General features: G+C 57.4%; 343 protein-coding genes, 7 tRNA genes and 5 pseudogenes (2 of these 355 only partly in view). 176 read left to right on the top strand and 179 right to left on the bottom strand.

Annotated elements, in window-relative coordinates:
* From NQ492_RS12495 to buk, 3 genes are all read left to right on the top strand, one after another.
* Positions 1–330: the end of an acetate/propionate family kinase gene (locus tag NQ492_RS12495; RefSeq protein ID WP_015546757.1), read on the top strand. It extends 873 nt beyond the left edge of the window; only the last 330 of its 1203 coding nucleotides appear in the window; the start codon falls outside the window, past its left edge; its stop codon occupies positions 328–330.
* Between the two features lie 152 nt (positions 331–482).
* Positions 483–1391, top strand: coding sequence for a phosphate acyltransferase (locus NQ492_RS12490; protein ID WP_015546756.1), 909 nt, complete (start codon positions 483–485; stop codon positions 1389–1391).
* A gap of 136 nt (positions 1392–1527) precedes the next feature.
* On the top strand, positions 1528–2595 hold the full coding sequence (buk, locus tag NQ492_RS12485) for a butyrate kinase (RefSeq protein WP_015546755.1): 1068 nt from the start codon (positions 1528–1530) through the stop codon (positions 2593–2595).
* 106 nt (positions 2596–2701) lie between these two features.
* Here buk and NQ492_RS12480 read toward each other — a convergent pair whose 3' ends face one another.
* The 5 genes from NQ492_RS12480 to aroQ form a co-directional block, all read right to left on the bottom strand.
* A complete protein-coding gene (locus tag NQ492_RS12480; RefSeq protein WP_171024662.1) occupies positions 2702–3640 on the bottom strand; it encodes a leucine-rich repeat protein in 939 nt (312 codons plus the stop codon).
* Between the two features lie 108 nt (positions 3641–3748).
* Positions 3749–4858 (bottom strand): AraC family transcriptional regulator, encoded by a 1110-nt coding sequence (locus tag NQ492_RS12475; RefSeq protein WP_015546753.1) that lies wholly within the window; start codon positions 4856–4858, stop codon positions 3749–3751.
* Between the two features lie 25 nt (positions 4859–4883).
* Positions 4884–6329 carry a lipopolysaccharide biosynthesis protein gene (locus tag NQ492_RS12470; protein WP_022061839.1) on the bottom strand — a complete coding sequence of 482 codons (1446 nt, stop codon included), beginning with the start codon at positions 6327–6329 and terminating at the stop codon, positions 4884–4886.
* Between the two features lie 4 nt (positions 6330–6333).
* The gene (pyk, locus tag NQ492_RS12465) at positions 6334–7809 is read right to left on the bottom strand and encodes a pyruvate kinase (RefSeq protein ID WP_015546752.1); all 1476 of its coding nucleotides are present in this window, start codon (positions 7807–7809) and stop codon (positions 6334–6336) included.
* A 150-nt stretch (positions 7810–7959) separates the two neighbouring features.
* Positions 7960–8388, bottom strand: a complete 429-nt coding sequence (gene aroQ / locus NQ492_RS12460; RefSeq protein WP_015546751.1) for a type II 3-dehydroquinate dehydratase — start codon at positions 8386–8388, stop codon at positions 7960–7962.
* Between the two features lie 103 nt (positions 8389–8491).
* Here aroQ and thiL point away from each other — a divergent pair, with 103 nt between their 5' ends.
* On the top strand, positions 8492–9430 hold the full coding sequence (gene thiL / locus NQ492_RS12455; RefSeq protein WP_015546750.1) for a thiamine-phosphate kinase: 939 nt from the start codon (positions 8492–8494) through the stop codon (positions 9428–9430).
* A 112-nt stretch (positions 9431–9542) separates the two neighbouring features.
* Here thiL and NQ492_RS12450 read toward each other — a convergent pair whose 3' ends face one another.
* The 4 genes from NQ492_RS12450 to NQ492_RS12435 form a co-directional block, all read right to left on the bottom strand.
* On the bottom strand, positions 9543–9818 hold the full coding sequence (locus NQ492_RS12450; RefSeq protein ID WP_015546749.1) for a septum formation initiator family protein: 276 nt from the start codon (positions 9816–9818) through the stop codon (positions 9543–9545).
* 154 nt (positions 9819–9972) lie between these two features.
* Positions 9973–10608: a 7-carboxy-7-deazaguanine synthase QueE gene (locus NQ492_RS12445; RefSeq protein ID WP_015546748.1), complete on the bottom strand. Its 636-nt coding sequence runs from the start codon at positions 10606–10608 to the stop codon at positions 9973–9975.
* Positions 10608–11150 carry a hypoxanthine phosphoribosyltransferase gene (gene hpt, locus NQ492_RS12440; protein ID WP_015546747.1) on the bottom strand — a complete coding sequence of 181 codons (543 nt, stop codon included), beginning with the start codon at positions 11148–11150 and terminating at the stop codon, positions 10608–10610. Before hpt ends, NQ492_RS12445 begins: the two co-directional genes overlap by 1 nt.
* 166 nt (positions 11151–11316) lie before the next feature.
* The gene (locus tag NQ492_RS12435) at positions 11317–12090 is read right to left on the bottom strand and encodes a hypothetical protein (RefSeq protein ID WP_015546746.1); all 774 of its coding nucleotides are present in this window, start codon (positions 12088–12090) and stop codon (positions 11317–11319) included.
* Between NQ492_RS12435 and NQ492_RS12430 the strand changes: the two genes are divergently transcribed.
* From NQ492_RS12430 to NQ492_RS12420, 3 genes are read left to right on the top strand one after another with little or no spacing between them, the layout of a single operon-like run.
* The gene (locus NQ492_RS12430; RefSeq protein WP_015546745.1) at positions 12089–13006 is read left to right on the top strand and encodes a S1 RNA-binding domain protein; all 918 of its coding nucleotides are present in this window, start codon (positions 12089–12091) and stop codon (positions 13004–13006) included. The two genes, NQ492_RS12435 and NQ492_RS12430, sit on opposite strands and share 2 nt — an antisense overlap.
* A gap of 13 nt (positions 13007–13019) precedes the next feature.
* Entirely contained in the window at positions 13020–14333 is a 1314-nt protein-coding gene (locus NQ492_RS12425; protein ID WP_015546744.1) for a hypothetical protein, read from the top strand.
* A 6-nt stretch (positions 14334–14339) separates the two neighbouring features.
* The gene (locus tag NQ492_RS12420) at positions 14340–14891 is read left to right on the top strand and encodes a hypothetical protein (protein ID WP_015546743.1); all 552 of its coding nucleotides are present in this window, start codon (positions 14340–14342) and stop codon (positions 14889–14891) included.
* 980 nt (positions 14892–15871) lie between these two features.
* On the opposite strand, the gene NQ492_RS12415 is transcribed toward NQ492_RS12420, so the two are convergent.
* The 8 genes from NQ492_RS12415 to NQ492_RS12380 all read right to left on the bottom strand — a co-directional run bounded on the left by NQ492_RS12415 (position 15872) and on the right by NQ492_RS12380 (position 30058).
* The gene (locus NQ492_RS12415) at positions 15872–17743 is read right to left on the bottom strand and encodes a beta-N-acetylhexosaminidase (protein WP_172633811.1); all 1872 of its coding nucleotides are present in this window, start codon (positions 17741–17743) and stop codon (positions 15872–15874) included.
* Positions 17744–17800: 57 nt separating this feature from the next.
* Entirely contained in the window at positions 17801–19306 is a 1506-nt protein-coding gene (locus NQ492_RS12410; RefSeq protein WP_254886325.1) for a hypothetical protein, read from the bottom strand.
* A 150-nt stretch (positions 19307–19456) separates the two neighbouring features.
* On the bottom strand, positions 19457–20908 hold the full coding sequence (locus tag NQ492_RS12405) for a hypothetical protein (protein WP_229104379.1): 1452 nt from the start codon (positions 20906–20908) through the stop codon (positions 19457–19459).
* A gap of 50 nt (positions 20909–20958) precedes the next feature.
* Complete coding sequence (locus NQ492_RS12400; protein WP_172633810.1) at positions 20959–22449, bottom strand: glycosyl hydrolase family 28 protein; 1491 nt, start codon at positions 22447–22449, stop codon at positions 20959–20961.
* 2 nt (positions 22450–22451) lie between these two features.
* Positions 22452–24185, bottom strand: a complete 1734-nt coding sequence (locus NQ492_RS12395) for a glycoside hydrolase family 5 protein (RefSeq protein WP_231839890.1) — start codon at positions 24183–24185, stop codon at positions 22452–22454.
* Positions 24186–24214: 29 nt separating this feature from the next.
* A complete protein-coding gene (locus NQ492_RS12390; RefSeq protein WP_015546737.1) occupies positions 24215–25087 on the bottom strand; it encodes a discoidin domain-containing protein in 873 nt (290 codons plus the stop codon).
* Between the two features lie 29 nt (positions 25088–25116).
* A complete protein-coding gene (locus tag NQ492_RS12385; protein ID WP_009599100.1) occupies positions 25117–26967 on the bottom strand; it encodes a RagB/SusD family nutrient uptake outer membrane protein in 1851 nt (616 codons plus the stop codon).
* Between the two features lie 22 nt (positions 26968–26989).
* A complete protein-coding gene (locus tag NQ492_RS12380; protein ID WP_009599108.1) occupies positions 26990–30058 on the bottom strand; it encodes a SusC/RagA family TonB-linked outer membrane protein in 3069 nt (1022 codons plus the stop codon).
* A 340-nt stretch (positions 30059–30398) separates the two neighbouring features.
* Here NQ492_RS12380 and NQ492_RS12375 point away from each other — a divergent pair, with 340 nt between their 5' ends.
* Positions 30399–31256: a metallophosphoesterase gene (locus tag NQ492_RS12375; RefSeq protein WP_231839889.1), complete on the top strand. Its 858-nt coding sequence runs from the start codon at positions 30399–30401 to the stop codon at positions 31254–31256.
* A 59-nt stretch (positions 31257–31315) separates the two neighbouring features.
* Here the strand turns inward: NQ492_RS12375 and NQ492_RS12370 are convergent, their stop codons facing one another.
* The 9 genes from NQ492_RS12370 to NQ492_RS12330 all read right to left on the bottom strand — a co-directional run bounded on the left by NQ492_RS12370 (position 31316) and on the right by NQ492_RS12330 (position 49758).
* On the bottom strand, positions 31316–32152 hold the full coding sequence (locus tag NQ492_RS12370; protein ID WP_009599127.1) for an endonuclease/exonuclease/phosphatase family protein: 837 nt from the start codon (positions 32150–32152) through the stop codon (positions 31316–31318).
* Positions 32153–32160: 8 nt separating this feature from the next.
* A complete protein-coding gene (locus NQ492_RS12365; protein WP_015546734.1) occupies positions 32161–34155 on the bottom strand; it encodes a glycoside hydrolase family 65 protein in 1995 nt (664 codons plus the stop codon).
* 4 nt (positions 34156–34159) lie between these two features.
* Complete coding sequence (locus NQ492_RS12360; protein WP_015546733.1) at positions 34160–36175, bottom strand: glycoside hydrolase family 97 protein; 2016 nt, start codon at positions 36173–36175, stop codon at positions 34160–34162.
* Positions 36176–36224: 49 nt separating this feature from the next.
* The gene (locus NQ492_RS12355; protein ID WP_014775057.1) at positions 36225–37334 is read right to left on the bottom strand and encodes an acyltransferase family protein; all 1110 of its coding nucleotides are present in this window, start codon (positions 37332–37334) and stop codon (positions 36225–36227) included.
* A 32-nt stretch (positions 37335–37366) separates the two neighbouring features.
* The gene (locus NQ492_RS12350) at positions 37367–38953 is read right to left on the bottom strand and encodes a beta-N-acetylhexosaminidase (RefSeq protein ID WP_014775056.1); all 1587 of its coding nucleotides are present in this window, start codon (positions 38951–38953) and stop codon (positions 37367–37369) included.
* Positions 38954–38975: 22 nt separating this feature from the next.
* Positions 38976–41264, bottom strand: a complete 2289-nt coding sequence (locus tag NQ492_RS12345) for a glycoside hydrolase family 3 protein (protein WP_015546731.1) — start codon at positions 41262–41264, stop codon at positions 38976–38978.
* 34 nt (positions 41265–41298) lie between these two features.
* Complete coding sequence (locus NQ492_RS12340; RefSeq protein WP_015546730.1) at positions 41299–43629, bottom strand: beta-glucosidase family protein; 2331 nt, start codon at positions 43627–43629, stop codon at positions 41299–41301.
* A gap of 10 nt (positions 43630–43639) precedes the next feature.
* Positions 43640–45493 (bottom strand): beta-N-acetylhexosaminidase, encoded by a 1854-nt coding sequence (locus NQ492_RS12335; protein WP_009599147.1) that lies wholly within the window; start codon positions 45491–45493, stop codon positions 43640–43642.
* A gap of 131 nt (positions 45494–45624) precedes the next feature.
* Positions 45625–49758 (bottom strand): hybrid sensor histidine kinase/response regulator transcription factor, encoded by a 4134-nt coding sequence (locus NQ492_RS12330; protein ID WP_015546729.1) that lies wholly within the window; start codon positions 49756–49758, stop codon positions 45625–45627.
* A gap of 317 nt (positions 49759–50075) precedes the next feature.
* Here NQ492_RS12330 and NQ492_RS12325 point away from each other — a divergent pair, with 317 nt between their 5' ends.
* The 4 genes and pseudogenes from NQ492_RS12325 (at position 50076) to NQ492_RS12310 (ending at position 57055) form a co-directional block, all read left to right on the top strand.
* Positions 50076–52310: a glycoside hydrolase family 3 protein gene (locus tag NQ492_RS12325; protein ID WP_014775051.1), complete on the top strand. Its 2235-nt coding sequence runs from the start codon at positions 50076–50078 to the stop codon at positions 52308–52310.
* Positions 52311–52322: 12 nt separating this feature from the next.
* A complete protein-coding gene (locus tag NQ492_RS12320) occupies positions 52323–54260 on the top strand; it encodes a beta-L-arabinofuranosidase domain-containing protein (RefSeq protein WP_015546728.1) in 1938 nt (645 codons plus the stop codon).
* Between the two features lie 20 nt (positions 54261–54280).
* A complete protein-coding gene (locus NQ492_RS12315; protein ID WP_015546727.1) occupies positions 54281–56002 on the top strand; it encodes a DUF4091 domain-containing protein in 1722 nt (573 codons plus the stop codon).
* 535 nt (positions 56003–56537) lie between these two features.
* Positions 56538–57055, top strand: a pseudogene (locus tag NQ492_RS12310) (DUF3408 domain-containing protein).
* A gap of 105 nt (positions 57056–57160) precedes the next feature.
* Here NQ492_RS12310 and NQ492_RS12305 read toward each other — a convergent pair.
* From NQ492_RS12305 to trkA, 16 genes are all read right to left on the bottom strand, one after another.
* Positions 57161–58432 (bottom strand): site-specific integrase, encoded by a 1272-nt coding sequence (locus NQ492_RS12305; protein ID WP_015546725.1) that lies wholly within the window; start codon positions 58430–58432, stop codon positions 57161–57163.
* Positions 58433–58758: 326 nt separating this feature from the next.
* On the bottom strand, positions 58759–59337 hold the full coding sequence (gene rsxA / locus NQ492_RS12300) for an electron transport complex subunit RsxA (protein WP_015546724.1): 579 nt from the start codon (positions 59335–59337) through the stop codon (positions 58759–58761).
* 2 nt (positions 59338–59339) lie between these two features.
* Positions 59340–59924, bottom strand: coding sequence for an RnfABCDGE type electron transport complex subunit E (locus NQ492_RS12295; RefSeq protein ID WP_015546723.1), 585 nt, complete (start codon positions 59922–59924; stop codon positions 59340–59342).
* Positions 59917–60579, bottom strand: a complete 663-nt coding sequence (locus tag NQ492_RS12290) for an RnfABCDGE type electron transport complex subunit G (RefSeq protein WP_015546722.1) — start codon at positions 60577–60579, stop codon at positions 59917–59919. The genes NQ492_RS12295 and NQ492_RS12290 overlap by 8 nt, the downstream gene beginning before the upstream one ends.
* Positions 60580–60593: 14 nt before the next feature.
* A complete protein-coding gene (locus NQ492_RS12285; RefSeq protein ID WP_015546721.1) occupies positions 60594–61622 on the bottom strand; it encodes an RnfABCDGE type electron transport complex subunit D in 1029 nt (342 codons plus the stop codon).
* A gap of 19 nt (positions 61623–61641) precedes the next feature.
* Complete coding sequence (gene rsxC / locus NQ492_RS12280) at positions 61642–62988, bottom strand: electron transport complex subunit RsxC (protein WP_044054182.1); 1347 nt, start codon at positions 62986–62988, stop codon at positions 61642–61644.
* Positions 62989–63186: 198 nt separating this feature from the next.
* The gene (locus tag NQ492_RS12275; protein WP_015546719.1) at positions 63187–64086 is read right to left on the bottom strand and encodes a Fe-S cluster domain-containing protein; all 900 of its coding nucleotides are present in this window, start codon (positions 64084–64086) and stop codon (positions 63187–63189) included.
* Positions 64086–64505: a SoxR reducing system RseC family protein gene (locus NQ492_RS12270; RefSeq protein WP_022061817.1), complete on the bottom strand. Its 420-nt coding sequence runs from the start codon at positions 64503–64505 to the stop codon at positions 64086–64088. Before NQ492_RS12270 ends, NQ492_RS12275 begins: the two co-directional genes overlap by 1 nt.
* 3 nt (positions 64506–64508) lie before the next feature.
* Positions 64509–66089 (bottom strand): NAD+ synthase, encoded by a 1581-nt coding sequence (locus tag NQ492_RS12265; RefSeq protein WP_015546718.1) that lies wholly within the window; start codon positions 66087–66089, stop codon positions 64509–64511.
* A gap of 168 nt (positions 66090–66257) precedes the next feature.
* The gene (locus tag NQ492_RS12260) at positions 66258–67019 is read right to left on the bottom strand and encodes a zinc ribbon domain-containing protein (RefSeq protein WP_015546717.1); all 762 of its coding nucleotides are present in this window, start codon (positions 67017–67019) and stop codon (positions 66258–66260) included.
* 22 nt (positions 67020–67041) lie between these two features.
* Positions 67042–67827: a Nif3-like dinuclear metal center hexameric protein gene (locus NQ492_RS12255; RefSeq protein WP_015546716.1), complete on the bottom strand. Its 786-nt coding sequence runs from the start codon at positions 67825–67827 to the stop codon at positions 67042–67044.
* Positions 67828–68028: 201 nt separating this feature from the next.
* Positions 68029–68640 carry a MerR family transcriptional regulator gene (locus tag NQ492_RS12250; protein WP_015546715.1) on the bottom strand — a complete coding sequence of 204 codons (612 nt, stop codon included), beginning with the start codon at positions 68638–68640 and terminating at the stop codon, positions 68029–68031.
* 2 nt (positions 68641–68642) lie between these two features.
* Entirely contained in the window at positions 68643–70067 is a 1425-nt protein-coding gene (locus NQ492_RS12245; RefSeq protein ID WP_256168708.1) for a methyltransferase RsmF C-terminal domain-like protein, read from the bottom strand.
* A gap of 3 nt (positions 70068–70070) precedes the next feature.
* A complete protein-coding gene (locus NQ492_RS12240; RefSeq protein ID WP_015546714.1) occupies positions 70071–70685 on the bottom strand; it encodes a deoxynucleoside kinase in 615 nt (204 codons plus the stop codon).
* Positions 70686–70923: 238 nt separating this feature from the next.
* The gene (locus NQ492_RS12235; protein ID WP_015546713.1) at positions 70924–72399 is read right to left on the bottom strand and encodes a GH3 auxin-responsive promoter family protein; all 1476 of its coding nucleotides are present in this window, start codon (positions 72397–72399) and stop codon (positions 70924–70926) included.
* A 43-nt stretch (positions 72400–72442) separates the two neighbouring features.
* The gene (gene trkA / locus NQ492_RS12230; RefSeq protein ID WP_015546712.1) at positions 72443–73783 is read right to left on the bottom strand and encodes a Trk system potassium transporter TrkA; all 1341 of its coding nucleotides are present in this window, start codon (positions 73781–73783) and stop codon (positions 72443–72445) included.
* Between the two features lie 129 nt (positions 73784–73912).
* On the opposite strand from trkA, the gene NQ492_RS12225 reads away from it, so the two are divergent.
* Positions 73913–74182 (top strand): hypothetical protein, encoded by a 270-nt coding sequence (locus NQ492_RS12225; RefSeq protein ID WP_022062413.1) that lies wholly within the window; start codon positions 73913–73915, stop codon positions 74180–74182.
* 132 nt (positions 74183–74314) lie between these two features.
* On the opposite strand, the gene NQ492_RS12220 is transcribed toward NQ492_RS12225, so the two are convergent.
* The 4 genes from NQ492_RS12220 to NQ492_RS12205 all read right to left on the bottom strand — a co-directional run bounded on the left by NQ492_RS12220 (position 74315) and on the right by NQ492_RS12205 (position 77471).
* Positions 74315–75160, bottom strand: coding sequence for a 3'(2'),5'-bisphosphate nucleotidase CysQ family protein (locus NQ492_RS12220; protein WP_015546710.1), 846 nt, complete (start codon positions 75158–75160; stop codon positions 74315–74317).
* 84 nt (positions 75161–75244) lie between these two features.
* A complete protein-coding gene (locus NQ492_RS12215; protein ID WP_259872920.1) occupies positions 75245–76165 on the bottom strand; it encodes a hypothetical protein in 921 nt (306 codons plus the stop codon).
* Entirely contained in the window at positions 76162–77106 is a 945-nt protein-coding gene (locus NQ492_RS12210; protein WP_259872919.1) for a hypothetical protein, read from the bottom strand. The genes NQ492_RS12215 and NQ492_RS12210 overlap by 4 nt, the downstream gene beginning before the upstream one ends.
* On the bottom strand, positions 77103–77471 hold the full coding sequence (locus NQ492_RS12205; RefSeq protein ID WP_022062195.1) for a response regulator: 369 nt from the start codon (positions 77469–77471) through the stop codon (positions 77103–77105). The genes NQ492_RS12210 and NQ492_RS12205 overlap by 4 nt, the downstream gene beginning before the upstream one ends.
* Positions 77472–77624: 153 nt before the next feature.
* On the opposite strand from NQ492_RS12205, the gene rplU reads away from it, so the two are divergent.
* The 3 genes from rplU (at position 77625) to NQ492_RS12190 (ending at position 79478) form a co-directional block, all read left to right on the top strand.
* The gene (rplU, locus tag NQ492_RS12200; RefSeq protein WP_015546709.1) at positions 77625–77936 is read left to right on the top strand and encodes a 50S ribosomal protein L21; all 312 of its coding nucleotides are present in this window, start codon (positions 77625–77627) and stop codon (positions 77934–77936) included.
* Positions 77937–77956: 20 nt separating this feature from the next.
* On the top strand, positions 77957–78217 hold the full coding sequence (gene rpmA, locus NQ492_RS12195) for a 50S ribosomal protein L27 (RefSeq protein ID WP_015546708.1): 261 nt from the start codon (positions 77957–77959) through the stop codon (positions 78215–78217).
* A 1009-nt stretch (positions 78218–79226) separates the two neighbouring features.
* Positions 79227–79478: a helix-turn-helix domain-containing protein gene (locus tag NQ492_RS12190; RefSeq protein WP_015546707.1), complete on the top strand. Its 252-nt coding sequence runs from the start codon at positions 79227–79229 to the stop codon at positions 79476–79478.
* A gap of 99 nt (positions 79479–79577) precedes the next feature.
* On the opposite strand, the gene NQ492_RS12185 is transcribed toward NQ492_RS12190, so the two are convergent.
* On the bottom strand, positions 79578–80012 hold the full coding sequence (locus NQ492_RS12185) for an META domain-containing protein (protein WP_015546706.1): 435 nt from the start codon (positions 80010–80012) through the stop codon (positions 79578–79580).
* 475 nt (positions 80013–80487) lie between these two features.
* Positions 80488–84021 carry a pyruvate:ferredoxin (flavodoxin) oxidoreductase gene (gene nifJ, locus NQ492_RS12180; protein ID WP_044054167.1) on the bottom strand — a complete coding sequence of 1178 codons (3534 nt, stop codon included), beginning with the start codon at positions 84019–84021 and terminating at the stop codon, positions 80488–80490.
* 819 nt (positions 84022–84840) lie between these two features.
* Between nifJ and NQ492_RS12175 the strand changes: the two genes are divergently transcribed.
* Complete coding sequence (locus NQ492_RS12175) at positions 84841–86079, top strand: M16 family metallopeptidase (RefSeq protein ID WP_015546704.1); 1239 nt, start codon at positions 84841–84843, stop codon at positions 86077–86079.
* Positions 86076–87347 (top strand): M16 family metallopeptidase, encoded by a 1272-nt coding sequence (locus tag NQ492_RS12170; protein ID WP_015546703.1) that lies wholly within the window; start codon positions 86076–86078, stop codon positions 87345–87347. Before NQ492_RS12175 ends, NQ492_RS12170 begins: the two co-directional genes overlap by 4 nt.
* A gap of 129 nt (positions 87348–87476) precedes the next feature.
* Here NQ492_RS12170 and rsmA read toward each other — a convergent pair whose 3' ends face one another.
* Positions 87477–88271 carry a 16S rRNA (adenine(1518)-N(6)/adenine(1519)-N(6))-dimethyltransferase RsmA gene (gene rsmA / locus NQ492_RS12165; protein ID WP_022062201.1) on the bottom strand — a complete coding sequence of 265 codons (795 nt, stop codon included), beginning with the start codon at positions 88269–88271 and terminating at the stop codon, positions 87477–87479.
* Positions 88272–88419: 148 nt separating this feature from the next.
* Between rsmA and NQ492_RS12160 the strand changes: the two genes are divergently transcribed.
* Entirely contained in the window at positions 88420–89727 is a 1308-nt protein-coding gene (locus NQ492_RS12160; protein WP_253091869.1) for a hypothetical protein, read from the top strand.
* 238 nt (positions 89728–89965) lie between these two features.
* Here NQ492_RS12160 and NQ492_RS12155 read toward each other — a convergent pair whose 3' ends face one another.
* From NQ492_RS12155 to recQ, 4 genes are all read right to left on the bottom strand, one after another.
* Positions 89966–90205 carry a hypothetical protein gene (locus NQ492_RS12155; RefSeq protein ID WP_015546702.1) on the bottom strand — a complete coding sequence of 80 codons (240 nt, stop codon included), beginning with the start codon at positions 90203–90205 and terminating at the stop codon, positions 89966–89968.
* A 1-nt stretch (position 90206) separates the two neighbouring features.
* Positions 90207–90404, bottom strand: a complete 198-nt coding sequence (locus NQ492_RS12150) for a hypothetical protein (RefSeq protein WP_015546701.1) — start codon at positions 90402–90404, stop codon at positions 90207–90209.
* A 3-nt stretch (positions 90405–90407) separates the two neighbouring features.
* Positions 90408–90632, bottom strand: coding sequence for a hypothetical protein (locus tag NQ492_RS12145; protein WP_015546700.1), 225 nt, complete (start codon positions 90630–90632; stop codon positions 90408–90410).
* A gap of 188 nt (positions 90633–90820) precedes the next feature.
* Complete coding sequence (gene recQ, locus NQ492_RS12140) at positions 90821–93013, bottom strand: DNA helicase RecQ (protein ID WP_015546699.1); 2193 nt, start codon at positions 93011–93013, stop codon at positions 90821–90823.
* A 98-nt stretch (positions 93014–93111) separates the two neighbouring features.
* Between recQ and lptB the strand changes: the two genes are divergently transcribed.
* The 16 genes from lptB (at position 93112) to NQ492_RS12060 (ending at position 108788) form a co-directional block, all read left to right on the top strand.
* A complete protein-coding gene (gene lptB / locus NQ492_RS12135) occupies positions 93112–93906 on the top strand; it encodes an LPS export ABC transporter ATP-binding protein (RefSeq protein WP_015546698.1) in 795 nt (264 codons plus the stop codon).
* 2 nt (positions 93907–93908) lie between these two features.
* Positions 93909–95153 carry a 3-phosphoshikimate 1-carboxyvinyltransferase gene (gene aroA, locus NQ492_RS12130; RefSeq protein ID WP_015546697.1) on the top strand — a complete coding sequence of 415 codons (1245 nt, stop codon included), beginning with the start codon at positions 93909–93911 and terminating at the stop codon, positions 95151–95153.
* 15 nt (positions 95154–95168) lie between these two features.
* The gene (locus NQ492_RS12125; RefSeq protein WP_015546696.1) at positions 95169–96146 is read left to right on the top strand and encodes a chorismate synthase; all 978 of its coding nucleotides are present in this window, start codon (positions 95169–95171) and stop codon (positions 96144–96146) included.
* On the top strand, positions 96143–96982 hold the full coding sequence (prmC, locus tag NQ492_RS12120) for a peptide chain release factor N(5)-glutamine methyltransferase (protein WP_015546695.1): 840 nt from the start codon (positions 96143–96145) through the stop codon (positions 96980–96982). Before NQ492_RS12125 ends, prmC begins: the two co-directional genes overlap by 4 nt.
* Positions 96964–97476 (top strand): regulatory protein RecX, encoded by a 513-nt coding sequence (locus tag NQ492_RS12115; protein ID WP_015546694.1) that lies wholly within the window; start codon positions 96964–96966, stop codon positions 97474–97476. The genes prmC and NQ492_RS12115 overlap by 19 nt, the downstream gene beginning before the upstream one ends.
* Positions 97461–99191 (top strand): M23 family metallopeptidase, encoded by a 1731-nt coding sequence (locus NQ492_RS12110; protein ID WP_015546693.1) that lies wholly within the window; start codon positions 97461–97463, stop codon positions 99189–99191. The genes NQ492_RS12115 and NQ492_RS12110 overlap by 16 nt, the downstream gene beginning before the upstream one ends.
* Before the next feature lie 58 nt (positions 99192–99249).
* On the top strand, positions 99250–99633 hold the full coding sequence (locus NQ492_RS12105; protein ID WP_015546692.1) for a response regulator: 384 nt from the start codon (positions 99250–99252) through the stop codon (positions 99631–99633).
* A 115-nt stretch (positions 99634–99748) separates the two neighbouring features.
* Positions 99749–99822: transfer RNA gene (locus tag NQ492_RS12100), tRNA-Arg, on the top strand.
* A 234-nt stretch (positions 99823–100056) separates the two neighbouring features.
* On the top strand, positions 100057–100605 hold the full coding sequence (locus tag NQ492_RS12095; protein ID WP_022061748.1) for a 30S ribosomal protein S16: 549 nt from the start codon (positions 100057–100059) through the stop codon (positions 100603–100605).
* Positions 100606–100721: 116 nt separating this feature from the next.
* Complete coding sequence (locus NQ492_RS12090) at positions 100722–101285, top strand: ribosome maturation factor RimM (RefSeq protein WP_015546690.1); 564 nt, start codon at positions 100722–100724, stop codon at positions 101283–101285.
* 2 nt (positions 101286–101287) lie between these two features.
* Positions 101288–102487 carry a tRNA 2-thiouridine(34) synthase MnmA gene (gene mnmA, locus NQ492_RS12085; protein ID WP_015546689.1) on the top strand — a complete coding sequence of 400 codons (1200 nt, stop codon included), beginning with the start codon at positions 101288–101290 and terminating at the stop codon, positions 102485–102487.
* Positions 102488–102503: 16 nt separating this feature from the next.
* Positions 102504–103577: an SGNH/GDSL hydrolase family protein gene (locus NQ492_RS12080; protein WP_149887457.1), complete on the top strand. Its 1074-nt coding sequence runs from the start codon at positions 102504–102506 to the stop codon at positions 103575–103577.
* 602 nt (positions 103578–104179) lie between these two features.
* Positions 104180–104419, top strand: coding sequence for a helix-turn-helix domain-containing protein (locus NQ492_RS12075; protein WP_015546687.1), 240 nt, complete (start codon positions 104180–104182; stop codon positions 104417–104419).
* Between the two features lie 12 nt (positions 104420–104431).
* Positions 104432–105250, top strand: coding sequence for an endonuclease/exonuclease/phosphatase family protein (locus NQ492_RS12070; protein ID WP_015546686.1), 819 nt, complete (start codon positions 104432–104434; stop codon positions 105248–105250).
* 166 nt (positions 105251–105416) lie between these two features.
* The gene (gene ppdK / locus NQ492_RS12065; protein ID WP_015546685.1) at positions 105417–108146 is read left to right on the top strand and encodes a pyruvate, phosphate dikinase; all 2730 of its coding nucleotides are present in this window, start codon (positions 105417–105419) and stop codon (positions 108144–108146) included.
* A gap of 180 nt (positions 108147–108326) precedes the next feature.
* Complete coding sequence (locus NQ492_RS12060) at positions 108327–108788, top strand: outer membrane beta-barrel protein (protein WP_022061743.1); 462 nt, start codon at positions 108327–108329, stop codon at positions 108786–108788.
* Between the two features lie 259 nt (positions 108789–109047).
* On the opposite strand, the gene NQ492_RS12055 is transcribed toward NQ492_RS12060, so the two are convergent.
* From NQ492_RS12055 to NQ492_RS12035, 5 genes are all read right to left on the bottom strand, one after another.
* Positions 109048–109569, bottom strand: a complete 522-nt coding sequence (locus tag NQ492_RS12055) for a hypothetical protein (RefSeq protein WP_231839887.1) — start codon at positions 109567–109569, stop codon at positions 109048–109050.
* The gene (locus NQ492_RS12050; RefSeq protein WP_015546684.1) at positions 109562–109864 is read right to left on the bottom strand and encodes a TRL-like family protein; all 303 of its coding nucleotides are present in this window, start codon (positions 109862–109864) and stop codon (positions 109562–109564) included. The genes NQ492_RS12055 and NQ492_RS12050 overlap by 8 nt, the downstream gene beginning before the upstream one ends.
* A 1-nt stretch (position 109865) precedes the next feature.
* A complete protein-coding gene (gene def / locus NQ492_RS12045; protein WP_015546683.1) occupies positions 109866–110411 on the bottom strand; it encodes a peptide deformylase in 546 nt (181 codons plus the stop codon).
* 134 nt (positions 110412–110545) lie between these two features.
* Entirely contained in the window at positions 110546–110965 is a 420-nt protein-coding gene (ruvX, locus tag NQ492_RS12040) for a Holliday junction resolvase RuvX (protein WP_022061741.1), read from the bottom strand.
* 1 nt (position 110966) lies between these two features.
* Complete coding sequence (locus NQ492_RS12035; protein ID WP_015546682.1) at positions 110967–112511, bottom strand: glycine--tRNA ligase; 1545 nt, start codon at positions 112509–112511, stop codon at positions 110967–110969.
* Between the two features lie 340 nt (positions 112512–112851).
* On the opposite strand from NQ492_RS12035, the gene NQ492_RS12030 reads away from it, so the two are divergent.
* Positions 112852–114120: a BACON domain-containing protein gene (locus tag NQ492_RS12030; RefSeq protein WP_015546681.1), complete on the top strand. Its 1269-nt coding sequence runs from the start codon at positions 112852–112854 to the stop codon at positions 114118–114120.
* A gap of 69 nt (positions 114121–114189) precedes the next feature.
* On the opposite strand, the gene NQ492_RS12025 is transcribed toward NQ492_RS12030, so the two are convergent.
* The 4 genes from NQ492_RS12025 to NQ492_RS12010 all read right to left on the bottom strand — a co-directional run bounded on the left by NQ492_RS12025 (position 114190) and on the right by NQ492_RS12010 (position 117324).
* Complete coding sequence (locus NQ492_RS12025; protein WP_015546680.1) at positions 114190–114828, bottom strand: JAB domain-containing protein; 639 nt, start codon at positions 114826–114828, stop codon at positions 114190–114192.
* 154 nt (positions 114829–114982) lie between these two features.
* Positions 114983–115762: a ribonuclease III gene (gene rnc, locus NQ492_RS12020; RefSeq protein WP_083810279.1), complete on the bottom strand. Its 780-nt coding sequence runs from the start codon at positions 115760–115762 to the stop codon at positions 114983–114985.
* A 34-nt stretch (positions 115763–115796) separates the two neighbouring features.
* Entirely contained in the window at positions 115797–117044 is a 1248-nt protein-coding gene (fabF, locus tag NQ492_RS12015) for a beta-ketoacyl-ACP synthase II (RefSeq protein ID WP_015546679.1), read from the bottom strand.
* Between the two features lie 43 nt (positions 117045–117087).
* Entirely contained in the window at positions 117088–117324 is a 237-nt protein-coding gene (locus tag NQ492_RS12010) for an acyl carrier protein (protein WP_015546678.1), read from the bottom strand.
* Positions 117325–117502: 178 nt separating this feature from the next.
* Between NQ492_RS12010 and pepE the strand changes: the two genes are divergently transcribed.
* The 4 genes from pepE to NQ492_RS11990 all read left to right on the top strand — a co-directional run bounded on the left by pepE (position 117503) and on the right by NQ492_RS11990 (position 120767).
* Positions 117503–118204 (top strand): dipeptidase PepE, encoded by a 702-nt coding sequence (gene pepE / locus NQ492_RS12005; protein WP_015546677.1) that lies wholly within the window; start codon positions 117503–117505, stop codon positions 118202–118204.
* Between the two features lie 16 nt (positions 118205–118220).
* Complete coding sequence (locus NQ492_RS12000) at positions 118221–119063, top strand: prephenate dehydrogenase (protein WP_015546676.1); 843 nt, start codon at positions 118221–118223, stop codon at positions 119061–119063.
* Positions 119063–119428 carry a YraN family protein gene (locus NQ492_RS11995; protein ID WP_015546675.1) on the top strand — a complete coding sequence of 122 codons (366 nt, stop codon included), beginning with the start codon at positions 119063–119065 and terminating at the stop codon, positions 119426–119428. Before NQ492_RS12000 ends, NQ492_RS11995 begins: the two co-directional genes overlap by 1 nt.
* Positions 119429–119540: 112 nt before the next feature.
* On the top strand, positions 119541–120767 hold the full coding sequence (locus NQ492_RS11990) for a 3-deoxy-D-manno-octulosonic acid transferase (protein ID WP_259872918.1): 1227 nt from the start codon (positions 119541–119543) through the stop codon (positions 120765–120767).
* A gap of 351 nt (positions 120768–121118) precedes the next feature.
* On the opposite strand, the gene NQ492_RS11985 is transcribed toward NQ492_RS11990, so the two are convergent.
* From NQ492_RS11985 to NQ492_RS11975, 3 genes are all read right to left on the bottom strand, one after another.
* Entirely contained in the window at positions 121119–122813 is a 1695-nt protein-coding gene (locus tag NQ492_RS11985; RefSeq protein WP_015546673.1) for an LruC domain-containing protein, read from the bottom strand.
* Between the two features lie 68 nt (positions 122814–122881).
* Positions 122882–124168 (bottom strand): histidine-type phosphatase, encoded by a 1287-nt coding sequence (locus NQ492_RS11980; RefSeq protein WP_015546672.1) that lies wholly within the window; start codon positions 124166–124168, stop codon positions 122882–122884.
* Positions 124162–125448 carry an L-cysteine desulfidase family protein gene (locus NQ492_RS11975; protein WP_015546671.1) on the bottom strand — a complete coding sequence of 429 codons (1287 nt, stop codon included), beginning with the start codon at positions 125446–125448 and terminating at the stop codon, positions 124162–124164. The genes NQ492_RS11980 and NQ492_RS11975 overlap by 7 nt, the downstream gene beginning before the upstream one ends.
* Positions 125449–125521: 73 nt before the next feature.
* Between NQ492_RS11975 and NQ492_RS11970 the strand changes: the two genes are divergently transcribed.
* Positions 125522–126079 (top strand): NUDIX hydrolase, encoded by a 558-nt coding sequence (locus NQ492_RS11970; RefSeq protein WP_022061731.1) that lies wholly within the window; start codon positions 125522–125524, stop codon positions 126077–126079.
* Between the two features lie 163 nt (positions 126080–126242).
* Here NQ492_RS11970 and NQ492_RS11965 read toward each other — a convergent pair whose 3' ends face one another.
* Together NQ492_RS11965 and NQ492_RS11960 are read right to left on the bottom strand one after the other, a co-directional pair.
* Positions 126243–126920: a nitroreductase family protein gene (locus NQ492_RS11965; RefSeq protein ID WP_015546669.1), complete on the bottom strand. Its 678-nt coding sequence runs from the start codon at positions 126918–126920 to the stop codon at positions 126243–126245.
* 89 nt (positions 126921–127009) lie between these two features.
* Positions 127010–127480, bottom strand: coding sequence for an HRDC domain-containing protein (locus NQ492_RS11960; protein ID WP_015546668.1), 471 nt, complete (start codon positions 127478–127480; stop codon positions 127010–127012).
* Between the two features lie 115 nt (positions 127481–127595).
* On the opposite strand from NQ492_RS11960, the gene NQ492_RS11955 reads away from it, so the two are divergent.
* Together NQ492_RS11955 and NQ492_RS16210 are read left to right on the top strand one after the other, a co-directional pair.
* Positions 127596–128441, top strand: a complete 846-nt coding sequence (locus NQ492_RS11955; RefSeq protein WP_015546667.1) for a 4Fe-4S dicluster domain-containing protein — start codon at positions 127596–127598, stop codon at positions 128439–128441.
* Positions 128348–128881, top strand: coding sequence for a GNAT family N-acetyltransferase (locus NQ492_RS16210; RefSeq protein ID WP_138265206.1), 534 nt, complete (start codon positions 128348–128350; stop codon positions 128879–128881). Before NQ492_RS11955 ends, NQ492_RS16210 begins: the two co-directional genes overlap by 94 nt.
* Before the next feature lie 146 nt (positions 128882–129027).
* On the opposite strand, the gene NQ492_RS11945 is transcribed toward NQ492_RS16210, so the two are convergent.
* Complete coding sequence (locus tag NQ492_RS11945) at positions 129028–129462, bottom strand: Hsp20/alpha crystallin family protein (protein WP_015546665.1); 435 nt, start codon at positions 129460–129462, stop codon at positions 129028–129030.
* Between the two features lie 216 nt (positions 129463–129678).
* On the opposite strand from NQ492_RS11945, the gene NQ492_RS11940 reads away from it, so the two are divergent.
* Positions 129679–130203, top strand: coding sequence for a GNAT family N-acetyltransferase (locus tag NQ492_RS11940; RefSeq protein ID WP_015546664.1), 525 nt, complete (start codon positions 129679–129681; stop codon positions 130201–130203).
* 63 nt (positions 130204–130266) lie between these two features.
* Here NQ492_RS11940 and NQ492_RS11935 read toward each other — a convergent pair whose 3' ends face one another.
* From NQ492_RS11935 to NQ492_RS11885, 11 genes are all read right to left on the bottom strand, one after another.
* Positions 130267–130497 carry a helix-turn-helix domain-containing protein gene (locus tag NQ492_RS11935; RefSeq protein WP_015546663.1) on the bottom strand — a complete coding sequence of 77 codons (231 nt, stop codon included), beginning with the start codon at positions 130495–130497 and terminating at the stop codon, positions 130267–130269.
* A 609-nt stretch (positions 130498–131106) separates the two neighbouring features.
* Positions 131107–131505 (bottom strand): aspartyl protease family protein, encoded by a 399-nt coding sequence (locus tag NQ492_RS11930; protein ID WP_015546662.1) that lies wholly within the window; start codon positions 131503–131505, stop codon positions 131107–131109.
* The gene (locus NQ492_RS11925; RefSeq protein WP_015546661.1) at positions 131502–132950 is read right to left on the bottom strand and encodes a PL29 family lyase N-terminal domain-containing protein; all 1449 of its coding nucleotides are present in this window, start codon (positions 132948–132950) and stop codon (positions 131502–131504) included. Before NQ492_RS11925 ends, NQ492_RS11930 begins: the two co-directional genes overlap by 4 nt.
* 3 nt (positions 132951–132953) lie before the next feature.
* Positions 132954–133211, bottom strand: coding sequence for a hypothetical protein (locus NQ492_RS11920; protein WP_015546660.1), 258 nt, complete (start codon positions 133209–133211; stop codon positions 132954–132956).
* Positions 133212–133795: 584 nt separating this feature from the next.
* A complete protein-coding gene (locus NQ492_RS11915; protein WP_015546659.1) occupies positions 133796–134533 on the bottom strand; it encodes a Fic family protein in 738 nt (245 codons plus the stop codon).
* 376 nt (positions 134534–134909) lie between these two features.
* Positions 134910–135926 (bottom strand): DUF3871 family protein, encoded by a 1017-nt coding sequence (locus NQ492_RS11910; protein WP_015546658.1) that lies wholly within the window; start codon positions 135924–135926, stop codon positions 134910–134912.
* Positions 135895–136635, bottom strand: coding sequence for an AAA family ATPase (locus NQ492_RS11905; RefSeq protein WP_015546657.1), 741 nt, complete (start codon positions 136633–136635; stop codon positions 135895–135897). The genes NQ492_RS11910 and NQ492_RS11905 overlap by 32 nt, the downstream gene beginning before the upstream one ends.
* Positions 136636–136728: 93 nt before the next feature.
* On the bottom strand, positions 136729–137001 hold the full coding sequence (locus tag NQ492_RS11900) for a hypothetical protein (RefSeq protein ID WP_015546656.1): 273 nt from the start codon (positions 136999–137001) through the stop codon (positions 136729–136731).
* Positions 137002–137245: 244 nt separating this feature from the next.
* A complete protein-coding gene (locus NQ492_RS11895) occupies positions 137246–138028 on the bottom strand; it encodes a beta propeller repeat protein (RefSeq protein ID WP_157359461.1) in 783 nt (260 codons plus the stop codon).
* 422 nt (positions 138029–138450) lie between these two features.
* Complete coding sequence (locus NQ492_RS11890) at positions 138451–139371, bottom strand: IS1595 family transposase (protein ID WP_044054160.1); 921 nt, start codon at positions 139369–139371, stop codon at positions 138451–138453.
* Between the two features lie 421 nt (positions 139372–139792).
* A complete protein-coding gene (locus tag NQ492_RS11885; protein WP_204822912.1) occupies positions 139793–140707 on the bottom strand; it encodes a transposase in 915 nt (304 codons plus the stop codon).
* A 401-nt stretch (positions 140708–141108) separates the two neighbouring features.
* Here NQ492_RS11885 and NQ492_RS11880 point away from each other — a divergent pair, with 401 nt between their 5' ends.
* The gene (locus NQ492_RS11880; protein WP_141405246.1) at positions 141109–142272 is read left to right on the top strand and encodes an IS4 family transposase; all 1164 of its coding nucleotides are present in this window, start codon (positions 141109–141111) and stop codon (positions 142270–142272) included.
* A 2-nt stretch (positions 142273–142274) separates the two neighbouring features.
* Here the strand turns inward: NQ492_RS11880 and NQ492_RS11875 are convergent, their stop codons facing one another.
* Together NQ492_RS11875 and NQ492_RS11870 are read right to left on the bottom strand one after the other, a co-directional pair.
* A complete protein-coding gene (locus tag NQ492_RS11875) occupies positions 142275–144440 on the bottom strand; it encodes a DEAD/DEAH box helicase family protein (protein ID WP_259872917.1) in 2166 nt (721 codons plus the stop codon).
* 81 nt (positions 144441–144521) lie between these two features.
* Positions 144522–145724: a site-specific integrase gene (locus NQ492_RS11870; protein ID WP_015546275.1), complete on the bottom strand. Its 1203-nt coding sequence runs from the start codon at positions 145722–145724 to the stop codon at positions 144522–144524.
* Between the two features lie 907 nt (positions 145725–146631).
* Here NQ492_RS11870 and NQ492_RS11865 point away from each other — a divergent pair.
* The 8 genes from NQ492_RS11865 (at position 146632) to NQ492_RS11830 (ending at position 165811) form a co-directional block, all read left to right on the top strand.
* On the top strand, positions 146632–150018 hold the full coding sequence (locus NQ492_RS11865) for a hypothetical protein (RefSeq protein WP_157359448.1): 3387 nt from the start codon (positions 146632–146634) through the stop codon (positions 150016–150018).
* Positions 150019–150025: 7 nt separating this feature from the next.
* Positions 150026–155785 (top strand): DEAD/DEAH box helicase, encoded by a 5760-nt coding sequence (locus tag NQ492_RS11860; RefSeq protein ID WP_015546273.1) that lies wholly within the window; start codon positions 150026–150028, stop codon positions 155783–155785.
* 125 nt (positions 155786–155910) lie between these two features.
* Positions 155911–156399: a hypothetical protein gene (locus NQ492_RS11855; protein WP_050794753.1), complete on the top strand. Its 489-nt coding sequence runs from the start codon at positions 155911–155913 to the stop codon at positions 156397–156399.
* A gap of 24 nt (positions 156400–156423) precedes the next feature.
* On the top strand, positions 156424–156906 hold the full coding sequence (locus NQ492_RS11850) for a WYL domain-containing protein (RefSeq protein WP_050794752.1): 483 nt from the start codon (positions 156424–156426) through the stop codon (positions 156904–156906).
* Positions 156907–157003: 97 nt separating this feature from the next.
* Positions 157004–158689, top strand: coding sequence for an ATP-binding protein (locus NQ492_RS11845; RefSeq protein WP_015546272.1), 1686 nt, complete (start codon positions 157004–157006; stop codon positions 158687–158689).
* Positions 158690–158769: 80 nt separating this feature from the next.
* On the top strand, positions 158770–159957 hold the full coding sequence (locus NQ492_RS11840; RefSeq protein WP_015546271.1) for a PD-(D/E)XK nuclease family protein: 1188 nt from the start codon (positions 158770–158772) through the stop codon (positions 159955–159957).
* Positions 159958–160073: 116 nt separating this feature from the next.
* On the top strand, positions 160074–162686 hold the full coding sequence (locus NQ492_RS11835; RefSeq protein WP_015546270.1) for a PD-(D/E)XK nuclease family protein: 2613 nt from the start codon (positions 160074–160076) through the stop codon (positions 162684–162686).
* Positions 162683–165811 carry a UvrD-helicase domain-containing protein gene (locus tag NQ492_RS11830; RefSeq protein ID WP_015546269.1) on the top strand — a complete coding sequence of 1043 codons (3129 nt, stop codon included), beginning with the start codon at positions 162683–162685 and terminating at the stop codon, positions 165809–165811. The genes NQ492_RS11835 and NQ492_RS11830 overlap by 4 nt, the downstream gene beginning before the upstream one ends.
* A 32-nt stretch (positions 165812–165843) precedes the next feature.
* Here the strand turns inward: NQ492_RS11830 and NQ492_RS11825 are convergent, their stop codons facing one another.
* From NQ492_RS11825 to NQ492_RS11805, 5 genes are all read right to left on the bottom strand, one after another.
* A complete protein-coding gene (locus tag NQ492_RS11825; protein WP_015546268.1) occupies positions 165844–166311 on the bottom strand; it encodes a WG repeat-containing protein in 468 nt (155 codons plus the stop codon).
* A gap of 80 nt (positions 166312–166391) precedes the next feature.
* On the bottom strand, positions 166392–167666 hold the full coding sequence (locus NQ492_RS11820) for an MBL fold metallo-hydrolase (RefSeq protein WP_015546267.1): 1275 nt from the start codon (positions 167664–167666) through the stop codon (positions 166392–166394).
* Positions 167663–168592 carry a hypothetical protein gene (locus NQ492_RS11815; RefSeq protein WP_015546266.1) on the bottom strand — a complete coding sequence of 310 codons (930 nt, stop codon included), beginning with the start codon at positions 168590–168592 and terminating at the stop codon, positions 167663–167665. Before NQ492_RS11815 ends, NQ492_RS11820 begins: the two co-directional genes overlap by 4 nt.
* 67 nt (positions 168593–168659) lie before the next feature.
* Positions 168660–169397: a hypothetical protein gene (locus tag NQ492_RS11810; protein ID WP_015546265.1), complete on the bottom strand. Its 738-nt coding sequence runs from the start codon at positions 169395–169397 to the stop codon at positions 168660–168662.
* On the bottom strand, positions 169390–170802 hold the full coding sequence (locus NQ492_RS11805; protein WP_015546264.1) for an HAD domain-containing protein: 1413 nt from the start codon (positions 170800–170802) through the stop codon (positions 169390–169392). The genes NQ492_RS11810 and NQ492_RS11805 overlap by 8 nt, the downstream gene beginning before the upstream one ends.
* Before the next feature lie 801 nt (positions 170803–171603).
* On the opposite strand from NQ492_RS11805, the gene NQ492_RS11800 reads away from it, so the two are divergent.
* The 8 genes from NQ492_RS11800 (at position 171604) to NQ492_RS11765 (ending at position 177118) form a co-directional block, all read left to right on the top strand.
* Positions 171604–172080, top strand: a complete 477-nt coding sequence (locus NQ492_RS11800; protein WP_050794751.1) for a hypothetical protein — start codon at positions 171604–171606, stop codon at positions 172078–172080.
* 1107 nt (positions 172081–173187) lie between these two features.
* Entirely contained in the window at positions 173188–173526 is a 339-nt protein-coding gene (locus NQ492_RS11795; RefSeq protein ID WP_015546261.1) for a DUF3408 domain-containing protein, read from the top strand.
* Complete coding sequence (locus NQ492_RS11790) at positions 173517–173828, top strand: helix-turn-helix domain-containing protein (protein ID WP_015546260.1); 312 nt, start codon at positions 173517–173519, stop codon at positions 173826–173828. Before NQ492_RS11795 ends, NQ492_RS11790 begins: the two co-directional genes overlap by 10 nt.
* A gap of 67 nt (positions 173829–173895) precedes the next feature.
* A complete protein-coding gene (locus tag NQ492_RS11785; RefSeq protein WP_015546259.1) occupies positions 173896–174192 on the top strand; it encodes a helix-turn-helix domain-containing protein in 297 nt (98 codons plus the stop codon).
* 317 nt (positions 174193–174509) lie between these two features.
* Positions 174510–174725, top strand: coding sequence for a helix-turn-helix transcriptional regulator (locus NQ492_RS11780; RefSeq protein ID WP_044054011.1), 216 nt, complete (start codon positions 174510–174512; stop codon positions 174723–174725).
* Positions 174725–175054, top strand: a complete 330-nt coding sequence (locus tag NQ492_RS11775; protein ID WP_044054010.1) for a HipA N-terminal domain-containing protein — start codon at positions 174725–174727, stop codon at positions 175052–175054. The genes NQ492_RS11780 and NQ492_RS11775 overlap by 1 nt, the downstream gene beginning before the upstream one ends.
* A 3-nt stretch (positions 175055–175057) precedes the next feature.
* Positions 175058–175999 (top strand): HipA domain-containing protein, encoded by a 942-nt coding sequence (locus NQ492_RS11770; protein WP_015546255.1) that lies wholly within the window; start codon positions 175058–175060, stop codon positions 175997–175999.
* Between the two features lie 27 nt (positions 176000–176026).
* Positions 176027–177118 (top strand): MBL fold metallo-hydrolase, encoded by a 1092-nt coding sequence (locus NQ492_RS11765; protein WP_015546254.1) that lies wholly within the window; start codon positions 176027–176029, stop codon positions 177116–177118.
* 83 nt (positions 177119–177201) lie between these two features.
* Here NQ492_RS11765 and NQ492_RS11760 read toward each other — a convergent pair whose 3' ends face one another.
* Together NQ492_RS11760 and NQ492_RS11755 are read right to left on the bottom strand one after the other, a co-directional pair.
* On the bottom strand, positions 177202–178431 hold the full coding sequence (locus NQ492_RS11760; protein WP_015546253.1) for a site-specific integrase: 1230 nt from the start codon (positions 178429–178431) through the stop codon (positions 177202–177204).
* Positions 178432–178680: 249 nt separating this feature from the next.
* A tRNA-Phe gene (locus tag NQ492_RS11755) sits at positions 178681–178753 on the bottom strand.
* 829 nt (positions 178754–179582) lie between these two features.
* Here NQ492_RS11755 and NQ492_RS11750 point away from each other — a divergent pair.
* The gene (locus NQ492_RS11750) at positions 179583–180485 is read left to right on the top strand and encodes an SIR2 family protein (RefSeq protein WP_015546251.1); all 903 of its coding nucleotides are present in this window, start codon (positions 179583–179585) and stop codon (positions 180483–180485) included.
* 83 nt (positions 180486–180568) lie between these two features.
* On the opposite strand, the gene NQ492_RS11745 is transcribed toward NQ492_RS11750, so the two are convergent.
* From NQ492_RS11745 to NQ492_RS16280, 6 genes are all read right to left on the bottom strand, one after another.
* Positions 180569–180814 (bottom strand): hypothetical protein, encoded by a 246-nt coding sequence (locus NQ492_RS11745; RefSeq protein ID WP_015546250.1) that lies wholly within the window; start codon positions 180812–180814, stop codon positions 180569–180571.
* A gap of 60 nt (positions 180815–180874) precedes the next feature.
* On the bottom strand, positions 180875–182815 hold the full coding sequence (locus NQ492_RS11740) for a leucine-rich repeat protein (protein WP_259872916.1): 1941 nt from the start codon (positions 182813–182815) through the stop codon (positions 180875–180877).
* Positions 182816–182839: 24 nt separating this feature from the next.
* Positions 182840–183169 (bottom strand): hypothetical protein, encoded by a 330-nt coding sequence (locus NQ492_RS11735; protein WP_044054009.1) that lies wholly within the window; start codon positions 183167–183169, stop codon positions 182840–182842.
* A gap of 601 nt (positions 183170–183770) precedes the next feature.
* Positions 183771–184067, bottom strand: coding sequence for a hypothetical protein (locus tag NQ492_RS11730; RefSeq protein ID WP_015546248.1), 297 nt, complete (start codon positions 184065–184067; stop codon positions 183771–183773).
* Between the two features lie 369 nt (positions 184068–184436).
* The gene (locus NQ492_RS11725) at positions 184437–185039 is read right to left on the bottom strand and encodes a hypothetical protein (protein ID WP_015546247.1); all 603 of its coding nucleotides are present in this window, start codon (positions 185037–185039) and stop codon (positions 184437–184439) included.
* Between the two features lie 696 nt (positions 185040–185735).
* Complete coding sequence (locus NQ492_RS16280; protein WP_394798018.1) at positions 185736–186059, bottom strand: hypothetical protein; 324 nt, start codon at positions 186057–186059, stop codon at positions 185736–185738.
* Positions 186060–187151: 1092 nt separating this feature from the next.
* Between NQ492_RS16280 and NQ492_RS11720 the strand changes: the two genes are divergently transcribed.
* On the top strand, positions 187152–187991 hold the full coding sequence (locus NQ492_RS11720) for a ParB/Srx family N-terminal domain-containing protein (protein WP_015546245.1): 840 nt from the start codon (positions 187152–187154) through the stop codon (positions 187989–187991).
* Between the two features lie 67 nt (positions 187992–188058).
* Here the strand turns inward: NQ492_RS11720 and NQ492_RS11715 are convergent, their stop codons facing one another.
* From NQ492_RS11715 to NQ492_RS11695, 5 genes are all read right to left on the bottom strand, one after another.
* Positions 188059–189258 (bottom strand): site-specific integrase, encoded by a 1200-nt coding sequence (locus NQ492_RS11715; RefSeq protein WP_015546244.1) that lies wholly within the window; start codon positions 189256–189258, stop codon positions 188059–188061.
* A 105-nt stretch (positions 189259–189363) separates the two neighbouring features.
* A tRNA-Phe gene (locus tag NQ492_RS11710) sits at positions 189364–189436 on the bottom strand.
* 191 nt (positions 189437–189627) lie between these two features.
* The gene (locus tag NQ492_RS11705) at positions 189628–191184 is read right to left on the bottom strand and encodes a RagB/SusD family nutrient uptake outer membrane protein (protein ID WP_015546243.1); all 1557 of its coding nucleotides are present in this window, start codon (positions 191182–191184) and stop codon (positions 189628–189630) included.
* 38 nt (positions 191185–191222) lie between these two features.
* Complete coding sequence (locus NQ492_RS11700) at positions 191223–194399, bottom strand: SusC/RagA family TonB-linked outer membrane protein (protein WP_083810171.1); 3177 nt, start codon at positions 194397–194399, stop codon at positions 191223–191225.
* A 255-nt stretch (positions 194400–194654) separates the two neighbouring features.
* A complete protein-coding gene (locus NQ492_RS11695) occupies positions 194655–195899 on the bottom strand; it encodes a site-specific integrase (RefSeq protein WP_015546242.1) in 1245 nt (414 codons plus the stop codon).
* Positions 195900–196260: 361 nt separating this feature from the next.
* On the opposite strand from NQ492_RS11695, the gene NQ492_RS11690 reads away from it, so the two are divergent.
* The 12 genes from NQ492_RS11690 (at position 196261) to NQ492_RS11635 (ending at position 218615) form a co-directional block, all read left to right on the top strand.
* Positions 196261–196839 (top strand): RNA polymerase sigma-70 factor, encoded by a 579-nt coding sequence (locus NQ492_RS11690; RefSeq protein WP_015546241.1) that lies wholly within the window; start codon positions 196261–196263, stop codon positions 196837–196839.
* A gap of 96 nt (positions 196840–196935) precedes the next feature.
* Positions 196936–197871, top strand: a complete 936-nt coding sequence (locus NQ492_RS11685; protein ID WP_044054007.1) for a FecR family protein — start codon at positions 196936–196938, stop codon at positions 197869–197871.
* Positions 197872–198056: 185 nt separating this feature from the next.
* The gene (locus tag NQ492_RS11680; RefSeq protein ID WP_015546239.1) at positions 198057–201377 is read left to right on the top strand and encodes a SusC/RagA family TonB-linked outer membrane protein; all 3321 of its coding nucleotides are present in this window, start codon (positions 198057–198059) and stop codon (positions 201375–201377) included.
* A gap of 15 nt (positions 201378–201392) precedes the next feature.
* Positions 201393–202967 (top strand): SusD/RagB family nutrient-binding outer membrane lipoprotein, encoded by a 1575-nt coding sequence (locus tag NQ492_RS11675; RefSeq protein ID WP_015546238.1) that lies wholly within the window; start codon positions 201393–201395, stop codon positions 202965–202967.
* Positions 202968–202999: 32 nt separating this feature from the next.
* Positions 203000–205318 carry a glycoside hydrolase family 18 gene (locus NQ492_RS11670; RefSeq protein ID WP_168950004.1) on the top strand — a complete coding sequence of 773 codons (2319 nt, stop codon included), beginning with the start codon at positions 203000–203002 and terminating at the stop codon, positions 205316–205318.
* A gap of 20 nt (positions 205319–205338) precedes the next feature.
* Positions 205339–206547: a DUF1735 and LamG domain-containing protein gene (locus tag NQ492_RS11665; protein ID WP_015546236.1), complete on the top strand. Its 1209-nt coding sequence runs from the start codon at positions 205339–205341 to the stop codon at positions 206545–206547.
* Between the two features lie 140 nt (positions 206548–206687).
* Positions 206688–208748 carry a glycoside hydrolase family 20 protein gene (locus tag NQ492_RS11660; protein WP_015546235.1) on the top strand — a complete coding sequence of 687 codons (2061 nt, stop codon included), beginning with the start codon at positions 206688–206690 and terminating at the stop codon, positions 208746–208748.
* An 18-nt stretch (positions 208749–208766) separates the two neighbouring features.
* Positions 208767–210062, top strand: coding sequence for an MFS transporter (locus tag NQ492_RS11655; RefSeq protein ID WP_259872915.1), 1296 nt, complete (start codon positions 208767–208769; stop codon positions 210060–210062).
* 5 nt (positions 210063–210067) lie between these two features.
* A complete protein-coding gene (locus NQ492_RS11650; RefSeq protein ID WP_259872914.1) occupies positions 210068–211075 on the top strand; it encodes a glycoside hydrolase family 130 protein in 1008 nt (335 codons plus the stop codon).
* On the top strand, positions 211075–213327 hold the full coding sequence (locus NQ492_RS11645) for a GH92 family glycosyl hydrolase (RefSeq protein WP_259872913.1): 2253 nt from the start codon (positions 211075–211077) through the stop codon (positions 213325–213327). The genes NQ492_RS11650 and NQ492_RS11645 overlap by 1 nt, the downstream gene beginning before the upstream one ends.
* Positions 213328–216864 carry a GH92 family glycosyl hydrolase gene (locus NQ492_RS11640; protein WP_259872912.1) on the top strand — a complete coding sequence of 1179 codons (3537 nt, stop codon included), beginning with the start codon at positions 213328–213330 and terminating at the stop codon, positions 216862–216864.
* Between the two features lie 218 nt (positions 216865–217082).
* Complete coding sequence (locus NQ492_RS11635; protein WP_022061461.1) at positions 217083–218615, top strand: bifunctional GNAT family N-acetyltransferase/carbon-nitrogen hydrolase family protein; 1533 nt, start codon at positions 217083–217085, stop codon at positions 218613–218615.
* A gap of 26 nt (positions 218616–218641) precedes the next feature.
* Here the strand turns inward: NQ492_RS11635 and NQ492_RS11630 are convergent, their stop codons facing one another.
* The 7 genes from NQ492_RS11630 to NQ492_RS11600 all read right to left on the bottom strand — a co-directional run bounded on the left by NQ492_RS11630 (position 218642) and on the right by NQ492_RS11600 (position 225427).
* Entirely contained in the window at positions 218642–219292 is a 651-nt protein-coding gene (locus NQ492_RS11630) for an MgtC/SapB family protein (RefSeq protein WP_015547671.1), read from the bottom strand.
* A gap of 141 nt (positions 219293–219433) precedes the next feature.
* Positions 219434–220555, bottom strand: a complete 1122-nt coding sequence (locus tag NQ492_RS11625; RefSeq protein ID WP_044054544.1) for a lipid II:glycine glycyltransferase FemX — start codon at positions 220553–220555, stop codon at positions 219434–219436.
* Positions 220556–220879: 324 nt separating this feature from the next.
* Entirely contained in the window at positions 220880–221230 is a 351-nt protein-coding gene (locus tag NQ492_RS11620; RefSeq protein ID WP_015547670.1) for a DUF4405 domain-containing protein, read from the bottom strand.
* Positions 221231–221241: 11 nt separating this feature from the next.
* Positions 221242–221637: a NifB/NifX family molybdenum-iron cluster-binding protein gene (locus NQ492_RS11615; protein WP_015547669.1), complete on the bottom strand. Its 396-nt coding sequence runs from the start codon at positions 221635–221637 to the stop codon at positions 221242–221244.
* Positions 221638–222007: 370 nt separating this feature from the next.
* The gene (locus NQ492_RS11610) at positions 222008–222268 is read right to left on the bottom strand and encodes a hypothetical protein (protein WP_147620965.1); all 261 of its coding nucleotides are present in this window, start codon (positions 222266–222268) and stop codon (positions 222008–222010) included.
* 1550 nt (positions 222269–223818) lie between these two features.
* On the bottom strand, positions 223819–224091 hold the full coding sequence (locus NQ492_RS11605) for a hypothetical protein (protein WP_015547667.1): 273 nt from the start codon (positions 224089–224091) through the stop codon (positions 223819–223821).
* Between the two features lie 136 nt (positions 224092–224227).
* The gene (locus tag NQ492_RS11600; RefSeq protein ID WP_022061460.1) at positions 224228–225427 is read right to left on the bottom strand and encodes an L-serine ammonia-lyase, iron-sulfur-dependent, subunit alpha; all 1200 of its coding nucleotides are present in this window, start codon (positions 225425–225427) and stop codon (positions 224228–224230) included.
* A gap of 206 nt (positions 225428–225633) precedes the next feature.
* On the opposite strand from NQ492_RS11600, the pseudogene NQ492_RS16275 reads away from it, so the two are divergent.
* A pseudogene (locus NQ492_RS16275) lies at positions 225634–225915 on the top strand (helix-turn-helix domain-containing protein); the annotation flags it as partial.
* A gap of 102 nt (positions 225916–226017) precedes the next feature.
* Positions 226018–226932: pseudogene (locus NQ492_RS11590) on the top strand (IS3 family transposase); the annotation flags it as partial.
* A 54-nt stretch (positions 226933–226986) separates the two neighbouring features.
* Here NQ492_RS11590 and NQ492_RS11585 read toward each other — a convergent pair.
* The 4 genes and pseudogenes from NQ492_RS11585 to NQ492_RS11570 all read right to left on the bottom strand — a co-directional run.
* Positions 226987–227058: transfer RNA gene (locus NQ492_RS11585), tRNA-Arg, on the bottom strand.
* 63 nt (positions 227059–227121) lie between these two features.
* A complete protein-coding gene (locus NQ492_RS11580) occupies positions 227122–228585 on the bottom strand; it encodes an OmpP1/FadL family transporter (RefSeq protein WP_015547665.1) in 1464 nt (487 codons plus the stop codon).
* A gap of 534 nt (positions 228586–229119) precedes the next feature.
* Positions 229120–230316 carry a pyridoxal phosphate-dependent aminotransferase gene (locus NQ492_RS11575; protein ID WP_015547664.1) on the bottom strand — a complete coding sequence of 399 codons (1197 nt, stop codon included), beginning with the start codon at positions 230314–230316 and terminating at the stop codon, positions 229120–229122.
* A 26-nt stretch (positions 230317–230342) separates the two neighbouring features.
* Positions 230343–230609, bottom strand: a pseudogene (locus tag NQ492_RS11570) (HU family DNA-binding protein); the annotation flags it as partial.
* Positions 230610–230775: 166 nt separating this feature from the next.
* On the opposite strand from NQ492_RS11570, the gene NQ492_RS11565 reads away from it, so the two are divergent.
* Both NQ492_RS11565 and NQ492_RS11560 read left to right on the top strand, forming a co-directional pair.
* Positions 230776–230863, top strand: a tRNA-Ser gene (locus tag NQ492_RS11565).
* A 376-nt stretch (positions 230864–231239) separates the two neighbouring features.
* Positions 231240–232100, top strand: coding sequence for an enoyl-ACP reductase FabI (locus NQ492_RS11560; RefSeq protein ID WP_022062555.1), 861 nt, complete (start codon positions 231240–231242; stop codon positions 232098–232100).
* Between the two features lie 376 nt (positions 232101–232476).
* On the opposite strand, the gene NQ492_RS11555 is transcribed toward NQ492_RS11560, so the two are convergent.
* The 3 genes from NQ492_RS11555 to NQ492_RS11545 form a co-directional block, all read right to left on the bottom strand.
* Positions 232477–233619, bottom strand: a complete 1143-nt coding sequence (locus NQ492_RS11555; protein WP_044054542.1) for a cytochrome d ubiquinol oxidase subunit II — start codon at positions 233617–233619, stop codon at positions 232477–232479.
* Positions 233620–233800: 181 nt separating this feature from the next.
* On the bottom strand, positions 233801–235363 hold the full coding sequence (locus tag NQ492_RS11550; RefSeq protein ID WP_138266256.1) for a cytochrome ubiquinol oxidase subunit I: 1563 nt from the start codon (positions 235361–235363) through the stop codon (positions 233801–233803).
* 166 nt (positions 235364–235529) lie between these two features.
* Positions 235530–235745: a DUF4492 domain-containing protein gene (locus NQ492_RS11545; RefSeq protein WP_015547662.1), complete on the bottom strand. Its 216-nt coding sequence runs from the start codon at positions 235743–235745 to the stop codon at positions 235530–235532.
* 1034 nt (positions 235746–236779) lie between these two features.
* Between NQ492_RS11545 and NQ492_RS11540 the strand changes: the two genes are divergently transcribed.
* Complete coding sequence (locus NQ492_RS11540) at positions 236780–238219, top strand: Na+/H+ antiporter NhaC family protein (protein WP_015547661.1); 1440 nt, start codon at positions 236780–236782, stop codon at positions 238217–238219.
* Entirely contained in the window at positions 238216–238866 is a 651-nt protein-coding gene (locus NQ492_RS11535) for an HAD family hydrolase (RefSeq protein WP_015547660.1), read from the top strand. Before NQ492_RS11540 ends, NQ492_RS11535 begins: the two co-directional genes overlap by 4 nt.
* 919 nt (positions 238867–239785) lie before the next feature.
* On the opposite strand, the gene NQ492_RS11530 is transcribed toward NQ492_RS11535, so the two are convergent.
* A complete protein-coding gene (locus tag NQ492_RS11530) occupies positions 239786–240919 on the bottom strand; it encodes a sigma-54-dependent transcriptional regulator (protein ID WP_118406898.1) in 1134 nt (377 codons plus the stop codon).
* 192 nt (positions 240920–241111) lie between these two features.
* Here NQ492_RS11530 and NQ492_RS11525 point away from each other — a divergent pair, with 192 nt between their 5' ends.
* From NQ492_RS11525 to NQ492_RS11450, 16 genes are all read left to right on the top strand, one after another.
* On the top strand, positions 241112–241810 hold the full coding sequence (locus NQ492_RS11525) for a DUF4290 domain-containing protein (protein WP_022061407.1): 699 nt from the start codon (positions 241112–241114) through the stop codon (positions 241808–241810).
* A gap of 62 nt (positions 241811–241872) precedes the next feature.
* Entirely contained in the window at positions 241873–243012 is a 1140-nt protein-coding gene (locus NQ492_RS11520) for a TlpA disulfide reductase family protein (RefSeq protein WP_015547659.1), read from the top strand.
* A gap of 4 nt (positions 243013–243016) precedes the next feature.
* Positions 243017–243799, top strand: a complete 783-nt coding sequence (locus NQ492_RS11515; protein ID WP_015547658.1) for a UDP-2,3-diacylglucosamine diphosphatase — start codon at positions 243017–243019, stop codon at positions 243797–243799.
* Between the two features lie 26 nt (positions 243800–243825).
* Entirely contained in the window at positions 243826–244719 is an 894-nt protein-coding gene (gene thyA / locus NQ492_RS11510; RefSeq protein WP_044054539.1) for a thymidylate synthase, read from the top strand.
* Positions 244720–244730: 11 nt separating this feature from the next.
* Positions 244731–245378 carry an HAD family hydrolase gene (locus tag NQ492_RS11505; RefSeq protein ID WP_015547657.1) on the top strand — a complete coding sequence of 216 codons (648 nt, stop codon included), beginning with the start codon at positions 244731–244733 and terminating at the stop codon, positions 245376–245378.
* Positions 245375–245854, top strand: a complete 480-nt coding sequence (locus NQ492_RS11500) for a dihydrofolate reductase (RefSeq protein ID WP_022061404.1) — start codon at positions 245375–245377, stop codon at positions 245852–245854. The genes NQ492_RS11505 and NQ492_RS11500 overlap by 4 nt, the downstream gene beginning before the upstream one ends.
* A 78-nt stretch (positions 245855–245932) precedes the next feature.
* Entirely contained in the window at positions 245933–246631 is a 699-nt protein-coding gene (locus NQ492_RS11495) for a 4Fe-4S dicluster domain-containing protein (protein WP_015547656.1), read from the top strand.
* 2 nt (positions 246632–246633) lie between these two features.
* Complete coding sequence (locus NQ492_RS11490; RefSeq protein WP_044054538.1) at positions 246634–247725, top strand: CoB--CoM heterodisulfide reductase iron-sulfur subunit B family protein; 1092 nt, start codon at positions 246634–246636, stop codon at positions 247723–247725.
* Entirely contained in the window at positions 247725–248732 is a 1008-nt protein-coding gene (locus NQ492_RS11485) for an FAD-dependent oxidoreductase (RefSeq protein WP_015547655.1), read from the top strand. The genes NQ492_RS11490 and NQ492_RS11485 overlap by 1 nt, the downstream gene beginning before the upstream one ends.
* A gap of 2 nt (positions 248733–248734) precedes the next feature.
* Positions 248735–249070: a 4Fe-4S dicluster domain-containing protein gene (locus tag NQ492_RS11480; RefSeq protein WP_015547654.1), complete on the top strand. Its 336-nt coding sequence runs from the start codon at positions 248735–248737 to the stop codon at positions 249068–249070.
* A gap of 2 nt (positions 249071–249072) precedes the next feature.
* A complete protein-coding gene (locus tag NQ492_RS11475; protein ID WP_015547653.1) occupies positions 249073–250854 on the top strand; it encodes a (Fe-S)-binding protein in 1782 nt (593 codons plus the stop codon).
* A gap of 138 nt (positions 250855–250992) precedes the next feature.
* Positions 250993–251065, top strand: a tRNA-Met gene (locus NQ492_RS11470).
* Between the two features lie 191 nt (positions 251066–251256).
* The gene (locus NQ492_RS11465; RefSeq protein ID WP_015547652.1) at positions 251257–252510 is read left to right on the top strand and encodes a site-specific integrase; all 1254 of its coding nucleotides are present in this window, start codon (positions 251257–251259) and stop codon (positions 252508–252510) included.
* Between the two features lie 220 nt (positions 252511–252730).
* A complete protein-coding gene (locus tag NQ492_RS11460) occupies positions 252731–254920 on the top strand; it encodes a DEAD/DEAH box helicase family protein (RefSeq protein WP_015547651.1) in 2190 nt (729 codons plus the stop codon).
* A gap of 529 nt (positions 254921–255449) precedes the next feature.
* Positions 255450–255941, top strand: a complete 492-nt coding sequence (locus NQ492_RS11455; protein WP_015547650.1) for a hypothetical protein — start codon at positions 255450–255452, stop codon at positions 255939–255941.
* 21 nt (positions 255942–255962) lie between these two features.
* Positions 255963–257453, top strand: coding sequence for a S1C family serine protease (locus tag NQ492_RS11450; RefSeq protein WP_083810247.1), 1491 nt, complete (start codon positions 255963–255965; stop codon positions 257451–257453).
* Between the two features lie 204 nt (positions 257454–257657).
* Here NQ492_RS11450 and NQ492_RS11445 read toward each other — a convergent pair whose 3' ends face one another.
* The 9 genes from NQ492_RS11445 to NQ492_RS11405 all read right to left on the bottom strand — a co-directional run bounded on the left by NQ492_RS11445 (position 257658) and on the right by NQ492_RS11405 (position 267053).
* A complete protein-coding gene (locus tag NQ492_RS11445; RefSeq protein ID WP_083810246.1) occupies positions 257658–258080 on the bottom strand; it encodes a very short patch repair endonuclease in 423 nt (140 codons plus the stop codon).
* A 124-nt stretch (positions 258081–258204) separates the two neighbouring features.
* A complete protein-coding gene (locus NQ492_RS11440) occupies positions 258205–259959 on the bottom strand; it encodes an ATP-binding protein (RefSeq protein WP_231839924.1) in 1755 nt (584 codons plus the stop codon).
* Between the two features lie 16 nt (positions 259960–259975).
* Positions 259976–261058 carry a DNA cytosine methyltransferase gene (locus NQ492_RS11435; protein ID WP_015547646.1) on the bottom strand — a complete coding sequence of 361 codons (1083 nt, stop codon included), beginning with the start codon at positions 261056–261058 and terminating at the stop codon, positions 259976–259978.
* A 26-nt stretch (positions 261059–261084) separates the two neighbouring features.
* Positions 261085–261768: an MjaI family restriction endonuclease gene (locus NQ492_RS11430; RefSeq protein ID WP_231839923.1), complete on the bottom strand. Its 684-nt coding sequence runs from the start codon at positions 261766–261768 to the stop codon at positions 261085–261087.
* A gap of 4 nt (positions 261769–261772) precedes the next feature.
* Positions 261773–263056 (bottom strand): DNA methyltransferase, encoded by a 1284-nt coding sequence (locus NQ492_RS11425; RefSeq protein WP_044054537.1) that lies wholly within the window; start codon positions 263054–263056, stop codon positions 261773–261775.
* Positions 263025–263333: a helix-turn-helix domain-containing protein gene (locus NQ492_RS11420; protein ID WP_015547643.1), complete on the bottom strand. Its 309-nt coding sequence runs from the start codon at positions 263331–263333 to the stop codon at positions 263025–263027. The genes NQ492_RS11425 and NQ492_RS11420 overlap by 32 nt, the downstream gene beginning before the upstream one ends.
* Before the next feature lie 133 nt (positions 263334–263466).
* Entirely contained in the window at positions 263467–264828 is a 1362-nt protein-coding gene (gene mobV, locus NQ492_RS11415; protein ID WP_044054536.1) for a MobV family relaxase, read from the bottom strand.
* Positions 264829–265410: 582 nt separating this feature from the next.
* Positions 265411–265803 (bottom strand): hypothetical protein, encoded by a 393-nt coding sequence (locus NQ492_RS11410; protein WP_015547642.1) that lies wholly within the window; start codon positions 265801–265803, stop codon positions 265411–265413.
* Positions 265804–265820: 17 nt separating this feature from the next.
* Entirely contained in the window at positions 265821–267053 is a 1233-nt protein-coding gene (locus NQ492_RS11405; RefSeq protein ID WP_015547641.1) for a site-specific integrase, read from the bottom strand.
* Positions 267054–267348: 295 nt separating this feature from the next.
* Here NQ492_RS11405 and NQ492_RS11400 point away from each other — a divergent pair, with 295 nt between their 5' ends.
* The 8 genes from NQ492_RS11400 (at position 267349) to NQ492_RS11365 (ending at position 281440) form a co-directional block, all read left to right on the top strand.
* Positions 267349–270615, top strand: a complete 3267-nt coding sequence (locus NQ492_RS11400) for a SusC/RagA family TonB-linked outer membrane protein (RefSeq protein ID WP_044054535.1) — start codon at positions 267349–267351, stop codon at positions 270613–270615.
* Between the two features lie 20 nt (positions 270616–270635).
* Positions 270636–272297: a RagB/SusD family nutrient uptake outer membrane protein gene (locus tag NQ492_RS11395; RefSeq protein ID WP_015547639.1), complete on the top strand. Its 1662-nt coding sequence runs from the start codon at positions 270636–270638 to the stop codon at positions 272295–272297.
* 15 nt (positions 272298–272312) lie between these two features.
* Positions 272313–274694: a hypothetical protein gene (locus NQ492_RS11390; RefSeq protein ID WP_015547638.1), complete on the top strand. Its 2382-nt coding sequence runs from the start codon at positions 272313–272315 to the stop codon at positions 274692–274694.
* A gap of 115 nt (positions 274695–274809) precedes the next feature.
* Positions 274810–276837: a S8 family serine peptidase gene (locus NQ492_RS11385; RefSeq protein WP_015547637.1), complete on the top strand. Its 2028-nt coding sequence runs from the start codon at positions 274810–274812 to the stop codon at positions 276835–276837.
* Between the two features lie 14 nt (positions 276838–276851).
* The gene (locus NQ492_RS11380) at positions 276852–277325 is read left to right on the top strand and encodes a hypothetical protein (protein ID WP_015547636.1); all 474 of its coding nucleotides are present in this window, start codon (positions 276852–276854) and stop codon (positions 277323–277325) included.
* 191 nt (positions 277326–277516) lie between these two features.
* Positions 277517–278707: an FprA family A-type flavoprotein gene (locus NQ492_RS11375; RefSeq protein WP_015547635.1), complete on the top strand. Its 1191-nt coding sequence runs from the start codon at positions 277517–277519 to the stop codon at positions 278705–278707.
* A gap of 107 nt (positions 278708–278814) precedes the next feature.
* Positions 278815–280128, top strand: coding sequence for a UDP-glucose dehydrogenase family protein (locus NQ492_RS11370; RefSeq protein WP_172633833.1), 1314 nt, complete (start codon positions 278815–278817; stop codon positions 280126–280128).
* A 133-nt stretch (positions 280129–280261) separates the two neighbouring features.
* Positions 280262–281440, top strand: a complete 1179-nt coding sequence (locus NQ492_RS11365) for a multidrug effflux MFS transporter (protein ID WP_015547633.1) — start codon at positions 280262–280264, stop codon at positions 281438–281440.
* A 50-nt stretch (positions 281441–281490) separates the two neighbouring features.
* Here NQ492_RS11365 and NQ492_RS11360 read toward each other — a convergent pair whose 3' ends face one another.
* Positions 281491–281940: a YhcH/YjgK/YiaL family protein gene (locus tag NQ492_RS11360; protein ID WP_044054534.1), complete on the bottom strand. Its 450-nt coding sequence runs from the start codon at positions 281938–281940 to the stop codon at positions 281491–281493.
* Positions 281941–282147: 207 nt separating this feature from the next.
* Here NQ492_RS11360 and aspA point away from each other — a divergent pair, with 207 nt between their 5' ends.
* Positions 282148–283581, top strand: coding sequence for an aspartate ammonia-lyase (gene aspA / locus NQ492_RS11355; RefSeq protein ID WP_015547631.1), 1434 nt, complete (start codon positions 282148–282150; stop codon positions 283579–283581).
* Between the two features lie 55 nt (positions 283582–283636).
* Here aspA and NQ492_RS11350 read toward each other — a convergent pair whose 3' ends face one another.
* The 12 genes from NQ492_RS11350 to NQ492_RS11295 all read right to left on the bottom strand — a co-directional run bounded on the left by NQ492_RS11350 (position 283637) and on the right by NQ492_RS11295 (position 300423).
* Complete coding sequence (locus NQ492_RS11350; RefSeq protein WP_050794783.1) at positions 283637–285667, bottom strand: M3 family metallopeptidase; 2031 nt, start codon at positions 285665–285667, stop codon at positions 283637–283639.
* A 224-nt stretch (positions 285668–285891) separates the two neighbouring features.
* A complete protein-coding gene (locus tag NQ492_RS11345) occupies positions 285892–287034 on the bottom strand; it encodes an endonuclease/exonuclease/phosphatase family protein (protein WP_015547630.1) in 1143 nt (380 codons plus the stop codon).
* Between the two features lie 3 nt (positions 287035–287037).
* Positions 287038–287640 (bottom strand): rhomboid family intramembrane serine protease, encoded by a 603-nt coding sequence (locus NQ492_RS11340; RefSeq protein ID WP_015547629.1) that lies wholly within the window; start codon positions 287638–287640, stop codon positions 287038–287040.
* Between the two features lie 39 nt (positions 287641–287679).
* Positions 287680–289674 (bottom strand): DNA mismatch repair endonuclease MutL, encoded by a 1995-nt coding sequence (gene mutL, locus NQ492_RS11335; protein WP_015547628.1) that lies wholly within the window; start codon positions 289672–289674, stop codon positions 287680–287682.
* Positions 289675–290079, bottom strand: a complete 405-nt coding sequence (locus NQ492_RS11330; RefSeq protein ID WP_015547627.1) for a hypothetical protein — start codon at positions 290077–290079, stop codon at positions 289675–289677. It lies immediately after the preceding gene.
* Between the two features lie 195 nt (positions 290080–290274).
* Positions 290275–291444: a molecular chaperone DnaJ gene (dnaJ, locus tag NQ492_RS11325; RefSeq protein WP_015547626.1), complete on the bottom strand. Its 1170-nt coding sequence runs from the start codon at positions 291442–291444 to the stop codon at positions 290275–290277.
* A gap of 4 nt (positions 291445–291448) precedes the next feature.
* Positions 291449–292057, bottom strand: a complete 609-nt coding sequence (locus tag NQ492_RS11320) for a nucleotide exchange factor GrpE (RefSeq protein ID WP_022062234.1) — start codon at positions 292055–292057, stop codon at positions 291449–291451.
* A gap of 151 nt (positions 292058–292208) precedes the next feature.
* Entirely contained in the window at positions 292209–292928 is a 720-nt protein-coding gene (locus NQ492_RS11315; RefSeq protein WP_147620364.1) for an SAM-dependent methyltransferase, read from the bottom strand.
* Positions 292929–293001: 73 nt separating this feature from the next.
* Entirely contained in the window at positions 293002–295371 is a 2370-nt protein-coding gene (gene alr / locus NQ492_RS11310; RefSeq protein WP_015547625.1) for an alanine racemase, read from the bottom strand.
* 175 nt (positions 295372–295546) lie between these two features.
* Complete coding sequence (locus NQ492_RS11305; protein ID WP_147620366.1) at positions 295547–298042, bottom strand: endonuclease MutS2; 2496 nt, start codon at positions 298040–298042, stop codon at positions 295547–295549.
* Positions 298043–298184: 142 nt separating this feature from the next.
* On the bottom strand, positions 298185–299189 hold the full coding sequence (locus tag NQ492_RS11300; protein ID WP_015547624.1) for an MlaD family protein: 1005 nt from the start codon (positions 299187–299189) through the stop codon (positions 298185–298187).
* A gap of 10 nt (positions 299190–299199) precedes the next feature.
* Positions 299200–300423: an N-acetylmuramoyl-L-alanine amidase gene (locus NQ492_RS11295; protein ID WP_044054530.1), complete on the bottom strand. Its 1224-nt coding sequence runs from the start codon at positions 300421–300423 to the stop codon at positions 299200–299202.
* 140 nt (positions 300424–300563) lie between these two features.
* Here NQ492_RS11295 and NQ492_RS11290 point away from each other — a divergent pair, with 140 nt between their 5' ends.
* Positions 300564–303428 carry a putative LPS assembly protein LptD gene (locus NQ492_RS11290; protein WP_044054529.1) on the top strand — a complete coding sequence of 955 codons (2865 nt, stop codon included), beginning with the start codon at positions 300564–300566 and terminating at the stop codon, positions 303426–303428.
* A gap of 70 nt (positions 303429–303498) precedes the next feature.
* Here NQ492_RS11290 and NQ492_RS11285 read toward each other — a convergent pair whose 3' ends face one another.
* Positions 303499–304362 carry a nitroreductase family protein gene (locus NQ492_RS11285; RefSeq protein ID WP_015547622.1) on the bottom strand — a complete coding sequence of 288 codons (864 nt, stop codon included), beginning with the start codon at positions 304360–304362 and terminating at the stop codon, positions 303499–303501.
* Positions 304363–304557: 195 nt separating this feature from the next.
* Positions 304558–305802 (bottom strand): nucleoside permease, encoded by a 1245-nt coding sequence (locus tag NQ492_RS11280; protein WP_044054528.1) that lies wholly within the window; start codon positions 305800–305802, stop codon positions 304558–304560.
* 136 nt (positions 305803–305938) lie between these two features.
* On the opposite strand from NQ492_RS11280, the gene NQ492_RS11275 reads away from it, so the two are divergent.
* The 8 genes from NQ492_RS11275 (at position 305939) to NQ492_RS11240 (ending at position 321858) form a co-directional block, all read left to right on the top strand.
* Positions 305939–306009 (top strand) — tRNA-Gln (locus tag NQ492_RS11275).
* Between the two features lie 536 nt (positions 306010–306545).
* Positions 306546–309068 carry an exonuclease/endonuclease/phosphatase family protein gene (locus tag NQ492_RS11270; protein WP_231839922.1) on the top strand — a complete coding sequence of 841 codons (2523 nt, stop codon included), beginning with the start codon at positions 306546–306548 and terminating at the stop codon, positions 309066–309068.
* 61 nt (positions 309069–309129) lie between these two features.
* The gene (locus NQ492_RS11265) at positions 309130–310263 is read left to right on the top strand and encodes a hypothetical protein (protein WP_015547619.1); all 1134 of its coding nucleotides are present in this window, start codon (positions 309130–309132) and stop codon (positions 310261–310263) included.
* 81 nt (positions 310264–310344) lie between these two features.
* Positions 310345–313413 carry a SusC/RagA family TonB-linked outer membrane protein gene (locus tag NQ492_RS11260; RefSeq protein ID WP_015547618.1) on the top strand — a complete coding sequence of 1023 codons (3069 nt, stop codon included), beginning with the start codon at positions 310345–310347 and terminating at the stop codon, positions 313411–313413.
* 18 nt (positions 313414–313431) lie between these two features.
* Positions 313432–314955 (top strand): RagB/SusD family nutrient uptake outer membrane protein, encoded by a 1524-nt coding sequence (locus NQ492_RS11255; protein ID WP_015547617.1) that lies wholly within the window; start codon positions 313432–313434, stop codon positions 314953–314955.
* Between the two features lie 21 nt (positions 314956–314976).
* A complete protein-coding gene (locus tag NQ492_RS11250; RefSeq protein ID WP_015547616.1) occupies positions 314977–317532 on the top strand; it encodes a BACON domain-containing protein in 2556 nt (851 codons plus the stop codon).
* Positions 317533–317611: 79 nt separating this feature from the next.
* Positions 317612–320089, top strand: coding sequence for a DUF5689 domain-containing protein (locus NQ492_RS11245; protein ID WP_015547615.1), 2478 nt, complete (start codon positions 317612–317614; stop codon positions 320087–320089).
* A gap of 98 nt (positions 320090–320187) precedes the next feature.
* Positions 320188–321858 carry a metallophosphoesterase N-terminal domain-containing protein gene (locus tag NQ492_RS11240; protein WP_015547614.1) on the top strand — a complete coding sequence of 557 codons (1671 nt, stop codon included), beginning with the start codon at positions 320188–320190 and terminating at the stop codon, positions 321856–321858.
* A 75-nt stretch (positions 321859–321933) separates the two neighbouring features.
* Here NQ492_RS11240 and NQ492_RS11235 read toward each other — a convergent pair whose 3' ends face one another.
* The 9 genes from NQ492_RS11235 to NQ492_RS11195 form a co-directional block, all read right to left on the bottom strand.
* Positions 321934–324177 carry a DUF5689 domain-containing protein gene (locus NQ492_RS11235; RefSeq protein WP_022062050.1) on the bottom strand — a complete coding sequence of 748 codons (2244 nt, stop codon included), beginning with the start codon at positions 324175–324177 and terminating at the stop codon, positions 321934–321936.
* Between the two features lie 6 nt (positions 324178–324183).
* Entirely contained in the window at positions 324184–325059 is an 876-nt protein-coding gene (locus NQ492_RS11230) for an endonuclease/exonuclease/phosphatase family protein (protein ID WP_015547613.1), read from the bottom strand.
* A 19-nt stretch (positions 325060–325078) separates the two neighbouring features.
* The gene (locus NQ492_RS11225; protein ID WP_015547612.1) at positions 325079–326833 is read right to left on the bottom strand and encodes a RagB/SusD family nutrient uptake outer membrane protein; all 1755 of its coding nucleotides are present in this window, start codon (positions 326831–326833) and stop codon (positions 325079–325081) included.
* A 13-nt stretch (positions 326834–326846) separates the two neighbouring features.
* Positions 326847–330374 carry a SusC/RagA family TonB-linked outer membrane protein gene (locus tag NQ492_RS11220; protein WP_050794782.1) on the bottom strand — a complete coding sequence of 1176 codons (3528 nt, stop codon included), beginning with the start codon at positions 330372–330374 and terminating at the stop codon, positions 326847–326849.
* A 101-nt stretch (positions 330375–330475) separates the two neighbouring features.
* On the bottom strand, positions 330476–331465 hold the full coding sequence (locus tag NQ492_RS11215; RefSeq protein ID WP_022062047.1) for a FecR family protein: 990 nt from the start codon (positions 331463–331465) through the stop codon (positions 330476–330478).
* Positions 331466–331538: 73 nt separating this feature from the next.
* Positions 331539–332075, bottom strand: coding sequence for an RNA polymerase sigma-70 factor (locus tag NQ492_RS11210; RefSeq protein ID WP_015547610.1), 537 nt, complete (start codon positions 332073–332075; stop codon positions 331539–331541).
* 476 nt (positions 332076–332551) lie between these two features.
* Positions 332552–333517: a hypothetical protein gene (locus NQ492_RS11205; RefSeq protein WP_015547609.1), complete on the bottom strand. Its 966-nt coding sequence runs from the start codon at positions 333515–333517 to the stop codon at positions 332552–332554.
* A gap of 229 nt (positions 333518–333746) precedes the next feature.
* A complete protein-coding gene (locus NQ492_RS11200; protein WP_015547608.1) occupies positions 333747–335828 on the bottom strand; it encodes a M3 family metallopeptidase in 2082 nt (693 codons plus the stop codon).
* A 79-nt stretch (positions 335829–335907) separates the two neighbouring features.
* On the bottom strand, positions 335908–338040 hold the full coding sequence (locus tag NQ492_RS11195; protein ID WP_015547607.1) for a M3 family metallopeptidase: 2133 nt from the start codon (positions 338038–338040) through the stop codon (positions 335908–335910).
* Positions 338041–338168: 128 nt separating this feature from the next.
* Here NQ492_RS11195 and NQ492_RS11190 point away from each other — a divergent pair, with 128 nt between their 5' ends.
* The 10 genes from NQ492_RS11190 (at position 338169) to NQ492_RS11145 (ending at position 348204) form a co-directional block, all read left to right on the top strand.
* Positions 338169–338882 carry an RsmE family RNA methyltransferase gene (locus tag NQ492_RS11190; RefSeq protein WP_015547606.1) on the top strand — a complete coding sequence of 238 codons (714 nt, stop codon included), beginning with the start codon at positions 338169–338171 and terminating at the stop codon, positions 338880–338882.
* A gap of 22 nt (positions 338883–338904) precedes the next feature.
* Complete coding sequence (locus NQ492_RS11185) at positions 338905–340893, top strand: proton-conducting transporter transmembrane domain-containing protein (RefSeq protein WP_118406070.1); 1989 nt, start codon at positions 338905–338907, stop codon at positions 340891–340893.
* A gap of 1 nt (position 340894) precedes the next feature.
* Positions 340895–341812: a respiratory chain complex I subunit 1 family protein gene (locus tag NQ492_RS11180; RefSeq protein WP_259872910.1), complete on the top strand. Its 918-nt coding sequence runs from the start codon at positions 340895–340897 to the stop codon at positions 341810–341812.
* A complete protein-coding gene (locus NQ492_RS11175; protein WP_015547605.1) occupies positions 341809–342438 on the top strand; it encodes a hydrogenase 4 membrane component (E) in 630 nt (209 codons plus the stop codon). Before NQ492_RS11180 ends, NQ492_RS11175 begins: the two co-directional genes overlap by 4 nt.
* A gap of 4 nt (positions 342439–342442) precedes the next feature.
* Positions 342443–343843 carry a hydrogenase 4 subunit F gene (locus NQ492_RS11170; protein WP_015547604.1) on the top strand — a complete coding sequence of 467 codons (1401 nt, stop codon included), beginning with the start codon at positions 342443–342445 and terminating at the stop codon, positions 343841–343843.
* Entirely contained in the window at positions 343840–345363 is a 1524-nt protein-coding gene (locus tag NQ492_RS11165) for a hydrogenase large subunit (RefSeq protein WP_015547603.1), read from the top strand. Before NQ492_RS11170 ends, NQ492_RS11165 begins: the two co-directional genes overlap by 4 nt.
* Positions 345364–345522: 159 nt before the next feature.
* On the top strand, positions 345523–346287 hold the full coding sequence (locus tag NQ492_RS11160) for an NADH-quinone oxidoreductase subunit B family protein (RefSeq protein ID WP_015547602.1): 765 nt from the start codon (positions 345523–345525) through the stop codon (positions 346285–346287).
* Positions 346288–346289: 2 nt separating this feature from the next.
* Positions 346290–346838 carry a chromate transporter gene (locus tag NQ492_RS11155; RefSeq protein ID WP_044054527.1) on the top strand — a complete coding sequence of 183 codons (549 nt, stop codon included), beginning with the start codon at positions 346290–346292 and terminating at the stop codon, positions 346836–346838.
* 92 nt (positions 346839–346930) lie between these two features.
* Complete coding sequence (locus tag NQ492_RS11150; RefSeq protein ID WP_015547601.1) at positions 346931–347503, top strand: chromate transporter; 573 nt, start codon at positions 346931–346933, stop codon at positions 347501–347503.
* Between the two features lie 11 nt (positions 347504–347514).
* Positions 347515–348204 carry a hypothetical protein gene (locus tag NQ492_RS11145; protein ID WP_015547600.1) on the top strand — a complete coding sequence of 230 codons (690 nt, stop codon included), beginning with the start codon at positions 347515–347517 and terminating at the stop codon, positions 348202–348204.
* A 215-nt stretch (positions 348205–348419) separates the two neighbouring features.
* Here NQ492_RS11145 and NQ492_RS11140 read toward each other — a convergent pair whose 3' ends face one another.
* The 3 genes from NQ492_RS11140 to NQ492_RS11130 form a co-directional block, all read right to left on the bottom strand.
* Positions 348420–348707, bottom strand: a complete 288-nt coding sequence (locus NQ492_RS11140) for a hypothetical protein (RefSeq protein WP_044054526.1) — start codon at positions 348705–348707, stop codon at positions 348420–348422.
* Positions 348708–349072: 365 nt separating this feature from the next.
* Positions 349073–350008 carry a class I SAM-dependent methyltransferase gene (locus tag NQ492_RS11135; RefSeq protein ID WP_015547599.1) on the bottom strand — a complete coding sequence of 312 codons (936 nt, stop codon included), beginning with the start codon at positions 350006–350008 and terminating at the stop codon, positions 349073–349075.
* An 18-nt stretch (positions 350009–350026) separates the two neighbouring features.
* Positions 350027–351856: a peptidase U32 family protein gene (locus NQ492_RS11130; RefSeq protein ID WP_015547598.1), complete on the bottom strand. Its 1830-nt coding sequence runs from the start codon at positions 351854–351856 to the stop codon at positions 350027–350029.
* A 464-nt stretch (positions 351857–352320) separates the two neighbouring features.
* Here NQ492_RS11130 and NQ492_RS11125 point away from each other — a divergent pair, with 464 nt between their 5' ends.
* From NQ492_RS11125 to NQ492_RS11075, 11 genes are all read left to right on the top strand, one after another.
* Complete coding sequence (locus tag NQ492_RS11125) at positions 352321–353520, top strand: BACON domain-containing protein (RefSeq protein ID WP_083810243.1); 1200 nt, start codon at positions 352321–352323, stop codon at positions 353518–353520.
* A 12-nt stretch (positions 353521–353532) separates the two neighbouring features.
* Positions 353533–357075, top strand: a complete 3543-nt coding sequence (locus NQ492_RS11120; RefSeq protein ID WP_044054524.1) for a BACON domain-containing protein — start codon at positions 353533–353535, stop codon at positions 357073–357075.
* A gap of 23 nt (positions 357076–357098) precedes the next feature.
* Positions 357099–358625 (top strand): BACON domain-containing protein, encoded by a 1527-nt coding sequence (locus NQ492_RS11115; RefSeq protein WP_157359494.1) that lies wholly within the window; start codon positions 357099–357101, stop codon positions 358623–358625.
* A 19-nt stretch (positions 358626–358644) separates the two neighbouring features.
* Complete coding sequence (locus NQ492_RS11110) at positions 358645–360564, top strand: S8 family peptidase (protein WP_015547596.1); 1920 nt, start codon at positions 358645–358647, stop codon at positions 360562–360564.
* A gap of 32 nt (positions 360565–360596) precedes the next feature.
* The gene (locus NQ492_RS11105) at positions 360597–362540 is read left to right on the top strand and encodes a hypothetical protein (protein ID WP_015547595.1); all 1944 of its coding nucleotides are present in this window, start codon (positions 360597–360599) and stop codon (positions 362538–362540) included.
* 10 nt (positions 362541–362550) lie between these two features.
* Complete coding sequence (locus tag NQ492_RS11100; protein WP_015547594.1) at positions 362551–365745, top strand: SusC/RagA family TonB-linked outer membrane protein; 3195 nt, start codon at positions 362551–362553, stop codon at positions 365743–365745.
* 18 nt (positions 365746–365763) lie between these two features.
* Complete coding sequence (locus NQ492_RS11095) at positions 365764–367323, top strand: RagB/SusD family nutrient uptake outer membrane protein (RefSeq protein ID WP_022062104.1); 1560 nt, start codon at positions 365764–365766, stop codon at positions 367321–367323.
* Positions 367324–367356: 33 nt separating this feature from the next.
* Positions 367357–369621 carry a hypothetical protein gene (locus NQ492_RS11090; RefSeq protein ID WP_015547592.1) on the top strand — a complete coding sequence of 755 codons (2265 nt, stop codon included), beginning with the start codon at positions 367357–367359 and terminating at the stop codon, positions 369619–369621.
* Positions 369622–369777: 156 nt separating this feature from the next.
* Positions 369778–371049, top strand: a complete 1272-nt coding sequence (gene serS, locus NQ492_RS11085; RefSeq protein WP_015547591.1) for a serine--tRNA ligase — start codon at positions 369778–369780, stop codon at positions 371047–371049.
* A gap of 46 nt (positions 371050–371095) precedes the next feature.
* Entirely contained in the window at positions 371096–371263 is a 168-nt protein-coding gene (locus tag NQ492_RS11080) for a DUF362 domain-containing protein (protein ID WP_015547590.1), read from the top strand.
* Between the two features lie 93 nt (positions 371264–371356).
* The gene (locus tag NQ492_RS11075; protein WP_015547589.1) at positions 371357–371935 is read left to right on the top strand and encodes a sugar O-acetyltransferase; all 579 of its coding nucleotides are present in this window, start codon (positions 371357–371359) and stop codon (positions 371933–371935) included.
* Between the two features lie 105 nt (positions 371936–372040).
* On the opposite strand, the gene NQ492_RS11070 is transcribed toward NQ492_RS11075, so the two are convergent.
* Together NQ492_RS11070 and NQ492_RS11065 are read right to left on the bottom strand one after the other, a co-directional pair.
* Positions 372041–372325, bottom strand: a complete 285-nt coding sequence (locus NQ492_RS11070; RefSeq protein WP_015547588.1) for a GIY-YIG nuclease family protein — start codon at positions 372323–372325, stop codon at positions 372041–372043.
* Between the two features lie 72 nt (positions 372326–372397).
* Positions 372398–373579: an exo-beta-N-acetylmuramidase NamZ family protein gene (locus tag NQ492_RS11065; RefSeq protein WP_044054522.1), complete on the bottom strand. Its 1182-nt coding sequence runs from the start codon at positions 373577–373579 to the stop codon at positions 372398–372400.
* 59 nt (positions 373580–373638) lie between these two features.
* Here NQ492_RS11065 and NQ492_RS11060 point away from each other — a divergent pair, with 59 nt between their 5' ends.
* Positions 373639–374520, top strand: coding sequence for a hypothetical protein (locus tag NQ492_RS11060; protein ID WP_044054521.1), 882 nt, complete (start codon positions 373639–373641; stop codon positions 374518–374520).
* A gap of 3 nt (positions 374521–374523) precedes the next feature.
* Here the strand turns inward: NQ492_RS11060 and prfB are convergent, their stop codons facing one another.
* From prfB to cysS, 6 genes are all read right to left on the bottom strand, one after another.
* The gene (gene prfB / locus NQ492_RS11055) at positions 374524–375636 is read right to left on the bottom strand and encodes a peptide chain release factor 2 (protein ID WP_015547586.1); all 1113 of its coding nucleotides are present in this window, start codon (positions 375634–375636) and stop codon (positions 374524–374526) included.
* A gap of 7 nt (positions 375637–375643) precedes the next feature.
* Complete coding sequence (locus NQ492_RS11050; RefSeq protein WP_015547585.1) at positions 375644–376276, bottom strand: cytidylate kinase-like family protein; 633 nt, start codon at positions 376274–376276, stop codon at positions 375644–375646.
* A gap of 4 nt (positions 376277–376280) precedes the next feature.
* Positions 376281–377678, bottom strand: coding sequence for an MATE family efflux transporter (locus NQ492_RS11045; RefSeq protein WP_015547584.1), 1398 nt, complete (start codon positions 377676–377678; stop codon positions 376281–376283).
* A gap of 65 nt (positions 377679–377743) precedes the next feature.
* Positions 377744–378106 carry a hypothetical protein gene (locus NQ492_RS11040; protein WP_015547583.1) on the bottom strand — a complete coding sequence of 121 codons (363 nt, stop codon included), beginning with the start codon at positions 378104–378106 and terminating at the stop codon, positions 377744–377746.
* A 25-nt stretch (positions 378107–378131) separates the two neighbouring features.
* A complete protein-coding gene (locus tag NQ492_RS11035; RefSeq protein WP_015547582.1) occupies positions 378132–379088 on the bottom strand; it encodes a carbohydrate kinase family protein in 957 nt (318 codons plus the stop codon).
* Between the two features lie 13 nt (positions 379089–379101).
* A complete protein-coding gene (gene cysS / locus NQ492_RS11030; protein ID WP_015547581.1) occupies positions 379102–380577 on the bottom strand; it encodes a cysteine--tRNA ligase in 1476 nt (491 codons plus the stop codon).
* 86 nt (positions 380578–380663) lie between these two features.
* On the opposite strand from cysS, the pseudogene NQ492_RS11025 reads away from it, so the two are divergent.
* The 3 genes and pseudogenes from NQ492_RS11025 to asnA form a co-directional block, all read left to right on the top strand.
* A pseudogene (locus NQ492_RS11025) lies at positions 380664–381755 on the top strand (DEAD/DEAH box helicase); the annotation flags it as partial.
* A gap of 719 nt (positions 381756–382474) precedes the next feature.
* Positions 382475–385702 (top strand): glycosyltransferase family 117 protein, encoded by a 3228-nt coding sequence (locus NQ492_RS11020; protein WP_015547580.1) that lies wholly within the window; start codon positions 382475–382477, stop codon positions 385700–385702.
* Between the two features lie 209 nt (positions 385703–385911).
* A complete protein-coding gene (gene asnA, locus NQ492_RS11015) occupies positions 385912–386946 on the top strand; it encodes an aspartate--ammonia ligase (RefSeq protein WP_083810241.1) in 1035 nt (344 codons plus the stop codon).
* Between the two features lie 112 nt (positions 386947–387058).
* On the opposite strand, the gene NQ492_RS11010 is transcribed toward asnA, so the two are convergent.
* Positions 387059–388723, bottom strand: coding sequence for an AMP-binding protein (locus NQ492_RS11010; protein WP_044054835.1), 1665 nt, complete (start codon positions 388721–388723; stop codon positions 387059–387061).
* Between the two features lie 99 nt (positions 388724–388822).
* Between NQ492_RS11010 and queG the strand changes: the two genes are divergently transcribed.
* A complete protein-coding gene (gene queG, locus NQ492_RS11005; RefSeq protein ID WP_015547578.1) occupies positions 388823–389758 on the top strand; it encodes a tRNA epoxyqueuosine(34) reductase QueG in 936 nt (311 codons plus the stop codon).
* A 144-nt stretch (positions 389759–389902) separates the two neighbouring features.
* Here queG and NQ492_RS11000 read toward each other — a convergent pair whose 3' ends face one another.
* Complete coding sequence (locus NQ492_RS11000) at positions 389903–390841, bottom strand: tetratricopeptide repeat protein (RefSeq protein ID WP_022062114.1); 939 nt, start codon at positions 390839–390841, stop codon at positions 389903–389905.
* A 98-nt stretch (positions 390842–390939) separates the two neighbouring features.
* Positions 390940–391386: a nucleoside deaminase gene (locus NQ492_RS10995; protein ID WP_015547577.1), complete on the bottom strand. Its 447-nt coding sequence runs from the start codon at positions 391384–391386 to the stop codon at positions 390940–390942.
* A 406-nt stretch (positions 391387–391792) separates the two neighbouring features.
* Here NQ492_RS10995 and NQ492_RS10990 point away from each other — a divergent pair, with 406 nt between their 5' ends.
* The 8 genes from NQ492_RS10990 (at position 391793) to NQ492_RS10955 (ending at position 405592) form a co-directional block, all read left to right on the top strand.
* Positions 391793–395116, top strand: a complete 3324-nt coding sequence (locus NQ492_RS10990; protein WP_083810240.1) for a TonB-dependent receptor — start codon at positions 391793–391795, stop codon at positions 395114–395116.
* Between the two features lie 19 nt (positions 395117–395135).
* The gene (locus NQ492_RS10985; protein WP_044054520.1) at positions 395136–397079 is read left to right on the top strand and encodes a RagB/SusD family nutrient uptake outer membrane protein; all 1944 of its coding nucleotides are present in this window, start codon (positions 395136–395138) and stop codon (positions 397077–397079) included.
* Between the two features lie 22 nt (positions 397080–397101).
* A complete protein-coding gene (locus NQ492_RS10980; protein WP_015547575.1) occupies positions 397102–397605 on the top strand; it encodes a DUF1735 domain-containing protein in 504 nt (167 codons plus the stop codon).
* A 48-nt stretch (positions 397606–397653) separates the two neighbouring features.
* A complete protein-coding gene (locus NQ492_RS10975) occupies positions 397654–399831 on the top strand; it encodes a glycerophosphodiester phosphodiesterase family protein (RefSeq protein ID WP_015547574.1) in 2178 nt (725 codons plus the stop codon).
* A gap of 127 nt (positions 399832–399958) precedes the next feature.
* Entirely contained in the window at positions 399959–402136 is a 2178-nt protein-coding gene (locus NQ492_RS10970; protein ID WP_015547573.1) for an alpha-galactosidase, read from the top strand.
* A gap of 279 nt (positions 402137–402415) precedes the next feature.
* Positions 402416–404170 (top strand): aspartate--tRNA ligase, encoded by a 1755-nt coding sequence (gene aspS, locus NQ492_RS10965; protein WP_015547572.1) that lies wholly within the window; start codon positions 402416–402418, stop codon positions 404168–404170.
* A 79-nt stretch (positions 404171–404249) separates the two neighbouring features.
* Positions 404250–404774, top strand: a complete 525-nt coding sequence (locus tag NQ492_RS10960) for a helix-turn-helix domain-containing protein (RefSeq protein WP_032558195.1) — start codon at positions 404250–404252, stop codon at positions 404772–404774.
* Positions 404705–405592, top strand: coding sequence for an IS3 family transposase (locus NQ492_RS10955; RefSeq protein ID WP_117615371.1), 888 nt, complete (start codon positions 404705–404707; stop codon positions 405590–405592). The genes NQ492_RS10960 and NQ492_RS10955 overlap by 70 nt, the downstream gene beginning before the upstream one ends.
* 60 nt (positions 405593–405652) lie before the next feature.
* Here NQ492_RS10955 and NQ492_RS10950 read toward each other — a convergent pair whose 3' ends face one another.
* Positions 405653–406219 (bottom strand): hypothetical protein, encoded by a 567-nt coding sequence (locus NQ492_RS10950; RefSeq protein WP_015547571.1) that lies wholly within the window; start codon positions 406217–406219, stop codon positions 405653–405655.
* Between the two features lie 307 nt (positions 406220–406526).
* Between NQ492_RS10950 and NQ492_RS10945 the strand changes: the two genes are divergently transcribed.
* The 3 genes from NQ492_RS10945 (at position 406527) to NQ492_RS10935 (ending at position 411139) form a co-directional block, all read left to right on the top strand.
* Positions 406527–407804, top strand: coding sequence for a replication-associated recombination protein A (locus NQ492_RS10945; protein WP_015547570.1), 1278 nt, complete (start codon positions 406527–406529; stop codon positions 407802–407804).
* On the top strand, positions 407801–408295 hold the full coding sequence (locus tag NQ492_RS10940) for a metallophosphoesterase family protein (protein WP_015547569.1): 495 nt from the start codon (positions 407801–407803) through the stop codon (positions 408293–408295). Before NQ492_RS10945 ends, NQ492_RS10940 begins: the two co-directional genes overlap by 4 nt.
* A 390-nt stretch (positions 408296–408685) precedes the next feature.
* A complete protein-coding gene (locus NQ492_RS10935) occupies positions 408686–411139 on the top strand; it encodes an ATP-dependent Clp protease ATP-binding subunit (RefSeq protein ID WP_044054519.1) in 2454 nt (817 codons plus the stop codon).
* 70 nt (positions 411140–411209) lie between these two features.
* On the opposite strand, the gene NQ492_RS10930 is transcribed toward NQ492_RS10935, so the two are convergent.
* Both NQ492_RS10930 and NQ492_RS10925 read right to left on the bottom strand, forming a co-directional pair.
* Positions 411210–411413 (bottom strand): hypothetical protein, encoded by a 204-nt coding sequence (locus NQ492_RS10930; protein WP_044054518.1) that lies wholly within the window; start codon positions 411411–411413, stop codon positions 411210–411212.
* Between the two features lie 27 nt (positions 411414–411440).
* Positions 411441–412187: a hypothetical protein gene (locus tag NQ492_RS10925; protein ID WP_227901123.1), complete on the bottom strand. Its 747-nt coding sequence runs from the start codon at positions 412185–412187 to the stop codon at positions 411441–411443.
* A 627-nt stretch (positions 412188–412814) separates the two neighbouring features.
* Between NQ492_RS10925 and NQ492_RS10920 the strand changes: the two genes are divergently transcribed.
* From NQ492_RS10920 to NQ492_RS10870, 11 genes are all read left to right on the top strand, one after another.
* A complete protein-coding gene (locus NQ492_RS10920; protein WP_015547567.1) occupies positions 412815–414200 on the top strand; it encodes an MATE family efflux transporter in 1386 nt (461 codons plus the stop codon).
* A gap of 99 nt (positions 414201–414299) precedes the next feature.
* Positions 414300–415877, top strand: a complete 1578-nt coding sequence (locus tag NQ492_RS10915) for a regulatory iron-sulfur-containing complex subunit RicT (protein WP_015547566.1) — start codon at positions 414300–414302, stop codon at positions 415875–415877.
* 4 nt (positions 415878–415881) lie between these two features.
* Positions 415882–416319 carry a hypothetical protein gene (locus tag NQ492_RS10910; RefSeq protein ID WP_044054517.1) on the top strand — a complete coding sequence of 146 codons (438 nt, stop codon included), beginning with the start codon at positions 415882–415884 and terminating at the stop codon, positions 416317–416319.
* A 56-nt stretch (positions 416320–416375) separates the two neighbouring features.
* A complete protein-coding gene (gene trmB, locus NQ492_RS10905) occupies positions 416376–417125 on the top strand; it encodes a tRNA (guanosine(46)-N7)-methyltransferase TrmB (RefSeq protein ID WP_015547565.1) in 750 nt (249 codons plus the stop codon).
* A 162-nt stretch (positions 417126–417287) separates the two neighbouring features.
* Positions 417288–417662: a BlaI/MecI/CopY family transcriptional regulator gene (locus tag NQ492_RS10900; RefSeq protein ID WP_015547564.1), complete on the top strand. Its 375-nt coding sequence runs from the start codon at positions 417288–417290 to the stop codon at positions 417660–417662.
* A gap of 5 nt (positions 417663–417667) precedes the next feature.
* Positions 417668–419932: a M56 family metallopeptidase gene (locus NQ492_RS10895; RefSeq protein ID WP_050794780.1), complete on the top strand. Its 2265-nt coding sequence runs from the start codon at positions 417668–417670 to the stop codon at positions 419930–419932.
* Between the two features lie 148 nt (positions 419933–420080).
* On the top strand, positions 420081–420743 hold the full coding sequence (gene ung, locus NQ492_RS10890) for a uracil-DNA glycosylase (protein WP_015547563.1): 663 nt from the start codon (positions 420081–420083) through the stop codon (positions 420741–420743).
* 228 nt (positions 420744–420971) lie between these two features.
* Positions 420972–421817, top strand: a complete 846-nt coding sequence (locus NQ492_RS10885; RefSeq protein WP_015547562.1) for an ABC transporter ATP-binding protein — start codon at positions 420972–420974, stop codon at positions 421815–421817.
* Entirely contained in the window at positions 421810–422550 is a 741-nt protein-coding gene (locus tag NQ492_RS10880) for a hypothetical protein (protein ID WP_022061796.1), read from the top strand. The genes NQ492_RS10885 and NQ492_RS10880 overlap by 8 nt, the downstream gene beginning before the upstream one ends.
* A 7-nt stretch (positions 422551–422557) precedes the next feature.
* Positions 422558–422941, top strand: a complete 384-nt coding sequence (locus NQ492_RS10875) for a GntR family transcriptional regulator (RefSeq protein WP_015547560.1) — start codon at positions 422558–422560, stop codon at positions 422939–422941.
* Positions 422925–423293: a hypothetical protein gene (locus NQ492_RS10870; protein WP_015547559.1), complete on the top strand. Its 369-nt coding sequence runs from the start codon at positions 422925–422927 to the stop codon at positions 423291–423293. Before NQ492_RS10875 ends, NQ492_RS10870 begins: the two co-directional genes overlap by 17 nt.
* 55 nt (positions 423294–423348) lie before the next feature.
* Here the strand turns inward: NQ492_RS10870 and NQ492_RS10865 are convergent, their stop codons facing one another.
* The 7 genes from NQ492_RS10865 to NQ492_RS10835 all read right to left on the bottom strand — a co-directional run bounded on the left by NQ492_RS10865 (position 423349) and on the right by NQ492_RS10835 (position 433384).
* Entirely contained in the window at positions 423349–424209 is an 861-nt protein-coding gene (locus NQ492_RS10865) for a sigma-70 family RNA polymerase sigma factor (RefSeq protein WP_010266169.1), read from the bottom strand.
* Between the two features lie 57 nt (positions 424210–424266).
* Positions 424267–425748, bottom strand: coding sequence for a Do family serine endopeptidase (locus NQ492_RS10860; protein WP_015547558.1), 1482 nt, complete (start codon positions 425746–425748; stop codon positions 424267–424269).
* A 174-nt stretch (positions 425749–425922) separates the two neighbouring features.
* Complete coding sequence (gene metK / locus NQ492_RS10855) at positions 425923–427227, bottom strand: methionine adenosyltransferase (RefSeq protein WP_044054831.1); 1305 nt, start codon at positions 427225–427227, stop codon at positions 425923–425925.
* 491 nt (positions 427228–427718) lie between these two features.
* Positions 427719–429752 carry a transketolase family protein gene (locus tag NQ492_RS10850; protein ID WP_044054516.1) on the bottom strand — a complete coding sequence of 678 codons (2034 nt, stop codon included), beginning with the start codon at positions 429750–429752 and terminating at the stop codon, positions 427719–427721.
* Between the two features lie 59 nt (positions 429753–429811).
* Complete coding sequence (gene clpX / locus NQ492_RS10845; RefSeq protein ID WP_015547555.1) at positions 429812–431080, bottom strand: ATP-dependent Clp protease ATP-binding subunit ClpX; 1269 nt, start codon at positions 431078–431080, stop codon at positions 429812–429814.
* 5 nt (positions 431081–431085) lie between these two features.
* Positions 431086–431754, bottom strand: a complete 669-nt coding sequence (gene clpP, locus NQ492_RS10840) for an ATP-dependent Clp endopeptidase proteolytic subunit ClpP (protein ID WP_015547554.1) — start codon at positions 431752–431754, stop codon at positions 431086–431088.
* A gap of 304 nt (positions 431755–432058) precedes the next feature.
* Complete coding sequence (locus NQ492_RS10835) at positions 432059–433384, bottom strand: trigger factor (protein ID WP_015547553.1); 1326 nt, start codon at positions 433382–433384, stop codon at positions 432059–432061.
* A gap of 342 nt (positions 433385–433726) precedes the next feature.
* On the opposite strand from NQ492_RS10835, the gene NQ492_RS10830 reads away from it, so the two are divergent.
* The 5 genes from NQ492_RS10830 (at position 433727) to rnr (ending at position 442589) form a co-directional block, all read left to right on the top strand.
* A complete protein-coding gene (locus NQ492_RS10830; protein ID WP_259872909.1) occupies positions 433727–434548 on the top strand; it encodes a glutaminyl-peptide cyclotransferase in 822 nt (273 codons plus the stop codon).
* Positions 434549–438163 (top strand): methionine synthase, encoded by a 3615-nt coding sequence (gene metH / locus NQ492_RS10825; protein ID WP_015547552.1) that lies wholly within the window; start codon positions 434549–434551, stop codon positions 438161–438163.
* Positions 438160–439116, top strand: a complete 957-nt coding sequence (locus NQ492_RS10820; protein WP_015547551.1) for a methylenetetrahydrofolate reductase — start codon at positions 438160–438162, stop codon at positions 439114–439116. The genes metH and NQ492_RS10820 overlap by 4 nt, the downstream gene beginning before the upstream one ends.
* A 25-nt stretch (positions 439117–439141) precedes the next feature.
* Positions 439142–440254, top strand: a complete 1113-nt coding sequence (locus NQ492_RS10815; protein ID WP_015547550.1) for a M20 family metallopeptidase — start codon at positions 439142–439144, stop codon at positions 440252–440254.
* A 103-nt stretch (positions 440255–440357) separates the two neighbouring features.
* Entirely contained in the window at positions 440358–442589 is a 2232-nt protein-coding gene (gene rnr, locus NQ492_RS10810; protein ID WP_022062480.1) for a ribonuclease R, read from the top strand.
* A gap of 174 nt (positions 442590–442763) precedes the next feature.
* On the opposite strand, the gene NQ492_RS10805 is transcribed toward rnr, so the two are convergent.
* The 7 genes from NQ492_RS10805 to NQ492_RS10775 are packed head-to-tail and all read right to left on the bottom strand — an operon-like array spanning position 442764 to position 450260.
* On the bottom strand, positions 442764–443228 hold the full coding sequence (locus NQ492_RS10805) for an ATP synthase subunit C (protein WP_022062481.1): 465 nt from the start codon (positions 443226–443228) through the stop codon (positions 442764–442766).
* 27 nt (positions 443229–443255) lie between these two features.
* Positions 443256–445079 (bottom strand): V-type ATP synthase subunit I, encoded by a 1824-nt coding sequence (locus NQ492_RS10800; protein ID WP_015547548.1) that lies wholly within the window; start codon positions 445077–445079, stop codon positions 443256–443258.
* Between the two features lie 8 nt (positions 445080–445087).
* On the bottom strand, positions 445088–445696 hold the full coding sequence (locus tag NQ492_RS10795; protein ID WP_015547547.1) for a V-type ATP synthase subunit D: 609 nt from the start codon (positions 445694–445696) through the stop codon (positions 445088–445090).
* Positions 445697–445702: 6 nt separating this feature from the next.
* Positions 445703–447025, bottom strand: a complete 1323-nt coding sequence (locus tag NQ492_RS10790) for a V-type ATP synthase subunit B (protein ID WP_022062483.1) — start codon at positions 447023–447025, stop codon at positions 445703–445705.
* Between the two features lie 12 nt (positions 447026–447037).
* Positions 447038–448792 carry a V-type ATP synthase subunit A gene (locus tag NQ492_RS10785; RefSeq protein WP_015547546.1) on the bottom strand — a complete coding sequence of 585 codons (1755 nt, stop codon included), beginning with the start codon at positions 448790–448792 and terminating at the stop codon, positions 447038–447040.
* Positions 448793–448808: 16 nt separating this feature from the next.
* The gene (locus NQ492_RS10780; RefSeq protein ID WP_015547545.1) at positions 448809–449642 is read right to left on the bottom strand and encodes a DUF2764 family protein; all 834 of its coding nucleotides are present in this window, start codon (positions 449640–449642) and stop codon (positions 448809–448811) included.
* A 3-nt stretch (positions 449643–449645) separates the two neighbouring features.
* Positions 449646–450260 (bottom strand): hypothetical protein, encoded by a 615-nt coding sequence (locus tag NQ492_RS10775; RefSeq protein WP_015547544.1) that lies wholly within the window; start codon positions 450258–450260, stop codon positions 449646–449648.
* Positions 450261–450416: 156 nt separating this feature from the next.
* Here NQ492_RS10775 and NQ492_RS10770 point away from each other — a divergent pair, with 156 nt between their 5' ends.
* Positions 450417–450593: a hypothetical protein gene (locus tag NQ492_RS10770; RefSeq protein ID WP_015547543.1), complete on the top strand. Its 177-nt coding sequence runs from the start codon at positions 450417–450419 to the stop codon at positions 450591–450593.
* A gap of 108 nt (positions 450594–450701) precedes the next feature.
* Here NQ492_RS10770 and NQ492_RS10765 read toward each other — a convergent pair whose 3' ends face one another.
* Positions 450702–452135, bottom strand: a complete 1434-nt coding sequence (locus NQ492_RS10765) for a DUF4301 family protein (protein WP_015547542.1) — start codon at positions 452133–452135, stop codon at positions 450702–450704.
* A gap of 184 nt (positions 452136–452319) precedes the next feature.
* Here NQ492_RS10765 and murB point away from each other — a divergent pair, with 184 nt between their 5' ends.
* The 7 genes from murB to NQ492_RS10730 form a co-directional block, all read left to right on the top strand.
* Positions 452320–453327: a UDP-N-acetylmuramate dehydrogenase gene (gene murB, locus NQ492_RS10760; RefSeq protein WP_015547541.1), complete on the top strand. Its 1008-nt coding sequence runs from the start codon at positions 452320–452322 to the stop codon at positions 453325–453327.
* The gene (gene tilS / locus NQ492_RS10755; RefSeq protein ID WP_015547540.1) at positions 453324–454667 is read left to right on the top strand and encodes a tRNA lysidine(34) synthetase TilS; all 1344 of its coding nucleotides are present in this window, start codon (positions 453324–453326) and stop codon (positions 454665–454667) included. Before murB ends, tilS begins: the two co-directional genes overlap by 4 nt.
* A 1-nt stretch (position 454668) precedes the next feature.
* The gene (holA, locus tag NQ492_RS10750) at positions 454669–455739 is read left to right on the top strand and encodes a DNA polymerase III subunit delta (RefSeq protein WP_015547539.1); all 1071 of its coding nucleotides are present in this window, start codon (positions 454669–454671) and stop codon (positions 455737–455739) included.
* On the top strand, positions 455736–456455 hold the full coding sequence (locus NQ492_RS10745) for an aminotransferase class IV (protein ID WP_259872908.1): 720 nt from the start codon (positions 455736–455738) through the stop codon (positions 456453–456455). The genes holA and NQ492_RS10745 overlap by 4 nt, the downstream gene beginning before the upstream one ends.
* 54 nt (positions 456456–456509) lie before the next feature.
* Positions 456510–457103, top strand: coding sequence for a DUF6549 family protein (locus NQ492_RS10740; protein ID WP_044054512.1), 594 nt, complete (start codon positions 456510–456512; stop codon positions 457101–457103).
* Positions 457104–457181: 78 nt separating this feature from the next.
* On the top strand, positions 457182–458183 hold the full coding sequence (locus NQ492_RS10735) for a FecR family protein (RefSeq protein WP_015547538.1): 1002 nt from the start codon (positions 457182–457184) through the stop codon (positions 458181–458183).
* A gap of 130 nt (positions 458184–458313) precedes the next feature.
* On the top strand, positions 458314–461373 hold the 5' portion of the coding sequence (locus NQ492_RS10730; protein ID WP_259872907.1) for a TonB-dependent receptor. The gene runs 450 nt beyond the window's last position; only the first 3060 of its 3510 coding nucleotides appear in the window; it begins with the start codon at positions 458314–458316; its stop codon lies beyond the right edge, outside the window.

Genomic DNA, 461373 nt, shown 5'->3' with positions numbered 1-461373 from the left:
GCCTACGACGAGGGCAATCCCCGCGCAATCCTGGCGCGCGATATGTACTACGGACGCATCAAGAAGTTCATCGGCGAATACGCCGCCGAAATGGGCGGTGTCGACATGATCATCTTCACGGGCGGCGTGGGCGAGAATTCGTGCGAAATGCGCGAGGCGGTCTGCACCGGACTGGAGTTCATGGGCGTGAAATTCGACCCTGCGGCCAACAAGGGCGCGCGCGGCGTGAACAAGATCCTCTCGGCGGCGGATTCGAAAGTCAAGGTAGCCACCATCGCCACCAACGAGGAGCTGGTGATCGCCACGGACACCTACAATCTGGTAAAATAACGTCCGCATCCCGGCCGCATGCGATAAGCCCCTCCCGAGGGAGGGTTTTGGGGTGGGGTCGGGCTTGCAAACGACGCCGGCGGCGGCAACGACCGCCAACAGCATAGAGGCAAAACAACAAAGCATATATCAATTTTAAACGTAACAACACCATGATTCAGCATCTTACCGAAATCGTCGAGGAGGCGAGGAAACGGGGTAAAAAACGTCTTGCCGTAGCTTACGGACAGGATTCGCATACGCTGGAAGCGGTCTACGAAGCCTATAAGGAGGGTCTCGTGGAGCCTACGCTCTTCGGCGACAAGGAGGTTATCAAACAGGTCTGCCAGGAGAACGGCATCGACATCAACGCCTTCAACATCGTCAACGAACCCAACGATGTGAAATGCGTCCAGCAGGCCGTCGCATCGGTCGTTTCGGGCAACGCCGACGTTCTGATGAAAGGTCTGGTCTCGACCGACAAATACATGCGCGGCATCCTCAACAAGGAGGCCGGGCTGTTCCCCCCGAAAGGCGTCCTGAGCCACGTTTCGATCGTCGAAATGCCCTGCTACCACAAACTGCTGATCATCTCGGACGTGGCGGTCATTCCGCTCCCCGACTTCAAGCAGAAGATGGTGCAGATCGGCTACCTGGCCCGCACGGCCAACCTGCTGGGCATAGCAACGCCGAAAATCGCCTGCATCGCCCCCTCGGAGCAGCTGCTCCCCAACGTGATCTCCTCGACCGAAGGCGCGCTGCTGGCCAAGATGGCCGACCGCGGCCAGCTGGGCAACGTCGTCGTCGACGGTCCGCTGTCGCTGGACGTGGCGCTCTACAAGGAGGTCGCCGAGCACAAAAAGGTCAAGGGTTCGTCGGTGGCCGGCGATCCGGACTGCCTGCTGTTCCCCAACCTCGAATCGGCCAACGTCTTCTTCAAGTCGGTCTCGCACCTCTGCGGCGGCGAACTGGCGGCGATGGTCATGGGTACGAAGGTTCCGTGCGTGCTCACCTCGCGCGGCGACACGAGCAAGACCAAGCTCTTCTCAATAGCGCTGGCCTGCCTGGCGGTAAAAAAATAAAATTCCGGTCATCCGGACCTAACCCAATCTTAAATCAGCCCGACGAAAGAAACAACGCCTCCCGGTTGAAAGTCACCCTTCGACAATCAGTCGTTGCGAATCCGTCGGACTCACGTTAAAAACGAACCGAGAACTTATGGGCTACAAAATTTTAGCAATAAATCCCGGCTCAACGTCTACAAAGGTCGCCCTCTACGACGAGGAGCGGCCTTTGTTGGAATTGAACCTCCGTCACTCCACCGAGGAAATCTCCCGCTTCGCCGGCGTGAACGACCAGCTGGACTGGCGCCGCGGACTGATCCTTTCGGCGCTCCGCGAAGAGGCGTTCGACATCAGAAACCTCTCGGCGGTGATCGGCCGCGGCGGACTGATACGCCCCATTCCCGCAGGAGTCTACGAAGTCAATTCGCGCATGCGCTACGATCTGCGGAACGCGCAGATGAAACACGCCTGCAACCTCGGAGGACTGCTGGCCGCACAGATCGCCCACATGGCGGGTGTCAAGGCCTACATCGCCGACCCGCCGGTGGTCGACGAGATGGACGACGCGGCACGCATCTCGGGCATGCCGATGTGCCCGCGCAAACCGGTCTTCCACGCCCTGAACCAGAAGGCCACGGCGCGTCTCCACTGCGAACGGATGGGCTGGGTGTACGAAGAGTCGAATCTGATCGTGGCCCACATGGGCGGCGGCATTTCGGTCGCCGCACACAAGCAGGGACGTATCGTCGACGTCAACAACGCGCTCGACGGCGACGGTCCTTTCGCCCCGGACCGCGCGGGGAGCATCCCCTCGAGCGAACTGATCAAGGTCTGCTTCTCGGGACAATATACGAAAGAGGAGCTGCTGAAATTCATTTCGAGCAAAGGCGGGCTGGTAGCCTACCTGGGAACCAACTCCGTGATTCAGGTCATGGAACGCATCGCACAGGGCGACCAGCGGGCCAAAAAGGTTCTCGACGCCATGTGCTACAACATCGTGAAACAGATCGGAGCCATGGCCGCGGCCCTCTCGGGCAGCGTTCAAGCCATCGTCCTCACGGGCGGCATCGCCTACAACGAGCCTGTCGTGGAGTACATCCGCGAACGCTGCTCGTTCATCGCTCCGATCGCGGTCTATCCGGGCGAGAACGAACTCGAAGCGCTGGTCACCAATGCGCTGGTGGTGCTCCGGGGCGTCATCACCCCCAAAGTCTACAAATAACCCGCATTCTTCCGGGAAACGAACGGGCCGCATCCTTCCGGGGTGCGGCCCGTTCGTTCAGATGCGGGAGCAACGGGAGCGGCAAAAATAACGAAACACCCCTGCGTCACTCGAAAGCGATGCTCTTCCAGGTAAGCGGATCTCCGTAGTAGTTCGTGGCCCATTGGTCGGCGGACGCAGCTTTCGGGGCCGCCGTGCCGGTGCTGTAATGCTTGTCGGCATTCAGCGTAAGATCGCATACTTTGGCGAAGTTCGGGCTGAAAGGAGTTGCTCCACTGTCCATTTCCAGGGTAATATTCCCTGCTGCTGTCAGCCGCAGCTCGGTCAGAGCATCGCAGTGCTGAAATGCGCTGTATCCGAGTCGGGTCGTTTCGGGCAGCGAAAGGGAGGTCAGGCCGGAAGCCATGAAAGCTGCGTTATAAATCCGAACCGCCTCGGGCAGTTGCACGCTCTCCAGCGAAGGGCAGCCCGACAAGGCCTGCACTCCGACCTCCTCCACGCCGTCGCAGGAGACGAAGCTCAACGCCTGGCAGGCGAAAAATGCCAAACAGCCGAGCGCTTTCACTCCGGCGGGCAGTCTCACTTCGCGCAGGGCGGGATAGGCATAATGGAACGCTCCGTTATCATATTTTTGTCCGTCGAACGCCCTTGCCGGCAGACCGCGGACATCGTCCGGGGGAAAGTTGAAATCGTCGTCCACCCGTCCGTTCACATTCACTTCCGGCCAGTCGGTCACGCCGGTCAGGTCGATCTTTTCCACGCCGGAGTCGTAGAAAGGGTTGCCGACCGGAGGGGTGCTGGAAAAGGAGACCCGAGCGGGAATCCCGATCTTGGCAAACTCGCCCGTCAGTTTGAATTCGGTGATGCCCGCGTCGAGTGCGGCTCCGATCGCGGTCTTTACCTCATCGGCGGTCATCCGGGTCATATCGACCGTGCCGGATACCGGTGACGCCTTGTTCCCGCCGCCGTCCGAGCTCCCCGCCAGCGCCAGCACTGCGGCCGACACGGCCAATGCGGCCAATGCGGCCGTAAAAAATCCTTTCATCATCATATTGCATTCGTTTTAATCCGATGATAAAAGTAGCGCAAAACGGCTGCGGAGGAGTCCGGGAACTTAAAAAACAACGCCGGGTTTCTGGACTCGGCGTTGTTTTCATTCTTGCGAAGGGGCGATCGGGTCTCCGCCGGCATAGCGGCGGCGGTATTCGCCGGGCGACATGCCCGTCACTTCGGAGAACTGCGCGAAAAAAGTACTGCGCCCGTGGATGCCGACCATCTCGCCCACCTCGAGGGCCGAAGCCCCGGGATGCTCCAGCAACAGCCGCTGCGATTCGGCAATGCGCAGGGCGCGTATCCACGATTTGAAGTTAAGCCCCAACTCGGAGTTGACATACCGCGACAGGTAACTGCGGTTGCACCCGACCTCGCGGGCCAGCGACTCCAGCGAAAGCCCCGGGCGGACATACCCTTTCGCGGCGATCCATTCGTCGAGCGCCGTACGGATATTCTCCCCGGCGGCCAAAGGCTCCGGCACATCGTCGGCGATCACGGGAGCGATCCGCCCGAACTCCGCGGGATAGTTGATATACTTCATTCCGAAGAAGGTGTAGAACACCATGTAGACCCCCGTAAAAGCAAACAGGTAAGGCATCCCTAACCCCGACACCAGCCATGCCGCGGCCGTCAGTCCGATCAAGGCCGTCATCAGAAACGACATGGCCACCCATCGCAGACGGCGCATCTCTCCGTCCGAAAAAAAGTTGTCCAGCTTGCGGCGACAGACCCGGTATTCGCGTACGAAAGTCCGCGCAAAGAGGGCTATCTGCACACAATAAGCGGCTGCCGTCAGCCGGAAAAGCACCGGAAAGGCCTGCGGAAAGAACAACATGCAGCCGAACAGCGACGCCGTTCCGGCAGCCACGGCAAGCAGATGACGGCGAACTCCCCGCGCAAGCGGAAAACGGGAGTTGACCAACGTCACCAGCGCCCCGGAGAACATCGTGGCCTGCACCGCAGCGACGGCCAGCACCAGAATCCGCGTGAAATCCAGCTCATACTCCTCCCGCAAGAAGAGCAGCCACAGCACATCGGTGAAAGCGAGCGAAAAGTAGGCCCAGCCGACAAAACGGCGCGAAAGGCGGTAATTGCGCAGGCGTTCATCGCCCGGCATACGCAGCCAAAAAAGAGATCCGCCGACCACCGCGAGAATGATCGCCGAACAAAGCAACACTCCGGCATAGAGTGAATCGGGTTGTCGGAACATATCAGAGGCCCTTGGGTTTCAAACCTTATTTTTTCAGCTGCCTGCGCACGATGGTCGTCACCTCCCGGAAGGCTTCCAGCCGGAACAGCGCCGACAGCGCGAGGTAGCTGACCACGCCCGTCGCCAGTTCGGCCAGCAGCCGCACGAGATCGTTGCCGGGAATCGCCGCGGCCGTGAGCCGCACGAGGAGGTACATCGTCCCCGACACCAGCGCCACGGGCAGCAGCGTACGGACGAAACGCCGGAACGTCAGGGAGGTGAAGCGCGTCGTCGCCAGGAAATTGACCGCCATTTCGCAGAATGCGATGGCCACCAGCCCCCAGACCACGGCCATCACGCTGTGCGGAATCGTCACGGCGAAAATCGCCGTCATAATGATCTTCTTCACCACTTCGAGACGCACGATCAACGGACCCTTACACCTTGCTTTCAACACATTGTAAGCCGTCAAAGCGATCGGCGAGAACAGTCCTGCCAGACATACCGCCTCGAAATAGGGAACCGTCGGCATCCACTCCTCGCCCAGCAGCACGGCGAACATGTCGCGGGCCACGGCCGACATGCCCAGCATGATCGGAAACATCACGTAAGAGACGACCATCACCACCTGCCGGTAACCCTCGGCGAACTTCGGGGCATCGTCGCGGATCTTCGCCAAGGCCGGGAACGTGACGTTCTGCACGGCCTGAATGCCCGTCGCGGCGGGCATGTCCTTGAGTTTTACCGCCTGGTCGAACGATCCGAGCACCGCGGGCGAATAGAGTTTTCCGAGAAAAAACTGGGGTATCTTGTTATAGAAATTCGAAATCAGGTCCGTCACCATCAGACTGCACCCGAACGGCGCCATCTCGCGCAGGGGCTTCAGCCCGCACTTGCCGCAGGGGCGCCAGTCGCTCAACCACCACAGCAGCGCGGTCCGCATCCCGACCGCGATCACACGCTCCGCCACGAGGCTCCAGATGCCCCACCCGGCCATCGCCAGCGCAATGGCCGTAAGCCCGCCCGCCAGCGACGAAAGGAAGGTCACCTTCGAGAGCAGCGCGAAACGGAACTGCCGGATGAAAATCGTATTCTGAACGGCGCACAGGGCGTTGAGCGGCAGCAGCAGGAAGAAAACCGGGGCGATCCGCGCGATTTCGGGCATGCCGTACCAGCGCGCCGCAAGGGGCGCCAGGGCCACCAGCACCCCGTAGAGCACCGCCGAAACAGCGATGTTGAAGAGGAAAACCGACTTGTAATCGCTCTGCGAAGGCCCTTTGTGGCGGACCAGACTCTGCGAGAACCCGCTGTCGACGATCACCAGCAGCACCGTCACGACGGCCGACGGAATGGACATGAAGCCCAGTATGTCGCGCGTCAGCAGGCGCAGGATGACCAGCCGCACGGCCATTGCGAGGAGCATCGAGCCGATCTTCTCGGCCATGCTCCACGCCACGCCCTGCGCGACTTTCTCTTTGAGTTCGCCGCCCAACAGCCTAACAGTTGTGCTGCGCGACGATCTCCTCGTTACGCTTGCGGATATTCTGCACGTTGGCGATCTCGACGTACGACGCACCGCCGTCGGGACCGAAACTGCCGCCCACGATGGCCATCAGGTCCCCGTCGTCGAGTTTGCGGTACTGGTCGAGGAACTCCAGCGCATCGACCAGGAAATGGTATCTGTCGGAGAGTTCCTGATTCCGGAGAATCGGCACGACACCGTACGACAGGGCCAGAATCCGCTGCGCATGCAGCTGGTAGCAGACGGCCATCACGGTCTTGCGGCCGCGGAACGCCGCCAGATAACGGCCCGTGCGGCCCGTCTTGGTGTCGAGCACCACGTATTTGATCGGCAGGTTGGTCGAGGCGCGCACGGCCGAACGGGCCAGCTGCGCGGTGATCTCGTGGTTCACCGAAACCATGTCCATGTCGATCATCGGCTTGAAATGCGTCTCGTCGCGCTCGATCTCGCGGGCGATGCGGGCCATCGTCTCCACCGACTGCACGGGAAAATCGCCCATGGCGGTCTCGTCGCTCAACATCACGGCATCCACACGCTCGTAAATGGCGCTGGCCACGTCGCTCACCTCGGCGCGCGTCGGACGCGGGGACTTGACCATCGAATAGAGCATCTGCGTGGCGATAATCACGGGACGCTTGGCGCAGATACACTTCTCGACGATACGCCGCTGCGTGTTGGGAATCACCTCGGCGGGAAGCTCCACGCCCAGGTCGCCGCGGGCGACCATGATGCCGTACGAAGCCTCGATGATCTCGTCGATGTTGTCCAGTCCCTCCTGGTTCTCGATCTTCGAGATGATCTTGATGTTGCTGCCGTGGGCGTCGAGAATATCCTGCACGGCCCGGATGTCGCGCGCCGAGCGCACGAACGAATGCGCGATGAAATCGACGTCGTTCTTCACGGCCCATTCGATGAAGCGGCGGTCCTTTTCGGTCACCGACGGCAGGTCGATCGACACGCCCGGCACGTTGACGCTCTTGCGCGAACGCATGGCGCCTCCCACGACGAACTCGCAGTCCAGCTCCGTATCGTTCTTGCCCACGACGCGGATTTCCAGCTCGCCGTCGGCGATCAGCATCCGCGCCCCGACGGGAATGTCGCTCACGATCGACGGCACGTTCATGTAGACCACCTTGCGGGTCGTGAAGTCCGAGCCGTCCGAACCGCGCACGGCCACCCGGTCCCCCGGGCGGAAATTGATGCTGTTGCCGTATTCGTCGGCGATCGTCGTGACGCGGATTTCGGGTCCTTTGGTATCTATCATAATCGGAATGGCCGGGTTCACCCGGTGCACCGTCTCGACGATATGCGTGGCCCCGTCCTCGGAGACGTGCGCCGAATTGACGCGCACCACGTCCATACCCGCGTCGAAAAGCTGTTTTACGAACTCTTCGGTGCAGCGGAAATCCGACATCGTAGCGACAATCTTGGTTTTTTTCATGCGATACATAGAGCTATGTTTTTACGTTTATATTATCCTTCGATACGCTCTCGGGCGGTGTTGCCGCCGCCGTTGGCGTCGTTCACAAGTCTGTCCACCCCGAATCCCTCCCCGGAGAGGACTTGAAGGCAGCGTTGCCGGGCTTCCGCCCCGACGCAACTATTTTTCCGCGCCTGTCAGCAGCGCGTACACGCCCAGCCGATAGGAGTTCAGGCCGAACCCCATGATCGACCCCGCGGCCACGGGAGCCAGCAGCGAGGTGTGGCGGAACTCCTCGCGGGTGAGGATCGAGGAGATGTGCACCTCGACGACGGGAACCGACACGGCCGACACGGCGTCGCGCAGCGCCACCGAAGTATGCGTATACCCGCCGGCATTGAGCACCACGCCGTCGTAAACGCCGTCGGCCTGCTGCACGGCGTCGATCAGTTCGCCTTCGATGTTCGACTGGAAGTAGCCGAACTCCACCGAGGGATAGTTCGCTTTCAGCGCTTCGAAATACGACTCGAAAGTCTGCGATCCGTAAACCCCGGTGTCGCGCCGCCCCTGAAGATTGAGGTTCGGTCCGTTGAGAATCAATATCTTCATAGTTTCATTCATTAACCTAACGCCCCAAGCGGGCGATTCCCGGACAAAGATAGCAAAATTCACCGAAAAAATCGGTAACTTTGCGCAATAACACAACTCTTCCATGACCGAATTCGGATTCATCGACAGCATAAAAACCCTTTTCGCCCCGCTTCCCGACAACGGATTCGAGGGCATCGGCGACGACTGCTCCGTGTTGTCTGTCGGCGGCGGCGAATCGCTGGTCTTCACCGCGGACCTGCTGACCGAAGGGGTCCATTTTCTCCGCACGGCGACCTCGCCCCGCGAGTTGGGACGCAAATCCCTCGCCGTAAACTTGAGCGACGTGGCCGCAATGGGCGCCCGCCCCGTGGCGACGCTGCTCTCGATCGCCCTTCCGGCCGATGCCGCCGATGCGTGGGCCGCAGAGTTCATGCTCGGCTACCGGGAACTGTCCGAGGAGTTCGGCGTGACGCTCGCCGGGGGCGACACGACCCGCTCGCTGTCGGGCCTGACGATCAACGTCACGGCCATCGGCCGCGCAGCCGACGCGCACCTCAAGCGACGCAGCGACGCACGCCCCGGGGACGTGATCTTCACCGCCGGGGAACTCGGAACCTCGGGAGCAGGCTTGCAGGACATCCTCGCGGGACGCTGCGACACCCCCGCGGCCGCCGTGCACCGCAACCCGCAGCCGCAGGTCGCCGAAGGCATCTGGCTCGGCAGCCGTCCCGAGGTGCGCGCCATGATGGACCTTTCGGACGGTCTGGCCTCCGACCTGAAGCATATCCTCGACCGCTCGGGCGTCGGCGCCGAAGTCGCCGTCGAGCAGATTCCCGCAGCCCCGGGCGCCGACATCCGCATGGCCGCCTGTTCAGGTGAGGACTACAAACTCCTGCTCACCGCCGCGCCGGAGGCCGCCGAACGCCTCGCCGCTGATTTCCGCATCCGCTTCGGCACGCCGCTCCACCCCATCGGCCGCATCACTTCCGGACCGGGCCTCGTGTGGCTCCGCAACGGAAAACCCGAACCGCTGGACTGGCACGGCTTCGAGCACTATTAATGCAAACGGGGATGGCTTGCAGCCACCCCCGTTTGCCGGGCGGTTATTGAAGTACGTCCCGTTCGCGCTGCACGAAAGCAAGCGCAAAGAGGCCCTATGAAATCGGAAAGCCCTATTCCCTGATAATGTACACGTGTTCGTTGTGCCCCTGCATGTGGTAATTCTCCCGGGCGTACTCTTCGAGGTAATCGTCGTATTTCAGCCGTTCGAGCAGGGTGCTGTCCTGTGCGATCTTCTCCGAATAATAGCTCTGCTCGCGTGTCAGGGCGTTGATCTGCCGCTTGATCTTCACGGCATGCAGGGCGTTGCGCCCCACGACGAACACCGTGAAGACAACGATGACCGCCGTTGCGACGATCCAGAACCTGCGGCCGAACTGAATTTTCATTTAAGGAATTATCGTATTGCCAACCGCCCGAAGCCTACGCCATCTCCCTCTCCGAGGGAAGGCCGGAATGGGGTCAGACTTGCATCTGACGCCGCAGGCGGCAACGACAGCGATCGACAGCGGACCAAGCGTGAAATCATCCGATTACTTCTCTTTACGGTATATGCATGTATTTGTGCGTCTGAATGGAGATATTCCATTGCGGATGCGCCTTGGCGTACTCGACTATTGCGGGCATGACCTTTTCGGCGACGCTCCACTCGGGCTGGAGGAACAGCAGGCACTTTCCGCCTACGCGGGCGGCATTCCGCTCGGCCCATTCGAAATCCTCCTCCGACTCGACGATCACTTTCAGTTCGTCGGCCCGTTCGAACGCCTCGTCCAGGGGCGGCTGCCGGCGCTTCGGCGAGAGACACACCCAGTCGAAAACACCGCTGAAAGGGTGCGAGCCCGATGTTTCCAGAAAAATCTGCAACCCCCTCTCGCGCAGCGTCTCCGTGAGCACGCCCAGCGGATAGAGCAGCGGCTCGCCTCCCGTGATGACGATGGCCTGCGCCGGACACGACATCGCACGGTCGATCACGGTCTGCACATCGGTCGGCGGATAGAGTTTCGGGTTCCACGTATACTTGGCGTCGCACCAGCGGCAACCCACGTCGCACCCGCCGAGACGGATGAAATAGGCGGGTTTCCCGGCGTGGAATCCCTCGCCCTGAATGGTGTAGAAATCCTCGACCAGCGGCAGCATTCGCCCGCCGTCGAGCCATGCGGGATCGGTCGCGGCAGCCATCACTCCGTCACTACGTAAATATCCTTGAGACTGCGGCCCAGCTGGTCGTAGTCCAGCCCGTAACCCACGATGAACTCGTTGCCGATCTCCATGGCGCGGTACTTGATCGGCAGCGTCTTGCGGTACGACCCGGGTTTGAAAAAGAGCGTACAGACCTCGACCGACGCCGGGTTGCGGGCCTCCAGCTCCTTGATCATGTGTTCGATCGACTCGCCCGTGTCCACGATGTCCTCGACGATGATCACGTGACGGCCCTCGATCGGATTGTTCAGGCCGATCAGACTTTTCACGCAGCCCGTGGAGCAGGTCCCGTCGTACGACGCCAGCTTGACGAACGAAAGTTCGTTCTGGAATTCGATTTTCTTGATCAGGTCCGACATGAACATGAACGAACCGTTGAGAATGCCCAGGAACAGCGGGGTCTCCTTGCCGGCATAGTCGGCATTGATTCGCTGCGCCACGGCATCCACGGCCTTGTCGATCTGCTCGGCGGGGATCATGATTCTGAACTTCTTGTCGTGAAGTTGTATGGTATTCTCCATTTCGTTACGGGATTTTTGGGATTATACCTGCAAAAGTAACTATTTGCGCGCAACAAACGAAGTCTTCGGGCAAAATAAATTGCAGAACGCGCAAACTCCGCACGGCGACGAAAAGAGCCGCCCGGATCGCCCGGGCGGCTCGTAAAACGAAATCGGCGCTTTTCGCCTATTCCGCGTAGGTAAATTCGAATATCGTTTCAGAGGTGACCTTGACTCCGATACCCATCATATCCATACCTACTCCGCCCCACTTGGCAACGGTCACGTAACCCTCGCCGTCCTGGGTGCAGGTTACCGCCTTGGCGGGATCATCTTCCGACATGGCGTCGAACATCGTCGCAGTGGGCAGGTTGAGCGAAGCCTTTCCGTCATAGCCCAGGAAACAAGCCAGGGCATGATCGTCGTCCAGCGAGGTGGTAACACCAGCAATGGCTTTCGCCACATCGACGCCGAAGATGTTGTTCTTCTTGCCGGCATCGCCGTATTCGAACATTCCGTCCGCCGTATAGTTCCCGTTCTCAAAATCGAACGAGACGTAATTGGAGCCGGTGCTCTGATAAACGACGCCGGTGCACTGTCCGTTAACGGCATCATAGGTCCAGGTGAAATCAGCGGGTCTCGAAACGACTTCGCCGCTGACGGTTCGCATGAAGTCGACGTTGCTGCTCTCTACTTTTCCGTCGTTGAGCACCCAGGAGAATGCCCGGATACCGGGTTCGCCGTCTTCGTACATCTTGTTCAGGGCCGAAACCTTGTCTCCGTCGAAGGAGAACGTGTACCAGTCGGCAGCGTCTGCGCCCTCGCCCTGCTGAACGGCGGTCACCCGGTTGTCGCTGTCATATTTGAGCGACAACTGCGACACGACGTTCGTTCCCTCGCTGAACAGCATCTCGAAATACATATCGGCCATCTCCTGATCGTTTCCTACCATCTCCAGCATGTGCCTCGTCCGGGTCAACGGACTCGTCGGAACGCTTCCGGTCAGCGAAGCGCAGATCAAGGCCATGAACATCCGGAGCGATGCGAACATAACGGTTTACGTTTCCGCCATCCGTTTCACGAAGCGGCAGATCACATTCTCACTCACGCCCACGACCAACAACGATCTGGCCGTCGGCTCCCGCGTGCAGTGCACCGTAGTCAAGGCCACGGCGCACCATGTGTTCTGCACGTTCCCCAAACGGGGCAGGCTCTACGACGCGGCGATCCGGTCCTCGGAGTTCTACTGGAACCGCCCGACCGACGTGCCGTGCCAGCCGGGCGACCGGATCAACGCCGTCATCACAGGTGAAGAGATCATCGGCAAGACAAAGTACACGACGCTCAACGCCTGCGCGCTGACCCCCAACCCGCTGCTGACCTGCGAGACCGGCGACACGCTCCCCTGCACGGTGCTGGGGACGACCGCAGGCGGCTACCTGATGCGCTGCGGCGGAGCCGTCGGCTTCCTCCACTGCTCCGAGATCATGTGGCAGTACTGCGACCAGTGGCACGGCGTCTGGAAGCGCGGCGAGAAGGTTTCATGCCGGATACTGCACCTCTCGCCCGCGGAAGGCGGCCTGCTGCTGGGCCACAGACAGACCGTCGGCGATCCCTTCCTCAAACACACGCCCGGCGTCGGGAGCGGTTATCCGGCCACAGTGCGGCGCTCCTCGGACGAGAGCGTCGTCGTCCTGCTCGGGGACACCGGGATCGAAGCCACGATCTCCAAGGCCGACATGAAACTTTTCTTCACGGGCGTCGGCCAGTTTATCCCGCAGCCCGGCACAACCATATCCGAGGTGACGGTCGTCCGCATCGAAAACCCCGGGGACCCGAAGCGGCGCCATCCCTTCGTCCGAGTAACCCTGCTTTAACCCACAACGATCCATGGATAACAAACTGCATTACGCGCATACCTTTTTCTGCAGCCACCTCGCCGCCGTCGGACGGGCCTCCGAAGTGCAGGCCGCCGACAAGCGGTGGCAGGCGGAAAAACCCCTGACCCGCGAGGCCTACGAACGGCTCAGCAGCATCTATTACGAGAGTTTCATTGATTCGCTCATGCAGGTCGACGGACAGACCTCGGGGGCGGTCTATGCCGACACGGCGCACCTGACCCTGGAAACCGACCGGCTCTGCACGCTGCGCCACCCAAAGCTCCCCGCCGCGGAATACGCCTTCAGACTGTGCCGGTTCCACCTCTTCTTCTTCCCCTACGACATCTGCCTTTTCGCCATGGAGATCGCCGAAGAGCCTGAAACGACGCTCGACACGCTGATCGCCGCACACGGCATTCTGCGCGAGACCTCCTGCTATGAGATCGCAGAGCAGGGGATTCTGAAATCGCAGATCGACGCCCCGGAGTACCTCGCCCTGCTGGAAGAGATCCTGCGGCTGTGCCCTCCCCGGCCGTCGGCCGAATCCCCGCGTCAGGGACGTTTCTCCGGCCTGACCCTCACCGGCAACAAGCTGAAATGTTTCCAGATCTTCATTTTGGACGACTTCTCGGACGAACTGCTCTTCGAACTGGGAACCTTGAGCCCCGTCGGCTGCGTCGCCGACCACAAACACGAATATTCCCCCTCCCAGGAATATTACGACCGGATCATCCGCACCCACACGATTTCGGCATTCCGCAACTGGAAAGCGCTGGCGCTGGTCGACAGTTTCACTGTGGTTGCAAAAGGCCGCACGGCCGCACAGATGTGGGTATGGCCCAACAGCTATTTCCGGCTGATCTACATCCATGCGCTTTACCAGAAGACGCTGCTCTTCGTCGTCAACCGGCAATTCCGCTCGGCCGCCAACGACCGGAAGTCCATCCGGCTGCTCCACAAAATGAAGGAGCAGGAGCATTGGTACGCCTTCTCGAATATCTCCTACAACTTCCTGCCGCAGCTCATCTACCGGGCCATCGACACCGGGCTGGACATCGCCACCGAGCGCGAACAACTGCACCGCCACCTCGAACAGGAGGCCGAACGCCTCGAAAAGAACTCGGAGCGGCGGCTGGCGGGCCTTATCCTCTTCCTGACGATGCTGACCGTCTGCTCGGCGACCTACGACGGCGCGTCGCTGGTCAAGGATTATTTCGGCTGGGAAAGCGGCACGACCCCGTTCCGGATTTTCGCCGCGCTCCTGCTCTCCGCAATCGTGATCACAAGCATCTCCGTCTGGCATTACCGGCGCAACAAATCCTGATCGGAGATGGAACGAATATCCTATTCGCCCGAAACGCTTTTTCACGTCCTGACCCATTTCGAAACGGCGGACGAAGCCCTGCGCGACAGCCTGCGCCGGGCGGGATTTACCGACGAGGCGATCGACGGCCAGCTACGCATGCCCGGGTCCAAATTCCTCCGCACTTTCGCCCTTTCTCCGCAGGAAGCCGTCGCGCGGCTGCAACGGGATTTCCCCGAATCTTTCACCGCCCTGCACCCCGGAGCCGACGGCCGGGTGCGCCTGTCGTTCCGCTACGACGAACCCGTCGGGACGAGCGGACTGGCGGCAGACGCGGAGCTGACGCCCGCCGAGCGGGCTACGGTTCGCAACATCCTGCGCAACGGATGCCCTGTCCGCACGGTCCGCACCTCCCGCACGATCTCCACCGGAGCCTGCCAACTGATCCTCGAACGCACCGGAGAGGCCGGGTATGCCCTGCGCACGCTCTTTCCCGGGGAACTCGCCCCTCCCCTTCCCCTGCCGGGCGAAGCCCCCGATCCTTTCTGGGCGACGCATCTCCTCATCGAATTCAACTGAATCCGGCTGCAACCGGGGGCGGCATGCGCACCGGTTCCGAACCCGTTTTCCAAACAATGCGGGACAGATGCCGTGCATCGTGAAACAGATTTTTGATTTTAAGCCGGAGAGTTCCGTATATCGTGAAGAACGGGGCGCATGGATAGTACTTCGGTATTATCCATTCATTTTTAGATAGAGTTGTAACTTAAAAAGTTATGACTCTATTTGCATATAGCAGGTAATGGTTAGGAAACAGTCGTATGCATTTGTTCGCATCTGCGTTCCATCTTGTCAAACAACTCCTGTTATTGAATACAAATTTAATAAAATGTCCCGATTTTTCAAATTGGATAATTTATTTAGAATGACTTCACCATGATAAATAGACAGTCCTCCAATGGTTATATTCCATCAAATGATCGTGAACAACAAAACTATCTCGGAGGATATGGGTTATCGTTCCGGAATATTGAGGAACATAAACACATTGACAAACGCTTGTACACTAATATAGAGCGTATGACTTTAAATATTTGGTTCTCCCGTCTCTAAATAGATTGAACCTGATAGATAAGCCGATTATATGCGATGTTGAACCGTTCACATAAATATCGATCGCTTCTGAATCGTACGATAAGCCCCGGGGATCTTTGATTTTGAAAACTAGCAAATCTCCGGGGCGATCTATGACGAATCGGTTATCGACCGGTGTGTTTATCGGGCATTGCCCCCTCCGGAACGTCAATTACGATGTCGTTTCTGTTTGCGAAATGAAGACGATCTTTCGGAACAGGAGCGACCCAACGGCATATTCGTCCGCGCCAGGGCATACGGGAAAAATCCGAAGGCCGAAAATAAAAGGGCTGTCTGTTATTCCCTCCACCCGGACCTTTTCCCGAATCAACCCAAAGTCAGCCACGTCCGACTCCGTTTCAAGGCTGCGCACAGTCTGCCGCCCAGAAAGAAAAGGCGATAACGCACAATAGTCGATGGAACGATTAATCGAAATATTCTTTCCAGATTTCCGGCACATCGAACGGATAATAGTTGTCGATCTCCGCGGCGAGAGTAACCAATTGTTTCCGTTCAGGACTTCGAATCACTCCATCCCGACATACGGCGGCCCGGACCACCGTCGAATCGGTCACGGTAAAAGGAGCTTCGTAAAGCGAAGCGTCGGGCGTCGGCGGGGTTCCGTCTAACGTGTAGCGAATCTCTGCGGGATATTTCTCACAGTCGAGAGTCACCTCAACCGCTTTATTTCCGGAACGAATGCGAGTCGTGATCTCAACTTCGTCGCTCAGCGTAAAAGTATTTAGCCCCCGTTGCTGCAACAGTGGGATATGGGAGTTCATCCGGACTTTGAAATCGCTCCATTCGCGCTTCTCCTGCGGTGTCCATGCCAATTCTGCCACAGCCAGCAGACGCGGAAAGATCATGTATTCCTGTTGCTCTTCATCTTCGATATATTCAGCCCACGTACATCCCTGCACACCGACGATGCGGTCGGCGCGATCCGCCCGGATCGGCTCCACGGCCGCAGGGTCCACGAATTCGGCCCGGATGATCGACTCGTTGCGGGCCGCCGATTCCGGATCAGCCGGCACCGGCTCGAAAGCGTACATCTTTTTAATGGGAGAATATCCGTACATGGCACGCGGCTGAGTGGAAGGATCGGCCTGATACCAGTCGAAATAGAGCACTTCACCGGGTGTCATTACGGCATAATTGCCCCGATTAGCGGCTTCGATAGCCCCTTTCTGTCCACGATACGACATAACCAAGGTTTCGGAATGCAGTTCGTTGTGCAGTATTTCATCCCAGCCGACCATAACCCGCCCTTTCGAAGCGAGAAAATCCTGGATACGGGCGATCATATAGGGTTGGAGTCCCTGTATCCCGTCAAGTCTCTCCCGCTCGATCAGGGCCTGGCATTTCGGACAGGTCGCCCAGGCGACTTTCCGGGCCTCGTCGCCTCCGATATGGATGTATTTCGAAGGGAAAAGCTCCATAACTTCGGTAAGCACATCCTCCATAAAAGTATATACCTGTTCGTTGCCGACACAAAATTCTCCCGTCGTATAAGGTTTGCCCGTACAGCACAACTCCGGATAGCCGATGAACACGGCGTCGGAATGCGCCGGGAATTCGATCTCGGGAATGACCGTAATGTGCCGCTCGGCGGCGTAGGTCACGATCTCACGGATGTCCTCTTTGGTGAAATATCCGCCGTAAGCGCCCGGAGTTCCCTCGGGAAGATAGCGACGGTCGTTCCGGTCCCACCACGCGTACCAATCCCGCTGCGTGCGGAATGCCCCTTCGGCGGTGAGCCGCGGATATTTGTCGATCCGGATGCGCCAACCACCGTTATCGGTCAGATGGAAATGGAATACGTTGAGTTTGTAGCGGGCCATTTCGTCCAGCATCTTCAGCACCTGACTTTTCGGAAAGAAATGCCGCGATACATCCATGTGCATGCCCCGGTAGGCAAACCGGGGCCGGTCGCTGACCCTTACGCAAGGAATACCCTTGTCGGTCATCAACTGTTCCAGCGTCCGTTTCCCATAGAAAATGCCGGTCTGGGTGGCGGCCGTGAGTCTCACCGACGAGCGATCGACCGTAAGTTCGTATCCCTCCCGTCCCAGCGCATCCATCCGGGAATTGTCCACAACTACGGTCGTGAAGTCGTCCACCGTCGTGTTTCCCGGCTGAAAATACCCGGACAGCACCTCCATTTCCGCCGGGCGCGGAATGAGATTCACCCGAATCGCTTCGTGTGAACAGCACCCGGAAAGGGCCATTAAACAAAGAAAAAGAATAGAGACTCCCCAGCCCGAACGGATACGTCCCGGCAACAATCGTTCATTCATGTCCAATTGATTTTTACATAAAATACGGCCCGGCCGTCAAGCCGGGCCGAAACATTCCTATTTACAGGACCACACGGTTATCTGCACTTCGGCAACATTCACATCGGAATCCTCGACCACATTGCCGTCGGCGTCGACCCGGGAGGTGATCTCGCATTTCACATACCGGTAGGTCGCATTTCCCTTGTCGAATTCGATCCGCCCGGTCGTGACCTCGGCTCCGGCGTCTTCCGTAGGTTTCGTCCGGTCGGAAGTGAAAGTCGTGATCAGCGTCCAACTTTCGTTGCCGCCCCGATAGTCCTCCGGAGCATTGCTTCCATAGATATTCATCGTGCGGAGCTTCTGGCCGCCTTTGCCTCCGAATTTGTTCCAGTAGGTGAGCGTAATGCCCTGACATCCGGTTCCCAAATCCACATACCACGACGGAACGGTGCCTTTTTCTGCCTCCCCAACTGCGTCGGGGCCCCAATAGAGGTCCTTGTGCTCGTCGCTCCCGTCCATGATACCGTCATAAAGATACGAATCGTATTTTACGGAACCGTCCCAGTCGGTGAATACGGACGAAGCCCAGAAATTGTCATATCCGGGATCGGCTGCGCCGCTGATGGGAAGCGGCGCCGAGGACCAAACCTTATTCAGGTCGTCGTCGGTCTGGAAGTGATCCTCGATCGTTATGCTCGCATCCCACGGAGCATAGGTCAAACCCAACGTCAGTTCAGCATTCTTCAAGATCTCTTCCGCACGGCCTTCAAGCCGCGTGAGTTTGTCTGCCGGAATACTTCCGGAAAGACGTACGACGAAATCCTCATACGCGTCGCCCCGGAAAACCCGAAAATCCATCTTCACATTGGCCCTCGTCTCGTCCGAAGGCATCAGCACACTCCGGGCTGAAAAAACTGTACCCTCTTTCGTCAGCTCGATTCGCTTCGAAGCGGGCTCCCCCGTCGCAAAGTCGTATTGCCCCGTAAGGTCAACCCGGTCGTAGAGATCGCCCACGGTAAGTTCCACGGCCGTGACATCATTCGGGACATCGGTCAGGCGGACATCCAAGGCCCCGACCAGGCGTTGCAGGTCGGAAACGGGAACCGTCGCGCCGACATTCCGGGAAACGGACGTCGTACCGAGCACCATATCCGGAATAGCTTCGTTCATGTCCGTTACGGTCACGGTTGTGTTCTTTTTGGCCTCGTCCGAAGCCTCGTAGGAAACATGAGGGACTTCACGATCCATCATCAGCGCGACGAGCGAATAAGCCGCCTTTTCCACCACGAACGGTTCGAGATCGCCGAACGAGTCGGCATGCTGGTATTTATAGCAGTCGGATGACATGTCGTTGAAAAGGTAGAGCGACACCCCATACTCACCGAGCCCCTCGAAGCCATCGCTTTCGGATGCAAGAACGGGCACGATCTTCCAAAGCTGATCCCCCTCTTCCGGTCTTTCGGATTTCGCCTTGTCCTCGTCGCACGAGCAAAGCAGAACGAGCGTGAGCGCAGGCAGCAACAGGAGACGTGCAAGGCGATCCGCCCATCCGCAGGCATTCCCGACATTCTGTTTTTTCATCATCATGGCTTTCATATTATATACTTGATTCTTCAGGCCCCGCAGGCCCACACGACTGCCGTTCGGGGCGATACCGGGAACGGACTGCTAAAGTCCGCTCCCGCAAATCCCCATTCAGCGTATCGCAGGAGGGAAACTCCTTTCCGACAACTATTTGTACTCCCAAGTCGAAACCTCCAGTTCGCCGACATTCACGTCGAGCACATCCGTAATGGTCGCACCGTCGGTATTAACCTTAGATGTCATCACGCATTTTACATACTGATAGGAGACGCTTCCATCCTCCGAGAATGCGATCTTGCCCGTCGTCACTTGCGCCCCGGCGTCCGTGGTCGGAGTGGTCTTGTCGGAGGTGAAAGTCATGATCTTCACCCAATCCGCATTGCCACCGCCGTAATCGGCTCGCGTATTGCTTGCGTAAATGTCCATCGTCTTGATTTTCTGACCGCCCTTACCGCCAGCCTTGTTCCAGTAGTCGATGGTCACGCCCTGCTTGGCAGCGCCGAGGTTGATATACCAGATGGGAGCTGTACGGTCCCATTCGGCAGGACACCAATAGTTGCTTCCGTCCGTTTTGTTCCCGTCATAAAGGTTGTACTGCCAGAATGTCTCGCCCCAGCCGGAATCGCCTCCATCGGACGACGCCCAGAAATTGTCGTATCCAGGAGCGGCTGTACCGCTGATCGGAAGGGCTGTCGGACCCATCCACTGCTTGTCAGGGGTAGTCTCGTCGATGGTAAAGCTGTCGGAAAGATTCACCACCGTGCTGTCCCAGGCCGCGTAGGTAATCGCCGAGTTGAGGTTGACCTTCGAGGAGGAACTGCCGGCTTCGACCGTCGTCGCCAGTTCATACTGCCCGTTGGCCGCGATCCGGCCCGCAGGGGTGCTGGTGTAATCCGTGCCGTTGACGCTGTAAGTCAGCGAGAGGTTGGAAGCCTCCGTATCGGTAGGCATCACGATAGCGTTGCCGACGAACTTGCCTTCGGCATTCTTGGTGAGTACAAGACTTTTCGATGCGAACGCAGCTCCGCTCTTGGAAAACGCGCCGTCGAGACTCACCTGATCGTACATGTTGCCGATCGTCAGGGTGATGCTCTCGGCATCGACGTTCTCCAGTCCGCTGACCGTCACCGTGACCGATGCCACGACGCGCTTGAGCTGGAGTGCGGCCGCCGCGCCTTCGGCACCGACCGTAACGACGTCGGAATTACCGACCAACAGTTCGGGAATCTGAGCCGAAATGTCGGTTATTTTGACACGTGCATCGGCAACGGCATTCGAAGCGGCGACACCCGTAAAAGTGAGATTCGCCTCGTCGCTGGAAGCGACAGCGTAAACGGTGTAGCTACCCGGCTCGACGGAGAAGGCTCCTAAAGACGCAGCGTCGGCGGCGCTCTTTGCATCCGCAATGTTACCCTCCGACACCAGAATCGCCCGGTGTGCATAAGCAGCCTCGGCGGCATCCGCCGAGCGGGTCTCGATCTTCAGTTTCGGTCCGTTGTCGGGAGTACCTCCCGGAATCTCCTCCGAAGAGGAGCAGCCCGTCAGAATCATACCGGCCAGCATGGCGACGGCAAATGTGTACATGGAACACTTTTTCATAATTATGCGTTTAAGGTGGTTAATAAAATTTTTTTATTGATTTCAGGCGGTTATTCGAACGTCACGTTCCGGACGTATCCGTTTATCTCCAGATGAGGCCCCGATCCGTCGGTTACCGGCGCGCCGTTGACCGTGAAGTTCCCGATCGTCACTCCGTCGATCGACTGCGCGTCGTTGCGTCCTCTGATCCAGCTCGGAGTCGCCCGCGTACCGGTATAGGCGATGTTGCGCAGGGTGATGTTCCGGGCCCATTGTCCATAAAGTCCGTCGAACGCCCAGGCGTTGGTGAAGTGCGCGCAGAAAACCTTTCCGCCGTCGATGTCCTCGACAATGATGTTTTCGAACGCAATGTCCTCGAACGTGCCGTCGTCGGCGATCATCACCGCCATTGCCCCGGGATAAATCCCGTCGTCCTGACGGTTTTCCAGCACAATGTTGTCGTGGAACCGGATATTCCGGAATGCAATGCCCCGCGCCTCGGGGCCTACGAGCATATTGTGCGCCTTGTCGGCCCAGAAAACGCAGTTGCGGATCTCGTAGTTGCAGACCTCGAAATCGCGAAGCCCGGCAACCATCCAGATCGCCCCGTCGGAATAGGAGCCGTCGGTATTCGTATGGGAAGCGATGTATTCGGGCGTGGCATTGAAAGCCTTGATGGTCACGTTATCGTCGTAGTTACGCTGGAAGGTGTTTTCGACCAGCACATCGCGGCAGCAGATGAAATCCATGCCGTCGGAGTTCATGATCCAGCCGATCTCCTTGATATTGTCGATATGCACGCCCGTGCTCCCGACGATCTTGAGCGTCCAGTTCGGCGTGTCGCGCAGCAGGATGCCCTCGATCTTCAGATTGTCGCAATTGCGGAACTCCATCTGCGGCCGCCGGCCGGCGCCGTGATCCTCCTGCGACGAACAGAAAACACCTCGTCCTCGAATTGTAAGGTTGGCGGCATTTTCAGCCTCGATCCGTCCCAGCACGACCGCCCCTTCATCGAGATAGAGAATACGGCCGCTTTCATTCGCAATACGGATCACACCCGCATTGTGCACCCCGGGACCGAAATAAGTTACATTGGCACCCATCGGGATCGCCGTGTCGGGCAGGTCGGGCAGGATGAAGAGGTTCTCCATCCGATTGCCGTCGAACTCCACCGAAACCTTTTGCGCGGGATCGCCCAGTTCGAACTCGACGCTGTTCGGGGTCTGCACGTCGGGCACGATGCCGTAAGAGAGCGGACGAATCTCCACTTTCGAAAACGTCCCCGCACGGCGGGTCACGCGGACCTTCAACGGCTGCCGAAACGAGTCCGTAAACAAGGCGAACCCCATTGTATACTGGGTATATCCCGCCTCGGGATTGCCGGCATAATCGGAAACCCGAGCATTATAAACGAAGATCTCCTCCCAGGTTCCGCCCCGAAAAACCTCGACCTTATAGGCGGCGTTTCCGGGCAAGACGTCCCGGCCCTCCCCATAGGCTGTTCCGGGCATCAGGCAAACAGCAAGTATCCAGAATACGCCCTGTGTAATCTTCAACAACATTCCTATTCAGTTTTAAATCCATACTTTTGCAGCAGAACTTTCGCCTCTGCATCTGTCAATTCCTTGCCGGTCAACACTTTCAGCAGAGGACAGTTGATCCGGTAAATGCCATATTCCATATCGACAAATCCGAATCCGCCGTCGAGGCACTCCCAAAGCGTCCATGGAATATTATTTGCCTCCATGGCAGCCACCATATCCGTGAACCACGCCAAACGCATCGCTTCCGCGACGTTTTTACTGCATCCGAATTCGCCGCAATGTACCGCAAGTCCGGCATTCCGACCGTCGGACGCCGCATTGGACATTTCACCCATAATCCGGTCGGCATTGTAGGTCGTTTTGTGAAAAGAGGCATACTGCGGGTATTTGTCAGCATCCGACTGAGTGGGAATGACCACCCCCGGATATTGCACGGCTCCCTGATAGCCGACCCACGCCAGCATCTTATAATGCGACAGCAGCATCGGGAGATAATAATGGAACGACACAACCGCATTGGGATCTTCCTCGGCCACCCGTGCATACTTGATGTAGTTGTAGTCCTGCCAGCCCATTGCCGGGACGAATACGATCCGTTCGGGGTCCTGCTCTCGGACTGCCGTCAGAACCTCATTCTGGAGCTTATTCCAACCAGTTGCGTCGGGTGTCCCGTCATGCGGTTCGTTCAGCAGTTCAAAGGCCACGCACTTCGGATTGTGAGCCTTGAATTCTGCAGCAAGTTTTCGCCAAACATTTACGAAATGGGTGCGAAATTCGGGATAGGCAGGGTCGTACAACTCCTCCTCCCGGTAACTGTCCGAGCCTTCACGGGGAGCCAGTGTGTGCATGTCGAGAATCGCATACATGCCGTTTTGCTCGCACCATGTAAAAAGTTCGTGTAATTTCCCGACGGCCTTTTCGTTAAACTGCCCCTCCCGGTCAAAGATGCACAGCTCGTCGACGGGAACCCGGAAATGGTCGAATCCCAACTCTTTCCACAACGGGAATTGAGCGGGCATGACATAGCCCAACCAGTCACGATCGGCTTCCGTCATCCAATAAGCGAGGTTCACGCCGCGCCGAAACCGGAAGTCAGAGAGATGATCTGCCACCGGTATCGGAGCAATGTCGGCAACCAGTCTATAAGTGTACGTATTGCGGCCTTTGTAAACGGAAAAACTCTCCCCGGTCGAAAGGTCGTACGAAACCTTTTCGCTTGTCGGCCGATAGCCGTCGGAAAGCGTGATATCCAGCGGTACGGCACCCAACAGCTCCTCCGGATATTCCGAAGCATAGATCGTCGTGATCGGGAACGAAACCGTCCTCGTCTCATGGTCAATCACTCCCTCGATCGGTTTCCCGCGAAACAGGAAAGAGGCCGACAAGACCGGAGTTTCGTTCCGGGCTGAGATTTCGTAGGAGACCTCCCCGGCTCCCGAGCTGACCGTCACGGTTCGGGGTTGCGTCAGGTCCATCGTCGTCTCCGGTTCCTTCGGAGAAACCATCGCATACCCGGGATTCAACTGGAACGTCAACTCCACGGCATCCACATCCCGCTTTTTGTCGAAAGTCAGACGGATCGTCCGCTTGCCGTCGTCGATGACCGCCGAAATGGAAGTCCGCCCGCCGTCGGCAGCGGTCACCAGGGCAAAAGGCTTATTCGCAAATACGCCGTCCAGACCGGAATCTTCCCCACAAGCAGGCATCAATGCGACATAAATTAGCAGCAATATGTATTTCAAGAGTTTTTTCATCTTTATCGTTGCTTTTTCAATTATGATTGTCATTCGGCTTCGGGATCGACCAATTCCCGCACGACCTCGTAAAATTCGATCTCTGCGAGTGAAAAATAGGGCTGGTAGACATCGGTTCCTTTCACCACCTCGTATTTTACATGGGAAATAGGTTCTTCCGGCAGAAACAACTCCGAAGTGTAGGAGGAACCCAGATCACCGGGCAGGTTATCCAATTGGGCCAGCAACACCCACGTTTCGCCATCCGGGCTGCCGTAAATATTCACGGCCTTGGGCAGCGAACCGTTCGCTTTCTTACGGTTCCAATATTGGAATTTAAACGCTGAAACTTCCTTGCGAAGATCGAAAGTCAGGTGATGATAACCCGTAGGCTTCAATTCGGGATAGGTCCACTCATCCCAGAAACTCTGGAAAAAAGTATCCGGATTTCCATCCACAAGCAATTCCAAGGGGCCTTCGCTCGGCTCCTGGGCATTGGTAGCCAACTGGTCTGCTGCGAGCGGGATCGGATTCTCCGCAACAACCACATAATAGGACTCGGCCTTTTCACACTGCCGTTCGATATAGACGGGTTGCCCGGGCGTTCCGTTTACATCGTAAGCCGTAAATGTGAAACGGTACTTCCCATATCGGTTTAGCAGTCCGTCAATGTAGAGGGTGCCGGTATAGCGGCTGCACTGCTTCGAAATTGTCGTCTGCGTGCCGAAATCGTAATACGAAACCTCGGCATAGAGGAAGTCGCGGCTTTCGATCGGGTTCCATGTCAGTCGGATCGCTCCCGGAAATGCCTCGGCACGGATTCCCTGTACGGCGAGCGCCGTCATGACAGGCTCATCGTCCCCGCCGCACGAAACGCCGCACGAACAGGTAAAGAGCAACAGTATTTTATATATGCTTTTCATAGATGCAGTTTTTCAAATTCGTGATTCTGTCAATAACCCGGATTCTGGACGAACTTTCGTTCGTTCTTGTTGATGTCATCCTTGGGTATCGGCATCAGGTAATGCATCGGAGTCATGAACTTGCGCTGGACGATCACCTCGGTCACCCGGAAGAAATCGGCATCGGACTCCCCGTTGTAATTCATGCCTTTGGGGCGGACGTTGAAATACTTGTCGCCCTCTTTCCAACGGCGCACATCCCAGAAGCGGTGCCCCTCCAGATAAAGTTCGATAGTCCGCTCCTGACGTGCCATGCGGATCATTTCGTCGCGTCCAAGCGTCAGCCCCGCCTTTTCGAAAGCCTCGTCCACCGGGTCCAGTCCCGCCCGTTCGCGGACCGGTTTCAGCGCTGCTGCCGCTTCGTCAATCCGTCCCAAGTTGGCATAAGCCTCCGCAAGATTCAGGTACAGCTCTGCCATGCGAATCACCGGCCACGGATAATGCGGAGCGGCAACGTCCTCCTGAATGTTGTTGTAGAGCGGCGAACAACCCTTCTTATTGAGGTATCCCGTAGGGGTGTAGTTCGTCGTGCGCTCCTTGATGCCGAAAACATCGTTTTTGCGGAACTTCGTCTGCACGATGTTCGCGTTGTCGTCAGCTCCGTCGCGACGGAGCACTTCGTAATACCCGTTCTGGAAAGCCACCCACGCATAGAAGCGGGGTTCACGATCGATATTCAGGTTCATGGTCACACCGTCGCAGACATCGTTATGATACTCCCCGTAACGGTACCTCCCGGTATAGTCGTATTCCGGGTCGAGATCGATCGGAAGTCCGTTTTTGGAATAGAACATCTCGACCATCGTCAATGTCACGCCGACACCGTTGCCCGATGACGGACCCACGCGATAGGGAGTGGACTTGTATTGCAACCCATAGTGACCCTCTTTCCGGGTATCGGCCCACAGCACCTCTTTCGAAGTGTTGTAATCCATGAAATTCAGACGGAGCACCCGATGCACGGGATCGGTCGGTTGGGCGAACCTCGACGTAACCACCGGACTTTCGGTATAGAGTTTATAACCTGCGGCCTTAGCGACCTCAATGGCCTCCTCGGCTGCGGAAGCCGCCTTTTCCCATTTTGCCTCCGAATAAGTCTGGCTGATCAGATGGCGCCCGTCCACTTTGCTGACGAAATTTGCATAGTATTCGCTGTTTCCGTTGAAGAGCGGGGAAGCGGCATAGAGCCACAACCGTGATTTCAGCGCTTTGGCAGCAACGCTCGTGGCCCGGCCGTAGGCCGTGGAGGTCTGCTCTGCCGGCAGCATCCCGGCCGCTTCGTCGAACAGGTCAGAGATCCACTGCACACATACGTCGTAACTGTCCCGCTCGGGGAAGTCCGCCTTGTCCATATCGATGGACATGACGCCCTTGATAAGCGGAATCGGACCGTAGTTCTTCAAAAGCAGGAAATGGTAATAAGCGATCAGGAATTTCGCCTCTCCTTTGTAAATCCGGAGATTCGCCTCCGTCATGTTGGGCACTGCGTCGATATTTTCCAGCAAGATGTAGCACCGCCTGATACCTCCGAAAAGCGTATTCCAGTAGGAGATCACCGGTTCGCTGGCGTTGTAGTTTCCCTTCGGGAAGTTGGCGAAGGTCTCGTGTTCCCACGGGGTCACCACTTCATCGGCCGTCATCAGATCCAGCGAAGCTGTTTCGTGACGCGGATTGGGCAGGAACGAATAACAGGAATAGAGATAGCGTTCGGCCATCGTCGGGTTCTGGAAGGCGTCTTTCTCGTCCGGCGTCTCATCGGGGACTACGTCCAGATAACTGCACGCCTGAAACAGGAATGCGGCAGATAAAATCAGGGATAGAATATGTGTGTAATATTTCATAGGATTTCGTTTGGAATTTATTTTATAACGTCATCTGGATTCCAATGTTGAAAACCCGCTGGGTCGGATATTTCAGTCCCGATCCGCCGCCCTGTTCGGGGTCCCACAACTTGAATTTCGAGAAGGTCAGCAGGTTCGATCCGCTGATGTAGAAACGCATTTTCTTGTAGGTATAGCCGATCTCCGCGTTTTTCAGTTTCAGGAACGACGCGTCGCGGAGCCAGTAGGTCGAGGCAACCGTGTTGTTGCCGTATTCCACGACGCTCAACCGCGGATAGGCCGCATAGATATTCGGATTGCTTTCGCTCCAGTAATCGTCGGCGACGAACTGCATGACGTTGCGCTTGACATTGTTATTGATACCGAACGGATGGAATCCGCTCATCACGAGCGACGTATTGGCCGTACCCTGGAAGAAGACCGAGAAATCGAGTCCTTTCCACTGCGCTGAAAACCCGAACCCGTAGACGATCTCCGGCACTTCGGGATACCCTGCATAAATACGGTCGTTCGAATTGATCGTGTTGTCGTAGTTGCCGTTCGCATCGGGCTGGTTGACGTATTTGATGTCGCCGGCCATGATTTCACCGCCCAGCAGTTGTTCAGGACTGTATTTCACCTCGTTATTGTCGATAAACAGGCGTTGCGCCTCATAAAGCAGGAACGAATTGACCGAACGGCCGACCCGCGAAAGATTGGGATACTGCAGGTAATCCGGCTCATCCTGTTCGAGCACCCGGTTGCGGGCGAAGGTGAAGGTTCCTTTGGCAGAAATGAAGAAATCCTTGCCGATCTGATGGGTATAATCCATCGAGAGATCCAAACCGCGATTTCTCACCTTACCCAGATTGCCGTACACTTTTGTCGTAGCCGTTCCGAGAAAAGCCGGAACTGTGCCGCGTTCCAGGAAAATACCGCTCCGGACCTCCTGAAACAGATCGACCATTACATTCAGTCGGTTATAAAATTGCAGATCGACACCGACATTGAGTTTTTCTCCGGTTTCCCAAGTGATCTTCTTATTCTCGAAACGGTTGTAAACGGGACCGCTCAGCGTATACTCCCCGTCGGCGCCCGTCGTATATCCGGCTCCGGAAAGGGAGAGGTCCGACATGTACATGAAACGCGTCTCCTCGCTGTCGTTGCCCACAAGACCGTACGAACCGCGGAGTTTGAAATAAGAGACGGCCTTCTTGATAGGCGCCCAAAATTTCTCCTGACTGACCACGTATCCCACGGCCACCGAAGGGAAAAAGCCGAAGCGCCGTCCCTCGGCGAAATTCTCACTGCCGTTGTATCCGAAATTGGCCTCGATGAGGTAACGGTTGTCGTACCCGTAGGTCAGACGGCCCGCAAGGCCCTGTTTACGCTTGGGCAAAGAACTGAACAGACTACCGGGATTTCCGAGCGCAGTCTCCTCCTGATTATACACGACCATAGCACTCACGTCATGACGGCCGAAACTGCGGTTATAGTTGATCATTCCCTGGATATATATCTTGCGGTCTCCGTCAGTACTGCTGGAGGTGGCGAGTGTCGTACTTTGCTCGTTGCCGCGGATCTCCAGATCATAGTCTTCCAATCCGTCATCGCCCGTATGCGTACCCGAAATTTCGTAGGAATTATAACCTGCCGAACGCGATGTCTGGGTATAGGAATAGTTCTTGAAAGAGATCAGCGCCGAAGCGGAAAGCCCTTCGGTGATGAAATCGAAATTCTGATCCAGACTCAGATTGGCGTTCAATACGCTCTGGAACTCGTCTTTGTAGCCGGTAACCATTTCAGCCACGGGATTCTTCACCATGGCTTTGCCGCCCCAACGGATATGGTTTACCGTCGGATCGTCGGGAAAGGTTATCGGCATATCGGCGGGATTGCCGTTCATGATCATTCCGAAAATGTTTTCGCTGCTTTTCACCGGCCCGTGCGTATCCCGGAGCTGGGTGTTGATTTTCAGCGACACTTTGGTAGACTTCGTAAGATTGACGTTGACATTGTTCTGGAAAGCGTAACGCCAAACCGAGTAATTGTTGTTATAGGAGAAGTAATCCCGGCTCAGGTTCTTCAACATACCTTCCTCGTGACGGACGGTGGCGCTCATGAAGTAATCGACCCTCGAACTGCCGCCGCGGATATTGAAGTTAAAGTTTTCGTTGACTGCCAAATTTTTAAACATCTCATCGTACCAATCCACATCCGGATAGATATATTTGTTGCTGCCGGCCCGCGTACCGTCGATCTTCGCCTGCGTATAAGGAATCTGCCCCGTACCGCGCGTCAGAACCGACTCGTTGTACATCTGCATGTAGGTCACCGCATCGACCGTTTCCGGGCGGCTCGTCGGAGTCGAAAGAGCCGTCTCGAAGCGAAAATTAATGACCGGCTTATCCAGATTCTTACCGTTCTTCGTCGTAACGATCATCACGCCGTTGGCTCCCCGCGAACCATAGAGAGCGGTCGCCGTAGCATCCTTGAGCACCGAAAAACTCTCGATAATCTCCGGGTCCAGCCCGTTCAGTTCATTCGCGTCGATAGCCACACCGTCAAGGATGATCAACGGCTTGGTCGCGGAACCGAACGTGGAGATACCACGTATCCAGAAATCCGCCTGGTCGGCACCGGGCTGTCCATTGCGCTGCACGGCGATCACACCGGCCAGGCGTCCGGCAAACCCGGTCGACAAACTCGACGAAGGCATCCGCAGTTCCGCGGGAGCGATGGACTGTACCGAACTCACCAGCATGCCTTTCTTTTGCTGGCCGTAACCCACCACCACAACTTCGTCCAACGCATTGGCGTCCTGTTTCAACGCCACGTTGAGATAATTCTCACGGCCAACCGCAATCTCCTGGGCTTCATACCCGACATAGGAGAAAAGCAGTGTTTTCCGGTTTGCCGGCAGGTTGATCGAAAACATTCCGTTCAGGTCCGTCGTAGTACCGATGGTCACACCTTTTACCTGTACGGTGGCTCCGATCAGCGGCTCTCCGGTGGCCGCATCGGTGACAGTACCGGAAACCGTTCGGGGAGCAGACTGTGCATATATTCCGCAAGGAACCGCGAAAATACCTCCGGACAACACGGCGAGCATAATCAACCGCGCAGTCCGCAACATATTATCAATCTTAATACATTTCATGATTTTCTGGGATCAAACATTAGCGATTCGTAGAGATGGGACCCGACTACAAATAGAGAACGGGATAAGAAGTAATGTCGTAAACGTGTGTCATGAGCATGTTTCATTTTACAATTTTCAGATAAAGTAGTTTCGGTTGAAATGCCGATACAAAATTCTTCTCTTATTTAGAAAAAAGGTCGAAATTTTACCGGAAAAACACCGTAAGGAAAATAAAGTGGGATTCCTTCGTTTTTTTTTGGATTTCGGCAACCCATTCGTTATTTTTGGCTATGCATTCATCTATAATCCAATGAAAAAGATCATTTTAACAACTCTTTGCTGTCTGACGGCCGCACTCACATCCGCAAGGGAAAAATCTCCGGTCACGATCATCATGCAGGTTTCGGACCCCCAGATGGGGTTCTATGCCGACAACCGCGACATGGCCTATGAAACCCGCACCCTCACAAAAACCGTCGAAGCAATAAACAGGCTCCGCCCCGATGTCGTCGTCTTCGCCGGCGATTACGTGCACAATGCAGCGGACGAGAGCCAATGGACGGAATTCCTGCGGATCGTCGCAGAAATAAATCCCCGCATCAAGACCCTTTATCTCCCGGGCAACCACGACGTCCGGCTGGAAGAGGGTTCCGTCGATGTGGAACCCTACACGAAACACCTCGGAACCGACCGCTTCTGTGTGCGTGTGAACGGGATCCTACTGACCGGCATCAACTCGGATTACCTGAAAGACGAAACCCGGGACCCCTCGAAAGAAGAGAATCAGTTCCGGTGGCTGGCCCGTTCGCTCAAAAAGAAAAGGGCCAGCCGGACATCTCTTGTCTTCGCACACCACCCGTTCTTTCTCCGGCAAATCGACGAACCGGACGGCTATTCGACCATTTCGCCGGAAAAACGCCGGAGATATTTCGAACTGTTCCGGGAAACCGGTGTGCAAACCGTCTTTACGGGACATTTGCACGACAACGCGGAGACATCGTACGACAACATCGGAATGATAACCACGAGTGCCGTGGGCCGACCGTTGGGAGACGCTCCTTCGGGAGTGCGGATTATTGTCATCAAGGATCGAACGATCATCCACCGGTACTATCCGCTCGATGAAATACCGGACGCTCGAACCGGACTGATCCAGGCTCTCCGATAACGGAGTTCAAATTCCGGACGGTACGACGAGGCCGGTTCGACGAATCGGCCTCGTCGCTTTCAGAGCGTAAAAACCATTGCTATCGGATAGTGATCCGAAATGTAAGGCGCCCCGTAATCGCCGTCGAGGGTGACGAACTTTCGACATTTCATCCTGCCGCGGTAGAAAAGATGATCGAGAATAATCGTGTCCGGAGCCGATCCGAAACCATTGAATGTTCCCTTTTGATCGGTTTCCGCCGCTGTATCGCGTGCCGAAGCCATCAGTCTGGTCAACGGCTTGAGATGCGGATTGTCAATGGATGTATTAAGGTCTCCGCCCAAGATAACCGCCGCTTTCTTACCGGCAATCTGTCGAATCTTCGTCACGATCAGTTTCACGCCCTCCTCACGGGCAATTTTCCCTTGGTGGTCGAGGTGAGTGTTGAAATAGAAAAACTCTTTGCCCGAACTCTTGTCGCGCAATTCGACCCATGTTACCGTGCGGTTGCAGGCGGCATCCCATCCGCGCGACACGTTGTCGGGAGTCTCGCTGATCCAGAAGGTGCCGCTGTCCAGCAGTTCGAACCGGTCGCGGAGGTAGAACACCGCCATCGTTTCGCCGCCTTCGGCCCCGCCGTCACGATCTTCGCCGACACGGGCATACCGGGGACATTCGGTGTCGATGTAATACAACTGGTCTTGCATGGCTTCCTGCACGCCCATCACATCGGGAGCCTCCTGCCGGAGCATTTGCGCCGTGGCGTGACGACGGTTCGGCCAACTGTTGTCGCCGTCGCGCCCCCAACTGGTACGCATATTGAAAGAAATCAGTTTGATAGATACTGCATCCTGACCGGCCTGGACCGAGTTCGAGAAACAGAACGCAAGCAGCAAAAAAAGCATTGTCTTTTTCATCGGAATATTTATTGGTTCGTTGCCTGATAGATTTTACCATTTATTTTGATTCTCAGATTCTTCCATTGCGGCGGCAGGACAGACGGGCGCTGCACGAGACCGTCCGCCGTAATCTCCAGCCCGCCGAATCCGAACAGCACGGCCTGCAACATGCCGCCCGCACCCGTCATGAAATAGGGATTGCCGCTGGTGGCCGTTTCGGCAAACACCCCGAACGGCGGCCGCAGGTTGGGCAAGTAGGAGCGACGGAACATTTCGCAGGCTTTTTCGGCCATTCCGAGCCGGGCATACTGAATCGCAAAAACCGAGTAACTCATCGCCGGACCGTTACGCGGATCGATTCGGCGCTCGTAGTATTCCAGATCGCGCAACTGAGCTTCGCGTCCGGTCACGATGCCCAGCGGATAGCCCAGCAGGTTGGCATCGGCCTGTTTGATCATCTCGCCGTCGTAGCCGGCATGCTCGCGCGTCGTTCCGTCGGCGAAGTGCGGGATGCGAAGGCCCGCGGCTACCGCACTCCACTGCGGATCGGGACGCTCGCCGCAAAGCTCCGCCGCAGCCGAAGCGTACTCCAGTGCCCGGCGGGCCGCGCCGTTGGTAAAGGCATTGTCCGTGACGCCGACGGCGTATTCGTTGGCTCCGATCACATTGCGGATCGAGTAGCTGCCGTCGGCATTCGCCGTAACGCGATCGCACCAGAAACGTGCAGCCTCGCGCATCAGCGGGAAACCCTCGCGGCGCAGCCACTCCCGGTCCTGCGTCACACAGTAATAGTTCCAGCTGGCGATGGCGATATCGGCTGTAATATGATGTTCGAGCGGACCGGTGAGGGCAAAGGTCGGCGTAGCCTCCTCGCCCCGGTCATCCCCTTCCCAGGGGAACATCGCGCCCCGATAGCCGTGGGCGTAGGCCCGACGACGGGCCGCATCGAGTCCGTCGGTTCGGTAATCGAGCATCTGGCGCGCCAGGCAGGGCCGGAGCACCAGCAGCGCCGGATACATCCAGATCTCAGAATCCCAGAAGATATGACCGTTGTAAAAGCCCCGGGCCGAAAGGCCCATCGGCGGAATACTCCGGCGACTGCCTTCACGGATAGAGCCGTAAAGGTTGAACAAGGCGAAACGCACATCCAACTGTGCCGTGGGATCGCCTTCGATCTCGATATCGCCCTGCCACAACTCCGCCCATTTCCGTTCGTGTGCCGCAACGAGTTGCGCCGCTCCCTCCCGGGCTGCATAAATAGCCTGCCTTTCCGACTCATTCCACGGGTCGGCGAAAGCGGCTGTAGTACAGATTGTTCCCACAAGGGAGAACGACGCCCGGCCGCCCTTGCGCAGAACAATCCTCACGCTTTCCGGTGAGACCGCTTCGCACCCTTCACCGCAAAGGAAAGTCGACGAAGCCACAATATGGTCGCGGCCGCGGTTGTAACTGCCGGAAGTGCGCTGCACGGCAATACGGCTGCCGTCCTCACATCCGACCGTGCGCGACTCCCGCAGGGTGTCGGCGAACTCTCCGGGAACGGTATGACCGTTTGAAAAAAGAACCTCTGCATCGCGTTCCGCCGTCACTTCCACCTCTGTCATAAGAGCGTAAGGCATGTTCCGCAAGGCCCGTATACGATAGACGACCGTCACACCGTCCGTTGAAAAACGGGTCGTGTGCACTGCACGCCGCATATCGACCGACTGATGCTGTGGACGGATCTCCGACGGATCGAATCGATGACCATCGACAGCCATTGTCAACCCCAGCGGATTGATCCCTTCCAGAATACGACTCACATCATCTCCGAACCCCGGCTCATAACTCCCTCCCAGAATCACAGAACCGAGGGCAAAAGGCTCCCGATCCACGGCTACGCCAATTTCTCCGTTGGCCATGGCGACGGCAAAATAATCAGCCGTGGTATCTCGTGCGGTAATTACCCACCCTTCGCTGCGGGCATCGACCGACAGCGGAACGACCGCCAGCAGCACGACCCAAAAAACAAGTCTCATCATGGTTCTATTCATTTACGGGAACAAACGTCACGGCTTGCCCGCCACGGGCAGTCATTGCAATTTCGAGCATATCGGCAGAAGTCACGGTCCGTTTTTCGATGCGATAGTTTTCGGGATTCTCCGCAGAATCCGGAGCGTCGGCATAGATCGTTGCAGTATAAGTCATACCGGACTTCAGGAAGCCGAGTTTCTGGGTCAATGTCCGGGGCTCATCGTTCGTGCCGGCGCCCAGGAAGAAACTGTCACCCGCACGGCGTACGACGACAATATATTCGCCGGGTTCACCCTGCAATGCTTCGGACCAGTCACAGTCGGCATCGAAATCCCGGAAGAATTGGAAAGCCGGATGTCCCTCGTAGTTTTCGATCAGATCGGACGCCATCTGAAGCGGAGAATAAATAATCACCCAGTTGGCAATCTGACGTGCCAGCGTAGTCTTGATACAACACGAATTGTTGTCGCCGTTCCACTCCTGCATTCCGGTTTCCCGGCCCCGGACGCGCGAGTAATCAAGATCGAATACCCCCGGCGTATAATCCATCGGACCGCTCAGGAGCCGTACGAAAGGCAGTGTACAGAGATACTCCGCGGAGTTCCCTTCCGACCATGCGTTCCACTCCATGCCGCGTGCCCCCTCCCGGGTCATCATATTGGGCCACGTGCGGCGAATGCCCGTATCCTTGATCGGCTCGTGGGCATCGATGACGATCCCATAACGGGCCGCCGTCTCGACGACACGCTGGTAGTGCCGCACGCCATACTGCGAGTGGTGGAGCTGGCCGTCCCTGAAGCCTCCGGCATATCCCGTTTTGACGGCATGCACACCCAATCCGGCATAGCGCTGCATAGCCGTTTCCAGAGCCGCTTCATATTCAGGAATATTACCACCCGTTTCATTGTGCATCCACAACTCGATGTTCTTCTCCCGGGCATACGCGGCAATGCGGTCGAGATCGAAATCTGCATAGGGCTTCACATAATCGAAGTGCTGCGTTTTACCCCAGTTCTCCCAGCCTTCGTTCCACCCTTCGAACAACACTCCCTGAATATTGTTCGCCGCTGCGAAGTCAATATGACGCAGAGCATTCTCCGTCGTCGCTCCATGCCGGGGTCCCATTGTCCATGTATGGGTGCCGAGATGCAGTCCCCACCATACGCCGATATATTTCTGCGGTTTGATCCACGAAGTGTCAGCAATCTTCGAAGGCTCGTTCAGGTTAAGGATCAGCGACGAGTTGATCAGGTCCACCGCTTTGTCTCCCACTTGGATCGTCCGCCACGCCGTCATGAATTTCGAGGGAATACGAGCCTTTATACCGTCAGGCAGCGGAGCCAACTCGGCTTTGAAGGCCAGCGAATCGGTCCGGTAGAGATTCATTTCGGGGAAATCGTACAGCGCCGCTTCGTGAATCGAACCGTATGTGCCGTCCACACGGAATGTGAAAGGCGTATTGGCGTTTTCGACGGCCGAAACCGGCAGTTCGCGATACAACAATTCATAGGTGTTGAAATTTCCAGGAATCGACCACGACACGCCGTCTTCGGCGAAGCGGAATTCGGTCAGTTCATCGGTGACGGTCAGCGAATCGAGGTCCGGCACCTCCCATTCATAGCGGAATGCCACACCGTCGTCAAAAGCCCGGAAACGAAGCGTCAGCAACACGCCGTCGTCGTTTTTCAATACCGCCGTCATTTCGTTGTGGCAATCGCGCAGGATTTTATTTTCGCCCCACGGCTGCGTCCATGTTTCGTCCACGGACCTTTTCACAATCTCCCGTACCGAAAAGCCGCCGGCGAGGTTCCGTTCTTGCACCACGAGGCCCAAGGCAGAAGGAAGGATCAAAGGTTTGCCGTCGCGTTCGACGGTATAGGCCATGCAGCCGTCGGCGCCCGTCACGAACGAAAGGCGTGTGCGCCCGTCGGGAGAAATTATCTCCGGATTCCCGCCGCATGCAAACAGAAGCAAGCACACACAGGACAAAAACAAGTTCCGGAACGAGAACTTCAAAGTTTGGTTCATGCTAAATTTATTTAAATGAGGTTATTGTAATTTTCGGGCTATTTGCCGGTCATACCTTAAGGAAAGTGTTTTTTCGATACAAGAAATAGAGAAACAGCCAGCAGAGCACGATATAACCTATATCGTAGATCACCGCCCCTACTGTTTCACTGCATTTGGAAGCAAGTCCGCCGACGAAAAAATCGGACGCATAACGCAGTGGAATAATCCGCTGCGCCATATAAATCGTAATGGAATTCAATCCGATAACCCGGAAAACGAACGTCCATCGTTTGTACCCGCACACGTCAATCAGGTAATAAAACAAGGCGGTCATCCCCAGCGAATAACCGGAGACCACGCAAGTGAACGAACTGCTCCATAAATTCTTGTTGACCGGCATGATAAGATTCCAGCACAAGCCCGCCGTCGTGATCGCCAGTGCGGCGACGGCCATATAGAACGCTTTCCAAGAGCCAGAGAGCCCTCTCCGGCCATCGAGCAAAAATTCGCCGGTGAACATTCCGAATAGAGCCGATACGACTGCCGGCAGGGTGCTCAATATCCCTTCCGGATCGAATGCCCCGTAAAGGATGTGTCCGGGAAGGTACTGTCGGTCAATCCATCCGGCCAGACACCCCTCCACCGAAAGCGGATCGGCACCGACCGGAGCATCGGGGGCTACGACCAGGCCGAGCAGCAGTGAATAGCCTATTAGGATAATCCCGGCAACAGCTATCCGAGTTCTCACGCTGCAATACACGCAGAGCAGTGCGGCGAACATCCAGGCCAAGCCGATCCGTCCCAGCACGCTTGCTATGCGCAACGAGGAGAAATTGAGCTCGAACAACCCGTTATAAACCATTCCCAACAGGGCAAGAATCAGTCCGCGGCGGAAAATCCGGTCCAGAATCCGTTTTCTGCCGAATCCGCGTGCACGCTGTTTGGCCAGCGAGAAGGGGAACGCCACGCCTGCGATAAAAAGAAACAGAGGAAAGATCGTGTCTTGAATCGTTAGTCCATTCCACGCCGCATGCTGCATCTGCGACGCAAGCATATCGGTAAAAGATCCGGGCCACAGTGCGCACAACGAGGTCACGAGCCCTGAAAAGCCCATAATAAAGAACATATCAACCCCCCGCAGGGTGTCCAAAGATAAAAGTCGTCTGTTCGGGTTCATCATCGCAGTATATTTAGCACCGGTAGACCGATTTATTCGCCCGTTCCATCGAAGAAATAGGAGGCGTAGCGATAGCCGCATTTGTCGTAAAGTTTCCGGAATACCGTCATGCGCCGGGTGAAATCCCCGAAATCGCGGCGGTCGCAGGCCCATCCCACCTCCGCTAATGCGGCCAGCCGCGGCAAGGCCATATGCTGTGCATGGGCAAAAGAAGCGATATATTCCGTCCATATATTCCCTTGTACTCCCTGAATACAGGATTGTTCCGCTGAAGAAAGACGGTCATAGGGATCGAACGAATAAACCTTACGAACCGGCACGTAACCGCCGATACCGAGTGGTTCGAGGCGCTCCGGCTCCTGCGTCTGAAAATAATCGAGATAACAATGCGTGTTGGGGGTCATGATCACCTGATTCCCGGCCTTGGCAGCGGCAACGCCGCCATCGGCACCGCGCCACGACATAATCGTAGCCGTCTTTGAAATCCCTCCTTCGAGTATTTCGTCCCACCCGATCAGATTGCGCCCCCGGGCGTTGAGCCATTTTTCAATCCGATGGACAAAATAACTCTGCAATTCGTTTTCATGCTCTAACCGCTCATTACGGATACGCTGCTGACAGGCGGGACAGCTCGTCCAACTCTGTTTGGGACACTCATCCCCGCCGATATGGATATATTCCGAGGGAAACAGTTCACACACCTCTGCAAGCACGTTCTCCATGAATTCGAACGTCGAATCCTTGCCCGCGCAATAAACTTCCGGGAATACGCCCCATCGCGTCCGTACCATATACCCCTCACCGGCACACCCCAGCCAGGGATAGGCCGCCAGTGCCGCCGAGGCATGTCCCGGCATTTCGATTTCAGGGATGACCGTAATGAACCGTTCGGCCGCATAGGCTACGACGTCACGAATTTGTCGCTGCGTATAGTATCCTCCCGAAGGTATGCCGTCGTAGATATTCGTATTGCGTCCAAGGACTGTTTCGGCACGCCGTGACCCCTCTTTCGTCAATCCGGGATAATGCCTGATCTCGATACGCCATCCCTGGTCGTCGGTCAGATGCCAGTGAAAACGGTTGAGTTTGTGGAGCGCCAATATGTCGATGAACGTTTTGATCTCGTCAACCGTGAAGAAATGACGGCAGCAGTCGAGCATGGCGCCGCGATAAGCGAAACAAGGTTCATCCTCCACATGCACTGCCGGAAGTCGCATGCCATACTGCGAGATAAGTTGACGCAAGCTCTGCAATCCGTAGAAGAGTCCCGAAGGGGAACCGCCCGTCACGGCGACACGCCCTTGGCCGATGTCGAGCGAATAGGCCTCCGCCCTGAGCGCCGGATCGATCCCGAGTACGATGCCGCTTTCGGAAATTCCGGAAACTTTCAGCCGAAGTCCATGTTCCCGGCAAATATCCCGCACAAAGAGTTCCGCGACACTCCGCAACGCTTTAGCCCCGCCGGGTACAGCGATCCGCGATCCGGCGGAGAGCACCGCTCCTTCGCCAGTTGCGTAAGCGATGTGCTGAGGCATGGGAACGATCGCGGGAGAATCCGCCGCTCGGGTTTCCGTAAATGAAACAGCAAGCGCCATGACGGCAAAAAAAACATTTTTCATATCGGTATGTTTTAGAACGGTTTCAGGGAATGTTAGGGGTGTCCCACACCCGGGTTTCCACGCATCGGACGAACAGGGTCTCCGTACCCATACGGATCCGGAAATCGCCCTTTTCGAGCCGCCAGCGACCGTCATAACCGACAAACGCCAGATCGGATGCCGGTATCGAAAGCGTCACCGTACGGGTTTCGCCCGGTTCAAGGGAGATCTTCTCGAAATTGCGCAGCCGGATCACGTCAGGCGTCAGGCTTGCCACCAAATCGCTCGACCAGAGCAATACGGCCTCCTTGCCCGCGCAGTCGCCTGTATTGGAGATATCGACCGTGAACGAAAGCGTATCTCCGGCCCGAAATTCCGTAAGGTTAGCCCGCAGATTTCCGTATTCGAATGTAGTGTAACTCAATCCGTGGCAGAAAGGCCATTGCACGTCCATCACGGCATCGTAGTTGTATTCGCCCTCCATCGTACCCCTTTTCTGACAGGGTTTGTAGTCATAGGTGGCCAACGCATCGGGCCAGCGCGGATAGGTAAAGGGAAGCCGGGCGCTGAAGTTCGCATCCCCGGCAAGCAGATTGGCCAGTGCGTCACCCCCGTAATTGCCGGGCAGCAGGATATCGACGACAGCCTGCGCCAACGGCTCTATATCGCCGATCAGACGCGGCCGTCCCTCGTTCAACACCAATACGAGGGGTTTCCCCGTAGACGCCAGTTCGCGGACCAGTTTTTTCTGGTTTTGCGACAAGTTCAGATCATTCATGTTGCCCGGAGTTTCACAATAGGAGTTCTCGCCGATGCAGACGACAATCACGTCTGCATCGGCCGCTGCCGAGACTGCTTCGCCGATTCCCCGCACACGCTCCACCTGCCAATTCTCCGAGGGGGTGCCGTATTCTACGCCTGGAATCCAGGTAACATGATCGAATTTACGCGCCAAGGCCTCGTAAATCGTATTGTAACGATCTGCAAACTCATCGCAACGCTCACCCTGCCAGGTGTAAGACCAGCCGCCGTTGAGACAGCGCATGGAATTGGCATTGGGGCCGGTGAGCAGGATACGCGCCGACTTCGGGAGCGGTAGCAGACCTCCGTCGTTTTTGAGCAGCACCTCCGACTCTTCAGCAGCTTGCAAAGCCACGGCGGCGAATTCATCTCTCGCGAAACGATCGAACTTCGAAGTGTCCGGGAACGGCTCTTCGAACAGCCCGATGCGCATTTTCAACCGCAAAATCCGACGAACGGCATCATCGATGCGTCTTTCGGAAACCAGCCCTTCCTCGACCAGTTCACGGAGATAGACGCAGAAATCCCGGTCCAAAGGGACCATGGCCATATCGATCCCGGCATTTATAGCGATCCGAACCGCATCCTTGCGGCTCTCGGCGATATGATCCCGCTCATATAGATTGTAAATATCATTCCAATCCGTAACGATCACCCCGTCCCAGTTCAGTTCTTCCTTCAACCACCCCGTGAGCAACTCGCGGTTGGCATGAAAGGGCATACCGTCGTTGTTGGACGAGTTGACCATCAACGACAGCGCCCCGGCCCGGATACATTCGAGAAAGGGGGCAAAATATTTTTCGCGCAGGGCGTTGCGCGTAACGGACGAAGGCGTTCGGTCCTTGCCCGACACGGGGACGCCGTAGGCCATGAAATGCTTCAAACAAGCAGCCACCCGATACATCCCGATCCGATTGGGATCATCGCCCTGCAAACCGCGCACGGAAGCCGCCGCCAACCGGGAATTGACACAAACATCCTCTCCGTAACTCTCCCACATCCTCGACCATCGGGGATCGCGTCCCAAATCCATCACCGGCGCAAAATTCCACGGAATGGCACAGGCACGGGTTTCATAAGCCGAAATCTCCGACGAACGGCGCATCAGTTCACAGTTCAGCGCGGCACCCATGTTGATCCCCTGCGGAAAAAAGGTTGCACCGCGGGTGTAGGAAGCACCGTGCATTTGATCGACACCGTAAATGCAGGGAATCCCCAGGCAGTCGAGCGAACGACGCTGAATCCTACCGATAATCTGCGTCCATGCCTCCCGGGACTGCGCCTCATCGAACGGTACGTTGAGAATCGACCCGACTTTGTAATGTCCGATGACCGTATCGAGCAGCTCATCGCTGATGAACGGATGCCCGGAATCATTCATATCGGTCACCATGCTGACGGTCAACTGACACATTTGGCCGATTTTCTCTTCAAGCGTCAGGCGGCCGAGTATCTTTTCAATCCGGGTTTCGATCTTCGCATCGGGCCGGATAGCGGGCGGCACTGCTGCAAACAGCGCATTGCAGCCCATACAAATCAACAAACAAGCTATTATTTTCATTGCATCAGAATTTGAGTCGTCGCAGGGGCTCCTGCGGTTTCAGTACGTCATGCACCTTGCGCTCGGAAGCTTTGGCGACAAAAGGCAGCCGCTGGACAATGTCGTCGGCAGAACGCCCCAGTTCGGCCATATAGCGCCCCGAATCGACGACAAACGCCGAAATACGCTCGTCGAACGAGGCCAGATCGGCAGCCGCGAAACGAAGGGTCAGCGCCTGCGACTCCCCGGGCTGCAATTCCCGGCTTTTGGCAAAAGCCCTCAATTCGCGCACGGGCTTCGGCAGCGCCCCTTGCGGGGCTGCAACATAAAGTTCAACGACCTCCCGTCCGGCGCGCGAACCTGTATTGGTTACACGGAGCGTTACCGCATAATCCGTCCCGGAACGCCTGACGGCCGCATCCGTCCACTCGAAGGTCGTATACCCCAAACCATAGCCGAAAGGATAGGACACCGCCTCCGGAGCATGGGTCGAGAAATAGCGGTAACCCACCCAGATATCCTCCTCGTAACAAGTGAATCCCAGGTTTCGCAGGTGCCGTTCCGGGGCGTCGTCGGCCCAATCGCCGCAGCGCCCCCGATAGTCGAGCGGAAAATTCTTCGATGACGGATGATCCGAATAATCCGCCGGAAAAGTCATCGGCAGCCTTCCCGAAGGCGATACGCGGCCGCTCAAAACATCAGCCATGGCATTCCCGGCTTCCAAACCTCCCTGCCAGGCCAACAAGATAGCGTCGGGAAGTTCCTTCCACGACATGGTTTCGATCACGCCGCCGATATTGAGCACCACGACCACCTTCTTACCCGCGGCATGAAACGCCGAGCAGACCGATTCGAGCAGTTCCCGTTCGGCTTCCGTCAGGTAGAAATCCGATGTAGGACGATCGTTGTATTCACCCGAATTGCGGCCTAAGGCAACGATGGCCGCATCGCTGTCCGCCGCACGCGAAGCGATGAATTCCGGCGTCAGCGTCGTTTCGGGGACAAACCACTTTTCGCCCAAATAACGCAGGGCGTTCTGCTCCGCGAGCAGTGCCTCACCGAAAGACATGTATTTTGCATAGAGATCTGCCGTACGGGTGTTAAGCCGGAATCCGGCGTTGCACAAACCTTCGTCCAAATCGACCGTATAGGCTTTGTTGACGTGTCCGGCGCCCGTACCTCCGGCAATGCAGTCATAGGCATTGACTCCGAACACCGAGAGATTACATCCTGCGGCAAGTGGTAAAGCAGCGCCTTCGTTGCGGAGCAAAACCATGCCTTCCGCTGCCACCTGACGCGATACGGCAGCATGTGCTTCCAAGTCGGGAGTCTCCGACACGGCTTGTTTCCGGAAACGGGGCGTCCGCAGAATATATTCGAGTACACGGGTCACACACCGGTCAACATCCGCCTCGGCGAGTCTCCCGCTGCGCACCGCTTCTACAATCTCTCTCGCCTGAGCCGGTTCTCCCGGCATCATCAGGTCGTTGCCGGCATGTACTTGTGCCACGGTGTTACGTTTTCCGATCCAGTCCGACACGACAAGACCTTCGTAGCCCCATTCGTCGTGCAGAACAGTGGTCAGCAACTCGCGGCTCTCCTGCGTATAAGGTCCGTTGATACGATTGTAGGACGACATGACCGTCCACGGACGCCCCTCCTTGACGGCGATCTCGAATCCTCGCAGATAAATCTCACGCAACGCACGTTGCGACACCCGGGCGTCATTCTGTAAGCGCATCGACTCTTGGTTGTTGGCCGCAAAGTGCTTGACCGAAGTCCCTACGCCTTGCGACTGAATGCCCCGCACCATCGCCGCGCCGCATTTGCCGCTCAGCAACGGGTCCTCGGAATAATATTCGAAATTGCGGCCGCAGAGCGGATGGCGGTGGATGTTCATACCCGGACCGAGAATCACGTCGCAGCCATATTCGAGCACCTCGTTACCCATCGCTGCGCCACAGCGTTCAATAGCCGCCTCGTCCCAGGTCGAGGCGAGCATCGTGCCGATCGGAAAAGCCGTACAGAAATAAGTCCGTGCATCTCCTGCACGTTCCGGATCGATACGAAGGCCCGCAGGACCGTCGGCCATCACCGTTGTCGGAATGCCGTAGGATTCCAAAGAGCGGGTAGTTCCGGCCGAACCGGGAACTGTTTTCAACGTGCGGCCCGTTACAGCGCCCTCGCCAGCGTAACCCTCCATTGAGGTTCCCACCAGCAGGCCGGCCTTCTCCTCAAGGCTCATAGCCGCAACGATCTTCCGGACCGGAGCCTCGCCCAACCGGGGCTTTGCAGACGGAACCGCCACGACCAGCGTCACGGGAAACAAAAACAGTGCGATCAGTAGTTTTTTCATAAAGTATCGATTAACGGTCTGTCGAGGCGTATACCTCGGGAGTATTCAGATAAGTATAGTAATTATCGACATTGCGGCGGGCATCGACATAGAGTTCCGTCATGGTCCCCTCCATCCTGCCTGCGACAAAGAGCGCCGCCCGGACGGTTGTCCCCGCTTTCACGACAAAAGGCCCGTCGTAAAGGTCTGATCCGGGAACCGGGGCCGTACCGTCCAAAGTATAGCGTACTTCGGCGGGATATTTCTCCGTGTCGAGCGTCACCCGGGCCTTTTTGCCTTCGGAAAGCATCTGAGCCGTAATCACAACGTCGTCGCTCAATGGAAAAGCATTGATTCCCCGCGCATGCAGCAACGATACATGAACATTGATACGACGACGGAAATCATTCCACTCACATCGCTCCCGGGGAGTCCAGGCAAGTTCGGAAACAGCCAGCAAACGCGGGAAAATCATGTATTCCAAATGTTTTTCCGTTTCTATAAACTCGGTCCATGTGCAACCCTGTACCCCGATGACGTGCTCTTTGCCGCCGTCATAGATATATTCGACCGAATCCGGCGAAACGAATTCACCGCGAATTATCGATTCATTGTCGGCCGCCTTTGCAGGGGTATCGGGGACGGGATGAAAACCGTACATCTTCCGAATCGGCGAGAAACCGCCCATCGCGCGCGGCTGTGTATGAGGATCGGCCTGATACCAGTCGAAATAGAGGATCTCGCCCGGCGACATGACCACATCGTAACCGCGGTTGGCCGCCTCGATGCCTCCTCGCTGCCCCCTGTAGGAAATTACCGTAGAGGTGGATCGCAGGTTGTTCTTCAGGATTTCATCCCATCCGATCATCGTGCGTCCGTGTTCCGCCAGAAACTTTTCGGCGTGTTCGACCAGATAGCATTGCACCTGGTCCACTCCGCCCAACTCCCTGGCCAGATGCCGGCATCTGGGACAGCTCTTCCAAGCTGTCCGGTCGGCCTCGTCGCCGCCGATATGGATGTATTTCGAGGGGAACAACTCCAGAACCTCGGTCAGGACCTCGTCCATAAATTTCAACGACAGCGGATTGCCGACGCAAAACTCGCCGGAAGTATAGGCCCGGCCCGAGCAGCAGAGCTCCGGATAAGCTGCGAAAACCTCGTCGGAGTGCCCCGGGAACTCAATTTCCGGAATCACCTCGATGAAGCGTTCGGCAGCATAGGCAACGATTCTGCGAATTTCCTCTTTCGTATAGTAACCGCCATAGGCCCCCGGTGTGTCCTCGGGTACATAATGCCTGTCGCCGTAACTCCACCATTCGAGCCAGTCGGACTCCGTACGGAATGCTCCCAGCCGGGTCAGCAGCGGATAAGCGTCGATCCTGATGCGCCAGCCGCCGTTATCCGCCAGATGGAAATGAAATTTGTTAAGCTTGTACCGTGCCATTTCATCGAGGAGCCGGAATATCGTTTCAACGGGGAAAAAGTGCCGCGAAACATCGAGATGAATACCCCGATAACCGAAACAGGGATTATCGATGATTTCCACGCAGGGAATCCCCTGTGCGGTCGCCAACAGGCACAGCGTCTGCCGGCCGTAGAACAGTCCCGCGGAATCCAGGGCCGTAAGGTCAATGCCCCGGCGAGTCACTTTCAGCCGGTAACCCTCCGGACGAATCTCCGGAGCCGAAGGATCGATTCGGCAGGCAACGTACCCATCGCCTGCACGCTCCACGAATCGGGCGCTGTCCGTTTCAAAGTAACCTCCCGTAAAGGTTGCCTCCTGCGGCATCGGCACCAGAATCATTTCGCCGACAGATCTCCGGCAGGCAGTGCCGAAGAACGAAAGAGCGACAATGGAGATTGCAAAAATGAGTTTCATAATCATATCCTATGGATTGAGCCGATTCCATCCACTCTGCCGGGACAAAATCTACCGGGTACGAAAATACTCCTGACATGGATCATGCAGGTCGAATTTTTACCGAAAAACGGTTGTAGGCCCGCTTCTGCGGACAATCAAGCGATTTTATCGCCTTTTTCGTTCAGTCTGTCGATAAATTCCTTGGGAGAGAATCCGAATTTCTTTCTGAAGCACGTACTGAAATATTTCGGGTCGTTGAATCCGGAAGCATAGGCCAGATCGGCAATACGCATCTTCTTCTGCTCTTCGAGCAAATGATAGGCAGCACGCAGTCGCACGTCAATGATGAATGCAGCCGGAGTCAACCCGGTGAGCGATTTGAGTTTTTCGGTAAGAATCGTACGCGACATATTCATTTCACGGGTAAAATCGGCCTGTGCAAATTCGCAATCGTCGATATGCGCATTGACGCACGCCATAGCCTGACGCATGAACTTTTCGTCCATCGAAGTATACTCCAGTTTCTCCACCTCAAAAATCGGCTGGTTGCGGAAATGCAGGCCCCGAATCTCCAATTTTCGGAGTTGATTGACAATCTGAGCGTAGAGCAACTGCAGGTTGAAGGGCTTGGTGACATAGCCGTCCGCCCCCGAATTGTACCCTTCAATCCGGCTTTCGTCGGCATTTTTGGCCGTAAGCAGGATAACCGGAATATGACAGTATTCGAAGGTCTGCTTGATCCGTCGGCACAATTCGATACCGTCCATGCCGGGCATCATGATATCCGAAACGACCAGATCGACCGGCTGTCGGGACAATATACGAAGCGCTTCTTCTCCGTCGGATGCCGTTTCAATTCGGAAATAGGGCGCCAAAAGATTGGAGATCAACAAGAGCAGTTCTTCGTTGTCATCGACGACCAACAGCGTATGGTCAGTGCGTGTGCGGGAGGGGGTATCGGTCATCGCCGCATCGGGCTGCACCGGAACGAATTCTCCGGCCCCTTCGTAAATTTTTTCCGCGGCATCGTCTCCGGTATCATCGTCGATCTCCTCTTCGGTATAAGCATCTCGACCTATGGGTAGCGTGATTCGGAAACAGTTGCCGTCCTGCTCGTCGCTCGACACCCGGATTGAACCTCGGTGGAGGTCGGTGAGATCCTTGACCAACGATAGACCGATACCGGTTCCAATCGTATGGTGTTTCCGGTAATTGCCGTCGTAAAACCGGCGAAAAAGTCCGTCGATAGTCTGCTGGGTCATCAGTTCGCCGCTGTTGGCGACCGAAATGCAGACCGAACAGTCGTCTCCGGTTTCGATCCGGATGATAATTTCACCCTTGTCGGGCGTGTATTTTGCCGCATTGGACAGCAGGTTGTAGACGATCTTATCGAGTTTGTCGGGATCGAACCAGCCGTCGACCTGTTCCGACGAAGCACGGAAATAGACCTTGAGCTGCTTTCGGGCCACAAGCGGGGCAAAAGCTTCCACACACCGGCGAACGAATCCGACGACATCGCCATGCGAAACACGGATTTTCAGATTCCCGCTCTCGACTTTCCGGAATTCGAGTATCTGCTGAATCAGTCGCATCAGCCGCGTCGCATTGGCCGACATGACACCGTAAAGAGTCTGATTGTCCCCTGTGCCGTTGTTCAGGTTCTGGAGCGAAGTAAGAATAATCGTCAGCGGAGTCATCAGTTCGTGAGTGACGTTGGTGAAAAACTGCAATTTGGCATGATTCAGTTCTTCGGTTTTTTGTCGCTCCAACTTCGAAATCTGCACCTCCTGACGCAGCCGGAGCCGGTAGCGCAGGAACCGCACGACCCCATAGGCGAGCACCAGCAGCAGCACGGAATAGATCGTCCAGGCCCACCACGAAAGCCACGGGGCGGGGAGTATCCGCACTGTGAGCGTCCGCTCGTTGCTGCTCCACACGCCGTTTTCCCCGGCAGCCTGCAGACGGAATGTGTAGGTTCCCGGTGAAAGATTGCTGTATGAGGCGAAACGGTGGTGCGAATCGGCCGTAACATACTCCTTATCAAATCCGTCGAGCCGGTATCTAAAAATATGATCGCGCGGATTGGCATAGGAGAGCATCGAGAATTCGATGAAGAAGTTGTTCCGGTCGTGCGTAAGCGTCACGGCATCCGTGTAATCGATATCCCGGAGAGAGATGCGCGATCGTTCCCGTGCGGGAATGGTCCGTAACGAACGATTGTGCACCTTGAAGTCTGTGAGCACGATCGGCAGTCTCGTCTGGTGGGGCTGCGTGCGATTGCCGGTGAATATCATCAGCCCATTCGATCCTCCGAAAGCAATGCGTCCGTAATCGACCTGCGCCGAAGCGTTTCGGTTGAAGAAGAACGACTGCATGTCGGCCGATATAATATAGGTATTGATATGCTCGGGATTGCCCAGGCTGTCCGGCGAAAAGGAAAAGACCGAATTATTCGTGGTAATCCACATCCGGCCGTTTTCATCCCGGGCAATATTGCCGATACCTTTGTTTTCCAGATTCGGGAAAGCCGACACGGCCTTAAAGCTCCCTTCCGAAGGAATACGGACCGCAAGTCCGTCCGCAAAAGTTCCGGCCCAGATACACCCCGTATCGTCGGCCTGCAGGCAATAGACATGATCGGAAATCATGCCGTTGTCGCGTGTATACTGCCTCCAGGTTCCGTCTGCCGTACGGATATGCAGAATGCCCTGACCGTTGGAAGCGATCCAGACATCGCCTGCTTTGTCGCAACAGATGTCGAACACATAAGTCTGATCGAATGGCGTAGCGTATCCGAGCCATTCAGCAGCGGTGTGGAAACGCCCGTCTGTCGATTCGACGTAAATACCTAACCGGGAGCCTATCCACAGATTGCCGTGCGTATCCTCACACAGAGCAATCACGCAGTCGTCCAGAAAGTTCGGCTGGTTGAAATGATTGATCTGCCGAACCTTGTGCTGCGTTTCGTTATACACCCAAATACCGGCGTTTTGCGTTCCGAAATACAGTTCCCCGGTAGTCGAGCGGCGGATGATCGTATTGACGGTCGAAGTGTAAGGAAGCGACTTCAAATCGGGATGCTCGTGGTAATCGACGATTTTACCGCTTCGAATGTTGTATTTTATAAGGCCGAAATCAAGCAGCCCGAACCAGAAGTCGCCGTTTCCGGCGTAATACATACTTCGAACAGAACTCGTGTTGTAACGGGTTCTGATCGGTTCCAGCCGATCGGACTCGAATTTGGTTCCGCTGGTCTGGACCTTGCAGACGCCGCCACCCAACAAACCGATCCACATCAGTCCGTCACGGGTTCGAAGGATCGAATTCACCTCGTTATAGGGCAGGTCTCCCACGTTGTCGCCGGGAAAGAAATTCTGGAACGAATCGGGATTGTCGATGTCGTGGAGGATGCTCAACCCGCTGCGACCACCGATCCAGATGGTATTCTGCTCGGGATTTTCCTCAATATCGTAAATAATATCGTCGAGCAGCGAGTGCGTTCTGCCCGGCACGTGTTTATAATGCACGTAACGGGTCGGTCCCGGGGCCAGAGGATTAACCAGCCGCACCACTCCGGCGCCCCACGTACCCACCCAGATATTACCCGCGACATCACGTGCCAAAACATGTGCTTTACGCAGCACGGCATCGTCGCAAGCATAGGCGCGATCCTCACGGATATCATAACGCAACAAACCCTGATCGAAAGCGGCGATCCACAGGTTCAGTTTGTCATCCTTGATGATGGAGGTGACCGCCTTGACGGGACGACCCGCCGAATTGGAGATCGGGACGGGATGAAAATTACGGTCGAGCGCATTTTTGCGGAAAAGGCCCTTGTCGCCGCCGATCCAGATGCCGTTGCCCGTATCGCACAGAATGACTGCGATGTTGCAATCCGCCAACTCTGGATATTCGTCGGCCACGATGTTTCCCGAAACCTTGTCGAGCCGAAAAAGGCCGTGCTCGGTTCCGATCCACAGGTTCTTGTCGTGGTCCTCGGCAACGACATTGACGAACGTGTTGAACAACCCGTTCGAAACATCACGCATACCGTAGGTGATGGCTCCGTATCCATCGTAGCGGGCCAATCCGTTATAAGTTGGAATCCAGATATATCCATCGGAATCCTGATAAAGTTTGCGCACTTCGTTCGACGGCAGAATGTCGGAAGGTAACGGGGTGAAACGCACCTGAGGAAAAGACTCGGCAGCAACGATCTGTATCTCGGAAAGGACAAATCCGATGCAGACTATGAAAAAACGGGATATAAGAAAGCGACGATGCATAACGGGTATTTTCGGAAACTAAAGTATACATTTTTTTCGGGAAACACAACTGCATCCCGCCGAATTGTACGATCATTTGGCCGAAAGAGAACGGCGCAATACGGCTCAAAACGTCCGGACAACTGCAATTTCGCCTTTATTTCAATAAGGTATCCGTATACGGGAAAGAATCTTTCCGGAAAATATTCAACCCCGCGGCCGATAAAAATTCATTCTTTTGTAACTGCTTTCCCAAGTCCCCTAAAGAACGAACCGACCCTGATAACGATATGACAACAAAAACAGATCTTGTACGTCGAATAGTATCTTTGGCGTTTATGTTGCCGATACTCTGTGCCTGCGGCCGAAAATGGACGGTCGAGCCGCATGACACCTACTGTCTGATTCGGCAAGACGGAGGACAGACTCTGGGCTATTTCCCCGGATCCGGCGTCCGTATCTTATATTCCGACGGATACGCTTTCAAAGACCTGAACCGAAACGGGATTCTCGACTGCTACGAAGATTGGCGGTACACCCCGGAAGAACGGGCGGAAGACCTTGCAAAGCGACTCTCCGTCGAAGAGATTGCCGGATTGATGTTATACAGTTCCCATCAGGCCGTCCCGACGGATTCGGTAGGTTACTGGTCCTCGACCTACAACGGGACCTCACTCCGGGAAAGCGGACTTCCCCACTCGGCTGTTTCGGACAAACAGCGGAAGTTCCTCCGGGACGACAATCTCCGGGCCGTGCTCGTCGTCCGGGTTGAAAGTCCCCGCATTGCAGCCGAATGGAACAACAACATGCAGGCCTTCGTCGAAGGCCTCGGACAAGGCATTCCGGTCAATATCAGTTCCGATCCCCGGAATGAAACCCGAGCCTGGGCCGAATACAACGCAGGGTCAGGAGGAAAGATTTCGTTGTGGCCCAGTCCGCTCGGGCTGGCCGCTACGTTCGACCCCGAACTGGTCGAAAAGTTCGGACGGATCGCATCCGCCGAATACCGCGCCTTGGGTATCGCCACAGCGCTGTCGCCGCAGATCGATCTGGCGACCGAACCCCGGTGGAACCGGTTCTACGGTACCTTCGGCGAAGACCCCGATCTGGACACCGATATGGCGCGGGCCTATATCGACGGATTCCAGACCTCCGTCGGAGCTGCCGAGATTGCGGACGGCTGGGGGTATGAAAGCGTCAATGCCATGGTCAAACATTGGCCGGGCGGCGGCCCGGAAGAAGGCGGACGGGATGCCCATTTCAGCTTCGGGAAATACACTGTTTACCCCGGCGGAAATTTCGAGCAACACATCCGGCCCTTTGTGGAAGGAGCTTTCCGCCTCAACGGCAAGACACGAAAGGCCGCAGCCGTCATGCCCTATTATACGGTTTCCCACGGGGTGGACCCCTCGGGAAAAAAGGTCGGCAACGGTTTTAGCAAATATATCGTCACCGATCTGCTGCGGAACAGATACGGATACAACGGCGTCGTCTGCACGGATTGGGGCATCACGCACGACTATTCCAGCATCGAGGAGGCTGACGGCAAATGCTGGGGAGTGGAGGCATTGAGCATCCCGCAGCGGCATTACGAAGCGCTCAAAGCCGGAGTAGACCAGTTCGGCGGCAACAACGACAAAGGTCCCGTGCTGGAAGCCTACCGAATGTGGACCGCCGAATTCGGCGAAAAATCTGCCCGGGAGCGGTTCGAACGTTCCGCCATAAGGTTGCTGCTCAATATTTTTCGGACCGGTCTGTTCGAAAATCCCTATGTAGACCCGGACCGGACGGAAGCGACGGTCGGGAATCCGGAATTTATGCAAGCCGGTTACGAAGCGCAGCTCCGGTCGGTCGTCCTGCTGAAAAACCGGGCGGGAACCCTGCCCGCATCGACCCGCCGGAGCGTATATCTGCCCGAATGCGGACAATCCCGCCTACCTGTAGACACCTCTTTGGTCAAACAATATTACGAATTGGCAGAAAGCCCCGAAAATGCCGACTTCGCGATCGTTTTTATCGACGAACCCGACGGAGGCTGCGGATACGATGCGGCCGATCGGGAAAAGGGCGGCAACGGTTATGTCCCGATCAGCCTGCAATACGGCGACTACACGGCCCGCCACGCACGCCCCGAGAGTATTGCCGGCGGGGACCCGAAAGAACCGTCCATCGACCGGAGTTACCGCGGGAAAACCGTCCGGAGTTCCAACCGGGAAGAGTTGAAACGGGTACTCGGAACGAAACGGCAGATGGGAGACAAGCCCGTCGTGGCTGTCGTTTCCACGACCAGACCGTTCGTTCCGGCCGAATTCGAACCTTCGGCCGATGCCATACTGCTTGCTTTCGGGGTACAGCGTCAGGCCGTGCTGGATATTATCTCCGGCCGGCGGGAACCGTCGGCACTTCTGCCGATGCAATTGCCCGCAGACATGAAAACCGTGGAACAGCAGCATGAAGACGTTCCGAGAGATATGGTTTGTTATACGGACTCGGAAGGAAATACATATGATTTCGCTTTCGGGCTCGACTGGAAAGGTGTCATCCGGGATGCAAGAGTCGAAAAATACAAATAGTCAAGAAATCGCATGAAGAAGCTGTTTTCAATTATTGCACTTTGCCTCGTCGGTACCGCGACGAACGCCCAGGCCCCTTATGCCCAGTTTCAGGGCGGCATGATCGGCTGCATAGAGCCGCAGGGCTGGATCGAGGAATTCCTCCACCGCCAACAAACGGGACTTACGGGACATCCCGAGGCGATGTCCTATCCGTACGACTCCTGCCTTTGGGCGGGTGAGATCGGACGTAACACCGAAACCTACGGAAGCGACTGGTGGCGCTACGAGCAGACAGCCTATTACACCGACGGTCTGCTCCGCCTGGGTTACCTGCTCGGTGATCGGGAGATGATCGCCAAAGCCGAGGAGGGGATTCGCTACACGCTGGCCAACGCATCGTCCACAGGTGTTTTGGGCAACAAAGCGATTGAGTCGATGTGGCCCATGTGTGTCTACTTCCGGGTGCTGCAAGCCTATTACGAGCGCACGGGCGATCCGGCGATCCCCGCAGCCTTGGAAAGGCACTACATGAACTTTACGCAGGAGCAGGTCGAGAAATGGCGCAACATCGTCAGCATCGAGGGAATGTTGTGGACTTACGGCAAAACCGGCAATGCGAAGTTGCTGGATATTTGCGAGAGAGCCTACAATGGCGGAAAATTCGGGGACCTGACGCCCGCAGTCGCGGCCGGCGACGAACGGTTCGTCATGCATGGCGTCACCTGCATGGAAGAACTGAAACTCCCGATGCTGCTCTATGCCTATACGGGCAAACGATATTACCTGGACCTTGCACTCAACGCCGAACGCAAGCTCACCCGCGACCACATGCTCCCCGACGGCGTTCCTGCCAGTGCGGAAGCGCTCGTCGGAAACGGGAACGTCATCAACAGTCACGAAACCTGCGACATTTCCGACTACACCTGGACACTGGAGCAATTTCTCCTGACCACGGGCGAAGTCCGGTGGGCTGACAAAATAGAAAAAGCGGTCTTCAATGCCGGACCGGGAGCCGTTACCAAGGATTTCCGATCGTTGCAGTATTTCTCGTCCGTCAATCAGGTAATCGCAACGGGGCGTTCAAATCACAACGAATTCTTCCACGGTTCGACCTGGATGGCTTTCCGGCCGACGCATGAAACGGAGTGCTGCGCCGGAAACGTTCACCGTTTCATGCCCAATTACGTCGCACATATGTGGCTACGCGGGAAAGACGGCTCTATTGCCGCCGCGCTCTACGGCCCTTCGGCTGCAACGTTCGACCTGCCGAACGGCCGACAGTGCCACATCGCACAGCGGACCTCCTATCCGTTCGACGGGGAGATCGAGTTCTCCTTCGGCCTGAAAGAGAGGACGGATATCCCGTTTCTGCTGCGCATTCCCGCATGGTGCAGGGATGCCAAAATATATGTCAACGGCAAACTGTGGCGAGACGCATGTCCCGCCGGCACGTTCGTGACTCTCCGGCGCAAATTCAAGAACGGCGACCGGATTCGGTTGTGTCTCGGCATGCAACCCGTCATGAACACCGTTCCCGGACAGGGAATCTACGTGCAGCGCGGACCTCTGCTCTTCTCCTATCCTGTTCCCCAGCGGAAAACAGCCGACCGGACGGTCTATGCGAATATGAACGGCAAAGTTCCCGGCAACCCCGAATTCGAATGCTGGAGCATCGAGCCTGCCGGACCCTGGAACTATGCCCTTTGCTCCGATCCGGTCATACCCCTGAAGGTCATTCGGACAAAACCCGCAGCCGCAGGAAGCTATCCGTTCGATCCGGAACATACGCCCGTGAAAATCTCGGTTCCCGTCAAACCGATCGACTGGGAATTGGAAAAAGGACGCTACACGCCGCGCCTTCCGGCCGAAGGGATAGCCCGCGCCGTATCCGACCGTATCGAATACCTCGAACTGATTCCCTACGGATGCACGGAACTCCGGCTTACTGTTTTCCCGCAATGCAATTAAGAATTCAAACCGAACCCGAAATGAACATTTCCCCGCTCCGACTTCTCGTCAACCGGACGATCCGGACTCTTTGCCCTGCACTCCTGCTGCTACCGGTAGCCTGTAGTGAAAGCGGACTCACGATCCGCGTCATCGATCCTTTGACCAATGTTCTTCCCGGAATCGTTTGCCCTCCTGCCGGGGACGATACCGTCCGCGTGGCCCGCGGCGAGAACGCCGTTCTGCAATTCGTTATCTCCGCAGACGACTCCGTCGCGGCAATGAATCCTGTCCTCCGGAGTCTCAAAACAAAGCAGGGAGCTTCGCTCGACAAAGCCGTTCTGGGCTGGGTCCGGAACGTACAGGCTTCCCACGCCTACGTGCCGGCGGCCCCCGACGCCCTGCAATCACCGTCCGGAGAATATCCCGATCCCATTCTGACCGACACCACCGTATCTATCGCCGCAGGCGGGACCGCTTCTCTCTGGTTGGACATTCCGATTCCGGCCGATGCCGAAGCGGGGCTTTACGAAGGATCGGTACGCATTTCCGGGCTAAAGAACGGAAAACGGATCGTTGCCGACCGACAATTCACCATACAAGTTTATCCGGTCACGCTTCCCAAGCAGTCGTTATTGGTTACCAACTGGTATTTCCCCGATAAATTCTCTTTTATGAACGACAACGAATACGTGGAGGACGATTCACCGGCCTATTGGGAATGTATGCGGCAGCTCGTCGAAACCGCCTCGGCCTATGGTCAGAACGTCTGGTTGCTCTACGAAACGGGAACGCCGGTTCCGACAGCCGATGGCAAAGGACTGACGTTCGATTTCTCACGGATGGACAAAACGATCGAATTCCTGCTCCGACATGCCGACGTACGGCTGATCGAGGCCAACCATTTCGCCAAGCGATCCCACAACGGATGGACCGATCCTTTCTGGGCCAACGTACCGGTCCCCGACGGCGAGGGCTCCTATGTTTACCAGCGTCTGCCTTATGACGACCCGCGCGTGCAACAATACATCGCAGCGTATTTCCCGGCTCTGCAGGAACACTTGCGTTCCAAAACGATCAATGACGGAAGCGGCCGCAGCTGGCTTGACATCTACACACAACACATTGCCGACGAACCGCTCGACGAAAATAAGACCTCCTGGGAAGGATTGGCCCACCAGGTAAAACAGGCTGCCCCCGATATCCGAATCATCGAAGCTTACCGCTCTTCGTCCTACGACCCGGCGCTGATCGACATTCTGGTGCCGCAACTCGACGAATTCGCTTGGGAAATCTATCGGACAATGCCTGCCGGACATAGTTGCTGGTTTTACACTTGCATGTATCCCCGGGGGAATTTCGCAAACCGTTACGTAACACTGCCGCTCATTAAGACACGCCTGCTGCATTGGATAAACTACAAATACGGCTCTCCGGGATACCTTCACTGGGGCTTCAATGCATGGGGAGCGAACGGCGATCCTTTCGGGGATGTTTCCGCCCCCGCCAATGACTGGCCCGGCGGTGACTCGCATATCGTCTACCCCGGTTACCGGAAACTCTATCCTTCGATCCGGCTGACTGCCATGCGTGACGGCATTCGCGACTACGACCTACTGAAAATGGTTGAGGCCCGGGATTCAATCCGTGCGCAGGCTTTCGTCAATGCAATCATATTCGATTTCGACCGGTACGACACGTCAGTGTCCAGATTCCGGCAGATTCGCCGGGAAATATTGGATTTTTTGGAAGACATGCATTAATCGGAATATTCAAGCAGTCAATCTCTGATTCAGTTCAGCAGATAAAATAATCCCGTTTGTCAGTTTTCGGTCGGTATTCATGACATCGGTTAAAAAGGCGTTCGACTCGGGAGCGATCCCGGCCTCGCAGAGCGAGCACCTTTCGTATGCCGAAAAGTTTTTCGGCATACAAAGGTACAGCTCGCTGTTATCTGGCGATAACAAAAATCCGCGGCGGAAATTTTTTGTGAAAACTTTGAAAAACCTCCGCTACGGCTTTCGAGGACGGGTCTTTCCCGGTTGCAATATTACAACCGTCCGGGCGCCAAAACAAGCTCTAGGTGCGGACTGGAGCGGTCGTGGCCGGACATCAAAACCGAGGTATTTCAGTCGGTGGTATCCTGCATCATGAAAGGTAGGTTTTCTTGTTCCGTTCATTATTCCGATATAAACTGCGTGAAGCAGAAAATGGTATTTTGAATGGTTTAAACCATAAAACCAGACACACACGCTTTACAAGCATAAAGCGAACGTTCAATCTTAAAAACATTGTACCATGGATTCATTAAAAGAAACCGACAACCTCGCAACAAAACCATCGAAGCGTCCCCGTATCGAAGTCGACGAAGAATTGATGCGTCAGATGATCGCCGGACAGGCCCCTTTGGATTCGAAAGTCATCCGCCGGATTCCCGAACCGGAAGCGGAAAATACGGACGCTCCCGAGGGAAAGACATCGGAAACGGTATCCGGAGCATCGGCTCCGACTGCTGAAAGGACAGACGCCAATACCCAAACGAGTGACGTAAAGGAGCTGGCCGGATTCCGTCGCAAAAAGATTCCGCTGCCGGATTTCGAACGCACGTTCTTTGCCCCGGCGGACTGCCGTAACCGTTCGGCGATCTATATCAGTGCGGCAACCAAGTACAAAGTATCGGCAATCCTCCACTTATTGGGAATGAGAATACAAGGCTTACAGCTTTGGTCGACAATATGCTGCGCTTTGTAATCGGAATTTACAGCGACGAGTTGAATTATCTCCACGAGAAGAAGAACAACAGACGACTATTTTAAACAGACAATGCGATAAGCGATTACTTTGGGTTTCTGATATGGACGTAGCGAAGCGACTGGCATCCGAACCGCAGAATGTCGCCTTTTCCGCCGATGTCTTTCGGATTAGCCGTCGCTCTCTTCTTTCAGAGTTGGACATTGGAACCGTTCGCCAATTTGGTCCTCTATTCGGCTTATCGCATTATCTATCATTTGGTTTGTCACCTTGGCATAAATCTGAGTCGTGGTCGTATATTTGTGTCCCAACATTTTTGACACTGTTTCCAGCGGAATGCCGTTCATCAAGGAGACCGTCGTTGCAAAGGTATGTCTCGCCATGTGGAATTTCAGATTCTTGGTAATTTCGCATTGTCTGGCGATATGTTTCAGGCAGACATCCGAGGATTTCAATGAAGCTACCGGAAAAACCTTTCCCGGATTCTCGGGAAAGAGCCGGTTGAATCGGTTGGCAGGAATACGATACTTTTCAAGAATAGCTTTCGCAACCGGAAGTAGTTTTACCGTAAACGGTACTTTCGTTTTCTGACGGATACTGCTAATCCACCATGCTCCGTTCGGAGTTTGTTTCAACTCCTCATAACTCAGTTTGGCCAGATCGGCATAGGACAGGCCCGTAAAACAACAGAACAGAAACATATCCCGTGTCCGATCCTGACGCTGCTGCTTGACTTTGCCGATAATTAGTTTATTGATTTCTTCTTCGGTGAGATATTCAATTTCCGGCTGGTCGGCAAAGTAGTAGTAATAGGCAAACGGATTCTTCTCCATTTGCCCGTCGTTAAACGCTTTCTTGACGATATGCTTCAGTGATTTGATCTCAACGCTGATCGTCGTGTCGGCAAGGCCCCTGACATGTTTCAGATAGGCGGCAAACTTCTCTGCAAAAGACTGATCCAGTTCCACAAGGGGTATATCCTTGACTTTATAGTCCTGACAGATGAAAAGACTCAAATCGCGTCGTAGCGTTTGATAACGGAATAAGGAATGGATAGTACGGTCCACATCTATACGGTTCTTGTACTCTTTGCAGAATTCATCGCATAACTCCAGTAACAGTTTATACCTTTTACTGAAACCCAGATAGGCGTTCTTCACCTTATCGGCGGAAACATATCCGTCACGGTCGCAGATAGACTGGTAATGCTTTCCGATCTGGATACGAATATTATCCAGATAGCGGTTGATACGGTCGGCTTCGAGGCTTTTGCCTTTGGCGCGACCGCCCTTCACCTCCCACAGATGGGGAGGAACGCTAAGTTTGGCGCTGAACTGGGAGATCGTACCGTTGACGGTAATACGGCCCATGACGGGAACAACCGGCTGAACTTTGTGTTTGTCCTTTTTGAGGTAGAACAGAACCTTGAATGTACTGCGCATACTCCGATGAAATTTGGGGGTTAAAACTAATTTCCTCAGAGTTGTCTGTCAAGATGAAGCGCGATGCAAGAAATTGCAAACGAATATTTTATGCAAAATACAGCAAAACAGACGAGGTAACGATCTGGAAACCGTAACCTCGTCTGGAATTACCTTATTATGCTTGGAATCCCTCGAAGAAGAAACCCTGTGCAAAGATTAAATCGCTGAATATTTAATATTTACACCCATTTTCTCCTCTCGGGAAACGAATGGGTAGTACCTCAAGTACATTCCATTCGCCCCGTTCGAGGGATGTGCGGAAATAGCCGCTTACAAATCGGAAATCAAACCAGACCGGAGAATCCCATAAACGCCATGGCCAGAATCCCGGCCGTGATCAGCGCGATGGGAATGCCCTTGAACGCCTTGGGCACGTCCTCGAAATCGAGACGCTCGCGGATACCTGCGAAGAGCACCAGCGCGAGGGCGAAACCGAGGGCCGTGGCCACCGAATAAGTGACGCTCTGCAACAGGTTGAACTCCTTCTGGATCATCAGGATCGCGACGCCCAGCACGGCGCAGTTAGTGGTGATCAGGGGCAGGAAGATGCCCAACGCCTGATAGAGCGACGGCGAGAGCTTCTTGAGCATGATCTCGACCATCTGCACGAGGGCCGCAATCACGAGGATGAAGACGATCGTCTGCATATAGACGATGTCCAGCGGCACGAGCACATAGGTCTGAATCAGCCACGCCACGACGGCCGCAATGGCCATCACGAAGGTTACGGCAGCTCCCATACCCAGCGAAGTCTCGACTTTCGACGACACGCCCAGAAAGGGGCAGATGCCGAGGAACTGCGCCAGCACGACGTTGTTGACGAAGATGGCGCCGATGATGATTGCAAAATAGGAAAGCTCCATAACTATTTCTTGGCTAATTTGTTAAACAATACCATCAGATAGCCCAGCACCAGGAATGCCCCCGGGGCCAGCACGAAGATCAGCGGCGCAACGTCCGCAAAGCCGAGGTTGACGCCGAAGATGGCGCCGCTGCCCAGGATCTCGCGCACGGCGCCGATCACAGTCAGCGCCAGCGTGAAGCCCAGGCCGATGCCCACGCCGTCGAGGATCGAATCCAGCGGGGAGTTCTTCGAAGCGAAGGCCTCGGCGCGGCCGAGGATGATGCAGTTCACCACGATCAGCGGGATGAAGACACCCAGCGCTCCGTACAGCGCCGGCACATAGGCCTGCATCAGCATCTGGATGATCGTCACGAACGAGGCGATCACGACGATGAACGCCGGGATGCGGACCTTGTCGGGAATGATGTTCTTGATCAGCGAAATCACAAGGTTCGACATGATCAGCACGGCCATCGTCGCCAGCCCCATGCCCATGCCGTTTTCGGCCGAAGTCGTCGTACCCAGCGTGGGGCACATGCCCAGCACCAGCACGAACGTCGGGTTGTTCTTGACGATGCCGCTCGATATAATTTGCAGTTTATTCATTTTGACCTCCTTCCTGAGCCGCAGGCTCGTTGGTTTGTCCGGCGGCGGCCGTCGCTCCGGACGCCGTGTCGGTCGGGGCTTCGCCCGTCGCCACGCTCTTGTAAGCCATCCACGCGCGGTTGATCGCGTCTACATAGGCGCGCGACGAGATCGTTGCGGCGGTCAGCGCATCGACGTCGCCGCCATCCTTCGTCACAGCCAGCTTGCCGTCGACGAGCTTCTTCGATTCGAGTTTCCGTCCCTTGACGCTCGCAAGCAGGACGTTGCCCTCGTCGGCCATCTTGGTACCGAGACCCGGAGTCTCGGTCTGCTCCAACACGTTGACGTTCACGACTTCGCCCTCGGGCGTGAAGCCCACCATCAGGCGCACCACGCCGCCGAAGCCCTGCTTGGTCATCGACTGCACGGCATAACCGCTCACGCTGCCCCCGGCCGTCGCCGTGTAAACCGTGATCGGCATGTCGTCGATGGTCAGCTCCTCGGTCGTCGTGACGTCGAACGCCGGAAGCACCTCGTTCAGGGCCGCCAGCGTCGCGGCCTCCTTGGCCGCCGCGATCGGCTCCACGGTAATCATATTGACGAAGCCCACTCCGGCCGAAGCCACGAGGGTGATGCCGAAGAGGACGGCCGTCATGTTCAAAAGTGTACTTTTCATGCTGTCACCTCCTCTTATTTCACGCCGAAGCGCTTGGGTTTGACATATTTGTTGATCAGGGGCACGCAGGCGTTCATAATCAGGATCGCAAACGACATGCCCTCGGGATAAGCGCCCCACAGACGGATGCACATGGTGATCAGTCCGATTCCCACGGCGAAGATCACGCCGCCCCGAACGGTCATCGGCGAGGTCGAATAGTCCGTGGCCATGAAGATCGCACCTAACATCGCGCCGCCCGCAAGGACATGGAATATACCGGCCCTCCACGCAGTCCCGAAGAGGTATCCCAGTTTATAACCGGCCGAACAGGTTCCGTCGGCAGCCTGCGGAAGCGCGTCGAACGACACGGAGCACATCGCAACCACCCCGGCGAACACAGCCATCGTCGCGAGCACCGTCACGGGAATGTGCCACGTGATCACGCGCCGCCACAGCAGGTAGACGAATCCGCACAGCAAGGCCGCAGCGGCCACCTCGCCCAGCGAACCGGGGATGTTGCCCAGCAGCATCTCCTGCACGCCGATGGCGCCGGGACCCGCCAGCCCCTGCTTCACGGCCGCCAGCGGCGTGGCGCCCGACAGAACGTCGAACGAGCCGTTCACGGGCAGCGGCCAGGTGGTCATCTGCACCGGATAGGCGATCAGCAGGAACACGCGTCCCACCAGCGCGGGGTTGAAGGGGTTCTTGCCCAGGCCGCCGAAGGTCATTTTGGCGACGGCGATGGCCACGAAGGCGCCCATCACGACGATCCACCAGGGAATCGACGCCGGAAGGTTGAAGGCAAGCAGCACGCCCGTCACCACGGCCGACCAGTTGCCGACGGTAGTCGCACCGCGGACCATGAATTTCTGAATCAGGTACTCGATCACCACGCACGACACCACGGAAAGGGCCGTAACGCGCAGCACGTCCAGTCCGAAGACCACCGTCGACACGACCAGCGCGGGCATCAGCGCGATCACGACGTCGCGCATGATCCGGGTCGTCGACTGGGCCGTCTGCACGTGGGGTGCGGGAGCCACAATGAGTTTATTAGCCATATCTATACTGTTTTTTCATTTACTTTTTAGGTGCAGCCGCTGCTCGTGCGCGGATCAGGCCCATCACGGTCTGCTTGCCGAGGCGCACCCAGTCCAGCAGCGGCAGATAGGCCGGACACGTCGACTGGCAGCAGCCGCACTCGATGCACGAGGTGATCATCAGCGCTTCCAGTTCGTCCCAGCCCTTCTTCTGGGTCATCTTCGAGAGGTAATAGGGTTCCAGTCCCATCGGACAGGCGGAGACGCACTTGGCGCACTTGATGCACTGCGTCGCCTCGCGGCGCTGTGCGTCGCGGCCCGACATGACGGTGATGCCCGAGCAGCCCTTCGTCACGGGCGAGTCGAGGTTCACCATCGCCCGGCCCATCATCGGACCGCCGTTGATCACCTTGCCCGCATCCCCGGGAAGGCCGCCCGCGGCCTCGATCAGCGCCGAGATCGGCGTACCCATGCGGGTCAGCAGGTTCTTCGGCTCCTTCACGCTCTTGCCCGTGACGGTCACCACCCGCTCGATCAGCGGTTTGTTCTTCAGCACGGCCTGATAGACGGCAACGGTCGTCGAGGCGTTGCACACCACGGCCCCCACGTCGATCGGCAGCGCGGGCGGAGGCGGAACCTGACGGCCCGTGACGGCTGCGATCAGCTGTTTCTCACCCCCCTGCGGGTACATCACCTTTAGGGGTACGACCTCGATGCCCTTGTATCCGGCGGCGATCTTCGTCAGATGCGCGATCGCGTCGGGTTTGTTGTTCTCGATACCGATATACGCTTTCCCGACGCCCACGGCCTTCATCAGAATCGTGACGCCGACGACCAGTTCCTCGCCGTGCTCCAGCATCGTGCGGTGGTCCGACGTAAGATAGGGTTCGCACTCCACGCCGTTAATGATGACGCACTCGGCCTTCTTTCCGGGAGGAACCGAGAGTTTCACGTGCGTGGGGAACGTCGCGCCGCCCATGCCGACGATGCCGGCGTCCTTGATCTTGGCGATGATCTCCTGCGCCGAGAAGGGGCAGACCTTCACCAGCGCGTCCGAACGGTCGATGCCCTCGGCCCAGTCGTCGCCCTCGCGCTTGATGGTGATCATCATCTGGCGCAGGCCCTGGCCGTTGACGACCATATCGACAGCCGTCACCGTACCCGAAATCGGGGAGTGGATGTTCGCCGACATGAAACTGCCGGCTTCGGCGATGAGCTGGCCCGTGAGCACCCGATCGCCTTTGGCGACCTTGGCCACCGCCGGGGCGCCGATGTGCTGTGCGAGGGGAATCGTCACCACATCGGGCAGCGGCAGCACCTCGATCGGTTTGGCGCAGCTCAACTTATTTTCCGACGGATGGACTCCGCCCATTGGAAATGTTCTCATAGATATAGTAAGGTTCTATTTTTATGCTTCTGCTTCGAAAAACCTGTGTCGTTTTTCCTTATCCGCAGGTCGTGATCGCGGCGCAACGCCGCGTTTATACATTTGACCCACCTCTAAATCCCCGCCTTGACGGGAACTTATCGCCCGCGACCGGATTGTCAACCGGAATGCGGATGGAAAAGTCTCAACTCGTCTCTTTCAGTTTTCAACTTTCGGCGCAGCCCCGGCCTTCGGAGCGGCGGGTGTTGCCGGTGTTGCCGGAGCCTTCGGGGCTTTGGGCAGCGGGTCCATGCCGACGAGCCGGATGGCTCCCGTAGGACATTCGTTCACACACTTGCGGCACAGCTTGCACTTCTGCGGGTCGATGTAGGCGAGGTTGTTCTCCACGGTGATGGCATCGAAGGCGCATACTTTCACACACTTGCCACAGCCGATACATCCGGCCTTGCAGGCCTTCATCACCACGGCGCCCTTGTCCTTCGACACGCACGACACGTACACCGCACGGTTCTTGGGCCATTTCTTCCGCAGTTCGATGATCATTTTCGGACATGCCTTCACGCAGGCGCCGCAGGCCGTGCACTTGTCGGCGTCGACCTCCGGAAGTCCCGTTTCCGGGTTGATGTGAATGGCGTCGAAGGCGCAGACCGCGACGCAGTCACCGAAGCCCAGACAGCCGAACGCGCAGCCCGTCTCGCCCACATAGAGCGACGAAGCCACGGCACACGACTTGGCCCCGTTGTACTCGTTGGTGCGGGGACGCTTCTCGCACGTGCCGCCGCAGCGGACGGTCGCCACCTCGGGCTGCTTTTCGGCAGCGGCCTTTCCGAGGTATGCAGCCACGGCTTTCATACAGTCGCCGCCGCCCACGGGGCAGAAGAGCGCCGAGATGTCGTCGCGCTTCACGAGCGCGTCGGCCATACCCCGGCATCCTGCGAATCCGCAGCCGCCGCAGTTGGCCCCGGGGAGCATCTTCTCCACCTCGTCGATCCGCGGGTCCTCCTCGACCCGGAATTTCCGGGCCACGAAATAGAGGATTACCGCCGAGAACACTCCCAGCGCACACAGCGTCAGGATCGTGTAAAGTAATACTTCCATCAGATTTTTGTTATTGTAAATTGAATTGTGTGTTCGATTTTCCGCCGAAAGAGCCACAGCGCGAAATAATAAACGCCCACGCCCGCAATAGCGGCGAGGGCGCCCGCACCTTCGCTCCATCCGGCGACGGCGATCGTCCCGACCAGAACGGCCAGCAGGACGGCCAGCGCACCGACATAGGCCAGCACGACGGCGCGTACGCCGGCACTCCGCCGCACGCCGACCATCACCTCCCTGCCGGCGGCATACTGCCCGGCCTCGGGGGTCGCCACGGCGACGATCTTGTCCTGCGCCTCGGCCAGGCCGCACGCCTGGCGGGCCTTGCAGGTTCCGCAGGCGCTCCGGGAGGTGATCCTCACATAGACCGTGTCGCGCTCCGTACGTTCCACCACGCCGCAGTGTTCGATCAAATCCGCCACGCCCTAATCTCCGTATTTGTTGGTGAGGGGCATCAGCCGCTCATGTCCGAACGTGCACGACGAGAGCCGCAGCACGGGCGGAAACTGGTAGCGTTTCTTCTCGTTGCGCATGATCATGCCGTGGATTTTCTCCACCACCTCCGAGTCGAAACCCGCGTTGACGATCTCCTCGCGGTGCTGCCCCTCCTCGATCATGCGGAACAGGATGGCGTCCACCACCTCGTAGGGCGGCAGAATGTCGCTGTCCTTCTGTCCGGGATGCAGTTCCGACGAAGGTTCCTTGGTCAGGATGCTTTCGGGAATCGGGTTGCCCTGCGTCCGGTTGATATAGCGTGCCACGTCGTACATTTCGCTCTTGTAAAGGTCGCCCGTGGGGCTGAAAGCGCCTGCCGTGTCGCCGTACAGGGTGCAGAGCCCCAGTGCGTTCTCGCTCTTGTTCGAGGAGTTCAGCAGGATGTAGTCCGTTTTGTTCTGGAGGGCCATCAGCAGCACCGTGCGGATACGCGTCTGGATATTCTCCTCCGTGGCGTCGAACTCCGTGCCGCCGATGACCGGCTTGAGGGTGTTCACCACGCTGGTATAGATTTCCGAGATCGGAATGACGTTGTATTCGATGCCGAGGTTGCGCGCCAGCTCCTTGGCGTCCTCCACCGACTCGAGGGACGAGAAGGGCGAGGGCATCAGCAGCGCGCGGACATTCTCCGCCCCCAGCGCATCGGCGGCGATCGAGGCCACCACGGCCGAGTCGATGCCGCCCGAAAGGCCGATCGAAGCCTTCCGGTAGCCGTTCTTGCGGAAGAAGTCCCGCAGTCCGCAGCGTGCCGCCTCGTAGACCAGACGCGTGCGGTCGTTGTAGGTCGAGGGGATCGTGATCGGCCGGGCGGACGCCTTCGTATCGAAAATCTGGAAATCCTCCTCGAAATTCTTCATCATCAGCACCAGTTCGCCGCGGCTGTTCAGCGCGCCCGACGTGCCGTCGTAGACGATGTCGGTCGAACCGCCCACCTGATTGACCAGCACGAGATTCTTGCTCTCGACGAAAGCCAGGTTGCGCATCATCTCGTAACGGTAGGTCATGGTTCCCTTGCCGTATTTGCGGGCGTTGATCGAGATGACCGTTTCGACCGACTGGTCGAAGTCGCGCTCGCGGCTCAAATCGTCGCCCACGATGATCGCGCACTTATGGCCCTTGATCGTGGCGTATTCATAGCCTTTCGAAGGGACCAGGAAACCCATTTCACGGCGCGCCGTGATGTATTTCTTGCCGATGTAGCGCAGCACCTTGCGGTCCTGGATCAGCGCCGCGGCGCTGATCGTGCCGTCCGCCGTGAGGATCGGGAGACCGACGATGGCGGCGATGCCGTCGCAGCACGAGGCTATTTCGACCAGAGCGTCCTCGCAGAGTTCGAGGAAGGTCGTCTTGCGCAGCAGGTCGAAGGCTGGGGTTCCGCTCACGGCCTGTTCGGCGAAAATCACCAGGTCGGCATGCTGCGCTTTCGCCTTGTGAATGGAGTCGATGATCTTCGAGGCATTGCCGTCCACGTCTCCGATCGTGTAATTCAGCTGAGCTATGGCTATTTTCATGCGAATAATTTAAGTCCGGAAATTACAACTTTGCAAAGTTAAGGATTATTTGCAAAAGTCGGAAAGATTTTCGATGTTAATAAATTAACATTCCCGTATTTACAAAAATATTTAAAAATAAAAAAGGCTCCCGGTTTTCCGGAAGCCTTTTCGCTGTTCGTATCGTCTCTATTCCTGCGTTTCGTCGGGATCGGCAACGAGGATGCGGCCGCAGTATTCGCAGATAATGATCTTCTTGCCCTGGCGGATGTCCACCTGACGCTGGGGCGGGATGCGGTTGAAGCAGCCTCCGCAGGCGTCGCGCTTGACGGTCACCACCGCCAGTCCGTTGCGGACGTTGCGGCGGATGCGGTCGTAAGCCGCCAGCAGACGCTCGTCGATCTTCTCCTTGACACGCTCGCCCTGTGCGGCGTATTCCGCCACCAGCGGAGCCGTCTCGGCCTCGATGCCCTCCAGTTCGGCCTTCTTGGCCGCGAGGTCGGCAGCGCGCTCTACGGAGAGGTTCTCGGCCTCCTCCAGCTGGAGTTTCTTGGCCTTCACGCCGGCGGAATACTCCTTCAGGCGCTTCTCGGCCAGCTCGATTTCAAGCTCCTGATACTCGATCTCCTTGGTGATGGCGTCGAACTCGCGGTTGTTGCGCACGTTGTTCTGCTGCTCCTTGTAGTTGCCGATCATAATTTTAGCCTGGTCCACCTCGCGCTTGCGTTGCTTGGTCAGCGTGTTCAGCTCCTCGATCTCGGCGTTGATGTGTTCGATGCGGGTCTTCATCCCGGCCATCTCATCCTCGAGGTCCTGAACCTCGAGAGGCAGTTCGCCTTTCACCTTGTTGATTTCGTCGATCTTGCTGTCGATCTTCTGCAGCTCATAGAGCGCCATGATCTTCTCCTGCATCGAATAATCGACGTCGGCCGTCTTCTTTTGCGTTGCCATATGTTGTCTTTATAGTTTAGACTTAAACCAGATAGTTTACCGGATTGCGCGAGCGTTCACTCTTGCGAACCGCAAAGGTACATAAATTTTTCGATAAAATATCAAATATTAATTGAATTGCGCAATATTCGCTTTCGAAATGACCTATATCCGCCACCGTGAGGGCCTTGTCGGGCGCCATGAAGTCGTTGTACTTCATGTCGGCGGTGATGTAGATGTCGGCCCCGGCACGGCGCGCTTCGCCGATCAGCGAGGCCCCGGCCCCGGTGCAGACCGCCACGCGGCGCACCCCGGATGTCGCTATGTCACTGTACCGTATGACGCTCACCTCAAGCCGCCGTTGGATGATCCGCATAAATTCCACGGTGTCAATGGCTTCCGGCAGTTCGCCCACGACGCCGAACCCCGCGCCGTCCCCGGTCTCCGAAGGCTGGAGGACCCGAAGGTTCCCCACGCCCAGCATTTCGGCCAGCCGCCAGCTCATGCCCCCGGGGGCGCTGTCGAGGTTGGTGTGGCAGGCGTAGAGCGCGATCCGGCTGCGGATGGCCCGCTCGACGCACCGCTCGACGGGATCGGCCGAGTTGAACCGCTTGAGCGCGCGGAAGACGATCGGATGATGTGTGATCACCAGATCGCACCCTTCGGCTTCGGCCTCGTCCAGCACCTCTTCGGTAACATCCACGGCCAGCAGGGCCTTGTGCACCTCGTCGTCGGGGCGGCCGACGATAAGTCCCGCATTGTCATACGATTCCTGCCACTCAAGTGGGGCAAAGCGTTCGATAATGTCGGTTATTTGTTTGATAATCATATGAGTTAATTATATTATACAGCATTCAGGAGTTCTTCGCCGCCTGCACCTGCGCTTTTAGCCGGTCTGTCGCTTCGCGGCATTACGCCCCGCCGAGGCGGGGGCTTGCGAAGACGGCGGCACACCGTGAATACGCCCGGTAAAGCCGCGAATCCTTGAACAATACCCCGCGCGGATCGAGAACGTCTTTACGGACAATGCTCAAAATAAGGATTGTTCGTAAAACGCGAACAGCTCTTTGGTTTCGGCCTCCTCCTTCTTGCGGCGGGGCCTGCGGACGTTGCGTTTGACGGCAGGCTGCGCCGAGGAATCCCCGGCGGCTTTCCCGGCGGCATCGTCCGACGGTTCGTCGATCTTCACCACGGCCTTGGCCCGGCGACGGCGCACGGGCGTTTCGGCGGCGGCAGCGGTATCAGCGGCGGCAGCAGCGGAGGCATCGGCATCGGTCATGTCGGCATCCGAAGCAGTCACGATCTCACCCTCCCCGGCTTTCAGGTCCTCGCGAACCTCGACCAGCAGGGCGCGGATACGCTGCAACCGCTCCATCAGTTCGGCATCACGATCCACGCCGCTCTCGGAGGGCGCCTTCCGGAGTGCCTTCTTGGCCCCTTCGAGCGTCATGCCGCGCTCCTTGACCAGGTGGTAGATCATCTTGAGGTTCTCGACGTCCTCCGGCGAGAAGAGGCGGTTGCCTTTCTTGTTGCGCTTGGGGCGGAGAATGCTGAACTGCGACTCCCAGTGGCGGATCAACGACGTGTTGACGTCGAACATCTCGGCCACCTCGCCCATCGAATAAAAAAGTTTATCGGCCATATCTATTGTTTTATAATTCGCAATGAGTTGGGATACAGGTTATTCACCCGTGCACCGATCCGTTTGGCGAATCCCAGCGCACGCCCCCGCGAGCAGACGAGGTTCATCCCCTCGGCCAGCCCTCCGGCGGCGATGTCCTGCCGGCGCAGGAAGCGCAGCGTCTCTTCGTCGTCCAGTTCCGCCGCAGGCAGCGCCCCGCGGTTCAGCCCGTCGAAAAAAGCCAGCGCGGGATCGGGTTTCAGCACTCCCTTGAACACCTGCCCCAGCGCCACGCCCGAATAGATCACGGGCAACGCCTCGGAGAGCGTCCGCACGGCGTCGGCCTGCGCGGCGTACCATGCATAGCAGGTGTCGGCCACCGCTGCGAAGCGCATACCGCCGGGATTCCGCACCCAGCGGGCCAGTTCGCCGGCGGTCTTCCGGTCCACGGCCGCAAATACCGTGCGACGCGCCTTCGGCGCGCGCACGCGCCCCCCGGCGTCGAACGATTTGCGGGCCACGGCGGCGAAGAACCCTTCGCCGCAGGTCCGGTGGGGATAGAACCGGAACGTGCGGAACGCTCCGACACGCCCGCAAACGATGCCCCACGCATCTTCCACAGCCGTTTCTTCCGACTCGGCGATCTCGTCGCCGGCCCACGCCGCCATCCGCTCCAGCGCGCCTTCGTCCTCGTCGCGGTTGAACGTGCAGGTGCTGTAAACGAGCGTGCCGCCCGGCCGCAGCGCCCGCCACGCCTCGCGCAGGATTTCATCCTGCCGCGCGGCGCACTGTTTCACGTTGCCTTCGCTCCATTCGCCGCGGGCGTCGGGGTCCTTGCGGAACATCCCCTCGCCCGAGCAGGGGGCATCGACGGCCACCACGTCGAACCACGCCTCGAAATCGCCCAGCGCACGCGGCTCGCAGGTCGTGACGGCCACGTTGCCCGTACCCCACTTGCGCACGTTGTCCGCCAGCACCGAGGCGCGGCGGCGGTCGATCTCGTTGGCGACGACCAGCCCGTCGGGTCCGGCCAGCGAGGCGTAGAGCGTCGTCTTGCCGCCCGGAGCCGCACACAGGTCGAGGATGCGCGCCCCTTCGGTGCGGACCGCAGCGAGCAGGTGTCCCACGAACTGCGACGAAGCCTCCTGGACATAGTAGGCCCCGGCATGGAAGTCGGGATCGAGCGTGAAGGAGGGACGCACGGCGAGGTAACGCCCGTCACGGCTCCACGGCACGCGCCCGGCGATCGCCAGGGCGGGAAGCCCCGCAGCCTCCGGAACGGGAAGCCCGGCGTCAGGTCCGGCGGGAAGCGTGTCCGCCCCGGTCTTGGCAGGGTTCAGCCGCACCGATACCGGCGGCTCCGCGTCGAGCGCCGCGCAGAGGGCCGCGCCCTCCGTCCCGCCGAGGTCGCGCAGGACCCGCTCCACGAATTTCGCAGGCAGCGTCATGCGCTATTTCTTCGCTTTGAGCGCGTCGAGGCGCGCGCAGATCCGTTCCAGCACCGCAGGGTTCGAGACGAAATCCTCGTGGTCCTTGTCCACGACGAGCACCTCGCCCTCGTAAATGGTGTCGATCCAGTGGTTGTATTTGTTGTTCAGCCGCTTGAGGTACAGTTCGTCGATGTTCATCTCGTACTCGCGGCCGCGCTTGCGGATCTGCGAAATGAGCGTCGGGACGCTCGCCTTGAGGTAGATCAGCAGGTCGGGTTTGGGAATGAGCGTCGTCACCAGCCGGAAAATCTTCATGTAGGTCTCGATGTCGCGCGTGGCCATCAGCCCCATTTCATGCAGGTTGTCGGCGAAGATGTGCGCATCCTCGTAGATCGTGCGGTCCTGGAAGATCACCCCCGACTTGCAGTCGGAGATCATGCCCATCGTCTGCTGGATGCGGCTCCCGAGGAACGAAATCTGAAGATTGAACGCCCAGCGGTTCATATCCTCGTAGAAGTCGCCGATATAGGGATTGTCGCACTCCTCGAGGTAGCACTTGGCGTCGTAGCGCTTCGTAAGGATCTGGGTAAGCGTCGTCTTGCCGCTCCCGATGTTTCCGGCTATGGCTATGTACATGGCAGTATAGGTGTTATTTTACGTTTCTCATTCGTTTTCCGGTCTCCGAAGCGCATATCCCGCCGCCTTCGGCCTCGTTTTACAAGCCTGACTCCACCCGGCTAAAAGCCGGGATTCAGGGGCGATGCAAAGTCACTGCATCCGGACTCAATTCCACGCTTCCATTCCCAAAAGCCGTTTCTTAAACGGCCCTCGGGTGGGGCTTCTCGCAGCGCGGCCAAAATGCGGACAGACAGCCTCAAGGGGTCTGTTCGGTCTGAAAAGCCAGTATCTCGTCGGCCACGCGGCGGTCGTTCACCAGCCGCGGAACCTTGTTTTTACCCCGCGCGCGCATCCACGCGAGGAACCGCCCCCGCTCCACGACCGTCAGGCGCTGGCGTTCGAGCGTGGTCCGCCGCTTGGCGTCGTAGTCCGAATTGACGGCCCGCAACTCCCCGTCGAGCGCCTCGGCGAAACGTTCGAGGCTGTCCGGCTCGCGTTCGAACTCCACGATCCACTCGTGCGCGCCCCGTTCGCGGAGCGACATGTAGCACGGCGCGACGCTGTATTCGCTCACGACGGCCCCCGTCTTCCGGCAGGCGGCCAGCAGCGCATGCTCGGCGTTGTCGACGATCAGCTCCTCGCCGAAAACGTTGATATACTGCCGCGTGCGGCCCGCGAAGCGGATGCGGTAGGGATTCGTCGAGGTGAATTCCACCGTGTCGCCGATCTCGTAACGCCACAGGCCGTTGTTCGAGGTGATCAGCACGGCGTAGACCTTGCCGCACTCCACGCCTTCGAGCGGCACGATCTGCGTCCCGCTGCGGAACTCGAAGAAGGTTCCGTAATCCAGCATCAGCAGCATGTCGCTGCGCGAGGGGTCGTCGGCCATGGCGAAGAATCCCTCCGAAGCGTTGTAGGTCTCCATGTATTTCATCTTCTCCGAAGGGATCAGCTCCTCGAACGACGTCCGGTAGGGCGCGAACTCCACGCCTCCGTGGGCGAACATCTCCAGCCCGGGCCACACCTCCAGCAGATTTTTCCGGCCCGTATACTCCAGCACGCGGCGCATCAGCGCGAGGTTCCATGACGGGACGCCCGCAAAGGCCGTGATCGGTTCGCCGACGCACTGGCGGCAGATGGCGGCGCACTTCTCGTCGAAATCGGGAATGATCGCCGTCTCGGTCCGCGGCGCCCGGAACCAGCCGCTCCAGAAGGTCGTCTCGTGGATCAGCAGCGCCGAGAGGTCGCCGACCAGGTTGCGGCCCTCGCGGCTGCACGACCCGCCGAGCGTCAGGGTCTTGCCCTCGAAAACGCGGGTCTTCGGATTGTTGGCCGAAAAGACCGTCGCCACGTCGCGCATGCCCAGCGTATGGTTCCACCACAGCGACTCCATCGTCACGGGAATGTATTTGCTCCTGTCGGAGGTCGTGCCCGACGAACGGGCGAACAGCGACACCCGACCCGGAGCCGTGACGCTCCGCACGCCCTCCATCATCCGTTCGATATAGGGCTTGAAGGTCTCGTAGTCGAAAGTCTCCACCTGCGACTGGAACCGCTCCACCGAACGGATATGCCGCAGGTCGTAGCGGTCGCCGAACTCCGTGAAGCGTCCCCGGCGCAGCAGCTGCCGGAACATCCGCGCCTGCGTCTCGACAGGACGGCGGCGAAAACGGTCGATGGCCCGCTCGCGCTGCGAGAACCAGGCTTTGAGAATTATGTTTCGAAAAGACATGATGCGCTGCAATTCAGAATTGTGAATTCTGAATTGTGAATTCTTAATTAAAATAATACCCTACCTTCCCCACCGAACCGGGCATGGCGAAGACCACCACGCGGTCGTAGGGGATTATTTCCATGTTGTCGACGGCGATGAAAACCTTGTCGCCGCGGACGATGCCGCCGATGATCGTATCCTCCGGCAGCCCGAGGTCCTTGATCCGCACCTTCGTGGCCGGGGAGTTGGGTTTCACGATGAACTCCAGCACCTCGGCGTCGCTCCCCGTTAGGCATTTGATGGCCTGCACGTCGGTCGACATCGTGAAGCGGAAAATGTTCGACGCGGTAACCAGCTTCTTGTTGATGATCGTGTCGATGCCGATCGACTCGGCGAGATTTATGTAATTGAGATTCTCGACCTCGGCGATCACCTTCTTGACCCCCATGCGCTTGGCGAGCATCGCCGCCAGGATGTTGGTCTCGCTGCGCCCCGTCACGGCAACGAAGGCGTCCATGTTCGAAAGCCCCTCCTCCATCATCGCCTCGGTGTTGCGGCCGTCCTCGTTGATGATCAGCGTCTTGTCGAGCGTCTCGGCCAGCCGGTAGGCCTTCTCGGCGTTGTAGTCGATCAGTTTGATGTTCACCTCGTCCTGCAACTCGGTGGCGATGCGGATGCCGATGCGCGAACCGCCGAGGATCATCATGTTCTTGATCTCGATGTTCGACTGGCCCGAAAACTCCATCACCTCCCGCACGGCGTCCTGACGCGCGATGACATAGATCACGTCGCCCTCCATGAACTGTTCGCCCTCGCGCGGAATGATCGTCTGCCCGCCGCGCGTGATGGCCACCGTGCGGTAGCTCAACGGGGCCTGGTCGTCGTCGAAGCCCGTGAGCACCTCCCCCACCAGCGGCGAGGCCGGTTCGAGACGGAAAACCACGAGCGAGAGTTTGCCGCTCGAAAAATCGACGTACTCCGTGGTCGAAGTGTGTCCCAGCAGGTTGATCACCTCGCGGGCCGCGACCTTCTCGGGGTAGAACAGGTAGTCGATGCCCATGTCGATGAACATCTCCTTGTTGTTGGGTTCGAGGTATTCGTTGTTGTCGATGCGGGCGATGGATTTCCGCGCACCGAGCTTCTTGGCCAGCATCGCCGCCACGACGTTGTCGTTCTCCTCGTGGTTGACGGCGATGAACAGGTCGCATTTGCGCACCGAAGCCTCGCGCAGCACGGCGAAGGTCGTCGAGTCGCCCTCGACGGTGATCACGTCGGCCAGACTGCCCACCTCGGAGAGCAGCTTCTGGTCGCTGTCGATGATGGTGATGTCGTGGCCGTTGCCGCTGAGCATACGGGCCAGGTGACTGCCCATCTCGCCGGCACCCGCTATCACGATTTTCATAGTTGCGTCTGTTTAGTCAGCACAATACGTCGCCCGGAAGGTCCGGGCAACATTTTTGCAATTTATCTTACAAATGTATACATTTGTCCCCGAAACCCCAAATTTCGGGTAGTAAAAAAACGGAATCCTATGCCAACGTGGTTAATCCTCCTGCTTTGCGCCATACTCGCCGTCGGGCTGTTCGTACTGGGCATGTCCCTCACGCTGATGATCAAGGGGCACAACATCGACTCGGAAATATCGACCAATAAAAACATGCAGAAACTCGGCATCAAATGCGCCGTGCACGAGACGCGCGAAGCGGACGGCGGGGCCGACTGCTCCGACGGACAGGGCGTCGCGGGCTGCTCGGGCAACTGCGGCGCCTGCGACATCGAGCATATCAGCAAGAATTCATAGGAGAGACCCGAAAAGCAGACAGGCATTCGCCGGTCCGATCCCGGCCAACCGCTGCTGCAAATACCGCCGCAGGCGGCAGAGGCGACGATCGAACGCAACCGGCGCAGAACGAAAACCGGCTCGCAAAACCACCTATATCTTCGAGAACTTCGACCGGCAGACGAACCACGGATTGCGGAGGTCCTCCTCGTTGTAGAGCAGCTCCCGGCCGTCGGGAAGCGTACGGGTGCTGCCGCCGGCCTCGGCGAGAATCAGCTCCCCCGCCGCCGTGTCCCACTCGTAGGTGTGCGTCGTGCGGACGTAGTAGTCGACGCGGCCTTCGGCCAGCAGGCAGAATTTGTAGGAACTGCCCTGCTCGACGATCTCCAGATCGGGGTGCCGCTCGCGAAGGCGGGCGACATGCTCACGGGTCTCGGGCGTCTGGTGCGAACGCGAAAGGGCCACGCGCGGATGGTCGTGAGGCCCCTCCCCGGCCAGCGGCAGCGGCGTCCAATTGCGGACGATCTCGTCGTAGGTATACTCCGCGGCGGCGTCCGGCGCGATATGCTCCTTGAGGTACGAACCCGAATCGCGGCCCGCAATGTACATCTTTTCGAAATAGGGAACATAAATAACCGCCCCCATGCAGACGTTATTCTCCATCAGGGCGATGTTGACCGTAAATTCGTTGTTGCCTTTGATAAATTCGACCGTGCCGTCCAGCGGATCGACCAGCCAGTAAAGCTCCCAGTTGCGGCGCTCTTCGTAGCGCATCTTCCGACCCTCTTCCGAAAGGATCGGGATACGTGTGGGACCGAGGTACTCGCGGATGGTCTTGTGCGCGACGCGGTCGGCCAGCGTGATCGGGGTTTTGTCGTCTTTGAGACTTATATCGTAATCGTCGAGATTCTTGTAAACGCGCATGATCGAGGCTCCGGCTCTGACTGCCGCATTGAAAAGCGGCGGCAGCAGATACATTCTCACCTTGTCGTTAATCATCGTAACTCGTATTTTGGGATCGGTAATTTTTATTGCCATGGTAAAGGTAACAAGAATTTATGATAACGAAAAATTTTCAGTGCCTTAATAGTGTCCGAAAAGGCGTCTCCATGCCGTGAGGCCTCCCGGGGCCGAAAAGGCCGTTCCGCCCGCAAGCCGCGCGGCGCACTCCCCGCCGGCCCATACCAGCGCGAGGGTCGCGAGCGCGGCGGCGGAGGTCCACCACCCCGCAGCGGTCGCTGCGGCGAAAGCCGCGGCAAGCGACGCCGCCGCCAGTCCGCGCAGCCGTCCCGGCATTCGGACCCCGGAGCGCGGCGCGGCAAGCAGGGGTTCCCACAACATCCTCCGCCGGCAGCGGGGAATCCCCCGCAGCGGGCGCATCCCGAAACCGCCCGCCGCGACCACCGCCTCGCGGCTCAACAAGGCGGCGGGTTCGCCCAGGGGCGAGCGTATGAGGTCGAGGCTTCCCGGCCGGCCTTCGCCCAGTTCGGCGACGAGCCGCTCGACGCTTCCGGGCAGCAGGAAACATCCTGCGCGGACGGGCAGCAGGTAATCGTAGGTGGCCACCGACGCCGCGGCGTCGAAATCGCCCGCCTCCGAATCCTGCGCCCGATCGACGAGCACCAGCCGCCGGAAACACCGCCTGCGCGAACGCCCCAGCGCACGGACGCCCGAGACTTCGAGTTCGCCCGAACAGACCCACTCGACGCGGATCATGTGGTAGCGCGCCGTCAGCGCGGCGAATTCCGCGGCGTGGCGGCGGGCGTCGAGCACCACGATCACCTCGTAACGCGAGTATTCGGGGGAGAGGAGATTTTCAATCTGCGCCGCATCCGTCACGCCGCTGCACAGGACCGAGATGCCGATGCCGTCGGGGGCGTCGCTGGAAGCCCTGCGCACGGCGTTCAGCAGCAGTCGTTTGCTGCGGGCGCGGGAGATCAGCGGCAGCAGCGCGCCCACGCATGCCGCCGTCGCAGCGAACAGCAGGAGAAGGATCGGCTTCATGCCAGGCTGCGTTTATAGGTTTGCACGAGCGATTCGTAATAGGGACGCTCGCGCTCGTCGAGCAGCCGCCGGAGCGGTCCCGGGGAATAGCCCTCGGCGACGACATAGCGCAGCAGGGCCTTGCGCTCGGCGGGAGGCATGGCCGACAGCCGCCCGGAAACGGCCCGCCGCGTCAGCGGACGGCGCAGCGCGCAGAGCGTATAGAGCGCTTCGCGCACCAGTTCCGGGTCTTCGTCCCCGGACACGATGCGCAGCAGGAGCCGCTCGGCCTCCTCGATGCCGAACTGCCGCACGATGTTCAGCCCCACGATCCGCAGGTTGCGGCTTGGAGACCCGATGAGGGGTTCGTAGGCGATCGGCAGCATCCCGCGCCGCAGGACGGCCATGATCTCCCCCACTTCGCAGGCCGAAAAGGGTTCGGGGTATTCGGCCATCAGCCGCAGGGCCGTCGAGGGATCGGCCGCAAGCCGCACCATCAGCGACTGGAAACGCACATAGCGGTTGCGGCTCGCGGCATAACGCGCGGCGCAGTCCGCCGCGGCTGCGCCGACGGGCAGGCGAGAGAGCAGCAGCAGGCAGCGCGCCCGGCGGTAGCCCCGGGAGCGGGCCGTGCGGCGGAGCAGCCAGGCGTCGAGTCCGTACTCCGCAACGATGCGCCGCAGGGGCGCGGCGTCCAGTCCGTAGGTGACGCCGGCAAGTCCGGCGACGGTCTCGACGAGCAGCAGCCGGGCACCGGCACGACGGATCATCGGAAACCGCGGCGCAGGGCCTTCGCCCGCAAGCAGGTAAAGCATCACGATACGCAGGTATTTCGCGCGCAGAGCGGCGTCGCGGCTGCGCCGCCTCCGGGCGCGGAGTTCGGCCGCGCCGAGCAGCGACAGCAGGGCGAACGTCCCGGCCGCCGCAAACATCGCATAGAGCATCAGAAGCGTTTCGGTCATAACTGTCGGTTCAAGGCGTTGGCGATCTTCGTCCGCAATCGCTGAAGGCTCACGGGAAAGGTCATGTACTGGTCGACGCCGCACTCCAAGAGGCTCAACACCGTCTGTTCGGCCTGCTGCCACGCCACGACGTAGACCAGCGGCCGTCCGAGACCGGCGGGGCGCAGCGTGCGCACCACGTCGCAGCCCGTGAAGAAAGCCGAAGTCCCCACGACGACGACCAGGTCGAACAGCATGCGCCGGACCATGCGCTGCATGTCGGGAACATCCGATGCACAGCGCACGTCGGCCTGCATGTCGGCGAGCGAAAGCCGGATCACGTCGCGCAGGAACTCCTCGTCGGAAACAATCAATATTCGGTGCATGTCCTTCCGCCGGCTTTGCCGGCAGCGTCTGCCGCGCCCAAAACCGTGCCAGAGGCGCACCGGGGCAAAAAAAATTGCAGGATGTGTTGTTTATAAGATAAATATGCGTATATTTGCACTCCGAATTTATGTTCAAATACATAATCGACTTAAATGTACGTTATAGTAGAGATTGCAGGTCAGCAATTTAAAGCTGAAAAAGGTCGGAAACTTTATGTCCACCGTCTTCAGGGCGAAGAAAATTCGTCCGTAAGTTTCGACAAAGTCCTGCTCACAGACAACGACGGTCAGGTTAAAGTCGGCGCACCTGTAGTGAAAGGCGCCGCAGTGAAGTGCAAGATCCTGAAGCATCTGAAGGATGACAAGGTTCTGGTGTTCAAAAAGAAACGTCGCACGGGCTACCAGAAGTGCAACGGACACCGCCAGTACCTGACGCAGATTCTCGTCGAGGAAATCGTTGCATAACCTTTAAAAACTGAATCAACATGGCACACAAGAAAGGTGTAGGTAGTTCGAAGAACGGCCGTGAGTCGGAAAGCAAGCGACTCGGCATCAAACTGTTCGGCGGTCAGTTCGCAAAGGCGGGCAACATCATCGTTCGCCAGCGCGGCACGGTGCACAACGCCGGTGAAAACGTAGGCATGGGCAAGGACCACACGCTCTTCGCTCTCGTCGACGGAACGGTAGAATTCTGCAAGAAGGGCGAAGGAAAATCGTACGTAAGCGTTTCCCCGCTCAGCGAGTAAACAAAACAACTAAAACGATAAAAAGCGGTCTCCGTGAGGGGCCGCTTTTTTCGTGTGCCTGTTATCAATGAAAAATCGGGAACGGAAACCTTCCGCCGGGTGAAACTTTAGTATGTAGTGACGTATTGGCCGTCGGCCCGTCCCCGAAAAAAAGGGGCGGCGGATGGGACTCCTGTCGGAGATCTCTCCAGTGTGACGCCTCTATACACCCGTCGTTCGGAAACGAACGGCAAAAACAGGAATCCCCCGGGAAGAATGTTATCTGTGACGCCTAAATCACAGCCGCCGCCCCTAAAATCCAACCGAGACGGCAGCACGGGGATTTCGTCAGAAATCCCGACCGTGATGCAACGGCGGATGCCGCCCCGGAATAATGACCGCGCGGCTTTGTTTCCAGCAAAAAAGCGCAAGTCGGTCCCTCTCAATGCAGGCTTCAAGGAGCCGGAACAGGAAAATCGTCCCGTGCCCGTGCCGGCCCCAATCCTCAAATCAAGGCATAACACGGTACTGACAACACCCATACCCGGTTCAAACAGTCTCCTGATGAAGTTCCCCGATCAGCCAGAGGGATAAAGAGTTGTTTACCTTTGTTTATTTGTACAAATATAAACAAAAATTCCGTTTCGACAACGTCTGAAGCCAAACAGAATAACATTGATCTCCTTTTGGCACACATATGCGACCGATTCAGCGCATATCCGGACAAAAGCGGGTTTGCCGGAGAGGAATCGACCCGCGCAGCGGCTGTTTGCGGTCGGCGAGTTGTGATGGCGGGCTGTGGCGGCAGACGGAGAGTGGCGAATAACAAGCGGCGGGCGAACAGTAGGCACAGGCAACAAGCGGCGAACGGCGAGCGGCAAACAGCGAACAGCGAACAGCGGACAGCGAACAGCAAAAGGTGGATGAGAGAAAACCGGTGACCGGCGGTGCGCTGCGGACTTTTTGCAGGGCCGCGAAGGATGCGGCGACCGGGCTTCGGAAATTGCCGAATTTAACGTATCTTTGTACCATGCGGCGGAAAAACGAACGATACAACGAGCCTGTGGTCCGGGGCGTGGTCGCGCAGCTGCGCGAACTGCGCCATGCGCGCAACCTCTCCCAAAAGCAGGTCTTCACCGACACCGACATCAATATCGGCCGGATCGAATCCGGACGCGGGAACATCTCGGTCTCGACGCTTGCCGACCTGTGCGCCTACTACGGAATCCCGCTCCGGGAATTTTTCGAACGACTCGAAGCAGGAATCGCTTCCGGAGAATGACACCCCGCATAGGAGGGCGGCCGCGGGTCGCGGCAAAAAGACGAAAATCCCGCTTCCGACACTCGGAAGCGGGATTTTTCATTCAGGCCGGGATACGACTTATTTCTTTTGAGCCGCAGCGTCCTGCACGGCGCGGAACTCGGCAAGCAGCTTCTTGTCGTCGTAGAATTTCAACTCCTCGCCCTTGATCTCGTAGCCGTCCACCTCGTCGAGCATCTTCACGAAAGCGTCCTCGTACTGCATCTCGGGGCAGGCCATCCGGGTCATGCCGAGATTCTCGAACTCCAACTTCTGCCCTTTCAGCTCGTACTTGCCGAAGAAGCGGTTGCAGTTGGTACGGCCCGACACGAGCGTATCGGCGGCGCTGAATTGCAGGGTGAAGAAATCGGCCTCGGCGTCGACGGCCTTGGCGGGAATCGCCTCCATTTTGGCAAGTTTCCACGTCGTGCCCTCCAGCGGAAGGGCCTTTTTCTGCGATCCGCCGCAGGCGGTCATGGCTAAAAGCAGCGCTGCGGCTGCAAAAATCTTTTTCATAATTTCAAAATACGTTTGTTAACCGAACAATTCATTCAAAACACGCGCCAGACGATAACCGGCTGCCGGCAACTGCCCCTCGGCAGGAGGCTGTACGGCTATCAGACAGGCGTCCGCCCGGGCTTTGTCGAACGCATCGCCGGGTTTGATCCAGTCATGGACAGCGCGGCAGCCGCGGGTGTTCCCGTCGGCCCGTCGGCGGGGCGTGCCGGCGGCAAGGGCGCACGGCGTGCATCCAATCCGCAAGGCACAGCAGACGATCAAACGGCGGCGAGCAGAGAAAAGCGTTTCTTCGCCTCGGGCCTGTTTCCGTCAGACAAATATAGGCAATATATTCGGGTTGCGCAACAACCGGCTGCCGAAAAGGATGAAAGCACGGCTTCCAACGCCGGCGACGCTTCGGGCGTTCGCGGAATACCGCCCAAAAAAGGCCGCACCCCGTGTGGGATGCGGCCTTTGCAGCGGGAACAGACGGTTAGTACTCCATCTGCGCGAGACGCTTGTAGCCGTTGTAACGCCACTTGGCGTTCTCCTCCGCAGCGGCGAACAGTTCGTCGGCCTCGGCAGGGAACGACTTCTGGAGCGAGGTGTAGCGCACCTCCTTCAGCAGGAATTCGCGAAACTTCGACCAATCCGGCTCTTTCGAATCGAGCACGAACGGGTTCTTGCCCTGCTCCTCAAGCAGCGGATTGTAGTGCCACAGGTGCCAGTAGCCGCAGGCTACGGCCTCCTTGCCGACGGTCTGCGTGCGGGTCATGCCGCCCTTGATGCCGTGGTTGATACACGGAGCGTAGGCGATCACGAGCGAAGGTCCGGGATAAGCCTCGGCCTCTTTGAGCACGTTGAAGAGCTGCTGCTGCGAAGCGCCGATCGAAACCTGCGCCACATAGACATAACCGTAGGTCATGGCCATCGCGCCGAGGTCTTTCTTGCGGATGCGCTTGCCGCTCGATGCGAACTTGGCGACGGCGCCCACGGGAGTCGATTTCGACGACTGACCGCCGGTGTTCGAGTAGACCTCGGTGTCCACGACGAGTATGTTCACATCCTGACCCGTGGCCAGCACGTGGTCCACGCCGCCGTAACCGATGTCGTAACCCCAGCCGTCGCCGCCGATGATCCACTGCGACTTCTTCACGAGCCAGTCCTTGTGCTCGAGAATCTCCTTGCAGTAGTCGCAGCCGCAGGCCTCCAGCAGCGGGATCAGGCGCGCCGTAACCTCGGCCGATTTGGCCGACGAGCCGCGGTTTTCGATCCACTCCTTCATCACGGCTTTCAACTCCTCGGAGCACTTGGTGCAGTTGGCGATGGCCTTCTCCATCGTCTCCTGGACGCGGTCGCGGAGTTTCTCCACGCCGACGTGCATACCCAGACCGAACTCGGCGTTGTCCTCGAAGAGCGAGTTGGCCCATGCGGGACCCTGGCCGGCGGCGTTGGTGCAGTAGGGCGTCGAGGGAGCCGAACCCGAGTAGATCGAGGTGCAGCCCGTGGCGTTGGCAACCATCATCTTGTCGCCGAACAGCTGCGAAATGGCCTTGATATAGGGGGTCTCGCCGCAGCCTGCGCAAGCGCCCGAGAACTCGAACAACGGCTGTGCGAACTGAAGGTTCTTGACCGACTTGGTCTTGTCGACGACCTGCTTGTAACCGATATTTTTGGTGATGTAATCCCAATTCTTCTGCTGGGGCATCTGCTCCTCCAGCGGGCGCATCACGAGCGCCTTATCCTTGGCGGGGCAGACGTCGACGCAGTTCGAGCAACCCGTACAGTCCATCGGCGAAATCTGGATGCGGAACTTGTACTCCTTGGTCTCGCCGAGGCCCTGCTTCCACTCCACGCCCGAAGCGGCGGCCTCCTCCTCGGTGGCGAGGAACGGACGGATCACGGCGTGGGGGCAGACATAGGCGCACTGGTTGCACTGGATACAGTTCCCGATCTTCCACTCGGGAACGTTGACGGCGATGCCGCGCTTCTCATAAGCGGCCGTGCCGTTGTCCCACGTGCCGTCTTCGCGGCCGTTGAAGGCCGAAACGGGCAGCAGGTCGCCTTTCAGGGCGTTGATCGGGTCGACGATCTTCTTCACGAAGTCGGGACGCGCGGCATCGGCCGTGTGCTCCTCCTCCTTCACGACGATATTCGCCCACTCGGCCGGAACCTCGACCTTCACCACAGCGTTGCCGCCGGCGTCGACGGCCGCGTAGTTCATGTTGACGATGTCCTCGCCCTTCTTGCCGTAGGATTTCAGAATGGCTTTCTTCATCTCCTCGACAGCCTTGTCGAACGGAATGACATTGGCGATCTTGAAGAAGGCCGACTGCATGATGGTGTTCGTACGCGAACCCAGACCCAGCTCGGCGGCGATCTTCGTGGCGTTGATGATATAGAAGTTGATCTTGTTCTTGGCCAGGTAGACCTTCATGTGGTCGGGCAGCGTCGCGCAGGTCGTCTCGGCGTCGTGCACCGAGTTCAGCAGGAACGAACCGCCGGTCTTCAGCCCCTTCAACACGTCGTACTTGTCGACGTACGAAGGCACGTGGCAGGCCACGAAGTCGGGGGTGGTCACCAGATAGGGCGACGTGATCGGCAGGTCGCCGAAACGCAGGTGCGACGAGGTGTAGCCGCCCGATTTCTTCGAGTCATAGGAGAAATAGGCCTGGCAGTACTTGTCGGTCGTGCCTCCGATGATCTTGATCGAGTTCTTGTTGGCGCCCACCGTGCCGTCGGCGCCCAGACCGAAGAAGAGGCCCTCGAACGTGCCGGGCTTCGCGAGCGAAATCTCCTCGCCGACGGGCAGCGAACGGAACGTCACGTCGTCGACGATACCCACCGTGAACTGGTTCTTCGGCTCGTTCATCTTCAGGTTCTCGAACACGGCCAGCATCTGCGCCGGAGTGGTGTCCTTCGACGAAAGGCCGTAACGCCCGCCGATGACGAGCGGCTTGCGGTCGCACGGGCAGGCGGCGAACGCCTCCACGACATCCATATACAGCGGGTCGCCGTTGGCTCCCGGCTCCTTCGTGCGGTCGAGCACGCAGACGCGCTTCACGCTCTCGGGAAGCACGGCCATCAGGTATTTCACCGAGAACGGGCGGTAGAGGTGCACGGTCACTACACCCACCTTTTCGCCCTTGGCCATCAGGTAGTCGACCGTCTCCTTGATGGTCTCGGTCACCGAACCCATGGCGACGATCACGTTCTCGGCGTCCTTCGCGCCGTAGTAGACGAACGGCTTGTAGTCGCGTCCCGTGATCTTCGAAATCTCCTTCATGGTGTCGGCCACCATGTCGGGAATGGCGTCGTAGAACTTGTTCGAAGCCTCGCGCGTCTGGAAATAGATGTCGGGATTCTGGGCCGTACCGCGCGTAACAGGGTGTTCGGGGTTCAAAGCGCGGGCGCGGAACTCCTTCAGGGCGTCGCGGTCGAGCAGCGCCGTCAGCGCGGCTTCGTCGATCAGTTCGATCTTCTGGATCTCGTGCGAGGTGCGGAAACCGTCGAAGAAGTGCAGGAACGGAACGCGGGCCTTCAGCGACACGAGGTGCGCGATGCCGGCGAGGTCCATGACCTCCTGCACCGACGAGGTGGCCAGCATGGCAAAACCCGTCTGGCGGGCCGCCATCACATCCTGATGATCGCCGAAAATCGACAGCGACTGTGCGGCCAGCGCACGCGCCGAAACGTGGAACACGCCCGGAAGCAGCTCGCCGGAGATCTTGTACATGTTGGGGATCATCAGCAGCAGACCCTGCGAAGCGGTGAACGTCGAGGTCAGGGCGCCGCTCTGCAACGATCCGTGCACGGCGCCTGCGGCTCCGGCCTCGGACTGCATTTCAACGACTTTAACGGTCTCTCCGAAGATATTTTTACGGCCCTGAGCGGCCCACTCGTCCACGAGCTCGGCCATCGTCGACGACGGCGTGATGGGATAGATGGCCGCGACTTCCGAGAACATGTAAGCCACATGGGCCGCAGCGTAGTTACCATCACAAGTGATAAATTTCTTTTCTGCCATTTTAGTTGAAATTTAGATGATATTTGTGTGTTTTTCCTAACAATCCAGACACAGCCCGGAAACACGGGCGATGCAAAGATAGCAATTTCAGCCGAGAATCCGCACTTACTTTTGTTCAAAAAAGCGTTATTTTTCGACATTTCAAATGTGAATCGAATAACAGCCGGGTTGTTATTCAATTAACAACAAACTGCCGGGAAATCACCAAGTTGCAGAACTGGCTAACCAATAGTGAATTACCCCCAGGCGCACGCATCCCGAGGGCGGAAACGCCGCGTCCGGACACGGCGCGCGGCGCGCGGACCGCAGGCCGGACGGACGGAGCCGCAAAAATAAGGTTTATGAATAGGACTTTCGGACACATTGGCCGCAAACCGGGATTTTTTATTAACTTTGCCCTCGGAAACACGTTTGCATTCGTTCTTTAAATATCGTTATTGAAACGGTTATATTGGGGCTCCTGAAATCTGGTAAATTTTTTGTAAACCCACAATGGATCGTACCCGAAGGGTGCGCGCTGATGTGAGGGGTTTACAGGCTTTACCAGAGCCGCAGGAGCCAGGATCTCGGCAGCACTCTTCTCGTTTCTGCCGATGTACCGGTCATGCAGCGGCGGGAGCGATGGATTCCTATCCCAAACTTCTTCATAGTCACCGAATCCATTTTCCGAACAATGAGGCGTCACTTGTATTTCCCGCCGCTGCTTTTTTACGGTCCCCGGGGACGCGACCGCCCTTTTATCTGCCGGAAGGTTCTACGGGACCATCCCACGCAATCCCGGTTTGCAGCCACCGGACTTTTTCGTACCTTTGCGCAACTATGATTCCATACACCAGAAAAACACTCCCCAACGGGCTGACCGTCGTGGTCAACCGCGACCGGGCGTCGAAACTCGCCGCCGTGAATATCCTCTACCGGGTCGGCGCGCGCAACGAAAACCCCGCACGCACGGGATTCGCCCACCTGTTCGAACACCTGATGTTCCGCGGAACGCGCGCCGTGGAGAATTTCGACCTTCCGGTGCAGATGGCTTCGGGCGACAACAACGCCTTCACTAACAACGACTACACGGATTTCTACATCACGCTCCCGAAGGACAACCTCGAAACGGCCCTCTGGCTCGAAAGCGACCGCATGGAGGGACTCGACATCACCCCCGCTAAGCTCGAAGCCGAGAAGAAGGTGGTGATCGAGGAGTTCCGCCAGCGATACCTCAACCAGCCCTACGGCGACCAGACGATGCTACTGCGGGCGCTCGCCTACAAGGTCCACCCCTACCGCTGGGCGGCCATCGGCCTGGCGACCGACCATATCGCCGGAGCCACGCTCGCGGACGTCGAGTCCTTCTACCGCGCCCACTACCGCCCGTCGAACGCCATTCTGTCGATCTCGGCCGACATGGAGGAGGAGTGGATGCTGGAGCTGGCCGAAAAGTGGTTCGCGCCGCTCGCCGACCACCCGTCCGAGACGGCCGCCATCCCGCAGGAACCCGTGCAGACACAGGCCCGCCGCCAGGAGGTCGAACGCGACGTGCCGGCCTCGACCGTCACCGTAGCCTATCACATGTGCGCACGCACCAAGCTCGATTTCTACACCGCCGACCTGGTTTCGGACCTGCTCTCGGGCGGCGACTCGGGACGCCTCTACACGCACCTCGTCAAAGAACGCAACCTGCTGTCGAGCGTCAACGCCTACATCACGGGCGACGTCGACCCGGGACTGTTCGTCTTCACGGGCCAGCTGCTCCCGGGCGTGACGCCTGAAGCGGCCGAAGCGGCTTTCCGCGAAGAGATCGAAGCCCTGCAAACGACCGTCGCGACCGCATACGAAATCGAAAAGGTCAAGAACAAATTCGAAGCCAACACGCTCTTCGGCGAACTGAACGTGATGAACAAGGCGATGAACCTCGGGTTCTACGAGATGCTGGGCGACCTCTCCCTGATCAACCGCGAGGTGGACCGCTACCGCGCCGTCACCGACGAGGACATCCGCTCGTTCAGCCGCCGCACGCTTCGGCCCGAAAACAGTTCCACACTCATTTACAACGCCAGGAAATGACACAACCCCGCATAACTCCCTCGCAGGTCGAGGTCGCCGAAGCCCGCCGCACGACGCTGCCCAACGGCATCGGACTCTACACGCTCGCCTCCGACGATTTCGAGGTGCTGCGCATTTCGTTCGTCTTCCGCGCCGGATCGGCCCTCCAGCAGGCGCCCTTCTCGGCGTCGGCCGCCGCCAACCTCCTCTCCGAAGGCTCACGCGACATGACGGCGCACCAGATCGCCGAACAACTCGACTACTACGGCTCGTGGTACGACGTGAACGTCGACCGCGACTACGCCTACATCAATTTCGCCACCCTCTCGAAATTCTTCGACCCGACGCTCGCCGTAGCGGAGCAGATCCTGCTCTGCCCCGCATTCCCCGAGGAGGAGCTGCGCACCTACGCCGCCAAACGCAGACAGCGGCTGGCGGTCGAGCGGGCGAAGATCGACGTGAAGGCCCGCGAGGCCTTCGCACGGGCGCTGTTCGGGGAGCGGCATCCTTACGGCGTCTCGTCGCACGAAGAGGCCTACGACAGCCTCACGCGCGACGACGTGGCGGGATTCTACCGCCGGTTCTACACCGCCGAAAACTGCTTCGTCGTGTGCAGCGGGCGCATCGGCGACCACGAGCTGAAGGCCGTGGCGGAGCTTGCCGGACGGATTCCCCGCGGCGCGGCCGAAGCGCCGCCCGCCTTCCCCGCGCCCGAGACCACGCATACGGCGTTCGTCGAGTACCCGGGGGCCGTGCAGTCGTCGCTGCGCATCGGCCGCCTGCTGTTCCCGCGCACGCATCCCGATTTTTTGGGCATGCAGGTCGTGGCGACGGCCCTGGGCGGCTATTTCGGCTCGCGCCTGATGCAGAACCTCCGCGAAGAGCACGGCTACACCTACGGCGTGGTCTCGGCGATGGTCAACTTCGAACGCGAAGGCTATTTCGCCATAGCGGCCCAGGTCGGCGCGGACGTGACGCAGGAGGCTCTGCGGGAGATTTACGCCGAGATCGAACGCCTCGGCGCGGAGCCGATGCCGGAAGCGGAACTGGAGCTGGTGAAAAACATGATGACGGGCGAGATGATGCGCATTCTCGACGGGCCGTTCGGCATCGCCGACGTGACGATCGAAAACATCCTCTGCGGCTGCGACAACACGGTGATCGGCAGCAACATACGCCGTATCCGGGAGATGACGCCCGCCGGGGTGCAGCAGCTGGCCCGGAAATACCTCTGCCGCGAAGACCTGGTGACGGTGGTCGCCGGGGCGGAAAAACCGGCCGGCATGTAACGGCAGGCCGGAGCAAAATGCGTTTTCGATTTTAGAGGAACAGATTTGTGCTTAAACGAAGAGCGGCACGGATGGGTAGTATCGAAATACGTCCCATTCGTGCCGCACGAATGCAAGTGCAAAGATGCCCTATAAAATCGAAAATCGCGAAACCCAATTCGTTAGCTCCACGAACTCGGCGACGCCCAGCTGCTCGGCGCGCCGGGTGAAGAAGGGGTGCTCGGCCCCGCCGAAATCGCCGAACACGGACTTCAGCGAGTTGCGGATCATCTTGCGCCGCTGGCCGAAGGAGGCTTTCACCACCTTCACGAACAGGGTTTCGTCGCAGCCGAGACGCTCCGTGGCGTTGCGGCGCAGGCGGATCACGGCGCTCTTGACCTTCGGAGGCGGGTTGAAAACCGTCTCGTTCACCGTAAAAAGGTATTCGATGTCGTACCACGCCTGCAGGAGCACCGACAGGATGCCGTACTCCTTCGAACCGGGAGGCTCGGCCAGCCGCACGGCGACCTCCTTCTGGATCATGCCCACGCACTCGGGAACGAGATCGCGGTTCTCCAGCACCTTGAAAAAAATCTGGGACGAGATGTTATAGGGGAAGTTGCCGATGATTTTCAGTCCTTCGGGAAAGCGTTCGCGCAGGTTCATCCCGAGGAAATCGCCCGCGACGAGCCGCGGCGCGAACTCCGGGTAGTGCGCGTGGAGGTATGCGACGCTCTCCGGGTCGATCTCGGCGCCCCAGGTCACGATGTCGCTGCGCCGCAGCAGGAACTGCGTCAGCACGCCCATGCCGCACCCCACTTCGAGCACCGTACACGGTCCGCCGGCCGCACTGCCGCCCGAAAGCGAATCGCAGATTTTGCGCGCGATATTCAGGTCGACCAGAAAATGCTGTCCCAGCGCCTTTTTTGCCCTTACTTCTCCCATAAACTTTACATTGTAGGCAGCAAAGATAAGAAAAAGCCGGCTCAAAACCGAATCGCCGGCGAATTGCAAAGCGCTCCGGCAAATAAAAGCGCCGCTGCGGCGCCAAAGACAGGAATTATCGCTACCTTTGGGTCCATACGACAAAAAGATGAAACGCCTCCTCCCCACCCTGCTCGGTCTCTGCTGCATCGCAGACGCTTCGGCACAACTCAAAGTCCAATCCGTCCTGCCGCACGGCGCCGCGCCGGAGAAAACCGCGCCGGCGGTATACGATTCGACGGCAAACATCCGCACGGGCGGCGACGCCGCCTATTACGAAAGCCTCGTCGGGCAACGCATCCTGTTCTATCCCCGGGACATTCACGCCGATCTCCGCCCGGCCGCCTACTTCAACTTCCTCGCGGAAACGCCCGCCGTCGTGCGCGTCGACACGGTGTGGCTGCGCAAACCCCGCAGAAAGGTCCGGCCCGAGGATTTCCGGATCGACACCCTTTACAGCGATACCTACCGTCCCCGGTTCTACAAAGACGAAACGACAGCCGCCTGCGGATGCACGACAATGGAGTCGCACGTTCTCGGACGGAACCTCTTTCCGACGGCTCCCGAAACGGGCTGGTTCACCCCGGCGGAAACCATCGAAGGAAAAACCTTCGAAATAATCGGTCTCAAGACACACAGAATCCAGGGAGAGGCGTTCCGGGTTTTCCGGCTCCGATCCGAAGAGGGAGAAACACTCTATTGGTATGCACATACGGGAAAAGACAAAACGAACCTGCGGGATGAATATTATCCGGTCGTCGTCGAAGGGCTGATCGAGAAGTACCGTGCGGCGTACGTCGGCAGGGAGTTCTTCCTCACGAAGCGCAAACCCGAAGCTCCGGGATATGTTTCCGGATACTTCGGATTGCAGGCCAAGACCATGCAGGGCGAAGAGAACCGGCTGAATTTCGGCACGGAGCTGAAGTGCCTCGACCTCCGGCTGATCGGCGACGGAACGGGTTACGCCGTGCCGTCGTTCGTATTCGAACGGAAAGAGGACAGCGTGCGGATTTACATCCCGCTTTGCCGCTACCCGACACCTTTCGGCGTCGAAGGATACACCCTCGGCAGCGACCGCGCCTTCATGGAAGAGCTGATCTTCACCCCGTCCGAAGAGGTATACGCCCAGCGCGCCGAGGAGGCCCGGAAGCGCGAAGAGGCCCGCCTGCAACAGGAAAAAGAGCAGAAGGAACGTAAGGCTGCGCTCTACCGGAAATACGGCAAGGCTACTGCCGAGCTGATCCTGGAGGGCAAAGTCCGGATCGGTATGACCCGGGAAATGTGCCGCGAGGCATGGGGGTCGCCCGAAGACATCAACACCATGTCGGGCAGTTGGGGCGTACACGAACAATGGGTCTACGGAACAAACAGCTACCTTTATTTCGAAAACGGAACGCTCGCCTCGATTCAGAACTGAACATGCGCCGGCCGCCGGACAATCTTGTCCGGCGGCCGGCGCATGCAGGGGGGGGGCTGATCGGACAGGACCGAAGATTCGGAGCGACGCTCCGAGCCGGGGTCAACGTCCAAACGACCGGACGAGCGATCCCGGACGAAAGAGCCGCACGGAACCTGCGGACCCCGGAAAACGATTCCGGCCGGGTCACGCACCCGGAACCGGCAAAACGACCGACATCCTCCGGTTACAGCCCCGGTCAGCGTTTCGAACGGCGGCTGCGCTTCTTTTCGAGCCGCTGCCGCTCGCGATTTTCCCGGGCCACGCGGCGCTGCGTCAGGCGGAACGTATAGAGCAGGCCCACGAACCCGATACCGAGCAGCGCAACCCAGAACCACACGGCGATGCCGCGCTCCATGAATTCGATGGCATAGATGACGCCCGCGACAGCCAGCACCATCAGTACGAGGCGCAGGAGCTGCATAAGATTGGTTTTCATGTCAATCCTTATTTTGGGTAACTTTCCTTTTCCGGTGCTGCAACGCGCCGACGGTCATCGCGGCGGATGCCAGGGCCATGATCACGGGAACGTACCAGATGTCCCCTCCGTCGGCGACGGCGACCCGCCAGGCCGAAACCAGGGTCCCTATGAAAAATACGACGGCCATGACGGCCTGAAAACGGTCTATCGCACGCATCGGTCAAGGAATTTTGTGCTTGTTCACCTCATCGAGGTGTCTGCATTTCTTTTTGTTGAACTCGTTATACACCATTCCGACTCCGGCCGCGACGAACAGCACGCCCACGACCAGATCGAACACATTCACGCAGTTGGAGCGCGTCACCCGCCAATAGACATTGGCCCCGAGCCACCCCAGCGCGCAGATCAGAAAAATCACGGCTAAAGTAAAAGTCTTCTTGTTCATAGGCGTCAAAATTAGGTTATATCGGTTAGTTACATCCTTGCCAGCGGCACCCGAAGGCCAACCCCGTTTCATCTGCTTTTTGATTCCGGAGGAACGGTTTCCGGGCTTCGGACCCGAGCAGGAGCTGCAAAAGCAGGACGGTCCCGGGCCGCAGACGAAGTGCGGAAAACACCCTGTAAAACCGAAAATCAGTTGCCCTGCTCGCACATAAACTTAATGCGCACCAGGCGTATCTCCTCCTCGGTATAATCGGCCCCCAGCTCCTCGATGGCCGCGTCGAGCGAGTCGCTCTCGGCGTCCTCCTTGAAGTAGAGGTAAATGTCCTCGATCTTGTCCTCGTCCATGAACTCCTTCAGATAGTAGGAAATATCGAGTTTCGTTCCGGCGTTGACGATGCCTTCGATCTCGGTCAGCAGTTCGTCGAAGTCGAGGTCCTTGGCGCGGGCGATGTCCTCGAAATCCATCTTGCGGTCGATCGACTGGATGATGAAGATCTTGTTGCCCGACTTGCTGGCCACGCCCTTGACGATCATGTCCTGCGGACGGATGATCTCCTTCTCCTCGACATAGGCCTTGATCAGGCGGATGAACTCCTCGCCGAACTTGCGCGCCTTGCCCACGCCGACGCCCGTGATGTTCTGCATCTCTTCGAACGTGATCGGGTACTGCACGGCCATGTCCTCCAGCGACGGGTCCTGGAAAATGACGAACGGCGGCAGCCCGTGCTGCTTGGCGACCTTCTTGCGCAGGTCCTTCAGCATCGAGAACAGCTCCTCGTCGGCCGCGCCGCCCTTGCCCATCGGAGCCACGGACTCGGACTCCTTCTCCTCCTCGTCGTAGTCGTGGTCGAGGGTCACGGTCACCGGGAACGGCAGGGCGATATAGCCCTCGCCCTTCTTGTTGACCGAAATCAGCCCGTAGTTTTCGATATTCTTGTCGATGAGGCCCAGTATCAAAGCCTGACGCAGCACCGCGCCCCAGAAACGGGCGTCGTGCTCGGCGCCCGCACCGAACCATTTCGACTTGTTGTGCCCGTAGCTCTTGATCAGGGCCGTGGTCTTGCCCACCAGAACGTTGACCAGATAGTCGGCCTTGAACTTGTCTCCGATGTCGCGCAGGGCTTCGAGCGCCATCTTGAGCGCAGCCCGGGCATCGACCTTCGGTTTGGGATTGCGGCAGTTGTCGCAGTTGCCGCAGTTGTCCTCGGTATAGTCCTCGCCGAAATAGTGCAGCAGCGTCTTGCGGCGGCACATCGAACTCTCGGCGTAGGAAACCGTCTCCAGCAGCAGCAGCTTGCCGATCTCCTGTTCGGCGATGGGCTTGCCCTGCATGAACTTCTCGAGTTTCTGAATGTCCTTGTAACTGTAAAAGGTCAGGCAGTAGCCCTCGCCGCCGTCGCGGCCGGCACGGCCCGTCTCCTGATAATAGCCTTCGAGCGACTTGGGAATGTCGTAGTGGATGACATAGCGCACGTCGGGTTTGTCGATGCCCATGCCGAAAGCGATCGTCGCCACGATCACCTCGACGCGCTCCATCAGGAAGTCGTCCTGATTGGCGGCGCGCGTCGACGCATCCATCCCGGCGTGGTAGGCCAGCGCCCGGATGCCGTTGGCCACGAGCAACTCGGTCAGCTCCTCGACCTTCTTGCGGCTCAGGCAGTAGATGATGCCGCTCTTGCCCTCGTTCTGCTTGATGAAACGGATGATGTCGTGGTCGACGTTGTGCTTGGGCCGGATTTCGTAGTAGAGGTTCGGGCGGTTGAACGACGATTTGAAGACCGAGGCGTCGGACATGCCCAGATTCTTCTGGATGTCGAGCTGCACCTTGGGCGTGGCCGTAGCCGTCAAGGCGATCAGCGGCGCCGAGCCGATCTCGTTGATGATCGGCCGGATGCGGCGGTACTCCGGGCGGAAGTCGTGTCCCCACTCCGAAATGCAGTGCGCCTCGTCGATGGCGTAGAACGAAACCTTTATCTTGCGCAGGAACGCCACGTTGTCCTCCTTGGTGAGCGACTCGGGTGCGAAATAGAGCAATTTGGTCTTGCCGTCGAGCACGTCCTGCCGAACCTGCGCCACGGCTGTCTTGTTGAGCGACGAATTCAGGAAATGCGCGATCCCCGACTCGGCCGAGAAGGTGCGCATGGCGTCGACCTGATTCTTCATCAGGGCGATCAGCGGCGATATGACGATCGCAACGCCGTCCATCAGCATGGCCGGCAACTGGTAGCACAAAGACTTGCCGCCGCCCGTGGGCATCAGCACGAAAGTATCCTTGCCTTCCAGCACATTGCGGATCACCGCTTCCTGGTTTCCCTTGAACGACGAAAAGCCGAAGTACTCCTTCAGCTTGTCATGCAGCAGGGAAGAATCAAATTGTTTCATTTCGCCGATAGTATGCTTTAAAAATCATAAAATTCAATGTAAAGATAAAAAACTTTTCGGAAAAAAGCATAACTTTGTAAAAAAATTATCGAAACGCAATGCGTCTTTACACCAGCGAGCTCGTCAAGAAATACAAGGCCCGGACCGTCGTCGACCACGTGTCGATCGACGTCAACCAGGGAGAGATCGTAGGCCTTCTGGGTCCCAACGGAGCCGGCAAGACCACGACCTTCTACATGATCGTGGGACTGATCAAGCCCAACGAAGGGCGCATTTTCCTCGAAAGCGACGAAGGCCAGGCCTCCGAACTGACGGACCTGCCCGTATACCGCCGCGCCCAGCTCGGCGTAGGCTATCTGGCGCAGGAGGCGTCGGTATTCCGCCGCCTGTCGGTGGAGGACAACATACGGGCCGTGCTGGAGATGACCTCCTTCTCGAAGGAGTACCAGAACGAACGTGTCGAAGCGCTGATCGAGGAGTTCCGACTGCAAAAGGTGCGCAAAAGCCTCGGCATACAGCTCTCGGGCGGCGAACGCCGCCGTACGGAGATCGCGCGCGCCGTGGCCATCAACCCGGCGTTCATCCTGCTGGACGAACCGTTCGCCGGCGTGGACCCGATCGCCGTGGAGGACATCCAGTCGATCGTGGCGACGCTCAAGCACAAGAACATCGGCGTGATCATCACCGACCACAACGTCGACGAGACGCTGGCCATCACCGACCGCACCTACCTGCTCTACGAGGGCAAGATCCTGAAAACGGGTACGGCCGAAGAGCTGGCCGCCGACCCGATGGTCCGCAAGGTCTACCTCGGGCAGCATTTCGAGCTGAAGAAGAGCCATCAGCTGACGCAGGAGATGAAAAACCGCAAGGGACAGGAGGTTAATGAGTAAATATGGATAAAACGGTTCCGCCGGGCCGCGTCAAAGGCACGCTGACGCCGCCCTGTTCGAAAAGCTATGCACAGCGTGCCCTCGCAGCGGCACTGCTCTCGGAGGAGGTTTCGGTGCTGCGCAACATCGAATTCTGCGACGACACGCGTTCCGCCCTGCAATGTATCGAGACGCTCGGCGCGCGGGTGCGCCGGGTCGATCCCACATCGCTCTCGATCGAAGGCGGACTGTCCCCGAAGGGCTGCGTGCTCAACGTCGGCGAATCGGGCCTCTCGACACGTCTTTTCACGCCCGTGGCATCGCTCTGCCCCACACCCGTCACCATCGAGGGGCGCGGCTCGCTGCTGCGCCGCCCGATGCAGATGATGTTCGAACCGCTCCGCCGGCTGGGCGTGCGGGTCCGCGACAACGGGGGATTCCTCCCCATCGAGGTCTGCGGCCCGATCCAGGGCGGAGAGGCCGAAGTCGACGGGTCGGTCTCGTCGCAGTTCATCACGGGGCTGCTGCTCGCGCTGCCGCTGGCCAGGCGCGACACCTCGCTGCACGTACGCGGAGCGGTCTCGACACCTTATTTAGATATGACTCTCGACACGGCCGCGCGCTTCGGCATCGAAATCAGCCAGCGCGACTACGAGGAGTTCTACATCCCCGGACGGCAGCGCTACCGTTCGACCTATTTCAGCATCGAGGGCGACTGGAGCGCCGCGGCGATGCTGCTGGTGGCGGGCGCCACGGCCGGAGAGGTCACCGTGCGCAACGTCTCGATGCTCTCGAAGCAGGCCGACACGGCCATCTGCACCGCGCTGGTGCGCGCAGGAGCCGCCGTGATCAACGAGGAGGATTCGGTGACGGCCCTGCACAGGCCGCTCCGGGCCTTCGAATTCGACGCCACGAACTGTCCCGACCTGTTCCCGGCGCTGGCCGCGCTGGCCGCCGCAGCCGACGGAGTGAGCGTCATCCGGGGAACCTCGCGCCTCGAATACAAGGAATGCAACCGCTCGGAGGCCATCCGCGAGGAGTATGCCAAACTGGGCATCGAGGTCGACACCTCGGAGGAGGATCTGATGAAAATACGCGGCGGAAAGGTCCGCGCGGCACGCACGCAGAGCCACGGCGACCACCGCATGGCCATGTCGCTGGCCGTCGCCGCCCTGCGCTCGGACGAAGCCGTGGAGATCGAGGGGGCCGAGAGCGTCGCCAAAAGCTATCCCGGGTTCTTCGGGGACCTGGAACATATTCGGGTCTAAAACACCAAACCGCCCATGAACCAATTCGGACACAATTTCCGGCTCGCCATCTGGGGCGAGTCGCACGGACACCAGATAGGCATTTCGCTGGACGGCGTCCCGGCGGGCATCCCGCTCTCGGAGGAGGACTTCGCCGAAGACCTCGCGCGACGCCGCAGCGGAGCGCCCGGCACGACGCCGAGGCGCGAACCCGACGTACCGCAGATCGTGTCGGGAGTCTACGACGGCTACACGACGGGCGCGCCGCTGACCATCGAATTCGCCAACACCAACACCCACTCGCAGGACTACTCGACCGTCATGCGCCACTACCGCCCCTCGCACGCCGACCTGGTGGCCTACCACAAATTCGCCGGATTCAACGATCCGCGCGGCGGCGGACACTTCTCGGCGCGCCTCACGGTGGCGCTGGTCGCCGCGGGCGTCGTGGCCAAAAAGATGCTGCCCGCAAGCATCCGCTTCGCGACCCGGCTGACCGAGATCGGCGGCTGCACCGACCCCGAACGTTTCAACGAGGTGCTGCATGCCGCGGCGGCCGACCGCGACTCGGTGGGCGGCATCGTCGAATGCCGCGTGCAGGGCGTGCCCCTCGGCCTGGGACAGCCCTTCTTCGACTCGGCCGAAAGCATGATCGCCCACCTGCTGTTCGCCGTCCCGGCGGTCAAGGGGGTCGAATTCGGCAGCGGATTCGCCGGAGCGCGTCTGCGCGGCTCGGAGAACAACGACTGCTTCACCGACTGCGACGGCACGACGGCGACCAACAACGCCGGGGGCATCAACGGAGGCATCACCAACGGCAACGAGATCGTGGTGCGCGCGGCGCTGAAACCCACGCCGAGCATCGGCCGCGAACAGATCACCTACAACCTGGCAACCAACAGGGTCGAACCGCTGGAAATCCACGGCCGCCACGACGTCTGCGTCGCCCTGCGCGGCGCGGTGGTCGTCGAAGCCGCCGTGGCCATCGCCCTGGCCAACTTCATCCGCCAATGACGCGCCGCGGGAGCATCGACGCGCTGGCCGCACGGCTCACGGGACTTTACGACGCACGCGAAGCCCGCAGCATCGCGCTGGCCGCCGTGGCGGAGCTTTCGGGGCTTTCGCCGTCGGCCCTGCTGACCGACCCGGAAGCGGAACTCGCCGTCGAAGGGCTGGAAGAGGCCGCAGCCCGTCTGGCTGCGGGCGAACCGTTGCAATACGTCGTCGGACACACGGAATTTTACGGCCGCCGCTTCGCCGTGCGCGAAGGGGTTCTGATCCCGCGGCCCGAAACCGAAGAGCTGGTCGACGCGATCCTGCACGGGGAGCGCGAAGCCCGGAGGCTGCTGGACGTAGGGACGGGCAGCGGCTGCATCGCGGCTTCGCTGGCTCTGGGGATGCCCGGGACGGAGGTCTTCGCCGCCGACATCTCGGACGACGCGCTGACCGTGGCGGCGGAGAATTTCCAACAACTCGGCGCGGCGGTCACGCTCCGCAAAGCCGATGCCCTGAACGGGCTGGAGGAGGCTTTTCCGGAGCGGTTCGACGCGATCGTATCGAATCCGCCCTACGTTCCCGAGAGCGACCGCGCGGCGATGCACCCCAACGTCCGCGACCACGAACCCGGCCTGGCGCTGTTCGTCCCCGACGACGACGCCATCCGTTTCTACCGCGCCATCGCCCGGGCGGGACGGCAGATGCTGACGCCCGGCGGACGTCTTTGGTTCGAGATTTACGAACGCGCCGCGGCGGAGATCGTCCGCATGCTCGGCGCCGAAGGATACACCGACACCGAGGTCCGCGAGGACCTCTTCGGAAAACCGCGCATGGTATGCACCCGGCTGAAATAAGGAAAAAACGCGACAAAACGCCCGACGAGGCGCTCGCGGCGCTGATGCGCCTCTGCGCCCGCGCCGAAAAGTCGGAGGGCGACGCCCGGCGGCTGATGCGCGGCTGGGGAGTGGCGGAAAAGGATGCCGAGCAGGTGCTCGGCCGGCTGGTGCGCGACCGCTTTATCGACGACAGCCGCTACGCCGAGGCCTTCGTGCGCGAAAAACTGCGGCTCAGCGGCTGGGGCGAGTACAAAATCCGCACGGCGCTCCAACGCAAGGGGGTTTCGAAGGAACGGATCGACGCGGCGCTGTCGCAGGCCGACCGTCCGGCAATGGGCGAGCGGCTCGCGCAGCAGCTCGAACGCAAGGCCCGGACGGTGAAATACACCTCGCAATACGAACTGAAAACCAAACTGATACGCTACGGGCTTTCGCTCGGGTACGACTACGAGGCCGTCATGGACGCAGCCTCGGCAATGGTCAGGGAGACGGACACATGCAACGATTTCTAATACTTTTTCTGCTTACGACGGCCTGCCTCGGGGCACAAGGCCAGCAACTCGACCCCAACGACTACATCTACCCCCTGCGGGAACTCAAACAACGGCTCTACTCGGCCAATTTCGGTGAAATCCGTCCCGGGCATTTCCATGCGGGCGTGGACATCAAGACCGACGCCGAGGAGGGTAAACCGGTCGTGGCCGCGGCCGACGGCTACGTTTCGCGCGTGGTATTGCAGGCGGGCGGCTACGGGCGCGCCGTCTACCTCACGCTCCGCAACGGCACGACGGTCGTCTACGGCCACCTCCGGCGTTTCCGCGACGACATCGAGCGGCACGTGCGCAGGGAGCGTTACGAACGCCGTTCGAACGGCGTGAACCTCTGGTTCGGTCCCGGAACCTGGCCCGTGAAGCAGGGCGACGTGGTGGCTTACTCGGGCGACAGCGGTTCGTCGGGCGGCCCGCACCTCCATTACGAAATCCGCGACACGGAGACCCAGCGGCTCTACAACCCCGTCCGCGAAGGAATCATCCGCCCCAGGGACGAATATCCGCCGCGCATCGTGCGCCTGCACTACGTCGAGGTCGACACCGTGCAGGGCGTGCCCGTGCGCAGCGTCCCGGAGAGTTACGCCGTGGTCCGCACGGCCGCAGGCCGTTACGCCCTGACGCACGACGGACCCGTCGGCGTAGGCCGCAGGGGCTATTTCGTGGCCGAAGTCACCGACCGCCGCAACGATGTCTGGAACACCTTCGGGGTATGGCGCGTCACAGCCTTCGCGGACGGCATCCCCTGCTTCGAATTCCGCATGGACAGCTTCACCTACGACATATCGCGTTGCAGCGATGCCGTGAGCTGTTACCCGATACAAATCAATTCGCGCAACGAGGCGATCCGCCTGGCCCAGCTGGAGGGCGCGCCCGACAGTTTCTACCCGACGATGGCGGAACGCGGGCTGATACGCACGGCGGAAGGGCAGGTGCGCCGCATCCGCATCGAGGCCGAGGACGACTGCGGCAATGTCTCGACGCTGGAATTCGCCGTCCGCGGACGCGCCGGGGAGTTCCGCGCCGAGGCCGACACCACGGCCGTGACGCTGCGGCCCGACCGGACTTCGGTCCTGCGCGTCGGACGCGAGGCGGAGGTCCGCATTCCCGAAGGGACGATTTACGAGCCGATCTTCGTCCGTCCCGGACTCGGAGAGGCCCCGCAGGCGGATTCGGGCGTCGTCGTGCTCTCGCCCGCCTACCGTTTCTTCGACCCCGCGACGCCCCTTTTCCGCGCCGTGGAGGTCACGCTCCGCGGCAGCGTGCCGCGCCCGCTGCAACTACGCGCCCAACTGGCCGTACGCACGCGCAGAGGCTCGCTGGCCTGCGTCGGAGGCGCATATGCCGACGGCGCGGTGACGGCTTCGGTGCGGACGGCCGGAGACCTGGCGATCGTAGCCGACACGCTGCCGCCCGCGATCCGTCCGCTCTTCGCCGAAGGCGCCGACCTCACCCGGGCCGAAGGGGTGCGGTTCCGCGCCGCGGACAACTTCTCGGGCATCGCCTCGTGGAGGCTGCACATCGACGGCAAATGGGTTCCCTGCGACCGTTTTCCGATGAAAGGAACGCTGGTTCATTTCTTCGACGCGCCGGCGCAGCGGCGCACCCACGCCGTGCGTCTTTCGGTCACCGACGGATGCGGAAACGCAACGCATTTCGAAGGAACATTTTACCGTTGACGAACGACGGTTTTGGAAAAAATTTCCTATATTTGCGGGAACTGCAACGTAATACACAATGACAGACAACAATACATCCGAACGTAAGCCGTTGATCCTGATTGCAGAAGACGTGGAAAGCAATTACAAGCTGCTGGAAATAATCCTCAAGAAAGAGTATGACCTGCTCTGGGCGAAGAACGGCAAGGAGGCAGTGGCGTATGCGCTATCGCACAATCCCGACGCCGTATTGATGGATATTAAAATGCCTGTGATGGACGGTATCGAGGCGCTGAAGGAGATTCGGCTCCATACGGACAGTCTGCCCGTCATCATGCAGACGGCCTATGCTTTCGACACCGACCGGCGCGTCGCCGAGGAGGCGGGATGCAACGGATTCATCACCAAGCCCGTCATGCCGCGCGAACTGAAAATGTATCTCGACAAATACCTCACGAAATAGAGCCGGGACCGTTTTTCCGGAGTATGGCGGACCGTCCGGGTCCGGAGCAAGAAATCGGACGATAAGTTTGCAGTTGGCCCGAAATTTCTTACTTTTGCAGCGTTGTTTCAACGATGGTCTCGTAGCTCAGTTGGATAGAGCAACAGCCTTCTAAGCTGTCGGTCGTGGGTTCGAATCCCGCCGGGATCACAACGGACGGATTGGTTTTCAGGCAATTGAATTCAATCCGTCTTTCATTTCCGACCCGCCCCGCAACAACCCGAAGCGGCCCGTCCCATTCTTCCGGACAACCCCGTCACAGCCGTGAAATGCAGTTTTTTAGGGCATTTATTTTGCCGGGCGGAATATTTTCCCTACATTTGCAGGCTTAAAAGCCCGAAGGGGTGAGCGTTTTTTATTAATTACAACAAAATTTTATAGCAAATGGCTGTTAAAATTCGTCTGGCACGTCACGGTAAGAAGGGTTATGCCTTCTATCACATCGTTGCCGCAGATAGCAGAGCGCCACGTGATGGTAAATTCATCGAGAAGCTGGGAACCTACAACCCCAACACGAATCCTGCTACGATCGACCTGGACTTCGGGAAAGCCCTGGATTGGTTACAGAAAGGCGCACAACCTACGGACACCTGTCGGGCTATCCTCTCGTACAAGGGCGTAATGTACAAGAAACACCTGCTGGGCGGCGTCGCCAAGGGTGCGTTCACCGAAACCGAGGCAGAAGCCCGCTTCAACAAGTGGATGGAAGCCAAAGCCGGCAAGATCGAAGCCAAGACCAACAAGCTGGCCACCGACGCCAAGTCGGCCGAGAAGGCCCGTCTGGCTGCCGAGGCCAAGATCAAGGAGGAGCGCGCTGCCGCAATCGCCGAGAAGAAGGCCGCTGCCGAGGCTGCCGCCCGTGAGGCCGCCGAGGCTGCCGCTGCGGAGACTGCTGCCGAAGAGGCCGCTCCGGAAGCTCCCGCCGCCGAATAATAAGGCGACACAGGGAAGGGACGCGGCAAGACGTTTCCCGATCCGAATAAAAACGGTAAACTTCCCACGGGAAGATTACCGTTTTTTTTGTATTTTTACGCCATAATTCAACCGACATGATCGTTCCCGCAGGCAGAATCAACAAACTTTTCGGCACGGAGGGCGGAGTGATGCTCTCGCTCTACCCCGCTTTCCCCGAGGATTTCACGACCGACACCCCGCTGCGCGTCACCATCGACGCGCTGGAGGTTCCGCTCTGGTGCGAGCGTTTCGAACGCCGCGGCCAGTCGGGAGCCACGGCGACATTCGCCGATTTCGACACCGAGCGCAGGGCGCAGGAGCTTGTCGGGCTGGAATTCCGGATCGAGATGAACGGCGAAGAGGACGACGACGAATTTTACCTCGAAGACCTGATCGGCTTCGCGGTCGTGGCCGAAGAGGCCGGAGCCTCGTCCGGAAGGGCGGCGACCGCCGCCGGCGAAACCGGGGCATGCGCCTCCGGGAAACTCTGCGGGACGGTCACCGACTACTACGACAGCGACGCCAATCCGCTGTTCGAACTGGAGATCGGCGGACGGCAGGTGCTGGTCCCCGCCGTCGAGGAGTTCATCGCCCGCATCGACTTCGAGGGGCGCACGATGCACCTGGTGCTGCCCGAAGGACTCTTGACATTGGAATAAGGATGGCACGGGTGGTAATCGGACTTTCGGGCGGCGTCGATTCGTCGGTGGCGGCCTGGCTCCTCAAGGAGCAGGGGCATGAGGTCGTAGGGCTTTTTATGATCAACTGGCACGACACGACGGGAACGCTCGAAGGCGACTGTCCGTGGCACGACGACCGGGTTTTCGCCGAACTCGTGGCCAGGAAACTCGACATCGAGCTGCACGTGGTCGACCTCTCGGCAGACTACCGCACGCGTGTCGTGGATTACATGTTCGCCGAATACGAACGGGGCCGCACGCCCAATCCCGACGTGCTGTGCAACCGCGAAATCAAATTCGACGTATTCCTGCGCGAGGCGCTGAAGCTGGGCGCCGACTACGTGGCCACGGGCCACTACTGCCGTAAGGCGGAAGAGACGCTGCCCGACGGGAGGACGATCCATAAGCTGCTCGCAGGCAGCGATCCCAACAAGGACCAGAGCTATTTCCTCTGCCAGCTCTCGCAGGAGCAGCTCAGCCGGGCGTTGTTTCCCGTCGGCGGACTGCTCAAACCCGAGGTGCGGCGCATCGCCGAGGAGCAGGGTCTCGCCACGGCCAAACGCAAGGATTCGCAGGGCATCTGCTTCGTGGGCAAGGTCGACCTGCCGACCTTCCTCCAGCAAAAGCTCGCCCCGAAAAAGGGCAACATCCACGAAATACTCCCCACATGGCCGAAATACGTGCGCGAGGAGGTCCCGGCGGAGGGAGAGCCGACGACCGGACAACTCGCGGCGCTGGCCGAACCGTGGCGTTACACCGTGCGCGACGGCAAGAAGATCGGCGAGCACAACGGCGCCCATTACTACACCATCGGACAGCGCAAGGGACTCGGCATCGGAGGCCGCAGGGAGTCGCTGTTCATCCTCGCCACGGACACGGTGCAGAACGTGATCTGGGTCGGCGAGGGCGACGCCCACCCCGGGCTGTGGCGCCCCGCGCTGCACATCGCGCCCGGCGAAATCCACTGGGTGAACCCCGCCCGGGAGCTGACCGCCGGGCAGAGCGCCCGGTTCTCCGTCCGCATCCGCTACCGCCAGCTCTTGCAGGGCGCGCGGCTGTTCGTCCGCGACGAAGGGGCTTACCTCGTTTTCGACCGGCCCCAGCGGGGCATCACCCCCGGACAGTTCGCGGCGTGGTACGACGGCGACCAGCTGGTCGGATCGGGCGTGATCGAAGGCTGACCAACTCAAACCAACCATGATAAAACACCTATTATTCATTGCAGCCGGGCTGTCGATGTTTCACGCCGCATCGGCGCAAAAGTACGTCGACGCCTCGACGCTGACCATCATCGGCCGCACCTGCCCGATGGAGGGGCATCCCTATTACCGGGTCGACACGACGCGCTACCGTTTCGACAACGCCACCATCCGCCACTACTGCGGCTACCCGGCCGGCGTGGCCGTGCTTTTCACCACCGACAGCCGCCGGATCGAGGCCCGCTGGACCACCGCACCGCGCAGCTACGGCTGGAACATGACCCCGGTCCTGCAACGCGGCATGGATCTCTACGTCCGCGAAAACGGCGTATGGACGATGGCCGGTGCGGCACGTCCCGGATTACAGGACAGGCACGCCAGCACCATCGTCGAGCACATGGACGGACAGCCCAAGGAGTGCATGCTCTACCTGCCGGCGTGGAGCGAACTGCTGACGCTGGAGATCGGCGTGGACGAAGGTGCATCCGTCACGCCGCTCGAATCGCCTTACAAGCACCGCGTGATCGTCTTCGGATCGAGCGTCACCCACGGAGCTTCGGCCAGCCGCCCGGGCATGACCTATCCTGCGCGCATGAGCCGCATGACGGGCATCGAGTTCGTCAATCTGGGGTACAGCGGCAACTGCATGCTCCAGCCCGAATTCGCGCGGCTGCTCGCCGAGACCGACGCCGACGCCTTCCTGTTCGACGCCTTTTCGAACCCCTCCCCGAAGATGATCCGCGAGCGCCTCGACGCGTTCGTGGCGACGCTCGTCAAGGCCCATCCCGACAAACCGCTGATCTTCATGCAGACCCACTGGCACACCGCTGGCAACCTCGATCAGGAGGCCGCGAAATTCCACCGCGAGCGGATCGACACCGCGGACGGGATGATGCGGCGGCTGGCGAAGCAATACGACAACGTCTACTTCCTCGACGGCGAATGGTTCTTCGGCCGGGACGCCGAGGGAACCATCGACTGCGACCACGGTTCCGACCTGGGCTACGACCGCATGATCTCGGAGCGGCTGCCCCGTATCCGGAAGATCCTGCGCAAATACGGAATCCGGTAGTCCGGGCGCATTGCGCCGGGTTTCGCAGTCCGGCGACTGAATCCCTGCGTTTTCAACGCGGGGATTTTTTGCGTATCTCCCGGCTGCAAAAGATATTTGCACTCTTCGACTGGTGTTGTTTGCCGCTTTTTGGTCGGCAAAGCAGCCTTAACCGCGGCGTATGCCGCGGAGGCTTTGTACCTTTTGGTGGCAAAAGGTACCCAAAACCATCCGCATGTCGCTTTCGCGGGAACGTTGTTTGGCATCGCTAAAACGGGCGCCTTCGCGGGTTTGCAAGCAAACCGGCCCCGTTTTTTAACGCTCCGCCTGCACAACGTTCTTTTTCCGCTCCAAGCGAGAATGCGGCGGTTTAAACCGCTCGCAAGAGCGGTCGTAGGCTTCTGTGCTTCCCACTTGTCCCGGACGCATCCCTCCCGGTGCGGATAATCTTCCGGGCGCACCGGCCCGTCGTTCGCCCCCAGGGGGGGGGCTGAAGCGAACGAAACACAAAATGTCCATAAATCCGATAAAAGAGACAAAACATCTACCTATACGTAAGAGAATTTAAGTTATAACTAAACTTTCACTCTGGCATCTTTTTTAGTTTTACAATATTTAAACAGATGTTTGTGAAACCGAAAAGCGCGTTCGATAAATACGTCAGTGCAGCTGTCCGCAAAGAGCGGATGGCTCAACGTGTTTCACAAGCGACTTTAGCCTACGGAATCGGGGTGAGCGACGGATTTATCAGCCAAGTGGAAAGCCCCAAAAGTCCTTCGAAATACAACCTCAACCACATCAACGAAATCGCCAAATTCCTCGGCTGCTCGCCCCGCGATTTCCTGCCCGAACAACCTCTCTAAACCAGCGGAACCATGTGGCTGCGTCTGCTGATAATTCTCAATTTTTCATTCTTAATTTTTAATTGCCACTCTTACGGGCAACGCCCCATAGGAATCGCTTTCTACGACGTGGACCGGATTTACGACACCGTCCCGGCGCTTTTCTACGACGACGCAGACTACACGCCCGAAGGCCGTCTGCATTGGACCGCAGAGCGTTACGCGCGTAAAATCCGCAACACGGCTGCCGTGATCGACTCGATGGCCCTGCCCCTGGTCGCCCTGTGGGGCGTCGAAAACGAACAGGTCGTGCGCGACATCGCCGCCGCCTGCCGGGGCGACTACTCCTACCTCCACCGCACGCTCAATTCGCTCGACGGAATGGATTTTGCGCTGCTCTACTACGGGGACCTCTTCTACCCGACCCGCGACGAGCCGGGACGCCGCTACCTCTACGTCGAGGGCGAACTCGGACGCGACACCGTGGGGCTGGCGCTGTGCGGCGACGCACGCATGGCCCAATGGGTCGTGCGCGACCTGCGTGCGGAGCGTCCGCACGTGAAACTGATCGTGCTGGGACGCTCGGATCTCCCCGACCCCGGACGCTGGGGACTGCGCGACGCGACCCGGCGCGCCGAACAGGCCGGACGGGGCACGGTACGGCGCGGCGGACGGTGGCAGATGCGCGACCGTATCCTCGCGGACACGGCGCTGACCACCTCGGAGGGCGACGTTTTCGCACGCCGCTATCTGGTTGACCAAAAGAGCGGTAACCCCCTCACGACCTACTCCCGCGGGGTTTATCGCGGCGGCTACGGTTATTCGCTTCCGGTATTCATTTACATCCGGTAGAATTTTTTGGATATTTCGAAAAGTTTTCGTATTTTCGCAATCCCTTCGACGGAAATGCATTTTACGGATGCGGTAACGGAAACGTCACCGCAATTTTTCGGCTTTAAGGGTGAGGTAAAAGAAAAAATTTTTTATATTTATACTATAATTCAAAACCAAAAAAGTTATGGCAGACGTAAAACGGGTCTATACCTTCGGCAACAAAGAGGCCGAAGGAAACGGCAAAATGCGTGAACTGCTCGGCGGCAAGGGTGCGAACCTTGCGGAGATGAACCTTATCGGCATCCCCGTGCCCCCGGGATTCACCATCACCACGGAAGTGTGTGCGGAATTCTACAAGCACGGCAAAGAGGCCGTCATCGAGATGCTCCGCCCCGAGGTCGAAAAGGCGATGAAGAACATCGAGAAACTGACCGGCATGAAATTCGGCGACAAGGAGATGCCGCTGCTCGTATCCGTACGTTCGGGCGCACGCGCCTCGATGCCCGGCATGATGGACACCATCCTCAACCTGGGCATGAACGACCAGGCCGTGGAGGCCGTGGCCAAGCGCACGGGCAACCCGCGGTTCGCCTGGGATTCGTACCGCCGCTTCGTACAGATGTACGGCGACGTGGTGCTGGGCATGAAACCCGTTTCGAAGGAAGACCACGACCCGTTCGAGGTGATCATCGAGGAGCAGAAGGCCAAGAAGGGCGTGAAGAACGACACCGACCTGACGACCGACGACCTCAAGGAGCTGGTGAAGAACTTCAAGGCCGCCGTGAAGAAGCAGACCGGCGAGGATTTCCCGACCTGTCCGTGGGACCAGCTGTGGGGAGCCATCTGCGCCGTGTTCGGCTCGTGGATGAACGAACGCGCCATCCTCTACCGCAAACTCAACAACATCCCCGCCGAGTGGGGCACGGCCGTATCGGTACAGGCCATGGTATTCGGCAACATGGGAGAGAATTCCGCGACGGGCGTAGCCTTCTCGCGCGACGCCGCAACGGGTGAGAACCTCTTCAACGGCGAATACCTGATCAACGCCCAGGGCGAGGACGTCGTAGCCGGCATCCGCACCCCGCAGCAGATCACCATCGAGGGTTCGAAGCGCTGGGCCGTGGCCCAGAAGGTTTCGGAGGAGGAGCGCAAGGCGAAGTTCCCCTCGCTCGAAGAGGTGATGCCCGAGGTTTACAAGGAGCTGGACGAAATCCAGCACCACCTGGAGCAATACTTCAAGGACATGCAGGACATCGAATTCACGATTCAGGACGGCAAACTCTGGATGCTCCAGTGCCGCAACGGCAAGCGCACGGGCGCGGCGATGGTCAAGATCGCCATGGACATGCTGCGCGAGGGTCTGATCGACGAGAAGACCGCCGTACTGCGCTGCGAGCCTGCGAAGCTCGACGAACTGCTCCACCCCGTCTTCGACAAGAAGGCCATCGCCAATGCGCAGGTCATCACCAAGGGCCTGCCCGCATCGCCGGGAGCCGCCACGGGTCCCGTGGTGTTCTTCGCCGAGGACGCCGAGAAGGTGCTGGAGAAAACCGGCCAGCGCGCCATTCTGGTGCGCATCGAGACTTCGCCCGAGGACCTCAAGGGCATGCTCGACGCGGCAGGTATCCTGACCGCACGCGGCGGCATGACCTCGCACGCGGCCGTCGTGGCCCGCGGCATGGGCAAATGCTGCGTATCGGGCGCCGGCGAATTGCAGATCGACTATAAAGCCCGCACGATCCAGGTGAACGGATTCACCGTGAAGGAGGGCGACTGGATCTCGCTCAACGGCTCGACGGGCGAAGTATACCTCGGTCAGGTAGCCACCAAGGCCGCCGACCTGAGCGGCGACTTCGGACAGCTGATGGACCTCGCCGGAAAATATTCGGTGCTGAAGGTCCGCGCCAACGCCGACACCCCGAAAGACGCCGCACAGGCATTCGCCTTCGGCGCCGAAGGCATCGGACTCTGCCGCACGGAGCACATGTTCTTCGAGGGCGACCGCATCAAGGCCATCCGCGAGATGATCCTCGCCGACGACGAAGCCGGACGCCGCGTGGCGCTGGCCAAGCTGCTGCCGATCCAGCGCGGCGACTTCGAGGGGCTGTTCAAGGCCATGAACGGCTACCCCGTGACGGTGCGCCTTCTGGATCCCCCGCTGCACGAGTTCGTTCCCCACGATGAGAAGGGCCAGAAAGAGATGGCCGCCGAAATGGGCGTGCCCCTCCAGAAGATCGTCGCCAAGGTCGAGTCGCTGGCCGAGTTCAACCCCATGCTGGGACACCGCGGCTGCCGTCTGGGCAACACCTACCCCGAGATCACCGAGATGCAGGCCCGCGCCATCATCGAGGCGGCCATGAACGTCAAGGCCACAGGCATCCCCGTTCACGTGGAGATCATGGTGCCGCTGGTGGGCAACCACAAGGAGCTGCGCTACCAGAAGAACATCATCGACACGACGGCCGAGCAGGTGTTCTCGGAGCGCAACGACAAGATCGACTACATGGTCGGCACGATGATCGAGGTTCCGCGCGCCGCCGTGACGGCCAACCAGATCGCCGAAGTCGCCGAGTTCTTCTCGTTCGGAACCAACGACCTGACGCAGATGACCCTCGGATTCTCGCGCGACGACATCGGCAAGTTCCTGCCGGTATATCTGGAGAAGGGCATCCTGAAAAACGACCCGTTCCAGATCCTCGACCGCAACGGCGTGGGCCAGTTGATCCGCGAAGCCGTATTCAAGGGCCGTGGAACCCGCGAAAACCTCAAATGCGGTATCTGCGGCGAGCACGGCGGCGAACCTTCGTCGGTGGAGTTCTGCCACTACGCAGGTCTGAACTACGTGAGCTGCTCGCCCTTCCGCGTGCCCATCGCACGCCTGGCGGCCGCACACGCCGCACTCAATCAGAAGTAGCATTTCACGCCCCCTCGGGGTGACACACTCCGGAGGTCCGCGCACGATTGTCGCGGACCTCCTTTTTATTTATAAAAAAGTCGGGTTCATTGAATATATTTGGCCGCAATCGGGAAATTTCCTATATTTGTTTTGGCAAACAGTTTGAAATAACGTTTATTCAATATAAAAAAACGAAACATGAAAAAAATTCTTTTAACGGCGATCGTCGCGCTGTTCGCAGTAACGGCAGCATCGGCGCAGGACAAAGGCAACTGGGCGCTCGGCCCGCGTATGAACATCTACACCAACACGGGTGACGCCGTGGTGGGTCTGGGTGCATTCGGACGTTACAGCTTCACGGACAACTGGCGTATCGAACCGTCGCTGATGGCGCTGCTGCACAGCGGCTGTTCGATCGACATCAGCGTCGACGCGCAGTACGTCTTCCACTTGGGCGAAGGCTGGAGCGTTTATCCGGCAGTGGGTTTCACGGCCAATGACATCGGCAAGTGGGCCGCAGGCCTGAACATCGGCGGAGGTTTCGACTTCGAGGTAGCCCGCAACTGGGACCTTTCGGCCGGCCTGAAATGGCAGCCCATGTTCGACGACTGGCGCAAGAACCCCGTAGTCATCAGCATCGGCGCGGCATACAAGTTCTAACCATAGACGCCTGAAAACAGCGACCGGACCCGATTCATTTCGGGTCCGGTTGTTTTTTTGACACCGGCGCACGAGGCTGGATGCATCGCTTCCGGCCCGCGCGACGCAGCGCCGTGCACCGAGAAACGACAACCCTCCGTTTTTGAGTGTCCCGAAGCGGATTTCGCCATAACGCAGTCCGGTCCGGACAGGAGATACAACCGCATTTCCCGTCCGGACCGGACAAAGCAGGGCGAAAGATGCCCGCGAGAACCGAAAACTACTGTTCGTTTACACGAATCATATCGAATATCCGATACCCTATCGGCGCGTAACTGCGCCATGCGGAGCGTTTGGCGCGATAAACGTACGGCTTTCCCCCGACGTAAACCGTCACCTCGGGCAAAGCCCGCTCGTCGAAGAAGCCGCAGAGTTCCGACCCGTCGGCATCGAAGGTGTACCGGTGCTTCCACTGCTTCTTTTCCGGTTCGAGGTAGAGTTTGTCCACCGGGCCGGACATCACCGCCGCATCCGCCGCGAAACGCACCGAATCGGCCGGCACGGCCTGCGCCATACGGCATGTGAAATTGATCGTGGCGCGCCCGCCGCGATGCTCCTTGTAGGTGATGTCGAAAGTCAGGTCGCCCGCTTCCCGGTTCTCGAAAAGCGTCACGGGAAAGGTGTGGTAGATCACCCCGTCGGTCTCGGCTTTCGAGACGTAATGGTTGCGGATATTCTGCGCCGGGAGCGTCGAGGCTCCGGCGATGCAGAGGGCAGCCGTCAGCAGGAGACGTTTAGTCACCGTAGACGATGATCGTGTAGATCGTGTAGACGCCGACATAGGACTTGGCCTGGTAGTCTACGTGGTGGATGCGCGTGATCCCGGCTTCGCGGGCCGCAGCCTGGATGCTCGCATCGCCCAGGGCGACGACGCCTACATATCCCTTGGCCTCGGCCGTGCCGACCTTGCTCGACCCGGCGTTGCCCGTCACGGCCAGCCCGTCCTTCACATCGGTATAGATTCCGCCTACGAGGGGCGATTTGACGCATCCCGCCAGCATCATCGCGGCGAATGCAAAAGCGAAAAGTTTTTTCATGCTATCTGGTTTTATAGGCACAGCGGTATTTCCCCTTCGCAAGGTTCAGCAGCTTGCTCTTGAGCAACTGGCGGCGAAGCGGTGCGATCCGGTCGGTGAAGACCACGCCTTCGATGTGGTCGTATTCGTGCTGGATGACCCACGCCTTGAGTCCCGTGAACTCCTCGTCGTGCTCGACGAAGTCGGTGTCCATGTAGCGCATGCGGATCGACAGCGAGCGGGCCACGTCGGCATGAATCCCGGGGAACGAGAGGCAGCCCTCGTTGTAGGTCTTCTTCTCCTCGGAAAATTCGTAAATCTCGGGATTGACGAAGGCGCGCTTGTAATCGGCGCACGACGGGTCCTCCTCGGCCCACGGAGTGCAGTCGACGATGAACAGACGAATGTCCTTGCCGATCTGGGGCGCAGCCAGTCCGACGCCTTCGGCCTCTTCGAGCGTGAGGAACATGTCCTCGGCGAGTTTTTTCACATCGGGGTAATCGGGCGCAATCGGCTCGCATTTGCGGCGCAGCACCTCATCTCCGTAAATTACAATCGGGTATATCATAACAAAATCTATAAACAATTTTTCGCAGGCAATCTTGCTTTCGCCCGCCGTTATCGCGGTCTACGACCGCGTTTACAAGTCTGACCCCACCCCAAAACCCTCCCTCGGGAGGGGCTTATCGCGTCGCGTCCGGATTATCGACAGGAAATGCTTTCCATATAGGACTGGAGGATAATCGTCGCCGAAATCTTATCCACCAACGCCTTGTCGCGGCGGGCCATCCTGCCGATGCCGCTTTCGAGCATCGTGCGGTGGGCCATCACCGAAGTAAAGCGTTCGTCGTAGAAAACCACCTCCTTGTCGGGCCACGCCCGCCGCAGGCGGCCGGCCAGCGGCTCGATGAATCGCCACGTCTCGGAGGGCGTGCCGTCCATCCGCGAAGGCTTCCCCACGACTATCGTACTAACGTCCTCCCGGGCGAAATATTTTGCCAGCCAGGCCTCCAGCCCCTTCGTCTCGACCGTCTCCAGCCCTCCGGCGATCAGGCGCAGGGGATCGCTCACGGCGATTCCCGTGCGCCGGGTCCCGTAGTCTATGGCAAGAATGCGTCCCAAATCAGAGGTTCAGCGTCCTGAACAACTTGCGGTAGGAGCACTCCTCGTCGACCATCGCGTGCAGCGACTCGATCTTGACGCGCTCCTGGGCCATCGTATCGCGGTGGCGGATCGTCACGGTCCCGTCCTCCAGCGTCTGGCCGTCGACCGTCACGCAGAACGGCGTACCGACGGCATCCTGACGGCGGTAACGCTTGCCGACGGAGTCTTTCTCGTCGTAAACGACATTGTAATCGTATTTCAGCAGGTCGACGATCTTCTGCGCCACTTCGGGCATGCCGTCCTTCTTCACCAGCGGCAGCACGGCCACCTTGACCGGAGCCAATGCGGGCGGGAATTTCAGCACGACGCGCGAATCGCCGCCTTCGAGCGTCTGCTCGGTATAGGCCGCCGACATCACCTGCAGGAACATGCGGTCCACGCCGATCGACGTCTCGACCACATAGGGTACATAGCTTTCACCCGTCTCCGGATCGAAGTACTGCAACTTCTTGCCCGAAAACTTCTGGTGGCTGCCCAGGTCGAAGTCCGTGCGCGAGTGGATGCCCTCGACCTCCTTGAACCCGAACGGGAAGTTGTATTCGATGTCCGTCGCGGCGTTGGCGTAGTGGGCCAGTTTGTCGTGGTCGTGGAAGCGGTAGTCATCGTCGCCGAAGCCCAGCGCACGGTGCCAGGCCATGCGGGTGTTCTTCCACTCGTTCCACCACTTCATTTCGGTCCCGGGGCGCACGAAGAACTGCATCTCCATCTGCTCGAACTCGCGCATGCGGAAGATGAACTGACGGGCCACGATCTCGTTGCGGAAGGCCTTGCCGATCTGCGCAATGCCGAACGGGATTTTCATGCGCCCGGTTTTCTGGACGTTCAGGAAGTTGACGAAGATACCCTGCGCCGTCTCGGGACGCAGGTAGATGGTATTGGCGCCTTCGGCCGTAGAACCCATCTGGGTCGAAAACATCAGGTTGAACTGCCGCACCTCGGTCCAGTTGCGCGTGCCGGAGATCGGGCAGGCGATCTCGCAGTCGACGATGATCTGGCGCAGCTCCGCAAGGTCGTTGGCGTTCAGCGCATCGGCGAAACGCTTGTGCACCTCGTCGCGTTTGGCCGCGGTCTCCGCCACGCGCGGCGACGTTTCGCGGTATTTGGCCTCGTCGAACGACTCGCCGAAGCGCTTGCGGGCCTTCTCGACCTCTTTTTCGATCTTTTCATCCTGTTTGGCCAGCCAGTCCTCGATCAGCACGTCGGCGCGGTAACGCTTCTTCGAATCCTTGTTGTCGATCAGCGGGTCGTTGAAGGCCGACACATGGCCCGAGGCCTCCCACGTCTTGGGATGCATGAAGATCGCGGCGTCGATGCCGACGATGTTCTCGTGCAGTTTGACCATCGAATCCCACCAATATCGCTTGATGTTGTTCTTCAACTCCACGCCGTTCTGACCGTAGTCGTACACGGCTCCCAGACCGTCGTAGATTTCGCTCGAAGGAAACACGAATCCGTACTCCTTGCAGTGCGCTACCAGCTTTTTGAAAAGTTCTTCCTGAGTCATCGTATTCTCTGTTGTTTACTGTTTTTCCAAATGACAAAAATACAAAATAAATGACAACAAGGGTCTTCGATCGGGATTTTATTTCTATATTTGTATCGGTAGCCTGCGAGGGCCGCCGACATACGACAATAAAAAGCGCATCGGCTTTTTCTTACGGGTGAAAATTGGACACTTTCACAGAACGATAAGGAACAAAGGTGATGCCTTCGCTGTTTTCAGCGCGGGCATATTTCCCTATTCTACCGTTCGGGTCGTCCAATACCTCACCTGTGGATACGAAATCTTGCCTGCGCCTTTTGTTTACCGGGACGGGAACAACCCTTTAAACAAAATAAACGAAATGAAAACAGCAAAATTCTTCATGGCGTTCATCGCCGCCGCGCTGCTCGCGTCATGCAGCGACGACAAGGATTACTCGGGCGATTTCGGGCAGATCAAGGTTCCGGACACGCGCCAGTTGGAACAGACGGTCTCCGCCGACGACACGCAGAGCGCACGGGGCGTGACCTTCACCACCGAAGGGGCATGGACCTCGACGATCGCCGAGACCCGCGCCGAAGCGCCCGCCTGGATTTCGATTTCGCCCGACCGCGGCGATGCGGCAGGCAGCTACACGCTGAAAATCACCCTCGAACCCAACACGTCGGGAGCGTCGCGCACGGCGACAATCGTCATCACGTGCGGCACGTCGAAGATCGAGATCACCGTCACGCAGGAGGGCGCGGACGACCCCATCGAATCGACACCGGCCAACCGGATAATGCGCATCGACAGCCGCCAGCAGACAATCCGAAACAGCGGCGATTCGGACCCGGAACGATGGACTTCGACCAGCCGCTTCACATACGACGATGCCGGACGCCTCACGTGTTACGAATGGGACGACACCCCGGAGAACTCGGCCGACGCCATGGATGAGGTCCTCCGGATCAGTTATCCCGACGCCAAGACCCTGAAACTGTCCGCCGAAACGACGGAATCGCCCGAAAAGGGATCGTACACCGTCACGCTCGACGATGCAGGGCGCGCCGTCGCCGCACGCAGCGACAACGGTCCCGAACGCTGGACCTTCGCCTACGACGGCAACGGATGCTGCAAGGAGTGCACATACAGCGGCGACGAGTATCACAACTACCCGCGCACGGTCTGCCGCTGGACCGGCAACGACCTCACCGGTCTCGACATCTACCAGGGCAAGGAAGTCGATTTCAGCTACGAATTCGAATACCACGCCGACCGGCCCAACACGCCCGCATTGTGCAACCTCGACCTCAACGCGCTCCTGTTCGACGTATGTCCCGACATCGAGGACGCCGATTTCTTCATGGGGTCGGTACTCTCCGGAATCGGGCGGCTGGGCAACCGCAGCGCCCATCTGACGAACACGAACCCGGACGAGAGCGAGTTCTCGGTCGAGCCATTACCCGACGGATCGTTTATCAGTTTCAGAGTCCTGAACGAGCGGATCGAATGGAAGCAAGTCGGCGGACGGGTTACCGAGGCTATCTGGATTCAGGAGGTGGAGTGTTTCCAGAAAAAAGACGGCAAGGAGACAGTCATCCCCGAACGGGGCTACACAGAAATCGAAACGCACCAGATCTTCTATTGACGGGCTTTTCTCCCAAAAACCGAACGGCGGTCCGACAAGGACCGCCGTTCATTTTACCTGCCGGAACCCTTACCGCCCCATCAGCCCCTCGCGCAGGAACGAGAAATCGCCGTCGCGGGCAATGATGATGTGGTCCAGCAGCCGGATGTCGAACAACGCCGCGGCGCGCGCCACACGTTCGGTCAGCGTCTTGTCCTGCCCGCTCGCCTCGGGCGTTCCCGAAGGGTGGTTGTGCACCAGAATCAGCTGCGTGGCGAGCAGTTCCAACGCCCGTTTGACGATCAGCCGGTGGTCGACGACCGTGCCGGTCACCCCGCCCTGACTGATGCGGTAACGCTCGATAACCCGGTTCGACGAGGTGAGGTAGACGACCCAGCACTCCTCGTGGGAGAGGCGTTCCAGCTGCGGCCGGAACAGCCGCACCACATCGTCGCCCGTATTGATGAAATCGCTCCCGGAACCCCCGGAAGCGACAGCCCGCCGTCCGAATTCCGCCGCGGCCAACAGCATCCGCGCCCGTTTCAGGCCCAGTCCCCCGACCATGCGCAGGCGGGCTTCGGGCTGGTCGCCGATACGCGCCAGCGAACCGTCGTAGGCCGACAGCACCACTTCGGCCAACTGTTCGTCCTCGGTGAGCAGGGCAAGCAGCTCGCGGTCGCTCAAGGCCTCCACGCCCCGCGACGCCATTTTATCGAGGATATTCTTCATAAAAGCAGAAAGTGACTATATACGAATTCATACCGTTTTCATCCCGGCAAGCCGGTACAGCCGCCTGCGGAGGGTGTTTGAAACCGGGTCCGAATCCCCATCTGCCGGGCGGGCGCAGAACAGGACCGGAAATGCAACGGATTGCCACCGCCCTCTAAAACCCGCTTCCTGAACGGGTGCCTTCCAGACGGTCGACCTTGTCCAGCAGCGAAGCGCACTGCTCGTCGCTCATGTACTGCGACACGGAGAACGCCGCACGCTGTTCGGCCTCCTTCTTCGAATCCCCGGCTCCGTGGCCGACCTCCATGCCGTCGACCAGCACCGTGCAATAGAAAACCGGATGGTTCGAAGCGTATTCCTTGTCGTGCTCCGTGCGGAACTCGACCTGGTGGCGGTTCTTCTGGCTCCACTCGATCAGGCGGCTCTTGAAATCGCTCTCCGACTCGGTCAGTTCTTCCAGATTCAGGAAACGGAAATAAATGTTATTGATCAACAGCCGGTTGACGAACTCGTACCCCTGATCGAGGTAAACCGCCCCCATCATCGCCTCGAAGGCGTCGCCGTAGATATGCTTCTGGGTAATGCCCGTGCCGCCGTTCGAAATCACGTGGACATCCAGACCGAGGTTCACGGCCAGCGCGTTGAGCGACTGCCGCGAGACGATCTTCGACCGCAGCTGGGTCATGAAACCCTCGTCGCGGTCGGGGTATTCGATGAACAGATAGTCCGAAGTCACGGCCTCGATCACAGCGTCGCCCAGATATTCCAGACGTTCGTTGTTGATCGCGCGGCCGTCCTCCAAAACCAAAGAAGCTGACTTGTGAATCAAAGCCAGCTTGTAGAGTTCGACGTTGTGCGGAATGAATCCGAACAGATCGTCGACAATTCTGTAATATGCCCGGTCACGCCCGAAATTCCGTCGGATAGGACGCAGTAAAAAGTCAATCACGGCGCGGACGTTACAGGGATCAGAGTTTGCGGAAAATAACCGTCGAGTTGTGACCGCCGAATCCGAACGTATTGCTCAACGCACACTTCACGTCGCGCTTCTGCGCCACGTTAAGCGTCAGATTCAGTTTTTCGTCGATCTCGGGATCGCGGTTTTCGCAGTTGATCGTGGGGGGAACCACGCCGTGCGTCAGCGCGAAAATGCACGCCAAAGCCTCCACAGCGCCGGCAGCGCCCAGCAGGTGTCCCGTCATTGATTTGGTCGAGGAGATGTTGACGTTGTAAACATGGTCGCCCAGAACGCCTGCCACGGCCTTCAGCTCGGGAATGTCGCCCGCGGGGGTCGAAGTTCCGTGCACGTTCACATAGTCGATATCCTCGGGAGCGATGCCCGCGTCCTTGATGGCGTCGCGCATCGCCTTCATGGCGCCCTTGCCCTCGGGATGGGGAGCCGTGAAGTGGTAAGCGTCGGCCGAAGCGCCTCCGCCTACGACCTCGCAATAGATCTTCGCGCCGCGCGCCTTGGCATGCTCGTACTCCTCCAGGATCAGCGCACCGGCGCCCTCGCCGATCACGAAGCCGTCGCGGTCCTTATCGAAGGGGCGCGAAGCGTGCTGCGGATCGTCGTTGCGCGTCGAAAGCGCCTGCATGGAGTTGAATCCGCCGACCGAAGGCTCGTTGACCGCAGCCTCCGAACCGCCGGCCACCATGACGTCGGCCTTGCCGTAACGGATGGCGTCGAAGGCGGCCGTGATGCCGTGGTTCGACGAAGCGCACGCCGACACCGTACAGTAGTTCGGACCCATGAAGCCGTACTTCATGGAGATGAAACCGGCTGCGATATCGGAAATCATGCGGGGAATAAAAAACGGGCTAAACCGCGGGGTTCCATCCCCGGCGGCCCAGCCCAGACACTCATCGAAGAAAGATTTGATTCCTCCGATGCCCGAACTCCAGATAACGCCCACCTGCTCCTTGTCGACCTTCTCGAGATCGAGGGCAGAATCCTCCACGGCCTGCGTGGCCGCGATCAGAGCATACTGTGTAAAGAGGTCGTACTTACGCACCTCCTTACGGTCGAAATACTGGGTCGGATCGTAATTCTTTACTTCACAAGCGAACTTGGTCTTAAATTTTTCGGCATCGAAATGAGTAATGGGTGCGGCACCGCTGACTCCCTTCTCCAGATTCGAAAAATACTCCTCTATACTATTACCGAGCGGGTTTATCGTACCGATGCCCGTAACAACTACTCTTCTTCCTGTCATAAATTTAAGGCTTTATCAGCCGTGAAACGTTGTTTAAGGGAAATTATTTCTTGTGTTCCTCGATATACGAGATCGCGTCGCCGACGGTAGCGATCTTTTCAGCGTCCTCATCCGGGATCTGGATATCGAAAGCCTTCTCGAACTCCATGATCAGCTCTACAGTGTCGAGCGAGTCTGCGCCCAGGTGGTTGGTGAAGCTTGCTTCGGGGACTACCTCCGACTCCTTGACACCCAGTTTGTCGACGATGATCTCGACAACTTTTGATTGAACTTCTGACATAATTTTAATTTTTTAGTTAAACAATTATTTGGAAATAGTTCTTTTACATTTCCAGAGCAATTTTGCGCAAAAGTAACACTTTTTTTATTACTTTTGACAAAACGGCCTGTTTTTTTATTCACAACTTTTTCGACATTTAGCACAAAAATTTAATTAATACATTCAAAACCACAACCTTATGAAATTGCTTCTGATCTCGAATTCGACCAATGCCGGCGAGGAATACCTGCGCTATCCGCTGCCAGAGATAGGGCGTTTTCTCGACGGGGTGCGCGAAATCGTCTTCGTTCCCTACGCGGCCGTCACGTTCTCCTACGCCGATTACGAAAAAAAGGTGCAGGCGCGTTTCGCCGAACTGGGCATCCGCGTGCGTTCGGTCCACCGGGCCAAGGATCCCGCCGCCCTCGTCCGCGGGGCCGAAGCGATCTGCGTCGGGGGCGGCAACACGTTCGCCCTGGCCAAAAAGATGCAGCAGCAGGGGCTTATGACGGCCATCCTCTGCAAAATCAAGGCCGGAACGCCCTACGTGGGCTGGTCGGCAGGCAGCAACGTCTGCTGCCCGACGATCTCGACAACAAACGACATGCCCATCGTGGAACCGGAGTCGTTCAAAGCCATCGGAGCGGTCAAATTCCAGATCAACCCCCACTACCTCGACGCCAACCCCGCGGGGCACGCCGGGGAGACCCGCGAACAGCGCATCCTGGAGTATATCGAGGCCAATCCGCGCCGTTGGGTGGCCGGACTGCGCGAAGGCTGCATGCTGCGCTGCGAGGACGGGAAACTGGAGCTGATCGGCCGACGCCCGATGCGGATGTTCCGCAAAGGAGTCGAAACCTTCGAGGTCGAACCGGGCGGCGACCTGTCTTTTTTATTATAAATAGGTATATCGTTTTATGAAAGTACTGATTGCGGGTCTGGGCCTTATCGGAGGCTCGTTCGCCCTGGCCCTTCGCGACCACGGCATCGCAGAGGAGATACTCGGGGTCGAAAGCTCCGAAGAACACGCCGCCGAGGCGTTGCAGCTGGGCCTTGCGGACCGGATCGTGAGTTTCGAGGAGGGTGTTCCGGAAGCCGATCTCGTGGTGCTGGCCACCCCGGTCGACACCATCCCGCTGATGGCTGTCAAGGCGCTCAACCGCGCGGGCGGCAGGCAGGTGGTAATGGACATGGGTTCGATCAAGGGCGAGTTGTGCGAGGTGATCTCGATGCACGCCCGCCGCGGACGTTTCGTCGCCGCGCACCCGATGTGGGGTACGGAGTACAGCGGTCCGAAAGCCGCCCAGCGGGGCGCGTTCACGGGCCGCAGCGTCGTGCTGTGCGACACGGTGCGGAGCGACAAGGACGCCCTGGCCACGGTCGAAGGCATCTTCCGCACGCTGGGCAGTCCGGCCGTCTACATGGACCCCGAAGAGCACGACCTGCACGCGGCCTATGTCTCGCACATCTCGCACGTCACCTCGTTCGCGCTGGCGCTCACGGTGCTCGAAAAGGAGCGCGAGGAGCGTCACATCTTCGACCTGGCGGGCGGCGGTTTCGAGAGCACGGTGCGCCTGGCCAAGAGTTCGGCGGCAACGTGGGTCCCGATCCTGCTGCGCAACAAATACAACGTGCTGGACGTGCTGCGCGAACACATACACCAGTTGCAAATCATGCGCCGGATGCTCGAACGCGACGACGCCGAGGGGCTGAAAAACGCCATGGAGCGCGCCAACACCATCCAACGCATCATCCACTGATGACCGCGGCAGCCGAAACGGGCCGGGCCGGCGAACGCGCCGCGACGGAATACCTCCGACGTGCGGGGTACGAAATCTGCGCGCTCAACTGGCGGCAGGGCCGTTACGAGCTGGACATCGTGGCCTGCCGGGAAGGCGTGCTGCATTTCGTGGAGGTCAAGACCCGGCGCTCCGGGTCGCTCACGCCTCCCGAGGCAGCCGCCACGCAGCGCAAGTTCCGGGCCTTGTCGCGCGCCGCCGCCTGCTACCTGCGCACCGTGGGCTGGGAGGGCGAAGTGCAGTTCGATCTGGCGGCCGCCGAAGCCGCCGCCGACGGCAGCGTCCGCGTCGAACTGATCGAAAACGCGCTGGAATACAATTGGTAATTTTGCAGTTCCGACAAATTGTACTATCTTTGCCGGACTGAAAAAGAACAGCCTGACGTCGGGTCACCGGGCGCGGGCGTTAGAAACTGAAAACTCAACACCGTAAATACCGATGTGGTTCTATAATTTCGGTCTGATTCTCTACGTTTGGGCCATCCGTCTCGTGGCGCCGCGCCATCCGAAGGCCCGCCTTTGGATCGAAGGCCGCAAAGACCTCTTCCGCCGCATGCGGGAGGCAATCGCCCCCACGGACAGGATCATCTGGATACACGTCGCGTCGCTCGGAGAGTTCGAACAGGGCCGCCCCATCATCGAACAGCTTCGCAAGACGCACCCCGAATACAAGATTCTCCTGACCTTCTTCTCGCCTTCGGGCTACGAAATCCGCAAGAACTACAAGGGCGTCAACTACATCTTCTACCTCCCGATCGACACGCCGGGCAACGCCCGCCGCTTCCTCGACGCCGCGCACCCCGAAATCGCCATCTTCGTCAAATACGAGTACTGGCTCAACCTGCTCCGCGAACTGCGCCGCCGGAAAATCCGCACCTACGTCGTGTCGGCCATCTTCCGCCGCAATTCGGTCTTTTTCCGCCCCTACGGCGGCATGTGGCGACAGGCGCTGGAGTCGTTCGACGTGATGTTCGTGCAGAACGAGGAGTCGAAAAAACTGCTGGCGACGCTGGGCTTCGACAACGTGCTGGTGGCCGGGGACACGCGCTTCGACCGCGTGGCGGAGATCGCCCGCGCGGCCAGACGCATCGACGTCATCGACCGCTTCAAGGGCGACAACCGCCTGTTCGTGGCAGGATCGACATGGGAGCCGGATGAAGAGCTGCTGATCCGGCTGATAAACGACAATCCCGACGTGAAATTCGTCGTCGCACCCCACGAAATGGACGAGTCGCGCATCGCACGGCTGATGGCCGAAACCAAAGGCGGCGCGCTGCGCTACACGCAATGCACGCCCCGCACGACCTACGGTTCGCGGCAGCTGCTGATCCTCGACACGGTGGGGATTCTCGCCTCGGTCTACGGCTACGCCACCTGGAGCTATATCGGCGGCGGGTTCGGCGTCGGCATTCACAACACGCTCGAAGCCGCGACGTTCGGACTTCCGGTGGCCTTCGGTCCCAACTACGAAAAATTCAAGGAGGCCCGCGATCTGGTGACGCTCGGCGCCGCCCGGTCGGTGACCGACTACGAGCAGTTGCGCACGTGGTTCGTGCCCCTGCGCGACAACGAGGAGTTCCTGCAGAAAACCAGCCGCATCGCCAAGGATTACACCACCCGCCACCAGGGAGCCACAGGCATCATCGTCAAAACGATTTTCCACTAAATAGCCGGCAGGCCCTCGCGTTCCGAACCGGACCGGAGGCATTTCCGCCCCCTTCCCGCCGTCGTTACAACAGCGGTCGGAGGCTGCGCGCGAACAACGGGCCGCCACAGCAGTCGCATCACACGGTCGCCGCCAAAGCGGCGGACAGCCCCGTAAACCGGGCATCCCGGCTTTCCGGAAAGCCCTTCATGCCGCAAGCGGCAAATATGCGGGAGAGCCTCCGCCTGGTCCCAAATTCAAATGAGGAGATTCGCGCACCGAAAAAAACGGGGCGGATGGAACGTACGTCACGCACAGTCCATCCGCCCCGTTTAACAGTTTGTGCGGAAAGCCGCTCACAAACCGGGGACGTCAACGCCCGAACAACAGGGCCGCATCCTTCGGACGCTTGTACCAGTCCTTTTCACGGGAACCGCCCGAAGCGCTTTTGAGGAACCAGTAGCAGTCGTCGATGCTCTGCATCTCCTGCGGCCATTCGAACTTCCACGAGGCGTCGTCGGGGTCCGAAAGCGGAATGTCCAGCACGCTGGGATACTCCGCCGTATTGAAGCTCGACGGATAGATATAATACTCCGATTCGTTTTTCAGACAGGGGACCACGTCGCCGTAAAGCGTTTGCACGACAGGCTCGCCGACGGGCTCGAAAGCCTGCGCCGCATAGACGTTCCGATAGCCCTTCAGGCCGGAAAGGAACGGCTGGAAACCCTTCGAATCCCGGAATCCGAAACTGTTGGACATATGCGATCCGGTCGCCATCAGCTGCACGGTGATCTGCTTGGCCCGGTTTTTCGACTGGTAGTAATCCCTGATCTCATATTGAACCACCGCATCGTTGAAGTCGAAATCGCCGCGGTACGGATAATTGTCCTCGAACAGGTAAAGCCCGACGGAGGTCTTGCAGGCGATCTCCTCGGGGTCCTTGTTGCCGCTGTTGCCGATCTCGACCTCCTCGCCGGGGGCGATGGTCCTCGGGTTGCTCTCGATCATGCAGAGAATGTCGTTGTAGTCGCCGTCGTATTTCGCGCTCTCGGTCACCACGCGGTTCTCCATGCCGAGGATGTTGCCCTGAAAATCACCCTCCGTGACGTGGCAGATATAACCGTTGGCCAGATGCCGGTCGACGATCCGGAACGTCTTCTTGTCGTCCTGGTACGTCAGCGTATAATCCTGCACGCGCTCGTTGAGCCAGGGCGTGGTGAAACGGAATCCGCCGTTGCTCACCGTGCTGTTGCCGATGTAAACGAATCCGAGGTTCAACCCCTTGGGGAATACGCCCAGTTTGTAACGCTTGTAGGAGGCGATATTCGACGAGAACTCCTCCCGGGTGTAGAAAACCCAGCTGCGCTGCGCCCGGACCTCGGAATAGGGAATCGCGACCACTTCGCCGTCCTTCACCCCGTAAAAGGTGCAGTCGCCGAGCGTCAGCCCATCCTGTTTCGAAGAGGGATAGGTGTAGAACCAGAGTTTGCCGAAAAGCTGGCTATGGCGGCAGCCGCCGTCGCCGAGAAACGTGAGCCAGATCTCCGCCTCGTCGAAATCGCCCGAACTCGGCGTCCGGTCGATCACCAGGTCGGTGCACTTGAAAAGGTCGTCGCCCCGGACGTTATTGGTCTTTTCGGGAAAATAGATGCTGTTGACGGCCGTCATAACCCGGGCGCTGACCGGATTCACATCGGCGGCGCGGCTCTGCGGGCCGGGCCGGGCAGCGGCCGAGATCGACAGGTTCCCCACCTCGTAACTTTTCATCTCGCCCTGCGCCACGACATACAGCCTTTCAACGTCCTTCGGCACGTCGAGCGTGGTCGAAACAGGCGTAAAACCCGTCAATGCAGGCTGTTTCACAAGCGACTCCCCGTCGTAGGGATTCCCGAAATAGACCGCATAATACTCGCCGGCAACCTCGGAAGCGATATTCACCGCCACGGTCGTCCGGTTGTCGAATCCCCTGGCATACTTTTCATAAAATTCGGTATTATCAACATCCTTGTCGATACACGACGCGGCCGACAATGCCGCGAGCACGAATGCCAGTCTGGAAATGTACATGGTTCAAACCTTTGATCGCCCAAAGATATACATTTCCGCCCAAAAACCAAATCAATTCGTCATCTTTTTCAGTTTTCCGCTCCGTACAACGCTTCACAGTATCTCTTCAGCTCTTTCCACGGATAGTAAGGGCCTCCGGCGAGGGGCAGATTGGCGTCGCGCTCATTATGCAGCACGCGGACGCGCACGTCCCCCGTTTCGGGATTGCGGAAGAAGATGAACTGGACGTTGGTTCCCATCGGCGTCACCGTATGGGCGTTCCACGCCGCAGCTACGTCGTCGAGCGACTCCACGCGGGCATAGGCTCCCTCGGCGCGCAGCAGGGCCAGCAGCGGAACCACATAGGTGTCGTGACCGAACCGCAGCGAGGCCGAAAGGTCCGATTCCCCCGCAACGACGCGGTCGGCCGTCTCGACGATATTGCGCAGCAGCGGCCTGGCATCGGCGACGAGCGGATCGCCGAAGCGGGCCGAAGGTCCCATGATCAGGTAACGGCGGACGTTCTCGCACTCCCAGAGCGCATAGAGTTCCTCTCTGGTGAAGATTTCATAGAACGACTCGATGCCCAGATGGCTGACGTCCTGCGTGATGGCGGCCAGCATGAAAAGATCCTCCATCAGATCCAGCGGCTCGTCGATGCACCCGGGGTCGGTGACGAGCGACTTCACGAACCGGTCGGGGTTCACACGCACGCGGGTCAGGCTGTCCGCGACCGCCGAAGCGACCCCGCGGCTCGCCTTGAGCGAGGGTCCGTTGGCCAGATAACAAAGATCGCGGGCGCTCGCATCGCGCGTGGCGCGGATCGCGGGATTCAGCTCCTTGAGACGTTCGTTGAAAGCCGCCATGCTCAAGATACAGCGCGGAACCTGCGTCGAGCGGCTCTCGATACGGCACACGCGGCCCCCGTCGGTCGAGAAAACCCCGGGATAGGCGGCGAACATCCGCTCGGCGATGCCGCGGTGTTCCTGTACGCCGCGGGGCGAAAGGTCGCCGTAGCGTTTGCAGGCATCGGCGGCCAGCGTCTCGACCTTGGCCAGCACCTCGCGGCCCTTGGGGGTCAACGCCCCGGCCTTGTCGGCTTTGCGCAGCGCGGCGAGCGGCTCGGCATAAGCCTCCTCTTTCGAGTGGTAGCGGCTTCCGTGACGGCCGTAGTGGCTGATGTAGAACGGCTCGTAGCCGTCGGGAACCGGTGCGGCAGGACCGGGCAGGTACTCGTAGGAGTGGTAGATGCTCGCGGTGAGTTCGGGACGGGCGGCCAGTTGGGCAGGGGTGGGCTGCGCAGCGGCGCAGGTCGCGGCCAGCAGCAGCAGGGCCAGCAGACGGGTTTTCAGTGTAAGATATTTCATAGTCAGCATTTATTGGTCATAATCCGGAGTACGAGGCTGTCGGTCTCGTTCATGCCGTCGCGGCCGATGGCGGTGAGGTTGCGGATACATTTGTCCACATCTTCCTCGATGATGCCCTCGACCGGGGTGACGCAATGGCCGTCCATGGCCATCATGGCCGACAGCACGGCCGTCGAGACGCCGCTCGTGAGCTTCATCGCACAACTGGGCTTGGCTCCGTCGCAGATCATGCCCGTCAGGTTGGCGATCATGTTCTTCACGGCCGCGGCCGCCTGGCCGTAGCCGCCGCCCATCAGGTAGGTGATGCCGCAGCTCGATCCCGTGGCCGCCACCACGCAGCCGCACAGCGCCGACAGACGTCCCAGGCTCTGCTTGATGTAGATGACCGTGAGGTGGCTCAACGTCAGCGCCCGGATCATCTGCTCCTCCGAGGCGTGCGTCTCCTCGGCGTAGACCACCACGGGCAGCGTCGCGGCGATGCCCTGGTTGCCGCTTCCCGAGTTGCTCATCACGGGGATCATCGCCCCGGCCATGCGGGCGTCGCAGGCGGCGGAGGTGTAGGAGAGTATCCGTGTGAAGATGCTGTCGCCCATCACCTTCCGTTCGCGGTCGCAGCACAGCGTGCGGCCCACGCAGTGACCGAACTCGCCCGCGAAGGAGCGTTCGGCGGCGGCCTTGTTCAGGCGGCTGGTTTCGAGGATGAAGCGCAGTTCGTCCAGCGGCGAGGTCATGGCGAAATCCCATACGCGCGCGAGGGTCAGGGGCACGTCCTCCTCCTCCCCGCCGCCCGCCGCCGGGGTCCGCCTGTCGAGCAGCGTCTCGCCGTCGCGGCTGACGAAGACGAAGGAGGTATGTCCCCCGGCGATGACCGCCACGGCCCTGTGGCCGGCGGCTTCGGCCTCCGCCTCGATATAGAGTTTTTCATCGACGTCCTTTTTCAGGCAGATCGCGATGCGCCGCCCGTCGATCATGCGGCGACCGCGTTCGACGGCTTCGGGCGTCACGTCGCGCAGCACCTCCAGCTGATATTCCGAACGCCCCACCAGCGCCCCGAGGGCTACGGCGATCGGCAGTCCGATCATCCCCGTGCCGGGGATTCCGACGCCCATGGCGTTCTTGAGGATATTGGCGCTCAGGCGCACCGTGATTTTTTCGGGTTCCCCGCCCAGCGTTTCGGCGGCACGGGCCGTGCACAATGCCACGGCGATCGGTTCGGTGCACCCGATGGCGGGGACCACCTCCCGGTTGATGAGGTCTATGATTTGGTTGCGTTCGGCTTGAGATAGCATGATCGGCAAATTTCTTGAATCGCAAATATACGAAAAAAACACTATTTTTGCCCTATCCGAAAGCATTACAATGATGGAAAATCCGAAAAACCGCAAATGGAAAGTCCTCACGAGCGAATATCTCGCCCGCAAACCGTGGTTCACCGTGCGCCACGAAAGCCTCGAACTGCCCGACGGACGCCGCATTCCGGATTACTATGTGTTCGAATATCCCGACTGGATCAACGTCACGGCCGTCACCCGCGACGGACGGTTCGTGCTGATCGACCAGTACCGCCACGGGCTGGGCGAAACCTCGTATGAAATTCCGGCCGGCGTCACCGAGCCGTCGGACGCCTCGCCGCTCGACGCCGCGCAGCGCGAACTGATGGAAGAGACGGGCTACGGCGGCGGCCAGTGGCGTCTGCTGACGACCCTCTCGGCCAACCCCGCCACACAGAACAACCTCACCTACTGCTACCTCGCCACGGGCGTCGAACCGCTCGGCGAACAGCGTCTCGACCCGACGGAGGACCTGCGCGTGCACCTCTTGACGCGCGAAGAGGTGCTGGAGCTGCTCCGCACCGACCGTATCCGGCAGGCCCTGATGGCCGCGCCGCTGTGGCGTTATTTCGGAGAAGGCAACGAGTAGCCGCCAGCCCCGGATTCGGGCGTCGGGCCGCACCCGACGCATCGGATAGCCGGCCTTCAGGCGGTCGACGTCCGAAGCGCGGAGACAAGTCCCGGCCGGTCCATCGGCGACACGAAAAAGGGCGGCCCTTTCGCAGGGTCGCCCTTCCCGCCGGCCGGAAGGCCTATTTGCCGACGGTCTGCGCCAACGCCACGAACCAGCGCGCCGGCTCCAGCCCGAGGGCCGCCAGCAGTTCCGCCTCGGGAACGCTGCCGCGCGTGATCGAGCGCAGGCCGTGCCCCGCCGTGTAGAGGTTGACATTCTCGGCATAGCCCGCGGCATCCTGCCCGCAGAGGTAGCGGACATGCTCCGCCGGGATATTCCGGCCCTCGTATACCGTCCGGTCCGCCAGATAAACCAGATTCAGCGGCGCGGCGAAGACGAAGTCCTGCATCCCGGTCAGTTTGCGGCGGTCGCCCTCCAGCACGCGCACCAGCTTATGCGCCCGGGCGTCGTAGCGATAGACGCCCTCGGCGAAAAACGCATAGACACGCACCGGATAGAGCGCCAGCGCCGAAGGAGCCGTCAGGCGGTCCGTGCCGGGGCGGTTGATGCCGGCGGCGGCCCACACCACGCCCGAAAGCTCTTCGAGCGTCAGCGGCGCGGCCGCATATTCGCGCCACGAGCGGCGGTTGGCCAGCGCCTCGTTCACACTCGTCCCACCCACGGTGTCGGGGGCCGCGAGAACGATCTCCGGGCCGTGTTTCACTTCGGTTTTCGTCGCCGCGGCCTTTCGGGCCGACGGACTTCCGCAGCATGCCGCCATCAGCAGCGCCGCACAGGCAATCAGTTTCGTTTTCATCTTTCCCAAAATTTAGTTGTATCGCAGCGAATATAGAAAAAAATTCCGGTCCGCACCCGTTTTTCCGGCACGAACTCACTTCCGGACATTCAGTCGAAATCCGCCTCTGCGACCGAACCGAGCACGGCAGCGATCTCCTCGCCGTAGCGTTCGGCTCTGCGGGAACCGAATCCCGCGATCGAAAGCAGGTCGGCAGGCGAGGCGGCTCCGCTCCGGGCCACGTTGAGCAGGTCGCGGTTCGAGGCGATGACAAAGGGCTTGCAGCCCATTTCGGCCGCACGCCGGTCGCGCCACACGCGGAGCGCCTCGAAGCGTTCGCACTCCCCGGGCGTGAGTTCCGCCCCCGCGGGGAGGTGCCTGCCGGCCAGCGCGGCGCGCATCGCGGGTTCGTCGGCGGTCTCCTCGTTGAAAATGACAAGCAGCATCCACGCACTGCGGCTGCGCAGGCATCTGCAGTGCAGACGCGGCACGCGGACGGCCGAAAGGAATTCGTTCACCGTCCGCTCGTCGTGTTCCCGGAAAGCCGGGTCGACGCGGATTTCAAAAGTTTTGATCCTCATAATCTGTCGTTTAAAGTTGCGGGGCAAATATAAGCCAAAGAGCCGTAATCTGCAACAAAAGGTCCGAGGCACGGGATTTTTGATTATCTTTGCCCGCAAGTCAACACCCAACGCCATGAAACCGGAAACCGTCTGCACCGTCGTCTTCTCGCCGACGGGCACTTCGAAAAAAATCGCCGAGACCGTAGCCCGGAGCATCGCCTCCGACGCCGGGACCGAAGCCGCCGCCCTGAAAACCATCGACCTGACGCACGCCGCGGCACACTCCGCCGCACTGTCGGCCGGCGCCGTGGCGGTCATCGCCGCCCCCGTCTACGGGGGACATGTGGCCCCGACGGCCGCAAAAAGGCTGGAAACGCTCCGCGGCTCGGGAACGCCCGCCGTGGTGATCGCGGTCTACGGCAACCGGGCCTTCGAAAAGGCCGCCGCGGAGCTGGTCGCGCTCGCCGCCCGGCAGGGATTCGTCCCCGTGGCCGCAGCAGCATTCGTCGGCGAGCACTCGTACAGCACCCCCGAAACCCCCGTCGCCGCAGGACGCCCCGACGCGCAGGACCTCGCCCGGGCCGCGGAGTTCGGCGCCGCGGTGCGCAAAAAACTCGCGGCGGGAACGCCTGCCCCGGTCGACGCCGCAAAACTGAAGGACGTGCACACGCCGCTCGTGCCGATGCTGCGCTTCATCCGTTTCGTCGTGGGCTACCGCCGCCGGCAGAAGAAAAACCCGGTCGTCTACCTGCCCGCATGCGATGCCGACCGCTGCACCCATTGCGGCCGCTGCGCCGCGATCTGCCCGACGCAGGCCATCGCGCGGGGCGACGAGGCGCACACCGACCCTGCGCGCTGTATCCGCTGCTGCGCCTGCGTCAAGGGTTGTCCGGTCGGAGCACGGAGTTTCCACACCCCCTTCGCCGCAGCCCTCGCACGCAGCTTCACCCGGCGCAAACAACCCGTAACGATCTTATAATCAGGGTCGAGCGTCTCGCATCTCCGACTGCGCACGAACTCGACGCACTTACCGATCTGTGGGAGAGGTCGGTACGCGCCCCGCACGACTTTCTGGCTCCGGAGGACATCCCCTTTTTCCGCCGCATGGTGCGCCAGGAGGCGCTTCCGGCTGCGGAAATCTATGTCATAAGGGATTCCGGAAACGGATTCGCAGCCTTTGCGGGCATCGGAGCCGACCGGCTCGAAATGCTGTTCGTCGCGCCCTCCGCGCGCGGGAAAGGTCTGGGGCGCGAACTCGTGGAGCACGTCGCGGTCCATTGCGGAGTGCGACGCGTGGATGTGAACGAACAGAACGCGCAGGCCGCGGGATTCTACGCACGGATGGGTTTCCGCATCGTCTCGCGCGACGCCCTGGACCCGTCGGGTCGTCCCTACCCCATTCTCCACCTCGAACGCTGACAAACGACGGGCGACCTCTCGGCCGCCCGTTCCGCCCGTTCCGCATACCCGCTGACCGCCAGCGGCCCGTCGCCCACTGCGGCCGTCGCAAAAAAAGGAGAACCCGTTCAACGGATTCTCCCTCCCCATTATAGAATGGCCGCAGGCTATCTGACCTCGATCTGGCGGGCCGCAACGGCGGCTTCCGTCTCTTTCTTCTTGGGAATCTCGATGGTCATCACCCCGTTCTCGACCTTGGCCGCGATCTTCTCGCGCACGACGTTGTCGGGCAACAGCAGGCTCTGCTGGAATTTCGTGTAGGAAAACTCGCGGCGCAGATACGTGCCCTTCTTCTTGTCCTCCTCCTTCTGCTCGGCCTTTTTCTCCATCGTGACGATCAGCTCGTTATCCTCGTTGATATGCACCTTGAAATCCTCCTTGGTCATACCCGGGGCGGCGACTTCCACCTTGTATTCGTTCTCGTCCTCGATGATGTTGACGGCCGGAGCCGTGGTGTTGTGGCGTTCGGCAAGCCAGTCGTTGCCCAGAAAATCGTTGAAAATGCTCGGCAGCCAGTTCTGATTACGTCTTACAGGTACCATAGTTTTGTCCTCCTTGGTTTTATTTGGTTTAACATTTCGTTTCATCTCCGCGCCTCTTATGAAGCGCTTTCGTATCCGATACGGTCAAATCCTATGCCAGTTCGGAGAAACTGAAAAAATGTCATAAATTGTCACAAACGCGGCACAAAATTGCCGAAAAGGCAGAAAAAATGTCCTGACAGTATGGCGTCTCAAATATTTTCCTATTTTTGCAACATGGACAACGAATTGATTTTCCGGCAGGCACAGTCCTGCGAAACGGACCGCATCATGCAGATCATCCGCCAGGCACAGGCCCGGATGCACGCGGCAGGCAGCCGCCAGTGGCAGGACGGCTATCCCGCCCCGGGACATATCTCGGCAGACATCGGCCGCAACCGCGGATATGTATTGTGCAAACCCGGCGTGGAAGGCCCGCTTTCAGTGATCGCCTACGGCGCAGTGGTGTTCGACGGCGAACCGGCCTACGACGCCATCGACGGACAATGGCTCACCGACGAGCCGTACGTGCTGGTGCACCGCATAGCGGTCGTCGACGGGGAACGGGGCCGCGGCGTGGCGGCGGAATTCCTGCACCGTGTGGAGACACTCGCACAGGAACGCGGCGTCAAAGCCTTTCGCATCGACACCAACTTCGACAACCAGACCATGCTGCGGCTGCTCGAACGCACGGGATTCACCTATTGCGGGAAAGTCGTCTACCGGAGCGGCGAACGGCTGGCTTACGAAAAACGAATCTGAAAACACTCCGACACAAAAAACAGAACCCGAGGCTCCACTCCCCGGGTTCTTTCATTTCACTGTTCAGCGCGTCACTATCTTCTTGAAGAAATCCTCCAGAGGAACATTGTAATAATCGCACAAATCAGCCAGCGTCGTCAGTGAAATGCTATGCCTTCCGCTTTCGATCCGCCCGATGTTCAGGTCGGTGTCGAACCGGACATTTTCTTGAGTAAGGCCTCTTTCCCGGCGGACTGTTTTCAGCCGATCCACGACTTGTTTCACCAGAATCTCATTACGCCGCTGCCGTTTCATAATGCAAATTTCCGCAATTATGCACTCAATTTTTACTACACACTTGTAGCACAGCGACTAAAACGACACCTTCAAGCGTGTAGTTGCCGGAAGCATAACGAATACAAATCCATTCAAGCCACTTTTCGGCCTTTTTGAAATATGCAAAAATAAAAAAATTGTTGTATAAAGCAGCGAAAACAACCGGAACAGCGGCGAAAAAGCTGATGCCGGAGACCGTTCGTCACAGTTTTCACAACCCGGTCTTCGGATCGCCCCCGTCTTCCGAATGTGCACCGTATGCGCTGCAAATCCGGCCCCGTTCGACTCCCGCAGAGTAGCGGTGAGCGCCGACTGGAAAAGAAAAACGACCTGCATTTCTGCAAGTCGTTGATTTTTAAGTGGTACCACCAGGAATCGAACCGGGGACACAAGGATTTTCAGTACAAACCATTGAAAATCACAATAGTTACACTATCTGCATCTTAGGATTCATTTCCAAGTTATCCACCTATTTTGGGTAAGACACAGGGAAAAACAAGACGTTGGGTTAAACAAAATTCATTACATATTTGTACACCTATCTCTCTTATCATTATAAGATTTAGGTGTTCAATTCAAGAGAGGTTATTAAGGGATGGACAAACACAATTTTTCAAAGTCGAGCACCCATTTCTGCTGTTCCATGAAAGAACATCCCAACAGACCGTGAATCTGTATGCCCGATTCCTCCTCCACTTTTCCAAAAGCCGAGGATAAATCCATCACCGAGAAATCTGCTTTGTACTCCCGTTCTTCCAAAAAGAAAGAAAACTCTACAATGTTTGAGGTTCTGAGTTCTCCATCTATCCCGAATTGTTGCTGTTGGGCCGTTCCACCCGAAAGCTGAAAGAACTCAGCTACTCTTTTATCAAGGACATTGATGTTACTCCCCGTATCAAGTAAAAAGCACAGGTTCTTGGCCTGTGCTTTTACTATGAGGAGGGGTAACCCCACTTTGAAAATACTAACCTGTAATGAAATAATCATTCTTCGAGTGGTAATATTGTTTTAAAATCTTTCCAACCAGCAGCAATCTTGTAATTATTTAAGCTCTCTTTGGGTACCTTTAAAGTGATATTGTCCACGGTATATTGATAAAATGAATTAGCCTCATAATTATTACCAGAGCTATCTCCCCATATTTTGGGAGGAATTGTCGCCAAACAAATTACCGTATCAATATCCATTATATCACCGCCATACATATTATTGTAAGAAAAAGCATACTTTGAAACCTTTTGCGTTGACTTAGGTAAAATAATTTGTGGGAAATCGCACGATTGGGATGGTATATATGTAATGCCTTCTAAAAATTTAATAGTTTTTCTGTTATAGCAATATCTTAGTTTTAGCGACAACCCATAACCACAGCTATCTGCGGTTATTATTAATTCTTCCAAATTTCGGCATCCACTGAATGAAGACTCATAAGATTTAACATTTTTAAATGAAATAAATTTACGAAGAGTTTTATTACCATTGGCAGGTTCATCCATTGGATTTAGATTAAACATAGTATAGATAGATGTACCCTCTGAATATATAGCATTAGATAAATCAACAATTTCTATCATATTCATATTATCAATAGTACGAATATCCGCCTTATTTATTTCTCCTATGACTTTAATATTGATCAGAGATCGCTTTTGTTCCAATGTAAGTAAAGAATTTAGCGTTCCCGGTTCTTTAACTTCTACGGTAAGTTCACTCTCCGATACAAACGGGAGTTTAATCACCGTCGAATCCGTATCATTCAGAGTAAAGCAGACATAACCGTCCTCAATAGATACACCTTTGAAAAAATTATCTCCATCTGATCCATTCAACCCACTATCTCCCGTCGCTTTGCCAAGTTTCGTCCAAGATAATTCGTTATCATAAGAAATATACCAATACCCATCAGTTATCTTAAATTGAGGAGTGATGCCGTCTTTACCATTAGTCCCATCTTCTCCATCCTTACCCGGCTCTCCATCTATACCATCAGTACCTTCTGCCTTGACTTTCTTTCCATCGACTAAAAGCCAATCATTATTGACTGTCCAATAATAGATACCATCGGTGTCTTTTCTAACACTAATAGTCGGTGTAACTCCATCTGTACCATTGTACCCATCTTTTCCATCCTCACCATTATTACCGTGATAAATGGTTATTGTCTTTCCGGAAGAAAAGGTAATCAGATAACCACTCCCATCGGGTAGTGTCGCTACACTTTTAATAGATTCGTTTTTTTGCAAAGCCGTAACAATTTCCTGCAACGAGGAAATATTGGTATTCATCTGTTTGCATAGTTCTTCGAGTTTGGCCACCCGATTTTCCAACCCATTGATGCTATCCCACAATTTGGAATCATCATAATCATCGCTACATCCTGCACTTACTATAAGGCAGAACAGCATGATAATATAGTGTAATTTGGTTTTCATAGTTTATAAATCAAAAAGTTGTTTAACTATTTGGATGGCACTATTGCCACCTTTTTTCAGATTGATTGAAAGATTTGCGACTTGTAGATCTCTTGTATAAAATACATAGTCAAAATTTGTTCGGGGATGTTTCCACACTCTAACTTCAATCCGATAATCACTTAAAAACTGCCGAAATTCAGCTGACATTTCTCCGTCCGAGAGGATGTAAGACTCATCTTCAATCTCCTTAAGTCGCTCTTGGGTAACCTTTAATGACATAAATTACACATTTTTCCCAGATCAACTCCAAATCGAGGGATTAAAAAAAGAAAGTGTGGAGTTGTTAGTTTATCTGGTAGGAGGCTCTGGTAAGCCCAAGTACAAATAAACAATACCCCACACTTGAGCAGTATATCAAGGATGATATATCTACACAAGTGATGAGTGTTTGTATTGCTTATCCTTTGTACTTTGAAATTTACCAGATTCCCTACCAAGGATAAAAGCTAAACACTTTCATCAATCAATATGTCGCTACCCAGCGGATAGCATCACAAAGTTAGAAAATGTTTTTTAAATACAACGACTCAACGGGGTATTGTAACAACAAATTTCGGTTTAAAGTTTCAGAAAATCAATATTGATCTTAGAAAATGTTTACTCTTTCTTGCGGGGGTCTGCCCTTATGTAGGCCACAAGGACAAATATAAGCCCTCCGACAAGTGTCAAATACAAATCTTTCATAAATTCAGTACTCTAAAATAGTGCATAATCGGCACGTCTCACAATGATAGCTGAGTGCACCAAATAAAAAGAGAGGCATGGATTTTTCCACACCTCCCGTTGGTATTCAAATCTCCGGTTTATCCCCGGATGATTTTCAGGTAGTACGTCAGACTCTGAATTACCACATCTTCGATAAACTCCACAAAGGCCGAGTTATCTCCCGAGGATGCCTCCTCCAAAGTCTCATAGTAGCGTCGCCTCGTCTCATTGTCCCCCTTGATATTGGCTATGGGATAACCGTGTTGCATCAATATCAGATTCATCAACAGACGGGCTGTCCTGCCATTCCCGTCAATAAAGGGATGGACAGACACCAGTTTCTCGTGCATCTGAGCCGCCAATACAACCGGGTGCATGGAATCCTTGTTTGCCTCGTACCATTGAAACAACTCATCCATTTTGGGCTGTAACAGGTAAGGCTGGGGAGGAATATGCTTGCTGCCGCTGATAATGACAGGTACACGGCGGTATTTTCCTGCATTGTCTTTGTCTATGCTGTGCAGGACAATGGCATGAATATCCAACAGCACACGTTCCGAGATCGGCTCTTTCTTTTGGGCTATGTCCTTGATAAAATCAATGGCCTCTTTATGGTTGATAGCTTCCAAATGCTCCTTCAGCCCTTTGCCTGCAATGGTAATACCTTTGTTGACCACCATATCCGTTTCATGGAGGGTCAGGGTATTTCCCTCGATGCGGTTGCTGTCATAGGTGTATTCAATCTCCAAAGCCTCTGTGATGCGGTAATTTTCATTGGCACGGTATTGATTCAATTCACCTAAAAGGGTGTCGATCTGTTGCAACTTGTCATTCATACTCACAAAAATACACAAATTTCAGACAAAAGGTAATTCCCGGCGCTCTTTTGGAGAGCTTGTACACCTATCTTTCCATTATATAAGAGAGATAGATGTACAACCCCCGCACAGATAGATTCTGTTATTATAAGCAATTAAGTGCGCATACTCCAACTTTCATATCATAATGGATAATAGACGGACCGCAGCACTTCCGGTAAGAAAACCATTTATAGCTGGGTTGGTAAATTAATAACAGAGGGCGATTTCCGGGAAAACCCCACGCACATACTTTTGAATTATTTAGAAAGTAAGTGCGGAAAGTTTCAAGCTGTCGAATTTTTTTGTCCCATTTCCCTATAAGGTGCAGTTTTGGAAAATCCGACAGCCTGTCTTACTCCACAAACCACCTGTACTCACTCTCTCCATACAGAGCCTTGTTGATACCCTCAGCAAGTTGCGAGGCATTGAGTGCCCTGTCCAGAAAATTGTCGATGTAAGAGGACTTATTGGCCCCTGTAAGTAGGTTGTAGACCTTCCACATGGAAATCTCTCTGCTCTGTGCATCCACCCCGAAAGCCTCGTCTTGGTAGTAAGCCCTTGCCACCAGATTGATTTGGGTGTCGGTCATCAGCAGTTGGGGCAGTCTCTTTTTATCCTCCTGGGGCAGGCATTGATAAAGCCGTGACTTTCCCAAGAGCTGAGCGAACTGATGTTCTGTCATGGAAGAGTTCACAAGGGTTTGCATCTGCCTTGTGTGTTTCTCGGGGTTATAGAGCTGAAACAACTCCATGACAGCCTGAAAGAGGGCCTGTGTATTCATCACCTTGATCTCGCTCTTATAGCCGTCCGTGGAGACACACATATTGCAGCAGACCATGTTCTGAAAGCCCACAAAGACCTTGAATTTCTCCGCAGATTTTTTGTTGTAGAGGTTTTCATGGTTGTAGGCCCTTACCCCTCCTACTGTCAGCTTTAAGGGGTTTCCGTCGATGTCCTCGTGGATAGTGGGGATTTCAAAGCAGAACATCATCCGCTCATAGTAGATGGTCTTGTCTGTCTCCAAAAGCTGGTTCACGGGTTTATGGATAGCCTCGGGGATTCTGCCCTTGATGATATGGCTTACCCTTATTTCGGGGCTGTCGATGGCCTCTCCCCGGAAGAACTGCTGGGCCGCCTCATGGACTGTCTCCACAAAGGCAGGGTGTGAAATGGTTACCTCGTTGTCTTTGGAGAAAACCGGGACCACACAATCACTTTGCAGGTGGCGGAGTGAAACCTCTTTAGTATTGGCCTCTATAAAGGGTGTGGTTTTATCCGTCCTGAGCGGCTGTGTAATGGTAAGAGGATGTTGTGTCGGCAGAGGAATGATCTCTTGCCTAACGGGATGGAGTCGGAGCGCTGTTTCCATAGTTTTGAGGGGTTTGGGGTTGAATGATGTTTGATTGAGGATTGAGGTTGCACCAGTTCAGGATGGCTTGGCCTACTTTGGGAGTGATGGTAAACTCGGGACGGCCCATGAACAGACCTGTTCTGTCTTTGGAAGCCTGCACATGGTGTTTGAGGTCTATATCCAAGACTACGGTAAATTCATAGTCCATGCCATCCCTTTGCATGGCTTTAAGACCCACTTTCTCCGGGACCATCTTACCGTTCTTTTCATTGAGCACATAATCCTGCTTGGTGCGCATGGTACAGATGATATGCACGGGTGATTGCAGAATTTTCTGTACAAAGGCATTCTGTCGGGGTGTGACCTTGGCCCAGTTTGCAAAAGAGTTGCCTTGCAGTCCTGCATGGAAATCCAGCAGATAGTCCCAGCATTGGGAGATACTGTCAACGATGATTACCTCCATGCCTGCATTTTCACAGAGGGTGATGGCTTCGATGTAATTCTCCGGGGAGTAATCACCACCGAGGGAGACCACATTGTAGGTCCCGAGGTGAGCATAGAGATCGGCAGAGCCATTTTCTGAATCTATGACGGCAATTTTAGACCAGTCAGAGGTCATGCCATAGGCCAACAGGAGGGCTGAATAGGTTTTGCCCGAACCTGCACAACCTTGGAGGGCCAGTTTGATTTTGGCCTGTTTTCTTGTAGAGGGGCGGATATTTAACATGGTGTATGAAATTAAGTGTATATCTATCTGAACATAAAAAAACAGGCAGAAAGCCCCAAAGCCTCCTGCCTGTCCTGAGAATCCCCAATCAGCCTAAAATACAGCCAATGTGGGTGCTCCTCCCTCGCCCCGCTGATGGAGCATCATAAACATCTCTCCTGTCTCGGCATTGCACACCTGAGACACCACCGGGTCTGTCAGCTGTTCTGTCTCTACTTTCCGACTGCAAGGGCCTGTTTCAAAGCCATAGACAAAGAAAACTTTGCCCGTGTGGGGATTCTGTTTTACCTCCAGTTTCTCAACTCCCTGCTGGGCCTTGAACTGGGCTATCTCCCACGTCTCGATAAATTTCAGATTGCTTTCCATACCACAAATATTAATTTTAAATGGTTGTGGCGGGGGACCATCCCCACGCCGAGTGCAGGGAGAGGTCATGTGGTGATTGGGGCAAACGTGTGCGGATAAAACTGAAAAAAATAAAAGACATCTATATACTTTAATGTACCAAACTGAAAATAGGATGTCTTATCTGCAAAGATAAGAATTTTAAGTATTTATACAAAATAAGAGGTCTAATATATTAGACCTCTTTATGATTGTTGCCGTAAAATTATTGAACTACTACAATTCCATACAAATTAGTTGTTACTGCTTTTCCTGACTCATCTTTTAATTGTTCTGTTGTCCAGATTTCTCCATCTATGGACGTAGCTATATAACCACTTACACCGACCATAACAAATTGATTATTGGAATAAACTATATCACGCCATGTGTCCACCGGCTTAATAGTTCTATTTTGCCAAGTTATGCAATCAGTTGATATGTCAATGGCTCCTGTACTAAGCCCTCCACACATAATATATTTGCCGTTGCCATATGCTACACTATTTCGAGTATTGTTTACACTTGATTTATTGCTTTTTGTCCAAATTTTGCCATCAACAGAATAAAGCATATACCAACCATTACCACCGGCAATGAACATCCCATTGCAATATCTAACAAACCATAATATATCTGTTACTCCGGCTTGCACAGGAGTACTCCAATTTGTTCCATCGGTGGATGTGGAAGTATAACCATCATAGCCAACGACCACAAATTTCTCATTGCCAAATGTAACTCCAACTAATCGTTTGCTTGCAATCTGTTTCAAAGTAGTCCATGTTGTACCATTAGTAGACACAGAAGTATAGCCATCATAATTGAATGCTACAAATTTTCCATTGCCATATGCAATTGATTTCCAATTGGCTGTTCCTACTTGCTTTGGTGTTGTCCAATTCACGCCATCAGTTGATGTTGTTACATATCCACTTGCTCCAACCGCTACATATTGCCCATTACCGTATGCGATTCCGTACCAATGATTCGTACCAACTACTGCCATAATGTTTTCTTCGATTTTTAATTGTTCTTAAATCTTCGGTTGACGGCGGAGTAGTCGGTTCTTCCGGCTTTTCAATAGGTGGTTCTACCGGTTCAAATACCCCCCCCCGTCACTTTTCTCGCAGGATGCACACATCCAAGCACATACCGCAATGCAAATCATCTTTTTAATCATAACTGCGTTTTTTAAGGTTTGTATAAATCGACATTAAAAGTAGTCATTTCAGATGATATTGCAAAATCGGAATTTCAGCAATCATTTCGGTTGTACGGTCGTTTTTACAATCGTGCCCTTTGTTCCGACAATAATTACATCCACAGTTTTTTTCGTCTTGGCTGCATTCTGTGCCCAATACCAAAGTGTCGTTACATTCATATCATTCTATGTTTTTGTTTGGTATATGTATATATGCACATTGACAATTACAATATCAACATCTGGTATCTTAATCGGTTTTTGGCAAAGGACAGGAATTGGCTGAATCTTTCCCCATCCGTCAAATTCCTCGTATTATATCGGTATGCAAATTCATCGCAGTACAATTCCAAATGTTTCCGAGTAACCAAATGATAAACTCCTATTATGCCACGTTTCAGTTGGCTCCAAAAACCTTCAATCGAATTCGTATGATAACCGCCTTTGACATATTCTCCTCTATGGTGGTCTACTACTTTATGCACATAATTTTCCGACAAACCCTTGTAGCCATACCAGCCGTCGGTAACAACAGTAGTTCCTTTCGGCACAAGTGAATTTATCACACCATGCAATATCCATTTGCTGGCTTTCGGAATAGGCTCTACATAGACTTTTCCATCGGATAACAGACCCATTACAGGTGCTTTCAATTTAAGACTACGGCCTCTTGTATTCTTCAACCGTTTGCCTGCATTCCGATTCTTGTTCTTGCCTCCGATATACGTTTCATCGACCTGCGTAATATCGCCAAAGTCAATATCCGCATTATATCTGATGCTATAACGTATCCGACTCAACATAAACCAAGCAGTTTTCTGCGTAACTGCAATATCTTTATGCAATTGGGTACTGCTTATGCCTTTCTTATGAGCCAAGAATACGTATATCGCTATAAACCATTTCTGCAAAGGAATATGCGAACCCTCGAACATGGTTCCTACCGTTACGGTAAATCGTTCCCGGCAATCCTTGCATTTGTATAGCCCTCGGAATACACCGCCATTGGTCAGTTTGTAATGTTCTTCCGACTTACTGCCACAATGAGGACAAACCGGAACACCATGCCACCTGATATTTTCCAAGAAAAGCCTACAATCCTCCTCGGATTGCAAGTTTCTCAATAAATCTATCAGCGACCTTATCATTGTGGCATTTGGTAAATCGAATCCAATTCCGGTTTGGATTAAATGAATCCCAATGAATTTGGATTATATATGATTATATTACCACACGAAGCCCGATTTTGCACTATTTTCGGAAAAATTTTCAAAGAAAATGAAAAAAGCCAACCATTGTGGCTGACTTTGAATGACTTGTATTTTGCCTTGAATATGGATTTTCAAAGAAAAAACCTATATTTGCATATAAGACATCCTATTTTCAGTTTGGTACATTGAAGTATATAGATGTCAAATAAAAAATAAAATAGTTAGAACTTAGGGCTCAGGAAATAATGTCTTATTAATAATAATGTTTGCCAACACCAACAGATTCATTTACTTAGGATAAGGGCAGGAGTTGGATAATCCCGCCCTTATGCGCACTTAGTTTTATAATTAATTTGAATCAGTAGTTGAAAATAAGATATAAAAATGCGATGGCTACCTTTCCCATCGTATGAATTAGCAGTCCGCAAGTAGAGCGGCACTTTGAAGCTCTTTGAATATTTGTTTTTTCGTTCAGCCAACTGAATAGCGCTTCAATGGGTTCCCTGACAGATGAAACGGCTTGCGAATAAATGTCATCAGCGGCCTTGCTTCTCTGCTTCTCTTCTTCAGGAGCCCCTTTGATTGACTTGACGGGAGCGTAGAACTCATTGGCCTTATCGCGTCTTTCCTGCTCCCAGTAGTCATTGCTTCGGTATATCTTGTCAGCGAAGATCTTCTTGTTGAAAAGATCCGGCATGCATTCGCTCTGGAAGACCTTCAGGTCATTCTCGGAGGCAGGAGAGAGCGCTATCTGGCACGGATGAGGAAGATGCCCTTTCCTGCGATATCCTACCATGTGAAGCTTTAGTCCATGATAGTACAGGTTCTTGGTGGAACAGTATCCTTTGTCTGCGATATCTCTGGCGACCTTGCCTGTACGGTTTCTTCCGCAGCATGTGATTATCGGCATCGAGTCAACAATCACGGTATCATCCTGACAGTCAGAAGGCCTGAACATCCTTAATAACTGCGAGGACAGTTCCCTAACAGCACCGGCCATCCTGTTGAGACGGTAATTGAATGTCTGATAGGACACCAGGTTCGGGAACCAGTCGCGCAAGTACTCTTTAGCGAAGTTGTGAATATCCTTGATGAGGGTGTACTTCTGCTCATGACCGACAAAGAAATAAATCGTGAGGATTTCCTCGTCGGAGAACAACGGTTTCGAATTATTGCTGTATCTTTGGCAATGGTATTTGAGGCTTTGTTCGTACATATCGCAGATATACATATAGATTTTTATTAGTCTATACTCTTTGTCCTTGGGAATCATAACAAGCAAAAAATAGGGGTATTTTTTTACTTTAAGTTACTGATTTCCAAGGATTTTGCAAGTATTTTCATCCCTTGATTTTCAAATATTTACAACTAATTCCGAGGCTTAAATGACCTCAGTTAAACTTATAAATCACAGCAGTTCAACTGCTGATTGGAATAATTATATAACAAATAACTGCGCAATAAATCTTAGCATTGAACATCTATCTCGCCTATAATCTAAAAGATAGGCGTTTACGCTGGTCTATTAGGCCAAACAAATAATTCAACTCACTACTGTCCCGTAAAAGCGGGCAAGTCGGTCTTTGAAATAGTTGAAACATAGTCTATTAGAAGTAATTTTTCATGTGCGACGATTTGAATTTGTAATTTTGCAGCCCATAAAGGGACTGCTCTATGAACAAAGACAAATATGTATTCGCTCAATTGGTTGCATTTCTCGACAACAACAAGTTCCGTCACCTGGTTGACAAGTATGATGGGAACAGGTATGTCAAGAACTTCACCTGCTGGAATCAGCTCATGGCACTCATGTTCGGACAACTCTGTAACCGTGAGAGCCTGCGTGATGTTGTCGTTGCATTGGAGACTCACCAATCCAAATGTTATCACCTTGGAATGGGGCGTAATCCAATAGCGAAAACGACATTTGCCACAGCGAATCAGAATCGTGACTACAGGATCTTTGAAGACTTTGCCTTCTTCATGATGGAACAGGCTCGCAAGAAACGAGCAACCGACATCTTCAAGCTGAAGGGGAATGTTTATGCATTTGATTCAACAACGATTCCGCTCTGCTTGTCAGTATTCTGGTGGGCAAAGTTCCGCAAGAAGAAAGGAGGCGTTAAGGCGCATGTCCTTTATGATCTGGAGTCCCAAGTTTCTGCTTTCTTCCATATTACGACTGCATCGGTACACGATTCAAAGGCAATGAAGGAGATTCCCTATGAATCAGGTTCTTACTACGTATTTGACCGTGGTTACAATGCATTCAAGGAACTCTACAAGATTTGTCTTAATGAATCATACTTCGTGGTTCGGGCGAAGAAGAACTTACAGTACAAGTGTACGAAATGGAAACGTAGATTGCCTAAGAATGTGCTTTCTGATTCCGTTATTGAACTCACGGATGTGAACACACAGAAGAAGTTTCCTGAGAGGCTGCGACTTGTGAGATTTCACGATGACGAGCAAGACAGAGACTTCGCATTTTTGACGAATGCATTCCATCTTACCGCTCTCGAAATTGCTAATCTCTACAAGAACCGATGGCAGATTGAGTTGTTCTTCAAGTGGCTCAAGCAGCACCTCAAGATTAAGAAATTCTGGGGCACTACAGAGAACGCTGTCAGAATACAAATTTGCTCTGCAATCATAACTTATTGCCTTGTCGCCATCGTCCAACACGACATGCGACTAAAGCGGTCAACTTATGAGGTCCTGCAGATTTTGAGCATCTCACTAACGGATAAGACTCCACTGAGAGATCTCTTCGAAAAGACTAATTTCAACGATGTCAAAGAACTCGATTATCCCCTCTTGGAGGGACTATTTGATTAATATTAACTTCGTCCCAATTTTAACGGGACACTAATGAATTCAACTAAATTTACCTTATCTGCATCTGTAATTCTCTTCTTGGGTACAGGATAATTATACGGATTAAGCGAGGTTATCCTATATATACCGGTTCTACGGGTCTTCGACTTTGCATTAAAGAATTGAGTAAATAATTTAGGATAAGCAGTCCGATCCAATTTTAGTCCTTTAAAATAAGCATCAATTACCTCTTTCATTTTAACGGTTCGTTCAGTCTGACGAATTCTAATTGGTCCTTGGGTAAGTTTTTCACACTCAAATTTCGCAAGAACATGAGACTTAAAAGCATGAGTATCATCTAATGCCCAAAATATAAGCGAATTATTCAAACTCATAAACTCGCGTTTATCACCCTGCAACTCAATTAATTTATCCACCAAAAATTCTGTCTCAAAATATGGATACAATCGTTTGAACCGTGTGTAAAATAGCACCTCTTGTCTGTTGGTGCTCCTCATTAAGCCATCAAGCGCTTCCATATTAGCACCCTCATGCTCCCAATTCAACAAAGCCTCTTTTGCGATAGATAAGGTTTGGGCCAGCACTTCCTTATTGTAAGCTTTCACCTGTTGGATAGAACCAATATGTCGCCCAGACTTTTCTTGTTCAGATTGTTCAAAATCCACATGATGTTGTTCTTTCAATTTTTCCAATAAAGCCCCAGACTGGCTATATAGTGTATGATGCAATTCCCATTTTTCCAATAGAGCATCTATATTGAAATAAGCAGGTACAATCTTGCCATCTATATTTTTCCGAATAATCGTGACTGGATAATTCTTGGCAACCTGACCTTCGGCTTTCATGGTGAGTATCTGTTCTACAAACACACCCATATCAGACAAATCAGGATCGGATTTACAAAGTTGATTGAGCCCGTCAACTGCATTTGAGAATTTTTTAGCCTTATTTATCAAAACAGTTTTATACTCTTTCAAGGTTTGTTTCGTATTCTCCATCGGAGTTATATCATAGATTATTGTTTCAGATAAAACTCCGTTTCTGCATCGACCCTGTATCTGGGTCAGTCTTTCGGGAGACAACAAAGTAAAAGGCTGATAGTTGGAAGAAATGGAAATAACATGACATCTGTCGTTAATATCAATTCCTGCAAAATAGGCGCAAGTCATAAAGACAATACGCTTTTGCAGGTTGTTATTCTCATCCAATACATTCTCCACATAATCCTTTACCTTATCTTGATTTCGGCCACTACACAATACGCCGCATAATTGCCTGTATTCCGGGTGTTTTCCTTGCGATATAATATTTATAATGTTCAGAATACCATCGAGCGAATTATAGGCAACTAAAATCTTTTCAGCCTCCGAACGTTCCAGCAAATTTCGTATCACTTTTTCCGCCATTACATCCACCTCTCTGGCCTCAATCAATCGAATGTCACGTACCGGATTATGTTCCCAAACTGTCGTTACATAAGATTCATCCAACAAACGTTCATCTGAAAAAGTCCTTAGCGTCGCAGTTACCGCCGCTCGCATAGTTCGGTCAAATCGGAAATAATAATCTATCACTTTTTCGAGATTAGGCCGATACACACTATCAGACTGCATCGTGTCAATTTCATCGACCATTAAAAAGTAATCGTGATACACTCTCGGACCGATTGCTTTAATGACTTTCCACAGACTATCTGCCACAACTAAAAATTTCTTGCGCTTGCCATTATCAAGACCCAAATATTCTTGTATATCTTCAATCGTTATATCTGTCAGAATATTCCCGATCGGGCTTCCTATATACATGGAGCTATTCCGTCCCATCCGTTGCTCAGTAGTAAGATGTTTATTGTAGGCCAAAGACTTTGTAGGCACTACGATAATAGAATCTCGAACTTGTGTTTCCAACTCCAAAGTAGTAGCCCCCAACCCGGTAATAGTTTTATCCAAGACACCAAAAGGCACTCTATCCACAAAGTCCCCCAATTTATCACCTTGTTCCAATCGCATTGTCCATGCACCTCCATCCCCAGCATTTCCAATATAATCCAAAGAAATGGCAGCGTTAGCCTTTTCGGGATTAACCTTTGCTTCGTTTACCATCGAAAATATGGTAGGTGCATTCAAATCTATTTCATATACCAGTTGGTCTTTCTTTTGGTTTTCCATATCAGTTTGAGATTAGTTCTCCGAAATTTACAAAATTGCACACCTATCTCCAAATTATATTAGGAAGATAGGTGTACAACTTTACAGGAGATTCCGCATCGCCTCATCCATCCGTTCATTTTCGAAACTGTCCAGATAAATTTGGGTCACTCGCTCAGAACTGTGCCCGAGAGATTCAGAAATAATAGAGGTAGGAACACCAGCCCTTTTCAGCACCGTGGCATAGCTATGCCGAGCTACATAGGTTGTGAGTTTAATCGGTATTTTCAACTCCCTGCCTATCTCGGCCAAAGCCCGGTTTACCTTGGTAATGACCTTGTGATGCCTGTTTAATTTTTGTTGGATCGTTTTATGTTCCTTTGAATAGATAGGGAACAGGTAGATGTTCCCGGAAGCATAACTTTCAATAATCTCCATAGCCCGGCTGTGAATAGGCAGATTCAACAATTTCCCGGTTTTCTGCCGCCTGTAAACCAATCTGCCATCCACAATGTTCTGCCGAGTGAGATTAGCCATGTCTGCGAAATTAATACCGCCCATCAAATAGGAGAAACTGAAAAGGTCAATGGCAAACCGGGTATAAAAATCCCGCCCCTCACATGGGAAATCCATAACGGCTTTCACCTCTGTCTTGGATATGGCACGTTTTGGAGTTTCTGCGTGCAATTTACCCACTTTGTAACTCTTGAATGGGTACTGCTCCATCTTGGCATATCCACGCTCTATGGCCTGATTAAAGACCATTCTCAGGGTTCTGAACCGGACACCTATGGTATTCTCAGCTCTACCCTGCCTGCGGAGCCACAATTCATAGCGTTTCAGCCACAAATGGTCGATGTCAGAAAAATAGACACTCAGGTGCTTATTGAATTTGAGCAACGACCGATAAACTTGCTCCACAGAGGTAGCATAACCTGTCCTGCGTTCATCCTGCAACTCCCGGATGATCTGTTCAAAGAGTTCTCCGACGGTCACAGCCTTCACAGGTTTGGAGATTTGTTCTTTAAGGGTTGTTGCGGTAAATTCCCTATTCTCGGATTTCAATTCCACAACCTTGCCTTTACACTCACATAATTTATTGGCAATCAGTTTCTCCAGATATTCCCTATCAGGGCAATCCAATGTGGGCTGATTTCTGTCGAAATCCCAATACTGAGGTGCAACAGACACTCCAAGGCTGATATATTTGGTCTTGCGGTCTTTTGTAATGCGTATTCTTAAAGGAAATTCATTGTTTTTGAGAGGCTTGTATTTGAAGCATACCACCTCGATAGTTGTGCTCATGGGTAAAACACTGGGTAAAACAAACCCTGTTTTTCGCCCGTTTTACACCAAAAAGAAAGAGAGTCGCATTTCTGCAACTCTCTGACTTTCAAGTGGTACCACCAGGAATCGAACTATGCGATCAAGTGTCTGTATATCTTTGAATTGGATTTCGGCAAAAGCGACTGTCTCCCGCGGTTGCTCCACCGAAAAACCGCACCATTTTGCAGGGTTTCACGGGGTCGATTTCCTACTACGATGCAAAGATAACCTTTTATTTTGAAAAGTAAGCAGATGCCTTCCGATTTTGCTCCACCTCGAAAAGGAATCGAATAATTTTAGTTGTTTTCTGACGGCATCTTATGGTTGTTGTTCGCCATTTGGGGCTTCTAAATCCTCATGAGATCGATGCATCCAAAGCCTTTTTCCGGTAAAACTCCTTGAAATTCTCCTGTCCCACTCGGCAACCGGTTGAGATCGAGGGTGCTATGCGGCAGCGGCGCCCAAACCTAGTCGCCGATGTGGCTCTGTTTTAGTTTTATTTATTAGTATGGAGCCTGTCTCTCGGCATACCGGACCAGACCACCTTGTGTTATTCTGGATGATGAGGAGGATTTTCTACTGAGTCTGGTCAGCATAAATCCGGAAACAGGTCTTACGGTAGCGGATGTTCGGAAGGCAATCTCCGTTGGACTAGGAATAGGTTAACCTAAAATTTGGATATGCCATATTAACGAGAATCAGATATGTTCTTGCGTGAACAGATCTTTTATATTACTTTTATTACGCATTTCGCAGTTACAATAACCATAGAGAGTTTTTATAGCAGTTGTTTCAGCCATGAGCGCATGCGTTGAAATGTTACAGGATCTTAATATTGAAGTATATGACGATTGGAGGGCTGAAGTCTATAGTTTATTTGGGTTTGATGAAACAGCAGGAGACAATGGAAAGTCGCATGCTGTTATGCGCCTTGCTGGCTGAAGGACTCGGTTGGGAACTGGATTTTCAGGAGAAGGACAATGTTTGGCAGGTCATGTTCGGAACGTTGAACCCTTTCCGGAAAAAATTACTGAAACTCTCTCGGGAAGCATGTTGTGCCAATATTTCTTCAATGATCGGTCCTGTCGAACCGGATCGGTTGGTCGCCATGCTGGATTCTCCGATGCTGAGTCATGTGGATGGGGAGCATGTCGAGTTTAATAGGTCTAAATATGGGCATTTGTCTGCTCCGGCCTCCCGGGAATATGGGGTGACGCAGGAGTGTGATTTAAAAAAAACTTCCATTCGACGAAAAGAGGTGAGTCCGGTAGAGGCAACGGATGTCTGTTCGGAGAATCTGAGCGCTTTTGCCGAAAAATGGGGTGATGATCTGAAGAACTTTGGCAAACGGTATATCTGGCAGTGGAAGATTCCGTCTTCGGTATATGAGATATTGAAAAAGAATCTGACCTGGATTGTAAGCGGGATTTTTGGAACACAGGGCAATATAAAAGCCACGATTAAAAGGTTGGGAAACGATCAAGCCATTCGGCTTTTTTCCCGATTGGTGGCCGTGTATTGTGCCGAGTGGTTCAAGCGAGAGTTCAATGGTTATGATTTGGAAAATAATGCGCTGGAAGATATCGGACTGATTGGACCTGGAATAGCTCAAGAGATATTTTGCCGGGCTTATGGCGAAGAAAACGTCTGCCATGCGGGCAACCATCGGAAATGGCTCTGGTCGATGTATGTGCAGGGAGGTCTTCCGGTAAACTATATCGTGCAGAAGAACCGGAATAACAACATGGTTGATACTTTGGCTGCGTATTTTGCTCCCGGGAAGCAAACATCCGAGGAGTTGTCCGGGGAGGATGATGTTTTTCGCAACCAGGTTATGGCTCAATCCGACTCGATCCGATCCTATGTGGATTGTTTGAGCGCCTTGCGTCAGGATGGGGATGTCGGCTGGCCCATCGCTGAAGCGGATCTTTCGCAGGAACCTTTCGTCTCCTTCCGGAAATTCGTATTGGAGGGCAGGCGAAAGGCCGATCAGCGACGGCGTCCGGGTAAGTTTTACCTGGAATGGCTGGCATGGAAGTCCGACGACGATGATCAGCTCGCCATGGCGTTGCTCCTGTGCCTGCATTCCAATCCCCGGACGACCCGGCCCAACAAGGATATTCCGATTGAAACGGCACGCATGTGGGGTATTCCTGATGATGAGAATCTCTTTGAGATCGTTATCAAACAAGGGCGCATGCCCTTGTTGACAATCCCGTTTTACAGGGCCGTAGGCCGCGATTATTTTTACAATGCCGGAGGCTTCTTTAAATTCATATTGGCATCCGATTACGGGCGGTATCCTGCGGCATCTCATTATGGTGTGCTGAGCGGAGAACGTCGTATCTCCTGGTTGCATCCATTGACAATCGGTTGGCGGACTTCCGAAAGAGAAGGAGACACCCTTCAAACTTTGGATCTGCCACCTTGCATCCCGTTTACGCTCGAACAACAGAATCGCTGGAGCAGTCGAAAACAGGTTGGAGAAAAAGCTCTGTTTGTATTGGATCGGATGAAATTCAAGGTCGAAGCAGGCATGCCTGAAACTGCTGTCTGTGGGGAGAGCTTGTGGATTCCGGTTTATTCGCGCATTGAATACAGTTATGGAGGTAAAAAATTAGCGATCCTGCCTTATGTGGCGGGAACGCTTTATGTGGAGCCGCAGGAGCAACTTTTCTCAAATGCGGTCCGTTACCGGAATGGAAAGGTTGAATACCGAGACAAGGACGATGTTGTTCATCCTGCTTTTTTGATCAAACCATCCACAACGTTCACGGGGTATATCGAAGATGGGACCGAGGCAATCCGTGTCAGAAAAAATCTGAAATGGAATTCTGCCGGGCAACTCGGCTTTTGTGAGGTTGTTGTATCGGATGAAGCCACCGGGAAAAAAGTCTCCGTTTCATGCTTTATCATCCCAAACGATGCAACGCTTGAACGGGATCTGCAACTTTATCGGATTTGCTCTTCCGGTTTGAATGCCGAGATATTGCCGGTCAATAGTAACGAGCAGTCCGATACGGTCCCTTATGCCATTCGGAGTGGCAATGATTCGTTGATGCTTGAGGTTTATCGTCCCATACGTGATAAGGGCTCCATTTTCATTCGGAATACGGATGAGTTAATACCGATAACAATTAGAAATATTCCGTTGAAGTTCTATTCTTATTTTCAGTTGCGAAGCATTGATGAGACCCAATGCACCCGAGTAGAATTAATTCAAAAGTTAGGAATCAAATCGGTCCGAGATGCTGTATACCGGGATTTGTACGGATTGAATACTCACAATACCGTATCGTTTCTGGGGTTTAATTTTATGCCATATTCCTCCAATGTTATTGAAAACAACCGGCAGGGGTATTTCATCAATCTCGACGGCGATCGTCTGAAATCCTGCAGATTCCTGTTCTACGAGTTTGCGAATGGAAAGATAGTCGGTGTACAGTTTGTCGAGCAGGATGGTAAAACGGAGTTACACTTTGATTCACCGAACGAAGGTATGCTGTTTCAAACGTTGGCCGAATTGGATGCGCTTCCTCTGTATTATTTCAGACCCAGGTATGTTCCCTCATCCTCTCAATCTAATGAGGCTGCCCTCGATTCTAAAAAGCGAAGATTTCGCCGGTACAAACGTATTTGCCGGTATGCTCATCAACCGGATTGGGACGGTGGGGTTCGCGACTTCCGCTTGGCGATTGTGCATTCTCTCTACTTCAATGTCTTCGATCGGCTGTGCGCTTTGACCTGGACGAGCAAAGATGATTTCCGAGCCGATTGTTACAAATGTCGGTTATGCGATGTCCGCAAGCAAGGATTACATTCTGTTTCCTTCCGGTTTGCTCAATTTTTCGTATCTTTATGTGTCCAATCCGAACAGGTCGATTATCAAGCCTTGTACCAACTCTCGTCCGAGATGGTGTTCGACTGGTGGGCTGTTTCGCGTTCCACCTGGCTGGAGGTGATTCGTTTGTCGACTCGGGATGAGGAGCAGCGAGCCCGGTTCAGGTCGGCGGTTCAGGAACTGCTGGAGAGCAAACCGGACGATGGTACGATGGAACCGGATAAAAAACGCATTGTCACTGAATTCTGGCGGCTTCCGATGCAGTTTCGGCGTAGCAAACTGTCTGTCAATCGCGTTGCACAATGCCTGCGGGGAGATGCGAAGGATGCTAATATGGATATGGGACACGAGCAAAGATCAGGTCGCATGAGCGATTTTGATCGGATTGATTATGCTGCTCTGTATCAGTTGTTGTGTGAAATAAAAGGATAAACAATATATGAAATTCAAGGAATTATATGAACAAGCATGCCGGGAGGTTGTAGAATCGGTTGCCTCTTATTGGCAGGGAGATGATCCTACACGTCGGGATGATCCCTATCTGGGTGACTTCAAGCAGACTATCCGGAAAACATTCTGTCCCGATGATTGTTATCCGGTGGTTCAGTCCATGTTCCCCTGGGAGGTCAGTACGGCGTCGCAGCAGGAGATCGATCATCTGGTTGCCTGGACTGCCACGTATAAGCCGTATGCGCATCAATTCGCAAGCTGGAAGGCTCTCGAACAGGGTAAATCCATCTGTGTGACGACTGGTACGGGCTCCGGTAAAACAGAATGTTTCATGTTGCCGGTCATCCACAATGCCGTTCCGGGAAATGGCGTACAGGCTATTTTCCTCTATCCGTTAAATGCCCTGGCCGAGGATCAGAAGACCCGCTTTAGCAAGTATATCGAGGTAAGCGGTCGGAATCTGCATTTTGCAACCTACAACGGGAATACGCCCGAAAATGACCAGGACGACAATTACGTCGTTCCGCTCAAGCATGAGATCAATACCCGGCAGGCGATTCGGGAAACACCGCCTGAAATTCTGGTCACCAATCCGACCATGTTGGAATACATGCTTTTGCGGGATAAGGACCGGTCAGTTCTTATTGCGGCAAGGAATCTGCGTTGGATTGTTATTGATGAGACCCATACGTTCAAGGGGGCTGCGGCGGCAGAGCTGGCGTTGTTGCTCCGCCGGGTTCTGCTTGCCGCCGGGGTATCGCCGGATCAGGTGCAGTTTGTCACCTCGTCGGCTACGACAGGTTCGGGAAACGATGCCGATCTTAAGAAATTCATTGCGGGTATTTCGGGGAAACAGGCAGATCAAATTGAAATAATCTCCGGCAAGCGTGTTTGTCCGTCTAATTGGTGCGTATCGGATCACCCTCTTCTGTCCGAGGCCCGACAGCGCGAGATCCGGGATATCCTGCTCCGCCCGGAATCGGAATATGTCCCGCTGAACGGACTTATACCCGAAGGCAAGACAATCGCTGAGAAGCTTGGCTTATTGGACGATTTGTGTGAATATTGTCATCTGCCGGTTAAAGTACACTACTTTTTCCGCACCCTCTCCGAAGGCTTGAGCGTGCGCCTCAATAAGATTCATGACGGGCGTTTTGAACTGTTTGCCCAACAGCAGGACGATGATGCGGATTTCCCGCTGCTGGAGCTGGTCCGTTGCCCCTATTGCGGGACCTTGCTCGCCAAAGCATCGGGGACGATCCAAAAACAACATTATGAACCGGCACGGAAGGAAGATCATCTCGATATTTTCGAGATGACGGATGATGACTCGGATACAGATGATGATGGTGACGACAAGAATGATGCAGTTGCCGACGACGATAATTCCACATCAACCAATACGCTCTATTTCTGTCCGGGTCAGGAATACGAGGTGACAGCCGGGCATGCATTCAGCTACAATCCGCAACGCGGAACGTTGAATTGTTCGGGAGGAGACGTCTGCCCGCACTGTCACGGCTCGTTTCTGAAAGGGGCCCGTCGGGGCAATGATCAGACCGCTCCGCGGAAACCGATAGAACTCAAGTCATTCCGTATCTCGTCCCAATATCTGAGCCGCATTCTGGCTCCGGTGTTTCTGGACCAGACTGAGTCTCAGAGCGAACCGGGACTGCCTCATGCCGGGCAGCAGTTTATCAGTTTTATCGACAGCCGTCAGGCTGCAGCCCGTATCACGCTCAAACAATCGGTTTACGTCGAACGTCAGTGGCTTCTGAATCGGATATTCCATCTCCTTTCCAGTCAGCCCGACCAGCCGATTGGATGGAGTGAGATGTGTGACCGGCTGGAGCAGGATCCGGATTTCAATTTTTTGTTGCAGCAGTTTGCCGACTCTCCGGATGATTACGATGACCAGGGCCGGATTCTGGATGTGGTCAAGCATCGCTATGTGCTGACGCTGATGTATGAACAGCTGGCCCGACGTCCCAGGGTGGCCAATGCGCCCGAAACTCTCGGTTTGGTATGGATGCGCTATCCGGCAATAGACAATGGCGATCTGACATTGCCTGACGAAGTCGTACGGTTTAACGATCTTATTCTTCGCCCCCAGGACCGGATCAACCCGGAAGACTGGCGGATTCTGCTGCACATGTATCTGGATTGCACCGTCCGCAGCCGTAATGCCGTCTTTTATCTGCGGGACCGGGCCGAAGGCGATGTCAATCATCCCTGGCACACCATCAGTCTGGAAACCTGCCGGCGGTTTTATTCGCAGCAAAATACAGCTGGCGAGGTGCAGGAGCCGACTTTCGGCAACAATCGTTGGACCAAACTGCTTTGCTGTCTGCTTGGCTCGACTCCGTCGCAGATGGCCGAATCGCGGAAAGTGCTGGTGGAAGGTGTCCTGCATGCCATGTGGACTACGTTGCAGAAGAGAAATCTGCTGGCCTTAGGGAAAATCTATGATAATGGATGGAAATCCAGTCAAAAAACTCAGTTGAATCTGGCTCAGGTGGAACTTCAGCTTTACCGCAAAGCCTGGTTGTGCCCCGTGACCCACCGTCCGCTGCCCTATACGTTTAAGGGATACTCTCCCTATCTGGACGAGAATCGTCAACCTTGCAAGGTTGAGCCGCTCGATGCGGAGGAGTGGATTCCGTATGATTTTTCGTGCACGACGGTCGAGGAGGTTCAGACGTGGTGTCAGGCCCATCGGCATGTGCTCAACGCCGTATCCCGTCAAACGGCAAAATACTATTTGAAGCCGAAAATTTATGTTTCGGCGGAACATACGGCCCAGATCAGGAGGAGGTTGCTGGATATCTATCAGCAGGAGTTCAAAAAACACAGAATCAATATTCTGACCTGTTCGACAACCATGGAGATGGGAGTCGATCTGGGCGATCTGGAATTGGTTGAGATGAACTCCGTGCCGCCCCATCCGGCCAATTACAAGCAGCGGGCAGGTCGAAGCGGACGAAAGGGGCAGTATCACAGTGCAGCCATAACGCTGTGCGGCAGTGATGCCGTGGGGTTACGTACCATGCAGAATCCCTGTCAGAATCTCATTGCCCGCCCGTTTGACATTCCGAAAGTGGATCTGAACAGTCCGCAACTGGTAAAACGACATATCGCGGCTTTCATGATCCGATCCGTAGGAGATAGAGGCAATGCTCCCCGATTGAATGATCGAATCATTGACTTTTTCACGCCATACATGTTTGATGATGATCGGGAAAGAGAGATCGTCGATTCCGATTTTAATTCGGTCGGTCCGGCCCGGGGGCTTTGCCTTGATTCTGATGAGACCTCCTTTTTTACGTTGAGGAGTCAGCTCATATCGGGCAAAGGGCTTCCTGCTCAACAAATCCTGTCATCGCTGGTTGCGGGAACTGCCTTGTCAGAGATGACAGTGGCAGAGGCCGCTCAAATTACGGTGAGCATGCTTGATCACGCTTATCTGGAGTTGAAAGATCGATTCGAGTATCTCAAGGATGAGTATACCCGAAAGGAACATTCGTCCAATCAGTATCGTGCCCGGTTGAAAGCAACTTTTGTAGCCCTGCTTAAAACCAATCTGGCGCAATATCTGGCGACACATCAGGTGACCCCCAATGCCGCCATGCCGGTTAATGTGGTGGAATTCAGTACCAAGTCGGATTATAAGGATCAGGATAACCCCTCCTATATGCTTCGGCAGGCTTTGTCGCAATACGCGCCGGGAAGTGTCGTCGTTCTGGGGAATAAATGTTATGTATCGGGCGGATTGCGATGGAGTAATATGTATAGGCAGCAGACGGACTTTGTCTTTATTACGCAGAACAATGACGGGCAGATCTTTCTGGATGGAACGCCCGGAGTCCGTCCTTTTGTAGTCAACGGAAAAACCTCGCTGAACATGATTCGTCCGCTGGCGTTCGTCAACGACGGTAGTAGCCCGACCGATCGTAATATTCGTGAATCCCCTTATTATCGTACCGAAGTTGCCCTGGTAGGGACCGAAACCTGGCCGCGACGTAACAATTCGCGATGGCTTCGGGTCCGCAGCGCTGCTGAAGATGTTACTTCCTCCATCTTGTTTTACAACGTCGGTTTGGGCTACGGATTTTGCGTCTGTCCGAGGTGTGGCAGAGCCGAGGCGGAGTTTTGTGCCGCATCACAGAATCTGGTCGATTTGCCCGATTCCTTCATGACCGGAACGCGTATAGCCCATCAATCCGTGCAGAGTGACAAGGCCTGCTCGTTTAATACCCGCCATGATGACCGATTGTTGCGGAATGTGGTGTTGGGGGATACCATTCAGACCGACTATACCGAAATCGACATCCACATTCCGGGATGGGTGCCCGACGGAACAAAGCTGCGCCATACGCTTGGCATGCTGATATGCAACGAATTGGCGGCACGAACCGGCATTAATCGGGGTGATATCGATTATCTGATCACCTCGTTCGGATCGCTGTGTGTGTATGACCAGGCCAAGGGTGGTGCCGGCTACTCCAACCGGCTTTGCATGAATGGACTGATTTATGAGGTATTAGATCATATTCGCGCATCGATTCAGACAATGACTTCGGACATGCTGATTGACCGCTATACCCGTAATAACAGCGACAAGATCGATCTGGCGGCAACCAGGAGATGGTTGGATGAAGAATATGAGATGTGTGAAACACTTCCAGCCGCTATCCAGGCGCTTTCTCAGCGGGCTCAGATTTCGTTTACCTTGAAATCGGATATTCTTCGGGCCTTGTCCGATGGAAAGTCGGTTACGCTCTATGCCGCGGCTGACTCCGTCGGACAATATGACGACTTTTTAGCTGTCAATCGATCCCTGTGGTACAAAAACTGTACGCCGGCAAATACATCTCTGTGTTTGTATGGAACAGCGAAGGCCATCGATTTCCCAACTTATCTGATCCTGATTCGTTGTCAGGCGAGTGCCTCGTTGCTTCAGATGCAGGCAGTGCCCTATTCGGATGTATGGCCCGTGGCTGCCATCGGAGATGATCTGTATGTGACGGAAGATGCAGCAGCCGCCCGTCTGGATGGGAACTGGGGCGGGGATGCCTGTTACCGGCTTCCGGGAATGGCTGCTGCGCTGCAGTCCACCAGCCTGGAACCTGGAAATCCCAACGCTGGCAACAGTTGGAAGTTTGTGATTCCGTCCAGGACGGAGATTCCGGTCCGGCAGCTCTGCGATACGGTCTGCGGCATCGAGCCCGAATGCCAAAAAGCCATCACGTCTTTTATGGAGCGGCATCGGAGGCAAAGCGTACGTTTTGTCTATCAGGACGAACATCTGAAATCGGAACTTGGCATGCTGCTCACGGTACAGTTCGTCAAGCGGATTGTTGAGATTCTTCAACCATCAGACATTCAGCTCTGCTTCGAGATGGAAAAATATTGGGACGGACGAACCAATAACGCAAGAATTACCGACAATCTGCAGGATAACCGAACCCGTGATGGAGTGCTGCAGGGTTTCTGCGATCGCGTATTTGGACAGGGAATAGATCTTCATATTAACTCGAACTCCCCAAAGGCCCTTCCTCACTGGCGGGAACTGAAGGTTGAGGCCGGAGGAGAATGCCTGGTATTTTATCCAAATGGAGGTATTCCCAACGGTTGGTTCCTGGGACGCAATGGGAGATATGTGAATGCAGTTGACGGAACGGAAGGTGATATAAATATCTCATCAAAGGATCAAACGATTATGTATGATGTGGAGATAAAGAGCCTTTGACGGATTCGGATAGACCGGGTCATGCGATCCAATATTTGCGTCAGGTTGATTTGTTTCGAAAAGTCCGGTCCTGTTCCGAGGAGTTGGTTTTCGGGATCTCTATTTTAGGGTTTAAGATTTCAAATATGGCAGCATCGCTCTTCAACCGTTATATCTGGCTGGTGGATACGATTTACCGTGCGGGGGCCATCTCCCGTGAGGAGATCGACCGCCGCTGGGCCCGCTCGCAGTACAACGATCTGCACGAATCCGGCATCCCCGACCGTACGTTCCATCGCCACAAGGAGGCGATCCGCGAGATCTTCGACATCGAGATCCGCTGTGACCGCCACCGCGGAAACCTCTATTACATAGCCAATACCGAGGACTTCGAACAGGACAGCATGCGGCAGTGGCTGATCGGTACCTTCTCGGTCGGGACGCTGCTCAACGAAAGCCGCGATCTGCATGATCGGATTCTCTTCGAGGAGATCCCTTCGGGACAGCAGTATCTCGTTCCCATCGTTGAGGCCATGCGTGAAGGTCGGACGCTGGAGATCCGTTACTGGAGCTTTCGCAATGCGGCAGCCTTCGATTGTGAATTGGAACCATTCTGTGTCAAACTGTTCCGCTAGCGGTGGTATCTCGTGGCTCGCAGCGTGCAGACCCTCAATATTCGCATCTACGGACTGGACCGTATTCAATCGCTCGAAACAACCGAACGCCACTTCCTGCTTCCGGCTGATTTTGATGCCCGGGAGTTTTTCGCCTCGTGTTTCGGCATCATTGTCGACCTGCAGTGTCCTGTTGAGCGGGTTCTCGTCCGCGCCACCAGCGAGCAGAGCAACTATCTGCGCACGCTTCCACTGCATGCAACACAACAGGAGATCAAGCGCAACGAAAAGGAGTCCGTTTTCGCATATCGTCTGCGTCCGACCTTCGACTTCATGCAAGAGTTACGCAAATACGCTGATGCGGTTGAGGTGCTCGAACCGCAGTGGCTCCGCGAGCGGATCCTCACCGATGCCTTATCCGTGTGTCGTCTTTACGGAGCCGCAGATGGAACTGCTGCCTCCGGAGTCACAGCCGACGGGGAGTCAGTCGGGATGCACGACCGTTACTCTGAAGGCGGCCGTCTCTGAAATCCCTTTCCACAAGAATCTTTTCAGAGATAGGCAATTCTGCCGTTTTTTGGCACGATCTGTTCCGATCTTTGCTGCGAACAAACGAGGAGCATCTATGGAACGGGTTACGGAAACGAAATTGAGTCTGGAGGCACTGCGGCAGATGAAGTCGCATGGCCGCACGGCTTCGCCGACTCTGATCGGCGCCATTGAACAGATTGTCAATCGGGCGATCGAGACCCATCTCGACGAACCGTTTTACAGCGAAGCAGCCCCTTTCCTGGATTACCTGGGCAACCGCATGGCGCTCGATTGTGAGCAGGCGCTGGTTTTCGCCCTCTTCATGGAGCAGAGTACCGACAACCGGATTCAGATCAGCGATTTTGCCCGTATGGTCGGATGCCGTACGGTTCGTGTCATCTCGATGATGGCTGCAGCTGACGAGTTAGTCAAGCGGCGATTGATTCGGCGTGTCCGCAAGGAGGATTGCCTCTTCTATTCGGTGCCGATGGCCGTGGTGACGGCCGTGAAGGAGGACCGCCTCTACGAACCCGAACCGATCGACCATCTTACCAGCGAGCAGCTTTTCGACCGGATGGGCCAGATCTTTGACGAGGCAGAGGAGGACAACAGCCACCTGCTCGAGGATCTGGACGAATTGGTCGAGGCCAACCTGCAGTTGCCCTTCTGTCAGCAGACCCGTGCGTATGATTTGAACAAAGTTGAGCGGCTGCTGTTCTATGTTTTCTGCCACCGCTTTGTGAATCTGGACGACGATCTGATCGGATCGCACAACTGGTTGGAATATTTCAACCGCCGTGTCGCCTTCGGTCTCAAGTCCCAACTGAACGCCGACCGTCTCTCGCTGCAGACGCAGGGGGTGATCGAACCCTGTAACGAGGAGGGGATGGGCGACCGTCGCTACTACCATCTGACGGCTCGGGCCAAGGAGCTGCTCTTCGGTGATCTGTGTCTGGTTGAACAGCAGGCCAAGCGCCCGAACGATCTGCTCGACAGTGCGACGCTTGCGCCTCGCGAACTCTTCTACAATCCATCGGTCGAACGGCAGGTCGACCGGCTGGATGAACTCCTTTTGCCCGAGCATTTCACCGGGATTCAGCAGCGGTTGGAAGCCGGCGGTCTGCGCAAGGGCTTTGCGTGCCTCTTCTACGGAGCCCCCGGAACGGGCAAGACCGAGACGGTCTACCAGCTGGCCCGCCGTACGGGACGCAACCTGATGGTTGTCGACGTGGCGCAGATCAAGAGCTGCTGGGTCGGCGAGAGCGAGAAGAACATTCGCAAGGCTTTCGAACGTTACCGCGCATACGTCAAGGAGGCGGAGCGGGCGCCGATTCTGCTCTTCAACGAGGCGGATGCCGTGCTGGGAATTCGGCAGGAGGGGGCCAGTCGGGCTGTGGAGAAGATGGAGAATTCGTTGCAGAACATCATCCTGCAGGAGATGGAGCAGTTGGACGGCATCATGATCGCCACGACCAACCTGACGCAGAATCTCGACCGGGCCTTCGAGCGGCGTTTCCTCTACAAGATCGAGTTCGAACGTCCTGATGCGGCGGTGAAGAGCCGGATCTGGCGGTCGATGATCCCGACGCTCGACGAGCGGACAGCCGCCACATTGGCCGAACGATACGACTTCAGTGGCGGGCAGATCGAGAACATCGCCCGTAAACGGACCGTGGAGATGATTCTCCGTGGTGTGGAGCCTACGATGGAGGAGTTGGATGAATTTTGTCGGAACGAGCAACTCGGCAACCGGGCGAAGCGGCGCCGCATCGGTTTCTGATCAGCAAAAACAGCCTTCCAGAGTTGTGCAATCATAAAATATTAGTAATTTTATATTGGTTAAAATAAAATAGTTTGTATATGGCACAGAATCAGAATCAGGCTTCGGTGAAAACTTTGCAAGACTCACCGTTGTTTCAGTTGTCGTTGACCTCGAAGGAGTTGTTTCACAGCAACTTCCTTTACTGGCTGGGTGTTACTTATCGGGACTTGTTCAAGGAGACGTTTTCAAATTTGGGTTGTCGGACGGCTGCATGGCCGGAAGACTGGACGGTGGAAAGGGAGTACAAGGCTGCCAAATCGATCAGTCTGGATCTTTGTGTGAAGGGACCGGGGAAAAATGGAAAAATATACCTGATTCTCGAAAACAAGGTGAAGAGTATTCCGAATCAACAGCAGTTGAATAGGTATACGTCATATTGGGAACGAGATAACGAAAAACCTTGTTTTGTTCTGTTGTCTTTGATGACGAACTTCCCCAATAAGGATCAGATCGACGCGAATAGCGACGGAAAGTGGATCGTTTGGAATTACGGGGATTTGGCTGCCGCTCTCGACAAAGCCTTGACGTCTTATGTGTCCAGTGTGTCCAGAGTTTCGACCTATCATGAAGAGATCATCAAAGATTATATTCAATTGGCCAAGGGTTTGCATGGGCTGTTCGGAAATTTGACGGTCAATGATAATGACCGATATTGTGATAATGTGTCGCAAGTATATGCCAATTTGCGGATGGATGACGTGTATGAAAAGATTCGGGTCTCATTAATCGCGGAAAAATTGCGGAATCGATTGAAAAAAGAGTTCCCAAATCAAACCATTGATATCAAATCAGAATTAAAGATCGAAGAAATCGGAGAGTCGAATGAGAAACCTTTGACCAAGGTATATGTGGATAGTGGCTACACCAATAAACAGGGCGTTGTTGACGCCAAGGTGAAGATCGACAACCGGTATGTGCTGACGGTACAGATTCAGGGGGAACAATATCGTCATGCCATTGAATGGCTTCAAAGCCAAGGGAATGCTTCTAAGAATTGGACTGCTACCCAGAAAGAATATTTTGTATGTCAGAAACTCAATTTCTTCGATGTAACAAAATTCCCATATCCACAAAAGAGTACAAGATCGAATGGTTTGTATGGTAAATTCAAAGATGACTTTCTGTATCGTTACCGGAAGATCAAAGATAATGAGACAGTGGACAACGTGTTGAATGAGGTTGTCAATGATGTCTGCCATATATTCGAAACCTACGGTCAGCATTGACAACCCAATCGGTTCATGCGTGATGAACAGGCCCTGCCGATTGGTAAGGGTCGCACGGTCGGGCCAACCCTGAACACCCGGATTTTCCATTTGACGCTAATTCTGCCAATCAGCCTATGACGATTCTCTTTCATCCCTGCTACGATACGCGCTGCCGGCTCGATCCGGCACAGCGTGGTCCGGCACTGCTCGACACGCTGACGCTCGGTCCGCTCGGCCTGCTTCAGGAGCTGGAGCTCCGTCTGGGGCTGACGGCTGCCACTACCTCGAATTTGTTGCGCACGGTCGACTATGTGAAGTTGCTGCGCGATTACCTCCCGGCGCATCCCGATTCGCCTTTTGCCCCTTCGTTTGAGGCTGATGAGTTCAATGTGGCAGCCGAACTGTTGCGATGGCGCGACCTGCTGCGGCTGGCCGGCTGGAAGGCTTCGATGCGCGGTATCTCCCCGCGAATCGATCTGCTGGCCGATCTCGAAGCCAGTCTTGCACGCCCGGCGCTGGGCGACCGCTGGCAGGCGGTGCTGGAGGAGCTTCCGAAGCACCGGCTGGCGGACTGGACGCTCGAACTGCTCGCTCCGAAACAGTTGCTGTTCCCGCTGTACGGACGCCTGATTGATCGGCTCGGAGCGTGCGGTGTTCGGATCCGTGAATCCGTGCAGCAGGCGACGCGCCCCGAACAAGTGCGGCGAATCCGGGTGCGGGACTTCGCGGAGGCCTTTCGGGGAATCCCGACCCTCGACCCGAAGCGGTGGACACTGATCTGCAACCACGGCAAACTGCTCAACAACGTGCTGCGGCTCAACGGTTGCCCGACGACCGAATCGTCGATTCGCGAGAACGACTCGTCGGTCGTGCAACTCTTCGAGGCGGGCTTTTCGCTCTTCATCCACCCGTCGGAGGAGGTGCCTGAGGCGGTCGACATCTATCGGCTGCTAAACTACCTGCAGGCCCTACCTAACCCGATTCCTGCGCGGATCAACCTGGCCCTGCAGCGGCTGCTGACCTCCGAGGCAGGAATCGATCCCGAGCGCTGGCGGGCGACCGTCGACGAAGCCCTGGCGGCCGACGACGAAGCGGACGAGGAGGCCCGCAACCGGATCCGCCGCCGCTTGGATACGTTGCTAACCCCCTTCTTCGAGGCCGTTTCGCCGCGGGCCATTCCGCTCGAGCGGCTCCAGGCGTATGCCCGTTCGCTGCGGGGATGGGCCCTGCAGTGCAGCCGTCTCGGCGACGAAGCCTCCGGTGCTCTGCCTCAACTAGCGGAGATGTGCGATGTCATGCTGGCTCTGCTGGAAACGTGTTCCGGTGATACAATCGACGGACAGCTGCTGCAGGGGTGGATCTCGTCGATCCGCATCGACGCGTCGATCCGCAACACGGAGGCACAGGTCGGTTCGTTCGACGTGGTGGAGCATCCCGCCGCACTGGTCGATCCGGTCGACCGGGCCGTCTGGGTCGACTGCATGGGGATGCCGGAGTTGCATTACGACTTTGAGTTCCTCAGCCCCGATGAGCGAATAGGTCTCGAACGGCAGGGTGTCAGGGTCTGGAGCCGTACCGAGGAGATGAAGGTTGAATTGGAACTCATCCGTCGCGGAGTAGGGCAGGTGCGTCGGGAGTTGATCCTCATTACGCCCGAATCGGACCGGGGTACGCGGATGGAGGAGCACCCGATCGTCGACGGCCTCCGAGGCGAGGAGCTGACGCCTTTCCCGGTGGAGACCGACACGGTGCCGGTTGAACTTCCGCCCCTCTGCCGGAAGATGCCTGAGTTCCGGATTGCGGTCGGGAAGATTGCGCCGCGTGAGACGGAGAGTGCCACGAGCCTCGAACTGCTGATCCAGCGGCCGTTCGACTACGTCATGAAGTATACTGCTCGGTTGCGGCCGGGCGGTGTGCGCGAACTCGACGAACTGAATCTCATCGAGGGGCGTGTGGCGCACCGCACACTAGAGTTGATCGTTCGGCAGACGGAGGGTAACCTCAATGCCATGTCGGGAATCATCGCTCGCCGGGAGGATTTCGACCGCTATTTTCTGAAGGCAGTTCGGGAGTGTGGGCTGGGGCTTCTGCTGGCCCGTCATGCCATCGAGCGCAAGGCGCTTCAGGAGCAGTTGCGCAATGCCTTGTCGGCGCTGATGCAGATTCTACTCCAATACGGCCTCCGCGTCGAGGGGGTTGAGCAGGAGGCCTCGGCGCCGTTGCTTGATGCCGGCAAACCCCAGCTCACGGTACGTGTCGACCTGCTGTTGCGCAGCCGCGCAGGGAATCCGGTGATTTTCGACCTGAAATGGTCGCGCAACGAGAAGCGATACGAAGCCATGATCCGCGAAGGGCGCGACTTGCAGCTGCGTGTTTACGACCATGCGGTGAGCAGCAACCTCGGGCGTCCGGTCGCGGTCACGGGATACTTCCTTTTGGGCCGAGGCCAGCTGCTCAGCGCTGATCTGCCCGATCTGCGGGGGTATGTCAAACAGGTCGATGCCCCGCGGACGACTGCCGAGGCCATGGTTCGCATCCGTGCCGGTTATGAGCGCCGCTACGAGGAGTTCCGCGATGGTATCATCGAGGAGGGAGAGGGGCTTCTGGTTGGGCAACTTCCCTATGTCCGGGCGAACGATCCCGAACGGCTGTGGCCGCTCCTGACGGAGAAGAACGGGGAAAGCATCATCAAGCAGATTGATCCCTACGACAACGCCTATCGAATCTTCAAAGGTACGCTGAAATGAGAAACATCCATTATATCAGTGCCGGAGCCGGCTCGGGCAAGACCCATACGCTGACCGAGATCCTGGCGGACCATATTGCCTCGGGATTCTGCCGTCCGGGCGAGGTGTTGCTGACGACTTTTACAGAGGCCGCCGCCTCCGAGTTCCGGGAGAAGACCCGGCGCAAACTGCTTGAAAAGGGACTTGTGGATGCGGCGTTTGAGATGGCCGGAGCACGGATCGGAACGATCCACTCGGTGGCCAAATCACTGATCGACCGCTACTGGTACCGGCTCGGTCTGGCTCCCTCCGTGACGGTTCTCGACGACGAGGGGCGCACCCGGCATATCAACGAATCGTTGGCCGCACTGGCTACGGACGACGATCTGAGGGCTTTTAGACGACTGCAGCGCTGCTTTGGCTTCACCCGGCAGGAGGGCTTGTATCAGGTTTCGAATCCCGATTTCTGGAAACAGCATCTGGAGCGGATTCTCGCGTGGATGGACAATTACGAGGTGTCGCTCGAAGAGAGCCTCGACTATTGTCGCCGGCAGTTCGACGCATTCTTCCTCATGCATCCGGGTGATACTTCGCTGGAGGCGCAGCTGGAGCAGGTGAAGTCCTATCTTCAGGCAGTCAGCAACTCCGGAGAAACTTCCCCAACCACGCGGAACAACATTGCGCCGCTTTTGGCCCTGTCGGTCGAAGAGGAGTCCTACGTGTTCACGGTCAAGGCTCTGTCCACCGTTGGTAACCTGCCCAAGAAGTTGCAGAACAAGCCTTTTGCACCCGGATATGTGCAGGTCTGCGAGACCCTGGAGAAGAGCCTGCGGCACGTCTCCCATGGCCGCCTGTTGAAGGATTACGTGGAGCGTATTTTCCGGCTGGCCGCGGACTGGCGCCGCGACTATGCCGACTACAAACGGCGCAACCGTCTGATCGACTTCAACGATATGGAGCGTTACTCGGTGCAGCTGCTCGACCTGGAGGAGGTGGCCCGCGACATTCGCAAATCGACCCGGCTGGTGCTGGTCGACGAGTTTCAGGACTGCAGCCCGATCGAGATCCGCCTCTTCGACCGTTTGTCGGAGATCGTCGAAGAGTCGGTCTGGGTCGGCGATACGAAGCAGTCGATCTACGGCTTCCGCGGAAGCAATGCCGAAATGATTGAGACTGTCACGCAGCAGTTCTCCGAGGATGCTGCGCAGCCGAATGCTGCGGGGTGTTTCCGCACCAGCCTCCCGAAGAGTTATCGTTCGCGCGAAAAGCTGGTTCGGGCGGCCAATGCCGTCTTTACGCCGATTTTCGGCCCTGCGGCCGCTTTGGAACCCCATCACGGGGAGGAGGGCGTTGAGTCCGTTCCGCCGCTCGAACTCTGGCAGGTCGGGGGTGACTTCTTCGAGGGCGTGGCCGACGGAGTTGAGGCGCTGATTCGGCTGGGGGTGGCTCCGGGTGATATTGCGATCCTTGCCCGACGCAATGACCAGGTCGATGCGCTGGCCGGCTCGCTGCGCAACCGGGGAATCCCCGTGGCAACCGCCGAAACGGCCATCGGCGACTACCTCGAGGTGCAGCTGCTCGTGGCGTTGCTCAACTACGCGGTGTTGCACGATGATTTTTCGAAGGCTGCCATTCTTGCCCTGCTGGCCGACTGCCCGGTCGACGAGTTGCTCGAACGACGACTGGACTATCTGGCCGATCCGGGCGATAGCCGCTGGCTGGAGGAGGATGACCTCTTCCGGAAGATCGACCGGGTGATCGACCGCAACCGGCAGCAGTCGATCTCCGGCTTTGTCGAGAGCCTGATCGTGGAGCTCGATTTCGAGAACCGGATCAACCGCTGGAGCGGCCCCGAAGCGGCTCGGCGCCGTGCCCATCTGGATTCGGTGCTGGCCCTGGCCGCGGACTACGAAACACAGGCCGCACAGACCGGCGGGGCATCGCTGGGCGGCTTTGCCCGTTGCCTCGAACAGGGACAGATGACCGAGCGGCCTTTCGAGAAGGATCCCTGGGCCGTCAGCGTGCTGAGCTACCACAAATCCAAGGGGCTCGAGTGGAAGCACGTCATCCTGACCGGTCTGGAGCGGGATTATCGCAAAAGGCTTTTTGCGCAGGATCTGTTCGAGGTGCAGCTCCACCGCGCGGCCGATTCGGACGGCGGGGATGCCCGTCGGCTCATTTCGCTCTTTCCGAACCTCTTCGGAGCGTCGAGCGTGCCCCGGTGCCTCGAAGATCAGCTGCGCGAACTGCTGCACTACGAAGCTGCCGATCGTCGGGTCGGTCGGGAAGAGGCCCGGCTGCTCTATGTCGGCTTCACCCGGGCCCGGGATCAGCTGATTGCCGTGCAGCCGTTGAAAAGCGCGAGAAACGGAACGACGACTCCCCAGTCGCTCGAGTGGCTGATTCAGGTGGGGGCCGCAACGAACGAGCGCATGTGGCACGCCTGGAATGAGCCGATTCCGATTCGGCCGTTTGTCGGCGCGGCGGCCTCCCGCACGGCGGTGGAACCTCCGACGGCTGAACGGTATCTTCGTCCGGAGCCGCCGGTCCAAACGCCGGAACTCCGGTATCTGCAGCCGAGCCAGCTCGCCGCCGATCCGAACCGGAAGCCCGAGGTCACGCTGGTTGCCGATCGCGGGGCCCGGATCGAACTGCGGGCCGGAGCCGAGACTCCGATGGCCGAGATCGGTACGACGCTTCACAACATCCTGGCGCTCTGCAGCCCCGGATCGGAGAACGTGACCGGGCGTGCCCGACAGATACTTGGCCGGCATGGCATGGAGACGGTCGTTCCCCATCCGGAGCAGATCGGGGCCATGGCTGAATGGTTGTTCGGATGGCTAGAGCGGGAGTATGGTCCGGCTCGCAAGATCTGGCATGAGCGACCGATCCGCATGTGGTGCAACGGGCAGGAGCTGAACGGCTCGATTGATCTGGTCTGGGAGACGGACCACGGATGTGTAGTAGTCGACTTCAAGAGTTTCCCGGGCACTCGGGAGGCGGTCACCAACCCTTCGGGCGAGCACTTCGCCGGGCGTTACGCACCGCAACTGACGGCCTATCGTCGGGTGCTGGAGGCTGCCGGAGAGCAGGTGCGGGATACGCTTGTCTGCTACGTCGTGCAGGGGTGTCTGGTGCGGGTGTGAACGTCAGAAGGGAGTGGAAAAAGATGATTATCTCACAAAAATACCACCTTGTGTCGGCGGATGCAGGCCAGACGATCGTTGCCCCGTTGGTTGACGGGCAGAATCACGTCGTAACGGAGTGGTTGCGCCCATCCGCCCTGCCGGTTGAGCAATCCGTAGCGGCCTCGGCGGCTGATGATATTGAATTGAGAGAAGTGGTTGGTCAACAGATCGTATCGTGGAGGAATGATGGTGCGGCCCTCGAAATCCATCAGACCGTATCTCCCGTTGCGTCGGATGCGCAACAGGGTGTCGCCATAAGGAGCCGCACGGTCACAATCCAAACGAATGAGTTGTCCGCTGCGGATGCGCAACAGTGCGTACCCCTCGCCGTCGCGTACCAATGCCCGGTCCGTATCATCCAGCAGCCAGGCTTCGTCCCAATACGCCTTCGTAAGATGGCATCCGCCCGAGGTCTGAAATCCTGTCTTGCCATTTTTGTAGTAGTATCTGATTCCCATATACTCTGCCTTTTCGACAAAGTAAAAGCCCTGCTGTGCGGAATGGCGGCACAGCAGGGCTGAATCTGGAGAAAAGAGGCTTACAACTCGATCGGTTCATTGTCCTGCGGACAGCGGATTGTCCGGTCGGGGAAGAGCGTGGCGAAACGTTCCGGAACGGCGGTATGGATCGGGATCAACAGCCCGGGATCGACATGTCGGACAATCGACTGCAGCGATTTCGCATCGGCATGGCCGCTGGTATGGATGTGCGGATTGGTAAAACCCCGCTCCCGGATCCAATCCATGAATTCGGGCTCGTCTTTTTCATACCCCTCCCAGATCGAGGTAACTACGACCGATGGCGTGTGGCTGTACTTCTGCATGTAGTACAGCATGGAAGGGCGGATGAGCCAGGCATATTTGCCCGGATTGCGTCCGATGTCTTTCGTGTCGACCGTCGAAAGTGCCTTCAGACGCTCCACAATCTCCGGATCTCCGGCCTCTTCGAGCCGTTTCAATTGGGCGGGCAAACAGAAATACCGGAAAACATCGTGTCCCTCGAACGGAGAGAGCGGCGACGGAATCGACGACTTGAAACGGTGGACCGCTTCCAGCACATAGGCGACGTAGGTATCCACAATCAGCTTGCGCGAACAGACGAGCGCCGCCTTGTAGATCTGGACGATCCGGTCGATGTTCTGCCCCGAGCACCAGATGTAGTGCAGCTTGTCGGCATCGGTGCGGAACTGCTCCTTGAAACGTTCGCAAATCTCCGCTTCGCTCATACACTCCTTTTCGGTGGCCAGGTTGGTCCCCTCGAGCAGCAGGCAGTCGACCTTCCGGGGCAGGTTGTGATAGAGAAAACCTTTCACCCCGTGGCGGCGAATGTCTCCGCTGTAGAGGATTCGCCGGCCTTCGGCTTCGATCAGGAAGGCGCAGGCATCATAGGCCGCATGGTCGACCGTGTAGGGCGTGATGCGGATATCGTCCACGATTATCGGCTCGAACTTCCGGTCGTCAGCCTCCTTGGAGAGGACGTTGATATGGTGCAGATAGTCGGCATCGCCGCGTCCATGAATCACCTCGGTGACGTGCATCATGGCCGCTGTCCCGGCCGTAGCGTAGATGGCCACATCCCGGTGCGTATCGGGCAGCAGGCCGTGGTGATCGGCATGGTAGTGGCTGATGAAGATGGCATCGGCTTCCTGCGCCCATTCGAGGGCCTCGCGGCGGATTTGCTCCTGCTGCTCCTGGGACCGGGAGTCGAAATCGAGCGGCAGACCCAGATCGAGCAGGATTTTTGCCTGCGGGGTCCGTATCTCGACACAACTGCCCCCGATTTCGTGTGTTCCGCGGTGGATGGTGATGGTCATAGCAATTTTACCGTAATGCGAGGCTTGTACATTTGAACCGACAGGAGTATGCGCGATTCCTGATTTGTCTTATTGATAAAATCAATGACCCTATTATCAATATACGGATGTAATTTATCCGTTAATAAAACCCCGTGAAGTTTGGAAATCCCGGCTTGAGCCAAATCATAAACCCGATTCAAATCCCGAATCGTATTGCTCTTTCCCGATGGATCATAAGCTATTTTCCGCGTGAAGAACAAGTCCTCCATGATCCACAGATAAAACAGAATTTCGGATAAAATTCCGACTTTGCTGTTGTTGAATTTGAGCTCGAAAATCCAAAATTCATCCTTTCTGATTCCCCACAGGTCAATAGCGCCTTTATTCCCCGGAAAAATCGAACTGTTTTGCGATATGCTGTCCATGAAAAGACCGACAGGCAATTGATGGTTGAATGAGTCGAACTGAATCCCCTTGTAAAACTGTTTTTCGTCCATGAAGGCTCTTTCGAAGAAGGCCTCTGTCTTTTCCTTGAGGTCCGTTTGCTTCCCGGCAACCCTCGGCTGGTTTAAAACCAGTTTGACATCTTTGTATCTGTTTCGGAATGCTGCAAGCTCTTGATGATTGTCCGAAGCAACCGAAAACCAGTTGAAATGCTGTTGCATTTTGATTACCCGATACAAAAATCGATTATAATGTGTGTTTTGATCTTTTTCGTCTGGAATCAGCCACGAAAGTTCGACTTGTTTTATTTTATCTTGCATGGGTGCATAAATACAAAAGATCCATCCCTCAAAAGCAGATGAGTCTTGTTGCATGTTATCGCACACGGATGAGGCTTCTATTCCGATGTAGAGTATGTCCTTGTTTTCGTCCAGATTGATATCCAGTTTGGAAGGAAAAAGACGAAATCCAAGTTGCTTTTTTAAAGTTTGTGCATCCATAAAGCTTTATTTTAAGGTCCTATACAAAGTTAAAGGTAAAATGGAAAAAGGCAAACATGTTGCCGGTTTAAAGATGTTGTAGAAGGTTGATCGCCTCTTCGAACGGCAGTGCATCGTCCTTCGGCAGATCCCGATACTGGCCGGCGATACGCGTGATCGGTGAGGCAAGGCGCCCGAAACTGCCTTCGTCGACGTGACGTTGTTGGTAGCCGCATGCGGTGCATGTGGCCGAATGGCTGCTGCGGCCGCTTAACGGTGACCCCGAGAAGGAGAAGATCAGCATCTGTCCGCCGCATTTCGGGCATACGCGCGTGTAGCGCTCCTCGTATTCGGTCCATGCCCGGACCACCACGCCCAGCGGATAGGGCCCCGAATCCCTCATCGATACATAGGCCATGCGGATGCGCATCGGAGTGCGGACCCCGAAGAGTTGCGGATCGGCAAGAATCCGTTCACGCTGGCGCCAGATAAGCGGCACCGATTCGGCAAAGAGATCCTGGAGCCGTTGCTCTTCCCGCTTCTGTCGCTCTCGGCGGATCGGTTCAAACCAGGCCCGGACGAGTGATTCGGGGACGAGCAGTTTCCCTGCTTGCGCATCGATATGCAATCCGTTGTCTATGATTAACGATTCGTCGATCCGGAGTTGCAATCCCTCGACATTCCGCAGTGTGTAGTTTCGGCCCTGTTGGTCGATAATGGCAATCGGGATGACGGCCTCTGCTGTTTTCGGAGCATCGGCCCGCTGGCCGAACGTCCGGAACGAAGTCGCTGTTTTTTGAGTGTATTGTTTTTTCTTGTCAGTCATGGTCTTCGCCGTTTAAAATCTGGATGGCCCGTTCGGCATCCGCACGGGTAATGCCGATGCGGGGATCGGTTTGAATGAAATGCGGTCGCTGTTCCGGTCGGATATCCGCTTCATCGTCAAAAATCACATAGCGGTATGGCTTCGAAGCGTGCTCTTTCAGCCAACCGCGTATCTCCTCGCCCTTGGCGGCTCCGGCCGTCTCTCCGGCGGACATCGGGAAGTTGGCATGCAGCGATTGACCGGTTATGCCGATCAGCTGCCCCGGCAGAGCCCGCTCATGCCACATGTCTTTCATTCGCTCCTCTCCCTCGAGGCGCCATGACGAGGAGATGACCACCTCGGCGCCGGTTGCATCGATAATCCGCCGCAGGTTCTCCACCGCCTCAGGGTCGAACAGATAACCGTAGCGGTCCGAAACCGGAAGCCCGTTCCTGCGCCGTTCGGCAATGTAACGCTCGGTATTCATCACGCCGTCGAAATCGAGAAAGATCACTTTCTGGACGTTGTGATCGTAGAGAGCACCGAGGTCCCCGATGATGCGCCGCATCTCCTCCCGTACATTGTCCGGCAAGAGCACCTCAAAGTTGCAGTGGCAGTTTAACATGGCCTGGTAAAACTCCGGCGTCGGTGCCACGTGAAATTCGAAAATGGCATAGTCGTCATGCGTCTCGACCTCCTGCTGCGAAGCGTGGAGGGGCAGCGTGCGGAGATACTTGACGCCGTCGCCCGCAACCCGGACACGGATTGTGCAGGGACAGATGTCGTCATAGACCGCCACGCCGAAGGCCCCGGCCAGGTAGCCGGCCGGATCCAGCTCCTTGGGCGGCGTAAAGCGATCGTCGATCACGCGGATCTTCACCATGCGGTCCAGTGCATAGAGCTTGGTCTTCGCATTGTCGGGCTTGTCGGCGTAGAGGTACCAGCGCCGGTCGCGGAGCTTGACGAAAAGCGGCCGAAGACGGAGGTCGAAGGCCTCGTCCCCCGTGAAGGGCTGATAGGTAACGACCACCTGCCGGTTCTCGCGCATGGCGTCGAGCAGTTCGGGAAGATGCCCCCGGGCCGAGGGAACCTCCTCGACCAGCACGCGGTTATGCAGCGTGTGGGCCTCGCGCAGCGACTGCCCGACGGCAAAACTATCGAGCAACCAGTTTGTGATGTTGTGCGAGTTGAGATCCTCGCTGTTGGCAATGGAGTAACGGTTGGTGTGTTCGTCGCAGACAATCGAGAGGTCGAACAGTTCTTCGACCGCGTCGCGGTGGGAGTGGAAGGTCCGCCGTGCCAGCGGACGGCCGTCATAGAGCGCGCTGCGCTGCCAGCGGGTGCGGATCTCGGCCAGCGTGATGGGGCCATAGCGATGAATCGTGTCGGCCAGCCAGATGTACCTTTTGAAGAGATTGGATGCCATGGTGTTTGTCTTTTTCTGGTACAAAGGTAGCAAGAGTATGTGCTGAAATCATGCATATAGTCGGAGTTTTCATATTTGCCGCTGATTTTTTCTCAAAAAGAGCGCGTGCGCCGGATTCTGGCAGATTGGCTATTGAACTTTGCTTGAGTAGAGCATAAAAGAAGATATTGAATACAGTAAGGTATGACCCGATATTCGTTTGCGAACAATCTGCAGCCGGGTCATGCCTTTTTACGGGAGAATCGGTTTTGTGATGGAGTTGCATAAACCGTTGAAAATCAAAGGTAGCTTGTGTTCTGAGCTTCTCGCTCAAATTTGTTACGGCGTTCGGGCGTCCAATCCCGAAGATCCCAGACAACAATCGGAAGACTGACAAACATGGGGGAATCTTCGTTATCCGTTGTATGCTTAACGGGAGAGGAGGTTGGAGCCTTAGATATTAGATTTTCCTATTGTAGCATTTTGCTATCGGATGGAGTTTTTGCCGCAAAAATCAGCGGCCGTTGGCGGTTTTCCGATTTAATTTCCTATTTTTGTAAATGGTTTCGTGCCTCTGCGGACAGAGCCAGACATATTTACGAACGTTTCGTTACGTTTTCTTTCACGCTCAAACTTCGCAAACTTGACACATTGAAAGAGATGTAACTGGACGCCTCGTGGACGCATGTATTGTGCCCGCAGGCCTTTGGCTTGCTATGTGCATGATACACGTTTCGCGTGGGCTGTCCGTGTTACTTGTTTCAATGTGGGGCAGCGAAGGCCTGAGCGTGGGATAAGTCAATGCGGCAACCCACGTTTTTTATGGCTTTCGATTACGACTACACGGGCAACCTTGCCCTGCTCGACCGCCGGAAGGTCGCCTTCTTCGCTTCACGCGTCGTCTCTCCGGCTGTCGAGGAACAAGCCTTGCGCTGGGCCAAGGCGTGTTGCGCAACCGACCGTGTCGTAATCAGCGGTTTCCAGTCGCCGCTCGAAAAATCCGTCTTTGAACTCCTGCTGAAAGCCCGCCACCCGGTAATCTGGGCCTTGGGACGAACTCTCTACCGTCGCTACCCTCCTGCCGTCGAAGAGGCCTTGGCCGAGCAGCGCATCTTGATCTTTGCCGTCCGCAACGCCCGCCGGACCGGTTGGCAAACGGCCCAAACCCGCAACTACACCATCGCCACAATGGCCGAAGAGAGTGTCTATGCCCTCCGCTCGGACCGCCGCCCCAGCTCGCTCGATGTCCTCTGCGGGCTGGAACTGGGGCGCAAACCGGTACGTTGTTTCCCGCAATAAATCGTCGTTTGAGCCGGAATTTCCCCGAAAAACCGGAACTAAACCCGGTTCTGAATGATCGAGATTTTGCATCTTCAACCGCCGAAAATCGGTCGAAAACGGGCTGTTTTGAAGTCTGATTCGGGCGATTAACCGCCACTTTTCCTCGCCAAAATGACCGGATCTTCCCTGTTTTCTGGCGAAGGGGGCTCGAAAATCCTTCGCCGGCCAAATTTCGGGTCGGGCCACGGTGGCCCCGGTAAAAAACGACGACTTCGGAGGAGTTTTCCACCCCCTTGCGGGCAAGCTGTTTTCTGTTACGAAATCTATTTCGCGTAACGGAAAACACAGCTTGCCGGGGGCAAAACATATAATGTTTCTGACCCCCCAAAAACGGGTCGAATATCACGTCCCGTTCCCACTTGTTCGCCGGCCAATCTGAAGAGACGAACCGTCCGGTCCCGAAGCTGACATCGGGAACAAAACTGCACCAAAACGGAATGAATAAATCTTGAACTCAATCCATCATGAGATAGTGATGCCAGGAAATCAATACGGATTGAAGTCTTGGCATCTTGATATCCAGACGTCATGAGTACCTGATGTCCCAAAATCAAAAGCTCTTGGACTCGTAAGCTCCAGAGGTCATGAAGTCCAGATCTCAGGAGTTCTTGACGTCCGGGCCTCATGAAGTCCTGAAATCTGGAGCTTAGACCCTGTTGAGGTCTTGGACTCATGGCTTCATGATCTTCTGGCGTCATGTTCTCTTGACCTCAAGAGCCCTTGAAGTCTTGTTTCCCGGAGTTCATGATACCTTGGGTTACGGATCTCTTGTCCCCTTGATCTATTGATGTCTGTAGGGGACTTTATGTTGAGGACGCAGAGGTATTAGGGTTGCTGCCACCTCCCTTGTCGGACTGGCAATCTCCTTCTTCAGTCCGCCCAAAAGCAAAATGTCAGATTTTCTTTTTGGCACGCCAAAGGAATGTCTTCCAATACGCTATTTGGACTCTCACCGACGCCAACCTGTGCCACACCGACGCCAACCACTGCCATAGAACGCGAATGGTGGAGAAAACGCCTCCGCTACCTCTATATTCGCTCTCGAAACCATAAAAGCCAATCATTATGCAAGAACAGAAGAATGAACTTCGGGGCGACAGCCGAACGGTGTCCCTCGATTCCGGGACTTTATCGAGAAAAGTCTCCAACTATGAGCGCCTCTTCCTGCAGCCGGTCAAGACCGCAGCTCTCCACGGCAAGGCCATTTATGTCCGTCCGGAGTTTCACCAACGGATCCAGCGAATCGTGCGACTCCTCGACAACGACAAAATCTCGATGTACAGCTATCTGGACCGCGTGCTGGAACACCACTTCGCAACCTTCGACGAGGAGATTACAGTCTGGTGTCGCAATCGGCTCCAGTCGCTTTCCCGGGATCTTAAAACGACTCTGCCATGGGAATAGTCAATGTAGAATCCCGGACCTTTGAGCGGATGCTCACGCGGTTCGAGGAGTTCGCCCGACGGATGGACGCGCTCTGCCATGCGCACCGTATCGGCGAGCCGGAGCCGTGGCTGGACAACCAGCAGGTCTGCCTGCTGCTGAACATCTCCAAACGGACGTTGCAGACCCTTCGCGGCAACGGGTCTCTCTCCTACACGCAGATCAACCACAAGATCTACTACCGGGCCGAAGATGTACGGTCGTTCCTTGCGGTGCTGGAAGCGCGACGCAGGCACGAGCAGAAGCGCAGAAACGGGGTATAAACGGCGGGGTCCGGATCGTGGCACTCGTAGTGGTGTCAGGCCGGATCTCGCATCAAACAGACGGAAAATGGGCAATGAATTGATTACGGAGCATGACGAGCGGATCCGCTCGTACTTCCAAGCGCTGGAGCGTCTTTCCAAAGCGTTGGAGACGTTGTTTTCGAAGCGCAAGTCTTCGTTGGACGGCGAGAGCTTCTATACGGACGAGGAGCTTTCGCAGCGGCTGAAGATCAGCCGCCGGAGTTTGCAGGATTACCGCAACCAGGGACGGATTCCCTACATCAAGTTGGGCGGCAAGATTCTTTACCGCTCCTCGGATATCGAACGGATGCTGGAGGAGGGTTATCGCAACGAATTTCGGTAGACAAGGGGCAGAAATCTCACAACGTCGGCGTTCATAGTTTTTCTCCTTTTCATCGGTAGCATCTCCAAAAACGGGCCGGAGCGAATACGACAACCTTTTTCCCGGGGAGCATCTCCATCTGCGGAGGCTCCTGCCGGGAAAATCCCTCGGGGCGTGAGGTTGGCATTTCGCTCCGGCCCATTACCTTGCTGCCGGATGAAAAGGAGTGTCATGTGCCACCTATCGGGTATAATAGGGATGATTAAATATAAATTTATACCCGTAAGGGTATGAAATGAAAAATATTTGATATATTTGTACCCAAAGGGGTATAAATCATGAAACAGACATCACTATCAAACTCAGTCAAGTCGATGCGCCGACAATATCATCTGACACAGGTGGAACTTGCCGAGAAGTCCGGTGTGGGACTGCGTTTTATCCGCGAACTGGAGCAGGGCAAGCCGACACTTCGTCTTGACAAGGTCAACCAGATTCTGAATCTGTTTGGCTATGAGGTGGGAGCCGTACCGATGACTAAAACCGATGAATGATGAAACAAGCTGTTGTATTTTTTCAGGATCGACGGGCCGGCATCCTGATTGAAGACGAGAACGGTTATACATTCGTATACGATGCCGGTTATTTGGCTGCACCGGATGCGCAGGCTGTGAGTCTGACCCTTCCGTTGAGCGATCGTCCCTATCGGGATAAAGTGCTGTTCCCGTTTTTTGACGGGTTGATTCCCGAGGGCTGGTTGTTGGATATTGCCGAAAGGAACTGGAAAATCGATGCCCGCGATCGCATGGCCTTGCTTTTGGCCTGCTGTAAGGATTGTATCGGAGCTGTTGGAGTTCAACCCGTAATCACCAAGGAGGAGTAATCGATGGCGGTATGTTTGTATTGTTACGGGGAGTTGACCGTGGGTGAAAAGGATTTCCACAAGCGTTGTTCCCAAAAAATATTCGGGACGTCGTGTCCTCCCGAACTACCCTATACGCGCGAAAATCTGACAGATCTTGCCCGACAGGTAATTCGTAGCCAGACGACACTTACGGGGGTACAGGCAAAATTGTCGCTCGATATTCTCAAGGGTGGACGAAACGAGGTCGACCGTTTTACGATTGTCGGGCTGTGGGGACGGTATATTCTGAAACCTCCAACCGAACGATTCGCCCATTTGCCCGAGTTGGAAGATTTAACGATGCATTTGGCCGAACTGGCCAGAATAAGGGTCGTGCCTCATAGTCTGATTCGCTTTGCTGATGGCGAACTGTGCTATATCACACGCCGTATAGACCGCACTTCCCAGGGTGAGAAATTACCCATGGAAGATATGTGCCAGTTGACCGGGCGTCTGACCGAGCACAAATACAAAGGTTCGTACGAACAGATCGACAAGACCATCCGGAGATTCTCTGCAACCCCCTTGCTGGATCAGGTCAACTTTTGGGATCAGGTCGTGTTTTCGTGGATCACGGGGAATGCCGACATGCATCTGAAGAACTTCTCGCTTTATAGCGAGGTGCCGGGTAAACATCTGCTTACTCCGGCTTACGACATGCTCTCCACAGCGCTGGTCATGCCGGAGGATAACGAGGAGCTGGCGTTGACGCTCAATGGCAAGAAGCGGAAAATCCGGAAAGAGGATTTTATCGCTTCCATGCAGACTGCGGGTCTGGGCGACAAGGTTATAGAAAACATCTTACACAAGTTTCGGAAGTCACAGGATGTCTGGTTCGCATATATGGATCGATCATTCCTTCCGCGAGAGATGAAAGAGGAATACAAGGGGATCATCCGAAACAGGATCAGCCAACTGATATAGTAGATGGAAATATAAATATCTTGCATTATGGAGGTTACAAGAATTATTCATCCTATTGGACAAGGCGCATTTTATACAGAAAGAATATGTTCTAAGGATCAAATATATAATGTTGTTTATGATTGTGGATCTGGAATAAATAAAAACGCACCCAAAAGATTGATACAGGAGATTGCATCAGTCTTTACATCAAATGATGTAGTGGACATTTTATTCGTTTCCCATTTTGACAATGATCACATTAACGGAATTCGTGAGTTAAAAAAAAGGGTAAAAGAAATTAGAAATATAGTTGTTCCCCTTGTAGAGAAGAATGATTATTGGTTCTATTGTGTTGAAAATCAAAATTTCATAGCATTTTATGATTCACTTGAAGAAATAGCATCCCATGTATATAGGGTAAAGCCAAATATTAATGATGAAAGGGAACTTAATAATCAGCTTATTGATCTGACAGAGAGGGAAGGCGGTATTATCAACGGAGGTGCAAAATTTAAGTGGGCGACTATTGATTGGTGCTATATCCCATTTAATTATGATCAAAAAGTTCGGCTTGAAAAGTTAAAGGCTGAATTAGCAGGACAAGGTGTGCCTGTAGATATTTTCACACAAGATTTGAGTACGATCTGGGGCTATCTAGATAAAATTAAGAAAGCCTATAAAAAAGTGATTCCAGATGGAGCCAACAAAACGTCTCTTATCGTCTATTCAGGAGGATTAACCAGCAGATACATAATGCGTCAATATCAATATTGTATGCGTCCGCGTTTCTGTTGTGAGTTTTGTCGCCATCCTTTTTTGAGACCTGAAGGTTGTCTGTATTTTGGAGACAATGATGTAAATCAAGGGCTTCTATTAGCTGATTTGAAAAATGCACTTAACCAGGTAATTGATCGAATTGGAACAATTCAAATTCCACATCATGGTGCATTAAAGAATTTTAATGTAGGTATTTTTGATATCAATAAAAATCAGAAATCATTTTTTGTATCTTTTGGTATACACAATACATATGGTCATCCTTCAATGAGGGTAATAGACGATGTAGTGAGATCCGGTTCGTGCTTATTTGAGGTAACAGAAAATAGAGGTAGTGGTTATATGCAGTTGATATACTGATAATCTAATTATGTCCGTATTATGGAACAGCCCGGAGATAAGAATCTCCGGGCTGTTTTGCAAATAGAGCAGGGCGTATCCCGCTATCCCAGCTTGGCGATGGCTCTCTCCACCTGCATCATGTCCCGGAGGATGGAGCTGTCGAGAACCCGGGCATAGTGCTGCGTCATCTTGATGTTGGAGTGCCCCAGCATCTTGGCCACATTCTCCAGACTGACGCCGTTGACCAGGCAGACCGAGGTTGCATACGAGTGTCTGGCGCAATGCGTGGTCAGATTCTTGCGGATCATGCAGATGTCGGCAATCTCCTTCAGATAGCTGTTCATCTTCTGGTTGCATGGAACCGGCAGCAATACGCCCTTCTTCCGGCAGGTGGGGTGGTCGGCATACTTGCGCAGAATCTCCTGCGGAATATCCAGCAGCGGGATGTTGCACATGTTTTTTGTCTTCTGACGGGGTTTGCGGATCCAGAGATTTCCGTTGTTGTCCCGGACGATATGCTCCGGGGCTAACTGCTGCACGTCGATGAAGGCCAGCCCCGTGAAGGCAGCGAAGATGAAGACGTCGCGGACCAGCGTCAACCGCTCCAGCGGAAACTCCTTGTGGTAGATGGTCTGCAACTCGTCCATCGTCAGAAACTCCCGGACAACCTCCTTCTCGTGAAAACGAATCCCGAGGAAGGGGTCCTTCGCCATCCAGTCATTGGCGCAGGCCAGATTGGTAATCTTTTTCAAACACTTCATGTAGCGGATGACGGTATTCTGCTGGCATCCCTTCTCCGTCTTCAGATAGAAGGCAAAGGCGCGGACCAGCTCGCCGTTGACCTCCGTGAGGGGCAGATCCTCCTTCCCGTAGCGCTGGCGGATCAACTCGGCCAGATAACGCCGGCAACTCTCGTAACGGCGGACCGTAATCAGCGCATAATCCGTGCCGACCAGCGCCCGGCACTGGTCGTTGTGCTCCTGCATGGTTCCCAACAGCGTGCGGACCTCTTCCGGCTTCTCCTGCCCGAAGAAGAGCTCCTGCAGCAGGTGGGCCGTGACGAGGCGGTTCTGCTGCTCCAGTTCGCAAAAGATTTGATACAGCTTGATGCGGGCCTCCTCGATATAGGTGTTCAGGTCGCAGGCGCGGCGGCTCTTGCCGCGGGCCGTCTCCTTGGCCTGACTCCACAGGGCAGGGTCGATGCTCTTGCGGATGTTGTTCTCGACGCGCGTCCCGTTGACGGTGATGCGCATGCAAACGGAGGCCTCTCCGTTTTTCAGCAGCCTGGTCTTCTTGAGGAAGAACAGCACGCGAAACGAATCTCTTTTCATGGTTCCTACTTGCTCTTTAACTGGTTCGACAAATGTAGGAAATCCGACCCGATTTAGCGTCATGCAAAATGTTGCAGTTCAGCGAGAAATGCACAAATTCGGTGGAGATAAATGGGGTGGTTTTCATCTCCACCGATTGCTCCACCAAAAGGTGTCGAAAACCGCTGTTTTTTGCTCCGCCGACAAAAAGAGAAAACCCTGATTTCGTTTGGAAATCAGGGTTTTGCAACTTTTTGCTTCTCTTCAAAGTGGTACCACCAGGAATCGAACCGGGGACACAAGGATTTTCAGTCCTTTGCTCTACCAACTGAGCTATGGCACCATCCCGCATGAATAGTGCTGTATATCAGCGTTTTACGCATAGCCCGTTCGCCCCTTTTTTCTATCTTTTCGTTGCGGTTTAAACACTGGTTTAAACAAATTGCAAGGTTAATAAATAAGTAAATTATCTGTAAATCTTATAGATACAAGTTAAAAACAACACTAAAATAAAGAAAAAACGCGCGGGAAAATTTTCCCCTCCTCCCTGCTCTCTCCTTTTAAGAATGTTGTGTTGCTTTTGTTTTTATATGAACTGTTCTAAATATTTCTCGTTGAACCCAGTTAGCGGGAATTTGAAAGAACTCTGTTTTCCCTCCGTCGATGTGTAACCGAATACGACCGTATCGCTCTTAATATGAGCTTCAAAAAGATTGAGCATACAGTTGGACTTAGGAATATCTACCATGTTAGGTAATATAATGGCGAGACAACCCTCCTCTACGGCTTTTGGATTTAGCAGATAGGAGAATCCTGCCATATAACGACCCCGTCTCTGAAAACAGATGGTCATATCTTTTGCAGGGTCGATGTCGAGTTCAAAGATATAGTGAAACTCTCGTGGTGTGGGATCATCAGTTCTACGTCCTACGAACAGACAGACGCCGTGGTCATTATCATAAGATACCCCTTTGGAGATATACGATATTTGAATATCGTCGATAGTCTCTGTGCCCGTTTTTCAATCAATACTTGGTGTTTTTCTTTTCATTTTAGCTAAAATTTATGTTATTATTAAATCTTTGATTATGACGTAAATATACGAAAAAATAATTATATTTTCTAATATGTGATTAAAATATTCGTATCTTTAAATGTAAAAATTTCATCATATGAATGCAACTATTTTTTTCGGGAATGGTATAAATCGAATTTCTGACAAACCATTAGATTGGAACGAATTATTAAAACGATTAGCAGTCTATGCGAGTGTAAAGGTAGATTTAGCAGAAAAACCTTATACTATGATATATGAAGAACTTCTTTTGCGGAGTAAATCTATGGATGAGTCTAATATTAAGAAATATATCCAGCAAGAATTACAAGTAACGGATATATCTTCCCTATATGAGAGATTATATAGTATAGGAGTTACAAATTATATAACCACAAATTATGATTTTTCATTAGAAAGCATTTTTGAAGAAAAACTATATCGAAAAGATTTTAGAAAGCAAGAAACATTATATAGTATTCGAACTCATATCACAATGTCAAATCAAGACAATGATATTAATATATGGCATGTTCATGGAGATATTGAACGGATTCCATCTATCGCATTAGGACTTGATCATTATTGTGGTTCTGTAAGTAAGATAGATGCATATTTAAAAGGAAACTATTCATATATAGAAGATAAAAAGGAAAAAAGATTGAATGGAATTATTGCAAAACTTAATGGGACAGAATCTTTTGATTCTGTTTCATGGATTGAACTTTTTTATAATACGAATGTACATATTATTGGTTTTGGATTAGATTATTCGGAAATAGATATTTGGTGGATATTAAATAAAAGACAACGATATATTAAAAGTTCTAAAACGAATTTATTTAATAAAATTTATTATTATGATATTAAGCCTCAAGATGCTAAACGAAAATCAAAACATGATTTGTTAGTTGGATTTGGCGTAGACTTAATAACCGTTGATTTAGTAGATAATAATTGGGAGAATGCAACAGTAAATCTTTTAGAGAAAATGGAACAAAATATACAGGCGAGAAGATAGAAAGGACAAACTTGTGCAGAGGGTCTATAAGTTAACCCTTTAGCACAAGTCTGTCCTAAAAAATCGAATCAATTAAGATATTCTCACTCGTTGACAAATCGTATAATGCGGTTACACTCTATATAGCTAATTTCGCCCGTCTTTTCATCTTCAATAATAGCTTCTGTCAAAGGATAATACCGACCGTTATCGATATGATAAGAATCTGCAAATCGGTGAAACAAGCCTATTGCAGTCTTATTATCATCGTCATCTCCGCCATCCATAAAACCTGCTTGGGGGTCATATTTATCCGATGTGTAATATTCAATTTTTCTTAATTTTTCCATAGTCTTTTTCTTTTAATCTCTCCTGCCATGTCGAAACACAGCAGGAGAATGGTTTGACATTTATTCATCTAATCCCAAAATGCTGGAAAAATTTTTCCATTCAGATGCCATCTTATATTTAATAACGCTTTTTGATGGAACTTTTAGCACCGCAGAAGAATTTACTCCATAGAAAGCATAGTTATTACATAGTGGCGGAGTTTCTGCGTCAATTACAAATAATTGGAGCGCTGTACTCGCAAAGCCTCCATAGTAATAATAATATACTTTACTGCCTGATATTACACCTCCATAAACAGACTTACCGTCAATAGTTTTGAGTTTTGAGCCTTTTTCAAATGTTACTGATGCTAATTGAGAACAATCTTGGAATGCAGCTACTTCAATTGTTTCGACACTCGCTGGAATTTCTATTGAAGTAATTGGACAACCTGTAAAGGCTCCGAAAGCTCCATATCGGCAATTGTCCTTATTGTATGCATAGACCCTACCGCCAATAGTTTTGAGCATTGAGCCTTTTTCAAATGTTACTGATGCTAATTGAGAACAACCTTGAAATGCACATTCCTCAATACTCTCGACACTTGCAGGAATTTCTATCGAAGTTAATGCAGTACAATCAGAGAATGCGCCCAAATGGGCTTGGGCTCCAGATGAGTCAAAAGATACTGGAAAAATCAAATTCATTCCGCCAATAGTTTTGAGTTTTGAGCCTTTTTCAAATGTTACTGATGCTAATTGGGAACATCCCTTAAATGCACATTCCTCAATACTCTCGACACTTGCAGGAATTTCTATCGAAGTAATTGGGCAATCTGAGAATACACCATGCCAATGAGTAGCAGGATACCGTTTTTCCACATAATAACCATACCCGCTAATTTCTTTCAGTTTTGAACCTTTTTCAAATGTAACTTTCGCCAAAGAATGACATCCTAAAAATGCATAAACTCCTATTGTTTCAACACTTGCAGGAATCTCTATCGAAGTTAAGGAGGAGCAATCTGAAAAGGCTCCATAGTATGAATAACGAATAATATCTGATGTAGCGCTCTCAAAACCAATGGCCGATTCACTTCGGATATCTTTAAGATTTGAATTCTTTTCAAAACTTATAGTAGTTAAGGAACGGCAACCAGCAAACGCCCCTGCTTCAATTGTTTCTACGCTTGCTGGAATTTTAATTGATACAATATTACATCCAGAAAATACCCCACCATCTTTCCCACCTCTGAGGGTTTTGAGCTTTGATCCTTGTTCAAAACCTATGTTTTCAAGAGAGGAAATATGTCTTAGTTCATTAGATTCAATATCTTCAACATTGGCAGGAATTGTAATGGACTTGACTCCTAATCCCGAAAAGCATTTATTTCGAATTTGGGTTAAAGTTTTAGGTAAAATCAATTTTTCGAGATCTATCCCATAACCATGGGAAAATGCTCTATAAGGTAACTCTGCAATATCCACCTCTGAAATATCAAGGTTTTTTAATTGTTTCATTTCACAAAGTGTAGCAAAATCATCTTTGCTAAGTTTTCCTATAATTTTTAATGCTCTTATATCATCACTATCTAAAGGCAAATGCCATAAAGCATCTGCTAAAGTTTCAGTTGGAGAAATTTCAATGATAGTAGAATATTCTCTTTGACAAATCACAAATTCTTTTTTAATATCACCACAAGAAAAAGTAAAAAAAGCTTTTCGTTCATTCGGTCCTTCATAAGGTTCGACTTCAAAGCTTAACCACATGGTATCGCCATTCGTAAGAGAAGGTGTACACCATGGTTCTCCACCACTTAATTGCCATTCTCCACTCACCATGTTGTTATCTCTCATAAGTACAATCCTTAACGATTTTATTCCTCCTGTAAAATCGAATATTAGTTCATCATCAGAAAGTTCTATATCCGTTATAATTATGGGAGCAGGTTCATCTTTGGAACACGAGTTAGGTAATATGGCAATAACAGCCATAAGAACGAATAAAAATAGTTTTTTCATAAATGCAATTTTTAGGTTAATAAATTAATTTTGAACTTTTTCAGTAAGTAAGGCTACTTGCTTTGCATGTAGTTTCTTTTGCAACACGTTCTCGGCATTGGGCAGAAATTCATGATTTCCTATCGTCCGTTCAAGGATAACCCATAGGATTTTTGTAAAGAAAATACGGTCATTATCATTGGGAACATCATCCCCGCTACGGGTAATTATGCTATTTGCGACCGTTTCAATGATTTTGTCTTCCGTAAGATCGACTTGGGGATAGTCGTCAAGAATTGACATGATTTTATCATACCATTCTCTCAAATAAGAATCTGAAGCAACCTCTTGGGCGACCTGTTCAAAACGGGACATAATAATTTTCAATGTACCGTATCAACTCCTACTGCGGTGGGTTATATGCAAAAAGAAAGTGTGGAGTTGTTCGTTTATCTACCGAGAGGCATTTGGCGTAGCCCGTAAGCAAATAAACAATACCCCACACCGAATAGTATATATCGAGAATGATATATGCCTATATACGGTGATGAGTGTTTGTATTGCCTATCCTTGCTTACTTAAAAATCGCCAAATTTTCTCGGTAAGGATTAGCGAAACACTTTCACTAAACTAATATGTTACCGCCCATTAGGACGATGCTACAAAGTTAGAAAATGTTTCTCAATACGCAACACTCTTGGGGTATTGTAGTTACAAAGTTCTCAAAAACAAAGCATCTTTCCAATAGCACACCTTATGGAATCAAAACTTTGTTATTCGTAAATTGAGGGAAACGATTGCAAGATTAAGGACGCATAAGGTCGAAAACAACGTATTGCAATTAACCATTGCATCTAATTATCGACCTTACACCAACATAAAAACAGAAATTAGAGGTTGCAAAATCTTCTCGGAATTGCAATACCCCTAATCTCTGTAACTTATGTTTTTATTATGTCGATATGCAGGCCGAGTTTTACGCTCCTGCAATCTCCTGTATTGCAGCGTCCATGTAAATAGCTTGTCCGCTCGATTGACGCCCCCACCAATGACAACCGAGGGCGTCGATTATGACTTCACCCTGCTGTTTGAGCTCCTGTGCCAAGTAAGGTGATACCAGCCACCACTCGAAAACCTCGTCGTCCGTATCGACGAAAGGATAAGTGTATTCCTCGTCGATTTTACCTGCACGGATTAGTTCCTCGACCACCTCGTTCTGCCCATAAAACACATGCAAATCTGCAATGCGTTTTGCCCTTGTTTCTCTGTCCATATTTTTAGGTTTTACATTCAATAAGGGGGAGGGGCTTTGATCTGTTACTTTATTCGTGGGCAGGATATAAATAAAAAACTCCGACTTTGTCGGAGCTATTTAGTTTTTATTGGCGGAGGAGGTGGAGGGGCAGATTGTGTATTTAATCCTTTTGTAGAATCATTGCCCTTTGAATCGTAAATTTTGATATTGTTTATCATTTCTTCAATTTTTGGATTTAGGACGAGGTGGAGGCGGGGGAGCTACATTAGTAGGGGTCAATCCAAGATTTATTCTTACATCTCCAACGGGCTTGGTTGGTGGTGATGGTGGAGTTGGAATAGGAGGTGTTTTACCTTCCGTTTGTACGTTATTTCCCATTATCTGTATTTATTGATTGTTGAAATTGAAACTGCTTAATGTGTCTTTTTGTATGATTTTTACTCCATCCATTGTCCCCTCTATGGATGAAATAGTCTGGCTAATAGTTTCTTTTTGTAATTTACATTGTTCGGGGTTGGTGCAAGCAAGATTTATAAACACAAACAACAAAATAAATACGATGCCTCCAATCATTAACCCCGCAGTTGGAAGATTATACCAATTATCCAAATTTCGATTTTGAATTTTTATTACGTTATGCCTTTTCTGAATTTCCTTATATATTTTTTCAGCACTATTGATATTCATATCGCCCCACAAATAATCGTCAATCTCGCGTATATTTTTCTGACAGTTATTTTTAGCTTTTATATGAGATAATATATTCCAAATAATACATGCCGCAAGTGCGCCCCAACCAACAGCAAGAATCCACATACATCTATATTCAATTTTAGGCGCTAACGCTGTAATGAAACTAAATGATATGGCCATTGCGCCAGATGCTATTTTAAGAACTAATCCTTCAAAAATAGTTTCAGTTTGTCCTATGGTTTTAAAATTGCTTTCTCGTGTATTCTCAAACCACGCTCTATACTCTTTATTCTCCATAGGATTCAATTTGTTATATCCACAAAATTATAATATTATCCTAAATAAAGAAAATGTGTTACTCTTTTTATTGGGCGAGTGCCTACGACACGCCATCTAATAGCGAAAAGAAAATGAATAACACAATTAAAAGGTCTATATAAATCGAATGTCCGCAAAATATGTCATACTCTTATTAAATGGGAAAAGCCCTGCATGCGTAAGCATGAGGGCTGTATATGGATTATTATTTGCTGGTTGCTATTCAAATGCAAAACCTTTGAAATCCTCCTTATCGAGTTTGTCTTGCTCTACCTGTTCTATAACTGCATTATACTGTTCCTGCATATCGAGAGCCTTTATAAAGTAGGGCAATGATACCTTTTCGGGTAGGGTCTTGCACCGTTTATTGAGTTGGTAGGTTATGCTTATTGGCTCTGTTCTCGATAAGCCTATTACATTATACTTGGTAAGCAGTACGGACATCGCTCGTTTATCCCACTTGGGAACGGCAACACCTTTTATCTTGCAGAACTCGCATATCTCCTTATAAATCCCTGCATCCGTCTTTTTAACAGAGGAGTTGATAAAACAGCCTGCCGCCAGTTCATAACCTTTCTCTATGGCCTTAATAAGTCCTAATTGTTGGCACTCTTTAATAAGGGCAGTTGTCGTATTTCTCGATAATCCGATAGCCTTTGCAATTTGGGATATACTTCATTGGACGGTATCGGTATTATTAAGGCATATTGCCTTTAATAAGAGCAGAAACCCTGCAATCTTGGCAGGATAGTTCCTCTTAAAGAAACTGCTATCCAAAAAGAAATAGTCTTTAATAGCTGGCTTTATAAAGTAGGTATTTCGCTTTATAAAACCTCTGTCTGCATCTTCTTTAACGGTAGTCTGCACGGTCAGATAACCTGTATCCTTTAAGCGTTTAATGTTCCGTCGTATGGTTCGTTCATCCAATCCTGTCAGTAAGGATAGCTTTTCCTCTGTTACATGGGAAATATTCGTCTTGTGATTGGAGCAATATTTAATGGTTGCTCACACGTAAATATCAATAGGCTTACTGTTGCCCGTCTGAAAGTTCACGATTGATTTGGGGATTACTGTATAATTCATCGTTAGCAATGGAATTTTGATTGTTCGTAAATATGATTTCTTTTAAGTGTAGCAGTTTTCGGAAGCAGGCAATGCCGTAATGGTCTTTGGCCTGTTTACGATTATCGAATCACCTGCGGTCTTTGATGTGATAGTACATGGTCGGTACGACTTTAATAGGTAGTGTATAAGTAGGTAATGTATATATAGGACACTTTTGAGCAGTTTGCATAGGACAGTTTTGAGCAACTGCTATCCGTTATCGTAAAACCTACTATCTCTTTAATTGGAATCTTCCATATTTTCTGATTCTGAAATACATTCTTTATAGGAAATCTTCATTTCACACTCAAAAAATGTGGTAACCGATAAATGAAGAACAGTTTCAATCACGAAAAATAGATTCATCAACCAAGTAAGATGAATACTTTTTTCAGCGATATTTTTTTACACGCAAAAATGCGTGAATAAAAAAACAGGCAAAAAAAGTTTTTCATCACACGAGTTGTGAGAAAAAAATTATCGTAAAAAATCGTGCATCGTTTTTTCGATGAAAAGTTTTTTGCATGAATAAATTGTTCTCACTCTTACACGATGTGTCATTAAAAGTGGCTGTTTTTAATGAATGCACTTTTTAATGATTCCATATTTTTTGATTCTGAAACTATCTTATTAAAGGGAATGTTCATTTCGCACTCAAAAAATGTGGTAACATAACGCAAAGAAAAGGCAGACGAAATCTGCCCTTATAAGAACTGCTCAATTTGTAGTGTGGGATTCTTTGCTGGATTGCTTTGCAAAGATATAAAATATTTAACCAAAAGTCAAGTAATTTGATAAATATTTTTGCTATATAATCTGAACAAGCCTGTGCATCGTCGATAACTCGCTATTTAAGAGGATATAACGATTCCATTTTATTCAGACCTTTGTCCTGCCGTAAGGATGTTCTTTGCGGTCTGCAATCTTCGGGCAGGGATTGCAGTCATTATCAGCCCCTCTGCATAAAGGACAGAGTATGTAAAAGCCATGAAAAAGATGGTAATTTCAGTAGATGACGCCAATCGTCACTTTGCATTTGTCAAAGGCAATCGGCCTGTAAACGTCAGAACCGTGAAACAAAAAGAGAAATCCATGAAAGCCTATGGGCAGCTAACCCCTATCACGGTAACCGATGGAGAAAAGGTAATTCAGATGGGCGGTCGTCTGATGGATTTGCAAGGGAGAGAAATCCCCAACGAGGATGCAGGAAAGTATTACGCCGTATTGGACGGTCAGCACCGATTGATGGCTTATCAGAATTTGAAGTTGAATTTGGATGACCTTGTGATTTGTGAACCGCTCAATGCTGAATTATCCATTACAGAGGTCATAGCGCAAATGAACATCTGCACCACCGTTTGGAAAAAGTCTGATTACATGGCCGCACCTGCCATGATGCTCAAAGAAGACAACGAGGTATTCGATTTCGCCATGTTCCTGCACGGCAAGGCTTGTCCCCTCTCCACGATTTCGTTATGGTGCTTCGGCAAGAAATCCCTGCAAGCAAAAGACTTGGTGGAGTGTCTGAACACGAAAAAACTGCCTGAAATCTTTGAGGATAAAACTTGGTTTCGTTCCAGTATAAGATGGTTTAAGGCCGCACAAGGGAAATTTAAGGATAAATTCCTTATGAACAGGTATTTAATCGACTTTATCACTAAGCAATGGAAACCCGATGAAGATTTCGAGGTGTTCACGGCGGAAATGGAGCGGAAGATAAACGACCTCACGCGCGACCAAGCAGACCAGATTATGAATCCTCACAAAACAGAAGGTATGGCACGGGAGCAGTTGATTATGGATATGCTGACCCAGTATCTCGGTTAAAAATAACAACTGTGTAAGGATTGTGGAGGTCGGGATTATTTATTGGTTCCCGACCTCCTTTTTGCCTTTACAATAGATGTTGCATAGCTGCGTCGATTTGGCTGTTCTCGAAACTATCCAAATAGATTTGCGTTACCTTTTCAGAACTATGCCCCAGCGATTCACATATTATTGACGTGCTAACTCCCTCACGTTTCAATACGGTAGCAAAGCTATGCCGTGAAACATAGGTTGTTAAGTCGATAGGTATTTCCAATTCTTTCCCTACCTCTTTCAATCGTTCATTCACTTTGGAAATGACTTTATGAACTCGATTGCGTTGCTGTTGCTCGGTCTTATGAAAAGCAGAAAGGATTGGAAACAAAAAGAGCGCACCGTCTTGTTGGTAACGCTCTATAATCTCCTGTGCTTTGGGCTGTAAAGGTAGCCTTATCAACTTATGCGTTTTTCGTCGTGTGTAGATTAGTCGCCCGTCCACGATATTATCCATTTTAAGGTAGGCTATATCCACGAAATTGATTCCACCCATGAAGTAACCGAACGCAAACAAATCGACTGCAAATTGCTTGTAGAAATCATCACAACGGTATTCGATAATCCGCATGATGTCAGCCTTGCTTATTGCTCGCTTTGCCGTCGCTTGGTGCAGTTTGGAAACCTTGTAGGATTTGAACGGGTAATATTCCGCTTTCACACACTTTTCCTCTATGGCTACATTATAGACTGCTCGTAAAGTACGGAATCGACGGCCTATTGTGTTTTCTGAAAAGCCCTGTCCCCGCAACCATGTTTCATAGCGTTTCAGCCAAACCGTGTCGATGTCTGAAAAATATATGTTCAGATGCCCGTTGAATTTCAGCAAGGAATTGTAGACCTCTCTGTGCGATAACGCATAGCCCGTTCGCCCCGTTTGTTTCAAGTTCTCGATTTGAGATTGGAACACCTCGCCAACGGTGCGTTTAGTAGTCTTATCTGCAACTCTTTCATGTAACGATGTTGCGGTAAACTCTTTTTTCTCGGCCTGCAATTCAATCATCTTTGCACGATAGGCATCTATTTTATCTGCAATAAGGCGTTCGATATGCAACCGATTAGGGCAATTTCTACGTGGTCTGTTTTTCTCGAAATCCCACAATGCAGGATTGACCGAAACACCGATACTGGAATATTTTAACTTACGGTCTTTCGTGATTCGTAACATTAGTGGTGATTCATTGTTAGCCAATACTTTGGACTTGTAGCAAACAACCTCGATTGTGGCACTCATGGTTTAAACAACGGTTTAAACAACCTGTTCAAACGTGCATAAAACCGCTACGAAAAAGACAAAAGAAAAACCACCTACATTGCTGTAAGTGGTTGATTTTCTTCGTGGTGCCAACGGGAATCGAACCAGTGACACAAGGATTTTCAGTCCTTTGCTCTACCAACTGAGCTATGGCACCATCCGCGAAAAACGGGGTATTCCCTGTTATCGTGGTGCAAAGATAAGCAAAAAATTTAATACTGCAAATGCCTCATGCAATTTTGTCGGTAAATTTTTCCCGGCCTGGCAAAAAAACTACCGACCCGGAAATCAGAAAAAAGTCCGCTACCCAAACGGACAGCGGACTTGACAGGCATGATACAGAGACGCTTAATTCGTTTTATTCTGGTTCGCCTCGCCGATTTCCGGGTTGGCAATCACGACGGAACGCGGCAGCTGGAACCGCATACCGGATTCGTTCTGCTCCCACATGGCTTTGTAAATGTGGTTGTTCGCAACGCCTGCCGCCGTCATCGCGGCATCGTCCCGGCGATCAATCGGCATATTCAAACGCCGGCGGTCGAGCCACTCCAGAGCGCCCTCCATCCACATCTCGATACGTTTCTGAAGAATGATCTCCTCGACGACATCGTCGAGCGAAGCGGCCGTGATGTCATAACCCGGATCGCGGTAGGTCGTCACGTAATCCTTGAGCGTCTTCTTGGCCGCGGCGATGTTGCTGTGCGCCTCGGCTTCAGCCTTGATGAAGACGGCCTCTTCGGCGCGCATATAGATCAGATCGGTATTGTTCCAGTCGCCGTTGTAACTGCGGAACTTGACCGAGACGTACTCCGAACGCGCTTTCACGCCCGAAGCAAGCGTATTGGGCAGGTTGGAAGGCAGGAGGCAGGCATAACCGCTCGTCGCAGCGTCCGGGTCCGGATTGTCCGTCTTGTTGAGCCACCAGCCGCGACGCACGTCGGTCGGATTCAGACGCGCATAGAGGTAGGAGTGGATCGGACGCTCGGCCCACATACCCGCATAACCGCTCATGTAGGGGTCCATCTGCGAACACCAGGTAGCCCATGTCTGGCAGTTGTCGGCCGTCATCTTGAAGCCGAAGATCAGACTCGGAACGTTCTCGATACGGTTGAAGCCGCTGTTGTAGTTCTCCTTGGAGACGAGCGTGTATTTGGCCAGAATATCGTCGGCCAGCGAGACGGCTTTCCCCCAGTCCTCCATGACCAATGCGACACGGGCGCGCAGAATGGCGGCCACGCTGGCGTCGAAATCGGTCCGGGAACCGGTGTCGTCGTATCCGATCTCCTCGAAAATACGCAGCGCTTCGTCCAGGTCGTCGGTAATGCGTTTGTAGACCTGCTCCATCGTGGCGCGCGGCAGATTCTGGCCGAGGGTCTCCTCGGTGGCCAGAGGCACGCCCGGAAGGTCCTTGTTCGCCGCCGAGTAGGGATACTGGTACACGTTGATCAGGTGGTAGTAGCCGAACGCGCGGGAGGTCAGCGCACGGGCGCGGTAGGCCTTCATCGTCTCCGACTCGGCGGAAGCGTCGAGGGTCGCCGTCGCGAGAATCTCATTGGCCGTGGCGATCGGAATGTAGAACATGTTCCACACGTTGAAAGTCGGCGTATACTCCTCCTGCCAGTAGTCGTTGATATACATGTAAAGGTTCATGCTGTGTTGCAGCAGCAGGGTCATGTCCTGCCCGGTCATGCCGAACGCAAGTTCGAACCCTTTGAAACCGGTCAGCCACTGAAGATCGTTCTTGTAATAGGTGGCATAGTGGGTGTAAATGGACGCCTCGATACCCTGAAGCACCTTGTCCGGGTCCTCCTTGGCCACCTCGTCACGGGTCTCCGAAGAGACTTTTCCCGAAGGGTCCACGTCGAAGATATCGTCGCTGCAGGATACCGCAACTGCCGCGCTCATTAAAAATATCAGTATTTTTTTCATATCAATGTCGCTGCTTAGAAGTTAATATTGAGACCTACCGAAGTGGTGCGGATCGGCGAATAATACGTACCGTCCACGCTGTTCAAAGCGACCGTCGCGCCCTGACCGCCCATGCTCGTACGGGGATCGTAGCCCTTGCGCTTCGATGCGAAGAAGACGTTGTCGCAGGCGAAGTACACGCGAACGCTCTTGATGCCGATCTTGCTCATCCAGTTCGCCGGGAAGGTGTAGCCCAGCGTGATGTTGCGCAGGTTGAAGTAGGTTTTGCTGATCAGGAAACGATCCGACGAAGCGTTGATGTTCGAGTCGTTCGTGTTCCAGATCGGCGCCGAACCTTTCCCGGTCTCCGGATTCCAGGCGTCGGCATAGTTCTTCAGACGGTTCATCGGGAAATTCGCACTGCTGAACGCCGAGAAGTCGTAATCGTAGCCGTAGCCGCCGAACTGGAAGTTGGTCATAATCGTCAGGTCGAGGCTCTTCCAACGCAGCGTGGTGTTCAGGCCGCCCGTGAAATCGGGAAGCGCGCTCTTCTCCAGCAGGTACTGCGTGGCCTCGGTAGCATCGCCGGTCGTGACTTTTTCCACGCCGACAACGTTGCCGGCGTCGTCCAGAATATCCTGATCCATGTACCAAAGCGAGTTGCCCTTCTCATCCAGACCTGCGAACTGCCGCATCTCCCAGCGGTAGATGTCCTTGCCTTCGTAAATGCGCTGGTTGCCGTTGGGCATGCCCGAGACTTTGTACTCGTCGGGCAGGTTGAGCATCTTGTTGGCATAGGTGTAACCGTTGACCGACATGTCCCAGTACCAGTCCTTTTTCTGGATGAGCTTGACGTTCAAGTCGAATTCGAAGCCCGAATTGCGCAGTTTGCCGACGTTGTACCAGTCGTAGGCGCGGCCCGTCGAAATATCCTTCGTACGCTTGAAGAGCAGACCGTCCGACACGCGGATGAAGTAGTCCATCGTCAGGTTGATGCGGTCGTTCAGCAGACCCACGTCCAGACCCAGATCGAACGTCTTCTGCTTCTCCCACGTCAGATCGGGATTGCCGTAGTAATAGATCTCCGTACCCAGCTTGCCTTCGGAAATGGTAACCGTATACTGGTCGGTATAGGGATAGTAGTTGGCCAGGTCCTCGTTACCCTGCGTACCGTACGTGGCGCGGAGTTTCAGCTCCGAAAGCCAGCTGTGCGTACTCTCCATGAACTTCTCGGCTCCGATGCGCCACGAAGCGCCGACGGACCAGAACGTGCCCCAGGGATTGTATTTGAAACGCGAGGTTCCGTCGCGGCGGATACCGCCCGAGAAATAATAACGGTTGTCGTAGTTGTACTCCAGTTTGCCGAAGAAACCCTGAATGCGCAGCACGTCCTGATAGCCGTTGATCGACCCCATCTCGCCGGCGTTGTTCAGCTGCGGATTCTTGGGATCGTAAATGTTCGTCTTCTCGACCTCGGCGTAATCGCGCACCCAGCTGTTGTACTCATGTCCGATCAGCGCATTGATATTGTGGCGTCCGACGGATTTTTTGTAATTGAGCATCTGGATCAGGTTCAGATCGTAAACGTCCGTAGACTTTTTGTTGATCCGGCCCTTGGAACCGCGTCCGGCGCCGATCGTGGGGTTATAGAACAGCAGTTCGTCGGAGGCGCGATAGCCCAGCGACATGCTCGAGGTGAAGGTGAAGTCGCGCAGGAAATAGATCTCCCCGTAAGCGCGGCCCTGCAAGTTGTTGCGTTTGATGTCGCGCGTGTCCATCTTCAGCATGGCGATGATGTTCTGACCCGAGGTTCCGGGACGGGTCGTCGTGCCGTCGGTCTGCCCCGTACCCAGGTCGTAAACCTTGTCGCCGTTTTCGTCATACTTGATTTTCCCCTCGGCATCGCGGGCGTAGACCGGAAAAACCGGCTCCCACGAACGCGCCGTGGCGAACGCCGACGAAGCGAGGCTGCTGCCCTCCAGAATGTTGTTCTGCACCGTGTGGGCATAGGAGAGGTTGGCGCCCACCTTGATCCACTTGCGGAGCTTGGTGTTGACGTTCACACGGGCGCTGTAACGCTCGAAATCCGATTCGATCACATAGGATTCGTCCTTGAGGTAACCCAGCGAGATGAAATAATCGGACTTCTCGTTCCCGCCGCTGACCGAAACGTTCGTCTCGTTACGGAATCCGGTCTTGAAGAGTTCGTCCTGCAGGCGCTCGCTGTACATGCGCCGGGCCGACGGGTCGAGTTTGCCGGTCGCAGGGTCGATCAGGTAGGTCGACGAATATTTGTAGGGGTTGTAATTTCCGTGTGCACCCAGCACCTCCTGCGAGGCATAGAGCGCCGCGGCAGCCAGATCACCGCCGCCCTCTTCGGGGCTTGACGCCCACTTCGTGTCGCGCATCGTGCGCCACTGCGCCTCGAGGTATTCGCCCGGATCGGTGATGATGTCATACTCGGGGACAGCGCGGGTGTTGATACCGAATCGCGTGTCGACGCTGATCGTGGGATTGTCCAGGCTGCCGCGCTTGGTCGTGATGAAAACCACGCCGTTCGCGGCGCGCGAACCGTAGAGCGAGTTGGCCGTGGCGTCCTTCGACACGGAGATCGACTCGATGTCGGCCGGGTTGATGTCGGACAGGCTGCCCTGATAGGGCGAGCCGTCGAGCACGATCAGCGCGCCGGTGCCCGCATTGAGCGAACCGACGCCGCGGACGTAGATCGCAGCGTCCGTACCGGGCTGGTTGGTGGCCGTAGTCAGCTGCACGCCGGGAACCGCTCCTTCGAGCATTTTCGAAACGGTCGAAACCTGACGCTTCGCAAGCTCCTCGCCGCGGATGGTGGCGATTGATCCCGTAAGGTCTTTTTTCGTCGTCGTGCCGAAAGCGGTCACCACGACATTCTCGATGGCCTGCGCATCTTCGTGCATCACGACTTCGACATGCGTCTTTCCGGCAACAGCCACTTTCCGGGTCTCGTAACCGATGAACGAAACCGCCAGCGTAGCGTCGGCGGGTGCAGCGATGGTGAATTTACCGTCCGTGCCCGTGGTCGTACCGGTCGACGTGCCGTCGACCATAACGGTTGCGCCCGCGACAGGCTTACCCTCCGCATCGGCAACTTTACCGGAAACCTGCCGGTTTTGGGCGAATCCATATACACAAAGCCCCAAAACGGCAATTAACGATAGTAGAATTTTTCTTACCATAAGCGTTAATTTTAATAAAATTTTAAAATAAAAAGTTCACAAGCAAAGGTATGAAATTGCTAACTCGTTTACAAATAAATTATTAAAATAATTTACCAGTATAACATATGTGTAGAAGATTGGTTGATAACGGTTACGATTTTGAAAATATCATCTCAAGGGGATTACAAATTGTAATCCCCTTTTCGGGTGTTTTCGGGTGTTTTGAGCGAATGTGTTAGCTGCGTGAACTTCTGCGTATATGTGAATCGGTCCTCAAAGGCGCTCCCGGACTTTTTCCAGGTCGGTATCGCGGTACAGCGTATCGAGGCGTTTCGAGAGCCGCTCCATGTCACCGTCGAGTTTCGAGTGGGTGATGGTCGCATAAATCTGCGTAGTCCGTATGTTCTTATGTCCCAGCAGCTTGCTGATCGTTTCGATCGCCATTCCCTGCGAAAGCGTGATCGTCGTGGCGAAGGTGTGCCGGGCCGAATGGAACGTGATGTGCCGGGGAATGCCCGCCAGAGACATAATGCGTTCGAGGCAGATGTTGCACCAGCCGTTGCTCGGCAGGCGGAATATCCGCGCATTCCGCTGCATCGGTTTGTATTTCAGCAGAATGGTGTACGGTATCGCGAAGATGCGCACGTTGACCGCAGATCCTGTTTTGCGGCGGGTGGTGCTGATCCACAGCTGTTTGCCGTCCTGCTGGATATGCTGCGGGGTCAGCGTGCAGAGGTCGATGTAGGAGAGTCCCGTGAAGCAACTGAACAAAAATGCATCGCGTACCAACTGTAAGGTCATGTCGTCGAGGTCCAGACGGATCAGCTTGCGGATTTCGGTCATGGACAGGTAGTTTCGCGCGACGAATTCGCTGCGCAGTTTGTAATTCGCGAAGAGGTCCTTGGCCATGTGGCCCCGGCTGCGGGCCAGCATGAGGATGTGCTTGAACGCGATCATGTAGATCCACGTCGTGTTTTTCTTGTGTCCGCACTCCTGTGCGATGTAGTGGTGGAACCCCGTCAGGAACTCTTTGTCGAGTTCTTTGAACAGCAAATCCTTGCGGTTGAATTTGTCGTTGACGTAGTTTTCGAGATGCTTGTAAACACACCTATATTTATAGTAGGTCGTTTTGCTGCGGCTGATGCCCACCATCCGGCTGAACTCCTCGTTGTGATGCCTGAAGAAGGCCAGCAGCGTTTCGTTGCGCTGGTCGTTGCCGAAATACATCTCCTTGACCATTTTCGGAGTGACCAGGGCATGCTCGTAAAACAGCGTGTTGTAACATCTTTCGATGCGGAAACGAATCTGCGAGAGTTGTTCGTTGACATGTGAGGCAACCGCGCTGCGCCCTGCCGCCCGTCCCATACTCACATCCCAGAGATTCGGATTCACGGATAGTTGCGTGGACAGCTGCGTTCGCTGTCCGTTGATCGTAATGCGTCCCATGATCGGCGTGTTTCCATTGCGTAAAGGCGCATTCTTCTTGATGTAAAACAGTACTTTGAACGTGTTTCTCATTCCCTTCCTAACCTTTTTTAAACAATAAACAAACCGCGATAAAGGTAATGATAAAGTTACTGCCAAACGGTATATCAATTGGACCAAATAGCTTATACGGCACGGTTTAACCCTTCTTGTCCGGTAACTATCTGGTAACACAACCCGGACGCACGGAGGTGTCGTCCGTATATCTTACACGCTTAATACCAAACTATTAGGCATTTCTCGGGAAATGCGTTCCGGAACGCTGTAATTATCCTATATCCAGCAGTTTATTATCCGGAATCCGGGGCGATCGTTTTTTATTTTATAATAAGACAGAAAATGTTATCTTTGTTTTATAAAGTTTGGGCGTGAATCTGAGTAAATAGGGTAACATATGATGCGAAAAGCTGATGTTTCCTTCGAGGAACTTTATAATTGCTATAAAGTTCGTTTCGAAAGGTTTGCCATAAGTTATATACAAGATCGCAGTGTAGCGGAAGATATTGTAACCGATTCATTCGTCTATTGGTGGGAACACAGAGATCGAGTTGGATCGAAAGACGAAAATCCTGCGGCTTATATTCTTGCGACTATTCGACATAAATGTCTCAATCATCTGCGTGCGTTACAAGTTCGATTGCGGAGTCATAACGAGATCAGAGAATCTCAAAGTCGTATTGTGCAGGAGAATATCCGGTCGTTGGAGCTTTGTGATCCCGTCCATCTTTTTGCTGGAGAGGTTGAGGCTCTCGTTCGGCAAAGTTTGGAAGAACTACCGGAATTGACCCGTTATATTTTTATAGATCAACGCCTTAAGGGTAAGTCTTATCGGGATATTGCTGTCGAGTATGCCATTTCTGAACGACGAGTTGAAACTGAACTTGCCCGTGCATTGGATAAATTGCGTAGAAGATTGAAGGATTATCTGCCTGTGATACTTGTATCCTTGGTTCTAAGTCGTTTCATTCGTTGATTTTTCGTTTTTTACAAAAAAAATTATATTTTTTGCGGGAAACAGTCTCGCAGAAGTGTTTTATTTATGTAAGCGCCTGAAAAGGCTGCATGTAAGATGGAAAAAGAAACCTTATATCGTTTTTTTCGAGGAGAAACTACTCCTGATGAGCAGCAATGCTTGATGGATTGGCTTGATGCCGACGAAGAACACCGCCGAACATTTGATCGAGAACGACAAATGTATAATGCCTTGTTGTTGTTTGCTCCGCAGAAACAGGTTGCTTTCCGTCAGTCGATTGGCTTGCGGCGAATAATCGGATATGCAGCTCAAATTGCCGCAATGCTTGCTTTGGCAGTGGGGATCGGTTGGGGATATGTTTCCTATCACGAGCATTCCTGGGAAGCGCTTACAACTCGTATCTCTGCCCCTGAAGGGCAACGTGTCAATCTGAAATTGCAGGATGGCACTGAAGTGTGGCTCAATTCGGGTGCAGAACTTGAATATCCGTCTCTTTTTGCCGGGGATACTCGCCGGGTTCGGTTGGCCGGTGAAGCATTTTTCGATGTCAGCCACGATGCCAGCAAGCCGTTTGTCGTAGAAACTTTTGCGTGCCGGGTTGAAGTGCTCGGAACTCGCTTCAACGTGAATGCCGATGTGCAGCACTCTGGTTTTTCGACCACTTTGCTGCGTGGCAGTGTTCGCCTAACATCATTGGAGGATTCTCGACAGCAAGTTGTGCTCAAACCTGATGAAAAGGCCGTATTCGAAAATGGAAAATTGACCCTTCATAGAGCAGATGACCCTAACGAATATCTATGGGTCAAAGGGCTGATCTCTATCAGTGGGCTTGATTTCAAAGAGGTGATACATCGTATGGAGCATTGTTACGGCGTGCGTATCAACCTCAATGTTGCTCCAATACCAACATTGGAGGCAATGGGTAAACTTCGCATTTCCGACGGTATCGAGCATGCTCTCGGCATATTGCAGCGCAATTGCAAATTCAATTACATGTACAACCACGAAACCAACGAAATAACCATTTATTAGCTAACCTTTTATGAACCTTAAACCCACCTGCCTATGATGTAATTCCGCATCCTATTTTGCGCGTTATCTTTTTATAAAAAGATGCCCGAACTGCTGTCACAGTTTCGGGCACTGGAGGGTAACGTCGTTATTTGAATTAATTCCGGATATTTCCGGCTCATTATCCCTCTTTAATTTACAAAGATATGAAGAAAAAAACTATCAGGCAATCAAAACGTCTGATAATCTCGCTGTTCGTAACTTTCTTTTGTCTTACGGCCTCGGCTGCTCAGGCACAGACAGCGCTCGTAACCATTGATTTGCAACAGGTGAAGATGGTGCAGGTAATGGACGAAATCGAAAATCAGACCAAGTATTTGTTTATTTATGATAAAAATATGGACACGGGGCGTTTGGTCAATGTGCATGTTAATAAGCGTCCTGTTGCTGAGGCTCTTGATCAGATGGTGAAGGGAACAGATGTGGTTTATGAAATTCAAGGTTCCAATATTATTCTTACTGTCAGGAGCCAACAAACGGATGGTCCGAAAGTCGTGTCGGGAAAAGTAACGGACAATAAAGGTGATGCTGTGATAGGTGCGGCAATACTTGTCAAAGGAACGACTGTTGGCACGAGTTCAGGTGTCGACGGAGTTTATACGTTGCGTATTCCAGAAGTGAATGCAAATACTATGATAACGGTTAATTATCTGGGATATGAGCCGATTGAACTGCTTGTCGGCACCCGGGAGCGAATTGATATCGTTTTGCAGGAACAGTCGCTTGGTGTAGATGCTGTCGTGGTGACGGCGCTCGGTATCAAGAAACAGGAAAAAGCATTGACCTATAATGTTCAGGAGGTTTCTGGCTCTATTGTCAATACGGTTAAGGATGCCAATTTCGTCAATTCGCTTTCCGGAAAGATCGCAGGCTTGCAGATCAATGCCAGCGCTTCGGGAGCCGGAGGTTCGACGCGTGTGGTTATGCGTGGCGTGAAGTCGATCAACGGGGATAACAATGCACTTTATGTAGTTGACGGCATTCCGCTTCCGAGCCTGCGTTCTAAACAGACGGAAGGCATTTATGAAACGCCCGATGGTGGCGATTACGAAGGTATCGCCAACATCAACCCAGAGGACATCGAGTCGATGTCTGTATTGACGGGAGCTACGGCAGCCGCTCTCTATGGTTCACAGGGAGCCAACGGTGTGATCCTTATTACTACTAAAAAGGGACAAGAAGGACGTGTGCGTGTTAACTATGCCAACAATACAACCTTTTCATCGCCTTTCGTAATGCCTGAGTTTCAGAATACCTATGGTACGAGTTCAGACGCACCTTCAATGAGTTGGGGTGAGAAGTTGGTTTCCCCCCCCCATCGTTATGACCCCGAAGATTTTTTCCAGACCGGGTTTGATGAAACGAACTCGATTGGCATCACCGCTGGTACCGAGCGTAATCAGACTTATTTTTCGGCCGCTTCTGTAAACACGCGGGGCATTATTCCCAACAATGTCTACAACCGTTATAATTTTTCCTTGCGGAATTCCGCCGTGCTTCTGCCTGAAAAGCTGACGCTCGATTTGGGTGCTACTTATATGAAGCAGTATTCGCGGAATGCATTGGTGCAGGGTATCTATCACAATCCGCTGATCGGCGTCTATCTGTTTCCGCGAGGAGATGATATCCGTAAGTATCAACTTTACGAGCGTTATAATGCTGGTTTGGGTTACAGCGAACAATTTTGGGGTTTGGAATTCATTAATGGCGTGGAAAATCCTTATTGGGTTACCAATCGAGAGCTGTTCGAGAATAATATGCAGCGTTATACATTCAATGCTACGCTCAAATGGAATGTTACCGATTGGTTGACTCTGTCCGGTCGGGTGCGTACGGACAACACGCGGATGAATTATACGCGTAAAATCTATGCCTCTTCGAATACTCTTTTTGCATCGGAATATGGTAACTACTTGAACCATACAATGAGTCATAATAACCTCTATGCTGATGCCCTTTTGTCCATCGACAAGAGTTTTTTCGACAGAGCGCTTTCCCTGCAATTTAACTTGGGAGCCAGTCTTACGGATGACAAACATTCACTGGTCGGTTATGAGGGACATTTGGCCGGTATTCCGAATAAATTCACTTATAACAATATCGTATCGAGCGACCTGAACACACTACCCGGTCAAGAGAATTACCATGATCAGAATCAGGCCGTTTATGCCACGTTACAACTGGGTTGGAAAGGGATGCTTTATCTGGATGTGACGGCTCGTAACGAATGGGCTTCGCAGTTGGCTTTTACGGATGAATTGAATATCTTTTATCCTTCAGTAGGCCTTTCTGCCGTGATCTCGTCGATGGCAGATCTTTCGAAAACAGGCATTTCGTTCCTTAAAATTCGGACCTCGTACGCCGAGGTCGGCAACCCGCCGCAGCGTTACATTACGGGACGGAATTATTCGATCAAGGGAGGCGTTGTGACAACCGAAACTATCGCTCCTGCTACGCATTTGCGTCCGGAGCGTACCAAATCTTTCGAAGTAGGTATGAATGCAAAGTTTCTCGACAACAAGATCTGGGCTGATTTTACTTACTATAATACGGCGACTTATAACCAGTTGTTCTGCTATGACGCCCCTCCCTCGACCGGTTACAAGAAGGCCTATTTGAATGCCGGTAAAGTCAATAACTGGGGTATTGAGGCTGTTGCCGGCTATAAGAACACGTGGAAGAATTTCTCATGGTCGACGAGTTTCACTTTTTCGATGAACCGCAATACGATTCGCGAACTGGTTCCCGAAGGAACGATTGATCCCGTAACGGGAGCTGAAGTGAATCTTCCGGAAGTGAATATGGATTTCGGAGGTTATCGGGTTAAGTTGAAAAAGGGCGGCTCTATCGGAGATTTCTATGTGACAGGTCTTAAAACCGATGACAAAGGCAACATTTATGTCGATCCGAACTCGAATACGGTGACGACCGATCCCGACACCTGGATTTATGCAGGAAATACGGATGCGCGTGCCCGTTTGGGATGGAATAACCAGTTCTCCTGGAAAGGTATTTCACTCGGTGCATTGTTCGATGCGCGCATCGGCGGTCGCGGTGTGTCGGTGACACAAGCTTTGATGGACCGCTTCGGGGTTTCGGAAGCTTCGGTTGATGCTCGTGAAAACGGGATTCAGCTTTCGGAACATCAGATGCTTCCTGGTTCCGGAGCTCAGGAGTTCTTTAATAATACAGGCGACGGTATGGGCATGCTGGCTCGTTATGTCTACGATATGGATAACGTGCGTCTGCGGGAGCTTTCATTGGGTTATGACCTGCCTTCGAAATGGTTCCGTAACAAGATGCAGGCGACGGTGTCGCTTGTGGGCCGCAACCTTTGGATGCTTTATAACAAAGCTCCGTTCGATCCCGAACAGACCGCTTCGACAAGCACTTATTATCAGGGAATCGACTTTTTCATGCAGCCGAGTGTCCGTACAATCGGTTTCAGCGTGAGACTTCAATTCTAAAACGATAGAATCATCATGAAAAATACTTTATATAGAACCAAAATTGGTTTGGCTTTCGTTACGGCTTCGCTGTTGACAATGGTATCTTGTACGGGCGATTTCGAGCATTTCAATACCGACCCGAATTCCGCACAGCAAATCGACCCGACTACATTGATCACCTCCATGGAGCTGGATGCAATGTATCCCACTACGGGTGAAACGACGGTTCCTGTGAATAATTATCAGACAGGTTGGAACTTGTTGGCAGACCATTATGCCGGTTACATGGCATGTGCCAATCATTGGGAGGGTGGTATCAATCCACTCGTTTATAATTTGACGAATAATTGGCGCAGTACTGTCTTTTCGGTTGCATTTACGCAAGTGATGCCTGCATGGCTTCAACTCAAAGCGGCCTACGATCAGGGATTGGTTGCCGGCGAGGTGATGGCTGTCGGAGATATTCTGAAGGTTGTGACTCTTCACCGGGCCAGCGATATGTATGGTCCCCTGCCTGTACTCCATTTCGGGGAGGCGCGCTCGCCTTATGATGCTCAAGATGTACTTTACGACCATTTTTTCCAGACGCTCAATAATTCGATTTCCGTTTTGGAAGATTTTCTTGCTACAACGCCCGACAGCAAAGCGTTGGTGAAGGTTGATGCCGTTTATGGCGGGGATTTTGCCAAATGGCTGAAATTTGCCCGTTCGCTCAAACTGCGTCTGGCGATGCGTATCCGCTATGTCGAGCCGGACCTGGCCCTTCAATATGCGCAGGAAGCCATTGAGGGCGGGGTCATCACCTCGACGGATGAGAATGCCTTGTTGCAGACTTATCGCCAGATTACGGTCACCAATCCGTTGGAAATGATTTGGAACTCCTACAACGATGCCCGTATGGGAGCTTCGATGGATTCGTATCTGAATGGTTATGAAGATCCGCGCCGCGAGAAGATGTTCCAACCTGCGACCATTACCGGAGGAGGTTTTCATGGTGTGGTTAACGGTTTGGGGTCGACCGAACAGAAATTTTATACCAAGATGTCCGCTCCAAACATTTTCGGTGAGACTCCGATGCGTTGGCTGCTTGCTTCGGAGGTGGCTTTCCTGAAAGCGGAATTCAAACTGCTGAAAGGCGATAAGAGCGGGGCCAAATCCGATTATGAAGAGGGCATTCGTCTGTCGTTTCTCGAGAACGGATTGTCCGCATCTGATGCTGCCGATTATGCGCAGAGTATGAAGACCCCTGCCCGATTCATAGATATGTCGGAAAATCCGACCAAGTATTCAAAGAATGCATTAGGAACCGTTTCTGTGAAGTGGGCCGAAGATGGAAATGAGTTGGAGCGAATCATTACTCAAAAGTGGATCGCCCTCTACCCTAATGGGATGGAGGCATGGGCCGAGTTCCGTCGCACGGGTTTCCCGAAACTTTTCCCGATTAACGAAAATAGCAACGATCCGTCGATTGACAAAAATAAGCAGATTCGACGGGTGATTTTCCCCAAGAGCGAGTATGCGAACAACGCCGGAGCCGTGAATGCTGCGACGCGCTTGTTGGGAGGACCCGACAGTGGAGGTACCCGACTTTGGTGGGATGCCCGATAAAAGTCGAATAGAAATCACAAATGAATTTCATTATGAAAAATAGTATAAAACATTTTCTGTTGCCGCTCGTTTGTGGAATTGCGTTCATTTCCTGTGAGAAGCAGACCACTCCTGAGCCGGTTCAAATCCAACGTCCGGAATTACAGTCGCCCATCGTACGTGACGATGTTTATTATGCCCGTTTGCGTGCTTACAAGAAAACGGATCACAAACTCGCTTTCGGCTGGTTTGGTTCTTGGACAGCTATCAATCCTTCTGAACAAAGTCGCCTGCGCAGTGCCCCCGACTCGATGGATATTATTTCGATATGGAGTCAGTGGCACAGTCTGAGTCGGGAGCAGATCGAAGACAAAGCTTTCGTGCAGCAGGTATTGGGAACGAAGGTTGTTTTTTGTATTTCAGCAAAAGATGTTCCCGAAGAGTTCAAGGTTGACGGTCAGATCACCGATGAGTCTCTTAAAGATTATGCCAGAGCATGGGGTAAGGATTCGATTGATAAATATCAATATGACGGTATTGATATTGATTTCGAGACTGCTGCAGACCATTTGGGACCACTGAATACCACGCCCGGACTGTTCAAGAAGTTCTGCGAAGAGTTGAGCCAGTATATCGGTCCTAAATCGGGGACAGGGCGTTTGTTTCTGATCGATGGTAACATTGATGCTCTTGATCAGGGTATTGCAGAGCTTTGTAATTATGGTGTTTCGCAGGCTTATGGATGCTCGTCTGCGACCATGGGCTATACATCATTGACAAGCCGTACGGCAAGTGCAGAACGGGTGGGCTGGAAAGCCGATCAGCTTATTTTTACTGAAAATTTCGAATCTATGTGGAAAAGCGGCGGGATACTTCATACTACCTTGTCCGGCAAACAGATGATGTCGTTGCAAGGCATGGCCGATTTTGCGGTAAATGGTACTTCGTGCGGCTTTGGCGCTTATCACATGGAGTATGAATATGGCCATTCGGATATGCCTTATAAATATATGCGTCAGGCGATTCAGTATGCAAATCCTGCCCCGCATGGGGACTATTCGAAAAATTTGGTTACGTTGAACGAGGCAGGCGAGTACGCTTTCGAGATTCCGGTCTTTCCTTCGGGCATGAGCGAAGGGGTTCAGTTCTCATTGACGGCATCGTTGACGGGCGTACCAACAGCCGATGCAGATATTCCGCTGGTTGTGGACAACAGTCTGGTGACTGCTTATAATAATTATTATTATACGGAATATAAAACGCTGGATCCCGCACTTGTCTCTTTTTCCGGACCGCTTCATTTCGTGGCTGGGGCACAGGATTCGGAGACTCCAGTTATAGTAGGCATTACAGATATGACGGCGTTGGGTGATGAGGAATATTTGGTTCCAGTGCGTGTTGATTTCTCAAAGCATTCAGGTTTTTCTGCCAATACCGACAAAGAGGTTTGTTACCTTAAGTTGAAGACGAAGCAGCAGGTTTGTGTTCTGTCGCTTCCTGGAATGGAGCAGGTGACTGAAATCTCTGTGATGCAAGGAGAAGACGGTATGGTCATTGAGAAGAAAGGTTATACGTTGCAATTGCAGGCCTCCATCGGAGTGCCTGTCGATAGCAAATTTTCCATTGTGGCTGATCCTGCCTTAGTTGATAGTTATAACAAACAGCACGGCACGAAATACACCCCGATGTCTGCGAATGATGTAACGCTTCCAGACGAGTTGTTGCTTCCGAAAAATAGTCAGGCGACCACCCCTGTTGAGATTAAGGCTGTTGATTATGAAAAACTGACGTCGGACGGATCGATGGTGGTTTTGAAAGTCGATCTTGGCGGGAATGCGGATTTCAATACCATTGGAGATAAGGATGTTGTTAAATTCGTGGTATTCAAAAAGATGGAAGGGAATATTGAGGAAAATGCTACGCGGGTTCCCGGTACGGTGATTGCGGATATGAGCGGATGGACTTATGATGCTCCGGGTGCAGAAGGGCTCGTCTCTTCGCAAATGTTCGACGGAGCAATAGCGATGAATCAATCAGGCTGGTATATTACAAACGGCTCCGTGACGGCGACTGTCGATATGGTGAATGTTCATACGCTTGCAGGTTTCCGCATCCGTCCCATGTATGGTTTAGGCTATTATAAGGTATTACGGCTTTATGACGTGAAGACGAGCGAAGACGGTCAGCATTGGGTTTCGCAATCGGGGGATTCTTTCGTCTCTTTGGCTTTGAGCGGTGATGATTGGCAGTATGTGAAATTCTATAAGCCTGTTTCTTGCCGTTTTGTCCGAATGACCTATCGTTGCGATAAAGAGAGTGCATCTAATAGTTATGTAGGGTGCAATGAGTTCAATGCCATTGCTTCGAATTAATTGTTAAATACGAAAAAACTATGAACCTGAAATATTTTATTGTTTTTGTCGCAGGTATGGCTGCTCTTGCAGGGTGTCAGGAGGCTTCCGAATACATACCGTCGATTTATATCACCGAGGCACAGCGGCAAGAGGTTAAAACCATTACGATCTCCCAAGCTGGAGAAAAAGCCGAATTTACAGTTTCGGCGGCACAGATTGTCGACCGTGATACGCATGTGTCGTTTGAAGCATGTCCGGAACTGGTTGCGGATTATAATGACAGATACGGACGGACTGCCGTTGCACTCGAAGACTTTACGTTTGCGAAAAAAGAAGTGGTGATTGCTGCCGGTAAAAATGTTTCGGAAAGTGTCGAAGTTGTCGTGAACGAGGAACTGAAACCGGGAACATTCTATTGTCTGCCGGTCAAGATCGCCTCTACGGACGGAGGCATGTCGATCTTGGAATCGTCGAGTAAGCTTTTTCTTGTATTCCGGGCACCGGTTAGGAGTAAAGCGGTCTATATTGGGTCAGGCAACAAGTGCTTTGTTCCGACTTTCCCCGAGCATCCCTCATTTGAAGGATTGAATCTCGAAACGATGCAGGAGGTGACGCTTGAGTGCCGTGTTATGGTCAACTCATTCACGAAGAGCGATCCCTACATTTCGTCGATTATGGGATTTGAGGGTGATGTTTGTATGCGTTTCGGCGACGTGAAGATCGGCTATGACGTGCTCCAGGTCTGCAAGGGTGATTATCAGCCGGCAGCTATCAATTCTCCTTGTGCTCCGAACCTGTGGTATCACGTGGCCGCCGTGTGGTCGCGCTCTACATTACGTGTTTATATTGACGGAAAGTTTGTTGCTGAGCAGACGCACAAGGGCGAAACTGTCAACCTTGCTGGATACCATAAATTGGGCCGTACTGGAATTGGCTTCAGTTTGGGTGCAGCTTCGGTTTATAACAATAACCGTCCGCTTAACGGTTATTTGGCCGAGGCACGTGTCTGGTCGCGGGCGCTCTCGTCGAATGAAATCGCCAACAACAAGGATTTGGTGGTTGTCGATCCGCAGTCGCCCGGCTTGCTGGCCTATTGGAAGATGAACGAATGCGAAGTGCTTGAAGAGCCTCGTAGAGACCCGATTCTTAATCGCATTTTCTATAATCGGATTGTCGATCAGACGGGCCACGGATATGATGCCTACGGGGAAGGAAGAAATCCGGATTTTATTGACACCAATTGGTAAGCGACATACATTTTTTCGAAATGGTCCTGTTTTTTGAATCCCTATTTTAAGCAACGGACCTCGTTGTACGGAAAAATGCAGTGCTATGTATCGAAGCGGGCGGCCTGCAAGCCGTCCGCTTTTTAATTAAAAAATAAACTATGAAATTACGATATCTGTTTCTTGCCGCAGTGTTGTTTGCCGGGGCATGCAGCCGGCCGTCGGAGACCTTTTCTACGGGAATCATTCCCGTTCCGCAGCATGTGAATTGGGGTGAAGGGACATTCCGTATGCCTCGGACGTTGACTTATGTCACTGATCTTGAGGGGCAGGAAAAAGCCGATCTTGCAGCGTGGATGGAGCGTTCGGTTGCAGGCCGGTTTTTCCCCGTTCCTTTTGTCGAAGCCCTCGAAGGCGATATTCCGGCTCTGCGGTTGCGGATTGCAGATAAAGGTGCCCCCGAGAGTTATCGGCTTGATGTCGTCCGCGACAGCATGACGATTACGGCTCCTGATGCAGCCGGTTTGTTTTACGGTTTGCAGTCGCTGGCGCAGTTGGCAGAGCATACGGGGCAACGTATTCCCGCCGTTACGATCGAAGACGCTCCGCGTTTCGCTTACCGGGGCTTCATGCTCGACGTATCGCGTCATTTCCGGGATAAGGAGTTTGTCAAACGGCAACTCGATCTGCTGGCCCGCTACAAGCTCAACCGGTTTCATTGGCATCTGACCGACGGTGCTGGCTGGCGTATCGAGATCAAGAAATATCCCGAGTTGACGGATTTTGCGGCTTGGAGGCCCTATTCCTGTTATACGGAGTGGTATTACGGCGACCGGCGTTACTGTCATCGGGATGATCCTGCGGCCGAAGGCGGTTATTATATGCAGGAGGAGATCCGCGAGGTGGTTGAATACGCTCGCGCCCTGCATATCACCGTGATTCCCGAGATTGAGATGCCCGGGCATAGCGAGGAGGTGCTGGCAACCTATCCGCAACTTGCCTGCAGCGGCAAGCCTTATGTCAATAAGGACTTGTGTATTGGCAATGAAGAAACCTTCGAATTTCTGAAGAATGTGCTTTCGGAAGTCATTGAACTTTTTCCCTCGGAATATATCCATATTGGAGGAGATGAAGCGGACAAGGCGAGTTGGGCGACATGTCCGCGCTGTCGGACTCGGATGAGGCAGGAAGGACTGGAAGATGTTGACGGATTGCAGAGCTATCTGGTGCATCGTGTTGAGGTGTTTCTTAACGGTAAGGGACGCCGTTTGCTGGGCTGGGACGAGATTCTGCAAGGCGGATTGGCTCCGGACGCTACGGTGATGTCGTGGCGAGGTTCCGAGGGCGGTATTGCAGCCGCCCGTGCGGGACATCAGGCCGTGATGACTCCCAATAGTTATTGTTACCTTGATTATTGCCAAGATGATCCTACGCGTGAACCGCCGGCTGCTGCGGCTTTCGTCACGCTTGAAAAGGCTTATTCCCTGGATCCGGCTCCCGATTCGCTCGGCGTCGATGTAGTGCCGATGATCCTTGGTGTGCAGGGTAATTTGTGGTGCGAGCATGTGCCGACCGGGGAACATGCCGAGCATATGATATGGCCGCGCTTGATGGCTATTGCCGAAGTGGGGTGGAGCCTTCCGGAACGCAAGGATTACGATGATTTTCATGCCCGCGTACTCGATGCCGTGGCGTGGATGCAAGAGAGGGGATATCATCCTTTCGATCAGAAGAATGCCGTAGGGGACCGTCCCGAATCAATCGAACCTGTTCTGTGCCTCTCGACAGGCAAACCGGTTGTTTACCATACGCCTTACAGCCCGAAATACGCGGCTGTGGGCGATGGCTCGCTGACCGACGGGCTGCGCGGAGACTGGAATTACGGCGACGGCCGCTGGCAAGGCTGGCTCGATACAGACATTGATCTGGTGGTTGATTTGGGGGAATGCTGTTCAGTGAAACATATTGCCGCAGACTTTATGCAGGGATTCTATGCTGATATTTGGATGCCTCGGGCGGTTGAAATTTCTGTTTCGAACGATAATAAGGCGTATACGATGCTTGCGACCGTTGAGAACGACGTGCCGTTCGATTTCAGACAGGACTGTTACCGGACGTTTGGCTGGACGGGTGAATCCCAAGGACGTTATATTCGGCTGAAAGCCTTTCATAACGGACATCCTGGCGGATGGATTTTCACCGATGAGATAATTGTGGAGTAATACGTTGATCCTACAGAAATGAATCTTTCTTCGCGTTCACCCCTTCGGTGGGTTCCGAGTTTGTACTTTGCGATGGGGCTACCGTTTGTGGTTCTGAACATGGTTTCTGCGGTTCTGTACAAGGACCTGGGGATCTCGGATGCTCAGATCGCGTTCTGGACCTCTCTGATCATGTGGCCATGGACGATCAAGTTTCTGTGGAGCCCTTTTTTGGAGCTTTACCGGACGAAGAAGTTCTGGGTCGTGGGGAGCCAGTTGTTGAGCGGCGTTCTGTTCGGCGTCGCGGCCCTGTCGCTTCAGCTTCCGCTGTTCTTCTCGGTCAGTGTTGCTGTCTTTGCGGTCGTTGCCTTCAGCGGGGCGACGCACGACATCGCGGCCGACGGAGTCTACATGTCGGAGCTATCGCCTGCGTCCCAGGCGAAATACATCGGCTGGCAGGGGGCGTTCTACAACCTTGCGAAACTGGTCGCCACGGGCGGTCTGGTGTGGCTTGCGGGGTGGCTTTACGAGGGTTTCAGCACCTCGGGGACCGCATCGTTCGACGCTTATGTCCGTTCGTGGACGGTCGTTTTGCTGCTCCTGTGCGTCACGCTCGTCGCTTTGGGCCTTTACCATCTCCGCGCGCTTCCTTCAGGCGGTTCGGCTTCAGAAGGCCGCTCGCTGCGGGATGGCCTTTCGGGCCTGAAAGAGGTTATCGCGGCGTTCTTCACCAAACGGCATATCTGGTACTATATCGCCTTCATCATCCTGTACCGGTTGGGCGAGGGCTTCGTGATGAAGATCGTTCCGCTGTTCCTCAAAGCGGATACCGCATCCGGGGGCTTGGGTCTTACGAACCAGCAGATCGGCCTTTACTACGGGACTTTCGGCGCGGGGGCGTTTCTGCTGGGCTCGCTTTTGGCGGGCTACTACATCGCCCGACGAGGTCTGCGGCGCACTCTTTTCACACTGTGCTGTATCTTCAACCTGCCGTTCGGGGTCTACGCCTTGCTTGCATGGTTCCAGCCTTCGAGCATGTGGCTCGTCGGCGGGGGCATCGTCGTGGAGTACTTCGGCTACGGCTTCGGCTTCGTGGGCCTGACGCTGTTTATGATGCAGCAGGTCGCTCCGGGGCGTCACCAGATGGCGCACTACGCTTTCGCTTCGGGTATTATGAACCTCTCGGTGATGCTCACGGGCATGGCTTCGGGCTTTTTGAGCGATCTGATGAGCTACCGGATCTTCTTCCTCGCGGTGATGCTCGCCACCATTCCGGCTTTTGTGATCACCCGGCTGGTTCCCTTTACCTATGACGACAAACCAAACGACAAATAATTTATATGGATACACTGAAAATTGCGGGCTCGAATCAGCCCGATATGCCGTGGGAGGATCGTCCCGCCGGCTCCAAAGAGGTGATGTGGCGTTACACGCAGAACCCGATCATCGGGCGTCATGCGCTTTCGACGTCGAATTCGATCTTCAACTCGGCGGTCGTTCCCTTCAAAAAAGGAAAATATAACTATGCGGGCGTTTTCCGGTGCGACGACACGAACCGCCGGATGCGCATCCACGTGGGCTTTTCGGTCGACGGCCTTCGGTGGGAGATCGAGGAGTCCGACTTCCGGCTGGAGGGTGCGGACGCCGAGATCGGCCAGTGGGTCTACGGCTACGACCCTCGCGTTGCGAAGATCGGCGACAAATACTACGTTACGTGGTGCAACGGCTACCACGGGCCGACGATCGGCATTGCATGGACGGACGATTTTGAGACGTTCCACCAGCTGGAAAACGCCTTCATCCCCTTCAACCGCAACGGCGTGCTGTTCCCCCGCAAGATCAACGGCCGTTTCGCCATGCTGTCGCGTCCGAGCGACAACGGGCATACGGCTTTCGGCGACATCTTCTATTCGGAGAGTCCCGACATGGAGTTCTGGGGCCGCCACCGGCATGTGATGTCTCCGGCGGCTTTCGAGGTGTCGGCATGGCAGTGCATGAAGATCGGTGCGGGTCCCGTGCCCATCGAGACGAGCGAGGGCTGGCTGCTGCTCTACCACGGGGTGCTGCGCTCGTGCAACGGTTATGTCTATGCGTTCGGTTCGGCGCTGCTGGATTTGGAGGAGCCTTGGAAGGTCACGGCCCGCAGCGGTCCCTACCTGATCTCCCCTCGCGAAACGTACGAATGCATGGGCGACGTTCCGAACGTGACGTTCCCGTGCGCTGCGCTGCACGACCCCGCGACGGGGCGCGTGGCCGTCTACTACGGATGCGCCGACACGGTTACGGGCCTTGCGTTCGGCTATATCCCCGAAATCATCGACTTCACGAAGCAAAACTCGATCCTCTGATGCGACTGCGACGAACGCTGCTTACCCTGGCGCTCGCCGCAGCCGTTTTCGGTGCTGCGGCTTCTGCGCAGACCCCTGCCGACCGGGTCGACCCGTTCATCGGGACTACGAACTTCGGGACCGCGAACCCCGGGGCGGTCACGCCGCACGGGATGATGTCGGTGGTTCCGTTCAACGTCATGGGGTCGGAGGAGAACGTCTACGACAAGGACGCCCGCTGGTGGTCCACGCCCTACGAATACCACAACAAATTCTTCACGGGCTTCGCGCACGGCGCCTTGAGCGGCGTGGGGTGCCCCGAGCTGGGCGCGCTGCTGACGATGGCCACGACGGGCCCTCTGACGGTGGATTACCGGGAGTACGGCACGTCGTACAGGGACGAAAAGGCCTCTCCGGGCTATTACTCGGTCTTTCTGGACAAGTACGGCGTCCTTGCCGAAGCCACGGCCACGGCGCGTACCTCGGCCGAGAGGTACACCTTTCCGGAAGGCACAGGGCATATTCTGTTAAATCTGGGCGAGGGGCTTACGAACGAGAGCGGTGCGATGGTTCGCCGGGTGAGCGCCACGGAGATCGAGGGCACGAAGCTGCTGGGGACGTTCTGCTACAATGCGCAGAAGGTTTTCCCGGTGTACTTCGTGCTGCGCGTTTCGAAGACTCCGAGTGCCGGCGGCTATTGGAAGAAGCAACGGAAGATGACGGGCGTGGAGGCCGAGTGGACGCCGGACAACGGGAGGTATAAACTCTATACGGAGTACGGGCGCGAGCTTTCGGGCGACGACGTGGGCTACTGGTTCTCCTTCGACGGCCTTGCGGCGGGCGAGCAGGTGGAGGTGCGCATGGGCATCTCGTATGTCTCTACGGAGAACGCGCGCAAAAACCTCGATGCCGAGCAGGCCGCGGACGCACCGTTCGACGCCATCCGGGAACAGGCCCGCAAGGGCTGGAACGAGGCTCTGGGCAGAATCCGGGTCGAGGGCGGCGCCGAGCAGCAGCAGAGGGTGTTCTACACGGCGTTGTACCATGCGCTGCTGCACCCGAACCTCGTGAGCGACGTGAACGGCGAATACCCGCTGATGGAGCGTTCGGGCGAGACGGGCGTGACGGATGGCGAACGTTATACGGTCTTCTCGCTGTGGGACACCTGCCGCAACCTGCACCAGCTGCTGACGCTTGTCTACCCGGATCGTCAGCGGGAGATGCTGCGCTCGATGACGGGGATGTACGAGGAGTGGGGTTGGCTTCCGAAATGGGAGCTTTACGGCCGCGAGACCTTCACGATGGAGGGAGACCCTGCGATCCCGGTGATCGTCGACAGCTGGATGAAGGGCCTTCGGGATTTCGATGTCGCCAAGGCCTACGAGGCGATGCGCAAGTCGGCCACGACGCCCGGTGCGCAGAACCGCATGCGGCCCGACATCGACCCCTATATCGAAAAAGGCTATATCCCGCTGGGATTCTATGCCAAGGACCTTGCGGGCGACACCTCCGTCTCGCACGCGCTGGAGTACTACATGGCCGACGCTGCGCTGTCGCTGCTGGCCGACTCGCTCGGACAGGGGGACGACGCGCGTCTGTTCCGCGCCCGCTCGTTGGGCTACAAACGCTATTACAGCCCGGAAAGCGGGACTTTGCGTCCGCTCCATCCCGACGGAACTTTTTTAAGCCCCTTCGACCCGAAGGCGGGCGAGAACTTCACGGCGGCTCCGGGCTTCCACGAGGGGAGTGCGTGGAACTATACGTTCTACGTTCCGCACGACGTGGAGGGGCTTGCGAAGCTGATGGGCGGACGACGCAAATTCATCGACAAACTGCAAATGGTCTTCGACGAGGGATTGTACGACCCTGCGAACGAACCCGACATCGCCTATGCGTATCTTTTCAGCCGCTTCCGGGGCGAGGAGTGGCGCACGCAGCGGGAAACCCGGCGGCTGTTGGAGCGATACTTTACCACCGCCCCCGACGGCATCCCGGGCAACGACGACACGGGGACGATGTCTGCGTGGGCTGTCTTCACGATGCTGGGACTCTATCCCGACTGCCCGGGCGAACCATACTATACACTGACGTCCCCGACATTCGACCGGGCCGAAATCGACACGGAGCGGGGAACGCTGGTGATCGAAAAACACGGCGAGGGCTATATCGACCGGATGACGCTGGGCGATAAACCGTTGAAAAATTATCGTATCTTGCACGATGAATTGCTCAAGGGCGGAAAACTTACTTTCGAACTTAAAAACAAGAGATAGATGAAACTTACGGGATTCTTATTCGCCGCGGCCCTGCTGGGCAGCTGCACGCAGCCTGCCGCGGAGGAGAATTACACGCGCCATGTCGATCCGAAGATCGGCACAGGCGGCCACGGGCACGTCTTCGTGGGAGCCAACGTCCCCTTCGGCCTGGTGCAGGTGGGTCCGACGAGCATTCCGCAGACGTGGGACTGGTGCTCGGGCTACCATGCGAGCGATTCGACGGTGATCGGCTTCTCGCACACGCATTTGAGCGGCACGGGCATCGGCGATTTGTTCGACGTGACGGTCATGCCCGTCACGGGCGATGTGACCTACGCCCGGGGTGAGGAGGCAGACCCTGCGTCGGGACTGTGGTCCTATGCCGACCGGACCCAAGAAATTGCCCGGCCGGGCTACTATTCGGTGCCGCTGACGCGCTATGGCATCCGGGCCGAGCTGACGGCCACGGCGCGCGTGGGTCTGCACCGCTACACCTTCCCGGCGTCTGAAAAGGCAGCCGTGGTCTTCGACCTGGAAAACGGCGGCTGCTGGGACAAGGCCACGGAGACGCATCTCGCAAAGGAGGGCGACCGGACGGTGACGGGCTGGCGTCACTCGACGGGCTGGGCCAAAGACCAGCGGGTCTACTTCGTCGCGGAGTTCTCGAAACCCTTCGAAAAATTCGAAACCATCGGCGATAACTACGCCCGGGCTTCGTTCCGTACAACCGACGGGGAACAAGTGTCGCTGAAAGTCGCTTTATCGCCCGTAAGCGTCGAGGGTGCGAAAGCGAACCTTGCGGCGGAACTCCCCGGATGGGATTTCGACGCTACGGCGGCCGCTGCCGACAAGGCGTGGAACGATGAACTGTCGAAGGTGAAGATCGAGACGGAGGATGAAACGTCGAAGCGCATCTTCTATACGGCGCTGTATCATACGATGGTGGCTCCGTCGCTCTTCTGCGATGTGAACGGCGATTACCGCGGAGCCGACGGCAAGGTGCATGAGAATCCGGGGCGCGATACCTATACGACCTTTTCGCTGTGGGACACTTACCGGGCCGCGATGCCGCTGATGACCGTCCTGCACCCGGAGCGGATGCCCGACATCATCCAGACGATGCTGCACATCGCCGACGAGCAGGGACGGCTCCCGGTATGGCACCTGTGGGGTAATGAGACCGACTGCATGGTGGGCAACCCGGGCATCGTAGCGGTGGCGGACGCCATCGTGAAGGGCATCGGGGGCTTCGACCGCGAAAAGGCCTTCGAGGCGATCCGTAAGACGGCCATGAACCCCGACCGGGGCAACGGCCTGCGCATGGAGTACGGCTACATCCCGTGCGAGATGTTCAACGAGGCCGTGGCCTATGACATGGAGTACGCTTTGGCCGACGGCGCGGCGGCGCGTGCCGCCGAAGCGCTGGGCAAGGCGGAGGATGCGAAGTATTTCGAGGAGCGCAGCCATAGCTACCGCAACTATTTCGACCCTGCGACGCGCTTTATGCGGGGCCGGGATTCGCGGAAGGGCTGGCGCACTCCCTTCAATGCGTTCGCCTCGACGCACCGCGCCGACGACTACTGCGAGGGCAACGCCTGGCAGTACACCTGGCTGGCTCCGCACGATGTCAAGGGCCTCGAAGGGCTGTTCGGCTCGCGTGCGAAGATGATTGAAAAACTCGATTCGCTGTTTACGGTAAGTTCGGTCATCGAAGGCGGCGAGACCTCGCCCGACATCTCGGGACTGATCGGCCAGTACGCCCACGGCAACGAACCGAGCCACCATATCCTCTACCTCTACACGATGCTGGGCCAGCCGTGGAAAACGGCCGACAAGGTCCGCGAGGTGCTCACGACGCTCTACCACGACCGGCCGGACGGATTGTCGGGCAACGAGGATGTGGGTCAGATGTCGGCGTGGTACGTCCTCTCGTCGCTGGGCATGTACGAAGCCGAGCCTGCGGGCGGACGCTACTGGTTCGGATCGCCCCTGTTCGACAGGGTCGAAATCACCGTCCCGGGCGGGACCTTCACGATTGTCGCCGAGAACAACTCCGCTGCGAACAAATATATCCAGCGTGTTTGGCTCAACGGCCAACCCTACACGAAGCCCTGGATCGGTCATGCCGACGTGATGAAGGGCGGGGAGCTGCGCTTCGAGATGGGGGCCGAAGAGAAGGTGTGGTACTGTCCGGACGAACCGGAGGCGTACGCCGACCAGCGGCCCGCGGAGGAGCAGCGGCTTTTTAAGTCGGAAGCGGTAGAGGGGGAGATCGCCCGCGTGTGCGGTCTTCTGACCAACGAACGCCTGCGGTGGATGTTCGCCAACTGCTTCCCCAACACGCTCGACACCACCGTACACTACGGCGAGGACGAGGCGGGCAATCCCGATACCTACGTCTACACGGGCGACATTCCGGCCATGTGGCTCCGCGACTCGGGGGCGCAGGTGTGGCCCTACGTGCAGTTGTGTAAGGAGGACCCGGCGTTGCAGAAGATGATCGCGGGGGTGATCCGGCGGCAATTCAAACTCATCAATATCGATCCTTACGCTAATGCCTTCAACGTCGGCCCTACGGGTGACGGCGAGGATGTCGGCTATCCGGGCAACGATCAAAGTCCCTGGGTTTTCGAGCGCAAATGGGAGATCGATTCCCATTGCTATCCTCTGCGCCTTGCGCACCATTACTGGAAAACCACGGGCGACACGTCGGTCTTCGACGGGGAGTGGACCTCGGCGATGCGCAACATCGTGAAGACGCTGCGCGAACAGCAGATGAAGGAGGGGCCGGGCGATTACATCTTCCTGCGCACGACCGACCGCCAGCTGGATACCCGCTGCCATGTGGGGCGCGGCAACCCCGTGAAACCCGTGGGGCTGATCGTCTCGGCGTTCCGTCCTTCGGACGACGCCACGACCTTCGGGTTCCTCATCCCGTCGAATTTCATGACCGTCACGTCGCTGCGCAAGGCCGCCGAGATCCTGACGGCGGTGAACGGCGAGCGGGAGCTGGCCGCGGAGTGCACGGCGCTGGCCGGAGAGGTGGAAGAGGCATTGCAGAAATACGCGGTGGTCGAGCATCCGGAGTTCGGGAAGATCTACGCCTTCGAGGTGGACGGATTCGGAGGCTGCTTCCTAATGGACGATGCCAATGTGCCGTCGCTGCTGGCAATGCCCTATCTGGGCGACGTGGAGCGCACGGACCCGATTTACGAAAACACGCGCCGGTTCGTGTGGAGCACGGAAAATCCCTATTTCTGGCGCGGAGCTGCCGGAGAGGGTATCGGAGGACCCCATATCGGCGTGGAGATGATCTGGCCCATGAGCATTATGATGCGGGCCTTCACGGCGACCGACGACGAAGAGATCCGCGACTGCATCTGCCAGCTGATCACCACCGACGCCGGAACGGGATTCATGCACGAAAGTTTTTCGCGCCACGATGCCGCGGATTTCACCCGCGCGTGGTTCGCCTGGCAGAACACCCTCTTCGGGGAGCTGATCCTCAAACTCGTAAACGACGGGAAAACGGACCTGCTGAATTCCATATACTAACCATGAAGAAACTTACAATTTACGCCACCTTCAACGAGGAGGGTATTTCGTTCCCGTTTCCGCAACTTACGATTCTTAATTCGGGGTGATAAAGTCTGCGGCACCGGCAGAGAGGAGAGCGGTGTGAATTTCGAGTGCCGCTCTTCTTATATTTTCCTCTCTCTGGCGTTTTCGGAAGTTAAAGAGTATCTTTGTACGTTTTTTCAACCCATGTGTTTATGGAAACGTTAGAAATCAATAAAGTAGAAATTCGCAATCTTCAGAAAGAGGATTACGACCAACTGGCCAGTTCCTTTACCCGCGTCTATGCCGATGGAAGCGACGTTTTTTGGACGCCGAAGCAAATCGACAAACTGATTCGCATCTTCCCGGAGGGGCAGATCGTCGTAGTCGTGGACGGCAAGATCGTAGGCTGCGCGCTTTCGATCATTGTGAATTACGATGACGTGAAGAACGACCACACCTACGCCCAGGTTACGGGGAATGAAACATTCGACACCCACACCCGCAAGGGTAACATCCTCTACGGCATCGAGGTCTTCATCCATCCCGACTACCGGGGACTGCGTCTGGCGCGGCGCATGTACGAATACCGCAAGGAACTGTGCGAAAAACTCAACCTGAAAGCCATCATGTTCGGGGGCCGTCTGCCCAACTACCATAAGTATGCGGAACAGATGCGCCCCAAGGAATATATAGACAAAGTGCGCCAACGTGAAATTGTCGATCCTGTGCTGTTGTTCCAGCTCTCGAACGATTTCCATGTCCGTAAAGTAATGCGCAACTATCTGCCCAACGACGAGGAGTCGCGCCACTACGCCTGCCTGCTTCAGTGGGACAACATCTATTATCAGGCTCCGACCGAGGAGTACATCCTGCCCAAAACCACGGTGCGCGTAGGCATCGTACAGTGGCAAATGCGCAGCTACAAGACCCTTGACGACCTGTTCGAACAGGTGGAGTTTTTCGTCGATTCCGTGAGCGGCTATCAGAGTGATTTCGTTCTTTTTCCCGAATATTTCAACGCTCCGCTTATGGCGCGGTTCAACGATGTCAGCGAATCGGAGGCCATTCGCGGGCTGGCGCAATATACGGATGAAATCCGGGACCGGTTTATCGCATTGGCCATTAAGTTCAACATCAATATCATCACGGGCAGCATGCCCCAGATCAAAGACGACGGGCAGCTTTACAACGTGGGGTTCCTCTGCCGCCGTGACGGAACTTACGAAATGTATGAAAAATTGCACGTTACGCCCGACGAGATGAAGTGCTGGGGATTGAGCGGCGGCAAGACGATCCGCACGTTCGAGACGGACTGCGCGAAGATCGGCGTATTGATCTGCTACGACGTTGAGTTTCCGGAACTTTCACGCATTATGGCCTCCGAGGGGATGCAGATTCTCTTCGTGCCGTTCCTCACGGATACGCAGAATGCCTATTCGCGCGTGCAAGTCTGCGCCCATGCCCGCGCCATCGAGAACGAATGTTTCGTGGTGATCGCAGGCAGTGTGGGCAACCTGCCCAAGGTGCACAACATGGACATTCAGTATGCGCGCTCCGGAGTTTTCACGCCCTGCGATTTCGCTTTTCCGACGGACGGACGGCGTGCGGAGGCGACGCCCAATACGGAGATGATCCTTATTTCGGACATTAACCTGAACCTGTTGAACGAGTTGCACACCTACGGCAGCGTCCGCAACCTCAAGGACCGTCGCAGCGACCTGTACGAGGTGCGGGTGAAAAGATAATCCGGTCGCGTCTGAACCCGTAAATATTATTCGATACTCGAAATCATAACGTCGTCGAATTCATCCATATAACCGATGAGTCGCTCGTTGTGGTTGCCGCGTTTCACTTTCATCTCCAGCCGAGCTTCGAAGATTTCGCCCTGCGAGGTACGACGATCCTTCAGTTCGTAGGAATACAGCTCGATACAGTCGTCCTTGATCTGATCGACCACTCTTTTGACGCTCTCTTTCGACGTAGCCGAGAAAGTCAGGCTCACGGTCGTCGTTCCCACCTGTGGGATCAAGGCGTTGAGCACCTCCAGTCCCAGCAGTATCATCACCGTAGCGATCGCGGCCGCAGCATACATTCCCGTACCGCAAGCCAGTCCGATAGCCGCCGTTACCCACAGTCCTGCTGCTGTCGTAAGTCCGCGTACCATATTTTTCTGAAAGATGATGGTTCCAGCGCCGAGGAATCCGATTCCCGAGACAACCTGCGCGGCCACCCGCGACGAATCTTTCAGATCTATGCCAAATCCGTACTGCGAAACGACGCAGAAGAGGGCACTGCCCAGCGCGACGAGAAAATGCGTGCGGAACCCCGCATCTTTGGAACGGAATTCCCGTTCTATTCCGACGATTCCGCCCAGCAACAGAGCGACGAAAAGTCGAAGCGTTACTTCCAAAGTCATATTCATCTGTTATCGTATTTTTAATAGTCAGCCATCTCCCGCCAGCTAGTGTTCACCGACGGGGGGGGGTAAGGGCAAAGACAACCTGCGGCATTGTTCAACCTTTTCGAATGGATGCTCCATGAAAACAGGTCCTACCTTCGTATTTCAGTTCCGGTAATAGCCTTGCATGTTCATCTCGCAGGCGCAGAAATAGTCATACTTCTCCTTTTCGAGCGGATAGTCCCAGCATCCGAGCTGATGGTACACATCGCCGCCGAATCCCTGCTTGAACTTGTAAAGGCCATACATCGGGTGTGACGGATCCGGACACGGGGCGATGCCGAACATATCGTACTCGCTGCAACAGTTCTCCTTGGCGATCTGCATAGCCCGCCATTGCAGGGCATAGGTCGGCATCAGGTTGCGCATCCGTGAGGAAGAGGCTCCGTAGAGGTAGGTCGCCCGGTGGGCCGAAAGGATGAGGAACATCGCCGCCAGCGGTGTGTCGTCGAAACAGGCGACCAACAATGTCACCTGCACCGCCTTGTCCGGACACTCCATCTTCGAGGCGAATACCGAACGGAAATAGCTCTTGCCGTTGATGTAAAGTCCGTTTCGCAAGGCGGTTTCCATATAAAGTTCGTACCAGACATCCAGTCCTTCGATGCCGACCGCACGCACATTGACTCCCTTGCGCCGGGCCAGACGGATGTTGTAGCGCGTCTTGGGTTTCATGCGGTCGAGAATAGTCGCTTCATCGGGCGTCAGGTCCACGACGATTGTGTTGGCCGGCAGAATGTTGGTATTGGCTTTACGCAGATTCCACTCCGCAGTGCCGTAATTGAGCTTAAACTCCTGAAACTCCTTATCTGGCAGTCCGAGCCAGTTGCCCTTCGTATCGAAATTTTCAGTCTTGCACCAGTGCGATTCCCAGTTCAGATCATAGCGCAGGGCCACGCAGTGCTTCGGAAGGTACGAACGCAGCGATTCGGACAACTCTTCCAGAAAACGGCCGTGGTTCTCTTCCGAAGGCTCGATCTCTGGACCGTAAGGGAAATAGGCGATGTAATCCTCGGTGTTCAGGTATTGAAAGAATGTGATGAAGTCGCCCTGCGTATGTGCATAGCCGCCTACATTGGTGTAAATTTCGCTGTTGCGGACCGAAAAATCAAATGCCCGGGAATCCATTCCCAACCGCTCCTTCACTTTCGACCAGAACGATGTCTGCTGGACGATCGGCGTACTGTAAGCATCGACCACCTTTTTCGGTTCGATTTTTAAGTGCACGATCTGAAAATTTTGGAATTCACAAAGGTACTCAATAAAACCGTACGAGTCAAGGCCAGGGCCATCCCGTTCATATTTCAGCCGGAAATTCCGGCGCAGAAAAGGTGGTCGGCGAAAAATCCGGTAATTCTGGAATGCCGACGACGTCGGCGTGAACGGTTTAATGGACGAACGGCACGGCCGGCTACCTCTGTATAGTGTCCCTTGTCCAGAAGCCCTGGATATAAGCAAGCCCCCGAAAATCATCTCCGACTTTCAGGGGCCTATCCGTTCATGTTTCGCTCTGCTCCGCCTTTCCCATGCGCCCGCCTACAATGCATAGATTCATGGCAGTATCGCCATGAGTGCAAAGAGGGTCAACAGTCCGACGACCGCGGTTCGCACGCCTCTGTTCGGGAGGTTCTTGTGGAAGAAGGCGTCAATCGTTTTCCAGTGGAACGCGACGTGCAAGATCAACAGTAGCAGCAATGCCACGCCCACCCAGGTATGTATCGTTCCCCAGTCGTGCCGCCCCATGCCCAGGAGCTGCGATGCATGGGCACGGGCTCCGGCATGGCGAATGGCGTGGCGCGAAGGCAGGATGACGTTCATCACGAAGCCGCTGATGCTGACCGCCGCCATGCCGACCAGCAGTCCGGCGTCGATCAGGATATTCGTTCTCAGCCTGTTTTTCATGCTTCCGGAACTTAATGTCCGCACTCGTGCGTATGTTCGTGTCCGTGCCCGTCACATCGGTGCGCTCCGTCGTGTCCGGCGCACCTCTTGCCCGAATCGAGAATGAATCCTGCGAGGTAGCTTTTGACTACGGTCTCGATGTCGCCGCTGCAACCTCGCACGACCGTGATGCCGTGGGCTTCGAGTTTGTTTTTGGCCCCTTCGCCCATATTGCCCGCCAACATCGCCGTAACGCCGAGGCGCTGCAGGTCGGCAGCGATGCCCGACTTGCAACCGCACCCCTGCGGCGAGGGCAGCTCTTCGCGTGCTGCAATGGTTTTGTTTTCTATCGTATAGATCGTGTAATGGTCGCAATGGCCGAAGTGGTCGTCGATGCGACAGTCTCTTGTAGGAATTGCAATTTTCATGATTCTATAAAATATTTAAGATGGTTGTTCTTTGCCTTTCGGCTTGCGCCTGCATAGTGTGTCGTAAGGCGATCCCGGATACGCTATCGGCTTTGGTTATAATATGGTTTCATTTAGAAATTTCATACCGACGTTAAAGATAGGCAAAAAATAGGGAATAAACCACTTACGGTAAACTTTTTAGCGTTTTCCCTAAGAAAAAGATGTGGACTTTGCGAAGGCTTGTAACGTTGGAACTCGCTGAAAGACAAGACCCAGATCGGACAGAGGTCGGCAGCGCTTCCATCGAGCAGGAACCGGTTTACCCTTTTCTTGCGCTATAACAGATTTCGCCCTTACTTCCGTTGTCCAAACTCCAATTCCGGATTCTTTAGGCCCGCAGAGAACCTTGCCGGAACCGTCCGTATAAAACGGCGATAACCTCTTCCGCCAACGATTTGACACCAGGCCCTTCATGAGAATCCGAAACTTTATTCATTTTATCGATTTCTGGATCGGCAAGTGTTCCCGTCTTCGGTTTCAGAATTCGATCACCGATCCGGTATGGAACACCCTTGCCTCGGGCAATTCTGCAACCTGTGCTTTTTTTGACCTCGGCTCCGGTACAGTGCCCCGTATATAGAGTGTTCATAGTTTCTCTTACGAGTTATGTAAATAAGATGTAGCAATAGGGTTATTCCTGTAGATGCTATAAATTTCCGAATTCGAGTTTATCGTTCTGTGCAACTTGCCATACTATTATGTCGGCCAAGCAAATGAGGTGCTGGATAAAAACAGGTGGTATTTACAATTTATCTGTATCGGTAGAGCATATCGGCCTAATTTGATAAGGCCCCCGTAAGATTCCTCCTTATCTTTTTCAGTTACGTTCCGCCTCTGCTGCAGTCCGATTCTCGTTTTCGATTTTAACTTCAATTTCAGCACCTCCATTTCTGCCTCTTCAGGCTTTGCCTCGGGCTTCATCTACTCCCGCAGACAAAGGTATAGGTTGTCGGAGGCTGTCAGCCCCGAGTTCCCTGTGTATATATGTTCTCTGGCTGGTAATGTTACCCGTGCTTTGACCGAGTATTTGCATTATCTCACTCTGCTTCTTTTCTCGTAGTATATGCCAGCAGCTCCTGATCTTCAAGCGGCTCAACTTGAGGAATACCCCTATCTTTGATGTCTGGACCCATGCATTCGAGTTTTAGACATCTTCTGAACTTTACAATCACCTTCACGCTCGCAAGTGGCGAAGAACTAATTTATCCGATTCCTGCTAGCTGTAAATCAATAGTATAGCTTTTTCGTCGATCTGGATGCCCTTCCGGGTTAAGAGAACACAATAGTACCGACACTTGTTATTACCGGCGCGACCAGATGGGACTTGTTGCGAAAATAAACGGTTATCTTTCTCCGCTCGACAAAGATAATTACGATAATTTTATGCTGAATAGCAGCAGTCAGCGGATTCAGCTTGTTGCAACTCGATGAAATCAATGTTTTCTTTCCCAGTTATATTCGGTGGAAGATATTTTCCTAATCGATGATGATGTATGAGATCAGGCGAAGAGGGGGTTTAGGCTGTATTTCAGAACAGTAGTAAACTGGGAAGGTGTTTGGTTTTTTGATGCTGAACAACCTCAATTTATCTTCGGACGAAAGGCCCCGATGACTGTACGTTGCCACGACAAGGGTACGATTCAAGCGTTCAATGATCAATTTCATTGTTTGTTGACAGAGCGAGAATGCTGCAATAGAGATAAAATCATATTGCCCGAACCCTTCTTTGAGAGGAAGAAAATAAGTGAATGATTGTTTTTATTGCGATGATTATTCGGTTGAATTTCCTTCATCATAACTGACACATAAAACTGTTCAAGCATCTTGTGTTTTGACACTAATGATAACTTCTTGTTCTATTTCTTCCAACAAGAACCTTGTATGCTTGAGAAAATGGAATATCCATGCGTTAGAATGCTGCCCTTTTAGCAAATTTGTCAAATCCGCATTTTTTTTGTATTTTGTAATCGGTTATTTGAAATGCGGTATTTGAGCGCAAGACGCTGAAAATAAACCGTTGCCTTTTCGTTACCTATTATCCCTATACAAAAATGTAATGATCCGATAAATCAGGTCGTTATGCCCTTTTAATCCCGCTCCCGAAAGGGTGCGGCTTTTTCATTGGGACGGATCGGCCGCTTATTCGAAGGCGACCGTCTGACCGTTGATTTTCACGTCGCTGAAGACGGCTTCCGAGGTCTTCTTGCTGTCGCCGCTGTTGGCCGCCAGGCCGATCAGCAGTTTGTCGGGCAGTCCGCTGACGGTGACGGACTTTCCCACGCCGAAAGGATCGTCCCTGGTCCCGGCCGGCAGCGTCGTTGCGGGCGGATCGGGGGTGTCTTCGGTGGCGTCGTCGCCGCACGCTCCGGCGAGCAGCGGGAGGACCAGCAGAAGGAGTAAGAATCGTCTCATACGTATTGTGGTTTTAGGTTGACGTTTGCTGATAACAAAATTAACCCGCCGGAGGTTGTCCGACGGGGAAAATTTATCCGTTTACAGGGAAAAATCGTCACACGCCCGGAAGGATGCTTCCGGCGCGCCCGAAACCTTATCGTTTGAAGCGTTTGGCAAGGCCCCCTTCGGAGGTTTCGCGGTAGAGGCTCGGAAGGGCGTGGCCCGTTTCGTTCATCACCTCCACGACCTTGTCGAAGCTCACCATGTGCGAGCCGTCGGAGAGCGTGGCGTAGGCGTTGGCGTCGAAGGCCCGGGCTGCGGCGATGGCGTTGCGCTCGATGCAGGGGACCTGCACCAGTCCGCACACGGGGTCGCACGTGAGGCCCAGGTGGTGTTCGAGACCCATCTCGGCGGCGTATTCGATCTGCGAAGGGGTTCCGCCGAAGAGCTGGCACGCGGCGGCGGCAGCCATGGCGCACGCCACGCCGACCTCGCCCTGGCAGCCGACCTCGGCGCCCGAAATGGAGGAGTTGGTCTTGGCGACGTTGCCGAAAAGTCCGGCGGTGGCCAGCGCCCGCAGGATGCGGATGCGCAGGAAGTTGCGCGAGGTGGAGAGGTGGTAGAGCACGGCGGGCATGACGCCGCTCGACCCGCACGTGGGGGCTGTCACGACCGTGCCGCCCGAGGCGTTTTCCTCGGAGGTGGCCAGCGCGTAGGCGTAGATTTTGGCCCGCGAGGAGAGCGAGTCGGTGTAGCTTTTCGACTTGACCCAGTAGGTCGAGGCCTTGCGGGCGACCTTCAGCCCTCCGGGCAGCACGCCGTCGTTGTTCAGGCCGCGCTGGATGGTTGCGCACATCGTCTCCCAGACCGTGTCGAGGTAGTCCCAGATTTCGGGACCTTCGCAGTCGCTCACATACTCCCAGAAGGTCTTGCCCTCGTGGTAGCACCACTCCTTGATCTCCGAAATGGTCGACAGCGGGTAGATGCTCCGGGGCGTTTCGAGGCGCGAGGCCTCGTTGGCCAGCGCCCCGCCGCCGACGCTGTAAATGGTCCAGGAATCGACGACTTCGTCGCCTTTCAGCCCTTCGAACAGCATGCCGTTGGGGTGGAAGGGGAGCACGACCTCCGGTTTCCAGACGATCCGGGTCGGGGCGGCCGGTTCGAGCACCGAAAGGATCGCCACGTCCGTCAGGTGGCCCTTGCCCGTGGCGGCCAGCGATCCGTAGAGGGTCACGCGGTAGGCGTCGACGTCGCGGCAGCGTTCCGCAAACCGTTCGGCGGCCCGCTTGGGACCCATCGTGTGGCTGCTCGACGGGCCGCTGCCGATCCTGTATAACTCTTTAAGCGATTCCATAATCGTGATTTTACGGGAGCAAAGATAGGTAAAATTCCACAAGAAAAGGAGAAATAAGCCTTTCTCGCTTTTTACCCGGCATGGATGTGCGGAAGTCTCCCTTTTCAAAGGGAGGTTTGGGGGGCTGCATGGGTTCAGGGGCACAAAAAAAGGAGGGATATTGTGAACTGCACCCCAAAAGTTGGACATAACTTTTGGGGTGTTTTATGAAGTACAGTTATGAGGAGAAATTAGCGGCAGTTTTGTCTGTTGTCAATGGCCAACATTCCGTATCGTCCGCCTCCAAGCATTTTGGAATAAGCTATACGCCTTTGTCGCGTTGGATTGCGCGTTATAAAGAGTTCGGCGAAGCAGGTCTTCGTATACGGCAATATACTTACAGCGGCGATTTTAAGTTGTCAGCTATCAGGCACATGCACGAGAATCACTTATCTTTAACGGAAACAACGGCAAAGTTCGGTATTTACAATGAGAGTACGCTGAGCAAATGGGAGCGTATCTATTATGAAGAAGGTGAATCCGGTCTTTACCGTGATAATCGGGGTAAGATGAGAACCAAGCCTAATAAACAGGAACTACAACCACAGGAAGAAAATGACTTGCGAGTCGAAAACCAACGTCTTCGCGCCGAGGTTGCTTACTTAAAAAAATTGAGGATCTTAGTCGAGGAACGCATCGTCCGCGAGAACGGGAGCGGGCAAAAGCCATCGAAGAACTAAGACCGGAACATACCCTTCCCACGCTATTGTTATCATCTGAAGCAGTTAAAGTTCCCCGATAAATACAAACAAGAGAAAAACGAGATTGTAAGTATATACCACGATCATAAGGGACGTTATGGTTACCGCCGTATCACAGTAGAGATGCACAATCGCGGATATTCTATAAACCATAAAACGGTACTGAGGTTAATGAACGAATGTGGAGTTAAATGCCAGGTGCGCCTAAAAAAATATCGTTCATACAAAGGAGAGGTTGGTGCCGTGGTGCCCGACTTGCTGAAACGTAATTTTATGGCGGAACGTCCTAATCAAAAGTGGGTTACAGACCTTACTGAATTTTCTCTGTTCGGCAAGAAGCTTTATCTGTCGCCTATTATGGACTTATATAACAGGGAAATAATAAGTTATAATATAGCTGAACATCCGACCTTTTACCAAACAATGAAAATGCTTGAAGATGCCATAAAGGATCTGCCCGATACTCCGGAACTTATACTTCACTCGGATCAGGGTTGGCAGTACCAGATGAAACGCTATCAATATCGGCTGCGTGAAAAAGGTATTAGTCAGAGCATGTCTCGTAAGGGAAACTGTTTGGATAATGCGGTCATGGAAAACTTTTTCGGACTGTTAAAATCAGAATTATTATATTTGCAGAAGTTCGAGTCTGTCGATCATTTCCGCAAGGAACTGGAGGAATACATAAATTACTACAATAACAAGCGAATAAAGACCGCTTTAAACAACATGAGCCCGGTACAATACCGAACTCATGCTATCTGAATTATTAATCAGTCCAAACTTTGGGGTGCACATCAATTGATTCCTCCTTTCTTGTAGCCCCACCGCGACTCGAACGCGAATTTAGGGTTTAGGAAACCCTCGTTCTATCCCTTGAACTATGGAGCCGTTAAAAACAATGCGGCGCGTCTGTTGCCAAACGCACCGCAAAGATAGTAAATTTTTCTGTTTTTAGAAACTGAACCCCACGCCGATGGAGAACGTGTGGGCGCGTGCGGTGTAATTGCCTGAAAAGTCGGTGATCGCGCTGGTCGTCGGATACTCGGGGGCAACGTTCTTGATCTGCTCGTTGGCCAGCGCCAGCACGGAGTTGACGTAGGGATAGGAACCCGTGCGCTCCGGATCGGCCGAATTCACATAGCCGTAGGCCAGGTCGACGTGCATCCATTTGCAAGGACGGAACGTGACGCCGGCGGTGTAGGCGAGTTTGGTCATCGAGGGCGTTTCGGGATTGAGGTAGTCGCTGCTTACGGGGCTTTCGTCGACATACATACCCATGCGGGCCGTCAGCCAGTCGAGTGCGTGGTATTCGCCGCCGAAGCGGAATGCCAGCGTGTTGGAGTAGTTTTTGTCGCTGGCGGGGATCGTCAGGACCGGAAGATTCGTCGACGGATTGAGGATCTGGACATCGAGTTGGTCGTATGCGCTCCACAGCACGTATTGCAGATCGACGGCAAACTCCCATTTCGGCACGGGGCGGAAGCTGACGCCCCAGGTCAGCGATGCCGGGAGCGGAAGTTCGGTTTTCACGATTGCCGAGGAGATTGCCGAGGGATTGATGTCGAATTTCGGAAGAAGCTGTCCCAGGACGGCCTGAATCGTCGGATCGTCGATGGTCGACATGTCGATCGAGCCGGAATTCACCTTCATCTTGAGTTTCGAACGATAGGTCATGCCGAGCGACCATTGTTCGTTGATGTTCCACATGATGCCGAGATTCACCCCGACGGCCATTTTGGCCTTGCCTTCGAGATCCAGCGACATGATGTTGCGGTCGCCTGCCAGCTCGAAGATGTTCGGAGTGCCCGGAGCTACGATCTGTATGATGTTGTTCAGCGCGACGTTTTGGGCATTCGCCGCTCCGACGGGCAGCATCGAACGCGAAAGGTCGAATTTACCCCACGTCATCATCAGGCCGGCGCCGACGGAGAGGTGTTCGCAGATTTTGAACGACACCGTAGGCTGGAGATTGTAGGCCTTGAGGTTGATGGACTGCACGAGCTGCGCTCCGGCCCAATTGTCGCCCCAGTTCATCGAAGAGCCGAAGGGGGTGTTGAAAGCCAGGCCGACCGACATCCAGTCCAGCGGCTTGTAGTTGAAATAGGCGTAGAGCGGGGTTGCGATCTTGTTGTCCGACGTGAAGTGCCGGGACTGGGTCTTGCCCGTGTAGTCGGGCAGGGTGGTATAAGTGGCTTTCGAGTCTATTCCCGTGACGCCGACCGAAAAGTCGAACTGCGTGCTTTGGAATGATGCGGCTGCGGGGTTGAACCAAATGGACTCCGAGTTGAGTTTCATGGCCGTACCTACGTGGCCCATACCGTTCTGTTTCGAGGAGAGGTTGTTTACCTGATAGCCCTCGGCGTAAGCGCCGGAGGCGATGGCTGCGGCGGCCAGAACGAGGAAAAGTTTTTTCATAACGAATTGGTTTGGTTTATACTCGGCATGCCTCCCGGCATGCAAAATCGGGGCAAAAGTAGGAAAACTATCCCCTCGGCCCAAACTTTTTGGTCTAAAATTCCCGAAAATTGTACTAAATGGTATAGGATTGGCCGAATTGGCGGGTTTTGCTCCGAGGTCTCTCCGGGAATGGATACCGATTTATAATAAGCGCCGCCGGGGGAGGCGGGGTGTGACTGCCGGAGAGGCGGGGATTGCCGGGGTTGAGGGGCCGGGGATTGCCGGGTTGTCAGGCCGGCCGGGGTTGTCGGGGGCGGCAGGATGTTCGGGGACAGCAGGGTATTCGAGGCTACACCGCAGCGGGCCGTGGACTTCCGCGGCCGTGGACTTCCGCGGCCGAGACTTCCGCGGCCGGGGGCCGGAGATTGCCGGGGCGGCAGGATGTGGTTGCCGGGTCGTCGGGCCTCCCGTCGGGTCGTCAGGGTCTTCGGGGTTGTCGGGTCGTCGGGCCTCCGGAAATGAACAAGACCCGCCAGCGAGCGGGTCTTGTCTTTATTTTCTGGCGTTGTAGGCTTCGAGCGCCTTGCCCAGGATCAGCAAGGCCCGCTCGAGGTCCTCCTTCTTGAGGACGTAGGCGATGCGGACCTCGTTGCGGCCGCATTCGGGATCGGAGTAGAAGCCCGACGCAGGCGCCATCATAACGGTTTCGCCTTCGTATTCGAAATCCGAGAGACACCAGGCGCAGAACTTGTCGCTGTCGTCGACCGGGAGCCGTGCCACCGTGTAGAAAGCCCCCATCGGGATCGGCGAGTAGACGCCCGGGATGCGGTTCAGTCCGTCGATCAGGCATTTGCGGCGTTCGATGTACTCCTCGTAGACCTCGGTGCTGTACGACCGCGGCGCGTCGATCGACGCTTCGGCGATGATCTGCCCGATGAGCGGCGGCGAGAGGCGCGCCTGGCAGAATTTCATCACCGCATTGCGCAGCGTCTTGTTCTTGGTGATCAGCGCGCCGATGCGGATGCCGCACTCGGAGTAGCGTTTCGACACCGAGTCGATCAGCACGACGTTCTGCTCGATGCCTTCGAGGTGGCAGGCCGAAATGTAGGGCGAACCGGTGTAGATGAATTCGCGGTAGACCTCGTCCGAAAAGAGGAACAGGTCGTATTTCTTCACCATGTCGCGGATGCGGTTCATCTCGCGGCGGGTGTAGAGGTAACCCGTGGGGTTGTTGGGGTTGCAGATCAGGATGCCGCGCGTGCGGTCGTTGATCAGCTTCTCGAACTCCTCGATCGGGGGCAGCGCGAATCCGTTCTCGATGGAGGCCACCACCGGGCGGATCACGGCGCCCGCCGAAATGGCGAAGGCCATGTAGTTGGCGTAGGCCGGTTCGGGAACGATGATTTCGTCGCCCGGGTTGAGGCACGACATGAAGGCGAAGAGCACGGCCTCGGAGCCGCCCGTGGTGACGATGATCTCCTCGGGCGAGAGCTTGATCTGATACTGCTCGTAATAGGTCACCAGCTTTTCGCGCAGCGAGCGGTAGCCGTCGCTGGGGCTGTATTCCAGCACCTTGCGGTCGATGTGTTTGAGGGATTCGAGACCCTCCTTGGGCGAGGGGAGGTCGGGCTGGCCGATGTTCAGATGGTAGATTTTCGTTCCCCGGGCGCGGGCCGCGTCGGCCAGCGGGACGAGTTTGCGTATCGGGGAGGCCGGCATCTGCTCGGCGCGGAGTGAAATTTCGGGCATGTTACGGTGTTTTTGCGGACGGGGTGTTATTCCACCTCGGCCGTAGGACGGAACTTGATGACCTTGCGGGGCGGGATCTTCACGGCGGCGCCCGTGCGGGGATTGCGGCCCACGCGTTCGGATTTCTGCTGCACGCTGAACGTACCCAGTCCCGTCAAGGTCAGCCGTTCGCCCTCGCGGAGCGACTGCACCGTGACCCGGATCATGGCGTCGACGGCCTTGCGGGCGTCTATCTTCGAGATGTTCGCGTCGAGGGCGATGGCCTCGACAAACTGCGCTTTGTTCATGGTGTCGTGCGTGAAGAAACTAACCTCTCGGTCCTAACTTACTGACAAAGATATGCAATTTTCGGATAAAGAAGAAAATTATCGTCTGATTTTGATTTTCGGACCGCCGTTGCGGACGATAAATCGCGGTAAAGATTTGGCGGAATGGAAAAACGGTGCTACTTTTGTCCCCGGAAAGTTGGCGGAGTGGTCGATCGCGGCGGTCTTGAAAACCGTTGAACCGCAAGGTTCCGGGGGTTCGAATCCCTCACTTTCCGCCAAGAAAAAGAAACGGGTTGCAAATCGAATTTGCAACCCGTTTTGTATTTGGGCCGGGCTGAATATATTCGGGACCGGATCGAATACAAAACGAAATGCGGCAGGGCCGCCGTTTCTTGGGCTTGCAGGGACGCCCCCGGCAGGGCCGGGAAAGACGAGCGGCACGAAGCCGTCGGGCGGAGTGCAGCGAAGTCAATTTCTCAATCAAGGAATCCCGGGGATCACGGAGCGACGGCGACGTAATTCCGCGATTCTCAATTCCCGTGCGTGGCCCCGCAGCCTGCCGCATTGGGGCGCAAGAGCGTTCGTTTGAGGCCGATTGGCGGGCCAATTCAAAAATAAGTGTTATATTTGTCCGAATTTTTAAACTGAATTACGATGTCATACAATTTATTGAAAGGAAAGAAAGGTCTGATTTTCGGAGCGCTCAACGAGCAGTCGATTGCCTGGAAAGTGGCGGAACGCGCCGTGGAGGAGGGCGCCGAAATCGTCCTCACCAATACCGCCGTATCAATCCGCATGGGAACCATCTCGAAGCTGGCCGAGAAGTGCAATACGATCGTCGTTCCGGCCGACGCCACGAGCGTCGGGGATCTGGAGAACCTGATCGACAAGACGATGGAGCACTTCGGGGGCAAATTCGATTTCATGCTCCACTCGATCGGCATGTCGCCCAACGTCCGCAAGGGACGCACCTATGACGATCTGGATTACGATTTCCTCTCGAAGACGCTCGACATCTCGGCCATTTCGTTCCACAAGGCCATTCAGGTGGCCCGCAAGAAGGACGCCATCAACGACTGGGGTTCGATCGTCGCCCTTTCGTACATCGCCGCGCAGCGCACGCTCTACGGTTACAACGACATGGCCGACGCCAAGGCGCTGCTGGAGTCCATAGCCCGCAGCTTCGGTTACATCTACGGCCGCGAGAAGCATGTGCGCATCAACACCGTGTCGCAGTCGCCGACGCCGACCACGGCAGGGAGCGGCGTGCTGGGGTTGGGCGACCTGATGGGTTTCGCCGAGAACATGTCGCCGCTGGGCAACGCTTCGGCCGAAGATTGCGCGGACTACGTGCTGACGCTTTTCTCGGACCTCACGCGCAAGGTCACGATGCAGAACCTCTACCACGACGGCGGATTCTCGTCGATGGGCATGTCGCGCCGCGCCATGAAGACCTACGAGAAGGGCATGCGGTTCGAGGACGTGCACGAGAACCAGTATCCTTTCGGCAAGTAGTTTCCGATTCTCACGGGCATATTTCGCCCTGCCTTGTTCGCCCCGAATGGGAAATACTTCGGTATATCCCATCCGGGGCTTACTGCATTATGTCGAAATCTGCTCCGCGATAATCAAAAACCCATCCGCGCCCATGAGTGGTCGTATGGTTGTAATTGACAGATATTCAGAATGATCTGACGGGGCGGGCTTGTGATGCAAGTCCGGCAGCCCGAAGCTGCCAGTCGCAATGCAAACCCCGGTTCTTAACCGGGCGAACACACGAACATGCGAACAGGGGGTGTTCGCCTATGTTCGCATGTTCGCATGTTCGCGCAGCCCCTCCCCGGCATAGCCCGCAAGCGGTCCGCGCCCTCGCTCAACCGCAAAGTTCGCCTTAATACTGGTGGTCGTCGCCGCGGATCTCCTCGCGGGTGATCGGGCGGCGGTTCATCGCACGCCAGGCGTACCAGATGTAGGCTGCCACGAACGGCACGAACAGCGACACCCACGCCATCGTGCGGAGCGTGAAGAGGCTCGACGAGGAGTTGCGGATCGTCAGCGACGACTGCATGTCCGCGAGCGAAGGGTAGTAGGCCGTGTCGTTCCACCCCGCGAGCAGCAGCAGCGACAGCACCGTGAGCACCGTGCCGACGCCCCCGAACCACACCGCACGGCGGCTGCCGCGCCACCCCAGCCAGACGCTCCACAGCACCGAAGCCACGCCGATCAGCAGCGCGGCGGCCACGTAGGGCATTTCCACGAGGTTGTGCAGGTATTTATAGGGTTCGATGGAGACCGTGCCCGCGGCGTCGACGGCCCATCCGTCGGCGAGGACGAGGGCCAGGAGCCATGCCACGAAGCAGGCGACGAACAGCACGGCGAACGTGCGCATGCGGCGTGCGGCGCGGCGGAAGATCGCCTCGTCGTCGATGTTGTTCATAAAGTACTGGCAGGCCAGCGTCATGGCCAGCAGCGTCACCGACAGGCCCAGCAGCACGTTGCGCCACTCGGCGACGGCCTCCAGCCCGTGCCACGGCGTCGCCCACTGCGAGATCACCGCCGCGCCGCCCTGGTTGGCCAGGTTGAGGCGGTCGACGGTGAATTCCGCCCCCGTGAAGAAGGTTCCCACGGCCGTGCCGATGAGCAGCGGGCCTAACACGCCGTTGACGAGCAGGAAGGCGTTGAAGGTCCGTTCGCCGAAGACGTTGCCCGGTTTGCGGCGGTATTCGTAGGCCACGGCCTGAATGACGAAGCACAGCAGAATGGCCATCCAGACGTAGAACGCCCCGCCGAACGACGTGGAGTAGAACAACGGGAACGAGGCGAAGAACGCCCCGCCGAACGTCACGAGCGTCGTGAAGGTGAACTCCCACTTGCGGCCCAGCGAGTTGACCAGCATGTTGCGCTCCTCTTCGGTGCGGCCGATCGTGTAGAGCAGCGCCTGACCGCCCTGCACGAACATCAGGAAGACCAGCAAGGCCCCCAAAAGCGAAATGACCAGCCACCAATAGTGTTGAAGTAGGGTGATAGTATCCATAGTTGTCGTTGTTGTCGTTGTTGTCGTTGTTGTCGTTGTTTTGCCGCTCTTGTCCGTCGGCGATTCACGGCGTACCGCCGTGTTTATAGATTTGACCCACCCCTAAATCCCCGCCCTGGCGGGGACTTGTGTCCGCTTGCGCGGAAGCCACGCTGCCGGTAAATTTGCGGTAGTCGGGATGTCAGTCGTCTTTAGGTCCTGTTTTGATCTGCCGGAACATAATGCTCAACTCGGCGGCGAGCAGCGCCGTGAACAGCGCCAGAAAGAGGAAGAAGGTCACCGAGACCGATCCGCTGGGGATTTTCGACGCCGCGACGCCCACGGGCATCAGGTCCTGGATGGCCCACGGCTGGCGTCCGACCTCGGCGACGACCCAGCCGGCCTGCGAGGCGAGGTAGGCCAGCGGGACGCTCCACACGGCCGTCCGCAGCAGCCAGCGTTTCGAGGCGAGGCGGTCGCGGCGGTTGAGCCACCAGACGAGGCCTAGCAGCAGGATGAAGAAGCAGCCCGCGCCGACCATCACGCGGAACGAGTAAAACAGCAGCGGCACGTCGGGCACGATCTGCTCCGGCGACGAGAGGTAACCGTAGCCGAAGTAGGCGAAATGTTCGCGCAGGAACTCCGCGCCCTGGGGCGTCGAGCGGTCGAACTTGGCCTCGATCTCGGTGATGGCCGCCGTGTCGCCCTTCTCGCGCGCCGTGCGGTAGCGGCCCAGCTCCTCGACGGCCACGCGCCCCCGTTCGATCTTCTCCGAGGCCGGCATCACGCCGTACTCCTCGTTGCCGTAGACCAGGTCGTTGATGCCCGGAACGAACGCGTCGGCCGAGCGGAAACTCATCAGCGAGAGCATCTTCGGAATGTCGATCCTGAAGTAGAAGGCGTCGCCGCCGGTCCGCTGCGCCTCGGGACGCAGGATGCCGACGGCCGTGAGCGGCGCGCCCTGCTGCCCGTCGTAGAGCGCCTCCATGGCCGCCAGCTTCATGGGCTGCACGCGGGCCACGATGGCGCCCGAACGGTCGCCCGTGAAGGCCGTGACGAGCGCGAAGACGAACCCGAAGGCCGAGGCGATGGCGATGCTCCGGCGGGCCATCAGCTGTTCGCGCCGGCGCAGCAGATACCACGCGCTGACCCCCACGACGAACAGCGCGGCGAGGACGAACGACGAGGTGACGGTGTGGAAGAACTTGTTGACCGCCACGGGCGACAGCGCCACGGCCGAGAACGAGGTCATCTCGTTGCGCACGGTTTCGAGGTTGAAGTCGCACCCCACGGGGTATTGCATCCACGAGTTGGCGACCAGAATCCACCACGCCGAGAGGTTGGCGCCGAAGGCCGTGAGCCACGTGGCCGTGAGGTGGAAACCCCGGCTGACCTTGCGCCAGCCGAAGAACATCACGGCGATGAAGGTCGATTCGAGGAAGAACGCCAGAATGCCCTCGATGGCCAGCGGCGCGCCGAAAATGTCGCCCACGAAGTGGGAGTAGTTGGACCAGTTGGTCCCGAATTCGAATTCGAGGATCAGGCCCGTGGCCACGCCGATGGCGAAGTTGATGCCGAACAGGCGCATCCAGAATTTGGTCGTGCGGAGCCAGAACGGGTCCTTCGTGCGGACGTAAAGGGTCTCCATGATGGCGATGAGGAAGCCCAGCCCGAGCGTCAGCGGGACGAACAGCCAGTGGTAGATGGCCGTCATGGCGAACTGCGCGCGCGACCAGTCGACGGTGGATAGGTAGTCGGAAAGCATAGCGTATTGGGTTACTGGTTGGTTGTCTGCGTCGCTCCGGGACGCCGGAGCCTTCTTGTTTGCGGCTTTCGGCCGCGTTTGCGGGCCCGCACCGCGCCGGCGACCCTGCCCCGGAGGGGGATTGACGCCGCGAGCGGCGGCCGGAACTGCATGATGACGGGTGCATTCATGGTTGCGGAATTTCGGGTGTCAGGTTTTCCAGCACGCAGCCGGCCTTTTCCGAGGGGCTTTTGCCCGCGAGCAGGTCGGGGAAGAAGAAGACTTTCAGCACGGCGAACAGGATGAAGAGTTTGATGAGGATGATGGCCCACAGGGTGCGTCCCACGGTCATTTCGCGGAATCCCTCGACGTAAAACCGGATCACTTTGCGGAGTGTCTCCATTTCGTTGCGTGTTGGATGTTCTACCAAAGTTAGGCAGAAAAAAGGAAATAAAAAAATTCCGGCCCCGAAAAAACACGGCCGGTGTACGATAAGGCCGGAAATGCTTACCGCCCCCCCCCGCGTAAGACGCCGGTTTCAGGGGGCTGGCGGCTTCGGCTTGCTTTCCTCCCGGTTAAGAACTGGGGCTCGCATTGCGGTTGGCAGCTTCGGCCCGCTCTGCGTCCGGTTCTGCGTCCGGTTCTCCGCCCGGTTCTCCGCGAACATGCGAACACGCGAACAGGGGCGAACATCCTTTGTTCGCGTGTTCGCTTCTTTGCCCGGCCGAAAAGACAGAACCGCGGCGAGTGCCGCGGCGTATAGCTACCTTTTGGTGGCAAAAGGTAGCACCAAAACCATCCGCATGTCGCTTTCGCGGGAACCACCTCCGGCCCGCGTTGAGCGGGCGCAGTAAGATCAGGCCTTTACAGCCTCCCGCTCCGGGCACGCGGGCTGTCGGTTGTCCTTCTTCCGCTACAAGCGAGAATGCGGCGGTTGAAACCCGCTTCCAGGGGCGATCGTAGGCTTCTGTGCTTCCTGCTTGTCCCGGACGCATCCCTCCCGCCGCGTTTCGCGGCGAACGATCCCGGCCCGATGCCGGAGCCGCGAAACGAAGTCCCGGCTAAAAGTGGCAAGAAACGGGGCCGGTTTGCTTGCAAACCCGCGAATAGGCGCCCGTTTCGAACGTTAGACGGGACGAAGTAGGCGAAGGCATCTGCCGGGGAGTTTTTGGTACTTTTTGCGGCCAAAAAGTACAAAGTACCCCGCGGGCGGAGACCGCGGTTGTCCTTCTTCCGCTACAAGCGAGAATGCGGCGGTTTACAACTCGCTTCTCGGGGTGATGCCGGGATTCTGCGCGAACATGCGAACAGGGGCGAACACCCTTTGTTCGCGTGTTCGCCCGTCGCGGTTTCTTCAGGGCGAAGACCGCAGGTCGGGCGTCCCGATGGCGCAAGTACGAAAATTCTTCGTACTTTTGCCTCTCGTAAGAAGAGAATATGAAGACGAATGCTGAAAAACTGCCGTCGCCCTGGGTGTCGGCCATTCCGCTGGCGGTGCTGACGGGACTCCTCTATGTCGTGATCCGCGCCTTCGGCGGCGAGGCCATCAACGGCGGAAGCCAGATCGCCCTGCTGTCGGCCACGTCGGTCTGCGTGATGCTCTCGATCGGCATCTACCGCTGCCGCTGGGCCGTGCTCGAAGAGGCCATCATCGACAACATCCGCGCCTCGGCGTCGGCCATCGTCATCCTGCTGCTGATCGGCGCCATCGCCGGCACGTGGATGATCTCGGGCGTGGTCCCGACGATGATTTATTACGGACTGCAAATCCTCCACCCGTCGTTCTTCCTCGTGGCTTCGTGCGCGATCTGCGCCGTGGTGTCGCTGATGACCGGATCGTCGTGGACCACCATCGCCACCATCGGCGTGGCGCTCATGGGCATCGGCCAGGCGATGGGCTTTTCGGAAGGATGGGTCGCCGGAGCCATCATCTCGGGAGCCTATTTCGGCGACAAGCTCTCGCTGCTCTCCGACACCACGGTGCTGGCCTCGTCGACGGCCGGCGTCGAGGTCTTCACCCACATCCGCTACATGCTCTACACCACCGTTCCGTCGATGCTCATCGCCCTCGGGGTCTTCACCGTCGCGGGCCTGGCGCTCGACCACGGAGTTTCGACCCATGCCGAAATGTATGCCGCGACGCTCGCCGCGACGTTCCGCATCACGCCGTGGCTCCTCGCGGTGCCGCTGGCCACGGGAATGCTCATCGCGCGGAAACTCCCGGCCATCGTGACGCTGTTCTCGTCCGTGGTCTTCGCCTGTGCGGCGATGCTCCTGGCGCAGCCCGAACTGGTGGCCCGGGTGGCGGGCGTCGGGGAGCTGGACTTCATGTCGGGGTTCAAGGGGGTGCTGATGACCTGCTTCGGCCCGACGGCCATCCCCACGGGCGCGCCGCAGCTCGACGAACTGGTCGCCACGCGCGGCATGGCCGGGATGCTGAACACCGTGTGGCTGATCATCTGCGCCATGTGCTTCGGCGGGGTGATGACCGGCAGCGGCATGCTGCGGTCGCTGACGTCGATCTTCCTGCGCTGGGTGCGCCGCGCCTTTTCGGCCGTGGCCTCGACCGTGGGCGCGGGCATCTTCTTCAACCTCTGCACCGCCGACCAGTATATCTCGATCATCCTCTCGGGGCGGCTTTTCCGCGACCTCTATGCCGACCGGGGGCTGGAGCCGAGGCTGTTGAGCCGCTCGGTGGAGGATTCCGCCACGGTCTGCTCGGTCCTGATCCCGTGGAACTCGTGCGGCATGACGCAGGCCACGGTGCTCGGCGTCTCGACCTTCGTCTACGCGCCCTACTGCATCTTCAACATCGTCTCGCCGCTGATGTCGCTGCTCGTGGCGGCTGTCGGCTGGAACATAAAACGGAAAAAATGAAAACTTCGCTCGTCATCTTCGACCTCGACGGCACGCTGCTCGACACGATCGGCGATCTGGCCGTGGCGTGCAACGCCGTGCTGGGTGTGCGGGGACTGCCGCAACACACCTATGAGGAATACTGTCATTTCGTCGGCAACGGCATCCTGCGGCTCGTGGAACGCGCCCTGCCCGAACCGCTGCGCACGCCCGAAACCGTCGCCGCGGTGCGCGCCGACTTCGTGAAATACTACACCGAACACATCGACGCCCATACGCGGCCCTACGACGGAATTCCGGAGCTGATCGCCGAACTGGCGCGGCGGGGCGTCGCGCTGGCCGTGGCGTCGAACAAGTTCCAGGCCGGGACCGAGAAGCTCGTCGGGCTGTTCTTCCCCGGGGTGACGTTCGCCGCGGTGCTGGGCCAGCGTCCCGGCGTGCCGCTGAAACCTTCGCCGGCAGTCGTCGAGGAGATTCTCGCACGGACGGGCACGGCGCGTGAGGAGGTGTTGTATGTCGGCGATTCGGGGGTGGACATCGAGACCGCGGCGGCTGCCGGGGTGCGCTCGGCGGGTGTGACGTGGGGTTTCCGCGACCGTGCGGAGCTGATCGCCGCCGGGGCGCGGCATCTGGTCGACCGGCCCGGCGAGTTGCTGGAGCTGCTGTGACGCCCGGTTCTTGCCACTTTTAGCCGGGCCTTCGTTTCACGGCTCCGGCATCGGGCCGGAGTCGTTCGCGGCCAGTGGCAACGTGCAGGAGGCGCAACCTCCGCATTCTCGCTTGTGGCGGAACAAGGATAACCGCGGTCTTCGCCCGCGGGGTACTTTGTACTTTTTGACCGCAAAAAGTACAAAAAACTCCCCGGCGGATGCCTTTGCCTACTTTGTCCCGTCTAACGTTCGAAACGGGCGCCTATTCGCGGGTTTGCAAGCAAACCGGCCCCGTTTCTTACCACTTTTAGCCGGGCCTTCGTTTCTCGGCTTCGGCATCGGGCCGGGATCGTTCGCCGCGAAACGCGGCGGGAGGGATGCGTTCGGGACAAGCAGGAAGCACAGAAGCCTACGATCGCCCCTGGAAGCGGTTTTAAACCGCCGCATTCTCGCTTGGAGCGGAACGAGAACAACCGAAAGCCCGCGTGCCCGGAGCGGGAGGCTGCATAGTCTTGTTCTTGCTGCGCCCGCTCAACGCGGGCCGGAGGTTGTTCCCGCGAAAGCGACATGCGGATGGTTTTGGTGCTTTTAACTTCGCTACGCTCGTTTTCCTCCTTCTGGCACGGCATAGCCCGCAAGCGGTCTCTGCTCGTGCTGCGTGCGTCGGTTGCCACCAAAAGGTAGCTATACCCCGCGGCAACCGCCGCGGTTCTGTCTTTTCGGCCGGGCAAAGAAGCGAACACGCGAACAAAGGATGTTCGCCCCTGTTCGCGTGTTCGCATGTTCGCGCAGAACCGGACGGAGAACCGGACGGAGAGCGAGCCGAAGCTGCCAGCCGCAATGTAAACCCCGGTTCTTAACCGGGCGCAGAACCGGACGGAGAGCGGGCCGAAGCTGCCAGCCGCAATGTAAACCCCGGTTCTTAACCGGGCGCGGGTCAGCAGTACTCCTTCACGTCGCGTGCCGTGATGCGGTCGCCGGAGAGGATGATCAGACGCTCGATGACGTTGCGCAGTTCGCGGATGTTGCCGCTCCACGGCATCCGTTGCAGCTCGGCCAGCGCGTCGGCGTCGATGGGTTTGGGGGCGGAGCCGTATTCCGAGGCGATCGTGCGGATGAAATGCTCGACCAGCGCAGGAATGTCCCCGGCATGCTCGCGCAGCGGCGGAACCCGCACCACGATCACCGCCAGACGGTGGTAGAGGTCTTCGCGGAAATTCCCTTTCTGAATCTCCTCGCGCAGGTTCTTGTTCGTGGCGGCCACCACGCGCACGTTGACCTCGATGTCCCGGTCGCTTCCCACGCGGCTGATGCGGCTCTCCTGCAGGGCGCGCAGCACCTTGGCCTGCGCCGCGAGCGACATGTCGCCGATCTCGTCCATGAAGAGCGTGCCTCCGTCGGCCTGCTCGAACTTGCCCTTGCGCTGCTTGACGGCCGAGGTGAAGGCCCCGCGCTCGTGGCCGAACAGTTCGCTCTCGATCAGTTCGGAGGGGATGGCCGCGCAGTTGACCTCGACGAACGGGGCCGCCGCGCGGACGCTCTTGGCGTGCAGCCAGCGGGCCACAAGCTCCTTTCCCGTGCCGTTTTCGCCCGTGATCAGCACCCGGGCCTCGCACGGGGCCACCTTGTCGATCAGCTGGCGGACGTGTTCGATCTCGGGCGAGACGCCGATGATCCGCTCGGCCTGGGCGGAGTGCGCCCGGCGGCGGCGCACGGGCGGGGCGGCCGGGGGCGCCTGCGCGGGCGCGGGATTGTCGATGGTGCGGTGCAGCGATTGCAGCAGCCGGTTCATGTCGATGGGTTTTGTGAGGAAATCCTGCGCTCCGTTGCGCACGGCCTTGACCGCCGTGTCGATCGACGTGTCGGCCGAGAGGGCTATGAACGGGATGCCTGCATCCGGAACCTTGCACTCCGTGTCGGACAGAATCACGTCGAACGGAATCCTCTCGCACAATGCCGAGGCCGCAGCCTCGTTCTCGACGGCTTCGGCCGAGAACCCTTCATACTCCAACCGCTCGCGCAGAATGTTTCGCACGCTTTTTGATTGGTCCAGAATTAAAACCTTTGTCATAGCTTTGTTTTTCCGAAATTTTACCTACTTTTGTCCCAAAGTTATGATTTTCCGCCGTGTAAAACGAATCCCGGAGGTCTCGCTCCGGGGTGCGGAGAGTGAGAAAAACGATCTTTAAACGGTCTATCGCAAAGGTCCGGCCGGAGGCTCCGGCGGACGAATCGCACTAATGTGCCGGACCGCAAATACAATATGAAAAAGAATTACAATTACACACGACGCAAGTTGTACCTGCCCGAGTACGGGCGCCATATCCAGGAGATGATCGACTCGCTGCTGGAGATCGAGGACCGCCGCGAGCGCAACCGGCAGGCGCGGGCCGTGATTGCCGTGATGGGCAATCTGAACCCCCTGCTGCGCGACACGGCCGATTTCACCCACAAACTCTGGGACCACCTTTTCATCATGTCTGATTTCCAGCTCGATGTGGACTCTCCCTACCCGCAGCCCTCGCGTCAGGAGCTGACCGCATCGCCCCGCCGGATGACCTATTCCCAGGGGCGGATCACCTATAAGCACTACGGCAAATACGTCGAGCGTATGATCCGCGGCCTGGCCGACGAGCGCAACCCGCGGACGGTCTCGCGCACGGTGGACAATCTGGCCCGCTACATGCGCACGAAGAGCTACGAATACAACCAGGAGCACCCCAACAACGAAGTGATCGTAAAAGACATCAAGCGCATGTCCGGGGGAGCGATCCAAATCGACGAAGTTGCCTTGAACAATCTCCGAAGCGACTATAAACAGCCCTTTTCGGCGCGTCTCCAAAAGGGGGCGCAGCAGCACCGGCAGCCCCACCAGCAGCAGCGGCAGCAGAAAAACCGCAGCCAGCAGCCCTACCGCAATTTCACGAAAAACAACGGGCCGCACCGCAATTCGTCGAAATAAAGGGCGCCTATTTGCGGAAAATTTATATCTTTGTTCTCCATTAACCGCGAAAAAGATCGTAAATGAACAAGCAAACGCTTTTCGTAACGCTCACGACGGCCGCCCTGATGTGTGGCTGCCAGTCGTCGAAAGTGAAGATTTCAGGCCGCTTCGTCGGCGGCGACGCGAAAAATATCTATCTGGAGCAGGTTCTTCCGCTGACGCAGTCGGTCGTGGATTCGGCGGCGCTGGCCCCCGACGGCAGCTACCGCATGGAACTCACGGGCGTGGCGAAGACCCCTTCCTTATACAATGTGATCTACGACGGCGAGCGCATTCCGCTGCTTCTGGCCGGCGGCGACAGGCTGACGCTCGGTTCCGTGGGCAGCGTCATCCGCAACTATACGGTGGAGGGTTCCTCCGAGTCGGAGTTGTTGCGACAGTTCTACCAGGCCTTCGTCACGGGGGCGCAGCAGCTGGAGAACATGGGCACGGAATTCGCGCGCAAACTCACGGACGAGGAGCGCAAGTCGCTGATCAAGGAGTATACGGCCGAATACTACCGCATCCGCCGCGAGCAGCTGCGGTTCATCATCGAGCACAAGGCGTCGCTGGCGGCGGTCTACGCCCTCTACCAGCGGCTTCCGGGCGACACGTACCTGTTCAACGGCGACAGCGACGTGGTCTACTACCGCACGGTTGCCGAGGCGTTGCAGGAGAGCTACCCCGAATCGCCCTACCTGCAATCGTTGCAGGCCGAGATCGCCCGCATGGACGCCCGCATCAGCCTCACGTCGCAGATCACCGAGGCGCGCCATCCGGACCTCGAACTGACGGACATCTACGGCAAGAAGATCCGTCTCTCGTCGCTGGCCGGAAAGGTCGTGCTGCTGGATTTCTGGTCGGCGGAACTGGGGTCGAGCAACGCGCTGAACGCCGATCTGAAGGAACTCTATCGGAAATATGCCGACGCACCCGTCGGGTTCGAGGTCTACCAGGTGGCCGTCGATACGTCGAAACCGCTGTGGATCACCGCCGTGCAGGAGCAGCAGCTGCCGTGGATCTCGGTCAGCGACCTGCGCGGGCGTTCGTCCGTGGCCCTCGGGCTTTACAACGTGCAGCGGCTCCCGGCCAACTTCCTGATCGACAAGGAGGGGACGATCGTGGCCAAGAACATCTACGGCAAGAGCCTCGAAGCGAAACTGGACGAGCTGACAAAATAGAATCATGTATTATTTCGCATCCGACATCCACCTGGGAGCCGGCGATGCCGCGACGGCACGGGCGGTCGAAAGACGCTTCGTGGCGTGGCTCGACGACGCGGCCCGGGATGCGGAGGCGATCTTTCTGGTCGGGGACATCTTCGATTTCTGGTTCGAATACCGCCGTGTGGTCCCCAAGGGCTTCGTGCGGACGCTGGGCAAGCTGGCCGAATTGACCGACCGGGGCGTGCGGGTGGTCTTCTTCACGGGCAACCACGACATGTGGGTCGGCGACTATCTGGCGCGCGAGTGCGGGCTGGAGATCCACACCTCGCCCGAGGTGATGACCCTCTCGGGCAAAAAGGTCTTCATCGCCCACGGCGACAACATGAAAATCGACGGGCAGCCGATGCTCAAGTTTCTGAACCGCATTTTCCGTTCGCGGACGTTGAGGTGGCTCTTTTCGTGGGGCGTGCATCCCGACTGGGCGCTGCGCTTCGGCCATTGGTGGAGCGGCAGGTCGCGCAAGGGGCACGGCGAGGAGGCGGCCCGCGGGGCGTCGCTGACCGAACCCTACACGGGGTCTTCCGAGCCGCACACCGAGCCGCTGGTCGAGTATGCCCGCGAGTATTCCCGGACGCATGCGGTCGATCTCTTCGTTTTCGGACACATGCACTTCCCGCGCGACTGCCGCGAAGGGCGGCTGCACGTGGTGAACCTCGGCTGCTGGGCCGAAAATCCCTCCTACGCCGTGCTGGACGCGGCGGGGGAGCTGACGCTGAAAATGCCGGGCAAGACCTCGGTTTAGCGATAAAACGATTAAATGACGATTCAGTGAAACAATACCTCGATCTGTTGCGCCGGATCAAGACGGAAGGCGTCGTGCGGGGCGACCGCACGGGAACCGGGACCAAGGGGGTCTTCGGCCACCAGATGCGTTTCGACCTGTCGGAGGGCTTTCCGCTGCTGACGACCAAAAAGGTGTTCCTCAAGGGGGTTATCCACGAACTGCTGTGGTTTCTGCGGGGCGACACCAACATCAAATATCTGGTGGACAACGGCGTCCATATCTGGGACAACGACGCCTACCGCCACTACAACGAACTGTGCGTGCGCCACGGGGTGCTGCCCGTCGGCCGGGAGACGTTCCTCGCCTCGGCGGGCGTCGAGTCGCCGATCGAAGGCTACCGCTTCGGCGACCTGAACCATGTCTACGGCTACCAGTGGCGTTCGTGGCCCCGGCCCGACGGGGGCGTCGTCGACCAGATCGCGCAGGCCGCCGGGCTGATCCGCACCAATCCCGAATCGCGGCGCATCGTGGTCTCGGCGTGGAACGTCGCCGAGATCGACGCGATGGCCCTGCCGCCGTGCCATGTGCTGTTCCAGTTCTACGTGGCCGGGGGGCGTCTCTCGTGCCAGCTGTACCAGCGCAGCGCCGACACGTTCCTCGGCGTGCCGTTCAACATCGCCTCCTACGCCCTGCTGACCTGCATGATGGCGCAGGTGTGCGGCTTGCAGCCCGGCGAGTTCATCCATACGCTGGGCGACACGCACCTCTATCTGAACCATCTGGAGCAGGTCGACGAGCAGCTTTCGCGCGAGCCGCGTCCGCTGCCGAAACTGCGGCTGAACCCCGCCGTGAAGTCGGTCTTCGACTTCCGTTACGAAGATTTCACGCTCGAAGGCTACGACCCGTGGCCCGCGATCAAGGCCCCGATGTCGTTTTAAACCCGCAGCAGATGAATATCCTGATTCCGACCGTTTCGCCCGAAAGCGTCGAGGCCCTTGTTTTCGATCTGGGAGGCGTCCTGCTCGACGTGCAGCTGCAACGCACGCTCCGGGCTTTCGAGGCGCTGGACATCCGCGGACTGGGAGCCGCCGAGGTCATCAACGGGAACAGGGCGTGTTTCCGCGACCTCGAACTGGGACTTATCACGCAGGAGGAGTTCGCGGAGGCTGTGCGGCGGACGTTTCCCGCCGTTGCCGCCATCCCCGACGAGCAGCTGCTGGAGGCGTGGAACGCCATGCTGATGCCGTTCGACGTGCAGCGCGTGGAGTTGCTCCGGGAACTGGGGAAGCGTTGCCCGGTCTACCTGTTGAGCAACACCAACCTGCCCCACCGCATCCGCTTCCGGGAGTCGTTCCGCGAGCGTTTCGGCGGGAGCTTCGACGAACTGTTCGTGCGGTGTTTCTACTCCGACGAACTGCATCTGCGCAAACCCGACCCGGAAATTTACCGGAGCGTCGCCCGGCAGATCGGGACCCCGCCCGGAAAACTGCTCTTCATCGACGACAACGCCGCCAACGTCTCCGCGGCCCGCGGCGAGGGATGGCAGGCCTGTCACCTGACGGGCGGAATAACCGTAACAGACCTTTTCGAATTATGATAAGTTTGATCGTAGCCGTCGCCGAAAACGGCGTTATCGGCGACAGGAACGCCCTGCTGTGGCACATTTCCGAGGACCTCCGGCATTTCAAGGCCGTGACGACGGGCCATCCGGTCGTCATGGGCCGCAAAACCTGGGAGTCGCTCGGGCGTCCGCTTCCCAACCGGACGAACGTCGTCATCACGCGTCAGAATATCGAGATCCCCGGCTGCACGGTGGTCCACTCGCTCGAAGAGGCCGTCGCGCTGTTTCCCGCGGACGAGGAGGTGTTCGTCATCGGCGGGGCGCAGATCTATGCCGCGGCGCTGCCGCTGGCCCGGAAGTTCTACCTCACACGGGTCTTCCGCGCCTACGAGGGCGACACGCGTTTCCCGGCGTGGGACGAGCGCGAATGGCGGCTGGTGTCGTCGGAGTCGTTCTCCGGCGGGAAAGATTACCCCTGGCCGTTTGCCTTCGAGCTTTACGAACGGCGCTAAATTACGCATTTATACCACCGCCCGTCCGCCCCGGATTCCCTACCTTTGCACTGCAAAGGTTTTTTTTGTATATTAGGTATGGGGAAGTATTTCGATATGCTCATGGAGGATGTGCGGATGAAGGAGGGTCTTCACTCGTGCATGAACTGCGGGGTCTGCACGGGCGTCTGCCCGGCGGCCGAGTTCTATAACTACGACCCCCGTCAGATCGTCTCCATCGTGCAGACGCGCGACGACGAGGCCATCGAGCGGCTTTTGAAGAGCGACACCATCTGGTACTGCGGCGAGTGCATGTCGTGCCGTCCGCGCTGTCCGCGGGGCAATACGCCGGGCTATGTGATCCAGGCGCTGCGCACGCTGTCGCAGAAACTGGGCTTCTTCGTCGAGAGCGAGAAGGGTCGCCAGCAGCTGGCCCTGAAACGCATTATCGGCGAGAACATCCTCCGCACGGGCTACTGCATCGTCCCGCGGCTGGTGAAACCCGACCTGCATCCCGAGCAGGGGACCGTCTGGAAATGGATCTACGACAACGACCGGGAGATTTACGGCCAGTTCACGCCCGTCTACATGCGCCACGGCGCCGGGGCCTTGCGCCGTCTGGACGAGGAGTCGCTCGCCGAGATCAACGAGATATTCAAGGTCAGCGGCGGCAGCGAGATGTTCGACACCATCGAGCGGCATTCCGACCGCAAGGCCCGCGAAATGGGCTACGAGGAGGGCGCCGACCAGCAGTACATGATGGATGTCTTCCTTTCGAACAGCAACGAACATTATTGACGATGACGATGAAGCGAAAGAGTTGGCAGGACTACCAGAAGGAGATCGCCGACGACCACTATTATTACGCGCGCAGCTGCATCCGGCAGAATTTCTTCCCGGGCAGCGAGAAGCTGTTTATCGACATGCTGCGCAACGACCTGGGCAAGGACCTCTCGGACGACCCCAAGCACTCGTCGTGCACGGGGATCGGCTACCATTCGGACATCGTGCCGCTGGAGACGATTATGACCGTCGTGGCGCGGCAGTTCGCGCTGATGGGCGAGGCGGGGTATGAGAACCTCGTGACTTCGTGCATCACCTCGTTCGGCGTTTACACGGAGATTCTGGCCACGTGGCACGAGTTCCCCGAGACGGAGGAGAAGACGCGCGAGAATCTCTGGAAGGCGACCCGGCGCGAGTTCAAGAAGCCCGCGAGCCTGGCCCACACGTCGGATGTCGTGTTCCATTTCCGCGAAGAGATCGCCGCGCGGGCCAAAAAACGGCTCGTCAACGCCGCGACGGGCGAACCGCTGAAGGTCGTCGAGCACATCGGCTGCCACTACGCCAAGATATTTCCGAAATCCGGGATCGGAGGATCGGAGTTCCCCTATGTGCTGGCCGGCATGGTCGAGTCGTGGGGTGGCGAGTGCGTCGACTATCCCGAACGCCGCCATTGCTGCGGATTCGGGTTCCGCAACTACCTCGTGCAGGCCAACCGCGGCTATTCGATCGCCAACTCGCACAAGAAACTGGAGAGCATGGCGCCCTACAAGCCCGATTTCATCGTGGCCAACTGTCCGGGCTGCGCGATGTTCCTCGACAAATGGCAGTACGCCATCGCCGAGATGGAGGGCACGACCTACGGCCAGAACGGCCACGGAATCCCGGTGCTGACCTACGAGGAGATGGCCGGGCTGGTGCTGGGCTACGACCCCTGGGAGCTGGGCATGCAGATGCACCAGGTCGACGTGGAACCCCTGCTGGACAAGATGGGCGTCGAGTACGATCCCGCGGCCAAGTATCTGGGCCGCAACGGGAAATATATCGGAAAACCCGAGTCGGCGGTGGTCAACTGCTGCCCGACGGATACGATTTACGACATCAGAGAATAATGAAAAAACGAGTTATCATTATAGGCGGCGGCGTTGCGGGCATGCAGACGGCCCTGCGTCTGGCGGAACAGGGCGTCAGCCCGGTCATCATCGAGAAAGAGGCCGAACTGGGCGGCAAGCTCCGGGGCTGGCACGTGCTGTTCCCGTCGTTCACCCCGGCGCAGGAGGTGCTGACCGAGTTGCGCCGCAGGGTCAACGAGAGCGGCATCGAGGTGATGACCTCCACGGAGGTCGCGGGCTTCACGAAGGAGAGCGTCACGCTCGCCGACGGGCGGACGCTGCCGTGCGATTCGGTGGTCGTGGCCAGCGGCTTCACGCTCTTCGATGCCTCGATCAAGGAGGAGTACGGCTACGGCATCTACGACAACGTCTTCACGACGGCCGACATCGAGCGCATGTTGAACGAGGGGCGCGTGGCCAAGGCCGACGGATCGCGCCCCAGGCGCATCGCCTTCCTGCACTGCGTGGGTTCGCGCGACGAGAAGGTCTGCCAGCAGCACTGCTCGAAGGTGTGCTGCATCACGGGCGTCAAGCAGGCCATGGAGATGAAACAGCTCTTCCCCGAGGCCGACGTTTTCAATTTTTACATGGACATCCGCATGTTCGGTCCCGGTTACGAGGAGATGTACCGCGAGGCGCAGCAGAGATACAACATCCACTTCCTGCGCGGACGCATTTCGGAGGCCAGCCCGACGATCGACGGACGGGTGCAGATCAAGGCCGAGGACACGCTGACGGGCCGCCCCCTGCGCATGAGCGTCGACATGCTGGTGCTGATCGTGGGCATGCGGGCCAACGACGACAACGAAGCGTTTGCCGCAGGCGCCGGGCTGAACCGCGCTCCGAGCGGCTTTCTGGCTCCGCGCGACATGTTTCTCGGCAATGTGAAGAGCAACGTCGACGGCATTTTCTACGCCGGGACCATTACGGCGCCCAAGAACATCGGCGAGTCGTTGAACGAGGGCATCGCCGCAGCCGACGCCGCGGCCAAATACGTGGAGGCATAGCAATGGCGGCGATCAATTTCGGATACACCATTTCGAAGCCCCGGGCCATCGACATCGACCGCAACAACCTGCGCAAGAGCGACGAGATCCTGCGCGAGATGCCCGAGTTGCAGACCTGCATCGGCTGCGGGGCCTGCACGGCGGTCTGCACGGCGGGCAACCTCACGGAGTTCAATTTCCGCAAGGTCCACACGTTGGTGCGCCGCGGCGAATACCAGGGGGCCTACGAGGAGATGAACAAGTGCATGCTGTGCGGCAAATGCCGGCTGGTGTGCCCGCGCGGCATCAATACGCGCGGCGTGGTGATGCTTATCAAACGTAAACTGGGGGATTTCTGACGATGACTTTCTACGCGCCATTCTGTCTGCCGTTCATCATCGGCGCTGCGGTGATGTTCGCCGTCCTGGCCTGGAAGTGGGGGACGTGGCTCTACCGCCTGCCCCGCGCCGACAAGAAACGGATTCTGTTCGGACTGCCGACGCGCCGCACCTTCGGGGCGGCGTGGGAGGTGGTGAGCGAGTCGCTGCTCCACCGCCGCATCTTCCGGGTCAACCCCCTGCTGGGGTACATGCACATGTCGCTGGCTTTCGGCTGGTTCCTGCTGATCGCCGTGGGGTGGGCCGAGACGATCGCCTATCTGGGCTTCCGCTACGTGCCGTTGCAGGGACACGTCTTTTTCAAGTATTTCGCCACAGGGCTGGAGCACAAGCCGTTCTTCGATTTCACGATGGACCTCCTGCTGCTGTTCGTCCTCTCGGGCGTGGCGCTGGCCTGGGGCAAGCGTCTCTACTCCCGGGCGATGGGCATGCGGCGCACGACGAAGCACGTCCCGGGCGACCGGGTGGCCTTGTCGGCGCTGTGGTTCGTGTTCCCGGCGCGTCTGGTGGCCGAAAGCGCCACGTGCGCGCTTTACGGCGGCGGGGGATTCCTCACCGGGAGCCTCGGGGAGTGGATGTCCGGGCATATCGGCGTGATGCCGCTGATGAATCTCGAAACCGCGGCGTGGTGGTTCTATTCCTCGTGCCTCGGCGTGTTCTTCGTGGCGCTGCCGTTCTCGCGTTACATGCATATTTTCACGGAGATACCCCTCATCTTCCTGCGCCGTTACAACCTGCGCTCGGGCGAAAAGGAGTCTTCCTACGATAATTTCCAGGTCGAGGCCTGCTCGCGCTGCGGCATCTGCATCGACCCCTGCCAGTTGCAGAGCGTGCTGGGCGTCGACGACGTGCAGTCGGTCTACTTCCTGCGCGACCGCCGTTACAACATGCTGCGCCTCCAGACGGCCGACAACTGCCTGATGTGCGGCCGCTGTGCCGAGAAATGCCCCGTCGGCATTGATCTCAACACGCTCCGCGTCAACTCGCGCGACAAGATGCACAACGTGCCCGACGAACGCCGCTACGGCTATTTCAAGGGTCTCGACCGCTCCGAAGGTGCGGGCAAGGTGGGCTATTTTGCGGGCTGCATGACCCTGCTGACGCCGCGCACGATGTCGGCGATGTCGGCGATCTTCGAGGCCGCGGGCGAGGAGGTCTGGTGGGCCGACCGCGAAGGCGGCGTCTGCTGCGGCCGGCCGCTCAAACTGGCCGGCGAGACCGATTCGGCGCGCAAGATGATGAAATACAATGCCGACCTGTTCCGTAAGCACGGCATCACAACGCTCGTCACGTCGTGCCCGATCTGCCTCAAGGTCTTCCGCGAGGATTACGACCTGCCGGGTATCGAGATCCTGCACCATTCGGAATATATCCTGCGGTTGATTCGTGCGGGCCGCCTTTCGCTGGAGCATGGCGCGACGCGCTTCACCTACCACGACCCCTGCGAACTGGGGCGCGGCAGCGGCATCTACGACGAGCCGCGTGCGGTGATCGAAGCCGTGGGCGAATTGCTCGAACCCGCCTCGACGCGCGAGAACGCCCTCTGCTGCGGCTCCTCGGTGGCCAATACGGCCATCTCCGACGGCCAGCAGGTGCAGATCGCCCGGTCGGTCGCCGCGCAGCTCGACGCCACGGGGGCCGAGGTGATCGTCACCGCCTGCCCGCTCTGCAAAAAGGCCATCGGCCGCGGCACGAAGGGCGAGGTGCGCGATCTGGCGGAGATCGTGGTTGCAGCCATAAAATAATTCGGTCCTCTAACCGGTTGACAAACAGCGTGCAGGGTGTGTGAAGGAGTTTTTTAGCTGAAATTAATTTGCCGGAATGGAAAATTTGTCTTATCTTTGCACACGCAAAAGCGATAGATCATCGGTCTAAAGATATATCGCGGGATGGAGCAGTTGGCAGCTCGTCGGGCTCATAACCCGAAGGTCGGAGGTTCGAGTCCTCCTCCCGCTACTAAAGGGGTTAGATTGCAAAATCTGGCCCCTATTTTTATACCCTGCAAAATGGTTAAATGTCTTATAATCAGCAATTAAGCAAAATTGCCATATTTTAAGATATTTTAATAATCATTCAAAATCGGGGTATTTTAGGGGTTCGTTGGAATACAATTCGCTTTCGGGCAAAAGTTGTATTCCAGACTTGTAATGAAAAGTATTCCAGCGGGTTATGAAAACGATCTGCTGACTATGGTTGAAATACTGAGAATCACCTATTATCTTTACGAATTTAAGAAAAACCGACGGGGTACAGCCCCGATTTACTGCAAGTTAACAACTGACGGTGCAGAACGCCAGCAATTTTCGACGGGACTTTATGTAACACCTGACTTGTGGGACAAAGACGCTCAATGTGTTCGAGGAACCTCGGAAGATGCCGTGCTGATTAACCGTCGCTTGCAGGATATCACTATCGAACTCAAAGGCATCGAGCGTAGATTGTACGAAGCGGACGGGAATGTATCGCTGGCTGAAATCTACTCGATCTACAAGCACAAGACGGTGGAGGAACATACGTTGTGCGGGATTTTCCGGGAGCGTCTGAACAAGATGGAGCAACTCGTAGGCAAAGAGTATTCACCTGCCACATTGCAAAAATTCCGGGAGGTTTTCGCCCATGTAGAGCGGTATATCCGCACCTCGTATAACATGCAGGACATTCCCATCCGAAGCGTGGACTATCGCTTTGTGAAGCAGTTCGAAGAAGCACTCATAGTGCAAGGTCTGAAAGCCATCACCATCAATAAAATCATGCAGCGGGTGCGTCAGATGGTCACTTTCGCTTTCAAGTGCAACTATATCCAGCAGGACCCGTTCGTCGAATACAGGCCCTTAAAAGAGCGTAAACGGCTGGTATTTCTCACGCAGGAGGAACTGCACAAACTGGAGCATCATCATTTTGCCCAGAAACGTCTGGAAACGGTTAAGAACATCTACCTCTTCTCGGTCTATACGGGGCTTGCCTACCATGAAGCGCAGGCGTTGCAACCGAAGCATATCACGAAAGGATTTGACGGCAGGAATTGGATCACGCTTGTTCGTCAAAAGACGGACCGGGAGGTTTCCGTTCCGTTGCTCCCGCAGGCCGAGAAACTGATAGCATGGTTCCGGGAATTCGGTAGTACGGACGATTATATCCAGCCGCGTATCTCCAATCAAAAGGTCAATTCCTATCTGCGGGAAATTGCGGATGTGGTAGGCATCGACAAGAAATTGACGCACCACACGGCCCGGAAAACCTTTGCCACGACTATCCTGCTCTATAACGATGTTCCTATCGAGGTGGTGAGCAAACTGCTCGGACACTCTAATATTTCGGTTACCCAGCATTCCTATGCGCAAGTTCTGAACAAGAACATCAGCAATCATATCGGACGGCTGGAAAAGGTGCTCAATAAGTGATAAAAGAGCTGATTGTCAGCGAAATAATTGCTTGAATATTTGGAAATCTCGAAAATTTTGCTTATCTTGTAAATATCTGAATAAGGCTATAAAGCCTTTACGCGACATTCTCGATTGTAGTTGAGAGTGTCCGAATAGTTGGATTGTCTGCGGTGAGAGCGCAGGCAATTCTTTCGAATAGTTCCGTAAGGGAGAATGCGGAACGTAATTTATTTCAAAGATGGAAGCAGGACGAAAGGTTTTAGTGCTTTGCACGCTGACTGCTGAAGCCAAGCGTATTGACGATCCCCGCTATCAGTTTGATACGGAGGAAAAGGATGGCGTTGTTGTTAAGTGCACGATCAACAATGCGGAGGTGTTGGATGTCCCCGGTGTAGTATATCGTTTGCATCCGAACGAAACCGAGAAGAACAGATTGGATTCTTTGGAGGTTCTTATAAAGGATAATACCAAGAGATTCAGTGAGGTATTCCGGCAGTTGCCGTATGGCATCATTAAAAAGAATGTTACAGGTATCGGAGCTACCACTTTGGCCTTGGATGCGGAAAATAATTGTATCGTAGTTTGTCCTACAAGGAGTCTGGCCTATGGCAAGTATCGCAAGGGAATAACCGAGGACGGCACGAAAAGGTATCTTTATGTCGGTAGCGAGGTAGGGGACATCAAGAAAGTGACCTCCCGAAATATCCGTGCTTATTTGAGTAACAAGAAAATTTCTTATAAAAAGATTCTGGTAGTCGCTGACAGCTTACCGCGGCTGATGGAATACTTGCCGCAGAATCTGGAGAAATGGCACATAATGGTCGATGAAATTGATTGTTATCAGACAGACGGTGTATATCGTCCGGCATTGGAAAACGTCATCGACTATTTTTTCAAATTCCCCGAACGGAACCGCTGTCTGGTATCGGCGACTATCCGTCCGTTCTCCGATCCCCGACTGGCTGATCTGCCTTTGATCGACGTGAAATACGAACAGTTTATTCGTCGCCCGATTGAGATGATACGATCGACAAACATTCCTAAAACTGTGGCAACGACATTGGAAAGAACCATACGACAGTATCCGGAGGATAAAATAGTCGTAGCTTACAATACGGTTTCTTCCATGCGAATAATTATCGAACTGCTACCGGATGAGTTGAAGGGAAAGTGCGAAATATGGTGCAGCAGTCAGAGTGAACAGCAGGCAGGAGAGTATTATCCGCAAGAGAATATCGGGACCCGCCTGACCAGGCAGATTACCTTTCTGACGTGTACCTATTTTACAGGTATAGACATCGAGGACAGGTATCATCTTATATCCGTATCTGATACAAAATACCTTTATACGTTGTTATCTCCCGAAAAATTGTTGCAGATAGCCGGTCGGTGCCGTCATAAAGAGGGGCTTTTGAGCGAACGGCTCATTTATGATATTCAGTCCAAGAAAGTATGGGAGAAAAATTTCGATAAGCAGCATAATATAGCTTGCGCAAAGTGGATCATTGAGATCATTAATCAGATAAATTTCGGATTGGAGAATTATAATGATGTGATTCATCGAAATGTGGGGCAAGCTGTCGCCGATCAAATGTCCGGATGGAAAGTTTCTTATGGCGGAAGCACTCCGATTACATTGGTGCGCCATGATATTGAAGATAATCTGGCTGTTTCATATCTTAATATAGACGCTTTTGATGAGTTTGTGCGTCTGCGCTCGCAACTATATTCTGATGCAACAGCTATTGTCGCTGCATTAGAGGAGGATTGTGAAATCCTCGGACATACGTTTGCTAATGACTCGTATTCGAAGGACCAACAAGCCGCAGAGATTGCAGTAGATGACGAGTTTAAGGCTATTCAAAATGCTAATATCGACGAGTGTGTAAAATTAATGAAAGAGCGTATTGCTGATGGGAGTATGAGCGAGGACCTGACAGTACGTGCCGAACGGAGCGTATCCAGAGAGTTAAAACGCTTTATATCACGCTTTCATCAACTAATGAAATATGCTCCGCATGAATACCTCGTAGATACATTGTCTGACAAGAGAAATAAGGATAATAAGTGGTATAATGGCTTTTATAATGCGGTACTGTTTAATGCATTAGAGCGAGAGCACCCATTTCGTGCCCTTGTGGAGAATTATTTCAAACCGGGAGAGCGTTATTCCAGAGAAAAAATTTATGAATTGATGATTGCTATATTCAATGCGTCGGGGCTGAAAATTTTTGAAAAGCCTGCCACAGCAGTCAGTTATCTGCAAAGTTTTTGTACACTCAAACGCTGTAAAGATAACCGGACTGGTGAGAATTATTATCGGGTAGTGGATTATCAGTCACAGAAATATCTGGGTAAAGATCCTGTGGAAATACCTCAAGTTATCAGTAAGTTTACATTGGCCGGGAGTGTTATGAAATTGAAATAACTCATATTTCATATATTTTTATATATAAATATTAAGAAAAATGAGTTTAGATTTAATTTGCTTTATAGGTAAGGGCCTGCCATAAAAGGTGGGCCTTTCTTGTAGAACCCTGTAAATATCATAGTCAACATTTCCCCGAAAGTTATGATAAACATTCTATAAGGTCAATCTTGATTTTCAGAAACTTTTAACCGAAATTTGCTTCTACAATACCCCGCGAGTGCGTTGTATTTTAAGAAACATTTTCTAACTTTGTGGTGCTATCCAATGGGTAGCAACATATTGATTGATGAAAGTGTTTAGCTTCATCCTGTACTGGGAATCTGGTAAATTTTAAGGACAGGGATAAGTAATACAAACACTCATCACTTGCGTAGCTATATCATTCTCGATATACTGCCCAAGTGTGGGGTATTGTTTATTTGTCCAATGGCTTACCAGAGCCTCCAGTACGATAAACTAACAACTCCACACTTTCTTTATTTAATAATCCCCGTAGAGGAGTTGGGCGGGAAAACTCTACTAACCTATGAGCGAAGAAATACAATATGATGCATTCCCTCCATTCTGCAAATTAAAAATGGAAGGATTTAGCTTTCCTTTTAACCATGTTGAGATTTGGCAAAACGGGACTAAAATTGATGAATTAGAGTTCAAAGGTTTCATTCAATGCGAAATTATTAATGCTGAAAAAGAACAAATCGCCCGTGCTTCCATCCTTTGTACGGCAGTGATATTCATTGCCCATCTTACGCAATATCTCAAATTAGCAAGTGATTATGATGCACTGATCACAGGAGACCATAGATTGCAATACATTCGGATACCTGAAAAAACAAATACCATCTGCGTAGGACTGACTATGATGCAGATGCTTATAGGTCCAACTATTCCAGAAAGAGATTTTGAACCTAATGAACCATACTGCTGCAACGTTTTTCTAAAAAATCAGCGTGTTGCAAAAGTATCATTCTCTTTATGCAATCCTGAACGACTGATTGAATTTACATACCAAATCTAAGAAAATTAATATCTATAAACTATGAAACATATCATTATAACAATTTTCTGTTGCATTTTATATAACGTATGCTTTGCGCAAATCAATCAGTATGATAAGCCTTCATATGGTTCACTTTCGCTACCGTCATTTAGTGAAATGGCAACAGCCGCTGCAATGCAAGCGCAAGCACAAGCTTGGACTCAGGCACAAGTACAAGCCCATTATGAGCAACGTGAACGTTATTTAAATTCATTGGTTGAGTATATATCAGATGCTTTAACTAAAAATATAGATTCTCTGTTAGAAAAAGAATTGTTGGATATTTATTCAACCGTAAAGACATTTTACAAAAAACCACTGGCAAATGCATTAGTGTATTCTGATTTGAAACAGCAAGGACTAAAAATAAAAGATGCAGTGATAAGATATAATACACGATTACTTAAAATACGCAGACAACAGGGATTTGAAGAGGATGAGAATGGGCAAATTACCAAAGATCAAGCCAAGAATACGCCAAGTAGCGGTACTGGATTTTTTCTTTCTAAAGAAGGGTATATAGTAACAAATTACCATGTTATTGCAGATGCCAGGACCCTATATGTAACAGGGATTAGGGGTGATTATAACACGACATATTCAGCATCTGTTGAGCAAGTTGATAGTTATAATGATTTAGCAATTATAAAAATAAGCGATAAAAAATTTACCCCGTTTACTTATATCCCGTATATAAGGCGACAGGATCAAGCGGAAATCGGAGAGAATTGTTATGTGTTAGGATATCCACTAATCTCGACAATGGGGGTAGACGTAAAATTAACTAATGGAATTGTTAGTGCCCGAACCGGATTTCATGGAGATGTATCACAATATCAAATTTCAGCTCCGGTACAACCTGGTAATAGTGGTGGCCCTCTATTTGATTCAAAAGGTAATATTATTGGCGTAGTGAGCGCCAAACATGCGGGAGCTGAAAATGCTGGCTATGCAATAAAAATGAGTTATTTGCAAAATCTGATAGATTTATTGCCGGTAAAAGTTTCTAATCCTTCGACCAATATTTTAACGGGAAAACCATTTCCTGATCAAGTAAAAATAGCCAAAGATTATGTATGTATTATATTAGCCAATGTTGTACAAGAGCCATCTGTTATTAAGCAAGCAGCAGATTCTGTCAATACAGAAACTATAAAACAAGATACAACATCCACAATTATGCATAATAGTGCAGTTTCTACTATTGGTTTGACATCGGAAATAAAAAAGGATAGTGCTGAGAAAAAAATCATATCTCCTGTTTTTGTAGATAAACAATATTCAACAACAACAGAAATCACTAGTATTGAGCTCACTTCTGATCGTACTATTATCAATATGCGTATGATCAACACCTATAATCAAGGTGGTTGGTGCAATATTGATATTTGGACATATATTACTGCCGGAAAGAAAAAATACAGAATTATTTCATCCAAAGGCATTCCTCGTAAGCCTAAAAAATATTATTTTAGATTTTTCTCGGTTTGACTTAACCGATTGAGGAATAAACTTTTAGCGAATTATTTGAGAAATAGAGGTAACGATTTGGAAACTGTGCGAATTTCAGCGTTTTGCGTTACTATGCTGTCAAATAACTCTTCTTTCGCAAAGATAGTCAAATAACTTAAAACACTCAACTTATAGCAATAATTTTCTTACTTATGAAGGCTATGGTATATAGCGATTGGCATTTTACGTATGTTCAACGATATTGTTGTATAGATTTCTCAAATTTTGTTCTCTAACTTTGGGTTTTAATTGGCATTGCCATACAACAGATACTTGATAGCCAAGCCTTTCTAATTCTTGCGTTTTACGTTTGTCCCTTTCTAAATTATCCGCAATCTTCTTCTCCCAATATTCCAAATTCGTAGATGGTAAATGAGCATATTTACATCCTTGATGTCCATGCCAAAAACAACCATTCACGAATATTACAGCTTTGTACTTTTGAAGAACGATATCCGGAGTTCCCGGCAACCGTTTTACATTTTTTCGATATCGCAGACCTTGAGCAAACAGATATTTTCGGACGATCTTTTCCGGTTTTGTTTCCTTTCCTGTGACATGAGACATTATTTCCGAACGCTTTTCTTTACTGACCGTGTCTGCCATCTCTACTTAATAACGATTCGTTCTTTAAGATGATCCATATTTTCTTTACGACTTTTCTTTGCATAGCCGAGCTTGTCGCAAGTCGCTTCTATTTTCTGGCAAAAAATATCGGCATTTAGTTTGGTCATACATAGTTCATCATTCTCGTTTCGTTTCGTTCCGTACTATGCCATAAAGCTTCATCATTTAAGGGATGTTGCGGTCGGAATGGGGGAATATTAAAGATTCTATTATCTACTTGTGTGATCCAAGATGCTCCGATTTCTGTCATCGCACCCCATGCACTCGGGGTGTTATCACTCGTAACGAATATGACGAAGATTTTTTGATTAGAGTAACTTTCCACAAAGAAATCCCGTAAATAGTTATATATCGATGCAGTCCCTTCGGGAATGCGGCTAATTTCATCGTCGCAACTCGTGTATAAGATATCTTCGGGCGGAATGTTATTAAATACTAAAAATGAGTATATCAAATCAGCTAATGCTTTGTCTTTAGAAGCGTGACTAATCAGTATTTTCTTTTTCTGGGAATCCACTACGGTTTTTAATCCTAAAGCATTAGCATTATTATTGATCGCATCGGATATGATTTGTTCGATCGTTTCTCTCGAAGAATCTGGTGCTAATCGTCCTATACTTTCAGCTGCATTTTCACTCACTATATTTCTGAATGTGTCGACGGCTTCTCTAAATTTTGCTTCTGTATTTTTTTGTTCATTCAATTTACGTTGCTTCTTCTCTCTGTTCTGTTCATTAGAAAACAAACCTCTTTTCCGAAGAATATCCGGAAGTAGAATAGTTCGCACGTATTTTATAACGGCCTCATATCGTGGGTCGTCGGACTTATAGCCTTGCCTATTGCTCAATGCCATATCTGGAAGTTCCGATAATTCGAACAAATCGATATATAGTTGTCCGACTACATAAACTTCATTCAATTTATTTTGACCGACTATCGGCAAAATATTGAACTCTCCCATTTTTTTATTCGCATATAGGGATATGAAGTTGTCGGGGAAATCGGTAAGTGCCGCTTTACGCCCTCTTGTAGAAGCGTATGCCCCGATCCATCCCATTATTTTAAGCGTATATTCATGATCATTTCCTGCATTGTCTTTCAGATTGATCGGCTCTGTATACGGCTCTCTATGCTCAACTAATTCAGTTCGTTTTGCCGGATATTGGTTAGGAATATTTTTTGCTAAATCGGAAAAGTCATCCCCTAAAGATATAAATGCACATAACTCTTTTGCAATATTTTCGTCAAAGGTGTCTATTGTAACTGTTTCATTGCCTCTGATTATGTGTATTTTGAAATTATCGTTGACTAATGGGAATATTTTTAACAAATTCCGTTTAACCGAATCCATAGATTTATTCAATCTGTATTGAGGATTCCTCATTACGATCGCTGTTCCATGCTCTTGAATATATACGAATTTTATATCATCATCGGCAATAGGTCGTAACTTATTCCCGTCTATCGGTCTACGAGATAAAACGAAACCGGATTTCTCGTTATCGCTGATAGTCATTACATCAACGGATTCGGAAACAGACAATGCCGCCAACTTACCAACGCCTTTTCGTCCCATTTTTCGTCTCTCTCCGGAACGTGTCATAGATTCTTCTTCTTTAACTCGAGAGACACCGGCTACGTTCAAGAACTTCTTTACTTCTCCATTCTGATAAGACATACCATGCCCATCATCCTCGATTCTGATATCGTCTTTATTAGAAATGATATATACATTATGTGCATCTGCATCATACGCATTAGCAACAAGTTCGGCCAATACATAATAAATATTCGTATAAAGATTCGGTCCCAACAACTCTAAAATCCGAGGATCGACATTAAGCTGATATTCTTTCATATAAATATTCATGGAGTTAGTTGACAATTCGCGTCAAATGGCATATAATACTCTCGGCTATGACTTCTCCCAGTCTCGGTGGAACGGCATTGCCGATATATCTCGATGCTTTGGTAATAGCGACATACTCTTCGTCAGCGAAAAATTTATACGTCATCGGGAAAGTTTGTATAAGAGCAGCTTCTCTAATGGAAATAGCACGATCTTGTATAGGATGTCCGAATCTGCCATTGCCTAAACCAGTGCATTGAGTTGTCATAGTAGGGGCTGGTTTTTCCCAAACCATTCTACCGTAGACACTACCAAACGAGCGTCCGTTATCGGTTTTATGACACCGCAATTGCAAATCCTTCGGCCAATCTTTCCAACTGCCTCCGTACGGAGTATGATGAAGACGTTCGAGATTTAATGGCGATAATGCTTTGGCTCTATGCAACGGATCGTTTTTATCGGTTTCTCCGGCTTTGAGTTCGGGTAAATCTCCGATCGTTTCTTTCACCGTCTTGTACTCGTTAGGCTTATGCGTCGGGTTGATCAACTCGATATTTCCCAATCGCGATGCTAATAACACCAATCTTTTCCTAGTTTGCGGTATTCCGTAATCGGGGCAATATACTGGATTTACCCACACATGATATCCTTCATTTTTCAAAAGATTCTCGAAATCGGATAAAACGGGCTTTTCTTTGAAAGATAAGATTTGAGCCACGTTTTCCATCGTAACGATGTCGGGATGAACAGCCTTGACCAATCGTCCGAATTCATATAATAAATCGTATTTATTCGGATCTTTCTTTTTGTTTTTGAATGCATACGACGAAAACGGTTGACAAGGGGCGCATCCTGCCAACACTCTAATAGATCCTTTGCCGTAGGCTGTGCGGATTTCATCCGGAGACACCGTTTTAATATCCTTATATATGAATTTCGCATTGTTATTCGTTTCATAAGCATACCGGCAGGTCGCATCGAGATCATACCCTGCAAGGATATTGAATCCCTTGCTTTTCATCCCGAAACTCAATCCGCCGATACCGCAAAATAAGTCGATAACTTCAATAGATGGGAACGATTCGTTTTTGATATTCTTTCCTTTCATAATCCGATTTCAAAAACAGAGTGTGCTCAATTAGACAACCGATCTATTTCGGATTGAATCTGACCTATAACCTCTTTATTGGCAATTTCTCCATCTAAGCTGAATACGATAAACACATTACCGCCATATCGTTCTTTGAACGATTCGAAACTCACTTTCATTCGCTCAGTCAGCGAATAACTACCGAAATTGGCACTCGCTGTTATCGGTTTGATTTGTATGCCTATGGCTTTATCTCCGATTTTTGCGATATAATCAATATCTCCAGCATGATCCAATTCGGGATCGCTTTCTTCGAAGTTGATATTAGGAAATACTTTAACCAATCCGTCATTGATTACAGACTTTTCTCGTATATAACCGTCATAAGTACGATTTATAGTCAGATTGTATATATAGTCAATGCAGTCCTGTTCTGTCAATTCACGAAAAGCTGCTTCCCATTCCGGAATCACGACTTCCGTAATTTTTGCATACAACCGTTCACCCAATTCATGGAGACTTTCGACTGTGATTTTCGTCGGATTTTTTCCTGCGGTATGAGCATTTTCGAAATACCATGATTGCCATTCATCGAACGAAGAAGGTTGGCAATCGCGAATAAGAGCCATTACAGCACCTACTTTATTCGGACGGGATAATTGGTATGTTTGGCAAGTGTAGTTCAGCACGCGTTCCTTTTTCCCGAAATTCATTGAATATCTATCCATAACGTTATAGGTTTATCAGTTTCTCGAATTTGTTTTTATATTTGAAATCAAAAGAATAGTCCACGTCTGCCAAACCGTTTTTCAGCATATGTGCATTTATAAAAGTTTTGTTGTCTAAGTATAAGTAGCACAACAACAAATCTTTATCGTCATACTTTATGGCATCGTAACGTAAAAAGACCTTCCTTCCTTTTGTCTTTTCCGCAAGAAATTTTGTCGCATTACCATTGACAGATGGCTTTTCTTTGATTCCGAGCAGTCGTATGGTAAGTCCATTGTTCAATACAATAGTATTTGGTGACAAAATCGTTTTTACAGAAAAATACTCTTCCCGTTCTTTCTTGTCTTTATCTATCCGTGAACCGAATTGCAACTTCTTAATCTCGATTTTGCTTTCCATTTTGTGCGGGTCACTGAATATATAAGGCAAAGTTTTCTTCTTTTCGTCCATGTCGAAAACAGATCTATCGTTGCTGTATCTATATTCTACATTGCCGAACGAAAAGGATGAAGCGACCTTTTCCTCATAGTATTTTTTATAATCGGGATTTATTTCATACCCGATAGAATTACGTTGCAGATTACGCGCTGCCAAAGCCGTAGTCCCGCTACCCATGAATGGATCGAATACCGTTTCTCCAGCAAAAGAGAACATTTTTATCAAACGGTGCGGCAATTCTTCAGGAAATACCGCAATGTGTCCGTCTTGTTTAGCCCCACCGAAATTCCAATGGGAAGCAAAAAATGTATTCCATTCATCTTTTGTCATTTCCGAACATTGCTTTTGCTCAATAGCGGGAACGGGAGCCTTACCTTGTTTTTTGAAAATTAGGATAAATTCGTAATCTATTTTCAAAATACCGTTTCGAGGATAAGGAAAACTACCCATAACAGCTCCTCCCCCTGTCGTATTCATCGTTGTTTGCTTCTGCCAAATTACGGCTCCCATATAATCCATTCCGAGAGCTTCGCAAAAACGTATGATTTCGGTTCTTATGGGAATCACTTTATAACGTCCGTAATAGACGGAACGAGCGAATTGGTCTCCTATATTTATGCACAAACGGCAACCGTCATGCAATACTCGATTGCACTCCGCCCAGACCATATTCAGATTGTTGATATAACTTTCGTAACTATCATGAAATCCTATTTGCCCATCACTCCCATAATCTTTCAATTGCCAATACGGGGGCGACGTAATGATCAGATGGACGGATTTGTCCGGCATAAGAGAAAGATTCCTGCTATCTCCGTTAATAAGCGTGTGTATAGTCTTTATTTCCATTTCTATTGTCAATTATAGTCTTCAACGCTTTATCTGCAATGTTTTTATCGTCTCCGATAATTGCATTTATCTTATCCGCAATCCAAAGGCTCAACAACTCTTCCCGTTCGATATTCAAGATATCCGAAAGCAATACCACTTGCTCCTTTTTAGCTTGCCTGTCTCCGCGTTCTATTCGGCTATACATAGGGACATCTATATTCAAAGCCGAAGCCAATTGCTTTTGCAACAATCCGCTTCGGACTCTGGCCGCTTTGATCTTTTGAGCGAATAACATTCGAATATTTTTTCAATTTGTCATTATTTGGCAAATTTACTACTTTTATTTCGTTTATGCACCATAGAATGCCAATAATTTGATTGACTTGAATTTAGTGATTGAGGTACAGTTGATTATTTATCTATTTCCCCTAAATCCCTCTGCTTTTCCTTTGCGGTTGTATTGGTCGGCGAATGCTCTGCCGTAGCTTATCGAATTGCTCTTTGAACCACTCGGCAATGGGCTTTCGGTCAATGGCAAGAACCAATTTAGTCCCGTCGGTGGGGTCTTTCACGACTTGAAACCATGCCTTTTCGGTCGTGAATTTCCGTTCGTGTTCCTCCGAGTAGAGTTCCCCTGCATACTCCAACGGCTTTCCCTTGACGAGCGTTGCGGTTTGCCTTTCATCGAATCCCACAAGGCGGCAGAGGTTTTCGATACGGAGCATTTCACGGAAATAGGGAAACCATGCCGCAGCCTTTGCGATTACCGTTTTCAAGAAAGATATTTCCTCTTTGTGCTTCGTTTCCTTGTCCGCTATCTCCCTGCGGTGCTTCCGTTCTACTTCCGCCATCTGTCGGCTGTGGTCTGCCTGCATGGTCTGTATTCTATCTTGCAGGGCTTCGATGGTTTCCTCGTGGTCGGCTACCTCCCTATGTAGGGCGGTGTTCTCTTTTTCCAATGTCTTGACCTTGTTGCTGCCGAAAAGAGAACCGACACTCTCGGCGATGTTGGCGGCTGCGGTGGTTGCCGCTCCTTTCAGCTTCTCGGTCTGTATTTCTTTTTTCGCCCGTCTTAGTTCCTCCCGTGCCGTTTCTTTCTGCTGCTGCAAATCCACCACTTCCGCTTTGAGGTTATCGGAGAGTTTCTGTATATCCCGATAATACTGCTGCGTGGACTTGTGACGAGCCTTCGAGCCGTCTATGCCCCTTTGCAGCCCGTATTTTGCCATCGCTTCGGCATAGGTATCTTGGTAGGACTTCAATTTCAGTCGTGTCATAATATCGTCTGCGCACAGCCTCATGGTGTCGGTCGGCTTCTTGCGGTATCGCTTCTTTGTCTGTTCCTCCCTTTTCCTGCGCTTGCGCTCTCCCTTGACGATGGGGACGAGTGTAACGTGTATGTGCGGCGTTTCCTCGTCCCTGTGCAGGTGAGCCGCCACGATGTTCTCCTTTCCGAACGTGTCGGCGAAGTATTTCAGATTGTCGGCGCACCACTCGTCCAAACGCCCCTCTTCCTCTATCCGCTTCATGTCCTCGTGCGTTCCCGATACGTTGATGCGGATAGCCCGTACTTGGTTGCTTCCGATTTTGCGTGTCAGCCCCGCTTCTTCCAATCTCTGCTGTATAGCCGCCGAACGGTCTTTCACCCCGTCGGGGTAGTCGATGAGCCTGCGGTTTAAGTACGTGCGTGTGGGGTCGGCGTTCTTCGGTATGATGAAACGCTCGATATGTGCGGTCGTTCCGCTGTCGCTGCCGTGCGCCTTTTCCATGTGTAAAACTACGAAACCCATATATTCTTCTTTTTTGGCTTGTGAAACAATGATTTTTTGTATCTTCGGGGGCGGCAAATGCCGTCCCCGATGGGGTGTGCAGAGGGGCTTGCCCCTTGCCTTATTGGGGAATTTTCAGCGATACGTAGTATTGCGGCTCGGAAAATTCCCTAATAAGCTACGGTATTTTCTCAGTAAATACCCTGCGGCGTGCCGTCCGTCTGCCTTTCTGCGGTGGCTGTCCCTGCCGTCTGCTTACCCATATAACCCCACCTTATTTTTTCCCTTTCGGTCGGTGGGTGGCGGGGCGGTCGTTTCCGTTTTCAAAGGCTCTTTTGCATGGGGCGGTCGGATACAAGGTTTTCCCGATAAATACGCTCGCAGCGAAGCGAGAGGAAGATTTATAGGGAAACGGCGCAGCCGCCTGACCTTTTAGCCGACATAAAGCCCCGTGCTTGCTTTGCCTTTGTAAACGGAAATGATTGCTCCGCTTTCCTCTGAAAAGAGGAATAGAACCTGCAATATATATCACCATAGTGATAGGTTTGCATGTTGGTATGCTGATATGTTGGTATGTTTGCATGTTGGTATGTTGATATATCATCATGCTTTCCAACGGCTGTTGGGCTTGCCGTCCGAAACAACCGACACGAATACCGTCGTTTTCTCTTTTCGCCTGTTTATAATCCTTTCCAACAACACTTTGCGGACTTTCGCCGCCCCGAACGATTCGATACGGAAAGCGAGGGCGGCTATCGTTTCGAGGTTGTAAACCTCCGCGCTGTATCTGTCCGATATGCGGATAATGCGCTTTATGTCATATATACTCAAAACTCCGCTTTTGCAGAGTGCCTTTATCCCTGCCCGAACCGTCGGGGCGATAACCCCGAACAGTTCGCAGATTTCCCACTCGGTCATGGCGGTTGCACCTATATCGTTCGGCAGGAAGATATTGCCCTGCTCGTCCATCGTGATAATATTCCTTTCTTCTTTCATCGGTATTCTGTTTTTAATTAGATGGCTCGACAGATATTCTTCTCCATATCTTCCAACTTGTGCGACAAGGTTTCCATGTCTTGGCTTATCTTCTGGGCGGTGATTTTGGCGTAAATTTGGGTGGTCTTTATGTTGGTATGCCCCAAAAGACGGCTCACCGTTTCGATGGGTACGCCGTGCGATAAAAGTACGGTCGTAGCGTTCGTGTGGCGTGCCACATGATAGGTCAAACGTACCTTGAAGCCGCATTGTCTGCCTATCTCTTTAAGTATCTTGTTGCAACTTCCGTTACTCGGAACGGGGAAAACATGACCGTCCCTTGCCAGTCCCTTGTACTTTTCGATGATACGTTTGGGAACGTCTAAAAGGCGGATGTTCGATTCGGTGTTGGTCTTCTTTCTTCGGGTGATTATCCAAAGGTTGCCGTCGAAGAATGTTTGTAGGTGGTCGGTGGTGAGGTTCTTCACGTCCGAATACGCCAAACCCGTGAACACCGAAAAGACGAACAAGTCCCGTACAAGCTCGTGGGTGGCGTTCTTCATGGGTGCGTCCATGAGCGTCTGTATCTCCGTTTGGGTGAGGTAGCCCCTGTCCACGCTTTCGGGAGAGTTGATATATCCGGCAAAGGGATTAAAGGGCAAACGCCCGTCGTTCCTCGCTATCGAAACGATGTGTTTCAACGCAATCATGTAGCCCCACACGGTATTAGTGCGGCATTTCTTCTCCGTGCGCAGAAAATACTCGAAATCGTTGATGAAAGTGAGGTTGAGTTCCTTTAACGGAATGTCCTCACGCTTGTAGGTGTGGGGCAAAAACTCCCGAATATGGTTGCAGACCGTCCGATAACGGGTGAATGTACCCTGCGCCCTGCTGTGCCCGACTTTCTTCTCGAACTCGGCGTTGTGCTGCTCGAACAGCTTCAGCAAAGTTTCCTGCTTGATGCCGATACCGAGATAGGCGTCTTTGAGTTTGGCGGCGGTAACATATCCGTCCGTCTGCATCAGTTCTTGGTAGCGGCGGTTTACCTCCACACGGATTTTATCTACCGCAAGGTTGATTCTCTGCGCTTCGACGCTCTTGCCCGAAGCACGGCTGTTCTTCACGTCCCACAACCGTGGGGGAACGTCCATCTTGCAACTGAACTGTTTAATCTCGCCGTCCACCGTGATACGGCACATCAGAGGCAGGTTGCCGTTCGGCTTCTCGCTGCCTTTCTTCACGTAAAATAATACCTTGAATGTACTACGCATAACTCACTCCTTTTTTTGGTTACAAAATTAGTTATTAGTGAGTTACCGACAGCTATGTAAATCTACGCAAAACGCAGAAACAGAACCTTTTAGCAAGAAATTTGCACCCGTTACGGGAGTAACGAGGTGGTAACTGAACTTCTGCACCGTTTGGCTTCGAGGTGGTATTTCGTTGGCTCTGCCCCATAGAAAAACAAAGCGTAACGAACGCTCTATCAGCTAATTCGCTACGCTTTGCTCAAATTTGCAAATCCGCTATGTGTTTATTTTAAAAAAAACTATTAGATTAACGCTTATGGTAAGAAAAATTCTACTATCGTTAATTGCTTTATTGGGGGGGGGAATATTACTCTCGCTGGCCCAGAGTAAGCAAATTTCCGGAACAGTCACCGGTCCCGACGGGAAACCGGTCGCCGGAGCAACGGTTATGGTCGACGGCTCGCATGTCGGCACGACCTCAAACGGAGACGGTAGCTTCACCATCACGGCTCCCGGAAACGGATCGCTGGTCGTATCCTTCATCGGCTATGAAACCCAGAAGGTGGCCATCGGAGGCAAGACCCGAATCAACATCTCGCTCAAAGAAGACGCACAGGCCATCGACGACGTGATCGTAGTGGCCTTCGGTACAGCCAAGAAAGACGCCTTCACCGGAGCGGCGAAGGTGATCAAATCCGACGATCTGATAAAAACGCAGTCTTCGAACGTCGGGGATGCCCTCGTCGGCAAAATCGCCGGCGTGCAGTTCTCCTCCGCCTCGGGCCGTCCGGGTTCCGGTCAGAAGATTTACGTGCGCGGCTACGGTTCGATGAATGCCAAAAACGACCCGCTCTGGGTTGTAGACGGCGTGCCCTACGAAGGTGACATCAACAACATCAACGCTGCCGACATCGAGTCGATCAGCGTCCTCAAGGACGCCGCGTCGAACGCCCTGTACGGCTCCCGCGGCGCGAACGGCGTAATCATGGTCACGACCAAGCGTGCGAAGGCCGGCGAGGCCACCGTGACTTTCGACGGCAAGTGGGGCATCAACACCCGTGCGTTGCAGACCTACGACATCGTGGAGGATGCGGGCGAATACTACGAGATGCACTACAAGTCGCTGTACAACTATTACACGCTCGACCAGAAGTACACTCCCCTGGCCGCCAACATCGCCGCCAACAAGCTGCTGACGTCGAACGATCCCGGCGGTCTGGGTTACAACGTCTTCACCGTGCCCGACGGCCAGAACCTCATCGGCGAAAACGGCCGTCTCAATCCGCGTGCGAAGCAGGGCCGCCTGGTAACCGACGCCAAGGGCCAGCAGTTCTACCTGCAACCCGACAACTGGCTCGACGAAATCTACAAATCGTCGTCGTTCCGTCAGGAGTACAACGTCAGCGTTTCCGGCGCGACGGACCGCGCCAATTTCTTCGCATCGCTCGGCTATCTGGACAACACGGGTATCGTCGACGGTTCGAGCAACGAGCGCTACACCGCCCGTCTGCGCGCGGACTACCAGGCCAAAAAGTGGCTGAAAGTCGGCGGTAACATGTCCTACACCCATTTCGTCTGGAACAACGGCAACCAAACCAACGACGACGGCGAAGGTCAGGGCGAAGGCAACGCCGACGGCGGAAACGCATTCGCCACGGCGATCCGCATGGCGCCGATCTATCCGGTCTACATGCGCGACGGCAACGGCAACATTATGATCGACGAGTACGGATTCAAGATGTACGATACCGGCGACGGCCGCAACGGCGGCGCACTGCGCACCAACGGCGGGAAGAGCAACGACCTGCAGGACATTCAGCTCAACAAATACATCAACGAGGGCAATGCCTTCATGGCCAACGGTTTTGCCGATTTCTCCCTGTACAAGGGCCTGAAACTGACCCTCAACGGAAGCGTGTCGCTCGACGAAACCCGCGGTACGCAGGTGTCGAACCCCTACTACGGACAGTTCGCCGAATCGGGCGGCGCCGTTTTCAAGAGCCACAGTCGGGAGATCGCCTACAACATGCAGCAGTTCCTGACCTACACCAACACCTTCGCCGACGTCCACAACCTCGACCTGCTCTTCGGCCATGAAATGTACAACCGCAAATCCTACGGTCTGTACGGCTCGAAGACCATGATGTTCTCGCCGGACAACACCGAACTCAGCGGCGCCGTCGTCGACTCGTCGCGGTCGGGTTCGTCGGTTCTGGAGTACAACAACGAGGGCTACTTCTTCCGCGGACAGTACGACTACGACAACCGCATCTATTTCTCGGGATCGTACCGCCGCGACGCATCGTCGCGCTTCCACCCCGACCACCGCTGGGGCAACTTCTGGTCGCTCGGCGCAGCCTGGATCATCAACCGCGAGAGCTGGTTCAACGCTTCGTGGGTCAACATGCTGAAGGTCAAAGCATCGTACGGTTCGCAGGGTAACGACAACCTCGGATCGAAAGCGGAATCCTACTACCGCTATACCGACTACCGCGAGATCCTGAGCAGCGGCGACGGCGTTACGAGCGTACTCTACCAGAAAGGCAACCCCGACATCACCTGGGAGACCAACGCCAACCTCAATGTCGGCGTAGAGTTCGGCCTCTGGGACAACCGTCTGTCGGGTAGCATCGATGTCTTCAACCGCAAGACCACCGACATGCTGTTCGAGCTGGCCACTCCGATCGAGTCGGGTTACACGACCATTTTCACCAACATCGGCGACATGGTCAACCGCGGTCTCGAAATCGAACTGAACGCAGACCTGATCCGGACCAAAAACCTCGTGTGGGACTTCTCGCTCAACATGACCCACTACAAGAACAAGGTGACCCACCTGCCGGAGCAGTTCAAAAACAACACGACGGCCGACGGCAAACACGTGGGCCGCTGGCAGGACACCAAATTCCTCACCGAAGGGGAATCCGTCTTCTCGTTCTACGTTCCGACCTACGCGGGAGTAGACCCCGAGACCGGAAAATCGCTGTGGTACACCTACAAGACCGATGATGCCGGCAACAAGGAGCGCATCAAGACCTCCGATTACTCGGTGGCCTCGCAGGAGGGCCGCGAAATGCACGGAGACGCCCTGCCGGACGTTTACGGCGGTTTCGGCACGTCGCTGCGCTTCTACGGCGTCGATTTCTCGATCGGCTTCACCTACCAGCTCGGCGGACAGGTTCTCGACCAGGGCTACAGGTTCTACATGAACTCCCCGGCAGGAACGTCGACCGGAAACAACTACCACCACGACCTGCTCAATTCGTGGACTCCCGAGAACTCCGGTTCGAACATTCCGCGTTTTGCTTACAACGACTCGAATCAGGCAGCCGTCTCGGACCGTTTCCTCACCAGCGCATCGTACCTGAACATCCAGAACATCACGCTCGGATATACGCTGCCCAAGCGTATCACGCGCAAGTTCCTCGTCGAGAATCTGCGTATCTACCTCGCCTGCGACAATGTATGGTACTGGTCCAAGCGTCAGGGTCTCGACCCGCGTCAGTCCATCAACGGAATCACGAACCCGTACTACTACGCCCCGATTCGCACCTTCTCGGGCGGTGTAACCGTAACGTTCTAATTTGTTAAACGACGAATATTATGAAAATGAACAACATACTGAAAACAACGGCGCTGCTTCTCGGTTCATCCGTGCTTCTTTCGGGCTGTATCAAGGAGACCTTCCCCGAAAGCGGATACGCCACCAGCGATCAGACTGCCGAATCTCCGTTCGCAAAGGAGGGTCTTATCACTGCGATGCCGACGGTGCTCATCACCAACTATATAGACCTCGGCGAGCACATCGACTTCGGCTACCCGGGCATCTTCGGCGCCACCGACCGCATGGTCGGCGAGGTGTTCCCCGTCAGCGGCAACCTGCCGGGCGGCAACCAGTACTACGACCGCTGGCAGGCATGGCTCTATCCGGGCAACTCGACCGGATTGGCAGCGAACGGCAAGATGTCCCCGTTCTTCTACACCAACTATTACAAGTTCATCTTCACGGCCAATGAGGCCATCGACATCGCAAACCAGAGCGAAGGCGCAGAGGAGATGATGGGCATTGCCAAGACTTTCCGCGCGCTCTGCTACCTCGACCTGGCCCGTCTCTACGACGCGCTGCCGGCCAAGGCTCCCGAACGTCCCGCCTACGAGACCGAGCTGGAAGCCGTCAAGGGGCTGACCGTTCCCATCGTCCGGGAAGATACGAGCATGGAGGAACTGGAGAACAACCCGCGCGTATCGCGTGAGGAGATGTTCAAGTTCATCTTCGAGGACCTCAACACCGCCGAGACCCTGCTGGCCAACTATACGCCGGCGACGAAAAACCTGCCCTCGCTGGCCGTGATCTACGGACTCAAGGCCCGCGCCTACCTCTGGCTGGGCGGATTCACCGAATCGTATGCGGAAGTTCCGACCGGCGACGCCGCTTACCGTCTGGCCGCCGAATACGCCCGCAAGGCCATCGACGCTTCGGGCTGCACGATTATGACCGAAAGCCAGTGGCTCGACCCGAAGACCGGGTTCAACACGGTCAATTCGTCGTGGATGTGGGCCATGATCCAGACCACCGACACCGTGCTCAACAACCTGCTGTCGTGGTCGGCCCACATGGCGACCGAGGCTATCTGGGGTTACGGCTACGGAGCGCAGCCGGGTATCTCGGTATTCAGCTACAACCGCATTTCGTCGGGCGACTTCCGCAAAAAGAGCTTTGTCGGAGCCGACCGCTCGTTCGACGCCATCGCGCCCTATACGACCCTGACCGAGGAGGAGTTCGCAACGATAGCCCCCTACGCATCGTTTAAGTTCCACGCGGCCAACGGCGAAAAACGAAACTATTCCACGGGTAACGTGACGAGCATCCCGATGATGCGTGTCGAGGAGATGTACCTGATCGAGGCCGAGGCTACGGCGCACTACGACGCCACCACCGGCAAGTCGCTGTTGCAGTCGTTCATGGCCAACCGCGATCCGGCCTATACGGTTCCGGCGGCCAACGACCTGATCGACGAGATCATTTTCCAGAAGCGGATCGAGTTCTGGGGCGAGGGCGTCATCTTCTACGACCTGAAGCGTCTGAACATCGGCATGCACAACGGCGACACCGGCACGAACGCTCCCCCGATGGCCCAGCTTTCCACGGACGGACGCGCCCCCTGGTGGAACTGCGTGTTCCCGCTGAACGCCGTACAGCAGAATAAGGCGCTTGCGGGCAAGAACAACCCCAACCCGACCCAAACGGTCAAGTCTGTTAAATAAAAAACATCGCTATTTATGAAAAGTATAAAAATATTCTTTCTGGCGACTGTCGCCATCGTCGCGGGGCTGTTCACGGCCTGCAGCGACGATGACTTCAAAGCAGGTCCCGAGGTCGACGGCGCACAGGTCTACTTCCCCGAGAATGTGACCACCCAGCATAGCATCAGCGACGACGTCTCCTCCATCGCCATCCCGGTAAAACGCATCGCCAAGGACGAGGCGCTGACCGTAGCGGTTCTCGCCAGCGACGAGTCGGGTCTGTTCACCATTCCGTCGTCGGTATCGTTCGCAGCCGGCAAGGAGACTTCCGAACTGCTGATCACCTTCGACCGCACCAAACTCGAAGACGGCAAGGAATACCCCCTTTCGTTCCTGATCAACGACGAGGACAACACGACGCCCTACGGCAACCGTTCGCTCGACATCATCGTCGCCCCCTGGCCCTGGGTGAAACTGGGAACCGGCAAATTCCGCGACGACTATCTTTGCAGCATGTTTAACGGCGGAAATCCCGAAATCGAGGTCACGATCCACGAGCACAAATCGAAGAAGGGCATCTACATGATCGAAGAGATGTACGGCTGGCCGTTCCTGACCGAATTCTTCAAAGGTTCGCAGGAAGAGATCGAGTCGCAGGTCAAACTGACCTATACTCCGGTCAACATCACCATCGATTGCAGCGACCCGACGAAAGTGGTCATGCCGCGTCAGTTCACGGGAATCATCGACGGAGATCCTGCTTATGGAAATTATGAAATCGCCATGTCCACGGGCGGGGAAGGTACGCTGGTAAACGGCGTGATCACGTTCCCCCAGGAGGCCCTCGCGTTCGTTTGCGGCGCCGGCAGCCTCAAAGCCAATAAGTCCGGACTGTTCCGTATCCTCCTGCCCGGCGCCGAATTGACCGACTATACGCTCTCCGCCGTATACGACGGCATGAAGGTCAGCGCCGACGGAGAGACGGCGAGCGCCGTCATCGACTTCACCTACGGCGCCGACGTTACGAACATCCGCTATGTTCTCGTCGAAAATGAATTGACCGAGGCCGAAACCGCTACGCTTGTCGCAGCGATCGCCGACGGATCAGCCGAGAACATCAACGAGTTGCAGGACTTCACCGTAGGCGGCGAGAAAGTCTCCGCCGAAGCCGTACTGCCTGGACCCGGAACCTATACCGTAGTCGCCTTGCCCCTTGACAAAGCGCAAAAACCGGTTTCCGGCGAAGCTTCCGCAGCATCGTTCTACTTCCCGGGCATAGGAGGGACCTCGGTTCCCAACGACATCGCCGGCTCGCTCTATAAAGTCAGCGCCTATCCCGATGCCGCAGCATATGTATCGAAGTATCCCGATTACTCATCGGCCGTGTACGAGATCACCGGCACGGAGATGAAGAAGATCAAAACCTACTTCAACAAAACTTCCATAATCGACAATATCGAGATTCAAACCGGAGGCCTGACCCTGCAGGATGTAGTCGATAAATACGGTAAAGAACTCAATGCCGATGCGATGGAAGAACTTGCAACGACCGGAAAGTATTGGGACATAATGATCAATCTGACACCGGGCGCATCCTATACGCTGGTTGTCGAAGCAACGAACAACTACGGCAAGAAAAAACTGATCGTGTGCGAACCGTTCGTGACGGACATACCGCCCTATACCGGAGAGTTGATCATCGGGAAATACGGCATGTCCTACGCGGCCAGCGCTGAAGACACGTTCGAAAATGTATTCGAGGTAATACCTACCGTCGGAAGCAACACCGAATTTTTCGTGAAGGATTTCGCCGTAGAGGACGGCACCCAATGGTACGCAACCTATGACTCGGCCAAGTCGACGCTCACGATGAGCGGCGTGCAGCTCGGCCGGGAGGACAACGGCAACCTGCTCGGCAAATTCACGGAGGCGCTCACCCCGAACCAGACCCGCGGTTACGGTATCTTCTCGTTCGCAACCGAAGAGAGCGAAGGCAGCGATCCGATCGTATTGACGATCGATCCGGCGTCGAAACAAGTTTCAGCGCTGACGACCGACGTTGAGGTTCCCGTTGCTGATTTCACCGTCAACAAGATCGTCGGAGCCTTGGCAGCATACTATGCCGACGGAACGACCATCACGAAGCAGAGCGGAACGACATCCGCAGCATCCGCAGCCAAAGTTCAGGGCGTCCGCACGAAGATCCCGTTCAGCAGCGTCCGTGTTCCGGCCCATATCGGGAAGTCGCTCGACAGCCGCGGTCTCCAGATGAACGCCACATTCGTCAGGAACAGCGACAACACGAACCACGGCGTCCGCACGTTAAGCGTGAAGACGGCGAAATGCGAGCCGCTGCCGAAACAGATCGGCCGCCGCGCCGATTTCAAAATCCGCGAAAACCTCCCGGTTTTGAAATAACCGACGCATATTGTTCCACACGACCCGACACAGTCCGAGCGACCGTGTCGGGTTCTGTGGTCCAATGAAACGAAACACCGGTCACGACATGCACTAATATTAGGATTATAAGATTATGACAAGGACAACAACTTTATGGAGCCTGCTGCTCCTGTCTGCGGCGCTCTCCCTGGGGTCGTGCACCAAGGATGCGACGGAGCAGGCGACGGGTCCCGAACCGGAAGCGAAAGCGGCCTCCAAACTCGTATTCTCGTCGGAGAACGCCGTCAGGGGCGAACTGCTGGTCTGCTTCGGCGAAGAGGCCGTAGCGGGCATCGAATCGTCGGTCATGCAGGTTACGCGTTCGGGCGGCGTCGCCACCCGTTCGGGCATCGCCGATTTCGACGCCGTGCTCGGCAGCATCGGGGTAAAGGCGTTACAGCGTCTGTTCCCGGTAGACGAACGGAACGAGGAGCGCACGCGCGCCGCCGGCCTGCACCGCTGGTACGTCGTGGAGTTCGACGCCGCCGCCGATCTCGACAAGGCGGCCCTCGACATGGCCCGGATCGCCGAAGTGAGCAAGGTGGAATTCAACCAGCAGCTGATGCACGTGCACGAAGGCCGGGTCATCCCGCTGGCCGAAACCGGCGCTGCGCCGCAGACCCGTGCGGCCGTCGGGTTCAACGATCCCCACCTGGGCAAACAATGGCACTACATCAACACCGGCGACAAGTCGATCTATTCGAAGATCAAGGCGGGAGCCGATGTCAACTGCGACGAGGCTTGGAAGCTCTGCACGGGCGACCCGCGCGTTATCGTCGCGGTCGTGGACAACTGCGTGCAGTGGGACCATCCCGACCTGGCCGCCAACATGTGGACCAACACCGCCGAGCTGAACGGCTCGGAAGGCCGTGACGACGACTCGAACGGCTATGCCGACGACATACACGGGTTCAACTTCGTCGACAATACGACGCTGACCATCAGCACCAAAGGCGATGCACCGGACCACGGCACGCACGTGGCAGGAACGGTCGCAGCCGTGAACAACAACGGCACGGGCGTCGCAGGCATCGCAGGCGGCTCGGGCAAAAACGACGGCGTGAAGATCATGTCCTGTCAGATTTTCCACGACAAAGACGGCGGCGACGTGGCCATGGCGGCCAAGGCCATCAAATACGCCGCCGACAACGGCGCGGCGATCATCCAGTGCAGCTACGGCTACCCTGCCGGCTCGGTAACCTCCGACGCGGCCTATTCCAGCGGCGCCAGCGCCGAGAAGCAGGCCATCGACTACTTCATCGCCAAACAGAACTGTGCGGCCGTCAGCGGCGGACTGGCCATATTCGCCGCCGGCAACGACATGACCGGCATGTCGAGCTACCCCGGCGCTTACCGCGACTACATCTCCGTAACGGCCATGTCGTGCGACTACACCCCGGCCTACTACACCAACTACGGTCCCGGCTGCAACATTGCGGCTCCCGGCGGCGACGCCTACCAGTCGTATCTGGAAAACATAAATACCGGAGCGTCCGAGGTGTTATCGACCGTCAACGGCGGAAAATACGGCTACATGCAGGGCACGTCGATGGCCTGCCCCCACGTTTCGGGCGTGGCGGCGCTCGGGCTGTCCTATGCGCTGCAACTCGGCAAGACCTTCACCCAGAACGAATTCACGACGCTGCTGCTGACATCGGTAAACGACATCAACCAATACTGCACCGGAACGAAACAGTATTTCACCGACAAGGGCAGCCTGGCGACGCTCGACCTGTCGCAGTACAAAAAGGGGATGGGCACGGGTTACATCGACGCCTACCAGGTGCTGATGAACGTCCGCGGCATCACCTGCATCCCGATTCCCGTCGGCAGCCAGTACACGCTGAACCTGCAACCGTACCTCGGCGGCGGAAATCTGGACCTGAAGATTACGGAAATCTCCATTTCGGCCGAAGACATGGACCGGCTGGGCATTTCGGCGAACCCGACCATATTCGCCAACCAGATCATCCTCAAGTGCACCAAACCCGGTTCGGCGGTGGTCCGGATCAAGCTGCTCGCCGGAAACGGTAACAACAGCGGAATGAACGGCATGCCGATCACGAAGGAATTCGCCTTCATCGCACGTGAGGTTCATTCCCAGAACGGAGGTTGGTTATAAAACAAGGGCACATTATGAAAAACATCAAACTGTTATTGATCGGCCTCGCCGCGGCGTTCGCGCTGACCGGGTGCGGCGATTCGTCCAAGGATACGCCCGAACCCGAGGGCGACGGCAACGTCGTCGGCAGCTGGCATCTGGTTTCGTGGAGTTCGCTCCAGTCCGCCGACGTCTACCTCTCGTTCAGCGAGTCCGGTTCGTTCGACATCTACCAGCGGCTCTACAAGCCCGAATACGTCCACCTGGACGGCACGTATTCCTACGACAAACCCACGCTCAGCGGCCGGTACAGCGACAACACCCCGTGGGGAAGCGCCTCATACCGGGTTTCGTTCAACGCAGACGGAACACGGATGACGCTGACCAGCACTTCGAGCACGAGCGACGTCTCGGTCTTCGTCAAGGCCGAAATCCCGTCGGAGATCATCTCCGGCGCGCTGGAGTCCACACCCCAAAGCAGGGCCGAAGATATGCCGCGGTTCCTCTGAACCGCCGTCCTGCCGGCATGCGCCGCAACCCTTCACCGGGTTGCGGCGTTTTGTTTCCGGGCGAAAACCGCGCCGCGCACGGGACTCTTCCGCACCCCGGCATGCAACTTGCCGGAGCAATAAAAAAGCCGGCAGTAGCGCCGGAAAAATATTTTTAGTAAATTTGTGCCAAAACAAAACAAAAAAGGTTTATGGCAATTACCGAAATACTTCCCGGCATCCACTACGTCGGGGTCAATGACCGCACCACCACGCGCTTCGAAGCCCTCTGGTCGCTTCCGATGGGCGTGTCGTACAACGCCTATCTGGTCGCAGGCGAAAAGATCGCCCTGATCGACACCGTCGAAGAGTCCTTCGGCAGCCGCCTCGAAGCCAACATCCGCGAGGCCATCGGCGAAAGGGAGATTGATTATCTGGTCGTCAACCACATGGAACCCGACCACTCGTCGTCGATCGCGGCGCTGCGCCGCATCTATCCCGACATCGAGATCGTCGGCAATGCCAAGACGCTCCAGATGATCGAAGGGTTTTACGGCATCGCCGGGGGCACGGTCGAGGTCAAGGAGGGCGACACGCTCGATCTGGGCGGCAAGACGCTGTCGTTCCACATGATCCCGATGGTGCACTGGCCCGAGACGATGGTCACGTGGTGCGCCGGCGACCGGACGCTCTTCTCCGGCGACGCCTTCGGCACGTTCGGGGCGCTCGACGGCGGCATCACCGATTCGCAGGTCGAGACCGACCGCTACTGGGACGAGATGCGCCGCTACTACGCCTGCATCGTGGGCAAGTACGGCGGTCCCGTGCAGAAGGCGCTCCAGAAGGTCCGCACGCTGCCCGTCGGGACGATCTGTTCGACGCACGGACCCGTATGGCAGCGGCAGATCGCAAAGGTTCTGGATATTTACGACCGTCTGAGCCGCTACGAAGGCGAACCGGGCGTGGTCGTGGCCTACGCCTCGATGTACGGCAACACGGAGCAGATGGCCGAGCGCATCGCGCGCGAACTGGCCTCGCGGGAGGTCGGCCCGATCCGGGTCTACAACCTCTCCTACGCCGACCCGTCGGTGGTCCTGCGCGACGTTTTCCGTTTCGACACGCTGATCGTCGGCGGCCCGACCTACAACGGCAACCTGTTCCCGCCCGTGGCCGAACTGCTCGACCGCATCGCCGCGCGCGGCATTCCCCGGCGCAGATTCGGCTGGTTCGGTTCGTTCTGCTGGGCCGGAGCCTCGGTGCGCCTGCTCGCGGAGTTCGCCCAGAAGATGAAGTGGGAACCCCTGTGCGATCCCGTGGAGATGAAACAGGGCTACTCGCACGAGATGTGCGATCCCTGCGCAACGCTGGCGGAGGCTGTCGCCGGATGCAGGTGCGGAAAATAGAACGACGCAGGGGCGGTCTTCGGACCGCCCTTTTTCGTACTGCGGCGGGGATATTTCGAAAAAAAGACTATATTTACATTCCGAAAGAAAAAACTCCAGGAATTATGATGAAAATTGCAATCGTGGGAACGGGTTACGTAGGACTCGTATCGGGGGCCTGCTTCGCCGAAATGGGACTCGACATCACCTGCGTGGACATAGACGCCGAAAAGATAGAGGGTCTGAACGCAGGCGTTATCCCGATCTACGAGCCGGGACTTGAGGAGCTTGTGCGGCGCAACGTGGAGGCGGGACGCCTGCACTTCACCACCGACCTCACGGAGTGCCTGCCCCATGTCGAGGTGGTCTTCTCGGCCGTCGGAACCCCGCCCGACGAGGACGGTTCGGCCGACCTGAAATACGTTCTCGACGTGGCCCGCACCTTCGGTCGCCACATCCGGAAATACACCGTGCTGGTCACCAAGAGCACCGTCCCCGTGGGCACGGCGCAGAAGGTGCGCGCCGTGATCGAGGAGGAACTCGAGAAGCGCGGCTGCAAGGTCCCGTTCGACGTCGCCTCGAACCCCGAATTCCTGAAGGAAGGTGCGGCGATCAAGGACTTCATGTCGCCCGACCGCGTGGTCGTGGGCGTCGACAGCGAACGGGCGCGCAAGCTGATGGCCAAGCTCTACCGGCCGTTCCTGATCACCAATTTCCGCGTGCTGTTCATGGACATTCCCTCGGCCGAAATGACCAAATACGCAGCCAACGCCATGCTCGCGACGCGCATTTCGTTTATGAACGAGATCGCCAACCTGTGCGACCGCGTGGGCGCCGACGTGGAGATGGTCCGCAAGGGCATCGGCTCCGACGCCCGCATCGGCAACAAGTTCCTCTACCCCGGCTGCGGCTACGGCGGTTCATGCTTCCCGAAGGACGTGAAGGCGCTAGCCCACACGGCCCGGGAACACGGCTACACGATGCAGGTCATCGAGGCCGTCGAGCGGGTCAACGAGCAGCAGAAAGGGATTGTTTTCGAGAAATTGCAGACCGCGTTGGGCGACCTGCGGGGCAAGGTCGTCGCAATCTGGGGGCTGGCCTTCAAGCCCGAGACCGACGACATGCGCGAAGCTCCGGCAGCGGTGGTGATCGACCACCTGCTGAATGCCGGCGCCAAGGTCTGTGTTTACGACCCGGTCGCCATGCCCGAATCGCAGCGGCGGATGGCCGGCCGGCCGATCCGCTATGCCCGGACGATGTACGAGGCCGCGGAGGGAGCCGACGCCGTGGCACTCATCACCGAATGGAAAGAGTTCCGCATGCCCGACTGGGCCCAGTTGTACACGGCGATGCGCGGCGAGACGATCGTCGATGGCCGCAATATCTTCGACAAACCGGAAGTCATAGCCGCCGGATTCCGCTACTTCGGAATCGGCAAATAAAGCCTCTCCCAAGTGGGTTGATACATGGATTTTTTCGGTCCGGACAGTTCCGAAATTGAACTACACCCCGTCCCAAAAGGCGATTCGCAGGGCGAAAATTCAGAGTAATTTTGCTACGATAAAACAGCGTATTATGAACAAAGACAACAGCAAAATTTACCTGCTCGTCCTGCTGGGCCTGCTGACAGCATTCGGTCCGTTCGTAACGGATATGTACCTGCCGACGCTGCCCGCCATGACGGATTTCTTCCATACCTCCTCGTCGATGGTGCAGATGGGACTCACCACCAGCATGATCGGCCTGGCTGCCGGACAGCTGCTCTTCGGTCCCCTGAGCGACAAATACGGACGCCGAACGCCGCTGCTGACGGCCATGTGGCTCTTCATCGGCTCCACCCTGCTCTGCATCTTCGCCTCGGACATCCGCCAATTCGTCACTGCGCGTTTCCTGCAGGGCATCGCCGGTTCGGGCGGCATTGTCATTTCGCGGTCGGTCGCCACCGACCGGTTCGGAGGCCGCGACCTGGCCCGGATGCTGGCGCTGATCGGCGCCGTCAACGGCGTGGCTCCGGTCGTCGCCCCCATCATCGGCGGCACCCTCACCGACTCTATCGGCTGGCAGGGCATCTTCTGCATCCTGCTGATGCTGGGATGCGTCCTGCTCGCAGGTTGTTTCCGCCTCCGCGAGTCGCTCCCGGCCGAACGCCGCAGCGCCGTAGCCTGGGGCGACATTTTCCGCAGTTTCGGCACCGTGCTCCGCAACCGCCGCTACGTGGCCTACGTCCTGCAGATGGGTTTCGCCCAGGGCGTGCTGTTCGCCTACATCGCCTCCTCGCCCTTCATCATGCAGGGACACTACGGATTTTCGGCGTTCGAATTTAGCATCTGCTTCGCCGTCAACGCCGTGGCCATCGGCAGTGCCGCGGCTTTCTCGATCCGCTTCCGCAACCCCGAACGAAGCACCCGAGCCGGATGTATGGGCATGCTCCTCTTCGCCGCTGCCGAAGCCGTGGCCCTAGGCCTCGGATGCGGGTTCTGGGTCTACGAGGGACTGCTTTTCGGCCTGCTCTTCGCCATGGGGCTCACCTTCACTTCCTCCACGGCGCTGGCCATGGGAGCGGCCCGCGAATACGCCGGAACTGCCTCGGCCATGCTGGGCGCCATCTGCTTCTCGTTCGGCGGCATCGTGTCGCCGCTGGTCGGCATCGGCGACACGCTCCTCTCCACAGGTGCGGTCTTCATCGTCTGCGCCCTCTGCTCATGGCTCAGCCTGCGCATCGCCCCGCGGCACACAGCGTTTGCCGCCGCCTGAAAAAAGGCCGGAGACTATGCTCCGGCCCGTAGCGGTATCGCCTGCGGCGCTTATTTGCGCACTTTGACGATAATCTTGCGCACCGTGCCCTCGCCCACCATCGGGGCGTGCCCGTCCTCGGGGAAAAGCACCGTAAACTGTCCCGGACGCATCGTGTAATAGGTCTGCGGCACGTCGTCGAAGAGCTGGATGTCATTCTCGACGCTGAATTCGCCCAGCGGCTTCTTGAGCTCCCTGCGCTCGCTCCAGCCGAAGGACTCCTCCTCGCCCCGGATGAGAACCTGGATGTCGATGTACTCGTTGTGGATTTCGAGTTTGGCGTCGGGCTTCTGTTTCAGCTCGCGCTCCATGACGTTGACGTAAATGTCCTTGCCGTCGAGTTCGTGAATACCCGGTTCCATCGTCGTCCAGTCGGTCGAGGCGATCAGTTCGAAAGCCTGTTTCATGCGCGGGCTTACGCCGTAGTAAAGCGCGCTGTTTTTCAGAGAGTCTAAAATCATATTCTTTATTTGTTTTTCGGTTCTGCGTTCGTCCGCCGCCGAATTCTGCGACCCCGCGGAGCGAATACAAAGTTAACAAGATTTTTTGTTTTGACAAAGTGGCGGAAAAAGCATTATATTTGATGTCGGAACGTCTTACCGGACCGCACCCGATTCGGCTTGGACCCCACCCCGCTTTTGCGTACCTTTAATAAAAACATACCGATCATGGACTTTACGGAAATCAGACTTTCGGGCAAAACCCGTCGTGAACACGATCTGCTGGGCGAAATGGAAATCCCGGCGGAGTATTATTTCGGCGTGCAGACCATGCGCGCGGTGGAGAATTTCCACATCAGCCGCGTGCGGCTCAACTTCTTCCCGGAGCTGATCCGCGCCCTGGCCGACGTCAAGCAGGGCGCCGCGATGGCCAACCGTGACCTGGGACTGCTCGACCCGGCGATCGCCGACGCGATCATCCGGGCCTGCGAGGAGCTGCGCGCCGGGAAACTCGAGGAGCAGTTCGTCGTCGACATGGTGCAGGGCGGCGCCGGCACGTCGACCAACATGAACGCCAACGAGGTGATCGCCAACCGGGCGCTCGAACTCCTCGGCCATGAAAAGGGCGAATATCAGTTCTGCCACCCCAACAACCACGTCAACCTCTCGCAGTCGACCAACGACGCCTACCCCACGGCCGTGAGGATCGCACTGGTGCGCAGCATCGAGAAACTGGTGGCCTCGCTGCGCGAACTCATCGCGGCGTTCCACGCCAAGGGCGAGGAGTTCTCCGGCATCATCAAGATGGGCCGCACGCAGCTTCAGGACGCCGTGCCGATGACCCTCGGACAGGAGTTCGAAGCCTACGCCGCCAACCTCACCGAGGAGACCGAGCGGCTGACGGCCAACATGAAACTTTTCTTCGAGATCAACATGGGGGCCACGGCCATCGGAACGGGCATCAACGCCGACCCCGACTACGCCGGGCTTTGCACCCGTTACCTGCGCGAGATCACCGGACTGCCGCTCGTCGAGGCGTCGAACATGATCGAGGCCACGAGCGACACGGGCGCCTTCATTATGAACTCCTCGGCCCAGAAACGCCTTGCGGTGAAACTCTCGAAAATCTGCAACGACCTGCGGCTGCTCTCGTCGGGTCCCCGCTGCGGGCTGAACGAGATCAACCTCCCGCCGCGCCAGCCGGGATCGTCGATCATGCCGGGCAAGGTCAACCCCGTGATCCCCGAAGTCGTCAACCAGGTAGCGTTCCGCGTCATCGGCAACGACCTCACCGTGACGATCGCATCGGAAGCCGGACAGCTCGAACTGAACGTCATGGAGCCGATCATCGTCCACTGCCTGTTCGAGAGCATCGAAATGCTGATCAACGCCATGAACACGCTGCGCGAGAAGTGCATCGCCGGCATCACGGCCAACGAGGAGGTCTGCCGCCGGATGGTCTTTAACAGCATCGGGCTGGTGACGGCGCTCAACCCCTATCTGGGCTACGAAACGTCGAGCATGCTGGCCAAGGAGGCCCTCAAAACCGGCAAGGGCATCTACGACCTCGTACTCGAGCATAGGCTGATGAGCGAAGAGGAGTTGCACAAGGTGCTGCAACCCGAAAACATGGTCCACCCGCGCAAGAAGATCGGAGAGTGACCGAACGGGACAGCCCCGGCCCGATGAGCCGGGGCTGTTCCGTTCCGCCGGGCCGCTATTCCGCCAGCCCGTAACGGCGCATCAGGGGCTTCACGTCGGGCACGGCGCCGCGGAAACGCACGTACTGCGCCATCGGCTCGTCATAGCCCGCTTCGGTCAGGATATGGCGGCGGTAACGGCGCGCGGTTTCGGGATCGAAAATATCGCCCGTGCCGGTGAATGCCGCGAAGGCATCGGTGTCCAGCACCGCCGACCACGTGTAGGAGTAGTACTGCGCGGGGTAACTGCTGGCGAAGATGTGGTTGTAATAGGTCGTCCGGAAGCGTAAAGCGGTATGCTCCGGGAAGTCGTAACGTTTCAGGAAGGCCCGTTCGAAAGCCGCCACGTCGCACCCTTCGACCGGCCGCAGCACGGTGTGCCATTCGAGGTCGAGCAGCGCGGTGGCATAGAAATCGGTCAGGTAAAGCCCCTTCAGGAAGTTCTCCGACTCCTTGAACTTCGCGATCAGCGCATCGGGAATCGGACGCCCCGTCTCGTAATCGCGGGCGTAGTGTTTCATCACCTCCGGCTCCCAGGCCCAATGCTCGTTCAACTGCGAGGGCAGTTCGACCATGTCGCGCGGGAAGCTGCCCGTCACCTGCGGATACGGCCCGCGCGAGAGGAAACCCGCCAGAGCGTGTCCGAATTCGTGGAAGAGGGTCTTGACCTCGGAGGTCGACAGCAGCTTCGGCCTGCCTTCGGCCGCACGCGAGAAGTTGCAGCTGATGGTCACCAGCGGCAGCACCTCCCGCTCTCCGGCGCACGAATACCCGCGCAGGCGCGAGCACCACGCGCCGCCGCGTTTGCCCTTGCGGACGAAGCAATCCAGATAAAGCAGTCCGAGGGGGCGGCCTTCGGCGTCTTTCGCCTCGAAGGTCAGCACGTCGGGGTGGAAAACGGGAATGTCCGTGCGCTGCGTCAGCGTGATTCCGAAAAGACGGTTGGCCACATAGAAAACGCCGTCGTTGAGCACATTGTCGAAAAGCAGGTAGTTGCGCATGCGCCCCAGTTCGGACCCGAATTTCGCCTTGCGCAGCTTGCCCGAATAGAAGGCCACGTCCCACGGTTCCAGCCGGAAGGCCGAATCCCGCTCGTATTTCACGGCGAAAGCCTCCAGTTCGGCACGCTCCGCACGCCCCTTCCCCGCGGCAGCGTCCTTGAGCGGCAGCAGCAGTTCGCGGACCTTTTCGGGCGTTCCGGCCATGTTCGTCTCCAGCGTGTAGGCGGCATAGTTCTCGTATCCCAGCATCCGGGCCCGTTCGAGACGCAGGTTGACGATGTCGACCGACAACTGGCGGTTGTCGTACTTCCCGTCCATGCAGCGCGAGGTGTAGGCCTCGTAGAGTCTCCTGCGCAGATCGCGGTTCGTGGCCGAAGCCATGACCGACGCATAGTCGCCGTTCGTGAACCCGACGGCCCAGACGCCCTGATGCCCCTGCCGGGCCGCATTGCGGGCGAAACGCTGCCGGGTCGTCCCCGCAAGCCCGTCGAGCAGGCTGCTGTCCTGCACGTACAGGACGAACTCCTGGGTCGCCTGCGTGATGTTCTGTCCGTGGCGGATGCGTTTGAGCGAAATCTCGCGGTTCAGCTCCTTGAGCCGCTCCTTCTGCCCGGGCGTGCAGAGCGCCCCGCCGCGGATATAGCTCCGGTAGACCTTGCCGAGCGTCCGCAGCTGGAGCGAATCCAGCCCGGCCGCATCGCGCCGGTCGTAGACGGCCTTCACCAGGCGGAAGATCGCCGTGTCGAGCGTCACGGCGTCGTATGCCTCTCCGGTCAGCTGCGCGGATTCCAGAGAGATCCGGATGACGGAGTCGCCTCCGAAATTCGATTTCAGGTAACCCAGCACCGCGCGCGGAACGTCCAGCAGGCTGTCGGCACGGTCGAGCGGCACGACGACGTTTTCGAAAGTCGCCTCCGCGGGGTCCAGCGCCCTGATTTTCGCAATCCCGGCCTTGTAGGCGCGGATGCCCTCCTCAATGGCGGGCATGATGTCGGCGGCATGGATGCGGTCGAAGCGGGGCGCCCCGTAAGGGGCTTCGGAAGGCATCAGCAACGGATTTCCGGCAAAAAGCCGACCGGAGAAAAGGAACAGCCCACATACGGAGAGGAGAAGCGTTCTCCTTACGAGCGGAAGGGATCGGATCATGGCGAACGATTGGCTGAATTTTTCCACAAGATAGCAAAAAAATCGTTCCGGACAACACCTGCCGGCAAATTAAAACCGGCGGAAAGAGTGTCTCCGCCGGGGCATCCCGTTTTCCGGGTAATTCGTCAGGAACTTTTCCGAAGCCGCACGACGACGGGATGGTGGTCCGAATAGTCGACCGGAAGCACCTCGTAGGAGAGCGGTTCGAAACCGCCGCTCAACACGTAGTCGATGCGCAGCGTGTTGTAGAAACCGCGGAACGTATGCGAATAGCCCGACCCGCACTCACGGAAGGCGTCGCGCAGCCCCCGCGCCATCGTGCGGTAGACATACGACATGGGCGTATCGTTGAAATCGCCGCAGACGATCCGCCGCGTGCGCGTCGCACCCACGACCTGCGCGATGCTGTCGACCTGCGCGGCCCGAAGCACGCTATTCTCGCGCAAACGGGTCACGATACTGCGGATTTTGGTCTCGCGCGCTGTGTCCGAGAGAAACTGATGGCTGGTGATGAACTGGTTGTCCGAAGCGTTGATGGCCGTCGAGCGCAGGTGGTTGTTGAAAACCCGCACGGTGTCCTCGCCCACAATCACGTCGGCCCAGACCGAAGACGAAGGCGTCAGCACGGTGTCCGAACGCAGGATGCGGTATTTGCTCAAGATGGTCAGCGTCGAGCCGTAGACCGAATCCGGGGCCTGCGTGCGTCCGAAGTGCGCGATCTCGTACTTCTCGCCCAGCAGCGAAAACTCCTCGGACTGCTCCGCGAGGCGGGCATTGAACTCCTGGAGGCAGATCAGGTCCGGAGCCTGCTCCTCGATCAGGCGCAGGATGTCGTCGACGCTGCTCCGGCCGTCCTCGCCGTAGAAACTGCGCACGTTGTAGCTCATAACCTTGACAGCAGCGCGGTCGAAGGCCGTCTCCGTGGCATAGCTGCGGCGGATTTCGGGACGCCAGAAGAGCGAGACCTTGAAAAGCCCCGCCACGACGACGACCAGCATCGCCCCGGCGCACACCCAGCGCCAGCGGATGATCCAGTAGAGCGTCAGCACGACCGACGCGACGTAGACCGCCGGAGCGGCCAGCCCCAGCACGGGAAAGAACCACACGCTGCCCGGATCGACATAGGGGACGAAATAGGTGAGAACCATCGTCGCGCCCACGGCCAGCGTCACGAGCGTCAGCGCCAGGTCGACGAGCCGCATGACGAGACTGCGGCGCCGTTTCCCCGAAGGGCCTCCCCCGTATCCGTTATAGTAATCGGGAGCCATCGTCTAAAAACGGATCGTTCCCCGGCGTTTCCACCAATGCAGCAGCAGGAATCCCCACAGCATGCCGCCCACATGGGCGAAATGAGCCACGTTGCCCACGCCCTTCCATCCGAGGAACAGCTCGATGACGGCATAGATGATGACGAACCACTTGGCCTTCATCGGAATAGGCGGAATCAGCAGCATGATGACCGCATTGGGATGCATCACGCCGAACGCCAGCAGCAGGCCCATCACCGCGCCCGACGCGCCGACCAGCAGCAGCGGCAGTTCGCCGAACGCCAGCGCCGTGAGGTACTGGATCAGCGCCGCACCCACGCCGCAGACCATGTAGAAGGTCAGGAAACGCTGCGAGCCGAGTTCGTATTCGAGCGTACGCCCGAACATCCACAATGCGAACATGTTGAAGAAGATATGTTCGAAATTGGCATGCAGGAACATGTAGGTGATGAACTGGTAGGTATGGAAATAGGGCGTTCCCAGCGACAGGGCGCAATACTGCATGATCGTGTCGCCGACGGGCAGCAGCGCCGTGGCCATGTAAACCAGTACATTGATGATTATCAAATTCTTGACCACCGGAGGGGTCTGAAAATAGCGGTTCATGCGTTTTAATTTTTGCAAATGTAACTCTTTTCCGCCGGATTATCCCAACTTGGCGCGCAAATCTTCCGGCGTGATCTCGGCGGTGATCGCCTTGCCCGAGGGCGAAAAACTGAAACTGCCCGTGTCGGCCAGCTGTGCGAGCAGCGCCGCGGCCTCCTCGCGCGACAAGGTCCGCCCCGCACCCTTGGCGCCGGAGCGGGCCATCACGCCGGCGATCTTCTCGCGCCGCACATCGGAGAGCGACACCGGAGTCGCAAAGGCCTGCAACAGGTCGAACAGCAGCCGGTCCACGGCGTCGGCGGGCATGTCGGCGGGCGTGCCCCTCACTTCGACGGTCCCTTCGCCGCAGAAGTCGATGTCGAAGCCCAGGGCAGCGAACTCCACGGCATTCTCCTCCAGCAGGGCGTATTCGTCGCCCGAAAGAACCAGCCGTTCGGGGAACAGCAACTGCTGGCTCACCGACGAGCCGTTGCCCAGCATCCGGAGGTAATCCTCGTAAAGAATCCGCTCGCGGGCGCGCCGCACGTCGACCACCACGAAGCGGCCGCCCAGCAGAGCGGCGACATATCCGCCCGGCAGCGGCAGCGCATCGGTGAATTCCGGACGCTGCGGCATGTCGAACCGCTGCTGTTCGGGAGCGGCCGACGAAGGGATGAAATCCAGGGCGCTGTCGTCGAATCCGCCGCCCGAAGGGGTGATCTCGAAACCGCCGCCCGACTCGAACTCCTCGAACTCCCCGGCGTCCGCACCCGGCAGGGCGAATCCGCCCGCCGCGGCCTGCGGGAACGACGGCGCGGCGCTCCGGACTCCGCCCGTGCGCAATCCTCCGACCGCGCTGTCCGACACGCCCCCGCCGTCGCGGTACGGCACGTCGAAGCCCGTGAAATCCTCGTTGGGATCGGGCGCCGAAGGGTCGATATACTCCTCGCGGAAAGGGTTGTAGTCGCTGTTCGACATGGCCAGCGGCTCGCTGTACACGGCTCCTTTCTGCAAAACGGGAATCTCCACCGGGCTGTCCCGGTCGAAATCCATCAGCGGCACGGCGCCCGTTTTGGCCAGCGTCTCGCGCACGGCGGCGTTGACGATCTGCCACACGGCCTCCTCGTCGGCGAACTTGACCTCGGTTTTCTGCGGGTGCACGTTGACGTCGATACGCCCGGGATCGAGCGTCAGGTAGAGGAAATAGGAGGGCTGGCAGCTCTCGGGAATCAGCTTCTCGTAGGCTTTCAGAATGGCGCTCGTCAGATAGGTGCTCTTGAAAAAGCGCCCGTTGACAAAAAGGTATTGCTCCGTGTTGCGTTTCTTGGCGGCAGCCGGACGGCCGATATATCCCTCGATGCAGGCGATCGAAGTGTCGGCCTCGACCTCCAGCAGGTTCTGCTTGATGTGACGCCCCACCACGTCGACGATGCGTCCCGCCAGCGACCCGGCCTGCAACGTATAGACCGGAGCGTCGTTGGCGTAGAGTTCGAAGGCGATCTGCGGGTTACAGAGCGCGATGCGCTGGAACTCGGCCTTGATCTGCGACGCCGAGGTGGTGCTCTTGTCCAGAAAACGGCGGCGCGCCGGGACGTTGTAGAAAAGGTTGCGCACGAAGAACTGCGAACCCACGGGACACATCACCGGGTTCTGCGCCGCGAACTGCCCGCCGTTGATCTCGGTCTGCGTACCCACCTCGTCGCCGGCCTGCCGGGTGCGCAGTTCGACCTGCGACACGGCGGCGATCGAAGCCAGGGCCTCGCCGCGGAATCCGAACGTGTGCAGGGCGTAAATATCCTCCACGGCCCCGATCTTGCTCGTGGCGTGGCGGTCGAAGGCCATGCGCGCGTCGATGGGCGACATGCCGCAGCCGTCGTCGACGATCTGGATCAGGTCCTTGCCGCCGTCGCGGAAGTTGACCTTCACCGAAGTCGCCCCGGCGTCGATGGCGTTCTCCATCATCTCCTTCACCACCGAGGCGGGCCGGTTGACGACCTCGCCCGCGGCGATCTGGTTGGCAACGACCTCGGGTAATAATCTGATCTTGTCTGCCATTTACTCCTCGTAATCGTTGGGAACGACCCTAATAGGCGCATAGGGATTGAACTCCTCCTCCCCGACCTGCTGCGTTTCGGTCGCGGGTGCGGTCCGCGCGCGCAGGAACACATCGGCCAGCTTCGGGTAGAGCAGGTAGATAAAAAGCAGCACCAGCACGGCCCCCGCGGCCATCTTCAGCACACGGATACGCCCCCGCTCCTCCTCGTTCGAACGCCGCGCATCCCGGGCTTCGCGCTGGGTGCGGATGTACTGTCCGGGCTGGTATTCGCGGTCGGCATCCTCGGCGCGCTCGCCGCGCAACTCGGCACGGCGCTGTTCACGGGCCTCCTTCTCGGGGTCGTAATAACGCGGGATGTAATTGAATTTGTTCGGGTGCCGTTTGAAAGGGGTAAAGCCTAACATGGTCGTTCTATTTTTTGTAAAGATACGAATATCTTCGCAATTTTATTGCATGACTCTCTTTATTGTGGTTGCATTGCGACAAGCCCCCGCCTCAGGCGGGGGTTTAGGGGTGGGTCAGATTTGCAAACGCGGCATTCCGCCGCCAATTACAAGCCGGAATCAATGTACGAACGATTAATAATTCATCCCGGATTATTACCTGAAGAAGCTTTTCATCCGTTCGAAAATATTCTGGTTCTTGACCGACTCCGCCTTCTGGAAAGAGGGCTGCGCGGCCAACTGCTCGACGAGTTTTCGCTCCTCAGCCGAGAGTTTCGACGGAACGGTGATGTCCACCACCACCAGTTCGTCGCCGCGACCGTAGCCGTTCACGTCGGGCAGTCCCTTGCCGCCCAGGCGCAGCACCTTGCCGGCATGCGTTCCCGGGGCGATCTTGATCTTGGCGCGCCCGTCCACCGTCGGAACCTCGACCGTACCGCCCAACAGGGCCGTCGTCACGGTGATGTTCAGGTTGTGGATCAGATCGTTGCCGTCACGCACCAGTTCGGGGTTGCGCTCCTCCTCGATCACCACCTGCAGGTCGCCGTTCACGCCGCCCTGACGCGCGGCGTTGCCCTTGCCCGTGACGGTGAGGACCATGCCCTCGCCCACGCCGGCCGGGATCTTGATCTCCACGACCTCCTGCCCGCGCAGCGTGCCTTCGCCCTTGCACTTGTCGCACGACGCGGTGATCACCTTGCCCGTGCCGCCGCACGTGGGGCACACGCCCTGCGTCTGCATCCGGCCGAAGAAGGTGTTCTCCACCCGCGTCACATAGCCCGTGCCGTTGCAGGTCGAACAGGTCGAATAGGAATTGGCGTCCCTGGCTCCCGAGCCGCCGCACTTGTCGCAGGCGACGGTCTTGTTGATCTTGAGTTTCTTCGTAACTCCGTTGGCGATCTCGGCCAGCGTCAGACGGACCCGCACGCGGATGTCCGAGCCGCGGTTCACGCGCCGTCCCCCGCCGCCGTTCGACGAGCGGAATCCGCCCCCGAAATGGCCGCCGAAAATGTCGCCGAACTGCGAGAAGATGTCCTCCATCGAGAACCCTCCGCCGCCGAAGCCGCCGAAGCCGCCGGCCCCGCCGCCTGCCGCGCCGCTCATTCCGGCATGGCCGAACTGGTCGTAACGGGCGCGCTTGTCGGGGTTCGACAGCACGTCGTAGGCCTCTGCGGCCTCCTTGAATTTCTCCTCGGCCTCCTTGTCCCCGGGGTTTTTGTCGGGGTGGAACTGGATGGCCGCTTTGCGGTAGGCCTTCTTTATTTCGTCTGCGTTAGCATTCTTCGCAACGCCCAGCACTTCGTAGTAATCCCTTTTTTCTGCCATGGTCTTACTCTCCTACAACTACTTTTGCGAAGCGCAGCACCTTCTCGCCCAGCATGTAACCCGTCTGAACGACGTCGATGACCTTGCCCTTCTTCTCGTCGCCGGCGGCGAACCGGGCAACGGCCTCCGAAAAATCGGCGTCGAACTCCTTGTCCAGCACCTCGATCTCGGTCACGCCCTTGCGGCGGAGCGCCTCGGTAAATTTCTGTGAAATGAGCGTCACGCCCGCCCGCAGCGCCTCCAGATCGTCGCTCTTCTGCATGGCGTCCACGGCGCGCTGCACATCGTCGCGCACAGGCAGCATCTCTAGCAGCACGTCGCGGCCCCCGGTCTGCACCAGGTCCATCTTCTCCTTGAGCGTGCGCTTGCGGTAGTTGTCGAACTCGGCTTGCAGGCGGACGTACTTGTCCTGCCACTGGGCCACGGCCTCTTCGAGCGCCTTGGCTGCGTCGGCTTCGGCAGCGGGTTCTCCGTCTGCCAATGTGTCAGTCGCCTCGTCGGTTTCATCTGACACATTGGCACAAGGCTCCCCGTCGCACGACGGATAACCATCGCCGGGGGTGAACCCTTCGTCGCCGCTAACAGCCTCATTATAAACTTTTTCTTTTTTCATATCTTGTAATTTTTCAGTTTTCCTCCCCTTATTCGAACAAATTGCATACCAACCCGGCCAAGAGGCGGGCTTCAAGGACAATGCCTGCATGCCGGACATCGAACCGGCCTGCGCGCTACCGCCCAAAAGCCGCTTCACGGCAAGGCTGCGCTTATCCGATGATGAAAATGGCCGGGCGCCTGTTCATTTCGGGCAGCTGGCGGCGGCGCCACTCCCCGGCCGTATGGGTCTCGATCCGCTCGTCCGGAGCCGTGAGGTCCACGGCGACGGTCAGGCGCGTCTGGTCTCCGAGCGTCTGCACCAACTGCTCCATCAGCTTCACGTTGCGGTACGGAGCTTCGATGAAAAGCTGCGACTGCCCCTCCGCCAGCGCACGGCGTTCGAAGAAACGGATGGCCCGGGTCCGTTCGGGCGGCTTCACGGGCAGGTAGCCGTTGAAAGCGAACGACTGTCCGTTGAGTCCCGAGGCCATCACCGCCAAAATGATCGACGACGGGCCGACGAGCGGCACGACGCGGATGCCGCGGCGGTGGCACGCCCCGACGACCGGCGCCCCGGGATCCGCCACGCCCGGCACGCCCGCCTCGGAGATCACCCCCGCCGAGCGGCCTTCGAGCAGCGGCGCGATCAGCTCCTCGATTTCGCGGCCGGCCGCGGTGTGCTCGTTCAGTTCGCGGAATTCCAGTTCGCCGATGGACCGCGCGATGCCGGCTTTCGACAGGAAACGCCGCGCCGTGCGGGTGTTCTCGACGATGAAGTAGTCCAGCGCATCCATCACGGCCCGGTTGGCCGCAGGCAGCACGTCCCACGGCGCCGTTTCGTCCGAAATCGGACAGGGAATCAGGTATAAAATTCCAAATTCAGAATTCATAATGCATAATTAATTAGGTTCGCAGGCATAATTCTGAATTGTGAATTCTGAATTATGAATTGCGCTCCGCGCCTTATTCCTTGAGGTAGATTCGTTTCACACGCGACGAGACCGACGTCATAATCTCGTAAGGTATCGTGTCGAGCACCCGGGCCATCGTTTCGAGGTCGTTGCCCGGCTCGGCGGAGAAGACCGTCACTTCGTCGCCCTCGCCGACGCCCGGAATGTCCGTGATGTCGATCATGCAGCTGTCCATGCAGACGCGGCCCACGATCGGCGCAGGCCGCCCGGCCACACGCATCGACCAGCGTCCGCAGCCCAGATGGCGGTCCAGCCCGTCGGCGTAACCGATCGGCACGGTCGCCGTCACGGTCGGCCGCAGCAATTTCCCGGCGCGCCCGTAGCCCACGGCGTCGCCCGCTTCGAGACGCTTGATCTGCACGATGCGGGTTTTGAGCGCCGAAACCGGGCGCAGGCCCGCATTGTGCACCCAGCCGAAGCCGTAAAGCCCCAGTCCGAGTCGGCACATGTCGAACCGCGCCTCGGGGAATCGCTCGATGGCCGCCGAATTGGCCGTATGGCGGATGACGGAATAGGGCAGCGACGCGGCTACGGCGGCACTCATGCGGTCGTAGCGCGCGATCTGCTCCCGGGTGTAGGCATCCTCTCCGGGCATGTCGGCGCAGTTCAGGTGCGAAAAGACCGACGCCACCTTCACGGCGGGCAATGTCGGCAGCACCTCGCACAACCGCCCGATCTCCCCCTCCATGAATCCCAGCCGGTGCATGCCCGTATCGAGCTTGATGTGAACCGGATAGCGGGTTTCGCCCGCATGCGACACCGCATCGGCGAAATCGGCGAGCGAACGGAAACTGTATATCTCGGGTTCGAGGCGGTTGGCGATCATCTGGTCGAAACTGTCGGCGTCGGCATTCAGCACCACGACGGGCATCGTGATCCCCCGCTCGCGCAGCAGCACACCCTCGTCGGCGAACGCCACGGCGAGGTAGTCGACGCCCTGATGCTGGAGCATCTGCGCCACCTCGAAATCCCCCGCGCCGTACGAACCCGCCTTGACCATCGCCACGAGCCGGGTCCGAAAGTCGAGCTTCGAGCGGAAATAGTTCAGGTTGTGGATCATGGCGTCGAGATCGACCTCCAGCACCGTCGTGTGGCTCTTGCGCGCCAGCGCATGCGCGAGTTTCTCGAAACGGTACTCCCGCGCGCCTTTCAACAAGACGGCACGCCCGGCCACGGCCCTGCGGCCGATGCGGGCGATGCACTCGTCGGTCGAGGCGTAAAACTCCCTGTCGCAGCCGAACAGCGCGGCGTAACGCTTCAGTTTGGGACCGATGCCGACGAGCGTATCGACGCCTGCCCGCGCGACCATTCCCGCCACGCGGCCGTAAAGTTCGTCGTCGGTCAGCCCGCTCTGCGCGATATCCGACAGCACGAGCGTCCGGCGGCGCGACAACGCCACGTTGTGCAGGTAGTCGAGCGCCAGGGCCAGCGAGTTGAGATCGAGGTTGTAGGCGTCGTTGATCAGCACCGAGTCGTTGATGCCGTCCTTGACTTCGAGACGCATGGCGACCTCGGGAGCTTCGGTAAACGACGGCGCGGGATAGCCCATCGCCGCGCAGAACGCCTCGACGATCCGGGCGTTGCGGCGTGACGCCTCGTTGCCGATCAGCGTCTCCGGGACCTCGGGGCATGAGGCCGCGTCGCAGAGCTTCCGCCCCGCGAAGCGCGAGGCGATCATGCGGCCCAGCGGCTCGTAATAACTGTGGTAAACGATGGTCTCGGCACGGTGGGCCAGAACCATCTTTTCGTCGCATTTCTGCTCCAGATTGAGGAAATTCTCCTGGTGCGCGTCGCCGATCGAGGTGAAAACCACCACGTCGGGACGGATGATGCGCTCCAGCCGCGCCATCTCCCCGGGTTTCGAAATCCCCGCCTCGATCAGCGCCAGCTGCTCGTCGCCCTCGATCATCAGCACCGACAGCGGCACGCCCAGCTGCGAATTGTAGCTCTTGGGCGAACGGTAGCACTTCATCCCCGCGGGCAGTTCCTCGGCAATCCACTCCTTGATGACCGTCTTGCCGTTCGAACCGGTGATGCCCACCACCGTTCCCCGGAACTGCGCCCGGTGATAGGCCGCCAGACACTGCAAGGCCGCAATGGCGTTTTCAACAACCACGTAACCGCACTCCGGCAGGGCTTCGAGAGGCCGTTCGACCATAAAAGCCCGCACGCCGCGCGCATACATCTGCGCCACGAACGCATGCGAATCGTGGTTCGCGCCGCACATGGCGACGAACACCGGTCCCGAGCCAAGCTCGCACGTCAGCGAGCGGCTGTCGGTCACCACCGACTGCACTTCGCAGTCCGTTCCGGAGAACCTGCCGCCCACGACGGCGGCGATTTGCGAAAGACGATATTTCATAAAATACCCAATGGTTTATCTTTTGTACTTTCATTTCCAAAAGTACGAAAATATTTACAGCTCTTTGCCGCTTTCTGGTCGTCAAAAAGACTCAAGCCGCAACATAGTCGCCGGATCTTTGTACCTTTTTTCCGCAAAAAGGTACAAAGAACAGCAGCAGTCGCAGACTGCAAAATCACGACAGATCGAAGGTCACGATCGTAATTCCCGCACCGCCCCGGTCGGCATGTTCGTCGACCGCCGAGGCGATCTCCGGCACCGTGCGCAGGTAGCGGCGAATCTCCTCCTTCAAAGCCCCCGTGCCCTTGCCGTGGAGAATCGACACCGTGCCCACACCCACCATCAGCGCGTCGTCGATGAAGTTGCGCACCTCGTCCAGCGCATCGGCGGCCCGCATGCCGCGCACGTCGATGTGATCCTTGAAGTTGAGTTTGCGCGACGAGATGTCCACCGAGAGCACCGTACGAGCCGCAACGGGCCGCGTCGCCTCGCGGTATTCGTTGTTCGAAACCACCGTCAGCAGCCCTTTGTCCACCGTCGTGAGTATCTGTCCGAACGCCACTTGCGCCCGCTTTCCCTTCACCGACTGCACCACGCCGACCATCTCCTGCCCGGCCATGCGGACTTTCGACCCGGCGACCACTTCGCGCGGCTTTTCGGGCTGCGGAGCGGCCTCCCCGGCTGCCGGCTGCGCGCCCTGCTGCGCCCTGCGCTCGGCGCGCCGTCGGCGGCGACGTTCGATACGCTCGATCTCGCGGGCCACGGCGGCTTCGTTCCCGGCCTCGTCGGCCTTCTCGACCGCCTCGCGGAAGTCGTCCAGCTCGCGCCGCGCCAGCCGCGTCAGCTCCTTCTCGGCCTGCGCCTCGCGGATGGTTTTAATCGTATTTTCTATCTGTTTGTTGGCGTCGGCGATCAACTGCCGGGCCTCCTGCTTGGCCTTTTTCAGAATCTCCTGCCGCTCGGCGCGGATCTTCGCCAACTGCTCGGCATAGTTCTGCTCCAACTCCTCGACCTTGCGGTCCGTCAGACGTATGCGATCGCGCTTCTGCTCCCAGTAATGCTTGTCGCGGGCGATCTCGCGCAGCTGTTTCTCGATATTAATGTGATCCGACCCGGCCTTCTCGCTCGCCGCACGGATAATATCCTCCGGAAGCCCGATCTTGCGGGCGATCTCCACGGCGAACGAACTGCCCGGCTTACCCATTTCCAGCCGGAACAGCGGCCGGATGTTCTGCACGTCGAACATCATCGCGCCGTTGGCGATGCCCTCCACCGACGCGGCGTAATACTTGATATTGGCGTAGTGGGTCGTGATCACGCCGTAACACCCCCTGCCGAGCAGACGCTCGAGGATCGCCTCGGCGATGGCCCCGCCGATGACCGGCTCGGTTCCCGACCCGAACTCGTCGATCAGCACCAGCGTGCGGCCCGAAGCGCCCGCCAGCATGTGCTTCATGTTCAGCAGGTGCGACGAATAGGTCGACAGGTCGTTGTCGATCGACTGCTCGTCGCCGATGTCGATGAAAATGCTCTCGAAGACCGGCAGTTCCGAGACCTCGGAGACCGGAACCGGAAACCCGCACTGGAACATGTACTGCACGATGCCCGTGGTTTTCAGGCAGACCGACTTGCCGCCGGCGTTGGGTCCCGAGATGACGAGGATGCGCTTGCGACGGTCGAGCTGCAAATCCAGCGGCACGATCTCGCGCCCCGCAGCCCGCAGCGTCTGCTGCAACAGCGGGTGGCGGGCGTTTTTCAGCACCAGCCTGTCGTCCGTCGAGAGGATCGGCCGCACGCACCCGTTCTCCGAGGCCCAGCGGCCCTTGGCGCGCAGCATGTCGATCTCGGCCAGGTAGTCGCCCGAATCGGCGATCAGCCCCGCGTCGGGACGGATCGCTTCGGTAAACTCCGTGAGGATGCGCACCACCTCGCGCCGCTCGGCGTACTCCAGTTCGCGCAGTTCGTTGTTGATCTCCACCACCTCGACCGGTTCGACGTAGAAGGTTTTGCCCGTCGCCGATTCGTCGTGGATAAAGCCGTTCAGTTTGCGTTTGTTGCCCGCCGAAACCGGGATCACGGCCTTGCCGTCGCGGATCGAGATCTGGGCGTCGGCATCGACGATGCCCGCCCCCTTGGCCGCAGACAGCACGGCCTGCAACCGCTTGGCCGCCTGCCCTTCGCGTTCGCGGATGGAGCGGCGGATCTCCTGCAGGGCGGGCGAGGCGTTGTCCTTCACCTGGCCGAAGCGGTCGAGAATGCCGTCGATGCGCTGCACGATCTCCGGAAAGGCCGCAACGCCCCGCGTGCGGGCATGGAGGGCCGGATAACGCTCCTCGCGGCTGATGATGAACGAGACGATGCCGCCGATTGCGGCCAGCGCCCGGCGCAGGGTCACGACCTCCTCCACGTCGAGGAACGAACCTTCGACGCGCAGTTTGGCGACGATGTAATCGACGTCGGGGTACTCGCCCCCGGGGAAATCATGCTCCATATCCAGCAGCAGGCGCATTTCGTCGGCGAGCGCCAGCCGCCGTTCGATCTCGCGCGCAGAGGTCGAAAAGCCCTCCGCGGCGAGCCGCTCGCGGGCGGCGCGCATGGTGCAACGTGCCGCGACCTGCTCGCGGAGCCGGTCGAAACCTATCTTTTGCTCGAATGTAGCAGGGTAAATCATGACAGTAAATTAAGAATTAAAAATGAAAAATCGAAAGGGCGCCGGTCGGAAAATTTCGCGCCACGCCCTATACGACCACATTATCACACCGAGAGGGCTGAATGAACCTCCTGTCTGCCAGTCAATTTTTCATTTTTAATTTTTAATTTTTAATTCTTTTCACCGAGTCCCGCTCGGCCCTGGCCGCAGCTTTGGCGGCTTTGCGCTCGGCCTTCTCCTGCATCTTCTCGGGACTGCGCCCGAAAAGCGAGAAATGCACGTAGCGGCCGGGATACTGCTCGAGGTTGGCCAGCAGCGAGGCGAGATTAGCGCTGGCCTCGGTCAGCGAATCGTAGAGCGCAGGATCGTTCATCAGTTTGCCGACGGTCCCCTCGCCCGCCTCGACCTTTGCCAGCAGGCCGTTCACCTCGTCCACGGCGTCCGTAAGCCTGCGGGCGAACCCGGCGTCGGCCAGCTCCCCGGTTATCCGGTTCAGGCTGCCGACGATGCTGTCCACACGCGGGGTGTTCCTGCCCAGCATCGCGGAGAACTCCGTAAGGTCGTTGACGGCGGCTTTCAGGTTGCGCTTCTCGGCGTCGAGCAGGCCGGCCATGTCGCCCGTAATGGCGTTCAGGTGGCTCAACGTCCCGGAAATATTCTGCGCGTTGGCCTCCATCAGGCGATTGAGGTTGGTCAGCGTGCGCGAGAGGTCGCCCGTCACCTGCGACACCTTCTGCTTGAAGAAATCCAGCTCCGACCCGGCCACGTCCATCAGGTCGCGTTCGCGCACCGAGCGCAGCGTGTCGCCCTTCTGGAGATAGGTGCGCGCCGTGCCGTAGTTGATTTCGATGGCCTTTCCGCCCATCAGCCCGTTGCTGTAAATCTTGGCCTCGGAGTCGGTCGGAATGTGATACTGACGTTTGATGGTGAACTGCAACACGACGTTGTCGCTGCGCTGCGGATCGAACGAAATGCCCGTCACCGTACCGATCTTGACGCCTTTCATCATAATCGGCGACGCCGCCTGCACGCCGTTGATCTGGTCGTAGGCGGCGTAATAGACCGAATTGCGGCTGAAAATGTCGAATCCTTTCAAAAACCGGATTCCGGCCCACGCGGCAATGATCATCGTCACGCCGAAAATTCCGATTTTAACTTCCCTTTTCATATCTGTACTTTTATTTTACAATTTGCGTACCCCGGCACGCGACCACGAAGGCCCCGGGAAATACCTTGCGCACCTCGGCCAGCTTCCGCTGTGCGGCTTCACGGGTGCCGTACTCGCCCACACCGTATTTATAGGGGAACCGCCCCTCGGCCGCATACTCCTTCACCTTGCCGCGGTAGGCGCGGAACTGCGCCGAGGCGAGGGGCACGGACGACGCCGAAGCCATCACCTGAATCGTATAGCGCAGGGGCTGTACGGCCGGTTTCTCCGGGGTTCTGACCGGAGCGGCCGTCGCGGTCTTTCCCTCCGCGGGCTGCGCCGCTGCGGTCTTTTCAGCGGACTTTGCCGCAGGCTTTTCAACGCTCTTTTCCGCGGCCTTTCCGGCAGACTTTTCCGCAGGCTGTTCCGCGGCCGGTTTCGCGGCAGCGGCCTGCTCCTCCTCGGCCATCCGGGTCCCGAGCACATAGGCCGAATAGTTGCGGATCGCCTGGTAGAGCGACCGGGCGATCTCGTTCTGCCCCCTGTCGGACTTCATGTAGGCCAGTTCCTGCTGGTTGGACATGAACCCGATCTCGGTCAGCACGCCCGGCATGTCCGTCGCATAGAGCACCCGCAGCAGCTGCGGCTTTATGCCGCGCGAATGGCGGCCCGCCTTGAGGTAGCTGTTCTGGATGCAGCGGGCGAAAGCCATGCTGTATTCGCCGTAGGTGAACTGGAGATTCTGAATGTAAGCCCGCACGATGGCCGCCGTCCGCTCGTCGGACATGTCGATCAGATCCTCGCGGTTGTTTTCGAACAGGGCGTTCTCGTTGTAGCGCTGCTCCTTCGAACTCTCGCCCATGATCAGCGTCTCGACGCCCCGCACGCCCGTCGCCCGGGGTGCGGCGTTGGCGTGGATCGAGATGAAGAGGTCGCCCCCGGCCTTGTTGGCAATGTCGGCCCGCGCCTGCAGGTCGGCCGCCAGGTCCGCCCCCAAAGTCCTGTCCGCCGTGCGGGTGTAGACCACCTTCACGCCCGGCATCCCCTCCTCGACGAGCTTTCCGAGTTTGAGCGCCACCTTCAGCGTGAGGTCCTTTTCATAGACCCCGCCGTAGTGCGCGCCGGGGAATTTTCCCCCGTGCCCGGCGTCGATGACCACGACTTCGACGCCGTGCGCAATATTCCCCGCAGACGCAACGTTCATAAGAACAGTTGCGGCCGCGAAGGCGAATAGCAGCAAAAGTCGTGTGCGCATATTTAATGGTACCAAGTGTGAGCTTTCTATAAATTTTTACCTATCTTTGTCGGGCCGAAAACGCGGCGGGAGGGGCACAGGACCACGATCCGGGCGTTTTTGCCGACTTGTCGGCAAAGGTATGGAAAATTTTTGGGATTTTGGATAAAATTAGGGTAAAATATCTCTTGTCGGCGACGGTGATTCTGCTGTTTGCCCAGATCGTACTGGGCGGCGGAGCGCCCCGCACGCCCCGCAATCCCGCCCCCGGGGACACCGTCCCGGTTCCGTCCCGCGCCGACGCGATACGTCCCGACACGAGCGCCCGTCCGCCTTTTGTCACCCCCTCGCGGCGCGAGGCCCGCAGGCAGGCGCGCGAAGAGGCCCGGCGGCGCGAAGCGTTCAACGCACTGCCGCAGGAGGAGAAGGATTCGCTCTTTTCGGCGCAGGTCGACTCGCTCGTGGCGCAGAAGGCCGATTCTCCGGGCGCGGCGCGGCCCGACTCGCTCGCCGCCGACACGCTCCGCCGCGATTCGGTGAAGACGCCGCGGCCCGCAGGGGCGTTCCTCGACGACCCGATCACGGGCAAGAACACCGACTCGCTGGTCTACGACGTGCGCAACAAGCTGGTCTACATCTATAACAAGGGCGACGTCACCTACCAGAACAGCAACCTCAAGGCCGACTACATGCGCATCGACATGGATTCGAAGATGGTCTACGCCTACGGCAAGCCCGACACGCTCGACGGCAAGGATATTGTCACCAAGCCCGAATTCACCGAAGGGTCGGCCACCTACCAGATGGACACGATCACCTACAACCTCGACTCGAAGAAGGCGAAAATCAAGGGCGTGGCCACGCAGCAGGGCGACGGCTGGCTGGTGGGCGGCAGCGTGAAGAAGATGCCCGACAACACGATCAACATCGAGCACGGCAAGTACACCACCTGCGACCATACGGACCACCCCCACTTCTACCTGGCGATGACCAAGGCGAAGGTCATACCCGGCAAGAAGGTGATCACCGGCCCGGCCTACCTGGTGATGGAGGACGTGCCGATCTACTTCCTCGGCATCCCCGAGGGCTTCTTCCCGATCAACATGGGCCCCAAGTCGGGCCTGCTGATGCCCACCTACGGCGAGGAGTACTCCAAAGGTTTCTTCCTGCGCGACCTGGGCTATTACTTCACCCTGGGCGAATACGCCGACCTGGCGGTGCGCGGCGGCATCTACACGCTGGGATCGTGGGAGGCTTCGGCCGCGTCGCGCTACATCAAGCGCTACAAGTACAGCGGCAGTTTCAACATGCAGTATTCGAATGTCAAGACGGGCGAAAAGGGCGAGGACGACTATATCAAGCAGAGCAACTTCCGCATCCAGTGGACCCACTCGCAGGACCCCAAGGCCAACCCGGGTTCGACCTTCTCGGCCTCGGTGAACTTCGCCACGAGCGGTTACAGCCGCTATTCGGCCACGAACCTCAACGACATCCTCTCGACGCAGACCAACTCGACGGTCTCCTACTCGAAGAACTGGGCCGGAACGCCCTTCTCGCTGTCGGCGAACATGGCCATCTCGCAGAACTCGCAGAACAAGACCATCTCCATCACGCTCCCCACGATGGTCTTCAACGTCTCGCGCTTCTACCCCTTCAAACGCAAGGAGAAGCAGGGCAAGGACCGCTGGTACGAGAAGATCTCGATGCAGTACACGGGTAAGATGACCAACTCGGTGACCACCACCGAATCGGAGGTCTTCTCCAAGGAGACGCTTGAAAACATGAAAAACGGCATCGAGCACTCGATTCCGATTTCGGCGTCGTTCAACCTGTTCAACTACATCAACCTCTCGCCGTCGGTCAACTACAACGAGAAGTGGTATTTCAAGAAGGTCGAGTTCGAGTGGAACCCCGTCACCAACCAGACCGACACGCTGCCGACGAACTACGGTTTCTACCGCCTCTACAACTACAACTTCAGCGTTTCGGCCTCCACGACGGTCTACGGCATGTACGACTTCACGAAGAAGAGCCGCGACCGCAAGATCCAGGCGATCCGCCACACGCTGACCCCCTCGATCGGCTTCTCCTACGCCCCGGACTTCAGCGACCCCAAATACGGCTATTACAAGACCCGCCAGACCGACTCCACGGGCCGCTTCACGACCTATTCGCCCTATGCCGTCAACGCCTACGGCGTCCCCTCGTCGGGCCGTTCGATGTCGATGAACTTCTCGCTGTCGCAGAACCTCGAAATGAAGGTCCTCTCGAAACGCGACACCTCGGGCGTGAAGAAGATCAAGCTGATCGACGAACTGCGCATCAGCGGTTCGTACAACTTCCTGGCCGACTCGATGGGACTTTCGAACATCCCGGTCTCGTTCCGTACGACGCTGTTCAACAATTTCGGCATCAACCTCTCGCTGACGCTCGACCCCTACCGCGTCTCGCCCGAGGGCAAGCGTTACAACAAGCTCTTCTTCCCGGGCCGCGTCGTCTCGACGGGCTGGTCGTTCGGCTATACGTTCAAATCGCGCAACGACCGGAGCGAAACGGCCATCAACGACATCACGTCGATACCTCCGGAGTACCAGAACCCGTTCTACGATCCTTACGGGCAAATGGACCCCGTGCTGCGAAGACAGTACATGGCGCAAAGCTATTACGACTTCTCGCTGCCGTGGAACTTCGGATTCAACTACGCGGTCAACTACTCGATCTCGTACACCAACAACGGCACGACGGGCTACCGGAAGAACGTCACCCAAACCATCGGCTTCAACGGTTCGCTGAACGTCACCCCCAAGACGGGCATCACCTTCCAGGGCGGCTACGACATCAAGGCCAACAAACTGACCACCTCGTCGGTCTCGATCACGCGCGACCTCCACTGCTGGCAGATGTCCTTTTCGTGGATTCCGTTCGGCTACCACCGTTCGTGGAGTTTCAACATCGGCGTCAAGGCCGCATCGCTCTCCGACCTGAAATACGACAAATCGCAGTCGATGTACGACAATATGTATTGACGCATACCTGCCCGACCGAAACCTTATACATACAGGACTTTCCATCTGTAACGGCAAAACGCCGAAACAGCTATTTCCGCGTCACCGGCGCCGGCGCGCGGTCGATGTAATTGGGATAGCGGAACTGCGGCATCCCGAGGGCCATCACCGCGCAGATGCGGCGGTCGCCCAGTCCCAGCATCGCGGCCAGCTTCGCCTTCCTGTCCTGCCGGACGGCCGTCAGCACGAACCCCATGTATATCTGGCTCACGCCCAGCGCCTCGGCCATCAGCGAAGCGTTTTCATACGCCAGGTTCCCGTCCTCCGCACCGAACCGGCTTTCCCTGGGCGCATGGATGAACAGCACCGCCGTCGCGCCCCGCAGCACGCGGTCGCGGCCCTCGGCATATTCGCGCCGCAGGCGTTTGAACACCGGCACATAGCGATAAACGCCCGGCACGAGGCGGCTCAGCCACGGCCGCACGAGCGGATGCAGCAGCCGCTTTTCGAGTGTGCCGAAAATCCCGAGCGTATATTCCGTGACAGCGCGCAGCTGCGCCGCGTCGGTCACCAGCGTATACCCCAGCTGGCGGGCATTGCTCGCCGTCGGGGCGCGGTCCGCCGCCGCAACGATGCGGTCCAGCAGCTCCTGCGGCACGGGGCGCGCCGAAAGTGCGCGGTTCGACCGCCGCACGGCCAGCAGCAGTTCCACCTGCTCGGGCGTGGGCATCGCGCCGTAATCCACCGCATGCACCCGCTCGGCCGGAAACTCCGCATGGTTCACCGACCCCGTGGGGCAGGCGGCCACACAATGTCCGCAAAGGATGCAGTTTTCGGGTTTATGCAGCGTCACGTCGCCCCCGGCTTTTTCCTGCACGAAAATCTGCGAAGGGCACACCTTCACGCAGCGGCCGCAGCGGATGCAGCTCGCATCATTCACACCGATCGTATCCATAATTTTCGTATCTTTAATGTCGTAACGGCACCTCTATAAAATAAAACGCCCGCCATGCATCCGGTCATCATCCGCCCTTCCGGCCCACTGTCCGCCAGCGAATACTCCGAAGCGGGCGCTCCTCAGGTCGAAATGCTCCTGCGCGGATAAAAAAATCCGGCGGCAAGGTTCTCCCCGCCGCCGGACCGTCAGTCATCAATGTTTCACGCCCTCCATTTCGGCAGGGTTGTGCCTGTATTTGAAAACCACGGCGAAAACCACGGCCACCACGAGCGCGTACCCTGCGAAGATGAACCAAGAATCGGGCCACCCGTATGCGTCCACGACGGCGCCCGCGGCATACGAGCCGAAGAAGGCGCCGAAACCGTTGGTCATAATCATAAAGACGCCCTGCGCCGAGGAGCGGATCTCGCGGCTGGTCTCCTTTTCGACGAAGAGCGAGCCGGAGATGTTGAAGAAGTCGAACGCCACGCCGTAGACGATCATCGAAAGCACGAGGAACGCCGCGCCCGATCCCGGATCGCCGATGCCGAAGAACCCGAAGCGCAGCACCCAGGCCAGCATCGAAATCAGCATCACTTTCTTAATGCCGAAACGCCGGAGGAAGAAAGGAATCAGCAGAATGCAGAGCGTTTCGGACATCTGCGACAGCGAGAGCAGGATCACCGAGTGCTTCACGATGGCCGAATCGGCATACTGCGGCATCGAGCCGAAATTCTGAATGTAGCTGTCGCCGAAGGCGTTGGTGATCTGCAAAGCGGCGCCCAGCAGCATCGAGAAGACGAAGAAAATGGCCACCCGCTTCTCCTTGAAGAGCGCGAAGGCCCGCAGGCCCAGCGTATCGACCCACGACTGCTTCTGCGCGCTGCGCTCGACGGGACACCCCGGCAGCGAGAACGAGTAGGCCGCCAGTACGAACGACAGCAGGGCCGAAACGTAGAGCTGCCACTCGGTGAGCTTGATCTGCACGCCCCCGATGTGCGTCAGGTCGACGAACCACATGGCGGCGATGAATCCCACGGTTCCCCATACGCGGATGGGCGGAAAATGCTTCACGGTATCGAGCCGGGCCAGGTCGAGGGCGTTGTAGGCCACGGAGTTCGACAGGGCGATGGTCGGCATGTAGAACATCACGCTCAGCAGCATGCAGCTGTACAGCGGGGCGTAAGCCGTCTGCGAGGCCGCGGCGATGAGAAACGCGCCGCTGATGAAATGGCAGATGCCCAGCAGTTTCTGCGCCGGAATCCAGCGGTCGGCGATAATCCCCATCACGGCGGGCATGAACAGCGAGGCGATTCCCATCGTCGCGAAGAAGCTGCCGATCTGCAATCCCGAGAAGTCGAGTCCGCCTCCCAGGTAGGCGCCCAGCGAGATAAGCCACGAACCCCAGATCGCATACTGAAGGAAGTTCATGGCGATAAGCCGAAATTTAATTCCCATAATTTTCTGATTTTGTGTAAATTTTAAGTTTCAAGCGGTTTTTTCTGCGTAGATTGAAACAAATGTATGAAATTTTTTCCGGATTTTTCTTTGCATTTGCAAAATAAAGTTCTACTTTTGCATCACCAAAATCTATTGAGCTATGGTGTAACGGTAACACAACAGATTCTGGTCCTGTTATTCCAGGTTCGAATCCTGGTAGCTCAACGAAGCCCTGCATTCCCCGAATGCGGGGCTTTTCCGTCTCTTGCCGGCGCGCTTCTCCCCGTTCCGAACGGGCCGCAGAATCCGCGGTTCCCCTCCGGACATTCCTTTCAAACGAAAAGCCACGCCGAACGGCCCTCTCCCCAAATCGAAACACGAAAAGCAGCAAAAATGTTAAAAAACGATTATTTTTCAGGCATCCTATTTGCCCGATAACAATATTTTGGTTACATTTGCTTTCGGGAATGAATCTTTTCGAAACTCATTTCCGATAAAAAAACGATCAAAATTAGAGCCGTGAATTTACTTTACCGCCGATTGTTCGATCACCACCGTCCGGTTACGGCACGAGCCTGCTCGCGCCGCAGGGGACTTGTAAATTTCCCCCCCCCTCGCCGCGCCGAATACCCGGAGTTAAGTAAACCGTCACCGCCCGCGATTGACGCGTGCATATTGCCGTATATGGCAATATGCACGCGTTTTTCATTGTGTCCGACCGGCAGCCGACAACTTTTCACCCAACCATAAAACACGAAACTATGACCTTAAATCTACGAGAATCCCTGAACTTCATCCTGAAGCCGGCGCTGTTGCTGGCCGGGTGTCTCTGCATGGCGTGCAGCAGCGGAGACAAACATGTCGACGATCCCGACGGACCCGACAATCCGGGCGGCGGCGATGAATACGAGGACATACAGGTAGTGAACGGCAAAGTCCGTTTCTATCTCCGTGAGGCGGAAAATTCCGTCCGCAAGGCCATGGGAACCGGCGAACGGGCATGGAGCAAATCGCTCGTCTCGGTCAACGGAAAATCCTATGCCGTCGAAAGCGATGAAAACGGCCGCTACTACGTCGAGGCGAGCGCTTCGAGCTCCGGGACCTACAACGCCATCCTGACCAATTCAGGCTCCTCCGGCTGGTACGGCTCTTCGGCCTATGCCGACGTGAAACTGCCCTACTCGCAGTTCTGGGCCGCCACGGCGGCATCGCTGCAATCGTATCCCATGTACGGCTCCTACACCAAGGAGAACGGCAACAAGCTGGTGTTCGACGACGCCTTCGCCGTACTGGACCTGGCCCTGACCGGGTCGGCCAAAATCGCCTCGGTGAAGGTCGAGAACCTCGCTGAAAGCCCCCTGGCAGGCTATGCGAATTTCCTGCCCTCGCGCGGCTACCTCTCAATCACCGGCGGTGTCGGTTTCGTCGTGCTGAACTGCACCGACAACGGCAAATGCGTCTCGCTGGAGAGCGGCACGCCGAAACATTTCTACGTGATGCTGGCCCCGGGCGACTATCCGTCGGGCCTGAAAATCACCATTTCCGATTCGGAGCACCGCGCCATGGAGCACACGCTGACGACTGCGCAGCTGACGGCGGGGAAGGCCACGTCCGTAACGCTGAAATACGCCCCCGACGCCGACCTGGTGTTTTACGAGAGTTTCGACAATTTCGTCTGGGGCGGCAACATCATGGGCGGCCAGGAGTCGACGGGATACGCTCCGACGGCCGAAGCCGTCACCCCCGGTACGGGAACCGGACGCGACGGCTATGCGAACTCCTTCGAGGAGGTCGCCTACAACAACCCCGGCTCGGCGTTCATCCAGTCGAACACGTGGGACGAGATCAGCGGCAAAACGGTCGGCACGTCCCACCTGATGTCCGATTCGTACGTCGCGAGCCGCAATATCGCCGACTATACCTATATGTTCCGCTGCCAGGAATACCAGGGCTATCTGGCTTGCGGCACAGGTAACACGGGGCGGGGCATTTTCCAGACCGCAGCCCTGAAATCCATCGACGGCATACGTTCCGTGAAGGTTTCGTTCGATTTCTGCTACCAGTACGGATCGACGGACCTCCTGCTGTTCCAGGTGGTGAACGGCGGCATGATCGCATCGGCCTCCGTCGACGGCAAGAGCATCGCCCTGACGGCCGACAATTCGGGCTACACGAGCGCCTCGGGGAGATACATCGTCGAAAAGAGCCACGTAACGCTCCCGTCGAGCGAAGCGGCCGTCAAGAAGTGGCACAACGTGGAGGTCGTCGTAAACAACGCGACCGACGGCACGATGCTCTACTGGGCCGGCAACGACGTGAGCAGCGGCGTGCACGGCTTCTACGTGGACAATATCGAGGTCCGTGCGCTCGGCGAGATGGGCCGCGGCTCCGACAACCTGCGCGTGCTCTACTGGAACATCCAGAACGGCATGTGGTCCGACCAGGCGAACAATTACAACAACTTCGTCGCGTGGGTGAAGAAATACGATCCCGACATCTGCGTATGGTGCGAATCGGCCACCATCTACAAGGACAATACGAATTCGGCGCAAGCCTCCTCCGCCCGGTTCCTGCCCGACGGCTGGGCGGCACTGGCGGCCCGTTACGGCCACGCCTACACGGCCGTCGGCGGCTGGCGCGACAACTATCCGCAGACCATCACGTCGAAATATCCGATCGAGACGCTGCTGAAAATAACCGATTCGGACCAGGCGGGCAAGCCCGTGTCCCACGGCGCCGCCATTCAGCGGGTTACCGTGAAGGGCCGGACGATAAACATCGTGACGCTCCACACGTGGCCGCAGGCCTATGGATTCGGAGTCGGCTCGGCCGATCAGGCGGCGAGCGCCGCCAACAAGGAGGGCGACAAGTACCGCGAATTCGAGATCAAGTACATCTGCGCGCAGACCGTCAACAATCCCGCGTACGCTTCCTGTCAGGATTGGCTGATGATGGGCGACTTCAACTCGCGGTCGCGCGCCGACAACTGGTACTACGGCTATCCCGAGAACGACACCCGGCTGCTGGTCCACAACCACATTCTGGACCATACCAACCTCAAGGACATCATCGCCGAACGCTACCCGGGAAGCTTCATATCGTCGACTTACGGCAACGCCCGTATCGACTACATGTATGCGTCGCCCTCGATGTACGCCCGCATAGTGAACGCACTGACCGTCATGGACAAGTGGACCACGGCGACCCAAAGCCCCTACGTGTCCAACTTCTACGACCCGTCGGACCACCGCCCGATTCTGGCGGACTTCGAGCTGAAACAGTAGACCTCCCGTCGATCAACCGACCCCAAATAAATAAAACCCAATCTTAACCTTTTTACCAATTATGAGAAAAACATTCCTGACGAAGGGTTTCGTCCGTTTTTCACGCGGATTGGCCGGAGCCGCATTAATCGCGGCGGCAATCGGCATCACGTCGTGTGAAACGCATTCGAACTCCGATCGTAACGAATCGATCAAGGTCTACGCGGACCCGATCGCAAAAGAGCCTATCGACGCCGGCATCGTCGGCGTGAAAGGCGGTCTCGCCAAACTCTACGTGGACGCCAACATCGACTTTGTCGCGACGTGGGAAGACGACGCAGCGACGCCGTGGGCCAAGGTGGTGGATTACTCTTCGACAGACCCCCAGACGGGGCTTCGCGTGATAACCCTGAAGGCCAACCGGCGCAGCACGACGTCGAGCTACTACACGCGGCGCACGGGCATGCTGATTCTGGCAGCCTCCGACGGCGAACTGAACTACAACCGGATAATCCCCATCCACCAAGGCTCCACGGCCCGCGTGAGCAACGATTTCGCGACCCTGAAGTACGGCAAGACCGACCCGCGCTTCACCGACGGCGAAACCCCGATCGACAACTGGACCACGGCCCAGAAAAACCTCGGGTTCACGTCCACGACGATCGAAGGGGAGGAGGTCGCCCACTGCTACGGCAAGAACGGCTACCTGAAACTGGGCGACGACAAGGGCCACGGAGCCGACCTGATTTCGCCCTACACCAACACGCTCCGCAGCGACTCGCTGCTGATGGTTTCGTTCCGCGCCGTGGCCTTCACCGATTACATGACCGGCGCCCGGGACGACAACAAGATCACGGTCGAGGTGCTCGGCGGGGGCGTCATCCGTGATTTCGCCCAATCCGAAAAGACCACGATCGACCTCGAAGCCGGCTATTACGACATTTCGAGCGAGGAGTTCCCCGAAGACATGTGGGAGGGTCACGATTTCCTCGTCTTCGTCGCCGGCACGAAAGCCAACCCGATTACGGCCAACACGCGGGTCCGCATCATCTGCGGCTCCCTCACGCAGAACTCCGCCGTCAACAACCGCATTTACCTCGACAATTTCTACATCCGCCGTCTGCAGAAGGTCGAAGAGGACTACTTTGCCGAAAACAACGGCAGCGGTAAGGACATCATCCTGGGAGCGCCTTTCGACGAGGAGGAACAAGAGTAAAAAAGAGGAACAAGTCGTTTCAACAAAAAAAAGCCTAAAATGAATAAAATTCTTCACTCAATAAGAGCATCCGTCCGAGTGATGTCGCTGGTGGCGGTACTGATACTGCTCGCGGCGCACACGGCGCCGGCAACGGCTCAACAAAAGGCCCAGACTGTCAGCGGAACCGTCCTCGACCCGGACGGCAACCCGCTGATCGGCGCCACGGTCGTGGTCGTCAAAGGCACGCAGGGCGCAGTCACCGATGTCAAAGGCAAATTCACCATCAAGGCCAAGCCTTCGGACAGCCTCCAGATTTCGTACCTGGGTTACAAGACCGAGACCCTGAACGTGGGTTCGCGGACGAACTTCACCGTCAGGATGGAGAAGGACTCCTCCACCGACATCGACGAAATCGTGGTCATCGGTTACGGCCAGGTCGCCAAAAAGGACCTGACCGGTTCGGTCGCGACGGTCAAGATGAACGACATCAAGGACGTACCGGTTCTTTCGGTCGACAACGCCCTTCAGGGACGTATCGCCGGAGCCGACTTCATGTCGACCACCGGTGAGCCGGGCGCCACGACCACCATCCGCATCCGCGGCACGCGCTCGATCAACGCGTCGAACGAGCCGCTGATCGTCGTCGACGGCGTGATGGACGCCATCCACGACCTGAACGACATCAACTCCGACGACATCGCGGGCATATCCGTCCTCAAGGACGCCTCCTCGACGGCGATCTACGGTTCGCGCGGCGCAAACGGCGTCATCCTCATCACCACCAAGCGGGGTCTCGGCTCCAAGGGCAAGGTCAACATCACCTTCAAGACCGACATGGGCTTCTCCCAGCTGCCCCGTCAGCTCGACATTATGAACGCGTCGGAATTCGCGCAGTACCGCAACGACTACGCCTATTTCGGCAGCGACGCCAACCACCCCGACGTAGGCAAGGACACGCCCCTCTCCGGTTCGGTCTATTCCGACCCGCTCTCGCTGGGCGAAGGGACGAACTGGATCAACGAGATCACCCGCACGGCCCTCTATTCCAACTACGCCCTCTCGCTGTCGGGAACCAGCGACAAATCGTCGTATTACGCTTCGTTCTCCTACAACGACACCGAAGGTATCATCCAGGACAGCGGCCAGCAGCGTTTCACGGGACGTATCAACCTCGAACGCCAGTTGTTCAAATGGATGAAAGTCGGCTATACGGGTTCGTACACCTGGCGTCACAACGACCAGAACAAATCCTCCATCGGCGGAACGGCCTGGTACAGCAGCGCCCAGTATCTGTCACCGCTGCTCAAGCCGAACGACACGTATAACCCGCTGTATTACAACGGACAGAAGATCAACACGCAGCGTGCGCTGATCGACCTGAACACCTATTACCTCGAACGCCACTCGAACAACCACGCCTTCACGCTGAAACTGGAGCCGGTGAAGAACTTCACGATCAACAGCACCTTCTCCTACTATCTCTACCAGCGGCATACCTACCGTTACTATCCGGGAACCCTTCCCCTGAAAGGCGAGAACGAAGGCGGCGAGGCCTACCGCGCCGAGTGGGACGAGCACTCGTTCTCGTGGGAGACCACGGCCGGCTACAAGTTCGAGAAGAACGGCCATTCGTTCGACGTTCTCGGCGGTTTCTCGGCTTACAGTTTCGCCTCGCACGATTTCAACCTGAGCGGCAAAGGCTACATGGACGACGCCATCCTGTGGAACAACATGAACGCCGTGCAGGACAAAGAGACCTATTCGGCGGGCACTTCCTACTCGAAGAAAACCAAAACGTCGGTCTACGCGCGTCTGAACTACAACTGGAAGTCGCGCTATTACCTGACCGTGACGGGACGTTACGACGGAGCCTCGAACTTCGCGGCCAACAACAAGTGGGCGTTCTTCCCGTCGGCCGCCCTCAAGTGGAACATTTCGAACGAGAATTTCCTGAAGGACTGCAACTGGATCGACGACCTGTCGCTGCGCCTGAGCGCCGGTCTGACGGGTAACGACGCGATCAGCACCTACCGTTCGCTCGCCACCCTCTCCTCGACGACGGGCGGCTATCTGTTCGACGGATCGCAGCCCGTGGCGTTCTACCGCAGCCGCCTGGACTCCCCGGACCTCACGTGGGAGAAGACCACGGCCTACAACGTGGCGATCGACTGGTCGATGTTCAAAGGCCGCCTGAACATCACGGCCGAAGCCTACAAATCCAAAACGACCGACCTGCTGATGTCGCTGGCCGTTGCGGCCCAAACCGGTTACACGTCACGCTGGACCAACATCGGCTCGACCTCGAACAAGGGTATCGAGCTGTCGGTCGAGAGCCACAACATCGTCCGCCCGAAGTTCCACTGGTCGACGACGCTCACCCTGTCGCACAACGAACAGAAGGTCGACGACATCGGTTCCGAGGACTTCATTTCGGCCTACAACTCGCCGGGCAACAACCCCTACATGATGTACGGCTACGTCAAGGGCTACCCGCTCAACTCGCTCTGGGGATTCAAATACGGCGGCACGTGGAAGAGCGCCGAGGAACGCGAGGAAAACGCGGTGACGAAAACCTACGTCAGCCCGGCCAACACCGACGGAGGCCCGCGCTACTACGACACCAACCACGACGGCGTGCTCTCGCGCGAAGACCTGATCTACCAAGGCAACGCCGACCCGTATCTGTACGGAGGTTTGCAGAACACGTTCTACATCCACGGTTTCAAGCTGGGCGTCTACTTCGCCTACTCGCTCGGCGGCAAGATCTACAACTATTCGGAGATCTACATGGCCGGTTCGCAGTTCGCTAACCAGTACCGCTACATGCTGAACGCCTGGCATCCCGTCCGGAACCCGAATTCCGACATTCCGCGGGCCGGAGCGAAAAGCGACGCCGCGCTTCCGAGCGACTTTATGATCCACGACGCTTCGTACCTCCGGCTGAAGAACATCACGCTGTCGTACACGTTCGACCTCAAGAAAAAATGCTCGTGGATGAAAGACCTCACCCTGAGCGTATCGGGCGAAAACCTCTTTCTGTGGAAAAAGTACAACGGATTCGACCCCGACGTTTCCAGCGAGGGAACCTCGTCGACGCTGCGCCGTATGGACCTGGGCGCCTATCCCAAGCCCCGCACCATCATATTCAGCCTTCAGTTGAGATACTAACCTAACAGAATTAAGACGATGAAACTCAAACATATATTCTACACGGCCGCGGCCATGGCCATGCTTTCGTTCCAGGCATGCACGCTGGACGAAGACACATCGGGCATCTCGAATCCCGACGACTTCTTCCGCAAATTTTCGGAATGCCAGTCGGTCGTAAACGGATGCTACATTCCGATCAAGTCGATCTACACCTATACCTACATGATCGCCACCGAGTGTGTCACCGACATCGCCTACTGCCCGTCGGGAACGCTCGACGCCAGCCTGGACATCTCGCCCGCCGTGCCGCGCATGGGTTCGACGGTCTGGCGCAACGGCTACCTCGGCGTACAGCGCTGCAACTTCGCCGTCAACGGCATCGAGCGCGCCTATAAAAACGAGGTGATCAGCGAGGAGCAGTACCACCAGCTGCTTTGCGAGGCGAAAACCCTGCGGGCGTTCTTCTACTGGACGCTGACCTGCTTCTTCGGCAACGTTCCGTTCTATTTCGACGACGTTACGGACAACGAGGTTTTGAGCCGGATTCAGGTGCTGCCGCGCATGGACGCCAACGAGACCCGCAACAAGGTCATCGAAGACCTTCAGTCGATAGCTCCCCTCGCCGCCCAAACCCGCACCTACGACAACGAGGCCAATCGTCTGGGAGCCTCCTGCGCCTACATGCTCATCGCCAAGATGGCCATGTGGAACAAGCAGTGGGACGTGGCGCTGGACGCGCTGGAGCAGATCGAAACGATTTACGGTCCGCTGTCGCAGTACGACTACGCCGAGAATATCCTGTTCCGGAACAAGAACACCCCGGAGTCGATCATGGAAATTCAGCACACCTACACCCAGGGCGCCCTTACCTACACGTCCAACGTGGCCTGCATCTGCCAGCCCTACCCGCGTGCGGCCAATTCGGCGATCTACGACGGCGTGGAGATTCCCGAACTGGGCGACCAGGCGACCGTCTGGTCGGCGATGCGTCCGAACGTCTATTTCAGCCAGGGTCTCCAGTCCAAAATGGGCAAGGACATCCGCGCCAAGTACAACATGGCATGGGGATACGAGGACAAGACGTTCAACAGCACCAACACCCGCCCGTGGTGCGGACCGAAGTTCTGGTGTCCGAACATGCAGTCCTCGGCCGACGGCAACAACTACAAGGTCTTCCGCTATGCCGACGCGCTGCTGATGATGGCCGAGTGCTATTTCTACAAGGAAAACTACGAAAAGGCGGTCGAATACCTCGACATGACCCGCACGCGCGCCAATCTGTCCAAGTACACCTTCCGCACCCCCGCGCGCCTCGAGGAGGAGATCCGCAACGAGCGCGCCCGCGAGCTTTTCGGCGAATTCCAGCGCAAGTACGACCTGGTCCGCTGGGGCATCTGGTACGAAGCCGTAACGGACAACAGCGACTACGCCTATCTGCAACTCAACACGGCTAACAGCCGGATCAAACCGTGCCACCGCTACTATCCCATTCCCGACACGGAGGTCACCTACTCGAAGAACAACCTCGACAACAACGAATACAAGGCTTACGGCTTGTAATAATCCGAAACTTTCAGACGAATGAAAACAATATTCAATAAACAGAAAAGATCGGTCGCCGGCGTACTGATCGCCCTGACGGCCCTGACGACGGCCCTGACCGGCTGCCAGGAGGATTTCGAGCTGGACCTGCCTCTGGCGGTCTCGGCGCGCGAACTTTCCCTGACCAAGGATGCCGGCTCGACGCACGTGCTGGTCTACTCGAACGGCGACTGGACGGCGCGCTTCACGCGTCCCGTGAAGTGGGCCTCCCTCAACAAACTCCAGGGATACGGCAATAACGAAATCGTATTCACCTATTCGGCCAACTACGGCATTTCGAGAAAGATCGGCGTCGTGTTCGAGAAAGGTTCCCTGACCGATACGGTGATGTTCTCGCAGGCCGGAGCCATCACCGACGCTTCGCTCTCGTTCTCGAAACCGGCGGTTACACTGCTGAAGTCCCGGTCGCAGATCTTCACGCCGATCAGCACCAACCTGCGCTACTGCATCGACGATCTGGAAGCCAGCGTCACCTATTACGACAACGACGGCCTGCCCAACGATCCCGTCACCGTCCTGACCCGCGCCGAAGAGGGCGAAGAGGGCGGCGAAGGCGAAGGCGGCGACGAACCGCAGGCGCAGCCCGTCGAACCGTGGATCTCCAACGTCTCGGCCACCTACAAGGGAATCACGTTCGAGGTCACGGACAACGACTCCGGATTCGCGCGCATCGCCGATCTGACCCTCTTCATCGAAGACGCCAAGGGCGAGATCACCAAATCGGTGCTCACCGTCACGCAGGGCATCGCCCTGCCGGCGCTCAAGCTGGACAGCAATGCCGAAACGTACGAAGGTTACGCCCAGGATTGCGCGGTTCCGGCCACGACCAACAACCTCGTGCCCTACTCCGACCAGATCGGTTACGACGTGGCGTACGACGTTCCCGTCGCGGAGGGCGCCGAGTGGATTCTGAAGCCCGCGATCACCGACGACGGCCTGACGTTCTCGCTGGCCAAAAACGAGGGTTCGGAGCCGCGCACCGCCACGATCCGGCTCAACTTCACCGACGAACACGGCAACTCCGTTTCGGCCTCGTGCAAAATCACCCAGAAGCCCTACCCGACCGCTGCCGATTTCGCCGCGGTGCGCGCCCTGGCTCCGGGCGAGATCACGCTCCAGCAGTATATCGAAGGCTACATCGTCAGCGACCCCGACAGCAAGAACGTCGTTTCGAGTCCCCAGACCAAACAGTTCTTCTTCGACCGCGGCGAAAACGACCGGACGGCCTATATCGAGAGCCTCGACGGCAAGTGGGGCTTCTGCCTGAAATTCGCCTCCTCCGAAGACAACACGCCGGCCCGCTTCTCGAAGGTGCGCCTCTCCCTGAACGGGGCCACGCTCGAAAAGAAGAACTCCCCCGAGTGCTACACCATCACGGGACTTACCGCGGCCAACATCCTCGAAACCTCGACGCCCGACGAGTTCAAGATTCCGGTCAAGACGAAGACGATCGGCGAACTCACCGACGACGACATCTTCACGCTGGTGTCGGTCACCAACCTCGAAATCATGTGCAAGGACGGCGCCTACACCAACTGCACCGACGGCTATTCGTTCAAGGACAACATCAACCCGATCGGCACGGCTACCGCCCCGCGCTGGGACGTGGCCCCGCTGATGTGCTACGACAACACGGGCCGGACCATCTACATGCTGACCAATACGGCCGCTCCCTGGCGGCGTTTCAGCTCGGGCCGCGACCTGGATTTCAACTCCGTCGTACCGCAGGGTTCGGGCACGTTCCGCGGCATCGTCGTGGCTGACGACGTCGCCCCGATCCGCTTCGGCGACCTGGGCCGCTACCAGCTGCGCGCCATGACCGCCGAGGAGATCGCGCTGACCGACGAACCGTTCTCGAAAACCGTCGTCGAGTGGAACTGGAACGACCGCAAGACCGACCTCATACCGGAGATCGGCGAAGGCGAGATCAATAAATACGGCGCCACGCAGGGTGCCGCAGCGGACTTCAACAACGTCGTCTGCTCGGGCAAGGGAGGCGCCTCCTCCGAACAGAAAGGTCTGGTGGCAAACGGCGGCATCACGTTCACCCAGCAATGGTGGGATTTCGACGCCGACAAGGGCAAATACTTCGACATTTCGTTCTCCACGCAGGGAATCAGCGGTTCGAACATGGTCTTCGGCATCGTCTGGGGCCACGGCTCGATGAGCAACACGACCCTCTCCGGCCCGGCGCACTGGAACCTGCTCTATTCGGTCGACGGCGGAGCGACGTTCCAGGCCGTTCCCGACAGCCCGATCATCAAGAAGCGTTCGATCACGTGGTGGTCGACCACGTCGCAGGATTCGACCCCGGGCTTCACCGAGCACCTGCGCAAACTGCCCGCCGACTGCTTCGGCCGGGAGAAAGTGGTTCTGCGCTTGCAGGTGGCCGACAAGGTTACCGACATCGACCCCAAAGCCACGTCTTCGAACTACCTGACGGCGCTGGGCATCGAGAAGGGAACGCTGACGCCGTCCGTTGCGGCCGGTAACAGCCAGGCCCGTATCGGAACGATAACGGTACGCTACAACTAAACGAATTGCGGTCGCGCGGCGGATGCACCGTCCGCCGCGCACGGCCGGAACAAACAACAACGAATAAAACGTATAGAATATGAACTGTCGTAAATCGATATTTAAATTTTTAGGCATTGCGGCCGTATGCGCAGCCTCGGCGGCCTGCAGCGTCGACGACGCCGACGATCTGGCCCTGGTCAAACTGGGCGCGCTGAAGAAGGAGTTCGTCGTCGAAGCCGATGCGAATACGTTCGACATCGACATCTACGCCAACAGCGCCTTCCATATCGAGCGTATCAACCAGGCCGACTGGATCAGCCTGACCTGCGGTGAGACGGAGGACGGAAAAGGCGCCATCACCGCCGAATGCGAATTCAACGAAGGCTTCAAACGCAAAGCGGGCTTCGTGCTCTGCTCCGACGTGGACGCGCGCCGCGACACGGTCTACGTCAAGCAGAAGGCGCTCGTGGACGCCAAGATCGAGTTCGCCAACTCGTCCGTCATCGTCGCCGGAGCCGGCGGCGAGAACATCTCGCCGATCGAGACCAACATTCCCTTCTCGGAGATCACTGTCGACATCGAGTATGCCAAGGCCGACAACGCCGATTGGATCGAGAGTCTCGAAATCGTGGATTCCGAGAGCGAAAATCGCAGTCTGGCCATCACGACCGAGGCGAACGCCGCAGATGAAATCCCGCGTTCGGCTGCCGTGTCGCTCTCCTTCACCGACGGCTGGGAGGAGACCGTCTCCGTCGAATTCAACCTCCTGCAACGCACGGCGAAGGAGACCCTCGGACGTCAGATCACATTCGAGGAGTTCCGCCGGACGTATGCCATGAACAAGAAGGTCGAAGACTACGTCATCCTCGAAGGCATCGTGGTGAGCAACACCAAGAACCACAATGCGGGTGAGAACACGCAAAGCACGACCGCAAAGATTGATTACAGCATATCGGACCGGACCGTCTACCTCGAAACCTACGACGGCAAATACGGCATCGCCGTCCAGACCGCCACGGCCGAAGACAACGTCTTCGAACAGTACGACCACGTGCAGATCCTCATTCAGGGCGCCTCGGGCTACCTGGTCGAGACCCCCGACCGCTATGAACTGCGCAACGTCACCAAGGCGATGGTCATTTCGCGCATTGCGGGTTCGGCATCGGACGTTCCCGTGAAGGAGAAGTGGATGAGCCAGCTCACCGACGACGACATCTACACCTACGTCACCCTGAAGGACGTCGAGTTCCCCGTACGCAAAGGCGCGATCACGCCCATCAACGAGGGCTATGCGATCGGCACGGGCGCAAGCCGCATCAGCAAATACCCGCTGCTCGTGCGCGACATCAACGGCGACGACATGTACATGCTGACCAACACCAACTGCGCCTACCGCAGCGACGGCACGCGCCTGCCCTACGGCTCGGGCAAGATTTCGGGCGTCATCGTCCACGAGCGTTTCTCGCGTTTCGAATGGCGCGACGGAGCCGACCCGGCCGAAATGGACGACGATCCGACGCTCGGCTTCATCGGCCGCTACCAGATCCGCCACCAGACCAAGGGCGACATCTGGGACAACATGCAGAACAGTGTCGAAGACGGTTTCTCGGCCCTGCTGACGGAGTACCGCTACTGGAATCCCGACCTGGAGAACAAGGTCCAGAAACCCACCTACGGAACGAACGGCTACCTGACGCACACCTATCAGGAGAAGTACACCGGCTCCGCCAGCAAAGAGTACCTGCAGGCCACCTTCCAGCAGCACATGTGGGGCGGCGGAACCTACGAATACCTGGGTCCCGTCGGCAACAACGCCTCCTATATCTTCGGAGCCAACTTCGGCAACAAGAACGGCATCGGCGTAGTGATCGACCCCGCGAAGGAGAGCTGGAATCCGCTGATGGACGATCTGGTGAGCCGCAATCCCGACGGAACGCTGGAGTGGTGCGGTCCCTATGCCAAGGATAAAAACGCGGCAAACGGCACGGGTGGCTGGCCGGGCAACAATGAGATTGCGACGAATTCCACGCAAATCAACTACAACGGCAGCACGGGTATGCGCGGCAAGGGGAATGTATACGGTTCCTGCTACACCGCCTTCTCCAACCACTTCTGGTGGGACGACGACACCGACCGCCCCTACGCCTGGCTGATCAACTTCTCGACCGAAGGCATCACGACGTCGCATATCTCGATGCAGATTTCCGTTATGAACACGCAGCAGAGCTTCTTCTCGCCCCGTTTCTGGTGTGCCGAATGGTCGCTGACCGATTCGCAGGCCGCAAAGGACGACTCGCAGTGGAATCTGATCGGCGAATACACCATCCCCGACGTTTCCGTCTGGGCGAACACGCTCTATTCGTCGTGCGTGGCCTACAAAAGCATCGACTTCGAGCTTCCCCAGGAGATTCTCGGCCACGAAAACGTCTACATCCGGCTTCGCCCGACGAGCGACCTCTGCAGCGACGGCTCCGACTACGCCAACGCGCGCCTGAACCAGAGCGCCAGCGGCGCTGCCCTGGCCGCGGAACACGCCAGCAGCCTCGAATATTTCGCCATCCGCTATAACAAATAGCGGCGTGTAACGAACGGTCGAAGCGGGGAGAGGACGACCGTCCTTTCCCCGCTTTTCCCGAAAGCCGTCCCATGCCGCAAACCGCAAAAACCGCAACCATGAAAAAACTGTTGCTTTTATTGGCCGCCCTGTTCGCAATATCCGCCGGCGGCATATGCTGTTCGGGTTCGGGCGACGATCCCGGAGAACAGGAAAAACCCGTCGATCCGCCCCCTTCGCCCGACGACGGCGTCGACTGGTCGAAGATCGACCCGAAAGCCACCGTGCGCGGGGTCGTGACGTGCGCCAGCGCCGCCGTGCAGGGCGTCGTCGTGACCGACGGCGTGAACATGACGCGCACAAACAAACAGGGGGCCTACGGGCTGCGCACGTCGTCCGACAAGTCGAAACTGGTCTACCTGACCGTCCCGTCGGGTTACGAGGTCGAATCCACGCGCGGGTTCATCCCCCGCTTCTACCGCAGGGTCACCGCTCCCACGAGCGTGGAGCAGGTGCAGCAGCACGACTTCACGCTGAAAAAGGTGAACAACGACCGCCACATTATGATCGTGTCGGCCGACATGCATATCCGCAACCGGGCGATGATCAAGACCACATCGTCGGCCACGCCGTCGATCTGTCCCCCGAAGGGCGAACTGGACTCCACGACGTTCCGCCGCACCTACCTCAAGGCGCTGCGCGACTACGTCAAAGCCCTGCCCGCAGGCGTGCCGGTCTACGGCATGAATCTGGGCGACATGACGCAGGAGTCGCACTGGACCAACGCCAACAAGGCGACGCTGGCCAATTTCGTCAACGTCTGCGAACGCGGGGGCATGCCGATCCAGACCTTCCACGCCATCGGCAACCACGACCACGACATGGCCGTGCAGAACATCGCCGGCGACGACGACTCGGCGGCCGAACTGGCCTATATCTCCGCGCTCGGGCCGACATACTACGCCGTCAACATCGGCAAGGTGCACTACGTCGTGTTCGACAATACGCAGTATGTCAACACCGGCGGCGACCGGTCGTTCGCCGTCCGCCTCAACCGGCGTCAGATGGACTGGGCGCAGAAGGACGCCGACTACATGCCGTCGGACGTCGAGCGCATCGTAATCGCGTGGCATTGCCCGGCCTTCCGCCGCAACCCGGGGGCCTCGTCGCCCAACCCGATGGACAACGCCGACGAATTGCTCGACATCTACAAGGACAAGCAGCTGCCTGTCACGATCTGGTCGGGGCACAACCACATCGCCGAAACGGTCACCGTACCGCGCAGCGACATGAGCGTGACCGAGTACACGCACCCGTGCGTATGCGGCGCATGGTGGTATTTCCCGCTCTGCCACGACGGCGCCCCGGCGACATTCACCCGTTACGATTTCAGCGGCGGAACGATCACGGAGCGGCGGAGCGTGAATTTCAGCGACAGCGACGAGCAATACTGCCGGGTCTACAACTCGGGGCTGAAAAACGCCGAAGGCAGGCCGGTCGTGCGCCTCAACGTCTGGGACTGGCATCCGACGTGGAAATTCGAATGCCGCGAAAACGGAGCCGCGGTTCCCGCCTCGCAGCTGAAGGCGGTCCGGGAGTACGACGACTATTACGTCACGGTCCACGACGCCTGCGGCAACGACATCTCCTCGTTCAGCTTCCTCGACAAATACCGCACCGACCACATGCTCGAATACACGCCCGTAACGCCGTCCGCCGAGATCCGGATAACCGCCACCGACGAATACGGCCGCCAGCTCTTCACCGTCACCACCAAGGCGGAGAACTGACCGGACGCAATCCGGCCTGTAACGAAGCGTCCCGGAGCGAATGCTCCGGGACGCTTTTCAATCATCGGGCAACCCCTACTTCGTCACACAGATATCGTCGATGAACCAGCGCGAGAACTCGCCCGAAGCGGGTTCGCTCGTAAAGCGCAGGGCCGTGGAGGCCGTCGCGCCGTCGATCGTCAGCGAATAGGTGTTGAACGCATCGGTCGCCAGTCCCGACACGACCTTCTTCGTCGCGCCGTCGATCGTTCCGCCGCCGATCACCTCGACGACGATCTCCGTCAGATCGCCCTTCTTGTCCTTGGGTTCGGTCGCCTTACCCTTGGGGCGATCCGAACAGGTCTTGTAGGCCATCGCGCGGAAAGAGAGGTTCAGATCGCCCGTTGCGTTCAGCGCCGGCGTGAGCAGTGCCCCCGCCTTATTCTCATACTCTGCCCGCTTCACGGCCTGCGACTCGACATAACCGATCTGGGCATAACCCGGACGCTGATGAACGTTGGTGCCCGAAAGTCCGTTTTTCAGCACGGCGTCCCATTCCGAGATGTCGCTGCCGCAATAGTTCAGCATGGCAGCCAACTTATCGCCGTAGAGGTAGTCCAACCCTTCGGTCAACCCGTCGAAAGGCTCGAAATAAACCGCTCCGACCGGTTTCGGTGTACTGAATTTCGGCACGGCCTCAATCGCGACGCACGAATGCAGGCGCGAATCCGAATTGTATCCAGCCGTACCGCCGTTGCAACTGACGTTGTCTGTCGGATAAAGTTTCAGTAGCAGCGTCTGGCCCTTCATCAGCCGCAACTGCGGCGTCAGGGTCACCGTAAAATAATAGAAATAGCCGCTGCTCGCAATCGCCCCGGGAATCGAGATGGCTGTCGAGCCGTCGGAGGGAGTGACGTACTCCGTGCCGTCGGTCGAATAGGCCACCGCCCAGTTCTTCGGAGCGCCGCCCGTTCCCGACATACCGAATGAGATGCGGAACGATGCAGGCATATCCTCGGCCAAAGGCACGGTCAGCAGGAAATAGGAGTCCTGACCGTAAACCATCGACTTGGCCGGAATGTTGTCATGCGCGGCCTCATCGGCCCAGTGCGTCAGCCGGAAATGGCTGCTGTTCGACGTCGGGGCCACCTTTGCCGTCAGCACGACGCATTTGGTGACATCCTTGTCCTCGACCTTGAAGTCTGCCCCCAATTTGTCGAACGTGCCATCGGTCACCGTCACGTACTTGCAATCCTTGTTGGCCTGCGAGGCGGCGTAGAACGAGAAGACATAGGGCAGCCTGATTCCAACCTGGGCGCCGAAGCGCAGCCCGGTGAGTTCCTTGTCCCCGGCCGTGCAGGGGCGGATCGCATAGGCGCCGTCCTGCGGCACAACGATTCCCTTGAGCACTCCGCTACCCGTCGGCGCAGGATCAATGCCAAACGAGGAAGCCTGCGAAGCCACCAGCCGGAAACGGTTGTTGTCGGGGTCCTGCATCGACAGATCGTCCTTGAGCGTTATACCGTTCAGCGAACCACCTTCCGGCACGTAGACCTGGGAATAAATGCCTGCATACATCGACTCGTAGGCTCCCGACCGAAGCTCCTCGTAGGTGATCTTCAAGGCTTCGATCTTCACCTGCGTCGTCTCCGTGCGGCTCACCTTGTCGTCCGCGGCGGGTTTCACCTCCATCACGCCGGTTTCGGGATTCACCCCGACGACCGCCCCCTTCAGGTCGATCTCCAGCTCCTCGCCCGGCTTGCGGTAGAGCACCTCGTCGGTGCGGAGCGTAATGCCGCAGTTGGCTTTCAGGGCGCTCTGGAGCGCGATGCAGTTGTCGTAATAGTTATTGTCCTGGACGCTCGACACCACGATTCCGCGCATCTTCACGTCCTGCGTCACGGAGTAGTCGCCGTCGGCGGCCAGTTTCCGCAGATCGGGGATCGAGAGATACCCCTCGGCCGTCGCCGAAGCCTGCACGAAGGACAACTCCTCCACGACCGCGGCATTCCGTTTGGCCGCAACGCGTATCGTCAGCGCACGGGAGCCGGAAGTATTGTTTTCGGCAATGGACACCGCCACGGTCGCCATGCCCGTGGCCTCGGTCTGCGAGAGTTCGGCCCACGAGGTGTCGTCGCCCGCGACGGAGATCGTCCAGTCGCAGTTGGCCTCGACGTCGAACGAGAGCGTCGTGGCGAACGACGGCGCGAGAATCGCGTGCGTGTTCAGCGCTACCCGCTGCATCGGCAGCGCCACGTCGTCCTTGCACGCTCCGGCCGCGAGCAGCAGCGCGAAGGCCGCCGCCGCCCGGAAAAAGCTATTCAAGAGTCTGTTTTTCATAATCGCTTACTTTTTGAGGTCTACCAGTACGGGAAGGTGGTCGGAGACCGTCATCACGTTGATCTCCTCGTACGAGGGCACGGCGGTGCGCAGCACCTCGTACGACGGCGAATTGCCCGTGTAGACGAGCACATAGTCGATGCGCGACGGCGAAGAGGTGTTCACGAAGGTATTGGCCGAGGTGCTGATGATCTTCCACGATTCGAGCGCCGCTGCCGGAAGCTTCGACGTGTTGAGGTCCCCCGCCAGGTAGATCGGCTTGGTATAGGCGGCGTAGTTGGCGGCGATATACTCGGTTATGATCTCGAACGACCGCTGGCGGTTCTCATCGCTCTGGTGGCAGAAGTGCGTGGCGATGAAGATGTAGCCGTCGAACTCCGCGAGGAAGAACTTCCGCGCCTCGGTTCCCGGCAGATCGCCCGCATAGGTGTTTTTAGGCGCCGTCTTGCAGAGGATGCCGATGCCGTAGTCGCCGCCGCGGTAGCTGATCGTCTTGCAGTAGTAGGGCCGCATCCCCGTGCGGTCGGCCAGTTCCTGCAACTGGTCGGTCTGATGCCACGTGGTGTTCTTGTCCAGTTCCTGCAACGCGATCACGTCGGGGTCCATCAGCGAGATGACCTTGGCCGTGTTGTTGTAGTTCGCGCGGTCGGTCCCGGAGTTCTGGGTCCATCCCTCGCAGCGGTGGGTGTTGTAGGTCGCCAGCCGCACCGAGTTGGGCAGGCGGTCGTAACCCTGTCCGTCGTAGGGATTGTCGGGTGCGTCGGAGGTCATGTCCCCGAAATCGAAGTCGGAGTTGTCGCCCTCCAGCCCGGAGCAGGCCGCCCCGGACAACGCCAGGCAGCAGCCGGAGAAGGCGAGCAGTATGAATCGCTTGATTTTCATAATCATTCTTTTTTTCAGGTTAGAAATTCAGGCCGTCGTTCCAGCCGGGGTTCTGCGTAATGGCGCCCTGGGTCAGCACCCGGTCGTCGGTGGGCACGGGATAGAGGTAGTCGCGCTCCTCGTTCCACGAACGGGCGTAATCCGTATGGATAATGATGTAGCCGCTGTCGCCCCCGCTCAAGAAGATCTCCTTGTTCAGCTCGTAGACCGCCGGGGCCGAGGTCGCGGGCTTCGAGCCGGACCAGATGCAGACGTCGTTCACGCCGTCGTTGTTCAGGTCGTAGGACCCCGTGCCGGGGAAATACAGCCCCGTGAAGGGTTTTTCGAAACGCTTGCCCTCCTTCCAGCGCATGATGTCCCAGTAGCGGAGGTTCTCCATCAGCAGTTCGACGGTGCGTTCGCGGCGGATTTCGAGGATCACGCCCTTGTTGTCGCCCGTCACGTTGGCATAGCCGGTCTCCGGCGAAGCCAGATAGGGGTCGGGCGAGGCGTTGGCCTTCGTGAGCGAGAGGTTGGCGACGCCCGCACGGTCGCGCAGCGGCTTGATCGCAAGGTCGATGTCTTCCTGCGTGAGGGTTCCCAGCTCGGCCTTGGCCTCGGCGTAGTTGAGCATCACCTCGGCGGCGCGCAGCAGCGGCAGGTCGTTCGTCGAAGCGTTGTACGAATCGTACTTGGCCGACTGGAGGTACTTCACCAGCTGGTACCCGGTCATCGTCGCCGCAAGGTTCGGGGCCGACAGCGCCGTGTCGTCGATGCGCTTGTACCCGGGCGTGCGGACCGTCTGTGCGAAGCGGCCGTCCCGGTTTTTGCTCTCCTCGGGGAGCTGCATCGTCTCCCAGCCGGGCTGCGAGGTGAAGGGCGTGCCGTCCTTCATCAGATACATGTTGGCGATGTTCTTCAGCAGGCCGGGGCGTCCCATCGTGATGCTCGTGAGGTAGCCGTTGACGTCGTGCTTCAGACCGATAGCCGTGTTGTAGGCCCGGGCGAGCACGATTTCGGTGTCGAGGGCCTTGAGCGACGAGAAAAGGTTGAGATACGGCGTCGTTCCCGTCGTGTAGACCGAGTATCCGCTCTCGTCGGTGAAGCGCTTCGACGCCGTCGCACAGGCCGTAAGATAGCTTTCCCAGTCCTTCAGCCCGTGATACTTGCGGAAGGTTCCCTCGAACAGGCAGACGCGGCTCTTGAGCGCCAGCGCCGCCCAGCGCGTCACGCGGTAGACCGACCTTTCGACGGGCAGGTTGGTAACGGCGAAATCGAGGTCTTCGATCACCTTCTGCATCACCATCTCGCGCGGATCGCGGCCCTTTTCGAAGAGCAGCGGGTCGCCGGCGTCGATCGGACGGTCGACCCAGGGCACGTCGCCGTAATGCTTCACCTTCTCGAAGTAGAACCACGCCCGGAAGAAGCGCGCCACGCCCTCGTACTCGAGCCGCACGTGCTCGTCGGCACAGTTGGAGGAGTATTGGAGGAAGAAATTGATGTCGCGCAGCTTCTCCCACTTCCAGGAGCCAGCCGTCGCGGGCACGGTGCGGTTGCCCAGCACCTCGCTCGTGAGCGTGGTCTTGGCGATGATGTCGGCCGTCTCGCCGTAGATGGTCCCGGCGGAGGGGAACATCGTGTAGAAATCGTTGGTGTAGAGCTGACACTCCTCCTCCGTGTGGAAGAAGTTATCGGGAGTGAGCCGGTCCTTCGGGTAGCGGTCGAGCGCGTCCTCGCAGCTGCAAAGTCCGCACGCCGCCACACCGGTCAGTATATAAAGAATGTATTTTTTCATAACGGCAATCGCTTTAGAAGGTTAAGTTCAGACCCACGGAATAGGTCCTGCACCAGGGATAGACGTTCGACTTCTTGTCCGAATCGGCGGCAGCCTGCTCGGGATCGAGGAAATCGTTTTTCAGGGCGCTCCACGTGGCGAGGTTCTCGCCGCTGAAGTAGACACGGCACTCCTTGATGCCGACCTTCGAGGTCAGCCGCTTGGGAATCGTGTAGCCGAGGGTGAGGTTTTTCAGCCGGCAGTAGGCCAGATTTTGCAGGTAACGGTCGTTGGTATAGTAGGCCGTGCCCTGCGTCGAGTTGAGCGACGTATAGGCGCGGGCGCGCGGGAGATAGGCGTCGGGATTGCTCTCGCTCCACACCTGACTCATAAAATTCTTCGGAATGAAGGTCGCATAGGGACGGCTGTACGGCCCCCAGAAGCGCAGGTTGTCCGCGCCGGGATACCAGTCGAGCCGGCCGATGCCCTGCATGAACACCGAGAGGTCGAATCCGTACCACGAAAGGTTGAGCGTGAGTCCGTACTGGTAGCGGGGCGACGAGTTGCCGATCACGCGGCGGTCTCCCGGGTCTTCCAGCGTTCCCTTGCCGCCGTCGACGATACCGCTTCCGTCCAGGTCGAGGTACTTGATGTCGCCTCCGCGAACGCCCTTTCCATAGGCTCCCGTCGCGGAATAATATCCTGCGGCGACCTTCGAAAGGTCCACGCGCGAAGCGTACTCGGCGGCCTCCTCGTCGTTGCGGAACAGCCCGTCGACCTTATAGCCCCAGATTTCGCCGTACTTCTTGCCCACATAAGGGCCTCCGATCAGCCCCGAGGGGTTGTCGCACTTGGTGTACTCGGCCGTGTAGTCCGAGAACGTCCCCGTGATGCCGTAGCTGAAGGTGCTTCCGGCGAGTTTGAACGAGTCGCGCCAGCCCAGCACCAGTTCGTAACCTTTCGTACGGAGGTTGTTCGAGTTGACCTGCGGTTCGTTGGCGCCGTAGATCGAGGGCAGCGACTTGCCCTTGCCCAGGATGCCCTTCGTGTCGCGGATGTAGAAATCGGCCGTCAGCGAGAGACGATTGCTGAACATGTTGAGATCCGCGCCGAGGTTCTTCGAGATGACCTTCTCCCAGGTCTGGTTGCCCGACACGGGATCGCTCACCGTGGCGTGCTGGCCGAGAATCGTACCGTCGAACGAATAGTCGCCCATCGAGCCCTTGGTCGTGATGGTCTGGATGAAGTCGTAGTAACCGATCTGCTGGTTGCCGAGCGAACCGTACGAAAGTCGGATCTTGAGGTTGTCGACCGTCTTGCGCAGCGGTTCGAAGAACGCCTCCTCGCTGATGCGGTATGCCGCCGAGAACGAGGGGAAGAAGCCGTAACGCTTGCCGCGCGGGAAACGCGACGTACCGTCGTAGCGTCCGTTGACTTCGGCCAGGTACTTGCCCTTGTAATCGTAAGCCGCGCGGTAGAACCAGCCCATGATGGCGTATTCGTTGCGGCCTCCGTTGAGCGTGAAGTTGGTCGTACCCTTGGCGAGGTTGAAGTCCGAGAGGTCCTCGGACAGCAGTCCGTCGTTGGCCGCCGTGAGGTCGCGGTAATACTTGGCCTCGTAGTTGTAACCGGCGATCAGCGTCAGGTTGTGCTTCTCGCTGAAGGTCTTGTTGTAGGTTCCGTAGACGTCGGCCACATAGTAGTTCTGGTCCCAGACGACCTCCTTGTACTTGTTGGGGAAGCTTCCTTCGGGTTCGGTCATCACCTCGCCCGGATACTGCGAATACTGGACATTGACGCTGCGGTAGTCGTTGTGGAGGTATCCCTGCGTATAGCTGAAGTCGGCCTTTACGTTGAAGTTTTTGTGCAGTTTGAACGTGGCTTCGAACGTCGTGGTGATCTCCTGCGTCTTCTTGTTGCCGAAGCTCTTGCCCTTCTGCATCATGGCGCTGTAACCGTCCATCAGGTAGTGGGTCGACGACTGGGTCATCGAGGTGTGCGACACGGCGGTCCCGTCGGGATTCACCGGCACGAACGACGCCAGGGCGTGCAGCGTGGGTTTGCGGAAGTTGTTATACTCGTCCTCGTAACCGTAATACTTGTAGTTCGACTGGAAGAACTTGGTGTTGCTGGCGATGGTCAGCCAGGGTTTGATCTCGGCCTGGAGCTTCACGCGGAAGTTGTAGGACTTGAACATGTCCGGCTCGATGCGGTTGACGCCCTTCTGCTGGTAATAGCGTCCGCTGACCATGTAGGAGAGCGCCTTGGTTCCGCCCTTGATGTTGATGTTGTGGTCCCACGTCGGGCGGCTGTCGTCGTAGAGGTAGTTGTACCAGTCGAAGTTGGCCAGATAGACGTACTGCTGACGGCCGTTGCGCCTGTCGGTGACGACCCACGGACGCGCCGGGTTCTCGGTCTTGTCGTTGCGCCGCTCCCAGAGAGCCTTGTAGTCGGCCTCGGTGTAGGAGGTGTAGGGGGTGTTCTGCGTGGCCATCATAAAGAAGTCGGCGATCTTGGCCGAGTAGTATCCGCGCGTCTCGTAGTCGGTCGAGGTCGTGGGGCTGGAGACGGAGAAATAGCCGTTGTACGACACTTCGGCCTTCTCGTTGTACTTGCCGCTCTTGGTGGTGATCAGGATGACGCCGAAGGCTCCGCGTGCGCCGTAGATGGCGGCGGACGAAGCGTCCTTCAGGACCGTGATCGACTCGATGTCGTTCGAGTTGATGCGGTCGGGATAGGTCTCGACGCCGTCGATCAGCACCAGGGGGCTGCCGCCGTTGGGCGAGGTCGTACCGCGGATGTTGTAGGTCGCTCCGGCTCCGGGCTGTCCCGACGAGAGCGTCACGTTGAGGTTGGGGATCACGCCCTGCAAGGCGCGGCCCACGTTCGACACGGGACGGTCTTTCAGCTCCTTCTGCGACACGGTGGCCACGGCTCCCGTGAGGTTGGCCTTCTTCTGCACGCCGTATCCCACCACGACCACCTCGTCGATGCTCTGCTGGGCGTAGGTCAGCACCACGTCGAAGAACGTGCGGCTTCCGACCGCCGATTTGTAGGTGTCGAAGCCGATGAACGACACTTCGAGCATGGCTTCGGCCGTAAGCGCCGGGAGGGTGAGCGTGAAGCTGCCGTTCATGTCGGTCGATATGCCCCGGGTCTGCCCGGCATCGGTCACGAGGACCGTGGCGCCGATCACGGGCGCACCCTTCTCGTCCTTGACGACGCCCTTCACCGTCTGGCGCTGGGGCGCGGCGTCCTTGACGAGGATGATCCTCCGGTTCTCGAAACGGCACGAGCAGTCGGGCAGCATCTGCCGCACCACCTCGGACACGGGCTTGCGCACGGCCGCGACGGACACGATCCGCTTGAGGTCGAAGTCGCCGTTATTGTAGAAAAACGTGTAATTGGTCAGTCGCTCTATCTCTTTCAAAACCTGTTCGACAGAGACGTTTTCCTTGGCAATGCTAACCGTGGGGGGGGGAGTTTGCGCCCGTCCTCCCGTGGTCAGAAAAAGCAATAGCAGGGCTGCACCAAGGATTTTAGCTTGGATAAGTTTACGCATGGGTTTGTAATTTAGGTAATGGTCGAAACGGCCGGAACGGATTCTGCGTTCCGGAAGTGAAAGCGGGAAAGTCCGGGTCCTTTTTACATAGGCGCGTAATTTTAGGAATTTTTCGGTTGTTTGGGAATGATCGTTATGCGCCGCCCTGCGCAGACGTAGTCCATCTCCACGACGAGCGACATGGCTTTCAGAATCTCCTCGATACTTTCGTTGCGGATCAGCTTGAACGACATGCGCACCTGCCGGGTCCACGCCTCGGGAGCGTCGATCTCGACGGCGTACCAGCGTTCGAGGTTGGTGAGAATGTCGGCCAGCGAGGTGTCGTCGAACGACAGCGAGCCGCCCATCCACTGCGAGTAGTTGCGCGTCGAGACCCGCGAGCGCGAGGCGCGCCCCTCCTTCCTGTCGAACACCAGCCTGTCGCCGGGTTTCAGCGTCACGGGCGCCGGCAGACGGCCGCCGTAGGCGCGGATGCTGCCGTTGCAGAGAATGGCCTCCGTGGTCGCGAACTCGGCGTAGTTGATCACGTCGAACTCCGTGCCGAGCACCTCGATGTTCATATCCTCCATCTGCAGGATGAACGGACGGTCGGCATCGTGCCGGACCTTGAAGAAGCCTTCGCCGTCGAGTTCCACCACCCTGCGGCGCCCCGTCAGGTCGCCGTAGTACCGGAGCACGCTCCCGGCGTTGAGCCAGATATGCGTACCGTCGGGCAGTACGTACTCGCCCTTGTCGTGGGCCGAGGTGACGATGTTGGTTTCGATCTTCGTGCGCAGGTAATCCTTCACCACGACGTAGTTCGTTCCGGCGGCCAGCAGCACGACGGCGGCCGCGGCTGCGACGTTGCGCCAGATGCGGCGGACGCGGAACCGCTCGCCGCGGCGCATCGCCTCGTGGAGCCGTTCGAGTTTGCGTTCACGGCCTCCCGGCTCTTCGGCCCGGAGTCCGTTCCAGTAGTTTTCCAGCGCCCGCTCCTTTTCATCGCGCGAGGCGGGGTCGCGCAGCCACTCCGCGAAGCGCTGCTGCACCTCCCCGGGCATGTCGCTGCCGAGGAAGGTTTCGATAATGGTTTTTATTCGATTTACAGACATAACGATCTTTCCCGTTTCACCAATAAGACGGTTCACGCGGCCGTTACGCACGCCCGAAAGGTGAAAAAAGTTTTTAGAAGAAAAACAGGATCAGCGTGACGAGTTTGCGCAGTTCGGACAAGGCCCTCGAAATCTGATTTTCGACGGTGCGCGTGGAGATGCCAAGACGCCGGGCGATTTCGTCGTTGGCGATGCCCTCCTCACGGCTCATGCGGAAGATGCGCTGCCGCTGCCCGGGCATCTTCTCCACCGCCAGCTGAATCAGCAGCAGCAGGTCGCGGTTGTCCACGTCCGGAAGTTCGTATTCGGGCAGCAGATTGGTCTGCCGGGCGAAGTTGGTCCGCACCGCGCGGCTGTCGAAACGGTCGTATACGGCATTGCGGGCCATGCGGAACAGGTAGGAGCCGAAGGCCGTGACGCCGGCCATCGTGCTGCGGTTCTGCCAGATTTTCAGGAACAGGTCGTGGGTGATGTCCTCGGCCTCTGCCCGGTTCTTGAGCATGCGGCACAGAAACTCCTCGGTCTTCGCCGCATACCTCATGTAGAGGGCGTCGAACGACGCGCGGTCGCCGCGGGCAAGTTTTTCGAGCAGTGTTCTTTCGTCTTCCATGGGAAATAGCCGGTATGAACGGGGACGGGGTAAAAGTAGTAATTTTTTACTACTTCGTCGCGGCCCGTGCAAAATTTAGTCGTTTTTTCATTTCTGCGGCGGGCGGAAGCGGCGTTTCGGATTCCAGACGCCGGAGGCCTTTCGTTTCGATAATCGAAACGCCGCCTCCCGGAATAACCGATTATCGAAACCGGAGCGGCGATAATCCGTTCGATACACGAAATTAGAACATCGCATTTCGGATTGTTTCGATTTCCGTCTTGGTTCGTCCGCCGAAATGGCGTACGTTTGTATCAGTTCCGAAAGGGGCTATGAAGAATTCAGTTTGCATGTAGTGACGCCCACAGAAGTTGGAAGGATTGCTTGACAGTGACGCAACTATGTTCCGCACATCCGGAGGCTTCGAGGGGAGGGTTGTGAAACCCTCCCCTTTCTTTTTGTGCCCGCCGGAGAGACTCCGCATCGGGAACGGGGCGTCAGCCCAGCTGGGCGACGATCTCGCGCTGACGCTTGAAATAGTGGATGCGCCGCAGCTCTCCGCTGCCGGATATGAGCGTCGAAAACCGGCTCTGGGTCTTGATCCATTTCTTCACGTATTCGTACATCAGCGGATCGGGCGTCCGCAGTCCGTTCAGCGAGAACATTCCGATGTTCACGGCCTGGTGTCTGCTGGTCGTGACATAGCTGTACGACGACTCGAGGTCGATGTCCGAAAGATAGAGGAAGATCCTGTTGCCGTTCTCGAACTCCCCCTTGACCGCCACCGTCTCCATCTCGTCGAGCATGGCGAAGAGTTCGTCCCGGAGCACGCGAACGCTCTCCTGCGAAATCAGGTGCATCTCCCGGTAGGCGCGCAGGGCGTTGAGCCAGTGCTTGAAATTGCTGTCGTCGAAGATCAGGTAGGTCGTCGCGACCGACTGCACCCACCGGACATACTCCCGGCAGTTGCGCTGCAATTCCGCGGGGAGCTTCAGCTCCTCGAAGGTCCTCACGGCGGGGTTGCCCACTTCGTGCTGGTAAAGCCATTTGAAGAGCTTGAACCGGTTCAGGTTGTCGTATTTGCCGTAGAACTCCGCCGGCAGCGAATTGGTCGCCGTGGCAAATTCGGTCGTGGGGTCTGACGCCACCTCGCGCATAAAGGCGATGTCGCGTTCCAGAATCTCGTTATAGGTTTCGAGCAGCGCGGTGAACTCCTTGAACTTGAGCTGGAATGACAACTTGTCCGTAGCCGCCAGCCCCACCACCCGGTCGAGCGAGAAGTGCATCCGCGCGCACAGCGCGCTGGCTTCGCCGAAGGTGAACGGCACCTCGCCGCGCAGCCTCCTGTAAGCGGCCTCGCGGCCTATGTTCAGCATGTCCATCAGCAGCGAAGCCGGATTCGAATGCTGCGGCGTATGCGCATGGATCGCCTCGATCAATGCGGCATTCGATTTTTCAAGCATAGATATAGTCAACAAAAAATTCTCTTCCCAAGTCGCAAAGATACGAAAAAACCGGACGGTTGCAAAACTGAATCGCGCCCGGCGGGGGGGGGCGGACAGACGCGTCGGCGCCCGCGGCGCCGAAGATCCGAATGCCCGACCCGGAACCGCAGCCTGCCGTTCCGGTCCCCGGGATACGAAAAGAGGAGGGCCTGTGCAGGCCCTCCTCCGGAATCGGTGAACGGATCGCTTATTTTCCCAGACCCATCTTTTCGATGAGGGCGCGGGTTTCGGGCTTGTGGCCGCGGAAACGCACGTAGAGTTCCATCGGGTGCTCCGTGCCGCCCTTCGAGAGGACGTTCTCGCGGAACGACGAAGCCGCCTCGCGGTTGAAGATGCCCTTCTCCTTGAAGAGCGAGAAAGCGTCGGCCTCGAGCACCTCGGCCCACTTGTAACCGTAGTATCCGGCGGCGTAACCGCCCGAGAAGATGTGGCCGAAGGCCGGAGCCATCGCCGTTCCGGAAACGACGGGCAGCACCTGCGTCGGGGCCATCGAGACGGCTTCGAACTGCTCCACGTCGCCCTCGAACGGCTCGGTGAGCGTATGCCATGCCATGTCGGTCATGCCGAACGACAGCTGGCGCACGTTGGCGTAAGCCGCCAGATAGTTCTGCGCGGCGACGATGCGGTCGACGATCTCGGCGGGCATCGGCTCGCCGGTCTCGTAGTGCACGGCCCACAGGTCGAGGAACTCCTTCTCGGTCGCCCAGTTCTCCATCAGCTGCGAGGGCAGTTCCACGAAGTCGCGGTAGACGTTCGTGCCGGTCTGCGACTCGTACTTGCCCTCGCCCAGCATGCCGTGCAGGGCGTGTCCGAATTCGTGGAGGAAGGTCTCCAGCTCGTCGAACGTCAGCAGCGACGGAGCCGTTTCGGAGGGCTTGGTGAAGTTCATCACCAGCGACACCAGCGGACGGATCTCCTTGCCGTCCTCGATCTTCGTGCCGCGGAACTCGGTCATCCACGCCCCCGAACGCTTCGACTCGCGGGGGAAGAAGTCGAGGTAGAGGACCGCCATGAAGCGTCCGTCGGCGTCCGTCACGTCGTAGGCCGTCACGTCGGGATGGTACACCTCGATCTTGTCGTCGGGCGTGAAATTCAGCCCGTAGAGCTTGTTGGCCAGCATGAAGACGCCCTTCTTCACGTTTTCGAGTTTCAGGTAGGGTTTCACCAGCTCGTCGTTCAGGGCATATTTCTCATCCTTGTATTTCTCGGTGTAATAGGACCAGTCCCAGGGCATCAGCTGTCCCTTGAAACCGAGCGTAGCGGCGTAGTCGCTCACCGTGCGGTAGTCGGCGTCGGCATAGGACTTGGTCGCGGCCAGCAGTTCCGCGAGGAAGTCGTTGACCGTTTTCGTATTCTCGGCCATGCGGCGTTCGAGCACGTAATCGGCATAGCACTTGTAGCCCAGCAGGTTGGCGATCTTCAGACGCGTATTGGCGATTTTCTTCACGATCTCCGTGTTGTCGAACTCGCCGCCCAGCGCCCTCGAATTGCTGGCTTTCCAGAGTTTCTCCTTCAGTTCGCGGTTCGAGGAATAGGTCATAAACGGCAGGTAGCTGGGATGTTGCAGCGTCACGGTCCAGCCCTTCTCGCCGCGGGCCTTGGCCTCGGCGGCCATGCCTTCGCGGACGAATGCGGGCAGCTCGGCCACCACCTTCGGATCGGTGATGTTGAGCGTGAATGCGTTGGTCGCGGCCAGCGCGTTCTGCCCGAACCGGAGCGTCAGCCCCGAGAGTTCGGAGGTGTACTTGCGGTAAAGCTCCTTGTCGGCGTCGGAAAGGGCCGCGCCGCTGCGAGCGAAACTCTGATAGGTGTCCTCGAGCAGTTTCCTGTCCTCTTTGCGAAGACGTCCCGGATGCTCGTAAACCTGTTTCACCCGGGCGAACAGCTCGGGATTGAGCGAGATGTCGTTCGACAGTTCGGTCAGCTTGGGCTGCACGCGCTGTGCGATCTGCTGCATTTCGTCCGACGTGTCGGCTTCGAGCAGGTTGAAGAAAAGCCCCGCGATGCGATTGAGCAGCTCGCCCTGACGCTCCAGCGCCACGATCGTATTGCCAAAGGTGGGTTTCTTGGGGTTGTTCACGATCGCGTCGATCTCGGCGCGCGAGCAGGCGATCGCGGCATCGAACGCCGGTTCGTAGTCCGCGAGTTTTATCTCGGAGAACGGCGGGGTCTCATGGGGCGTATCCCATGCGGCCAGCAGGGGATTCGACAGATCGAGTTCGGGCAGCTGCGCTTTGGGGATCGAATTGTCGGCGCAGCCTGCCGCCATAGCGGAAACGGCCATAATAAACAGTACTTTTTTCATTATCATATCAAATTAGCGGTTTCTTTTCCGATGGGTTCGAGTTTCAGTTTTCCCGGGCGGCGGATGCCGTTTCGGCGGCGGGAGCGGCGTCCTCGCCGGACGGTTCGGGTTCATTCAGAAGCCCCCGGCCGCGAAGCATCGCCCGCTTGTCGGGGTCCTTGCCGCGGAAGTCGCGGTACATGGTCATGCCGTCCTCCGAGCCGCCGCGGGCGAGGATCTTGCGGCGGAAATCGCCGGCGATCTTCTTGTTAAAGAGGTCGCCGCTCTCGCGGAAGGCCTCGAAGGCGTCCTTGTCGAGCACCTCGGCCCACGTATAGAAATAGTAGCCCGCAGAGTAGCCGCCGTCGAAGATGTGCGAGAAATAGGGGTAACGGTAGCGCGGCTCGATCTGCGGGATCAGCCCGCGTTTTTCGGTCAGGGCCTTGCGCTCGAAGGCCATCGGGTCGAACGGCTCGTATTCGGTGATCGAGTGGATGTCCATGTCCGAAAGCGACGCGGCGATCAGCTCGGTGGCCATGAAACCCTGGTTGAAAAGTTCGCTGCGGCGCAGTTTGTCGACGAGGTATTTCGGAATCACCTCGTTCGAACGGTAATGCACGGCATACTGCTTGAGCACCTCGGGATCGAACGCCCAGTTCTCCATCAGCTGCGAGGGCAGCTCCACGAAATCGCCCTCGACCTCCGCGAGTCCGCGGTACTTCACGTCGTGGAACAGGAAGTGGAGCGCATGCCCGAACTCGTGGAACAGCGTCTCGGTCTCGTCGAGGGTCAGCAGCGCGGGATTGCCCCCCGCCGGGCGCGTGAAGTTGCAGACGACCGACACCACGGGCGCCACGCGCTTCCCGTCCTCGTAGGTCTGCTCCACGTAGTTGCCGCACCACGCGCCCTGGCTCTTTCCGTCGCGCGGGAAGTAATCGAAATAGAGCACGCCCAGATGCGACTGGTCGACGTCGAGCACCTCGTAAGCGACCGCCTCGGGGTGGTACAGCGGCACGACGATCGGGCGGAACGTGATGCCGTAGAGCCGGTTGGCGAGGAAGAAGATGCCTCCCTGCACGTTCTCCAGCGAGAAATAGGGCCGCAGCATCTCCTCGTCGAGGGCATATTTCTGCTTGCGGACCTTCTCGGCGTAATACCACCAGTCCCACGACGCGAACTCTCCCTCGGGGAAATCCTTCCGGAACAGCTCCTCCATCTCGGCCAGCTCGCCCTTGGCGCTTTCGAGCGCCGGGGTCCAGATCTCCTCCAGCAGGCCGTACACGGCGTCGGTCGTTCCGGCCATCTCGTCGTCCACGACGTAGGCGGCATACGAGGGATAGCCCAGCAGGTGGGCCTTCTCCGTGCGCAAGCGGATGAAATCGTTGATCAGCTGTTTGTTGTCATACTCGTCGCCGTTGTTGCAGCGGTTGAGGTAGGCCTTGTAGATCTGCTCGCGCAGTTCGCGTTTCGACGAGTAGGTCAGAAACGGGATCAGGCTGGGCTTGTGCAGCGTAAAGACGTATTTGCCCTTCCGGCCCATCGCCTCGGCCTTTTCGCGGGCCAGATCGCGGGCCGTGGCCGGAATGCCGTCCAGATCGGACGAGGCGAGTTCCAGCGCATAGTTGTTGTTCTCGGCGAGGAGGTTCTGCCCGAACTTCACGGCCGTGAGCGACAGCTCCTCGTTGATCGCCTTCAGACGCGCCTTCCGCTCGGCGTCGAGCAGCGCTCCGGCGCGCACGAAACTGCGGTAGGTCTTCTCCAGCAGACGGCTCTGCTCGGCGTCGAGTCCCAGCGCGGCGCGACGGTCGTAGACGGCTTTGATCCGTTCGAAAAGTTTCCCGTTGAGACGGATCTTGTCGGCGTGCGCCGCCATCCGGGGCATAATCTGCTCCTCCAGCGCCTGCATTTCGGAGGTGTTCTCCGCGGCGCAGAGCATCCCGAAGATCAGCTCGACCTGCGAAAGCATCTTTCCCGAAGCGTCGTAGGCGAGGATGACGTTCTCGAACGTCGGCGCGTCGTTGTTCGACGTGATGGCGTCGATCTCGGCCTCGTGCAGCGACATGCCGCGTTCGATCGCAGGCAGGAAGTGCTCCGGTTCGATCTTGTCGAAGGGCGGCACGCCGTATGGGGTCTCCCATTCGGCGAAAAAAGGATTTTCGCCCACGGTTTTCCCGGACTTGCAGGATATGAATGTCATAGCCAGAAAAAGTGTTAATAAAGCGGTGATACGTTTCATCGATCGTGTTATTTTAGTAACTTTGTCGCGCATTATTCGACAAAGTTAGGGAAAAATCTGTAAATAGAATAAATAATAGGTCTCCAATCATGCAACTTTTCTACGCGCCGGACATCGTCCCCCCGCTTCATACGCTGAACGAAGAGGAGTCGAAACACTGCATCCGCGTACTGCGGCTCCAGTGCGGCGGGCGCATCCATATAACTGACGGACGGGGCAATTTATTTTGTTGCGAAATCACCGACGACAATCCCCGGCGCTGCACCGTGCGGGTCGTCAGCGCCGAAACCGGGTTCGAAAAACTGCCTTACGCGCTGACGATGGCCGTCGCGCCGACCAAGAATTCGGAGCGTTTCGAATGGTTTTTGGAAAAAGCCACCGAGGTGGGCGTCACAGCCGTCGTGCCGCTGGAAACGGAACACAGCGAACGCCGGGTCTTCAAGCCCGAGCGGGGCGAGAAGGTCGTCACCGCGGCGTTGAAACAGTCGCTCAAGGCCTACCGCCCCGTGCTGCATCCGCTCACCCCCTTCCGCGAAGCGGTGCTGTCGGCCCCCGAGGGGCGGAAGTTCATCGCCCACTGCGCCCCGGCGCAGTCGCCCGCCGGGAAGGCCTACCTGGCCCGCGCGCTCCGTCCGGGCGAGACGGCCACGGTCTTCATCGGTCCCGAAGGCGACTTCTCGCCCGGCGAAATCGCCTTCGCGCTGGCCAACGGTTTCGAAGAGATCACCCTCGGACGACAGCGTCTGCGCACCGAGACCGCGGCCCTCGCGGCGGTGGTCATGGCATCGGTGGTCAACGGTTAAGAATACGATAAATTTCTGAAATATGCTTTTTCTCTACCTGCTAATCGCCCTGACGGCGGTGGCGGCGGCCATTTTCGCCACGCCGCTGCGGCGCAAGGTCTGGACTGCGCTGGCCCTCACGGCCGCCGGCGCCCTGTGGTGCTCGGCGCGCGCCGTCGGCGTGCTGGCCGGAGCGGACAGCGGCCCCGTGTGGTCGGTCCCCGGTACGCTTTTCGGCGGCGACACCGGCTCGATGGACGGGCTTTCGGCGCTGTTCGTCGTGATCATCTCGGTCGGCGCCGTCGCCGCCGTGCTCTACTCGCGGGGCTATCTGGCCCACTGCCTTGCCGAGAAATCCCCGGCCCACATCTCGCTGCACTACACGGCGCTGGTGGCGATGTTCTACGCCATGCTGGGCGTGGTCCTTTCGGACGGCGGCTTCTCGTTCCTCTTTTTCTGGGAACTGATGACCGTGGCGTCGTTCCTGCTGATCCTCTTCGACGCCCAGCGGCGCGAAGTCCGGCGCGCGGCGCTCTCCTACCTGATTATGATGCACATCGGCTTCGTGCTGCTCGTCATCGGCTTCGTACGGCTCGACGCGGCCTGCGGCGCCGCCACGTTCGGCGCGCTGGGCGACTACTTCCGCACGCAGCCGGGACTGCCGCTGCTGCTGGTGTTCCTGGCGGGCTTCGGCATGAAGGCGGGACTTTTCCCGATGCACGTCTGGCTTCCGGAGGCGCACCCCGCAGCCCCGTCGCACGTCTCGGCCCTGATGTCGGGCGTGATGATCAAGACGGGCGTCTACGGCATCCTGCGCGTGACGGCCGCGCTGGGCGAACAGCCTCTCCTGCACACCGCCGGAGTGATCCTGCTCGCGGCGGGCGTCGTCACGGGCCTGTGGGGCGTGATCCTCGCAGCCATGCAGAACGACGTGAAACGCCTGCTGGCCTACTCCTCGATCGAGAACGTCGGCGTCATCCTCATCGGACTCGGCGTCGCCGCGCTGGGCAAATCCTCGGGCAACCAGCTCGTCGCGCTGTGCGGCGTCACGGGCGCCCTGCTGCACACGCTCAACCACTCGCTGTTCAAGAGCCTGCTCTTTTTCGGCGCGGGCAACATCCTCTCGCAGACCCATACCACGTCGCTCGACGCGCTGGGCGGGCTTGCGAAGCACATGCCGCTCACGGCGATCCTCTTCCTCACGGGCACGGCGGCCATCTGCGCCCTGCCGCCCCTCAACGGCTTCGTCTCCGAACTGCTGATCTACCTCGGGATGCTCGACGGCATCGCTTCGGGCAGCAACGTGCTGGCGTCCGCCGCCGGACTGGCCGCGCTGGCGCTGATCGGCGGACTCGTCGTCCTGGCCTTCACCAAACTCTACGGCACGGTCTTCCTCGGCTCGCCCCGCACCCACGAGGTCGCCGAGTCGTCCGAGGCCGACACCTTCCGCATCGCGGCGATGGCCCTGCCGCTCGCAGGCATCCTTTTCGTAGGGCTGTTCCCCCGGGCGGCCGTCTCGGCCGCGACCCGTGCCGCGGGCTTCTTCCTCCGCACCCCGGCCGACGCCGCCGACTGGCTGCTCTCGCCGCCGCTCGCCGCCGCGGGACGCACGGCCTGGATTCTGATCGCCGTGGTGTGCCTGCTGCTGTGGCTTCGCCGCCGGACGCTGCGCACGCGCACCGTCGCCAAGGGTCCCACATGGGGCTGCGGCTTCACGGCGCCGAACGTCCGGATGCAGTACACGGGCGAATCCTTCTCCGAAGGGCTTCAATCCATCGCCACGTCGCTGACCCAGAACAGCGGCCAGGGCTCCCCCGTGGGCAAAGGCGAAATCTTCCCCGCGGCCCACTCGTTCGACATCGGTCACCGCGACCGCATCGGCCGGCTGTTCGCCGCCTGGTGGGTCGAACTGCTGCGCGTGATCAACCAGCGCGTGATGCGCCTGCGCACGGGCAAGATCAACCATTACATCCTTTTCGCACTGGCTTTCCTGGGGCTGGTGTTCCTGTTGTCGGTATTTAACGCGATTTAAGATGGCTGCACTCAACACACTCCTTCTTCTGTTGGCGGCCCTGGCGATTCCGGGACTGATCAACCGCACCCGCGCGCTGCTCGCGGGCCGCAAGGGCATCCGCTTCGCCCAGCACCTTTACGACGTGCGCCTGCTGCTGCTGCGCAAGGGCGCCGTCTACTCCCCCACGACGACCGCCGTGTTCCGCGCGGCCCCGTCCGTCACGCTCGGCACGGCCCTCGTCGCCGCGCTGTTCGTCCCCGTAGGCGACCTGCCGTCCGCGCTGTCGTTCGAAGGCGACCTGATCGCCTTCGCCTACCTCCTGGCTCTGGGCCGCGTGGCCCTCATCCTCGCGGCGATGGACACCGGAAGCTCGTTCGAGGGCATGGGCGCCAGCCGCGAAGCCCTGTACGGCGCGCTGGTCGAACCGGCGCTGATGCTCGTCTTCGGCACGCTGGCCCTGCTGTCGGGCTACACCTCTTTCGACGCGATCTTCTCGGGCGACGCCGTGAACGGCATGCAGCTGGTCGTGGTGCTGCTGCTGGCGGCCTACGTGCTCGTGAAGATCGTCTTCACCGAGGCCGGGCGCGTCCCGGTCGACGACCCCCGCACGCACCTCGAACTGACGATGATCCACGAAGTGATGTGCCTCGACTACTGCGGCGTCGACCTGGCCTATATCAAGATGGCCGGATGGCTCAAGACCGCCGCGCTGTCGGTGCTCGCCGCCGACGCCGTCGCCGCGACCTGCTGCCCCCGCTGGTGGGCGGCGGCCCCGCTCGCGGTGCTCGTCACGGGGCTTTCGGTGGGCATCGTCGAATCGACCCAGGCCCGCAACAAACTCGCCCGCAACACCACCTTCATCCTCACCGTCGCGGCGCTGGCCGTCCTCGTGTTCTTCACGGGCTACCTGCTGCAACTTAACATCGGTCTGCAATGATACTTCCGCTGATCATCCTCTACGTCGTGACGCTCGTCTATCTGGCGATCACCGAGCGTTTCCGCAATTTCGCCTCGCTGATCGGCCTTCAGGGATGGCTGCTGTTCGCCGTCGCCCTGGTGCGGCTGCACGCCATCAACCCCGCCGAACTGGCCTTCATCTGCCTCGAAACCCTGCTTTTCAAGGGCATCCTCGTCCCGGGACTGCTTTTCGCCGTCATCCGCCGCACGAAGATCAACCGCGTCTCGCGCTCCGGCTCCACGCAGTCCGGCTCGCTGCTGCTGTCGCTCGTGGCGCTGGCCGTGAGCGCCTCGGTCACCTATTACATCGCCGACACGACCATCGACCTGGTGTTCTTCGGCGTGGCCTTCTACTCGCTGTTGAGCGGACTGATCCTGATCGTCATGCGCCGCCGGATCTTCTCCCACATGGTCGGCTTTCTGGTCATCGAAAACGGCGTGTTCCTCTTTTCGACGGCCATCGGCGTCGAGATGCCGCTGCTGATCAACTTCGCCATCCTGCTCGACATCCTCATCTCGGTGCTGATGCTGGGCATCTTCTTCACCAAAATCGACGGCAAGCTCCATGCCGACGACGCCGATTCACTCACCAACGTAAAGGACTGACGCCATGATCTGCTACCTCATTTTCAGCGTCCTCATCGCGGCAGCGGCCTTCACGGTCCGCCGCCGGAGCCTGCTGCGCCTCACGGGCGCGGCCTTCTACGCCGTGCAGGCGGCCTTCGCCGTTCGGATCGTCGCCGGAGGGCTTTACGGCGAGACCTCGGCCGTGTGGTTCGCCTTCGACGCCGCGGGCACGCTCTTCTACTGCCTGCTCTGCATCGTCTCCGCCTTCGCCTTTTTCCACTCGAAGGCCAGCCTCCACGACTGCGACCTGCGCCAGACCCGCACCTACGCGGGCCTGCTGATGCTCCTGACCACAGCCATCGCGGGAGCCTATTTCGCCTCGAACCTCGCCGTGACGTGGATCTTCCTCGAAGCCACCACGCTCTGCTCGGCGGGCATCGTCTACCACCGCCGCACGGCGCAGGCGCTGGAAGCGGCGTGGAAATACGTCTTCGTCTGCTCGACGGGCATCGCCATGGCCTACCTGGGCATCCTGCTGCTGGCCGCCGCCACCGACTGCGAGTCGCTCGACTACGCCACCGTCGCCGCCGCGGCCCCGGGCGGCAGCGCCCTCTACCTGAAGACGGCCTTTCTGCTGATCCTCTGCGGTTACAGCTGCAAGGCCGAGCTGTTCCCGCTCTACACCGTGGGCGTCGACGCCAACTTCGCCGCCCCGGCCCCGGCCTCGGCGCTGATCTCCACGGGACTGGTCAACGCCGGGTTCCTGGCGTTGCTGCGGGTCTACAAACTGCTCGCCGCGACCGAAGTCTTCCCATGGGTGAAATCCGTGCTGCTGCTCGTCGGCGTGCTGTCGCTGGTGGTCGGCGCGCTGTTCCTGCGCCGCACCAACAACTACAAACGCTTCCTCTCCTACTCCACGGTCGAGAACATGGGCATCGCGGCCATCGGGCTGGGCATCGGGGGCATCGGGGTCTGGGCCGCCGTGTTCCACGTCGTCTGCCATACGCTCATCAAGAGCAGCCTGTTCCTCCAGATCGCCGTCGTGCGGCAGGTCTACGGCAACTACCGCATCAACCGCATCGGCGACTACATCCACATCAACCGCGTGGGGGCCGTGGGACTGCTCACGGGGATGGTCGTGCTGGTGGCCTTCCCGCCCTCGCCGCTGTTCCTCTCCGAGCTGATGATCCTCAAGCAAACCATCGCCGACGGCCGCTGGTGGCTCGTCACGGGCATCATGTTGCTGCTGTGCCTGGTCATCTACTTCTTCTGCTCGCGCCTGCTGCGCCTCTGCTACCAGCCCCGGCAGGACGAACTGCACCCCTCGGCGACCGACCGCGCACTGTCGTGGTCGGCGCTGTCGCTGCTCGCCGCCGCCATCGGGCTGGGGCTTTGGCAGCCCGCATTTTTCCGGGAACTGATCGACCGAATCGCATCGCTATGAATTACTACGTAACCGACAATACCGGCGCCTCCGTCGCGCTGAACGACATCCCCGAAGTCTCCTACGCCGCCTTCTACGAAGACCTTCGCGTAAAACTCTTCGACGCACGCTACCATGCGGCCCACTATTTCGCCCTCCCGTCGGGCGACCGCATGCGTTTCTTCCTGCTGCTGCTCGACGACGCCGAGCGCCGCGTGCTGATCACTTCGCACGCCACGGACTACTACGACGAGACGGCGCTCCCCTCGCTCACGGCCCTGCACCCGCAGATGCACCCCTTCGAGCGCGACATCTCGGAACGCTACGGCATCCGTTTCGACGGCATGCCGTGGCCCAAGCCGCTGCGGTCCCCCGCCGGGCGTTACGACCGCCGCTGTTCGATCGAGAACTACCCCTTCTACACGATGGAGGGACGCTCGCTGCACGAGGTCAACGTCGGGCCGATCCACGCAGGCGTCATCGAACCGGGGGCCTTCCGCTTCATCTGCAACGGCGAGCAGGTCCTGCACCTCGAAATCGCGCTGGGCTACCAGCACCGGGACGTCGAGACGGCCTTCGAAACGACCGCGAACCGCCTGCGGCAGATGTGCCTTGCGGAGTCCGTCGCCGGAGACAGCGCCGTGGCGCACGCCACGGCCTTCGCCCGGGCCGTCGAGAAACTCGCCCGCCGCGAAGTCCCGGCCGCGCTGGAGTGCGAACGCGCCGCGGCCCTCGAACTCGAACGCATGGCCATGCAGATCGCCGACACGGGCGCCCTCTGCATGGACGTGGGCTACCAGCTGGGGCAGGTGGCTTCGGAGGCCCTGCGCACCATGACCATCAACACCACGCAGGCGTGGTGCGGCAACCGCTTCGGCAAGGGGCTGATCCGGCCCCTCGGCACCGACCACCCGCTGACGGCCGAAAAGGCGGCGATGATCCGTGCGAACGTGCGCGAAATCGCCCGCCGCTACGACCAGGTGCGCCGCGACATCAAGTCGTCGCCCTCGCTGCTGGCCCGCTTCGAACAGTGCGGCATCGTCCCGCGCGACGAGATGCAGCGCATCGGCGGCGTGGGTCAGGCGGCCCGCGCGAGCGGTCTGGCCCGCGACATCCGCACGTCGCACCCCTGGGGCGTCTTCGCCGGGGCGCTGCGCCATGAAAGCATCGTCAAAACGCATGGCGACGTGATGGCCCGGCTGATGGTGCGCTGCCGCGAGGTGCTGCAATCGGCCGGATACATCGACCGCCTGCTCGACCTCCACGGACAGGAATGCGGGAACGCCGGACACCCGCGCCCGGACTATGCGGCGCCGCTGGCCCCCTCGTCGCTCGCGTTCGGACTGGTTGAGGGATGGCGCGGCGAGACCTGCCACGTTCTCCTGACCGACGCCGAGGGCCGCATCGCCGCCGCCCGCATCAAGGACCCGAGCCTCCACAACTGGCTGGCGCTGGCGCTCGCCGTGCGCGGCGAAGGGATCTCCGACTTCCCGATCTGCAACAAGAGTTTCAACCTCTCGTACTGCGGCCATGATCTGTAATCGCACCGTTTGGCAACCCTCATACACTCCGTTCGCTGCGTACCGCCGCGTTTACAAACCGGACCCAACTCCACCCCGCCCCGGCGGGGACTTAATGCCCGGAAAAGAATTGGCCGTCACGAGGCTTTTCGTTAATTTTGTTCAATTATTTATTCAAAAATGATCCTCCCAAAAATACGCGTACTGCACAGCCACGGACGGCAGGCGATCCCCGACCTCGACGCCGTGGAGCTGACCCCCGAATTCCGGGGCCGTCCCTGCCTGACCGAGACCCGGGACGCCGACGACGCCGAGCACGCCGCGGCCGTCTGCCCCACGGGAGCCTTCACGGCCGCGCCCCTTGCGCTCGACCTGGGCCGCTGCCTCTTCTGCGGCGAATGCGCGCGCATCGCGCCCCGCAACGTCCGTTTCACCAACGACTACCGCATCGGCTCGCCCACGCGCGAAGGACTTGTCGTCCGTCCGGGCGACCCCCGCATAGCGTTCGACGCCGGAAAGGTGCGTCCCGAAATCCGCCGCTGCTTCTCCCGCGCATTGCAGCTGCGCGAAGTCTCGGCCGGGGGCGACGCGTCGGTCGAAATGGAGCTGGGGGCCACGGGCAACGTCAATTTCGACCTCGGCCGCTTCGGCATCGGCTTCACGGCCTCGCCGCGCCATGCCGACGGCGTGGTGGTCTCCGGCCCCGTCACGGTCAACATGGCCGAGGCGCTGGAAATCTGCTACGACGCCGTCGCGGAACCCAAAATCCTCGTCGCCTGCGGTTCGGAGGCCTGCTCGGGCGGACTTTTCGCCGACAGCCGCGCCGTCGACCGCACGTTCTTCGACACCCACACCCCGGACCTCTGGCTGCCCGGCGCACCGACCCACCCGATGACCTACATCGACGGGATGATGAACCTGCTGGGCCGCAAAACCCGCCAGTGACGATGCAGAGCCTCGCAACCATATTCGTCTCGTTCCTGAAAATCGGGATGTTCACCTTCGGAGGCGGCTATGCCATGCTGCCTCTGATCGAACGCGAGCTGATCACCAAACGCAAGTGGATCGAGCAGAAGGAGTTTTTGGACCTGCTGACCCTCGCGCAATCGGTCCCCGGCCCGATCGCCGTCAACACCTCGGTATTCGTGGGTTACAAGGTCCGCGGACTGCGCGGCGCGGCGGCGGCCCTGCTGGGCACGGTGACGTCGTCGTTCGTCATCATCCTTGCAATCGCCATCTTCTTCGCCGGCATCCGCCAGAACCCCGTCGTCGACGCGGCCTTCAAGGGCATGCGCCCGGCGGTCGTGGCGCTGATCATCGGCCCGGTGCTCACGCTCTCCCGCGGCATGCACTGGACGATGCTGGTCGTCATCGCCGCCTCGGCCCTGGCCATCTGGTGGCTCGACTGGTCGCCGATCTGGATACTCGCCGCGGCCGCCGCGCTGGGCATCGCCTGGGAGTTGACAATGGCAAAAAAGGTGAAAGGTGAAAGGTGAAAAGTGAGTTTTGCGGTTGAGCGAGGGCAGAGACCGCCTGCGGGACATGCCGACTCCCAATTTTTAATTCTTAATTCTTAATTAGCGCAGCTATGATCCTCTGGCAACTCTTCATATCCTACCTCAAGATCGGATTCTTCGGATTCGGCGGCGGCTACGCCATGCTGTCGCTGATCCAGAACGAAGTGGTCGTGCAGCACCAGTGGATGACCGCCGCCGAATTCGCCGACATCGTCGCCGTGTCGCAGATCACGCCCGGTCCCATCGCCATCAACTCGGCGACCTACGTGGGTTACAGCGTCGGCGTCCAGACCGGACACACCTGGTGCGGCATCCTGGGTTCGGCGATCGCCACTTTCGCCGTCTGCATGCCGTCGCTGACGCTAATGATCCTCGTGGCGCGTTTTTTTATGAAACTCAAAGGGAACCGGCTGGTCGAAGGGGCCATGCGGGGCATGCGGCCCGTGGTGATCGGCATGATCGCCGCCGCGGCTCTGCTGCTGATTTTCCCCCACGGCGACAACCCCGACGACCGGAACTTCATCGACGCCTGGAGCTGGGCGCTCTTCGGCGGTGTTTTCGTGGGTTCGTGGCGCAAGGTCAACCCCATCCTGCTGATCGTCCTCTCGGCCGGGGCGGGAATCTTGATTTATTACGTATTCTAATCCGACACACCATGAAGAAATCCTTAAAAAACCGGTTTAAAAAGTGGAATATCGGCGACTATGTCCGCCAATTCTCGATCGTTACGGGCGGCGTGCTGCTGACGCTGTGGCTGACGGCCAAAATCGCCGACTCGGCAAAACAGAGGGAGGTGCGGCAGGCCATGCAGCTCGTTGCGCTCGAACTACGCGACAACCTGCAAGTTATACAGGATTACAAATGGATGTACAACGACGAGAAACGGGTCGCATACCGCCTGAAGGAGCATGATTTCTCGCTCGACGGTCTTCCCGCCGACACGGTAGCTTACTATACCCGGCGGATCACCGGCAGCATGGGAAAACCCTACCGCTTCCTAACCGACGCGCTGGAGATGTTCAAGACGACGGGCATCGCGTCCGACATCGCCGACAAACAGGTCGTCATCGACCTTCTGCGCTGCTACAACGAACTCGGGGCATTCGACAACTCGATGAATATCTACTACGACCAGCGCATGAAAGCCATCCTGCCCGAACAGATGGGGGAAACCTTGTGGTCTGCGGATACGAATATCGACAAGGCATTCGGCAAAATGCTCGCCAGCAAAAAGGTGCGAAACTGGCTCGGTATGATTCCGAGGGCTTTCGACTCACGCTACTTCGAGACGAATGAAGAAAAGCTCGAAACAATGATTGCCGAGCTGGAAAAACGCTACCAGTAGATCAAGTGTCCGCGGATCGGTCAAAAGCCCCGCGATCAGTCCTACCGGCGGTGTAAAGATCACGCCGACGAGGAGTGCTCAATCGCCGTAGTCATCCCGGTGGGCATACCCGACCGGTTCTTCCTCCGAAGTGGAAGAGCCTTCTTTAAGGAATATCCCGGAATCGAAGCGCCGGGCGGCCTGATGCAGGGGTATGGACATCTCCGTTCCGGTTTTCACAGGGCCAGCAGCATGGCCCCGCCCGTCAGCGCCAGCAGCAGGAACGCGGCGAAGAACAACAGCCCCAGAATGGCGACGACGGTTCCGACACAACCCCATCGCTGCCCTCCGCCGGGCAGCGGATCGGTCAGCAGGGCGACGATCAGCCCGACGAACGGCGTGAAGATCAGGCTTATCAGAAACGCCCAGCCAAAGCCGATACGGCGGTGGCTGCCGATGATGCCCACCAGCACGGCGAGGAAACAGCCGCTCAAAATTCCGAATATCACTGCAAGAATACTCATATCACGTGTTTTAAGGTTGATAGAATCCGTCTAAACTCACGGGCGCAGAACCGAAAGGAAAAAAGAACGAAGCCTCCGGGAGCTCCTAAAACCGGCGGGCCGCAGCTCGCGGAGGCGGCTATGGAGCAACGCGCAATAGCAGGCCTCCGCAGGGCGGAGCTGCGGCCTGCCAACTTGCCCCGGCAAGTTGAAACCGATTTCTTATGCCCTTTTCGACCGCTGCAATTTCGCAGTCTGCAACTGCCGTTCTGCGCTCGCATTCATAGAACCGGCGTCTTACGCCTGCGCCGCGGAACGCGACACGGGATTCCGACTTGAGGACGGCTGCCAAAAACACAGCGCATCCCCCGCCCCCCCCGCAAACCCTACCGCGTAAACCGGTAATAGGTTCCCAACGGCAGCTGCTTGCCGGCCCGATCGGTGAAACACAGCTCGCCCCACTGCTCCTCGCGCGGCGCGCCGAACGCCTGCCTCACAGCCGTGCGTGCCAGCGTCGACGAGAGGCCCATCGAGTAGAGGTTCAGCACCAGAAACGCCCCCCGGGGTTCGAGCAGCTGCGCGCAGCACTCCAGCATCTCGCCGATGTTGTCCTCCAGAATCCACCGCTCGCCGTCGGCCCCGCGCCCGTAAGCCGGGGGATCGAGGATGATCCCGCGGTAAAGGCTCCCGCGGCGCACTTCGCGCCGGACGAATTTCAGCGCATCCTCGACGATCCACCGCACGCCCTCCAGGCCGCTCAACTCCATGTTCTCGCGCGACCAGGTCACCACCTGCCTGACCGAATCGACGTGCGTCACCTCGGCCCCGGCGGCCCGCGCCGCAAGCGTCGCCCCGCCCGTATAGGCGAAGAGGTTCAACACCTTGGGGGCGCCACCTCGCGCAACGCCCGAACCGACAGCCGCAACACGCTCGCCATCAGCCGGTCCGTCTCCGGCCAAAGCCCGGCAGTTGTCGTAGATGAAATTCCAGTTGGCGGCCTGCTCGGGGAAGATGCCCACGTGCTTGAACGACGTAAGCCCCAGCCGCATGCGCAGCCGCATCCGCTTATAGGCATACTCCACCACCCAGCGGTCGGGCATTCCGGGCGCGAGACGCCATTCGCCCCGCTCGTCGCTGCGCGCATCGCGCCGAAACGAAGCGTCGGCCGTGCGCCGCCACTCCTCTTCGGCGAGCGAGCGCCTCCAGATGGCCTGCGGCTCGGGACGGCGCGTCACATAACGCCCGAAGCGTTCCAGTTTCTCGAAATCCCCCGTGTCGAGGAGTTCATAATCCCCGAAATCGGGCGTCAGCTGTTCCTGCATACATTATTTTATAAATAGTTACACACCTTCCGGCTCCCGCTTTTCAAGCGGATCGACCAGCGACATTTCGCAGGCCTCGCAGTCGAACGCCAGCCGGTAACGGTAGGCGCCGTGTTCCAAAAACAGGTCGCCGCGCAGCCGCGGATGCTCCCGGAGGCATTCGCCGATCTCGCGGCGGATACAGTAGGCCGAACGCAAGACCACATGCCCGGCGGTCGTCGGCGCGAGGTCCAACCCCCGTTCGATCTGCCGCACTCCGTGGTCGCGGTAGAACGCCTCGGCCAGCCGGTTGGTGACGTTCTCCTCGGCCGCAAGCCGTTCCGACGGGTATTTTGCGGCGGGATTCTCGGGCAGAATGCGGTGTTCCGGCCGCCGCTCGCGGCGCGCTCCGGCAAGTGCCGCCAACGCTTCGCGGCGCAGTTCCGCAGCCAGCGACGCCGGCACGAACCACTCCGCGCCCCGCACTTCGGCTTCGCGGACCGCGAAGATCGTGTCGCCCGACTTCATCGCCTGCGCACGCAGTGCGGCGGCATTGGCGTCGGGATTCTTCGCCGGGTCGAGCCGCACGGCCCGCACGGCCGAGGCCGCAACGCCCTCGCAATCCGTATAAGTGAGTTTCAGCCCTTCGGCCGTCGCCTCCGCCGCGGCCTTCGCCGGAATCACCCGCCGCGTGCGGCTGCGCTCCACGGCCAGCGTGAAACGGCGGTCGAAATTGCGGCGGACCTCCGCCCCGGGCGTGATCCCCTCCATGCGATTGGGCGTGATGCGGCGACCCTCTACGGCGTTGACGTTGGTCCCGGTCACGCCGCGCGGCGTCAGGAAACAGATGCCGTCGCCCGGCGCAAGATCGTGCGCACCGTCGAGCGTGAACGTGCCGCCCGAAACGCCCGCCACGCGGCCCACCCGTTCGCCGACCGCCTTCGGGGTGTCGAACGACGCCACTCCGGCGCGCTTTCCGTCCAGAAAATAGTCGGACTCCCCGCGTGTAAAACTCTTCGACGGATCGGGCGTGAAATCCGGGACGCTCTCGCCGACGGACGACCGCACCAGCCCCGGCCGCAGGGCCAGCGCCTCGTCCACCGCCCGGCGGTAGTGGGCCACAACGTTCCGGATATAAGCGAGATCCTTGAGCCGACCTTCTATCTTGAATGAAGTGACGCCCGCATCCAACAGATCGCCAATGCGTTGCGAAAGATTCATGTCGCGTACCGACAGCAGATGCTTCCCGGCAATCCAGGTCCGGCCCTTTCCGTCGGTGAGGTCCCACGTCAGGCGGCAGGGCTGGCTGCACGCCCCGCGATTGCCGCTGCGCGCGGACATCGACCGCGAGAGGAAACAGCGGCCGCTGTACCCCACGCAGACCGCCCCGTGGACGAAGCATTCGACCTCGGCCGCAGTGGCGGCGCAGATGGCCCGGATCTCCTCCAGCGTGAGGTTGCGTTCGAGAATCACCCGCGCAAACCCCGCCTCGCCCAAGAACCGCGCCCCCTCGGGCGTGCGGTTCGAAACCTGCGTCGAGGCGTGCAGCTCCACCGGAAGGTCCATCCGCCGCAGAGCCATGTCCTGCACGATCAGCGCATCGACGCCCGCGTCGATCAGGCTGCGGGCCTGCCGTTCGGCGGCCTCCAGTTCATCGTCCCACACGAGCGTGTTAAGCGTGGCGTGGACCCGCACTCCGAAGCGGTGGGCATACTCCACGACCCGGGCGATCTCCTCCGCGGAGTTCCCCGCGGCCTGCCGCGCGCCGAACCGCGCGCCGCCGATATAGATCGCATCGGCGCCGTAGTCCACGGCGGCCGCGGCCGCAGCGTAATCTTTGGCAGGAGCTAACAGTTCGACGAGTTTCATTTTTTTCTTTTTGCAAAAGTAACAAAAAGCGGTCAATATCGGGACGTCGCGGACGGAAAATCGCGGGAACCGCCGCCGGGACGGACATTATCAATTATCATTCAACAGCTTACACCCCAAATTGTCAATATATAACAAATATCCTTCTTTTTCACCGGACCGGAAATATCCCTGCGATGACAATATCCGACAAACAAAACAGTTGCAGCCGCAAAACGGCTGTCATTCTTCAAAATCATTAAAAATCAACCTTATACACACGCATAACACCGAAAAACAAACAATAAGAAAAGACTTTTACGACAATATTTTCAGGATTTCCAGAAAGCATTCGGGCAAATTTTCGTATATTGTGCCGCAAATAAACAAGTCCAAAAATTTCACACGATGCAATTTTCAGCAAATACGGTTCTCCGGAAACGGGATACCGTACCCATTCATTTTTTATTCCTAATCCAATTTTTATGAGAAGATGCTTTACGCTATTGACGGTTCTCGTCCTCTGCGCCTCAAGCGGCTGCGACGACAAGAACAAAGAGGAGGTCGCGGATGTGATCGTCCTCTCGCGAAGTAGTGTCGCGTTCGCCCAGAAAGGCGGAACGACCACCGTCGCGGTAGCCACGCCCTCCGACTGGAAGGTGAGCTGTCCGGACGATTGGGTGACGCTGGCCTCCGAAGAGGGCCTGCTGACCATCTCCGCGGCAAGCAATACGACCGACAATGTCCGCAACTCGAAAATCACCGTGGAAACGGCCGGCGACAAACAGGAAATCGCCGTTCACCAGGCATTCTCGTGGGAAACGGTCCTGCTGTCCACCACCGCTTCGGAGGAAATTTCGCTGGATTCCGAAGGTGAGAGCGTTCTCTTCACCGTGGTCTCCAACGGCCAGTGGAGCGTCACGAGCGACGCCGACTGGGTTTCGGTCGAAAGCGACCCGGTCAGCGGAACGGTACGCGTCGGCGCCCCGCGCAATCCCGACGCCCACCGCAATGCGACGCTCACCGTCCGGGCGACCAAAGGCTCCGCTACGGAATCCTGCAAAGTGACCGTTTCGCAAATCTCACGCGAGGAAAACCCCTACTACCAAATGCTGGGATATTACGGACTTCATGCGGAAAACTGGTATTACGGCCGTGAACCGATCGGCGTGAGCGGCACGGGTACGTTCTGCACCGTCGAAGAGAAAGAGTACCGCAAGAGTTTCTACATCAAGAACCTGTTCCTGACGGGCACGGTCGTGGAAGCCACCTACGACAAAAACACCCAAACCATGTCGATCGAACTGGGCAGGCTCTGCTACACCCGCGAGATCTCCCCGACGGTCTCCCGCTTCCACTACCTGTACTCGATCAACATGCAGGGCGGAGGTTTCCACAACGGCATGCTGACCGGCAGGCTGGGAGAGGGCTACAACGACGACGCGGACGAAACCCGCAAGGCGATCCTCCTGAACGGTTTCGAATCGCCGTACACCACGCTGGGCATCATCGGATACCAGGAGCAGCAGTGGCTGTCGTTCGGCGACCTCTACTACGCCACCGGCACGATGTATCTCGTAGACTGGGACATTCCGGCCGACACCGGCACGGCCCCGACCTCCGTCACCCGGGCCGCCGACGGCATCGCACCCTCGGGCAGCACCTTTCCCGTATCGAAACATTAAACCGCAGCACACATGAAAAAATTATATGCACTGACAGCTTTACTGCTCGGCATGATGGGGTGCTCCGAAGAGACGATCACCTACACCAACCCCGTCCCGGGCGACGAACCGTCCGGCATTGCGGCCGAACTGGGCATCTCGTCGAAAAACACATGGTTCGCCGCTGAAGACGAACGCAACGCCTCGATCGGCTTCAAGAGCCTGGGCGGAGAGGTCGTCGTGGACATCCAGACCAACACGACGTGGAAATACGACGCCGTCAACGCCGGCTGGCTGACCATCGAGAAAGACGACGTCGCCGACCAGCTCGTCCTGAACTGCGAGGGCAACAAGGTCGAGGAGCAGCAGCAGGCTACGATCACCATTACCGCCGGCGACAAGACCGCGACCATCTCCGCCACGCAGAACGCGTACGGCACGCTCGAAATCGCCGCATCGAAAAACAACTTCCAGATTCCCGCCGTCGGCGAACTGACCGCCGAATTCGAAGTGCAGTCGACCGACGAAGACTGGATCTTCGAAACCAAAGACTGCCCGTGGCTGCTTCTCGAACAGCAGGGCGACAAAGTCACGATGACGCTCGACCCCAACGAGGAGATCGAGGACCGCGAAACGACCTTCGTGCTGATTGCCGGCGAGGGGGGGGGTAATCCCGTCTCTGAAACGATCCGCGTCACGCAGGACCGCGCCGTCTACGTCAACGTTTCGCTAAAAACCATTCCCCTCTCGCCCACTCCCACCGAATCCGACAAAAAAGAGTTGGGAATCAGATCCAACTACGACTGGGAGTACACGCTTTCCGAAAATTCCGACTGGCTCTCCGCCACGAAAACCGAGCAGGGACTTACAATCACCGCAGAGACCAATTCGAGCGGATCGTCCCGCACCGCAACCATCACCGTATCGGCCGGCGACGGCAAACAGAACCAGACCGAACAGGTCGTCACCGTCTCCCAGACCGGTCTGGACCTCGACGCCTTCATCCTCGGAATCGACATCACCTCGTCGAGCCTGAAGACCTATCTGCCGTTCGACAAGGCCATCGACGCCACCATCGACTGGGGCGACGGCAGCATCGAGGAGAACGTCACCTCCGCCTACCCCTCGCACACCTACACCGACCCGGGCTACTACATCGTCTCGGTCAAGGGCAACGTGACGTCGCTCAACTCCTACGACATCCCCGACTACGGACTGGGCAACCAGTTCAAGGAGGTTTACAACTGGGGCCGCACGGGGCTGACCTCGATGGCGCGCGCATTCCAGAACTGCCGCGAGCTGAAACGGATTCCCTCCGACAACACCGAAGCCTTCGCCAAGGTCACCTCCTTCCACTATGCATTTGCCGACTGCCGCGTCCTCGAAGCCGTTCCCGACGGGCTGTTCGACCATGCAACCGAGGCGGAAACCTTCGCCTACTGCTTCCAGAACTGCAACATGGTCACCGAAGTGCCCGCCGACCTGCTTTACAACTGCACGAAGATCACCTCGGTAGGTTCGCTCTTCTCCGGCACGGCGATCACCCAGATCGACGAGGATTTCTTCTCTCGCAACACGGAGCTGACCGACTGTTCGATCATCTTCTCGAACGGCAAACTGAAGACGGTTCCCGAAAAACTCTTCGCCAACAACAAGAAGGTGACAACCTTCAACTCGCTGTTCGCCAACAGCGAGTCGTTCGAATCCGTCCCGGCCGGCCTGTTCGCCAACAACCCCGAGGTCGACTCGTTCCGCATGCTCTTCTCGGGAACAAGCCTGAAATCCGTCCCGGACGGCCTGTTCGCCAACAACCACAAGGTCACCAATTTCCAGAGCGCATTCAGCAAAACGGCCATCCAGAGCGTTCCCGCCGACCTGTTCGCAGGCTGCGGCAAGGTGACGACCTTTATGAGCTGTTTCACCGGATGCAGCGAACTGCAAAGCGTCCCGGCCGAGCTGTTCAAAAGCAGCGGAGCCTTCACGACCGTGACGAAGACCGCCTTCAACAACATCTTCAAGGACTGCACCTCGCTGACCGAAGTGCCCGCAGGGCTGTTCGACGGCTTTACCCTGGTCACCGCCTTCAACGACGCCTTCAACGGCTGCGCGTCGCTCACGACGCTCCCCGCAGGGCTGTTCGCCACCAATACGGCGGTCACCTCGTTCACCAATGTCTTCAAAGGCTGCACCTCGCTCAAAAGCATCCCCGAAGGCGTCCTCGGCGGACTTTCCAAAGTCACCTCGTTCTCGGGCCTGTTCGCAGGCTGTACGGGGCTTGAAGAGATCGGCGCCAACATCATCTCCGGCTGCGCCGCCTGCAAGAATATCTCCTCGATGTTCAAGGACTGCGACAACCTGAAAACCGTTTCCGCGGAGGCTTTCGCCGGCGCACCCGCGATCACCAGCATCGGCAGCCTGTTCGAAAACTGCACGCTGCTCGAAAGCGTTCCGGAGGATATTTTCGCCGGGATGCCGAATCTGGCGACCGCCACCAGCGTATTCGCGGCGTCGGGACTGAAAACGGTTCCCGCCGGTCTGTTCAGCCGCAATCCCTCCGTCACGACCTTCGGCAAGGTGTTCCAGAACTGCGCCGCACTGACGACGCTGCCCGACGGACTGTTCGCCGGCAACCCGAAAGTGACGACCTATTCCAACGCCCTGGAGAACTGCACGGCCCTCGAATCGGTCGGCCTCCTCTTCGGGAAGAGCACGGCCTCGGCCAAATGCGACCGCCTCTTCGCAGGGGCCACGGCGCTGAAGAGCGTGCCCGCCGGAATCTTCGACGGACTGACCGGGGCGACGGCCTTCAACAACACATTCTCCGAATGCTCCGCCCTGGAGACGATTCCGGCAGGGCTCTTCGCCAAGAACGTCAACGCGACCACCGTGGCCCAGTGCTTCCTGAACTGCACCCGCCTCACGATGGTTCCCTCGCGCCTGTTCGAAGCCAACACCAAGACGAAGACCCTGACGGAGATGTTCTCCGGCTGCTCGGGAATCGAAAGCATCGCGCCGGACGCCTTCACGGGACTGAACGGCACGTCGCTCAATTTCCAGAAGGCATTCCTCAACTGTACCTCACTCCGGGAGATCCCCGACGGGCTGCTGAAAACCACGCAGATTTCAACCTACACCAGCCTGTTCGCCGACTGCACGGGACTGGTCCGCGTCGGGTCGGAGGTGTTCAACTGCGCTTCGGCCACCATGTTCAATTCGGTCTTCGACGGTTGTACGTCGCTCGAAGAGGTCGGCAAGAACATGCTGGTCAGCCCCGTCAAACTGACCAGCGTCGCGAATCTCTTCCGCGATTGCGGGATGCTCAGGAGCGTTCCGGTGAGCCTGTTCGACGAAGCCGTAAAGCTCAAGACGCTGACTTCGACCTTCCAGGGCTGCGCGTCGCTCGAAGGCGAATCGCCCTACACGGTCGTCGACGGCGTGAAATACCACCTGTACGACCGCACGGCGGAGAATGCCGCCGCCTCGGGACTCACCGCAATCACCGCCGCCAAGAGCAGTTTCGCGGGATGTACGAAACTCTCGGACTACGACAAGATCCCCACCACGTGGAAGGAATAGACGAACACAAAACGATCCCGAACATGAAAAATACGATAATATGCAGCATCGCAGTGCTGTCGGCCGCACTGCTGGCAGCCTGCACCGAAACCACCCGGATATGGCCGGAGGAGGGCGAAAGCAAGGCCTACGTGGAGGTGTCGAGCCAAAAAGTGATCTTCGACGCCGACGGAGGCAACGCCGTGATCACCGTGGCGACGAACGCCGACGGCTGGGACTACGCCGCCGAAGGCGACTGGTTCACCGTCGCCCGGCAGGACGGCAACGCCCTGCTGGTCGAGACCCTGATCAACGCCGGAGCCGAAACCCTGACGGGCAAACTCACGGTCAGCGCCGAGAAGAACGGGGAGACCGTTTCGCAGGAGGTCGCGCTCGTACAGCGCGCCGAACGGAGCGTCAACCTGAGCGCCGAAGGCACGGCCAACTGCTACATCGCCCGGACCGGCGGCGTTTACAAATTCGACGCATCGGTCAAGGGCAACGGCGGCGGCGACGGAGTCAGCGACTACATCGCCAACTACGGACTCGCCATCGAGGACGGCGCCTTCGCCGAACTGCTCTGGGAATCGCGCCACGACGGCGACAAGACCATGTCGCGCGAAATCATCGACGGCGCGCCGATCTACCGGGGCGGCTACGTGACCTTCTCGACGGGGCGTTCGGAGGGCAACGCCGTGATCGCCGTGAAGGACATCAAAGGCAACATCGTCTGGAGCTGGCACATCTGGGTCTGCAACGACGAAATCACGGCGCACGACCACATCGACTCGGAAGGCAAAGTCGCCGCCGTGATCATGGACCGCAACCTCGGAGCGCTGAACAACACCCCGATGGACGTGGGCAACCGAGGCATGTTCTACGAGTGGGGCCGCAAGGACCCCTTCACGCCTTCGCGATCGCCCTACCACGCGGATACCGACGGCAACAACGTCCCGGCCTACAACGAACCGAACACCGCGATCGGCGACGGAACGGGAACATGGGTCTACAACGCGCAGGCCGCCGTGCTCGCCACGCCGCCGGCCAACATTCCCAATTCGATCCTGAACCCGATGACCTACCTGCAATCGCCGTACAACGGCCACGCCGACTGGTACTGCACGGGAACAGACCCGAAGGCCACGCATCCGGGGCTGTGGGGTCCCGAGAAGACCATTTTCGACCCCTGCCCTCCGGGCTACAAGGTCCCGGGACCCGATCTCTGGGGCATTCCCGCCGGAAACAACTCGATCACCAACGGCGGCGCAGCGGCGGATTACGACGAAACCGGCGTCAGCGCCAAATGGGACTGGAACGCCTACGAAGACTGCGGGCGCCGCTGGAAAAACACCGGCGACTACTACCCGATGGCCGGCAACATCTACTACACGGACTACATCTCGGTGAGCATCTGCAACTACACGGGCGGCATGGCATTCTACTGGACCGCCCAGGCGACTCCCGACGCGACGAAGTCATCGGCCTACTTCGTGAACTTCAACCCCAACTGGTGCAATTACAGGCTCGGCGCGCACGACTGTTCCGCACAGATACGCTGCATCCGGGAATAACACTAAAAACTGATCGTCTATGAAATATCCATTCAAATCGCTTCTCCTGGCGGCAACCGTCCTCGCGGCGGCATCGTGCGCCAAGGACGACACGCAGAGCGGCGGCGAAGAGACCGCGGGTCCCGTCATCGTCAACGCCTCCCCGGCGGCCATCGGCGGCGAGATCATCCTCAAACTGAAGACCGAGGCCTCCGGCATCGTGGAAAAGAGCCGCGCGCAGGGCGTTTCAAAAGGCAGCGGCATCGACGAGATCGACCGCATCCTCAACACGGTGAACACCGTACGTTTCGAACGGCTCTTCCCGGACGGCGGGCGTTTCGAAGAACGCACCCGCAGGGAAGGCCTGCACCTCTGGTATTACGCCAAATACGACCCGTCGGTCCCGACGAGCGAGATGGCCAGCCTGCTCTCCTCGTGCAAGGACATCGAAATCATCGAATACTCGCTGGCCGCCGAAACTTCGGACCACCGCCGCGCGGCATCTCCCGCCGCCGGGGCGCAGAGCGTCACCCGCGCCATTGCAGACGAGGTGCGCAACGTCCCCTTCCCGTTCAACGAGAGCGAACGCTCGCAGCAGATGCAATGGCACTACAACAACACGGGAAACATCTTCGCGCAGACGAGCCAGCTGGGCGCCGACGCCAACGTATACGCTGCCTGGCAGCTCTCGACGGGCAATCCCGACGTGATCGTCGCCGTCGTGGACCAGGGCGTCAAGTACGACCACGAAGACCTGGCCGCCAACATGTGGGTCAACGAGGCCGAACTGAACGGCACGCCGGGCGTCGACGACGACGGCAACGGCTATGTGGACGACATTTACGGCTACAACTTCACCAAAGAGACCGGCGAACTGGATTTCTCGGCCGAACTGATGCACGGCACGCACGTCGCCGGCACGATCGCCGCCGTGAACAACAACGGCGTGGGCGTCTGCGGCATCGCAGGCGGCTCGGGCAGGGGCGACGGCGTGAAGATCATGTCGTGCGAGATTCTCGGCAAGTCGGAGTCCGGATCGTCGGGCGCCGGACTGGCCGGACAGATCCGCGCCATCAAGTACGCCGCCGACAACGGCGCCGTGATCTGTCAGAACAGCTGGGGATACACCGCCGGAACCATCTCCGTGACCGACTGGACACGCGGTTCCTACTCGGCGCTCTCGCGTGCCATGGAGTACTTCAACAAATATGCGGGACTGGACGAAAACGGCAACCAGACAGGCCCGATGGCCGGCGGCATCGTCCTCTTCGCCGCGGGCAACGACGCTTCGAGCGAGGTCTGCTATCCCGCCGCCGACGCCAACGCGATCAGCGTGGGCGCAACCGCGTTCACGGGCGCCCCGGCCTACTACACCAACTACGGCACATGGGTCCAGATCTCGGCCCCGGGCGGCGACCAGATGCTGAGCAACGCCTACGGCGGCGTTTACAGCACGAGCGTGGCCGCCGACGGCTCTTCGGGCTACGAAGGCAGCCAGGGGACCTCGATGGCCTGCCCCCACGTGTCGGGAGCCTGCGCGCTGGCCGTCAGCTATTACTACGGTGCTGAAAAACGCAAGGGCCTTACGGGCGAAATGCTCCGGCAGGCGCTGTTGAGCAGCACCCAGTCCGTCGACCGCTACTGCACCGGCAAATACCAGCAGTATCTGGGCAACATGGGCATCGGCAGCCTCGACACCTACAAGCTGCTGCGGAACATCGCCAAGATCGACGGCATCCCGGCGCAGCGGGTCGGCGTGGGCGACACCGTCAGCATCGACCTGAGCAACCACTTCACCGCCACCAATGTCCTGGGGTACACCGTTTCCGTTCCCGACCTCGTGAAGATCGAACTTCGGGGCGGAGTGATGAAGCTCACCGGCCTCAAGAAAGGCCGGACGACGATCATCGTCTCGGACGGCGCGGCCATTCGCAAACCGATCGAGGTAACCGTCGAATGACACATTCACTAACGCAAAAGAGAATCAAACCTATGAAAACCTTTTATAAATACGCGGCATTCGCGGCGGCGGCCCTCGCGGGACTGTGCGCCTGCTCGTCGGACGACGACGCGGCGGAGACCGGCTCCGGCCTGCAACCCGTCGCACAGCCGCAGATCATCGTCAGCGACCTGACGACCACCGGATTCACCCTCCGCTGGGAAGCCGTCGACGACGCAGGGTCCTACGTCTACACGTTCGACGGCGGGAGCGAGACCTCGACGACCGGCTGCCGGCTGGAATTCAACAGTCTGGAACGGCAGAAAGAGTATGTCGTGGCGGTCAAGGCCTGCCCCCGGGACCCGGCCGAATACACCGAATCCCCCTTCACCTACATCCACGTGCTGACCGACGATCTGGAGCAGCTTCCCCAGCCGAAGATCACGCTCGGCAGCGCCTATGCGTCGAAAACCGTCATCTCCTGGACCGAAGTGCCCGAAGCGGAACTCTACGAGTTCTCGGTCGACGGCGGGGAGGTGTCGACCACCCGAAACCGTACGGTCATCCTGTCGAAACTCGACAAGGGCCGCACCTACTCCTTCTCGGTGCGCGCCATGACGTCCGACGCCACGCGCTTCACCAACTCGGAAGCCGCACAGCTCTCGTTCGTCACCTCGGACGCCGACGTTCCGCCGCTGGTCATCGCCCCGACGACGATCATCTCCGACGCCGTGGCGTTCGACATCTACGCCTCCAGCGACGAAACCTACTATTATGAAATTCTCCCGGCCACGACCTTCGCCAAGTATTCGCCCGAAGAGCTGATGACCGCCTTCCAGACCTATATCGTCGAATACGCCAAAAAGCAGGGCATCAGCCTCCAGCTGGCCATGGCCTCGATGCTCAAGTCGGGAACCCAGAGCCTCCAGATGACGGGACTCACCCCCGAGTTGAGCTACGTGATCTTCGCCTTCGGCATGGACCTGCGGGGCAACATCACCTCGAACCTCTCCTCCACGCAGTTCAAGACCACGGCCGACGGCTACTCCGCCGGTCCGAACTACGGCGGCAGCGACTGGTTCACGCAGCGGTTCTACATCACCAACGCCTACCTCGCCCTGACGGGTTACGGCTGGACCAACTCCGTGTGGACCCACTGGAAGGGAGACGACGTGACGGACGTCCGTTACCGTACGCTGACGACCAAGCTCTTCAATCAGGTCTTCTCCGATCCCTACGACCGACAGGCCATCGCCGCATTCCTGAAAGACCCCAATTACGGAGTCCAGTTCAACCCCGAGCTGCTCTCGGCGACGGTAAACAGCGCCGACGGTTACAACGGACTTACGGAAGGAGTCAGCGCCGGCACGTCCTACACGCTGCTCACGCTGGCCACCTCGTCGAGCGGCGCCGAAACGGTCTGCGTCAACTCCGTCACCACGAAGACCAGCACGGCCGCAGCCGCGTGGTTCGCAGCCGCAGCCTCGACCAACGCCAACTACGGCCCGACGCACAACACCGTAGCCGGCGTCATGAAGGGCATCGACATCGCAACGGTGCGTTACGCGATTTTCAAACAGAGCGCCCTGGCGAACGTCAGCACGGACAACTATCCGGCCGTGATCGAAGAGTTCGGACACGACCTCAAGGAGGAGTACCTCCCCTACATCAACGGAAACGGCTTTGCCATCCTCTTCACCGGGGAGAGCGGCGTAACGCCCGAAACCACGTACGTCTTCATGGCGACGGCGACCAACACGGTCGGCGACAAAGTCACCAAATGGGGTTCGGCGACCACCAGCGCGGCTCCGGACGCCGCCCGGGCGAAGGCGCAGGCCGCAACCCGAACGGACGAACCGCTCCGGTCGCCCGCCGGGAAACCCATCGCCAACCCCGAGAAGTTCATCTACCCGATGGAGAGCGTCCAGCTGCCCGCCGGAGCGAAACCCGAAGGCGACCTCTGGACCATCATTCACAACACGCACAACATCAAATAAGAGTACATCTATGAACAAGATAGCAGCAATTCTCTGGTGCATCCTGTCGCTGGCATGGACGACGGCCTCCTGGGCGCAGAACGTCGCCGTCAGCGGCAAAGTCACCGGAGCCAACGGCGAAGCCATCATCGGCGCGAACGTTCTCGTGGAGGGCACTACGCAGGGCATCACGACGAACGTCGACGGAGACTACACCCTGACGAACGTCCCGGCCAACGCCACGCTCGTCGTCTCCTACCTGGGCTACAAGACCGAGAAAATCCCTGTCGGCAACAAGACCCGCATCGACGTCACGCTCCGGGAGGACACCGCCGAGATCGAAGGCGTGATGGTCGTGGCCTACGGTACGGCCAAGAAGGAGTCGTTCACCGGTTCGGCCGCCGTCGTCAAAGGCGGCGAACTCCAGAAGCGCGTCGTGGGCAACGTCACCAAATCGTTCGAAGGAACCGTAGCCGGCGTGCAGGTCGCCTCCGGCGGCGGCCAGCCGGGCGAGGCGGCATCGGTCATCATCCGCGGCATCGGGTCGGTGAACGCCTCGGCGACACCGCTATACGTGGTCGACGGCATCCCCTTCGACGGGTCGCTCAGCGCGATCAACCCCGCGGACATCGAGACGATGACCGTGCTCAAGGACGCATCGGCAGGTGCGCTCTACGGCGCCCGCGGAGCCAACGGCGTCATCGTCATCACGACCAAGAAGGGCAAGAAGGACAAAATCCGCATTTCGTACAAGGGCAACGTCGGAATCGCCTCGCGCGCCATCCCCCGCTACGACCTGGTCGACATGAAAGATTACGTCGAGATGAGCTACGAAGCGCTGCGCAACAGCGCCCAATACGGCACGGGCATGGATTTCGAGGGCGCGAGCCGCTACGCCGCCGCCAACCTCGGCCAGCAGATCGGCGGACTGAAGAATCCCGAATACTACAACCCGTACAAGAACTACACGTGGGAGACGCTGATCGACCAGTCGACGGGCAAGATCCGTTCGGATGCCAAAGCTGCATGGAACGAGAACTGGCTGGACGAAATCAGCGACAATTCGGCCATACGCACCGAACACATCGTCTCGGTGAACGGCGGTTCGGAACGCGCCAACTACGTCGCATCGCTGGGATACTACATGGAAGACGGCATTCTCCAGAACACCGACTTCTCCCGCTACACGGGCCGCGTGGGCGCCGATTCGCAGGCCAAGAGCTGGCTCAAGATCGGCATGAACGCCAACTTCGCCCACAGCGAATCGAGCTACCAGAGTTTCGAGGACGCAAGCACGTCGAACGTCTGGTACACGGCGCAGTTCATGGCCCCGGTCTATCCCGTCTACCTGAAGGACATGGCCGGCAACAACGTGCGCGACGCCGACGGGCGGCTGCAATACGAATACGGATCGGAGGACGACAACGGCTACGCCAACCGCCCCTCGGCCCAGGGCTTCAACTCGAAGGCCGAACTTTACAACAACAAGGCCTACTACACCCGCAACTCGCTTTCGGCGCGCAGCTACATCACCTTCGGGACGGTCAGGGAGGAGGCCCGGCTCTACGGACTGAAACTCACGATGAACTTCGGTACGGACTACACCGACTACCAGCGCACGCTGGTCTACGACAAGGAGCACGGCAATGCGGCCCAGCAGGGCGGACGCCTCAGCAAGACCAACACCCGCACGCTGAGCTACACGTTCAACCAGCTGCTGACCTACGACCGCACGTTCGGCGACCACTCCCTCAACCTGCTGGCCGGCCATGAGTACTACCGCTACAAGTACAACTACGCCCTCGGCGAAAAAACCGGCATCGTCGGCGGGATCGACGAGTTGGGACCCGCCGTGACGACCACCGACAACAACAGCTATTCGCACAACTACGGCGTGGAGTCCTACCTCGCGCGCATCAACTACGGCTTCAAGAGCCGTTACTACATCGACGCCAGCTGGCGAACGGACGGTTCGTCGCGCTTCCATCCCAGCGACCGCTGGGGCCATTTCTGGTCGGTGGGCGCCTCGTGGCGCATCTCCGAAGAGCAGTTCATGGAGAACACCCGCCAGTGGCTCGACAACCTCACGCTGAAGGTTTCATACGGCGTACAGGGCAACGACAACCTGGGAACCTATTACGCATGGCAGGGTCTCTACGACTACACGTGGCCCAACGCCACCGATGCGGGCGCCTTCGTCGACAAGCTCGAAAACAGGAAGGTGACCTGGGAGAAGAACGGCAACCTCAACGCCGGCATCGAAGCCACGATGTTCGGCGGCCGACTGGGCGTTTCGGTCGAGTACTACAACCGCAAAACGCGCGACATGCTGCTCAACAGTCCGCTGCCGATCTCGACCGGATTCACGGGCTTCAACGACAACGTCGGCTCGCTGCGCAACCAGGGGCTCGAGGTCTCGCTGCGCGGAACGATCCTCGACAAGCGCGACTTCCGCTGGGACGCGACGCTGATGGGTTCGTTCAACCGCAACAAGGTGCTCTCGCTCACGGGCGGCCAGGATGTCATCACGTCGGGCATCCGCGTCATCGAGGTGGGGCGGCCGATCTACACCTTCTACCTGCCGAAAACGGCCGGCGTGGACCCCGCCACGGGCAAGCAGCTCTACTACGCCTACTGGACCCAGACGGTCAACGACGAGGGGACGCTGGTGAACACGCGCTGCGACGAGTACATCACCGACAACGTGGCGATGGCCACCTTGAGCAAATACTACCACGAAAGCCGCGAGCCGAAACTCTTCGGCAGCATCGGTTCGACGTTCACGATCCTGAAGAACATCGACGTCTCGTTCCTGACGACCTATTCGATCGGCGGATGGGTTTACGACGGACTCTACAACGGCTCGATGTACGTGCAGTACGCCGGCAACAACTGGCACAAAAACGCCAAACGCCGCTGGCAGAAGCCGGGCGACAAGACCGACGTGCCGATGCTCGAAGTGGGCGGCTCGTACGCCACGGCCAGCAACTCGCTGATCGACGCCTCGTACTTCGCCATCAAGAACATCACCGTCGGCTACACGCTTCCCAAGCGCTGGCTCAAGAAGATCGACATCGAGTCGCTGCGCATCTACGCCACGCTGGACAACATCGCCATGTTCAACCACATGGACGGCATGGACCCGCAGTATAACTTCACGGGATCGGTGGCTTACAGCTACACCCCGTCGCGCGTGATCGCATTCGGTATCGACCTGAACTTTTAACCACGGGAGAAAACAACTATGAAAAAAGCAATATATCTTATCATCGCACTGATCGGCTTATCAGCCCCCTCGTGCAGCGACTCGATGCTCGATTTCTCCCCGACCGACTCGGGTTCGGGCAAGGAACTGCTCAAATCGGCATCCACGGCCATCACTTCGGTCAACGGCGTCTACCGCTCGATGTGGACGGCCGGATGGTCCACGACCGCAAACACCCACCAGTGCTTCGGCATCGCGGCCTACAACCTGGCGCTCGACTGCATGGCCGACGACCTGATCATGCAGTCGCAGGGCAACGGCTGGTTCTGGGGCGACCACTGCTACAACGTCAAGAGCAACTACACTTCGTCGGCCTTCCGGTCGTACGACGTCTGGTACGCCAACTACAAATGGATCGCCAATGTAAACTACATCATCGACGCCGAGCCGGAAATGGCCGGAACGGAGGCCGACGTGGCCTACGTCGCAGGACAGGCCTACGCCATCCGGGCGCTCTGCTACCTGAACCTGGCGACGTGGTTCTCCCGCGCCCCCTACAACTCCCTGACGGGCGCTTCGCGCTGGAACGAGCCCTGCGTACCGGTTTACACCACCGGCACGTCGATCGACACGGGCGGACAGCCCCGCGAATCGCTGCGCACGGTCTACGGCCGCATCGACCAGGACATCGACCGTGCCATCGAACTGCTCGAAAAGGCCAGGGAAACCACGCTGGCCGAGAATAACAAATCGCACATCAACCTCTACGTGGCCCTGGGCATCAAGTCGCGCGCCTGTCTGGCGGAAGGCGACTGGGACGGGGCATTCAAGGCGGCCAAGCGCGTGATCGACGAAGGCGGCTACGCCGTCGGCACGAAGAGCGACCTGACGGGCGGCATGAACTCGCTCGACAAGCAGAACGTCATGTGGGGCGCAGGCATTCAGGTGGCCGACCAGGCGGGCGGCTACGCCGGGTTCTTCACCCACATGGACAACAAGGAGGGCGCCTATGCCAAATCGGCGCCGAAGCTGATCAGCAAACAGCTCTACAACCGCATCAGCGCGACAGACATCCGCCGCGACTGGTGGGACCCCTCGGACAAGGAGTCGCCCTACGTCAGCAAAAAATTCTCGTTCGCCAACGTGGCCTCCTTCCTGGGCGACTACATCTACATGCGCGTCGAGGAGATGTACTTCACGGCCGCCGAAGCGGCCCTGCGGCTGGACGACCTCAAGAGCGCACGCGAACTGATGAACACCGTCATGGCCGAACGCGACCCGGGTTACAGCGCCAACAACCGCAGCGGCACGCTGCTCGGCGCGACGACCACGACCTGGACCGGATCGTTCCTCGAAAACATCCTCACCCACCGCCGCATCGAACTGTGGGGTGAGTACGGCCGGCTGTTCGACGTCCGCCGCCTGGGCCAGGGCATCGACCGCCGGACCGACGACGGCTTCTCCGAGGAGTGCATTTCGATGATGAACCGCCGGAACGTCAACATCACCAAAGCCGACACTTACGACTGGGTGCTGACCATTCCCAAAGCCGAACTGGATGCCAATCCGAACATCAACGAGGAGGACCAGAATCCCTAACGAGCCTTTGAACCGTTGAAAATCAAGTACACTATGAAAAACATATCGAAATATCTGGGTGCGGGACTGCTGCTCTTCACCGCGGCCTGCAGCCAGACGCAGGAGGGCGACCAATACACCCCCAACAAGGACGATGCGAAGGCCATCCACTTCATCCAGTCGTCCATCCAGAAGGAGTTTCCGCAGGACGCCGTGCAGGGCGTGATCAACGTCGAAATCGCGCGTCCGGGCAACAAAGGCGCCTACAAGGTCTATCTGGCGACCAAGGACGACGACTACGAGCTGTTCTCGGTTCCGGCCGAGGCGACCATTCCCGACGGCAGCCACTCCGTGACGGTTCCCGTCGAGGTCGACCTTTCGAACTTCGTCATGGGTTCGAACTACAAGACCACGCTCTACATCAGCAGCCGGGAGGCGCGTCCGGGCGACAACGCCGCGCAGGTGGCGCAGTACTCCGACAAGGTGACCCTTTCGGCCACCTACGAACTGGAGTGGGAGACGCTCTACCGCACCACCGGAGAGGGCGAAGAGATCCCCCAGCTGGCAACCTACCACTACAACGGGTACTATTCGGGCCGCGATTCGGGCCTGGAGGTAGAGAAAGCCGTGGGAGCCAATATCTTCCGGCTGAAGGACTGGGCCAGCGGCGTGACGTTCAAGTTCGTCCTCCACGACGACAACACCTGCACCGTGCCGGCGCAGTCGATCGGCTACTACAACTCGAACTACAACGAGTACGTCTACGTCGCCGACATGGCCGTTTACACCGGCAACGACTCGGCGTACGCCAGCTATCCCTGCACGTTCGACGGCGAGAGCACCTTCTCGTTCTACCTGATCTACTACGTGTCGTCGGGCTATTTCGCCCAGGGGCCCGAGAAACTGATCTTCGACACCGACATCGACACCACGCCCGTCGTGGAGATCGCTTTCGAGGGCATCGAGACCACGAGCACCGGATTCAAGGCTCCGAAACTCCACTTCTCGCCCAACGAATACACGAAGTACTACAAGGCCGCGGTCGTCGCCGGAGACATCACCGCCGACGCCGAACGGCAGCAAGAGGTGCGCCGGCAGCTGATCGACGACAAACTGGAGGCCGTGACCCCCGTGGTGACGCTCCTCGCGGACGACGCCTCGGTCTGGAACGTTCCCTCGGGCAACTACACCGCCGTGGCGCTGGCCTACGACTCGATCGAGAACCCCTGCAAGCTCTACACGCAGCGGTTCACGAACGACCCGAACGACGAATATGCTCCCCGATCGCTCGAATTCGAGTTCTACGCTCCGAAGAACAACCTCAACTACTCGCCCTACAACACGCTCATCTGGCAGATGCAGACCGCGAATGTGGCGGCGATGAAATATCTCTGCGTCAAAACCGCCGTCGCCGACTACCTGTGCGAAGCGCTCGGCATGACACTGGAGGAGGTGACCGCATCCCGGGGCTACGACGTTCCCGAGGAGATGATCGCGCAACTCAACTCCCCCGAAGGCCGCGGCACGTCGTTCAGCCCGCTCGACGAAGGCAGCACGTACACACTCGCCCTGCTGATGTACAACTCGTTCGGCGACACGGCTTTCGTTTCGAAGAGCGCGTCGACGTTCGGTTACTTCGCCAAGGATTTCGACCGGACGAAGACCCTGGAGGACTTCATCGGCGCATTCGGCGTCACGGCGACCGTCGACGTCGATTCGCAGTCGTCCGAAAAGACCTTCCGCATGGACATCGCGCGCATCAACGACCGCGACGTGCTCATCAGCGGCATGACCGACATGCGCGACTTCGCACCCCAGCTGAAAGGCTACTACGACAAGGAGCTGCACATGCTGATCGTCGAACCCCAGTACGCGGGGATGTACAACGGCGCCTATGCGACGCTCGGCTTCTCGAACGGACTGTCGATCTTCTGGGGCGACGCCGGAATGGCCGTCGGCTACATCGGCGACACGCTCTACTGGGCTTCAAGCCCCTACTCACCCGAAGAGGTCAACAGCTACATGTTCCTGCTCTTCAGCACGCCGCAGGCGTCGAGTTCGAGCTACCTGCGCCAGTACGCCGGTTCGAAAACCTACTCGTCCCTCAAGATGAAGCCCCTCCAGCAGGCGTCCGCACAGACCGCGGCCCGCGCCGCGGAATCGCGGACCGGAAGCATCGAGACCGGCGGACAGCGCTTCACGACCTACCTGACGGGCGAACGCGTCGCCGTTCCGGCGAAAGCCTCCGGAAACACGGCAGCGAAAGTCCCGGCCGAAGGCAAGCGTCTGCGCACGGACCTCGTGCTCCACACCCGCTGATCCGCAGCCCGCACAACCGAAAACCGGATTTCCGCTTTGGGCGGAAGTCCGGTTTTTTCATAAAATCGCAAAAAACGGCGTCTCGGCGTGACAGTTTGGCGCGAATTTACTAATTTTGCAGGTTGTAAGGCGAAAACACAAAAAACTCACGATATTATGCTTACGATAAAGCAAATCCGCGATGACAAAGAGGCCGCCGCACGCAAGCTGGCCAAGAAGGGCGTGGACGCCGCGCCTGTCATCGAAAAGATCATCAGCTTCGACGACCGGCGCAAAGCCCTCCAGCTGGAACTCGACAACACGCTGGCCGCCCAGAACAAGGCAGCCAAGGAGATCGGCGCACTGATGGGCCAGGGCCGCCGCGAGGAGGCCGAGGAGCGCAAACGCTTCGTGGCGGACCTCAAGGAGAAGTCCTCGCGCCTCGAAGCCGAGCTGACCGACGCCCGGCAGGAGTTGCAGTCGGCCATCGTCTCGCTGCCGAACTTCCCCGCCGAGATCGTCCCCGAAGGCAAGACGGCCGAGGACAACCTCGTCGTCAAGCTCGTGGAAAGCTACACCGCGCTTCCGGAAAACCCGCTGCCCCACTGGGAGCTGGCCCGCAAGTACGACATCATCGACTTCGACCTGGGCGTGAAGCTCACCGGCGCGGGATTCCCCGTCTACAAGGGCAAGGGCGCACGGTTGCAGCGCGCGCTGATCAACTATTTCCTCGACTGCAACACGGCGGCCGGCTACCTCGAAGTGGAGCCGCCCGTGATGGTCAACGAGGCTTCGGGCTTCGGCACGGGACAGCTCCCCGACAAGGAGGGGCAGATGTACCACGCCACGGTAGACAACTTCTACCTCGTTCCCACGGCCGAGGTTCCCGTGACGAACATCTACCGCGACGTGATCCTCGAAAAGGAGGATTTTCCGGTGAAGATGACCGCCTACACCCCGTGCTTCCGCCGCGAGGCCGGGTCGTACGGCAAGGACGTGCGCGGACTCAACCGCCTGCACCAGTTCGACAAGGTGGAGATCGTGCAGCTCTCGCTGCCCGAAAAGAGCTACGAAGCATTGGACGGCATGGTGGCCCACGTGGAGAGCATCGTCAAGGCTCTGGGCCTGCCCTACCGCATCCTGCGCCTGTGCGGCGGCGACATGTCGTTCACCTCGGCGCTGACCTACGATTTCGAAGTCTACTCCGAGGCCCAGAAACGCTGGCTCGAAGTGTCGTCGGTATCGAATTTCGAGTCGTTCCAGGCCAACCGCCTCAAACTCCGCTACCGCGACGAGGAGAAGAAAATCCAGCTGGCGCACACCCTCAACGGCTCGTCGCTGGCCCTGCCGCGCATCGTGGCCGCGCTGCTGGAGAACTATCAGACCCCCGAAGGCATCCGCATCCCCGAGGCGCTGATTCCCTACACGGGTTTTGATATTATCAAATAAGTTTTTATATTTGCACACACACATTTAACAATAAACACTCAACACAATGGCTTACAAAATTACCGACTCGTGCGTTGCATGCGGCAGCTGCATCGGCGAGTGCCCCGTAGAGGCTATTTCGGCCGGCGACATCTATGTGATCGACGCCGACAAATGTATCGACTGCGGCACCTGCGCAGGCGTATGCCCGAGCGAGGCGATCGTTTCGGAGTAACACGGAATATCCGAAAGAGAAGCACACCTCGGCAACGGGGTGTGCTTTTTGCGGTTTGAAAAGCCGCTTCTCCCACCCAACAACCAACGAATCATGGGCGATCTCGAAAAAATGAAAGCCGGGCTTTGGCTCCACGCCATCTGTCCTGAAATCGGCGGCGCGCTGCTGCGGACCGAGGAGCTGGTGTTCCGGCTCAACCAGCTGCCCCCGAGCCGCCGGGAGGAGCGGGAGGCGATCATCCGGCAGCTGTTCGGACACGTCGGCAAGTCGGTCTGCATCCACAGCCCGTTCCACTGCGATTTCGGAGCGCAGATTTCGGTCGGCGACCATTTCGTCGGCAATTTCAACCTGACGATCCTCGACGAAGCGCCCGTCACCATCGGCGACCACGTCTTCATCGGGCCGAACGTCGGCATCTACACCGTCAACCACGCCCTGCTGCCCGACCAGCGCAACGCGGGCATCATGCGTTCGCTGCCCATTGCCATCGGCAACAACGTCTGGATCGGAGGCCACACGGTCGTGATGCAGGGCGTGACGATCGGCGACAACACGGTGATCGGGGCCGGGAGCGTCGTCACGCACGACATCCCGGCGGGAGTCGTGGCCGTCGGCTCGCCCTGCCGCGTCCTGCGGGAGATCACCGAGGCGGATCGGGTAACGCCCGTATGAAAAAGAAAAAGCGCTCCGATCCGGGGCGCTTTTACGTCATTGCGAGGAGCGCAGCGACGCGGCAATCCGATTGCTGCGCTGTGGCATTACGGCCCAGATCAAGAATCAGACGAACCCGTCCGATAAGTCCTTCCACAATGAATTTTGAGAGTCTATTAACCCGATTTTCCGTTTCCGGCTCCAACTCTTGATTTGTTTCTCCCGGGCGATTGCATCCCGAACGTCCCGATACTCCTCGGCGTAAATCAACTTATGGACGTTATAGCGGCGCGTAAATGCAGACTGACCGGCGGCATGTTCTTTCATACGCCGGGATAACGAGGTCGTAACGCCGACATACAGCACCGTATGCAGTTTATTGGTCAATATATATACATAGCTGCTCTCCATGGCCGACTCTGCGTTTTTTTCGGATTGCCACGTCGCCTGCAGCTCCTCGCAATGACGTAAAACCCCATCATTCTATTCGTAAAGCAAGTACTGCACCCGCTTTTCGCGGTAGCGTTCCACATCGGGAACCCAGCGGGCGCGGATCGCCTCCTCCGAAGCCCCGGCCACGATCATCCCGCGCACCCATCCCGCACCGACCAGCTTTTCGAACATCGGGGTGAAGAACCTGTCCCCCAGCCCCAGATCGCGGTAGGCGTCGATCACGTAGCGCAGCGAGAATCCCACTTCGCGGGCCTCGGAGAGCGGCATGCCGCGCAGGTCGACGCCGTGGCACAGCCGGCCTTCGAGCGGCGGATGTTTGGCCCCGGCCGTGGGGCGCGGCGTAAAGGAAAAGGCGCGTCCGGTCATATCGGGATGTCCGTAGATTTCGAACGGGCAGTCCGTTCCGCGTCCGAGGCTCACGACCGTGCCCTCGAAGGGGCACAGCGCGGCATAGAGATAGACGGCGCGCGCAGTCGGAAGGTTGGGCGACGGAGCGACGGGCAAGAGGTATTCGGTGGCATGGGTGTAGTTGCGGCACTTCACGACCGTCAGGTCGCACGGCTTCGCCCACCCTTCGCCAACGGCCATGCGGGCGATTTCGCCCATCGTCAGTCCGTGGAGCACGGGGACCGGAATCGCCCCGACGCCCGATTTGTACTTCATGTCGAGAACGGGTCCGTCGACAAGATGCCCGTTGGGATTGGGGCGGTCGAGCACCACGACCAGGCGGCCGAAATCGGCGCAGGCGTCCATCATCCGCAGCATCGAGATATAATAGGTATAGAAGCGCAGACCCACGTCCTGCATGTCGACGACCAGCACGTCGAACGAGCGCATCGCCTCGTCCGAAGGCCGTTTCGCGTTGCCGTCGTAGAGCGAGCGGATGGGAATGCCCGTCCGGGCGTCGACCGAACTTGCGACCCGCTCCCCGGCATCGGCCGTGCCGCGGAATCCGTGCTCGGGCGAGAAGATCGCCGCGACGGCAAACCCTTCGCCGTGGAGCAGGTCGACCAGATGCACCCGCCCGGAGGCATCGGCCCCCGGCGCGCCGGGCAGCTCCGCCACGGAGGTCTGGTTGGCCAGCACGGCCACGCGCCGCCCCCGCAGCAGCGGGTAATAGGACGCCGTGTCGGTCATGCCGACGTTCACCTGCGCCGGAGCGGCGAAGGCTGCAAAAATGGTGAATACAAGGATAAAAACAGATCGCTTCATAGAGCAAAGATAATATTTTGCACCGAAAAATGCTATCTTTGCGGAAAAGCGCCTCTGCCATGAACCTTCGTAAAACGGATCGCTCCGAGCTGAACCTTTTCCCGGCCCTGTCTTTTCTGGTTGTCTGTTTCATCGGAGGCTATTTCCTTTGGGCAACGAAAGATGCGCTGCCCTCGGAGGCGGACAATACGGATTTTCGCTACGCTCCATCCCGGGCAAAAGAGTTAGCCCAGGAACTCGACTCAATCTATTCCTGCAAATCGGGACCGGGGATGGAGGAGTTTCTGGAGACATGGCATCGGAAATATACGTCCAACGCATCGGCTCCGGACAACCAGAACGACACGCTGCGTAACGTTTACAATCTCTTTACCACCCTCTTCAATCCCGACCCGACGCTTCGTCCGAGGGGTTTCCGGAGCGATTCGGCCTACCGCTACGTCGTTATCCAATCGCAATTGACGTTCTGTGTCGCAGAGGACGGCATGTTCGATTATTATTACGAAAGCTCCCCTCCTCCCACATTTCCGACCGACGGATTTTACCTTCTCCGCAAAGCGGGAGCCTATTACAGGGTTTTGGACGATTTCCGACCGCAAATCCGGCAAGCGGGGTTAAAACAGCTCTATCTCACCGATGAATACAAGGATGCTCTCGAACTGTTTCTGGAGAAAAACGGATACTGGCCCGACGAAGAGCGGACATCCGCAGAATCGGGCCGGAAGCGGATGCGTTTCCTGCAAAACTACTGGTACGTCATCAACGGGCATTGGGAAGGATGGCATCTCGGAATCCCCGCAATCGGATACATCGTCCTGAACAAATCACTCGACAAGGCCGTTGCCGAGGTAGTGGAAGAGTACAACGGCAGCGGCGTCCTTCTACATAAGACGCATTCGGGCTGGAAAGAAGTGGGCGGACTTTATCATTGGGAGGAATAATCCCTACGCCTGCGCGCCGTATTCCATCAGATAGGCCTTGATGAAGGCGTCCAGGTCGCCGTCCATCACCGACTCCACGGCCGAAGTCTGCACGCCCGTGCGGTGATCCTTCACGCGGCGGTCGTCGAAGACGTACGAGCGGATCTGCGAACCCCACTCGATCTTCTTCTTCGAAGCCTCCAGCGCCTGCTGCGTCGCCATACGCTTGTCCAGCTCGCGCTGGTAGAGTTTCGAGCGGAGGATGCGCATGGCGTTCTCGCGGTTCATCAGCTGCGAGCGCGTCTCCATGTTCTCGATCAGGTACTCGATCGCCTCGCCCGTGTCGGGGTCCTTCGCGTGGTAGCGCAGGCGCACGGCCGTCTCCACCTTGTTGACGTTCTGCCCTCCGGCGCCCGACGAACGGAACGTGTCCCACTCGATGTCGGCGGCATTGACCGTGATCTCGATCGTGTCGTCGACGGCCGGCGATACGAACACCGACGCAAACGTGGTCTGACGCTTGTTGTTGGCGTTGAACGGCGACAGGCGCACCATGCGGTGCACGCCGTTCTCGCTCTTGAGGTAGCCGTAGGCGTATTCCCCCTCGAACTCCAGCGTGCAGGATTTCACCCCGACTTCGTCGCCGGCCTGGAAGTCCAGCACCTTGACCTTATAGCCGTGGGCCTCGCCCCAGCGGGTGTACATGCGCATGAGCATCGACGCCCAGTCGAGCGCCTCCGTGCCGCCCGCCCCGGCGTTGATGTCGAGAATGGCCCCGAGTTTGTCCTCGTCGCGGCGCAGCATGTTGCGCATTTCGAGTTTTTCGATCTTTTCGAGCGTCGCGGCGTAGTGGGCGTCCATCTCCTCCTCGCTGACCACGCCCTCCTTCACGAAGTCGGGCATCAGCTGAAGGTCCTCGGCATCCTTGCGAATGGCGTCGTAATCCTCGACCCATGCCTTGATCCCCGCCACCTTGCGCAGCTGCTCGCGCGCCTTGTCGGGGTTGTCCCAGAAGTTCGGCTCCTGGGTTTTCTCCTCTTCGTTGCGCAGGTCGATGCGCTTCTGGTCGATGTCCAAACAGCGTTCCAGCGCTTCCCGGCGCTGTTCGATCTCCTTGATCTGTTCCGCAAGTACCATAATATGCTCAAAATTTCATGTTCAGTTTCCGTGCGGCGAACTCCAGGATGAAATCCGCCGTGCCCTCGTCGCCCAGCGGCGAGGTGCTGACGCAGAGGTGGTAGGTCGCCGCCTCGCCCCACGTCCGCGAGCTGTAATAGTTGTAATACGAGGCGCGCCGGGCGTCGACGCGCTCCATCATCGCGCGGGCCTCCTCCGCGGTGCATCCCTGCCGGCGGCGGATGCGGCCGATGCGGTCGGCATCGTCGGCCGTGAGGAAGACATTGACGCAGCGCGGATTCTCGCGCAGGATGTAATCGGCACAGCGGCCCACGAAAACCGCCGATTCACGCGCCGCGACGGCGCGGATCACGTCGCTCTGAATCTTGAACAGCGCGTCGTTCGACAGCACGTTCGTCACGCCCCCGTCGTCGCCCACGAACGGCGCCCGCAGGTAGCCGACCACGGTCGAAATCACGCCGCGCGACTCCTTCTCGTCGGCCTTCTCGAAAAACTCGGGGCAGATGCCGCTCTCGCGCGCCGCCAGGTTGATCAGCTCCTTGTCGTAGAGCTTCACGCCCAACCTGCGGGCGATGATCTCCCCGACGGTCCTGCCGCCGCTGCCCAGCTGGCGGCCGATGTTGATGACGAATTGTTCCATAGTCCTATCCCTCTTTGGCGGCGTTTTCCGCACCGATGGCCCGGAATTTCCGCAGTTGGTAAGTCAGCATGAAGAAAGCCACCAGCGAAGCCAGGAAGTCCGACAGCGGCATCGAGCACCACACGCCCCAGCTGCCGTTCCACTCGGTGCAGACGTCGAAAATGTGCGGCAGGAAGATCAGTCCGGGCATCAGAAACAGCAGCTGGCGCGACAGCGACAGGAAGATCGCCTTGCCGGCCATGCCGATGCTCATAAAGAAGTTGGTGGCCACCATCTGGAAACCGATGATCGGGAAGCAGAAGAAGACGATGCGCATGCCTTCGACCGCCAGGCGGATCAGCTCCTCGTCGGAGGTGAACATTCCCACGGCCAGGCGCGGCATGAACTCGCCGAGGAGGAATCCCGCGGTGGTGACGCACGTCGCGCCGATCATCGTCAGCTTCAGCACGTGCATCACGCGGTCGTACTGCTTCGCGCCGAAGTTGTAACCCGCAATGGGCTGCATGCCCTGGTTGACGCCCAGCACGATCATCACGAAGAAGAACGCCAGGCGGTTGACGATGCCGTAGGCGCCGATCATCAGGTCGCCGCCGTACTCCTTCAGCCCCTTGTTGATGAGGATGACGATGAAGCACGCCGCGAGGTTCATCAGGAAGGGCGACATGCCGATGGCCAGCATGTCGCGCACGATCTTCTTCCGCAGGCGGTAGATGCCGCGGCGGAAGTGGAGAAGCTCCTGTTTGTTCGAAAGGATGCGCAGCTGCCACACGAGCGAGATGACCTGCGCCAGCACCGTGGCGATAGCCGCTCCGCGGATGCCCCAGCCGAAACCGAAAATGAACAGCGGGTCGAGGATCGTATTGATGACCACGGTGTTGATCGTGGCGTACATCGACTTGCGGGGATGCCCCGAGGCGCGCAGCACGGAGTTCAGACCCAGATACATGTGCGTGACCACGTTGCCCAGCAGAATGACGGTCATGTATTCGCGGGCATAGCCGATCGTGGCCTCGCTGGCCCCGAAGAAATAGAGGATCGGATCGAGGAACAGAAGCGCCACGAGGCCGAACGCTATGCCGATGATCAGATTGAGCACCAGCACATTGCCCAGCACCCGCTGGGCCGTTTCGTAGTCGCGCTGGCCCAGGCGCATCGAAATCAGCGTCGCGGCGCCCACGCCCACCAGCGAACCGAACGCCGCGGCGAGGTTCATCAGCGGGAAGGTCAGCGCAAGGCCCGAGATGGCCAGCGGCCCGACCCCGTGGCCGATGAAGATGCTGTCGACCATGTTGTAGAGCGACGAGGCCGTCATGGCGATGATCGCCGGCACGGCATATTGCACGAGCAGCTTCCGGATTCGCTCGGTTCCAAGCTCCAAAGCCGCCGATTTTATCTCCGTCATAAGTTATATTTCCTTAAAAATTCCATTACCGGCCCGCACGTACGACGCGCACGCCCGGGGCTGCCTCACAGCACGCTATGCGCCAGCAGTTCGCGGCTGAATCGCGCGGGGTAATAAATATCGCAAATGTAATGCTTGGGGCAAGTGAAGCTCCACCCTTCGGCGCTCCGGTATTCGTAGTCATTCCCCCGGCTGATCCGCTCGGCCGGGTAGCAGCGGCGCTCGATGAGCGGAATGTCGACCTGCGAGAAGAACCGCCGCATCGCCACGTCGATGTACAGCCCCGTTCCTTTCAGCGCGACGCCGAGCCGCAATTCGCTGCCCGCACGCGAGGTCTCCCGTACGACGCACCACTCCAAAGGCATCCGGGCGGGCAGGCCGAACTGCACCCTGAAAAACCGCAAGGTATTGTACCGGTATGTCTCCATGTCTCTGTCCTTATCAGATAAAACGTTACAAATTCCCTGAAAATTCCGTTTTCGCCGCGGCCGGGTACTCCGGCGTGGCGCCCGCGCACGAACAGACGAAAGCCGCGACCTTCGACGCGAACGCCTGGGCCGGCCAGATGTCGTACCCGGCGGCCAGCATCGCGCAAAACGCCGCCGTGAACGAATCGCCCGCACCGACCGTGTCGACAGGGCGGACACGTTCCCCGCGGGGAATCACATAGGCCGAAATCCGGTTCCGGGTGAACACGCGGCTGCCCTCGGCGCCCTCGGTGAGGATGACCATTTCGAGATTCTCCCGGCGGTCGAGCAACTCCCGGCACAGCCCGCCCGGATCGGCGGCGGGACATCCGGTCAGGCATCCGGCCACGCGCGGAGCCTCCTCGTCGCTGATCTTCAAAATATTGCAGCGAGCCATCGACTCCTCCAGCACCTCCCGCGAGAAGAAATCCTGCCGCAGGTTGACGTCGAACACGCGCAGCGTCGGCCGCTCCCGGCGAATCACCCCGTCGAGAAACCGGACGACGGTAGCGTGCGACGCCGCGCTGCGCTGCGCCAGCGAACCGAAGCAGACCACATCGGTCCGGGCGGCCAGCCGGGCCAGCGCATCCGACCACGTCATTGCATCCCATGCGCCGGGCAGAATCTCGTAGGCGTTGACCCCGGCGGCATCCCGGCGTTTGTCGACGACGCCGGTAGGCAGCTCCCCGACGCGGCAAAGCCCGTCGCAAAGCCCGCGGGCCTCCAGTTCGGCCGACACCGCGCGGCCGCGCTCATCGTCCCCGACCGCGCTGACCACATGCACCTCCGCCGCATCCGGGCCGGAAATCAGCCGGGAGCACTTGAGGAAATGATCGGCGAAATTGGCCGGCGCGCCGCCGAAGGTATATTCGTCCGTCACGACATCGTGGTCGTAAAGCACCTCGCCCAGTCCGACGGCTACGATCTTGTCCGGATTCCCCATACCAGCAGGCGTTTTATTCCAGTTCCCAGTCCGTGCCGTCCTTGCGGTCCTTGACGCGGATGCCGGCGGCCGTGAGTCCGTCGCGGATGCGGTCCGAGGCGGCCCAGTCCTTCGCCGCGCGGGCTTTCAGGCGTTCGTCCAAAAGCATCTCGACCAGCGGCGTCACGTAGTCGCGCCCCGAAGCCGTCCCGGCGGCCTTCTCGTCGCGCAGGCCCAAGATGTCGAAAGCGTAGCGACGCACGGTAGCCGTCAGCGCCGCGAGGTCGGCGGCCGTGATCGTCTGCGAGCCGTCGGCCAGCTGGTTGATCGTACGCACCCAGTCGAACAGCGCCGAAATGACCATCGGCGAGTTCAGGTCGTCGTCCATCGCCTCGGCGCAGCGCGTCTCCAGCTCGGCGGGATCGACCGTCGAGACCTCCGCGGGTTTGATCTTCCCGAGCGTCTCGATGCCCTTCATCAGGCGGTCCAGCCCCTTCTCGGCGGCTTGCAGGGCCTCGTTCGAGAAATCGAGCGTCGAGCGGTAGTGGGCCTGGAGCACGAAGAAACGGATCGTCATGGGCGAATAGGCCTGCGAAAGCTTCGGGTGCGACCCGGTGAAGAACTCCTCCAGCGTGATGAAGTTGCCCAGCGACTTGCCCATCTTCTGCCCGTTGACCGTCATCATGTTGTTGTGCAGCCAGTAGCGGGCCGAATCGTGGCCCAACGCGGCGGTCGACTGCGCGATCTCGCACTCGTGGTGCGGGAACATCAGGTCCATGCCGCCGCCGTGGATGTCGAAACGCTCCCCGAGGTAGCGCGTGGACATCGCCGAGCACTCCATGTGCCAGCCCGGGAAACCCTCGCCCCAGGGCGACGGCCACCGCATGATATGCTCGGGCGACGCCTTCTTCCACAGCGCGAAGTCGTAGGAGTGGCGTTTGTCCGACTGCCCGTCCAGCTCGCGCGTGTTGGCGACGATGTCGTCGAGGTTGCGCCCCGACAGCCTGCCGTAGTTGTATTTGGCGTTGTACTTCTCCACGTCGAAGTAGACCGAACCGTTCGCCTCGTAGGCATAGCCGTCGGCCAAAATCCTCTTCACGAACTCGATCTGCTCGATGATGTGTCCCGAGGCATAGGGTTCGATCGAGGGGGTCTCGACGTTGAGCGCGTCCATCGCCCGGTGGTAACGCTCCGTGTAGTAGTGCGCCACCTCCATCGGCTCCAGCTGTTCGAGCCGGGCCTTCTTGGCGATCTTGTCCTCGCCCTCGTCGGCGTCGTGCTCCAGATGGCCCACGTCGGTGATGTTGCGCACGTAGCGCACCTTGTAGCCCGAAGCCTTGAGGTAACGGAACAGCAGGTCGAACGTCACGGCGGGCCGGGCGTGGCCCAGATGCGGATCGCCGTAGACCGTGGGACCGCAGACATACATGCCCACGCGGCCCGGAACGAGCGGCTCGAAGACCTCCTTGCGGCGGGTGAGCGTATTGTAAAGTACGAGTTTGGAATCCATAATCGCAAATTAACGTTTTGAACGGGTAAAGGTACGAATTTTTACACGGAAACCGAAAAATAAATCGTACCTTTACGCCGATTATTATGAAATTTCAAGACTTACGACTCTCCGAGCCGCTGTTGCGCGCCATCGGAGAAAAGGGGTACACAGATCCCACCCCCATTCAGCAACAAGCCATTCCTCCCGTACTCGAAGGCCGCGACCTCCAGGGCTGCGCCCAGACCGGAACGGGCAAAACCGCAGCTTTCACGCTGCCGATGCTCCAACTTTTAGCCGCCGAACCGGCCCCCAAGGGACGCCGCCCGATCCGCGCCCTGGTGCTCACCCCGACGCGCGAACTGGCCATCCAGATCGACGAGTGCTGCCGCGACTACGCCCGCTACACCCCCATCCGCCACTGCGTGATCTTCGGCGGCGTCAACCAGCGTCCGCAGGTCGACGCGCTCCAGAAGGGCGTGGACCTGCTGGTGGCCACCCCGGGCCGCCTGCTCGACCTGATCGGGCAGGGTTACGTGACGCTCGACACGATCCGTTTCTTCGTGCTCGACGAGGCCGACCACATGTTGGACATGGGCTTCATCCACGACATCCGCCGCATCCTGCCGCTGCTTCCCGAACGGCGTCAGACGCTCTTCTTCTCGGCCACGATGCCCGAGTCGATCGCCGCGCTGGCCGCGAAAATCCTCCGCAACCCGGTGCTGGTCACCGTCACGCCCCCGGCGTCGGTGGTCGAGACCATCGCGCAGACGGTCCATTTCGCCGAAAAAGCCGAAAAAAGCCAGCTGCTGATCGACCTGCTCTCGGCATCCGACGCCCAGCAGGTGCTCGTATTCTCGCGCACGAAGCACGGCGCCGACAAGCTGGCCAAAATCCTGAACCGGGCCGGCATCCGGTCGTGCGCCATCCACGGCAACAAGTCGCAGAACGCCCGCGTGAAGGCCATGAACGATTTCAAGTCGGGCGAGTGCCGGGTGATGATCGCCACCGACATCGCCGCCCGCGGCATCGACATCGACCAGCTGCCGCTGGTGATCAACTACGAACTGCCGGAGGTGGCCGAAACCTACGTCCACCGCATCGGCCGCACGGGCCGCGCGGGACACGAGGGCGCGGCGTGGTCGTTCTGCTCGGAGGACGAGTTCGAGTATCTCTGCGACATCCAGAAACTCACCGGACTTACGATCCCCACCGAGGGACCGGTTCCGGAATATGCCCTGCGCAAGGCCGCCCCGGCGCGGAAACCCGCGCAGAAGGCCGCACAGCGTCCCGCCCGCACCCAGGAGCCGAAACCGGCCCGGAACGCCGGAGCCAAATCCGCACAGCGTCCCGCCCGGGATGCGGACGCCGGACAGCAGCCTGCGCAGCGGCCGGCCCGCAACACGGAGCAGAAGGCCGCCCGCAATGCCGCGAAGACGCCGCAGTCTGCGCAAAATCCGGCGCAGCCCGAGGCCGGGGCGACTTCCCGCCCGTCGCGCCCGCGTCGCAGACGGGGCACGCGTCCCGCACCGGGAACGCCCATCGAGCCGGCCGGAAAAACCGCCTCCCGCCCCGCCGACGCGACGCGCGGGCAAGCCCCGAAGCAAGGCTCCGGCAACGCCGCGAAAGCCGCCGGGAACAAATCCGCCGCCACCGCAGCGCCGAAAAACGCCCCCAACCCGGCTCCGGCCCCTTCGGCAAAGCCGTCCCGCCGCCGCAAACGCGGAGGGTCGGGGAACGCCGCCGGGTCCGCAGCGGCTGCCGCCGCCATCGCCGCGCCGGCGGCAACGGCCGAGGCCCCGCAGAAAAAATGGTGGAAAAGGTGGCTGTAAACGCATTTCGCGTAATAAGGTTGGAAAAAACGCGTTAAATCATTACTTTTGCACGATAAGTAGTTACGAAAAAAGTTTTCTCGGATATGCACTTTTACAAACGCTGGAACAACATCACGGGCTGGGCCGTATTCGCCGTCGCGGCGATGGTCTATCTGATGACGATGGAACCCGTCTCAAGCCTCTGGGACTGCTCAGAGTTCATCGCGACGTCCTACAAACTCGAAGTGGGACACCCGCCCGGAGCACCGCTGTTCATGATGCTGGCGCGCCTGGCCACGCTCTTCGCCTTCGGAAACCCCGACTACGTGGGCATCGCCGTCAACGCCATGAACTCGCTGGCCAGCGCCTTCTGCATCCTGTTCCTGTTCTGGACCATCACCCACCTGGCACGGCGTCTGGTGACGCGCGACGGCGCGCAGCTCACCGCCGCCAACACATGGGCCGTCCTGGGCGCCGGAGCCGTCGGGGCCCTGGCCTACACCTTCACCGACACGTTCTGGTTCTCGGCCGTCGAGGGCGAGGTCTACGCGCTCTCGTCGATGTTCACGGCGCTGGTCGTGTGGCTGATGCTCAAATGGGAGGAGCAGGCCGACGAACCCCACTCCTCGCGCTGGATCGTGCTGATCGCCTACCTGATGGGACTCTCGATCGGCGTGCACATCCTCAACCTGCTCTGCATCCCCGCGCTGGTCTTCATCTACTACTTCCGCAAGACCGCCACGGTGACCTGGCGAGGCATCGCCCTCTCGACGCTCGTGTCCGGGGCGATGATCGTCTTCGTCAACAACATCATCATCCCCTACACCGTCTGGATCGGGGCGCAGATCGACACGCTGTTCGTCAACACGTTCGGCCTGCCGGTCAACTCGGGCATCACGCTCTTCGCGCTGGCGCTGATCATCGGCCTGGGATGGGCCGCATGGGCCGCCCACAAACGGGGCCGCGTGCTGCTCAACATCATCCTGCTCTCGACGACGATGATTCTCGTCGGCTACTCTTCCTACGCCTCGGTGACCATCCGCGCCGCGGCGAACCCGCCGATGAACTCCAACAACCCCAACAACCCCCACGCCCTGCTGTCGCTCCTGAACCGCGACCAGTACGGCGACCGCCCGCTGCTGTACGGCGCGCAGTATTCGGCTCCCCCCGAGGGCGTGAAGGAGAAGAAGGTGTGGTATCTGGACGAGGACGGCAAGTACAAGACCGCCACGGTGCTCACGGGCTACACCCACGCTCCGGAGTTCATGCAGCTCTTCCCCCGCATGTGGAACTACTCGAAGGGTGAAAAGGCCTACAAGGAGTGGGCCGCCTACCGCACCAAGACCGAGACGCTGCGCGACGACAAGGGCGAGGTCCTGCGCGACGCACAGGGGCGTCCCATGCGCGGCGAGACGCTCGACTTCGGACGCAAACGGGCCTACACCGACTCCTACGGCGAAACCCGCACGGTCACCGAACCGACGTTCTGGGAAAACGTCCATTTCTTCTTCAACTACCAGCTTTCGTACATGTACTGGCGCTATTTCATGTGGAACTTCGTGGGACGCCAGAGCGACATACAGCCTTCGCGCACGACGATCACCGACGGCAACTGGCTCTCGGGTATCCGCTGGATCGACGAGAAATACGTCGGCCCGCAGGACAACCTGCCGCGCGAAATCGCCGAAAACAAGGGCCGGAACACCTATTATTTCCTCCCCTTCCTGCTGGGACTCATCGGACTCGTCTACCAGTTGAACCGCGACCAGCGCAACTTCTCGATCGTGCTGTGGCTGTTCGTGATGATGGGCATCGCGCTGGTCTTCTACTTCAACACCTCGCCCGGCGAGCCGCGCGAACGCGACTACGTCTATGCGGGATCGTTCTACGCATTCTCGATCTGGATCGGATTCGGCGTGCTGGCCCTGCGCGACCTGATCGCCCGGCTCTCGAAGCGCGACAACGTGGCGACGGCAGCCGCGGCAACGGTCGTCGCAATGAGCGTCCCGGCCATCCTCGCGGCCCAGAACTGGGACGACCACGACCGTTCGCACCGCACGATGGCCCGCGACATCGGCTGGAACTACCTCCAGTCGACGCTCCCCAACTCGATCATCCTCAACTACGGCGACAACGACACCTTCCCGCTGTGGAACAATCAGGAGGTCTACGGCGTGCGCCCCGACGTGCGGATTATGAACACCTCCTACCTCGGCGGCGAGTGGTACATCGACGAGATGAAGACCAAGGCCAACGACGCCCCCGGCGTCCCCTTCTCGCTGCCCAAGCACAAGTACACCTTCAACAACGACATGATCTACGTCACCAACAGCATCGACCGCCCGGTGGAGATCAAGGAGGTGATCGACTTCGTGCGCAGCGACGACCCCCGCAGCAAGGTCAAACTCGCCGACGGCACGCTGGCCGACTACATCCCCGCCAAGCGCATCGCCCTGCCGGTGAACAAGGAGAACGCCCTGGCGTCGGGCATCGTGGCCGAAAAGGACCGCGACAAGATGGTCGACACGGTGTTCATCAACATCAAGAAGAATTCGCTGGACAAGAACCAGCTGATGATCCTCGACATGCTGGCCAACTTCGACTGGAAACGCCCGATCTACATGACGCAGGTCTACATTCTCCAGGACTTCGGGCTGATGGACTACCTCCAGTTCGACGGCTACGCCTACCGCCTGGTGCCGATCCTCACCCCGACGCAGAACCCCTACGAGATCGGACGCATCGACGCCGACTACGCCGCGCCGCTGCTGCGCGACACGTTCCGCTACGGCAACCTCGAAGACCCGCGGGTCTACGCCGACTACTTCATCCAGTACAACCTTTCGGCCTCGCACGCCCGCGACGCCTTCGCCCGCGTGGCCAAGGAGCTGCTGCGGCAGAACCGCGTCGCAGAGGCCGTCGAGCTGCTCGACCTGGGGCTGGAGCGGATGCCGACCTCGCAGGTGCGCTTCACCGACACCAACACCTACCCCTTCCTGGAGGCCTATTACGCCGCTTCGGCCATGGGCGACAAGGAAGCCGCCGCGAAGGGCGACGCCCTCTTGAGGGAGTATGCCCAGACGCTGATCGAATACATCGAGCACTACCTCCGTTTCGAAGGGGCGCAGGGCGACATGGTCTCGGGCCTTATCGACGAGAAGCTCGACCAGCTGGGCGACATCTACTACCTGGCCAGCTACGCCGACCGCAAGGAGGTGGTGGCCGAACTGAACGACTACTACCGTTCGCTGGGGGTCTCCGAGGAGAACCTGATCGACGTGGGCGACAAACGCCAGCAGCCCGACTCGGCGCTGCTGCCCGCCGCGAAATAACCGGAACCGGAAATGAAATAACGCACGTAACGCTTCTGTTACGTGCGTTATTTTTATGCTGCCGCCCACCCGGAACGGATTTCGGGCAGGCCAAAATCCGGTTCCGCGGTTAAAACCGACATTTTTTGAGCCTGAACACTCCCAATTGCCCTCACCTTTCACTATATTTGCAAAATAAACCGTTTTTCACGAATCCAAACCCTGAACTTATGCCGCTTTTCATTCCGGAAGACTATACGGCCAAGCTCGCTCCCGAAACGATGGAGCAGGCCATCACCTATCTCAAGGAGATTTTTCCCGACATGCTGGCCCGCCGCCTGCGCCTACGCCGCGTCACGGCGCCGTTGTTCGTCCTTTCGGGCACGGGCATCAACGACGACCTGAACGGCGTGGAGCGCGCCGTGTCGTTCCCGATCCGCGATCTGGGCGACCGCCGGGCCGAGGTGGTGCACTCGCTGGCCAAATGGAAACGCATGAAACTGGGGACCTACAAGATCGCCCCGGGATACGGGCTGTACACCGACATGAACGCCATCCGCGCCGACGAGGAACTGGACAACATCCACTCGCTCTACGTCGACCAGTGGGACTGGGAACGCACGATGCGCCCCGAAGAGCGCAACCTGAACTTCCTGAAAGCGATCGTCGAAACGATCTACGAGGCGATGAAAGCCGTCGAGGAGGAGGTTTACGAACTCTATCCGCACATCACGCCCATACTGCCCGAGCGAATCACATTCCTGCAGGCCGAGGAGTTGTTGCAGGAGTTCCCTGCGCTGACGCCCAAGGAGCGCGAGCAGGCGGCGGCCCGCAAATACGGCGCGCTGTTCCTCATCGGCATCGGCGGCGAACTTTCCGACGGGCAGCGGCACGACGGACGCGCCCCGGACTACGACGACTGGAGCACCCCGACCGAAGGCGGTTACAAAGGGCTCAACGGCGACATCATCGTGTGGAACCCGGTGCTGGAGAGCGCCTTCGAACTTTCGAGCATGGGCATCCGCGTCGACGCCGAGGCCCTCGAACGCCAGCTTGCGATCTGCGGATGTCCCGAGCGGCGCGAAATGGAGTTCCACCGCCTGCTGCTCGAAGGACGGCTGCCGCTCTCGATCGGCGGCGGCATCGGCCAGTCGCGCCTCTGCATGTTCTATCTGCGCTGCGCCCATATCGGCGAAGTCCAGGTCAGCATCTGGCCCGAGCGGATGATCGCCGAGTGCGCCGCCCACGGCATCTACCTCAAGTGAGGCGGCTCCTCGAAAGCGCCTCGGTCCCTCGCCGAAAGCCGACCGCCCCGCGGAAACGCTCCGGCTGCTCCGGATTAAGAAAAAGCCCCCGCTCTCGGAGCGGGGGCTTTGCTTATTTTCCGGCGGCAGGCTGGTCCGGAGTCTGGCCGTTCTTGTTCTTGTTGTAAAGGAAACGCTTGATCTTGTGCGTGGGGGTCTTGATGAAATCCTCCTTCTCCTCGACGACCTCCGAGATCCGCGAAAAACGGTTGACCTTGGCGTTGACGAAATCCATGATCTCCTTCTTCAGCTGTTCGGTCTTGGCCTCCCAGGCCTCCTTCTTGCTCTCCCACTCCTCGCGCCAGTCGTCGATCATCGACTCGATCTCCTCGCGGTTGAAGTGCACCAGGGCGATCAGGCGGCCCTCCTGCTCCGTGACGATCGAATCGGCGATGCAGACGTGCGAGTTAAGCACCGTCTCGATGTCCTCGGGATAGATGTTCTCGCCGCCGGGACCCACGATCATGTTCTTCAGACGGCCCTTGATGTAGAGCCAGCCGTCCTTGTCCAGCTCCCCGAGGTCGCCCGTGCGGAACCATCCGTCGGCCGTGAAAACCTCCTTCGTAGCCTCGGGATTCTTGAAATAGCCCACCATCGCGCTCGGCGTGCGGGCCACGATCTCGCCCTGACGGGTCTCGGGGTTGACGTTCTCCAGCCGCAGTTCGACGCCCGGGGCCTGGGGACCGGTCGATCCCAGCCGCACCATCGAAGGGGCCGCGCCGGCCAGCAGCGGTGCGGTCTCGGTCAGCCCGTAGCCGATGGCATAGGGGACGCGGGCTTCGAGCAGGAATTTCTCGGCCCCGCCGTCGAGTTTTGCACCCCCGATTCCCAGGAAGCGCAGGCGGCCGCCGAAGAGCTTCATCAGTTTCCCGCCCGCGACGCGGTGGAGGTAGCGGCGCATGAAGCCGATGCGGTAGAGCGTGCGCCAGAAGGAGTTGGAATTGAACTTGGCGAGCACCTGGTGGCGGTAGATTTTCTCGATGATCAGCGGCACGATCAGCATGACCGTCGGGCGGATCGCACGCAGGGCGGGCATCAGCGCCGAGGCCGTGGGCGGACGGTCGAGGTAGACCACCCGCGCACCCATCGAGAAGGGATAGATCATGCCGATGGAGCACTCGTAGGTGTGCGAGAGGGGCAGCACCGAAAGGAACGTGTCGCCGCCGTCGACCGGGAAGATCGAGGCGGAGATGTCGACCTGCGCGCAGAGCGCCGCATGGGTCAGCATCACGCCCTTGGGCTTCGAAGTGGTTCCCGACGTGTAGATGATCACGGCCAGGTCGTCGGGCCGGGGAACGCCCGTCGAGCCTTCCCCGCGGACGCGCTGCGAGATGACGCCGAGGTTCTTGGTGCGGACCGCCACGTTGAGCCGCTCGATGGTCTGCTTCGAGAGCTTGGTGAAAAGTTTGTCCGACACGAGCAGGGCCTTGGCCTCCGAATGCTCGATGATCATGTCCAGCTCCTCGTCCGAGAAGTCGGGCAGGATCGGCACGGCCACCATGCCCGCCGACGTGACGGCGAAATAGCTGATGCCCCAGTTGGGCATGTTGCTGCTCAGGAGAGCCACCTTGTCCCCGGCGCGAAGCCCCGCTCCGGTGAGGATTTCCTGCACCCTGGCGATACGACGGCCCACCTCGGCATAAGTCACGTCATCGCCCTCGTACATCGAGAAAGCGACTTTCGACGCGAACTTCTCCACGCTGTTGCGGACCAGTTCGTACAGTGTATTGATAGTCATCATGTGTTCTTTTTTAGCTACGTTCGGATAACGCAAAAGTTCGGGGCGAAATTACTAATTTCCGGCTAAAAAACACTATTTTTGACATAAATTATCACGATGATCGACCATCTGTACATCAAACGGCTCGCCGCCGGCGCAGGGTTCGACCTCTGCGGCATCGCCCCGTGCCGCCATCTGGCCGAAAACGAGACGCTGTTCCGCGCATGGCTGGCCCGCGGCCGCCAATCGTCGCTGGGCTATCTGGAACGCAACGTCGACAAACGCTTCGACGCGCGCCGGCTGGTCGAAGGCGCACGCACGGCCGTGGTCTGCGCCGTGTCGTACAAAAACCGCGTCGGCGAGGGCTATCCGCCCGGGCACCGGACGAAGGTGGCCTCCTACGCCTGCGCGGCGGATTACCACGCCACCCTCCGGACGATGCTCGGCGGGATGCTCGACGCCCTGCGCGCGGCGCACCCCGGTCTGGGAGGCCGCGCCTTCGTCGACACCGCGCCGCTGGCCGAAAAGCAGCTGGCCGTAGAGGCCGGGCTGGGGTGGATCGGCCGACAGTCGCTGCTCGTCACGCCGCAATACGGGAGCTACGTCGTGCTGGGCGAGCTGATTCTCACCGAAGAGACCGACCGCTACGACGCGCCGTTCGAAGGGTCGCGCTGCGGAACCTGCCGCAGCTGCATCGACAACTGCCCCACGGGAGCCGTCGCCCCGGACCGGACCATCGACACGGGCCGCTGCATCTCGTGCCGCACCATCGAGCGGGAACAGCCCGGTCAAACGGACCTTCACGGCTGGATCTTCGGCTGCGACGCGTGCCAGAGCCTCTGCCCCTGGAACCGCCGCGCCCCGCAGCACCGCAACGCGGCGTTCGATGCCGTGTTCGACCCGCTGGCGATGGACGCCGCGACGTGGCTCGGCATGGACGAAGCGGCGTTCGAAGCCCTCTGCGGCCGCACGCCGCTGACGCGCAGCGGACTGGTCCGTATTCGGGAAAACGCCCTTCGAAACGCCGCACCCGAAGAGCCGTCAGAACGCTGAACCAGCCCCCCGCTCCGGCACGAAAAAGCGGGTTCCGGAAATCCGGAACCCGCTCTGCGGTTTATTTCATGGGGCCGGAGGCTCACTGTCTGCGGCCCTTCGGAAAACCCGGCAGGCCGCCCTCTTCCTCCTGCGGCCCGCAGGCTATTTGGTCAGTTCGGCCAACGCGGCTTTCGCACTCTCGACAGCCGGTCCCGCCGTCACCTTCCGGAAGGCCTCGATGGCCTGCGGCTTCATCTCCTTGGCGTTGTAGGCGGCGCCCAGCGTCAGGTACATCAGGCTCACATCCTCGGGATCGGTCTGCACCTTGGCGGCAGCCTCGCCCAGCTCGATCACCTTGTTGTAATCCTTCTTGCTGGCATAGGCCTGCAAGCGGACCTTCTGTGCCAGAGCGTTTTCGGCGTTCTTCGCCAGCAGCGCGTCGGCCATCGCGATGATACCGTCGAAATCGTTGGCAGCCTGGAGCGTGGCCACCTTGTTATTGGTGTAGAGGGCGATCATCTCCTTGGCCTTGGCGGCGTCATCGGCATACTTGGGGTGCGTCTTGGCGGCCACCGCCTCGTAGATGTCCATACCCTTCTCGTACTCGCCCATCTCGCAGTAGCTCATGGCGAGGTTCAGCGCCATCGCGGTATTGTCCGGGTCGGCCTTGTAGCCCTTCTCGAACACGCCTGCGGCGGTCGCATAGTCCTTGTTGTTGAAAGCGTCGCCACCCTGGATCTGATAGATCTTGGCCACCCAGCCGTTGGCCTTGGCCATCTGGCTCATGTCGCCGTAGAGTTCGGCCAGCTCCGCCGATTTGGTGAAATTCTTCAGCGCCTCGTCGTAGTTCTTGGTCCGGATCGCTCCGCCGCCCATCATAAAGTAGCATTTGGGAAGCGTCGTCTTGGCCGTGGCCACCAGCGACGCAGCCTCCTCGCTGTCCAGCCCCTGCTCGATCACCTGTTCGAACTTCGCGGCCGCGCCTGCGAAATCCTTGGCGCCGAAAGCTGCTGCGGCTTCGTTGTAGATTGCAGTAACATCCTGCGCCGAGAGCGACACCGCCGCCAACAGCGCGACAACCGATACAAATAACTTTTTCATTGCTTTTCTATTCGATTTTATAAGTTTTTCAGTTCATGCGCCCCTGTCCGAAACGCGTTGGATGCAAAAGTATAAAAAAAATTCCTTTTTTACCAAATCTATCCGCGCAAACCCGCGAAAAAACCGCTCATCAACTCCTCGCACTCCTCCCGGAGCACCCCCCGCGCCACGGTCGTTCTGGGGTGGAACACCGCCTCGGAGTAACGCCGGAAGCCCTTCTTGGGATCGTCGGCGCCCCACACCACGCGGCTCACCTGCGCCCATCCGATCGCCCCGGCGCACATGATGCACGGCTCGACCGTGACGTAGAGCGTGCACTCCTGCAAATACTTGCCCCCGAGCGTCGCGGCAGCGGCCGTCAGGGCCTGCATCTCGGCGTGGGCCGTGGGGTCGGCCAGGGTTTCGACGAGGTTGTGCCCCCGCCCGATCACCGCACCGCCGGCCACGACGACCGCACCGATGGGCACCTCCTGTTGTTTTAACGCCTTTTGCGCCTCGTTTAGTGCCAGGCGCATGAATTTTTCGTCGGTTTCGTGCTGTTCCATGCCGGATTGTTTTCGGCAAAAGTAACCATTTTTTCCGAAGAACGCACCCCGCGCCCGGCAAACGACGCCCGGAAGCGACGCAGGCGCATCAATTTCGATTCAAAACACTCCTTCTTCCAAAAAGAAAAAATCAAAATCAAAGAAATGCTTGCATTTTATTGCATAATTTCTATATTTGCAAATGGAATAGTCCACAAAACCCTTAAATTCAATTTGCTCCTACAAAACACACACATCCGGCCCAAAAAACGGTCCAAACCATGCACTCTGTATTTCGAAACCAAACCAATTACCAACCAGAACCAATTAAAACCATTATGGAAGAAACTCGCCAAAAAGCACCCGGGAACGGGCATTTTCCGGCAGTCCTGCGATTCGTCGCCGCGCTGCTGCTGTCCGGAACCCTATGCCTCGCGTGGGGGGGGGAAATCTCCTCGCACAAATCCGGAGCATTTATGTAACGGTAGATGCAGCCGATGCAAGCATCCGGGAGATCCTCGAATCCATCGAGGCGCAGAGCGATCTGCGGTTCATCTATGCGGATGAAGTAAAACCGATCCTGACCAAGGTCGTAACGGTCAGGGAGAAAAACGTAAGCGCAAACCGGATTCTCGACCAGATCCTGCCCGACGTCGGCCTTCAGTATTCGGTCGGCGGTACGCAGGTCCGCATCTACCAGGCCGCCAGCGGTTCGCGCGACGTCGCCCAAACGGTCAGCGGCACGGTGATCTCCGGCACCGACAACTCCCCGCTGGCCGGCGTGATGATCTACGTCGAAGGAACGACGGCCGGCACGATCACCAACGGCGACGGCTCGTACACCTTCACCATTCCCGCCAAATCGAAATACGTGACCTTCTCGTATGTCGGTTTCGACACGAAGAAACTCCACGTCGAGGACACCGAGCTGTTCAAACTCGTATCGCTCGCCGAGCAGAGCAACGCGCTCGACGAAGTCGTGGTCATCGGCTACGGCACGCAGAAAAAGGAGTCGATGGTCGCCTCGATCACCTCCGTAAAACCCTCCGACCTGAATATCACCTCCAGCTCGCTGACCACGGCGTTCGCCGGCAACATCGCCGGCATGATCTCGCGCCAGACCTCGGGCGAACCCGGCTACGACAGCGCCTCGTTCTACATCCGCGGCATTTCGACCTTCGGGTCGAGCAACGCGCCGCTGATCATCCTCGACGGCGTGGAGGTGTTGAGCAACATGCTCAACAACATGCCTCCCGAGTCGATCGAGTCGTTCTCGGTGCTCAAGGACGCCCAGGCGACCTCGGTCTACGGTTCGCGCGGCGCCAACGGCGTCATCCTCATCAACACGAAAAACGGCCGCAACTCGGAGAAGATGAACGTCTCGGTCCGTCTGGAAAACACCTTCTCGATGCCCACGATGGTACAGCAGGTGGCCGACGGCGTGACCTACATGCAGCTCTACAACGAGGCCGTCTTCAACACCGCCAAGGAGACCGGAACGCTCCACGCCTACCAGCCGTTCTACTCGGCCGACAAGATCAACGGCACGAAGGCGGGGCTCAACAAGTACCTCTATCCGAACAACGACTGGTACGACCTGATGTTCAAGGATTTTTCGGTCAACCAGAACCTCAACCTCAACATCCGCGGCGGCGGCCGTAAGGTCAGCTACTTCCTCAACGCAGCGGTTTCGAACGAAAACGGCATCATCGCCGACATCGAGCAGAACCCCTACGACGTGAAGATGAACCACCAGAAATACATCTTCCAGAGCAACGTCAGCGCCAACATCACCAAGACGACGGTCGTCGGCATCAAGGTCAACGCCCAGCTGGAGTACAACACCCGTCCGATCGAGGACATCGGCAACCTGTTCTACTACTCGATGCGCGCCAATCCGGTACGTTTCCCGGCCACGCTCCCGGCCGAGGAGGGCGACACGTTCGTGCGCTACGGCAACAACGCCTCGTGGGACACCGGCGCCACCGACCTCAACCCGCTGGCCAAGCTGTCCCGCGGCTACGGCAAGCGCTACTACTCCTACATGACGACGGCCTTCACGCTGGACCAGAACCTGGATTTCTTCACCAAGGGCTTGAGCGCCAACCTCACGGCGTCATTCTACAACTACACCTATTCGGCGACCTACCGCACGGCAACCCCCTATTATTTCAAGGTCGAGGACGGCAGTTCGCTCAACCCCGACGGCACGGCCAATCTCATCACCAACTCGATCGGCGACACGGGCACGACCTACCTGACCAGCACCGACGGCAACGGCGGCCACCGCCGCTACGCGCTGCAAGCCTCGCTGAACTACGCCCGCAAATTCGGCAAACACGACGTGGGAGCCATGTTCGTCTACCGCATGAACGAGAAGAAGAACAACATCGCCGGCACGAGCGAGGAGAACCTGCTGCCCTACCGCGAGCAGGGCATGGCGGGCCGCGTGACCTACGGATTCGACAACCGCTACCTGTTCGAGGCCAGTTTCGGCTACAACGGCTCGGAGAACTTCGCTCCCGGCAAACGCTGGGGTTTCTTCCCCTCGGCGGCGGCCGGCTGGGTGATCTCCAACGAGTCGTTCTGGGACGGCATCCGCAAGACGGTCAGCAACCTGAAGATCCGCGTATCGTACGGTCTGGCGGGCAACGACGCCTTGGGCGAGCGCTTCCCCTACCGCTCCATCGTGGCCATGGGCGAAGAATCGGGATTCTACTACAACTGGAACTCCCAGGGCAAAGGCCCGAAGATCACCACCTACGGCAACCCCAACGCGACGTGGGAGGAGGCCAAGAAACTCGACGTCGGTCTCGAACTGGGACTGTTCAACGCGCTGAACATCGAAGCCGCCTACTTCACCGAAGACCGTACGGGCATCTTCATGCGGCGCACCTCGCTGCCTTCGTCGACGGGCCTGCTGGGCGTTACGCCCTACGGCAATATCGGACGTGTGAAATCGCACGGCGTCGACCTTTCGGCCGTCTACAACAAGCAGTTCAACAAGGACTGGTCGCTGAGCCTGCGCGGCACGTTCACCTTCTCGCGCAACGAAGTGGTCGAGAAGGATGAAGGCGACCTGATGTACGACTACATGTCGGTCGTGGGACATCCGGTCAACGCCATCACCGGCGTGCTGGTCGCCGACGGGCTGTTCACCTCGCAGGAGGAGATCGACAACTCGCCCAAACAGCGGTTCGGCAACTACACGGTCGGCGACATCAAGTACCGCGACCTGAACGGCGACGGCATCGTCGACGGCAACGACGTGACGACGGCCGGCAGCCCGACCGTTCCCGAAATCCAGTACGGCATCGGCGCGACGGTGAAGTGGCGCAGGCTCGACTTCTCGTTCATGTTCCAGGGCGCATCCAACGTATCGCTGCGGATGTACAACATGCACCCGTTCTGCGACGCCTCGCACTTCGGCTACGGCATCACGCAGTACATCGCCGACAACCACTGGTCGGAGGACAACAACCGCGCCGACGCGGCCTATCCGCGCCTGACCTCGCAGTTAAGCTCCAACAACACCCAGAGTTCGACCTTCTACATCCACGACGCCAAATACCTGCGCCTGAAAACCGTGGAGCTGGGCTACACCATCAAGAAACTCCGCGTCTACCTGTCGGGCAACAACCTCTTCGTCATCTCCCCGTTCGACTACTGGGACCCCGAAAAGGGCGGCGGCCACGGCCTGTCCTACCCGTTGCAGCGGATGGCGAAAATCGGCGTTCAATACCAATTCTAATCCAAAAGAAGATACCGTTATGAAAAAAATAGCAATGGCGTTAGCCCTCCTTCTCGCGGCCGCATCCTGCGATTTCCTGGATGTCGTTCCCGAGGGCAGTCCCACGCAGGACGACATCTACAAGACCCAGGCCCAGGCCGAAAAGATGCTCTTCATGGTCTACGGCAAGTGCCCCGACCTGTTCCATGCGCAGGCCATGCCCGACCTGAGCGGCGGCGACGACCTGATTTCGAGTTACTACGGATCGGTGCGTTATTTCTCGTGGAAGAGCCTCGTATACGCCACCTCGCAGGAGTCCTCGACGAACACCTACTTCAACATGTGGGGAACGACCTCGGGACTTCCGACGGGCAACTACTCGTACAACATCTACGAAGGCATCCGTTATGCCTACAACTTCCTGAACAACATAGGTTCTGTTCCCGACATCTCGGAGGCCAACCTGCGCTACTGGTCGGGCGAGGCGCACTTCCTGATCGCCCACCTGCACCAGATCCTGCTGGAGTACTACGGTCCGATCGTACTGGCCCGGGAGGAGATCGACCTGAATGCGCCGGCCAGCAGCGTGAACGTGCCGCGCAGCACCTACGACGAGTGCGTCAATTTCATCGAGGAGGAGTTCCGCAAGGCCGCCGACATGCTGCCCGACTACTGGGGTCCCATCGCGTACGGCCGCGCCATCAAGGCCACGGCGCTGGCCTACCGCGCCCGCCTGCTGCTCTACGCCGCATCGCCGCTGGTGAACGGCAATTCGGAATTCTACGCCGATTTCGTCAACAAGGACGGCACGCACCTGATCAACCAGACCTACGACGCCGAGAAGTGGAAACGCGCGATGGACGCCGCCAAGGAGGCTATCGACTGCGTGGAGGCTTCGAAGGAAACGGGAGCCTACACGATGGACGACCGCCAACTGGGCCTCTCCGTGTCGAAAAGCACCAGCACGACCGACCCGTTCGAACTGGGGCGCGCCAACTACACCTACATCTTCACCGGCGACGGCAACGCGACACAGTTCTTGAACCAGAACGAGTACCTGATGAGCTTGAACAAGTCAGGCTCGATCACCTACACGCAGAAGCAGTTCGGCTGCCACCTGGCCAACAACTACACGAAGGTGTCGGGCGCCTACCGCGGCTATTTGTGCCCGACGTTCGAGGCCGTCCAGATGTATTACACCCGGAACGGACTTCCGTGGGAGGACGACCCCGAGACGAAGGACATCGACCCGCTGGCCTACAACAAGGCGGCCGGGACGGTCGAGATGCACCTCCACAAGGAGCCGCGCTTCTATGCGTCGGTGGGTTATGACCGGGGCACGTACCGCTTCAACGGCGGCAAAATGACCATCAAGGCGCACAAGGGCGAGCCGCAGGGCTTCACCGGCAGCTACGACAACGAATACCAGTCCTACAACGGTTATTTCTGCCAGAAATGGGTCAACGAACAGTCGAAGATGACGCTCAACTCAAGCGGAAACTACTCCGTCAGCACCTACATGAGCTACGTCTTCCCCTACATGCGCATCGCCGAGCTATACTTAAGCTACGCCGAAGCCGACTTCGAGTACGACGGCACGTTGAGCGACTACGGCTACGAGTGCCTGAACAAGATCCGCTCGCGCTGCGGCCTTCCGACGTTCCAGGATTCGTGGAGCAGGGCCGGCGGCATCCCCTCGGGCCAGAAGCTGCGCGACATCATCCGCCGCGAACGTTCGATTGAATTCATGCTGGAAGGACGCCGTTTCCACGACATCCGCCGCTGGAAGATCGCCGAAGAGTGCCTGCGCCCCATCCCGAAGGCCTGGAACATCGAGGGCGACACGCCCGAGAAGTTCTACAAGCTGGTCGACATGAAGGAGAACGACACGCGCATCTTCACCACGCCGAAACACTACTGGCTGGCGATCCCCAACTCGCAGCTCAACATCAACGGCCAGCTGGTTCAGAATCCGGGTTATTAACCATTAGCGAAAAGAAACGACCATGAAAAAGCTATTTTTAGCGCTCGCGCTGTCGGCGGCAGCTTGCCTGGCCGGGTGCTCCGACAACGAAGAGATCGGATACGACATCGGCTCGAAGGTGCTGATCCCGAAAAACGGCCTGCAACAGGTCGCCCTGACGGCCGATGCCGCAGCGATCGACTACGAGGTGTGGATCTACCGGAGCGGCTACAACGAAGGCGGTTCGACGGCCGCACTCTCGGTCGACGCCGAAGCGCTGGCCGCCTACAACAAGGCCAACGGTACGGCTTACGTGCTGATGCCCGAAGCCTGCTACGACCTCCCGACCGCCGCCGTGCGGCTCGACAACAACGCCCACACCGCGAAGATCGGCATTCGGATCGACGTCTCGGCGATCACGGCGGACAGTCGCTGCGTGCTGCCCGTTTCGGTCGGCAGTCCCGACACGGAGGTGAACGCGGCGGCCGCCACGGTGCTGATCTTCCCGGTCCGCCCCACGACGGAGAAGCCTGAAAACGCCCAATGACCCGGCCGGATCAATCAACTGAAAAATTAACCATATAACCTTCCTAATATGAAAAAAGGTTTTTTATCGTTTTTTCTGTTCACGGCTTTCGCCCTGGCGCTCTGCCCGTCGTGCAAAGACGACGAGACGGCCGAATGGAAAAACGTCGCGTTCTCGGTAGCGTCCAACCTCGCCCCCGAAAACGGGACCATCCCCTACGAAGGGAGCACGGTCGTGTTCACCGTAACGACCGACGGCAAATGGACCTATGCGATAGACCAGAGCAAGACCGACTGGTTCACCCACCCCACCGTCGACGGCATGACGCTGGCGATTCTGATTCCGGAAAACACCGTGAGCAGGGAGCGCTCCGGCGTAGTCCGGTTCATCTCGGTCTCGGACCCCACGCTGGTCGAGGAGTTCACCATCACGCAGGAACCCGGACCTGTGCCGCCCGAAGCGCCGAAAGCCGACCTGCTCGACGTTGTCTTCCACGCCGACGGCACGGCCGAGGACGTATCGCCGCTCAAGAACGAGGTGCTCTCCTACCCCGGCACGGCGCTGACCTGCTATTACCACGACGTCTACAAGCGCATCGTGACCAACTACACGCACACCCCGGGGCAGGGTTCCCGCAAGGATTCCTATTACCGGGTGGACTACTACACGAACGAGACGTTCAAGCAGGGTCTGGACGACGGCCACACGCTGGAGGTCGTCCTGCGTTCGAACCGCAACGACGGCACGAAGGAGTACAAGCCCTTCTCGGCGCATGAAGCCGGCGGCACGGGTTTCCTGATCTGCAAGGAGGGCCAGGGAGGCCATCCGGCCTGCATCACATTCCTGCCCAATGTGAGCACCACAGGCAAAAGCACGTGGCGCTGGGCGCAGAGCGACGTGACGCCCGAACCGGGCCGCTACTACCACGTCGTGGGCGTCTGGGACAAAACCGCCGAGAAAGCCTATATCTACGTGGACGGCCAACTCAAGGGCACGGCCGACGCTCCGGGCGAACTGATCCACGCCAAGGACGGCGCACGGTGGTTCGCGCTGGGCGGCGACTCGGCCGTAGGCTCGATGGGCAACGCATGGAACGGCGAAGTGGTTCTGGCCCGCGTCTTCGACGACGCGCTGACCGGGGACCAGATCGCCCTGCTCTACCAGGATGCGGCGTTCGCCGGCCAGACGCCCGTGGAATTCGCACTCTCGAACCTCACCTACCTGACCAGGTGCGAGATCGGCGCAGGCTACACCTATACGGTCTACGGCAACGGTTTCGCAGCCGGCGACAAGGTGAAGTTCACCTCGTCGGCCAACGTGACCGCAGCGTTCACGGCCGACGCCGCATTCACCGAAGCCTCCGGCGACAATACCCTTCAGTCGCTGGCAGTGACCCTCCCCGCGGGGATTCCCGCCGGAACGGGCCGGTATTTCATGGCGCTCGTCCGCAACGGCAGCCAATACCCGCTCGGCACGGTCGAATTCACCGTCTGCGACAATCCCTCCGTCTCGATGCCCCGGATCATCGCGCACCGCGGCCAGCATCAGGACGGCGTGGAGAATTCGACCGAGAATTCGATCGCTGCCCTGACCAACGCCCAGAAACTGGGCATCCACGGCGCCGAGTTCGACGTCTGGATCACCGCCGACGACGTGCCGGTGATCAACCACAACGCGACGGTGGCAGGCAGCGACCTGCGGATCGAAGAGAGCGCCTATGCACAGATCAGGGACCTCACGCTGGCCAACGGCGAAAAACTGCCGACGCTTGACGCCTATCTGGAGCAGGGCGCCAAGGACGCTTCGATGAAACTGATCTGCGAAATCAAGACCCACAGTTCGGCTGCAAGCAACACGCGGGCCGTCAACGCCGTCGTGGCCGCCGTCAAGGCGAAGTCGATGGAGACGCGGGTCGATTACATCGCCTTCGACTACGAGGTCTGCAAGCAGCTCCGGGCGGCCATGCCCGCGGCCGGCGTACAGTACCTGGGCGGCGACAAGGCTCCGGCCGAAGTCGCGGCGGACAAGCTCTCGGGCATCGACTACCAGTATTCGACCGTGCTTTCGAAAAAACCCGAGTGGGTGACGGAAGCCCACGCCGGCGGAATCGAGGTCAACGCCTGGACGGTCAATTCGACGGCCGACATGATGGCCTGCATCGCGCTGGGTGTCGACTACATCACCACCGACAACCCCGCCACGCTGAAAAAACTGCTGGAGACACCGTTCGTCACAGCCCCGAAATAACCGCGGAGGCTCCGTTTCGGATTTCTGGATTCGCAGGCCGGACGATTGTCCGGCCTGCGTTCTTTGCGGAATCCGCGTTTTTTTATTAGTTTTATACCCGAAATCAACCTTATACGACAACCCTGCAATGAAGAAACTTTTGGTATTGGCATGGGCCGGCGCTGCGTTGCTGTCCGGCGGCATGCTCCGGGCGGAAAACATCCTCCTCTCGACCCGGAATTCCTCGCTGCTGCTGACGGCAGAAAAAGGCAAAACCCCTCTGTTCCAGTATTTCGGAGCGCGCGTCGCCTCGCCCGACGACATCCTCGCCAGCGGAGCGGCGTTCGGCGATGCGGCCTACCCGCAGTTCGGCGCCCAGTGTTACCGCGAAGTAGCCATTCAGGCGACGCACGGCGACGGTTCGATGTCGCTCGAACTGGCTGTCGAGTCGGTGTCGCGCGACCGCAGGGACGGCTCCGAAACCACCGCCATCGCCATGAAGGACAAGCACTACCCGTTTTTCGTGACGCTCTTCTACAAGACCTACGACGACTGCGAGGTGATCGAGACGTGGACCGAGATCAGCCACACGGAGAAGAAACCCGTGACGCTCTACCGGTTCGCATCGGCCTACATGCCCGTCCGCCGGGGCGACACGTGGCTGACGCATTTCCACGGCACATGGGGAGCGGAATGCTACCTCCACGAAGAACCGCTGACCGACGGCATGAAGGTGCTCAAGAACAAGGACGGCGTGCGCAACACGCAGCGCGACAACCCCTCGCTGATGATCTCGCTCGACGGACGCCCCCGGGAGTTGACAGGCCGCGTCATCGGCGGCACGCTGGCCTGGGCCGGCAACTACCGCATCGCCCTGGACAACGACAACACCCACACCACGCACCTCTTCGCGGGCATCAACGAGGAGCAGTCGCAATACACGCTGCAACCCCGCGAGGTCTTCACGACCCCGGTATTCGCCTTCACGTTCAGCGACGAGGGCAAGAGCGGCGTGAGCCGCAACATCCACCGATGGGCGCGCCTCCACCGGCTCAACCACGGAACCGAGCTTCGCGACGTGCTGCTCAACTCGTGGGAGGGCGTCTATTTCAAGGTCAACCAGGAGGGCATGGACCGGATGATGGCCGACCTGGCGGACCTGGGCGGCGAACTGTTCGTGATGGACGACGGCTGGTTCGGCGACAAATACCCGCGCAACAACGGCGAGACGAGCCTCGGAGACTGGACGGTCTGCCGCGAGAAACTGCCGCAGGGCATCGAGGGACTGACCGAGTCGGCCCGCAAACACGGCGTGAAGTTCGGCATCTGGATCGAACCCGAGATGACCAACACCCGGAGCGAACTCTATGAGAAGCATCCCGACTGGGTGATCCAGCAGCCCTACCGCGAAAACCGCAAGGGCCGCGGCGGCACGCAGCAGGTGCTCGATCTGTCGAACCCCGCGGTGCAGGAGTTCGTCTTCAGCGTGGTCGACCGTCTGATGACCGCGCATCCCGACATCGCCTACATCAAGTGGGACGACAACATGACGCTCTACAACTACGGCTCGACCTTCCTGCCGGCCGACCGGCAATCGCACCTCTACATCGAGTACCACCGCGGCATGGACAAGGTGCTGCGGCGCATCCAGGAGAAATATCCCCGTCTGGTGATGCAGTCGTGCGCCAGCGGCGGCGGCCGGGTCAACTATGGCGTCCTGCCCTACTACGATGAATTCTGGACCTCGGACAACACCGACGCCCTGCAACGCATCTACATGCAATGGGGCGTGTCGAACTTCTATCCCGCCGTGGCGATGGCCTCGCACGTGAGCGCCTCGCCCAACCACCAGACGGGCCGCAACGTTCCGCTCAAACTGCGCTTCGACGTGGCCATGTCGGGACGCCTGGGGCTGGAGCTGCAACCCTCAAAGATGACCGGCAAAGAGAAGGAGTTCGCCCGCAGGGCGATCGCCGACTACAAGAAGATCCGCCCCATCGTGCAGCAGGGCGACCTCTACCGGCTGATCTCGCCCTACGACAAGACAGGCTATGCATCGCTGATGTACGTCGCACCCGAAAAGGACCGCGCCGTCTGGTTCGTCTACAAGCTGGAGCACTTCCTCAACATGCCGTCGCCGGCCTTCCGCATGGCGGGTCTCGACCCCGGCAAACGCTACCGGATCACCGAACTGAACGTCGACGGGAAGCCGGTCCCGCAGGACGGCAAGACCTTCAGCGGCGCGTTCCTGATGGAGAACGGACTCGAATTCACGGTGGGCAAGGAATATGCGAGCCGCGTACTCGAACTCAAAGCGGTGGAGTAATTATCGGTCAGAAACGGCTGTCCGAAATCCGGGCCGCCCAACAAATCCCCGAAACGACGCCCGGTCCCGGGAGGTTCGTTTCGGGGATTCCGCATCTCTTTTCGCTCTTTTCCCTGCATATCCGCCGTTTCATCCGCCTCGCTGCAATTCCGGCGGCGGCGTTCTTCACACACAAAGGTTTTAACAAGGCATCCTGTCATTTAATTATGAATTATGAATTATGAATTATGAATTTTAGTTAACTTTGCGGATCGTAACGACTAAACATAACATATCGCCATGTACAGAACCCATACCTGCGGCTGCCTCCGGGCCTGCAACGTCAACCAAACCGTCACCCTGGCCGGATGGGTGCAGAAAGTGAGGAACCTCGGCGCCATGACCTTCATCGACTTGAGGGACCGTTACGGCATCACCCAGATCGTCGTCGAGGAACACTCCCCCGCCGAGGCGCGCGAAACGGTCTGCCGCGTGGGCCGCGAATGGGTCATCCAGGTCGTCGGCAAAGTCGTCGAGCGGCAGTCGAAAAACCCCAAAATGCCGACGGGCGACATCGAGGTCACGGCCGAGAAGGTGGCCATCCTGCACGAAGCCGAAGTGCCCCCCTTCACCATCGAAGAGGTCTCGGACGGCGGCGACGACCTGCGCATGAAGTACCGCTACCTCGACCTGCGGCGTCCGCCCCTGCAACGCAACATGATTCTGCGCCACAAGATGGCCCAGGAGATCCGCCGCTTCCTCTCCGACGAGGGATTCCTCGAGATCGAAACCCCCTGCCTGGTGGGTTCGACGCCCGAAGGAGCGCGCGACTTCGTCGTGCCGAGCCGCATGTCGCCCAACCAGTTCTACGCCCTGCCCCAATCGCCGCAGACGCTCAAGCAGCTGCTGATGGTCGCCGGCTACGACAAGTATTTCCAGATCGTGCGCTGCTTCCGCGACGAGGACCTGCGCGCCGACCGCCAGCCCGAGTTCACGCAGATCGACTGCGAAATGTCGTTCGTCGAGCAGGAGGACGTGCTCGAAATCTTCGAGCGCTGGGCCAAGCACATGTTCAGGCATGTGATGGGAATCGAGCTGACCGAGCCGCTGCGCCGCATGCCGTGGATCGAGGCGATGGAGAAATACGGTTCGGACAAACCCGACCTGCGCTTCGGCATGGAGTTCGCGGAGATCACCGACCTCGCCAAGGGGCACGGCTTCAGCGTATTCGACGAGGCCGAATACATCACCGGATTCGCCGCCACGGGCTGCGCCGCGTACACCCGCAAGCAGATCGACTCGCTGACGGAGTTCGTCAAGCGGCAGCAGATCGGCGCCAAGGGCCTCGTCTGGATTCGCGTCGCGGAGGACGGCGTGAAGTCGTCGATCGACAAGTTCTACTCCCCCGAGGAGGTGCGCGCCATGGCCGAGCGCTGCGGCGCTGTGGCCGGGGACATGGTCTTCATCCTCTGCGGCAAGAAGTTCAAAACGCTGACGCAGCTGTGCGCCCTGCGCCTCGAAGTGGCCCAGCAGCTGGGGCTGCGCGACCCGCAGAAGTTCGCCCCGCTGTGGGTGGTGGACTTCCCGCTGTTCGAGTGGGACGACGAGACGCAGCGTTACTACGCCGTGCACCACCCCTTCACCTCGCCCAAGCTCGAGGATGTGCAATACCTCGACAGCGACCCGGGCCGCGTGCGCGCCAACGCCTACGACTTCGTCTGCAACGGCACGGAGATCGGCGGCGGTTCGATCCGTATCCACGACTCGAAGTTGCAGGAGAAGATGTTCGAACTGCTGGGCTTCACGCCCGAGGAGGCGCAGAAGCGCTTCGGCTTCCTGATGAACGCCTTCAAGTACGGAGCGCCCCCTCACGGCGGCCTTGCGTTCGGTTTCGACCGTCTGTGCTCTTTGTTCGGCGGCTCGGAGTCGATCCGCGACTACATCGCCTTCCCGAAGAACAACGCCGGCCGCGACGTGATGCTCGACGCCCCGGGCTACATCGACCAGACGCAGCTCGACGAGTTGTATCTGCAACTGCGCAAGCCGGAGGAATAATAAATTAGAATGCAAAGAAAAAAAGAGGCTGTCATATTGTACTGCACCCCAAAAGTTGGACACTTTTGGGGTGTTTTTTATGAAATATAATTATGAGATTCGTTTAAAGGCCGTAAAACTGGTACTCGAAGGCGGACTTTCGGTTAGGGAAGCCGGATGTCACTTGGGCTGTGGCCGCTCGCAAGTTCACTTGTGGGTAACATTATTCGAGCGCCATGGCCTTGCCGGCCTTAAGCTGCGCCACGGTAGCTACAGTGCAGAATTTAAGTTGTCAGTTTTGAAGCATATGCACCAAAATCATCTATCTTTGCTGGAGACAGCAGTGCATTTCGGCATTCCGGGCCCTTTTGTTATTCGTCAATGGGAGCGGCTCTATCAAAACCAAGGTGCTGAAGGCCTGCGGCGTAAACCGCAAAGAAGGAGGCCGGCCATGAGTAAATCGAAGACTAAAAAAGTCAAACTCAAAACGACTCCGCACGAAGAGTTGCTTAAGGAACTGGAGTATCTTCGTGCCGAGAATGCTTACTTAAAAAAATTGCAGGCCTTAGTCGAGGAGCGCATTGTCCGCGAGAGCGGGAAAGAGCCCAAGCCATCGAAGGACTAAGGCCGCAGTGCCGGCTTTCAGTATTGCTCAAAGCCGCAGGGATGGCGCGAAGCACATTTTATTATCACTTCAGAAAATCAAAACAACCCGATAAATATGCTCGCGAAAAAGAGAGTATTATAAGGTTATATCACGAACATAAGGGGCGTTATGGTTATCGGCGCATTACCGTTGAAATGAATAAGATCGGATATGCGATAAATCACAAAACCGTACTTAAGCTGATGAATATTTGCGGGATAAAAAGTCAGGTCAGGCTCCGTAAATACTGTTCATACAAAGGACAGATCGGACGGATAGCGCCCAATCTTCTGCAACGCGACTTTGCAGCCGAAAAACCGAATCAGAAGTGGGTTACTGACCTTACGGAATTTTCGGTTTGCGGCGTAAAGTTATATCTATCGCCGATTATGGACTTATATAACCGGGAGATTATTAGCTATAAAATAGCTGAACGCCCTAACTTTATGCAGATCATGAAGATGCTGGACGATGCGTTTGCCAGAATACCGGATTCTCCGGGTATTGTCTTGCATTCCGACCAGGGCTGGCAGTATCAGATGAAGCAGTATCAGCTCCGTTTAAGACAGAAAGGTATTACACAGAGCATGTCGCGCAAGGGTAACTGTCTGGATAACGCTGCTATGGAAAGTTTCTTTGGATTATTGAAGTCCGAATTATTATATTTGCAAAAATTCTCATCCATAGACCATTTCCGAAAAGAATTGGAAGAATATATCGACTACTACAATAACAAGCGGATAAAGAAATACTTAAACAACATGAGCCCGGTACAATACCGAACTCATGCCATCTAAACAAATACTAATCCGTCCAATATTTGGGGTGCACTTCATATTGACAGTCTCTTTTTTCATTCAAATTTCATTAGCTCGCTCTTTTGTTAACAAATCAGAATTAATACTATCCTCGTATAATATTATTATTCGACAGTCATTTGCCATGCGAATCTCAACACATCCAATATCCATCCCATCTTTTATATACACAAACACCGTTCTATAAACACACCGATCAGACCGCAAGGCAAATAACTCATGTCCATCACCCTCTCTCCATGGCGACTTAAACTCTTTCTGATCAAGGATAGGAGCACCATATTTTTTCGTGTAAACATCCACCAAGTCGTCATATATTCTTTTAATGAGGCTCCATGTGTCATATGTCGATTTGAACAAAACCCCGACTTGCCATACGGTATTCGTAATGGGTGTATCATAAATAAAAACATAACTATCCCGGCCTATAAATGTACCAGATAAAATATCGTCATCTACATACACATATCCTTGGCGCTGCAATTCTTTCACAAATTCCTGTTTGCTGCCATCTATCGGCAGACCTTTGAACGTCAAATGTTCCGTTTGCGCATAGGACAGCACACAAAACAACGAGGAACAAATCGTCAGCAATAACTTTTTCATAATCGAGGCTTTTCAGCCACCCGCACCCCGGCGGCATAAACAAAAAAGAAAAGCGTGGTGCCGAAGCCCATTTCAGAATCGTAGGTCGTAGGATACCTTGCAAGATAAAATAAGCGACAACTCCCACGCCTATACCCGCAGAATACGGATACGACGCGGCAAGATGTTTGCCTACTCCCAACCCAAGTGAATTTCCTACGTTCACGATTCGGGAACAGACTTACACTTTCCGTGTTTGTCAGCGTCTAACAAATATAGAATAATTTTTGAAATTTTACTATCTTTGTCCTAATAAATCGAACATGCCATGCCGAACATTCCTTTAGCCGAACGACTGCGCCCCCGCACGATAGACGAATATATCGGGCAGGAGCACCTCGTGGGCAAAAACGGGGTGTTCCGCAAGTTCTTCGAGACGGGCAACGTCCCGTCGTTCATCCTCTGGGGACCTCCGGGCGTGGGCAAGACCACGCTGGCGAAGATCGTCGCCACACAGTTGGAACGCCCGTTCTTCACCCTCTCGGCCGTCACGTCGGGCGTGAAGGACGTGCGCGAGGTGATCGAGTCGGCGCGCAAGCAGCGGTTCTTCGACCAGAAGGCCCCGCTGCTGTTCATCGACGAAATCCACCGCTTCAACAAGTCGCAGCAGGATTCGCTCTTAGGGGCCGTCGAACAGGGCGTCTTCACGCTCATCGGCGCGACGACCGAAAACCCCTCGTTCGAGGTGATCTCGCCGCTCTTGAGCCGCTGTCAGGTCTACATCCTCAAGTCGCTCGAAGACAAGGACCTGCAAACGTTGCTCGACCGTGCCCTGACGACCGACACCGAGCTGAAAGAGCGCGACATCGAGGTCACGGAAACCGGCGCGCTGTTCCGCTTCTCGGGCGGCGACGCGCGCAAGCTGCTCAACATCCTCGAAATCGTCGTCGGGGCCACCGACGGCAAGGTGACGATCACCGACCGGTACGTCACCGACTGCCTCCAGCAGAACATCGCTCTCTACGACAAGAACGGCGAACAGCACTACGATGTCATTTCGGCCTTCATCAAATCGGTCCGCGGCAGCGACCCCAACGCCGCGATCTACTACCTGGCGCGGATGCTGGCCGGGGGCGAGGAGCCGCGGTTCCTGGCCCGGCGTCTGGTGATCCTGGCCTCGGAGGACATCGGGCTGGCGAATCCCAACGCCCTGCTGCTGGCCAACGCCTGCTTCGACACGGTGCACAAGATCGGCATGCCCGAGGCGCGCATCACGCTGGCCGAGACGACGATCTACCTGGCCACCAGCCCCAAGAGCAATTCGGCCTACATGGCCATCAACAAGGCGATGTCGCTGGTCGAGCGCGACACCACGAACCGTCCCGTGCCGCTGCACCTGCGCAACGCCCCGACCCGCCTGATGGACAAGGCGGGCTACGGCAAAGGCTATAAATACGCCCACGACTACGCGGGGCATTTCGCCGAGCAGGAGTTCCTGCCCGAGAGCCTTTCGGGCACGAAGTTCTACGAACCCGACACGCAGAACGCCGCCGAAGCCAAAATCGCCGAACGGATGGCGCAGCTGTGGAAAGACAAGTACCAATGAAACGCATCGGCATTATATCCGACACCCACGGAACCTTCGACGACACGCTCCGCGAATTTCTGAAAGACGTGGACGAAATCTGGCATGCGGGCGACATCGGCTCGATCGAGCTGGCCGACCGGATCGCCGCATTCAAGCCGCTCCGCGCCGTGAGCGGCAACATCGACGGCGGCATGACCCGCCGCGTCTATCCCGCGTTCCAGGCCTTCGAGTGCGAGCGGGTGCAGGTGCTGATGACCCACATCGGAGGTTATCCCCGCCATTACGACCCGCGCGCCGTGCAGAAAATCCAGTCCGTGCACCCGAAACTCTTCATCGCCGGGCATTCCCACATCCTCAAAGTCATCTACGATCCCGTCTACGACCTGCTCCACGTCAACCCCGGAGCTGCCGGGGAGTTCGGCTTCCACAAGGTCCGCACGGCCGTACGCCTTACGATCGACGGCGCGGAGATGCGCGACATGGAGGTCGGCGAGTGGCCCCGCAGCTGAAAACCCGGCGGGCGGAGAGCTAAAACCGACTGTCCGGGAGAGCCTTTTCCGTCACGAAATCACCCGAAATAAAATTTTATACCCCAAAAGGCCGAAAATGCATTCCTGTCGGATTTCGGTGATCGTCAGCGAAATATCCGGAACATTCCGGCAAGTCGCGCCATAAAAAAGCCGATTCTATACAATTCCGTTCGGAAGCGCTCCGATAAAGCCCGCAAGACACTGGAAGTCAGCCGGTAAACCCGATGCCTTGGGGCTGCTCCGAAAATGCCCGTCCGATGGAAACGCCTCTGCATCAGCCACCAAAGTTCAGCCACTAAACAAAAACGGCCGCATAATAATCACATACGCGCTCTCGTTAGTATGGCGAATTCATAACGACGACGCAACATGCAACCAAAAATTTCGAAAACGTTGGAGGGCATCATCGCCCGTTCGGCATTCAACACGACGAAGGCGGGAATGACGCATTCGCTCAAGGACTTCCTCACGCTGGAACTGCTCCGCGAAGAGGGGTCGCTCGCCTACCAGCTTTTATCCTCCCGACTCAAGGACTGGGAGCTTTATCAGGTGCGCCTGCGCATCGAACGCGAGGTAATCAGCGCCAAACAGCAGGAGACCCGGTCGCCCGAGGAGTATTACCGCGACTTCACCGAGGAACTGCTCGCAATGCCGGGCGTCGCCCGGAGCGTGTCGACGGCCCACGCGCTGCTGGCCATCATCAGCGACCGTTCGACGGCGACCGCGCGCGTACTGGAGATGTACGGCGTGACGGCCGACAGCGTGTCCGGAGACCTGCAAAAATTCGCCGTGGGCGACGACTTCCGCACCGAAGTGCAGGTTCACATGCTCGACTTCGGCGAGGAGAACAGGAACGAGGAGAAAGGCCCGGCCCACCTGCTGGACAAGTTCGGCGTGAACCTTACGCGGCTGGCCCGCGAGGGGAAGATCGACCCGATCATAGGCCGCGAGCAGGAGATCGAACGCGTGGTGCAGATCCTCTCGCGCCGCAAGAAAAACAACCCGATCCTGATCGGCGAGGCCGGCGTGGGCAAGAGCGCCATCGTCGAAGGGCTGGCGCTGCGCATCGCGCGCGGCGAAGTGCCCTACACCATCGCCGACAAAACGCTCTTCTCGCTCGACGTCTCGTCGCTCGTGGCGGGCACGAAGTTCCGCGGCGAGTTCGAGGAGCGCATGCAGCAGCTGCTGGACGAACTGCGCAAAGCCAAGGACACGATCATCTTCATCGACGAGATACACACCATCGTGGGCGCCGGCTCCACGCAGGGCAGCCTCGACACGGCCAACATCCTCAAACCGGCCCTCGCGCGCGGCGAACTGCAAACCATCGGCGCCACGACGCTCGACGAGTACCGCGAGAACATCGAGACCGACTCGGCCCTCGAACGCCGCTTCCAGAAGGTGGTGATCGAGCCGACGACACCCGAGCAGACGCTCCAGATCCTGCGCAACATCGCGCCCCACTACGAGCGCCACCACAAGGTGCACTACACCGAGGAGGCGTTGCAGGCCTGCGTGACGCTCACCGGGCGTTACGTCACCGACCGCTATTTCCCCGACAAGGCCATCGACGCGCTGGACGAGGCCGGCTCGCGGGCGCACCTGCAATCGGCACGCGAACCGGAGGAGCTGCGGGCCATGAAGACGGCGCTCAGCGACGCCAGGCGCGAACGCCGCGAAGCGGTCGAAGCGCTGGTCTACGAGAAGGCCGCCTCGGCGCGCATGCGGGAAATCGCGCTGCACTCGAAGCTGGGCGAGAGCCGCGCCGAATGGAAGCGCTCGCTCGAAAGCAATCCCGTGGAGATCACCGCAAGGCATATCCAGGAGGTGATTACCGCCATGACGGGCATCCCTGCGGAGCGCGTCTCGGACGGCGAGATGATCCGTCTGCAAACCCTGCGCGAACACCTCGCCAAGCGCGTCGTGGGACAGCAGGAGGCCGTGGAGAAGATTTCGCGCACCATCCGCCGTTCGCGCGCCGGACTGAAGGACGAAAACCGCCCCATCGGCGTCTTCCTCTTCGTCGGGCCCACGGGCGTCGGCAAGACGCTGCTGGCCAAGGAGGTGTCGAAATGGCTGTTCGACGAGCGCCGCGGGCTGATCCGGATCGACATGAGCGAATACGGCGAAAAACACAACGTGGCGCGCCTGATCGGCTCGCCCCCGGGATACGTCGGTTACGGCGAAGGAGGCCAGTTAACGGAGGCCGTGCGTCGTCAGCCCTACGCCGTGGTGCTCTTCGACGAGATCGAGAAGGCCCATCCCGAGGTCTTCAACGCCATGTTGCAGATCTTCGACGAGGGGCACCTCACCGACGGCTCGGGACGCAAGGTCGACTTCCGCAACACGATCATCATTATGACCTCGAACGTGGGTTCGCGGGCCGTGATCCAGAAATCGGTGCATGTGGGTTACAGCACCACTTCGAAGAGCGCCGTAGCCGACCGGACGCCCCAGAGCGAATACCGCAAGGCTCTGGAGCACACCTTCGCCCCGGAGTTCCTCAACCGCATCGACGACATCGTGCTGTTCCGCACGCTGGAGATCGCCGACGTGGAACGGATCGTCGACCTGGAATTGCAGGGGCTGATGGCCCGCACGGGCAGGCTGGGCTACAAGGTGAAGATCACCGAAGGGGCCAAACGCCGGCTGGCGGCCATGGGCTACGAGTCGCGCTACGGAGTCCGCTCGCTGAAACGGACGCTGATGGACAACGTCGAAGAGCCGCTTTCGTCGCTGATCATCGACGGCAAGCTCCACGAGGGCGACACCGTGGTCGTGGAGTCGGACAAGGCCCACGGCGTGAAGCTGCGCGTGGCGTAAAACCAAACAGCTGTTTATGTAATAAGGGAGGACCGTGCGGTTCTCCCTTATTACATAAACAGCTATCGGTTCAATTCAATTTCTCAATCTCAAAATTAGCATATCCACAATGACAACTCGATACGGTTACGCCGTATTTGTCTTCGATTGCCTCGATAATTTGTTTTACACTCGGTTTTGCTGATGTTCCGGTTACAAGAATCTCGACGCTCATTCCCTTCGTCAGTTTTCCAGCATTTTTGATCGCTGTCATTTTCCATAAATTTCCAGCCATAGTTTTCAATTTTTAAATGTATGATCGTTATTCCAATGAAATTGCCAAATATTTTTCAAATTCAGTTTCCTTATCCGTAACATACGCATACCGAGTGTATGTATTTATAATATCAACAAGATCGGGACCAAGATAGTCAGCCGCAGTATGGTTTACCATATCCATATAAATCGAATAAAATTCATCCGCCTCCAATTTCGCCGAAAATGCCTTTATCGTTTTCAACACGATATTACAATAATCTGAAATCCAAAACTCCGGTTCGGTTATTAAAAATCGGACCGCATCATAATACGCATTATAAACGATCTCGTATTTGTCCGAAATAATTTGAGAGTTCCCTGCAAAAAAGAGAAGAAGCCCCATAAAATCGGCATCGGCCTTGTTCTTCTTTTTTAATTTACTCAATGCCATTGTAAAATACCCGGAGATCGTTTTCGCATACATGTCCGAGTTGAGTGCCAATGAATCTGTTTTCATTAGGATAGATTTCAATTTTTTCAAATCTTGTTCATAATAATTCATCGGCTTCATTTTATCAAGAGCCGCTCTGGATGACCCTGTCATAAGGTCATATTCACTCAAGCGTATCTGCTGTGACAACTTTAAGTCCCGTTCGCTCTGCTCTCTTTTCTGCGAACAATATTCGATTAAACTCATCTGCATGGTATCCCTGAATCGGGATAAAATCCGGTTTAAATCACACAGATTCTCATAGTCCACGTTTCCGTTTTCGATTTGCATTGCTTTGTAATCGCATACGAATCGTATCATTTTATCCTTTTGGTTTTCGTAATTTTTACACCCCAAAAATGAAAGACAAAAAAATATCGACGCCCCAATTACCCTATACTGTTTCATAATTTATATTTTATTAATTTACAAATATTTATCACTAATATTACAGGAATCTATTTCCACAATTATTGCCAATTCAATTATTTTCCATAAGCACTGAGATATGCGCCACTCGGCTCCTATATGGCGGTTGTCAAAAAAGAAGTGTGGAGTCGTTCGTTTATCTGAATGGAGGTTCTGGAATACCCGTGAACAAATAAACAATACCCCACACCGGACAGTATATCGAGAATGATATAACTATACACGGCGATGAGTGTTTGTATTGCTTATTCTTGTTCACGTGAAATTTTCCAGATTTCCATTCAAGAATAAAAGCGAAACACTTCTGCCAACAATATGTCGCTGCCCATCCGGACAGCAAGACAAAGATAGAAAATGTTTTGCAGAATACAACGCTCTTTTGGGGTATTGCTCCCACAAATTTCAGCAAAAAATCCCCGAAAGTCAATATTGACCAGGAACTATGTTATTTCAACTTGGAAAAATCCGCACAAACCTTTCTTCTCTTTTCCCAGAGATTATTCGTACCTTTGCGCACCTATGTACAAATTCGCAACATACAAAGACCAATACAAGGCCAACCTGCGGCTGGCGCTGCCCGTGGTGCTGACACAGCTGGGGCAGATCCTCACGCAGGTCGCCGACAACCTGATGGTCGGCCGCTACGGAGGCAGCGACCCCACGCCGCTGGCCGCCGTGTCGTTCGGCGGCGCCGTCTTCTTCATCCTCTTCATCGCCGCCATCGGCATCGCACTGGGCATGACGCCTCTCGTGGGCGAACTCTACGCGCAGGGCGACCGCGAGAAATCGTCGGGACTGCTCCAGAACGGCATTCTCTTCTACGGACTGCTGGGCGTGGCGATGGCCGCCGTGCAGTACGCCGTCATCCCGCTGATGTACCACCTCGGCCAGCCCGCCGAAGTGGTCGACATGGCCATCCCCTATTACAGGATGCTGGTGTGGAGCATGCCGTTCATCATGCTGTTCTTCACCTTCAAGCAGTTCCTCGAAGGCGTGGGCAACACGAAGGTCGAGATGTTCGTCACGATCGCGGCCAACCTCGCGAACATCGGCTTCAACTGGGTGTTCATCTACGGCCGCTACGGATTTCCCGAGATGGGCGCCGAGGGCGCGGGCCTGGGCACGCTGATGTCGCGCATCATCGCCCCGATGCTGATGATCGGCTACTTTTACAGCCGCAGCAAATACCGCGTCTATCTCGAAGGCTTTTCGCCGCGCAACTACTCGTGGGCGTCGGTCAGACAACTGCTGCACATGGGCCTGCCGATCTCGATGCAGATGTTCCTCGAAGCCTCGGCCTTCGTCGGCACGGGAATTATGATGGGGTGGTTCAACAAGGAGACGATGAGCGCCAACCAGATCGCCACGACCATCGGCAACTGCGCCTTTATGATCGTCATGTCGATCGGCGCGGCCACCACCATCCGCGTGTCGCACTGCTACGGCGCGCGCGACATCGGCCAGCTGTCGCTCGCGGCCAAGGCGTCGTACCACCTCGTGCTGGCGTGGAACGCCCTCGCAGCGCTGGTTTTCATCACGATGCGCAACGTGATCCCGACCTTCTTCACCACCAACGCCGAGGTGATCGCCATCGCCTCGAACCTGATGGTCTTCGCTGCGCTCTACCAACTGTCGGACGGCATCCAGAACGTCTCGGTGGGTATCCTGCGGGGCATTCAGGACGTGAAGATCATCATGCCGATCGCCTTCGTCTCCTACTGGCTGCTGAACCTCCCGGCGGGCTACCTGTTCGGTTTCACGATGGGCATGGGTCCTTCGGGGCTTTTCCTGGGCTTCTCGTTCGGACTGTCGGCCGCAGCCGTGATGATGATCGTGCGCATCCGCCGCAGCATCAGCCGTTTGCATGCAAACGGGAATTCACAATCCACAATTCGCAATTCATAAATTCAGTTTGCAGGCATAGTTCCCGAATAAGCCAAAATTGTGAATTCTGAATTCTGAATTGTGAATTATTTTGTATCTTTACGCAAATTATACCCAATCATGGATACCGAAAAACGACATACGGGCGCCTGCAAACCCGAAGTGGGCCGCGGGTGCGCCTTTTGCAACTGCGGCTCGGAGCCGGAAGCCAAACTCTGCGACGGGTGCTTCAAGCTCCACGAAACGGCCTGGCTCGACGAGTACCCGGTCAACATGCCGAGCGACATCGTCGAGGTGCGTTTCAAGAACACCCGCCGTTCGTTCTACCAGAACGTCAACAACCTCGACCTCAAACGGGGCGACATCGTGGCCGTCGAAGCGTCGCCGGGCCACGACATCGGCGTCGTGTCGCTCACGGGCGACCTGGTGGCGCGCCAGATGCGCCGCACGGGATTCAACCCCTACAACGGCGAATACAAGAAGATCTACCGCAAGGCCAAACCCTACGATATCGAAAAGTGGCAGGAGGCCATCGCGCTGGAGCACGAGACGATGATCGCCTCGCGGCAGATCGCCGCCGACATGGGCCTGAACATGAAAATCGGCGACGTGGAGTATCAGGGCGACAAGATCAAAGCCATCTTCTACTACATCGCCGACGAGCGCGTGGACTTCCGCGAACTGATCAAGGTCTTCGCCGAACGGTTCCACATCCGCATCGAGATGAAGCAGATCGGCGCCCGCCAGGAGGCCGGACGCATCGGCGGACTGGGCGCCTGCGGCCGCGAACTGTGCTGCGCGTCGTGGATGTCGAGCTTTTCGAGCGTCACGACCGGAGCCGCGCGCGTGCAGGACATTTCGCTCAACCCCCAGAAGCTGGCCGGGCAGTGCTCGAAACTCAAGTGCTGCATGATGTACGAATACGACACCTATGTCGACGCCCGCAAGGAGTTCCCGCGCCTGCGCGAACCGCTCCAGGCCGCCGAAGGCGAATGGTTCTGCGTCAAGAGCGACGTGCTGGCCGGAACGATGACCTTCTCTTCGTCGAAGGAGGCGATGGCCAACGTCACCACGTTGCCCGTTTCGCGCGTGCGGGAGATCATGGCGCTGAACCGCCAGGGTAAGAAGGTCGAACGGTTGCAGGACGCCGACGACATCCGCCCGGAGATCGAGGAGCCGACCTACCGTTCGGAGGAGGACAGCATCACCCGCTTCGACCAGGCCAAACGCCGCAAGCGCGGCGGCCGCAACAACAAGGGCCGCGGCGAGCAGGGACGCCCCGCAGGGCAGAACGGACAGACGCCGCAGGAGTCCGGCGGGGAGACCCGCCAGCCGCGTGAAGGACAGCCCGGCCGTCCCGACAGGCAGCCGCGCCGCAACGACCGTCCGCGCAACGGAGGCAACGGAGGCAACGGAGGGGAGCGTCAGAACGGCGGCAACGGCGAGCGTCCGCACAACGGCAACGGCCGCGGCGACAATAACCGAGGCGAAAACAACGGCCGCGAACCCCGCGAGAACAACGGCCGCGAACCCCGTGAAAACAACGGAGGCGGCCGCGAGGGCGGAAACCGCAGCCGCAACAACCGCAACCGCCGCCGCGGAAACGGAAACAACGGCGGAAACGCCCCGGCCGGCAATAACGGCAACGGAGGCGGCAGCGAAGGCGGCAATAACGGCGGAACGCATCAAAACCAATAGCGCGGTGAAACGCTCGGCAGGGCATATCGCGGCCGTGGCGGCCGCGCTTCTGGCCGGAAGCTGCGTCTCGCCCCACCAGTCGGCGGTCACCGACGTCAACCCTGCCCGGTGGGACTCGCGGGCCGAAATCCGCCTGCCGAACGCAGACACCGTGTCGCTGCGCGACGCCGTGATCTTCCTGCGCTGCAACGACCGCTTCGCGGAGGACACGCTGACGGTCCGCATCGCCACCGTAACCCCCGATTCGCTCCGCTTCGGGGAGTGGTTCCTGCTCGTCATCCCGCACCCGAAAGGTCCCGCGGCCCTGATGTGCGAGGCAGCGATCCCCTACCGCCGCCGAATCCGCCTCACGCAGCACGGCGACTACCGCTGCTCGGTCACGCCGGTCCGCCCCGTCCGCGGGGTCGAAGCCGTCGGCGTCGACCTGCAGCAAAGCAGATAACCGAAAACACATTACCGTCCTGCCGGCCCCGCAGTCCGGCGGAACAACAGACCACTATGGGCAAAGACAAGCTCCGCAGGTTCCGCGAGAACCTGACTTTCGAATGTTTCGTGCAACCCGAATTCGACGAGGTGTTCCACCGCGACCACCCGCTGAAAGGGAACTGGAACCGTGATTTCTTCCGCAACGACAATCCCATCGTACTGGAACTGGGCTGCGGCAAGGGCGAATACACCGTCGCGCTGGCTCAGCGCGACCCGCAGCGCAACTACATCGGCATCGACATCAAGGGCGCACGCATGTGGCGCGGCGCGAAGACCGCCACGGACCGCAGGATGCACAACGTAGGCTTCCTGCGCACACGCATCGAGTTCATCGACGCGCTGTTCGCCGAAAACGAAGTGTCCGAAATCTGGATCACCTTCCCCGATCCGCAGCTCAAGACCCGGCGGGCCAAGAAACGCCTCACCTCGCCGCTCTACCTGGCCTGTTACGCCCGCCTGCTCCGGCCCGACGGGTGGATCAACCTCAAGACCGACTCCAAGCACCTCTACGCCTACACGGGCGAGGTCATCCGCCATTACGGGCTGACTTGCGAGGTCTCCGAACCCGACATCTACGGTTCGGGGTTCGCCGACGAGGTGCTTTCGGTCAAGACGGCTTATGAAACCCGCTTTCTCGAAATGGGACTTCCGATCACCTACACGCGCTTCGCACTGGGCGGCCGGCACGAATTCCCGTGGTTCGACTGGGAGGAGGACGACAAGGAGGAGAAAGACAACGAGGCCGAACGGCAGCTACGATAGCCTCGCTCCCAGCTCCGACCACTCCGACCAGGCCTCTCCACCTTTCTTATAAACATAGGTATCAATTATTTCGGGCTTATCTACTAAATTTTTAGATCAAAAATTTGTTTTACTAAAAATTTAGTAGTAATATTGTGTCGTAAACCCGAAACAACACGACCTATGAATACCAAGATTACAGAACTGACTCGCGGCGAGGAGGAGATCATGCAGATTCTCTGGCGTCTGGGCGACGCGGTGGTCAACGACATCATCGCCCGGACCGACGAACCCCACCCCAAGTACACCACCGTCGCCACGTTTCTCAAGATTCTGGAGAACAAGGGCTTCGTCAGCCATACGGCCGAGGGCAAGAGCCACCGCTATTTTCCGCTGATCGGCCGCGAGGAGTATGCCCGCGGCGTCATGTCGTCGATGCTTTCCAGCTATTTCGACGGCTCGCTGGCCCAACTGGTGTCGTTCTTCTCGCGCCATGAAAACATCTCCGCCCGGGAGATGGATGAAATTCTCGAAATCATGCGCAACGCCAAAAAATAACCGCCGTGAAAACCCTCGCCATCTACGCCCTCGAAGTGCTGGCTTGCAGCGGCGTGCTGCTGGCGGCCTACGCCATCCTGCTCGAACGGCACGTGCGGTTCGGCTGGTGCAGGGCCTACCTGCTCGCATCGACCCTCCTGGCGGCGGTCATTCCGCTGCTGCGCATCCCCGTCTGGCCGGGCAAGGTGATCGAGGTCGCCCCGACGGTCACACTGCCCGCGGCCGAATGGACCGCCGAGGTGGTTGAAGAGGCGGCTCCGGCCGTCACGCCCGAAGCGATATGCCTGGCGGTATACCTGATCGGGGTCGGGCTGGTCGCGGGCGTCATGCTGTGGCAGGTCGTGCGCATCCGCCGGCTGCGGCGCGGTGCGGCGATCACCCGCACGGAGCGTTTCACGCTCGTGCGCACCCCGCAGCGGATCGCGTCGTTCTCGTTCTTCCGCTCGATCTACCTCTGGGACCAGATCCCGGCCGGAGAGTTGCAGGCCATCGTAGCCCATGAGGCGAGCCACGTCGCCCACCGCCACTCCGCCGAGCGCGTGGCGATGGAATGCATGAAGGCCGTGCTGTGGTGGAACCCCTTCGTATGGCTCGCCGCACGGCGGCTCACCGAAGCCGAGGAGTTCGAAGCCGACAGCGACGTGCTGGCCGAAGGGTACGACATCGAACATTACATGAAAACCATATTCAGGCAGCTATTCGGTTATAGTCCGGAAATAGCCAACGGGCTGCGGGATTCCTTAACCAAAAAACGCTTTAAAATGATGACAACGAAAACTTCCGGCAGGCACTCCCTGCTGCGGCTGGCGGGAACGCTTCCCGCCGTGATAGGACTCCTGTGCGCTTTCTCGCTGACCACGCGCGCCGCCGAGGTCCGGATTGCAGAGACCGAAAAGGCCCCGGCCGACGAAACGGCGTCCCAGGACGCAACGAAGAAAAAAGTCTCCGTAACCGTCTTCCAGAACGGCCAGCCGCTTCCGGGCGCAATCGTACTGATCAGCGGATCGAACGTCGGAACCGTGACCGGCAAGGAGGGCACGGCGCAGATTTCAGCGGCTCCCGGCAATGAACTTGTCATCTCCTACGTCGGCTGCCAGACCCGGAAAGTCCGCGTCTCCGACAAATCCGGCGCAGAGAGTTTTGAAATCACCTTGGAGACCGAGAGCAACAAACTCGACCCCGTCAGCGTAACCCCCGGCGACCAAAAAACGCCCGCGCCCCAAAGCGCCGCAGAAGCCGAAAAGGAGCGGAAAGCCAAACCGCTCTATATCGTCGACGGCGTCGAGCGGACGAGCATCGACGAGATCGACCCCAATACGATCGAACGGATCAGCGTCCTCAAAAATCAGTCCTCCACCGCAGTGTACGGTTCGCGGGGTAAAAACGGCGTGATCGTGGTCACCACCAAAGGCGCAGCCAAACCGGCGACCGACGAAGCCGCTTTCAACGAGAAAACCGGATCGGTCGAAATCGCCTCCGCGTCCACGGAAGACATGCCGTTTCTGATCGTCGAAAAGATGCCTTCGTTCCGCGGCGGCGACCTCAACGACTTCCGCGCGTGGGTGCAGGAGCACCTCCAATACCCCGCCGAAGCCGTGGAACGGAACATCCAGGGTCGCGTGGTCGTGACGTTCACCATCGAAAAGGACGGTTCGGCAAGCAACATCCTGGTATTGCAATCGCCCGACAAACTGCTTGCCGACGAGGCCCGCCGCGTGATCGCCTCCTCGCCCGCCGAAGCATGGACGCCCGGCGAACAGCGCGGAGAGAAGGTGCGCGTGAAATATACGCTGCCCGTCGATTTCCGCCTGCCCCAGACCGAAAGCGCAACCGTGCAGGGCGCTCCCGACGGTAACGAACCATTCCTGGTCACCGAGAAGATGCCTTCGTTCCGGAGCGGCGAGATCAAAGACTTCCGCAACTGGATACAGATGCACATCCAATACCCGGCCGAAGCGATGAAAAACAATATCCAGGGACGTGTCATCGTCTCGTTCATCGTCGAAAAGGACGGTTCGGTAAGCAACATCCTGGTATTGCAATCGCCCGACAAACTGCTTGCCGACGAGGCCCGCCGCGTGATCGCCTCCTCGCCCGCCGGAGCATGGACGCCCGGCGAACAGCGCGGAGAGAAGGTGCGCGTGAAATATACGCTGCCCGTCGATTTTTACCTCCAAGGCAGCGGGGACAAGCTCTCCGAACGGCCTGAAAAACCCCAAGGCAGTCTCGACGGAATCCTCGTCGTGGGCTACGGCGCAACCTCAAAATAGCCCCCTTCTTACCATCAGCGACGGGCGGCGTCCACCCCAAGTTCAGCGGATGCCGCCCGTTTTTTGCCCTGCCCGCCGAAATCCGCCGCAAAAACACGGCATTCCGGGAACTTTTTACTACATTTACACGACTTTAACCGCTCGTAACATGGATGTAAAGATAGCCCCCGACTGGAAGGAACTCCTCGCCCCGGAGTTCGAAAAACCCTATTTCGCGCAGCTCACGGAGTTCGTACGGCAGGAATACGCCTCGCGGCGCATCTTCCCGCGCGGCAGCAACATCTTCCGCGCCTTCGACAAATGCCCGTTCGACCGCCTGAAAGTGGTCGTCATCGGCCAGGACCCCTATCACGGTCCCGGACAGGCCAACGGGCTTTGTTTCTCGGTCGCGGACGGAGTTCCCTTCCCGCCCTCGCTGCAAAACATCTTCAAGGAGGTCTCCGACGACACCGGCACGCCCATACCGTCTACGGGCAACCTCGACCGCTGGGCCGAACAGGGAGTGCTGCTTTTGAACGCCGTGCTCACGGTCCGCGCCCACGAAGCCGCATCGCACGCCGGCCGCGGCTGGGAGACCTTCACCGACGCCGTGGTGCGCGCCATCGCCCAGCGCAAAGAGGGCATCGTCTACATGCTCTGGGGCAGCTACGCCCAGAAGAAAGGCGCCATCGCCGACCCGCAGCGCAACCTGATCCTCAAAGCCGTGCACCCTTCGCCGCTGTCGGTCTACCGGGGATTCTTCGGCTGCCGCCACTTCTCGCGCGCCAACGAATACCTCCGCTCCGTGGGCAAGGAGCCGATCGTGTGGTAACAACATTTAACAGAATCACCCAATTAGACAACTCGCACTTCTGATCACAGTCATGCTGTTGGAGCCTGCTCCCCAGACCCACCGAACACACGGTTACAAAAACGCCACGATCCATTAAGACGCGTAGCCATTTCCTTTTTTTAAAATTCCGAAAAAATTTGGAATATAAAATTATCGCCCTATATTTGTAGTGTACTACTACACTAATACACAAAAACAATAACAGCCATGATTGCTTTTCAAAACGTTTCTTTCGGTTACAACCGTCGCCGGAAGGTTTTCGCAGATCTCTCGCTGACGTTCGGCGAAGGGCACATCCACGGCCTGCTGGGACGCAACGGCACTGGCAAAAGCACGCTGCTGCAACTTATCTGCGGACTGCTCGAACCCGATACAGGGCACATTGCCGTCGATGGATTCACCCCGCGGCAGCGGAGCGTGGATTTTCTGTCCAGGCTGATGCTGATCCCGGAAGAACTGAGCCTGCCGAATATTCCACTCCGCCGTTTTGCCTCACACACAGGTGTCTTCTACCCCGGTTATTCAGCAGAAATGTTCGAAAGTCATTGCGAAGCACTCGAAATCGATCCGTCACAAAATCCCCACGACATGTCCATGGGCCAGCGCAAAAAAGGCTACATCGCCTTCGCACTCGCCTGCAATCCACAGTTCCTGCTACTCGACGAACCGACCAACGGTCTGGACATCCCGTCGAAAACAATCCTACGCAGCCTGTTGGCGGCCTACGCCGACGAGAAACGCACCATCGTGATCTCGACCCATCAAGTCCGCGAAGTCGAGAACCTGATCGACAAAATCGTCATCCTCGACGAACAGGGCCTTGTGCTCGCCGCAACCACGGAAGAATTGTCGCACCGCCTCACGTTTGGGCCGTTGCCCGCAGACGCGAAAGCGATTTACAGCACCCCCTCGTTCTCGGGCGAAGAGGGCATCGCCCTCAATACGACCGGCCGGGAAAGCCGTCCGGACCTCGAACTGATCTTCGCAGCCACCACCCACGACCGCATGACCATTCCCTCGATTCTTCACACAAATCCCACCAATCATGAATAACTCCATCTCTTTTCGGCGCACTGTATTATATGCACGCAAACATTACGTTGAAAATGCCCGCTACTACGGCTACGGCCTGCTGGCAATTCTGATTCTGCTCTCTGTCTTCGCGTGGTTTTACGGATCATGGCGCAGTGATCCGGGGGAATTCCGCGTAACCGCCTGCTTCACGATGTTGGGATTCATGTATTACGTCACCCGCTTGAGCTGCCGTAACCTCTACAAGCGGCTGCCGATGGTACGCTCCTACACGCTGCCTGTCACGGCGGCGGAGAAATACCTCTTCATCTGGTTCAACACAACGGTTATCGCCACCCTGCTTTTCAGCCTCGTCTTGTGGCCTGTCACAGCCGCGGCAGACATCCCCGACGGCAACATCATCCGAATCATGATCTATCCTACATGGCTGACGATCTTCACGGTGCAGGCCGGGCTGCTGCTGGCCTGTTGCTGGGGCAAGGAATACCCGATGAAAATATTCCTGCTGCTCGCCGGAGCTTTCATCCTATTCTTCATCATCTACTACTGGGTACTGATGCCATCAGACGGATTATTCGTCCGCATTCCCTTTTCCGAATTCACTGTCAACATACACTCCGACACCGCAAGGCTCTCTTTTCCGCTCCGGAAGCAACTCCCGGAATACGGCGCCTACACGATGATCTTCGGATACTGGACTCTCGTAAGCTGGGTGACCGGATATTTCAAGCTCCGGGAAAAAACTCTCAAATAATCCGGCCATGCAATTCAACGACAACCAGCCGATCTGGCTCCAGATCTACGACCACGCCTGCCGCGCCATCGTCTCCGGCCGTTGGCCCGAGCGGGAGCGCATCCCCTCGATACGCGAACTCGCCGTGACACTACAAGTCAACCCCAACACGGTGATGCGGGCGTACGATAAACTCGGAAGCGACGGACTGATCCTTATCCGCCGCGGCATGGGATTCTTCGTCGCCGAAGGCTCGCAGGCTCGGACACTCGAAGCCCAGCGACACGAATTCATTCGGGTCGAACTGCACACCATGTTCGCCCGCATGGACGAACTGGGCATTGACATGAACGACCTGCAGACTCTCCACAACAACTATTTAAAACGGAAAAGTCATGAAAACAAGCAATAAAATCCTCTCGACGGCATTTGCCGCCTACCTGCTCTTTACCGCCGGCAACAGCGCGGCAGTCCTGAAGGAGTACAAACGGGCCGAAGCATCGGGCAAAGCGCTCATTACACAACTGGAAAAGACTTCGATCCACGTTCTCTCGGTCGAAGGCGACAATTACATCCAAGCCAGTCGGGGACGAAAAAGTTCGCAAACGCTCGGTTTCTGGAGCCCATTCGATCCAGAGACCACGCCCCTACGCATTTGCGGCGATACGCTCTACATTTCGGGAACGTCGTACGGCTACGTCACACTACCCGACCTGAAAAGTTTCCTGCGCAACGGCAAGCCACAACCGATCAACGAAGATTAGACACCAAAAAACCGGTCGTGTATACAACACGACCGGTTTTCTAATCCCATAAACTTTATCCCAAATAGGATTTCAGGAGTTTCGACCGCGACGAATGCCGGAGACGGCGAATCGCCTTCTCTTTGATCTGACGCACGCGCTCGCGCGTCAGGTCGAACTTCTCGCCGATCTCTTCGAGAGTCATCTCCGAGGTTCCGATGCCGAAAAAGTACTTGATGATGTCGCGCTCACGCTCCGTGAGGGTCTCCAACGCACGGTCCACCTCGGTCGACAGCGACTCGTTGATCAGCCCGCGGTCGGCATTGGGCGAATCGGGATTCACCAGCACATCCAGCAGCGAGTTGTCCTCGCCGTCGGCGAACGGAGCGTCGACCGATACGTGGCGGCCGGCGACACGCAGCGTGTCGGTGACCTTCTCCTTCGGGAGTTCCAGTTCCGTAGCCAGCTCTTCGGGCGACGGCGTGCGCTCGTGCTCCTGCTCGAAGCGTGCGAACGCCTTGTTGATCTTGTTCAGCGAACCCACCTGGTTGAGCGGCAGACGCACGATGCGCGACTGCTCGGCCAAAGCCTGGAGAATCGACTGACGAATCCACCACACGGCATAGGAGATGAACTTGAAACCGCGGGTCTCGTCGAACTTCTCGGCGGCCTTGATCAGCCCGAGGTTGCCCTCGTTGATCAGGTCCGGGAGGCTCAATCCCTGATTCTGGTATTGTTTGGCGACGGACACCACGAAACGCAGGTTGGCTTTGGTGAGCTTCTCAAGCGCTTCCTGGTCTCCTTTTTTAATTCGCTGGGCGAGTTCCACCTCCTCCTCGACCGTGATAAGCTCCTCCTTGCCGATTTCCTGCAAGTACTTGTCCAGCGAGGCGCTTTCGCGGTTGGTGATGGACTTTGTAATCTTTAATTGACGCATATTTTTTTCTAACTATCCTAATAATACTGCAATCCATAAACCCGCCCGGGCTGCGATTTACTCCACCAGCGTGTAGCTTGCCGAACGGCCGTTGGGATAAACGCCGTCGATCGAACGGACCTTCTCCGTCATCCGCTGCATGTCGCCGAGCGAATAGACCGGGCGGTCGTTGATGTGAGTGATCACAAATCCCTGTTTAACACGGGCGCGGGCCAGAATTCCGTCGGCCTTGATGCCGACCACCTGCACGCCGCCCTTGATGTCAAGTTCGCGGCACAGTTTGGCGCCCGCATCGGCGAACTTACCTCCGAGCGCATCGACAACATCGACGTCCTCCTTGGTAACCAATTCCGTTTTACCTGCTTTATTACGCAAAGTAACGTCAAATTGTTTCACCTTTCCGTCTCTTTTTACGGATAATTTAACCGTATCGTTGGGTCGGCGTTTGGCGATCTGCTCCTGAAGCGTCGAAGGCTCAACAATTTTCACGCCATCAATGTCCAGAATCACGTCTCCCTTGCGGATTCCGGCCTCCGAAGCGGCTCCGCCCTCGACAACTGCGGCCACGTAGGCGCCGCCCAGATCATTGATGCCCAACTCTTTGCCCTCCGTATCGAGGAAATCCTGATCCACGACGCGGAACTGTACGCCCAGCAGGGCGCGCTGCACGACGCCGAACTCCTTCAGATCGACCACCACCTTGCGGACGATCGACTCGGGAATGGCGAACGAATAGCCCACGTAGCTTCCCGTCTGCGACTTGATCAGCGTGTTGATGCCCACCAGCTCGCCGTGGGTGTTGACCAGCGCACCGCCCGAGTTGCCGGGGTTCACCGCCGCGTCGGTCTGGATGAACGACTCGATCCTGAAATCGTTGGGAATGGCTCCCAGCTGCCGCGCCTTGGCGCTCACGATGCCGGCCGTGATGGTCGACTGCAAGTCGAACGGCGAACCGATCGCCAGCACCCATTCGCCCAGACGCAGCGCATCGGACGATCCGAAAGCCAGCGTAGGCAGCCCCTTGGCCTCGACCTTCAGCAGCGCGAGGTCCGTCGCCGAATCCTTGCCGATGAGTTTGGCGTCGAACGAACGCCCGTCGTTGAGCTTCACCTTGAGTTTCGAAGCCCCGTCCACGACGTGGTTGTTCGTCACGATATAGCCGTCCTCCGAAATAATCACGCCCGAACCGCCGGCCCGCTGCTCGCGGTACTGCGGACCTCCGTCGCCGCGGCCGTAATCCTGCGGGATTCCGAAGAACTCCAGAAACGGATCGTAGCCCCGGCGCTGGGGCATCTCGACCTGCTGGATGGCCTCGATGTTCACGACGGCCTTCACCGCATTCTCGGCGGCGTAGGTGAGGTCGGGATACTGCTCGGCCTGGTAAGACGTAAACTGGGTTCCCAGCGCGGGCGTACGTTCCACCTCGCGCTCGATGTATGCGACGGAACCTCCGCGGTCCGCGGAAACCGTCCAAGCCGTCAGTCCGCCGGCTGCGGCCGACACGGCTACGAGTCCTAAAATCAAAAATGCCTTTTTCATAATGAATTAAATGTTTTGGTTCTATTAATCAGAGGCAACTTCATTACATAAGCTGTACGTTTAAATTTCAATTTCGAAGGACAAACGCACAATAACGTCCGGTTAGTATGTCCTTTTCGCACAAAAATCGGGACATCCTGCACGGACGCCCCGATTTTTCAGCGTATCCGGACGCTAAAGGCCGAACTCCCGCTTGATCTGCTCCACGGCATCGAGTTTCTCCCAGCCGAAGAACTCGATTTCGCGCTCGGTCTCGACGCCGTTCTCCCAGACCTTCTCCACCTTCGTATAAGGACGATTGCCGAAATGCCCGTAGGAGGCCGTCGCCTCGAAGATCGGGTTTTTCAGGCCGAAACGCTTCACGATGGCCGCGGGACGCAGGTCGAAGAGCTTCCCGATGCGGCGGGCGATCTCGCCGTCGGTCATGCCGGCCAACGCCGCGGGACGGGGTGAATTGTAGGTATCGACGTAGATCGACAGCGGCTGCGCGATGCCGATGGCGTAGCTCAACTCGACCAGAATCTGGTCGGCGACGCCCGCCGCCACGAGGTTCTTGGCGATGTGGCGCGCGGCATAGGCCGCCGAACGGTCCACTTTGGACGAGTCCTTGCCCGAAAAGGCGCCGCCGCCGTGCGCGCCGCGGCCGCCGTAGGTGTCGACGATGATCTTGCGGCCCGTAAGTCCCGTGTCTCCGTGAGGCCCTCCGATCACGAACTTGCCCGTGGGGTTCACGTGCAGGATGTAGTCGTCGCCGATCAGTGCGGCCAGCTGGTCGCCGGCGCGCTCCAGACGCGCCTTGACCCGCGGAATGAGAATCGTGCGCACGTCCTCGCGGATTTTGTCCTGCATCTGTTTTTCCGCCTCCTTCTCGCTGCGGCCCTCGCCCGGGAGGATGAACTCGTCGTGCTGCGTCGAGACGACGATCGTATGCACGCGCAGCGGCTTGTTCGTCGTCTCGTCGTACTCGATCGTGACCTGCGACTTCGAGTCGGGACGCAGATAGGTCATCACCTCGCCTTCGCGGCGGATGACGGCCAGCTCCTTGAGGATCACGTGCGACAGGATCAGCGTCGCGGGCATCATCTCGCGGGTCTCGTTGCAGGCGTAGCCGAACATGATGCCCTGGTCGCCGGCGCCCTGCTCCTCCTCGGCTTCGCGGACGACGCCCTGGTTGATGTCCGACGACTGTTCGTGAATGGCCGACAGAATGCCGCACGAGTTGCCGTCGAACTGATAGTCGCTCCGGGTGTAGCCGATGCGGTTGATCACGCGGCGCGCCACGCCCTGCACATCGACATACGCCTCCGAGCGCACTTCACCCGCCACGACCACGAGTCCCGTGGTGCAAAGGGTTTCGCAGGCGACTTTCGAGTTGGCGTCGCGGCGCAGGAATTCGTCGAGGATTGCATCGGAAATCTGATCCGAAACCTTGTCGGGATGTCCTTCGGACACCGATTCCGATGTAAATAAAAAGCCCATTTTCATACATTTTTAATGGTTAAACGTATAAAATGGGAAAAATTGGCTGTTGAAAATAAAAAATGTGCTGTTTTAGCGATTTTTTATTGTGGTTTGCAATCAGTCAAATCTTTCCACATTTCCCCGCTTGACAGACGGGACTGCAAAGATAGGCATAATTTCGGAATCTGCAAAACAAAAGCCACCGCGTCGGGCGGTGGCTCCTGCACATTCTATATATAGGTCACTTCGGCGGCGACCCGAAAATCGTTGCCGCCGAACCCGGACGGTCTCCGCTATTTCCCGAGCATCTTTTTCACTTCGGCGGCGACTCGAAAATCGTTGCCGCCGAACCCGGACGGTCTCCGCTATTTCCCGAGCATCTTCTTCACTTCGGCGGCAACTCGAAAATCGTTGCCGCCGAACCCGGACGGTCTCCGCTATTTTCCGAGCATCTTTTTCACTTCGGCGGCAACTCGAAAATCGTTGCCGCCGAACCCGGACGGTCTCCGCTATTTCCCGAGCATCTTTTTCACTTCGGCGGCGACGGTTGCCCCGTTGTAGCCGAACTTCTCGTCGAGCACCTTGTAGGGAGCCGACCAGCCGAAATGGTCGAGACCGTGGATCACGCCGTTCTCGCCCACCAGTCCCCGGAGATTGACCGGAAGACCCGAAGTCATGCCGTAGCGCGCAACGCCCGCAGGCAGCACGCTCTCCTGGTACGAACGGGGCTGGTCGCGGAACAGCCCCTCGCTCGGGACGTTCACCACACGGACCGGAATGCCCTCGGCGGCCAGCAGTTCGGCGCCTTCGACCAGCGTTGCGACCTCCGAACCCGTGGCGATCAGCACCGCGGCGGGTTTGGCGGCATCCATCACCACATAACCGCCCTTGGCGACCTGCGCAGCCTCCTCGCGGCGGATGGCGCCCAGCGTCGGCAGGGTCTTGATGTTCTGGCGCGACAGCACGAGCGCCACAGGGCGGTGCTCCTCGACGGCCAGTTTCCACGCCATGACGGTCTCATCGCCGTCGGCCGGACGCAGCACGAGCATCGAACGCTCGTCGTGGTGGTTGCGCAGGTGCTCCATCAGGCGGATCTGCGCCTCGTGCTCCACGGGCTGGTGCGTCGGGCCGTCCTCGCCCACGCGGAACGAGTCGTGCGTCCAGACGTAGACCACATGCAGGCGCATCAGCGCCGAGAGGCGCACGGCGGGCTTCATATAATCGGAGAAGACGAAGAACGTGCCGCAGACGGGGATCACGCCGCCGTGCAGCGCCATGCCGTTCGCAACGCAGGCCATCGTCAGCTCCGAGACGCCCGCCTGGAAGAATTTCCCACTGAAATCGCCCTTCGTGAACGCCTTGGTCTTCTTCAGGTAACCGTCGGTCTTGTCCGAATTCGACAGGTCGGCCGAAGCCACGATCATGTTGTCGATCTTCTCGGCGAAGACGCCCAGCACCGTCGCCGATGCGGCGCGCGTAGCCACGTCGGCCTTCATCTCGATGGACTTGTAGTCGATTTCGGGAAGTTTGCCCGAAAGGAAATCGTCGAGTTTGCGCGCCAGCTCCTTATGCTCCGCGCGCCACGACTTCTCGACGGCGGCCTGCTTCGCGGCCCACTCCTTCAACGCCTCGCGACGTTCGGCGAAGACCTCGCGGCTCTCCGCGAAGACGGCGAACGGATTCTCCGCATCGCCGCCCAGGTTCTTCACCGTAGCGGCGAAATCGGCCCCGGCGGCCGTCAGCGGCTGGCCGTGGGTCGAGACTTTGTTTTCGAAACTCTCTCCGGCGGGGCCTTTGGCGCCCTTGCCCATGACGGTATGGCCGATGATGAGCGTCGGACGCTCGGTCTCGCTCTCGGCGGCGACCAGCGCCTCGCGGATCTCATTGATGTTATGCCCGTCGATCGACAACACGTTCCAGCCCCACGCCTCGTACTTCATGGCCACGTTCTCGGTCATCACCTCGTCGACCTTCGTCGAGAGCTGAATGTTGTTCGAATCGTAGTACATCACGAAGTTCGACAGGCCCAGATGGCCGGCGATGCGGCCCACGCCCTGCGAAATCTCCTCCTCGACGGCGCCGTCCGAAATATAGGCATAGGTCTTGTGCGCCATCCACTCGCCGAAACGGGCGGCCATGAAGCGTTCCGCAATGGCGGCTCCCAGCGCCATGGCGTGGCCCTGTCCCAACGGTCCCGACGTATTCTCCACGCCGCGCATCACGTCCACCTCCGGGTGCCCCGGCGTCACGCTGCCCCACTGGCGCAGCGATTGCAGATCTTCGGTCGAATAGTGCCCGGCCAGCGAGAGCGTCGCATAGAGCATCGGCGACATGTGGCCCGGATCGAGGAAGAAACGGTCGCGGTAGGGATACGCCATATTATCGGGGTCGTAACGCAGGAACTCGGTGAAGAGCACCGTGATGAAATCCGCGCCGCCCATAGCGCCGCCGGGATGCCCCGACTTGGCCTTCTCGACCATCGCGGCCGAAAGGATGCGGATATTATCGGCAACGCGCGTAAGTTTTGAATTCGTTGTAGACATGGAGTTAGTATTTTATGCGTTTTAGCTGTTTATTTCCGACAAAGATAGCCAAAAAGAAATTAGCCGACTTGTTTAAGTTCCAAAATATTTGCCTTTTCTATCTTTTTCTTTGCATAAGGCAAAGTGACGGTGAACTTTCGGGCATCGGTCGAGGGGATGTCGAACATCGTGTCCATCATAATCGCCTCGCAGATCGAGCGCAGGCCGCGCGCGCCGAGCTTGAACTCGACGGCCTTGTCGACGATGTAGTCCAGCGCGTCGTCGTCGAAGGCGAGTTTCACGCCGTCGAGTTCGAACAGACGCTTGTACTGCTTGACGATGGCGTTCTTCGGCTCGGTGAGGATCGAACGCAGGGCCGCGCGCTCCAGCGGCTGCATGTAGGTCAGCACCGGGAGACGTCCCACCAGTTCGGGAATCAGTCCGAACGACTTGAGGTCCTGCGGCGTGACGTACTGCATCAGGTTCGAGCGGTCGATGGGATCTGCGTTCAGCCGCCCGTAACCCATCGCGCGGGTGTTCAGCCGCTGGGCGATCTTCTTCTCGATGCCGTCGAACGCACCGCCGCAGATGAAGAGGATGTTGCGCGTGTCGACCTGGATGAATTTCTGCTCGGGGTGCTTGCGGCCACCCTGGGGAGGCACGTTGACCACCGTTCCTTCGAGGATTTTCAGCAGGGCCTGCTGCACGCCCTCGCCCGAAACGTCGCGCGTGATGGAGGGGTTGTCGCCCTTGCGCGCGATCTTGTCGATCTCGTCGATGAAGACGATGCCGCGCTCGGCCTGCTCGACGTTGTAGTCGGCGACCTGCAACAGCCGCGAGAGAATGCTCTCGACATCCTCGCCCACATATCCCGCCTCGGTCAGAACGGTCGCGTCGACGATCGTGAACGGCACTTTCAGCAGCTTGGCGATCGTGCGGGCCATCAGCGTCTTGCCCGTGCCCGTCGGACCGACCAGCACGATGTTCGACTTGTCGATCTCGACCTCGTCCTCCTTCGGGGCGTACAGCAGCCGCTTGTAGTGGTTGTAGACCGCCACGGACATATACCGCTTGGCGGCATCCTGCCCGATGACATACTGGTCGAGGAACTCCTTGATCTGCGCCGGCTTGAGCAGTTCCTCCATCTTGAGCGGAGCCGCCGCCGGACGCCGTCCCCGTTCGGAGGCGATGTCGTTGTCGACGATGATCTTATAGCCGTTCTCGATACATTTGTTACAGATATTCGCGCCGTCCGAACCCTGGAACATGATCTCCACGTCCGTGCGCTTGGCGCCGCAGAACGAGCAGCAGTCGCCGCCGTTCTTGTTGTTGTTCTTATTCTGTGCCATGCGGTTTACTTGTCTCGTTTGGAAAGCACCTCGTCGATCAGTCCGTAATCCTTCGCCTCGCGGGCCGACAGCCAGTAGTCGCGGTCGGCGTCCTTCTCGATCTTCTTGACCGGGACGCCCGAGTGGACCGAGAGGATTTCGTACAGCTCGCGCTTGGTTTTCAGAATCTCGCGCGCCGTGATCTCGATGTCCGAGGCCTGACCCTGCGCGCCGCCCAGCGGCTGGTGGATCATCACCCGCGAATGCGGGAGCGCCGAACGCTTGCCCTTGGCGCCCGCCGTGAGCAGCACGGCGCCCATCGAGGCGGCAAGCCCCGTGCAGATGGTCGCCACGTCGGAGTTCACCAGCTGCATGGTGTCGTAAATGCCCAGTCCGGCCGAAACCGACCCGCCGGGCGAGTTGATGTAGATCTGAATGTCCTTCTCGGGATCGACCGATTCGAGGAACAGCAGCTGGGCCTGGATGATATTGGCCGCGTCGTCGTAGATCGGCGCGCCGAGGAAGATGATGCGGTCCATCATCAGGCGCGAGAAAACGTCCATCGTGGCGATGTTCAGCTGACGCTCCTCGATGATCGTAGGCGACACGTAGGCCGCGCTTACCGACTGGAAATCGTGCAGTTTCAGCGAACTGATCCCGCAGTGGTTCCGTGCGTATTTTTCAAATTCTGACATAGTCGTATTTATTTACTCTTCATATTCTGCCTTCTGCCGGTCAGGAGCGCACAAGCCGCCGGAAGCATTCCGGATTCCCCATCGCCCCCGAAACCCGCTTCTTAAAGCGGGCGCGAAAACCGCCGCAAGCGATCCGGCCCCCGTCGCTCCCGAAAGCCGCCTCCCAGGCGGGCGGACGGGAGCGCAGAACCGGATGGGAAGCGTGAAAACCCACAGCCGCCCCTAAAAGCGCGTTCTTAAAGCACAAAGGACTTTGCAAACATCACGCCTGCAAAGTCCAAAGATAGATAAAATTCCGCGAAACTTAAAGTTCCTTCGCCAATTTAGCGAAATCGTCCGCAGATACGGCTTTTTCAGTTACCTTGACCTTCGATTTGACATCCTCGACGACCTTCACCTCATAGAGCTTCTCGTAAATCTTCTGGCCCTGATCCTTGTCGGCGAGAATCTTCTCGGCGTAACCCTCCAGCATGTCGTCCGGCGCCGAGGGCATGCCGTACTGTGCGAACTGCGAGGCGGCCAGCGCCTTGGCTTCGGAGAGCGCCTCCTCCTTCGAAACGGAGATGCCGTCGGTCTTGATGAAGTGCTTCTGGAGGTAGTTCCAAGTGAACATCTTCAGGAACTGGTCGAAATCCTTCTCGATGTCCTCCATCGAGAACTTGCCCTCGTTGATCGTGTAGAGCCAGCGCTTGAGGAACGCCGCGGGCATCTTCAGGTCGGCCTTCTTCACGAGATAGTCGCGCACCTGCAACGTGAAGAGGTAGTCGCTCTCTCGGCGCAGCTCGGCCTCGATCTGCGCGTCGATGAACTTGTCCAGCCCGGCTTCGTCCGTGACGCCGCCCTGCGGGAAAGCCATCTTGAAGAACTCCTCGTTCAGCTCCGGCTCGGCGAACTTGCGGATTTTGGTGATCTCCAGTTCGAATTCGGGGTTGACGCCCTCCAGTTCGTTCTCCTTGACCTGCAGGCAGGCGGCGCGCTGGGCGGGATTTTTATAGAGTTCGTTGATATTCACCTTCATCTTGTCGCCGACCTTCTTGCCGATGAAAGGCTTGCGATCGGCCTCATCCATCGAGATCAGACCCACGTAAGCGTCCGCAACGTTCATCTCGCCGTTGTCAAGCGTCACCGACAGCGCCTCGTCCGAAGTCACCTTCTCGGCGTCCACCAGGCGGCCGAAGCGGCGCAGGTAGTTCGAACGGTAGTCGTCGTGCATCTTCTTGTCGACCTTGATCTTGTTGTAGGTCAGCTTATCCTTGTCGGAAAGCTCCAGCTTGATCTCGGGAGCCTCGCCGATCTCGAACACGAATTCGAACTCGGTGGCGTTGTCGAAATCGAAGTCGCCCTGCTCCTCCGCGGGAATCACGTCGCCCAGATAGTCGATGCCCTCCTTCTGGAGATATTCGAAAACGGCGTTCGAAGCCTGACGGTAGGACTGCTCGGCCAGGACGCCCTTGCCGTACATCTTCTTGACGATGCCCATGGGGACCATGCCCGGACGGAATCCGGGGATGTTGGCCTTGCGCTTGTACTCGCGCAGGGACTTTTCGACCTCCTGCCCGTAATCCGCCTCGCCGACAGTCACGCGGATCAGCGAGTTATTCTCGCCGCGTTGTTCTCTTACAATGTTCATAATGAATGAATTATATTTGTTATTCTTCGTATTTCCGTTCAGAATCGGGAGGCAAAGATACGAAATTATTCCATTTCCGGCAAGACATTACCCGTAATAATACGGTCAAATTATGATATACGGTTTGTTTTTCGTACCTTTGGGGCCGCAACGCCCCCGCTTGCCGGGGAAGGTTCTACCGAGCCGTGCGCAATTCCGTTTTGATCCCATCCGGCTTTTCCGCAGCCTTTGGAGTCGCAACGCCCCTTTTGCCAGCCGAAAGGTTTTACCGAACCGCACGCAATTCCGTTTTGATCCCATCCGACTTTTTCGTATCTTTGTGAGCTATTTTGTTCCGAAACAATGAAAACGACCCCGATATTCCTGTTTTCCATCCTGCTGCTGGGCGCATGCGGCGGTCCGGCGGCGCGCGCCAAACGCCCCGGCGCAAAGGCGCAGGCCGCGGCGGCCGTGCAGGCCGAGCCGAAAACGTACACCTACCGCATCGCGGCGACCTACCCCCACTCGACCGACGCCTACACCCAAGGGCTGCAATACGTCGACGGGACGATGTGGGAAGGTACGGGCCAGCACGGCGAATCGGTCGTTCGGAAGACCGACCTCGCGACGGGGAAAACCGAGGTCATGGTGCGCCTGCCCCGTTCGGAGTTCGGCGAAGGAATCACCCTGCTCGGCGGGAAGCTCTACCAGCTGACCTGGCAGTCCAACACCGCGCACGTATATTCGCTGGAGAACGGGAAACTGCAAAAGATCCGCGACTTCCGCTATCCGGGCGAAGGCTGGGGCCTCACGACCGACGGCGAGAAGCTCTACATGTCGGACGGCACGGCCACGATCCACACGGTCGATCCCGCGACGTTCCGCCGCGAAAAGCGCGTGACGGTGACCTACAAGGGCGCGCCGGTCGAATACCTCAACGAACTGGAGTGGATCGGCGGCAAAATATGGGCCAACGTCTACACCACCGACCAGATCGTCGTCATCGACCCCGCGACGGGCGTCGTCGAGGGCGTCGTCGACCTCGCGGGGCTGCTGCCCGAAACGGAAATAACCGCGACGACCGACGTGCTGAACGGCATCGCCTATGACGCCGAGGGGGACCGCATCTTCGTGACGGGCAAAAACTGGCCGAAACTCTACGAAATAGAAATTACCGAAAAATAAATGACGACAACGCTATACGACCAACTGGAGCGCCGCATCCTGCTGCTCGACGGAGGCTTCGGCACGATGGTGCAGGGCTACGGACTGCAAGAGGAGGACTACCGCGGCCGGCGGTTCGCCGGCTGGCCGGTGCAGCTCAAGGGCTGCAACGACCTGCTCGCGCTGACCCGCCCGGACGTGGTGCGCGAGATTCACGAAAAATACCTGCGGGCGGGAGCCGACATCATCGAAACCGACTCGTTCAACGCCAACGCCGTGTCGCTGGCCGACTACCGGCTCGAAGAGTGCGCTTACGAGATTTCGAAGGTCGCAGCCGGAATCGCACGCAGCGCGGCCGACGAGTTCACGGCCCGCAACCCGCAGAAGCCGCGTTTCGTGGCGGGATCGGTGGGTCCCACGAACCGCACGGCCTCGATGTCGGCCGACGTACAGAATCCCGCGGCCCGCGAGGTGACCTTCGCACAACTGGTCGAAGCATATACGGATCAGGTGCGGGGACTGGTGGACGGCGGGGCGGACATCCTGCTGGTGGAGACCGTTTTCGACACGCTCAACGCCAAGGCGGCCCTCTGGGCCATCGACACGCTCTGCGAGCGGCTGGGCCGCGCGATCCCCGTAATGGTCTCCGGAACGCTCGCCGACGCCAGCGGCCGCACCCTCTCGGGGCAGACCGTCGAGGCCTTCGCCGTCTCGGTGTCGCATGCGAACCTGCTGTCGGTCGGGCTGAATTGCGCCTACGGGGCCAAGCAGCTGCTGCCCTACCTCGAACGGCTGGCGGCAGTGGCCGGAACGCGCATCTCGGCGCACCCGAACGCAGGGCTTCCCAACGTGATGGGCGGTTACGACGAGACGCCCGAAATGTTCGCCGGGGATGTCGGCGAGTATATGCGTCGCGGACTGGTGAACATCGTGGGCGGCTGCTGCGGCACGACGCCCGCCCACATATTCGAATTGTCGAAAATATCCGGAGACTACGCCCCGCGGCCCGTTCCCGCGCCGAAGCATATCACGACCTTGAGCGGTCTGGAGCCGCTGCGAATCGTCCCCGAAGCCAACTTCATCAACGTCGGCGAACGCACGAACGTCGCCGGATCGGCCCGTTTCGCAAGGCTGATCCGCGAAGCCAACTACGAAGAGGCGCTCTCGGTGGCCCGCGCACAGGTCGACGCCGGGGCGCAGATCGTCGACGTCTGCATGGACGACGGGCTGATCGACGGTCCGGCGGCGATGCGCACGTTCCTCAACCTGATGGCCTCGGAGCCGGAGATCGCCCGCGTGCCGGTGATGATCGACTCGTCGAAATGGGAGGTACTTCAAGCGGGACTTGAAGTGACGCAGGGTAAGTCGGTGGTCAACTCCATCTCGCTCAAGGAGGGCGAAGCGGAATTCCTGCGCCGGGCCGCGGAGATCCACCGCTTCGGCGCTTCGGCCGTAGTGATGCTCTTCGACGAGCGGGGCCAGGCCGACACCTTCGAACGTAAAGCAGAGGTTGCGGAGAGAGCCTACAAGCTATTGACGGACAACGGATTTCCACCCGAAGACATCATTTTCGACCCCAACGTGCTGGCCGTCGCAACGGGCATTGCGGAGCACGACGGCTACGCCAAGGCGTTCATCGACGCGACGCGCTGGATCAAGGAGCACCTTCCCCATGCGAAGGTCTCGGGCGGCGTGTCGAACCTTTCGTTCGCCTTCCGCGGCAACAACACGGTGCGCGAGGCGATGCACTCGGCGTTCCTCTACCACGCCATCCGGGCCGGAATGGACATGGGGATCGTCAACCCGCAGATGCTCAAAGTGTACAGCCAGATCGAACCCGAACTGCTCTGCCGCGTCGAGGACGTGATCCTCTGCCGCCGGGCCGACGCCGCGGAGCGGCTCGCGGAGTATGCCCACGGGGTGCAGCAGACGGCCCAGGCGCAGCCGCAGGCCCCCGACGCATGGCGTGCGGGGACGCTCGGAGAGCGTATCGCCCATGCGATGCTCAAGGGCGTGGCTGACTACGTGGAGCAGGATGCGCTGGAGGGTTACGAGGCGCTGGGAAGCCCGATGGCCGTGATCGACACGCTGCTGATGCCTGCCATGGAGCAGGTCGGCACGCTGTTCGGCGAGGGCAAGATGTTCCTGCCGCAAGTGGTGAAGACCGCCCGCGTGATGAAACGCGCGGTGGCGGCGCTGACGCCCTATATCGAACAGGGGTCGGCCGCGAATGCGCATAATTCGGGGAAAGTGCTGATCGCCACCGTGAAAGGCGACGTGCACGACATCGGCAAGAACATCGTGGCGGTCGTGATGGCCTGCAACGGTTACGAAATCCGGGACCTGGGCGTGATGGTCGAGCCGGAACGCATCGTCGAGGAGGCGGTGGCGTGGGGCGCGCAGTGCATCTGCCTGAGCGGGCTGATCACCCCGTCGCTCGACGAAATGGCCCGCGTCTGCGAGGAGCTGGAACGGCGAGGGCTGCGCATTCCGGTCATCATCGGCGGCGCGACGACCTCGGACCTCCACACGGCGGTGAAGATCGCCCCGGTTTATTCGGGCGTGGCGGTCCACTCCGCGAACGCCAGCCGCAACAGCCAGATACTGGCGCAGCTGCTCGGCCCCGACGGCGACCTTTACGCCGACAAGGTGAAAGTCGACCAGCAGGTCCTGCGCGAGGAGTACGCCCGCCGGCTGCGGGAGCGCGACCTCATTCCGATCGCCGAAGCGCGCGCGGCGCGGCGCGGCGCGGCGCAGCACGAACCCGTCGTGCCGCTCCACACGGGGCGCATGGTCTTCCCCGACTTCGACGTGGCCGACGCCGAACCGTACATCGACTGGAGTTTCTTCTTCGCGGCGTGGGGACTCAAGGGGCGTTACCCCGAGATTCTCGACCATCCCGAAAAGGGCGCCGAGGCGCGCAAGGTCTTCGCCGACGCCCAGGCCCTGCTGGCCCGCATCCGCGACGAGCGGCTGCTGACGCTGCAAGGGGTAGCGGGCATCTTCCCGGCACGCTCCGAGGGCGACGACATTCTGGTGACGGACGCGAAAGGGCGCGAAAAACGCCTCCCGATGCTGCGCAACCAGACGCGCGGCGAGGAGAACCTGTCGCTGGCGGACTTCATCGCACCGGACGGCGACTGGATCGGCTGTTTCGCCCTGACGGCCGGCATCGGGCTGAAGGAGCTGGCGGAAAAGTTCCGCGCCGGGGGCGACGACTATTCGGCCATCATGGCCAAACTGCTGGCCGACCGCCTCACGGAAGCCTTCGCCGAGGCCGTGCACGCCTTCATGCGGCGCGAGATGTGGGGCTACGAAACGGGCACGCCGCCCACCCCCGAGCAGGCAGTCCGCGGCCAGTACCGCGGCCGCCGCATGGCCTTCGGCTACCCGGCCTCGCCCGACCATTCGCTCAAACGCGAGGTCTTCGACCTGCTCGCGGTCGAGGTGACGACCGGAATGCAGCTGACCGAAAACTGGATGATCGACCCCGGGGAGGCGCTGTGCGGACTGATGTTCTCCGACGCCGACTACTTTTCGGTCGGGACCATCGGCGCCGAACAGCTGCTCGACTACGCACGCCGCCGCGGAATGGAGGCCGAAACCGTAAAAAAGATTATACCGAACAACGTATGAACGTCGTAGAGATCATCAACGAAGCGATCGCCTCCGGGCGCACCCGCTTCGCGTTCGAACTGCTCCCGCCGCTCAAGGGCGACGGCATGCAGAAGATATTCGCCGCCGTGGAGCCGCTGATGGCCCTCGACCCGGCTTACGTCAACATCACCTTCCACCGCGAGGGAATCAAGGAGACCGAGCGCGAGGACGGCAGCGTCGAATGGCACGTCGTGCGCCGCCGCCCCGGGACGGTGGGCATCTCGGCGGCCATCCAGAACCGCTACGGCGTGGAGGTGGTCCCGCACCTGATCTGCGGCGGACTGTCGAAATACGACATCGAGGACACGCTGATCGACATGGACTTCCTGGGCCTGCACAACGTGCTGGCGCTGCGCGGAGACAAGTCGCAGAACGAAAAGCGTTTCATGCCCCATCCGCAGGGCCACGCCCACGCCGTGGACCTCGTGCGGCAGATCGCCGACATGAACCGCGGAAAATTCATCGACGGCGAGGTCGAGGAGTGCCACCACTCGAAATTCTCGATCGGCGTGGCGGGCTATCCCGAGGTGCACGCCGAGGCGCGCGACATCACCTCGGACATCGCCCGCCTGCGCGACAAGGTCGACGCCGGGGCGGAATATGTCATCACGCAGATGTTCTTCGACAATGCCAAATACTTCGACTTCGTGCGCCGCTGCCGCGAAGCGGGGATCACCGTGCCGATCATCCCCGGCATCAAGCCCCTCTCGACGCTGCGCCACCTGGAAATACTGCCCGAAACGTTCGGCGTGAAGCTGCCCGAGGAACTCGTGCGCGAAGTCAAGGCGCATCCCGACGGCGTGCGCGAAGTGGGAACCGAGTGGGCCATCGCCCAAAGCCGCGAACTGATGGCCGCAGGCGTGCCCGTGCTGCACTACTACACGATGAGCCGCACGACGAACATACAGAAAATCGTCAAGGCGGTTTTCTGACCCAAACCGATAAAACAGAGAATCAATGGAACCTGTCGAATTCCGCCGCCGCCTGCATGCGCACCCCGAACTGTCGTTCAAGGAACACGACACGGCGGCGTTCATCGAACAGCAGCTCGACGAACTGGGCATCGAACACCGCCGGATCGCATCGACGGGCGTCGTGGCCCGCATCAAGGGCCGCAAGACCCCCGAAGGCGACCGGCGCGCCGCGGTGCTGCGCGCCGACATCGACGCCCTGCCCGTCACGGAGCGGAACGACTGCGAGTGGAGATCGCAGAACGAGGGCGTGATGCACGCCTGCGGCCACGACATGCACGCCGCGGTGCTGTTCGGCGTGCTGAAAACCTTCGCCGAGGCGCCCGATTTCCGGGGCACGCTCTTCGGGCTGTTCCAGCCGGGCGAGGAGTGCAACCCGGGCGGAGCCTCGCTGGTGCTGGCCGAAAAGCCGTTCGAGGGCTACGACGTGCGGGCCGTCGTCGGCGAACACGTCGAACCGCAGCTGGAGGTCGGGACCCTCGGATTCCGGGCCGGAAAGTACATGGCGGCAAGCGACGAACTGCGCTTCCGCGTCCGCGGCACGGGCGGGCACGGCGCCATGCGCAAGCAGCTCAAGGACCCCGTGGCGGCCGGCGCCGAACTGCTGACGCGCCTCATCGCGCTCAACGATGAGGAGTGCGTGCTCTCGATCGGCCGCGTGGAGGCCGGGGGCGCGACGAACATCGTGCCCGACGAGATCTACATGGAGGGAACGCTGCGCACGTTCGACGAACGCGAGCGCGGCATCATCCACCGCCGCATCGAGATCATCGCCGCGGACATCGACGCCCGGCACGGCGTGAAGACCGAAGTGACGATCGGCCGCGGCTATCCGTGCGTCGTCAACGACGAGATCCTCGTGAAGCAGGCCACGGCCCTGGCCAAAGCCGAGAAGCTGAAGGTCGAGATGCTGCCCCTGCGCACCACGGCCGAGGATTTCGGGTTCTACTGCAAGCAATACCCGTCGCTGTTCTACCGGCTGGGCGTGGGCGCCGCGGCCGGACGCCCGCACACGGCGACATTCTTCCCCGACGAAGCGGCTATCGGCGTGGGCATCGCCTACATGCGGAAACTGGCCCTGCAACTCCTGGAAAAATAACGCCCGGTTCCGCAAAACGCACACAGGCCGGCCGCGACAGCGGCAAAACGGGCACAACGGAAATCCGACGGAGGACCGAAGCCCTGCAAATTTTTAAGAAATGATGAAAAAACAGAAACAACGCTCCGAAAACGGAGCACGGAAGACGGACCGCACCTCGATCATATTGAGCATGTTCCGGGAATTCCCCAACAATAAGTTCTCGCTGAAGCACCTGGCTTCGGCTTCCGGAGGCGCCACGAAAGAGGGCCGCCGCGAAACGTTAGAAATCCTCGGACGCCTCTTCGAAGAGGGAGTCGTCGAGGAGTGCGCACGCGAAAAATACCGTCTGATGCAGACCCACCTGCCCCACTACGAGGGCGTGGCCGACATGGCCCCCTCGGGTTCGGTCTATGTGAAGGTCGAAGGGCAGGAGAGCGACATCTTCGTCAACCAGCGCAATGCCGCGAACGCCCTGAACGGCGACCGCGTCGAGGTCGTGGTGATGCACCGCGGCCGCAACGGACAGCTGGAGGGCGAGATCACGCGGATCATCGAACGCAACCGCAAGCCCTACGTGGGCGTGGCCGAAGTCGGGGCACACCAGATTTTCGTACGGGCCGACTCGCGCCGCATGCCGATGGACATTTATCTCTCGAAGCGCACCTATCCCGACGTGCGCGACGGCGAGAAGGTCGTGGTGCGCATCGCCGACTGGCTCCCGGGCAGCAAAAGCCCCGTGGGCGAACTGGTCGAGCGGCTGGGCATGGCGGGCAACAACGACACGGAGATGCACTCGATCCTGGCGGAATACGAGCTTCCCTACCGCTTCGAACCCGAAATCGAGGAGGCCGCCCAGGCCATCGACGCCCGCGTCACGGCCAAAGAGATCGCCCAGCGGCGCGACTTCCGGGGTGTCACGACCTTCACGGTCGACCCTGCGGACGCCAAGGACTTCGACGACGCGCTGTCGGTGCGCAAAATAAAGGACGGCGTCTGGGAAGTGGGCGTGCACATCGCCGACGTGACCCATTACGTGCGGCCCCACTCGGTGATCGACGACGAGGCCGTGGAGCGCGGCACGTCGGTCTATCTGGTGGACCGCACCGTGCCGATGCTTCCTGAACGGCTTTCGAACGAGCTGTGTTCGCTGCGCCCCCACGAGACGAGCCTCTGCTTCTCGGCGGTGTTCACGCTCAACGAAAACCTCGACATCCTCGAAGAGTGGTTCGGACGCACGGTGATCCACTCCGACCGCCGTTTCACCTACGCCGAGGCGCAGGAGATCATCGAAACGGGACGCGGCGACTACGCCGAGGAGGTGCTGACGCTCAACCGGCTGGCGCAGGCGCTGCGCAAGGAGCGCTTCAGGAACGGCGCGATCTCGTTCGACCGCGAAGAGGTGAAATTCCGCCTCGACGAGAACGGCAAACCGTTAGGCGTTTACTTCAAGGAGCAGAAGGAGTCGAACCAGATGATCGAGGAGTTCATGCTGCTGGCCAACCGCCGCGTGGCGGAGTTCTGCGGCAAACGCAGGACCGAGAGCGGCCGCTCGGCGGAGCGCACGATGGTCTACCGCGTGCACGACACCCCGAGCGAGGAGAAACTCGACCGCTTCCGGCAGTTCATCCTCCGCTTCGGGCACATCTTCAAGGCTACGAAGGGCCGCGCCGTGGCCAAGGAACTGAACAAGCTCTTCAAACAGATAAAGGGAACCACGGAGGAAAACGCCGTGGCGACGATGGCCGTGCGCTCGATGGCCAAAGCCTATTACACGACCGACAACATCGGACACTACGGTCTGGCGTTCCCCTACTACACGCACTTCACGTCGCCGATCCGCCGCTACCCCGACATGATGGTCCACCGCCTGCTGGCGCGTTACCTCGCGGGCGGCAAGCCGGCCGACAAAACGGAACTGGAAGACCTCTGCGCACGCGCTTCGGACCGCGAGGTCGTGGCCGCCGAGGCGGAACGCGCGTCGATCAAATACAAGATGGTCGAATTTATGAAAGAGCACATCGGCGAGGAGTTCGAGGGACACATCTCGGGGCTTACCGAATGGGGCGTCTACGTCGAGCTGGACGAAACCCACATCGAGGGCATGTCGTTCCTGCGCGACATCGAGGGCGACTTCTTCACCTTCGACGAGCAGCTTTACGAAATCATCGGCCGCTCGACGGGCATCCGCATGACGCTGGGCAGCCCGGTACGCATCCGCGTGAAGCGCGCCGACCTGCAGAAACGCCAGTTAGACTTCGAATTGCTGCTGCCCGGGGCCGCGGCGCGCCGTACGGAAGAGCCCCGCGGCAAAGGCCCGAAGGTGCGCACCTCGTCGCGCCGCAAAGGACGGTAGTCACGGAACGAGCGCCGGTTCGGCCGTAATACCCATATCCCCCGAAGGAACGGTTGTCGTGGTGTCCCACGACAACCGTTCCTTCGTATTCGGAGAGCGCCCCGACCGCAGGACGGCAACGAAAAAGGGAGGCCCCGCAGGGTCTCCCTTTCCGGTGACGGGCGTTCCGCCCCGTCAGAAGAGATTCACGCCGTCGAGCGTTGCGATCAGGTAGGTGGCGGCCACCGTCAGGATGGCGTACAGCTCGGGGAAAGCCGCGAGGATCAGCGTCTTACCCATCACGTCGTGACCGTTGCCGATAGCGGCGATACCGTTGGCGCAGACCTTTGCCTGATAGATCGAAGCGGCGATGTTCACCAGACCGACCAGCAGACCGGCGCCGAAGATAGCCGCGCCCTGCACCATCGTCGGGTCCGTCAGACCCTTCTGCACCAGGAAGAAGCAGACGAAACCGTAGAGACCCTGCGAACCGGGAAGCGCCGAAAGAATCATGTAGCTGCCGAAAGCGCCGCCGTTCTTCTTCATGGCCCCTACTGCGGCCTGACCCGTAATTGCGGTACCGATCGACGAAGCGACACCTGCCAGACCCACCATCAGCGCTACGCCGACGTAAGCCAATACCAATGCTGTTGTTTCCATAATGTTTTGAGTTTTTTTTAATTGTTATTATTCGTTAGTATCGTTCATTTTACGAATCGGGTCGAAATTGCGCGGGGCCATTTCGAAACCGGCGTTCTTGAAAAACTCGACGAACGTCAGACGCAGCGGGTGCACGAACGACGAGATGGTCGACATGAAAAGGTTGATGCCGTGACCGATCAGCAGAATCGGAATCATAATCAGCAGCCGGACCACGATGTTCGCGCCTTCGGGCACGAATCCCGACGCCAGCGTGTTGAACACCAGCGCCAGCACACCGCCCGAAAGCCCGATGGCGAACAGACGGATATAGGACAGCACGTCGCTCAACAGTCCCGTGAGGTTGTTGTAAAGGTCCCACAAACCCGCGCCGAGGTTGATGAGCGGATTGCGCTTCGGATTGTTCAGAAGCAGCATCAGCACGCCGCCGACGCCCAGCGCCGCATAGAAGGCCACCGATCCGGCCGTAAAGCCCGGAATGGCGAGACCCGCCATCGGAAGGCCCATGGCCAGACAGCACGAGACGAGGATGATGAACCACCCCAGCAGTCCCAGCGCACGGCCGAAACCGAAACAGCGAACGGTCATCCAGATGTTGAGCAGCATGCCGAAAAGAATCTGCACCACGCCGATAACCAGCGCGATGGAGAAGAACTGTCCCTGGAAATCGAGGAATTTCACCGAGGGGAACCACGTGCTCATGTTGATGCCGAAGAACGAGCCGCACAGCAGTCCGAACGCGACGGTCGACACGCCGCACAGCGTGGCGAACCACGCCGCCTGACGCATCATGCCGGGCTTTCGGTTCCTGGCGAGCATCCACCACCCCATCAGGGTCAGGATCAGTCCGTAGCCGGCGTCGTTGAGACAGATGCCGAAAAAGAGCATGTAGAACGGAGCGAAGAAGGGCGTGAGGTCCATCGTCCCGTATTTCGGGCGGGCGTACATGTCGCCCACCAGTTCGAAGACATGCGCGAACCAACGGTTCTTGAGCTTCACGGGCGTTTCGTCCTCGGGCGTGGGGTCCGATTTGAGGAAGACCACGTTGGGGTACTCCTCCAAAAGGGCGTCGACCCGACCGGAAGTCTCCTTCTCGGCCCAGCCCTCCATGACGACCAGCGTACCGTCGGCGGCCTCCTGCGCCGTAGCCTTCACCCGCACGCCCTGCAAACGCTCCTTCAGCGAGCAGGCGTGCTGTGCGAGCAGGGCCTCCGAAGCGGCCGCACGCGAAAATTCAGCGTCGAGGGTCCGGAGTTTCCCTTCGGCTTCGGCGATGCGGCGCTCCGCCTCGCGAATGTCCATCGTCGGGGTCTTCATCTCCTGCGCGTCGAGCGTAACCTCCTCGCCGGGCTTGGCCACGACGACGAACCACACCGTGGCATCGGTGCGGCTGACCTCCGAAACCGTATAGCGCTCCGACCACTCGGCCAACTGCTTGTCGAAGGTGTTGCGCTGGGTGAAGAAATAGCGCAGGACAATGCCCCGGGCGGCGAGTTTCCGCGTCGCCTCCACGTCGAACGCCCCCCAGGGACGCAGCTCCTCGGCCGCTTTTTCCAGCCGCCCGATCTCGGCGTTGAGCGTCGCGGCCTCGCGGTGCGCGGCGGCGTAATGCGCATAGGCCTCCTCGCCCGAAGCGAACGGCGCGGCGGCAGCGTCGCAGCGCTCCCCGGCGCGGAAGTTCTTCAGGAACTCCGCGGCCTTCGCAAGGCTCTCGATGTCCAGCAGCAACTGGCGGTCCTCCTCGGAGGGTTCCCAACCCGCGGTGGTGATGTCCACCAGCCCGAGGCCGCGCAGCTTCTCGACGAAATCCTCACTCTGCGCCGCAAAGAGCACAAAGTTGTATTTTGACATTCTGGCTATCATAACATCGCGCCCTCCCCGGCGGCCTGCTGCTTGGTTTTCACGATCTTCTGGGCCGACTTGGAGAGGTTCTCCTCGTCCTCCATGAAGCGTTTGATCTTACGTATGGCGTCCTCGTACCCGGGTATCTGAACCTTTTCGTACAAGTTCACCTTTTGAGTGGTTTTGCGGCGCGCATGGTCCAGCAGTTCCATCTTCCGGTTGTAGACCTCGAACTCGATCCCCAGCTGCGCCATGCGCTTGAGGATGCCGACTCCGTCGGCGAACCACACCGGCGAGGAGAACAGATCGTAGGGTTTCTCCTCGAATTTCACTTCCTGCAGGACGGGCGTGCGCACACCCGCGATTTTCTGGACCGACAAATCGACGTCGGCAATGCGCAGGAGGTCACAATCAAACTCTCCCCAGAGCGACACCATGTAGTCGTACTCGGCCTTCAGAGCGTCGAGCCGACGACGGTAGTCGCTTGCGGAGTCCTTCGCCTTCTTCACTTCGGAGCGCAGGGCCGACTCCTTACTTTTGATCGTAGGGAGGGCCTTCTGGCGCATTTTCAGCTGTTTGCCGAGTTCGCCCAGCGAGGTCTTGTTATATTGGAATTTGATTGCCATTGCGCGTTACGCCTCCTTCCAGTATTTTTGGATAAGTTCCTCCTTGATGGCGACCTCCTCCCGGGTGAAGTACTTGGCGAAAAGCCCCCATGCGGTGTCGAGCATCTGGTTGATCTCGATATTGATATCAATGGCCAGCAGTTTCTCCGAGTAGTCGAAGGCGAACTTCAGGGTGCGCTCGTCGTAGTCCGAGAGGTCGAAGCCGTTCTCCAGCTTGGTCTTGGCGTTGGCCGCGTCGGCGTAGAGGCGCACGCAGGCGTTCATCACCTGCGGATGGTCCTCGCGGGTCTTCTTGCCGATGACGAGCTGTTTCAGACGCGACAGCGAACGGAACGGGTCGACGATCACCTTGCCCGTGTCGGAGTCGTTGCGCAGGAACAGCTGGCCCTCGGTGATGTAACCCGTATTGTCGGGGATGGCGTGCGTGATGTCGCCGCCCGAAAGCGTCGTCACGGCGATGATCGTGATCGAACCGCCGTTGGGCAGCTGCACGGCCTTTTCGTAGATCTTCGCAAGGTCCGAATACAGCGAACCGGGCATCGAGTCCTTCGACGGAATCTGGTCCATGCGGTTCGACACGATGGCCAGGGCATCGGCGTACAAGGTCATGTCCGTGAGCAGCACCAGCACCTTCTCGCCCTTGTCGACGGCGAAGTACTCGGCGGCGGTAAGCGCCATGTCGGGAACGAGCAGACGCTCCACGGGCGGATTCTCGGTCGTGTTGACGAACGACACGATGCGGTCGAGCGCGCCGGCGTTCTCGAAGACCGACTTGAAGTACAGAAAGTCGTCGTTCGTAAGGCCCATGCCGCCCAGGATGATCTTGTCGGCCTTGGCGCGCAGGGCCACGTTGGCCATCACGGCGTTGTAGGGCTGGTCGGGGTCGGCGAAGAAGGGGATCTTCTGCCCCGTCACGATCGTATTGTTCAGGTCGATGCCGGCGATACCCGTGGCAATCAGCTCCGAAGGCTGGATGCGCCGGAAGGGATTCACCGTCGGACCGCCGATCTCGCGGGCCTCGCCCTCGATGATCTCGCCGCCCTCGAGCGGTTCGCCGTAGGCGTTGAAGAAACGCCCCGCGAGGTTGTCCGAAACGCGCAGCTTGGGAGGCTCGCCGTGGAAGACGACCTCGGAGTCGGTGGACAGGCCCTCGGTTCCGGCGAAAATCTGCAACGTGACGTTCTCGCCCATAATCTTCACCACCTGCGCCAGCTTGCCGCCGACGGTGGCCAGTTCGTCGTTGCCGACGCCCGTGGCGCGGAGCGTCACGGTAGCCTTGGTGATGTTGTCAATCTTGGTATATATCTTCTGAAATGCTCGTGTTGTCATAATTTCTCCCGCTTATTTGGATTGTTCACTCACATACTGCTCGATCTGCTTCCGGTAACCCTCGAACTTCTCCGACTTCCACTCCGAATAGTTCATCTGGCGGAAGAGGTTGATCAGCCCCTTGAAGAACTGCGAGCAGGCCTCGAAATCGGCGAACGCAAATTCCTGGTTGCAGATGCCCAACACCATCTTGTACATCATCTGCTGGCGTTCCATCGGGCAGTTGGCGTCGATGTCATCGAAGGCGTCCTGTTGCAGGATGACGAAGTCGATCAGCTCCGATTTCCAGAACCGTTCGTGGTACTCCACCGGCACGCCGTCGTCGCCCAGAATGTTGATCTGGTCGTTGGCCTCCTTGCCGCGCTGCACGATGGTCTTGCCCGCGTAGACCAGGTCCACCCAGTCCTTCTCGATGTGCTCGTCGAGGTATTCGCGGATTTCGGGGTATTCGAGGTATTTCGAGTAGGACTCCAGCGGGTCGATGGCCGGATAGCGCTTCGAGTCGGCGCGGCCCTGCGAAAGGGCGTAGAAACAACGCGCGGCCTTCTTCGTCGATTCGGTCACCGGCTCCTTGAGGTTGCCGCCCGCAGGCGACACCGTGCCGAGGAACGTCACCGATCCGGTCTGGCCGCCGACGAGTTTCACCAGTCCCGCACGCGAGTAGAAGTTCGAGATGATCGCCGAAAGGTCCATCGGGAAGGCGTCCTGGCCGGGAAGCTCCTCCAGACGGTTCGACATCTCGCGCAGCGCCTGCGCCCAGCGCGACGTCGAGTCGGCCATCACGAGCACCTTGAGGCCCATCGAGCGGTAGTATTCGCCGATGGTCATACCCGTATAGACCGACGCCTCACGCGCGGCGACGGGCATGTTCGACGTGTTGCAGATGATGATTGTGCGCTCCATGAGCGTATGGCCCGTATGCGGGTCGATCAGCTCGGGGAACTCCTTGAAGATTTCGACCACCTCGTTGGCGCGCTCGCCGCACGCCACCATGATGATCACGTCGGCGTCGGCCTGCTTCGAAATAGCGTGCTGGAGCACGGTCTTGCCCGCGCCGAAAGGCCCCGGGATAAAGCCCGTACCGCCCTCGGCCATCGGGTTGAAGGTGTCGATCGGACGCACGCCGGTCTCCATGATGCGCGACGGGCGGGGTTTCTCCGTATAGCAGCGCACGGCCTGCTTCACGGGCCATTTCTGCACCATCGTCACCTCGTGGTCGCGGCCTTCGGCGTCGGTCAGGACTGCCATCGTGTCGGTGATCTTGTATTTGCCCACCTCGGCGACGCTCTTAACCGTATAGCAGTCCGTCATCGTGAAGGGAACCATGATCTTGTGCATCACCCACTGCTCCTTCACCTCGCCCAGCCACGACGCCGCCGTGACCTTGTCGCCGACCTTGGCCAGCGGCGAAAATTCCCACTCGACATCGTAGTCGACCGGATCGGTGATCGAACCGCGGGCGATGAACAGACCGTCCATCTTTTCGAGGTCGTTCTGAAGACCGTCGTAGTTGCGCGACAAAAGGCCCGGAGCCAGCGTGACTTCGAGCATGTGACCCTCGAATTCGACCCGGTCGCCGATCTTCAGACCGCGGGTGCTGTCAAAAACCTGGACATAGGCCGCGTCGCCTATGACCTTGATGACCTCGGCCATCATTTTGGTATCGCCCGTCCAGACATAGCAGATCTCGTTCTGACCCACGGGTCCGTCGGCCTTGACGATCACGATGTTGGAGATGATACCGTTTACACGTCCTGTAGTTTTCATTGTATGTTTTTATTGTTTATTCCTTATTAATCAGCTCCTTGCCGTCCAGTTCGGCAAGCAGGCGGGCGAACATCTCGCGGCCGCGCGCAGCGTCGAGCAGCGTCCAGCGAGCGACGATGTTGATCCGCACCAGGTAGGAAAGGATGGCGTTGACGTCGAAATAGTCGAAGGTCGCCAGCTCCGCAGCTTCGTTCCAGCGGATCAGGTCGATCTTGTGCTCCTTCTCCACGAGGTTGGCCTCGTCGTTCACCGCCGCGATCACCGCGTCGATATAGGGAAGTTCGCCCCGAAGCCCGAAATCGGCCGCAGAACTGCGCTGCAACTGTTCGGCGACATCGCCGCCGCCCATGACGACCTCCTCGACCGCACGCCCTGCGGCGCGCGCCGTGACGGCCGCCGAAACGTTGCGCAGGTTCCGGTCGAAAGCGGACCACTCGCGCAGGAAGCGACTCCCGGCCTTTCCGCAGGCGGCGTAGTAGGCCCCGAACAGCTCCTTCTCGAAACGCCGCGACGTGTCGACCGTCTCGGCGTCCTCGCCCTCGGGATCGGCATAGGCCCTCACCACGCGGGCAACCGCCTCGGGAAGCCGCTTCGGAGCTTTCAGCTCCTCCGCCAGCTCCTCGCGCGTGAAGTTGCCCAGCGGATTGTGCGCCGAGCGCCCCGCACGCAGGGCGGCGATATTCTCACAGTCGTAGTAGCCGTACAGGAGCCGCACCTCGCGGGCGTCGCCGCGGTTCACCTCCTCCAGAATCCCGGAGACGATGGCCCGGGCGTCGAAGCCCTTGGTGTCGGCGTCGAGCGCGTACTCCTTCAGGGAGGCTACCAGACAATAATATTGGGTCGCAAACATGCCTTACGCCTTGAACAACAATTGGAACACCTTGTCGCGCAGGTACTCTGCCAACAGCGCTTCGATGTCGGCGTCGGCGAACGAAATGTAGTAGCCGCCCTCCTTGGCGCCCACCTTGAAGCCGGTCTTCACCTCCTTCGACCAGCCCACCTCGACACCGGCGGCGAGCAGCTCCTTCGCACTCTCCTCGAACGCCGCGTCGAGCTTCTTGCGCTCGCCCTCGGGCAGCAGGGCCTGCAATTCGACCTTGCCCGAATCGGAACCGTTCCAGTTTTTAGCTACGGCGACGAGCATCTCCTTGATGAACGCCGGGTCCACGACGGCCTCCTTCACACCCCGGGCCGTAGCCTTGGCGATGATCAGCGAGGCGATCTCCGACTTGATTCTGCCGACGGCCTGCTTGCCGGCCAGCGAAATCTCGGTCATGGTGTTCTTCGAAACGTCCTCGGCCTTGGCCTCCGCCTTTTTGACGATCTCTTCGGCCTCGGCGCGGGCCTCGGCGACGATCTTCCGGGCCTCGGCCTTGGCGTCGGCCACCAGCTTGTCGGCCTCGGCGCGCCCTTTCTCCAGCCCCTCGTCGTAGAGCTTCTGCGTCAACTGTTGAAGTTTGTTTTCCATAGCGTTATTTAGTTTTGATTATTGTTTTTCGGTTTTAACGCACAAATATAAAAAAGATTATCTACAATCGGGGATACTGAACAGCAATTTATCCTATTTTGACAAATTTCCGGCACAAATGGAGCAGATGTATAACCGCAGGCCCGCCGCACCGCAATGGCAGCCGCCGCAGGCCCGGGACATGCCCCGGAACTGATCGCCAAAGAGGTTGCGTTCGGCAACGGACAGATCCGCAAGGGCGGAAACACGCTGACGATAGAGGCCGTCGCCCCGGCTCCCGGATTCACGGAGTGTTTCTTCGGACTCGACAGACTGGTCCTGCATCTGCAATAAGGGCAGTCCGGCTTCGGCGCGACACGATCCGGGCCGGCCGGGAGATACAAACGCATTCCCCGGCCGGCCCGGACAAGACGGGCGAAAGACACCCGCAAAACCTTAAACCTATTGGTGCTGGGGGCGCAGAAGATCCTGCACCACCTTCACCGGAGAGAATGTCGTGACGGGAACGTCGACGAAGACCGTGTTCCACTTCGCCATCGCACCGTTCCAGAGTCCCGGAAGCTCCTGCGCACGCAGATCGCGGCCGCCGGAGGATTTCGACGAGATGAATCCCGTCGCGGGATCGGTGTACCGGCGCAGATCGAACTTGCATCCCTTCGAATCGCGCACGCCGCAGACGAGGTCCACCGGATTGAAGTGCGTGGCCGACTGCATCAGCGGCAGGTCGTCGGGCGCGATCTGGCTCGACTCGGCGATCTGAAGCGACTCCGTGCCGTCGGGGTTCCCGACCCAGAACGGGCCGCCGCCCGGCTCGCCCTCGTTGCGGACCATGCCGCAGACGCGGATCGGACGGTCCAACACGGCGCGCAGCAGCGCCGAATCGTACTCGGCGGGGAGTTTCACGCAGAGCTGTTTCTCGATGAATTCGGCGATGGGTTCCAGCTCGGCGCCACCCACTTCGAGGGCCTTGAGGTACTCGAAGGCGCGCCCCTGGAGGTCGAGCAGAACCCCTGCAAGCACCTTTTTATAACGGACCGTGTCCCCGCGGCGGGCATCGGTCGTCACGTTGTCGATGTTCTTGATGAAGATCAGGTCGGCGTCGATCTCGTTCAGGTTTTCGATCAGCGCCCCGTGGCCCGCGGGACGGAACAGCAGCGTGCCGTCGTCCTGCCGGAAAGGCGTGTTGTCGGGATTCACGGCGAGGGTGTCGGTCGAAGGTTTCTGCACCGAGAACGAGATCTCGTAACGGACGCCGAACCGCTTTTCATAAAAGGGGACCTTTGCGGCGAGCAGCTCCTCGAAGCCCGCGACGTGCTCGGGCGAGACGGTGAAATGGATGCGCACGACGCCTCCGGCCGCGGCGTAGGCCGCCCCTTCGACCAGGTGCTCCTCGACGGCCTTGCGCGCCCCTTCGGGATAGGCATGGAAGGTGACCAGGCCCTTGGGCTTGCGGCCGTAGTTCAGCCCGTCGCCGACGATGGCATTCACGATCGCACGGTCGTCGGCCCCGGCGGGCAGCACGGCGCGAAGTTCGGGCCAGAAGGCGAACTTCCCGATATTTTCCAGCAGCGTGTCGATGCCCTTGCCGCGTTTGCCGTCGTTGACGAACTCGAACAGCTCCTTGAACATGCGCGTGGCGGCCCCCGAAGCGGGCACGAACTTCACCACCCCCAGTCCGGCAGACTCTTTTTCATAGCGTTCCACGGCGGCATCGGCCTCCGCCGCGCCGACAACCAGCACGCCGTCGCCCGGCGATGCGGCCCGCACGACATTCAGGAAAGGGAATCCACGGCGGAAATTCTCCAACTGGGTCTCCGCCTGTTCGGGAGTGAGTCCGTGCTCCCGGATTTGCTGCAAATCTTTTTCGTCGAACATATTCTGTTATCGTTTACATGGTCACCGATTGCCAAACCTGCGGTGCCTCCGACGTTTGCGCCGGGAATCGCCGCCAAAAAAACGGATCAGCGCAAGCAAGGACAGCAGTATGCAGATCAGCCACACCATTGAGTTATTCAGGTTTGAATCTCAAAGTTAAAAATAATTTCTAACTTTGCATACCATGATTCGAGAATTTCACCAAATCAGCCTGCGCGGGCGCAACAGTTTCGGCGTCGACCAGCGGGCCGCACGCCTCGTAGAATTCGAAACGGCCGAGGATCTGCGCACGTTTTTCGCCGCGGGGATTCCCGGGCGGTGGACGGTGCTCGCCGGGGGCAACAACATCCTTTTCACCGAAGATTACGACGGCGTGCTGCTGACCCCCGTGGCCCGGCAGATCGCCCTTTTGAGCGACGACGGCGACGAAGTTCGCCTGCGCGTCGAGGCGGGCGTCGAATGGGACGACCTGGTGGAATGGGCCGTCGAACGCGGTCTGTGGGGCATCGAAAACCTCTCGCTGATCCCCGGCAAGGCGGGGTCCGCCCCGGTGCAGAACATCGGGGCCTACGGCTGCGAAGCGAAGGACGCGATCCGCCGGGTCGAGATGTACTGCGTCGAAACGGGCAACCTGCTGACGCTCGACGCCGCGCACTGCGGATTCGGCTACCGCGAAAGCGTCTTCAAGCACGACCTGAAAGGGCGCGTGATCATCACAGCCATCGAAATACGCCTCTCGCATACGCCGCGCCCGAAACTGGGCTACGGCGACGTGGAGCGCGAGGTCGAAGCCCGCGGAGGCGCCACGCTGCGCAACATCCGCGAGGCGATCTGCTCGATCCGCCGCGCGAAACTTCCCGACCCGGCCGTGCTGGGCAACGCGGGCAGCTTCTTCAAGAATCCCGTGGTCGAAGCCCCCGTCGCGGAACGGCTCCTTGCCGAATATCCCGACATGCCGCACTATGCGGCCCCCGAAGGCCGCGTAAAGCTGGCCGCCGGGTGGCTGATCGACCGGGCCGGGATGAAAGGCTACCGCGAGGGAAGCGTGGGGGTTCACGAGCGGCAGGCGCTGGTGCTGGTGAACCACGGCGGCGCCACGGGCGGCGAGGTGATCGCCTTCGCCCGCACGGTGCAGGCGAAGGTCCGCGAAAAATTCGGCATCGAAATAGATACTGAAGTGAACATATTATGAATCTTTTGGACTCTTTTCAACGCTACATCGACGAGAACGACCTCGCCACGCACGACGACCGTATCCTGCTCACCGTCTCGGGCGGCGTGGACTCGATGGTCATGCTCTCGCTGTTCACCCGCTGCGGCTACCGGGTGGGCGTGGCCCACTGCAACTTCCAGCTGCGCGGCGCAGAGAGCGACGAGGACGAAGTGCTGGTGGAAGACGAGGCCAAAAAGCACGGCGCGGCGTTCTACAACAGGCGCTTCGAGACCAGGGCCGAAATGGAGCGCACGGGCGAGTCGATGGAGATGGCGGCCCGGCGGCTGCGCTACGCATGGTTCGACGCCTTGAGCCGCGAGCACGGCTACACGGCCATCGCCATCGCCCACCATGCCGACGACTCGATCGAAACCTTTTTCATCAACCTGCTGCGCGGAACCGGCCTGCGGGGGCTGACGGGAATCTCGACACAGGTCGGAAAGGTGATCCGTCCGCTGCTGTTCGCGTCGCGCAAGGAAATTCTCGAATATGCCGTCCAGAACCGCATCCCCTTCCGGGAGGATTCGTCGAACCGGTCGACCAAATACCTGCGCAACAAGATCCGGCTGGGGCTGATCCCCCGCATCCGCGAAATCAACCCCAAGTTCACGAGCCTGATGAGCCGCAACCTCGCGCGCCTGACCGACGCCCAGCTGTTCATCAACCACGGCATCGAACGCATCCGCTCGGAGGCCGTCACCTCGGACACGGGGATCGACACGATCCATCTCGACCGCCTCGATCCGGCCTTTCCGCAGGGATTCGTGATCTACGAACTGTTGAGTTCGGGCTACGGATTCAAGGGCGACGTGATCGACGCACTGTGCCACTCGCTCGAACAGGACGCCACGGGACGGCGGTTCTACGCCCGCGAAAGGGTGGCCTCGATCGACCGCGGAAAGATCGTCATAGCGCCGATAGCCCCCGACGACGCGTGTCTGACGACGGTGCGCAAAGGCGCCCCGCGCAGCTACTGCGGCAACTCGGTCCTCTACTACGAATACTGCGACATCGACACGATCAAGAATTTCGGCGTTCCCGAGAACATCGCGCAGATAGACGCCGACCGCCTGCAATTCCCGCTCACGCTGCGCCGCTGGCGCGACGGCGACTGGTTCGTGCCGTTCGGCATGACGGGCCGCAAAAAGGTGTCGGACTTCCTCGTCGACGCCAAGGTCTCCGTGGCCGAGAAGCAGCGGCAGTTCGTGCTGCTGTCGGGCGACGAGATCGTCTGGCTCGTCGGACGCCGCATCGACGACCGCTACCGCCTTACGCCCGACACGGAAAACGTGTTGCGCATCACCAAAGAAATCGTTTAAAATGGCAAAGAGCGCTCTGAAATTCAAGGATTCCGTCGCCCAGTACGAACGGATCGCGGCAGAGGTCGCGGCCCGCCGGTTTTCCGGCATCTACCTGCTGATGGGCGAGGAGAGCTACTTCATCGACGCACTCTCGGACCAGCTGGCCGCGACGATCCTCGACGAGGCCGCGCGGGCCTTCAATCAGATCACCGTCTACGGGCGCGACTCCGAGGCGGGGCAGGTGATCAACCTCTGCCGCCAGATGCCGATGATGGGACAATACCAGGTGGTGATCCTCAAGGAGGCGCAGCAGCTCAAGGGGCTGGACAAGCTCGCGCTCTACACGCAGAAGCCCTCGCCGACGACCATTCTCGTGATCTGCCACAAGGAGAAGAACGCCGACAAACGCTCGGCCTTCTACAAGGGCTGTGCGGCGAACGGCACGGTGCTGGAATCGGTGCGCCCGCGCGACTACGAGATCGCGGCGTGGTTACAGCAGTTCATCCGGCAGAAAGGATTCACGATCGACCCCAAGGCGCTTTCGATGCTGACCGACCATTTGGGAACCGACATCGCAAAGATCTCCAACGAAATCCGGAAACTCACCGTCTCGCTGCCCGAGGGCACGCAGCGCATCACCGACGCCGACATCGAGGCCAACATCGGCATTTCGAAGGATTTCAACAACTTCGAGCTCTGCAAGGCGGTCGTCACGCGGGACATGGCCCGCGCGCTGATGATCGCCGAGCACTTCGCCCGCAACCCCAAGGACAACCCGTTGCTCTTGACCGTCATGGCGCTGTTCGGGCAGTTCAAGGAGCTGTTCGTGGTCAACTACCTGCGCTGGCTCGCACGCCACAAAGGACGGCCCTTTCCGCCGGACACGGAACTGATGCGCATCCTGCGCAAGAACAACACGTTCGTCATCGGCGAGATCAAGCAGAACGCCGCCGGATGGGACAACCGCAAGGTGTTCAACATCCTCGGGCTGCTGCGCGAATACGACGCCAAGAGCAAGGGACTGGGTGCGGGCGGCGCGTCGGACGGCGAACTGCTGCGCGAACTGCTGCTGAAAATCTTTCTGCTTTGACCGGTCTCTACCTATACCAGACCGTGCATCTGGCCCGGGGCCGCGCGCGCAACGTCGCCGGACACATCGCCGTGCTCGACGCCGCGTCGCGCGAACTGTTCGGACGCCCCTACGCCCCCGCCGCAGAGCGGCTCGCGAAGCGTATCGAGACGCTCTCCGCCGCGGAACGCTATCCGGCAGGCGTGTCGGGCTTCGTGCGCATCGAACTGGACCCCGACGGCACGGAACGTCTGCTCCCGGCAGGGGTGTCGCTCTACGACGGCTACGCCTTCCGGAGCCTTCAGCCCGAAGCCGTGACCGTCGGATACGATCTGACGCTCTCCGAGGCTCCGACTTCCGCGCGCGAGGCCGCAGCGCAACTGGCACGCAGGCTGGCCGAACGACGCGGGGCGGAAGTCGCCGTGCGCTGCGACAGCGCGGGAATTCTCCGCTCGGCCGACGACGCGCCGCTGCTGGCCATCGCCGGCCGCACCGTCCTGACGGCCCCCGGCCCCGCAAGCGTCGAACGCCGCCTGGCCATGCTGGCCGTTCGGGCCGCAGGGCTGGAACTGCGCGAAGAGGCCTTCGGACGCGCCGACCTGCCCTCGCTCGACGAACTTTTCTTCGCCGACCACCGGGGCGTCACCTCGCTTTTGCGCTGCGACGGGCTGCCGCTGATGACCTTCGTCGCCGAACGCATCGCCGAAGCGATGGAGGGTCTTTTTCCGAAAAAATAGAAACCGGACCGGACGCAACCGTCTTATCTTTCGGGGAACCAAAACCCGAAAATCGTGAAAAAATACCTCTTTGCGTATGCGGTTCTTGCAACCGCACTGCTGTTTTTCACCTGCCGCCATTACCGCGCCGAGAACCGGCGGCTGGTCGAAAACCAGACGGCCCTGGCGGCCGACGTCACCCGTTACCGCACACGACTGGGCGCGGAGGCGGCCTCGGTGCAGGCCCTCCGGCTGCGGTGCGGGGAGTTCGAAACGCTGCGCGCGGCCGACGCCGAGCAGATCCGGCGCCTCGGCATCCGGCTCCGCAGGCTCGAAGCCGCCGCCAAGGCCGTCGCCGTCACCGACGCCGAAATCCGCACCCCGCTGCGCGACACCGTCGTCGTCCGGATACACGACACGCTCCCCGTACGCGACACCGTCCGGATGTTCCGCTGGCGCGACCCGTGGATTTCGGTCGAAGGACGCATCGGCCGCGACTCGGCCGCCTGCCGCATCCGCAGCGTCGACACCCTGCGCCAGGCGGTCCACCGCATCCCGCGCCGTTTCCTCTTCATCCGCTGGGGCACGAAGGCCCTCCGGCAGGAGATCGTCTCGACCAATCCCCACACACGGATCGTCTATGCGGAGTACGTGAAAATCGAACGCTGAAAAATTTTCCGCAAAAATCCGGCTGTCCCGTAGGGGTCGGCCGGATTTTTCGTGTCACAATGGAAACGACAGCAAACCATGAATCCGGACAACCATACCTGGGACCTTCTGGTCGGCGCCCTCAAAGGCACGCTCGGCGAGGCCGAACAGCGCGAATTCGACCGATGGGCCGCCGAAGCGGAAAACCGCCGCTTCTACAACAACCTGACCCGCGTATGGCGCGAAATACAGCAGCGGGCCGCGGCTTACGAGCCGGACCGCGACCGGCTGTGGCGGCAGTTGCAGCAACGGATCGGAACCTACGAAATTCCGCATGCGGACCAGCTCCCGAAACGTCGCCGGAGCCACCTGCTGCAAATGGCCATAGCTGTCGCCGCGGCAGTCGCCGTGACCCTTTTCGCAACCCGCGCCGACCTCTTCCGCTCCGCCGCAGAGACGGCGGAACAGCGGCTCTGCGCCTTCGAAGGCAAGTCGCAGGCCCGGCTGGCCGACGGCTCGACGGTCTGGCTCCACGGCGGATCGACGCTCACCTACGACGCCCGTTTCGCCGCCGGGGAACGCCGCGTGAAACTCCGCGGCGAAGGGTTCTTCGAGGTGGCCAAAGACTCCGAACGCCCCTTCACCGTCGAGGTCGAAGGGCTGAAAATAAACGTCCACGGCACGAAATTCAACGTCCGCACCGCGGCCGACCGCTGCGTGTCGGTCTCGCTGGTCGAAGGCTCGGTGTCGCTCGACACCGGGCGCGGCAGCCGCAGACTGCTGCGTCCCGGGGAGATCGCCTGCTACGACCCCGACACGCGCAAAGTGGTCATCGGTCGCGGCAACGTGGCGATGGAATCCTGCTGGGCCGCGGGAAAACTCGCGTTCGAACGGCAGTCGCTGGGCGAAATCTGCCGCTACATGGCACGCTGGTACGACACCGAAATCCACATCACCCCGGCCCTCGCACACAACTACGCCTACACGTTCACCATTACCAACGAACCGCTCGAAGAGATCCTGCGCATCATGAGCCGCATCAACCCCATCGCCTACACGTTCGCCGAAGACAACACCGTCACGATTTCCGAACTCGAATAAACCCTGCATTACGACCTTTAAAAACCCGATTGCCTATGAAGCGATAAACCGACCCCCTACCCGACCTTACCGCAGCGGCCCATGACCAATGCCGCCGCAAACTTTCCACAAACTTAAAACTTCAACCATGATGCACTTCAGACTATTTGCAATCCTCTTGCTGCTGGTCGCAGGCAGTACGACGGTTGTATCCGGCCAGACGCAGCAGGAACCGACGCTCGATATGGAGTTCACGGACATCCCGCTTTCGGAGGCCATATCCCGCATCGAGAAGAACACCCGCTACACGTTCTTCTACGACGCCAAGCAGACCGACCTCTCCCAACACGTGAGCCTCAAGGCGAAGCGAATGCCGATTTCAGCCGCCTTGAAGGAAATGCTCGCCCCGACAGGGCTGAACTTCACCATCACCGAACGCCAGATCGCCCTGATCCCGGCCCGCAAGTCCCCGGCCCGGCAGCGCACGATCACAGGCGTCGTCAACGACTCGTCCGAAACGCCGCTGGCGGGCGTGGCCGTCACGCTCGTGGGCGACAACACCCGCGGTGCGGTAACGGAAGCCAACGGCAGCTTCACGCTCACGGTCCCCGACGCCGACATAACGCTCAGCTTCACCTATCTGGGCTACGTGAGCAAGAAAGTCGCCGTCCCCGCCACGCAGAACAACGTGAAGGTGTTCCTTACGGAGGACGCCGTGAAGATGGAGGACGTGGTGGTCGTGGGTTACGGAACCCAGAAAAAGGTGAACCTCACGGGCGCCATCGCCACGGTGGACGAAAAACAGCTGCAGAACCGGTCGGCGCCTTCGGTGGCCCACATGCTGCAAGGCTCCGTCCCGGGACTCACGGTCTCGACTTCGTCGGGACGCCCGGGCAATCCGGCCAGCCTCAACATCCGCGGCATCACCTCGATCAACGGCGGTTCGCCGCTGGTGCTGGTCGACGGCGCCGAAGGCGACCTGATGAAGATCAACCCCAACGACGTGGCCTCGATCTCGGTGGTCAAGGACGCTTCGGCGGCGGCCATCTACGGCGCCCGTGCGGCATTCGGCGTGGTGCTCGTGACGACCAAGAGCGGCGACTCCTCGGGCAAGACCCGCATTTCGTACAGCGGCCGCTGGGGCTGGAACGAACCCACCACCTCGACCGACTACGAGACCCGCGGCTACTACTCGGTCTACCTCAACGACCTCTTCTGGCGCTCCTACGCCGGAAACAACTACACGCGCTACACCGAACAGGACATGATGGAGCTGTGGGCGCGCCGCAACGACCGCACGGAGCATCCCGACCGCCCGTGGGTCAAGATCGACCAGCGCGACGGCCGCGACACCTATGTCTACTACGGCAACACCGACTGGTATCACTACCTGTTCAAGGATGAGCACCCGAACACGAGCCACAGCATCTCGCTCTCGGGAGGCAACGACCGTGTGGACTATCTGCTCTCGGGCAGCTATTACAGCGAGGAGGGACTTTTTCGCCAGCATCCCGACAAGCTCCAGAAGATCACATTCCGGTCGAAAATCACCTTCGACATCAACAAGTGGCTGAAGGTGAGCAACAACACCAGCTACTACAACTACAAGTACTTCTACCCCGGCCCGAGCGATGTCAATACGGCCTTCTCGTGGAGCACCGTACACGGACTGGCTTCGTTCGTTCCCGTCAACCCCGACGGCACGAGCGTCTACAACACGTCGTTCTCGAACTACCAGATCATGGACGGACTGCCCACGATCCTCAACAAAGACGGCCACACCAACGACGACCATACGGACAACATGTCGACCACGACGGAGCTGACCTGGACCCCGGTCAAAGGGCTGGAGATCAAGGGTAACTTCACCTACATGTTCAATACCACGCGCTACACCAACCGTCAGGTCAACACCGAGTACTCGCAGTATCCGGGTGAAATAAACACGCTCACGTCCGGAAAGATGGAGGACAAACTCTATGAAAAGAGCATGACCCACACCTACTATCAGGCCAACCTCTACGGCACGTTCGAACGCACCTTCGCCCGGGACCACAACTTCAAGGCGATGGTCGGCTTCAACTGGGAGACCAAATTCCTCAAGGACGTGGCCGCAACGGGTTACAACCTGCTCTCCGAAACGCTCAACGACCTGAACCTCGTGGGACAGGGCGCCGACGGCGAAAAACGCATGGAGGTAGGCGGCGGTCAGAACGAATACGCCCTGATGGGCTTCTTCGGCCGTCTGAACTACGACTACAAGGGCAAATACCTCGTCGAGGCGAGCGGCCGCTACGACGGCACATCGCGCTTCAAGCGCGGGCAGCGCTGGGGCTTCTTCCCCTCGTTCTCGCTGGGATGGCGCGTCTCGGAAGAGGCCTTCTTCGACGGCATCCGCGACCAGTTCAACAACCTCAAACTGCGCTTCTCGTACGGCCAACTGGGCAACCAGAACGTCGGTTATTACGACTATATCCGCAAAATCTCGATCGGGAGTCAAAACTACCTGTTCGGCGGCGACAAGCCCACCACGGCGACCATCTCGGCCCCGGTGGCTTCCGACCTCTCGTGGGAGCGAAGCATCCACAAGAACCTCGGCGTGGACATGAGTTTCCTGAACAACCGCCTGGCCTTCTCCGCCGACTTCTACATCCGCGACACGAAGGACATGCTCACCGCGGGCATCGCCCTGCCGGCCACCTACGGCGCCGACTCGCCGAAAATGAACAGCGCCGACCTGCGCACCAAAGGCTACGAGCTCTCGCTCAACTGGCGCGACGAGTTCCAGCTGCTGCGCCGTCCGTTCTCGTACAGCGTGACGCTGACCTTCAACGACTACGTTTCGAACATCACCAAGTTCGACAACCCCGACCGCTCCTTCGCCAAGAAATACTACGAAGGCATGCGCTGGGGCGAAATCTGGGGTTACCGCATCGACGGACTGTTCGCCTCGGACGAGGAAGCCCGCAACTACCCCGTCGACCAGACGACCGTGAACGAGATCATCAACGCCTCGGCAGGAGCCGAAAAGGGACTGCGCGCCGGCGACCTGAAATTCCGCGATCTGGACGACAACAACGTAATCTCCATCGGCAAGAACACCGTCGACGATCCGGGCGACCGCGAAATCATCGGCAACAGCCAGCCGCGCTACCACTACGGCGCCACGCTGGCGCTGCAATGGGCAGGCATCGACTTCTCGATCTTCTTC

Source organism: Alistipes shahii WAL 8301, assembly GCF_025145845.1.
In the GTDB taxonomy this organism is placed as follows: Bacteria; Bacteroidota; Bacteroidia; order Bacteroidales; family Rikenellaceae; genus Alistipes; species Alistipes shahii.
The sequence above is the reverse complement of the archived record's forward strand: the minus strand, read 5'-3'. Positions and strand labels throughout refer to the sequence as shown.

What these genes read in the sequence shown, in the direction of transcription:
- NQ492_RS12490 (WP_015546756.1), top strand. Translation starts at nt 483, where the DNA reads ATGATTCAGCATCTTACCGAAATCGTCGAGGAGGCGAGGAAACGGGGT.
- buk (WP_015546755.1), top strand. Translation starts at nt 1,528, where the DNA reads ATGGGCTACAAAATTTTAGCAATAAATCCCGGCTCAACGTCTACAAAG.
- NQ492_RS12480 (WP_171024662.1), bottom strand. Translation starts at nt 3,640, where the DNA reads ATGAAAGGATTTTTTACGGCCGCATTGGCCGCATTGGCCGTGTCGGCC.
- NQ492_RS12475 (WP_015546753.1), bottom strand. Translation starts at nt 4,858, where the DNA reads ATGTTCCGACAACCCGATTCACTCTATGCCGGAGTGTTGCTTTGTTCG.
- pyk (WP_015546752.1), bottom strand. Translation starts at nt 7,809, where the DNA reads ATGTATCGCATGAAAAAAACCAAGATTGTCGCTACGATGTCGGATTTC.
- aroQ (WP_015546751.1), bottom strand. Translation starts at nt 8,388, where the DNA reads ATGAAGATATTGATTCTCAACGGACCGAACCTCAATCTTCAGGGGCGG.
- thiL (WP_015546750.1), top strand. Translation starts at nt 8,492, where the DNA reads ATGACCGAATTCGGATTCATCGACAGCATAAAAACCCTTTTCGCCCCG.
- NQ492_RS12450 (WP_015546749.1), bottom strand. Translation starts at nt 9,818, where the DNA reads ATGAAAATTCAGTTCGGCCGCAGGTTCTGGATCGTCGCAACGGCGGTC.
- NQ492_RS12445 (WP_015546748.1), bottom strand. Translation starts at nt 10,608, where the DNA reads ATGGCTGCCGCGACCGATCCCGCATGGCTCGACGGCGGGCGAATGCTG.
- hpt (WP_015546747.1), bottom strand. Translation starts at nt 11,150, where the DNA reads ATGGAGAATACCATACAACTTCACGACAAGAAGTTCAGAATCATGATC.
- NQ492_RS12430 (WP_015546745.1), top strand. Translation starts at nt 12,089, where the DNA reads ATGTGCCTCGTCCGGGTCAACGGACTCGTCGGAACGCTTCCGGTCAGC.
- NQ492_RS12435 (WP_015546746.1), bottom strand. Translation starts at nt 12,090, where the DNA reads ATGCTGGAGATGGTAGGAAACGATCAGGAGATGGCCGATATGTATTTC.
- NQ492_RS12425 (WP_015546744.1), top strand. Translation starts at nt 13,020, where the DNA reads ATGGATAACAAACTGCATTACGCGCATACCTTTTTCTGCAGCCACCTC.
- NQ492_RS12420 (WP_015546743.1), top strand. Translation starts at nt 14,340, where the DNA reads ATGGAACGAATATCCTATTCGCCCGAAACGCTTTTTCACGTCCTGACC.
- NQ492_RS12415 (WP_172633811.1), bottom strand. Translation starts at nt 17,743, where the DNA reads ATGAATGAACGATTGTTGCCGGGACGTATCCGTTCGGGCTGGGGAGTC.
- NQ492_RS12410 (WP_254886325.1), bottom strand. Translation starts at nt 19,306, where the DNA reads ATGAAAAAACAGAATGTCGGGAATGCCTGCGGATGGGCGGATCGCCTT.
- NQ492_RS12405 (WP_229104379.1), bottom strand. Translation starts at nt 20,908, where the DNA reads ATGAAAAAGTGTTCCATGTACACATTTGCCGTCGCCATGCTGGCCGGT.
- NQ492_RS12400 (WP_172633810.1), bottom strand. Translation starts at nt 22,449, where the DNA reads ATGTTGTTGAAGATTACACAGGGCGTATTCTGGATACTTGCTGTTTGC.
- NQ492_RS12395 (WP_231839890.1), bottom strand. Translation starts at nt 24,185, where the DNA reads ATGAAAAAACTCTTGAAATACATATTGCTGCTAATTTATGTCGCATTG.
- NQ492_RS12390 (WP_015546737.1), bottom strand. Translation starts at nt 25,087, where the DNA reads ATGAAAAGCATATATAAAATACTGTTGCTCTTTACCTGTTCGTGCGGC.
- NQ492_RS12385 (WP_009599100.1), bottom strand. Translation starts at nt 26,967, where the DNA reads ATGAAATATTACACACATATTCTATCCCTGATTTTATCTGCCGCATTC.
- NQ492_RS12380 (WP_009599108.1), bottom strand. Translation starts at nt 30,058, where the DNA reads ATGCTCGCCGTGTTGTCCGGAGGTATTTTCGCGGTTCCTTGCGGAATA.
- NQ492_RS12375 (WP_231839889.1), top strand. Translation starts at nt 30,399, where the DNA reads ATGAAAAAGATCATTTTAACAACTCTTTGCTGTCTGACGGCCGCACTC.
- NQ492_RS12370 (WP_009599127.1), bottom strand. Translation starts at nt 32,152, where the DNA reads ATGAAAAAGACAATGCTTTTTTTGCTGCTTGCGTTCTGTTTCTCGAAC.
- NQ492_RS12365 (WP_015546734.1), bottom strand. Translation starts at nt 34,155, where the DNA reads ATGATGAGACTTGTTTTTTGGGTCGTGCTGCTGGCGGTCGTTCCGCTG.
- NQ492_RS12360 (WP_015546733.1), bottom strand. Translation starts at nt 36,175, where the DNA reads ATGAACCAAACTTTGAAGTTCTCGTTCCGGAACTTGTTTTTGTCCTGT.
- NQ492_RS12355 (WP_014775057.1), bottom strand. Translation starts at nt 37,334, where the DNA reads ATGAACCCGAACAGACGACTTTTATCTTTGGACACCCTGCGGGGGGTT.
- NQ492_RS12350 (WP_014775056.1), bottom strand. Translation starts at nt 38,953, where the DNA reads ATGAAAAATGTTTTTTTTGCCGTCATGGCGCTTGCTGTTTCATTTACG.
- NQ492_RS12345 (WP_015546731.1), bottom strand. Translation starts at nt 41,264, where the DNA reads ATGGGCTGCAATGCGCTGTTTGCAGCAGTGCCGCCCGCTATCCGGCCC.
- NQ492_RS12340 (WP_015546730.1), bottom strand. Translation starts at nt 43,629, where the DNA reads ATGAAAAAACTACTGATCGCACTGTTTTTGTTTCCCGTGACGCTGGTC.
- NQ492_RS12335 (WP_009599147.1), bottom strand. Translation starts at nt 45,493, where the DNA reads ATGATTATGAAACTCATTTTTGCAATCTCCATTGTCGCTCTTTCGTTC.
- NQ492_RS12330 (WP_015546729.1), bottom strand. Translation starts at nt 49,758, where the DNA reads ATGCATCGTCGCTTTCTTATATCCCGTTTTTTCATAGTCTGCATCGGA.
- NQ492_RS12325 (WP_014775051.1), top strand. Translation starts at nt 50,076, where the DNA reads ATGTTGCCGATACTCTGTGCCTGCGGCCGAAAATGGACGGTCGAGCCG.
- NQ492_RS12320 (WP_015546728.1), top strand. Translation starts at nt 52,323, where the DNA reads ATGAAGAAGCTGTTTTCAATTATTGCACTTTGCCTCGTCGGTACCGCG.
- NQ492_RS12315 (WP_015546727.1), top strand. Translation starts at nt 54,281, where the DNA reads ATGAACATTTCCCCGCTCCGACTTCTCGTCAACCGGACGATCCGGACT.
- NQ492_RS12305 (WP_015546725.1), bottom strand. Translation starts at nt 58,432, where the DNA reads ATGCGCAGTACATTCAAGGTTCTGTTCTACCTCAAAAAGGACAAACAC.
- rsxA (WP_015546724.1), bottom strand. Translation starts at nt 59,337, where the DNA reads ATGGAGCTTTCCTATTTTGCAATCATCATCGGCGCCATCTTCGTCAAC.
- NQ492_RS12295 (WP_015546723.1), bottom strand. Translation starts at nt 59,924, where the DNA reads ATGAATAAACTGCAAATTATATCGAGCGGCATCGTCAAGAACAACCCG.
- NQ492_RS12290 (WP_015546722.1), bottom strand. Translation starts at nt 60,579, where the DNA reads ATGAAAAGTACACTTTTGAACATGACGGCCGTCCTCTTCGGCATCACC.
- NQ492_RS12285 (WP_015546721.1), bottom strand. Translation starts at nt 61,622, where the DNA reads ATGGCTAATAAACTCATTGTGGCTCCCGCACCCCACGTGCAGACGGCC.
- rsxC (WP_044054182.1), bottom strand. Translation starts at nt 62,988, where the DNA reads ATGAGAACATTTCCAATGGGCGGAGTCCATCCGTCGGAAAATAAGTTG.
- NQ492_RS12275 (WP_015546719.1), bottom strand. Translation starts at nt 64,086, where the DNA reads ATGGAAGTATTACTTTACACGATCCTGACGCTGTGTGCGCTGGGAGTG.
- NQ492_RS12265 (WP_015546718.1), bottom strand. Translation starts at nt 66,089, where the DNA reads ATGAAAATAGCCATAGCTCAGCTGAATTACACGATCGGAGACGTGGAC.
- NQ492_RS12260 (WP_015546717.1), bottom strand. Translation starts at nt 67,019, where the DNA reads ATGGCAACGCAAAAGAAGACGGCCGACGTCGATTATTCGATGCAGGAG.
- NQ492_RS12255 (WP_015546716.1), bottom strand. Translation starts at nt 67,827, where the DNA reads ATGATTATCAAACAAATAACCGACATTATCGAACGCTTTGCCCCACTT.
- NQ492_RS12250 (WP_015546715.1), bottom strand. Translation starts at nt 68,640, where the DNA reads ATGGCCGATAAACTTTTTTATTCGATGGGCGAGGTGGCCGAGATGTTC.
- NQ492_RS12245 (WP_256168708.1), bottom strand. Translation starts at nt 70,067, where the DNA reads ATGACGCTGCCTGCGAAATTCGTGGAGCGGGTCCTGCGCGACCTCGGC.
- NQ492_RS12240 (WP_015546714.1), bottom strand. Translation starts at nt 70,685, where the DNA reads ATGTACATAGCCATAGCCGGAAACATCGGGAGCGGCAAGACGACGCTT.
- NQ492_RS12235 (WP_015546713.1), bottom strand. Translation starts at nt 72,399, where the DNA reads ATGTCTTTTCGAAACATAATTCTCAAAGCCTGGTTCTCGCAGCGCGAG.
- trkA (WP_015546712.1), bottom strand. Translation starts at nt 73,783, where the DNA reads ATGAAAATCGTGATAGCGGGTGCCGGCGAGATGGGCAGTCACCTGGCC.
- NQ492_RS12225 (WP_022062413.1), top strand. Translation starts at nt 73,913, where the DNA reads ATGCCAACGTGGTTAATCCTCCTGCTTTGCGCCATACTCGCCGTCGGG.
- NQ492_RS12220 (WP_015546710.1), bottom strand. Translation starts at nt 75,160, where the DNA reads ATGATTAACGACAAGGTGAGAATGTATCTGCTGCCGCCGCTTTTCAAT.
- NQ492_RS12215 (WP_259872920.1), bottom strand. Translation starts at nt 76,165, where the DNA reads ATGAAGCCGATCCTTCTCCTGCTGTTCGCTGCGACGGCGGCATGCGTG.
- NQ492_RS12210 (WP_259872919.1), bottom strand. Translation starts at nt 77,106, where the DNA reads ATGACCGAAACGCTTCTGATGCTCTATGCGATGTTTGCGGCGGCCGGG.
- NQ492_RS12205 (WP_022062195.1), bottom strand. Translation starts at nt 77,471, where the DNA reads ATGCACCGAATATTGATTGTTTCCGACGAGGAGTTCCTGCGCGACGTG.
- rplU (WP_015546709.1), top strand. Translation starts at nt 77,625, where the DNA reads ATGTACGTTATAGTAGAGATTGCAGGTCAGCAATTTAAAGCTGAAAAA.
- rpmA (WP_015546708.1), top strand. Translation starts at nt 77,957, where the DNA reads ATGGCACACAAGAAAGGTGTAGGTAGTTCGAAGAACGGCCGTGAGTCG.
- NQ492_RS12190 (WP_015546707.1), top strand. Translation starts at nt 79,227, where the DNA reads ATGCGGCGGAAAAACGAACGATACAACGAGCCTGTGGTCCGGGGCGTG.
- NQ492_RS12185 (WP_015546706.1), bottom strand. Translation starts at nt 80,012, where the DNA reads ATGAAAAAGATTTTTGCAGCCGCAGCGCTGCTTTTAGCCATGACCGCC.
- nifJ (WP_044054167.1), bottom strand. Translation starts at nt 84,021, where the DNA reads ATGGCAGAAAAGAAATTTATCACTTGTGATGGTAACTACGCTGCGGCC.
- NQ492_RS12175 (WP_015546704.1), top strand. Translation starts at nt 84,841, where the DNA reads ATGATTCCATACACCAGAAAAACACTCCCCAACGGGCTGACCGTCGTG.
- NQ492_RS12170 (WP_015546703.1), top strand. Translation starts at nt 86,076, where the DNA reads ATGACACAACCCCGCATAACTCCCTCGCAGGTCGAGGTCGCCGAAGCC.
- rsmA (WP_022062201.1), bottom strand. Translation starts at nt 88,271, where the DNA reads ATGGGAGAAGTAAGGGCAAAAAAGGCGCTGGGACAGCATTTTCTGGTC.
- NQ492_RS12160 (WP_253091869.1), top strand. Translation starts at nt 88,420, where the DNA reads ATGAAACGCCTCCTCCCCACCCTGCTCGGTCTCTGCTGCATCGCAGAC.
- NQ492_RS12155 (WP_015546702.1), bottom strand. Translation starts at nt 90,205, where the DNA reads ATGAAAACCAATCTTATGCAGCTCCTGCGCCTCGTACTGATGGTGCTG.
- NQ492_RS12150 (WP_015546701.1), bottom strand. Translation starts at nt 90,404, where the DNA reads ATGCGTGCGATAGACCGTTTTCAGGCCGTCATGGCCGTCGTATTTTTC.
- NQ492_RS12145 (WP_015546700.1), bottom strand. Translation starts at nt 90,632, where the DNA reads ATGAACAAGAAGACTTTTACTTTAGCCGTGATTTTTCTGATCTGCGCG.
- recQ (WP_015546699.1), bottom strand. Translation starts at nt 93,013, where the DNA reads ATGAAACAATTTGATTCTTCCCTGCTGCATGACAAGCTGAAGGAGTAC.
- lptB (WP_015546698.1), top strand. Translation starts at nt 93,112, where the DNA reads ATGCGTCTTTACACCAGCGAGCTCGTCAAGAAATACAAGGCCCGGACC.
- aroA (WP_015546697.1), top strand. Translation starts at nt 93,909, where the DNA reads ATGGATAAAACGGTTCCGCCGGGCCGCGTCAAAGGCACGCTGACGCCG.
- NQ492_RS12125 (WP_015546696.1), top strand. Translation starts at nt 95,169, where the DNA reads ATGAACCAATTCGGACACAATTTCCGGCTCGCCATCTGGGGCGAGTCG.
- prmC (WP_015546695.1), top strand. Translation starts at nt 96,143, where the DNA reads ATGACGCGCCGCGGGAGCATCGACGCGCTGGCCGCACGGCTCACGGGA.
- NQ492_RS12115 (WP_015546694.1), top strand. Translation starts at nt 96,964, where the DNA reads ATGCACCCGGCTGAAATAAGGAAAAAACGCGACAAAACGCCCGACGAG.
- NQ492_RS12110 (WP_015546693.1), top strand. Translation starts at nt 97,461, where the DNA reads ATGCAACGATTTCTAATACTTTTTCTGCTTACGACGGCCTGCCTCGGG.
- NQ492_RS12105 (WP_015546692.1), top strand. Translation starts at nt 99,250, where the DNA reads ATGACAGACAACAATACATCCGAACGTAAGCCGTTGATCCTGATTGCA.
- NQ492_RS12095 (WP_022061748.1), top strand. Translation starts at nt 100,057, where the DNA reads ATGGCTGTTAAAATTCGTCTGGCACGTCACGGTAAGAAGGGTTATGCC.
- NQ492_RS12090 (WP_015546690.1), top strand. Translation starts at nt 100,722, where the DNA reads ATGATCGTTCCCGCAGGCAGAATCAACAAACTTTTCGGCACGGAGGGC.
- mnmA (WP_015546689.1), top strand. Translation starts at nt 101,288, where the DNA reads ATGGCACGGGTGGTAATCGGACTTTCGGGCGGCGTCGATTCGTCGGTG.
- NQ492_RS12080 (WP_149887457.1), top strand. Translation starts at nt 102,504, where the DNA reads ATGATAAAACACCTATTATTCATTGCAGCCGGGCTGTCGATGTTTCAC.
- NQ492_RS12075 (WP_015546687.1), top strand. Translation starts at nt 104,180, where the DNA reads ATGTTTGTGAAACCGAAAAGCGCGTTCGATAAATACGTCAGTGCAGCT.
- NQ492_RS12070 (WP_015546686.1), top strand. Translation starts at nt 104,432, where the DNA reads ATGTGGCTGCGTCTGCTGATAATTCTCAATTTTTCATTCTTAATTTTT.
- ppdK (WP_015546685.1), top strand. Translation starts at nt 105,417, where the DNA reads ATGGCAGACGTAAAACGGGTCTATACCTTCGGCAACAAAGAGGCCGAA.
- NQ492_RS12060 (WP_022061743.1), top strand. Translation starts at nt 108,327, where the DNA reads ATGAAAAAAATTCTTTTAACGGCGATCGTCGCGCTGTTCGCAGTAACG.
- NQ492_RS12050 (WP_015546684.1), bottom strand. Translation starts at nt 109,864, where the DNA reads ATGAAAAAACTTTTCGCTTTTGCATTCGCCGCGATGATGCTGGCGGGA.
- def (WP_015546683.1), bottom strand. Translation starts at nt 110,411, where the DNA reads ATGATATACCCGATTGTAATTTACGGAGATGAGGTGCTGCGCCGCAAA.
- NQ492_RS12035 (WP_015546682.1), bottom strand. Translation starts at nt 112,511, where the DNA reads ATGACTCAGGAAGAACTTTTCAAAAAGCTGGTAGCGCACTGCAAGGAG.
- NQ492_RS12030 (WP_015546681.1), top strand. Translation starts at nt 112,852, where the DNA reads ATGAAAACAGCAAAATTCTTCATGGCGTTCATCGCCGCCGCGCTGCTC.
- NQ492_RS12025 (WP_015546680.1), bottom strand. Translation starts at nt 114,828, where the DNA reads ATGAAGAATATCCTCGATAAAATGGCGTCGCGGGGCGTGGAGGCCTTG.
- fabF (WP_015546679.1), bottom strand. Translation starts at nt 117,044, where the DNA reads ATGACAGGAAGAAGAGTAGTTGTTACGGGCATCGGTACGATAAACCCG.
- NQ492_RS12010 (WP_015546678.1), bottom strand. Translation starts at nt 117,324, where the DNA reads ATGTCAGAAGTTCAATCAAAAGTTGTCGAGATCATCGTCGACAAACTG.
- pepE (WP_015546677.1), top strand. Translation starts at nt 117,503, where the DNA reads ATGAAATTGCTTCTGATCTCGAATTCGACCAATGCCGGCGAGGAATAC.
- NQ492_RS12000 (WP_015546676.1), top strand. Translation starts at nt 118,221, where the DNA reads ATGAAAGTACTGATTGCGGGTCTGGGCCTTATCGGAGGCTCGTTCGCC.
- NQ492_RS11995 (WP_015546675.1), top strand. Translation starts at nt 119,063, where the DNA reads ATGACCGCGGCAGCCGAAACGGGCCGGGCCGGCGAACGCGCCGCGACG.
- NQ492_RS11990 (WP_259872918.1), top strand. Translation starts at nt 119,541, where the DNA reads ATGTGGTTCTATAATTTCGGTCTGATTCTCTACGTTTGGGCCATCCGT.
- NQ492_RS11985 (WP_015546673.1), bottom strand. Translation starts at nt 122,813, where the DNA reads ATGTACATTTCCAGACTGGCATTCGTGCTCGCGGCATTGTCGGCCGCG.
- NQ492_RS11980 (WP_015546672.1), bottom strand. Translation starts at nt 124,168, where the DNA reads ATGCTGACTATGAAATATCTTACACTGAAAACCCGTCTGCTGGCCCTG.
- NQ492_RS11975 (WP_015546671.1), bottom strand. Translation starts at nt 125,448, where the DNA reads ATGCTATCTCAAGCCGAACGCAACCAAATCATAGACCTCATCAACCGG.
- NQ492_RS11970 (WP_022061731.1), top strand. Translation starts at nt 125,522, where the DNA reads ATGGAAAATCCGAAAAACCGCAAATGGAAAGTCCTCACGAGCGAATAT.
- NQ492_RS11965 (WP_015546669.1), bottom strand. Translation starts at nt 126,920, where the DNA reads ATGAAAACGAAACTGATTGCCTGTGCGGCGCTGCTGATGGCGGCATGC.
- NQ492_RS11960 (WP_015546668.1), bottom strand. Translation starts at nt 127,480, where the DNA reads ATGAGGATCAAAACTTTTGAAATCCGCGTCGACCCGGCTTTCCGGGAA.
- NQ492_RS11955 (WP_015546667.1), top strand. Translation starts at nt 127,596, where the DNA reads ATGAAACCGGAAACCGTCTGCACCGTCGTCTTCTCGCCGACGGGCACT.
- NQ492_RS11945 (WP_015546665.1), bottom strand. Translation starts at nt 129,462, where the DNA reads ATGGTACCTGTAAGACGTAATCAGAACTGGCTGCCGAGCATTTTCAAC.
- NQ492_RS11940 (WP_015546664.1), top strand. Translation starts at nt 129,679, where the DNA reads ATGGACAACGAATTGATTTTCCGGCAGGCACAGTCCTGCGAAACGGAC.
- NQ492_RS11935 (WP_015546663.1), bottom strand. Translation starts at nt 130,497, where the DNA reads ATGAAACGGCAGCGGCGTAATGAGATTCTGGTGAAACAAGTCGTGGAT.
- NQ492_RS11930 (WP_015546662.1), bottom strand. Translation starts at nt 131,505, where the DNA reads ATGATTATTTCATTACAGGTTAGTATTTTCAAAGTGGGGTTACCCCTC.
- NQ492_RS11925 (WP_015546661.1), bottom strand. Translation starts at nt 132,950, where the DNA reads ATGAAAACCAAATTACACTATATTATCATGCTGTTCTGCCTTATAGTA.
- NQ492_RS11920 (WP_015546660.1), bottom strand. Translation starts at nt 133,211, where the DNA reads ATGTCATTAAAGGTTACCCAAGAGCGACTTAAGGAGATTGAAGATGAG.
- NQ492_RS11915 (WP_015546659.1), bottom strand. Translation starts at nt 134,533, where the DNA reads ATGAATGACAAGTTGCAACAGATCGACACCCTTTTAGGTGAATTGAAT.
- NQ492_RS11910 (WP_015546658.1), bottom strand. Translation starts at nt 135,926, where the DNA reads ATGGAAACAGCGCTCCGACTCCATCCCGTTAGGCAAGAGATCATTCCT.
- NQ492_RS11905 (WP_015546657.1), bottom strand. Translation starts at nt 136,635, where the DNA reads ATGTTAAATATCCGCCCCTCTACAAGAAAACAGGCCAAAATCAAACTG.
- NQ492_RS11900 (WP_015546656.1), bottom strand. Translation starts at nt 137,001, where the DNA reads ATGGAAAGCAATCTGAAATTTATCGAGACGTGGGAGATAGCCCAGTTC.
- NQ492_RS11895 (WP_157359461.1), bottom strand. Translation starts at nt 138,028, where the DNA reads ATGGCAGTAGTTGGTACGAATCATTGGTACGGAATCGCATACGGTAAT.
- NQ492_RS11890 (WP_044054160.1), bottom strand. Translation starts at nt 139,371, where the DNA reads ATGATAAGGTCGCTGATAGATTTATTGAGAAACTTGCAATCCGAGGAG.
- NQ492_RS11885 (WP_204822912.1), bottom strand. Translation starts at nt 140,707, where the DNA reads ATGATTCCCAAGGACAAAGAGTATAGACTAATAAAAATCTATATGTAT.
- NQ492_RS11880 (WP_141405246.1), top strand. Translation starts at nt 141,109, where the DNA reads ATGAACAAAGACAAATATGTATTCGCTCAATTGGTTGCATTTCTCGAC.
- NQ492_RS11875 (WP_259872917.1), bottom strand. Translation starts at nt 144,440, where the DNA reads ATGGAAAACCAAAAGAAAGACCAACTGGTATATGAAATAGATTTGAAT.
- NQ492_RS11870 (WP_015546275.1), bottom strand. Translation starts at nt 145,724, where the DNA reads ATGAGCACAACTATCGAGGTGGTATGCTTCAAATACAAGCCTCTCAAA.
- NQ492_RS11865 (WP_157359448.1), top strand. Translation starts at nt 146,632, where the DNA reads ATGAAACAGCAGGAGACAATGGAAAGTCGCATGCTGTTATGCGCCTTG.
- NQ492_RS11860 (WP_015546273.1), top strand. Translation starts at nt 150,026, where the DNA reads ATGAAATTCAAGGAATTATATGAACAAGCATGCCGGGAGGTTGTAGAA.
- NQ492_RS11855 (WP_050794753.1), top strand. Translation starts at nt 155,911, where the DNA reads ATGGCAGCATCGCTCTTCAACCGTTATATCTGGCTGGTGGATACGATT.
- NQ492_RS11845 (WP_015546272.1), top strand. Translation starts at nt 157,004, where the DNA reads ATGGAACGGGTTACGGAAACGAAATTGAGTCTGGAGGCACTGCGGCAG.
- NQ492_RS11840 (WP_015546271.1), top strand. Translation starts at nt 158,770, where the DNA reads ATGGCACAGAATCAGAATCAGGCTTCGGTGAAAACTTTGCAAGACTCA.
- NQ492_RS11835 (WP_015546270.1), top strand. Translation starts at nt 160,074, where the DNA reads ATGACGATTCTCTTTCATCCCTGCTACGATACGCGCTGCCGGCTCGAT.
- NQ492_RS11830 (WP_015546269.1), top strand. Translation starts at nt 162,683, where the DNA reads ATGAGAAACATCCATTATATCAGTGCCGGAGCCGGCTCGGGCAAGACC.
- NQ492_RS11825 (WP_015546268.1), bottom strand. Translation starts at nt 166,311, where the DNA reads ATGGGAATCAGATACTACTACAAAAATGGCAAGACAGGATTTCAGACC.
- NQ492_RS11820 (WP_015546267.1), bottom strand. Translation starts at nt 167,666, where the DNA reads ATGACCATCACCATCCACCGCGGAACACACGAAATCGGGGGCAGTTGT.
- NQ492_RS11815 (WP_015546266.1), bottom strand. Translation starts at nt 168,592, where the DNA reads ATGGATGCACAAACTTTAAAAAAGCAACTTGGATTTCGTCTTTTTCCT.
- NQ492_RS11810 (WP_015546265.1), bottom strand. Translation starts at nt 169,397, where the DNA reads ATGACTGACAAGAAAAAACAATACACTCAAAAAACAGCGACTTCGTTC.
- NQ492_RS11805 (WP_015546264.1), bottom strand. Translation starts at nt 170,802, where the DNA reads ATGGCATCCAATCTCTTCAAAAGGTACATCTGGCTGGCCGACACGATT.
- NQ492_RS11800 (WP_050794751.1), top strand. Translation starts at nt 171,604, where the DNA reads ATGGCTTTCGATTACGACTACACGGGCAACCTTGCCCTGCTCGACCGC.
- NQ492_RS11795 (WP_015546261.1), top strand. Translation starts at nt 173,188, where the DNA reads ATGCAAGAACAGAAGAATGAACTTCGGGGCGACAGCCGAACGGTGTCC.
- NQ492_RS11790 (WP_015546260.1), top strand. Translation starts at nt 173,517, where the DNA reads ATGGGAATAGTCAATGTAGAATCCCGGACCTTTGAGCGGATGCTCACG.
- NQ492_RS11785 (WP_015546259.1), top strand. Translation starts at nt 173,896, where the DNA reads ATGGGCAATGAATTGATTACGGAGCATGACGAGCGGATCCGCTCGTAC.
- NQ492_RS11780 (WP_044054011.1), top strand. Translation starts at nt 174,510, where the DNA reads ATGAAACAGACATCACTATCAAACTCAGTCAAGTCGATGCGCCGACAA.
- NQ492_RS11775 (WP_044054010.1), top strand. Translation starts at nt 174,725, where the DNA reads ATGAAACAAGCTGTTGTATTTTTTCAGGATCGACGGGCCGGCATCCTG.
- NQ492_RS11770 (WP_015546255.1), top strand. Translation starts at nt 175,058, where the DNA reads ATGGCGGTATGTTTGTATTGTTACGGGGAGTTGACCGTGGGTGAAAAG.
- NQ492_RS11765 (WP_015546254.1), top strand. Translation starts at nt 176,027, where the DNA reads ATGGAGGTTACAAGAATTATTCATCCTATTGGACAAGGCGCATTTTAT.
- NQ492_RS11760 (WP_015546253.1), bottom strand. Translation starts at nt 178,431, where the DNA reads ATGAAAAGAGATTCGTTTCGCGTGCTGTTCTTCCTCAAGAAGACCAGG.
- NQ492_RS11750 (WP_015546251.1), top strand. Translation starts at nt 179,583, where the DNA reads ATGAATGCAACTATTTTTTTCGGGAATGGTATAAATCGAATTTCTGAC.
- NQ492_RS11745 (WP_015546250.1), bottom strand. Translation starts at nt 180,814, where the DNA reads ATGGAAAAATTAAGAAAAATTGAATATTACACATCGGATAAATATGAC.
- NQ492_RS11740 (WP_259872916.1), bottom strand. Translation starts at nt 182,815, where the DNA reads ATGAAAAAACTATTTTTATTCGTTCTTATGGCTGTTATTGCCATATTA.
- NQ492_RS11735 (WP_044054009.1), bottom strand. Translation starts at nt 183,169, where the DNA reads ATGTCCCGTTTTGAACAGGTCGCCCAAGAGGTTGCTTCAGATTCTTAT.
- NQ492_RS11730 (WP_015546248.1), bottom strand. Translation starts at nt 184,067, where the DNA reads ATGGACAGAGAAACAAGGGCAAAACGCATTGCAGATTTGCATGTGTTT.
- NQ492_RS11725 (WP_015546247.1), bottom strand. Translation starts at nt 185,039, where the DNA reads ATGGAGAATAAAGAGTATAGAGCGTGGTTTGAGAATACACGAGAAAGC.
- NQ492_RS11720 (WP_015546245.1), top strand. Translation starts at nt 187,152, where the DNA reads ATGAAAAAGATGGTAATTTCAGTAGATGACGCCAATCGTCACTTTGCA.
- NQ492_RS11715 (WP_015546244.1), bottom strand. Translation starts at nt 189,258, where the DNA reads ATGAGTGCCACAATCGAGGTTGTTTGCTACAAGTCCAAAGTATTGGCT.
- NQ492_RS11705 (WP_015546243.1), bottom strand. Translation starts at nt 191,184, where the DNA reads ATGAGCGCGGCAGTTGCGGTATCCTGCAGCGACGATATCTTCGACGTG.
- NQ492_RS11700 (WP_083810171.1), bottom strand. Translation starts at nt 194,399, where the DNA reads ATGGTAAGAAAAATTCTACTATCGTTAATTGCCGTTTTGGGGCTTTGT.
- NQ492_RS11695 (WP_015546242.1), bottom strand. Translation starts at nt 195,899, where the DNA reads ATGAGAAACACGTTCAAAGTACTGTTTTACATCAAGAAGAATGCGCCT.
- NQ492_RS11690 (WP_015546241.1), top strand. Translation starts at nt 196,261, where the DNA reads ATGATGCGAAAAGCTGATGTTTCCTTCGAGGAACTTTATAATTGCTAT.
- NQ492_RS11685 (WP_044054007.1), top strand. Translation starts at nt 196,936, where the DNA reads ATGGAAAAAGAAACCTTATATCGTTTTTTTCGAGGAGAAACTACTCCT.
- NQ492_RS11680 (WP_015546239.1), top strand. Translation starts at nt 198,057, where the DNA reads ATGAAGAAAAAAACTATCAGGCAATCAAAACGTCTGATAATCTCGCTG.
- NQ492_RS11675 (WP_015546238.1), top strand. Translation starts at nt 201,393, where the DNA reads ATGAAAAATACTTTATATAGAACCAAAATTGGTTTGGCTTTCGTTACG.
- NQ492_RS11670 (WP_168950004.1), top strand. Translation starts at nt 203,000, where the DNA reads ATGAAAAATAGTATAAAACATTTTCTGTTGCCGCTCGTTTGTGGAATT.
- NQ492_RS11665 (WP_015546236.1), top strand. Translation starts at nt 205,339, where the DNA reads ATGAACCTGAAATATTTTATTGTTTTTGTCGCAGGTATGGCTGCTCTT.
- NQ492_RS11660 (WP_015546235.1), top strand. Translation starts at nt 206,688, where the DNA reads ATGAAATTACGATATCTGTTTCTTGCCGCAGTGTTGTTTGCCGGGGCA.
- NQ492_RS11655 (WP_259872915.1), top strand. Translation starts at nt 208,767, where the DNA reads ATGAATCTTTCTTCGCGTTCACCCCTTCGGTGGGTTCCGAGTTTGTAC.
- NQ492_RS11650 (WP_259872914.1), top strand. Translation starts at nt 210,068, where the DNA reads ATGGATACACTGAAAATTGCGGGCTCGAATCAGCCCGATATGCCGTGG.
- NQ492_RS11645 (WP_259872913.1), top strand. Translation starts at nt 211,075, where the DNA reads ATGCGACTGCGACGAACGCTGCTTACCCTGGCGCTCGCCGCAGCCGTT.
- NQ492_RS11640 (WP_259872912.1), top strand. Translation starts at nt 213,328, where the DNA reads ATGAAACTTACGGGATTCTTATTCGCCGCGGCCCTGCTGGGCAGCTGC.
- NQ492_RS11635 (WP_022061461.1), top strand. Translation starts at nt 217,083, where the DNA reads ATGGAAACGTTAGAAATCAATAAAGTAGAAATTCGCAATCTTCAGAAA.
- NQ492_RS11630 (WP_015547671.1), bottom strand. Translation starts at nt 219,292, where the DNA reads ATGAATATGACTTTGGAAGTAACGCTTCGACTTTTCGTCGCTCTGTTG.
- NQ492_RS11620 (WP_015547670.1), bottom strand. Translation starts at nt 221,230, where the DNA reads ATGAAAAACAGGCTGAGAACGAATATCCTGATCGACGCCGGACTGCTG.
- NQ492_RS11615 (WP_015547669.1), bottom strand. Translation starts at nt 221,637, where the DNA reads ATGAAAATTGCAATTCCTACAAGAGACTGTCGCATCGACGACCACTTC.
- NQ492_RS11610 (WP_147620965.1), bottom strand. Translation starts at nt 222,268, where the DNA reads ATGAACACTCTATATACGGGGCACTGTACCGGAGCCGAGGTCAAAAAA.
- NQ492_RS11605 (WP_015547667.1), bottom strand. Translation starts at nt 224,091, where the DNA reads ATGAGACGATTCTTACTCCTTCTGCTGGTCCTCCCGCTGCTCGCCGGA.
- NQ492_RS11600 (WP_022061460.1), bottom strand. Translation starts at nt 225,427, where the DNA reads ATGGAATCGCTTAAAGAGTTATACAGGATCGGCAGCGGCCCGTCGAGC.
- NQ492_RS11580 (WP_015547665.1), bottom strand. Translation starts at nt 228,585, where the DNA reads ATGAAAAAACTTTTCCTCGTTCTGGCCGCCGCAGCCATCGCCTCCGGC.
- NQ492_RS11575 (WP_015547664.1), bottom strand. Translation starts at nt 230,316, where the DNA reads ATGCCCGAAATTTCACTCCGCGCCGAGCAGATGCCGGCCTCCCCGATA.
- NQ492_RS11560 (WP_022062555.1), top strand. Translation starts at nt 231,240, where the DNA reads ATGTCATACAATTTATTGAAAGGAAAGAAAGGTCTGATTTTCGGAGCG.
- NQ492_RS11555 (WP_044054542.1), bottom strand. Translation starts at nt 233,619, where the DNA reads ATGGATACTATCACCCTACTTCAACACTATTGGTGGCTGGTCATTTCG.
- NQ492_RS11550 (WP_138266256.1), bottom strand. Translation starts at nt 235,363, where the DNA reads ATGCTTTCCGACTACCTATCCACCGTCGACTGGTCGCGCGCGCAGTTC.
- NQ492_RS11545 (WP_015547662.1), bottom strand. Translation starts at nt 235,745, where the DNA reads ATGGAGACACTCCGCAAAGTGATCCGGTTTTACGTCGAGGGATTCCGC.
- NQ492_RS11540 (WP_015547661.1), top strand. Translation starts at nt 236,780, where the DNA reads ATGAAGACGAATGCTGAAAAACTGCCGTCGCCCTGGGTGTCGGCCATT.
- NQ492_RS11535 (WP_015547660.1), top strand. Translation starts at nt 238,216, where the DNA reads ATGAAAACTTCGCTCGTCATCTTCGACCTCGACGGCACGCTGCTCGAC.
- NQ492_RS11530 (WP_118406898.1), bottom strand. Translation starts at nt 240,919, where the DNA reads ATGACAAAGGTTTTAATTCTGGACCAATCAAAAAGCGTGCGAAACATT.
- NQ492_RS11525 (WP_022061407.1), top strand. Translation starts at nt 241,112, where the DNA reads ATGAAAAAGAATTACAATTACACACGACGCAAGTTGTACCTGCCCGAG.
- NQ492_RS11520 (WP_015547659.1), top strand. Translation starts at nt 241,873, where the DNA reads ATGAACAAGCAAACGCTTTTCGTAACGCTCACGACGGCCGCCCTGATG.
- NQ492_RS11515 (WP_015547658.1), top strand. Translation starts at nt 243,017, where the DNA reads ATGTATTATTTCGCATCCGACATCCACCTGGGAGCCGGCGATGCCGCG.
- NQ492_RS11505 (WP_015547657.1), top strand. Translation starts at nt 244,731, where the DNA reads ATGAATATCCTGATTCCGACCGTTTCGCCCGAAAGCGTCGAGGCCCTT.
- NQ492_RS11500 (WP_022061404.1), top strand. Translation starts at nt 245,375, where the DNA reads ATGATAAGTTTGATCGTAGCCGTCGCCGAAAACGGCGTTATCGGCGAC.
- NQ492_RS11495 (WP_015547656.1), top strand. Translation starts at nt 245,933, where the DNA reads ATGGGGAAGTATTTCGATATGCTCATGGAGGATGTGCGGATGAAGGAG.
- NQ492_RS11490 (WP_044054538.1), top strand. Translation starts at nt 246,634, where the DNA reads ATGACGATGAAGCGAAAGAGTTGGCAGGACTACCAGAAGGAGATCGCC.
- NQ492_RS11485 (WP_015547655.1), top strand. Translation starts at nt 247,725, where the DNA reads ATGAAAAAACGAGTTATCATTATAGGCGGCGGCGTTGCGGGCATGCAG.
- NQ492_RS11480 (WP_015547654.1), top strand. Translation starts at nt 248,735, where the DNA reads ATGGCGGCGATCAATTTCGGATACACCATTTCGAAGCCCCGGGCCATC.
- NQ492_RS11475 (WP_015547653.1), top strand. Translation starts at nt 249,073, where the DNA reads ATGACTTTCTACGCGCCATTCTGTCTGCCGTTCATCATCGGCGCTGCG.
- NQ492_RS11465 (WP_015547652.1), top strand. Translation starts at nt 251,257, where the DNA reads ATGAAAAGTATTCCAGCGGGTTATGAAAACGATCTGCTGACTATGGTT.
- NQ492_RS11460 (WP_015547651.1), top strand. Translation starts at nt 252,731, where the DNA reads ATGGAAGCAGGACGAAAGGTTTTAGTGCTTTGCACGCTGACTGCTGAA.
- NQ492_RS11455 (WP_015547650.1), top strand. Translation starts at nt 255,450, where the DNA reads ATGAGCGAAGAAATACAATATGATGCATTCCCTCCATTCTGCAAATTA.
- NQ492_RS11450 (WP_083810247.1), top strand. Translation starts at nt 255,963, where the DNA reads ATGAAACATATCATTATAACAATTTTCTGTTGCATTTTATATAACGTA.
- NQ492_RS11445 (WP_083810246.1), bottom strand. Translation starts at nt 258,080, where the DNA reads ATGGCAGACACGGTCAGTAAAGAAAAGCGTTCGGAAATAATGTCTCAT.
- NQ492_RS11440 (WP_231839924.1), bottom strand. Translation starts at nt 259,959, where the DNA reads ATGAAAGAATATCAGCTTAATGTCGATCCTCGGATTTTAGAGTTGTTG.
- NQ492_RS11435 (WP_015547646.1), bottom strand. Translation starts at nt 261,058, where the DNA reads ATGAAAGGAAAGAATATCAAAAACGAATCGTTCCCATCTATTGAAGTT.
- NQ492_RS11430 (WP_231839923.1), bottom strand. Translation starts at nt 261,768, where the DNA reads ATGGATAGATATTCAATGAATTTCGGGAAAAAGGAACGCGTGCTGAAC.
- NQ492_RS11425 (WP_044054537.1), bottom strand. Translation starts at nt 263,056, where the DNA reads ATGGAAATAAAGACTATACACACGCTTATTAACGGAGATAGCAGGAAT.
- NQ492_RS11420 (WP_015547643.1), bottom strand. Translation starts at nt 263,333, where the DNA reads ATGTTATTCGCTCAAAAGATCAAAGCGGCCAGAGTCCGAAGCGGATTG.
- mobV (WP_044054536.1), bottom strand. Translation starts at nt 264,828, where the DNA reads ATGGGTTTCGTAGTTTTACACATGGAAAAGGCGCACGGCAGCGACAGC.
- NQ492_RS11410 (WP_015547642.1), bottom strand. Translation starts at nt 265,803, where the DNA reads ATGAAAGAAGAAAGGAATATTATCACGATGGACGAGCAGGGCAATATC.
- NQ492_RS11405 (WP_015547641.1), bottom strand. Translation starts at nt 267,053, where the DNA reads ATGCGTAGTACATTCAAGGTATTATTTTACGTGAAGAAAGGCAGCGAG.
- NQ492_RS11400 (WP_044054535.1), top strand. Translation starts at nt 267,349, where the DNA reads ATGGTAAGAAAAATTCTACTATCGTTAATTGCTTTATTGGGGGGGGGA.
- NQ492_RS11395 (WP_015547639.1), top strand. Translation starts at nt 270,636, where the DNA reads ATGAAAATGAACAACATACTGAAAACAACGGCGCTGCTTCTCGGTTCA.
- NQ492_RS11390 (WP_015547638.1), top strand. Translation starts at nt 272,313, where the DNA reads ATGAAAAGTATAAAAATATTCTTTCTGGCGACTGTCGCCATCGTCGCG.
- NQ492_RS11385 (WP_015547637.1), top strand. Translation starts at nt 274,810, where the DNA reads ATGACAAGGACAACAACTTTATGGAGCCTGCTGCTCCTGTCTGCGGCG.
- NQ492_RS11380 (WP_015547636.1), top strand. Translation starts at nt 276,852, where the DNA reads ATGAAAAACATCAAACTGTTATTGATCGGCCTCGCCGCGGCGTTCGCG.
- NQ492_RS11375 (WP_015547635.1), top strand. Translation starts at nt 277,517, where the DNA reads ATGGCAATTACCGAAATACTTCCCGGCATCCACTACGTCGGGGTCAAT.
- NQ492_RS11370 (WP_172633833.1), top strand. Translation starts at nt 278,815, where the DNA reads ATGAAAATTGCAATCGTGGGAACGGGTTACGTAGGACTCGTATCGGGG.
- NQ492_RS11365 (WP_015547633.1), top strand. Translation starts at nt 280,262, where the DNA reads ATGAACAAAGACAACAGCAAAATTTACCTGCTCGTCCTGCTGGGCCTG.
- NQ492_RS11360 (WP_044054534.1), bottom strand. Translation starts at nt 281,940, where the DNA reads ATGATTTTAGACTCTCTGAAAAACAGCGCGCTTTACTACGGCGTAAGC.
- aspA (WP_015547631.1), top strand. Translation starts at nt 282,148, where the DNA reads ATGGACTTTACGGAAATCAGACTTTCGGGCAAAACCCGTCGTGAACAC.
- NQ492_RS11350 (WP_050794783.1), bottom strand. Translation starts at nt 285,667, where the DNA reads ATGCCTTCCGAAGCCCCTTACGGGGCGCCCCGCTTCGACCGCATCCAT.
- NQ492_RS11345 (WP_015547630.1), bottom strand. Translation starts at nt 287,034, where the DNA reads ATGGCTCCCGATTACTATAACGGATACGGGGGAGGCCCTTCGGGGAAA.
- NQ492_RS11340 (WP_015547629.1), bottom strand. Translation starts at nt 287,640, where the DNA reads ATGAACCGCTATTTTCAGACCCCTCCGGTGGTCAAGAATTTGATAATC.
- mutL (WP_015547628.1), bottom strand. Translation starts at nt 289,674, where the DNA reads ATGGCAGACAAGATCAGATTATTACCCGAGGTCGTTGCCAACCAGATC.
- NQ492_RS11330 (WP_015547627.1), bottom strand. Translation starts at nt 290,079, where the DNA reads ATGTTAGGCTTTACCCCTTTCAAACGGCACCCGAACAAATTCAATTAC.
- dnaJ (WP_015547626.1), bottom strand. Translation starts at nt 291,444, where the DNA reads ATGGCAGAAAAAAGGGATTACTACGAAGTGCTGGGCGTTGCGAAGAAT.
- NQ492_RS11320 (WP_022062234.1), bottom strand. Translation starts at nt 292,057, where the DNA reads ATGAAAAAAGAAAAAGTTTATAATGAGGCTGTTAGCGGCGACGAAGGG.
- NQ492_RS11315 (WP_147620364.1), bottom strand. Translation starts at nt 292,928, where the DNA reads ATGAATTCTGAATTTGGAATTTTATACCTGATTCCCTGTCCGATTTCG.
- alr (WP_015547625.1), bottom strand. Translation starts at nt 295,371, where the DNA reads ATGAAATATCGTCTTTCGCAAATCGCCGCCGTCGTGGGCGGCAGGTTC.
- NQ492_RS11305 (WP_147620366.1), bottom strand. Translation starts at nt 298,042, where the DNA reads ATGATTTACCCTGCTACATTCGAGCAAAAGATAGGTTTCGACCGGCTC.
- NQ492_RS11300 (WP_015547624.1), bottom strand. Translation starts at nt 299,189, where the DNA reads ATGAAAAGGGAAGTTAAAATCGGAATTTTCGGCGTGACGATGATCATT.
- NQ492_RS11295 (WP_044054530.1), bottom strand. Translation starts at nt 300,423, where the DNA reads ATGCGCACACGACTTTTGCTGCTATTCGCCTTCGCGGCCGCAACTGTT.
- NQ492_RS11285 (WP_015547622.1), bottom strand. Translation starts at nt 304,362, where the DNA reads ATGGATACGATCGGTGTGAATGATGCGAGCTGCATCCGCTGCGGCCGC.
- NQ492_RS11280 (WP_044054528.1), bottom strand. Translation starts at nt 305,802, where the DNA reads ATGGGAATTAAATTTCGGCTTATCGCCATGAACTTCCTTCAGTATGCG.
- NQ492_RS11270 (WP_231839922.1), top strand. Translation starts at nt 306,546, where the DNA reads ATGACCTTAAATCTACGAGAATCCCTGAACTTCATCCTGAAGCCGGCG.
- NQ492_RS11265 (WP_015547619.1), top strand. Translation starts at nt 309,130, where the DNA reads ATGAGAAAAACATTCCTGACGAAGGGTTTCGTCCGTTTTTCACGCGGA.
- NQ492_RS11260 (WP_015547618.1), top strand. Translation starts at nt 310,345, where the DNA reads ATGTCGCTGGTGGCGGTACTGATACTGCTCGCGGCGCACACGGCGCCG.
- NQ492_RS11255 (WP_015547617.1), top strand. Translation starts at nt 313,432, where the DNA reads ATGAAACTCAAACATATATTCTACACGGCCGCGGCCATGGCCATGCTT.
- NQ492_RS11250 (WP_015547616.1), top strand. Translation starts at nt 314,977, where the DNA reads ATGAAAACAATATTCAATAAACAGAAAAGATCGGTCGCCGGCGTACTG.
- NQ492_RS11245 (WP_015547615.1), top strand. Translation starts at nt 317,612, where the DNA reads ATGAACTGTCGTAAATCGATATTTAAATTTTTAGGCATTGCGGCCGTA.
- NQ492_RS11240 (WP_015547614.1), top strand. Translation starts at nt 320,188, where the DNA reads ATGAAAAAACTGTTGCTTTTATTGGCCGCCCTGTTCGCAATATCCGCC.
- NQ492_RS11235 (WP_022062050.1), bottom strand. Translation starts at nt 324,177, where the DNA reads ATGAAAAACAGACTCTTGAATAGCTTTTTCCGGGCGGCGGCGGCCTTC.
- NQ492_RS11230 (WP_015547613.1), bottom strand. Translation starts at nt 325,059, where the DNA reads ATGAAAATCAAGCGATTCATACTGCTCGCCTTCTCCGGCTGCTGCCTG.
- NQ492_RS11225 (WP_015547612.1), bottom strand. Translation starts at nt 326,833, where the DNA reads ATGAAAAAATACATTCTTTATATACTGACCGGTGTGGCGGCGTGCGGA.
- NQ492_RS11220 (WP_050794782.1), bottom strand. Translation starts at nt 330,374, where the DNA reads ATGCGTAAACTTATCCAAGCTAAAATCCTTGGTGCAGCCCTGCTATTG.
- NQ492_RS11215 (WP_022062047.1), bottom strand. Translation starts at nt 331,465, where the DNA reads ATGTCTGTAAATCGAATAAAAACCATTATCGAAACCTTCCTCGGCAGC.
- NQ492_RS11210 (WP_015547610.1), bottom strand. Translation starts at nt 332,075, where the DNA reads ATGGAAGACGAAAGAACACTGCTCGAAAAACTTGCCCGCGGCGACCGC.
- NQ492_RS11205 (WP_015547609.1), bottom strand. Translation starts at nt 333,517, where the DNA reads ATGCTTGAAAAATCGAATGCCGCATTGATCGAGGCGATCCATGCGCAT.
- NQ492_RS11200 (WP_015547608.1), bottom strand. Translation starts at nt 335,828, where the DNA reads ATGGCGGCAGGCTGCGCCGACAATTCGATCCCCAAAGCGCAGCTGCCC.
- NQ492_RS11195 (WP_015547607.1), bottom strand. Translation starts at nt 338,040, where the DNA reads ATGACATTCATATCCTGCAAGTCCGGGAAAACCGTGGGCGAAAATCCT.
- NQ492_RS11190 (WP_015547606.1), top strand. Translation starts at nt 338,169, where the DNA reads ATGCAACTTTTCTACGCGCCGGACATCGTCCCCCCGCTTCATACGCTG.
- NQ492_RS11185 (WP_118406070.1), top strand. Translation starts at nt 338,905, where the DNA reads ATGCTTTTTCTCTACCTGCTAATCGCCCTGACGGCGGTGGCGGCGGCC.
- NQ492_RS11180 (WP_259872910.1), top strand. Translation starts at nt 340,895, where the DNA reads ATGGCTGCACTCAACACACTCCTTCTTCTGTTGGCGGCCCTGGCGATT.
- NQ492_RS11175 (WP_015547605.1), top strand. Translation starts at nt 341,809, where the DNA reads ATGATACTTCCGCTGATCATCCTCTACGTCGTGACGCTCGTCTATCTG.
- NQ492_RS11170 (WP_015547604.1), top strand. Translation starts at nt 342,443, where the DNA reads ATGATCTGCTACCTCATTTTCAGCGTCCTCATCGCGGCAGCGGCCTTC.
- NQ492_RS11165 (WP_015547603.1), top strand. Translation starts at nt 343,840, where the DNA reads ATGAATTACTACGTAACCGACAATACCGGCGCCTCCGTCGCGCTGAAC.
- NQ492_RS11160 (WP_015547602.1), top strand. Translation starts at nt 345,523, where the DNA reads ATGATCCTCCCAAAAATACGCGTACTGCACAGCCACGGACGGCAGGCG.
- NQ492_RS11155 (WP_044054527.1), top strand. Translation starts at nt 346,290, where the DNA reads ATGCAGAGCCTCGCAACCATATTCGTCTCGTTCCTGAAAATCGGGATG.
- NQ492_RS11150 (WP_015547601.1), top strand. Translation starts at nt 346,931, where the DNA reads ATGATCCTCTGGCAACTCTTCATATCCTACCTCAAGATCGGATTCTTC.
- NQ492_RS11145 (WP_015547600.1), top strand. Translation starts at nt 347,515, where the DNA reads ATGAAGAAATCCTTAAAAAACCGGTTTAAAAAGTGGAATATCGGCGAC.
- NQ492_RS11140 (WP_044054526.1), bottom strand. Translation starts at nt 348,707, where the DNA reads ATGAGTATTCTTGCAGTGATATTCGGAATTTTGAGCGGCTGTTTCCTC.
- NQ492_RS11135 (WP_015547599.1), bottom strand. Translation starts at nt 350,008, where the DNA reads ATGCAGGAACAGCTGACGCCCGATTTCGGGGATTATGAACTCCTCGAC.
- NQ492_RS11130 (WP_015547598.1), bottom strand. Translation starts at nt 351,856, where the DNA reads ATGAAACTCGTCGAACTGTTAGCTCCTGCCAAAGATTACGCTGCGGCC.
- NQ492_RS11125 (WP_083810243.1), top strand. Translation starts at nt 352,321, where the DNA reads ATGAGAAGATGCTTTACGCTATTGACGGTTCTCGTCCTCTGCGCCTCA.
- NQ492_RS11120 (WP_044054524.1), top strand. Translation starts at nt 353,533, where the DNA reads ATGAAAAAATTATATGCACTGACAGCTTTACTGCTCGGCATGATGGGG.
- NQ492_RS11115 (WP_157359494.1), top strand. Translation starts at nt 357,099, where the DNA reads ATGAAAAATACGATAATATGCAGCATCGCAGTGCTGTCGGCCGCACTG.
- NQ492_RS11110 (WP_015547596.1), top strand. Translation starts at nt 358,645, where the DNA reads ATGAAATATCCATTCAAATCGCTTCTCCTGGCGGCAACCGTCCTCGCG.
- NQ492_RS11105 (WP_015547595.1), top strand. Translation starts at nt 360,597, where the DNA reads ATGAAAACCTTTTATAAATACGCGGCATTCGCGGCGGCGGCCCTCGCG.
- NQ492_RS11100 (WP_015547594.1), top strand. Translation starts at nt 362,551, where the DNA reads ATGAACAAGATAGCAGCAATTCTCTGGTGCATCCTGTCGCTGGCATGG.
- NQ492_RS11095 (WP_022062104.1), top strand. Translation starts at nt 365,764, where the DNA reads ATGAAAAAAGCAATATATCTTATCATCGCACTGATCGGCTTATCAGCC.
- NQ492_RS11090 (WP_015547592.1), top strand. Translation starts at nt 367,357, where the DNA reads ATGAAAAACATATCGAAATATCTGGGTGCGGGACTGCTGCTCTTCACC.
- serS (WP_015547591.1), top strand. Translation starts at nt 369,778, where the DNA reads ATGCTTACGATAAAGCAAATCCGCGATGACAAAGAGGCCGCCGCACGC.
- NQ492_RS11080 (WP_015547590.1), top strand. Translation starts at nt 371,096, where the DNA reads ATGGCTTACAAAATTACCGACTCGTGCGTTGCATGCGGCAGCTGCATC.
- NQ492_RS11075 (WP_015547589.1), top strand. Translation starts at nt 371,357, where the DNA reads ATGGGCGATCTCGAAAAAATGAAAGCCGGGCTTTGGCTCCACGCCATC.
- NQ492_RS11070 (WP_015547588.1), bottom strand. Translation starts at nt 372,325, where the DNA reads ATGGAGAGCAGCTATGTATATATATTGACCAATAAACTGCATACGGTG.
- NQ492_RS11065 (WP_044054522.1), bottom strand. Translation starts at nt 373,579, where the DNA reads ATGAAGCGATCTGTTTTTATCCTTGTATTCACCATTTTTGCAGCCTTC.
- NQ492_RS11060 (WP_044054521.1), top strand. Translation starts at nt 373,639, where the DNA reads ATGAACCTTCGTAAAACGGATCGCTCCGAGCTGAACCTTTTCCCGGCC.
- prfB (WP_015547586.1), bottom strand. Translation starts at nt 375,636, where the DNA reads ATGGTACTTGCGGAACAGATCAAGGAGATCGAACAGCGCCGGGAAGCG.
- NQ492_RS11050 (WP_015547585.1), bottom strand. Translation starts at nt 376,276, where the DNA reads ATGGAACAATTCGTCATCAACATCGGCCGCCAGCTGGGCAGCGGCGGC.
- NQ492_RS11045 (WP_015547584.1), bottom strand. Translation starts at nt 377,678, where the DNA reads ATGACGGAGATAAAATCGGCGGCTTTGGAGCTTGGAACCGAGCGAATC.
- NQ492_RS11040 (WP_015547583.1), bottom strand. Translation starts at nt 378,106, where the DNA reads ATGGAGACATACCGGTACAATACCTTGCGGTTTTTCAGGGTGCAGTTC.
- NQ492_RS11035 (WP_015547582.1), bottom strand. Translation starts at nt 379,088, where the DNA reads ATGGGGAATCCGGACAAGATCGTAGCCGTCGGACTGGGCGAGGTGCTT.
- cysS (WP_015547581.1), bottom strand. Translation starts at nt 380,577, where the DNA reads ATGGATTCCAAACTCGTACTTTACAATACGCTCACCCGCCGCAAGGAG.
- NQ492_RS11020 (WP_015547580.1), top strand. Translation starts at nt 382,475, where the DNA reads ATGCACTTTTACAAACGCTGGAACAACATCACGGGCTGGGCCGTATTC.
- asnA (WP_083810241.1), top strand. Translation starts at nt 385,912, where the DNA reads ATGCCGCTTTTCATTCCGGAAGACTATACGGCCAAGCTCGCTCCCGAA.
- NQ492_RS11010 (WP_044054835.1), bottom strand. Translation starts at nt 388,723, where the DNA reads ATGACTATCAATACACTGTACGAACTGGTCCGCAACAGCGTGGAGAAG.
- queG (WP_015547578.1), top strand. Translation starts at nt 388,823, where the DNA reads ATGATCGACCATCTGTACATCAAACGGCTCGCCGCCGGCGCAGGGTTC.
- NQ492_RS11000 (WP_022062114.1), bottom strand. Translation starts at nt 390,841, where the DNA reads ATGAAAAAGTTATTTGTATCGGTTGTCGCGCTGTTGGCGGCGGTGTCG.
- NQ492_RS10995 (WP_015547577.1), bottom strand. Translation starts at nt 391,386, where the DNA reads ATGGAACAGCACGAAACCGACGAAAAATTCATGCGCCTGGCACTAAAC.
- NQ492_RS10990 (WP_083810240.1), top strand. Translation starts at nt 391,793, where the DNA reads ATGCCTCGCGTGGGGGGGGGAAATCTCCTCGCACAAATCCGGAGCATT.
- NQ492_RS10985 (WP_044054520.1), top strand. Translation starts at nt 395,136, where the DNA reads ATGAAAAAAATAGCAATGGCGTTAGCCCTCCTTCTCGCGGCCGCATCC.
- NQ492_RS10980 (WP_015547575.1), top strand. Translation starts at nt 397,102, where the DNA reads ATGAAAAAGCTATTTTTAGCGCTCGCGCTGTCGGCGGCAGCTTGCCTG.
- NQ492_RS10975 (WP_015547574.1), top strand. Translation starts at nt 397,654, where the DNA reads ATGAAAAAAGGTTTTTTATCGTTTTTTCTGTTCACGGCTTTCGCCCTG.
- NQ492_RS10970 (WP_015547573.1), top strand. Translation starts at nt 399,959, where the DNA reads ATGAAGAAACTTTTGGTATTGGCATGGGCCGGCGCTGCGTTGCTGTCC.
- aspS (WP_015547572.1), top strand. Translation starts at nt 402,416, where the DNA reads ATGTACAGAACCCATACCTGCGGCTGCCTCCGGGCCTGCAACGTCAAC.
- NQ492_RS10960 (WP_032558195.1), top strand. Translation starts at nt 404,250, where the DNA reads ATGAAATATAATTATGAGATTCGTTTAAAGGCCGTAAAACTGGTACTC.
- NQ492_RS10950 (WP_015547571.1), bottom strand. Translation starts at nt 406,219, where the DNA reads ATGAAAAAGTTATTGCTGACGATTTGTTCCTCGTTGTTTTGTGTGCTG.
- NQ492_RS10945 (WP_015547570.1), top strand. Translation starts at nt 406,527, where the DNA reads ATGCCGAACATTCCTTTAGCCGAACGACTGCGCCCCCGCACGATAGAC.
- NQ492_RS10940 (WP_015547569.1), top strand. Translation starts at nt 407,801, where the DNA reads ATGAAACGCATCGGCATTATATCCGACACCCACGGAACCTTCGACGAC.
- NQ492_RS10935 (WP_044054519.1), top strand. Translation starts at nt 408,686, where the DNA reads ATGCAACCAAAAATTTCGAAAACGTTGGAGGGCATCATCGCCCGTTCG.
- NQ492_RS10930 (WP_044054518.1), bottom strand. Translation starts at nt 411,413, where the DNA reads ATGGCTGGAAATTTATGGAAAATGACAGCGATCAAAAATGCTGGAAAA.
- NQ492_RS10925 (WP_227901123.1), bottom strand. Translation starts at nt 412,187, where the DNA reads ATGATACGATTCGTATGCGATTACAAAGCAATGCAAATCGAAAACGGA.
- NQ492_RS10920 (WP_015547567.1), top strand. Translation starts at nt 412,815, where the DNA reads ATGTACAAATTCGCAACATACAAAGACCAATACAAGGCCAACCTGCGG.
- NQ492_RS10915 (WP_015547566.1), top strand. Translation starts at nt 414,300, where the DNA reads ATGGATACCGAAAAACGACATACGGGCGCCTGCAAACCCGAAGTGGGC.
- trmB (WP_015547565.1), top strand. Translation starts at nt 416,376, where the DNA reads ATGGGCAAAGACAAGCTCCGCAGGTTCCGCGAGAACCTGACTTTCGAA.
- NQ492_RS10900 (WP_015547564.1), top strand. Translation starts at nt 417,288, where the DNA reads ATGAATACCAAGATTACAGAACTGACTCGCGGCGAGGAGGAGATCATG.
- ung (WP_015547563.1), top strand. Translation starts at nt 420,081, where the DNA reads ATGGATGTAAAGATAGCCCCCGACTGGAAGGAACTCCTCGCCCCGGAG.
- NQ492_RS10885 (WP_015547562.1), top strand. Translation starts at nt 420,972, where the DNA reads ATGATTGCTTTTCAAAACGTTTCTTTCGGTTACAACCGTCGCCGGAAG.
- NQ492_RS10880 (WP_022061796.1), top strand. Translation starts at nt 421,810, where the DNA reads ATGAATAACTCCATCTCTTTTCGGCGCACTGTATTATATGCACGCAAA.
- NQ492_RS10875 (WP_015547560.1), top strand. Translation starts at nt 422,558, where the DNA reads ATGCAATTCAACGACAACCAGCCGATCTGGCTCCAGATCTACGACCAC.
- NQ492_RS10870 (WP_015547559.1), top strand. Translation starts at nt 422,925, where the DNA reads ATGAAAACAAGCAATAAAATCCTCTCGACGGCATTTGCCGCCTACCTG.
- NQ492_RS10865 (WP_010266169.1), bottom strand. Translation starts at nt 424,209, where the DNA reads ATGCGTCAATTAAAGATTACAAAGTCCATCACCAACCGCGAAAGCGCC.
- NQ492_RS10860 (WP_015547558.1), bottom strand. Translation starts at nt 425,748, where the DNA reads ATGAAAAAGGCATTTTTGATTTTAGGACTCGTAGCCGTGTCGGCCGCA.
- metK (WP_044054831.1), bottom strand. Translation starts at nt 427,227, where the DNA reads ATGGGCTTTTTATTTACATCGGAATCGGTGTCCGAAGGACATCCCGAC.
- NQ492_RS10850 (WP_044054516.1), bottom strand. Translation starts at nt 429,752, where the DNA reads ATGTCTACAACGAATTCAAAACTTACGCGCGTTGCCGATAATATCCGC.
- clpX (WP_015547555.1), bottom strand. Translation starts at nt 431,080, where the DNA reads ATGGCACAGAATAAGAACAACAACAAGAACGGCGGCGACTGCTGCTCG.
- clpP (WP_015547554.1), bottom strand. Translation starts at nt 431,754, where the DNA reads ATGTCAGAATTTGAAAAATACGCACGGAACCACTGCGGGATCAGTTCG.
- NQ492_RS10835 (WP_015547553.1), bottom strand. Translation starts at nt 433,384, where the DNA reads ATGAACATTGTAAGAGAACAACGCGGCGAGAATAACTCGCTGATCCGC.
- NQ492_RS10830 (WP_259872909.1), top strand. Translation starts at nt 433,727, where the DNA reads ATGAAAACGACCCCGATATTCCTGTTTTCCATCCTGCTGCTGGGCGCA.
- metH (WP_015547552.1), top strand. Translation starts at nt 434,549, where the DNA reads ATGACGACAACGCTATACGACCAACTGGAGCGCCGCATCCTGCTGCTC.
- NQ492_RS10820 (WP_015547551.1), top strand. Translation starts at nt 438,160, where the DNA reads ATGAACGTCGTAGAGATCATCAACGAAGCGATCGCCTCCGGGCGCACC.
- NQ492_RS10815 (WP_015547550.1), top strand. Translation starts at nt 439,142, where the DNA reads ATGGAACCTGTCGAATTCCGCCGCCGCCTGCATGCGCACCCCGAACTG.
- rnr (WP_022062480.1), top strand. Translation starts at nt 440,358, where the DNA reads ATGAAAAAACAGAAACAACGCTCCGAAAACGGAGCACGGAAGACGGAC.
- NQ492_RS10805 (WP_022062481.1), bottom strand. Translation starts at nt 443,228, where the DNA reads ATGGAAACAACAGCATTGGTATTGGCTTACGTCGGCGTAGCGCTGATG.
- NQ492_RS10800 (WP_015547548.1), bottom strand. Translation starts at nt 445,079, where the DNA reads ATGTCAAAATACAACTTTGTGCTCTTTGCGGCGCAGAGTGAGGATTTC.
- NQ492_RS10795 (WP_015547547.1), bottom strand. Translation starts at nt 445,696, where the DNA reads ATGGCAATCAAATTCCAATATAACAAGACCTCGCTGGGCGAACTCGGC.
- NQ492_RS10790 (WP_022062483.1), bottom strand. Translation starts at nt 447,025, where the DNA reads ATGACAACACGAGCATTTCAGAAGATATATACCAAGATTGACAACATC.
- NQ492_RS10785 (WP_015547546.1), bottom strand. Translation starts at nt 448,792, where the DNA reads ATGAAAACTACAGGACGTGTAAACGGTATCATCTCCAACATCGTGATC.
- NQ492_RS10780 (WP_015547545.1), bottom strand. Translation starts at nt 449,642, where the DNA reads ATGTTTGCGACCCAATATTATTGTCTGGTAGCCTCCCTGAAGGAGTAC.
- NQ492_RS10775 (WP_015547544.1), bottom strand. Translation starts at nt 450,260, where the DNA reads ATGGAAAACAAACTTCAACAGTTGACGCAGAAGCTCTACGACGAGGGG.
- NQ492_RS10770 (WP_015547543.1), top strand. Translation starts at nt 450,417, where the DNA reads ATGGCAGCCGCCGCAGGCCCGGGACATGCCCCGGAACTGATCGCCAAA.
- NQ492_RS10765 (WP_015547542.1), bottom strand. Translation starts at nt 452,135, where the DNA reads ATGTTCGACGAAAAAGATTTGCAGCAAATCCGGGAGCACGGACTCACT.
- murB (WP_015547541.1), top strand. Translation starts at nt 452,320, where the DNA reads ATGATTCGAGAATTTCACCAAATCAGCCTGCGCGGGCGCAACAGTTTC.
- tilS (WP_015547540.1), top strand. Translation starts at nt 453,324, where the DNA reads ATGAATCTTTTGGACTCTTTTCAACGCTACATCGACGAGAACGACCTC.
- holA (WP_015547539.1), top strand. Translation starts at nt 454,669, where the DNA reads ATGGCAAAGAGCGCTCTGAAATTCAAGGATTCCGTCGCCCAGTACGAA.
- NQ492_RS10735 (WP_015547538.1), top strand. Translation starts at nt 457,182, where the DNA reads ATGAATCCGGACAACCATACCTGGGACCTTCTGGTCGGCGCCCTCAAA.